Annotated in this window: 402 protein-coding genes, 1 tRNA gene, 3 rRNA genes, 15 pseudogenes and 1 riboswitch (2 of these 422 only partly in view); of the genes and pseudogenes, 266 read left to right on the top strand and 155 right to left on the bottom strand. The window is 72.3% G+C overall.

Features of this window, described 5'->3' with window-relative positions:
• Together U5640_RS34020 and U5640_RS34025 are read right to left on the bottom strand one after the other, a co-directional pair.
• On the bottom strand, positions 1–3 hold the 5' portion of the coding sequence (locus tag U5640_RS34020) for an MBL fold metallo-hydrolase (protein WP_340381051.1). 651 nt of this gene lie to the left of the window's left edge; only the first 3 of its 654 coding nucleotides appear in the window; it begins with the start codon at positions 1–3; its stop codon lies off the left edge, out of view.
• A gap of 10 nt (positions 4–13) precedes the next feature.
• Positions 14–700: a maleylpyruvate isomerase family mycothiol-dependent enzyme gene (locus U5640_RS34025; protein ID WP_340381053.1), complete on the bottom strand. Its 687-nt coding sequence runs from the start codon at positions 698–700 to the stop codon at positions 14–16.
• Positions 701–927: 227 nt separating this feature from the next.
• On the opposite strand from U5640_RS34025, the gene uvrA reads away from it, so the two are divergent.
• The gene (gene uvrA, locus U5640_RS34030) at positions 928–3927 is read left to right on the top strand and encodes an excinuclease ABC subunit UvrA (protein ID WP_340381055.1); all 3000 of its coding nucleotides are present in this window, start codon (positions 928–930) and stop codon (positions 3925–3927) included.
• A gap of 92 nt (positions 3928–4019) precedes the next feature.
• Here uvrA and U5640_RS34035 read toward each other — a convergent pair whose 3' ends face one another.
• Both U5640_RS34035 and U5640_RS34040 read right to left on the bottom strand, forming a co-directional pair.
• Positions 4020–4946 (bottom strand): carbohydrate kinase, encoded by a 927-nt coding sequence (locus U5640_RS34035; protein WP_340381057.1) that lies wholly within the window; start codon positions 4944–4946, stop codon positions 4020–4022.
• A gap of 130 nt (positions 4947–5076) precedes the next feature.
• A complete protein-coding gene (locus U5640_RS34040; protein ID WP_340381059.1) occupies positions 5077–6048 on the bottom strand; it encodes a hypothetical protein in 972 nt (323 codons plus the stop codon).
• Between the two features lie 395 nt (positions 6049–6443).
• Between U5640_RS34040 and uvrC the strand changes: the two genes are divergently transcribed.
• The 11 genes from uvrC to pgi all read left to right on the top strand — a co-directional run bounded on the left by uvrC (position 6444) and on the right by pgi (position 20970).
• A complete protein-coding gene (gene uvrC / locus U5640_RS34045; protein ID WP_340381061.1) occupies positions 6444–8606 on the top strand; it encodes an excinuclease ABC subunit UvrC in 2163 nt (720 codons plus the stop codon).
• Positions 8603–9604 carry an RNase adapter RapZ gene (gene rapZ, locus U5640_RS34050; protein WP_340381063.1) on the top strand — a complete coding sequence of 334 codons (1002 nt, stop codon included), beginning with the start codon at positions 8603–8605 and terminating at the stop codon, positions 9602–9604. Before uvrC ends, rapZ begins: the two co-directional genes overlap by 4 nt.
• Positions 9601–10668 (top strand): uridine diphosphate-N-acetylglucosamine-binding protein YvcK, encoded by a 1068-nt coding sequence (gene yvcK, locus U5640_RS34055; RefSeq protein WP_340381065.1) that lies wholly within the window; start codon positions 9601–9603, stop codon positions 10666–10668. Before rapZ ends, yvcK begins: the two co-directional genes overlap by 4 nt.
• Positions 10659–11648 carry a DNA-binding protein WhiA gene (gene whiA / locus U5640_RS34060; RefSeq protein WP_055634810.1) on the top strand — a complete coding sequence of 330 codons (990 nt, stop codon included), beginning with the start codon at positions 10659–10661 and terminating at the stop codon, positions 11646–11648. Before yvcK ends, whiA begins: the two co-directional genes overlap by 10 nt.
• Before the next feature lie 165 nt (positions 11649–11813).
• Positions 11814–14768: a M14 family zinc carboxypeptidase gene (locus U5640_RS34065; RefSeq protein ID WP_340381069.1), complete on the top strand. Its 2955-nt coding sequence runs from the start codon at positions 11814–11816 to the stop codon at positions 14766–14768.
• Positions 14769–14996: 228 nt separating this feature from the next.
• Positions 14997–16007 carry a type I glyceraldehyde-3-phosphate dehydrogenase gene (gene gap, locus U5640_RS34070; protein ID WP_055634811.1) on the top strand — a complete coding sequence of 337 codons (1011 nt, stop codon included), beginning with the start codon at positions 14997–14999 and terminating at the stop codon, positions 16005–16007.
• 133 nt (positions 16008–16140) lie between these two features.
• On the top strand, positions 16141–17352 hold the full coding sequence (locus U5640_RS34075; protein ID WP_340381071.1) for a phosphoglycerate kinase: 1212 nt from the start codon (positions 16141–16143) through the stop codon (positions 17350–17352).
• A 6-nt stretch (positions 17353–17358) separates the two neighbouring features.
• Positions 17359–18135 (top strand): triose-phosphate isomerase, encoded by a 777-nt coding sequence (gene tpiA / locus U5640_RS34080; protein ID WP_340381073.1) that lies wholly within the window; start codon positions 17359–17361, stop codon positions 18133–18135.
• Positions 18136–18248: 113 nt separating this feature from the next.
• Positions 18249–18479, top strand: a complete 231-nt coding sequence (secG, locus tag U5640_RS34085; protein WP_067245543.1) for a preprotein translocase subunit SecG — start codon at positions 18249–18251, stop codon at positions 18477–18479.
• A gap of 211 nt (positions 18480–18690) precedes the next feature.
• Positions 18691–19026 carry an RNA polymerase-binding protein RbpA gene (locus U5640_RS34090; RefSeq protein WP_003957010.1) on the top strand — a complete coding sequence of 112 codons (336 nt, stop codon included), beginning with the start codon at positions 18691–18693 and terminating at the stop codon, positions 19024–19026.
• A 282-nt stretch (positions 19027–19308) separates the two neighbouring features.
• A complete protein-coding gene (pgi, locus tag U5640_RS34095; RefSeq protein WP_340381353.1) occupies positions 19309–20970 on the top strand; it encodes a glucose-6-phosphate isomerase in 1662 nt (553 codons plus the stop codon).
• A gap of 113 nt (positions 20971–21083) precedes the next feature.
• Here pgi and pgl read toward each other — a convergent pair whose 3' ends face one another.
• The 5 genes from pgl to tkt are packed head-to-tail and all read right to left on the bottom strand — an operon-like array spanning position 21084 to position 27812.
• Positions 21084–21866 (bottom strand): 6-phosphogluconolactonase, encoded by a 783-nt coding sequence (gene pgl, locus U5640_RS34100; RefSeq protein WP_340381355.1) that lies wholly within the window; start codon positions 21864–21866, stop codon positions 21084–21086.
• Positions 21863–23032: a glucose-6-phosphate dehydrogenase assembly protein OpcA gene (opcA, locus tag U5640_RS34105; RefSeq protein ID WP_340381357.1), complete on the bottom strand. Its 1170-nt coding sequence runs from the start codon at positions 23030–23032 to the stop codon at positions 21863–21865. The genes pgl and opcA overlap by 4 nt, the downstream gene beginning before the upstream one ends.
• The gene (gene zwf / locus U5640_RS34110; RefSeq protein ID WP_340381359.1) at positions 23029–24567 is read right to left on the bottom strand and encodes a glucose-6-phosphate dehydrogenase; all 1539 of its coding nucleotides are present in this window, start codon (positions 24565–24567) and stop codon (positions 23029–23031) included. Before zwf ends, opcA begins: the two co-directional genes overlap by 4 nt.
• A 4-nt stretch (positions 24568–24571) precedes the next feature.
• Positions 24572–25690, bottom strand: a complete 1119-nt coding sequence (tal, locus tag U5640_RS34115; protein WP_340381361.1) for a transaldolase — start codon at positions 25688–25690, stop codon at positions 24572–24574.
• 34 nt (positions 25691–25724) lie between these two features.
• Positions 25725–27812, bottom strand: coding sequence for a transketolase (gene tkt / locus U5640_RS34120; RefSeq protein WP_340381363.1), 2088 nt, complete (start codon positions 27810–27812; stop codon positions 25725–25727).
• Positions 27813–28248: 436 nt separating this feature from the next.
• Here tkt and U5640_RS34125 point away from each other — a divergent pair, with 436 nt between their 5' ends.
• The 3 genes from U5640_RS34125 (at position 28249) to U5640_RS34135 (ending at position 30823) form a co-directional block, all read left to right on the top strand.
• Positions 28249–29202: a heme o synthase gene (locus U5640_RS34125; protein WP_340381365.1), complete on the top strand. Its 954-nt coding sequence runs from the start codon at positions 28249–28251 to the stop codon at positions 29200–29202.
• 99 nt (positions 29203–29301) lie between these two features.
• A complete protein-coding gene (locus U5640_RS34130) occupies positions 29302–29643 on the top strand; it encodes a hypothetical protein (protein WP_340381367.1) in 342 nt (113 codons plus the stop codon).
• Between the two features lie 73 nt (positions 29644–29716).
• Entirely contained in the window at positions 29717–30823 is a 1107-nt protein-coding gene (locus U5640_RS34135; protein WP_340381369.1) for an amidohydrolase family protein, read from the top strand.
• Positions 30824–30862: 39 nt separating this feature from the next.
• Here the strand turns inward: U5640_RS34135 and U5640_RS34140 are convergent, their stop codons facing one another.
• The 4 genes from U5640_RS34140 to U5640_RS34155 form a co-directional block, all read right to left on the bottom strand.
• Positions 30863–31864, bottom strand: a complete 1002-nt coding sequence (locus tag U5640_RS34140; protein ID WP_340381371.1) for a COX15/CtaA family protein — start codon at positions 31862–31864, stop codon at positions 30863–30865.
• An 83-nt stretch (positions 31865–31947) separates the two neighbouring features.
• Positions 31948–32664, bottom strand: a complete 717-nt coding sequence (locus tag U5640_RS34145; RefSeq protein ID WP_340385491.1) for an ABC transporter permease — start codon at positions 32662–32664, stop codon at positions 31948–31950.
• 50 nt (positions 32665–32714) lie between these two features.
• Positions 32715–33638: an ABC transporter ATP-binding protein gene (locus tag U5640_RS34150; RefSeq protein WP_340381373.1), complete on the bottom strand. Its 924-nt coding sequence runs from the start codon at positions 33636–33638 to the stop codon at positions 32715–32717.
• Positions 33639–33717: 79 nt separating this feature from the next.
• Complete coding sequence (locus U5640_RS34155) at positions 33718–34515, bottom strand: AAC(3) family N-acetyltransferase (protein WP_340381375.1); 798 nt, start codon at positions 34513–34515, stop codon at positions 33718–33720.
• 171 nt (positions 34516–34686) lie between these two features.
• Between U5640_RS34155 and U5640_RS34160 the strand changes: the two genes are divergently transcribed.
• From U5640_RS34160 to U5640_RS34195, 8 genes are read left to right on the top strand one after another with little or no spacing between them, the layout of a single operon-like run.
• Positions 34687–35430 carry a metalloregulator ArsR/SmtB family transcription factor gene (locus U5640_RS34160; protein ID WP_340381377.1) on the top strand — a complete coding sequence of 248 codons (744 nt, stop codon included), beginning with the start codon at positions 34687–34689 and terminating at the stop codon, positions 35428–35430.
• The gene (gene sufB, locus U5640_RS34165) at positions 35427–36848 is read left to right on the top strand and encodes a Fe-S cluster assembly protein SufB (protein ID WP_340381379.1); all 1422 of its coding nucleotides are present in this window, start codon (positions 35427–35429) and stop codon (positions 36846–36848) included. Before U5640_RS34160 ends, sufB begins: the two co-directional genes overlap by 4 nt.
• Positions 36849–36907: 59 nt before the next feature.
• Complete coding sequence (gene sufD / locus U5640_RS34170; protein ID WP_340381381.1) at positions 36908–38089, top strand: Fe-S cluster assembly protein SufD; 1182 nt, start codon at positions 36908–36910, stop codon at positions 38087–38089.
• Positions 38089–38406: a non-heme iron oxygenase ferredoxin subunit gene (locus U5640_RS34175; RefSeq protein WP_340381383.1), complete on the top strand. Its 318-nt coding sequence runs from the start codon at positions 38089–38091 to the stop codon at positions 38404–38406. The genes sufD and U5640_RS34175 overlap by 1 nt, the downstream gene beginning before the upstream one ends.
• 7 nt (positions 38407–38413) lie before the next feature.
• Positions 38414–39199 (top strand): Fe-S cluster assembly ATPase SufC, encoded by a 786-nt coding sequence (gene sufC / locus U5640_RS34180; protein ID WP_340381386.1) that lies wholly within the window; start codon positions 38414–38416, stop codon positions 39197–39199.
• On the top strand, positions 39196–40452 hold the full coding sequence (locus tag U5640_RS34185; RefSeq protein ID WP_340381388.1) for a cysteine desulfurase: 1257 nt from the start codon (positions 39196–39198) through the stop codon (positions 40450–40452). The genes sufC and U5640_RS34185 overlap by 4 nt, the downstream gene beginning before the upstream one ends.
• A gap of 15 nt (positions 40453–40467) precedes the next feature.
• The gene (gene sufU / locus U5640_RS34190) at positions 40468–40932 is read left to right on the top strand and encodes a Fe-S cluster assembly sulfur transfer protein SufU (RefSeq protein ID WP_067258568.1); all 465 of its coding nucleotides are present in this window, start codon (positions 40468–40470) and stop codon (positions 40930–40932) included.
• The gene (locus tag U5640_RS34195) at positions 40929–41261 is read left to right on the top strand and encodes a metal-sulfur cluster assembly factor (RefSeq protein ID WP_067258571.1); all 333 of its coding nucleotides are present in this window, start codon (positions 40929–40931) and stop codon (positions 41259–41261) included. The genes sufU and U5640_RS34195 overlap by 4 nt, the downstream gene beginning before the upstream one ends.
• A 76-nt stretch (positions 41262–41337) precedes the next feature.
• On the opposite strand, the gene U5640_RS34200 is transcribed toward U5640_RS34195, so the two are convergent.
• The gene (locus tag U5640_RS34200; RefSeq protein WP_340381393.1) at positions 41338–42216 is read right to left on the bottom strand and encodes an AbfB domain-containing protein; all 879 of its coding nucleotides are present in this window, start codon (positions 42214–42216) and stop codon (positions 41338–41340) included.
• A 200-nt stretch (positions 42217–42416) separates the two neighbouring features.
• Between U5640_RS34200 and U5640_RS34205 the strand changes: the two genes are divergently transcribed.
• Together U5640_RS34205 and U5640_RS34210 are read left to right on the top strand one after the other, a co-directional pair.
• Positions 42417–42737 carry a multidrug efflux SMR transporter gene (locus U5640_RS34205; protein WP_067258575.1) on the top strand — a complete coding sequence of 107 codons (321 nt, stop codon included), beginning with the start codon at positions 42417–42419 and terminating at the stop codon, positions 42735–42737.
• Positions 42737–43315: a TetR family transcriptional regulator gene (locus tag U5640_RS34210; protein ID WP_340381395.1), complete on the top strand. Its 579-nt coding sequence runs from the start codon at positions 42737–42739 to the stop codon at positions 43313–43315. Before U5640_RS34205 ends, U5640_RS34210 begins: the two co-directional genes overlap by 1 nt.
• Here the strand turns inward: U5640_RS34210 and U5640_RS34215 are convergent.
• Positions 43263–44168 carry a winged helix-turn-helix transcriptional regulator gene (locus U5640_RS34215; protein ID WP_340381397.1) on the bottom strand — a complete coding sequence of 302 codons (906 nt, stop codon included), beginning with the start codon at positions 44166–44168 and terminating at the stop codon, positions 43263–43265. The two genes, U5640_RS34210 and U5640_RS34215, sit on opposite strands and share 53 nt — an antisense overlap.
• Positions 44169–44356: 188 nt before the next feature.
• On the opposite strand from U5640_RS34215, the gene U5640_RS34220 reads away from it, so the two are divergent.
• The 3 genes from U5640_RS34220 (at position 44357) to dapD (ending at position 46636) form a co-directional block, all read left to right on the top strand.
• Entirely contained in the window at positions 44357–44617 is a 261-nt protein-coding gene (locus U5640_RS34220; RefSeq protein ID WP_340381399.1) for a hypothetical protein, read from the top strand.
• Positions 44618–44626: 9 nt separating this feature from the next.
• On the top strand, positions 44627–45523 hold the full coding sequence (locus tag U5640_RS34225; RefSeq protein ID WP_340381401.1) for an MFS transporter: 897 nt from the start codon (positions 44627–44629) through the stop codon (positions 45521–45523).
• 123 nt (positions 45524–45646) lie between these two features.
• Positions 45647–46636, top strand: coding sequence for a 2,3,4,5-tetrahydropyridine-2,6-dicarboxylate N-succinyltransferase (gene dapD, locus U5640_RS34230; RefSeq protein WP_340381403.1), 990 nt, complete (start codon positions 45647–45649; stop codon positions 46634–46636).
• Positions 46637–46700: 64 nt separating this feature from the next.
• On the opposite strand, the gene U5640_RS34235 is transcribed toward dapD, so the two are convergent.
• Both U5640_RS34235 and U5640_RS34240 read right to left on the bottom strand, forming a co-directional pair.
• A complete protein-coding gene (locus tag U5640_RS34235; RefSeq protein WP_340381405.1) occupies positions 46701–47204 on the bottom strand; it encodes a hypothetical protein in 504 nt (167 codons plus the stop codon).
• A gap of 159 nt (positions 47205–47363) precedes the next feature.
• On the bottom strand, positions 47364–48173 hold the full coding sequence (locus U5640_RS34240) for a leucine-rich repeat domain-containing protein (RefSeq protein ID WP_340381407.1): 810 nt from the start codon (positions 48171–48173) through the stop codon (positions 47364–47366).
• A 105-nt stretch (positions 48174–48278) separates the two neighbouring features.
• Here U5640_RS34240 and U5640_RS34245 point away from each other — a divergent pair, with 105 nt between their 5' ends.
• The gene (locus U5640_RS34245) at positions 48279–48815 is read left to right on the top strand and encodes a DUF4240 domain-containing protein (RefSeq protein ID WP_340381409.1); all 537 of its coding nucleotides are present in this window, start codon (positions 48279–48281) and stop codon (positions 48813–48815) included.
• A 458-nt stretch (positions 48816–49273) separates the two neighbouring features.
• On the opposite strand, the gene U5640_RS34250 is transcribed toward U5640_RS34245, so the two are convergent.
• The 3 genes from U5640_RS34250 to U5640_RS34260 form a co-directional block, all read right to left on the bottom strand.
• On the bottom strand, positions 49274–50821 hold the full coding sequence (locus U5640_RS34250) for an integrase (protein ID WP_340381411.1): 1548 nt from the start codon (positions 50819–50821) through the stop codon (positions 49274–49276).
• Positions 50822–51448: 627 nt separating this feature from the next.
• On the bottom strand, positions 51449–53128 hold the full coding sequence (locus tag U5640_RS34255; protein ID WP_340381413.1) for a hypothetical protein: 1680 nt from the start codon (positions 53126–53128) through the stop codon (positions 51449–51451).
• Entirely contained in the window at positions 53118–54551 is a 1434-nt protein-coding gene (locus U5640_RS34260; RefSeq protein WP_340381415.1) for a site-specific integrase, read from the bottom strand. The genes U5640_RS34255 and U5640_RS34260 overlap by 11 nt, the downstream gene beginning before the upstream one ends.
• Positions 54552–54831: 280 nt before the next feature.
• Here U5640_RS34260 and U5640_RS34265 point away from each other — a divergent pair, with 280 nt between their 5' ends.
• On the top strand, positions 54832–55389 hold the full coding sequence (locus tag U5640_RS34265) for a SigE family RNA polymerase sigma factor (protein WP_340381417.1): 558 nt from the start codon (positions 54832–54834) through the stop codon (positions 55387–55389).
• Positions 55386–56609, top strand: coding sequence for a WD40 repeat domain-containing protein (locus U5640_RS34270; RefSeq protein ID WP_340381419.1), 1224 nt, complete (start codon positions 55386–55388; stop codon positions 56607–56609). Before U5640_RS34265 ends, U5640_RS34270 begins: the two co-directional genes overlap by 4 nt.
• 12 nt (positions 56610–56621) lie before the next feature.
• On the opposite strand, the gene dapA is transcribed toward U5640_RS34270, so the two are convergent.
• Entirely contained in the window at positions 56622–57521 is a 900-nt protein-coding gene (dapA, locus tag U5640_RS34275; RefSeq protein ID WP_340381422.1) for a 4-hydroxy-tetrahydrodipicolinate synthase, read from the bottom strand.
• 167 nt (positions 57522–57688) lie between these two features.
• Between dapA and U5640_RS34280 the strand changes: the two genes are divergently transcribed.
• Positions 57689–58327 carry a helix-turn-helix domain-containing protein gene (locus U5640_RS34280; RefSeq protein WP_340381424.1) on the top strand — a complete coding sequence of 213 codons (639 nt, stop codon included), beginning with the start codon at positions 57689–57691 and terminating at the stop codon, positions 58325–58327.
• Positions 58328–58347: 20 nt separating this feature from the next.
• Positions 58348–59082: an SRPBCC domain-containing protein gene (locus U5640_RS34285; protein ID WP_340381426.1), complete on the top strand. Its 735-nt coding sequence runs from the start codon at positions 58348–58350 to the stop codon at positions 59080–59082.
• Positions 59083–59086: 4 nt separating this feature from the next.
• Here U5640_RS34285 and U5640_RS34290 read toward each other — a convergent pair whose 3' ends face one another.
• A complete protein-coding gene (locus U5640_RS34290) occupies positions 59087–60913 on the bottom strand; it encodes an endonuclease/exonuclease/phosphatase family protein (RefSeq protein WP_340381428.1) in 1827 nt (608 codons plus the stop codon).
• Between the two features lie 248 nt (positions 60914–61161).
• Between U5640_RS34290 and U5640_RS34295 the strand changes: the two genes are divergently transcribed.
• From U5640_RS34295 to U5640_RS34315, 5 genes are all read left to right on the top strand, one after another.
• Complete coding sequence (locus tag U5640_RS34295; protein ID WP_340381430.1) at positions 61162–62592, top strand: hypothetical protein; 1431 nt, start codon at positions 61162–61164, stop codon at positions 62590–62592.
• Between the two features lie 602 nt (positions 62593–63194).
• On the top strand, positions 63195–64643 hold the full coding sequence (locus U5640_RS34300) for an alkaline phosphatase PhoX (protein WP_340381432.1): 1449 nt from the start codon (positions 63195–63197) through the stop codon (positions 64641–64643).
• A gap of 153 nt (positions 64644–64796) precedes the next feature.
• Positions 64797–65435 (top strand): GntR family transcriptional regulator, encoded by a 639-nt coding sequence (locus tag U5640_RS34305; protein WP_067258614.1) that lies wholly within the window; start codon positions 64797–64799, stop codon positions 65433–65435.
• Positions 65436–65449: 14 nt separating this feature from the next.
• Positions 65450–66475: a 1-aminocyclopropane-1-carboxylate deaminase gene (locus tag U5640_RS34310; protein ID WP_340381435.1), complete on the top strand. Its 1026-nt coding sequence runs from the start codon at positions 65450–65452 to the stop codon at positions 66473–66475.
• 148 nt (positions 66476–66623) lie between these two features.
• The gene (locus U5640_RS34315) at positions 66624–67190 is read left to right on the top strand and encodes a helix-turn-helix domain-containing protein (protein ID WP_340381438.1); all 567 of its coding nucleotides are present in this window, start codon (positions 66624–66626) and stop codon (positions 67188–67190) included.
• A 71-nt stretch (positions 67191–67261) separates the two neighbouring features.
• Here the strand turns inward: U5640_RS34315 and U5640_RS34320 are convergent, their stop codons facing one another.
• Together U5640_RS34320 and U5640_RS34325 are read right to left on the bottom strand one after the other, a co-directional pair.
• Positions 67262–68461, bottom strand: coding sequence for a TerD family protein (locus U5640_RS34320; RefSeq protein WP_340381440.1), 1200 nt, complete (start codon positions 68459–68461; stop codon positions 67262–67264).
• Between the two features lie 90 nt (positions 68462–68551).
• Entirely contained in the window at positions 68552–69361 is an 810-nt protein-coding gene (locus U5640_RS34325) for an NAD(P)-dependent oxidoreductase (RefSeq protein WP_340381441.1), read from the bottom strand.
• A gap of 174 nt (positions 69362–69535) precedes the next feature.
• On the opposite strand from U5640_RS34325, the pseudogene U5640_RS34330 reads away from it, so the two are divergent.
• From U5640_RS34330 to U5640_RS34430, 21 genes and pseudogenes are all read left to right on the top strand, one after another.
• Positions 69536–69748: pseudogene (locus tag U5640_RS34330) on the top strand (5-dehydro-4-deoxyglucarate dehydratase); the annotation flags it as partial.
• Complete coding sequence (locus U5640_RS34335) at positions 69745–70908, top strand: hypothetical protein (protein WP_340381443.1); 1164 nt, start codon at positions 69745–69747, stop codon at positions 70906–70908. The pseudogene U5640_RS34330 and the gene U5640_RS34335, both read left to right, overlap by 4 nt.
• A gap of 67 nt (positions 70909–70975) precedes the next feature.
• Positions 70976–71581: a TIGR03086 family metal-binding protein gene (locus tag U5640_RS34340; RefSeq protein WP_340381445.1), complete on the top strand. Its 606-nt coding sequence runs from the start codon at positions 70976–70978 to the stop codon at positions 71579–71581.
• A gap of 122 nt (positions 71582–71703) precedes the next feature.
• The gene (locus U5640_RS34345) at positions 71704–72456 is read left to right on the top strand and encodes an MBL fold metallo-hydrolase (RefSeq protein ID WP_340381447.1); all 753 of its coding nucleotides are present in this window, start codon (positions 71704–71706) and stop codon (positions 72454–72456) included.
• A 151-nt stretch (positions 72457–72607) separates the two neighbouring features.
• Entirely contained in the window at positions 72608–73264 is a 657-nt protein-coding gene (locus U5640_RS34350) for a GntR family transcriptional regulator (RefSeq protein WP_340381449.1), read from the top strand.
• Entirely contained in the window at positions 73261–74172 is a 912-nt protein-coding gene (locus tag U5640_RS34355) for a dihydrodipicolinate synthase family protein (RefSeq protein ID WP_340381451.1), read from the top strand. The genes U5640_RS34350 and U5640_RS34355 overlap by 4 nt, the downstream gene beginning before the upstream one ends.
• On the top strand, positions 74169–75914 hold the full coding sequence (araD, locus tag U5640_RS34360; RefSeq protein WP_340381453.1) for an L-arabinonate dehydratase: 1746 nt from the start codon (positions 74169–74171) through the stop codon (positions 75912–75914). The genes U5640_RS34355 and araD overlap by 4 nt, the downstream gene beginning before the upstream one ends.
• Before the next feature lie 83 nt (positions 75915–75997).
• Positions 75998–76933 carry a sugar ABC transporter permease gene (locus U5640_RS34365; RefSeq protein ID WP_340381455.1) on the top strand — a complete coding sequence of 312 codons (936 nt, stop codon included), beginning with the start codon at positions 75998–76000 and terminating at the stop codon, positions 76931–76933.
• Positions 76930–77829 carry a carbohydrate ABC transporter permease gene (locus U5640_RS34370; protein ID WP_340381457.1) on the top strand — a complete coding sequence of 300 codons (900 nt, stop codon included), beginning with the start codon at positions 76930–76932 and terminating at the stop codon, positions 77827–77829. Before U5640_RS34365 ends, U5640_RS34370 begins: the two co-directional genes overlap by 4 nt.
• A complete protein-coding gene (locus U5640_RS34375; protein WP_340381459.1) occupies positions 77826–78284 on the top strand; it encodes a hypothetical protein in 459 nt (152 codons plus the stop codon). Before U5640_RS34370 ends, U5640_RS34375 begins: the two co-directional genes overlap by 4 nt.
• A complete protein-coding gene (locus U5640_RS34380) occupies positions 78281–79435 on the top strand; it encodes a Gfo/Idh/MocA family oxidoreductase (RefSeq protein WP_340381461.1) in 1155 nt (384 codons plus the stop codon). The genes U5640_RS34375 and U5640_RS34380 overlap by 4 nt, the downstream gene beginning before the upstream one ends.
• The gene (locus U5640_RS34385; protein WP_340381463.1) at positions 79435–80286 is read left to right on the top strand and encodes a PmoA family protein; all 852 of its coding nucleotides are present in this window, start codon (positions 79435–79437) and stop codon (positions 80284–80286) included. Before U5640_RS34380 ends, U5640_RS34385 begins: the two co-directional genes overlap by 1 nt.
• Positions 80283–80705, top strand: coding sequence for a family 43 glycosylhydrolase (locus U5640_RS34390; protein ID WP_340381465.1), 423 nt, complete (start codon positions 80283–80285; stop codon positions 80703–80705). The genes U5640_RS34385 and U5640_RS34390 overlap by 4 nt, the downstream gene beginning before the upstream one ends.
• 29 nt (positions 80706–80734) lie before the next feature.
• A pseudogene (locus U5640_RS34395) lies at positions 80735–81360 on the top strand (pectate lyase); the annotation flags it as partial.
• 246 nt (positions 81361–81606) lie between these two features.
• The gene (locus U5640_RS34400) at positions 81607–82944 is read left to right on the top strand and encodes a sugar ABC transporter substrate-binding protein (RefSeq protein WP_340385493.1); all 1338 of its coding nucleotides are present in this window, start codon (positions 81607–81609) and stop codon (positions 82942–82944) included.
• 90 nt (positions 82945–83034) lie between these two features.
• A complete protein-coding gene (locus U5640_RS34405; RefSeq protein WP_340385495.1) occupies positions 83035–83829 on the top strand; it encodes a rhamnogalacturonan acetylesterase in 795 nt (264 codons plus the stop codon).
• Between the two features lie 93 nt (positions 83830–83922).
• Positions 83923–85236 (top strand): pectate lyase, encoded by a 1314-nt coding sequence (locus U5640_RS34410; RefSeq protein WP_340381466.1) that lies wholly within the window; start codon positions 83923–83925, stop codon positions 85234–85236.
• A 77-nt stretch (positions 85237–85313) separates the two neighbouring features.
• Positions 85314–86429, top strand: coding sequence for a pectinesterase family protein (locus U5640_RS34415; RefSeq protein WP_340381468.1), 1116 nt, complete (start codon positions 85314–85316; stop codon positions 86427–86429).
• 7 nt (positions 86430–86436) lie between these two features.
• On the top strand, positions 86437–87462 hold the full coding sequence (locus U5640_RS34420) for a pectinesterase family protein (RefSeq protein WP_340385497.1): 1026 nt from the start codon (positions 86437–86439) through the stop codon (positions 87460–87462).
• Between the two features lie 54 nt (positions 87463–87516).
• The gene (locus U5640_RS34425; RefSeq protein WP_340381470.1) at positions 87517–88629 is read left to right on the top strand and encodes a chondroitinase-B domain-containing protein; all 1113 of its coding nucleotides are present in this window, start codon (positions 87517–87519) and stop codon (positions 88627–88629) included.
• Positions 88630–88769: 140 nt separating this feature from the next.
• Positions 88770–89567: an HAD family acid phosphatase gene (locus U5640_RS34430; protein WP_340381472.1), complete on the top strand. Its 798-nt coding sequence runs from the start codon at positions 88770–88772 to the stop codon at positions 89565–89567.
• Here the strand turns inward: U5640_RS34430 and U5640_RS34435 are convergent.
• Positions 89560–91032 (bottom strand): annotated as a pseudogene (locus U5640_RS34435) (family 43 glycosylhydrolase); the annotation flags it as partial. The gene U5640_RS34430 and the pseudogene U5640_RS34435 overlap by 8 nt on opposite strands.
• Positions 91033–91247: 215 nt before the next feature.
• On the opposite strand from U5640_RS34435, the gene U5640_RS34440 reads away from it, so the two are divergent.
• Positions 91248–92402: a right-handed parallel beta-helix repeat-containing protein gene (locus tag U5640_RS34440; protein ID WP_340381474.1), complete on the top strand. Its 1155-nt coding sequence runs from the start codon at positions 91248–91250 to the stop codon at positions 92400–92402.
• A gap of 86 nt (positions 92403–92488) precedes the next feature.
• Here U5640_RS34440 and U5640_RS34445 read toward each other — a convergent pair whose 3' ends face one another.
• From U5640_RS34445 to U5640_RS34455, 3 genes are all read right to left on the bottom strand, one after another.
• Positions 92489–94174, bottom strand: coding sequence for a rhamnogalacturonan lyase B N-terminal domain-containing protein (locus tag U5640_RS34445; RefSeq protein ID WP_340381476.1), 1686 nt, complete (start codon positions 94172–94174; stop codon positions 92489–92491).
• Between the two features lie 128 nt (positions 94175–94302).
• Entirely contained in the window at positions 94303–95190 is an 888-nt protein-coding gene (locus tag U5640_RS34450) for a hypothetical protein (RefSeq protein ID WP_340381478.1), read from the bottom strand.
• Complete coding sequence (locus U5640_RS34455) at positions 95187–95750, bottom strand: SigE family RNA polymerase sigma factor (protein ID WP_340381480.1); 564 nt, start codon at positions 95748–95750, stop codon at positions 95187–95189. Before U5640_RS34455 ends, U5640_RS34450 begins: the two co-directional genes overlap by 4 nt.
• Before the next feature lie 257 nt (positions 95751–96007).
• Between U5640_RS34455 and U5640_RS34460 the strand changes: the two genes are divergently transcribed.
• Complete coding sequence (locus tag U5640_RS34460) at positions 96008–97408, top strand: NCS2 family permease (protein ID WP_340381482.1); 1401 nt, start codon at positions 96008–96010, stop codon at positions 97406–97408.
• A gap of 9 nt (positions 97409–97417) precedes the next feature.
• Here the strand turns inward: U5640_RS34460 and U5640_RS34465 are convergent, their stop codons facing one another.
• The 3 genes from U5640_RS34465 to U5640_RS34475 all read right to left on the bottom strand — a co-directional run bounded on the left by U5640_RS34465 (position 97418) and on the right by U5640_RS34475 (position 100260).
• Positions 97418–98866: a penicillin-binding transpeptidase domain-containing protein gene (locus U5640_RS34465; protein WP_340381484.1), complete on the bottom strand. Its 1449-nt coding sequence runs from the start codon at positions 98864–98866 to the stop codon at positions 97418–97420.
• Between the two features lie 113 nt (positions 98867–98979).
• Positions 98980–99450 (bottom strand): GNAT family N-acetyltransferase, encoded by a 471-nt coding sequence (locus U5640_RS34470; protein ID WP_340381486.1) that lies wholly within the window; start codon positions 99448–99450, stop codon positions 98980–98982.
• A 36-nt stretch (positions 99451–99486) separates the two neighbouring features.
• Positions 99487–100260, bottom strand: a complete 774-nt coding sequence (locus U5640_RS34475) for an IclR family transcriptional regulator (RefSeq protein ID WP_340381488.1) — start codon at positions 100258–100260, stop codon at positions 99487–99489.
• Positions 100261–100399: 139 nt separating this feature from the next.
• Here U5640_RS34475 and U5640_RS34480 point away from each other — a divergent pair, with 139 nt between their 5' ends.
• The 5 genes from U5640_RS34480 (at position 100400) to U5640_RS34500 (ending at position 105133) form a co-directional block, all read left to right on the top strand.
• Entirely contained in the window at positions 100400–101929 is a 1530-nt protein-coding gene (locus U5640_RS34480; RefSeq protein WP_340381490.1) for an aldehyde dehydrogenase (NADP(+)), read from the top strand.
• Between the two features lie 78 nt (positions 101930–102007).
• Positions 102008–102616, top strand: a complete 609-nt coding sequence (locus tag U5640_RS34485; RefSeq protein WP_340381492.1) for a DUF1349 domain-containing protein — start codon at positions 102008–102010, stop codon at positions 102614–102616.
• A 44-nt stretch (positions 102617–102660) separates the two neighbouring features.
• Positions 102661–103176 carry a GNAT family N-acetyltransferase gene (locus U5640_RS34490; protein ID WP_340381494.1) on the top strand — a complete coding sequence of 172 codons (516 nt, stop codon included), beginning with the start codon at positions 102661–102663 and terminating at the stop codon, positions 103174–103176.
• 74 nt (positions 103177–103250) lie between these two features.
• The gene (locus U5640_RS34495; protein ID WP_340381496.1) at positions 103251–103967 is read left to right on the top strand and encodes a DsbA family oxidoreductase; all 717 of its coding nucleotides are present in this window, start codon (positions 103251–103253) and stop codon (positions 103965–103967) included.
• Between the two features lie 113 nt (positions 103968–104080).
• A complete protein-coding gene (locus U5640_RS34500) occupies positions 104081–105133 on the top strand; it encodes an aminotransferase class V-fold PLP-dependent enzyme (protein ID WP_340381498.1) in 1053 nt (350 codons plus the stop codon).
• Between the two features lie 43 nt (positions 105134–105176).
• On the opposite strand, the gene thpD is transcribed toward U5640_RS34500, so the two are convergent.
• The 5 genes from thpD to U5640_RS34525 all read right to left on the bottom strand — a co-directional run bounded on the left by thpD (position 105177) and on the right by U5640_RS34525 (position 109743).
• Entirely contained in the window at positions 105177–106064 is an 888-nt protein-coding gene (gene thpD, locus U5640_RS34505; protein ID WP_340381500.1) for an ectoine hydroxylase, read from the bottom strand.
• Between the two features lie 5 nt (positions 106065–106069).
• Entirely contained in the window at positions 106070–106504 is a 435-nt protein-coding gene (locus tag U5640_RS34510) for an ectoine synthase (RefSeq protein WP_340381502.1), read from the bottom strand.
• 21 nt (positions 106505–106525) lie between these two features.
• Positions 106526–107803, bottom strand: coding sequence for a diaminobutyrate--2-oxoglutarate transaminase (gene ectB, locus U5640_RS34515; RefSeq protein ID WP_340381504.1), 1278 nt, complete (start codon positions 107801–107803; stop codon positions 106526–106528).
• A gap of 36 nt (positions 107804–107839) precedes the next feature.
• Positions 107840–108352: a diaminobutyrate acetyltransferase gene (gene ectA, locus U5640_RS34520; RefSeq protein WP_340381506.1), complete on the bottom strand. Its 513-nt coding sequence runs from the start codon at positions 108350–108352 to the stop codon at positions 107840–107842.
• 290 nt (positions 108353–108642) lie between these two features.
• Positions 108643–109743 carry an aminotransferase class V-fold PLP-dependent enzyme gene (locus tag U5640_RS34525; protein ID WP_340381508.1) on the bottom strand — a complete coding sequence of 367 codons (1101 nt, stop codon included), beginning with the start codon at positions 109741–109743 and terminating at the stop codon, positions 108643–108645.
• 174 nt (positions 109744–109917) lie between these two features.
• Here U5640_RS34525 and U5640_RS34530 point away from each other — a divergent pair, with 174 nt between their 5' ends.
• From U5640_RS34530 to U5640_RS34555, 6 genes are all read left to right on the top strand, one after another.
• Positions 109918–110793 (top strand): transporter substrate-binding domain-containing protein, encoded by an 876-nt coding sequence (locus tag U5640_RS34530; protein ID WP_340385499.1) that lies wholly within the window; start codon positions 109918–109920, stop codon positions 110791–110793.
• Positions 110790–111623, top strand: a complete 834-nt coding sequence (locus U5640_RS34535) for an amino acid ABC transporter permease (RefSeq protein ID WP_340381510.1) — start codon at positions 110790–110792, stop codon at positions 111621–111623. Before U5640_RS34530 ends, U5640_RS34535 begins: the two co-directional genes overlap by 4 nt.
• Positions 111620–112390 carry an amino acid ABC transporter ATP-binding protein gene (locus U5640_RS34540; protein ID WP_340381512.1) on the top strand — a complete coding sequence of 257 codons (771 nt, stop codon included), beginning with the start codon at positions 111620–111622 and terminating at the stop codon, positions 112388–112390. Before U5640_RS34535 ends, U5640_RS34540 begins: the two co-directional genes overlap by 4 nt.
• Before the next feature lie 41 nt (positions 112391–112431).
• Positions 112432–113070, top strand: coding sequence for a hypothetical protein (locus tag U5640_RS34545; RefSeq protein ID WP_340381515.1), 639 nt, complete (start codon positions 112432–112434; stop codon positions 113068–113070).
• Positions 113071–113075: 5 nt separating this feature from the next.
• The gene (locus U5640_RS34550; RefSeq protein ID WP_340381517.1) at positions 113076–114170 is read left to right on the top strand and encodes an amidohydrolase family protein; all 1095 of its coding nucleotides are present in this window, start codon (positions 113076–113078) and stop codon (positions 114168–114170) included.
• A gap of 122 nt (positions 114171–114292) precedes the next feature.
• The gene (locus U5640_RS34555; RefSeq protein WP_340381519.1) at positions 114293–115222 is read left to right on the top strand and encodes an SCO1860 family LAETG-anchored protein; all 930 of its coding nucleotides are present in this window, start codon (positions 114293–114295) and stop codon (positions 115220–115222) included.
• A gap of 8 nt (positions 115223–115230) precedes the next feature.
• On the opposite strand, the gene cobC is transcribed toward U5640_RS34555, so the two are convergent.
• The 5 genes and pseudogenes from cobC to cobM all read right to left on the bottom strand — a co-directional run bounded on the left by cobC (position 115231) and on the right by cobM (position 121045).
• Positions 115231–116298 carry an Rv2231c family pyridoxal phosphate-dependent protein CobC gene (cobC, locus tag U5640_RS34560; RefSeq protein WP_340385501.1) on the bottom strand — a complete coding sequence of 356 codons (1068 nt, stop codon included), beginning with the start codon at positions 116296–116298 and terminating at the stop codon, positions 115231–115233.
• Positions 116288–117229 carry a sirohydrochlorin chelatase gene (locus U5640_RS34565; protein ID WP_340381521.1) on the bottom strand — a complete coding sequence of 314 codons (942 nt, stop codon included), beginning with the start codon at positions 117227–117229 and terminating at the stop codon, positions 116288–116290. The genes cobC and U5640_RS34565 overlap by 11 nt, the downstream gene beginning before the upstream one ends.
• Positions 117230–117305: 76 nt before the next feature.
• Positions 117306–118997, bottom strand: coding sequence for a precorrin-3B C(17)-methyltransferase (gene cobJ / locus U5640_RS34570; protein WP_340381523.1), 1692 nt, complete (start codon positions 118995–118997; stop codon positions 117306–117308).
• Positions 118994–120230 (bottom strand): annotated as a pseudogene (cbiE, locus tag U5640_RS34575) (precorrin-6y C5,15-methyltransferase (decarboxylating) subunit CbiE). The gene cobJ and the pseudogene cbiE overlap by 4 nt, the downstream one beginning before the upstream one ends.
• Positions 120227–121045, bottom strand: a complete 819-nt coding sequence (gene cobM / locus U5640_RS34580) for a precorrin-4 C(11)-methyltransferase (protein WP_340381525.1) — start codon at positions 121043–121045, stop codon at positions 120227–120229. The pseudogene cbiE and the gene cobM overlap by 4 nt, the downstream one beginning before the upstream one ends.
• Before the next feature lie 110 nt (positions 121046–121155).
• Between cobM and U5640_RS34585 the strand changes: the two genes are divergently transcribed.
• Positions 121156–121884: a ZIP family metal transporter gene (locus U5640_RS34585; protein WP_340381527.1), complete on the top strand. Its 729-nt coding sequence runs from the start codon at positions 121156–121158 to the stop codon at positions 121882–121884.
• Between the two features lie 11 nt (positions 121885–121895).
• On the opposite strand, the gene cobI is transcribed toward U5640_RS34585, so the two are convergent.
• The 9 genes from cobI to U5640_RS34630 form a co-directional block, all read right to left on the bottom strand.
• Positions 121896–122633: a precorrin-2 C(20)-methyltransferase gene (gene cobI / locus U5640_RS34590; RefSeq protein ID WP_340381529.1), complete on the bottom strand. Its 738-nt coding sequence runs from the start codon at positions 122631–122633 to the stop codon at positions 121896–121898.
• Entirely contained in the window at positions 122630–124024 is a 1395-nt protein-coding gene (locus tag U5640_RS34595; protein ID WP_340381531.1) for a cobyrinate a,c-diamide synthase, read from the bottom strand. The genes cobI and U5640_RS34595 overlap by 4 nt, the downstream gene beginning before the upstream one ends.
• Positions 124018–124617 (bottom strand): cob(I)yrinic acid a,c-diamide adenosyltransferase, encoded by a 600-nt coding sequence (gene cobO / locus U5640_RS34600; RefSeq protein WP_340381533.1) that lies wholly within the window; start codon positions 124615–124617, stop codon positions 124018–124020. Before cobO ends, U5640_RS34595 begins: the two co-directional genes overlap by 7 nt.
• Complete coding sequence (locus U5640_RS34605; protein ID WP_340381535.1) at positions 124617–126608, bottom strand: putative cobaltochelatase; 1992 nt, start codon at positions 126606–126608, stop codon at positions 124617–124619. Before U5640_RS34605 ends, cobO begins: the two co-directional genes overlap by 1 nt.
• Positions 126605–130258, bottom strand: a complete 3654-nt coding sequence (cobN, locus tag U5640_RS34610) for a cobaltochelatase subunit CobN (RefSeq protein WP_340381537.1) — start codon at positions 130256–130258, stop codon at positions 126605–126607. The genes U5640_RS34605 and cobN overlap by 4 nt, the downstream gene beginning before the upstream one ends.
• The gene (locus U5640_RS34615) at positions 130255–131763 is read right to left on the bottom strand and encodes a cobyric acid synthase (protein ID WP_340381539.1); all 1509 of its coding nucleotides are present in this window, start codon (positions 131761–131763) and stop codon (positions 130255–130257) included. The genes cobN and U5640_RS34615 overlap by 4 nt, the downstream gene beginning before the upstream one ends.
• The gene (locus U5640_RS34620) at positions 131760–132701 is read right to left on the bottom strand and encodes a cobalamin biosynthesis protein (protein WP_340381541.1); all 942 of its coding nucleotides are present in this window, start codon (positions 132699–132701) and stop codon (positions 131760–131762) included. Before U5640_RS34620 ends, U5640_RS34615 begins: the two co-directional genes overlap by 4 nt.
• Before the next feature lie 121 nt (positions 132702–132822).
• Positions 132823–132955: riboswitch (cobalamin riboswitch) on the bottom strand.
• 150 nt (positions 132956–133105) lie between these two features.
• On the bottom strand, positions 133106–133327 hold the full coding sequence (locus tag U5640_RS34625; RefSeq protein ID WP_055635691.1) for a hypothetical protein: 222 nt from the start codon (positions 133325–133327) through the stop codon (positions 133106–133108).
• Positions 133328–133361: 34 nt separating this feature from the next.
• Complete coding sequence (locus U5640_RS34630) at positions 133362–134606, bottom strand: inorganic phosphate transporter (RefSeq protein ID WP_340381543.1); 1245 nt, start codon at positions 134604–134606, stop codon at positions 133362–133364.
• 162 nt (positions 134607–134768) lie between these two features.
• On the opposite strand from U5640_RS34630, the gene U5640_RS34635 reads away from it, so the two are divergent.
• The 3 genes from U5640_RS34635 to U5640_RS34645 all read left to right on the top strand — a co-directional run bounded on the left by U5640_RS34635 (position 134769) and on the right by U5640_RS34645 (position 138314).
• Positions 134769–135422 carry a class II aldolase/adducin family protein gene (locus tag U5640_RS34635; RefSeq protein WP_340381545.1) on the top strand — a complete coding sequence of 218 codons (654 nt, stop codon included), beginning with the start codon at positions 134769–134771 and terminating at the stop codon, positions 135420–135422.
• Positions 135423–135570: 148 nt separating this feature from the next.
• Positions 135571–136707 carry an alpha/beta fold hydrolase gene (locus tag U5640_RS34640; protein ID WP_340381547.1) on the top strand — a complete coding sequence of 379 codons (1137 nt, stop codon included), beginning with the start codon at positions 135571–135573 and terminating at the stop codon, positions 136705–136707.
• A gap of 170 nt (positions 136708–136877) precedes the next feature.
• Positions 136878–138314 carry a hypothetical protein gene (locus U5640_RS34645; RefSeq protein ID WP_340381549.1) on the top strand — a complete coding sequence of 479 codons (1437 nt, stop codon included), beginning with the start codon at positions 136878–136880 and terminating at the stop codon, positions 138312–138314.
• An 83-nt stretch (positions 138315–138397) separates the two neighbouring features.
• Here U5640_RS34645 and U5640_RS34650 read toward each other — a convergent pair whose 3' ends face one another.
• Complete coding sequence (locus tag U5640_RS34650) at positions 138398–138808, bottom strand: VOC family protein (protein ID WP_067258723.1); 411 nt, start codon at positions 138806–138808, stop codon at positions 138398–138400.
• A gap of 157 nt (positions 138809–138965) precedes the next feature.
• On the opposite strand from U5640_RS34650, the gene U5640_RS34655 reads away from it, so the two are divergent.
• The 3 genes from U5640_RS34655 (at position 138966) to U5640_RS34665 (ending at position 142053) form a co-directional block, all read left to right on the top strand.
• A complete protein-coding gene (locus U5640_RS34655; RefSeq protein ID WP_340381553.1) occupies positions 138966–140564 on the top strand; it encodes an ABC-F family ATP-binding cassette domain-containing protein in 1599 nt (532 codons plus the stop codon).
• A gap of 336 nt (positions 140565–140900) precedes the next feature.
• Positions 140901–141122 (top strand): helix-turn-helix domain-containing protein, encoded by a 222-nt coding sequence (locus U5640_RS34660; protein ID WP_004002281.1) that lies wholly within the window; start codon positions 140901–140903, stop codon positions 141120–141122.
• A gap of 127 nt (positions 141123–141249) precedes the next feature.
• Complete coding sequence (locus tag U5640_RS34665; protein WP_340381647.1) at positions 141250–142053, top strand: enoyl-CoA hydratase/isomerase family protein; 804 nt, start codon at positions 141250–141252, stop codon at positions 142051–142053.
• 17 nt (positions 142054–142070) lie between these two features.
• Here the strand turns inward: U5640_RS34665 and U5640_RS34670 are convergent, their stop codons facing one another.
• The gene (locus U5640_RS34670; protein ID WP_340381649.1) at positions 142071–142793 is read right to left on the bottom strand and encodes a nucleopolyhedrovirus P10 family protein; all 723 of its coding nucleotides are present in this window, start codon (positions 142791–142793) and stop codon (positions 142071–142073) included.
• 88 nt (positions 142794–142881) lie between these two features.
• On the opposite strand from U5640_RS34670, the gene U5640_RS34675 reads away from it, so the two are divergent.
• The 5 genes from U5640_RS34675 to amaP are packed head-to-tail and all read left to right on the top strand — an operon-like array spanning position 142882 to position 145179.
• Complete coding sequence (locus tag U5640_RS34675) at positions 142882–143364, top strand: Asp23/Gls24 family envelope stress response protein (protein WP_340381651.1); 483 nt, start codon at positions 142882–142884, stop codon at positions 143362–143364.
• 30 nt (positions 143365–143394) lie between these two features.
• A complete protein-coding gene (locus U5640_RS34680) occupies positions 143395–143580 on the top strand; it encodes a hypothetical protein (protein ID WP_340381654.1) in 186 nt (61 codons plus the stop codon).
• On the top strand, positions 143577–143960 hold the full coding sequence (locus U5640_RS34685; protein WP_340381656.1) for a hypothetical protein: 384 nt from the start codon (positions 143577–143579) through the stop codon (positions 143958–143960). Before U5640_RS34680 ends, U5640_RS34685 begins: the two co-directional genes overlap by 4 nt.
• Complete coding sequence (locus tag U5640_RS34690) at positions 143957–144595, top strand: DUF6286 domain-containing protein (protein WP_340381658.1); 639 nt, start codon at positions 143957–143959, stop codon at positions 144593–144595. The genes U5640_RS34685 and U5640_RS34690 overlap by 4 nt, the downstream gene beginning before the upstream one ends.
• A complete protein-coding gene (amaP, locus tag U5640_RS34695) occupies positions 144592–145179 on the top strand; it encodes an alkaline shock response membrane anchor protein AmaP (RefSeq protein ID WP_340381660.1) in 588 nt (195 codons plus the stop codon). The genes U5640_RS34690 and amaP overlap by 4 nt, the downstream gene beginning before the upstream one ends.
• A 4-nt stretch (positions 145180–145183) precedes the next feature.
• Here the strand turns inward: amaP and U5640_RS34700 are convergent, their stop codons facing one another.
• Genes U5640_RS34700 through U5640_RS34720 form a run of 5 tightly spaced genes read right to left on the bottom strand, consistent with a single transcriptional unit; the run spans position 145184 to position 150227 of the window.
• Complete coding sequence (locus U5640_RS34700; protein ID WP_340381662.1) at positions 145184–145939, bottom strand: SDR family oxidoreductase; 756 nt, start codon at positions 145937–145939, stop codon at positions 145184–145186.
• A gap of 5 nt (positions 145940–145944) precedes the next feature.
• The gene (locus U5640_RS34705; protein ID WP_340385503.1) at positions 145945–147732 is read right to left on the bottom strand and encodes a glycoside hydrolase family 15 protein; all 1788 of its coding nucleotides are present in this window, start codon (positions 147730–147732) and stop codon (positions 145945–145947) included.
• A gap of 34 nt (positions 147733–147766) precedes the next feature.
• Positions 147767–148096, bottom strand: a complete 330-nt coding sequence (locus U5640_RS34710; RefSeq protein WP_340381664.1) for a hypothetical protein — start codon at positions 148094–148096, stop codon at positions 147767–147769.
• On the bottom strand, positions 148093–148656 hold the full coding sequence (locus tag U5640_RS34715; protein WP_340385505.1) for a sigma-70 family RNA polymerase sigma factor: 564 nt from the start codon (positions 148654–148656) through the stop codon (positions 148093–148095). The genes U5640_RS34710 and U5640_RS34715 overlap by 4 nt, the downstream gene beginning before the upstream one ends.
• A 14-nt stretch (positions 148657–148670) precedes the next feature.
• The gene (locus tag U5640_RS34720; protein WP_340381666.1) at positions 148671–150227 is read right to left on the bottom strand and encodes a sodium:solute symporter; all 1557 of its coding nucleotides are present in this window, start codon (positions 150225–150227) and stop codon (positions 148671–148673) included.
• A 259-nt stretch (positions 150228–150486) separates the two neighbouring features.
• Between U5640_RS34720 and U5640_RS34725 the strand changes: the two genes are divergently transcribed.
• Both U5640_RS34725 and U5640_RS34730 read left to right on the top strand, forming a co-directional pair.
• The gene (locus tag U5640_RS34725) at positions 150487–152640 is read left to right on the top strand and encodes a carbon starvation CstA family protein (RefSeq protein ID WP_340381668.1); all 2154 of its coding nucleotides are present in this window, start codon (positions 150487–150489) and stop codon (positions 152638–152640) included.
• Positions 152637–152828, top strand: a complete 192-nt coding sequence (locus U5640_RS34730) for a YbdD/YjiX family protein (RefSeq protein WP_340381670.1) — start codon at positions 152637–152639, stop codon at positions 152826–152828. The genes U5640_RS34725 and U5640_RS34730 overlap by 4 nt, the downstream gene beginning before the upstream one ends.
• A 37-nt stretch (positions 152829–152865) precedes the next feature.
• On the opposite strand, the gene U5640_RS34735 is transcribed toward U5640_RS34730, so the two are convergent.
• From U5640_RS34735 to U5640_RS34745, 3 genes are all read right to left on the bottom strand, one after another.
• The gene (locus U5640_RS34735) at positions 152866–153660 is read right to left on the bottom strand and encodes an SURF1 family protein (protein WP_340381672.1); all 795 of its coding nucleotides are present in this window, start codon (positions 153658–153660) and stop codon (positions 152866–152868) included.
• Between the two features lie 59 nt (positions 153661–153719).
• Positions 153720–153953, bottom strand: coding sequence for a hypothetical protein (locus U5640_RS34740; protein ID WP_079061473.1), 234 nt, complete (start codon positions 153951–153953; stop codon positions 153720–153722).
• Between the two features lie 80 nt (positions 153954–154033).
• A complete protein-coding gene (locus U5640_RS34745) occupies positions 154034–155035 on the bottom strand; it encodes a DEDDh family exonuclease (RefSeq protein ID WP_340381676.1) in 1002 nt (333 codons plus the stop codon).
• A 136-nt stretch (positions 155036–155171) separates the two neighbouring features.
• On the opposite strand from U5640_RS34745, the gene U5640_RS34750 reads away from it, so the two are divergent.
• From U5640_RS34750 to U5640_RS34765, 4 genes are all read left to right on the top strand, one after another.
• Positions 155172–155831, top strand: a complete 660-nt coding sequence (locus U5640_RS34750) for a VIT family protein (protein WP_340385507.1) — start codon at positions 155172–155174, stop codon at positions 155829–155831.
• Positions 155832–155957: 126 nt separating this feature from the next.
• Positions 155958–156836, top strand: coding sequence for a sterol desaturase family protein (locus U5640_RS34755; RefSeq protein WP_340381678.1), 879 nt, complete (start codon positions 155958–155960; stop codon positions 156834–156836).
• Entirely contained in the window at positions 156833–157576 is a 744-nt protein-coding gene (locus U5640_RS34760; RefSeq protein ID WP_340381680.1) for a lysoplasmalogenase, read from the top strand. The genes U5640_RS34755 and U5640_RS34760 overlap by 4 nt, the downstream gene beginning before the upstream one ends.
• Positions 157577–157612: 36 nt before the next feature.
• Positions 157613–158218, top strand: a complete 606-nt coding sequence (locus U5640_RS34765; RefSeq protein WP_340385509.1) for a zinc-binding dehydrogenase — start codon at positions 157613–157615, stop codon at positions 158216–158218.
• Positions 158219–158326: 108 nt separating this feature from the next.
• Here the strand turns inward: U5640_RS34765 and U5640_RS34770 are convergent, their stop codons facing one another.
• Together U5640_RS34770 and U5640_RS34775 are read right to left on the bottom strand one after the other, a co-directional pair.
• Positions 158327–159709 carry a CoA transferase gene (locus U5640_RS34770; RefSeq protein WP_340381682.1) on the bottom strand — a complete coding sequence of 461 codons (1383 nt, stop codon included), beginning with the start codon at positions 159707–159709 and terminating at the stop codon, positions 158327–158329.
• Positions 159710–159783: 74 nt separating this feature from the next.
• Positions 159784–161331, bottom strand: a complete 1548-nt coding sequence (locus U5640_RS34775) for a S8 family serine peptidase (RefSeq protein WP_340381683.1) — start codon at positions 161329–161331, stop codon at positions 159784–159786.
• A 257-nt stretch (positions 161332–161588) separates the two neighbouring features.
• Here U5640_RS34775 and U5640_RS34780 point away from each other — a divergent pair, with 257 nt between their 5' ends.
• The 3 genes from U5640_RS34780 to moaA all read left to right on the top strand — a co-directional run bounded on the left by U5640_RS34780 (position 161589) and on the right by moaA (position 164708).
• On the top strand, positions 161589–161945 hold the full coding sequence (locus U5640_RS34780; protein WP_340381685.1) for a DUF485 domain-containing protein: 357 nt from the start codon (positions 161589–161591) through the stop codon (positions 161943–161945).
• Positions 161942–163570: a cation acetate symporter gene (locus tag U5640_RS34785; RefSeq protein WP_340381687.1), complete on the top strand. Its 1629-nt coding sequence runs from the start codon at positions 161942–161944 to the stop codon at positions 163568–163570. The genes U5640_RS34780 and U5640_RS34785 overlap by 4 nt, the downstream gene beginning before the upstream one ends.
• 148 nt (positions 163571–163718) lie before the next feature.
• On the top strand, positions 163719–164708 hold the full coding sequence (moaA, locus tag U5640_RS34790) for a GTP 3',8-cyclase MoaA (protein WP_340381689.1): 990 nt from the start codon (positions 163719–163721) through the stop codon (positions 164706–164708).
• A 6-nt stretch (positions 164709–164714) separates the two neighbouring features.
• Here moaA and U5640_RS34795 read toward each other — a convergent pair whose 3' ends face one another.
• Together U5640_RS34795 and U5640_RS34800 are read right to left on the bottom strand one after the other, a co-directional pair.
• Positions 164715–164930, bottom strand: coding sequence for a hypothetical protein (locus U5640_RS34795; protein ID WP_340381691.1), 216 nt, complete (start codon positions 164928–164930; stop codon positions 164715–164717).
• Between the two features lie 196 nt (positions 164931–165126).
• Positions 165127–165492 (bottom strand): DUF3099 domain-containing protein, encoded by a 366-nt coding sequence (locus U5640_RS34800; RefSeq protein WP_340381693.1) that lies wholly within the window; start codon positions 165490–165492, stop codon positions 165127–165129.
• A gap of 202 nt (positions 165493–165694) precedes the next feature.
• Between U5640_RS34800 and U5640_RS34805 the strand changes: the two genes are divergently transcribed.
• Positions 165695–165973 (top strand): GlsB/YeaQ/YmgE family stress response membrane protein, encoded by a 279-nt coding sequence (locus U5640_RS34805; protein WP_055636400.1) that lies wholly within the window; start codon positions 165695–165697, stop codon positions 165971–165973.
• A gap of 91 nt (positions 165974–166064) precedes the next feature.
• Here U5640_RS34805 and tyrS read toward each other — a convergent pair whose 3' ends face one another.
• From tyrS to U5640_RS34820, 3 genes are read right to left on the bottom strand one after another with little or no spacing between them, the layout of a single operon-like run.
• The gene (gene tyrS, locus U5640_RS34810; RefSeq protein ID WP_340381694.1) at positions 166065–167333 is read right to left on the bottom strand and encodes a tyrosine--tRNA ligase; all 1269 of its coding nucleotides are present in this window, start codon (positions 167331–167333) and stop codon (positions 166065–166067) included.
• A gap of 43 nt (positions 167334–167376) precedes the next feature.
• Complete coding sequence (locus U5640_RS34815; protein ID WP_340381696.1) at positions 167377–168771, bottom strand: metallopeptidase TldD-related protein; 1395 nt, start codon at positions 168769–168771, stop codon at positions 167377–167379.
• A complete protein-coding gene (locus U5640_RS34820) occupies positions 168768–170291 on the bottom strand; it encodes a TldD/PmbA family protein (RefSeq protein ID WP_340381698.1) in 1524 nt (507 codons plus the stop codon). Before U5640_RS34820 ends, U5640_RS34815 begins: the two co-directional genes overlap by 4 nt.
• Before the next feature lie 243 nt (positions 170292–170534).
• Between U5640_RS34820 and fabG the strand changes: the two genes are divergently transcribed.
• The 3 genes from fabG to U5640_RS34835 all read left to right on the top strand — a co-directional run bounded on the left by fabG (position 170535) and on the right by U5640_RS34835 (position 172478).
• Positions 170535–171254 (top strand): 3-oxoacyl-[acyl-carrier-protein] reductase, encoded by a 720-nt coding sequence (gene fabG, locus U5640_RS34825; RefSeq protein ID WP_340381699.1) that lies wholly within the window; start codon positions 170535–170537, stop codon positions 171252–171254.
• 5 nt (positions 171255–171259) lie between these two features.
• Positions 171260–172027, top strand: coding sequence for an enoyl-ACP reductase FabI (gene fabI, locus U5640_RS34830; protein ID WP_340381700.1), 768 nt, complete (start codon positions 171260–171262; stop codon positions 172025–172027).
• A gap of 127 nt (positions 172028–172154) precedes the next feature.
• On the top strand, positions 172155–172478 hold the full coding sequence (locus tag U5640_RS34835; RefSeq protein ID WP_340381701.1) for a hypothetical protein: 324 nt from the start codon (positions 172155–172157) through the stop codon (positions 172476–172478).
• Between the two features lie 77 nt (positions 172479–172555).
• Here the strand turns inward: U5640_RS34835 and U5640_RS34840 are convergent, their stop codons facing one another.
• Positions 172556–173248 (bottom strand): FadR/GntR family transcriptional regulator, encoded by a 693-nt coding sequence (locus U5640_RS34840; protein WP_340381702.1) that lies wholly within the window; start codon positions 173246–173248, stop codon positions 172556–172558.
• Positions 173249–173313: 65 nt separating this feature from the next.
• On the opposite strand from U5640_RS34840, the gene U5640_RS34845 reads away from it, so the two are divergent.
• From U5640_RS34845 to U5640_RS34860, 4 genes are all read left to right on the top strand, one after another.
• Complete coding sequence (locus U5640_RS34845) at positions 173314–174708, top strand: MFS transporter (protein ID WP_340381703.1); 1395 nt, start codon at positions 173314–173316, stop codon at positions 174706–174708.
• Positions 174709–174751: 43 nt separating this feature from the next.
• A complete protein-coding gene (locus U5640_RS34850) occupies positions 174752–174865 on the top strand; it encodes an SGM_5486 family transporter-associated protein (RefSeq protein WP_099054046.1) in 114 nt (37 codons plus the stop codon).
• Between the two features lie 151 nt (positions 174866–175016).
• Positions 175017–175232 carry a hypothetical protein gene (locus U5640_RS34855; RefSeq protein ID WP_340381704.1) on the top strand — a complete coding sequence of 72 codons (216 nt, stop codon included), beginning with the start codon at positions 175017–175019 and terminating at the stop codon, positions 175230–175232.
• A gap of 100 nt (positions 175233–175332) precedes the next feature.
• Positions 175333–175851: a histidine phosphatase family protein gene (locus U5640_RS34860; protein ID WP_340381705.1), complete on the top strand. Its 519-nt coding sequence runs from the start codon at positions 175333–175335 to the stop codon at positions 175849–175851.
• 105 nt (positions 175852–175956) lie between these two features.
• Here the strand turns inward: U5640_RS34860 and serB are convergent, their stop codons facing one another.
• Both serB and U5640_RS34870 read right to left on the bottom strand, forming a co-directional pair.
• On the bottom strand, positions 175957–177177 hold the full coding sequence (gene serB / locus U5640_RS34865) for a phosphoserine phosphatase SerB (RefSeq protein WP_340381706.1): 1221 nt from the start codon (positions 177175–177177) through the stop codon (positions 175957–175959).
• A 182-nt stretch (positions 177178–177359) separates the two neighbouring features.
• Positions 177360–179354, bottom strand: a complete 1995-nt coding sequence (locus U5640_RS34870; protein ID WP_340381707.1) for a streptophobe family protein — start codon at positions 179352–179354, stop codon at positions 177360–177362.
• 233 nt (positions 179355–179587) lie between these two features.
• On the opposite strand from U5640_RS34870, the gene U5640_RS34875 reads away from it, so the two are divergent.
• Complete coding sequence (locus U5640_RS34875) at positions 179588–182116, top strand: FHA domain-containing protein (RefSeq protein WP_340381708.1); 2529 nt, start codon at positions 179588–179590, stop codon at positions 182114–182116.
• A gap of 71 nt (positions 182117–182187) precedes the next feature.
• On the opposite strand, the gene U5640_RS34880 is transcribed toward U5640_RS34875, so the two are convergent.
• The 3 genes and pseudogenes from U5640_RS34880 to U5640_RS34890 form a co-directional block, all read right to left on the bottom strand.
• Positions 182188–182934 (bottom strand): transglycosylase SLT domain-containing protein, encoded by a 747-nt coding sequence (locus tag U5640_RS34880; RefSeq protein WP_340381709.1) that lies wholly within the window; start codon positions 182932–182934, stop codon positions 182188–182190.
• A gap of 299 nt (positions 182935–183233) precedes the next feature.
• Positions 183234–184375: pseudogene (locus tag U5640_RS34885) on the bottom strand (S-adenosylmethionine:tRNA ribosyltransferase-isomerase).
• Positions 184372–185070 carry an SDR family oxidoreductase gene (locus U5640_RS34890; protein WP_340381710.1) on the bottom strand — a complete coding sequence of 233 codons (699 nt, stop codon included), beginning with the start codon at positions 185068–185070 and terminating at the stop codon, positions 184372–184374. The pseudogene U5640_RS34885 and the gene U5640_RS34890 overlap by 4 nt, the downstream one beginning before the upstream one ends.
• 239 nt (positions 185071–185309) lie before the next feature.
• On the opposite strand from U5640_RS34890, the gene U5640_RS34895 reads away from it, so the two are divergent.
• Both U5640_RS34895 and U5640_RS34900 read left to right on the top strand, forming a co-directional pair.
• Positions 185310–186455 (top strand): GAF domain-containing sensor histidine kinase, encoded by a 1146-nt coding sequence (locus U5640_RS34895; RefSeq protein ID WP_340381711.1) that lies wholly within the window; start codon positions 185310–185312, stop codon positions 186453–186455.
• Positions 186448–187089, top strand: a complete 642-nt coding sequence (locus tag U5640_RS34900) for a response regulator transcription factor (RefSeq protein ID WP_340381712.1) — start codon at positions 186448–186450, stop codon at positions 187087–187089. Before U5640_RS34895 ends, U5640_RS34900 begins: the two co-directional genes overlap by 8 nt.
• Positions 187090–187159: 70 nt before the next feature.
• Here the strand turns inward: U5640_RS34900 and U5640_RS34905 are convergent, their stop codons facing one another.
• Entirely contained in the window at positions 187160–187993 is an 834-nt protein-coding gene (locus U5640_RS34905; RefSeq protein ID WP_340381713.1) for a hypothetical protein, read from the bottom strand.
• A gap of 152 nt (positions 187994–188145) precedes the next feature.
• On the opposite strand from U5640_RS34905, the gene U5640_RS34910 reads away from it, so the two are divergent.
• The 3 genes from U5640_RS34910 to U5640_RS34920 all read left to right on the top strand — a co-directional run bounded on the left by U5640_RS34910 (position 188146) and on the right by U5640_RS34920 (position 190568).
• Complete coding sequence (locus U5640_RS34910; RefSeq protein WP_067258801.1) at positions 188146–188943, top strand: ABC transporter ATP-binding protein; 798 nt, start codon at positions 188146–188148, stop codon at positions 188941–188943.
• 92 nt (positions 188944–189035) lie between these two features.
• A complete protein-coding gene (locus U5640_RS34915) occupies positions 189036–189470 on the top strand; it encodes an NfeD family protein (protein ID WP_340381714.1) in 435 nt (144 codons plus the stop codon).
• Positions 189471–189620: 150 nt separating this feature from the next.
• A complete protein-coding gene (locus U5640_RS34920) occupies positions 189621–190568 on the top strand; it encodes an SPFH domain-containing protein (RefSeq protein WP_340381715.1) in 948 nt (315 codons plus the stop codon).
• A gap of 100 nt (positions 190569–190668) precedes the next feature.
• On the opposite strand, the gene U5640_RS34925 is transcribed toward U5640_RS34920, so the two are convergent.
• From U5640_RS34925 to U5640_RS34935, 3 genes are all read right to left on the bottom strand, one after another.
• The gene (locus tag U5640_RS34925) at positions 190669–191175 is read right to left on the bottom strand and encodes an HNH endonuclease (protein ID WP_067258807.1); all 507 of its coding nucleotides are present in this window, start codon (positions 191173–191175) and stop codon (positions 190669–190671) included.
• Between the two features lie 159 nt (positions 191176–191334).
• Positions 191335–191868 (bottom strand): YbhB/YbcL family Raf kinase inhibitor-like protein, encoded by a 534-nt coding sequence (locus U5640_RS34930; protein ID WP_340381716.1) that lies wholly within the window; start codon positions 191866–191868, stop codon positions 191335–191337.
• 45 nt (positions 191869–191913) lie between these two features.
• The gene (locus tag U5640_RS34935) at positions 191914–192696 is read right to left on the bottom strand and encodes a sporulation protein (RefSeq protein ID WP_340381717.1); all 783 of its coding nucleotides are present in this window, start codon (positions 192694–192696) and stop codon (positions 191914–191916) included.
• Between the two features lie 150 nt (positions 192697–192846).
• On the opposite strand from U5640_RS34935, the gene U5640_RS34940 reads away from it, so the two are divergent.
• The 6 genes and pseudogenes from U5640_RS34940 (at position 192847) to U5640_RS34965 (ending at position 201166) form a co-directional block, all read left to right on the top strand.
• Positions 192847–193497, top strand: coding sequence for a DNA-3-methyladenine glycosylase (locus U5640_RS34940; protein ID WP_340381718.1), 651 nt, complete (start codon positions 192847–192849; stop codon positions 193495–193497).
• Positions 193498–193998: 501 nt separating this feature from the next.
• Positions 193999–195524 (top strand): 16S ribosomal RNA (locus U5640_RS34945).
• 291 nt (positions 195525–195815) lie between these two features.
• A 23S ribosomal RNA gene (locus U5640_RS34950) occupies positions 195816–198936 on the top strand.
• A 103-nt stretch (positions 198937–199039) separates the two neighbouring features.
• A 5S ribosomal RNA gene (gene rrf / locus U5640_RS34955) occupies positions 199040–199156 on the top strand.
• The 16S, 23S and 5S rRNA genes sit together here, the layout of an rRNA operon.
• A gap of 126 nt (positions 199157–199282) precedes the next feature.
• Positions 199283–200107 (top strand): annotated as a pseudogene (locus U5640_RS34960) (hypothetical protein); the annotation flags it as partial.
• A 279-nt stretch (positions 200108–200386) separates the two neighbouring features.
• Positions 200387–201166: a tetratricopeptide repeat protein gene (locus tag U5640_RS34965; RefSeq protein WP_340385512.1), complete on the top strand. Its 780-nt coding sequence runs from the start codon at positions 200387–200389 to the stop codon at positions 201164–201166.
• A 76-nt stretch (positions 201167–201242) separates the two neighbouring features.
• Here the strand turns inward: U5640_RS34965 and U5640_RS34970 are convergent, their stop codons facing one another.
• The 3 genes from U5640_RS34970 to U5640_RS34980 all read right to left on the bottom strand — a co-directional run bounded on the left by U5640_RS34970 (position 201243) and on the right by U5640_RS34980 (position 204236).
• Complete coding sequence (locus U5640_RS34970) at positions 201243–202388, bottom strand: DUF6596 domain-containing protein (protein WP_340381719.1); 1146 nt, start codon at positions 202386–202388, stop codon at positions 201243–201245.
• The gene (locus tag U5640_RS34975) at positions 202381–202803 is read right to left on the bottom strand and encodes a YciI family protein (protein ID WP_340381720.1); all 423 of its coding nucleotides are present in this window, start codon (positions 202801–202803) and stop codon (positions 202381–202383) included. Before U5640_RS34975 ends, U5640_RS34970 begins: the two co-directional genes overlap by 8 nt.
• A 149-nt stretch (positions 202804–202952) precedes the next feature.
• The gene (locus U5640_RS34980) at positions 202953–204236 is read right to left on the bottom strand and encodes a DUF1015 domain-containing protein (RefSeq protein ID WP_340381721.1); all 1284 of its coding nucleotides are present in this window, start codon (positions 204234–204236) and stop codon (positions 202953–202955) included.
• Positions 204237–204309: 73 nt separating this feature from the next.
• Here U5640_RS34980 and U5640_RS34985 point away from each other — a divergent pair, with 73 nt between their 5' ends.
• From U5640_RS34985 to U5640_RS35000, 4 genes are all read left to right on the top strand, one after another.
• Entirely contained in the window at positions 204310–205338 is a 1029-nt protein-coding gene (locus tag U5640_RS34985) for an HAD hydrolase-like protein (RefSeq protein ID WP_340381722.1), read from the top strand.
• 46 nt (positions 205339–205384) lie between these two features.
• Positions 205385–206428 carry an iron ABC transporter permease gene (locus U5640_RS34990; protein WP_340381723.1) on the top strand — a complete coding sequence of 348 codons (1044 nt, stop codon included), beginning with the start codon at positions 205385–205387 and terminating at the stop codon, positions 206426–206428.
• Between the two features lie 71 nt (positions 206429–206499).
• Positions 206500–207537: an iron chelate uptake ABC transporter family permease subunit gene (locus U5640_RS34995; RefSeq protein ID WP_340385514.1), complete on the top strand. Its 1038-nt coding sequence runs from the start codon at positions 206500–206502 to the stop codon at positions 207535–207537.
• A complete protein-coding gene (locus U5640_RS35000) occupies positions 207534–208385 on the top strand; it encodes an ABC transporter ATP-binding protein (protein WP_340381724.1) in 852 nt (283 codons plus the stop codon). The genes U5640_RS34995 and U5640_RS35000 overlap by 4 nt, the downstream gene beginning before the upstream one ends.
• Here U5640_RS35000 and U5640_RS35005 read toward each other — a convergent pair.
• The gene (locus U5640_RS35005) at positions 208369–208716 is read right to left on the bottom strand and encodes an SCP2 sterol-binding domain-containing protein (RefSeq protein ID WP_340381725.1); all 348 of its coding nucleotides are present in this window, start codon (positions 208714–208716) and stop codon (positions 208369–208371) included. The two genes, U5640_RS35000 and U5640_RS35005, sit on opposite strands and share 17 nt — an antisense overlap.
• A gap of 42 nt (positions 208717–208758) precedes the next feature.
• On the opposite strand from U5640_RS35005, the gene U5640_RS35010 reads away from it, so the two are divergent.
• The 5 genes from U5640_RS35010 to U5640_RS35030 all read left to right on the top strand — a co-directional run bounded on the left by U5640_RS35010 (position 208759) and on the right by U5640_RS35030 (position 214051).
• A complete protein-coding gene (locus U5640_RS35010; RefSeq protein ID WP_340381726.1) occupies positions 208759–209034 on the top strand; it encodes a hypothetical protein in 276 nt (91 codons plus the stop codon).
• Positions 209035–209048: 14 nt separating this feature from the next.
• Positions 209049–209864, top strand: a complete 816-nt coding sequence (locus tag U5640_RS35015) for a TlyA family RNA methyltransferase (RefSeq protein WP_340381727.1) — start codon at positions 209049–209051, stop codon at positions 209862–209864.
• Positions 209861–210766: an NAD kinase gene (locus U5640_RS35020; RefSeq protein WP_340381728.1), complete on the top strand. Its 906-nt coding sequence runs from the start codon at positions 209861–209863 to the stop codon at positions 210764–210766. Before U5640_RS35015 ends, U5640_RS35020 begins: the two co-directional genes overlap by 4 nt.
• A gap of 162 nt (positions 210767–210928) precedes the next feature.
• A complete protein-coding gene (gene recN, locus U5640_RS35025; RefSeq protein ID WP_340385516.1) occupies positions 210929–212647 on the top strand; it encodes a DNA repair protein RecN in 1719 nt (572 codons plus the stop codon).
• A gap of 273 nt (positions 212648–212920) precedes the next feature.
• Positions 212921–214051: a glycosyltransferase family 4 protein gene (locus U5640_RS35030; protein ID WP_340381729.1), complete on the top strand. Its 1131-nt coding sequence runs from the start codon at positions 212921–212923 to the stop codon at positions 214049–214051.
• Positions 214052–214143: 92 nt separating this feature from the next.
• On the opposite strand, the gene U5640_RS35035 is transcribed toward U5640_RS35030, so the two are convergent.
• From U5640_RS35035 to U5640_RS35045, 3 genes are all read right to left on the bottom strand, one after another.
• Entirely contained in the window at positions 214144–215790 is a 1647-nt protein-coding gene (locus tag U5640_RS35035) for a PucR family transcriptional regulator (protein WP_340381730.1), read from the bottom strand.
• A gap of 50 nt (positions 215791–215840) precedes the next feature.
• Entirely contained in the window at positions 215841–217223 is a 1383-nt protein-coding gene (locus U5640_RS35040; protein ID WP_340381731.1) for an FAD-binding oxidoreductase, read from the bottom strand.
• Positions 217224–217307: 84 nt separating this feature from the next.
• A complete protein-coding gene (locus U5640_RS35045; RefSeq protein ID WP_340385518.1) occupies positions 217308–219110 on the bottom strand; it encodes a glycoside hydrolase family 15 protein in 1803 nt (600 codons plus the stop codon).
• Between the two features lie 494 nt (positions 219111–219604).
• Here U5640_RS35045 and U5640_RS35050 point away from each other — a divergent pair, with 494 nt between their 5' ends.
• The 11 genes from U5640_RS35050 (at position 219605) to U5640_RS35100 (ending at position 233387) form a co-directional block, all read left to right on the top strand.
• Positions 219605–221254: a CTP synthase gene (locus tag U5640_RS35050; protein WP_067250830.1), complete on the top strand. Its 1650-nt coding sequence runs from the start codon at positions 219605–219607 to the stop codon at positions 221252–221254.
• A gap of 87 nt (positions 221255–221341) precedes the next feature.
• Positions 221342–221968, top strand: coding sequence for an NUDIX hydrolase (locus U5640_RS35055; protein WP_340381732.1), 627 nt, complete (start codon positions 221342–221344; stop codon positions 221966–221968).
• A 700-nt stretch (positions 221969–222668) separates the two neighbouring features.
• The gene (locus tag U5640_RS35060) at positions 222669–224711 is read left to right on the top strand and encodes a tetratricopeptide repeat protein (protein ID WP_340381733.1); all 2043 of its coding nucleotides are present in this window, start codon (positions 222669–222671) and stop codon (positions 224709–224711) included.
• A 170-nt stretch (positions 224712–224881) separates the two neighbouring features.
• Complete coding sequence (gene ald / locus U5640_RS35065) at positions 224882–226006, top strand: alanine dehydrogenase (protein WP_340381735.1); 1125 nt, start codon at positions 224882–224884, stop codon at positions 226004–226006.
• Between the two features lie 426 nt (positions 226007–226432).
• Entirely contained in the window at positions 226433–227569 is a 1137-nt protein-coding gene (locus U5640_RS35070) for a ParA family protein (protein ID WP_340381737.1), read from the top strand.
• Complete coding sequence (locus tag U5640_RS35075; protein ID WP_340381739.1) at positions 227554–228105, top strand: hypothetical protein; 552 nt, start codon at positions 227554–227556, stop codon at positions 228103–228105. Before U5640_RS35070 ends, U5640_RS35075 begins: the two co-directional genes overlap by 16 nt.
• 18 nt (positions 228106–228123) lie before the next feature.
• Positions 228124–229653 carry a segregation/condensation protein A gene (locus tag U5640_RS35080; protein WP_340381741.1) on the top strand — a complete coding sequence of 510 codons (1530 nt, stop codon included), beginning with the start codon at positions 228124–228126 and terminating at the stop codon, positions 229651–229653.
• Positions 229650–230306, top strand: a complete 657-nt coding sequence (scpB, locus tag U5640_RS35085; RefSeq protein ID WP_340381743.1) for an SMC-Scp complex subunit ScpB — start codon at positions 229650–229652, stop codon at positions 230304–230306. The genes U5640_RS35080 and scpB overlap by 4 nt, the downstream gene beginning before the upstream one ends.
• Positions 230306–231409: a pseudouridine synthase gene (locus U5640_RS35090; RefSeq protein ID WP_340381744.1), complete on the top strand. Its 1104-nt coding sequence runs from the start codon at positions 230306–230308 to the stop codon at positions 231407–231409. Before scpB ends, U5640_RS35090 begins: the two co-directional genes overlap by 1 nt.
• 230 nt (positions 231410–231639) lie before the next feature.
• Positions 231640–232368 (top strand): NUDIX domain-containing protein, encoded by a 729-nt coding sequence (locus U5640_RS35095; RefSeq protein ID WP_340385520.1) that lies wholly within the window; start codon positions 231640–231642, stop codon positions 232366–232368.
• Complete coding sequence (locus U5640_RS35100) at positions 232365–233387, top strand: ADP-ribosylglycohydrolase family protein (RefSeq protein WP_340381745.1); 1023 nt, start codon at positions 232365–232367, stop codon at positions 233385–233387. The genes U5640_RS35095 and U5640_RS35100 overlap by 4 nt, the downstream gene beginning before the upstream one ends.
• Here U5640_RS35100 and U5640_RS35105 read toward each other — a convergent pair whose 3' ends face one another.
• Positions 233388–233807 (bottom strand): Rieske (2Fe-2S) protein, encoded by a 420-nt coding sequence (locus U5640_RS35105; RefSeq protein ID WP_340381747.1) that lies wholly within the window; start codon positions 233805–233807, stop codon positions 233388–233390.
• A gap of 172 nt (positions 233808–233979) precedes the next feature.
• Here U5640_RS35105 and aroH point away from each other — a divergent pair, with 172 nt between their 5' ends.
• The 5 genes from aroH to der all read left to right on the top strand — a co-directional run bounded on the left by aroH (position 233980) and on the right by der (position 238531).
• Complete coding sequence (gene aroH / locus U5640_RS35110; RefSeq protein WP_055636532.1) at positions 233980–234342, top strand: chorismate mutase; 363 nt, start codon at positions 233980–233982, stop codon at positions 234340–234342.
• The gene (locus tag U5640_RS35115; RefSeq protein ID WP_340381749.1) at positions 234339–235424 is read left to right on the top strand and encodes a prephenate dehydrogenase; all 1086 of its coding nucleotides are present in this window, start codon (positions 234339–234341) and stop codon (positions 235422–235424) included. Before aroH ends, U5640_RS35115 begins: the two co-directional genes overlap by 4 nt.
• Positions 235425–235586: 162 nt before the next feature.
• The gene (cmk, locus tag U5640_RS35120; RefSeq protein WP_340381750.1) at positions 235587–236273 is read left to right on the top strand and encodes a (d)CMP kinase; all 687 of its coding nucleotides are present in this window, start codon (positions 235587–235589) and stop codon (positions 236271–236273) included.
• A gap of 65 nt (positions 236274–236338) precedes the next feature.
• Entirely contained in the window at positions 236339–236941 is a 603-nt protein-coding gene (locus U5640_RS35125; protein WP_067250956.1) for a lysophospholipid acyltransferase family protein, read from the top strand.
• Between the two features lie 108 nt (positions 236942–237049).
• A complete protein-coding gene (gene der, locus U5640_RS35130) occupies positions 237050–238531 on the top strand; it encodes a ribosome biogenesis GTPase Der (protein WP_340381751.1) in 1482 nt (493 codons plus the stop codon).
• A 45-nt stretch (positions 238532–238576) separates the two neighbouring features.
• Here the strand turns inward: der and U5640_RS35135 are convergent, their stop codons facing one another.
• The gene (locus U5640_RS35135) at positions 238577–238978 is read right to left on the bottom strand and encodes a hypothetical protein (RefSeq protein ID WP_340381752.1); all 402 of its coding nucleotides are present in this window, start codon (positions 238976–238978) and stop codon (positions 238577–238579) included.
• Positions 238979–239053: 75 nt separating this feature from the next.
• Positions 239054–239836, bottom strand: coding sequence for a hypothetical protein (locus U5640_RS35140; protein ID WP_340381753.1), 783 nt, complete (start codon positions 239834–239836; stop codon positions 239054–239056).
• A 515-nt stretch (positions 239837–240351) separates the two neighbouring features.
• Between U5640_RS35140 and U5640_RS35145 the strand changes: the two genes are divergently transcribed.
• On the top strand, positions 240352–241080 hold the full coding sequence (locus U5640_RS35145; protein WP_340381755.1) for a transglycosylase family protein: 729 nt from the start codon (positions 240352–240354) through the stop codon (positions 241078–241080).
• A 19-nt stretch (positions 241081–241099) separates the two neighbouring features.
• Here the strand turns inward: U5640_RS35145 and U5640_RS35150 are convergent, their stop codons facing one another.
• Genes U5640_RS35150 through U5640_RS35160 form a run of 3 tightly spaced genes read right to left on the bottom strand, consistent with a single transcriptional unit; the run spans position 241100 to position 244880 of the window.
• Positions 241100–241735, bottom strand: coding sequence for an ATP-binding cassette domain-containing protein (locus tag U5640_RS35150; RefSeq protein ID WP_340385523.1), 636 nt, complete (start codon positions 241733–241735; stop codon positions 241100–241102).
• On the bottom strand, positions 241729–244407 hold the full coding sequence (locus U5640_RS35155) for an ATP-binding cassette domain-containing protein (protein WP_340385526.1): 2679 nt from the start codon (positions 244405–244407) through the stop codon (positions 241729–241731). Before U5640_RS35155 ends, U5640_RS35150 begins: the two co-directional genes overlap by 7 nt.
• Positions 244407–244880, bottom strand: coding sequence for a hypothetical protein (locus U5640_RS35160; protein ID WP_340381757.1), 474 nt, complete (start codon positions 244878–244880; stop codon positions 244407–244409). The genes U5640_RS35155 and U5640_RS35160 overlap by 1 nt, the downstream gene beginning before the upstream one ends.
• Before the next feature lie 107 nt (positions 244881–244987).
• Between U5640_RS35160 and U5640_RS35165 the strand changes: the two genes are divergently transcribed.
• From U5640_RS35165 to U5640_RS35175, 3 genes are all read left to right on the top strand, one after another.
• Entirely contained in the window at positions 244988–245578 is a 591-nt protein-coding gene (locus U5640_RS35165) for a hypothetical protein (protein ID WP_340381759.1), read from the top strand.
• Positions 245547–246830 carry an ABC transporter substrate-binding protein gene (locus U5640_RS35170; RefSeq protein WP_340381761.1) on the top strand — a complete coding sequence of 428 codons (1284 nt, stop codon included), beginning with the start codon at positions 245547–245549 and terminating at the stop codon, positions 246828–246830. Before U5640_RS35165 ends, U5640_RS35170 begins: the two co-directional genes overlap by 32 nt.
• Positions 246831–247188: 358 nt before the next feature.
• On the top strand, positions 247189–247389 hold the full coding sequence (locus U5640_RS35175) for an I78 family peptidase inhibitor (RefSeq protein ID WP_340381763.1): 201 nt from the start codon (positions 247189–247191) through the stop codon (positions 247387–247389).
• Between the two features lie 162 nt (positions 247390–247551).
• Here the strand turns inward: U5640_RS35175 and U5640_RS35180 are convergent, their stop codons facing one another.
• Complete coding sequence (locus U5640_RS35180; protein WP_340381765.1) at positions 247552–248580, bottom strand: phosphatase PAP2 family protein; 1029 nt, start codon at positions 248578–248580, stop codon at positions 247552–247554.
• A gap of 195 nt (positions 248581–248775) precedes the next feature.
• Positions 248776–250050, bottom strand: a complete 1275-nt coding sequence (locus tag U5640_RS35185; RefSeq protein ID WP_340381767.1) for a mannosyltransferase family protein — start codon at positions 250048–250050, stop codon at positions 248776–248778.
• A 248-nt stretch (positions 250051–250298) separates the two neighbouring features.
• On the opposite strand from U5640_RS35185, the gene U5640_RS35190 reads away from it, so the two are divergent.
• Positions 250299–252020: an MFS transporter gene (locus U5640_RS35190; protein ID WP_340381768.1), complete on the top strand. Its 1722-nt coding sequence runs from the start codon at positions 250299–250301 to the stop codon at positions 252018–252020.
• Between the two features lie 40 nt (positions 252021–252060).
• Complete coding sequence (locus U5640_RS35195; protein WP_340381770.1) at positions 252061–253251, top strand: acyl-CoA dehydrogenase family protein; 1191 nt, start codon at positions 252061–252063, stop codon at positions 253249–253251.
• Between the two features lie 42 nt (positions 253252–253293).
• Here U5640_RS35195 and U5640_RS35200 read toward each other — a convergent pair whose 3' ends face one another.
• Positions 253294–253731 carry a cell division protein SepF gene (locus U5640_RS35200; RefSeq protein WP_340381772.1) on the bottom strand — a complete coding sequence of 146 codons (438 nt, stop codon included), beginning with the start codon at positions 253729–253731 and terminating at the stop codon, positions 253294–253296.
• 308 nt (positions 253732–254039) lie between these two features.
• On the opposite strand from U5640_RS35200, the gene U5640_RS35205 reads away from it, so the two are divergent.
• From U5640_RS35205 to U5640_RS35260, 12 genes and pseudogenes are all read left to right on the top strand, one after another.
• Positions 254040–255200: a DUF5685 family protein gene (locus U5640_RS35205; RefSeq protein WP_340381773.1), complete on the top strand. Its 1161-nt coding sequence runs from the start codon at positions 254040–254042 to the stop codon at positions 255198–255200.
• A gap of 112 nt (positions 255201–255312) precedes the next feature.
• Positions 255313–255909, top strand: a complete 597-nt coding sequence (locus tag U5640_RS35210) for an ATP/GTP-binding protein (RefSeq protein ID WP_340381774.1) — start codon at positions 255313–255315, stop codon at positions 255907–255909.
• A gap of 377 nt (positions 255910–256286) precedes the next feature.
• Entirely contained in the window at positions 256287–258122 is a 1836-nt protein-coding gene (locus tag U5640_RS35215) for an FAD/NAD(P)-binding protein (RefSeq protein ID WP_340381775.1), read from the top strand.
• Positions 258123–258196: 74 nt separating this feature from the next.
• A complete protein-coding gene (locus U5640_RS35220; protein ID WP_340381777.1) occupies positions 258197–259063 on the top strand; it encodes an LLM class flavin-dependent oxidoreductase in 867 nt (288 codons plus the stop codon).
• Between the two features lie 6 nt (positions 259064–259069).
• On the top strand, positions 259070–259885 hold the full coding sequence (locus U5640_RS35225; protein WP_340381779.1) for a DUF1684 domain-containing protein: 816 nt from the start codon (positions 259070–259072) through the stop codon (positions 259883–259885).
• Positions 259886–260112: 227 nt separating this feature from the next.
• Entirely contained in the window at positions 260113–261024 is a 912-nt protein-coding gene (locus U5640_RS35230) for a S1 family peptidase (RefSeq protein WP_340381781.1), read from the top strand.
• Positions 261025–261220: 196 nt separating this feature from the next.
• Positions 261221–262072 (top strand): slipin family protein, encoded by an 852-nt coding sequence (locus tag U5640_RS35235; RefSeq protein WP_340385528.1) that lies wholly within the window; start codon positions 261221–261223, stop codon positions 262070–262072.
• A gap of 70 nt (positions 262073–262142) precedes the next feature.
• Positions 262143–262341, top strand: a pseudogene (locus U5640_RS35240) (S1 family peptidase); the annotation flags it as partial.
• Between the two features lie 207 nt (positions 262342–262548).
• Positions 262549–266025: a DNA polymerase III subunit alpha gene (locus U5640_RS35245; RefSeq protein WP_340381783.1), complete on the top strand. Its 3477-nt coding sequence runs from the start codon at positions 262549–262551 to the stop codon at positions 266023–266025.
• Positions 266022–267002 (top strand): hypothetical protein, encoded by a 981-nt coding sequence (locus U5640_RS35250; protein ID WP_340381785.1) that lies wholly within the window; start codon positions 266022–266024, stop codon positions 267000–267002. The genes U5640_RS35245 and U5640_RS35250 overlap by 4 nt, the downstream gene beginning before the upstream one ends.
• Before the next feature lie 312 nt (positions 267003–267314).
• The gene (locus tag U5640_RS35255) at positions 267315–268184 is read left to right on the top strand and encodes an alpha/beta fold hydrolase (protein WP_340381787.1); all 870 of its coding nucleotides are present in this window, start codon (positions 267315–267317) and stop codon (positions 268182–268184) included.
• Positions 268185–268387: 203 nt separating this feature from the next.
• Entirely contained in the window at positions 268388–268837 is a 450-nt protein-coding gene (locus U5640_RS35260; RefSeq protein ID WP_340381789.1) for a GNAT family N-acetyltransferase, read from the top strand.
• A gap of 16 nt (positions 268838–268853) precedes the next feature.
• On the opposite strand, the gene U5640_RS35265 is transcribed toward U5640_RS35260, so the two are convergent.
• Positions 268854–268988 (bottom strand): hypothetical protein, encoded by a 135-nt coding sequence (locus U5640_RS35265; protein ID WP_133913577.1) that lies wholly within the window; start codon positions 268986–268988, stop codon positions 268854–268856.
• Between the two features lie 159 nt (positions 268989–269147).
• Here U5640_RS35265 and U5640_RS35270 point away from each other — a divergent pair, with 159 nt between their 5' ends.
• Positions 269148–269741 carry a class I SAM-dependent methyltransferase gene (locus U5640_RS35270; RefSeq protein WP_340381794.1) on the top strand — a complete coding sequence of 198 codons (594 nt, stop codon included), beginning with the start codon at positions 269148–269150 and terminating at the stop codon, positions 269739–269741.
• A gap of 11 nt (positions 269742–269752) precedes the next feature.
• Here U5640_RS35270 and U5640_RS35275 read toward each other — a convergent pair whose 3' ends face one another.
• Positions 269753–270265: a DUF402 domain-containing protein gene (locus tag U5640_RS35275; protein ID WP_340381796.1), complete on the bottom strand. Its 513-nt coding sequence runs from the start codon at positions 270263–270265 to the stop codon at positions 269753–269755.
• A complete protein-coding gene (locus tag U5640_RS35280; RefSeq protein WP_340381798.1) occupies positions 270246–271175 on the bottom strand; it encodes a GNAT family N-acetyltransferase in 930 nt (309 codons plus the stop codon). The genes U5640_RS35275 and U5640_RS35280 overlap by 20 nt, the downstream gene beginning before the upstream one ends.
• 73 nt (positions 271176–271248) lie before the next feature.
• Between U5640_RS35280 and U5640_RS35285 the strand changes: the two genes are divergently transcribed.
• The gene (locus tag U5640_RS35285) at positions 271249–271617 is read left to right on the top strand and encodes a GntR family transcriptional regulator (protein ID WP_340381800.1); all 369 of its coding nucleotides are present in this window, start codon (positions 271249–271251) and stop codon (positions 271615–271617) included.
• 8 nt (positions 271618–271625) lie between these two features.
• Here the strand turns inward: U5640_RS35285 and U5640_RS35290 are convergent, their stop codons facing one another.
• Positions 271626–272402, bottom strand: a complete 777-nt coding sequence (locus tag U5640_RS35290) for a DUF72 domain-containing protein (RefSeq protein ID WP_340381802.1) — start codon at positions 272400–272402, stop codon at positions 271626–271628.
• Between the two features lie 18 nt (positions 272403–272420).
• Positions 272421–273515, bottom strand: coding sequence for a DUF5925 domain-containing protein (locus U5640_RS35295; protein WP_340381804.1), 1095 nt, complete (start codon positions 273513–273515; stop codon positions 272421–272423).
• Positions 273516–273717: 202 nt separating this feature from the next.
• On the opposite strand from U5640_RS35295, the gene U5640_RS35300 reads away from it, so the two are divergent.
• On the top strand, positions 273718–274524 hold the full coding sequence (locus tag U5640_RS35300) for an SGNH/GDSL hydrolase family protein (RefSeq protein WP_340381806.1): 807 nt from the start codon (positions 273718–273720) through the stop codon (positions 274522–274524).
• Here the strand turns inward: U5640_RS35300 and U5640_RS35305 are convergent, their stop codons facing one another.
• The 4 genes from U5640_RS35305 to U5640_RS35320 form a co-directional block, all read right to left on the bottom strand.
• Positions 274525–276120, bottom strand: a complete 1596-nt coding sequence (locus tag U5640_RS35305) for a serine/threonine-protein kinase (RefSeq protein WP_340381808.1) — start codon at positions 276118–276120, stop codon at positions 274525–274527. It abuts the gene before it with no gap.
• Between the two features lie 60 nt (positions 276121–276180).
• On the bottom strand, positions 276181–277929 hold the full coding sequence (locus tag U5640_RS35310; protein WP_340381810.1) for a nickel transporter: 1749 nt from the start codon (positions 277927–277929) through the stop codon (positions 276181–276183).
• Positions 277926–279509 (bottom strand): tetratricopeptide repeat protein, encoded by a 1584-nt coding sequence (locus U5640_RS35315; RefSeq protein ID WP_340381812.1) that lies wholly within the window; start codon positions 279507–279509, stop codon positions 277926–277928. Before U5640_RS35315 ends, U5640_RS35310 begins: the two co-directional genes overlap by 4 nt.
• A 188-nt stretch (positions 279510–279697) precedes the next feature.
• A complete protein-coding gene (locus U5640_RS35320) occupies positions 279698–281221 on the bottom strand; it encodes a DUF4331 domain-containing protein (RefSeq protein WP_340381814.1) in 1524 nt (507 codons plus the stop codon).
• Positions 281222–281434: 213 nt separating this feature from the next.
• On the opposite strand from U5640_RS35320, the gene U5640_RS35325 reads away from it, so the two are divergent.
• From U5640_RS35325 to U5640_RS35335, 3 genes are all read left to right on the top strand, one after another.
• Positions 281435–281977 (top strand): sigma-70 family RNA polymerase sigma factor, encoded by a 543-nt coding sequence (locus U5640_RS35325; protein WP_067250736.1) that lies wholly within the window; start codon positions 281435–281437, stop codon positions 281975–281977.
• Complete coding sequence (locus U5640_RS35330) at positions 281974–282795, top strand: anti-sigma factor (RefSeq protein ID WP_340381819.1); 822 nt, start codon at positions 281974–281976, stop codon at positions 282793–282795. Before U5640_RS35325 ends, U5640_RS35330 begins: the two co-directional genes overlap by 4 nt.
• A gap of 126 nt (positions 282796–282921) precedes the next feature.
• Positions 282922–283185 (top strand): hypothetical protein, encoded by a 264-nt coding sequence (locus tag U5640_RS35335; RefSeq protein WP_340381821.1) that lies wholly within the window; start codon positions 282922–282924, stop codon positions 283183–283185.
• Between the two features lie 9 nt (positions 283186–283194).
• Here U5640_RS35335 and U5640_RS35340 read toward each other — a convergent pair.
• From U5640_RS35340 to U5640_RS35350, 3 genes and pseudogenes are all read right to left on the bottom strand, one after another.
• A pseudogene (locus U5640_RS35340) lies at positions 283195–283341 on the bottom strand (CoA transferase); the annotation flags it as partial.
• Between the two features lie 61 nt (positions 283342–283402).
• Positions 283403–284185, bottom strand: coding sequence for an ABC transporter permease (locus U5640_RS35345; RefSeq protein WP_340381823.1), 783 nt, complete (start codon positions 284183–284185; stop codon positions 283403–283405).
• The gene (locus U5640_RS35350) at positions 284182–285132 is read right to left on the bottom strand and encodes an ATP-binding cassette domain-containing protein (protein ID WP_340381825.1); all 951 of its coding nucleotides are present in this window, start codon (positions 285130–285132) and stop codon (positions 284182–284184) included. The genes U5640_RS35345 and U5640_RS35350 overlap by 4 nt, the downstream gene beginning before the upstream one ends.
• Positions 285133–285195: 63 nt before the next feature.
• Here U5640_RS35350 and U5640_RS35355 point away from each other — a divergent pair, with 63 nt between their 5' ends.
• Entirely contained in the window at positions 285196–285909 is a 714-nt protein-coding gene (locus U5640_RS35355; RefSeq protein ID WP_340381827.1) for a TetR/AcrR family transcriptional regulator, read from the top strand.
• Between the two features lie 73 nt (positions 285910–285982).
• On the opposite strand, the gene U5640_RS35360 is transcribed toward U5640_RS35355, so the two are convergent.
• From U5640_RS35360 to hmgA, 3 genes are read right to left on the bottom strand one after another with little or no spacing between them, the layout of a single operon-like run.
• Positions 285983–287134: a type ISP restriction/modification enzyme gene (locus U5640_RS35360; protein ID WP_340381829.1), complete on the bottom strand. Its 1152-nt coding sequence runs from the start codon at positions 287132–287134 to the stop codon at positions 285983–285985.
• Between the two features lie 12 nt (positions 287135–287146).
• Positions 287147–287908 carry a GntR family transcriptional regulator gene (locus U5640_RS35365; protein ID WP_340381831.1) on the bottom strand — a complete coding sequence of 254 codons (762 nt, stop codon included), beginning with the start codon at positions 287906–287908 and terminating at the stop codon, positions 287147–287149.
• Positions 287905–289263: a homogentisate 1,2-dioxygenase gene (gene hmgA, locus U5640_RS35370; protein WP_340381833.1), complete on the bottom strand. Its 1359-nt coding sequence runs from the start codon at positions 289261–289263 to the stop codon at positions 287905–287907. The genes U5640_RS35365 and hmgA overlap by 4 nt, the downstream gene beginning before the upstream one ends.
• A 207-nt stretch (positions 289264–289470) precedes the next feature.
• Between hmgA and U5640_RS35375 the strand changes: the two genes are divergently transcribed.
• The 10 genes and pseudogenes from U5640_RS35375 to U5640_RS35420 all read left to right on the top strand — a co-directional run bounded on the left by U5640_RS35375 (position 289471) and on the right by U5640_RS35420 (position 301418).
• Positions 289471–289995, top strand: coding sequence for a hypothetical protein (locus U5640_RS35375; protein WP_340381835.1), 525 nt, complete (start codon positions 289471–289473; stop codon positions 289993–289995).
• A gap of 119 nt (positions 289996–290114) precedes the next feature.
• Positions 290115–290732, top strand: coding sequence for a TetR/AcrR family transcriptional regulator (locus tag U5640_RS35380; protein WP_340381837.1), 618 nt, complete (start codon positions 290115–290117; stop codon positions 290730–290732).
• Between the two features lie 1104 nt (positions 290733–291836).
• Positions 291837–294077 (top strand): molybdopterin oxidoreductase family protein, encoded by a 2241-nt coding sequence (locus U5640_RS35385; RefSeq protein WP_340381839.1) that lies wholly within the window; start codon positions 291837–291839, stop codon positions 294075–294077.
• 124 nt (positions 294078–294201) lie between these two features.
• Complete coding sequence (locus U5640_RS35390) at positions 294202–295596, top strand: citrate:proton symporter (RefSeq protein ID WP_340381841.1); 1395 nt, start codon at positions 294202–294204, stop codon at positions 295594–295596.
• Positions 295597–295616: 20 nt separating this feature from the next.
• The gene (locus U5640_RS35395) at positions 295617–296888 is read left to right on the top strand and encodes an MFS transporter (RefSeq protein ID WP_340381845.1); all 1272 of its coding nucleotides are present in this window, start codon (positions 295617–295619) and stop codon (positions 296886–296888) included.
• Between the two features lie 91 nt (positions 296889–296979).
• Positions 296980–297693 (top strand): hypothetical protein, encoded by a 714-nt coding sequence (locus U5640_RS35400; protein ID WP_340381847.1) that lies wholly within the window; start codon positions 296980–296982, stop codon positions 297691–297693.
• Entirely contained in the window at positions 297680–298480 is an 801-nt protein-coding gene (locus U5640_RS35405; RefSeq protein WP_340381850.1) for a class F sortase, read from the top strand. Before U5640_RS35400 ends, U5640_RS35405 begins: the two co-directional genes overlap by 14 nt.
• A gap of 59 nt (positions 298481–298539) precedes the next feature.
• Positions 298540–298827: pseudogene (locus U5640_RS35410) on the top strand (sugar ABC transporter ATP-binding protein); the annotation flags it as partial.
• Between the two features lie 109 nt (positions 298828–298936).
• Complete coding sequence (locus U5640_RS35415; RefSeq protein WP_340385530.1) at positions 298937–300325, top strand: aldehyde dehydrogenase family protein; 1389 nt, start codon at positions 298937–298939, stop codon at positions 300323–300325.
• 13 nt (positions 300326–300338) lie between these two features.
• Positions 300339–301418, top strand: a complete 1080-nt coding sequence (locus tag U5640_RS35420) for a Zn-dependent alcohol dehydrogenase (protein ID WP_340381852.1) — start codon at positions 300339–300341, stop codon at positions 301416–301418.
• A gap of 21 nt (positions 301419–301439) precedes the next feature.
• Here the strand turns inward: U5640_RS35420 and U5640_RS35425 are convergent, their stop codons facing one another.
• A complete protein-coding gene (locus U5640_RS35425; RefSeq protein ID WP_340381854.1) occupies positions 301440–302072 on the bottom strand; it encodes a TetR/AcrR family transcriptional regulator in 633 nt (210 codons plus the stop codon).
• A 65-nt stretch (positions 302073–302137) separates the two neighbouring features.
• Here U5640_RS35425 and U5640_RS35430 point away from each other — a divergent pair, with 65 nt between their 5' ends.
• The 3 genes from U5640_RS35430 (at position 302138) to U5640_RS35440 (ending at position 304403) form a co-directional block, all read left to right on the top strand.
• Positions 302138–303289: an acyl-CoA dehydrogenase family protein gene (locus U5640_RS35430; RefSeq protein WP_340385532.1), complete on the top strand. Its 1152-nt coding sequence runs from the start codon at positions 302138–302140 to the stop codon at positions 303287–303289.
• A gap of 60 nt (positions 303290–303349) precedes the next feature.
• Entirely contained in the window at positions 303350–303637 is a 288-nt protein-coding gene (locus U5640_RS35435; protein ID WP_340381856.1) for a YiaA/YiaB family inner membrane protein, read from the top strand.
• 139 nt (positions 303638–303776) lie between these two features.
• A complete protein-coding gene (locus U5640_RS35440; RefSeq protein WP_340381858.1) occupies positions 303777–304403 on the top strand; it encodes a TetR/AcrR family transcriptional regulator in 627 nt (208 codons plus the stop codon).
• Between the two features lie 24 nt (positions 304404–304427).
• Here the strand turns inward: U5640_RS35440 and U5640_RS35445 are convergent, their stop codons facing one another.
• Positions 304428–304889, bottom strand: a complete 462-nt coding sequence (locus U5640_RS35445) for a MaoC family dehydratase (protein ID WP_340381860.1) — start codon at positions 304887–304889, stop codon at positions 304428–304430.
• An 83-nt stretch (positions 304890–304972) separates the two neighbouring features.
• Here U5640_RS35445 and soxR point away from each other — a divergent pair, with 83 nt between their 5' ends.
• Entirely contained in the window at positions 304973–305434 is a 462-nt protein-coding gene (gene soxR / locus U5640_RS35450; RefSeq protein WP_340381861.1) for a redox-sensitive transcriptional activator SoxR, read from the top strand.
• 19 nt (positions 305435–305453) lie between these two features.
• Here the strand turns inward: soxR and U5640_RS35455 are convergent, their stop codons facing one another.
• Positions 305454–306530, bottom strand: coding sequence for an RNA ligase (ATP) (locus tag U5640_RS35455; RefSeq protein WP_340381863.1), 1077 nt, complete (start codon positions 306528–306530; stop codon positions 305454–305456).
• A 152-nt stretch (positions 306531–306682) separates the two neighbouring features.
• Between U5640_RS35455 and U5640_RS35460 the strand changes: the two genes are divergently transcribed.
• Positions 306683–307417 carry a hypothetical protein gene (locus tag U5640_RS35460; RefSeq protein WP_340381865.1) on the top strand — a complete coding sequence of 245 codons (735 nt, stop codon included), beginning with the start codon at positions 306683–306685 and terminating at the stop codon, positions 307415–307417.
• A gap of 76 nt (positions 307418–307493) precedes the next feature.
• Here U5640_RS35460 and U5640_RS35465 read toward each other — a convergent pair whose 3' ends face one another.
• A complete protein-coding gene (locus U5640_RS35465; RefSeq protein ID WP_340381867.1) occupies positions 307494–308102 on the bottom strand; it encodes a hypothetical protein in 609 nt (202 codons plus the stop codon).
• A gap of 211 nt (positions 308103–308313) precedes the next feature.
• Here U5640_RS35465 and U5640_RS35470 point away from each other — a divergent pair, with 211 nt between their 5' ends.
• Positions 308314–311103 carry a penicillin acylase family protein gene (locus U5640_RS35470; protein WP_340381869.1) on the top strand — a complete coding sequence of 930 codons (2790 nt, stop codon included), beginning with the start codon at positions 308314–308316 and terminating at the stop codon, positions 311101–311103.
• A gap of 23 nt (positions 311104–311126) precedes the next feature.
• Here U5640_RS35470 and U5640_RS35475 read toward each other — a convergent pair whose 3' ends face one another.
• Positions 311127–312407, bottom strand: a complete 1281-nt coding sequence (locus U5640_RS35475) for a serine-threonine protein kinase (RefSeq protein ID WP_340381871.1) — start codon at positions 312405–312407, stop codon at positions 311127–311129.
• Between the two features lie 185 nt (positions 312408–312592).
• Here U5640_RS35475 and U5640_RS35480 point away from each other — a divergent pair, with 185 nt between their 5' ends.
• The 3 genes and pseudogenes from U5640_RS35480 (at position 312593) to U5640_RS35490 (ending at position 314606) form a co-directional block, all read left to right on the top strand.
• On the top strand, positions 312593–313357 hold the full coding sequence (locus U5640_RS35480) for an SDR family oxidoreductase (protein ID WP_340381872.1): 765 nt from the start codon (positions 312593–312595) through the stop codon (positions 313355–313357).
• Between the two features lie 65 nt (positions 313358–313422).
• Positions 313423–313986: pseudogene (locus tag U5640_RS35485) on the top strand (AMP-binding protein); the annotation flags it as partial.
• 26 nt (positions 313987–314012) lie between these two features.
• Entirely contained in the window at positions 314013–314606 is a 594-nt protein-coding gene (locus tag U5640_RS35490) for a TetR/AcrR family transcriptional regulator (RefSeq protein ID WP_067250669.1), read from the top strand.
• 269 nt (positions 314607–314875) lie between these two features.
• On the opposite strand, the gene U5640_RS35495 is transcribed toward U5640_RS35490, so the two are convergent.
• Together U5640_RS35495 and U5640_RS35500 are read right to left on the bottom strand one after the other, a co-directional pair.
• Positions 314876–316090 (bottom strand): acyl-CoA dehydrogenase family protein, encoded by a 1215-nt coding sequence (locus U5640_RS35495; RefSeq protein ID WP_340381875.1) that lies wholly within the window; start codon positions 316088–316090, stop codon positions 314876–314878.
• 5 nt (positions 316091–316095) lie between these two features.
• Positions 316096–317118 carry a phosphotransferase family protein gene (locus U5640_RS35500; RefSeq protein ID WP_340381877.1) on the bottom strand — a complete coding sequence of 341 codons (1023 nt, stop codon included), beginning with the start codon at positions 317116–317118 and terminating at the stop codon, positions 316096–316098.
• Between the two features lie 211 nt (positions 317119–317329).
• Here U5640_RS35500 and U5640_RS35505 point away from each other — a divergent pair, with 211 nt between their 5' ends.
• The gene (locus U5640_RS35505; protein WP_340381879.1) at positions 317330–318289 is read left to right on the top strand and encodes an NADP-dependent oxidoreductase; all 960 of its coding nucleotides are present in this window, start codon (positions 317330–317332) and stop codon (positions 318287–318289) included.
• Positions 318290–318345: 56 nt separating this feature from the next.
• Here U5640_RS35505 and U5640_RS35510 read toward each other — a convergent pair whose 3' ends face one another.
• A complete protein-coding gene (locus U5640_RS35510; protein WP_340381881.1) occupies positions 318346–318672 on the bottom strand; it encodes a DUF202 domain-containing protein in 327 nt (108 codons plus the stop codon).
• Positions 318669–319061: a DUF202 domain-containing protein gene (locus U5640_RS35515; RefSeq protein ID WP_340381883.1), complete on the bottom strand. Its 393-nt coding sequence runs from the start codon at positions 319059–319061 to the stop codon at positions 318669–318671. Before U5640_RS35515 ends, U5640_RS35510 begins: the two co-directional genes overlap by 4 nt.
• Positions 319062–319126: 65 nt before the next feature.
• Here U5640_RS35515 and U5640_RS35520 point away from each other — a divergent pair, with 65 nt between their 5' ends.
• Positions 319127–319831: a hypothetical protein gene (locus U5640_RS35520; protein WP_340381885.1), complete on the top strand. Its 705-nt coding sequence runs from the start codon at positions 319127–319129 to the stop codon at positions 319829–319831.
• Here U5640_RS35520 and U5640_RS35525 read toward each other — a convergent pair.
• Together U5640_RS35525 and U5640_RS35530 are read right to left on the bottom strand one after the other, a co-directional pair.
• Positions 319806–320321, bottom strand: a complete 516-nt coding sequence (locus tag U5640_RS35525; protein ID WP_340381888.1) for an NUDIX domain-containing protein — start codon at positions 320319–320321, stop codon at positions 319806–319808. The two genes, U5640_RS35520 and U5640_RS35525, sit on opposite strands and share 26 nt — an antisense overlap.
• Positions 320322–320375: 54 nt before the next feature.
• A complete protein-coding gene (locus U5640_RS35530) occupies positions 320376–321269 on the bottom strand; it encodes a DMT family transporter (protein ID WP_340381890.1) in 894 nt (297 codons plus the stop codon).
• Positions 321270–321611: 342 nt separating this feature from the next.
• Between U5640_RS35530 and U5640_RS35535 the strand changes: the two genes are divergently transcribed.
• The 3 genes and pseudogenes from U5640_RS35535 to U5640_RS35545 all read left to right on the top strand — a co-directional run bounded on the left by U5640_RS35535 (position 321612) and on the right by U5640_RS35545 (position 323984).
• Positions 321612–322580, top strand: a complete 969-nt coding sequence (locus tag U5640_RS35535) for a hypothetical protein (protein WP_340381892.1) — start codon at positions 321612–321614, stop codon at positions 322578–322580.
• Positions 322581–322653: 73 nt separating this feature from the next.
• Positions 322654–323380 (top strand): annotated as a pseudogene (locus U5640_RS35540) (molybdopterin-dependent oxidoreductase).
• Positions 323364–323984: a cytochrome b/b6 domain-containing protein gene (locus U5640_RS35545; protein WP_340381894.1), complete on the top strand. Its 621-nt coding sequence runs from the start codon at positions 323364–323366 to the stop codon at positions 323982–323984. Before U5640_RS35540 ends, U5640_RS35545 begins: the two are co-directional and overlap by 17 nt.
• 80 nt (positions 323985–324064) lie before the next feature.
• Here the strand turns inward: U5640_RS35545 and U5640_RS35550 are convergent, their stop codons facing one another.
• Together U5640_RS35550 and U5640_RS35555 are read right to left on the bottom strand one after the other, a co-directional pair.
• Complete coding sequence (locus U5640_RS35550; RefSeq protein ID WP_340381896.1) at positions 324065–325456, bottom strand: hypothetical protein; 1392 nt, start codon at positions 325454–325456, stop codon at positions 324065–324067.
• A 195-nt stretch (positions 325457–325651) separates the two neighbouring features.
• Positions 325652–326170 (bottom strand): gluconokinase, encoded by a 519-nt coding sequence (locus U5640_RS35555; protein WP_340381898.1) that lies wholly within the window; start codon positions 326168–326170, stop codon positions 325652–325654.
• A gap of 131 nt (positions 326171–326301) precedes the next feature.
• Here U5640_RS35555 and U5640_RS35560 point away from each other — a divergent pair, with 131 nt between their 5' ends.
• Positions 326302–327003 carry a FadR/GntR family transcriptional regulator gene (locus U5640_RS35560; RefSeq protein ID WP_340381900.1) on the top strand — a complete coding sequence of 234 codons (702 nt, stop codon included), beginning with the start codon at positions 326302–326304 and terminating at the stop codon, positions 327001–327003.
• A gap of 19 nt (positions 327004–327022) precedes the next feature.
• On the opposite strand, the gene U5640_RS35565 is transcribed toward U5640_RS35560, so the two are convergent.
• The 3 genes from U5640_RS35565 to U5640_RS35575 all read right to left on the bottom strand — a co-directional run bounded on the left by U5640_RS35565 (position 327023) and on the right by U5640_RS35575 (position 332853).
• Positions 327023–327409: a YchJ family protein gene (locus tag U5640_RS35565; protein WP_340381902.1), complete on the bottom strand. Its 387-nt coding sequence runs from the start codon at positions 327407–327409 to the stop codon at positions 327023–327025.
• A 9-nt stretch (positions 327410–327418) separates the two neighbouring features.
• Positions 327419–328762 carry a M1 family metallopeptidase gene (locus tag U5640_RS35570; protein ID WP_340381904.1) on the bottom strand — a complete coding sequence of 448 codons (1344 nt, stop codon included), beginning with the start codon at positions 328760–328762 and terminating at the stop codon, positions 327419–327421.
• A 74-nt stretch (positions 328763–328836) separates the two neighbouring features.
• Complete coding sequence (locus U5640_RS35575) at positions 328837–332853, bottom strand: Pls/PosA family non-ribosomal peptide synthetase (protein ID WP_340381906.1); 4017 nt, start codon at positions 332851–332853, stop codon at positions 328837–328839.
• Between the two features lie 355 nt (positions 332854–333208).
• On the opposite strand from U5640_RS35575, the gene U5640_RS35580 reads away from it, so the two are divergent.
• The 12 genes from U5640_RS35580 (at position 333209) to U5640_RS35635 (ending at position 355021) form a co-directional block, all read left to right on the top strand.
• Complete coding sequence (locus U5640_RS35580; protein WP_340381908.1) at positions 333209–333913, top strand: Crp/Fnr family transcriptional regulator; 705 nt, start codon at positions 333209–333211, stop codon at positions 333911–333913.
• A gap of 257 nt (positions 333914–334170) precedes the next feature.
• A complete protein-coding gene (locus tag U5640_RS35585; RefSeq protein WP_340381910.1) occupies positions 334171–335193 on the top strand; it encodes a hypothetical protein in 1023 nt (340 codons plus the stop codon).
• Positions 335190–338192, top strand: a complete 3003-nt coding sequence (locus U5640_RS35590; protein ID WP_340381912.1) for a hypothetical protein — start codon at positions 335190–335192, stop codon at positions 338190–338192. Before U5640_RS35585 ends, U5640_RS35590 begins: the two co-directional genes overlap by 4 nt.
• On the top strand, positions 338189–339505 hold the full coding sequence (locus tag U5640_RS35595; protein ID WP_340381914.1) for a hypothetical protein: 1317 nt from the start codon (positions 338189–338191) through the stop codon (positions 339503–339505). The genes U5640_RS35590 and U5640_RS35595 overlap by 4 nt, the downstream gene beginning before the upstream one ends.
• On the top strand, positions 339502–340014 hold the full coding sequence (locus U5640_RS35600) for a Pycsar system effector family protein (RefSeq protein ID WP_340381916.1): 513 nt from the start codon (positions 339502–339504) through the stop codon (positions 340012–340014). The genes U5640_RS35595 and U5640_RS35600 overlap by 4 nt, the downstream gene beginning before the upstream one ends.
• Positions 340015–340119: 105 nt before the next feature.
• On the top strand, positions 340120–342516 hold the full coding sequence (locus tag U5640_RS35605) for a vWA domain-containing protein (RefSeq protein ID WP_340381918.1): 2397 nt from the start codon (positions 340120–340122) through the stop codon (positions 342514–342516).
• A 229-nt stretch (positions 342517–342745) separates the two neighbouring features.
• Complete coding sequence (locus tag U5640_RS35610) at positions 342746–346579, top strand: tubulin-like doman-containing protein (protein ID WP_340381920.1); 3834 nt, start codon at positions 342746–342748, stop codon at positions 346577–346579.
• Complete coding sequence (locus tag U5640_RS35615; protein WP_340381922.1) at positions 346576–349236, top strand: hypothetical protein; 2661 nt, start codon at positions 346576–346578, stop codon at positions 349234–349236. The genes U5640_RS35610 and U5640_RS35615 overlap by 4 nt, the downstream gene beginning before the upstream one ends.
• A complete protein-coding gene (locus U5640_RS35620) occupies positions 349230–350456 on the top strand; it encodes a hypothetical protein (protein WP_340381924.1) in 1227 nt (408 codons plus the stop codon). The genes U5640_RS35615 and U5640_RS35620 overlap by 7 nt, the downstream gene beginning before the upstream one ends.
• Entirely contained in the window at positions 350453–351547 is a 1095-nt protein-coding gene (locus U5640_RS35625) for a hypothetical protein (RefSeq protein ID WP_340381926.1), read from the top strand. Before U5640_RS35620 ends, U5640_RS35625 begins: the two co-directional genes overlap by 4 nt.
• Complete coding sequence (locus U5640_RS35630; RefSeq protein WP_340381928.1) at positions 351544–353160, top strand: hypothetical protein; 1617 nt, start codon at positions 351544–351546, stop codon at positions 353158–353160. The genes U5640_RS35625 and U5640_RS35630 overlap by 4 nt, the downstream gene beginning before the upstream one ends.
• Before the next feature lie 1297 nt (positions 353161–354457).
• Positions 354458–355021, top strand: a complete 564-nt coding sequence (locus U5640_RS35635; protein WP_340381930.1) for a hypothetical protein — start codon at positions 354458–354460, stop codon at positions 355019–355021.
• 65 nt (positions 355022–355086) lie between these two features.
• On the opposite strand, the gene U5640_RS35640 is transcribed toward U5640_RS35635, so the two are convergent.
• A tRNA-Leu gene (locus tag U5640_RS35640) sits at positions 355087–355174 on the bottom strand.
• A 201-nt stretch (positions 355175–355375) separates the two neighbouring features.
• Here U5640_RS35640 and U5640_RS35645 point away from each other — a divergent pair.
• The 3 genes from U5640_RS35645 (at position 355376) to U5640_RS35655 (ending at position 358125) form a co-directional block, all read left to right on the top strand.
• On the top strand, positions 355376–356695 hold the full coding sequence (locus U5640_RS35645; RefSeq protein ID WP_340381932.1) for a M20/M25/M40 family metallo-hydrolase: 1320 nt from the start codon (positions 355376–355378) through the stop codon (positions 356693–356695).
• Positions 356696–356826: 131 nt separating this feature from the next.
• Complete coding sequence (gene chpH, locus U5640_RS35650) at positions 356827–357060, top strand: chaplin ChpH (RefSeq protein WP_340381935.1); 234 nt, start codon at positions 356827–356829, stop codon at positions 357058–357060.
• 189 nt (positions 357061–357249) lie between these two features.
• Positions 357250–358125, top strand: coding sequence for a chaplin (locus tag U5640_RS35655; protein ID WP_340381937.1), 876 nt, complete (start codon positions 357250–357252; stop codon positions 358123–358125).
• A 69-nt stretch (positions 358126–358194) separates the two neighbouring features.
• Here the strand turns inward: U5640_RS35655 and U5640_RS35660 are convergent, their stop codons facing one another.
• Entirely contained in the window at positions 358195–358383 is a 189-nt protein-coding gene (locus U5640_RS35660) for a DUF5703 family protein (RefSeq protein WP_046732800.1), read from the bottom strand.
• Positions 358384–358430: 47 nt separating this feature from the next.
• Here U5640_RS35660 and U5640_RS35665 point away from each other — a divergent pair, with 47 nt between their 5' ends.
• Positions 358431–359171, top strand: coding sequence for a hypothetical protein (locus U5640_RS35665; protein ID WP_340381951.1), 741 nt, complete (start codon positions 358431–358433; stop codon positions 359169–359171).
• Between the two features lie 98 nt (positions 359172–359269).
• Here U5640_RS35665 and U5640_RS35670 read toward each other — a convergent pair whose 3' ends face one another.
• Positions 359270–361462 carry a helix-hairpin-helix domain-containing protein gene (locus U5640_RS35670; protein ID WP_340381953.1) on the bottom strand — a complete coding sequence of 731 codons (2193 nt, stop codon included), beginning with the start codon at positions 361460–361462 and terminating at the stop codon, positions 359270–359272.
• Positions 361459–362445 carry an aldo/keto reductase gene (locus U5640_RS35675; protein WP_340381955.1) on the bottom strand — a complete coding sequence of 329 codons (987 nt, stop codon included), beginning with the start codon at positions 362443–362445 and terminating at the stop codon, positions 361459–361461. The genes U5640_RS35670 and U5640_RS35675 overlap by 4 nt, the downstream gene beginning before the upstream one ends.
• A 217-nt stretch (positions 362446–362662) precedes the next feature.
• On the opposite strand from U5640_RS35675, the gene U5640_RS35680 reads away from it, so the two are divergent.
• Positions 362663–363718 carry an LLM class F420-dependent oxidoreductase gene (locus tag U5640_RS35680; protein ID WP_340381957.1) on the top strand — a complete coding sequence of 352 codons (1056 nt, stop codon included), beginning with the start codon at positions 362663–362665 and terminating at the stop codon, positions 363716–363718.
• Between the two features lie 234 nt (positions 363719–363952).
• On the top strand, positions 363953–364741 hold the full coding sequence (locus U5640_RS35685; protein ID WP_340381959.1) for a ferritin-like domain-containing protein: 789 nt from the start codon (positions 363953–363955) through the stop codon (positions 364739–364741).
• Positions 364742–364773: 32 nt separating this feature from the next.
• Here U5640_RS35685 and corA read toward each other — a convergent pair whose 3' ends face one another.
• On the bottom strand, positions 364774–365769 hold the full coding sequence (gene corA, locus U5640_RS35690; protein WP_340381961.1) for a magnesium/cobalt transporter CorA: 996 nt from the start codon (positions 365767–365769) through the stop codon (positions 364774–364776).
• A 62-nt stretch (positions 365770–365831) separates the two neighbouring features.
• Here corA and U5640_RS35695 point away from each other — a divergent pair, with 62 nt between their 5' ends.
• The 5 genes from U5640_RS35695 to U5640_RS35715 all read left to right on the top strand — a co-directional run bounded on the left by U5640_RS35695 (position 365832) and on the right by U5640_RS35715 (position 370488).
• Positions 365832–366518, top strand: a complete 687-nt coding sequence (locus U5640_RS35695) for a histidine phosphatase family protein (protein ID WP_340381963.1) — start codon at positions 365832–365834, stop codon at positions 366516–366518.
• Positions 366519–366603: 85 nt separating this feature from the next.
• Complete coding sequence (locus U5640_RS35700) at positions 366604–367194, top strand: DUF3090 domain-containing protein (protein ID WP_067250577.1); 591 nt, start codon at positions 366604–366606, stop codon at positions 367192–367194.
• Entirely contained in the window at positions 367191–367991 is an 801-nt protein-coding gene (locus tag U5640_RS35705) for an SCO1664 family protein (protein WP_340381966.1), read from the top strand. The genes U5640_RS35700 and U5640_RS35705 overlap by 4 nt, the downstream gene beginning before the upstream one ends.
• 114 nt (positions 367992–368105) lie before the next feature.
• Positions 368106–369335 carry a cysteine--1-D-myo-inosityl 2-amino-2-deoxy-alpha-D-glucopyranoside ligase gene (gene mshC / locus U5640_RS35710; protein ID WP_340381968.1) on the top strand — a complete coding sequence of 410 codons (1230 nt, stop codon included), beginning with the start codon at positions 368106–368108 and terminating at the stop codon, positions 369333–369335.
• A gap of 193 nt (positions 369336–369528) precedes the next feature.
• Positions 369529–370488 carry a superoxide dismutase gene (locus tag U5640_RS35715; RefSeq protein WP_340381970.1) on the top strand — a complete coding sequence of 320 codons (960 nt, stop codon included), beginning with the start codon at positions 369529–369531 and terminating at the stop codon, positions 370486–370488.
• 172 nt (positions 370489–370660) lie between these two features.
• Here the strand turns inward: U5640_RS35715 and U5640_RS35720 are convergent, their stop codons facing one another.
• Together U5640_RS35720 and U5640_RS35725 are read right to left on the bottom strand one after the other, a co-directional pair.
• Positions 370661–371692: a PAC2 family protein gene (locus U5640_RS35720; protein WP_340381972.1), complete on the bottom strand. Its 1032-nt coding sequence runs from the start codon at positions 371690–371692 to the stop codon at positions 370661–370663.
• 149 nt (positions 371693–371841) lie between these two features.
• Positions 371842–372513 (bottom strand): FadR/GntR family transcriptional regulator, encoded by a 672-nt coding sequence (locus tag U5640_RS35725; protein ID WP_340381974.1) that lies wholly within the window; start codon positions 372511–372513, stop codon positions 371842–371844.
• 217 nt (positions 372514–372730) lie between these two features.
• Between U5640_RS35725 and mtnA the strand changes: the two genes are divergently transcribed.
• Positions 372731–373762 carry an S-methyl-5-thioribose-1-phosphate isomerase gene (gene mtnA, locus U5640_RS35730; RefSeq protein WP_340381976.1) on the top strand — a complete coding sequence of 344 codons (1032 nt, stop codon included), beginning with the start codon at positions 372731–372733 and terminating at the stop codon, positions 373760–373762.
• Between the two features lie 52 nt (positions 373763–373814).
• Here mtnA and mtnB read toward each other — a convergent pair whose 3' ends face one another.
• The 3 genes from mtnB to U5640_RS35745 are packed head-to-tail and all read right to left on the bottom strand — an operon-like array spanning position 373815 to position 375744.
• Complete coding sequence (gene mtnB, locus U5640_RS35735; RefSeq protein ID WP_340381978.1) at positions 373815–374423, bottom strand: methylthioribulose 1-phosphate dehydratase; 609 nt, start codon at positions 374421–374423, stop codon at positions 373815–373817.
• On the bottom strand, positions 374420–375148 hold the full coding sequence (gene mtnC / locus U5640_RS35740) for an acireductone synthase (RefSeq protein ID WP_340381980.1): 729 nt from the start codon (positions 375146–375148) through the stop codon (positions 374420–374422). Before mtnC ends, mtnB begins: the two co-directional genes overlap by 4 nt.
• Positions 375145–375744 (bottom strand): cupin, encoded by a 600-nt coding sequence (locus tag U5640_RS35745; RefSeq protein WP_340381982.1) that lies wholly within the window; start codon positions 375742–375744, stop codon positions 375145–375147. The genes mtnC and U5640_RS35745 overlap by 4 nt, the downstream gene beginning before the upstream one ends.
• Before the next feature lie 567 nt (positions 375745–376311).
• Between U5640_RS35745 and U5640_RS35750 the strand changes: the two genes are divergently transcribed.
• The 4 genes from U5640_RS35750 to mtnK are packed head-to-tail and all read left to right on the top strand — an operon-like array spanning position 376312 to position 381184.
• A complete protein-coding gene (locus U5640_RS35750) occupies positions 376312–377409 on the top strand; it encodes a substrate-binding domain-containing protein (protein WP_340381984.1) in 1098 nt (365 codons plus the stop codon).
• Positions 377396–378916 (top strand): sugar ABC transporter ATP-binding protein, encoded by a 1521-nt coding sequence (locus tag U5640_RS35755; protein ID WP_340381986.1) that lies wholly within the window; start codon positions 377396–377398, stop codon positions 378914–378916. The genes U5640_RS35750 and U5640_RS35755 overlap by 14 nt, the downstream gene beginning before the upstream one ends.
• Before the next feature lie 36 nt (positions 378917–378952).
• Entirely contained in the window at positions 378953–379999 is a 1047-nt protein-coding gene (locus U5640_RS35760; RefSeq protein WP_340381988.1) for an ABC transporter permease, read from the top strand.
• Positions 380000–380014: 15 nt separating this feature from the next.
• Positions 380015–381184 carry an S-methyl-5-thioribose kinase gene (gene mtnK, locus U5640_RS35765; protein WP_340381990.1) on the top strand — a complete coding sequence of 390 codons (1170 nt, stop codon included), beginning with the start codon at positions 380015–380017 and terminating at the stop codon, positions 381182–381184.
• Positions 381185–381289: 105 nt separating this feature from the next.
• On the opposite strand, the gene U5640_RS35770 is transcribed toward mtnK, so the two are convergent.
• The 4 genes from U5640_RS35770 to U5640_RS35785 all read right to left on the bottom strand — a co-directional run bounded on the left by U5640_RS35770 (position 381290) and on the right by U5640_RS35785 (position 386497).
• On the bottom strand, positions 381290–382906 hold the full coding sequence (locus tag U5640_RS35770; RefSeq protein ID WP_340381992.1) for a glycerol-3-phosphate dehydrogenase/oxidase: 1617 nt from the start codon (positions 382904–382906) through the stop codon (positions 381290–381292).
• A 45-nt stretch (positions 382907–382951) separates the two neighbouring features.
• Positions 382952–384490, bottom strand: coding sequence for a glycerol kinase GlpK (gene glpK, locus U5640_RS35775; RefSeq protein ID WP_340381994.1), 1539 nt, complete (start codon positions 384488–384490; stop codon positions 382952–382954).
• 138 nt (positions 384491–384628) lie between these two features.
• Positions 384629–385423, bottom strand: a complete 795-nt coding sequence (locus tag U5640_RS35780) for an MIP/aquaporin family protein (RefSeq protein ID WP_340381996.1) — start codon at positions 385421–385423, stop codon at positions 384629–384631.
• Positions 385424–385732: 309 nt separating this feature from the next.
• The gene (locus tag U5640_RS35785) at positions 385733–386497 is read right to left on the bottom strand and encodes an IclR family transcriptional regulator (RefSeq protein WP_340381998.1); all 765 of its coding nucleotides are present in this window, start codon (positions 386495–386497) and stop codon (positions 385733–385735) included.
• 340 nt (positions 386498–386837) lie between these two features.
• Between U5640_RS35785 and metH the strand changes: the two genes are divergently transcribed.
• From metH to U5640_RS35805, 4 genes are all read left to right on the top strand, one after another.
• The gene (gene metH, locus U5640_RS35790) at positions 386838–390356 is read left to right on the top strand and encodes a methionine synthase (protein ID WP_340382000.1); all 3519 of its coding nucleotides are present in this window, start codon (positions 386838–386840) and stop codon (positions 390354–390356) included.
• A gap of 111 nt (positions 390357–390467) precedes the next feature.
• Positions 390468–391163 carry an HAD family phosphatase gene (locus U5640_RS35795; RefSeq protein ID WP_340382002.1) on the top strand — a complete coding sequence of 232 codons (696 nt, stop codon included), beginning with the start codon at positions 390468–390470 and terminating at the stop codon, positions 391161–391163.
• Positions 391164–391646: 483 nt separating this feature from the next.
• On the top strand, positions 391647–393254 hold the full coding sequence (locus U5640_RS35800; RefSeq protein ID WP_340382004.1) for an ABC transporter substrate-binding protein: 1608 nt from the start codon (positions 391647–391649) through the stop codon (positions 393252–393254).
• Positions 393255–393344: 90 nt separating this feature from the next.
• Complete coding sequence (locus U5640_RS35805; protein WP_340382006.1) at positions 393345–394928, top strand: ABC transporter substrate-binding protein; 1584 nt, start codon at positions 393345–393347, stop codon at positions 394926–394928.
• 69 nt (positions 394929–394997) lie between these two features.
• Here the strand turns inward: U5640_RS35805 and U5640_RS35810 are convergent, their stop codons facing one another.
• On the bottom strand, positions 394998–395672 hold the full coding sequence (locus U5640_RS35810) for a response regulator transcription factor (RefSeq protein WP_067250522.1): 675 nt from the start codon (positions 395670–395672) through the stop codon (positions 394998–395000).
• Positions 395673–395686: 14 nt separating this feature from the next.
• Positions 395687–396562: a RecB family exonuclease gene (locus tag U5640_RS35815; protein WP_340385536.1), complete on the bottom strand. Its 876-nt coding sequence runs from the start codon at positions 396560–396562 to the stop codon at positions 395687–395689.
• A gap of 678 nt (positions 396563–397240) precedes the next feature.
• Here U5640_RS35815 and U5640_RS35820 point away from each other — a divergent pair.
• The 3 genes from U5640_RS35820 to U5640_RS35830 all read left to right on the top strand — a co-directional run bounded on the left by U5640_RS35820 (position 397241) and on the right by U5640_RS35830 (position 400594).
• Positions 397241–398854 (top strand): site-2 protease family protein, encoded by a 1614-nt coding sequence (locus U5640_RS35820; RefSeq protein ID WP_340382009.1) that lies wholly within the window; start codon positions 397241–397243, stop codon positions 398852–398854.
• Positions 398855–398919: 65 nt separating this feature from the next.
• On the top strand, positions 398920–399822 hold the full coding sequence (locus U5640_RS35825) for a tRNA (adenine-N1)-methyltransferase (protein WP_340382011.1): 903 nt from the start codon (positions 398920–398922) through the stop codon (positions 399820–399822).
• A 187-nt stretch (positions 399823–400009) separates the two neighbouring features.
• Complete coding sequence (locus tag U5640_RS35830) at positions 400010–400594, top strand: hypothetical protein (RefSeq protein ID WP_340382013.1); 585 nt, start codon at positions 400010–400012, stop codon at positions 400592–400594.
• A 58-nt stretch (positions 400595–400652) separates the two neighbouring features.
• On the opposite strand, the gene U5640_RS35835 is transcribed toward U5640_RS35830, so the two are convergent.
• Positions 400653–400958, bottom strand: coding sequence for a ferredoxin (locus U5640_RS35835; RefSeq protein WP_340382015.1), 306 nt, complete (start codon positions 400956–400958; stop codon positions 400653–400655).
• Between the two features lie 243 nt (positions 400959–401201).
• Between U5640_RS35835 and arc the strand changes: the two genes are divergently transcribed.
• From arc to prcA, 6 genes are all read left to right on the top strand, one after another.
• Positions 401202–402968 (top strand): proteasome ATPase, encoded by a 1767-nt coding sequence (gene arc, locus U5640_RS35840; RefSeq protein WP_067250506.1) that lies wholly within the window; start codon positions 401202–401204, stop codon positions 402966–402968.
• Between the two features lie 241 nt (positions 402969–403209).
• Positions 403210–404721 (top strand): depupylase/deamidase Dop, encoded by a 1512-nt coding sequence (gene dop / locus U5640_RS35845; RefSeq protein ID WP_199844595.1) that lies wholly within the window; start codon positions 403210–403212, stop codon positions 404719–404721.
• Between the two features lie 187 nt (positions 404722–404908).
• Complete coding sequence (locus U5640_RS35850) at positions 404909–405127, top strand: ubiquitin-like protein Pup (protein WP_340382019.1); 219 nt, start codon at positions 404909–404911, stop codon at positions 405125–405127.
• A gap of 44 nt (positions 405128–405171) precedes the next feature.
• Positions 405172–405783, top strand: coding sequence for an endonuclease VII domain-containing protein (locus tag U5640_RS35855; protein ID WP_340382021.1), 612 nt, complete (start codon positions 405172–405174; stop codon positions 405781–405783).
• Complete coding sequence (prcB, locus tag U5640_RS35860) at positions 405735–406580, top strand: proteasome subunit beta (RefSeq protein WP_067250500.1); 846 nt, start codon at positions 405735–405737, stop codon at positions 406578–406580. Before U5640_RS35855 ends, prcB begins: the two co-directional genes overlap by 49 nt.
• Before the next feature lie 62 nt (positions 406581–406642).
• Complete coding sequence (gene prcA / locus U5640_RS35865; RefSeq protein WP_340382024.1) at positions 406643–407395, top strand: proteasome subunit alpha; 753 nt, start codon at positions 406643–406645, stop codon at positions 407393–407395.
• A gap of 71 nt (positions 407396–407466) precedes the next feature.
• On the opposite strand, the gene U5640_RS35870 is transcribed toward prcA, so the two are convergent.
• The gene (locus tag U5640_RS35870; RefSeq protein WP_340382026.1) at positions 407467–408486 is read right to left on the bottom strand and encodes a LacI family DNA-binding transcriptional regulator; all 1020 of its coding nucleotides are present in this window, start codon (positions 408484–408486) and stop codon (positions 407467–407469) included.
• A 94-nt stretch (positions 408487–408580) separates the two neighbouring features.
• Between U5640_RS35870 and U5640_RS35875 the strand changes: the two genes are divergently transcribed.
• The 12 genes and pseudogenes from U5640_RS35875 (at position 408581) to U5640_RS35930 (ending at position 420611) form a co-directional block, all read left to right on the top strand.
• Positions 408581–409840, top strand: a complete 1260-nt coding sequence (locus U5640_RS35875) for an MFS transporter (protein WP_340382028.1) — start codon at positions 408581–408583, stop codon at positions 409838–409840.
• A 9-nt stretch (positions 409841–409849) separates the two neighbouring features.
• Positions 409850–411211, top strand: coding sequence for a Pup--protein ligase (gene pafA / locus U5640_RS35880; RefSeq protein WP_340382033.1), 1362 nt, complete (start codon positions 409850–409852; stop codon positions 411209–411211).
• 108 nt (positions 411212–411319) lie between these two features.
• Positions 411320–412324 carry an FKBP-type peptidyl-prolyl cis-trans isomerase gene (locus tag U5640_RS35885; RefSeq protein ID WP_340382035.1) on the top strand — a complete coding sequence of 335 codons (1005 nt, stop codon included), beginning with the start codon at positions 411320–411322 and terminating at the stop codon, positions 412322–412324.
• A gap of 71 nt (positions 412325–412395) precedes the next feature.
• A complete protein-coding gene (locus U5640_RS35890; RefSeq protein WP_340382037.1) occupies positions 412396–412767 on the top strand; it encodes an FKBP-type peptidyl-prolyl cis-trans isomerase in 372 nt (123 codons plus the stop codon).
• 170 nt (positions 412768–412937) lie between these two features.
• Positions 412938–413933 carry a WYL domain-containing protein gene (locus U5640_RS35895; RefSeq protein ID WP_340382039.1) on the top strand — a complete coding sequence of 332 codons (996 nt, stop codon included), beginning with the start codon at positions 412938–412940 and terminating at the stop codon, positions 413931–413933.
• Positions 413934–413951: 18 nt separating this feature from the next.
• Positions 413952–415077, top strand: a pseudogene (locus U5640_RS35900) (WYL domain-containing protein).
• Positions 415074–415364, top strand: a complete 291-nt coding sequence (locus tag U5640_RS35905) for a hypothetical protein (RefSeq protein WP_055636553.1) — start codon at positions 415074–415076, stop codon at positions 415362–415364. Before U5640_RS35900 ends, U5640_RS35905 begins: the two are co-directional and overlap by 4 nt.
• 19 nt (positions 415365–415383) lie before the next feature.
• Positions 415384–415578: a hypothetical protein gene (locus U5640_RS35910; RefSeq protein WP_340382042.1), complete on the top strand. Its 195-nt coding sequence runs from the start codon at positions 415384–415386 to the stop codon at positions 415576–415578.
• Positions 415579–415861: 283 nt separating this feature from the next.
• A pseudogene (gene tatA / locus U5640_RS35915) lies at positions 415862–416150 on the top strand (Sec-independent protein translocase subunit TatA).
• A 47-nt stretch (positions 416151–416197) separates the two neighbouring features.
• Complete coding sequence (gene tatC / locus U5640_RS35920; protein ID WP_340382044.1) at positions 416198–417157, top strand: twin-arginine translocase subunit TatC; 960 nt, start codon at positions 416198–416200, stop codon at positions 417155–417157.
• Positions 417158–417300: 143 nt separating this feature from the next.
• The gene (locus U5640_RS35925) at positions 417301–420153 is read left to right on the top strand and encodes a DEAD/DEAH box helicase (RefSeq protein ID WP_340382046.1); all 2853 of its coding nucleotides are present in this window, start codon (positions 417301–417303) and stop codon (positions 420151–420153) included.
• 122 nt (positions 420154–420275) lie between these two features.
• Positions 420276–420611, top strand: coding sequence for a beta-Ig-H3/fasciclin (locus U5640_RS35930; protein WP_340382048.1), 336 nt, complete (start codon positions 420276–420278; stop codon positions 420609–420611).
• Here U5640_RS35930 and atzF read toward each other — a convergent pair.
• The 4 genes from atzF to U5640_RS35950 all read right to left on the bottom strand — a co-directional run bounded on the left by atzF (position 420590) and on the right by U5640_RS35950 (position 427277).
• The gene (gene atzF, locus U5640_RS35935; protein WP_340385538.1) at positions 420590–422254 is read right to left on the bottom strand and encodes an allophanate hydrolase; all 1665 of its coding nucleotides are present in this window, start codon (positions 422252–422254) and stop codon (positions 420590–420592) included. The two genes, U5640_RS35930 and atzF, sit on opposite strands and share 22 nt — an antisense overlap.
• A gap of 75 nt (positions 422255–422329) precedes the next feature.
• On the bottom strand, positions 422330–425836 hold the full coding sequence (locus tag U5640_RS35940; RefSeq protein ID WP_340382050.1) for a 5-oxoprolinase/urea amidolyase family protein: 3507 nt from the start codon (positions 425834–425836) through the stop codon (positions 422330–422332).
• Positions 425833–426453, bottom strand: coding sequence for an urea amidolyase associated protein UAAP2 (locus tag U5640_RS35945; protein ID WP_340382052.1), 621 nt, complete (start codon positions 426451–426453; stop codon positions 425833–425835). The genes U5640_RS35940 and U5640_RS35945 overlap by 4 nt, the downstream gene beginning before the upstream one ends.
• Positions 426450–427277 (bottom strand): urea amidolyase associated protein UAAP1, encoded by an 828-nt coding sequence (locus tag U5640_RS35950; RefSeq protein ID WP_340382054.1) that lies wholly within the window; start codon positions 427275–427277, stop codon positions 426450–426452. The genes U5640_RS35945 and U5640_RS35950 overlap by 4 nt, the downstream gene beginning before the upstream one ends.
• Positions 427278–427428: 151 nt before the next feature.
• Here U5640_RS35950 and U5640_RS35955 point away from each other — a divergent pair, with 151 nt between their 5' ends.
• The 6 genes and pseudogenes from U5640_RS35955 to U5640_RS35980 all read left to right on the top strand — a co-directional run bounded on the left by U5640_RS35955 (position 427429) and on the right by U5640_RS35980 (position 432920).
• Positions 427429–428064, top strand: coding sequence for a TetR/AcrR family transcriptional regulator (locus U5640_RS35955; RefSeq protein WP_340382056.1), 636 nt, complete (start codon positions 427429–427431; stop codon positions 428062–428064).
• Positions 428065–428336: 272 nt separating this feature from the next.
• On the top strand, positions 428337–429971 hold the full coding sequence (locus U5640_RS35960; RefSeq protein WP_340382058.1) for an ATP-binding protein: 1635 nt from the start codon (positions 428337–428339) through the stop codon (positions 429969–429971).
• Positions 429968–430375, top strand: a complete 408-nt coding sequence (locus tag U5640_RS35965; protein WP_067250463.1) for a roadblock/LC7 domain-containing protein — start codon at positions 429968–429970, stop codon at positions 430373–430375. Before U5640_RS35960 ends, U5640_RS35965 begins: the two co-directional genes overlap by 4 nt.
• Complete coding sequence (locus tag U5640_RS35970; protein ID WP_340382061.1) at positions 430372–430782, top strand: DUF742 domain-containing protein; 411 nt, start codon at positions 430372–430374, stop codon at positions 430780–430782. Before U5640_RS35965 ends, U5640_RS35970 begins: the two co-directional genes overlap by 4 nt.
• Positions 430763–431384 (top strand): annotated as a pseudogene (locus U5640_RS35975) (ATP/GTP-binding protein). Before U5640_RS35970 ends, U5640_RS35975 begins: the two are co-directional and overlap by 20 nt.
• A gap of 57 nt (positions 431385–431441) precedes the next feature.
• The gene (locus U5640_RS35980; RefSeq protein ID WP_340382063.1) at positions 431442–432920 is read left to right on the top strand and encodes a cytochrome P450; all 1479 of its coding nucleotides are present in this window, start codon (positions 431442–431444) and stop codon (positions 432918–432920) included.
• A gap of 16 nt (positions 432921–432936) precedes the next feature.
• Here U5640_RS35980 and U5640_RS35985 read toward each other — a convergent pair whose 3' ends face one another.
• A complete protein-coding gene (locus tag U5640_RS35985; RefSeq protein WP_340382065.1) occupies positions 432937–433884 on the bottom strand; it encodes an RluA family pseudouridine synthase in 948 nt (315 codons plus the stop codon).
• 70 nt (positions 433885–433954) lie between these two features.
• Between U5640_RS35985 and U5640_RS35990 the strand changes: the two genes are divergently transcribed.
• Complete coding sequence (locus U5640_RS35990; RefSeq protein WP_340382067.1) at positions 433955–434536, top strand: GNAT family N-acetyltransferase; 582 nt, start codon at positions 433955–433957, stop codon at positions 434534–434536.
• Between the two features lie 99 nt (positions 434537–434635).
• A complete protein-coding gene (locus U5640_RS35995) occupies positions 434636–435166 on the top strand; it encodes a hypothetical protein (protein ID WP_340382069.1) in 531 nt (176 codons plus the stop codon).
• Between the two features lie 116 nt (positions 435167–435282).
• Here U5640_RS35995 and U5640_RS36000 read toward each other — a convergent pair whose 3' ends face one another.
• The 3 genes from U5640_RS36000 to U5640_RS36010 all read right to left on the bottom strand — a co-directional run bounded on the left by U5640_RS36000 (position 435283) and on the right by U5640_RS36010 (position 438834).
• Positions 435283–436824 (bottom strand): amino acid permease, encoded by a 1542-nt coding sequence (locus tag U5640_RS36000; RefSeq protein ID WP_340382071.1) that lies wholly within the window; start codon positions 436822–436824, stop codon positions 435283–435285.
• Positions 436825–436946: 122 nt separating this feature from the next.
• Positions 436947–437792 (bottom strand): siderophore-interacting protein, encoded by an 846-nt coding sequence (locus U5640_RS36005; RefSeq protein ID WP_340382073.1) that lies wholly within the window; start codon positions 437790–437792, stop codon positions 436947–436949.
• 94 nt (positions 437793–437886) lie between these two features.
• Positions 437887–438834 carry a 5'-3' exonuclease gene (locus tag U5640_RS36010; RefSeq protein WP_340382075.1) on the bottom strand — a complete coding sequence of 316 codons (948 nt, stop codon included), beginning with the start codon at positions 438832–438834 and terminating at the stop codon, positions 437887–437889.
• Positions 438835–438877: 43 nt separating this feature from the next.
• Between U5640_RS36010 and U5640_RS36015 the strand changes: the two genes are divergently transcribed.
• From U5640_RS36015 to U5640_RS36030, 4 genes are all read left to right on the top strand, one after another.
• Positions 438878–439183, top strand: coding sequence for a hypothetical protein (locus tag U5640_RS36015; RefSeq protein ID WP_340382077.1), 306 nt, complete (start codon positions 438878–438880; stop codon positions 439181–439183).
• A gap of 196 nt (positions 439184–439379) precedes the next feature.
• The gene (locus tag U5640_RS36020) at positions 439380–439949 is read left to right on the top strand and encodes a helix-turn-helix domain-containing protein (protein WP_340382079.1); all 570 of its coding nucleotides are present in this window, start codon (positions 439380–439382) and stop codon (positions 439947–439949) included.
• A gap of 5 nt (positions 439950–439954) precedes the next feature.
• Positions 439955–440674, top strand: coding sequence for a helical backbone metal receptor (locus U5640_RS36025; protein ID WP_340382083.1), 720 nt, complete (start codon positions 439955–439957; stop codon positions 440672–440674).
• A gap of 608 nt (positions 440675–441282) precedes the next feature.
• The gene (locus tag U5640_RS36030; protein ID WP_340382085.1) at positions 441283–442212 is read left to right on the top strand and encodes a LysR family transcriptional regulator; all 930 of its coding nucleotides are present in this window, start codon (positions 441283–441285) and stop codon (positions 442210–442212) included.
• A 244-nt stretch (positions 442213–442456) separates the two neighbouring features.
• Here the strand turns inward: U5640_RS36030 and U5640_RS36035 are convergent, their stop codons facing one another.
• On the bottom strand, positions 442457–443176 hold the full coding sequence (locus U5640_RS36035; RefSeq protein WP_340382087.1) for a gamma-glutamyl-gamma-aminobutyrate hydrolase family protein: 720 nt from the start codon (positions 443174–443176) through the stop codon (positions 442457–442459).
• A gap of 95 nt (positions 443177–443271) precedes the next feature.
• Positions 443272–444006 (bottom strand): FCD domain-containing protein, encoded by a 735-nt coding sequence (locus U5640_RS36040; RefSeq protein ID WP_340382089.1) that lies wholly within the window; start codon positions 444004–444006, stop codon positions 443272–443274.
• Between the two features lie 110 nt (positions 444007–444116).
• On the opposite strand from U5640_RS36040, the gene U5640_RS36045 reads away from it, so the two are divergent.
• The 3 genes and pseudogenes from U5640_RS36045 to U5640_RS36055 all read left to right on the top strand — a co-directional run bounded on the left by U5640_RS36045 (position 444117) and on the right by U5640_RS36055 (position 447775).
• Positions 444117–445478, top strand: a complete 1362-nt coding sequence (locus tag U5640_RS36045; protein ID WP_340382091.1) for a glutamine synthetase family protein — start codon at positions 444117–444119, stop codon at positions 445476–445478.
• Positions 445479–445600: 122 nt separating this feature from the next.
• Positions 445601–446986 (top strand): aldehyde dehydrogenase family protein, encoded by a 1386-nt coding sequence (locus U5640_RS36050; protein ID WP_340382093.1) that lies wholly within the window; start codon positions 445601–445603, stop codon positions 446984–446986.
• Positions 446983–447775, top strand: a pseudogene (locus U5640_RS36055) (3-oxoacyl-ACP reductase). The gene U5640_RS36050 and the pseudogene U5640_RS36055 overlap by 4 nt, the downstream one beginning before the upstream one ends.
• Positions 447776–447778: 3 nt before the next feature.
• On the opposite strand, the gene U5640_RS36060 reads toward U5640_RS36055, so the two are convergent.
• Positions 447779–448981: an amino acid deaminase/aldolase gene (locus U5640_RS36060; RefSeq protein ID WP_340382095.1), complete on the bottom strand. Its 1203-nt coding sequence runs from the start codon at positions 448979–448981 to the stop codon at positions 447779–447781.
• 279 nt (positions 448982–449260) lie between these two features.
• Between U5640_RS36060 and U5640_RS36065 the strand changes: the two genes are divergently transcribed.
• Both U5640_RS36065 and mycP read left to right on the top strand, forming a co-directional pair.
• Entirely contained in the window at positions 449261–451918 is a 2658-nt protein-coding gene (locus U5640_RS36065; protein WP_340382097.1) for a hypothetical protein, read from the top strand.
• Positions 451915–453165 (top strand): type VII secretion-associated serine protease mycosin, encoded by a 1251-nt coding sequence (gene mycP / locus U5640_RS36070; protein ID WP_340382099.1) that lies wholly within the window; start codon positions 451915–451917, stop codon positions 453163–453165. Before U5640_RS36065 ends, mycP begins: the two co-directional genes overlap by 4 nt.
• A gap of 55 nt (positions 453166–453220) precedes the next feature.
• Here the strand turns inward: mycP and U5640_RS36075 are convergent, their stop codons facing one another.
• Positions 453221–454222 (bottom strand): serine hydrolase, encoded by a 1002-nt coding sequence (locus tag U5640_RS36075; RefSeq protein ID WP_340382101.1) that lies wholly within the window; start codon positions 454220–454222, stop codon positions 453221–453223.
• 150 nt (positions 454223–454372) lie between these two features.
• Between U5640_RS36075 and U5640_RS36080 the strand changes: the two genes are divergently transcribed.
• Positions 454373–455104, top strand: a complete 732-nt coding sequence (locus U5640_RS36080; RefSeq protein WP_340382103.1) for an SseB family protein — start codon at positions 454373–454375, stop codon at positions 455102–455104.
• 64 nt (positions 455105–455168) lie between these two features.
• On the opposite strand, the gene U5640_RS36085 is transcribed toward U5640_RS36080, so the two are convergent.
• The gene (locus U5640_RS36085) at positions 455169–455543 is read right to left on the bottom strand and encodes a DUF1844 domain-containing protein (protein ID WP_340382105.1); all 375 of its coding nucleotides are present in this window, start codon (positions 455541–455543) and stop codon (positions 455169–455171) included.
• A gap of 395 nt (positions 455544–455938) precedes the next feature.
• Here U5640_RS36085 and infC point away from each other — a divergent pair, with 395 nt between their 5' ends.
• The 7 genes from infC to pheT form a co-directional block, all read left to right on the top strand.
• Positions 455939–456580: a translation initiation factor IF-3 gene (gene infC / locus U5640_RS36090; RefSeq protein WP_340385540.1), complete on the top strand. Its 642-nt coding sequence runs from the start codon at positions 455939–455941 to the stop codon at positions 456578–456580.
• Between the two features lie 112 nt (positions 456581–456692).
• Entirely contained in the window at positions 456693–456887 is a 195-nt protein-coding gene (gene rpmI, locus U5640_RS36095; protein WP_004933563.1) for a 50S ribosomal protein L35, read from the top strand.
• A gap of 95 nt (positions 456888–456982) precedes the next feature.
• The gene (gene rplT / locus U5640_RS36100) at positions 456983–457366 is read left to right on the top strand and encodes a 50S ribosomal protein L20 (RefSeq protein ID WP_020938960.1); all 384 of its coding nucleotides are present in this window, start codon (positions 456983–456985) and stop codon (positions 457364–457366) included.
• Between the two features lie 205 nt (positions 457367–457571).
• Positions 457572–458423 (top strand): RNA methyltransferase, encoded by an 852-nt coding sequence (locus tag U5640_RS36105; RefSeq protein WP_340382210.1) that lies wholly within the window; start codon positions 457572–457574, stop codon positions 458421–458423.
• A gap of 55 nt (positions 458424–458478) precedes the next feature.
• A complete protein-coding gene (locus tag U5640_RS36110; RefSeq protein ID WP_340382212.1) occupies positions 458479–459594 on the top strand; it encodes an ATP-binding protein in 1116 nt (371 codons plus the stop codon).
• A gap of 148 nt (positions 459595–459742) precedes the next feature.
• Entirely contained in the window at positions 459743–460864 is a 1122-nt protein-coding gene (pheS, locus tag U5640_RS36115) for a phenylalanine--tRNA ligase subunit alpha (protein WP_340382214.1), read from the top strand.
• On the top strand, positions 460864–461373 hold the 5' portion of the coding sequence (gene pheT / locus U5640_RS36120) for a phenylalanine--tRNA ligase subunit beta (protein WP_340382216.1). It continues 2004 nt past the right edge of the window; the window shows 510 of its 2514 coding nt (coding positions 1–510); the start codon lies at positions 460864–460866; its stop codon lies off the right edge, out of view. The genes pheS and pheT overlap by 1 nt, the downstream gene beginning before the upstream one ends.

Genomic DNA, 461373 nt, shown 5'->3' on the forward strand with positions numbered 1-461373 from the left:
CATGTCGGCCAGCCTATAGCGGCGGCAGGGCCGGGAGCGGACCGCCGGACACGTTCAGGCCGGATCCGTCGCGGCGTCCGGCGAGCCAGCCCAGGAGGTCGGCCGGGGCTCCCGTGACGGTCACCTCCGGCTCGTCGGCCTCCCGTCCCGTGCGCCACGCGCGCGTGCCGTCGGTCAGCCGGGTCGGCGGGACGTCGGGATGTCCGGCGAAGCGGTCCGCGAGGAAGTCGGTCTCGCGCTCGGTGAACTCCTGGGGCAGATCCTCCAGCGCGTAGCCGATGCCGAGGTCGACGTGGTGCAGCTCGACCTCCGCCCAGCGTCGGAAGGGCACCCGGGACGCCCGGTCCGTGACGCCGTTGCGCAGTTCCACCGTGCGCGACCAGTCGGCGGGCACGGCCGCGGCCGCCTGGAAGCGGGCCGCGCTCTCCCGCAGGTCGGCGAGCTGGACCTCCAGGGGGCGCGGGGCGTCCCGGTCGATGTCGGCGTCGCGGACGGTGGCGTCGGCGTACATGGGGCGGCCCTCGAAGACGTTCACCAGGGCGTCCGCGTTGCGCGCGAGGTGGGCGAGGACGTGCCCCCTGCTCCAGCCGGGCAGCAGCGAGGGCTCGGCCGTCGCCGCGTCGTCCAGTTTGCCGACCGCGGTCAGGAGCCGGTCGGTCGCTTCACGTACAGCCACCAGGTCATGAGCGTGATCATTCATGCCGCTGACCCTAGCCCCGCCACTCCTTCGGGTGAAGGTGGCGGACCACGGCCCAAAATCGAATGTGCGTGCTATAGGGTCGGTGGCGGCATCGGGCATGCTGGATGACCGGGGATTGTTGTGAACCGAAGCATCCGAACCGGCGCTGTCAGTGGCTCCCCCTAGTCTGAGAACGACGGGGGCCCCGCCCCTGTCACCCCTCTCCAGGAAGAAAGGTGCGGACCGGCGTGGCCGACCGTCTCATCGTCCGTGGCGCGCGCGAGCACAACCTCAAGAATGTCTCGCTCGACCTGCCGCGCGACTCGCTCATCGTCTTCACGGGCCTGTCGGGGTCGGGCAAGTCCTCGCTGGCCTTCGACACCATCTTCGCCGAGGGGCAGCGGCGCTACGTGGAGTCGCTCTCCTCGTACGCCCGCCAGTTCCTCGGCCAGATGGACAAGCCGGACGTCGACTTCATCGAAGGTCTCTCGCCGGCCGTCTCCATCGACCAGAAGTCGACCTCGCGCAACCCGCGCTCGACGGTCGGCACCATCACCGAGGTCTACGACTACCTGCGGCTGCTCTTCGCGCGCATCGGCAAGCCGCACTGTCCCGAGTGCGGCCGCCCGATCTCCCGCCAGTCGCCGCAGGCCATCGTCGACCGGGTCCTGGAGCTGCCCGAGGGCAGCCGCTTCCAGGTGCTCTCGCCGCTGGTGCGCGAGCGCAAGGGGGAGTTCGTCGACCTCTTCGCCGACCTCCAGACCAAGGGCTACTCCCGCGCGCGCGTGGACGGCGAGACGATCCAGCTCTCCAGCCCGCCCACGCTGAAGAAGCAGGAGAAGCACACCATCGAGGTGGTCATCGACCGCCTCACGGTCAAGGACTCCGCCAAGCGCCGCCTCACCGACTCCGTGGAGACCGCCCTCGGTCTCTCCGGCGGCATGGTCGTGCTCGACTTCGTCGACCTCCCCGAGGACGACCCCGAGCGCGAGCGCATGTTCTCGGAGCACCTCTACTGCCCGTACGACGACCTGTCCTTCGAGGAGCTGGAGCCCCGCTCCTTCTCCTTCAACTCGCCCTTCGGCGCCTGCCCCGAGTGCACCGGCATCGGCACGCGCATGGAGGTCGACCCCGAGCTGATCGTCCCGGACGAGGACAAGTCCCTCGACGAGGGTGCCATCCACCCCTGGTCGCACGGCCACACCAAGGACTACTTCGGCCGTCTGACCGGCGCCCTCGCGGACGCGCTGGGCTTCCGGACCGACATCCCCTTCGCGGGGCTGCCGCAGCGCGCCAAGAAGGCCCTGCTGTACGGCCACAAGACCCAGATCGAGGTCCGCTACCGCAACCGCTACGGCCGCGAGCGCGTGTACACCACGCCCTTCGAGGGCGCCGTCCCGTTCGTCAAGCGCCGGCACGGCGAGGCGGAGAGCGACGCCAGCCGCGAGCGCTTCGAGGGCTATATGCGCGAGGTGCCCTGCCCCACCTGCGAGGGCACGCGCCTGAAGCCGATCGTCCTCGCGGTCACCGTCATGGAGAAGTCGATCGCCGAGGTCTCCGCGATGTCCATCAGCGACTGCGCGGAGTTCCTGGGCGAGCTGAAGCTCAACGCCCGTGACAAGAAGATCGCCGAACGCGTCCTGAAGGAGGTCAACGAACGACTGCGCTTCCTGGTCGACGTCGGCCTCGACTACCTCTCCCTCAACCGCGCGGCCGGCACCCTCTCCGGCGGCGAGGCCCAGCGCATCCGCCTGGCCACCCAGATCGGCTCGGGACTCGTCGGCGTGCTCTACGTCCTCGACGAGCCCTCCATCGGCCTGCACCAGCGCGACAACCACCGGCTGATCGAGACCCTGGTCCGGCTGCGCGACATGGGCAACACGCTCATCGTCGTCGAGCACGACGAGGACACCATCAAGGTCGCCGACTGGGTCGTCGACATCGGCCCCGGCGCGGGCGAGCACGGCGGCAAGGTCGTGCACAGCGGTTCCCTGAAGGAGCTGCTCGCCAACGCCGAGTCGCAGACCGGTCAGTACCTGGCCGGCAAGAAGTCGATCCCGCTGCCGGACATCCGGCGCCCGCGCGACCCCTCCCGGCAGCTCACCGTGCACGGCGCCCGCGAGAACAACCTCCAGGACATCGACGTGTCCTTCCCGCTGGGCGTGTTCACGGCCGTCACCGGAGTCTCCGGCTCCGGCAAGTCCACCCTGGTCAACGACATCCTGTACACCCACCTGGCCCGCGAGCTGAACGGCGCGAGGAACGTCCCGGGACGGCACACCCGGGTGGACGGCGACGACCTCGTCGACAAGGTCGTGCACGTCGACCAGTCGCCCATCGGCCGTACCCCCCGCTCCAACCCGGCCACGTACACCGGTGTCTTCGACCACGTCCGCAAGCTGTTCGCCGAGACCACCGAGGCGAAGGTCCGCGGCTACCAGCCCGGCCGCTTCTCCTTCAACGTCAAGGGCGGCCGCTGCGAGAACTGCGCGGGCGACGGCACGATCAAGATCGAGATGAACTTCCTCCCGGACGTCTACGTCCCGTGCGAGGTCTGCCACGGCGCCCGGTACAACCGGGAGACCCTGGAGGTCCACTACAAGGGCAAGTCCATCGCGGACGTGCTGAACATGCCGATCGAGGAGGCCGCGGACTTCTTCGAGGCGGTCCCGGCGATCGCCCGCCACCTCAACACCCTGAAGGACGTCGGTCTCGGCTACGTCCGGCTCGGACAGTCCGCGACCACCCTCTCCGGCGGTGAGGCCCAGCGTGTCAAGCTCGCCAGCGAGCTCCAGCGCCGCTCCACCGGCCGCACGGTCTACGTCCTGGACGAGCCGACCACGGGCCTGCACTTCGAGGACATCAGCAAGCTCCTCAAGGTCCTCGCGGGTCTCGTCGACAAGGGCAACACGGTCATCGTCATCGAGCACAACCTCGACGTGATCAAGACCGCCGACTGGGTCGTCGACATGGGCCCCGAGGGCGGCGCGGGCGGTGGCCTGGTCGTCGCCGAGGGCACACCGGAGGAGGTCGCCGGAGTCCCGGCGAGCCACACCGGCAAGTTCCTGCGCGAGATCCTCGGCGCCGACCGCGTCAGCGACGCGGCGCCGGCGAAGGCCCCGCGCAGAACGGCGGCCAAGAAGACGGCCGCGGCAAGGACCGCCGACGGCCCGGCGGCGAAGACGGCCACCGCGGCGGCCAGGAAGGCCGCTCCCGCGAAGAGGACGACCCGGGCCCGCAAGGCCTGAGCCGCACGGCGGGCTCAACCCGCCACAAGCCCCTGCACGGCGCCCCCGGGAACCTCCCCGCGGGGCGCCGCGTGCCGCACCGGGCCCTGCCCTCAGCCCCGGACCGCCCACGGGGCGCCCAGTTCCGCGGCGTACGGCGGTTCCGCGCCCGCCCGGGAGCAGGTGATCGCCGCCGCGCGGGCGGCGAACCCCAGCAGTTCCTGCCAGCCCTCGGCGCCCAGCCCCGCGAGGCCGGCCGGGGACAGGGCGTCCCGCACCGACAGGCCGTGCAGCAGCGCCGCGTTCACGGTGTCCCCGGCCCCGATCGTGTCCACGACGTCGACCGGCTCACCCGGGACGGCGTACACGGCGTGGTCACCGGTGACGACGCTCAGCCCCGCGGCGCCGTGCGTGATCACGACGGCCGACGGACCGGCCGACAGCCACTCGTGCGGAGTGCCGCCCAGCCACCGGGCGTCCTCCTCCGAGAGCTTGAGCAGGTCCACCGAGGGCAGCCAGCCCTTGAAACGGGCCCGGTAGGCGTCGGCGTCGGGGATCAGCCCCGGACGGATGTTCGGATCGAGGACGGTGAACACGCCCTGCGCGGCCGCGGTCCGCAACAGCTCCTCGTACGCGCTCGCCCCCGGCTCCAGCACCAGCGAACAGGTGCCGAAGGACACCGCGCGCGTCCCCGCGGGGAGGGCGGCCGGGGCGGTGAACAGACGGTCGGCGGTGCCTTCGACGTAGAAGGAGTACGCCGCGGAGCCCCCGTCGCCGACCGTGGCGACCGCGAGAGTGGTCGGCTCCGGGCCCCGCTGCACGGCGGAGGCGTCCACCCCCGCCTCCCGCAGCCCGCCGAGCAGCGCCTCCCCGAACGCGTCGTAGGACACCCGGGAGCAGAAGGCGGTCGGCGCGCCCAGCCGGCCGAGGGCCACAGCCGTGTTGAACGGCCCGCCGCCGAGCGCCGGCCGCAGCGCCGCGAGGGCACCCGTACCCGCCGGGACCAGGTCGATGAGGGCCTCACCGGCGACGACGATCACGGGGCGGTTCCTTTCGCGGACACTGCGGGCTGCTCCCGCCGAGTCTGCCCGCTCCCCGAGCCGACGCGGGACGGAACGGGCGAGTCCGGACGTCGTCACCCCCGCGGAACGCCCCGGACGCCTCCCCCGCTCACTCCCAGTCCCAGCCGATGCCCACCATCCCCGACCGCACCCGGGGCTCGACGAGGTGGACCGAACAGTGACGGAAGCTGAGCGGCAGCTCCTGCCGGCCGCCGCGCGGCGCCGCCGCCGAGTGCTGGGTGAAGCGGTGGCAGCGCACGGGCAGCGCCTGCTCGGCGAACCGGATCTGGAGCGCGTACTGGCCGCCCGCCGCGCCGAAACCCCGGACGTACTCCCGGCAGACGTCGGCGGTGCCGTCCTCGACGGAATAGCGGAAGAGAAACGTCTCACCAGCCTGCAGCCGGGTGTCGAACAGCAGCTCGGCCACCAGGACGCCGGTGTCGTGGTGGCGGCGGACCCGTCCGGTGCGGCAGTTCTCCAGGGCGTGCACGGTCATCCGTTCGGGCGCGCAGCCCGGATCCCCCTGGTGGACGGCGAGGAAGCGGTCGACGCCGTCACGGTGGGCGCGCACGATGTGCTGGGACTCGCGGCCCAGCAGCTCACGGCGCGCCCCTATGCGGACGCGCTCGTGATGGCCCAGGGTGTGCAGCCCGCTGTCGAGTGGGTACTCCAGTTCGGCGTGCAGGCGTTCCAGGACGCCGGAGGCCTCCAGGACGGAGCGGTAGGACCGGCCCGTGGGCTGCCCGGCGGCGGCCGTGGCGCCGGTGCGCGCGCCCGAGTCCTCCAGCAGCCGGATCAGGGACTCGTCCGGGAGGCGGAGGATCTCCTCCAGCGCGCGGACCGCCCGCAGCGACTCCGGACGCTGGGGACGCCGGGCCCCCTGCTGCCAGTAACTCAGGCTCGTGACGCCGACCTTGACCCCGTGGCGCGACAGATGGTGCTGGACGCGCTGCAGAGGCAGTCCGCGGGCGGCGATCGCGGCACGCAGCGCGACATGGAACGGGCCGCCCCGCAGGACCGTGTCCAGTCCCGCGACGGCGACGTCCTCGACGGCGTCCGCGTGCTGTGTGGCGTGCGGCATGCAGGGGCCTTTCTGTGAAAGCTCGCGACGGCTGGTCGGACCGCGCGTGAGGGGTCGGGGCTTCCCCGCTGACGCCGGGGGCTCCTTCACATCCGTAAGGCGTCCTTCAGGGCCCCGAGTTCTCCCGCATTGAAGCGTGTTGACCAAGTCCCGACAACACCTGATGTCCGAGTGGCACATGCGTCTGGCTGAGGGACGAGCCTCGCCCGGGGGACGGGGACGCCGTGCGCGGGCGCCGCTCAGGGCCCGTCACGGCGGAGGCGACGACGGTCCGCCGTGCCGGCGGATCTCGACCGGCTGTCCGGAAACCGGGGTTTTCCACAGGCGGCCGACAGCGGCTCACGGTTGTCCACAGGGCCGTCGTAGTGTCACCCCGCGCCAGTAGGGTGTGAGACATGGCCGACCCCTCCAGCTACCGCCCCAAGCCGGGACAGATCCCGGACTCCCCCGGGGTGTACAGGTTCCGCGACGAGCACCGCCGGGTGATCTACGTCGGAAAGGCGAAAAGCCTGCGCCAGCGCCTGGCGAACTACTTCCAGGACCTCGCGGGCCTGCACCCGCGCACCCGCACGATGGTCACCACCGCCGCGTCGGTGGAGTGGACGGTCGTGTCCACGGAGGTCGAGGCGCTTCAGCTGGAGTACTCCTGGATCAAGGAGTACGACCCCCGGTTCAACGTGAAGTACCGCGACGACAAGAGCTACCCCTACCTCGCGGTGACGATGAACGAGGAGTTCCCGCGGGTACAGGTCATGCGCGGCCACAAGAAGAAGGGCGTCCGCTACTTCGGGCCCTACGCGCACGCGTGGGCGATCCGCGACACCGTCGACCTGCTGCTGCGCGTCTTCCCCGTGCGCACCTGCTCCGCCGGCGTCTTCAAGAACGCCTCCCGCACCGGCCGCCCCTGTCTGCTCGGCTACATCGGCAAGTGCTCCGCGCCCTGCGTCGGCCGGATCTCCGCCGACGACCACGGCGAACTCGCCGACGAGTTCTGCGACTTCATGGCCGGCCGCACCGGCAGTCACCTCCGCCGCCTGGAGAAGCAGATGACGGAGGCGGCCGAGGAGATGGAGTACGAGCGGGCCGCCCGCCTGCGCGACGACATCGAGGCCCTGAAGAAGGCCATGGAGAAGAACGCGGTCGTGCTCGCGGACGCGACCGACGCCGACCTGATCGCGGTCGCCGAGGACGAACTGGAGGCAGCGGTCCAGATCTTCCACGTCCGCGGCGGACGGGTACGCGGCCAGCGCGGCTGGGTCACCGACAAGGTCGAGGAGATCACCACCGGCGCCCTCGTCGAACACGCCCTCCAGCAGCTCTACGGCGAGGAGACCGGCGACGCCGTCCCCAAGGAGGTGCTCGTCCCCGCCCTGCCCGACCCGCTCGAACCCGTCCAGGAGTGGCTCACCGTCCGCCGCGGCTCGGGCGTCTCGCTGCGCATCCCGCAGCGCGGCGACAAAAGGGCCCTGATGGAGACCGTCGAGCGCAACGCCCAGCAGGCGCTCGTCCTGCACAAGACCAGACGCGCCTCCGACCTGACCACGCGCTCGCGTGCCCTGGAGGAGATCGCCGAGGCCCTGGACCTGGACAGCGCCCCGCTGCGGATCGAGTGCTACGACATCTCGCACCTCCAGGGGGACGACGTCGTGGCGTCGATGGTCGTCTTCGAGGACGGGCTGGCCCGCAAGAGCGAGTACCGCCGCTTCCAGATCAAGGGCTTCGAGGGGCAGGACGACGTCCGCTCCATGCACGAGGTGATCACCCGCCGCTTCCGCCGCTACCTCGCGGAGAAGGAGCGCACGGGGGAGTGGACCGACGCCGAGAGCGCCCTCCCCGACGGCGACCGCCCCGGCGCGGACCCCACCACCGAGGACACCGGGGGCACCGCCGCGGACGGCATCGCCACCGACGGCACCGTCCTGGCAGGCGCCAGGGAGGCCCCCCTCGCCGTCGGACTCAAGGACGACGACGGGCGCCCCAGGCGCTTCGCCTACCCGCCTCAGCTCGTCGTCGTCGACGGAGGGCGGCCCCAGGTCGCTGCCGCCCGCCGCGCCCTCGACGAGCTCGGCATCGACGACATCGCCGTCTGCGGCCTCGCCAAGCGCCTGGAGGAGGTCTGGCTGCCGCACGACGACGACCCGGTGGTCCTGCCCCGCACCAGCGAGGGCCTCTACCTCCTCCAGCGCGTCCGCGACGAGGCCCACCGCTTCGCCCTCACCTACCAGCGGGCCAAGCGGGCCAGGCGACTGCGCTCCGGCCCCCTGGACGACGTACCGGGCCTGGGCGAGACGCGCAAACAGGCACTCGTCAAGCACTTCGGCTCGGTGAAGAAGCTGCGCGCCGCGACCCTCGACCAGATCTGCGAGGTCCCGGGCATAGGCCGCAAGACGGCCGAGACGATCGCCGCGGCCCTCGCCCAGGCGGGCCCGCCCGCCCCCGCCGTGAACACGGCGACCGGAGAGATCATTGAAGACGAGGAACCCGGCACGACGGCGGGTTCCCCCGGAGATCCCGTGACCGCGGGCGCCCCGGAAGAACGACGGGGGCAGGAGACATGACCGAGCACGAGCACGACGCGCACCCCACGGACGAGCGAGACCAGGCGCTGACCGCGGCGCCCCATGAACACGACACAGGTCACGAAGACGGAGCACAGGTGAGTACGGACAGCACGCCGCCCGGTTTCCCCGAGGCGGCCATCCCCGAGCTGGTGATCATCTCCGGCATGTCCGGGGCGGGCCGCTCGACGGCAGCCAAGTGTCTGGAGGACCTCGGCTGGTTCGTCGTCGACAACCTCCCGCCCGCCCTGATCCCCACCATGGTGGAGCTGGGCGCCCGCTCCCAGGGCAACGTGGCGCGGATCGCGGTCGTCGTCGACGTCCGCGGCCGGCGCTTCTTCGACAACCTCCGCGAGTCCCTCGCCGACCTGGAGTCGAAGAACGTCACCCGGCGGATCGTCTTCCTGGAGTCCTCCGACGACGCCCTCGTGCGCCGCTTCGAGTCCGTGCGGCGCCCGCACCCCCTGCAGGGCGACGGCCGGATCGTCGACGGCATCGCCGCCGAGCGCGAACTGCTGCGCGAGCTGCGCGGCGACGCCGACCTGGTGATCGACACCTCCAGCCTCAACGTGCACGAGCTGCGCGCCAAGATGGACGCCCAGTTCGCGGGCGAGGAGGAGCCCGAGCTGCGGGCCACCGTGATGTCGTTCGGCTTCAAGTACGGCCTCCCGGTCGACGCCGACCTCGTCGTGGACATGCGCTTCCTGCCCAACCCGCACTGGGTCCCGGAGCTGCGCCCCTACACCGGCCTCAACGACGAGGTCGCCACCTATGTCCTCAACCAGCCCGGCGCGAAGGAGTTCCTCGACCGGTACGCGGAGCTCCTCCAGCTGATCGCCGCGGGCTACCGCCGGGAGGGCAAGCGCTATGTGACCATCGCGGTCGGCTGTACGGGCGGCAAGCACCGCTCGGTCGCGATGTCGGAGAAGCTCGCCGCGCGACTCGCGGCCGAGGGCGTGGAGACGGTGGTCGTGCACCGGGACATGGGACGGGAATGACAGGACGTACTCCGCGGCTGGGCCGACTGCGCAGGGTGCCCCCCGAGGGGCGCGCGAGCCGGCCGGTCGAGGCACGGGGCGCGCGGCCGCGCCGCCGTGGCACCCAGCCCAAGGTGGTCGCGCTGGGCGGTGGGATGGGCCTGTCCGCCTCGCTCGCCGCGCTGCGCCGGATCACCGGTGACCTCACCGCCGTGGTCACCGTCGCCGACGACGGCGGCTCCAGCGGGCGGCTCAGGGACGAGCTGGGCGTGCTGCCGCCCGGCGATCTGCGCAAGGCGCTGGCCGCGCTGTGCGGCGACGACGACTGGGGCCAGACCTGGTCCCGCGTCATCCAGCACCGCTTCCAGTCGCAGGGCGAGATCAACGGCCACGCGGTCGGCAATCTGCTGATCGTCGCCCTGTGGGAGCAGCTCGGCGATCATGTCCAGGCCCTGGACCTGGTCGGCAAGCTGCTGGGCGCGCACGGCCGGGTGCTGCCCATGTCCGCCGTGCCCCTGGAGCTCCAGGCCCTGGTCAAGGGGCACGATCCGCGCCGCCCGGAGGACGTCGACACGGTGCGCGGACAGGCGACCGTGGCCCTCACGCCCGGCGACGTGCAGTCCGTGCACCTCGTGCCGCACGACCCGCCGGCCGTGCCCGAGGCGGTGGCGGCGGTGCTGGACGCGGACTGGGTGGTCCTCGGCCCGGGCTCGTGGTTCTCCTCGGTCATCCCGCACCTCCTCGTGCCCGAACTGCTGGATGCCCTCATCGAGACGAAGGCCCGCCGGGTACTCTCGCTGAACCTCGCGCCGCAGCCCGGAGAAACCGACGGCTTCTCCCCGCAGCGTCATTTGGAGGTTTTGGGACGACACGCCCCTAAACTCGCCCTGGACGTGGTGCTGGCCGACGAGGCCGCCGTGCCCGACCGCGACTCCCTGACCGACGCCGCCACCCGGTTCGGGGCCGCTGTCGAGCTGGCGAAGGTGGCCCGGACCGACGGAACGCCCCGGCACGACCCGGAGCTCCTCGCCGCCGCGTACGACCGTATTTTTCGGATGCATGGAAGGATCGGCCCATGGCGATGACGGCAGCGGTGAAGGACGAGATCTCCCGGCTCCCCGTCACCCGTACCTGCTGCAGAAAGGCGGAGGTCTCCGCCGTGCTGCGGTTCGCCGGAGGCCTGCACCTGGTGAGCGGCCGCATCGTGATCGAGGCGGAGCTGGACACGGCGATGGCTGCCCGCCGGCTCAAGCGGGACATCCTGGAGATCTTCGGCCACAGCTCGGAACTGATCGTGATGGCCCCGGGCGGACTGCGCCGCGGCTCGCGCTATGTCGTGCGCGTGGTCGCCGGCGGGGACCAGCTGGCCCGCCAGACCGGCCTGGTCGACGGGCGCGGGCGGCCGATCCGCGGGCTTCCGCCGCAGGTGGTCTCCGGGGCGACCTGTGACGCCGAGGCGGCCTGGCGCGGGGCGTTCCTGGCGCACGGCTCGCTGACCGAGCCCGGCCGCTCCTCCTCCCTGGAGGTGACCTGCCCGGGTCCCGAGGCCGCGCTCGCGCTGGTCGGCGCCGCCCGCCGGCTGTCGATCGCGGCGAAGGCGCGCGAGGTGCGGGGCGTGGACCGGGTGGTCGTGCGGGACGGCGACGCGATCGGCGCGCTGCTGACCCGGCTCGGCGCGCACGAGTCGGTGCTGGCCTGGGAGGAGCGCCGGATGCGCCGTGAGGTGCGGGCCACGGCGAACCGGCTGGCCAACTTCGACGACGCGAACCTGCGCCGTTCCGCCCGCGCGGCCGTGGCCGCCGGGGCCCGGGTGCAGCGCGCCCTGGAGATCCTCGCCGACGAGGTGCCCGAGCATCTCGCGGCGGCCGGCCGGCTGCGGATGGAGCACAAGCAGGCCTCGCTGGAGGAGCTGGGCGCGCTCGCCGACCCGCCGCTGACCAAGGACGCGGTCGCCGGCCGGATCCGCCGTCTGCTGGCGATGGCCGACAAGCGCGCCTCCGACCTCGGCATTCCGGGCACGGAGGCCAACCTCAGTGAGGAGCTGGCCGACAACCTCGTGGGCTGACGGAGGCTCAGGACGCGTTGTCGCGTTCGCCGGACGCCGGTGATGTGACCCAATGGGGTGATGTCACCGGCGTTTTGCTGTCCTTGAGGCGCCCTTGACTGGATCATGAACTGTCATGAGCCTGGCAGAGTTCGCTGCTGTGGCGAACCTACGCAAGGGGGGTTCATGAGACGTAGAGCGAGATCCATCCTCGCTGTCGGCGCACTCCTGTTCGGCGGAGCGGCACTCGCGCCCATCGCCCAGGCGCAGCCCGCGTCCGCCGCGAAGCCCGACCCCGACGAGGTCAAGGTGTTCCGGGCCGAGGTCACCAAGAAGCAGGTACCCCTGCTGCTGGCGGCCGGCCAGGACGGCCACGAACTCAGTGAGCAGGCGCCCGAGAAGGGCACCGCCACCGTCGAGGTCTACCTCACCGAGAAGCAGGCGGCCAAGCTCCAGAAGCAGGGTGTCGCGCTCACCGAGCACACACTTTCGGCCAAAGCAGAGCGGCGCGTGGAGGCGGCCTCCGACGGAGTGTTCCGCCCCTACAGCGGCAGCGGCGGCCTGAAGGAGGAGATCCTCCGCACCGGGCAGCAGAACCCGGGCCTGACCAAGGTCGTCTCCATCGGCAAGACCATCAACGGCCAGGACATCCTCGCGCTCAAACTGACCAAGGACGCGAAGAAGGCCAAGGACGGCTCCAGGCCCTCGGTGCTGTACATGTCCAACCAGCACGCCCGTGAGTGGATCACGCCGGAGATGACCCGCCGGCTGATGCACTACTACCTGGACAACTACCGGACCGACCGACGCGTCAGGAAGCTCGTCGACTCCACCGAGCTGTGGTTCGTCCTGTCGGCCAACCCCGACGGCTACGACTACACCTTCAGGAGCACCGACAACCGCCTGTGGCGCAAGAACCTCCGGGACGTCAACGGCGACGGCGTGATCTCCGCCGGTGACGGCGTCGACCTCAACCGCAACTTCCCCTACAAGTGGGGCTACGACGACGAGGGTTCGTCCCCCAACCCGACCAGTCAGACCTACCGCGGCGCGAGTGCCGGCTCCGAGCCCGAGACGAAGGCGCTCGACGCCTTCGAGAAGCGCATCGGGTTCACGTACGGCATCAACTACCACTCCGCCGCCGAGCTGCTGCTCTACGGCGTCGGCTGGCAGGTCGCCACCGACACCCCGGACGACGTCCTCTACAAGACGCTCGCCGGCACCCCCGACAACTCCGCGATCCCGGGCTACCACCCGCAGGTGTCCTCGGAGCTGTACACCACCAACGGCGAGGCGGACGGCCACGCGGCGAACGTCAACGGCACGGCGATGTTCACCCCGGAGATGTCGACCTGCCAGACCGCGTCGAACCTCGACCCGAACGACCAGTGGAACGCCTCCGACTGCCAGTCGGTCTTCAACTTCCCCGACGACGAGAAGCTGATCCAGCAGGAGTTCACCAAGAACATCCCGTTCGCGCTCTCCGTCGCCGAGTCCGCCGCGCGCCCCGACCAGCCGAAGTCCTCGGTCGGCCTGAGCGCCGCCGACTTCACCCCGGCGTCGTTCACCACCTCGTACGCGCGCGGCGCGGACCAGCAGGTCTCCGTCGTCGTACGCAAGGCGCTGCACGACAAGAAGCTCAGGTACCGCGTCAACGGCGGCCGTACGCAGGACCGGGCGCTCAAGGCCTGGAAGGGCGGCGAGACCTACGGCGGGGACGACAACCTGTACTTCGACGAGTACCGGGCCAAGGTGCGCGGGGGCAAGCCGGGCGACAAGGTCGAGGTGTGGTTCAGCGGGGAGACCCAGGGCAAGAAGAAGGTCTCCAGCACCCACTTCACCTACACGGTCGCCGCACGGCCGCAGGCCGACACCCTGGTCGTCGCCGAGGAGGGCGCGCCCGCCGCACAGGCGCAGACCTACGTCGACGCGCTGAAGGCCAACGGCCGCAAGGCGCTCGTCTGGGACGTCGCCACCCAGGGCGTGCCCGACGCGCTCGGTGTGCTGAGCCACTTCAGGACCGTCGTCCACTACACGGGCGCGAGCGCCCCCGGCAACCCGACCCAGCTCGAACTGCGCGCCTTCCTCAACGAGGGCGGCAAGCTGATCGAGGCGGGCGAGCTGGCCGGCGGCACCGTCGACCTCGGCGACGGCACCCCCTCCGACGACTTCAGCCAGTACTACCTGGGCGCCTACTCCCGTACGTCGACCCCCGGGGCCACCGGCTTCACCGGCTCCGGCGCGCTCGCGGGCGGCGGCGGGACCCTCGGTGCCGCCCCCGGCAACCCGCTGGACAGGGCGGGCACCTACGGCGTCACCTCCGACGAGCTGCCGGCCGCCGCGTACCCGCAGTTCGCCAGCGCCGGCGCCGGGCAGTTCTCCGGGACGGTCAACCCGTACGGGCCGTACGCGGGCTCGTACATGGCCGCCGCGGTGCACACCGACGACGCCTACAAGCGCCTCACCCGCACCGTCGACCTCAGCGGTGTCACCGCGGCGAAGCAGCCCACCCTGCGCACCCGGCTGCTGTGGGACACCGAGCCCGGCTACGACAACGCGATCGTCGAGGTCCACACCGTCGGCGCCGACGACTGGACCACGCTCCCCGAGAAGGGCGGCGCCACCGGCACCGCGGTCCCGGCCGAGTGCGGCGCCGGCTTCTACGTCGCCGACCACCCGTGGCTCAAGCACTACCTGACCCTCGGGAACAACGACTGCACCGCGACCGGCACCACCGGCTCCTGGAACGCCCTCACCGGCACCTCCAACGGCTGGCAGCAGGTCTCCTTCGACCTGAGCGCCTACGCGGGCAAGAACATCGAGATCTCGATCAGCTATGTCACCGACCCGGGCAGCGGCGGTCACGGCGTCCTCGCCGACGACGCCTCGCTCGTGGTCGACGGCACGGCCACCGAGACCGAGGGCTTCGAGACCTCGCTCGGCGCCTGGCGGGCCGCGGGTCCGCCCGCGGGCAGCCCCGCCGTCCTGAAGGACTGGACCCGCACCGGAACGCTGTTCCGGACGTACGGCGCGGTCACCACCGACGACACCGTGCTGCTCGGCTTCGGCCTGGAGCACCTGACCTCCGCGACGGACCGTAAAGCGCTCATCGGAAAGGCCCTCGCATCACTTGATCGGTGACAGTCCGCTCGGCAGTGGTGAACACACCGTGACGAAATAAGGGCACAAAACGCCTCAGGTCTGGGCGGTCCGTACCCCTACTGGCGGGTACGGGCCGTCCTGCCGTGTATGGGCGGAGTCGATGTCACCGACGGGGCCTCGGAGAGGTAGGGTCGTAGGCGGTCGGGGACATCCCAAATACAGCTCGCCGGCACCGCATGGCCGGCGTACCAACGAGGAGATCGGTTCGTGACGATCCGCGTAGGCATCAACGGCTTTGGCCGCATCGGTCGTAACTACTTCCGCGCGCTGCTGGAGCAGGGTGCTGACATCGAGATCGTGGCTGTCAACGACCTGGGTGACACCGCGACCACCGCTCACCTGCTCAAGTACGACACCATCCTGGGCCGTCTGAAGGCCGAGGTGTCGCACACCGCCGACACGATCACCGTCGACGGTCACACCATCAAGGTGCTCTCCGAGCGCAACCCCGCCGACATCCCGTGGGGCGAGCTCGGCGTCGACATCGTCATCGAGTCGACCGGCATCTTCACCAAGAAGGCCGACGCCGCCAAGCACCTCGCCGGCGGCGCGAAGAAGGTCCTCATCTCGGCTCCGGCCAAGGACGAGGACATCACCATCGTCATGGGCGTCAACCAGGACAAGTACGACCCGGCGAACCACCACGTCATCTCCAACGCCTCCTGCACCACCAACTGTGTGGCGCCGATGGCCAAGGTCCTCGACGAGAACTTCGGCATCGTCAAGGGTCTGATGACGACGGTCCACGCGTACACCAACGACCAGCGCATCCTGGACTTCCCGCACTCGGACCTGCGTCGCGCCCGCGCCGCCGCCGAGAACATCATCCCGACCACGACGGGTGCCGCGAAGGCCACCGCCCTGGTCCTCCCGCAGCTCAAGGGCAAGCTGGACGGCATCGCCATGCGCGTCCCGGTCCCGACCGGCTCGGCCACCGACCTCGTGGTCACCCTCCAGCGCGAGGTCACCAAGGACGAGGTCAACGCCGCGTTCAAGAAGGCCTCCGAGGACGGCGACCTCAAGGGCTACCTGGCCTACACCGAGGACGAGATCGTCTCCTCGGACATCGTCAGCGACCCCGCCTCCTGCACCTTCGACTCCTCCCTGACCATGGTGCAGGAGGGCAACACGGTGAAGATCCTCGGCTGGTACGACAACGAGTGGGGCTACTCCAACCGCCTCGTCGACCTGACGGTCTTCGTCGGCGGCCAGCTCTGATCGTCGGATCAGGCACCACGGTGTGAACGCAGGGCCCGGGCGGCGCAGGGACGCGCCGCGCGGGCCCTGCGGCACGTGCAGAACCGCCCTGTCTACGATCACGGAGCATCAACAGCCCTCGGGAGCCCTTTTCATGAAGACGATCGACGAACTCCTCGCCGAAGGAGTGGCCGGCCGGCGGGTCTTCGTCCGCGCCGACCTCAACGTGCCGCTGGACGGCACCACCATCACCGACGACGGCCGTATCCGCGCCGTCCTGCCGACGGTCAAGGCCCTCGCCGAGGCGGGCGCCAGGGTCGTCGTCGCCTCCCACCTGGGCCGCCCCAAGGGCGCCCCGGACCCGGCGTTCTCGCTGGCCCCCGCGGCCGCCCGGCTCGGCGAACTCCTCGGCTCCGCCGTGGCCTTCGCGACCGACACCGTCGGCGACTCCGCCCGGACGACCGTCGCCGGTCTCGCCGACGGACAGGTCGCCGTCGTCGAGAACCTCCGCTTCAACGCGGGCGAGACCTCCAAGGACGACGTCGAGCGCGGTGCCTTCGCCGACGAGCTCGCCCGGCTCGCGGACGTCTACGTCGGCGACGGCTTCGGCGCCGTGCACCGCAAGCACGCCTCCGTCTACGACCTCCCGGCCCGGCTGCCGCACTACGCCGGGCACCTCATCGCCACCGAGGTCGGCGTCCTGAAGAAGCTCACCGAGGACGTCCGGCGCCCCTACGTCGTCGCCCTCGGCGGCGCCAAGGTCTCCGACAAGCTCGCCGTCATCGACGAGCTCCTCGGCAAGGCCGACCGGCTGCTCATCGGCGGCGGCATGGCGTACACCTTCCTCAAGGCCAAGGGCCACGAGATCGGCACGTCCCTGCTCCAGGAGGACCAGCTCCCGGCCGTCCGGGAGTACCTCGAGCGTGCGGAGAAGACCGGCGTCGAGCTGGTCCTCCCCGTCGACGTGGTGGTCGCCCCCGCGTTCCCGGACCTGGCGGCCAAGGCTCCGGCCGACGCCACCACCGTCACCGCGGACGGCATCCCCGCCGACCGCATGGGCCTGGACATCGGTCCGGAGTCCCGCAAGCTGTACGCCTCGAAGATCGCCGACGCCGCCACCGTCTTCTGGAACGGCCCCATGGGCGTCTTCGAGCACCCCGATTTCGCCGAGGGCACCAAGGCGGTCGCCCAGGCCCTCCTCGACTCCCCGGCCTTCACGGTCGTCGGCGGTGGCGACTCCGCCGCCGCCGTCCGCCTCCTGGGCTTCGACGAGAACGCATTCGGCCACATCTCGACCGGCGGCGGCGCCTCCCTCGAATACCTCGAGGGCAAGACGCTCCCCGGCCTCGCCGCACTGGAGGACTGACCGCACATGAGCACCCGTACGCCGCTGATGGCGGGCAACTGGAAGATGAACCTCAACCACCTCGAGGCCATCGCCCACACCCAGAAGCTCGCCTTCGCCCTGTCCGACAAGGACTACGAGGCCGTCGAGGTCGCCGTCCTGCCGCCCTTCACCGACCTGCGCTCCGTGCAGACCCTGGTCGAGGGCGACAAGCTCGCCATCAAGTACGGCGCCCAGGACATCTCGGCCCATGAGTCCGGCGCCTACACCGGCGAGATCTCCGGCCCCATGCTCGCCAAGCTGAAGTGCACCTACGTGGCGGTCGGCCACTCCGAGCGCCGCCAGTACCACGGCGAGAGCGACGAGCAGGTCAACGCCAAGGCCAAGGCCGCCTTCAGGCACGGCCTCACCCCGATCCTGTGCGTCGGCGAGGAGCTGGAGGTCCGCGAGGCGGGCAACCACGTCTCCCACACCCTCGCCCAGGTCGAGGGCGGCCTGAAGGACATCCCGGCCGAGCAGGCCGAGACCGTCGTGATCGCCTACGAGCCCGTCTGGGCCATCGGCACCGGCAAGGTCTGCGGCGCAGGGGACGCCCAGGAGGTCTGCGCCGCCATCCGCGGCAAGATCGCCGAGCTGTACGACCAGGAACTGGCCGACAAGGTCCGCATCCAGTACGGCGGCTCCGTCAAGGCCGGCAACGTCGCCGAGATCATGGCGCAGGCCGACATCGACGGCGCGCTGGTCGGCGGCGCCTCGCTGGACGCCGACGAGTTCGTCAAGATCGTGCGCTTCCGCGACCAGTGAGCCGACCTGTGAGTAGGCGGTAGCGGCGATCCGTCGTACCCTTGCGGGGGCATGGCCCCGGTGCCGTGCCCCCGTCATCATCCGAATCCGAGGAAGTTGGTCCAGCCGTGGTTTTGGGGTTCTCGATCGCCCTGATCGTCTTCAGCCTGCTGCTGATGCTGCTGGTGCTGATGCACAAGGGGAAGGGCGGCGGCCTCTCCGACATGTTCGGCGGCGGCATGCAGTCCTCCGTCGGCGGCTCCTCGGTCGCCGAGCGCAACCTGGACCGCATCACCGTCGTGATCGGTGTGCTCTGGTTCGCGTGCATCATCGTGCTGGGCATGCTGATGAAGACGAACAGCTGATCAGCCTCTCACAGGCACGCACAATCCGTACGTAAGGCCCCATGTTCGGTACGCGCAGCTGAGCGCGGCCTATCATGGGGCTTGCGTCTAGGTGCGGGAGCTGTAACTCCAAACACTGGACGCGCGTTGGGCCTTACGTAGACTGAGGCGCTCGCAGCGAAGCGAAAACGCCGACTCGCTTTGCGGCACCATCACGCAGGGAGTTACGACCGTGGCAAGTGGCAACGCGATCCGAGGAAGCCGGGTCGGGGCGGGGCCGATGGGCGAGGCCGAGCGGGGCGAGTCCGCGCCCCGTCTGCGCATCTCCTTCTGGTGCTCCAACGGGCACGAGACGCAGCCCAGCTTCGCCAGCGACGCGCAGGTCCCCGACACCTGGGACTGCCCGCGCTGCGGCTTCCCTGCCGGACAGGACCGGGACAACCCCCCGGACCCGCCGCGCACCGAGCCCTACAAGACGCACCTCGCCTATGTGCGGGAGCGGCGCAGCGACGCGGACGGCGAGGCGATCCTCGCCGAGGCGCTCGCCAAACTCCGGGGCGAGATCTAGGACTTGACACCGGCCGGGTGCCCGACAGGCGCCCGGCCGGCCCCATTGCCCGGCGGACCTTCCTCGTACGCCGCCACGAGCCTGCCGCTGCCCTCCCCGGCCCGCGCGCTCCCCGGTCGAGCCGTCCCGCGTTGATACCCGGCGCCCGTGCGGACGTACCTGTTGTTGCCCCGCGGGACGGTTCCGCGTCCGCTCGCGCGACGCGCTGATCAACTAGGTTGGAACCGGCGGGGCAAGACGTGCACAGCAGCACGGACAGGCAAGGAAGGGCTGAAGTCCGACATGAACGCAGACGGCCGTACGAGGCTCAACCAGACGCCCGAGTGGACGGCTCTGGCCAAGCACCGGGAGGAGCTCGGCGAGGTACAGCTGCGCGAGCTGTTCGCCGCCGACCCCGAGCGCGGCAGCCGATACACCGTGCAGGTCGGCGACCTGCACCTGGACTACTCCAAGCACCTCGTCACCGACGAGACGCTGCGGCTGCTCCGGGAGCTGGCCGTGGCGGCGGACGTGTTCGGGCTGCGGGACGCCATGTTCCGCGGCGAGAGGATCAACACCACCGAGGACCGTGCGGTCCTGCACACCGCGCTGCGCGCCCCGGCCGACGCGGTGATCGAGGTCGACGGGGAGAACGTCGTGCCCCAGGTGCACGCCGTGCTCGCAAGGATGGGCGACTTCGCCGACCGGGTCCGCTCCGGGGCGTGGACCGGCCACACCGGCCGGCGCATCCGCAACGTCGTCAACATCGGCATCGGCGGATCGGATCTGGGCCCGGCGATGGCGTTCGAGGCGCTGCGGGCCTACACCGACCGCGGCCTCACGGTCCGTTTCGTGTCGAACGTCGACGGCGCCGACCTGCACGAGGCCGTCCGTGACCTGGACCCGGCCGAGACACTGTTCGTCATCGCGTCCAAGACGTTCACCACGATCGAGACGATCACCAACGCCACCTCGGCCCGCGGCTGGCTCCTCGACGGCCTCGGCGGCGACGAGAAGGCGGTCGCCCGGCACTTCGTCGCCCTGTCGACGAACGCCGCGAAGGTCGCGGACTTCGGCATCGACACGGCCAACATGTTCGAGTTCTGGGACTGGGTCGGCGGCCGCTACTCCTACGACTCCGCCATCGGCCTCTCCCTGATGATCGCCATCGGCCCGGACCGCTTCCGCGAGATGCTCGACGGCTTCCGCCTCGTCGACGAGCACTTCCGCACCGCCCCCGCCGAGGCCAACGCCCCGCTCCTGCTGGGCCTGCTGGGCATCTGGTACGGCAACTTCCACGACGCCCAGTCCCACGCCGTCCTGCCCTACAGCCACTACCTGTCGAAGTTCGCCGCCTACCTCCAGCAGCTCGACATGGAGTCCAACGGCAAGTCCGTCGACCGCGCCGGACGGCCGGTCCACTGGCAGACCGGCCCTGTCGTCTGGGGCACCCCCGGCACCAACGGCCAGCACGCCTACTACCAGCTGATCCACCAGGGCACCCGGCTGATCCCCGCGGACTTCATCGGCTTCGCCCGCCCCGTCGACGAACTCGCTCCCGCCCTCAGGGCCCAGCACGACCTGCTCATGGCGAACTTCTTCGCCCAGACCCAGGCACTGGCCTTCGGCAGGACACCCGAGGAGGTACGGGCGGAGGGCGTGCCGGAAGAACTCGTGGCCCACAAGACGTTCCGCGGCAACCACCCCACGACCACGGTCCTCGCCACCGAACTGACCCCGTCCGTCCTCGGCCAGCTCGTCGCCCTCTACGAGCACAAGGTGTTCGTCCAGGGCGCCGTGTGGAACATCGACTCCTTCGACCAGTGGGGCGTCGAACTCGGTAAGGTCCTCGCCCAACGCGTCGAACCCGCCCTCACCGACGGCACCGACGTCCCCGGCCTCGACCCCTCCAGCCGGGCGCTGGTGGCCAGGTACCGCGAGCTGCGCGCCGCGGCGTCCGCCTGACGGTCCCCCGGTCTCACCCGGCCGCCCGGGCGGCGCCGACCACGGTGCCGCAGACCCGTAACGCACAGAACCCGTACGGCGGTTGACCGTACGGGTTCCGTGAGCGCGTCGTCTCAGGGAGACGCCGGCGGATACAGCGACTTCGGCAGCCGGGCGGCGGCCGCCTGGTCCAGCAGCCACAGGGTGCGGGCCCGGCCCCGGGCGCCCGCCGCCGGCGCCTGGATCTCTCCCGCGTCCGACAGGGCGATCGCCGCGGCGTTCGCCTTGTCCTCGCCCGCCGCGAGCAGCCACACCTCACGGGCCGCCCGGATGGCCGGCAGGGTCAGCGTGACCCGGATCGGCGGCGGCTTGGGCGCGCCGCGCACCCCGACCACCGTGCGCTCGGTCTCCCGTACGGCCGGCAGCTCGGGGAAGAGCGAGGCCACATGGGTGTCCGGGCCGACGCCCAGCATCAGGACGTCGAACGTCGGCACGGTGCCGTGGTTCTCGGGGCCGGCCGCCCGCGCCAGCTCCTCGGCGTACGCCTCCGCGGCCGCCTCGACGTCGGCGCCGTGGGGACCGTCGGACGCGGGCATGGCGTGCACGCGCTTCGGGTCCAGCGGTACGGCGTCCAGCAGGGCCTCGCGGGCCTGGGTGACGTTGCGCTCCGGGTCGCCCTCGGGCAGGAAGCGCTCGTCGCCCCACCACAGGTCGAGCCGGCCCCAGTCGATCGCGTCCCGGGCCGGCGCGGACGCCAGCGCGGCCAGCAGACCGTTGCCGTTGCGGCCGCCGGTGAGGACCACGGACGCGTAGCCCCGGGAGGCCTGCGCGTCCACGATCCGGGTGATGAGGCGGGCCGCGGCGGCCTGCGCCATCAGCTCCTTGTCGCGGTGCACGACCAGCTGCGGGGCGTTCACCGCGCGGCCTTCCCGGACAGACCGGAAGGGACCGGCGTCAGTGGTGCCGACGCCTCCCCTTCCGCCCCGGAAGCTTCCGCAGGGCCTTCGACGCCGTCCTCGCCGTCCCGTGCTCCTTTGGCCGGCTCGGCGGCGTCCCCCTCGGCCCGCTCCACGGCGGCCCCGGCCTCGACCGGCGCCACCTCCGCCTTCTCCGGAGCCGCCCCGGCCTTCTCGACCCGGGCCGGCACCGCCGCCGCCGACGCGTTCAGCCGCTCCACCCCGAACCGCAGGGCGGAGGCATAGGTGTCGTCCGGGTCCAGCCGGCGCAGCTCCTCCGCGATCAGTTCGGCCGTCTCCCGGCGCTTGAGCGCCACCGCGCGGTCGGGCTGGCCCTCGATGGAGAGCGTGGCCAGCGAACCGTCGGCCCGGTCCAGGGTGATCGGCCCGGAACTGGTGGCCATGCGCACCGCCGTCAGACCGGGCCCGCCGGACAGCGAGCGCCGGACGGGGACGTCCAGCCGGTCCGCGAGCCACATCGCCAGCAGCTCGCAGCTCGGATTGAACTCCTCGCCCTCCACCTCGACCGACTCCACCTCGCAGGTGACCTGGTCCAGCGCCGCGGCCAGCATCGAACGCCAGGGCGTGATGCGGGTCCACGACAGGTCCGTGTCGCCGGGGGTGTAGGTGCCGGCGCGGGCGCCCAGCTCGCGCACCGGCTGCTCGCAGGCGTAGGTGTCGGTGACCCGGCGCTGGGCCAGCGCGCCGAGCGGGTCGGCGGCCGGGTCCGGCGGGGCGTTCACCGGCCACCACACGACGACCGGGGCGTCCGGCAGCAGCAGCGGCAGGACGACCGACTGGGCGTGGTCGGACACCTCGCCGTGCAGTCGCAGCACGACCGTCTCACCGGTGCCCGCGTCCGCGCCCACCCGCACCTCGGCGTCCAGCCGGGACTGCGTGCGGTCGCGGGGCGTGCGCGAGACGCGCCGGATGACCACGAGCGTGCGGGAGGGGTGCTCGCGCGAGGCGTCGTTGGCGGCCTTGAGCGCGTCGTACGCGTTCTCCTCGTCGGTGACGATGACGAGTGTGAGCACCATGCCCACGGCCGGGGTGCCGATCGCCCGGCGGCCCTGCACCAGCGCCTTGTTGATCTTGCTGGCGGTGGTGTCCGTGAGGTCTATCTTCATGGCCGGCGCCAGCTCCGTCCGTCTCGTTCGAGCATCTGGTCGGCCTCGACGGGCCCCCAGGTGCCGGCCGGGTACTGCGCGGGCCGGCCGTTCTCGTCCCAGTACCGCTCGATCGGGTCGAGGATCTTCCACGACAGCTCCACCTCTTCCGTGCGGGGGAAGAGGTTCGAGTCGCCGAGCAGCACATCGAGGATGAGGCGCTCGTAGGCCTCGGGCGAGGACTCCGTGAACGACTCGCCGTAGGCGAAGTCCATCGACACGTCCCGGATCTCCATCGAGGTGCCGGGCACCTTGGAGCCGAAGCGGACGGTCACGCCCTCGTCGGGCTGGACGCGGATGACGATCGCGTTCTTGCCCAGCTCCTCCGTCGCCGTGTGGTCGAAGGGGGAGTGCGGGGCGCGCTGGAAGACGACCGCGATCTCGGTGACCCGGCGGCCGAGCCGCTTGCCGGTGCGCAGGTAGAAGGGGACGCCCGCCCAGCGGCGGTTGTCCACCTCGACCTTGATGGCCGCGTAGGTGTCGGTCTTCGACCTCGGGTCGATGCCGTCCTCCTCGAGATAGCCGATGGCCTTCTCGCCGCCCTGCCACCCGGCCGCGTACTGCGCCCGCACGGTGTCCCGGCCCAGGTCCTCGGGCAGCCGTACCGCCCCGAGCACCTTGGTCTTCTCCGCGGCCAGCGCGTCCGCGTCGAAGGAGGCGGGCTCCTCCATCGCGGTCAGCGCCATCAGCTGCAGCAGGTGGTTCTGGATGACGTCACGCGCGGCGCCGATGCCGTCGTAGTAGCCCGCCCGGCCGCCGATGCCGATGTCCTCGGCCATCGTGATCTGGACGTGGTCCACGAAGGACCGGTTCCAGATCGGCTCGAACATCGTGTTGGCGAACCGCAGCGCCAGGATGTTCTGGACGGTCTCCTTGCCGAGGTAGTGGTCGATGCGGAAGACCTGGTCCGGGGCGAAGACCTCGTGGACGACCTTGTTGAGCTCCTCCGCGGAGGCCAGGTCGTGCCCGAACGGCTTCTCGATGACGGCGCGCCGCCAGGAGTCCTTCGTCTGGTCGGCCAGCCCGTGCTTCTTCAGCTGCTGGATGACCACGGGGAAGGAGCGCGGCGGCACGGACAGGTAGAAGGCGAAGTTGCCGCCCGTGCCCTGGGCCTTGTCGAGCTCCTCGATCGTCGCGCGCAGCCGCTCGAAGGCGTCGTCGTCGTCGAAGGTGCCCTGCACGAAGCGCATGCCCTGGATGAGCTGCTGCCAGACCTCCTCACGGAAGGGCGTGCGGGAGTGCTCCTTGACGGCGTCGTGGACCTCCTGGGCGAAGTCCTCGTGCGCCCATTCGCGGCGGGCGAACCCGACCAGCGAGAAACCCGGCGGCAGCAGACCCCGGTTGGCGAGGTCGTACACGGCGGGCATCAGCTTCTTGCGGGACAGGTCGCCCGTCACGCCGAAGATGACCAGGCCCGACGGCCCCGCGATACGCGGGAGCCGTCGGTCGGCGGGGTCACGAAGCGGATTCGCCCCGGAACCGGAAAGGGGAGGCAAGGAATCAGCCCTCCGAAGGAGCGAGGCGCTCCAGCTCCGCCTCGGTCGACTTGAGCAGGTCGTTCCAGGAGGCCTCGAACTTCTCGACGCCCTCGTCCTCGAGCAGCTGCACGACCTCGTCGTACGAGATGCCGAGCCGCTCGACGGCCGCGATGTCGGCGCGGGCCTGCTCGTACGTCCCGGCGACGGTGTTGCCGGTGATCTCGCCGCGCTGCTCGGTCGCCTGGAGGGTGGCCTCCGGCATGGTGTTGACCGTGTTCGGCGCGACCAGGTCGTCGACGTACAGCGTGTCCTTGTAGGCCGGGTCCTTCACACCGGTCGAGGCCCACAGCGGACGCTGCTTGTTGGCGCCGGCGCTCTCCAGCTTGCTCCAGCGCTCGGTCGAGAACACCTCCTCGTACGCCTCGTAGGCGAGCCGGGCGTTGGCGACGGCTGCCTTGCCGCGCGCGGCCTTCGCCTCGTCGGTGCCCAGCGCGTCGAGACGCTTGTCGATCTCGGTGTCCACGCGGGACACGAAGAAGGACGCCACCGAGTGGATCAGCGAGAGGTCGAGACCCTTCTCCCTGGCCTTCTCCAGACCGGCCAGGTAGGCGTCCATCACCTCGCGGTAGCGCTCCAGCGAGAAGATCAGCGTGACGTTGACGCTGATGCCGTTGCCGATGACCTCGGTGATCGCCGGCAGACCCGCCCTGGTGGCCGGGATCTTGATCAGCGTGTTGGGGCGGTCCACCAGCCAGGCGAGCTGCTTGGCCTCGGCGACCGTCGCCCGGGTCTCGTGCGCCAGGCGCGGGTCGACCTCGATCGACACCCGGCCGTCCTGACCGCCGGTGGCGTCGAAGACCGGGCGCAGGATGTCGGCCGCGTCCCGGACGTCCGCCGTGGTGATCATGCGGATGGCCTCTTCGACGGTGACCTTGCGGGCCGCGAGGTCGGCGAGCTGCTGCTCGTAGCCGTCGCCGCCGCTGATCGCCTTCTGGAAGATCGACGGGTTGGTGGTGACGCCCACGACGTGCTGCTGGTCGATCAGCTCCGCCAGGTTGCCGGACGTGATCCGCTTGCGCGACAGGTCGTCCAGCCAGATCGCGACGCCCTCCTCGGAGAGGCGCTTGAGTGCGTCTGTCATGGAAAATGCATCTCCTACGTGTCGTATGTGAGCGTCAGCGCCGGGCGTCGGCGAGGGATTCCCGCGCCTTCGCCGCCACGTTCTCGGCAGTGAAGCCGTACTCCTGGAAGAGGACCTTGCCGTCGGCCGAAGCACCGAAGTGCTCCAGGGAAACGATGCGGCCGGCGTCCCCCACGTACTTGTGCCAGGTCAGACCGATACCCGCCTCGACCGCGACACGGGCCTTCACGGACGGCGGCAGCACGCTGTCCCGGTACCCCTGGTCCTGCTCCTCGAACCACTCCACGGACGGCATGGACACGACCCGCGTCGGGACGCCGTCGGCCTCCAGCGCCTCGCGCGCCTCGACCGCCACGTGCACCTCGGAACCGGTGGCGACGAGGATGACCTCCGGCGCGCCGTTCGACGCCTCGAAGAGGACGTAACCGCCACGAGCGGCATCCTCGTTGGGCTCGTACGTCGGCACGCCCTGACGGGTCAGCGCCAGACCGTGCGGGGCCCCCTTGCCGAACTCCTTGGTGTAGCGCTTGAGGATCTCGCGCCAGGCGATCGCGGTCTCGTTGGCGTCGGCCGGGCGGACCACGTTCAGGCCCGGGATGGCGCGCAGCGAGGCCAGGTGCTCGACCGGCTGGTGGGTCGGGCCGTCCTCGCCGAGACCGATGGAGTCGTGCGTCCACACGTACGTCACCGGCAGATGCATCAGCGCCGAGAGCCGGACGGCGTTGCGCATGTAGTCGGAGAACACGAGGAACGTGCCGCCGTAGACACGGGTGTTGCCGTGCAGCGCGATGCCGTTCATCTCCGCGGCCATGGAGTGCTCGCGGATGCCGAAGTGGATCGTGCGGCCGTACGGGTTCGCCTCCGGCAGCGGGTTGTCCGCCGGCAGGAACGACGACGTCTTGTCGATCGTCGTGTTGTTGGAGCCCGCGAGGTCGGCCGAGCCGCCCCACAGCTCCGGGATCACCGCGCCGAGCGCCTGGAGCACCTTGCCGGACGCGGCGCGCGTGGCGACGCCCTTGCCGGGCTCGAAGACCGGGACCTTCTCCTCCCAGCCGGCCGGCAGTTCGCCCGCCGCGATGCGGTCGAAGTCGGCGGCGCGCTCGGCGTTGTCGTCCCGCCACAGCTGGAAGGACTTCTCCCACTCGGCCCTGGCCTGCGCGCCGCGCTCCAGCGCCTTGCGGGTGTGGGCGATGACCTCGTCGGCGACCTCGAAGGTCTGCTCCGGGTCGAAGCCGAGGACGCGCTTGGTCGCGGCCACCTCGTCGTCGCCGAGCGCCGAGCCGTGCGCGGCCTCGGTGTTCTGCGCGTTGGGGGCCGGCCAGGCGATGATCGAGCGCATCGCGATGAAGGACGGCTTGTCCGTCACCTGCTTCGCGGCCTCGATCGCGTTGTAGAGGGCGTGCGGGTCGAGGTCGCCGTCCGGCTTCGGGGCGACGCGCTGCACGTGCCAGCCGTAGGCCTCGTACCGCTTGACGGTGTCCTCGGAGACGGCCGTCTCGGTGTCGCCCTCGATCGAGATGTGGTTGTCGTCCCACAACAGGACCAGGTTGCCCAGCTTCTGGTGGCCGGCCATCGAGGACGCCTCGGCGGAGATGCCCTCCTGGAGGCAGCCGTCACCCGCGATCACGTACACGAAGTGGTCGAAGGGGGACTCGCCCTCGGCGGCCTCGGGGTCGAACAGACCGCGCTCGTAGCGGGCGGCCATCGCCATGCCGACGGCGTTCGCGACACCCTGGCCCAGCGGGCCGGTGGTGGTCTCGACGCCCACCGTGTGGCCGTACTCGGGGTGACCCGGGGTCTTCGAACCCCATGTGCGGAAGCTCTTCAGATCGTCCAGCTCAAGGCCGAAACCGGCCAGGTAGAGCTGGGTGTAGAGGGTCAGGGACGAATGGCCCGCGGACAGGACGAAACGGTCGCGGCCCACCCAGTCGGCGTCCGCCGGGTCGTGCCGCATCACCTTCTGGAAGAGGGTGTAGGCGGCAGGCGCCAGGCTCATCGCCGTACCGGGATGGCCGTTGCCGACCTTCTGTACGGCGTCGGCGGCCAGGACACGCGCGGTGTCGACGGCCCGCTGGTCCAATTCGGTCCACTCGAGGTCTGTGGTGGTCGGCTTGGTGCTCACCCTGGGTCAGGGCTCCTCTCCACATGTCGAATACCGGCTGTTCCGGGCACACGCCCACCGGCTTCCGGGGGACTGGATGCCCACCGGCCGCTGTCGAGCCTACCCCTGAGGGGACGTGCGTTTTTTCGAGTCATTCCAGACTGCGGGGCCTTGCCGTGATCCGCCCGCCGGCTGGCCGGAACCGCACTTGGCACTTGAATACGGAGCCGCTCATCTGACTGCTCAATCGAGCCCCGGTACGACTCATCGGAACCCCCTTCCGTACCCGTTCCGCACCCCGGCCCGCCCCCTGTACCGCACCCCTCGCCGGGGCCCCCGCCAACACGACCCCACCCCCGCGAAGGCCGGGGTATGGGCAACGTCTACAGTGGCGTGGTACGCGCGAGCCTTTACCCCGCATTCACATGGGGAGGCTTGCTGGGAGTCTCTGTCAGGGGTGTGCGTGACGGCCGTTGAATCCCGTCCAGTGGGGATCGTCGGGACGAGCCAGAGCCCGAGCCGGCGGCCGCTGGGGGCCCGGGTCAAGGCGTTCGTGGCGCTGACCAAGCCGCGGATCATCGAGCTGCTGCTGATCACCACCGTTCCGGTGATGTTCCTGGCGCAGCGGGGTGTGCCGGACCTCGGACTGGTCCTGCTCACGTGCCTCGGCGGCTATCTGTCCGCGGGCGGCGCCAACGCGCTGAACATGTACATCGACCGCGACATCGACGCCCTGATGGACCGCACCTCGCAGCGCCCGCTGGTCACCGGCATGGTCTCGCCGCGCGAGTGCCTCGCCTTCGGCGTCACCCTCGCGGTGGTGTCGACCCTGCTGTTCGGGCTGACCGTCAACTGGCTGTCCGCCTGGCTGTCGCTCGGAGCGCTTCTCTTCTACGTCGTGGTGTACACGATGATCCTCAAGCGGCGCACGGCGCAGAACATCGTCTGGGGCGGCATCGCCGGCTGCATGCCGGTGCTGATCGGCTGGTCGGCCGTGACGAACTCGCTGTCCTGGGCGCCGCTGATCCTCTTCCTGGTCATCTTCTTCTGGACGCCGCCGCACTACTGGCCGTTGTCCATGAAGGTCCGTGAGGACTACGCGCGCGTGGGCGTCCCGATGCTGCCGGTCGTCGCCTCCAACAAGGTGGTCGCCCAGCAGATCGTGATCTACAGCTGGGTGATGGTCGCGGTGTCGCTGCTCCTCACGCCGCTCGGCTACACCGGCTGGTTCTACACGTCCGTCGCGCTGGTGGCGGGCGGCTGGTGGCTGTGGGAGGCGCACGCCCTCCAGAGCCGCGCGAAGAACGAGGTCACGGGCGCGAAGCTGAAGGAGATGCGGCTGTTCCACTGGTCCATCACCTACGTCTCGCTGCTGTTCGTGGCGATCGCGGTGGACCCGTTCCTGCGCTAGCCCCTTCCCTTCCCTTCAGGCTCCGCGGCCGGGGTGCGTGGTCAAGGCCACGCACCCCGGCCGTCGCCGTTTGATCTACCCGTCGGTAGCATCCTGGCCATGGCAGACACGGCAGACACACAGCAGGTGGACGCGAAGGACGGGCGTCGCATCGCCCGGCTCGCGCAGCGGATCAGCGCCTTCTCCAAGGAGCACGGCGGGGCCGAGGGCCAGGTCGCGTACATCGGGGAACGCGGGGCCCGGATCGTCCTCGTCGGCGAGGACGGCGGCTGGGGCGACCTGGTGGCGCCCTCCGTCGAGATCGCCGAGAAGGCCGTCGCGAAGGCCGGTATCACGGTCCACGAGTCCTTCGACGGCGAGTTCGCGGCCAAGGTGCGGACCGGGCCGTACGAATGGACCCGCATGGCCGGAATCCAGGTGGGCGGACCGGGTAACGGCTGACCGACCCAACACCTGACACCGGGTTCACCCGTTAGGACCTTCATCGGTACGAGGTCCAGTCGCGGGAGTCCCGATGATCGAAACGCCGTCCCTGGTGGACCAGTACTGCCACGGCGTGCTCAGAACCGAGCTGGGTCTCGGCACCTTCGAGGCCCGGCTGGCCCGTACCGAGGGCCCGCCCGCCCCCGGTACGACCCTGTTCGACACCCAGACCGGATTCGCGGTACGCCGCTGGTGCCCCCCGCTGCTCGGTCTGGAACCGCACTGCACACCCGCCCGCTATCTCGCCCGGCGGCGTGAACTCGGCGTACTGGAGTCGGGCCGCCGACTGCTGCGCGGCAGCGGCATCACGACCTACCTCGTCGACACCGGACTGCCCGGCGACCTCACCCGTCCGGGGGAGCTGGCCGCCGCGGGGGCCGCCGACGCGCATGAGATCGTCCGCCTCGAACTGCTGGCCGAACAGGTCGCCGACACCTCCGGCACCGTCGAGTCCTTTCTCGCCAATCTCGCCGAGGCCGTCCACTCGGCCGCGGCCGGCGCCGTCGCCTTCACCTCGGTCGCCGGGGTCCGGCACGGCCTGGCCCTGGCGCCCGAACCGCCCGGTCCCGGTGAGGTGCGGGGCGCCGCGGGCCGCTGGCTGGCCGCCCGTCGCGTCGGCGGCGAGCTGCGCGACCCCGTGCTGCTACGGCACCTGCTGTGGATCGCCGTCGCCTCGGGACTGCCCCTCCAACTGCACGCCGGAGTCGGCGGACCGGGCCTGCGCATCGACCGCGCCGACCCCGCGCTGCTGACCGACTTCGTCCGCGCGACCGCGGGCCTCGGCACCGACCTGATCCTGCTGCACGGCTACCCGTACCACCGCCAGGCCGCCCATCTCGCCGCGGTCTTCCCGCACGTCCACACCGACTCGGGCGCCGCGCTCCTGCGCACCGGCGCCCGTGCCGCGACGGTTCTCGCGGAGATCCTGGAGCTGGCGCCGTTCGGCAAGGTCCTGTTCTCCAGCGGGGCGCAGGCGCTGCCCGAGCTGCACGTGGTCGGCGCCCGGCTGTTCCGTGAGGCGCTCCGGCGGGTCCTGGGCGGCTGGGTCGCCGAGGGCGCGTGGTCCCCGACGGACGCCCAGCGGGTGGCGGGGATGGTCGCGGCCGGTAACGCCCGGCGGGTGTACGGCCTGGGCTGAACGCCCGGCGTTCGGGGCGACCGTGGTCCGGGCTGAACGTCAGGCGTTCGAGGCGACCGTGGCCTCGGCCGCCGGGTGCGGCAGCTCCGCCGTCGTCGCCGGGCGCTCGCGCAGGGCCAGCAGCACCAGCAGCACCCAGATCCACACCAGCGCCGACCCGAGCATGTGCAGACCCACCAGCACCTCGGGAAGGTTCGTGAAGTACTGGACGTACCCGATGACCCCCTGCGCGAGCAGCACCAGGAACAGCTCCCGGGTGCGGTTCAGCGGGCCGCGCGGGGCGTCGACCGCCTTGAGGATGAACCACAGGGCGAAGGTCAGCGTCACCACGATCCACGCGAGCACCGCGTGCAGCTTGGCCACCGTCTCCCAGTCCAGCGGCATCCGCTCGACCTCGCTGGAGTCACCCGCGTGCGGCCCCGCCCCGGTCACCACCGTGCCGACCGCGATCAGCAGCGACGAGGCGACGACGAGGAACCACACCAGCTGCTGCACCGGCTTGCCGACCAGCGGCCGGGGCTCTCCGTCGCCCTCGCGGGTGCGCTGCCACATCAGCGCGGCGACCGCGATCAGCGCCGAGGCCAGCAGGAAGTGCGCGGCGACCGTGTACGGGTTGAGGCCGACCAGCACGACGATGCCGCCGAGCACCGCGTTGCTCATCACCAGCCAGAACTGCGCCCAGCCCAGCCGGGTCAGCCCCGCACGCCGAGGCTTCTCCGCGCGCGCGGCGATGATCGCCCAGCCGACGGCGGCGCACAGGACGTACGTCAGCATGCGGTTGCCGAACTCGATGGCGCCGTGGAAGCCCATCGCGCTGGTCGCGGTGAGCGAGTCGGCCGTGCACTTGGGCCAGGTCGGGCAGCCGAGGCCGGAGCCGGTGAGGCGCACGGCACCTCCGGTGACCACGATGATCACCGACATCACCAGCGCGGACAGGGCCGCCCGCTGAACCGTCCGGGGTGCGGGGGTCCAGCGGTCGGCGATGAAGGCGAGCGGGTTGCGCAGCGCCGCTGCGGCGTCGGCACGGGTCACGTTTGGCACGCCCCCATCGTAGGCCGCCGCTTGTGCACGCTTTCACGAGGGTCGGGTCCGGGTGCCGGGCGCCGGGTCCGCGCGCCCCCGGTTCACTCCCAGCGGAAGAACCGTCCCGCGGCCGCGAGCCCGGCCACCGCCCACACCGCCAGGATCCCCAGGTCCGCCCAGGGCATGCCCGCGCCGTGCTGGAGGACGTCGCGCAGACCGTCGGAGAGAGCCGAGATGGGCAGGAGTCCCAGGACGTGCTGGGCGGCCGGCGGGAACTTGTCCAGCGGGACGACGACCCCGCCGCCCACGAGCAGCAGCAGGAAGACCAGGTTGGCGGCGGCCAGGGTCGCCTCCGCCCGGAGCGTGCCCGCCATCAGCAGCCCCAGCCCGGAGAAGGCCGCCGTACCGACGACGAGGAGGAGGAGTACGGCGAGCGGGTTTCCGTGCGGGTCCCAGCCAAGCGCGAAGGCGATCACCGTCAGTAGGACCACCTGGAGGACCTCGGTGACCAGCACGGACGCCGTCTTCGCCGCCATCAGCCCCCAGCGGGGGAGCGGGGAGGACGCGAGCCGCTTCAGGACGCCGTAGCGGCGCTCGAAGCCCGTCGCGATGGCCTGGCCGGTGAAGGCCGTGGACATCACCGCCAGGGCGAGGATGCCGGGGGTGAGGAAGTCCACCGCCGCGCCCGCACCGGTGTCCACGACGTCCACGCTGCTGAACAGCACCAGCAGCAGCGTCGGGATCACCACGGTGAGCAGCAGCTGCTCACCGTTGCGCAGGAGCATCTTCGTCTCCAGCGCCGCCTGCGCCGCGATCATGCGGGGGAGCGGGGCAGCGCCGGGCCGGGGGGTGTAGGTGCCGGTGGCGGTCACGAGCGCAGCTCCTTGCCGGTCAGTTCCAGGAAGACGTCCTCCAGGGTGTGGCGCTCGACCGAGATGCGGTCCGGCATCACCCCGTGCTGCGCGCACCACGAGGTGACGGTCGCCAGCAGCTGCGGGTCGATCTTGCCCACCACGCGGTACGAGCCCGGCGTCAGCTCGGCCGCGGAGGAGTCGGCGGGCAGCGCCTTGAGCAGGGAGGCGACGTCGAGGCCGGGACGGCCGGAGAAGCGCAGGGTGTTCTCGGCGCCGCCGCGGCACAGCTCCTCGGGGGAGCCGTGGGCGATGACCCGGCCCCCGTCGATGATCGCCACGTCGTCGGCGAGCTGCTCGGCCTCGTCCATGTGGTGGGTGGTCAGGACGACCGAGACGCCGTCGGCGCGCAGATCACGGACCAGGTCCCAGGTGGCGCGACGGGCCTGCGGGTCGAGACCGGCGGTCGGCTCGTCCAGGAAGACCAGTTCCGGCCGGCCGACGACCGCCATCGCCAGGGCGAGCCGCTGCTGCTGGCCGCCGGAGAGCCGGCGGTACGTCGTCCGGCCGCAGGAGCCGAGCCCGAGCCGCTCGATCAGCGCGTCCACGTCCAGCGGATGCGCGTGCAGCTTCGCCACGTGCCGCAGCATCTCGTCGGCCCGCGCCCCCGAGTACACGCCCCCGGACTGGAGCATCACCCCGATCCGGGGCCGCAGCTCGGACGCCTGTCCGACCGGGTCGAGCCCGAGCACGCGGACGGTGCCGGAGTCCGCCGCGCGGTACCCCTCGCAGATCTCGACGGTGGTCGTCTTGCCGGCGCCGTTGGGTCCGAGGACGGCGGTGACGCCCGCCCGGGCCGTCAGCTCCAGGCCGTCCACCGCGGTCTTCGTCCCGTACCGCTTCACCAGGGCCCGGACCCGGACGACAGGCTCACTTCGCATGGCCCCAGAGTCTAGGTTCGCCGCCGGCCGCTCCGACCCCCGGGTACGGGAACCGGTCACACCCGGCCGGAAGCGGCCGTCAGACCTCCTCCTCGCGCGAGCGGTGCACGGCCAGCCAGCGCTCCGCGTAGGCGACCGCGTCCGCGACCGGGAACAGCCGTACGCCGGCGCCGCCCACCGTCCCCCGGACGACGGGCCGGTCCCGTTCGAAGTCGTGCCCCAGCTCGTCGAACCGGTCGGAGTCGATCGACACCTCCGTCACGGTCTCCCACCCGTGCGGACCGGGCCGGCCGATCTCCACCAGCGGGGCGGGGATGCGGTACTCGGCGAGGTGGAAGCTGGTGCAGGTGTCGTAGCCGGTCCCGAGGAGCAGCACCCGCGCGCCCAGCCGCTCCAGCCGGGCCAGCGGGCTGCGCTCACCGAGCCGGCAGTCGGGGGCGTGGTCTTCGACGATCTCCGCGGCCCGCGCCCCGAGCGCCGCGAAGGAGGTCTGCGGGTGGGCGCTGCGGACGGCCCCGGGCCAGGTGCGCACGGTCTCCGGTATCACCCCGAGCCCCCGGCTGGGGGTGACGAGGGGATCGTAGGCGGGCATGGTGGCCCGGATCGTCTCCCACCACTCGGGCGGCACGGGCGGGCGGCCCCACTCCTGAGGGTCGGAGAGCTCGCCGGTCTGGGTCGGGACGACGAGCGTGCCGTGGGGGCCCAGGGCGTCCCGCAGTCCCTGGACGACCGCGACGGAGCCGCCGCACACCCAGCCGAGGGAGCTGAGGGAGGAGTGGACGAGGAGGATTTCTCCCGGTTCGACACCCAGGTCCCGCAGCTGCGCCGCCAGGGTCTGACGCGTGACAAGTGGGCCGGTCGGAGGGGGTGTGGCCATGGTCGAGCAGTGTCCCCGAAGCGGGCCGCCGGGGCCACCGGTTTCCTCGGCCTATGATCGATCAGTGATCGTTTCCGCAGGTCAGATTAGGTATGCCTAAGTGACGCAGGGCACCCCGGGCGGACCGGACGCGGCTTGCCTGTGTTCGAGGAATTACGCAACAATGGCGTTGTGAAAAACGTCGGCGAGGCTCGGGAGACCCCCACGGGGACCCCCCACGAGGAGCTCGCGGCCGGGGTGCGGTCGGACCGTTCGACGCGCAACCGGGTCGCGCGCTCCATCCTGGACCACGGGCCGTCGACCGTCGCCGAGCTGGCCGACCGGCTGGGGCTCACTCCCGCCGCCGTCCGCCGCCACCTCGACGCCCTGGTCGCCGACGACGTCGTGCAACCCCGCGAGCAGCGGGTCTACGGGGCGCGCACCCGCGGCCGGCCGGCGAAGGTCTTCGCCCTCACCGACTGCGGCCGGGACGCCTTCGACCAGTCCTACGACGCGCTCGCCGCCGACGCCCTGCGCTGGATCCAGCAGCGGTTCGGCGGGGACGAGGCCGTCGTCGCCTTCGCCCGCGCGCGGATCGCCGAGCAGGCCGACGCCTACCGCGAGGCCATCGAGGCGGCCGCCCCCGAGGAGCGCACCGAAGCCCTCGCCAGGGCCCTGAGCGCCGACGGGTACGCTGCTACGGCGCGCAGCGCACCGGTCGGCGAGCAGCTGTGCCAGCACCACTGCCCGGTCGCCCACGTGGCGGAGAAGTTCCCGCAGCTCTGCGAGGCCGAGACCGAGGTCTTCTCCCAGCTGCTCGGAACGCACGTCCAGCGACTGGCCACCATCGCCCACGGCGACGGCGTCTGCACGACGTTCATCCCCAAGATTTCCCACAACGCATCTGCAAGCACGGCCGGGAGGAACCCCGCATGACTCTCCCCACGGAGACTGCCCACCCCGAACTCGAGGGCCTGGGCACGTACGAATACGGCTGGGCCGACTCCGACACCGCCGGTGCCTCTGCGCGGCGCGGCATCAACGAGGAGGTCGTCACCGACATCTCCGCGAAGAAGTCCGAGCCGGAGTGGATGACCAGGCTCCGCCTCAAGGGCCTGAAGCTCTTCGAGAAGAAGCCCATGCCGAACTGGGGCTCCGACCTCTCGGGCATCGACTTCGACAACATCAAGTACTTCGTGCGCTCCACGGAGAAGCAGGCGGAGTCCTGGGAGGACCTGCCCGAGGACATCAAGAACACCTACGACAAGCTGGGCATCCCGGAGGCGGAGAAGCAGCGCCTGGTCGCCGGTGTCGCCGCCCAGTACGAGTCGGAGGTCGTCTACCACCAGATCCGCGAGGACCTGGAGGAGCAGGGCGTCATCTTCCTCGACACCGACACCGCCCTGAAGGAGCACCCGGAGCTCTTCAAGGAGTACTTCGGCACCGTCATCCCCGCCGGTGACAACAAGTTCGCCGCGCTGAACACCGCCGTGTGGTCCGGCGGCTCCTTCATCTACGTGCCGAAGGGCGTGCACGTCGAGATCCCGCTCCAGGCCTACTTCCGGATCAACACCGAGAACATGGGCCAGTTCGAGCGGACCCTGATCATCGTCGACGAGGGCGCCTACGTGCACTACGTCGAGGGCTGTACGGCCCCGATCTACAAGTCGGACTCCCTGCACAGCGCGGTCGTCGAGATCATCGTCAAGAAGAACGCCCGCTGCCGCTACACGACCATCCAGAACTGGTCGAACAACGTCTACAACCTGGTCACCAAGCGCGCCGTCGCCTACGAGGGCGCCACCATGGAGTGGATCGACGGCAACATCGGCTCCAAGGTGACGATGAAGTACCCCGCCGTCTATCTCATGGGCGAGCACGCCAAGGGCGAGACCCTCTCCATCGCCTTCGCGGGCGAGGGCCAGCACCAGGACGCCGGCTCCAAGATGGTCCACATGGCGCCGAACACCTCCTCCAACATCGTCTCCAAGTCGGTGGCGCGAGGCGGCGGCCGTACCTCCTACCGCGGTCTCGTCGAGATCGGGGAAGGCGCCCACGGCTCCAAGTCCAACGTGCTGTGCGACGCGCTGCTCGTCGACACCATCTCCCGCTCGGACACCTACCCCTACGTGGACGTCCGCGAGGACGACGTGTCCATGGGCCACGAGGCGACCGTCTCCAAGGTCTCCGAGGACCAGCTCTTCTACCTGATGAGCCGCGGTCTCTCCGAGTTCGAGGCGATGGCGATGATCGTGCGCGGCTTCGTCGAGCCCATCGCGAAGGAGCTGCCGATGGAGTACGCGCTGGAGCTCAACCGGCTGATCGAGCTGCAGATGGAAGGTGCGGTCGGTTAACCACCGGTCCGCAGCCCATCAAGCCCCTTACGCAACGGAAAGCGAGCATTACGACAGCCATGGCTGAGGCTCAGAATATCCCGGTGGGGTCCACCACCGCCGGCGCGATCGCGGTCGCCGCCGAGTCGACCGTCGCCACGCGCATGAGCGCGCCCCCGTCCTTCGACGTCGCGGACTTCCCGGTGCCGCACGGCCGCGAGGAGGAGTGGCGGTTCACCCCGCTGGAGCGTCTGCGCGGTCTGCACGACGGCACCGCCGTCGCGACCGGCGAGGGCGTCAAGGTCGCCGTCGAGGCGCCCGAGGGCGTCACCGTCGAGACCGTCGACCGCGACGACCCGCGCCTCGGCAAGGCGGGCACCCCCGTGGACCGGGTCGCCGCCCAGGCCTACTCGGCGTTCGAGAAGGCCGGCGTGATCACCGTCCCCAAGGAGACGGTCCTCACCGAGCCCATCCGCATCGCGGTGCACGGCGAGGGCGGCACCTCCTTCGGCCACCAGGTGATCCAGCTCGGAGCCTTCGCCGAGGCCGTCGTCGTCATCGACCACACCGGTGACGCGGTCCTCGCCGCCAACGTCGACTACGTCCTCGGCGACGGCGCCAAGCTCACCGTCGTCTCCGTCCAGGACTGGGACGACAAGGCCGTGCACGTGGCCCAGCACAACGCCCTCGTCGGCCGCGACGCCTCCTTCAAGTCGGTCGTCGTCACCTTCGGCGGCGACGTCGTCCGGCTGCACCCGCGCGTCGCCTACGCCGGCACCGGCGCCGAGGCCGAGCTCTTCGGGCTGTACTTCACCGACGCCGGCCAGCACCAGGAGCACCGCCTGCTGGTCGACCACAACGTCCCGCACTGCAAGTCCAACGTCGTCTACAAGGGCGCCCTCCAGGGCGACGACGCGCACGCGGTGTGGATCGGTGACGTGCTGATCGAGGCCGCGGCCGAGGGCACCGACACCTACGAGATGAACCGCAACCTGGTCCTCACGGACGGCGCGCGCGTCGACTCGGTGCCGAACCTGGAGATCGAGACCGGCGAGATCGTCGGCGCCGGCCACGCATCCGCCACCGGCCGCTTCGACGACGAGCAGCTCTTCTACCTGATGGCCCGCGGCATCCCCGCCGACGAGGCCCGCCGCCTGGTGGTCCGCGGCTTCTTCGCCGAGCTGGTCCAGCAGATCGGTGTCCCGGACATCGAGGAGCGCCTGCTCGCGAAGATCGAGACCGAGCTGGAGGCCACCGTCTGATGGCCTTCGTACGCGCCTGCGGACTGAGCGAGCTGGAGGACGACACCCCCAAGCGGGTGGAGCTCGACGGCACGCCGGTCTCGGTCGTCCGTACCGAGGGAGAGGTGTTCGCCATCCACGACATCTGCTCCCACGCGAACGTCTCGCTCTCCGAGGGCGAGGTGGAGGACTGCCAGATCGAGTGCTGGCTGCACGGCTCCGCGTTCGACCTCCGCACCGGCAAGCCGTCCGGCCTTCCCGCGACGCGCCCCGTCCCCGTATACCCCGTCAAGATCGAAGGGGACGACGTGCTCGTCTCCCTCACCCAGGAGTCCTGAGGCCACCATGGCAACGCTTGAAATCCGAGACCTGCACGTCACCGTCGAGGCCGACAACGCCACGAAGGAGATCCTCAAGGGCGTCGACCTCACCGTGAAGCAGGGCGAGACGCACGCCATCATGGGCCCCAACGGCTCCGGCAAGTCGACCCTCGCCTACTCCCTCGCGGGCCACCCCAAGTACACGATCACCGGCGGCACCGTGCTGCTCGACGGCGAGGACGTCCTGGAGATGTCCGTCGACGAGCGCGCCCGCGCGGGCCTGTTCCTGGCGATGCAGTACCCGGTCGAGGTCCCCGGTGTCTCGGTCTCCAACTTCCTGCGCACCTCCGCCACCGCCATCCGCGGCGAGGCCCCCAAGCTGCGTACCTGGGTGAAGGAGGTCAAGGAGGCCATGGAGCGCCTCAACATGGACCCCGCCTTCGCCGAGCGCAACGTCAACGAGGGCTTCTCCGGCGGTGAGAAGAAGCGCCACGAGATCCTCCAGCTCGAACTGCTCAAGCCCAAGGTCGCGATCCTCGACGAGACGGACTCCGGTCTGGACGTCGACGCCCTGCGCATCGTCTCCGAGGGCGTCAACCGCGTCCGGGAGTCCGGCGAGGTCGGCACCCTGCTGATCACGCACTACACGCGCATCCTGCGCTACATCAAGCCCGACCACGTGCACGTGTTCGCCGCCGGGAAGATCGTCGAGTCGGGTGGCCCCGAGCTCGCCGACAAGCTGGAGGCCGAGGGCTACGAGGCTTATGCAAAGCAGGACGTAGTCCACACGAAGGGTGGCGCATCCGAGTGACACAGCTGCCGGGCCTCCTCGACGCCGAGGCGATCCGTAAGGACTTCCCCGTCCTGGACCGGCTGGTCCACGACGACAAGAAGCTCGTGTACCTGGACAACGCAGCGACCTCGCAGAAGCCGCGCCAGGTGCTGGACGCCCTGAGCGAGTACTACGAGCGCTACAACGCCAACGTCCACCGCGGTGTGCATGTGCTCGCCGAGGAGGCCACGGCGCTGTACGAGGGCGCGCGCGACAAGGTCGCCGCGTTCATCAACGCGCCGAGCCGCGACGAGGTGATCTTCACCAAGAACGCCTCCGAATCGCTGAACCTCGTGGCGAACATGCTCGGCTGGGCCGACGAGCCCTACCGGGTGGACCGCGAGACCGAGATCGTCATCACCGAGATGGAGCACCACTCCAACATCGTGCCGTGGCAGCTGCTCGCGCAGCGCACGGGCGCGAAGCTGAAGTGGTTCGGCCTCACGGACGACGGCCGCCTCGACCTCTCCAACATCGAGGAGATCATCACGGAGAAGACGAAGATCGTCTCCTTCGTCCTGGTCTCGAACATCCTCGGCACGGTCAACCCGGTCGAGGCGATAGTGCGCCGCGCCCAGGAGGTCGGCGCGCTGGTCTGCATCGACGCCTCGCAGGCCGCGCCGCACATGCCCCTGGACGTGCAGGCCCTCCAGGCCGACTTCGTGGCCTTCACCGGCCACAAGATGTGCGCCCCGACCGGCATCGGTGTGCTCTGGGGCCGCCAGGAACTCCTGGAGGACCTGCCCCCGTTCCTCGGCGGCGGCGAGATGATCGAGACGGTGTCGATGCACTCGTCGACGTACGCTCCCGCCCCCCACAAGTTCGAGGCGGGCACCCCGCCGATCGCCCAGGCGGTCGGTCTCGGCGCGGCGATCGACTACCTGAACGCCATCGGCATGGACAGGATCCTCGCCCATGAGCACGCGCTGACGGAGTACGCCGTCCGCCGCCTGACGGAGGTGCCGGACCTGCGGATCATCGGTCCCACCACGGCCGAGGACCGGGGTGCGGCGATCTCCTTCACGCTCGGCGACATCCACCCGCACGACGTGGGCCAGGTGCTGGACGAGCAGGGCATAGCGGTCCGCGTCGGCCACCACTGCGCGCGCCCGGTCTGCCTGCGGTACGGAATTCCCGCGACCACGCGAGCGTCGTTCTATCTGTACTCCACGCCGGCCGAGATCGACGCGCTGGTCGACGGTCTGGAGCACGTACGGAACTTCTTCGGCTGAGGGGCGTGCTGAACCGTGAAGCTGGACTCGATGTACCAGGAAGTCATCCTGGACCACTACAAGCACCCGCACGGGCGTGGTCTGCGGGACGGCGACGCCGAGGTGCACCACGTCAACCCCACCTGCGGTGACGAGATCACCCTGCGGGTGAAGTACGACGGCACGAAGATCGAGGACGTCTCCTACGAGGGCCAGGGCTGCTCCATCAGCCAGGCCAGCGCGTCCGTCCTCAACGACCTCCTGGTCGGCAAGGACGTGTCCGAGGCGCAGAAGATCCAGGAGACCTTCCTGGAGCTGATGCAGTCCAAGGGCCGGATCGAGCCCGACGACGCGATGGAGGAGGTGCTGGAGGACGCGGTCGCGTTCGCCGGTGTCTCCAAGTACCCGGCCCGGGTCAAGTGCGCCCTCCTGAGCTGGATGGCGTGGAAGGACGCGACGGCCCAGGCTCTGGGCTCGGACGCCGAAAGGAAGACGGCATGACCGACACCGTGGAGATGAAGCCGGCCTCCGAGGACGAGGTCCGCGAGGCGCTGTACGACGTCGTGGACCCCGAGCTGGGCATCGACGTCGTCAACCTGGGGCTCATCTACGGCATCCACATCGACGACGCGAACATCGCGACGATCGACATGACCCTGACCTCCGCGGCCTGCCCGCTGACGGACGTCATCGAGGACCAGGCCAAGTCCGCCACGGACGGCCTCGTCAACGAACTGCGCATCAACTGGGTCTGGATGCCCCCGTGGGGCCCCGACAAGATCACGGACGACGGCCGCGAGCAGCTGCGCGCGCTCGGCTTCAACGTCTGAGATCACATCCGGAAACGAGCGAGTGGCGGCACCCCTTCCGGGGGGTGCCGCCACTCGCTCGTTCGTCCTCGAGGTCTCAGCCCAGTCCGGCCACGAACCGGAACGCCGAGTCGGCACGGTACAGCTCGCTGTTCTGGTACGTGTCGAGGCGGACCTGGAAGTCCTTGTGACGCAGGTAGCGGCCCGGGTAGTTGGCCGACTCCAGCATGACGGCGCCGGAGTAGGAGGAGGGGCGCGCACAGAAGGTGGCGTCCTGCTTGAACAGGGACGAGCCGTCGTAGCTGTCGGCGCGCAGCACGAAGTTGCGGTGCCGCAGGTACCGGCCGTCGTCCGTCTTGAAGGAGTAACAGGCGCTGTCCGTCAGCCCCTTGACCACGGTGAACGTGGAGTCCTGACGGGACTCCGAGCCGCGCAGCGGGTCGAGCTTCACCAGACCGCTGCTCAGATGCCAGTAGCGGTCCGGGTAGTTGACGGACCGCACCGACCGTTCGTAGCTGGTCGGCGTGGGCTCGGTGGTCTTCTGGGTCGGGGACGGCGAGGCCTTGCCCGAGGTGTGCGGCGAGGGGCTGGTGCCGTCATCCGTCCCGTCGGTGCCCGGGGAGGCCGCTCCGGCCGCCGAGGGCGAGGAGGAGACGGACGGGGAGGAGCTGTCGGCGCCCTGGTGGTTGCCCGCCGTCGAGGAGGCGGTGCCGTCGGCGGAGACCGAGGGCGTGGCGAACGAGATCAGGCCGTCCGAGTCGGGGTCGCCGGACAGCGCCCGCCCCTCACGTGCTTCCGAACCCCCGCCGGAGTCCCGGTCGTTGACGGCGATCGCGGTCACGCACGCGACGACGGTGGCCACGGCGAGGCCGCCGGCCAGCCAGAGCCGTCGGGTTCCGGGGGCCCGGGAGGTGTCCGGGGCCCAGCCGTTCTCCCACGGTTGCTCCTGGGGCGGCCGGGACTTGTTTTCTGGCATGCGCTAGTTCCTCCAGCGGCGCTGCTGACGGCTGCCGCGGCTGCGATGGCCCGGTGTGTGAACGGTGAAACAGTAGTGGACGCTGTGGCTCCCGTTCAGCCGTTTGGGTGAGCGCTTTCGATAACGCTTTCGCAGCTGTCCGCGGGTTGCATGCGTACGTCCGTACATATCACCCCGATTCGTTGTGTACGCTCGTACACATGGGATACCTGACGCTCTCCGGAGCCATCGCCGCCGAGGTGGCCGCGACGACCGCCATGAAGTACAGCGAGGGCTTCAGCAGGCTCTGGCCCACGCTGTTGACGGCGGTGGGGTACGCCGTCTCCTTCCTCCTCCTCTCCCAGACCCTGAAGTCGGTCGGGATCGGCACGGCGTACGCGATCTGGTCGGGGGCGGGCACCGCGACGATCGCCGTCCTCGGCCTCGCCCTCTTCGGTGAGTCCCTCACCCTCACGAAGATCGCCGGAGTCTTCCTGATCATCGGTGGAGTGGTGGTCCTGAACCTCGGCGGTGCGCACTGATGGCCCGCCGCTACGACCCCGAGCGCCGCCAGCGGATCATCGACGCGGCGATCCGCGTGGTCGGCCGCAAGGGCCTGGCCGGCCTCACTCACCGCTCGGTGGCGGCCGAGGCGGACGTCCCCCTGGGCTCCACCACGTACCACTTCCGCACCCTCGACGACCTGATGACGGCCGCCCTGCGCCAGGCCAACGAGGGCTTCGCCAAGGTGGTCGCGGCCCGCGGCGCGCTGTCGGACCCGCGGGCCGACCTGCCCGCCGAACTGGCGGCCTGGCTCGGTGCCTGGCTGGCCGGCGACCGCACCGGCGTGGAGCTGGAGTACGAGCTGTACCTGGCCGCCCTGCGCCGCCCCGCCCTGCGCCCGGTGGCGGCCGAGTGGGCCGACGCGATGGCCGCCCTCCTGGCCCCCCGCACCGACCCGCTGACGGCCCGTGCCCTGGTGGCCCTCATGGACGGCATCTGCCTCCAGGTGCTCCTCACCGACACCCCCTACGACGAGGAGTACGCCCGGCAGGCCCTCGCCCGCCTCATCCCCCCGTCCCCGTCTTCTCCGCCGCCCCCAGCCGCCGCACCGCGCTGAGCGCGGCGGCCACACTCCCCGCCACGTCGGTGACGGGATACTGCACTTCCCGCACCACCCGCTCCCGGTCCACGACCAACGTCAGCCGCTTCAGCCGGGTGGCACCGGCCGCCCGGAACGTCGGCAGCCGCAGGGCCCCGATGAACGACAGCTCCGCATCGGACAGCAACGGAAAGCCGAGCTTCTCCTTCTCGGAGAACTCCCGCTGCTCGTCGGCCCGTTGCGTCGACACCCCGCGCACGGCGGCGCCCGCCTCCCGGAACTCCCCTCTGCGGTCCCGGTAGGTGCACGACTCCAGGGTGCAGCCCGCGGTCCCCGGGATGTCGGCCCAGCCGGGCGGATAGGACGCCCCGCGGGCGAACGCCCCCGGAAAGCAGTACAGAACGGTGTACGGCAGCTCGTCGTCGACCGGATCCCGCACCTCCCCGCGGTCGTCGACCAGGCGCAGCTCCGGCACCCGGGTCCCCGCGAGGGCGTGCACCCGCCGCCCCTCGGCGGACGCCTCCTCGGCCGTGGCCGTGGTTCCGCCGTCGCCCAGCACCCAGGCGTCCCCCCAGTCCTGAAGGGCCACCAGCACCGGCAGCAGTGCGCGCCCCCTCGGGGTGAGCCGGTACTCGTACCGCACGGGCCGCTCCTGGTAGGGCACCCGCACCAGCACGTCGGCCTCCACCAGCAGCCGCAGCCGCTCGGTCAACACCTTCCGGGACAGCCCGAGTTCACGTTGCAGCGCGTCGAACCGGTGCACCCCGCGCGCCGCGTCCCGCACGATCAGCAGCGTCCACCAGTCGCCCACGACGTCCAGTGCCTGCGCGATCGCGCAGGTGGAGTCCTCGAGGCTCGTCCTGCGGGCCATGGCGGGCCTCCTTTCTCCATTGACCCGAGGCTGTCATGCTGACACAGTGAGTTCCCAAAAGGAACTTACTCGGGTGGGGCCCATGGGTGGGACTCGCCCGAGCAGGAACTCACTCGGGGGGAAGAGTGCGAGGACTGCGGCAACTACCGCGACCGGTGTGGCTCCTGGCGGCCGGCACGTTCACCAACATGACCGTCAGCGTCAGTTTCGTCTTCGTCTTCCTCTATCTGACCGGCCCCCGCGCCCTGAGCCCCGGCGCGGCGGGCCTCCTGGTGGGCATCGGCGGCGTCGGACTGCTGGCGGGCAACTTCACCGGCGGCTGGTACGGCGACCACCTCGGCCACCGCCGGGTCCTCCTCGCCGCGGCGACCGCCTCCGGCGCCCTGCTCGCGACCGTCCCCGCCCTCCCCACAGCCGCCCTGTACGCGGTCCTGCCCCTGGCGCAGTAAACCTCCGGCGTGCAGCGCGCGGCCAACTCGGCCCTCGTGGCGGTGATCGTGCCCGAGGGCGCCCGCCGCCAGGCCTTCGCCCTGATCCGGGCCTCGGCGAACGGCGGCTTCACCATCGGCCCCGTCCTGGGCGCCTTCGTGGCCACCCACCTCTCCTACGACTGGCTCTACGCGGCCGAAGGCATCGGCAGCCTGGCCCTGGCGGCCTGGACGGCCCGGGTGTTCCCCGCCGGAACCACCGCCCACCGCCGCCCGCCCCGGCGAGCCGCGGGCGGCCTCTGGCCGGAACTCCGCACCCGGCCGGCCGTCCTCACCCTCCTCGTGGCGATCGTGATCACCGACGTCGTCTACCGCCAGCAGTACTCCACGTTCCCCCTCTACCTGGCCGACCACCACATGGACACGGGCGTGTACGGCGCACTCCTGGCCGTCAACGGAGGGGTCCTGCTCTGCCTGGAACTCCCGGCGGCCCTCGCCCTGCGCCGCCACGCCCCCCTCCGTATCGTCGGTACGGGCCTCCTCCTGGTGGGCGCCGGCTACGCGACGCTCCTGCTGGGCGCGAGCGTCACCACGGCCGCCGCCATGATGACCCTCCTCACCCTCGGCGAACTCCTCTACAAGACCACGGCCACCGCCTACATGGCGGACGAGGCCCCACCCCACGTCCAGGGCCGCTTCCAGTCCCTCTACGCGGGCGCCTCGATCACCGGCGTGGTCCTGGCGGCTCCCCTGGGAGGCACCCTCTACGCGGCACACCCGACGATCCTGTGGCCCCTGTGCGCGGCACTCGCGGCGCTGGCGGGAGCGGCGGTGCTGGTCGCCCCGCACCGCACTCCGCGAGGCGGCGAGCGGGGGAACCCGGCGGAGGCGCCCCGGACCGGGACCCCCCAGCGGGCCGTCGGCTGAGAGCCGCCCCCGGCCTCCCCCTGTCCCCGTTTCTCTGCCCCGTTTCCCCGCCTCTCGGCCCGCCACCTGAGACGACGCCCCGCTGGTTGGCCTCCGCACTCTTCGTCCGGTTAGGTTTTTCCCATGACCGATACGACTGCTCTGAGCACCACCGGCGCGGTGGCCGCCGGCCTCGCCACCCTCGCCGCCGACGGCACGATCCTCGACACCTGGTTCCCGGCCCCCGAGCTCGTGACCGACCCCGGCCCCTCCGGCACCGAGCGCCTCACCGCAGAGCAGGCCGAGGAACTCCTCGGTGCGGGCGCGACCGCGGCCATCGGCCCGGACCCCCGCCGAGGTGTGGACGTCGTAGCGGTCCGCACGGTCATCGCCTCCCTCGACGCCAAGCCGCTCGACGCGCACGACGTCTACCTCCGCCTCCACCTCCTCTCGCACCGGCTGGTCCGCCCGCACGGCCAGAACCTGGACGGGATCTTCGCCCACCTCGCCAACGTCGCCTGGACCTCACTCGGCCCGGTCGCCGTCGACGACGTGGAGAAGGTCCGCCTGAACGCCCGCGCCGCGGGCCTCCACCTCCAGGTGACGTCCATCGACAAGTTCCCGCGCATGACGGACTACGTCGCGCCCAAGGGCGTCCGGATCGCCGACGCCGACCGTGTCCGCCTCGGCGCGCACCTCGCCGAGGGCACCACGGTCATGCACGAGGGCTTCGTCAACTTCAACGCCGGCACCCTCGGCACCTCGATGGTCGAGGGCCGCATCTCGGCCGGCGTCATCATCGGCGACGGCTCGGACATCGGCGGCGGCGCCTCCACGATGGGCACGCTCTCCGGCGGCGGCAACGTCATCATCTCCATCGGCGAGCGCTGCCTCATCGGCGCCGAGGCGGGCGTGGGCATCGCGCTCGGCGACGAGTGCGTGGTCGAGGCCGGCCTCTACGTCACCGCCGGCACCCGCATCACCATGCCCGACGGCCAGATCGTCAAGGCCCGCGAACTCTCCGGCGCCTCCAACATCCTCTTCCGCCGCAACTCGGTCACCGGCACGGTGGAGGCCCGCCCGAACAACGCGGTCTGGGGCGGTCTGAACGACATCCTCCACAGCCACAACTGACCTCACGCCCACCGGTCACCACCCGAGCGCCCTCCCGACCCAGGGGGGGCGCTCGCGTGCGAGATCAGGGGGCGCACTCCTGGACGCCCAGCCCTCGCGCGAACCCCCGCAACGTCTCGAAGTCCCCGTCCCCCAGGCCCACGCGCGGACTGACGTGGTGCAGCAGTGCCGGGGCCGGGTGGTGGGCGGTGACGAAAACGGTGTCGGCGGGGGAGAGTTCGTCGTCGACCCAGGCGAAGGGGCGGCCCCCGGCATGGGCGACGAGGGTCTCCGTCTTCCAGTGGACGCCGTCGGTCCGCTCGGCGAACAGGGCCGGGCCGAAGTCGACGTGAGGGAGAGCGGGCAGCCCCACCACCGGCGCGATCCAGCGATTGGCGAGGGACATCCAGGTCGTGGCCCAGACCAGCTCGTAGGGAAGCCGCAGCAGCGCCGCCCCGTGTCCCGGGTTCAGCCAGACGCGCAACGGCCGCCCCGGCCGCACGGACGCCCTGATCGTCGTATACCCCTCGGGGCGCCGATGGGCCTTGGCGGCGTACGGGTTCAGCGGCCTTATGCGGGCATGAGACATGTTCGCGCGGCCAGGTGAGACGAAGACGGAGGGCACGGATCGACCGAGCAGGCATGGATGCTCGACTGCCCGCGACGTCAGCCTCCCCGCCCACACGGTTCGAGCTCCAGGCGCGTGGCCGTCGTCGTTTCTCCGGCGAGCGGCGAGGTACTCGGCTGGTCAGTCCCAATCGGACGCCGGTTGGTCGACTCGGCCGCCTTTGTGTGGTGTGGGGATGTACTCGTGAGCACCGTCGGGCAGCGCGTCGACACATGCCGCTGAGCAGGCGTTGATGAGCAGGGGCAGTACGTCAGTGGCCACGGGCAGGGAGATCCACATCTGATGGAGTCCGCTCTGCTCCAGCGGGCGGTCGCAGACGCTGCAGCTGTGAATGGTGGTGGTGCCCCAGCGCTGGGGATTCAGGTTTCCCAGGTCGAGGTTCGTGACGGAGTTCAGGGAAGGCTGCAGCCGCGGGAACGGCGGTCGCATCTTGTAGTTGCCGAACAGTGCGCGCGTGCTCACCGTGCTGCGGGCCAGCTTCTGGCATCGGGTGATCTCGTAAGGGAACCAGTGCAGCCGGTAGGAGGTGTAGGGCGTGAGTTCCTCCAGGTTGGTCATGGCCCCGATCTCGGGTGGGATTCGGACCAGGTTGCTGCCGTAGAGCACCAGGTGCTTGACCGCAGTGAGCTGGGCGATGCTAGGCGGCAAGGTGATGATCTGCCGCCGCTCTTCCGGGGTGAGCTCAATCAGGGGGCGGAACTCTTCGCGCTTGTCGGCGGCCGCATCGTCGATCATCTCCAGCAGACGCTGCCAGCCTGGAGCGGATGTGTCCTGGTGCTCGGAGTGAAATCCGACTCGGGCTCGCGGATGAGGCCTGGACTGGTCGAAGCACGAGCAGATGTCCTGGCGGGCCCCGCGCCCGCCTGGGAACGGATCCGATGTGTCGCCCCAGCGGTTCACGTAGATCCGTGGCTCTCGCTCGTTCGTCATGGCGCCAAGATACGGAGGTCGCCGCAGGCCGCCTCAATGATTATTCGGGCGGGAGCAGTGTCGACTCCGTCTCTGTGTCAGACCTGGGTGCCATGCTGTGCGGCCATGGATCTCGAACAGTTCTGGAACCTGATCGAACAGGCCCGCGGCGGAGTCGCCGATGCAACGGACAGCGAGGACATCGCCGACCAGGCCACTGCGCTGCTAGCTGCCCACGAGCCCCGGCAGATCATCGATGCCCAGCAGATCCTGTGGGACCTGATGGCTGCCTCTTTTCAAGCTCCCGTTTGGGCTGCGGCCTACCTGATCAACGGTGGATGCTCTGACGATGGCTTCGACTACTTCCGTGGTTGGTTGATCTGCCAGGGGCGTACGGTCTTCGAGCAGGTCGTCGCAGATGCCGACCAGCTGGCCGACCTACCGGCTGTGCGGGCGGCGGCAGCCGAGGGGATCGATCTGGAAAGCGAGCAGACCCTGAGCATTGCCTGGGACGCCTACGAAGCAGCAACCGGTGAGGAACTTCCCGGTGACGCCTTCACAATCAACTATCCCGCTCTCGATCCCGCGTGGAACTTCGACTTCGAGGACAACTGCAAGATCGCCGCACGACTGCCGCGCATGGCGGCGCTCTACCTGGACTGAACGGCCCCCCGACACAGTTTGCGACCTTGGGCGATGCGGCTCATCGCGGAGGCACCATGCGCAACCGCCCGGCGGTGGCATCGCTGAGCTCTCGTCTAAGCGAGACGATCTCCTCGTGCTGAGCGGCTAGCCGGGACAGAGCCGTGGTTCGGAAGGCCTCTGCCTCGGTGAGCTCTTGCTTCATGCGTGCGATGCGACCCCGTAGCCGGGTGACTTCTTCCTTGAGGCGGTCGACTTGGGTGATCCGAGGGTCCGGCTCGCCCCCGGTCTCCCGTACTCGACCCAGGCGCTGCTCGAATTCCTGCTTGAGGTGCGGGTAGGTGCGGTACAGCGTTGCTCTGGGGACCCTTGACAGGGTGCTGAGGGATTTGATGTCGCACCTCAGCCCTTCAGGGATGTCCCCGCCCAGGAGCTGTTCCATCGCGGCCCGGATTCGGGCCTCTGCCTGGGCATGACGTTCACTGGCCACCGTCGGTCCCCTCGCTGTCCAAGCCCTCCGATGCGGCATCGATGGCGTCCACGATTCGCATCGCTCGGTCGTAGGTGTCCTGAGCCCGTCGCCGCTCCAGTGGGGCGAGCCTCGGGTTGCCGAGGAATACCGCCTGAGTGTTCTTTGCCTGGTCCACCCATGCCTGTCGGTGCTGAGGATGGTGGGTGGCCTGTGGGCAGCGTGCTGAGTCGCACATGCCGATCAGCGGTTCCGTCGCGTCCGGAGTGCCGGCCAGGGTCAGGCACAAAGCCTTCTTCGGGTCGGTGAACCAGCAGTAGTTCGCAGCCCCGACATGCAAGGTCTTCGCCCTGGACTTGAGCAACCGTTCCAGCCGCCGGTCGTCCGTCAGGACGGGGGGTTCCGTTTCATGCCCGGTCAACTGTTCATCCACCGCACGGAAGGCCGCGATGAGGTCGCGCGCTCCTCGGCCGGAGGGCAGCAGACCCTGCCGGTAGCTTTCGTAGGCCGCGACGGTCAGCCGGGTGTGCTCGGCTTCCTCTTCGGCTTGTACCTCGGCTAGGAACGCTGCTTGGTGTCCGCCTGGCCGAGCGGCGTAGCCCTCTGTCGTGGCCACGGATACGTGCTTGAGATGCCATTTCGCAGCCAGGAGGCCGTGCGGGCGCTGGGCGATGGACAGCGCGAGAGTGCGGCGGAGAGCTCGTGGGTGCACCGGCCCATTGGGGATGGGGGCAAGGCCGAGACGCTGTCCGCAAGATCCGTTGACCCAGTTCCGGAGAGCGGCATAGCGGTTGCCGGAGTTGCTCCCCGAAGGGAAGAGGGGTTCGCCGGGTTTGGTGCCCGTGACGGCCTCGGCTGCGCCCAGGGCCCGGTGAACCTCTTCGATCACCACCCAGGAGTCGGGTACCCCGCCGAATTCCTCTCCCTTGACACGGCGGGAGTCCGCCCAGAACCGGGGGCCTTGGGGGCGGTCTTCGCGTCGGCAGGCCCCGCCCGTGAGCTCGGCCAGTTCGGAGGCCCTCATACCGGAGAGGGCGGCGGTGAGGTAGAACGCGGTGCCGGCGATGACGTGGACCATGGTCTCCAGTCCGAAGTGGTCCACAGGGATGGCGAACGGAACGACGGACTGGTCGTCGGCCCGGGGAACAGCGGTGGCATTGCGACACCATGGCGGCTCGGTGCCGCAGTGCCTGATCCAGGCTTCCAGGTACGGCCGGAGACGTTCCAGATCGCGCCTCTTGGAGAGCGAGAGCGCGGTGTCCCTCACAAACGAATCGAAGGCGAACGGCAGTAGCGGGTCGTCTTGCTCCCAGCCCGTCGCGAGTCGCTTGCCGATGTAGCCGGGCGTGGTGCGTGGGGCGGGGACCCCCGCGTTCATCTGTCGCTGGATTTCACCAATGACCTGCGGATACTGGTCGATGCGCAGTGCGGACCTGATTCCCGCCCGTGAAGCGATAACTTGTCGGGCTCGGGCGGCTTCGGCTGCGAGGTGAGGCCCGACCACGTCGATGAGGTAGATCGAGTTGCAGAGCAGGGGCCGCAGGATGTCGTCGGGCACGGGCGCGGTCCGATTGACGTCGGCGCGTTCGTAGCCGGCGACTTCGGCGGCGCTGCGGTCACCCCAGGGGCGGAAGCCGGGTGCGTAGCAGTCTGGAAGCAACGGCGAGTACGCCGTGAGAGCTTGGGCTGTCAGGACGTACCCCGCGACGGTGCCGGGAGTGACGGACCGTTCCGGGGCCGTGCGGCTGCGGGAGATGACGCTCAGGTAGGTGTCGCAATGGGGGCGGCCTGACGAGCGAGAGGCTGTTGATTCCAGCCGCGGTGAGGTGGTTGAACCAGGCTGTCAGCCGATTGACCTCGTGACGAAGGGTGGGGAGTGCGAGGGGGGTTCGGTAGGCCTGTGGAAGAACGGCGACGTCCGGGTGGGTGGGCAGGATGCGAGCCATCAAATAAACACGGGCGATGGTTCGCCAGCGAGGGTTGGCGATGGTGGTGAAGTCCAGGATCTTCTCGCTGCGGGGCCAAGACGCAGGAGCGTCGGCCACCGCCGTCAGGTCCCAGATGTCTTGATCGAAGCAGGGGCCGCGCATACCGGGCTTGGTCCGGTACCCGGCGGTTCGGAGGACGTCCATCCCCAGGAAGGGGTGCCGGTTCGGGTTGGTTTGGGGTAGCGGGATGACGCTGGTCATGGAGCCTCCTCCGGGTGCAGGGGCGCGAACGCGGTGTTGGTGGCGGCTCGGATGGCCGCAAGGTTGAAGCGCGGCAGTACATCGGCATCAAGTCGATCGGCATAGGGGCCGAAGACCGCCAGGAACTGTGGCGTCGTCATGAACCTCGCCTGCGCCGAGAAGTAATTCTTGAGGCGGAGCAGGTTGGGAAGGTGGCGTGGAGCGAAGACTGCGAGCGGGCACAGCAGGCAGACCCAGGGGCGTGCAGGGCACAGCGTTCCGGCTGGGGCGTGGGGGCTGTTGTAGGGGTTGGTGCAGGAGGCCAGATATACGTCCTGTTCTCCGGCCAGCAGTCGCTTGATGGCGTCGGCGTCGAGCCCGCTCTGACTGGCGAGGTGAGGGAAGTCGGCTACAAAGCGGGCTGCGTCCTGGTGAGTGACGACGGCCGGTGGTTCGGCTTTGCGTCGGATGTCCCGCTGGGCGTCCTCGATGATGCCCTCGATGGCGTCCACCTGCGCAGGGGTGTTGTGGGCCAGGTAGTGGTCGCCTTCGACCGTGGGGGTGTGGTTGGGGTCGATTGTGGTACGACCGGTCCAGGCGGAGCGGTCGCGACGATGGTGGTAGGTGGCGCGGATCCGGCCGCTGTGTGGGACGAGTGGCTGCCCGTTGTCGTCGAGTAGACCAGTCTCCTGCGCCCAGCGTGCTCGCCACCACGGGGTGCGTGGGGACGGGGACAGGCCGTGTCTGCCCGAATAGTGGATCCACATGTCATCGGCGATGTCTGCGGCGTGCTCCCGCAGCAGCGCGGAGTGCTTGAGCCATTGGTCCAGGAGCCGGACCGCGGGCCCGTTGATGTTGAGGGATTCGCGGCCGGTGCGTCCCTTGAAGTAGGACAGCAGGGCGTTGGAAGGGCCTGTACGGGTGAGGTTGCTGCAGGTGAGGGCATCAATACCGTCCGGAACGATGCCGGTCAGCATCGCCAGACGCAGGTTGTAGGCGAGTGCGACCGGGGCCGTGGGATAGAAGGCGCTACGGATTTCGGCAATCGTCTTCTCGGCCGTTGTGGGAGCCGCCAGGATCATGGTGCGGATGGCCTTGGCTGTGAGGGGGCCGGTGCTGTGGACCATCCAGGCGAGGTTGGCGAAGGTGATGCCGTGCGTCGCTGGGTCGGCTCCTCGGTCGGCGGCTTCCAGGATGTTGCGGTGGTCCCGCCAGGCGGTGGTGATGGTGGCGTTGGTGGCCTCATCGAGGCGACGCCATTCGGCTTCGCTGTACGGCCGGTTGGGGGTGGAGTCGCGCATCCGGTTGACGGACCGCCCATCGAGATGGGCTTGGATGCCGGGGTGGAGTTGGCCGCCTTTCGTGCGGTATCCGGTCAGCATGATCCGGCTGTGCCGTTCGAAGGTGAACCCGGATGCAAGCCAGTACTGGGTGACCTGGGCGGGGGTGAGGTCGCTGAGACTGCCCCTGAAGCCGGCACCGCTCAAGTGCCGGGCGAAGTGGCGCGCGCAGCGGACGGCATGCCTGGCCTCGCGGTAAGTACGGATCGGCCCGACCGGGTGGGTCGCGGAGATGAGCCCCTGGGCGATATCGGTGGCGAGGACGGCATCGGGGAGCTCGTGGAGGGTGCCGAGGTACGGGTGCTGGCCAGGAAGAACGAAGTGGACGGCGAGAGGATGGCGGAGTTCAGCGGGCATCGCTGTCCTCGAATTCGGTGGCGGCCTCGATCTGTTCGCGTGGCGTGGGGGAGGTTTCCTCGTATGCCTCGCGGAAGATCCGTTGCGTGTCCAGCAAGTGGAGGTATGCCTGAGTGGTGGCGACGCTGGCGTGTCCCATCAGGTCCCGCAGAACCAGCAGTGGATCGGCCTTGGTGAGGTAGAGGGCCATGGCGTTGTCGCCGTCGGTGTCCACCACGAGCTGAGCGGCCCGCTGGTAGTAGCCCCGTACCAGCCGCTCCAGGGTGGCCATGGCAAAGGTGTGCCGGGTCATGTGGGGGAAGACGTGCGGGAACGCAGGATCGAACCGGTCGCGAACGCGGGCTGAGGTGCGTCGCAGCACAGTCGCCCAGTCCACGAAGGGGGAGCCGTCCGACTGCACGGCGAGCAAGGCGCTACCTCCGCCGGGGGCGACGAGACGGCGCCGTTCGTCTGGGGTGAGGACGTGCCACTGCCGGTACGTGCCATTCACGCGGGCACCTGCATATGTCGGTTCTTCGACGTACAGAGGCCCCCTGGGCAGCCAGCGGGAGCCGTCGACTGAAGCAGCCCGCTCCAGCGTCACGTAGTCATGGACACGGGCCAGAGCCTCGTAGTCGATCCACGTCTGTCGGCCCTTGCCGCCCTTCGCCGTGGGTGGGGCGAGCTGCAGCGGGACCGGCACGGTGGTCGGCAGACGCGGTAGCGGCGGAATCTCCCACACCGTGAGGTGCGACAGCTCTCGCAACCGTAGTCCCGTCGAGAGGGCAAGACCGACTCCAGCCGTGTTCCGGCCGGTTTCCCGGCCCCGGAAGCTGCGGTCGGGCTCACCATCAGGCTCGTTGCCGGCCAGGGCGTTCATCAACAGTTCGGCGAAGGGTCGCTCCAGGTACTTGCGGGTGGCGTGCGGCTTGGCGCCTCGCACAGTCGCGAGATTGCGGACCGACTGCATGCGTGCGCCGTCAGGCCGCAGGTATGAACCTTCGGTATAGCTGAACGGCACATCGGTGCAGTGCCCGTTACGCACGGACCACTCGTAGAAGGCGGCGATCGTCTTGACCGCCAAGTTCCAGCTCGTCCCCTCCAGCCGAGTTTCCAAAGGCCCCGACAGCCTGTGTTCGGCGTAGGCGGACAGCGCACCGCGGAGCCGGAACTGGTTGGCGAACACGCCGACGCTGTGCTCGGTCAGGAACTCGGACCAGGACTTGAGCTGCTGGGCATAGGCCCGCCAGGTGTTGGGGCTCGGGGCTCCGGTGATGGGTAACTCCTGGAGCCACCTGTTCATGGCAACGGTGGGGCGAGGGCCGTCCTCGTCTTCGAAGCGGAGGTCTTCATCGACGAGGACGGGCATTCCATGGCGGATGAGTGGCCGGGACGGAAGGTCCCAACTCTCCCAGCCCGCAGAGGAGAAGAAGTGCAGGATCACGCCCGGCACGTTATGTGAGGCATCGCCGAGAGCAGGGCGTAGAGACGGGTTTGGCACTCTTTCGAGTGAGACAAGGAGACACGCTCAAACTGCAAAGCTAAGCGGCCCGTCGACGTCGAGGAACAGCACTGGACGGCTCATACGGCCACCGTAGGGCAGCACCCTTTCCGAGCCGGCGGAATTATTTCCGGCCGACAGGCATAGCGGTGCCCGCCCGGAGGCGTCACCAGGGGTACAGGGGCCGGGCAGCGGGTCCGCTCCGGGGGAAGAGAAGGTGCCGATGGATGCCGAGGGGCTGGAGAGCTTCCGCGACTTCGTGGACAGCAGGTCGTCCGCGCTGCTGAGGACCGCCGTCCTGCTCAGCGGCGGCGATCGGCACGCCGGCGAGGACCTTCTCCAGAACGCCCTGGCCAAGGCCGCGGGCCGCTGGCACCGCATCGACGAACCCGAGGCCTACGTACGGCAGGTGCTGTACCGCCAGCAGATCAGCCGCTGGCGGCTGAAGTGGCGCCGACGCGAGATCAGCGTCGCCGAGCCGCCGGAACCCGGTGCCGACCCGGACGGCTCGTCCGCCGCCGACCTGCGCCTGGTGATGCGCGCCGCGCTGTCCCGGCTGACCGCCCGCCAGCGCACCGTCCTCGTCCTGCGCTACTTCGAGGATCTCCCGGAGGCCGACGTGGCCCGGCTCCTCGGCTGTTCGGTCGGCACCGTACGGTCCACCACCCACCGCTCCCTGGCCCGGCTGCGCTCCCTCGCGCCGGAACTCGCCGCCCTCGGCCCCGCGGACGTCGAGCAGCCGGCGTCCCGTGACTTCTCGCCCGTGGAGGTGCGTCCGTGAACGTCGACGAACTCGTGCGCGACTCCCTGCGCGACCAGGCCGAGGGACAGCCGTCGGCCGCACCCGGGCTCGCCGACCGGGTGCTGGGCCTGCGCCGGCGCCGCCGTACCCGCAGGCTGGTGTCGACGGCGGCGGCCGTCGCCGCCGTGGTGGCGGTCTCCGTGGCGGTGCCGATGCTGGACTCGGGCGGGACCCGGGACGTACGCCCCGCGGACGTCACGGAGCCGAACCGGACCGTCGCGCACCCCGACCAGTCCCCGCCGAGCGACCTGATCGCGGCGGGACGGACGGCGCTGGCCGCCTACTACGGGACGGTCCTGGCCGCGCAGTCCGCTCGGACGGCGGTGGCGACCCGTACCTACTGGCTGCTGAACCCGGTGACGAAGAAGTACGTGAAGACCACCAAGTGGTCGTGGGTCGCCGTCGCCCCGGGGCTGAGGACCGCCGCCGTCCTGGAGCAGCATCTGCCCGTGAGCCGGATCGGCCTGCTCGACCTGGCCAGTGGCGAGGTCGAGCGGTGGATCGAGGTCGACCACGCCGTCGGCGGGCTCGCGTTCTCCCGCGACGGACGCGAGCTGGTCGCGACGACGTACAGCGAGAACCCTGACCTCAGGCCCATCCCGAAGAAGCTGAAGGGGGGCGGCGAGGAGACCGTGGAGACGCGTTCGCACCGCACCGGCTTCTACGTGATCGACGTGGCCTCCGGGAAGGCGTCGCGATGGAGCCAGGTCGGCGCCGGCGGCGGCCCCGGATCCCCCGACATGATCAACACACGCCAGGACTTCGCCTTCAGCCGCGACGGCAGCCTCATCTGGTCCGGCATGCCCATGGAGCCGGGCTACCAGTACTACGACCGGGACGGCACCGCCGTGGATCCGCCCGCCGACGCGACGTACCTGCGCTGGTACGTCGAGGCGGGCCTCTCGCCCGACGGCAGCCTGCTCGCCGGGGACTTCGCGGGCAGGAAGTACAGGACGTCCTCCTGGATCCTCGACCCCAGGACCGGCAGGCGGATCACCGAGACGCACGGCCAGCAGCTGCTCGCCTGGGCCGGCGACGACTCGCTGGTCGCCTGGGACATCGGCAAGGACGGCAACGAATACCACCAGCGGCTCGTCCTGGTCACCCTCGACAGCGACAAGGTGGTCCCGCTCAGCGACTTCCGCTCGACGAAGGACGACACCCTGGGCCGCTGGTACCCGGTGTTCGCGGACCGGTGACGCTCCCGGGCGTCAGGCGACGCAGCGTTCGTAGGCGTCCCGCAGTGCGTCGAGTGTCTCGTGGTCCGCCGGGCGCAGGGGGGCGCGGACGGGGCCTGCGGGCAGGCCGAGTGCTCCGAGGAGTGCCTTGGCGGTGACGGTGCCGGGCAGGCCTGCCGCTGTCATGGAGGTGATGAGGGGGGTGGCGCGCTGTTGGAGGCGGGCGGACACGGGGGTGTCGCCCGCCTCGAACGCGTCCAGGACGGCGCGCAGTTGCGCCGGCACCACGTTCGCGGCGGTGCTGACGTACCCCGCCCCGCCGACCGCGTACAGCGCGAGATTGTGCTCGTCGCATCCGGCGTAGTACGCCAGCCCGGTCTGCCCGATGACCTGCTGGGCGCCGAGGAAGTCGTAGGAGCAGTCCTTGACGGCGACGATCCGCGGATGCCCGGCGAGTCGCAGCAGGGTCTCCGGCTCGATCCGGGTGCCGGTGCGGCCGGGGATGTCGTACAGCATCACCGGCAGCCCGGACGCGTCGGCGACCTCGCGGAAGTGCGCCTCCAGGGCGTCCTGCGGGGGGCGGCTGTAGTACGGGCTGACCACGAGCACCCCGTCGGCGCCCGCCTTCTCGGCGGACCGGGCGAGTTCGACCGTGTGCCGGGTGTCGAAGGTGCCGACGCCCGCGACGAGTGATGCCCGGTCGCCGACCGCCTCCCGCACGGCCGCGACCAGCTCCGCCTTCTCGGCGTCCGAGGTGGTCGGCGACTCGCCGGTCGTGCCGGACAGCACCAGCCCGTCGCAGCCGTGCGCCACCAGCCACTCGGCGAGTCGCTGGGCCCCGTCGAGGTCGAGCGCCCCCGACGCGGTGAAGGGCGTGACCATCGCGCAGAGGGCTCGGCCGAAGGGCGGGGTGAGGGAAGCCGCGTATGTCATGGCAGCAGTCTCGGGCTCACCATTGTGAAGCTCCACTTAAATTTACTACGAGATATTGGTAAGTGGTGCTGAGAGGTGGGGGAGGGCTGGCGATGACCGCGCCGCGACCCCGCACCGACAACTGATTCCGCCTGGACAAAAAAAGTTTTCGGTGAGACGCTGGACGCATGCTGGATGTGACCGTGATCGAGGACCCCGAGGCCGCCGCCGTCTCCCTGGACCCCATACGGGCCAGGCTGCTGGCCGAGCTGGCCGCGGGGCCCGCGTCGGCGGCGATGCTGGCCGGGAAGGTCGGCCTGCCGCGGCAGAAGGTGAACTACCACCTGAAGGCCCTGGAGCGGCACGGCCTGGTCGAACTGGCCGGCGAGCGCCGCAAGGGCAATGTCACCGAGCGGCTGATGCGGGCCACCGCCGCCTCGTACGTCATCTCGCCGCTCGCCCTCGCCGGGGTGCAGCCGGACCCCGACCGCTTCCGCGACCAGCTCTCCGCGCGCTGGCTGCTCGCGCTCGGCGCCCGCCTCGTGCGGGACGTCGGTTCGCTGATCACCGGCGCCGCGAAGGCCCGCCGGCGGCTGGCGACCTACGCGCTGGACGGCGAGGTCCGCTTCGCGACCGCCGCCGACCGCGCCGCGTTCATCGAGGAACTGACGGCGGGGGTCAGTGCCCTCGTCCGCAAGTACGACTCCCCGGACGCGGAGGGCGGCCGCGACCACCGCATCGTCGTCGCCGTCCACCCCACGCTGAAGGAGCAGCCCCCCGCACCCCCCGCGGTCGCCCCGCAGGGCCCCGCACTTCCCCACCCGTGAACCCGGTTCAGGAGCAGAGGATGTCCAAGGAATTCGAGATCGTCCGTGAGTTCGAGGTCGACGCCACGCCCGAGCAGGTGTGGGAGGCGATCACCCGCGGCACCGGGGCCTACCTGTGGCCGATGGAGGCACCGGAGCCCAAGGTCGGCGGCACGGCGGCCTTCGGGTCCACCGTCACCGCCTACGACCCCCCGCACCACCTCGCCGTCCGCAGTGACGACGTCGGCATCCCGACCCAGAGCCTGAACCAGCTCGAGCACGTCATCGAGGCGCGCGACGGCGGCCGGCGCGCCTGGGTCCGCTACGTGCACAGCGGGATCTTCACCGACGACTGGGACAACCAGTACGACGGGGCGAGCCGGCACACCGACTTCTATCTGCACACCCTGCGCGAGTACCTCACCCACTTCGCGCCCCGCCCCGTCACGTTCGCCCAGCTCAACGGGCCCGAGGCAGCCATGGCCCCCGGGGCGCTCACCGAGGTCGAGCGGGCGCTCGGCCTGCCCGAGGACGCCACGGAGGGCAGCCGGGTGACCGTGCGCGGTCCGCGGGAGTTCGACGCCGTGCTCGACTACCGCAACCCCTACTTCGTCGGACTGCGCACCGACGACGCCCTGATCCGCTTCTTCGGGCGCAACCACTGGGGCGCCCCGGTCGGCATCAGCGTCCACGACTTCGCGGCGGACGCCGACGCCGGGGCCACCGAGACCGCGTGGCGGACCTGGCTGGACGAGGTGTACGGCCAGGCCCGCTGACGGGTCACGGCTCGAAGCGCAGCACCTGCGGATCGTGGTCGCTGATCTGGTCGTGGAACTCCGAGTTGATGTGCACGCTGTCGTACGCGAAGTCGCAGGACCGCCGCACCGACGGGCTGACCAGGATCTGGTCCAGCACCTGCTGGTTGCCCTGGTAGTCGTAGCTGTACCGCTCGTTCCTGGGCAGCGACTTGATCGCCGACCACAGCTCGCCGTCACCCTCGAGGATCTTCGCGGTGTCGGAGAACTCGAAGTCGTTCATGTCGCCGAGCGCGATCACGTCCGCGTTCCGCTGCGCCTTCAGCAGATCCTTGACGAACGCGTTGACCAGCGTCGCCTGCTGGTGGCGCTGGACCTCCGAGCTGCGCACCACCGGCTGGTACTGCGCGTGCAGCGCCTGGTCGCCGCCCTTGGAGTTCAGGTGGTTGGCGATCACGAAGACCGTCTGCCCCCGGAAGACGAACTCGCCCACCAGCGGCTTGCGGCTGGCCTTCCAGGCCGTGTTCGCCGGGTCGATCCGGCCCGGGGACACCGTCAGCCGCGCCTTGCCGCGCACCTTCTCCACCCCGACGGCCGTGGTCGCGTCGCCGCCCGAGCGATCGGTGAACGACACCCGCTGCGGGTTGAACAGGAACACCTGGCGGATGTTGCCGCCCGGCTCGCCGCCGTCGGTGTCGTTCGTCGGGTCGATCGAACGCCACTCGTACGCCGGACCGCCCGCCGCGACGATCGCGTCGATCAGCTTGGTCACGGTGACGTCCGCGGCGGTCGTCCCGTCGTCCTTCGCGCCGGTGTTGTCCTGGATCTCCTCCAGGGACACGATGTCGGGCGAGCGCAGGTTGTTCACGATCGCGGAGGCGTGGGCCGCGAACGTGGTGTCGGACGGATCGAGGTTCTCGACGTTGTACGTCGCGACCGCGAGCTCGCCCTTCTTCTGCTTCTGGGTCGTCTCCCGCTCCAGGCCGCCGCTCTTCAGCGTGCCGAGTGCGTTCGCGACCAGGGTGTAACCGCCGAACTGGTTGTAGTCCAGCGGGCCCGCGGTCGTGCCGGTCAGGGTGTCGCCGACGTTCGCGGCCGGGAAGTCGGCCGTCGCGCCCAGCGACTGGATCTGGAGCCGGCCGGTGTTCTGCGAGGTGTAGGAGCCGTACACCGTGCCGCCGCGCCGGCTGGCGTTCTCGTGCGGCTTCACCGTGACCCACAGCTCGCTGTACGGGTCGGTGGCCGTGACCACGCGGGCGTCCGCGACCTGGACGTTCATGCCCTCCAGGGACTCGTAGTAGTCCAGGGCGTACTTCTTCGGCTCCAGGGTGAGCGCGTTGATCGAGTTGCTCGCGGCGCTGTCACCGGCCGGGGTGTACGCGGCCGGGACCGACCGCGCGTCGATCACCGTGGCGGCCGGCACGGCGTTGCCGCCGGAGACCACGGTCACCGCCGGCTTGACGATCTCGGTGACGGACTGGTTCCCGGACGACGTGCCGCCCGGGACGTACTCGGAGACCGTGCCGTTCACGCTGACCGAGTCGCCGACCGCGACCTTCGGGACGGAGCTGGTGAAGACGAAGACGCCCTCGCTGGTGGCCGGATCGGCGTCCGGGTTCGGGTCCTGGATCCAGAAGCCTCTGGAGGAGCCGTAGGTGCGTACGCCGGTGACGATTCCGGTCACGCCCGTGACGGCCTGGCCGGCGTACGGCGAGATCCGGGTCGTGCCCTGGATGTCATGTATCGCCACCGTGTCGGCGTGCGCGGGGGAGGTGAGGGCGACGGTGGACGCCGCGGAACAGACGGCGGCGACGGTGAGCGCGGCGAAGCGCGCGGACTTCTTGCTCGGCAACGGGATCCCTCCGGGGACATACGTGGGTGCCGGGACGAGGGTGGAGCGGAAGCGCGTGGAACGCGCGCAGAAATGAGTGAACAGTCGTTCCCCCGACTTCTACGCGCGTCAATCTCCTGCTTGATCAGGCCAGTTGTCAAGGATTGAGCCATGTATGACGCCCGGCGGGGAGATGAACCGGACGGGAAGGGTGGAAATCCCTCTAGGCTGAACGCCTGAGTGGTACCACGCCCTAGGAGACCCAGCCGATGTCAGACAGCTCCCCCCTGCCGCCCGTACGGCTGCACCCCGAAGCGGAGCTGGCGCGCGACGCGCTGTCCACGCCGTTGCTCTCCCGGGCCGCCCGGCTCGCCCGCTGGGCCGGCCCCGGCACCCGCGTCGACTCCGGGGGCCGGCTGGCCGAGGAACTGCTGCCGGCGGCCGCCGAGGACCTCGGGCTGACCGGCGACGACGCGGCCGCCGACGTGGCGGACGCCTGGCGCGTCGCCCTGGACATCGGCCTGCTGGAGCTCGCCGACGAGCAGGCCGGCACCGTCACGCCGGGCGAGGACCTCGCCCTGCTGACCGGCGGCTCCCCGCACGACGTGCTCGGCGTCTGGCTCGGCGCGCTGGAGTCGGTGATCGCCGACGCGGCCGTGCCCGACCTCGACGGTCTGATCGACGCCATGGACGAGGGCGGCGCCGTCGACTTCTCCAAGCTGGACTGGGACCCCGAGGGCGAGGCCGCCTTCCTCGACGGCGTACTCGGCAACCTCTATCTGCTCACCGCCAGCGAGGACGGCCCCGGCGACGGACCCGTCCCGCTGCCCGCGCTCGCCGCCTCCATGATCGTCCCCGGGGACATGGGCGAGCCCACCAACGACGTCCTGGAGCAGGTCTCCGACGCGATGATGCGCCTCGACGACCAGTTCCGGCTCCTGGAACCGATCGGTCTCGTCACCTACCGGCCGGTGGACGAGGCGCTCATGAGCGAGACGGACGAGGAGAGCGCCGGGACGCCCGTCGACGAGACGGACGTCTCCCGCTACGGCATGGTCCGCCTCACCCCCCTCGGCCTGTACGGGCTGCGCGCGCGTCTGCTGGAGTCCGGCTTCGCGGCGCCGTCCGTCGGCGACCTCTCCGACAAGGGCGCCGACGTCCTCCTCGACGGCAGCGCCGGGTACGGTCCGCGGGCCGCCCGCGCCGAGACGGAACAGTGGCTGGAGCGGCGCCAACCCCTCGACGCCGCACGCGAACTGCTCGCCGCCGCGCGGGGCACCGACCCCGGCGCGCCGCTGCGCCGGCTCCGCTGCCAGGAGGCGCTCTCCCTCGTCGGCGCCCACGCCGAACCGGCCGTGCGCGAGGTCCTCGACGACCCCGAACTGGGCGGACTCGCCCGGGTGTGGCTGAGCGAGCTGGGCGCGACCGACGTCCCCGTGCCCTCCGAGGACCTCGTCTTCTGGCTCACCATCGACACCGTCGCCGCGCAGCTCGCCGCCGAGGGCAACTCCGAGGAGCTCCAGGCCCTCGTCGAGGGCCTCGCCGCCCAGCACAGCGGCTTCTTCGCGGCGGCCTGGCGCGTCGACCACCCGGCGACGCCGGACGTCCTGGAGGCGATGGGCCGCCTGCACCCGGACAAGCGCATCGCGAAGGAGGCCCGCAAGGCGGCCTTCAAGGCGCGATCCCACATGAACGGCTGACTCCCTGGACGGGCGCCCGGGCACGACCGGCTCCGCGGGGGTCGCGGGGGAGACCGGCTCCGTGGTGGTCGCGGGGGTGAGGGGAGCTGCCCTGTCCGTCGGTGACCGGCGGGGCCGGTCCCGGTGCTCCTCGGTGCTCGTCGCGGGTATGGCCGGCCCTCGTGTCTTACGGCGGTCGGGGCCGGGTCGCGGGCGAGAATGGCCGGGTCCCCAGGCCTACGCCTCCGCCTTTCCGCCGCCCGCCTCTCCGCGCCCCGACTTCCTGCCCCCTGCCTTTCCGTCGCCGGCGTCTCCGCCCTCCGTGTCTTTGCCCTCCGCCCTTCCGCCGCCAGCGTCCCCGCGTCCCGTGTCCCCCGCGCCCCGCCTCCCCACCCCCCACTTCCCCGCGCCCCGCCTCCCCCCACCCCGCCTCCCCTTCTCCGGCCGGTCGCCGCCCCGCAGCGGTGCTCTTTTGGCTTCCCTGGCCGGATCCGTACGGATTCATGGAACCGGGTCCCCGTCCGCCGCGCGCCGTTCAACTCCCGTTCACGCATGGGCGAAACGGTGTCGCCCGAACGAGGTCCGCCACCCTCCACGGCACGTCCACCGTCACAGGAGACTTCATGTCGCTCACCCGCAGGGACTTCGCCAGAAACTCCGCGCTCACCGGTGCCGGGGTGGCACTGGCGGGCACCGTCGGCGCCCTCGCCACCGCGCCGAACGCCCTCGCCTCCACGGAGACCGAGAGCGCGACGGAGGAGTCCGCGGCCGCACACGGCGGCGTCGGCTACGGGGCCCTCGTCCCCGACCCCGCCGGCATCCTCGCGCTGCCCGCCGGGTTCAAGTACCGGATCATCACGTACAGCGGCAGGACCAAGCTGGAGTCCGGCGAGTTCACCCCCTCCAACCACGACGGCACCTCCACCTTCGACGGCCCGCGCGGCGCGACCCTGCTGGTCAACAACCACGAGCTCAAGGGCCCGCGCGCCAACTGGAAGTACCCCGTCCCGCTCACCGAGGGCCTGGTCTACGACCCCGCCGCCTCCGGTGGCTGCACGGTCGTCGAGGTCCGCCCCGGCGGCAAGGTCGCCGAGTGGGTCGGCATCGCCGGCACCTCCACCAACTGCGCGGGCGGCAACACCCCCTGGGGTACCTGGCTGACCTGCGAGGAGACCGAGGACAAGGCCGGCCAGAACGGCATGACCAAGGACCACGGCTATGTGTTCGAGGTCGACCCCGAGGACCGGCGCGCCAACCTGAACCCCAAGCCGATCAAGGCGCTGGGCCGTTACGCCCACGAGGCCGTCGTCGTCGACCCCAAGCGCGGCCACCTCTACCTCACCGAGGACGCGGCCGGCCCGAACGGTCTCCTGTACCGCTGGACGCCGCCGGAGCACTTCTGCCACGGCCGCGGCAAGCTGCGCACCCTCGCCGACGACGCCGGTGTCCTCGAAGCCTTCAAGTGCTTCGACTCCGGCGGCCAGTTCGTCGACGACCTGTCCCGCGCGACGAAGATCGGCACGGTCTACGGCGTCGACTGGGTCACCGTCCCCGACCGGGACGCCAGGTCCACGGCCGTCCGCAAGCAGTTCACCGACGGCCAGGTGACCCGCGCCCGGAAGCTGGAGGGCATGTGGTGGGGCGACGGCGGCACGTACATCGTCTCCTCGTACGCCCGCAGCGAGAGCCCGGTCCAGCACGACGGCGCCGTCTGGTTCTACGACCCCAAGCGCCGCACCCTCACCCTGAAGGTGCTGCTCGGCGTCAACCCGGACCCGGACGTGGACGGCAACTTCGACGGCCCGGACAACATCACGGTCTCGCCGTACGGCGGACTGGTCATCGCCGAGGACGGCGAGGGCGTCCAGCACCTCTTCGGCGCCACCGACAGCGGCCGCACCTACCCGATCGCCCGCAACGAACTCAACATCGGCACCGCGGAGGCGCCGGAGTACAGCGAGTTCACCGGTGTCACCTTCTCCCCGGACGGCAAGACCCTCTTCGCCAACATCCAGGACCCCGGCATCATGCTCGCGATCACCGGCCCGTGGAAGCGCCAGAAGCGCGGCTGAGCGACCCGCACCCCCGACCGGACCACGGCCCGCACCCCACCCGGGGTGCGGGCCGCCCCATGTCCGCCCCGGCTCATCTCATCTCTCCCTCTCCGCCCCCGCCCTTGCGTGCTCCCTTGCCCGCGCCCCGACTGACATCTAACATTTCAGTTCATGGAAGCCGTACCCCGCACCCTGCTCAGGGACCGCGCCTACGCCGCGATCCGGGACGCCATCGTGACCGGGGCCATCGAGCCCGGCGCCGTGGTGCGGGACGCCGATCTCGCGGAGCGGCTCGGGCTGTCCCGGGGGCCCGTGCGGGAGGCGTTCGCCCGGCTGGTGGACGAGGGCCTGCTGGAGAGCAAGCCGCAGAGCTACACCCGGGTGACACCGGTGGTCGCGTCCGACGTACGGGACGCGGCGGCCGTGGTCGGCGCCATGCACGAACTGGCGACCAGGACCGCGGTGCCGCGCCTGTTCGCCGCGGACGTCGAGGCGATGCGCGCGGCCAACGAGCGCTTCGCGGCCGCCGTACGCGACGGCGACGTGGACGCGGCCCTGCGCGCCGACGACGACCTGCACGACGTCCTGGTCCGGGCCGCCGGCAACCGCGCCGCCGCCGCGACCGTGGCCCGCTACACCCCCCTGATCCGCCGGCTGGAGCGACGGCGCTTCGGCGAGGGCGGCACCTGCCGCTCGGCCGGGCTGCACGGACGGCTGATCGGGGCCTGCGCCGACGGTGACGTGGACGAGGCGGTCCGGATCACGGCGGAGATCTGGCGCACCCTGGCCGACCTGGCCGACACCGAATGAGCCAAGGAGGCTCCATGCCCGAGAAGTCCCTCTCCTCGTACGAGCGTTACCCCCTCCTCTTCGGCCCCTCCCCCGTCCATCCGCTGGAGCGGCTCACCGCCCACCTCGGCGGCGCCGCCCTGTGGGCCAAGCGGGAGGACTGCAACTCCGGCATCGCCTACGGCGGCAACAAGACCCGCAAGCTGGAGTACCTCGTCGCCGACGCCCTCGCGCAGGGCTGCGACACCCTCGTCTCGATCGGCGGGGTGCAGTCCAATCACACCCGCCAGGTCGCCGCCGTCGCCGCCCGCGCCGGACTGAAGTGCGTGCTGGTGCAGGAGAGCTGGGTGGAGTGGCCGGACGCCGTGTACGACAAGGTCGGCAACATCCTGATCAGCCGGCTGGCCGGGGCCGACGTACGGCTGGTGCGGGCCGGGTTCGGGATCGGCTTCAAGGAGAGCTGGGAACTGGCGCTGCGCGAGGTCGAGGAGTCGGGCGGCAAGCCGTACGCCATCCCGGCCGGAGCTTCCGACCATCCGCTCGGCGGACTGGGCTTCGCCGGCTGGGCCTACGAGGTCGCCGAGCAGGAGCGGGAGTCGGGCGTCTTCTTCGACACCGTGATCGTCTGTTCGGTGACCGGCTCCACCCAGGCCGGCATGGTCGCCGGGTTCGCCGCCCTGGAGGAGGCCGGCGGCCGGCCCCGCCGGGTGATCGGCATCGACGCCTCGGCCAAGCCCGCCGAGACCCGCGAGCAGATCGCCCGCATCGCCCACCGCACCGGACAGCTCATCGGCGTGCGGAGCGAGTTGACGGTCGACGACATCGAACTCGACGAGCGGTACCACGCGGGCGTCTACGGCGTCCCCGACGACACCACCCTGGAGGCGATGCGCCTCGCCGCCCGCACCGAGGGCATGGTCACCGACCCCGTCTACGAGGGCAAGTCGATGGCCGGTCTGATCGACCTGGTCGGCCGTGGCGAGATCGGCGCCGACTCCACCGTGCTGTACGCGCACCTGGGCGGTCAGCCGGCGCTGAACGCCTACAGCGGGCTGTTCTGACCGGCGGCCGGGCCGCCCCCGCCGGAGGCGGTGCTGCCCGTCTGGTGCCCCCGCGGGAAGTGGTGGAGCATGCGGGCAGCACGACACGGCCCGCACAGAGTGCTCGATAAAGTGCGGAGAGGGCCCCCGGTTCGCAAGGAGTAACTGGATGACGCAGGTCAGACCCATGCGCGCGGACGCTCGCCGTAATTACGAGCGGTTGCTGAAGGCGGCCGCCGAGGCCTTCGCCGAGCATGGGGAGGGCGCGTCCCTGGACGACATCGCCAAGCGGGCCGGGGTCGGCTCCGGCACGCTGTACCGGCATTTCCCCACGCGGCAGGCGCTGCTGGAGGCGGCGTACGTCGACCGGATCGAGGCGCTCGCGGCGCGGGCCGACGAGCTGGCGGAGGCGCTGCCACCGGGGGAGGCCCTGGTGGAGTGGCTCAACGAGCTGTGCGTGGGCACGATCGAGGTGCGCGGGATGAAGGCGCTGCTGGGCTCCGCCGTCACCGACGGGAGCGTGGCCGCGGTGACGGCCTGCGGGACGAGCATGAAGGGGGCGGCGACCCGCCTGGTGTCGGCCGCGCAGGAGGCCGGGGCGCTGCGGGGCGACCTCGAACCGATCGACGTCCTGCGGCTGGCCCATGGCGTGGCCACCGCGTCGGAACTGGCGAAGGGCGAGCGGGCGGTGATCCGCCGGTACGTCGGACTGCTGGTGGAGGGGCTGGGGGCGTAGGGGGCCCTGGCCCCCGCCGGCGCGGCGAACCGCGCGGCCGGCCCCCGCCACCCGCACCCGACGACGGACCCCTAGAGCGCCTGCGCCGCCGGCTTGACCATGTTGCGGACGGTCCTGGCCTTGACGAAGTCGCCCATCGCCGTCATGTCCCACTCGCCCGAGAACTGGCGGATCAGCTTGGCCATCATCACACCGGTCTGGGGTTCGGCGTTGGTGAGGTCGAAGCGGACGAGTTCCTCGCCGGTGACGGCGTCCAGGAGCCGGCAGTAGGCCTTGGCCACCTCGGTGAACTTCTGGCCGGAGAACGAGTTGACGGTGAAGACCAGCCCGGTGACCTCCTGCGGGAGCCGGCCGAGGTCCACGGCGATCACCTCGTCGTCGCCCCCGCCCTCACCGGTGAGGTTGTCCCCGGAGTGTTTGATCGCGCCGTTGACGATGGACAGCTTGCCGAAGTAGCAGCTGTCGATGTGGTTGCGCTGGGGGCCGAACGCGATCACGGACGCGTCGAGGTCGATGTCCGCGCCCCGGAAGGCGGGCTCCCAGCCGAGCCCCATCTTGATCTGCGAGAGCAGCGGCCGGCCGGCCTTGACCAGGGACACGGTCTGGTTCTTCTGGAGGCTGACCCGGCCCTTGTCCAGATTGATCTTCCCGGCGCCGGGCGCGGGCGGGGCGGGCGGCGGCGGGGTCTGCGGCATCGGCGGGACGGCCGACGCCACCGCGGCGGGCGCGGGCGGGGCGGGCGCCACCTGGGCAGCGGCGGCGGGCGCCGGCGCGGTCGGCTCCTCCACCGTGACGCCGAAGTCGGTGGCGATGCCCGCCAGCCCGTCGGCGTAGCCCTGTCCCACGGCCCGGGCCTTCCAGGCGCCGTTGCGCAGGTAGATCTCCACGACCACCAGCGCCGTCTCGGTGCCGAGCTGCGGCGGGGTGAAGGTGGCGAGGACGCTGTTGTCGTCCGCGTTGCGGATGGTGGCGGTCGGTTCGATGCCCTGGAAGGTCTGACCCGCGGCGTCCGGGCTCGCCGTGACGACGATCTTCTCGATGCCCGGCGGCACCGCGGCCGTGTCGACCGTGATCGCGTCCGGTGCCGTACCGCCGCCGGAGCGGTACGTCACGCCGGGGCCGGAGGGCTGGTTGTAGAAGATGAAGTCGTCGTCGGAGCGCACCTTGCCGTCGCCGGTGAGCAGCAGGCCCGACACGTCGAGCCGCACGGGGGCGGCGACGTCCACCGCCACCCGGGAGGCGGGGAGAGGGATGTTCGAGCCAGGGGTCATAGCTGTCATGCCGGGTAGAACGAACGAACCCGCTTTACCGTTCCCTTACCGTCCCCGCGGGGATCGGCCGGCGAGCCCGGTACGGCGAGCTCAGTACGGCCAGATCGGCGGGTCGCTCACGAAGTGGCCGCCCAGGTAGGCGTGCGCGATGTTCTCCGGGTCCAGCTCGCCCTGTTCGGCGATCAGCTTCTCGGCGTACGGCTCGGAGTCGTCCTGCGGCTCGTAGCCGAGCGCCCGCGCGGAGCCGAGGTCCCACCACAGGCGGGTGTTGGCGGAGGAGCCGTAGACGATCGTGTGGCCGACGTTCTCGGCGGTGAGGGCCGCGTGGAAGAGGCGGGCGCAGTCGGCCGGGCTCATCCAGACCGACAGCATGCGCACGCTGGTGGGCTCGCCGAAGCAGGAACCGATGCGCACCGACACCGTCTCCAGGCCGTGCTTGTCCCAGTAGAGCTGGGCGAGGTCCTCGCCGAAGGACTTGGACAGGCCGTAGAAGGTGTCCGGGCGGCGCGGGGTGTCGACGGGGATCAGCGGGTCGTCGCCGCGGGGGCGGGGGGTGAAGCCGACGGCGTGGTTGGAGGAGGCGAAGACGATCCGGGCGACGCCCTCCTCGCGGGCGGCCTCGTAGAGGTTGTAGGTCCCCTCGATGTTGGCCTTGAGGATCTTCTCGAAGGGGGCCTCCAGGGAGATGCCCGCGAGGTGGATGATCGCGTCGACGCCCCGGACGGCCTCCCGCAGGGCCTGCCGGTCGGCGAGGTCGGCGACGATCGCGTCCGGCTCGCCCTCGATCGGGCGCAGGTCCAGCAGGCGCAGCGTGTAGCCGTGGGCGGGGAGCAGGTCCCGCATCAGGGTGCCGAGGCCGCCGGCGGCTCCGGTGAGCAGGACGGTGCGGGGCGCTGGCATCCTCGGTTCTCCTTGAGTCGCAGGCTGTGCACGGTATTCACATGCGTGGACAAGTTAAGGATCACCGTCTTGCCCGGTCAAGGGTGGCGCGACATGCGTTCATAAACATAAACTCCAATCAGCGGCCTGCGCAACTCGGTCCTATCCTCGGGGAGGGCCCGTGACGTCTGCCGCCGTCTGCTCGACGGCTTCTACCGCCCGTTCGTCGACCTGCGCGCGCGGGGCCGCGGATACGCCGTCTCCCTCGTCAGGGCCGGCGTCCGGCTCGGCGGTCTCGATGTCGGCGAAGTCCGCCCGCCGCTGAGCGAACCGGGCGATGATCATGTCAAGCAGCTCGCGCGGCTGATCGAGCGCGGCCACGCGCTCCTGGAGGAGGAGAAGCAGTGAAGGCGTCGACGTTCGTCTACCCCTGGGACGTCAACGGCGATCCCGCGGCCCCGGCCCGGATCGCCTCCCTCGGCGTGGAGCAGGTGACCCTGGCCGCCGCCTACCACTCCACCCGCGCCCTCACCCCCCGCCACCCGCGCCACCGCATCGTGACCGCCGAGCACGCGGCCGTCCTGTACCCGGCGGACGCCCGCTGGGAGGGCCGGGAGCTGCGCCCGTACCCGGCCGGCGACTGGGCACCCGGCGACGCCTACGGCCGGGCCGCCGAGGCCCTCGCGGACGCCGGCCTGGAGGTGCACAGCTGGGTGGTGCTCGCCCACAACTCCCGGCTGGGCGCCGACCGCCCGGACACCTCGGTCGTCAACGCCTACGGCGACCGCTACCCCTGGGCGCCGTGCATCGCCCAGCCCGCCACGCGCGCGTACCTCGTCGACCTCGCCGCCGAGGCCGCCGTCCGCCCCGGCGCGCGCGGCACCGAGCTGGAGTCCCTCGGCTGGTACGGCCTCCAGCACCTGCACGCCCACGACAAGACCGGCGGGGTCGGTCTCGGTGACGCCGGCCAGTACCTGATGGCCCTCTGCTTCTGCCCCGCCTGCCGGACCGGCTACGGCGCACAGGGCCTGGACGCCGACGCGCTGGCCGCCGCCGTGCGCGAGGCGCTGGAGCCGCTGTGGCGCGGGGCGCCGGACGACGGAGGCTGGGCGGGCGTCCAGAAGCTGCTGGGGGAGGAGACGGCGGCGGCCACGCGCGCGTGGCGCGACGGCACCGCCCGCACGCTCCAGGAGAGCGCGGTCGCCGCCGTCCGCGCGGCCGCCCCCGAGGGCTTCCAGGTGCTGCTGCACGCCGACCCCGTGACCCACCACGTGGGCGCCAATGCCGGTGTCGACCCGGGGCACGTCCTCTCCGTCGCGGACGGTGTCGTGGTGCCGTGCGCGGGCGGGCCGGGCCTGCTGACGCCCTTCGCCGAGCAGGGCCGCGCGGACGCCGTGATCGCCGCGAACCTCGGCATCGTCTCCGGCATGGGCGGCAGCCCCGGCACGCTCACCGAGGACACGGCACGCGCGCGTGAGCTGGGGGCGACGGAGATCCGGCTGTACCACGCGGGCCTGGCGTCGGACGCCGACCTGACCGCCGTACGGGAGGCGCTGTCGGCCCGCTGAGACGGGCGGGCCCGCACGCCCCGGACGCCGGGCGATGAGTTCGGGCGCCCCGGACGGTCACCCCTGTATGACCGATAGGACCGACACGACAACCCTCCTCGACCTCGGACCCCAGACCCGGATCGTGGCCCGCCTCGCGGCGGCCGTCCGGGACGAGCAGCTCACGGACGGCACGCCCTGCCCCGCGTACCCCGTGGGCACCCTGCTCGGGCATCTGGCCGGGCTCGCCGCCGCCTTCCGGGACGCCGCGCGCAAGGACCCGGGGGCCGCCACCGACACCCCGCCGACCGACTCCGTACCCCGGCTCGCGCCCGGCTGGCGCGCCGAGCTGCCCCGGGTCCTCGACGAACTGGCCGAGGCATGGCGGGACCCCGCAGCCTGGACCGGGACGACCCGCGCGGGCGGCATCGACCTGCCCGGCGCGGTCGCCGGAGCCGTCGCCGCGGACGAACTGGTGATCCACGGCTGGGACCTCGCCCGGGCCACCGGCCAGGAGTACACCCCCGACCCGGCCGCGCTGGAGGCGACGTACGCCTTCCTGCGCGCCGCCGCCGACGATCCGACCCGCGGCGGCGGGATCTTCGGGCCCGTGGTACCCGTACCGGAGGACGCCCCCCTGCTGGACCGCGCCGTCGGCCTGAGCGGACGGGACCCGGGCCGGCCGCGGGGGTGACCGCCGAGAGAAGACACGGGCGGGCCGCAGCGCCGTGGCGGGCCGTAGACGGTGGTGTACGGATGCCGTAGACCTACGCGTTCGGGGCCCGCCCGGCGGGGACGGACCGTACGCTCCCCACCATGCCCCTGAGTCTCACCGTCCTCGGCACCGCCTCCCCGCACCCCCGTCCGGGGCGCCCGTGCTCGGGCTATCTGCTGCGCGGCGGGAGCGCCGAGATCTGGGTGGACGCGGGCCCCGGAACCTTTGCCGAGTTGCAGCGGCACACTGATCCAGAACGGCTCACGGCGATCTGGATCTCGCACCTCCACGCCGACCACAGCGCCGACCTGCTCTCCGCCGCCTACGCGTTCGCCTACGGCGGCCTGACCCCGCCGGTGCCCGTCCTGGTGTACGCCCCCATGGACTGCGCCCGCCGCCTGGCCGGGTTCTTCGGGCGGCCGGACATCCGGTTCCTGAGCGAGGTCTTCGACTTCCGGCCCCTCTACGACGGCCACACCGTCCGGCACTGGAACGTACGCCTCACCTCCCGCGCGGTGGCGCACGACACCGAGGCGTACGCCCTGCGCGCCGAGAGCCAGGGGAGCGTCTTCGTGTACTCCGGGGACAGCGGCCCGTGCGACGCGCTCACCGAGACCGCCTCCGGTGCCGACCTGTTCCTCTGTGAGGCGGACGTCGACCGGCATGGCGAAAGCGAACAGGTGCACCTGACCCCGGAGGGCGCCGGTGAGGCCGCCCGCAAGGCGGGTGTGCGCGAACTGTTCATCACCCATGTCGGGCCCACGCTCACCCGCGAGGAGGCGACCGCACGGGCCGCGGCGGCCTTCGGCGGACCGACCCGCACCGCGCGCGAGGGCGAGACCATCCCCTTCTGAGCCGGGTGTCGCGGTCAGCTCGACTTCCTCTGTCGGAAGCATTGACGAAACACGGCGGGCCTCCCTACCTTCAACGCGTCGTACTTCGTACGTCATATATGAGACGCGATATGTGAGATCCGATCCGAGATCCGAGATCCGAGAGGCGCGCATGACCTCTGTGCCCACGCCGATCCCCTCCCGCACGCAGTACGTGCTGGAGGAGATCAAACGCCGCATCCTCACCGGTCGGCTGACGCCGGGGCAGGCCCTGGTCGAGACCGATCTCGCCGCACAGTTCGGGGTGTCCAAGACCCCGGTGCGCGAGGCGCTCAAGACCCTGGCCGGCACCGGACTGGTCGTCATGAGCCAGTACAAGGGCGTCACGGTGCGCATGGTGGACGCGGACATGGCGCGCGAGGTCTACGACGTCCGGCTGCTGCTGGAGCCCGAGGCGCTGAAGCGGGCCGTCCGGCGCGGGGCCTCGCTGGACGCCGCCCGGGACGCCCTCACCCGGGCCGACGGCGCCGCCGACACGGCCGAACGCTCGCTCGCCAACCGGGAGTTCCACCGGGCCCTCTACCTGCCCTGCGGCAACCCGCTGCTCGGCCGGATGCTCGACGAGGTCCGTGACCAGGCCGCCCTGGTCTCCGCCGTCGCCTGGGCCGCCTCCCCCTCCTGGGAGCGCGAGGCCGGCGAGCACCGGGAGATCCTGCGGCTCGCCCTCGACGGCGACGCCGACGGCGCGGCCCGCGCCCTGCACGCCCACATCGCGTCGTTCGTCGAACGAGCGTTCCCCGCGGCGGCGAACCAGGAAGGCCAGGAATGAGCAGCGTGGCGTTCGAGTCCCAGTGTGCGGCCCTGGCCGACGTCGTGGCGATCCCGGTGACCCCGTTCGCCGAGGACGGCACCGTCGACCGGGCCGCCCACCGGGCCCTCCTGCGCCGGCTGCTCGACGGCGGGATCACCACGCTCACGCCGAACGGCAACACCGGCGAGTTCTACGCGCTCACCCCCGAGGAGCGGCGGCTGGTCACGGAGCTGACGGTCGACGAGGCGGGGGACCGTTCGACGATCCTCGTCGGGGTCGGTCACGACGTGCCCACCGCCGTCGCCTCCGCCCGGCACGCCCAAGAGCTGGGTGCCGCGATGGTCATGGTGCACCAGCCCGTCCACCCGTACGTCTCCCAGCGCGGCTGGGTCGACTACCACCGGGCCATCGCCGAGGCCGTGCCCGAGCTGGGCGTCGTCCCCTACATCCGCAACGCGCAGCTGCACGGCGACCGCCTCGCGGAACTCGCCGACGCCTGCCCCAACGTGATCGGCGTGAAGTACGCCGTCCCGGACGCGGCCCGCTTCGCCGCCTTCGCCCGGGACGCGGGTCTGGAGCGCTTCGTCTGGGTGGCCGGGCTCGCCGAGCCCTACGCCCCCTCCTACTTCTCGGCGGGCGCCACCGGCTTCACCTCGGGGCTGGTGAACGTCGCCCCCGCCGTTTCGCTGAACATGATTGAAGCGCTTCGATCAGGGGACTACCCGGCGGCCATGAAGGTCTGGGAGCAGATCCGCCGCTTCGAGGAGCTGCGGGCCGCCAACGGCTCCGCCAACAACGTCACGGTGGTCAAGGAAGCCCTCGCGTCCCTGGGCCTGTGCCGCGCCGAGGTCCGCCCGCCGAGCCGCGGACTGCCCGAGAGCGAGCGTGCCGAGGTGGCCGCCATCGCCGCGGGGTGGTCCCTGTGAAGCGCTTCGACGATCTTCCCCGCAAGCGGCCCGAAGAGCTGCGGAGCCACCAGTGGTACGGCACCGACGGTCTGCGCTCCTTCAGCCATCGCGCCCGCACCCGCCAGCTCGGCTACCTCCCCGAGGAGCACCTCGGCAAGCCGGTCATCGCGATCCTCAACACCTGGTCGGACATCAATCCCTGTCATGTGCACCTCCGTGACCGCGCGCAGGCGGTGAAGCGGGGCGTCTGGCAGGCGGGCGGCTTCCCGCTGGAGTTCCCCGTCTCCACGCTCAGCGAGACCTTCCAGAAGCCGACGCCGATGCTCTACCGCAACCTGCTCGCCATGGAGACCGAGGAGCTGCTGCGCTCCTACCCCGTCGACGGGGCGGTCCTGATGGGCGGCTGCGACAAGACCACCCCCGCGCTGCTCATGGGCGCGGCCAGCGTCGACCTGCCCACCGTCTTCGTGCCCGCCGGGCCGATGCTGCCCGGGCACTGGCGCAACGAGGTCCTCGGCTCCGGCACGGACATGTGGAAGTACTGGGACGACAAGCGCGCCGGCCTCATCGGCGACTGCGAGCTGGCCGAGCTGGAGAACGGCCTCGCGCGCTCACCGGGCCACTGCATGACGATGGGCACGGCGTCCACGCTGACGGCGGCCGCGGAGGCGCTGGGCGTGACGGTCCCGGGGGCGTCGAGCATCCCGGCCGTGGACTCGGGACACGACCGGATGGCCGCACAGGCGGGACTGACGATCGTCGAACAGGTCCACCGGGGGCGCGTCCTCTCCGAGATCCTCACCGCCGAGGCCTTCGAGGACGCCGTCACCACCGTCCTCGGCCTCGGCGGCTCCACCAACGCCGTCATCCACCTCATCGCGATGGCCGGCCGGGCCGGGGTCCGCCTCACCCTCGACGACTTCGACCGCATCGCCCGCACGGTCCCCGTGCTCGCCAACGTCCGCCCCGGCGGCCGGACGTACCTCATGGAGGACTTCCACTTCGCCGGCGGCCTGCCCGGCTTCCTCTCCCGCATCCCGGACCTGCTCCACCTCGACCGGCCGACGGTCTCCCACGACACCCTGCGCGAGCAGCTCGCCGGCGCCCGGGTCCACCAGGACGACGTGATCCGGCCCCGCGACAACCCGGTCGCGAGCGAGGGCGGGGTCGCCGTACTGCGCGGCAACCTGTGCCCGGACGGCGCGGTCATCAAGCACATCGCCGCCGAGCCGCACCTGCTCGAGCACACCGGTCCCGCGGTCGTCTTCGACGACTACCGCACCCTGCAGCGCACCATCAACGACCCGGAGCTCGGCATCACCGCCGACAGCGTGCTGGTGCTGCGGGGCTCCGGTCCGAGGGGCGGCCCGGGCATGCCGGAGTACGGCATGCTGCCCATCCCCGACCACCTGCTCAAGCAGGGCGTGCGGGACATGGTCCGGATCTCCGACGCCCGGATGAGCGGCACGAGCTACGGCGCCTGTGTGCTGCACGTGGCGCCGGAGTCGCACGTCGGCGGACCGCTCGCCCTGGTCGAGAGCGGTGACCTGATCACCCTGGACGTCCAGGCGCGCACCCTCCGCCTGGAGGTCGACGACGAGGAGCTGGAGCGCAGAAGGGCGCGGTGGGTCCAGCCGCCCGCCCGCTCCGAGCGCGGCTACGGCGCGCTCTACGACGAACAGGTCACCCAGGCGGACACCGGCTGCGACTTCGCGTTCCTGGCCCGCCCGGGCAAGGTCGCCGACCCCTACGCGGGCTGACCCGCCGACCGGACGACAGCGCACACCCCTGCCCATGGAGAAAGCGCTTCCTGCACGACGCAACCGAGAACGGAGAACAGCCCATGGCCCAAGCCGCAGCCGTGGCGAAGCCGCCCGCGCCACCCCGGCGGCGCCGTGCCTCCGCGACGCCCCGCAGGCTCCCGTACCTGCTGATCGCGCCGGCGGCCCTGCTGATGCTGGGCTTCATCGCCTACCCGGTGATCAGCGTCTTCTACTACAGCCTGCAGAACTACAACCCCACCAAGCCCTGGCGGAACGGCTACGCGGGCTTCGGCAACTTCGTCCACGCCTTCACCGACGACCCGCAGTTCTGGGACACCCTGACCTTCAGCGCCCAGTGGGTCGTCGTCGAGGTCGGGCTGCAACTGCTGTTCGGCCTGGCGCTGGCGCTGATCGTCAACCAGACCTTCGTCGGCCGGGCGCTGGGCCGCGCCCTGGTCTTCTCCCCGTGGGCCGTCTCCGGCGTGCTGACCTCCGCGATCTGGGTGCTCCTCTACAACTCCCAGACCGGCATCACCCGTTACCTCGCCGACGCCGGCCTCGGCGCGTACGGCACCAGCTGGCTGTCGGACACCTCCACGGTCTTCCCGGCCGCGATCGTCGCCGACCTGTGGCGCGGGGTCCCCTTCTTCGCGATCCTCATCCTCGCCGACCTCCAGTCCGTCTCGAAGGACCTCTACGAGGCCGCCGAGGTCGACGGGGCGAGCCGCCTCCAGCAGTTCCGGCACATCACCCTGCCCCATCTGAAGGACGCCATCGTCCTGTCCACGCTGCTGCGCGCGGTGTGGGAGTTCAACAACGTCGACCTGCTGTACACGCTCACCGGCGGCGGCCCGGCGGGGGAGACCACCACCCTCCCGCTCTACATCGCCAACACCTCGGTGGACGCCCACAACTTCGGCTACGCGTCCGCCCTCACCACGGTGGCGTTCGTGATCCTGCTCTTCTGCTCGATGGTCTATCTGCGGCTCAGCAAGTTCGGAGGTGAAGGCAAGTGATCACCAAGGACGCCACCGAGGTCGCTCCCGCACCCGCGCCCGTGCCCCCCGCCGCCGACCGGCGGCCGCGCGGCAAGCACCGCGCCTGGGACGAGGTCCCCCGCTGGCAGATCTACGTCCCCCTGTCGGTCTACCTGCTCTTCACCCTGATCCCGTTCTACTGGATCCTGCTCTTCGCGTTCCGCCCGGCCGGCTCGACCTCGCTCGTGCCCTGGCCGGTGACCTTCGAACACTTCGAGAAGGTCTGGAACGAACGCGACTTCGCGATCTACTTCCAGAACAGCGTGCTCACCGGCGTCGCCACCCTGCTGCTCACCACCCTCGTCGCGCTGACCGGCGGCTACGCCCTGGCCCGCTTCGACTTCAAGATCAAGCGCGGGTTCATGCTGGCCCTGCTCTGCACCCAGTTCGTCCCGGGCGCCCTGCTGCTGGTCCCGCTCTTCCAGATCTTCGCCGAGCTGAAGATGATCAACTCACTGGGCAGCGTCATCATCGCCGAGACGGTCTTCCAGCTGCCCCTGTCGATGATCCTGATCAGCGGCTTCATCCGGAACGTGCCCTACTCCCTGGAGGAGGCCGCCTGGGTCGACGGCTGCGGCCGGCTCACCGCCTTCCGGATCGTCGTCCTCCCCCTGCTGCGGCCCGGGCTCATCGCCGTCGGCTCCTTCGCCTTCGTGCACGCCTGGAACCACTTCCTCTTCGCCCTGATGTTCCTCTCCGACCAGACCAAGCAGACCATCCCGGTCGGTCTGAACACCCTGATGAGCGCGGACAGCGTCGACCTCGGCGCACTCGCCGCGGGCGGCATCATCGCCGCCGTCCCCGTGGTGATCGTGTTCGCCTTCATCCAGAAGTGGCTGATCACCGGCTTCAGCGCGGGGGCGGTGAAGGGATGAGACTCCGGCAGATCGCCTCCATGGGGGTCCTGGTGGGCGCCTTCTGCGTCCCCGCGCACGCCGAGGCCCGGGGCCGCGACACCCTCGCCGCCGGCGACGGCTGGGCGGCGTACGGCGCCGGCACCACCGGGGGCGCCCAGGTGTACACCGTCACCGACCGCGCCGGACCCGTCCGCGCCCTGGACCACGGCAGCGACACCCCCAAGATCATCAAGGTCGCCGGGAACGGCACCGCCCTGCACCGGAGCGGCACCCTGTGGGGGTCCCCCCGGACGAAGTCTGGGGGAGGCCGGCCCCTCGACCTCCTCGCCGTCCACAACGCCCACCACAGCCGCAGCGAGCGTGATCTCACCGCGGACGCCGGCCCGACGCCTACCCTGCACGGAAAGATCGACAGCGCCGCGGTGGCCGACCGCGAGGTGGCACGCGGCGCGGGCGCAGGGAGGATCCCATGACCATCGACATCGTCCTGGCGGGCGCGCGCGGCCACGGCCACTGGCACCTGGAGAACATCCGGCGGCTCCAGGACAAGGGCATCGTCCGGCTGGCGGGCCTGTGCGAACTGACCCCGCTCACCCCGGACGAGATCCCCGACGGCCTCGGCGCCCCCGAGCAGTCCGCCGACTTCGGCGCGCTCCTCGACTCCACCGGCGCCAGGATCGCGGTGATCTGCACCCCGATCCCGACCCACACCGACCTGGCCCTCACGGCCGCCGCCCGAGGCGTGCACCTGCTCCTGGAGAAGCCGCCCGCCCCGTCCTACGCCGAGTTCCGCCGGATGGCCGACGGCGTCGCCGCGGCGGGCGTGGTCTGCCAGATCGGCTTCCAGTCGCTGGGCTCGCACGCCGTGCCCGCCGTCCGCCGGCTGCTCGCCGACGGGGCGATCGGCGGGGTCGGCGGGGTCGGCGGCGCCGGGGCGTGGGCCCGCGCCGAGGCCTACTTCCGACGGGCCCCCTGGGCCGGCCGGCGACGGCTGAACGGAGTCGACGTCATCGACGGCGCCCTCACCAACCCGCTCGCGCACGCCGTCGCCACCGCCCTCGCCCTGGCCGGCGCCACCCGCGCCGAGGACGTCGCCGGCATCGAGACGGAACTGGCGCACGCCAACGCCATCGAGTCCGACGACACCTCCTGCGTCCGTGTCACCACCACGGACGGACTGCCGATCGTGGTCGCCGCGACCCTGTGCGCCGAGGACCCCGACGACCCCTATGTCGTCGTCCACGGCGACCGGGGCCGGATCACCTACTGGTACAAGCAGGACCGCGTCCTGCTCCAGCGCGCCGGCCACGGCCCCGAGGAGTTCGAGTACGGCCGCACCGACCTGCTGGAGAACCTCGTCGAGCACCTCACCGACGGCACCGGCCTGCTGGTGCCGCCCGCCGCCACCGAGGCGTTCATGCGGGTCGTCGAGGCGATCCGGGTCGCCCCCGACCCCGTCCAGCTCGACCGGGACACCTGGCGGCTGCTGGAGGACGAGGACCGCAGGGTCGTCCCCGGCATCGACGGCCTGGTCGCCGCCGCCGCCGACACCCTCTCCCTCTACTCCGAACTGGGCGCCCCCTGGGCGCTCACGACCGCGCATCCGAAAGAGGTGAGCACCTGATGGCACAAGCCCCCGACGCACCGGTCGTGCTGCGTGCCGCGGGCCGCCCGGTCGGCCGCTACGTCACCCGGCCCGAGCTGCCCGCCCGGCTCTCCCCGCGCCCCTACCTGCACCCCGTCACCACCCTGGCCGGCACCCAGGTCACCGAACTGGCCCCCGCCGACCACCTCCACCACCTCGGCGTCGGTGTAGCCGTACCCGACGTCGAGGGGCACAACTTCTGGGGCGGACGCACCTACGTCCGCGACCGGGGCCCGACCGAGCTCGACAACCACGGCGTGCAGCGCCACCACTCCTTCCAGCTGCGCGACCCCGACGGCTTCGTGGAGGAACTGCGCTGGGTGGCCTCGGGAGCCGAGCTGCTGCGCGAGCGCCGTACCGTCGCCGCCACCGGACTCACCGACACCGCCTGGGCGCTGGACTTCACCTTCTCCCTGACCAACGTCACCGGCGCCCCGCTGTCCCTCGGCAGCCCGGCGACCAACGGACGCCCCGGCGCCGCCTACGGCGGCTTTTTCTGGCGGGCCCGCAAGGAGGACACCGCCCCGGACGTCTTCACCGCGCACACCGGGGGCGAGGACCGGGTGCACGGCAGCCGTGCCGACTGGCTGGCGCTGGCCGGCACCGACTGGACCCTGGTCCTCGCGGGCGCCACCGACACCACCCGCCGCGACCCCTGGTTCGTCCGCACCGCCGAGTACCCGGGCGTCGGCTCCTCGCTGGCCTCGGCCGCCCGCCTCCCGATCGCCCCCGGCGACACCGCCGTACGCCGGATCGTCACCGTCGTCGCCGACGGCCGCCTCGGCCGCGACGAGGCGGCGGCGCTGGTCAGGAAGGCGGTGAACCGGTGACCGCCGCCACCTGCACCAACCCGGTCCTGAACGCCGACTGGTCCGACCCCGACGTCGTCCGGGTCGGCGACGACTTCCACCTCACCGCCTCCAGCTTCGGCCGCGCCCCCGGACTGCCCCTGCTGCACTCCCGGGACCTGGTCAACCGGACGCCGGTCGGCCTCGCCGAACGCGAACGCGACGCCGCCCACCCGCTGCTCGCACCCGCGGGCCGGGCCCGGCGGATCGAGATCGGCGCGGGTGCCCGCTGCCGGTTCGCGCACGACACCGGCGAGGGGCTGCGCCCGTCCGGCCCGGTCTTCGCCGCCGCCCCCTGGCGCTGGGTCGGCGCCCTGCTCGGTCTCTTCGCGCTCGCCCCCTCGGGACCGGGGCACGCCGGAGCGGCCTCGTTCACGGAGTTCCGGATCAGACCGCTCTGACCCCTTCCCCCACGCCGTCGGGAGCCGCAATGACGCACTTCCACAGCAAGCGCTTACCAAGATCGGGGCCGCCCCCGCAGCCCCGGCAGCGTCCCCGGCCGAGAACGGCCGTGGTGCCGGCCACGGTCGCCGGTCTCGTCGCCGCCCTGGGCCCCGGCGCGACCGGCGGGGCGAGGGGCGCCGCCCCGGCGCCCTCCACCGAGGCCGCCCCGGCCGCCCCGGCCACCGCGCCCGCCGCCGACCGCTGGACCGACCGCGCCCACGGCTTGGCCTCCCTCGCCGGGGGCACCACGGGCGGGGCCGGCGGCAAGGTCGTCACCGTCACCGACCAGGCCGCCCTGGCGCGGTACGCGGCCGCCGAGGAGCCGTACGTCATCCGGGTCAAGGGCTCGGTGGCGGTTCAGCCGTTCGGCTCGGACATCGTGGTCGGCTCCGACAGGACGATCACCGGCGTCGGCGACACCGGGGAGATCGTCCACGGCGAGCTCCACCTCGGACCGGGCACCCACAACGTCGTCATCCGCAATCCGACGATCCGGGACTCCTACGTCGAGGGCGACTGGGACGGCAAGACCACCGACTTCGACGCACCCGGATCACCCTCGACCACAACTGGTTCACGGGCACCGAGCAGCGCAACCCCCCGGCGGACAACATGAGCGGCTTCTCCTGGCGCGACGCCCGGCTCGCCGAGTACCGCAACCACGGACCGGCCGCGGCGGTCTCGCCGGACCGGCCGCAGCTCGGCGACGAGGACGCCCGGGCGTACACGGTCGCCGCCCACCTCACCGGCACGGACGGCTGGGCGCCGTACGCCCGCGCGGCCCGCGCCCCCCACCGACCCCCCACAACTTCATATCTCCGCTGGATCCAGCAGAACCGGAAGAAGAGAGCCGACCACATGAAGAGCAGCATCCGCAGAAGCAGGCGCGTCGCACTGGCCGTCGCCCTGGGCTCCGTGCTCGCGCTGACCGCCACCGCCTGCGGTGACGACGGCAGCGGCAGCGCGGGTGACAAGGGAGGCGACGGCTCGGGCAAGGGCGAGATCACCTTCTGGGACAACAACGGCGGTGTCCGCACCGACGTCTGGAAGGAGATCATCGCCGACTTCGAGAAGGCGAACCCGGACATCAAGGTGAAGTACGTCGGGGTCCCGGCCGACAGCGTGCAGTCCAAGTACGACACCGCCATCCAGGGCGGCGGCCTGCCCGACGTCGGCGGGGTGGGCACCGCGATGCTCGCCGAGGTCGCGGCGCAGGGCGCCCTCGAACCGCTGGACGACCGCCTCGCCAAGAGCGACCTGAAGGACCAGCTCAACGCCAAGTTCCTGGACAGCGTCAAGGCGGCCGGGGTCGACGGCAAGACGTACAGCGTGCCGACCTCCGCCAACAACGGCACCCTGTGGTACCGCACCGACCTGTTCGAGCAGGCGGGCCTGGAGGCGCCGACGACCTGGACGAAGTTCTACACGGCCGCCGACAAGCTCACGAACAAGGGCAAGAACGCGTTCGGCTACACCATCCGCGGCGGTGCCGGGTCCATCGCCCAGGCCCTCGACGCCACCTACGGGCAGAGCGGCATCACCGAGTTCTGGAGCGGTGACAGGACCACGGTCAACGACCCCAAGAACGTGGCCGCGCTGGAGAAGTACACCGGCCTGTACAAGAAGGACACCCCGGCGGCCGACGTCAACAACGACTTCACCAAGATGGTCGCCCAGTGGGACAGCGGCACCATCGGCATGCTGAGCCACAACCTCGGCTCCTACGGCGACCACCAGAAGGCGCTGGCCGGCAAGTTCAAGGGCATCCCCGCGCCGACGCAGGACGACGGCACGCGGGTGCAGGTGTCCAACCCCGTCGACGGTTTGGGGCTGTTCAAGTCGAGCAGGAACAAGACCGCCGCCTGGAAGTTCATCGAGTTCGCCGCGGGCCACGAGGCGAACAGCAAGTGGAACGAGACGGCCGGTCAGGTGCCCGCGAACCTGGAGGCGGCGCAGGACAGCTGGGTGCAGTCCTCGGAGCCGACGAAGCTCGCCGCCGATGCGCTGTCGGGGGACGGCACGAAGATCGTGCAGCTGCCCTACTACCTGCCCGACTGGAACACGATCTCCAAGGCCGACAACGAACCGAACTTCCAGAAGGTGCTGCTCGGCAAGATGAGCGCGAAGGACTTCCTGGACACGCTGGCCGAGCAGCTGAACGCCGCTCAGGCCGACTGGAAGAAGAACCACGGATAACTCGGGTGGTCCGGGTCGCGGGGCGGCTGCGGGTCCGTTGTGGCCGGTCGCGCAGTTCCCCGCGCCCCCGAAGAAGACAGGTGAATGTTCGTGCCCCTTACCCGTAGGCAAGTCACCTCCGCGGCGCTCGCCGCCCTTCCCCTCGGTGCGGTGGCCGCCGCACCGGCGCGGGCCGGTACGCGTCGGTCCCGCACGCTCTACATCGCCGGTGACTCCACCGCCGCCCAGAAGTACTCCGACGCCGCGCCCGAGACCGGGTGGGGCATGGCGCTGCCCTTCTTCCTCCGTTCCGGGCTGCCCGTGGGCAATCACGCCGTCAACGGGCGCAGTTCCAAGAGCTTCGTCGACGAGGGGCGGCTGGACGCCGTTCTCGCCGCCATCAGGCCCGGTGACTTCCTGATCGTCCAGTTCGCGCACAACGACGAGAAGACCACCGATCCCACCCGCTTCACCGAGCCCTGGACGACGTACCAGGACTACCTGCGGATGTACCTCTCCGGTGCTCGGGCGAAGGGAGCGCGGCCGGTGCTCGCCACGCCCGTGGAGCGGCGGCGGTTCGACGCCGGGGGGAACGCGCTGCCGACGCACGGGGAGTACCCGGCGGCCATGCGGGCGCTCGCCGAGGAGGAGGGCGTGGCGCTGCTCGACCTCCAGGCGCTGTCGCTGGCGCTCTGGCAGGAGCTGGGCGTCGAGGCGACCAAGACCTACTTCAACTGGACCGGCACCGAGCAGGACAACACGCATTTCAATCCGCCGGGCGCGATCGCCGTGGCGCGGCTCGCCGTGCGGGAGCTGCTGCGGACCCGGGTGCTCGGACCGCGGGACGTGGTCCGGCTGCACGACGAGATCCCCACGAACTGGATCACCTGGCCCGACCCGGCGTGAGCGAGAGCCGTAGCAGGCGCCGTCAGCAAGAGCCGTGGCAAGAGCCGTGGCAAGAGCCGTGGCAAGAGCCCTGAGCAGGAGGAGAACCGCACAGTGTGTACACAGAAGTGTCATGGACGCGTCATTGGTGCGCTGGTGGGCTGCACCGCGCTGGTGCTGTCCGTCACCGGCACCGCGTCCGCCCACGCCGGCCCGCCCGACCTCGGCCGGCAGGTCCTCGCCGCGAACGACGGCTGGGCCTCGTACGGGACGGGCACCACGGGCGGATCGGCCGCCGACGCCGAGCACGTCTACACCGTGACCACCTGGGCCGGCTTCAAGGACGCCCTCGCGGCCGGCGGCTCCGCCCCGAAGATCATCAAGGTGAAGGGGGTCGTCGACGCCGTCGCCGAGGGCTGCGACGCCTTCGCCGCGCCCGGCTACGACTTCGACGCGTACCTGGCGAAGTACTCGCCGCAGGCCTGGGGGCTGGACACCGATCTCAGCGCCGAGCCCGACGACAGCCCCGAGGGACTGCGCCGCGTCTCGCAGGCCAACCAGGACAAGGCGATCAAGGCGAGCATCCCCGCCAACACCACCGTCGTCGGCATCGGCCGCAACGCCGGGTTCAAGGGCGTCAGCCTCCAGATCAAGGCCGTCGACAACGTGATCATCCGCAATCTGTCCTTCGAGTCGCCGATCGACTGCTTCCCGCAGTGGGACCCGACCGACGGCACCAACGGCAACTGGAACTCCGAGTACGACACCGCCGTGGTGTACGGGTCCACCCACGTCTGGCTGGACCACAACACCTTCACCGACGGCTCCCACCCCGACAGCGCCGCCCCCACCTACTTCGGGATGCTCTACCAGCAGCACGACGGCGAGCTGGACATCGTGCGCGGCGCCGACTACGTCACCGCCTCCTGGAACGTCTTCAGCGAGCACGACAAGACGATCCTCATCGGCAACAGCGACAGCGAGTCGACCGCGGCGGGCGACCGGGGCCACCTGAAGGTGACCTTCCACCACAACCTGTTCTCGAACCTGGTCGAGCGCGCCCCCCGGGTCCGCTTCGGCCAGGTCGACTCCTACAACAACCACTTCGTCGCGAACGGCGACTACTCCTACAGCTTCGGCATCGGCAAGGAGTCCCGGCTCGTCGCCGAGCACAACGCGTTCACCCTGCCCGAGGGGGTCAGCGCGGCCAAGGTGCTCAAGCGCTGGAACGTCTCACCGCTGACCGCCGCCGACAACTATGTCAACGGCACGGCCACCGACCTGATCGCCGTCCACAACGCCGAGATCCCCGGCGAGGTCCTCCAGTCCGGCGCGGGCTGGACCCCGGCCCTGCGCACCAAGGTCGACCCCACGAGGTCCGTGCCCCGGATCGTCGACTGCGGCGCTGGTGCGGGACGCCTCGGCTGAACCGACCGGTACCCCGCCGGGGCGGCGCCCGCCGCCCCGGTCCCCTCCGCAGAGCCGCACCGCCAAGGAGCACCCGCATGCCCTCCCTTTCCCGAAGGCGGTTCCTCGCCGCGACCGGCGGCACGGTGGCCGCCCTGGGGGCGGCCGCCACGCCCGCGCAGGCCGCCCGCGGCCGACGCCGCCCGTTCGGCCGCCACGGCAGCCCGGCCGCCCGGCTCACCCCTCAGACCCTCTACGTCGACCCGCTCGGCCGGGGCGACTTCGGCACCGTCCGCGACGCCGTCGCCGCCACCACCGGCAGCGGCTGGACCCTCGTCCTCGCCGCGGGCGTCTACCGCGAGACGGTCGTCCTCGACGCCACCCGTACCGAGGCCACCTGGATCGGCGCCGCCGAGGACCCGCGGGCCGTCGTCATCGTCTACGACAACGCGGCCGGCACCCCCAAGCCCGGCGGCGGCACCTACGGCACCACCGGCTCGGCCACCACCACCGTGCAGGCCGCCGGCTTCACCGCCCGCTGGATCACCTTCGCCAACGACTGGCTGCGCGCCGACCACCCCGACATCACCGGGACCCAGGCCGTCGCCATCAAGGTCCAGGGCGACCGCTCCGCCTTCCACCACTGCCGCTTCCTCGGCCACCAGGACACGCTCTACGCCGACTCGATCGCCCTGACCGCCTTCGCCCGGCAGTACTACGCCCACTGCTACGTCGAGGGCGACGTCGACTTCGTCTTCGGCCGGGCCACCGCCGTCTACGAGCACTGCCACTTCCGCACCCTGGACCGCACCGACCTGGCATCCGCCCCCTACGGGTTCGTCCTCGCCCCCTCCACGGCGGGCGCCAGCCCACGCGGCTACCTGGTGACCGGGAGCCGGATCAGCAGCGCGGCCCCGGACGCCTTCTACAAGCTGGCCCGCCCCTGGGTGCCCAGCTCCGACCCCACCGCCCGGCCCTCGCTGACCGTCCGGGACACCCACCTCGGCGCCGGCCTCGACGCGGTGGCCCCCTACACCAGCATGTCGGCCTCCTTCCCCTGGCAGGACCAGCGGTTCGCCGAGTACCGCAACACCGGCCCGGGAGCCGAGGTGACCGTCCCCGAGAACCGCCCGCAACTCACCGACGAACAGGCCGCGTCGGCGACCCGGCAGACCTACCTCGGGGACTGGGCGCCCTGGCGGGGGGAGTGCTGAGATGCCGCTGCGCAGACGCACCCTCCTGGCGGGCCTCACCGGCACCGCACTGCTCGGCACCACCCCCGCCCACGCCGGGTCCCGCCGCATCCTGCACGTCCGTCCCGGCGACTCCGTCCAGGCGGCGGTGGACACGGCCGACGGCCCCGGCTGGACGATCGTCGTGCACCCGGGGACGTACCGCGAAGTCGTCAACATCCCTGTGGACAAAGCTGAGTTGACCCTGTGCGGCGCGAGTCGTGACCCCCGTGCCGCCGTGATCGTCCACGACAACGCCAACGGGACGCCGAGGCCGGACGGTTCGGGCACCTACGGCACGGCGGGCTCCGCCACCTTCACCTCCGCCGCCCCCGGACTCACCGTCCACGGCCTCACCCTCGCCAACGACTGGCTGCGTGCCGACCACCCGGACATCACCGGCACCCAGGCCGTCGCCGCCCATGTCACCGGCGACCGCAGCCGCTTCGAGAACGTGCGCCTCCTCGCCCACCAGGACACCCTCTTCGCGGACACCACCGCGCTCGACGCCTTCGACCGGCAGTACTACCGCCACTGTCACATCGAGGGAGACGTCGACTTCGTCTTCGGGCGGGCCCGGGCCGTCTTCGAGGGCTGCCGCTTCCACACCCTGCAGCGCGACGTGCCCTTCACTCCCAAGGGCATGGTCTTCGCCCCCTCCACCGCCCGGGCCAACCCCTACGGCTTCCTCGCCCTCCGCTCCCGGATCACCTCCGGTGCCGAGGACGCGGCGTACAGGATGGCCCGGCCCTGGGTGCCGTCGTACGAGACGACCGCCTGGCCCTCCCTGGTCGTCCGGGACACCTGGATCGGCCCCGGCATCGACGCGACCGCCCCCTACACGAACATGCGGGACGCCTACCCCTGGCAGACCATGCGCTTCAGGGAGCACGCCAACTCCGGCCCCGGCGCGGAGATCTCCGTGCCCGAGATGCGGCCCCAGCTGACGGCGGAGGAGGCCGCCCTGCACACCCGGCGGACCTACCTCGGGGACTGGCTCGACCGCCTCCGCTGAACCACCGCACCACCCCTCTCCCCGCACGTCCCCACGAGAAAGGACCCGCACTCCATGTCTCGTCGCACCGCCTTCGCGCTCGGCGCGGCCCTCGCCCTCGGCGCAGGTCTCGCCGTCCTCCCGACCCAGGCGCAGGCCGCCACGGTGGTCGTCAGCAACACCACCGCCCTGTCCAACGCCATCAAGAACGCCACCGCGGGCACGGTCATCCAGGTCCGGGGCGGTACCTACTACCCGACGGCCACCCTCCAGTCCACCGCCAACGGCAGCTCCTCCGCGCCGATCACGCTCACCGCGTACGGCTCGGAGACCGTGAAGATCGACGGTTCCTCGCTCCCCGGCGGCGACTGGATCTTCAAGCTGACCGCCGACTACTGGAACGTCTCGAACATCACCTTCCAGAACTCCCCGGACAGCGCGGTGGTCTGCCAGTCCTGCACGGGCACGGTCTGGAACAACATCAAGACCATCGACGGCGGCGACTCGGGCTTCACCCTCAGCGGCGACGGCACGGTCAACAACACCGTCCGGAACATCGACTCCTACGGCAACTACGACGCCGCCAACCACGGCGAGAACGCCGACGGGGTCGCCGTGAAGTTCGGCTCCGGCTCCGGCAACCTGATCACCGGGGCCCGCCTCTACAACAACGCGGACGACGGGATCGACTTCTGGTCCTTCTCCTCGCCCGTCACCATCGAGCACACCTGGTCCTTCGGCAACGGCGTCAACCGCTGGTCGGACCCGGCGTTCGCGGGCGACGGCAACGGCTACAAGCTGGGCGGCGACGGCGAGGTCGTCGCGCACGTCGTCAACAACTCCGCCGCCTGGGGCAACGCGGGCAACGGCTTCACCGAGAACTCCAACACCGGGGCGATCGTCATCAACCGCACCACCGCCTACGCCAACAGCAAGTGGGGCTACTACTTCGCGACCGGCTCCGCCAGGCTCGGCAAGAACCTCGCGGTGGGCAACGGCGGCGGCGCGGTCAGCAAGGGCTCGTCGGTCACCTCGTCCGGCAACAACTGGGACAGCGGCGTCCCGACGCCCGCCTTCAGGTCGACGAACGCCTCCACGACGTACAACGCCCGCAGTTCCAGCGGCACTCTGCCCGCCACGACGTTCCTGACGACGGGGTCGACGACGATCGGGGCGACGATGGACTGACGCCCGGCCGGTTCGCCGCCGGCCCCCACCGATCCGCCACGGGGCCAACCGGGCGCTTGACCCGATTTTTGCCCGCCGATCGGGTATCGATCGGGCAACGGGTCTCGCGCCCGACCGCGTGACGCGCGTAGAAACCTGTCATGCATAAGTCACTGCGCATCGCGGCCTCCGTCGCCGCCTGTGCCCTCGCCGGTGCCGCCCTCTACGGCGCCGGCGCGGCCACGGCCGGCCAGTCCACGGCCAACTCCACGCACGAGCCCTACAACATCGGGCTCCTGGTGAAGGACATCGACACCTACTACGGCACCGCGGCGGACGCGAACGGCGTGTACCAGGCCTCGCCGACCAGCCCGTACGCCAAGGACCTCGCGGCGATCGACAAGTCCGCGCGGAAGTACATCGACCAGGCGGCCCGCAAGGCCCGCCACCACGGCGAGAAGCCTGCGGTCGTCTTCGACATCGACGACACCCTGCTGCTCAGCCTCGACTACGAGAAGAAGACCAACTACACCTACAACTCCGCCACCTGGGCCGAGTACGTGGCGAAGGCGGACCGTCCGGCGGTCTTCGGCAGCCCCGAGCTGGTGCAGTACGCCAAGTCCAAGGGCGTGGAGGTCTTCTACAACTCGGGCCTGAAGGAGTCGCAGCGCGTCTCCGCCGTCGAGAACCTGAAGAAGGTCGGCGCCGACGTCAACCTCGACGCCGCCCACATGTTCCTCAAGGACGCGGCCAACCCGCCGTCCTACCTGAGCGCCTGCGCCACCCCGAACAACTGGACCTGCACCACCGTCCAGTACAAGGCGGGCACCCGCAAGCACATCGAGAACGACCTCGGGTACGAGATCGTCGCCAACTTCGGCGACCAGTACTCCGACCTGGACGGCGGCTACGCGGACCGGCGGTACAAGCTGCCCAACCCGACGTACTTCGTCAGCTGAGACCGCCCGCCGGCCGGACCGACTCCAGCGTCGGCACGACCGGTTCGATCGTGCCGTCCGCGGCGAACCGCAGCCGGTCGATCGTGGTCTCCCGGTGCGTCCCGTCACCGCCCGGCCCGCCGGGGCGGTTCAGTGCGAACCGGTGGTAGACGATGTACCACTCGTCCGTGCCCGGCACGTTCACCACGGAGTGGTGGCCGGTGGCGAGGATGCCGTACTCGGGACGCTTGGACAGGATCGTCCCCCGCTCGGTCCACGGGCCCAGCGGGGACGGTCCCGTCGCGTACGCCACGTGGTAGTCCTCGCTGCGGGTGTCGTCCTCGGACCACATGAAGTAGTAGGTGCCGTTCCGCTTCACCACGAAGGACCCCTCGCGGAAGTTCCCCGGGGTGATCTCCCGCACCTTCGCCGGGTCGAAGGACACCATGCCGTCGTCGAGCGGCACCACGTAGGCGTGCCCGTTTCCCCAGTAGAGGTACGACGTCCCGTCGTCGTCCGTGAAGACCGCCGGGTCGATCATCTGACCGCTCCACGCGCCGTCCTTCGCGATCAGCGGCCCGCCCAGCGCGTCCGTGAACGGACCGGCGGGGGAGTCGGCGACCGCCACCCCGATCTGCTGCTCGGCGCAGAAGTAGAAGTAGTACGTCCCGTCGCGCTCGGCGACGGCCGGCGCCCAGGCGTATCGCTCCGCCCAGGTCACGTCGGACGCCAGGTCGAGGACGACCCCGTGCTCGCGCCAGTGGACCAGGTCCGTCGAGGAGTACGCCGTGAAGCGCGTTCCGCCCCAGTCCGCGAAGCCGTCGGTCGTCGGATAGATCCAGTACTGCCCGTCCAGCCGGTGCACGTCGGGGTCCGCGGTGAGGCCGGGCAGGACCGGGCTGCGGGTGGGTACGGCCTCCACGGTCCAGGTGCGGGACGTGCCGTCGGCCGCCGTCACCGTGTACGTCCGGGGCGTGCGGAAGTCCCGGCGGGTGCCGGAGCCCGGGCTCACCGTCGCCCCCTCGCTCACCCACACCTCCGGTGCGAGCGCGTGCAGTTCCGCGTCCGGCCGCATCGGCAGCACCACCTTGGCGGCGGACTCGGTGACGATCGCGTACCCCAGCTGCCCGTGCGCCGTCACCTCGGTCACCGACGCCGGTGTGCTCGGGTGCGCGCCGAGCAGCCGGTCGTACTCCGCCCGGGTGAGGGGCAGCACGGTGCCGTGGCGCGCGTCCGCCGGGAGCCGGAGGTCCGCCGGGGGCGTCCGGCAGCCCGGGGCCGGATCGATCACGAAAGGGTCGGGCAGGGCCGCTTCCCCGCTCGCGGCGGTGGGGAGGGGCCGCCCGCCGTACAGCTCCCGCCAGTGCAGGAGGTCGGCGCCCCGGCTCAGGGCGAAGCGGGTCCGCCCGCCGTCGGGGGTTCCCCCGCCGGTGACGTGGACGAGGAGGTGGCCGGCGGGCTCGGGGTGCGTCACGGACGGGGCTCCGGGGGTTCTGTGGGGCGGGGGCCTTCGGAGTGTCACCAGCGCCGGACGGTGCGTCAATCGGTGGAGGTGGGCGCGGGCGCAGCGAAAGTTTCGCCGGTCCACTCCGCCCGGTGCGGCAACCCTTTTCGGCCATGGCGGCGACTGGTGGGGGGAAGCGGGCCGGGGCGGCCCCCGGCCCGCTTCCCCCCGGCAGCCCCATGGTGAAAGGAACCCCCGTGCGTTTGAGCACCGGACGCCACCGCAGGACGCGCACCCTCTCGATCGCCGCCGCCGTGGCGCTCGCCTCGGGGGGCGGCGGGGTCTACCTCGGCCTGTCGGACGGCGGCGCCCGGGCCGCGACCGCCACCGTCACCGTCGCCACCACCGAGCAGCTGGAGTCGGCCGTGAAGAACGCGGTCGCCGGCACGGTCATCCAGGTCCGGGGCGGTACCTATCGTCCGACTGCCACCCTCACGTCCACGGCCAGCGGCACGAGCACGGCGCGCATCACGCTCCAGGCCTACGGCCGCGAGAAGGTGCGGATCGACGGCTCCGAGCTGCCCGACGGCTCCTGGCTCACCGGCATCCACGGCAGCTACTGGACCGTGCAGAACCTCACCTTCCAGAACTCCCCGGCCCAGGGCTTCGTCGTCACCTCCTCCACCGGCGGTGTCTTCAGGAACCTCGTCACCGCGGACAACGGCGACTCCGGATTCACCCTGCGCGGCGACGACACGGTCGGCAACCTCGTGCAGAACCTGGACAGTCACGGCAACTACGACGCGGCCGGGCACGGGCGGAACGCGGACGGCATCGCCATCAAGTTCGGCTCCGGCAGCGGCAACAAGGTCACCGGCGCCCGGCTGTACGACAATGCGGATGACGGGCTGGACCTCTGGCAGTTCTCCACGCCGGTCACCATCGAGCACAGCTGGGCCTTCGGCAACGGCAGGAACCGCTGGGGGGACCCGGCGTTCGAGGGCAACGGCAACGGGTTCGAGCTGGGCGGCGGGGGTGTCTCGGTCGCGCACGTCGTCCACCACGACGCGGCCTGGGACAACACGCTCAACGGATTCACCGAGAACTCCAACAGGGGCGCGCTCGTGCTCTACCGCAATACGGCGTACTCCAATGCGGGGGCGGGATTCTCCTTCGCCACCGGCACGGCGCGGCTCGCCCGGAATCTCGCGGTCGGCAACAAAGGCGGACCGTCGAAGCGGGGATCTTCGGCGATGTCCGCCGCGAACAGCTGGGACAGCGGCGTGACGGTTCCCAAGTTCCTTTCTACGAAAGGGACTTCCGCGAACGGCGCGCGGAAGTCGGACGGCGCGTTGCCGGCGACGGACTTTCTCACCACGAACTCCACGGCCATCGGGTCCACGATGGACTGAGGGTGCGGGAAAGCCCCCGTCGGATTCCAGCGGCGGGGGCTTTCCCGATTGCCGGCCGCAGAGGGGCTGCAGCCGGCACGTCCTTTTCAGGCGAGGAGATCGATGCAGTCGAAGGAGGTGCCCGGGCTCAGATACGCCGTGCCGGACGAGCCGCTGACGATGCTGATCCTGAGGACGTTGTCCTGTGAGACGTCCGTCTTCCAGGCGGTCGCCGGGACGTGGTACGTGAAGGTGTGGTTGTTGCCCCGGTACGACCCCGTCGTCAGGGAGCGGGTCGAGGGCTGGGCGACCGCCGCCGGGACCGCGGAGACCCAGTCGTTCACGGCGATGCGCGGGCGGCCGCCCGCGAACGCGTCGGTGACGCCGATGCGCAGGGTGTGGGCGGCCGCCGCCTGCTCCTTCGTCAGCCTGAAGTAGACCAGGACGCCGTCGTTGACGTCCTTCCACAGGTAGGCGGGGAAGGACGGGGCGGGGTCGGCGCCGCCGATCGTGACGTTGCCGGTCCACTTCGCCGCGCGGGCGTCGGAGGGGTGCGCGTAGGTCATGAGCCGGGCGTTCTTGAACTCCCCGGGCGTGCCGTCCCAGTCGCCGAGGCGCCAGACCGTCCTCGCCGTGGAGGGGTCGCCGGTGATCGTGAGGGTGTGCAGGCCGGTGGTGCTGCCCGCGGTCACCTGCACCTGCCGGGTCAGGACCGCCAGTTCGCCCTTGAAGACGGTCAGGGTGTACGTCCCCGGCAGCATGCCCTTGCAGGAGAACGCGCCGGTACCGGCCGCCGCCCTCGCCCAGTACTGGGCGTCCGCGTTGGCGAAGCCGACGGTGTACGGGTACCGCGGGTCCATGCCCTTCAGGCCGACGCCCGCCACCTTGCCGCGGCCGGCCCTGCCGACCCAGCCGGTGATGCCGAGGCCGTCCACCCAGGCGGTGTCCAGACCGGTGGCGGAGAGGGAGGGGGAGGGCGTGCCGCCGTCCGTGAAGGCGAGGACGTACGGGCCCTGGAGGCCGAACCGTTCCGGCTCGGTCTGGGCCTCGTTGTAGTGCAGGATCTCGTAGAGACCCGCGCCCTTGTCGTTGGAGTGGCGCAGCAGCGAGCGGTAGAAGGGGCCGCCGGAGGCCTTCTCGTGGTTCGAGCGGACCAGGTACAGGCCGACCGAGCCCGTCGTGAAGCCGACGTGGTCGTAGTCGATCGTCCGCTTGCCCGAGTAGTGCTTGGAGTGGGTGGTGCCGTCGGCGCGCCGCCAGACGTCCCCGGCCTCGATGACGGTGTCGGAGGCCTCGATCCAGGAGTCCGGGCCGGTGTTGGGGAACATGCCGGGCCGGAGGCGGACGATGTAGCGGGTGGCGGTGAAGGACGCGTCCGCCTTGTCCGTCCACAGGTAGACGTTGTTCTCGCCGTTGCGGGCCGCGTACCACTGGGTGATCGGGCCGTGCGCCACCTTGATCAGGATCGTGGACCCCGACTGCCTGATCGTCACCGTGGAGGCGCCGAGGCCGGACTCCACGTGCGAGTGCCTGCCGCCGTAGCCCTCGTACTCCTTGCCCCGGTAGACCAGGGAGGTGAGGTCGCCGGTGGTTCTGGAGACCTTGAAGACGAGCGAGGAACCGGTGTCCACGACGTAGTCGCGGCCGTCGTCCCGGTAGCCGAACGCGGCCGCCGAGGCGGACGGGAGCAGTCCGGCGCCGCCCGCGACGGCGGCGCCCGTGGCCGCCACCCCGATCGCGGAGGCCCCGAGCACGCGCCGCCGCGTGAGGGGTCGTCTTCTGTGCGTGCTCATGTGCCGGATCCTCGGGTGGTGGTGACTCCTGTGCTGTCAGGTCGCCACCGGTGGGGAAAGGGTTGCCGTCGTTCCGGAATTTTTTCCCGCGCGTCTCGCGCGCCCCGTGCGGGCGGGGCGCGCGGGTCCTACGAGGCGCCGCCGGAGGTGTCCTCGGCGGCGAAACCGCCACCGAGGGTGCGGGCCTTGCCGTCCGACCGGCCCGTGATGACATAGCTGTCGCGGCCGGCGTCCCGGCCGCCCCGGTCGTGGTTGTACTGCCCGGCGAACACCCACTCGCCCACGGGGACCGTACGGCCCTCCTTGAGCACCCAGGTGTAGACCAGGAAGCCGTCCTGCTCGGTGACCGTCAGGTCGAAGTCCTGCTCCGGCAGCGACCGCCAGGCCCCGGCGTCGGACACCGCGCCGGTCTGGGCGACCCTCAGCTGCACCGTGAGCTCGGTGGCGACCTCCTTCGCCCGGACGGTGACGTTGCTCTGGGCCCAGAACTCGTTGCTGTGGGGGTCCACCACGCCGTCCGACGACAGCGGCCCGTCCTCCCCGTTGTCGGTGCCCGGCAGGAGCACGACGGCCGGCCCGGTGGGGGACGAGGTCGCGGAGGGCGTCGGGGAACCGCTCGGCTTCTGCGGGGCCTTCGACCCGCCGCCGCCGGACCCGGAGCTCGGGGTGGCCTTCGGCGAGGCCGGCGGCCGGCTCGTGGCGTCGGGGGAACGCACCGGCGTCGGCGAGACGGAGACCGTCTGCTCCACGCGGGTGTCGTCCTTCACCGCGGACGCCACCGCGTAGCCGCCGACCGCGAGCATGCCCGCGACCGCGGCCGTGGCTCCCACGACCCGCGTCCAGCCCCAGACCAGCGGGCGCCTCGCGCGGTGCGCGCGCCGGTCCTGCACCTGGGGCTCACCTGCCATGCCGCGCTCGACCCGGGCCAGGATGCGGGCCCGGTCCGGCTCGTACGCCTCGGCCGCTTCGTGCAGCCGGGCGCGCAGCTCGTCGTGCACGTCCCGCTGCATCGTCATCGGTTCCTTCCCGAGGTCTCGCGGGTGCGCGCCATCGCGTGCACCGTGAGCGGAGCTCTCTGTGCGCCGAGCAGCTTCTGCAGCTCGGCCATTCCCTTGGAGGTCTGGCTCTTCACCGTACCCACCGAGACCCCCAGAGCGAGCGCGGTGTCCTTCTCCGAGAGGTCGAAGGCGTGCCGGAGCACCACGCAGGCCCGTTTGCGGAAGGGGAGTCTACGCAGCGCGGACTGTACGTCCACCACGCCGGCGACATCGGGGTTCTCGGTCTTCTCCTCGCGCTGCGACCAGAACAGGGCGATCCTGCGCCGCTCGCGGACCGCGCTGCGGATGCGGGTGCGGGCCAGATTGGCGACGACCCCGCGGGCGTACGCCACCGGGTGCTCGGCCGCCCGGACCCGGTCCCAGCGGTTCCACAGCGCGAGGAGCGCGTCCGCCGCCAGGTCGTCGGCGGCGTCCGCCTCACCCGTCAGAAGGTGGGCGAGCCGGGCCAGTTCGGCGTAGTGACGGTCGAAGAAGGCATGGAATTCCACGGAGGCGGCGTCGTCGACGACTGTGCCCACGGGTGACCTCTTCTCGGTGGCTGCTGTGCGTGCCATGTGAATGACATGGGGATGTCCCGAGAGGGTGTCGGGACGAGATCCGGAAGCGTAGCAGTGATCATCCATTCGGTTTGGTACTGGGGTTCGAACACCAAGTGGCCGCCGGGCGCCGAACGGGAGCCCGAATCCGTAACACGCAGAAAACCTGAGCGCGGTCCATCGACGCAACAATCCAGCCAGCATCCGCACATGTTCGAACAGGCAGCAGGGAGTCATCGGTGGACCGAGTCGACCAGTTCTTCAGGATCTCCGAACGGGGTTCCACGTTCGGCCGGGAGATACGCGGCGGCTTCGCCACGTTCTTCACCATGGCCTACATCCTCGTGCTGAACCCGATCATCCTCGGAAACGCGAAGGACAAGTTCGGTCACACGCTCGACAGCGTGCAACTCACCACCGCGACGGCCCTGGTGGCCGCCGTGATGACGATCGTCATGGGGGTCGGCGGCAACCTCCCGCTCGCGCTCGCCGCAGGCCTCGGCCTCAACGCGGTGGTCGCCTTCCAGATCGCGCCGCTGATGAGCTGGGACGACGCGATGGGCCTGATCGTCCTCGAAGGCCTGCTGATCTGCGTCCTGGTGCTGACCGGTCTGCGCGAGGCCGTCATGCACGCCATCCCGCAGCCGCTGAAGCAGGCCATCAGCGTGGGCATCGGCCTGTTCATCGCCTTCATCGGCTTCGTCGACGCCGGGTTCGTCAGCCGGATCCCCGACGCCGCGCACACCACGGTCCCGGTCCAGCTCGGCGGCACCGGCACCCTGACCGGCTGGCCGGTCCTGGTCTTCTGCCTCGGTGTGCTGCTGACCGTCGCGCTGCTCGCCCGCAAGGTCAAGGGCGCCATCCTGATCAGCATCGTCGCGATGACCGTGCTCGCGATCGTCGTCGACGCGCTCGCCGACGTGAAGAGCTGGGGCCTGACCACCCCGGCCTGGCCCGACCGGCTCGTCGACGCCCCCGACTTCGGGTTGATCGGTCACTTCAGCCTGTTCGGCGCGTTCGGCGAGACCGGTGCCGTCACCGTCGTCCTGCTGGTCTTCACGCTCATCCTGTCCGACTTCTTCGACACCATGGGCACGGTCGTCGGCATCAGCGCCGAGGCGGGACTGCTGAACGAGCAGGGCGAGGTGCCGAACCTCGGCCGGGTGCTGCTGATCGACGGCGCGGCGGCGGTCGCCGGCGGCGCGGCCTCCGCGTCCTCCGCGACCTCCTACATCGAGTCCGCGGCCGGTGTCGGCGAGGGCGCGCGCACGGGCTTCTCCAACCTCGTCACCGGCTCCCTGTTCGCGCTCGCGCTGTTCCTCACCCCGGTCCTCACGATCGTCCCCCTCCAGGCGGCGGCACCCGCGCTGATCGCGGTCGGGTTCCTGATGATGACCCAGGTCAAGTCCATCGACTGGGACAGCTACGAGATCGCCGTCCCGGCGTTCCTGACCATCGCCGTGATGCCGTTCACGTACTCCATCACCAACGGCATCGGGGCCGGGTTCCTGGCGTACGTCGTCATCAAGACGGTGCTGGGCAGGGCGCGGGACGTGCACTGGCTGCTGTGGGGGGCCTCGGCGCTGTTCGTGGTGTACTTCGCCATCGACCCGATCGAGCAGATCCTCGGCGTGAAGTGAGGCGACGGGTCAGGTGAGCGCCGCCTTCATCATGGCCCTGGCCACCGGTGCCGCCAGCCCGTTGCCGCTGACCTCGGAGCGCGCCGCGTCGGACTGTTCGACCACCACCGCCACGGCCACCTCCTTGCCGTCGGCCTTGCCGTAGGACGTGAACCAGGCGTACGGGGCCTTGCTGTTGTTCTCGCCGTTCTGGGCGGTGCCCGTCTTGCCGCCCACGGTGACGCCGTCGATGAGCGCGTTCGTGCCGGTGCCCTTCTCGACGACCGTCTGCATCGCCGACTGCAGCTGCTCGGCCGTGGACGCGCTGACGATCCGCTTCGAGGCGGCCTCGTCGTCGTAGTCCTTGAGCACGTCACCGCCGGCGTCGGTGATCTGCGCCACCATGTGGGGCGCGACCAGTTCACCGCCGTTGGCGATCGCGGCCGACACCATGGCCATCTGCAGCGGGGTCGCGGTCACGTCGAACTGGCCGATGCCGGTCAGGGCGGTGGACGACTCGTCCATGCCGGAGGGGTACACGCTGGTGTACGCCCGCACCGGCACGTCCAGCGCGTCGTCGTCGAAGCCGAACTTCTCGGCCGTCGCCCTGAGCCTGTCCTGCCCGAGCTGTACGGCCATGTGCGCGAAGACGTTGTTGCACGAGTACTGGAGCGCCACCCGGATCGGGGCGTTCTCGCAGGGTGCCGACGTGTTCTCGTTCCTCAGGACCGTCCGGGTGCCGGGGAGGGTGTAGGGGTCCGGGCTGTCGGTCTTCTCGTCCACCGACGCGTACAGGCCGTCCTCCAGCGCCGCCGCCGCGACGACCAGCTTGAAGGTCGAGCCCGGCGCCAGCGGTTGCCGCAGGGCGCGGTTGACCAGGGGCTTGTCCGGGTCCGCGGTCAGCTCCTTCCAGGCCGCGCCCGCGGTGTTGGCGTCGGTGAGCGAGGAGGGGTCGTACGACGGCGTCGACACGACCGCCAGGATCCTGCCGGTCTTCGGGTCGATCGCGACGGCCGCGCCCTTCTTGTCGCCGAGGGCGTCGTAGCCGGCCTTCTGCACGGCCGGATCGATGGTCGTGAGCACGTCGCCGGGGTCGGCCCGCCGGTCGGTGACCGTGTCCATCACGGTCTTCAGCCGGTTGTCCGTCCCGTTGAGCAGCTCGGCGTAGATGCCCTCCAGCTGGGTGGGGGCGTAGGCCTGCGAGGCGTAACCCGTCACCGCCGCGTACAGCCTGCCGTTCGTGTAGGTGCGCTTGTACGCGAGGTCGCCGCCCGTCGTCCGGGCCGAGCCGGTGACCGCCTTCCCGGCCACGATGATGTTCCCCAGCGGCCGCGAGTACGTCTCGATCGCGTTGCGCCGGTTGTCCGTGTCGTCCGCGAGAGCCCGGGCCTCGTAGAACTGCACCCAGGTCGCCCGGATGAGCAGGGCGAACACCAGCAGCAGCGAGAAGACCGAGGCACGCCTGATCGTCTTGTTCATTGCGCCCAGGAAGACGAACGGGCCGAAGCGGAACGTTCCCTGCGGCCTGATTTCTCATCGTACGTTCATGAGAAGACGTACCTTCCCCGGGCGTACGTCCATGAGCCGCGCCTTCACGCGTCCAGTCTGAGGACGACCTCCGCGATCTCCTCGCCGCGTGCGGGGGCGAACCCCGAGGCGTGCCCGGTGACGCGGAAGCCGCACTTCTCCAGCACCCTGAGGGACCCGGCGTTGTCGGCCGCCGCCCGGGCGTACAGCGGGCGCTCGGGCGCCTCGGCCAGCAGGGCCCGCAGGGCCGCGGTCGCGATGCCCCGGCCCCAGTACGCGCGGTCCACCCAGTACGTCACCTCGCGCTCACCCGGGTCGCCGTACACCGCCGTGTGACCGACGACGTCCCCGTCGGCCAGGACCGTACGGACCAGCGCGGTGGAGGCCCTGACCTTCTTCCAGTGGTCCTCGAAGGCGGACCGGTCGGCGGGGTCCTTCGGGGTGAAGGCCGCCGCCCACAGGGCTTCGGGGTCGTTCAACTGCCGGTAGAACACGGGCAGATCACTGTCGTGGACCGGGCGCAGGACGATTTCCATCAGCCGAGCCTACGCCGGTCGGGCTCGGCGCCCGTGTCACAGCCGGCGGGTGGCGAGGGTCAGCCGGTCCCGCGCGTCGAACAGGGCGTCCTTCACCAGCTGCTCGTGCGCGGGGGTGAGGCGGGCCACCGGCACCGAGCAGCTGATCGCGTCCCGGGCCGGGGTGCGGTACGGGATCGCCACGCCGAAGCAGCGCAGGCCGAGCGTGTTCTCCTCGCGGTCCACGGCGAAGCCCTGGTCGCGCACCTGGTGCAGCTCCTCGATGAGCTTCTCGCGGTCCGTGATGGTGTGCTCGGTGAGCGCCGGGAGCGTCTCCGGGAGCAGCTTGCGGACCTGCTCGTCGGAGTACGTGCTCAGCAGCGCCTTGCCCAGGGAGGTGGAGTGGGCGGGCAGCCGGCGGCCGACGCGGGTGAAGGGGCGCAGATAGTGCTGGGACTGGCGGGTGGCGAGGTAGACCACGTTGGTGCCGTCGAGCCGGGCCAGGTGGATGGTCTCGGTGGTGTCGTCCGAGAGCCGGTCCAGGGTCGGCCGGGCGGCGGCCACGACCTCGTCGCCGTCGATGTAGGAGGTGCCCACGAGCAGCGCCCGCACCCCGATGCCGTACCGGGTGCCCGTCGCGTCGGTCTCCACCCAGCCGAGCTCGACGAGCGTGCGCAGCAGCATGTAGAGACTGGACTTGGGGTAACCGACGGCCTCCTGGACCGCCGCGAGGGAGTGCATCCCGGGGCGGCCGGCGAAGTATTCCAGCAGCTCAACCGTCCGCACCGCGGACTTGACCTGGGCCCCGCCCCCCGTCTCGCCAGCCGACATCGCCCTTGACCCCTTCGTTCGACGGGAAATAGTCTCCGACAGCATATTCACCATGAGGAACGCTGTTCAGTATATCGAACATCCTTGGTGAATCAGCCAGTACCAAACGTGGCCAGGAGCAAGCGTGGAGGGACCCGCGGTGGCAGCAGCACCAGTCTGGAGTGTCGACCCCCGTACCGGGAAGCAGCGTGAACAGGTTGCGGTGGAGGCCACGGCCCAGGAGGTGGACACCGTCGTCCGCGCCGCGCACGCCACGCGCGGCTCCCTCGTCGACCGTGCCGTCCGCGCCGCCTTCCTGCGCACCGCCGCCGACAAGCTGGAGGCGGCCAGGGAGCAGCTGGTCGAGGTCGCCGACGCGGAGACCGCGCTCGGCCCGGTGCGGCTGAACGGCGAGCTGGCCCGCACCTGCTACCAGCTGCGCGCGTTCGCCGGGATCGTCGACGAGGGCGCCTTCCTCGACGTCGTGATCAACCACCCCGACGACACCGCCACCCCGCCGATCCCGGACCTGCGCCGCTACAAGGTGCCGCTCGGGGTGGTCGCCGTCTACTCGGCCTCCAACTTCCCCTTCGCCTTCTCCGTCGCCGGCGGGGACACCGCCAGCGCGCTGGCCGCGGGCAACCCGGTCGTCGTCAAGGCGCACCCGGACCACCCGGCGCTGTCCGAGCTGGTCGCCAAGGTCCTGCGCACGGCCGCCGCCGCGCACGGCATCTCCGAGGACGTCCTCGGTCTCGTGCACGGCTTCGAGGCCGGCGTCGAGCTGATCAAGCACCCGCTGGTCGCCGCGGCCGGCTTCACCGGGTCCATCCGGGGCGGGCGCGCGCTGTTCGACGCGGCGGCGGCCCGGCCGGTGCCGATCCCCTTCCACGGCGAGCTGGGCTCGCTGAACCCCGTGGTCGTCACCGAGGCCGCCGCCGCCGAGCGCGCGGAGGCCATCGGCGCGGGCCTCGCGGGCTCGATGACCCTGGGCGTCGGCCAGTTCTGCGTCAAGCCCGGACTGGTCCTCGTACCGTCCGGCGCGGCCGGTGACGGACTGGTCAAGTCGCTCACGGACGCGGTGAGCGCCACCGAGGCGGGCGTGCTGCTCGACCACCGGATGCGGGACAACTTCATCGCCGGGGTGGCCGAGCGGGCGGAGCTGCCCGGGGTCGAGTCGCCGGTGACGCCCGGCGCGGGCTCCGAGCACACCGTCAGCGCGGGCTTCCTCACGGTGCCGGCGGGCCGGCTGGCCACCGCCGGGGACCACGACCTGCTGCTGGAGGAGTGCTTCGGACCGGTCACCGTGGTCGCCCGCTACGAGGACGACGCCGAGGTCAGGGCGGTGCTGTCGCGGCTGCCGGGGAACCTCACGGCGACCGTGCAGCTGTCCGACGAGGAGGCCGCCGGGCAGGGGCGCGGCGGGGAGATCCTCGCCGAGCTGACGCCGCTGGCGGGACGCGTCCTGGTGAACGGATGGCCGACCGGGGTCGCCGTGGCCGCCGCCCAGCACCACGGCGGGCCCTACCCGGCCACCACGTCCACGTCGACCTCCGTGGGCGGGACCGCGATCGAGCGGTGGCTGCGTCCGGTCGTCTACCAGAACGCCCCCGTCGCACTGCTGCCGGTGGAGCTCCGGGACGAGAACGAGCTGGGGCTGCCGCGGCGGATCGACGGGCGGCTCGAGCGGTAGCGCACCGCGGGTGGGGCGTGGCTCGTCGTGCGGTTCCCCGCGCCCCTGAGGGACGTCACTCACCTGGATAATCAGATCATGGATGTCTCGCTTCCCGAACTGCCCTTCGCGCTTCGTACCTACGGTCCCGACGGGCACTGGGCCCACGAGGACGGGGTGCTCAGTGCCTGGGCCGGGCCCCGGCAGGACCGGTTCGTCACGCCCACCGGGGAGGCGCTGGAGCCCGCCGGGGACGCGCCGCGGCTGCTCGGGGCGCCCGAGGGGGACTTCCAGCTGATCGCGCGGGTCACCGTGGGGTTCAACTGGGCCTTCGACGCAGGGGTGTTGTACGTCCATGTGGGCGAACGCGCCTGGGCCAAGCTGTGCCTGGAGTACTCGCCGGATGTGGCGACCGTCTGCACGGTCGTCACCCGGGGACATTCCGATGACGCCAACGCCTTCACCGTGGAGGGGAGTTCGGTCTGGCTCCGGGTGAGCAGGACCGGGCGCGCCTTCGCCTTCCACGCCTCCCGCGACGGCAGGCGCTGGACCTTCGTCCGGCTGTTCACGCTGGGCGACGAGAAGGAGACCGGTGCCGCGCTGGTCGGCTTCATGACCCAGTCGCCGTTGGGCGAGGGCTGTGTGGTGACGTACGACCACATCGAGTTCCGGGACAGCTGGCCGGACGATCTGCGCGACGGCAGCTGAGCGGCGGGCGGAACCGGTCCGGCCGACGCCACGTCCTCCGGGGCATGATCGGAGAATCCCCCACCCCGGGCCGCGTCATCCGCACCGCTCTGCCCGCCGAGGCGGAGGCCGTCACCGCACTGCACGCCCGCGCCCGTGCCACCTACTATCCCGACGGAGTCCCCCAGGACGGCACCGACTGGCTCGGCGTCTGGCGCACCGCCCTCGCCCGGCCCGACGGGCAGGTGCTGTGCGTCGTGGAGCAGGGGCGGATCGTCGGACTGGCCTCCTTCCGGGTGCCGGAGGGCGCGGGCGCGGACACGGTCAAGCTGTTCCAGTTCCACGTCGACCCCGCCCACTGGCGGGCGGGCATCGGTACGGCCCTGCACGCCGCGTGCGTGGAGCAGTGGCGGGCGGACGGCCGCCGGACCGCCGTGCTGGACGTGCATGTCGACAACCGCCGCGCCCAGGCCTTCTACGCACGTCAGGGCTGGTGCCCGGACCCGCGGGACCCGCTCGCCGAGGACGCTCACCACCTCTCCCTGTGCTTCCCGGTGGACGGGGGAGCGGCCGGGGAATGAACCTCGCTGCTTGAACGTTCATGCACTCGGCGGAGGGAGTCTCCGTCCCCCGTACGAGCTGGAGAGCCGAGAAGATGCGCGTCGAGATCTGGTCGGACATCGCCTGTCCCTGGTGCTACGTCGGCAAGGCCCGTTTCGAGAAGGCCCTCGCCGCCTTCCCGCACCGCGAGCAGGTCGAGGTCGTGCACCGTTCCTTCGAGCTCGACCCGGGACGCGCCAAGGACGACGTCCAGCCCGTGATCAAGATGCTCACCAAGAAGTACGGCATGAGTGAGCAGCAGGCGCAGGCGGGCGAGGAGAACCTGGGCACCCAGGCCGCCGCCGAGGGTCTGGAGTACCGGACCCGGGGCCGCGATCACGGCAACACCTTCGACATGCACCGCCTGCTGCACTTCGCCAAGGAGCAGGGCCGCCAGGACGAGCTGGTCCAGCTCCTCTACCGGGCGAACTTCGCCGAGGAGCGGTCGCTGTTCACCGAGGGCGACGAGCGGCTCGTGGCCCTGGCCGTCGAGGCCGGCCTGGACGCCGACGCCGCCCGCACGGTCCTCGCCGACCCGGCCGCCTACGCCGACGACGTCCGCGCCGACGAGCGCGAGGCCGCCCAGCTCGGCGCCAACGGCGTCCCCTTCTTCGTCCTCGACCGCGCCTACGGCGTCTCCGGCGCCCAGCCCGCCGAGGTCTTCGCCCGGGCGCTCACCCAGGCCTGGGGCGACCGCTCCCCGCTGCAGCTGATCGACGACGGCGGCGCCGAGGCCTGTGGCCCGGACGGGTGCGCGGTCCCCCAGCACTGACGCACCGCGGAACAGCGGAGCCGCAGGTCAGGGCCAACGTATAAGCGTTCCTTAGGAGTTCCGCGCAGAAATCCGCAATGGACTTCGACTTCGCCCGGCCGCACAGTGGTGCCATGGAGACCTTCGAGAGCCTCGTCCGTTCCGAGTTCGCCCCGAAGAACACCTTCCTGAACACCGCGAGCAACGGACTGCTGCCGGCCCGCACCGTGACGGCCCTCCACGAGGCCGCCCTGATGCGGGCCGAGGGCAGGCCGCTGACCTCGCTCCACGCCGACGTCGAGGCGGCCCGCGCCGCCTACGCCAGGCTGGCCGGCGTCCCCGTCGAGCGGGTCGCGGCCGGAACGTCCGTCGCCGCCCACACCGGCGTGATCGCCGCCTCGCTGCCGGCCGGCGCCGAGGTGCTCACCGCCGAGGGCGACTTCACCTCCGTCCTCAACCCGTTCCACGTCCGCGGCGACCTCAAGGTGCGCGCCGTTCCCCTGGAACACATCGCCGAGTCGGTCCGCCCGGGCACCGCGCTCGTCGCCGTCAGCGCCGCCCAGTCCGCCGACGGCCGGATCGCCGACCTGCCCGCACTGCGCGAGGCGGCCCGCACGCACGGTGCCCGCACCTACGTCGACTTCTCCCAGGCCGCCGGCTGGCTCGCCCCGGACGCCGGCGCGTACGACTACAGCGCCGCCGTCTGCTACAAGTGGCTGCTCGGCCCGCACGGCGCGGCCTTCCTCGTCGTCCCCGAGGACTTCGGCGGGCTGACCCCGGTGCTGGCCGGCTGGGTCGCGGGCGAACGGCCCTGGGAGAGCTGCTACGGGCCCGTCACCGAACTCGCCCGCTCGGCACGACGGTTCGACCTCCCCCACGCCCTCTTCACCTACGCCGGCCTGCGCCGCTCCCTCGAACTCCTGGAGGAGCTGGGCGTGGACGCCGTACGCGCCCACGACCTCGCCCTCGCCGACCGCTTCCGTGCCGGACTCGCCTCCCTGGGCCACGAGCCCGTGCCCGCACCCGGCTCCGCGATCGTCTCCGTGCCCGGACTGGGCGGGCGCCAGCCGGAGTTGAGCGCCGCCGGCCTCGAGGTGTCCGACCGGGCGGGCCATCTGCGGGCCTCGTTCCACCTCTACAACACACCCGCCGACGTCGACCGGCTGCTGGACGTCCTGGCGGACTGACCGCGGTCGCCGGCATCGGTGCGCGGAGCGGCGCGTCCGGACCTCAGCGCACCGGCGTGAAGTCCCTCGCACCGATGAACTCCGGCCGCCGCACGGGGGCCGCGAACGGTTCGACCGCCGCGTTCTCCACACTGTTGAACACGATGAAGACGTTGCTGCGCGGGAACGGCGTGATGTTGTCGCCCGAGCCGTGCAGGGCGTTGCAGTCGAACCAGGTCGCCGAGCCCGCCCGGCCGGTGAACAGCCGGATGCCGTACTCGCCCGCCAGCGCGGTCAGCGCCTCGTCCGAGGGGGTGCCCGCGTCCTGCATCTGCAGCGACTTCTTGTAGTTGTCCTCGGGCGTGGCGCCCGCGCAGCCCAGGAACGTCCGGTGCGAACCCGGCATGATCATGAGGCCGCCGTTGGTGTCGAGGTTCTCGGTCAGCGCGATCGACACCGACACCGTCCGCATGGCCGGCAGCCCGTCCTCGGCGTGCCAGGTCTCGAAGTCGGAGTGCCAGTAGAAGCCGCCGGCCCCGAAGCCCGGCTTGACGTTGATCCGGGACTGGTGGACGTACACGTCCGAGCCGAGGATCTGCCGGGCGCGCCCGACAACCCGCTCGTCCCGCACCAGCGCCGCGAACACCGGGCTCAGCCGGTGCACCTCGAAGACCGAGCGGATCTCCTTGGAGCGCGGTTCCACGATCGACCGCTCGTCGGCCCGGATCTCCGGGTCGGCGACGAGACGCTCCAACTCCCGTCGGCAGACGGCCACCTCGTCGTCGCCGATGAGCTGTTCGACGGTGAGGAAGCCGTCGCGTTCGTACGCCTGGAGATCGGCCGCGGAAACCGGGCCCGGGGTGCTGGGTGAGCCCCAGACGACGGGGTCCTGGCGGGGGACGGACACCTCGGTGGTGCCGCGGGTGGGGTAGCGATCGGTGACGGTGGTCATGACGGTCACACCTCCTCGGGGCGGGTGAGCTCGGGTTCCGTGAGCTCGGGTTCGGTGAGCAGGGGATAGACGCCGTTCTCGTCGTGGTCCTCCCGTCCCGTCACGGGCGGGTTGAACACGCAGAGGCAGCGGAAGTCCTCCAGGACGCGCAGCGTGTGCCGCTCGTGGCCGTCCAGGAGGTACATGGTTCCGGGAGTGATCGCGTGGGTCGTCCCGGTCTCGTGGTCGGTGAGTTCGGCGGCGCCCTCCACACAGACCACGGCCTCGATGTGGTTGGCGTACCACATCGACGTCTCGGTATCGGCGTACAGAATCGTTTCGTGCAGGGAGAATCCGACGCGCTCCCGGGCCAGCACGATCCGCTTGCTCTCCCAGGTGCCGGACGCGGCCCGTACATGCCGGTCGGTGTTCTCGATGTCCTTGAACGAACGGACGATCATGGTGTCCCTCCTGTCGGCCGACTACCGGCCGACGGTCTCGCGGACGGCCCGGGCGAGGACGCTGAGCCCCTCGTCCAGTTCCTCCGGGGTGACGGTCAGGGCGGGCAGCAGCTTGACGACCTCGCTCTCCGGTCCGGAGGTCTCGATCAGCAGCCCCAGCTCGAAGGCGCGCCGCGCGACCCGCGAGGCCCGCTCCTTCTCGTGGAACTCCAGACCCCACACGAGACCCCGCCCCCGGTACTCCTTCACATCGGCGAGGTTCTCCTCGGTGATCGAGATCAGCCCCTGCTCCACCTGCTCGCCGCGCGCCCGGGTCTGCTTCTCCATCACGGACCCGTCGGCCCAGTACGCCTCCAGCGCGGCCGTCGCGGTGACGAACGCCGGGTTGTTGCCGCGGAAGGTGCCGTTGTGCTCGCCCGGCTCCCACACGTCCAGTTCCGGCCGGAACAGGCACAGTGACATCGGCAGCCCGTACCCGCTGATGGACTTGGAGACGGTGACGACGTCGGGCGTGATTCCGGCCTCCTCGAAGGAGAAGAACGCGCCGGTGCGCCCGCACCCCATCTGGATGTCGTCGACGATCAGCAGCATGTCCTGCCGCTCGCACAACTCCTTGAGGGCGCGCAGCCACGCGGGCCGGGCCACGTTGATCCCGCCCTCGCCCTGCACGGTCTCCACGATCACCGCGGCCGGCTTGTTGAGCCCGGAGCCCTGGTCCTCCAGGAGCCGCTCGAACCAGAGGAAGTCCGGGACGGTGCCGTCGAAGTAGTTGTCGAAGGGCATCGGCGTGCCGTGCACCAGCGGGATGCCGGCCCCGGCCCGCTTGAAGGCGTTCCCGGTGACGGCGAGCGACCCGAGCGACATGCCGTGGAAGGCGTTGGTGAACGACACGATCGCCTCGCGTCCCTTCACCTTCCGCGCCAGCTTCAGCGCGGACTCCACCGCGTTGGTGCCGGTCGGCCCGGGGAACATCACCTTGTACGGCAGGTCGCGAGGCCGCAGCACCGACTGCTGGAAGGTCTCCAGGAACGTCCGTTTGGCGACGGTCGACATGTCGAGCGCGTGGGTGATCCCGTCCCGCGAGAGGTAGTCGATCAACGCCCGTTTCAGTACGGGGTTGTTGTGGCCGTAGTTGAGGGATCCGGCACCGGCGAAGAAGTCCAGGTACCGGTGGCCGTCCTCGTCGTACAGGACGCTGCCCTGCGCACGGTCGAAGACGACGGGCCAGCCGCGGCAGTAGCTGCGCACCTCGGACTCGACGGTCTCGAACACGCTGAGGTCGGGCTGGGTGATGGTCACGGCGAATCGCTCCTCGGTGTGGGGGAGATGAGGGGGTCAGCGGGGGGCGGAGAGGGGGCCGATGCGGTACAGCACCTCGGGATCGTGCGGCCCGTCCGGGAACAGCCCGGCGTCGAACAGCACCTCACGGCGGACCTCGGCGCCGTGCCGGGCGGCGTACGAGGTGAACAACCGCTGGGAGGCGGTGTTGTCCGGGGTGATGGTGGTCTCGACGGCCGTGATCGCGCGCTCGGCCACGAGCCGTGCCGTCAGCCCGTCCAGCAGGGCCGCGGCGAGGCCACGCCCCCGGTGGGCGGCGTCCACGGCCACCTGCCAGACCAGCAGGGTGCGGGGGTCCGCCGGTCGTACGTACCCGGTGACGAACCCGACCGGTTCCCCGCCCTCGGCACGCACCACCGCCGAGGTGGCGGCGAAGTCGCGGCACCACAGCAGATAGCTGTACGACGAGTTCAGATCCAGGCTTCCCGATTCCCTGGCAATGCGCCAGAGTACGGCGCCGTCAGCCACGGACGGGCGGTCGATGAGGAGGTCTGCTGCTGCGGAAGTCATGCGGAAGGAACTTACCCAGGCGAATTAAAAAACGCATGGAGACGCCGTGGGGATTCCGTGATGCAGACGGGGCAGGGGGGCGGTATGCGGCTTTTGTGGTAGCAAAAAAGGTGCATATCGCTCCACCTGTGCAATGTGTCACGCCTGCCCGGGGCCCGGAAAATCTCCCGGGTTTGACGAGAGGGAATCCGGGCAGAAGAACCCGGGAATCCCGGGAATTCTCCGAATTCAGGCTCCGATAACTCCGTCGATTTCTTCCCGGAGAATGCCCGCGACCCGGCGGAGCCCGGCTATGCCCAGGCCTCCTCCACCGCCCGCAGCGCCCCGGTCAGGTCCACGTCCCGCCCCGCCTCGGCCAGCGCCCGGCCGAGGCCCGCCAGGCTCGCGCGCACGGCGCCCCGGGTCGCGTCCGCCCCGTAGTGGTTCACCCGGATCATCTCCTTGGCCAGCGCACCGCCGCCCGCCGCCAGCGGCAGCGCGGGATCCATGGCCAGCGCCCGTCCCACCAGCTCCGACGCCACCAGTTCGGCGGGGACCCGCAGGGTCGTGGCCACCGGCGCCGCGTCCGCCGCCCGGTGGACGTACGGCGCCAGGCCTCCGCCCAGCGCCACGGCCCCCGCCCGCGTCGCCGCCGCGGCCGTCGCGTGGCGGCGCATCACGGTCTCGAGGTCCTGCGCCTCGATCCGCTCCACGCACGCCTCCAGGGCCAGCATCTCCAGCTGCGCCGGGGCGTGCGGCAGCGCGGTGCGTCCGTCGTCGATCCAGCGGGCCTTCCAGTCCAGCAGCGAGAGGTACGACCGCCGCGGCGCCCGGGGGTTCGCCGCCATCCGTGCCCACGCCCGCTCGCTCACCGACACCGCGGACACGCCCGCCGGTCCGCCCATGGCCTTCTGGGCGCCGATCACGCACAGGTCCACGCCCCACGCGTCCGGCAGCACCGGCTCGGCGCCCACGGAGGCCACGGCGTCCAGGTAGAACAGCGCCCCCCGCTCCTTCACCACCTTGCCGATCTCCGCTACCGGGTTGGTGTTGCCGGTCGCCGCCTCCGCGTGCACCAGCGAGACGAAGTCGATCTCCGGGTGCTCGGCGAACGCCTCCCGGATCCGCGCGGCCGTCACCGCCGTGTGGAAGGGCACCGCCAGATCGATCACGGTGGCACCGCAGTCCCGCAGCCAGTCGCCGAAGGTCTGCCCGTACGGACCGGTGATTACGTTCAGGGCCACGGTGTCCGGCCCCGCGGTCCCCCGGATCGCTCCCTCCAGCGGCAGCAGGGCCTCGCCCTGCATGATCACGACGTCCTGCCGGGTGCCCAGCAGACGGGCCACCCGGTCCTCGACCGACGCGAAACGGGCGGCGCTCAGCGGGGCCAGGTCCAGGAACGGGTGCGTCACAGGGGTGCTCTCTTCTCACTCACGGGGTAGAGACTCACGAGAGTAACCGTCTCCCCGCCCCGCTCCCCGACCGCGACTTCTTAGGTCGTGCAGGCCAGTAACCATCGGTTTAATTTGAGAGACCCAAACATCTCCTTATAATCGGAACCCATGGTTCCCGCACAGGAGGTCCCCTTGAACACCGCCCCCGGCCGCCGGGCCCGCACCCTGCCCCGCGTCCTGGCCGCCCTCACCGCGACGGCCGGTCTGGTGCTCGTCTCCGCCTGCACCTCCAGCGACAGCGGCTCCGGCGGCACCAAGACCGCCGCCGGCGGGGTCGAGCTGGTCAAGGCCGGACAGCTCACCACCTGCACCCACCTGCCGTACCCGCCCTTCCAGTCGGAGATCGACGGCAAGGTGCAGGGCTTCGACGTCTCGCTGATCGACCTGGTCGCCAAGGACCTCGGAGTGAAGCAGCAGATCCTCGACACGCCGTTCGAGAACTTCAAGACGGGCGCCTTCCTGAACTCCGGCGAGTGCGACCTGGCCGCGGCCGGCATGACCATCACCGCCGAGCGCAAGAAGAACGTCGACTTCTCCGACCCCTACTTCGACGCCACCCAGGCCGTCCTGGTCGACAAGAACGCCGGCGTCACCTCCCTCGCGGACGTGAAGTCCAAGAACGTCAAGCTGGGCGCCCAGGCGCAGACCACCGGCGAGGACTACGCCAAGAAGCAGGGCTTCGACCCGGTCTCCTTCGAGTCCTCCGACGCCGTCCTCAACGGACTGCGCACCGGCCAGGTCAAGGCCGTCGTCATCGACTACCCGGTGGTCCAGGGCTGGCTGAAGGACAAGGCCAACGCCGACGCCTTCAAGGTCGTCGACAACCTCAACACCGGCGAGCAGTACGGCTTCACGGTGAAGAAGGGCAACACCGCGCTCCTCGCCGCCATCGACAAGGCGCTCGCCGACGCCAGGGCGGACGGCACGTACAAGAAGCTCTACGAGCAGTGGATCGGCCCCTACGACGCCTCGGCCGCCGCACCGTCCGCGTCGCCGTCCGCGTCATGACCGCCGGGGACGTACCGCTCCAGCCGAAGAAGAAGGGCCTGACCCGGCGACAGAAGCGCAGACTCTCCCGGGGCGCGCAGTACGTCGTCTTCGTCGCCGCCGTGATCGCCTTCGCGGTCTCGGCGGACTGGGGCCGGCTGAAGAACCAGTTCGCCCAGGGGGACATCGCGCGGCAGATGTTCCCGGACGTCATCACCCTAGCCCTGAAGAACACCGTGCTGTACACGGTGTCCGGCTTCGCGCTGGGAGTGCTGCTCGGTCTCGTCGTCGCGCTGATGCGCCTGTCCCCGGTCGGCCCGTACCGCTGGGTGGCCGGCGTGTACATCGAGATCTTCCGCGGCCTGCCCGCCCTGCTCATCTTCATCTTCATCGGGGTCGCGGTGCCGCTCGCCTTCCCCGGCACGGAGATCGTCGGCGGCACCTACGGCAAGGCCGCCCTGGGACTCGGCCTGATCGGAGCCGCCTACATCGCGGAGACCTTCCGGGCCGGCATCCAGGCGGTGCCCAAGGGCCAGACGGAGGCGGCGCGTTCCCTGGGCTTCTCACCCACCCGCGCCCTGTTCTCGATCGTCGTCCCGCAGGCGTTCCGGATCGTCCTCCCGCCGCTCACCAACGAGTTCATCATGCTGTTCAAGGACTCCTCGCTGGTGCTGCTGCTCGGCGTCACCCTCCAGGAGCGCGAACTGTCCAAGTACGGCCGCGACCTCGCCAGCACCACCGCCAACTCCACCCCCATCCTGGTCGCCGGCCTGTGCTACCTGCTGGTGACCGTCCCGCTCGGCTTCGTCGTGCGCCGGCTGGAGGCCAAGACCCAGGAGGCCGCCGGATGACCCGGCCCGAGATCGAAGTCCGCGGCCTGCACAAGTCCTTCGGCGGCAACGAGGTGCTGCGCGGCATCGACCTGGAGATCGGCCAGGGCGAGGTCGTCTGTGTCATCGGCCCCTCCGGCTCGGGCAAGTCGACCCTGCTCAGATGCGTGAACCTGCTGGAGGAGCCGACGAAGGGCCAGGTCTTCGTCGGCGGCACCGAGGTCACCGACCCGGACGTCGACATCGACGCCGTACGCCGCCGTATCGGCATGGTCTTCCAGCAGTTCAACCTCTTCCCGCACCTCACCGTGACCGAGAACCTCACGCTGCCGCAGCGCCGGGTGCTCCGGCGCGACAGGGCGAGCGCCGCCCGGACCGCCGCGGAGAACCTCGAACGCGTCGGGCTCTCGGAGAAGGCGGACGCCTACCCCTCCTCCCTCTCCGGCGGCCAGCAGCAGCGCGTCGCCATCGCCCGCGCCCTCGCCATGGGCCCCGAGGTCATGCTGTTCGACGAGCCGACCTCGGCGCTCGACCCGGAACTGGTCGGCGATGTCCTCGCGGTCATGCGCCGGCTCGCCCGCGAGGGCATGACCATGATGGTCGTCACCCATGAGATGACCTTCGCCCGCGAGGTCGCCGACCGGGTCGTGTTCATGGACGGCGGAGCGGTCGTCGAGGACGGCACCCCCGCCCAGGTCATCGGCAACCCGCGCAACGAGCGCACCCGGCACTTCCTCTCCCGGCTGCTCGACCCGGCGATGGCGGAGGTCGAGGAGGACACGTCCTGACGCGCGGCGGACTGTCGGTGCCGCGTGACAGGCTGAGGAGCATGACCGAGATCACCTCCCTCGCGTGGGACGAGACCGTCGCCGTGTTCGAGCGCCGGGGCCTGCCCGAGTCGTCGTACGAGAACCTCTACGACGAGACCTACGACCTGCGCCCCGGCCCGCTCGTGATCCGGGGCGCGCTCGACCTGGACGCCGAGGACTTCACGCAGGACACGGGCGTCGTCGTCGACGGCGATCTGACCGTCGAGGGCAGCCTCCTCAACGTCGACGACGGCTGCCCGGCGCTCATCGTCCTCGGCGACCTCAAGGCGGCCGACGTCTACCTCGAAGGGGACGTGAAGCTGCTGGTCCTGGGCTCGGTCACGGTGGAGGGCGCCTTCATCGGGAACATGACCGAGAAACTGGTCATGATCCACGGCGACCTGAAGGCCGCCGTGACCGTGCTGTCGAGCGAGTTCGCCCCCGACCTGATAGGCGGCACCCTGCACGGCCCGGTCCTCGCGCCCGCCTACCTCGACCTCGCCCAGGACGTCGACCCGGCCGCCCTCCTCGTCCCCGAGGTGCTCCGCGCCGACGGCGACGACGACTCCGACGAGCTGCGCTGCTTCGACGCCCCGCGGGTGCACGGAGGCCGGCTGCTGGCCCGTATCGAGGAGGGAGTGCCCGTCGTCCTAGGCTGACGCCCATGAGCGATCACGCGGTGCTGCACGTGAAGGGCAGGGTCCTCGCCGGACCCGACGACGTCCGCGACGAACTGTGGGTCGTCGCCGGCCGGATCTCCTACGACCGTCCGGCCGGCGCCCGCGACGTACGGACCGTCCAGGGCTGGGCCCTGCCCGGACTGGTCGACGCCCACTGCCATGTGGGCCTCGGACCCGAGGGCCCGGTCGGGCCCGACGTCGCCGAGAAGCAGGCGGTCACCGACCGCGAGGCCGGCACCCTGCTGATCCGGGACGCCGGCTCGCCCTCCGACACCCGCTGGGTCGACGACCGCGCCGACCTCCCGAAGATCATCAGAGCCGGCCGGCACATCGCCCGCACCCGTCGCTACATCCGGGGCTACGCCCACGAGATCGAGCCCGAGGACCTCGTCGCCCACGTCGCCCACGAGGCCCGGCGCGGCGACGGCTGGGTCAAGCTGGTCGGCGACTGGATCGACCGCGAGGCGGGCGACCTGGCCCCCAGCTGGCCGCGGGAGGCGGCCGAGGCGGCCATCGCGGAAGCCCACCGGCTGGGCGCCCGGGTCACCGCGCACTGCTTCGCCGAGAACTCCCTGCGCGACCTCGTCGAGTCGGGCATCGACTGCGTCGAGCACGCGACGGGTCTCACCGACGACCTGATCCCGCTCTTCGTCGAGCACGGCGTCGCGATCGTCCCCACGCTCGTCAACATCGCCACCTTCCCCCGGCTCGCCGCGGGCGGCGCGGCCAAGTTCCCGCGCTGGTCGGCCCATATGCGCCGGCTCCACGAGCGCCGCTACGACACCGTGCGCTCCGCCCACGACGCCGGCATCCCGGTCTTCGTCGGCACGGACGCCGGCGGCACCCTCCCGCACGGGCTGGTGGCGGCCGAGGTGGCGGAGCTGGTGACCGGGGCCGGACTGCCGCCCCTGACGGCGCTCGCCGCGACCACCTGGGAAGCACGCCGCTGGCTCGGCCGCCCCGGTCTCGACGAGGGCGCCCCGGCCGACCTCGTCGTCTACGACGCCGACCCGCGCGCCGACGTCCGGGTCCTCGCGGAACCCCGCCGGGTGGTGCTCGACGGCCGGGTCGTGGGCTGATCCTCGAAGGCGTGTGCGGCACTCTCACGTTGGAGTGAAGTCCCGTCAGCTCGCTGACCGTTCACCCTTCGTACGTAATTCTTGCGGGGTCCCGCAGCGCGTCTTCCCCGGGGGTCCCGCCCATGAGCACCCTGTCCTTCCGCATGCCCGCACGCCGGCTCGCCGCCGTCGCGGCGGCCGGCGCCCTGGCCGCCGGCCCCGCCGCCCTCGCCGGAGCCGGCCCGGCACACGCCACCGGCGCCGAGGGGAGCGCGAGCGCGGCCGTCCTGCGCACCGGCCTCGACGTGGCCCTGGTGAACAGAACCGCCGAGATGCCGCTCGCCGTCTCCCTCAACGAGGTGCGCGCCCCGCAGTCCGCACCGCAGGCCGCCCGGAAGCCCGCACGGAGGACGGCGCTGACGGCGCGGCTGGACGGTGTCGACGACGGCCGGACCTTCAGCGTCCTGCGCGCCGACGTCGCCGAGGCGAAGGCCGCCGTCGACGGCACCGGGGCCGAGGCCTCCACCCGGCTCACCCGCGCCCGGCTGCACCTGCCCGGTCTGCCGCTGCTCTCCCTGATCGAGGTCGACGCGGTCACCTCCACGGCGACCTGCGCGGCGGGGAAGGCCCCGGTCGCCACCTCCCGTCTCCCCGGCTCGGTGACGGTCCTCGGCAAGAAGGTCTCGGTGGGCGCCGGCGGCCCCACCGACGTGCGGGTGCCCGGCGTGGGAGAGGTCCGGCTCACCTGGTCCCGGCGCGAGACCACCTCCCGTACGGCCGCCGCGACCGCCCTGCGCCTCACCGTCTCCGTCAACCCGCTGAAACTGAACGTCGCCGAGGTCACCGGCACCCTGACCCTGGCCGAGGCGCGCTGCGCCGCACCGCCCGCCGCCGAGCGGGCCACCGGACCGGGCCCGGCCCCCGGGACCGACGTCCGACCGCAGAGCGCGCCCGCCGGGACGGACCTCGCCAGCACCGGCGGCGGCCCCCTCACGCCGTACCTCGCGGGCGGCGCGGCGGCGCTGCTGGCGGCGGGCGGGGGAGCGGTGGCACTGGCCCGCCGCCGCCCCTGAACACCCCGTCAGTTCTGGTGACCCACCGCTGACAGCGCCCGGTCCAGGGCCTGCAGGAACGAGTTGACCGTGGTCCGGTCCCGGACCGCGAGCCGCAGCCACTTCTCGTCGAGCCCCGGGAAGGTGTCCCCGCGCCGGACCGCGAATCCCAGGTCCCGCAGATGCCGGCGCACCGCCGCCGCCCCCGGCAGCCGGATCAGCACGAAGGGGCCCTCGGCCGGTCCGGCGACCCGCACCCCGTCGGAGGCGAACTCCTCCAGCCCGGCGACGAGATGGGCCCGGTCCGTGGCGACCCGGTGCGCGGCGTGCGCCGCCTCCGCCAGTGCCCGCGGGGAGACGCACGCCTCGGCCGCGGCCAGCGCCGGCGTGGACACCGGCCACAGCGGCTGGGCCCGCTCCAGCGCGGCGATCGTCTCCGGGCCGGCGAGGACGTACCCGATCCGCAGTCCCGCGAGCCCCCAGGTCTTGGTCAGGCTGCGCAGCACCACGAGACCGGGCACGTCCGTGCGCCCGGCGAGGGCCTCCCGTTCGCCGGGCACCGCGTCCATGAACGCCTCGTCGACCACCAGCGTCCGCCCCGTCCGGGCCAGCCGCGCGATCGTCTCCGCCGGGTGCAGCACCGAGGTGGGGTTCGTGGGGTTGCCGATCACCACCAGGTCGGCGTCCTCCGGGACCGCCGCCGGATCCAGCCGGAAACCGTCCCCGGCCCGCAGCACCACCCGGTCCACGCTGTGCCCGGCGTCCCGCAGCGCCGCCTCGGGCTCGGTGAACTGCGGATGCACCACGACCGGCCGGCGCACCTTCAGCGCCCGCGCCAGCAGCACGAACGCCTCCGCCGCGCCCGCCGTCAGCAGCACCCGCTCCACCGGCAGCCCGTGCCGCGCCGCCACCGCCGCCCGCGCGGCCCGCCCGTCCGGGTAGGCCGCGAGGCCGGTCAGCGAGGCGGCTATCCGCTCCCGCAGCCAGTGCGGGGGCGTGTCCGCGCGGACGTTCACCGCGAGGTCGACCAGCGCCGAGCCGTCGTCGCGCACCTCGGCGTCCCCGTGGTGCCGCAGATCGTGCCCGTCAGTGCGCATGGGCATGTCCGCCGTGATGGTGATGCCCGTGGCCGTGGTGCCCGTGGTGGTCGCCGTCGTCGTCCGGGTGGAAGTGCGGCTGTTGCGCCAGGCCCACCTTGTCCTCGAACCCGGGCAGCGCGATCCGGTACACGCACGAGTCGCAGTTCATCCGCAGGTCGCCCTTGAGCGCCTCCTCGTACCGCTCCATCACCAGGTCGAGCAGCTCCGGCTCGGGCCCGATGACCTCCGCCGAGCGCACCTCCACCTCCGGGTGCGCGCCCGCCCAGCCCTCGGTCTGCCGGCGCACCCGGTCCGGAAGGATGCCCGTGAACAGGAAGTACGGCAGGACGACGATCCGGCGGGCGCCCAGGCGGACGCACCGGTCCAGGCCGCTCGGCACGTCCGGCGCGGCCAGCGACACGAACGCCGTCTCCACCCCCGCGTACCCGCGTCCCTCCCACAGCAGCCGGGCCGCCTTGTGCACCTCGGCGTTGGCGTCCGGGTCCGTCGACCCGCGTCCCACCAGCAGCACCGTCACGTCGGAGCGGTCGTCCGGGGTGCGTCCGGCCGGGCTGCCCAGCGCCTCGTCGAGGCGCCGCTCCAGGACGTTCAGCAGCGCGGGGTGCGGGCCCAGCGGACGGCCGTAGGTGTACGAGATCCCCGGGTGCCGTTCCTTCTCGCGGGCCAGCGCGGCCGGGATGTCCCCCTTGGCGTGCCCGGCGGACACCAGCATCAGCGGGACGGCGGCGAACCGGCGCACCCCGCGCTCCACCAGTTCGGTCACGGCCTCGCCCAGCGGGGGAGGCGACAGCTCGATGAATCCGCCCGCGACGGGCAGGTCCGGACGGCGGCGCCCCAGCTCCCGTACGAAGTCACGGAACGCCTCGGCTCCGGCCTCGTCCCGGGTGCCGTGGCCGGCGATGAGCAGGGCGGGCGGCGGGGTGGTCACTGTGTCTCCTCGGCGGGAACGGGGTGGATCGAATGGGGTGAAAGCGGCGAAAGTGCTTGATCGTGCAGGGCGTCGGTCACGCGGGCTCCTCCTGCCAGCGGTAGCCGCGGGGCGTCACCATGCGCCCCGCGACGGTCCGGGTCGCGGTGTTGCCCACGGTCACGACGGTCATCATGTCGACCGTCGCCGGGTCGAGGCCGGCCAGGGTCGTCACCCGGGCGGTGCCGTCCGGACGGGAGGCGTTGCGCACGACCCCGACGGGCGTGCCCGGGCGCCGGTGCTCCGCGAGGATCGCGAGCGCCTTCGGCAGCTGCCAGTCACGGCCGCGGGAACGCGGGTTGTAGAAGGTGACGACGAGGTCCGCCTCGGCCGCCGCCCGCACCCGCCGCTCGATGACCTCCCACGGCGTGTGCAGATCGGACAGGCTGATGGAGACGTGGTCATGGCCGAGCGGCGCGCCGAGCAGCGCGGCCGCCGCCAGCGCCGCGGTCACCCCGGGCACCCCGACCACGTCGATGTCCGCGGAGGCCTCGGCGAGCGCCGGGGAGGCCATCGCGTACACGCCGGCGTCCCCGCTGCCGATCAGCGCGACCGCGTGCCCGCGCCGGGCCTCGGCGACCGCCGTGCGCGCCCGCTCCTCCTCGGCGCCGAGCCCCGACTCCAGGATTCTGGTGCCCGGCCGCAGCAGGTCCCGGATCTGGTCGACGTACTGGTCGAGCCCGACGAGCACGGAGGCCCGCCGCAGCTCGTCCTTGGCGCGCGGGGTGAGCAGGTCCCGGGCGCCCGGCCCGAGGCCGACCACTGCGAGCCGCCCGCGCCCCGGTCGCCGGACGACCGCGCAGGTCGCCATGGCGGGGGAGCCACCCGACTTCCGCTTGGGCACGAGGAGTTCGCCGCCCTCGCGCAGGGCGGCGGCCTCGGCGACGGAGGGGGTGCCGACGGCGGCGAGCGGCGCCTCGGAGGGGTTCGGCACCGCCACGGAGGCCAGCTCCCCGGCGGAGTACGTCACCACGGGCACCCCGAGCCGCGCGGCGGCCTCCAGGATGCCGGGCTCCTCGGCCTTGGCGTCGACGGTGGCGAGCGAGGCGACGCTACGGCGGGACAGCCCCGCCTCCCGCAGCGCGCCCTCGATCACCTCCAGGACCTCCTCGGCGGGGGCGCCCCGGGACGCGCCGACCCCGACGACCAGGGTCGGCGGCCGCAGCAGCACCTCCCGGGCGCCGGGCTCGACGGCACGGTCCGTGACCCGCACGGCGTACCCGCCCGCGGCGGACGACCCCGTGCACGGCAGCGGCGGCAGCGGCCACGCCACCTCCGTCTCCAGTGCCACCGGTTCACCGTCCAGCAGGGCCCGGGTCACCGCGGCGACCTCGCCCTCCACGGGCAGCCCGAGGGTGTCCAGGCCGGGCAGGCCGACGGCGTCCGTCGCCGTGGTCACCACCGGCTGGGCGCCGAGCAGCTCCGCCACTTCCCGCGCGAGCGCGTTGGCGCCGCCGGCGTGCCCGCCGAGCAGCGGCACGGCGAACCGTCCGCCCTCGTCGACACAGACCACCCCCGGATCGGCAACCTTGTCGCCGAGCAGCGGGGCGACGAGCCGCACCACGGCCCCCGTCGCGAGGAAACACACAAGCTGCTCGCACTCCGCGAACGCCCGCCGGACGGCGGCCCCCACGGGCCCGTCGTACACCCGCGTACGGTCCGGCCACGCCGCGGCCAGCCGGTCCCGCGCCGCCGCCCCCGCCGCGGTGGCGGAAATGAGGCCGATCACTGAGCTACTCCTTCACTGGACACCGGGGCACGCACACCCCACAGCAGAAAAACGGGATTGGCCGCCGCGAGCCGGGTCACGTCCCCCGGCAGCGGAGCGAGCCGCGCGGACTGGAGCAGGACGCCGTCCACGTCGTACCCGGCGTCCAGCAGCGCGGCCCGCGCCGCCGGCACCCGGTCCAGCGCGGCCAGGGCGACCACCACCGTCCGCCGGGCCCGCCGCGCGCACACCGCCACGATGTCGGCCAGCTCCGTGCCCCCGCCGCCCACGAACACGGCGTCGGGATCGTCGAGACCGGCCAGCGCCTGCGGTGCCCGGCCGTGCACGGCGTCGACGTGGACACCGTGCGCGAGGGCGTTGGCGCGGATCCGCTCCACCCCGTCCGCCGCCCGCTCCACCGCGTCGACGGCCGCCCCGAGCCGGGCACACTCCACGGCCACCGAACCCGACCCCGAGCCGACGTCCCACACCAGGTCGCCGGGGCGCGGCCCGAGCCGGGCCAGGGCCAGCGCCCGCACCTCGAACTTGGTGATCATCGAGTCGCGGTGCGCGAAGGCGTCCTCGGCCAGCGCCCACCCGGCCGGGCGGACGGCGGGTCCGGCGAGCGTCCGCACGGGGGACAGCACCCGGCTCTCGTCCAGGCAGAGGACGACACTCACCGCCGTACCCCACTCCCGTTCGGCGGCCTGCGCGGCGGTGACGCGCACCACCCGCTCCGCCTCCGGGTCGCCCAGCGCGGAGGCGACCACGAGCGTCCGCCCCGACCGGACGAGCGCGGCCCCCAGCTCCGCGGGCCCGGCGCCGGGCCCGGTCAGCACGGCGACCTTCGGAAACGCCCGGCAGATGTTGACCGCCGTCCGCGGATCGCGTCCGTGCGCGCTGACCACAACCGCGTCGTCCCAGGTCAGCCCCTGCCGGGCGAAGGCGGTCGCGACCGACGACACCCCGGGACGCACGTCGAGGCGCGCCGGCCCGAACCGCTCGGCGAGCGCCCGCACGATCCCGAAGAACCCGGGATCGCCCGAGGCCAGCACCACCACCGTCCGGTCCTCGGCGTCGTACCGCGCGATCGTGTCGAGGGCGGGCGCGAGCGGACCGAGCACGATCCGCTCGGCCCCGTCCGGCAGCCGTACGGCGTCCAGATGGCGCCGCCCGCCCACGACCAGCTCCCGCGCCGGCCAGCTCCGCGGGGCCGGGCGGGGTGCCCGTGCCCGTGCCGATCACCGTGATCATGTACTCGCCCCCCGCTCGCGCAGTGCCCGCCGCGCCTCGGGGTCGGCCTTGCGGAAGCCGTGGAAGTGGCCCGGGTGGTACAGGTGCGAACGGGTGCCGTGCGCGTCCAGGGCCGGGCCGACCAGGAAGAGGGTGTGCTTCCAGAGCTTGTGCTCCTTGACCGTCTCCTCCAGCGTGCCGATCGTGCACTTCACGACCAGCTCCTCCGGCCAGGTCGCCTGGTACGCCACCACGACCGGGGTGTCGGTCGGATAGCCGCCCTCCAGCAGCTCCCGCACCAGCTGCCCGCTGCGGGCGGCGGACAGGAACACCGCCATGGTGGTGCCGTGCCGGGCGAACTCCCGCACCTCCTCACCCGGCGGCATCGGCGTCTTGCCGCCCCCCAGCCGGGTGAGCACCACGGACTGCGCGACCTCGGGGATCGTCAGCTCACGCCGGGCGAGCGCGGCCACCGCGGAGAACGACGACACCCCCGGCACGATCTCGGTCTCGATCCCGAGCGCCTCGCACCGGTCGAGCTGCTCCTGGGTGCCGCCCCACAGGGCCGGGTCGCCGGAGTGGATCCTCGCCACCCGCAGTCCGTCGGCCAGCGCCCGCTCGTACACCGCCACGACGTCCTCCAGGGACATCGTGGCCGAGTCGAGGATCTCCGCACCCTCCCGCGCATGGTCCAGGACCTCCGCCTGCACCAGGCTGGCGGCCCAGATCACGACATCCGCCTCCGCGATGGCGCGCGCGGCGCGGAACGTCAGCAGATCGGCGGCGCCGGGGCCGGCACCGACGAAGGTCACCTTGCCGGCGGGGGCATCGGCCATGGTCTCGGGTCCTCTCATAACGGGTCACTACGGGGCACAAAGGGGCGTGTGGAGGGTCAGGGGCATGGCCGGATGTGCGCGGCCGGGGTCCGATCGGATACGAAGGGCCCATGGCGGTCTTCGTCGCGCTCGGCGCGTTCCTCATGACGCTGGCCGGCGGCTGGACGGCACAGCGTGTCACCGACCGCCGCCATCTCGTCCTCGGCCTGGCCGGCGGCCTCATGCTGGGCGTCGTCGGCCTGGACCTGCTGCCGGAGGCCCTGGACGCGGCCGGCACCGAGGTCTTCGGCGTCCCGGCGGCACTCCTGCTGTTCGTCGCGGGCTTCCTGCTGGCCCATCTGGTGGAACGCCTGCTCGCGGTGCGCCAGGCCGCGCACGGCGGCGACGAGCACGACGGCCGGGTCCCCGAGGTGGGCCTGACGGCCGCCGCGGCCATGGTCGGCCACAGCGCCATGGACGGCGTGGCGATCGGCGCGGCCTTCCAGGTCGGCGGCGGCATGGGCCTGGCGGTGGCCGTGGCGGTGATCGCCCACGACTTCGCCGACGGCTTCAACACGTACACGATCACGAGCCTGTACGGGAACGCCCGCCGGCGAGCGCAGCTCATGCTGGTCGCGGACGCGGCGGCCCCCGTGGCCGGCGCGGCGGCAGCGACCGTCGTCACCGTCCCGGAGCAGCTGCTCGGCGGGTATCTCGGCCTCTTCGGCGGCGCGCTGCTCTACCTCGCGGCCGCCGAGATCCTCCCCGAGGCCCACCACGAACACCCCGCCCGCTCGACCGTGCTGTGCACGATCGCGGGCGCGGCCTTCATCTGGCTGGTGGTGGGCCTGGCGGCCTGATCCGGCCGTTCTCACAGCTTGCCGCCCCGCCCGCCCTCGCGCCGCGCGGGCGCGATCAGCGTCGAGAGGTAGGGCAGCGGCTCGCCGTCCAGGTCACCGGCCGGCCGGATGGACTCCTCCGTGAGCCCCAGCGCCGATCCCCACACCGCGTCCTCGATCCGCCTGGTCTGCCGCAGCGCCTCGGCGACCTCGGCCGCCTGCCGCCCGAACTTGTACGCCACGACCGTCCCCGGCCCGGCCAGCGCGTCCTTCAGCACGGCCGACCCGGCGGTCACCGGCACCAGCGTCAACGGCTCGGTGCCCTCGGTGAGCACGGCGCCCGAGCGCGCGGCGAGGTCCTGCATGGCGGTGATCCCCGGGACGGTCCCGATCTCCGTCCCCGGCACCAGCGCGGCGATCGTCTGCGCCAGATAGGTGAAGGTCGAGTACACGTTCGGGTCCCCGATGGTCGCGAAGGCCACGCTGCCGTGCCGCCTCAGCAGCTCGGCGACCCGCTCCCCGGCCGCGTCCCAGGCGGCCTCCCGCCGCCCCCGGTCGGTCCGCTCGTTCAGCGCGAACACCACGCGGACGACCTTCTCGGGCGCCACGTAGTGCAGCACGGTCGCCTCGGCGCGCCCCCGCTCGCCGGTGTCCATCACGGGCACGACGACGACGTCGGCCGCCCGCAGCGCGTTGACGCCCTTCACCGTCACCAGCTCCGGATCCCCGGGACCCACCCCGACCCCGATCAGCCTGCTGCGCTCGCTCATGACGTCCGGCACCTCTCCACGAACCTACGGGCCACACCGGGTTCGGCCGCCCAGTGCGTGTGCAGATAACTCGCGTGCACACCTTGTTGTACGAAGCCTTCGACGCGCGGCTCGGGGGCACGCATCCCCCACGCCGGAGCCGCCCCGGCCCCCGGCTCGACGACGGTCCGGTGGAACTCGTGCCCCCGCAGACGGGTACCGGCCGGCGCCAGCACACTGTCGCTCACGGCGACCGCGTCCCGGTAGCCGAGGGTCAGCCGCTCCGACATCCGCGCGGCGGCGTCCAGCACCCCGCACATCGGCTGCCCGTCCAGCTCCCGGCACAGGTACAGCAGCCCCGCGCACTCGGCGGCGACGGGCGCGCCGGACGCCGCGAGCGCGGCGACCTCCTTGCGCAGGAGCTCGTTGGCGGACAGCTCGGCGGCGTAGACCTCGGGGAACCCGCCGCCGACGACCAGCCCGGCGGTGCCCTCCGGGAGGGAGCCGTCCCGCAGGGGGTCGAAGACGACGACGTCGGCTCCCGCGGCGGTGAGCAGCTCGACCTGCTCGGCGTAGGAGAAGGTGAAGGCGGTCCCACCGGCGACGGCGACGACGGGCCTGAGCGCTTTGCGGGCCGGCTCCTCTGCCGGCCGGGACGGGCGGTCGTGGCTGGGCAGACCGGGGGTCCAGGGGGCGGAGCCCCCTGGTACGGCACCCGCACCCCGGGCAAGAGCCTCCAGCGCGGCGAGATCACACCCGTCGGAGACCCACGCGGCCATGGAGGCGACCGCCTCCACCGCAGCCGACTGCCGTTCGGCGACGGGAACCAACCCGAGGTGCCGGGAAGGGGTCTCCAAGGGCGCGGCCCGCCGCAGGGCACCGAGCACCGGCACCCCGGCCGACTCCAACGCCTCCCGCAGCAACGCCTCGTGCCGGTCCGACGCGACCTTGTTCAGGATCACGCCCCCCACCCGCACCCCGGTATCCCAGGAGACGAACCCGTGCACCAGCGCCGCCACCGACCGCGACTGCGACGACGCGTCCACGACGAGCACGACGGGCGCCCCCAGCAACTTCGCGACCTGGGCGGTGGACGCCAGTTCCCCTTCGCCCGCCGCCCCGTCGTACATCCCCATCACGCCCTCGACGACGGCGAGGTCGCACCCGCGCGCCCCGTGCAGGAAGAGCGGGGCGATCAGCTCCGGCCCGCACAGGTACGCGTCGAGGTTGCGCCCCGGCCGCCCGGTCGCGAGGGCGTGGTACCCGGGGTCGATGTAGTCCGGTCCCACCTTGTGCGGGGACACGGTGAGCCCCCGCGCGGCGAACGCGGCCATCAGCCCCGTGGCGACGGTGGTCTTGCCGCTGCCGGACGACGGCGCGGCGACGACCAGCCGGGGTACCGCAGTCACCACTCGATGCCCTTCTGGCCCTTCTGGCCGGCGTCCATCGGGTGCTTGACCTTGGACATGTCGGTCACCAGATCGGCGCACTCCACCAGCTTCTGCGGGGCGTTGCGGCCGGTGATCACGACATGCTGGGTGCCGGGCCGGTCCCGCAGCACCTCGACCACCTCGTCGGTGTCCACCCACCCCCAGTGCAGGGGGTAGGCGAACTCGTCGAGCACGTACAGCCGGTACGTCTCGGCGGCCAGGTCCCGCTTGACCTGCTCCCACCCCTCCCGGGCCTTCTCCTCGTTGTCCAGCTGCGCGTCGCGCTGGACCCAGGACCAGCCCTCGCCCATCTTGTGCCAGTCGACGGTGCCGCCCTCGCCGGAGGCGCCCAGCACCCGCAGCGCGTTCTCCTCGCCGACCTTCCACTTCGCCGACTTGACGAACTGGAACACCCCGATGGGCCACCCCTGGTTCCAGGCCCGCAGCGCGAGCCCGAAGGCGGCGGTCGACTTGCCCTTCCCGATTCCCGTGTGCACGACCAGCAGCGGCCGGTTGCGGCGCTGACGCGTGGTCAGCCCGTCGTCGGGCACGACACTCGGCTGTCCCTGTGGCATTAAGCGGCCCTCCCGCGTACGTCGTTGACCAGTCCTGCGATCGAGTCCGCCCGCAGCTCGTCGAGCGTCACCGCCGTCCCGCCCAGTTCACCGGCGAGCTGTCCGGCGAGCCCGAGCCGCACCGGCCCCGACTCGCAGTCCACGACCACGGACGCCACGCCCTCGGCGGCGAACAGCCGGGCCGCCCGCCCCGCGAGCGCCACCGGCTCCGGTCCGCCGGTCGCGCGCCCGTCCGTGACGACCACGACCAGCGCCCGCCGCGCGGGATCGCGCAGCCCCTCCACCCGCAGCACGTCGTGCGCCTTGAGCAGTCCCGCGGCGAGCGGCGTACGGCCACCGGTGGGCAGCGACTCCAGCCGGGCCGCGGCGGCGTCCACCGACGACGTCGGAGGCAGCACGACCTCGGCCGCCGCCCCCCGGAACGTCACCAGCCCCACCTTGTCCCGTCGCTGATAGGCGTCGAGCAGCAGCGACAGCACGGCGCCCTTCACGGCGCTCATCCGCCGCCGCGCCGCCATCGACCCGGAGGCGTCCACGACGAACAGCACGAGGTTGCCCTCGCGCCCCTCCCGGGCCGCCTGCCGCAGATCGTCCCGGCGCAGGACCAGCCCCGGCCCCGACCGCCCGCGCGCCCGCTGGTGCGGCGCGGCGGCCTGCACGGTCGCCGCCAGGTGCAGCTTGGTCAGGGCGCCCCGGGGCCGCCGGGCCCCGGTGGTCCGCCCGTGCTCGGTCCGCGCCCGCGAGCGCCGCCCGGCGGCCCCCGCACCGATGCCGGGCACGCTCAGCACCTTCGTGCGGAACGGCTCGGCGGCCCGTACGGCCGACTGCTCGCCCGCGCCGGAGGCCTGCGGCTCACCGCCCTCGCCCTCCTCGGGCCGCGCGCCGGAGTCCCCGCCCTGCGGACCGGCGTCCGGCGTCGGCTGCCCGCCGCCCCCACCGGGACCGTCGGGGTCGGGATCCGTGTCGCCCTCGTCCTCCCCGGAGAACTCCTCCAGCGTCTGATCCAGCCTGTCCTCGTCGAGGCCCGGCGCGTCGAAGGGGTTGCGGCGACGGCGGTGCGGCAGCGCGAGCAGCGCCGCCTGCCGCACGTCCTCGGCGAGGACGTCCGTCCGCCCGGCCCATGCGGCCAGCGCGGTCGCCGTGCGTGCCATCACGATGTCGGCGCGCATGCCGTCCACCTCGAAGGCGGCGCAGGTCGCCGCGATCTGCCGCAGCGCCCCGTCGCCCAGCCGCACCGACGGCAACAGCTCCCGTGCCGCCGCGATCCGTGCCCGTACGGCGGACTCCTCGTCCGCCCACCGCGCGGCGAAGGCCGCGGGATCGTCGTCGTGGGCGAGCCGCCGCCGGACGACCTCCACCCGCTGGTCGGGCTCGCGCGAGGCGGTCACCTCCACGGTCAGCCCGAACCGGTCGAGCAACTGCGGCCGCAGTTCGCCCTCCTCCGGGTTCATGGTCCCGACCAGCAGGAACCGCGCGGCATGCCGTACGGAGACGCCCTCGCGCTCCACGTACGAGGCACCCATCGCCGCCGCGTCCAGCAGCAGGTCGACCAGGTGGTCGTGGAGGAGGTTGACCTCGTCGACGTACAGGATCCCGCGGTGCGCGCCGGCCAGCAGCCCCGGCTCGAAGGCCTTCACGCCCTCGGCGAGCGCCCGCTCGATGTCGAGCGCGCCCACGAGCCGGTCCTCCGAGGCACCCACGGGCAGCTCGACCAGCCGCGCCGGCCGGGTCTCGAACGCCCCCGGCTCGTGCGGCCCGTCCGGGCACCCCGGGTCGGGGGAGCCGGGGTCGCAGGAGAACCGGCAGCCGGAGACCACGTCCAGCGCCGGCAGCAGCGCCGACAGGGCCCGTACGGCCGTGGACTTGGCGGTGCCCTTCTCACCGCGCACCAGCACTCCGCCGACCGCCGGTGACACGGCGTTCAGCAGCAGCGCGAGCCGCAGGTCGTCCTGGCCGACGACGGCCGTGAACGGAAAGGGGGTGCTGCTCACTGGTCGCCCTCCAGGTCGCCTTCCAGCTCCAGATACGTGGCCCGCAGCCGCTCCAGGGTGTCGGCGTCCGGTTCCGCCCACAGCCCGCGCTCGGCGGCCTCCAGCAGGCGTTCGGTGATCCCGCGCAGGGCCCACGGGTTGGACTTCTTCATGAAGTCCCGGTTCTCCGGCTCGAAGACGTACTCGGCGCTGAGCTTCTCGTACATCCAGTCGTCGACCACCCCGGCCGTCGCGTCGTAGCCGAAGAGGTAGTCGACGGTCGCCGCCATCTCGAAGGCGCCCTTGTAGCCGTGCCGGCGCATCGCCGCCATCCAGCGCGGGTTGACCACCCGGGCGCGGAACACCCGGTGCGTCTCCTCGCCCAGCGTGCGCGTCCTCACCTGGTCCGGTACGGCGGAGTCGCCGACGTACGCCTCGGGGCTGGCGCCCGTCAGATGCCGCACCATGGCGACCATGCCGCCGTGGTACTGGAAGTAGTCGTCGGCGTCCACGAGGTCGTGCTCACGGGTGTCGACGTTCTTCGCGGCGACGGCGATCCGCCGGAACGCCGTCTCCATGTCCCCGCGCGCCGCCCGCCCGTCGAGCCCGCGCCCGTAGGCGTAGCCGCCCCAGACGGCGTACACCTCGGCGAGGTCGGCGTCGCTGCGCCAGTTGCGCGCGTCGATCAGCGGCAGCAGACCGGCCCCGTACGCCCCCGGCTTGGAGCCGAAGACCCGGGCCGTCGCGCGCCGCCGGTCGCCGTGCGCGGCGGTGTCCTCGTCGGCGTGCGCCTTCACGAAGTTGCTCTCGGCCGGCTCGTCCAGCTCGGCCACCGTCCGCACGGCGTCGTCGATCAGCCCCACCACGTGCGGGAACGCGTCCCGGAAGAACCCGGAGATCCGGACCGTGACATCGATGCGGGGCCGGCCCAGCTCGGCCGGGGGGATCACCTCGAAGCCGGTCACCCGGCGCGAGGCGTCGTCCCAGACCGGACGGCAGCCCAGCAGGGCGAGGATCTCGGCGATGTCGTCGCCCTGCGTGCGCATGGCGGACGTGCCCCACACCGTCAGACCGACGGACCTCGGGTACGCGCCGGTGTCCTGCAGGTACCGCTGCACGAGCGAGTCGGCGAGCGACTGCCCGACCTCCCAGCTCAACCGGGACGGGATCGCCTTGGGGTCGACGGAGTAGAAGTTCCGGCCGGTCGGCAGGACGTTGACCAGACCGCGGGTCGGCGAGCCCGACGGTCCGGCCGGGACGTAACCGCCGTCCAGCGCCTTGAGGATGTGCCCGATCTCGTCCGTGGTCCGCGCCAGCCGCGGCACCACCTCGGTGCACGCGAACTCCAGGACCGCGACGGCCTCGGGGAGTTCGGCGCCGAGGACGTCCCGCACCAGCGGCCGGGCGGCGGTGACGTCCCAGCCGCGCGCCTCCAGGCCCTCCGCGACCCGCCGGCACAGCTGCTCCAGCAGATCGATCGCGTCGGCCGCCGTCCGCGCCGGACCCGCCACCAGGTCCGACAGCTCCGCCGGCACCTTCACCGGCGCCCCCGGCTCGGCCAGCAACTCCTTCTCGACCAGCCCGAAATGGGCCGCGAAGGAGGCCCGCAGCCCCGGCAGCGCGTTCGCCTGGCCGCCCCACACCTGCGAGGCGCGCAGCACGGCGAGCACCAGGTTCACCCGCGCCTCGTCGACCGGGCCGCCGCCCAGGACGTGCAGACCGTCGCGGATCTGCACGTCCTTGATCTCGCACAGATAGCCGTCGATGTGCATGACGAACTCGTCGAAGTCGTCCTCGTCCGGCTGCTCGTCGACGTGCAGGTCGTGGTGGAGCTCGGCCGCCTTCACCAGGGTCCAGATCTGCGCCCGCACCGCCGGCGCCTTCACCGGGTCCAGGTCGGAGACGAGCGCGTACTCGTCGAGGAGCTGTTCCAGCTTCGCCAGGTCGCCGTAGGTGTCCGCGCGGGCCATCGGCGGCACCAGGTGGTCCACGACCGTGGCGTGCCCGCGCCGCTTGGCCTGGGTGCCCTCGCCCGGGTCGTTGACGATGAACGGGTAGACCAGCGGCAGATCGCCGAGGACCGCGTCCGGGGCGCAGCCACGGCCGAGGCCGAGACCCTTGCCGGGCAGCCACTCCATCGTGCCGTGCTTGCCCATGTGCACGATCGCGTCGGCCCCGAAGCTGTTCTCCAGCCATCGGTAGGCGGCCAGGTAGTGGTGCGACGGCGGCATGTCGGGGTCGTGGTAGATCGCGATCGGGTTCTCCCCGAAGCCGCGCGGCGGCTGGATCATCACGACGACGTTCCCGAACCGCAGCGACGCGAGCACGATGTCCTCGCCGTCGACGTAGAGCGAGCCCGGCGGCTCGCCCCACGCCTCCAGCATGGCGTCCCGCAGCTCCGGGTCGAGCCGGTCGAACCAGGTGCGGTAGTCCGCGAGCGGCACCCGCGCGGGCGCGGCGGCCAGCTGCTCCTCCGTCAGCCACTCCACGTCGTGCCCGCCGGCCTCGATCAGCCGGTGGATCAGCTCGTCGCCCTCGGACGGGTACGCGGTCAGGCCGTACCCGGCGTCCCGGAGCGCGTCCAGCACCCGGACCGCCGACGCGGGCGTGTCCAGCCCGACCGCGTTGCCGACCCGTGAGTGCTTCGTCGGATACGCGGTGAAGACCAGCGCGATCCTCTTCTCGGCGTTCGGCTTGTGCCGCAGCCGCGCGTGCCGCACCGCGATCCCGGCGACGCGCCCGGCCCGCTCGGGGTCGGCGACGTACACCGGGACGCCGTCCGGCCCCTGCTCCTTGAACGAGAACGGGACGGTGATCAGCCGGCCGTCGAACTCGGGGATCGCGACCTGCATCGCCGCGTCCATGGGGGACAGGGCGGCGTCGGACTCGTCCCACGCCTGCCGCGAGGAGGTCAGGCACAGCCCCTGCAGCACGGGGACGTTCAGCTCGGCGAGCGCCCCGATGTCCCACGCCTCCTCGTCCCCGCCGGCCGACGCCTGCGAGGCGTGCGTGCCGCCCGCCGCGAGCACGGTGGCGACCAGGGCGTCCGTCCCGCCGAGGAGCTCGTACAGCCCGGCGTCCGCCCCGCGCAGCGAACCGCAGTACACGGGCAGCGCGTTGGCCCCCTGCGCCTCGATCGCCTCGCACAGCGTGTCCACGAACGCGGTGTTGCCGCTCAGCTCGTGGGCCCGGTAGAAGAGCACGCCGACGGTCGGCCGGCCCGCCTCCCGGGCGCGCTCCCCGTGGACGCCGTAGTCGGGCATCTTCCGCGGCTCGACGAACCCCTCGCCGGTCAGCAGCACGGTGTCCGAGAGGAACCGGGCGAGTTCGGTGAGGTTGTCCGGGCCGCCCTCGACCAGGTACCGCAGCGCCTCGGCCACCACACCGGCCGGCACCGACGACTCGGCCATCAGCTCGGCGTCCGGCACGCTCTCGCCGCCCAGCAGCACGGTCGGGATGCCGGACGCCTTCAGCACGGCCAGTCCGTCCTCCCAGGCCCGCTTGCCGCCGAGCAGCCGTACGACGGCGAGGTCCGCGCCGTCCAGGAGACCGGGCAGCTCGTCCGTGACGTCGACGCGGGTCGGGTTGCCGATCCGGTAGCCGGCACCGGTGGCGGCCCGGGCCGCCAGCAGATCGGTGTCGGCGGTCGACAACAACAACACAGTGCTCATGCGGGCGCTCCCGGTGGAATGAAAGGCAGTCCTTGCGGCGCGCCCGACTCGATGAGCCGCATCAGCGCGTCCGTGTCCGCGTGCTGTTCGATCAGATCGCCGAGCCGGTCGAGCTGCTCCTCGCGCAGCGCGGCGAACGAGGTGTCCGGGGCCGGCACCAACCGGCGGCCCGCGGCGGCCGCCACCTCGCGCAGGAAGGCCCGCCGGAAGCCGTCGGACTCCAGCGAGCCGTGCCAGTGGGTGCCCCAGGTCTGCCCGACCCGGACGCCGTCCAGGAAGGGCTCGCCCTCGCCGACCTCGGCGACCCCGTGGTGGATCTCGTACCCCTCGACCGGCTCGCCGAGGGCCCGGCCGACCGGCCGGGTGAGGGTCTTCTCCCGGGCGAACCGCACCCGGACCGGCAGCACCCCGAGCCCGTCGACGTGCCCCCGCCGGCTCTCGACCTCGTCCTCGATGTGCTCGCCGAGGATCTGGAAGCCGCCGCAGATCCCGAGGACCGGCCGGCCCTCGGCGGCCCTGCGCCGCAGGGCCTCGGCGAGCCCCCGCTCCTGCAGCCACTCCAGCGCCCGTACGGTCCCGCGCGTCCCCGGGATCACCACCAGGTCGGCGTCCGCCAGCTCCTCCGGCCGGTCCACGAACCGCACCACGACCCCCGGTTCGGCGGCGAGGGCGTCCACGTCGGTGAAGTTGGACATCAGCGGGATCGCGCACACCGCGACCCGCAGCACGTCCTCGCCGACGGGCGGCGAGACGTTCGACTCCCGTACGGTCCCGCGCAGGGACACCCGCAGCCCGTCCTCCTCGTCGATCCCGAGCCCGTGCCGGAACGGCAGCACCCCGTACGTCCGCCGCCCGGTCAGCCCGTGCAGCATGGCGAGGCCCGGCTCCAGCAGCGAGACGTCCCCGCGGAACTTGTTGACGAGGAACCCGGCGACCAGCCCCTGGTCCTCGGGGGAGAGCAGCGCCACCGTCCCGAAGAACGAGGCGAAGACCCCGCCGCGGTCGATGTCGCCGACGACGAGGACCGGGAGCCCGGCGCCCCGGGCGATCCCCATGTTGACGATGTCGGTCCGCCGGAGATTGATCTCGGCGGGAGAACCGGCCCCCTCACAGATCACCGCGTCATACGTGCCCCGCAACTCGGCGAGACAGTCGAGCACGGTCCCGAGGAGTTTCTGCTGCCGCCCGCCGTGATAGCCGCGCGCGCTCATCTCGCCCACCGGTCTGCCGAGCAGCACCACTTGGCTGCTCTGCTCGCCACCGGGCTTGAGCAGCACGGGATTCATCAGCGCGGTCGGCTCGACGCGGCAGGCCTGCGCCTGCATGGCCTGCGCCCGCCCGATCTCGGCGCCCTCCCGCGTCACGAAGGAGTTCAGCGACATGTTCTGCGCCTTGAAGGGCGCGACCTTGACCCCCTGGCGGACCAGCCACCGGCAGATCCCGGCCGTGACGACACTCTTGCCGGCGTCGGAGGTGGTGCCGGCGACGAGGAGACCCCCGCTCATGACCTGTGCCCCCTTGCGATGAGGCGCCCGGCGACACAGACGCCGAGCGCGAGCAGACCGACGCGCCGGGAGAGCCGTACGGCCCGCTCGATGTCGCCCGTGGCGACGGCGCGTCCTTCCCCGTTGAGCACGGGCCGGTGCTCGACCCGGCCCCCGTACGACAGCGTCCCGCCGAGCCGCACCCCGAGGGCCCCCGCGAACGAGGCCTCGACGGGCCCGGCGTTGGGGCTGGGATGCCGGTCCGCGTCCTGCCGCCAGGCCCGTACGGCACCTCGCGGATCGTCCCCCGCCAGCGCGGCGAGCCCGGCGGTCAGCCGTGCCCCCGGCCACCCGGCGGCGTCGTCGAGCCGGGCCGCGGCCCACCCGAACCGCCGGTAGCGGGGGGACCGGTGACCCACCATCGCGTCGAGCGTGTTGACGGCCCGGAACCCGAGCAGCCCCGGCACCCCGCCCACCGCGCCCCACACCAGGGCCCCCACGACGGCGTCCGAGGTGTTCTCCGCGACGGACTCCACGACGGCTCGCGCGATCCCGTCGGCGTCGAGCGCCTGGGGGTCCCGCCCGCACAGATGCGGCAGCCGGGCCCGCGCCGCCCCGATGTCCCCCGCCTCCAGGGCCCGTCCCACGGTCCGGGCCTCACGGACCAGCGAGGTCCCGCCGACCACGGCCCAGGTGGCGGCGGCGGTCAGCGCGACGGAGGCGGCGGGGGAGCGGCGTACGGCCCGCTCGGCGAGGGACCCGAGGGCGACCGCCCCACCCGCGCAGACGGCGGTGTGCAGGGCGCCTCGTCCCCGGTGGTCCCGCCACAGCAGCCGCTCCACGGCACCGGCGGCCCGCCCGAACGCGGCGACCGGATGCGCCCGGCGGGGATCGCCGAGGAGCAGGTCACCGAGGAGGCCGGCGGCGGCGCCGTACGCGAAGACGCGATCGGCTCGCATCGGCTCAGCCGGCCGTGGGGGCGGGCAGCGGTCCTGGGCTGTACCCGAGAGCCCGTGGGCAGACCCTCGAACGGCAGGCGAGCATGGCGATATGTCCTCACTCAGGGTGTCCACGCCCTGGTTCGACGAGACCGGCGGCGAGAGTTCCTGGCTCCCGGGGCTACCTACCCCGGTGACAGTGGCGGGACCGCGCCGGATTCTCACCGGCTTCCTCTTCTGCCGCCGTACATGGCCCCGGCAGTCCACCACGCCCCCGGAAGGGCCGTCAACTTGCCGTTGACCTGCGCGGGGAGAGTGTGCAGAACCCCACACGGGGGTGGTTCCCGAGGTCACGAGGGGCGGGCACGCGGAAGGGGTGCGGGACGGCGATCCGTCCCGCACCCCTTCGGTGTCCGCGCGGTGGGTCAGGCGACGATCAGTGAGATCCCGTACGCCACCGCCGCCGCGCAGGCCGCGAAGCACACGTACGCGCCCGTCACCGCGAGGCCGGCCGAGCCGCCCTCCGCGGTGGCCCGCTCCTGGCGGGACAGGCCCATGACGCCGAGGGTGAACAGGGCCACCAGGGCCACCGTGACCACGAGGCTGACGCCGAAGACGGAGCCCAGGGCCGCCCAGTCGATGTCCATGCTGATTCTCTTCCTTCGTACCGGGTGGGCGGGCTCAGGCGGCCGGAGCCGTGGGCTCGGTGGTGGAGGTGGCCGTTGCGGCCGGGGAGGGAATGGTGGCTGTCAGGTCCTCGGTGACCGTGCCCGCCGGGGGCGGGGTGACGGCCGCGATCGCCGTGGTGACGACGCCGGGCGGCTCCTCGGTCGCGTTGACGTTCGAGGCGTCCACGACCTCGCGGCGGGAGATCTTCCAGATCGCGGCGCTGGAGGCGATCAGGAAGACCGCGACCACCGCGGTGCCCCAGTCGCCCAGGTCGGTGACCGACTCGGCCAGCGCGCCCACCAGGGCGGCCGCCGGGAGCGTCAGGCCCCAGGCCACGAACATCCGGGTCGCCGTCGACCAGCGGACCACACCGCCCTTGCGGCCCAGGCCCGCGCCCATCACCGAACCGGAGACGGAGTGCGTGGTCGACAGGGAGAAGCCGAGGTGGGAGGAGGCCAGGATGACCGTCGCCGCGCTGGTCTGGGCGGCGAAGCCCTGCTGCGGCTGAAGGTCGGTCAGGCCCTTGCCCATGGTGCGGATGATGCGCCAGCCGCCGAGGTAGGTGCCGAGCGCGATGGCCAGGCCGGCGGAGAGGATGACCCAGGTGGGCGGGTCCGAGTCGGGGGCGACGGCGCCGCCGGCGACCAGGGCCAGGGTGATGATGCCCATCGTCTTCTGCGCGTCGTTGGTGCCGTGGGCCAGGGAGACCAGGCCGGCCGAGGCGACCTGGCCGGCGCGGTAGCCCTTCGCCGCGGCCTTGCCGTCGGCCTTCCTGCCCAGGGTGTAGGACAGCCGGGTGGCGAGCATCGCGGCGACGCCCGCCACGATCGGGGCCGCGACGGCCGGGATCAGGACCTTGGTGACCAGCGCGTCGCCGTGCACCGCGCCCAGACCCGCCGAGGCGATGGTGGCGCCGATCAGGCCGCCCATGAGGGCGTGCGAGGAGCTGGAGGGCAGTCCCACCAGCCAGGTCAGCAGGTTCCAGAGGATCGCGCCGACCAGGGCGGCGAAGATGACCTCGGGACGGATGCCGGTCTCGTCGACGAGACCCTTGGAGATCGTGTTCGCGACCTCCACCGAGAGGAAGGCGCCCACAAGGTTCAGCACGGCGGACATGGCCACCGCGACCTTGGGCTTGAGTGCACCGGTCGAGATGGTCGTGGCCATCGCGTTGGCGGTGTCGTGGAAACCGTTCGTGAAATCGAACGCGAGTGCGGTGACCACCACAATCGCGAGGATCAGCGAGAAGTTTTCCATTTACCCAGGCAATCGTTCGAAGTCATTGGTTCGTTGAAGCTAAGTAACCTGAGTGAACGGAAGGTGAACTGGGATGGGCGTCAAGGTGTCCTTGTGGAGTGAGACACTCCTCACTCGGTAGCTCCCCGTGTCGAGTGCCTCGCGCACTGGCAGGATCGGGGCATGGGTGAACAGCTGAGCGACGAACGGCAGGCCTGGGCGGAGCTCGTGGCGACGGCCCGCCGCACCGTCACGGACGGCCTGGTCGTCGGCACCTCGGGCAATGTCTCCGTGCGGGTCGGCGACACCGTCCTCGTCACCCCGTCGGGCGTGCCGTACGACCGGCTCACGCCCCACGACGTCACGGGCGTCGACCTCACCGGCCGGCAGGTCCGCGGCACCCTCGTGCCGACCAGCGAGCTGCCCCTGCACCTGGCCGTGTACCGCCGTACCGACGCCCGGGCGATCGTCCACACCCACGCCGTGCACGCCACCGCCGTCTCGACCCTCGTGGCCGAGCTCCCCACCGTCCACTACATGGCCGGCGCCCTCGGCGGCCCCGTCCGGGTCGCCCCCTACGCGACCTACGGCACCGAGGAGTTGGCCGAGCACGCCCTGCGCGCCCTGGCCGACCGCACCGGCTGCCTCCTCCAGAACCACGGCACGCTCACCTACGGCGCCACCCTCGACCAGGCCTTCGACCGAACGGCCCAGCTGGAGTGGATGTGCCACCTCTGGCTCACCGCGTCCTCGGTCCCCGGCCACACCCCGACCCTCCTGACGCACGCCCAGATAGCCGAGGCGGCCGCCCGCCTGCACACCTACGGCCAACGCTGACCCACTCCAGACGGACCGCCCTGCTCTCCACCCGGTCATGTCTCCCCGCCGTGACGGCGCCCAGCCCCGACGGCGCCCACCGGCGGTGCCCTCACACCCCCCGTCGCCCCCACTGGCCGTAGAGAGGGATGGCCAGGACACTGGACGGGTGCGCACTGTCACCGCGACGGCCGCCGCCGTCACCGCAGCCCTGGCCGCCGGCGCCGTCAGTGTCGCCGCCGGCCGGCTCGCCAGCGACGCCGCACTCAAGGCGCCGCCCGGCCGACCCCTGCCCACCGAACCCCGGCTCACCGTGCACGGCACCGCCGCCGGCCAGGTGACCCTCACCCGGCACCTCGCCAGCCTGCGCCCCGGCACCTACGGGCTCGCCGGCGACGGCTCCCACGCGGTCGTCGGCCCCGTCGTCGCCGGCGTCGCCCACTCCGCGGACACCGTCGTGCGCCGCCTCGAGCGGGTGACGCACGGCACCCTCGACCCCGGCGACGCGGTCTGGCTCACCCCCAACCTCCACGTCGGCACCCCGAGCGGCACCCTGGGCCTCGACCACGCCGACATCGACGTACCCGGCGAACTCGGCAACCTGCCCGCCTGGTTCGTGCCCGGCGCCCGCCGCACCTGGGTCATCGCGGTGCACGGCCTCGGCACCACCCGTGAACAGGCCCTGAACCTCCTGGGCTTCCTGCACCGGCGCCGCTTCCCCGTGCTCGCCCTGTCCTACCGCGGCGACCTCGGCGCCCCCCGCCCCACCGACGGCCTCAACCACCTCGGCCAGACCGAGTGGCGCGACCTGGACGCGGCCATGCGGTACGCCGTCCGCTACGGCGCCGAGCGCCTCGTCCTGCTCGGCTGGTCCACCGGCGCCACCATGGCCCTGCGCGCCGCCGCCCGCTCCGGACTGCGCGACCTCGTCTCCGGACTCGTCCTGGACTCCCCGGTGCTGGACTGGCCGTCCACCCTGCGCGCCCTGGCCGCCGCCCGGCACACCCCCGGCGTGCTGCTGCCGCTCGCCGTCCGTGCCGCCCAGGGCCGCACCGGTCTGCACGCCACCCCCGACGGAGCCGGCGAGGACATCGCCGACCCGGCCGCGCTGGCCGTGCCGACCCTGATCTTCCACGGCCCCGACGACACCGTGGCCCCCTGGCACGTCTCCCGGCGCCTCGCCGCCCGCCGCCCCGACCTGGTCGCCCTCCACACCGTCGCCCAGGCCCCGCACGGCGCCATGTGGAACGCCGACCCCACGGCCTACGAAGAGGCCCTCCGCCGCTTCCTCACCCCCCTCAGCTGAACCGCGCGGCCCCTCCCCGCCGTACCGGTCCCGAAGGTTCCGTTTAAGCCCGTACCACTGGCCTGAACCCGTCTCCTCGGCGCTTCTCGGGCCCCGTGCGTTGGCCAGTCCCGTCGCCCGCGGTGACATTCCGTTTGGGTTTTCGGACCGTCAACCGGAAGACTGCACCCGTGACGTCCCGTATCCCGCGCGACTCCAGGCTTCGACTCGTCCGCCCGCGACCCCTGGCCGCCGCCCCCACAGCTGTGAACCAGCGGCGCCCGCGCCGCCCCGCGCCCCGCCCCCCGGAGGGCACTCCGGCCCCGGCGGAGCTGGCCAGAATGGCACGCTCAGGTCTGGCCGCCGCGGCCCGTGTCGCGCGCTGGGCCGACGGCGTCCTCGGCCCCGGCGGTGACGCCGCGACCGCGGACGGCAAGGCCACGCTCTCCGACGCGACCGCCGAACGGGCGGCCCGCGATCTGGCCCTGACCGCCGATCAGGTCCGCCACGACTGGGACACCGCCCGGCTGGCGGGCCTCGTCGAGGTGCACGGCGACAGCGCCCGCCCCGGCTGGCGGCTGCGTGCCTGGGACCGCGACGACACCGCCGTCCTGCGCGGCTGGGTCGCCCTGTTCGACGCCTGGTCCCTCGCCACCCCGGAACCCGCCGACGAGGAGCCCGCGGCCGTCGCCGAGGTGGTCTCGGCCATGCCCCAGGTTCTCTCCTTCCTCCAGCTGTCCGCCGGACCCGTCCCGGTGGACCAGCTGCTGGACCTGCTGCGCCAGCGGGTCACCGAGCTGCGCACCGAGCGCTGCGAGGTCCCCTACGCCGCCGACGCCGCCGGTCCGCCGGCCCCCGCCGCCCCCGGCCCCGCCGCCGACGCCGACCCCGCGGAGCCCGCCCGGGACGCCGAGCTGGCCCCCCTGCTCGACTGGGCCCTGCACGCGCTCGCCTCCGTGGGCGCCCTCACCTGCGGCGACGGCCAGGCCACCCTCACCCCGCTGGGCAACTGGGCGGTGTGGGTCAAGCTGGAGCAGATCTGCGTCGCCGCGCAGAGCCCGGCCGGCAACATCGAGCAGTCCGCCGAGGACATGCTGCGCGGCTGCGCCCAGCTCCGCCCCAACGCGGCCCGCGCCGAGTACCGCGCCTGGCTCGCCGCCCGCCCCGTCGGCAGCGCCGTCACCGAGCTGCTCGTCGCCGCCCGCGGCGAGGACGCCCTGCTGCGCGGCCTGGCCTTCGAGGCGCTGCGCGTCGTGGGCGCCCCCGCCGAGCCCGACGTACGGGCCGTCGTGGACGTGGCGGCCCTCAGACCGTACGCGCTGCTCTGGCTCGCCGAGCACGACGGCGTCGATCCCGAGGACGCCCACGAGGTGCTCACCCGTGAGGAGGCCACCTGGCTGTGGGTCGACACCGCCGCCGCCGTCGCCGACCACGGCGAGGCCCCGATGCTGGTCCGGCACCTGGAGTCCGCGCTCCAGCCGACCGTGCCCGCGCTGCTCGCCGAGGTCCGCGCCGTGGGACACCCCCGCACCGTGCAGGTCCTGGTGGCGCTCGCCGCCGCGCACCCCGACCCGGCGCTGGCCAAGGCCGTCCGCCGGGCCGCCTTCCAGGTGCACACGGGCGGCTGAGCACCCGGTGGCCGGGACGGCCCGGCCGGGGCCTCGCGGGGCCCCGGGCCGTCAGGTCCGGATGTCCTCAGGTCCGGATGTCCTCAGGTCTGGATGTCCGGCGCGTAGGTGCCGAAGCTCCAGAGGTTGCCCTCCAGATCACGGGCCAGGTAGTCCCGTGATCCGTAGTCCTGGTCCGTCGGGGGCATCAGGACCTCGGCGCCCTGCTCCACGGCCCGGCGGTGGTGCGCGTCCACGTCGTCCACGACGACGTACACCCCGGTCGGGCCCGCGTCCTTCATCGCCGTGTCGAAGACCCCGCCGCGGCCCTTCGAGCCGAGCATCACCGCGCCGTTGCCCTGCACCAGCTCGGCGTGCATCACGGCCCCGTCCTCGCCCTCGTACACCGACAGCTCGGTGAACCCGAAGGCCTCGGTGAGCTGCCGTATCGCCGCCTTCGCGTCGGCGTACAGCAGCGTGGGGTAGACGCTCGGACGGCCGCTCGCGCCTGTCATGCAGATCACTCCCTCGTCAAGATCGAACACCTGAACCCAGAAAAAGTGCTTGCACGGGGCCGTTAGACTGGCCTCATGGCCATTCTCCTCGCGCATTAGACGGCGGGAACGTCCTCAGCCGCCCAACCCGCCACCGACCCCGCACAGGAGTCTGACCGTGATCTCCGCCTCCGGCATCGAGCTGCGCGCCGGTGCCCGCATCCTCATCGAGAGCGCCTCCTTCCGTGTCGCCAAGGGCGACCGCATCGGCCTGGTCGGGCGCAACGGCGCGGGCAAGACGACGCTGACCAAGGTCCTGGCCGGTGAGGGCATCCCCGCCGCGGGCCAGGTGACCCGCTCCGGCGAGGTCGGCTACCTCCCGCAGGACCCGCGCACCGGCGACCTCGACGTCCTCGCCCGCGACCGCATCCTGTCCGCGCGCGGCCTCGACGTCCTCATCCGCAAGATGCGGGAGAACGAACAGCGCATCGCCAACGGCACGGGCGCCACCCGGGACAAGGCCATGCGCCAGTACGAGCGCCAGGAGACGGAGTTCCTCACCAAGGGCGGATACGCCGCCGAGGCCGAGGCCGCCACCATCGCGGCCGCCCTCAACCTGCCCGACCGGGTGCTGGGCCAGCCCCTGCACACCCTCTCGGGCGGTCAGCGCCGGCGTGTGGAGCTCGCCCGCATCCTGTTCTCCGACGCGGACACGCTCCTGCTCGACGAGCCGACGAACCACCTCGACGCCGACTCGATCGTCTGGCTGCGCGACTACCTCAAGACCTACCGCGGCGGCTTCATCGTCATCTCCCACGACGTCGACCTGGTCGAGACGGTCGTCAACAAGGTGTTCTACCTGGACGCCAACCGCTCCCAGATCGACGTCTACAACATGGGCTGGAAGCTCTACCAGCAGCAGCGCGAGGCCGACGAGAAGCGCCGCAAGCGCGAGCGGCAGAACGCCGAGAAGAAGGCCGCCGCCCTGCACTCGCAGGCCGACAAGATGCGCGCCAAGGCCACCAAGACCGTCGCCGCGCAGAACATGGCCAAGCGCGCCGACCGGCTGCTCGCCGGTCTGGAGGCGGTGCGGGTCTCCGACAAGGTGGCCAAGCTCCGCTTCCCCGAGCCCGCGCCCTGCGGCAAGACCCCGCTGATGGCCGAGGGCCTCTCGAAGTCGTACGGCTCGCTGGAGATCTTCACCGACGTCGACCTCGCCATCGACAAGGGCTCGCGGGTCGTCATCCTCGGCCTCAACGGCGCCGGCAAGACCACCCTGCTGCGGCTGCTGGGCGGCGTGGAGCGGCCCGACACCGGCGAGGTCCGCCCCGGTCACGGCCTCAAGCTCGGCTACTACGCGCAGGAGCACGAGACCCTCGACCCGGACCGCACGGTCCTGGAGAACATGCGCTCCGCCGCCCCCGACATGGACCTCGTCGAGGTCCGCAAGGTGCTCGGCTCCTTCCTGTTCTCCGGTGACGACGTCGACAAGCCCGCCGGGGTCCTCTCCGGCGGCGAGAAGACCCGCCTCGCCCTCGCGACCCTCGTGGTCTCCTCGGCGAACGTCCTGCTGCTCGACGAGCCCACCAACAACCTCGACCCCGCCAGCCGTGAGGAGATCCTCGGCGCGCTGCGTACGTACAAGGGCGCGGTCGTCCTCGTCACCCACGACGAGGGCGCGGTGGAGGCGCTCCAGCCCGAGCGGATCATCCTGCTGCCCGACGGCGTCGAGGACCTGTGGGGTTCCGACTACGCCGATCTGGTCGCCCTGGCCTGATCGGGGAAGCTGATCCACGGCGTATGGATCATTCGGCCTAGCGGTGATCCATCATCTGTGTGAGATCTCCTCGTATCGAGGTGTGTCCTACATCCATGTCACGGCCGATTCCCGCGATGACCGGGGGTCGGCCGTCGTACTGCTCTGACCTGCTGCTTCGTGGAACAACCCGTTCGGCCGTACGAACATCACCGGGTGGAATCACAGGTTCCAGTTGTGGGGACGCGCTCCTGTCGTCACAACCCTCTCGCACGGACCTTGCCGAATGGGTGGCCATCGGGCCCCGGAGGGGTGATCATGAGGGGACCAGAGCGCACTTCCCATGAGGAGGCACGGGTGGCCGAGACTCTGAAGAAGGGCAGCCGGGTGACCGGCGCCGCGCGCGACAAGCTCGCGGCAGACCTGAAGAAGAAGTACGACTCCGGTGCGAGCATCCGGGCGCTGGCCGAGGAGACCGGCCGCTCGTATGGCTTCGTGCACCGGATGCTCAGCGAGTCGGGCGTCACGCTCCGTGGGCGTGGCGGTGCGACGCGAGGCAAGAAGGCCGCCTCGTCCTGACCCGGGCGGCCCGCAGGCTTCGATGGTGCCACCCGGTCGGTTCTCCGATCGGCCGGGTGGTTACTGTGCAGTCACTTAGCTGTTCACCAGCTGACCGCTGACTGACCGCACGCATCGGAGGCGCCCCATGGCCACGCCCGACCAGGAACTCGTTCCCCTGCTCGACCAGGACGGCGTACGGCTCACCGTCGACGACGCGCTCGCCACGGTGACGCTGACCAACCCGGCCAAGCGCAATGCGCAGAGCCCCGCGATGTGGCGGGCGCTCGCCGAGGCCGGGCGGCTGCTGCCGGGCTCCGTCCGGGTGGTCGTGCTGCGCGGCGAGGGCAAGTCCTTCTCCGCCGGCCTCGACCGGCAGATGTTCACGCCCGAGGGGATCGAGGGCGAACCCTCCTTCATCGACCTCGCACGCAGTGGCGACGCCGAACTCGACGCCGCCATCGCCGGGTTCCAGGAGGGCTTCACCTGGTGGCGGCGCAACGACATCGTGACCGTCGCCGCCGTCCAGGGCCACGCCATCGGCGCGGGCTTCCAGCTCGCGCTCGCCTGTGACCTGCGCGTCGTCGCCGACGACGTGCAGTTCGCCATGCGCGAGACCAGCCTCGGCCTGGTGCCGGACCTGACGGGCACGCACCCCCTCGTCTCCCTCGTCGGCTACGGCCGCGCGGCCGAGATCTGCCTGACCGGACGGTTCGTCGGCGCCCAGGAGGCGGTGAACTCCGGGCTCGCGAACGCCGCCGTGCCCGCGGCGGAACTCGACGCGGCCGCACGGGAACTGGCCACGGCGCTGCTGGCCGCCCCGCGCGAGGCCGTGATCGAGACGAAGGCGCTGCTGCGCGGCGCCGCGGAACGCACCTACGACGAGCAGCGCGCCGCCGAACGGGCCGCGCAGACGCGGCGGCTGCGCGATCTGGCCGGCCTCGGCGAATGAGGGACGGGCGCAGCCCGTCAGCCCACCCCGGTCACCAGCACCGTGACCGTCGGGTGATCCGGTAGCGCCTGGCCGACCGCCGCGCGGACCTGCCGTGCCACGTCCACGGCCCGGTGGTCCGCGCGGACCGTGATCTCCACGCGGGCGTGCCGGTGCGGCAGCGCGACGGCGCCCGGGGACGCGACGCTCTCGAGGCGCACCGCCCTGCCCAGCGTCCCGGTCAGGCCCGTCACCCCGGGCACGGACAGCGCCGCCTCCGCCGCGAGCGCTTCCTCGCCGGTGAGCGGCGGCCCGGTGGGCGCCGCGGCCGGGGGCGCCGCCGGCCGCGGCTCCGCCTCGTCCCCGTCGAGCAGGTCCGTCACCCGCAGGTCGACCTCCGTGACCATCAGGCCGAGCCGCCGGACCGCCGCCGTCGCCAGCGCCTCACGCACCCGGCCCGCCGTCGCCGGGAGCGGCCACGCGGGGGACGCCGCGAAGTCCGCCGTCACCCGAAGGGCCCCCGGCGGCAGCCCGCTCGGCGGAGGCGGTACGACGGGTTCCACCGCGTCGTCCGGGTCGGCGGGCGCCAGCCGCAGCACCCCGAGCCGCACCCCCGGCACCTCCCGGACCGCCGCCCGCAGCACGCCGTTCGCCGCCTCCTGGGCGATCCACGCCCCGTCGCGCGGACCGCCCAGGGGCAACAGCCTGCCCAGGCCCAGCCGCTGCCGCACCGCACTCGTCGCACTCGTCGACCCGTCCATTCCTCCAGCCTGCCGCATCCCCGGGGCGCAGCGGGGCAACCGCGCTTACCGTGGTCGAAGGGACGACGACCGAAAAGGACGTACGGCCATGACTGAGGCAACGGAGCAGGCCCGGACGCAGGGCACGGACGGCGGCACGGAGACCGTCGCCACCCGCAAGCCGACCCGGCGCGGCGGCGGTGACCCCTCGACCCGGGGGCGGACCACCATCGCCGACGGGGTCGTGGAGAAGATCGCGGGCCTCGCGACCCGGGACGTCGTCGGCGTCCATGCGATGGGCAGCGGTCTGAGCCGTACCTTCGGCGCGGTGCGCGACCGGGTGCCCGGCGGGGCCAAGTCAGTGACACGCGGCGTCAAGGCCGAGGTCGGCGAGGTGCAGACCGCACTCGACCTGGAGATCGTCGTCGACTACGGAGTGTCGATCACCGAGGTCTCCCGCGACGTCCGGGAGAACGTGATCGCGGCCGTGGAGCGGATGACCGGGCTGGAGGTCGTCGAGGTCAACATCGCGGTGAGCGACGTGAAGCTCCCCGAGGAGGAGGACGAGGAGCCCGAGCCCCGCATCCAGTGACGTACCGGCCGACGAGCGGAGGAACACAGCATGAGCAGGGCCGTGATCGGAATGATCGCCGGCATGGCGCTGGGCTTCGCCGGATACTTCGGCGGATTCGGTGCCTTCCTCCTGGTGGCCGCCCTCGGCGCCGTCGGGTTCGTCGTCGGCAGGCTCCTCGAAGGGGACTTGGAGGTCGGGGACTTCTTCCGCGCACGTGACGACCGGCGCAGGTGACGGCCGTGACCGAGGGGACGGGCGCCGCCCCCCGACGGCCGGCCGACGTCCCGCCCGGGGAGCGCGGCGCCACCCGTATCGCCGACCGGGTCGTGGCGAAGATCGCCGCCCAGGCCGCACTGGAGGCGATCCGCCCGCTGCCCCCCGGAGCGGCCCGCCCCCACGCCACCGTGGTGATCCACCACGACGCCGCGCACCTCCACGTCCACCTGGAACTCGACTACCCCACCGACCTCGGCCCCCGCTGCCACGCGGTGCGTCGACATGTCACCGAGCGGGTAGGCGCGTTGGTGGGAATGCAGGTTCCGGAGGTCGCCGTCCAGGTGGAGAAGCTCCACCTGGCCGCGGCCCTCGGCGCGCCACACGGGAGGACGCGATGAGCGAGCCCACGGGCTCGGAGGCCACCACCCCCCTGCCCGTCCTGGAGAAACCCCCGCGCGAGGGCGACCCGCCCGAGGCCTCCGGCACCGGCGAGGTGCACCGCTTCTGGTCCTCCCGCCGTGTCCCGGCGGCGATCGTGGCGGCCGTGCTGTGCGTCGTCACGGGCACCTTCCTCTACGACGTGTGCGCGGTCCGGGCCGGCCGGCCCGCTCTCGCCTGGCGCCGCGAACTCGCCACCCAGCTCGCCGAACGCCCCCTCGACGACACCTGGGTGCTCGTCGGCGCGGGGGTCGCGGCGGCCCTCGGCCTGTGGCTGGTCCTGCTCGCCGTCACCCCGGGCCTGCGGTCCGTCCTGCCGATGCGCCGCATCCACCCCGACGTACGGGCCGGCCTGCACCGGGACGCGGTGGGGCTGGTGCTGCGCGACCGGGCCATGGAGGTCGCCGGCGTCCAGTCGGTACGGGTCCGCGCCCACCGGCGCCGGGCCGACGTCCGCGCGCTCTCCCACTTCCGCGACCTGGACGCCGTGTACGCCGACCTCGACACCGTGCTGACCCAGGCGATCCGGGGACTGGGCCTCGTACGGCCGCCGCGTCTGGCGGTACAGGTGCGGCGGCCCGGGAAGAAGGGGTGAGGACCGTGCTCAGGACCGTCAACCGGGTGCTGCTCGGTCTCGTCGGGCTGGTGCTCCTCGCCGTCGGCGGCGCGGTGCTCGCCGTGGGCCTCGGGGTCCCGCCGCCCTCCTGGTGGATCCACGACGGCCCCCACGACGTCCTGCTCAGCACCGCCGAACGCACGAAGTGGAGCGACGAGAGCTGGTGGTGGCCGACGGTCATCGCCGTGCTCGCGGTCCTCGTCCTGCTCGCGCTGTGGTGGCTCACGTCGGTGCTGCGCCGCCACCGGCTCGCCGAGGTCCTGGTGGACACCGGCGACGGCGCGGGCGCACTGCTGCGCGGCCGCGCCCTGCAGTCGGTGCTGGAGGCCGACGCGGCCGCCCAGGAAGGGGTGTCCGACGCCCAGGTCCGGCTGACGGGCCGCAGGGACGCCCCCGGGACCCGGGTACGGCTGCGCCTCGAACCCCATGTGGACCCGGGAACGGCCCTGCGCGACCTGGCCGACCGCTCCCTGGCGCACGCACGGGACTCGGCGGCCCTGAAGAGGCTTCCGGCGGACGTACGGCTGGGCGCGGCGAAGCACAAGGCGACGAGGGTGACGTGACGCCTCAGAACCCGTGCCGCATCCCGCCGTCCACCGGCACCATGATCCCGGTGAGGTAGGACGCGGCCGGGGACAGCAGGAACGCCGCCGTCCTGCCGAACTCCTCCGGCGTGCCGTACCGCCGCAGCGCGATCCGGGACTCGTTCGCCGCCCTTGTCGCCTCGGGGTCGGCCGACAGCCCGTCCAGCTCCCGCACCCGGTCCGTGTCGATCCGCGACGGCAGCAGCCCCACGACCCGGATGCCGCGCGGCCCCAGCTCGTCGGAGAGCGACTTGGCGAAGCCCGCGAGACCCGGCCGCAGCCCGTTGGAGATCGTCAGCCCCGGTATCGGCTCGTGCACCGACCCGGACAGCACGAACCCGATCACCCCGCCCGCCTCCAGCTCGGCCGCCGCCGCCCGCGCCAGCCGCACCGCCCCGAGGAACACCGACTCGAACGCCGCCTGCCACTGCTCGTCGGTGTTGTCCGCGACGAACCCCGGCGGCGGCCCGCCCACGCTCACCAGCACCCCGTCCAGCGCGCCGAAGGTCTCCCGGGCCGTGGCGATCAGCCGCTCCGCCGCCTGCGGGTCGGCGTTGTCGACGGCCACCCCGGCCGCGTTCGGCCCCAGCTCGGCCGCCGCCCGCGCGACGCGCTCCTCGTCCCGCCCCGTCACGACCACCTTCGCGCCGTCCGCGACGAGCTCGCGCGCCGCCGCGTTGCCGAGTCCGCGCGTGGCCCCGGTGACGACGTACACCCGGTCCTTCAGTCCAAGATCCATGGCCCCTATCCTGCCTTCTCGCCCCCGTACAGGGCGAGGGCGGTGGTGACCAGGCCGAGGTGGCTGAAGGCCTGCGGGAAGTTGCCGAGATGCCGGCCGGCGACGGGGTCGTACTCCTCGGCCAGCAGGCCCACGTCGTTGGTGAGGCCCACCAGCCGCTCGAACAGCTCCTGCCCCTCCTCGCGGCGGCCCGTCTCCTGGAGCGCGTGCGCCAGCCAGAACGAGCAGGCCAGGAAGGTCCCCTCGTCCCCGGGCAGACCGTCCACGGTCGTCCCGTCGGTGCTGTAGCGGCGCACCAGACCGCCGTGCCCCAGCTCCGCGCGGACCGCGTCGACCGTGCCGACCACCCTCGGGTCCTCCGGCGGCAGGAAGCCGAGACGCGGGATGAGCAGCAGGGCGGCGTCCAGGTCCCGGGAGCCGTAGGACTGGGTGAAGGTGTTGCGTTCCGCGTCGTAGCCCTTCTCGCACACCTCCCGGTGCACCTCCTCGCGCATCGCCCGCCAGCCCTCCAGGTCCCCGCTCAGCTCGGGGTTCTCCTCCAGGGCGCGGACCGCGCGGTCGGCGGCCACCCACACCATCACCTTCGAGTGCACGAACTGGCGGCGCCCCCCGCGCACCTCCCACAGCCCCTCGTCGGGCTGCCGCCAGTGCTCGCTGAGCCAGCTCATCAGCGCGCACTGGATCGACCACACGTGCGGCTTCGTCGGCAGGCCCGCGGCGCGGGCCAGCGCCAGGGAGTCGATGACCTCGCCGTAGACGTCCAGCTGGAGCTGGTTCACGGCCTCGTTGCCGGCGCGCACCGGGCTGGAGCGGGCGTAGCCGGACAGCCACGGCAGCTCGATCTCGGGCAGCCGGCGCTCACCCGCGAGCCCGTACATGATCTGCAGGTCGGCGGGGTCCCCGGCGACGGCCCGCAGCAGCCAGTCCCGCCACGCCTCGGCCTCGTCGTGGTAGCCGGCCTCCAGCAGCGCGCCCAGGGTGAGGGTGGAGTCGCGCAGCCAGCAGTAGCGGTAGTCCCAGTTGCGCACCCCGCCGAGCTGTTCGGGCAGGGAGGTCGTCGGGGCGGCGACGATGCCCCCGGTGGGCCGGTAGGTGAGCGCCTTCAGGGTGATCAGGGAGCGGACCACGGTGTCCCGGTGCGGGCCGTCGTAGCGGCAGCGCGCGGCCCACGCCCGCCAGTCCTCCTCGGTGGAGCGCAGTGCCTCGCGCGGGTCGATCAGCGGGGGACGCCGTTCGTGCGAGGGGTGCCAGGTCAGTACGAAGGCCACCGACTCGCCCTCGCCGACGGTGAACTCGGAGTGCGTGGCGAAGTTCTCGCCCCAGGTGCGCACGGGTGGTTCGCTGCGCAGCCAGACCGAGTCCGGCCCGGCGATCGCCACCCGGTGGCCGTCCGCCCGGCGCATCCACGGCACGATCGAGCCGTGGTCGAAGCGCAGCCGCACATCGCTGCGGACCGTGACCCGGCCGCGCAGCCCCTCCACGATCCGGACCAGATCGGGATGGCGGTCGCGCTGCGGCATCAGGTCGGTGACCCGGATCGCGCCCCCGTCGGTCTCCCACTCGGTGTCGAGGACGAGGGTGTCGGGGCGGTAGGCGCGCCGGGTGCAGGCCCCGTCGACGCCCTTGGGGGCGATACGCCAGTGGCCGTTCTCACGGTTGCCCAGCAGGCGGGCGAAGCAGGCGGCGGAGTCGAAGCGGGGCAGACAGAGCCAGTCGACCGAGCCGTCGAGGCCGACCAGGGCCGCGGTCTGTTCGTCGCCGATGAGGGCGTAGTCCTCGATACGGGGGTGCACGTCCATGCGGGTTCCCGGTGGGCCGGGCGGGCAATCAGGGGTGCGGCCGGGGGAGTGACGCCCCGCTCACCGCGTCCGCGGTCCCCGAGAAGATCACCCCCGGGTGGGCGGGCGCCTGGTTCAGCACCCACAGACCGATCAGCGTGGCCAGGGTGAAGACGACGGCGACCAGCACGGCCAGTACGAGCCGGCGCCGCCGTTCCCGCCGCAGCCACTCACCGCGCGCGGTCCGGTAGGCGTCGGGCAGGGGGCGGGCGGGCCGCACCCCCCGGGCGAGCGCCTCCAGCGCGTCCTGGAGCTCTTGCTCGGTCCCGGTCGGGCCGGGGCCGGTGGCGTCCGTCGCCTCGGGTCCGGTGTCCTTCATCGCCGGGCCTCCATCGTCTGGGTGAGTGCGGCGAGGCCGCGTGAGGTGTGGGTCTTGACCGACCCGCAGGAGATGCCCATCGCGGCGGCGATCTCACTCTCCTTCAGGCCCAGCCAGTGGCGCAGCACGAGGGCCTCGCGCTGCCGGGCGGGAAGTCGTTGCAGGGCGTCGATCAGCACGCGCTGGTCGTCGCGCAGCAGCGCGGCGCTCTCCGCGGAGGCGACCGTCTCGTCGGGCAGCTCCGGCGGGCTCTCGACATGCCGGCGGGCGACCTGGAGGTGCCGTATCCGCATGCGGGTCAGATTGCAGACGGTGGAGCGCAGATAGGCCTCGGCGGCCTGGGCGTCCCGCAGCCGCCGCCACTTGCGGTAGATCTGGTAGTAGGCCTCGGCGACCACGTTCTCCGGGTCGTCGGCGCCGAGCAGCACGGCGAGCCGCAGCATCGACGCGTAGTGCAGCTCGAACAGCCGGGCGAGCCCGGCCTCGCGTTCCCGCTCCGCCGGGTCGGTCACGGCGAGCGCGAGCGGCTCGGCGTACGTCCGCGCCACGGCGGCCGGGATCGGTTGTCTGCGTCTCACGGGTGATTCGCTCCCGTCGTACGGGGCCGCCTGACGGTGAGGCGGGAGGGCAGGTCGGTGGTGTCGGCGCCGCGCGGGACACCGAGGCGTTCGAGGGCGGCGGTGCCGGTCACCGCGACGGTCAGATTGAGCAGCAGGGCGGCGAGCCCGGCGTAGACCTCCAGCGGTCCGAACCCGAGGGTCACGATGGAGGAGAAGCCCCCACGGACGACCAGGACGGTCCCGGCCGCCATGCCGGCCGCCCAGCCGGCGAGCAGTGCGCGTGGATGCAGCCGCCCGGTGAACAGCCCCACGGCCACGGCCGGGAAGATCTGCAGGATCCACACCCCGCCGAGCAGCTGCAGGTTGACGGCGTCCTGGTCGCGCAGGCCGAACACGAACGCCACCGCCCCGGCCTTCGCGGTCAGCGACACCGCCTTGGCGATCCGCACCTGCCGCTTGGGCGTGGCGGTGGGCTGCACGTACTCGACGTAGACGTTGCGGACGAAGCTCGTGGCGGCCGCGATCGACATCACGGCGGCCGGCACCAGCGCCCCCACGGTGATCGCGGCGAACACCAGCCCGGCCAGCGGCCCCGGCATCAGCCGGTCCACCAGCATCGGTACGGCGGCTTCGGCGCCGCCCGCCGGGGCGCGCACCCCCGCCGCGAGCGCCGCGACGCCGAGGAAGCCGAACAGGGCGAGCAGCGCCGTCCACGCGGGCAGCGCCACCGCGACCTTGCGCAGGGTGCGGGGCCCGTCGGCGGCGAACCCGGCGGTCAGGACGTGCGGGTACATCAGCAGGGCGAGCGCGGAGCCGAGAGCCAGCGTGGCGTACGCGGGCTGCTGGGCGGCGGTCAGGACCAACGGCGAATGGGCCACGTCCGTGCCGCCCAGCCGCCGGGCCGCGCCCTCGAACACCGGGCCGGGTCCGCCGAGCCGCCGCAGCACCAGCCAGCACACGGCGGTCAGCGACACGAACACCGCCACCGCCTTCAGCGCCGAGATGACCGCGGGCGCCCGCAGGCCGTGCCGGTAGGTGGCCACCGCGAGCCCCGCGAACAGCGCCACCATCACCAGGTCCCCGGCCGCGCCCCGCGGGTACACGCCCCCGGCGGTGAGCACCGCCCGTATCCCGAGCAGTTGCAGCGCCAGGTACGGCATGGTCGCGAGGATGCCGGTCAGTGCCACGACGAGCGCGAGCGGCGGCGAGCCGTAGCGGCCCCGCACGAAGTCGGCGGCGGTGACGTAGCCGTGCCGCCGGGCCACCTCCCCCAGCCGGCTCAGCAGGACGAAGGCCAGCGGGCAGACGATCACCGTGTACGGCACCGCGAAGAACGCGGGCGCCCCGTTGCCGTAGGCGAGACCCGGTACGGCGGTGAAGGTGTACGCGGTGAAGATCGTGCCGCCGAGCAGCAGCCAGGTCCACACGGGGCCGAGGGAGCGGTCGGCCAGCGCCCAGCCCTCCAGGGCGGGCAGCCGGTCGCTGGGGCGCAGCCGGCGCGCGGTCACGGCGAGCAGCGACGCCCCGCCGATCACGGCGAGGAACGTCGTCGTCATGGCGCCGTCGGCCATGGGTCACCGCCTTTGGTGTGCCTGAGCCCTCACCGGTCCAGTTGCGCGAGCAGCCCGTTCGGTTGACGGGAACGGCGGGAAATTCTGCGGGAAATCCTCTGGACATTGCTCGGGGATTCGCTGTCAACCGGTGCCGGGGGGTGGGCAACTCTTGCACAGACCGCCGGCGGACGGGAGAGCCGTCACCGCCGGCACCGGTCGTCGATCTCGCCCGCCTCGGGTCCCGAGGCGTACCGCACCGCCCAGGTGAGGAGCCGCCATGCCTGTGTCAGCCCTGCCCGAAACCGGCCGTCCCGCGCCGGAAAAATCACGTATGTCACTGAAGTCCTTCGTGTTGTGGACCGGTGTCGCCCTGCTCGGCGCCGTCGCCTGGGGCGTCCTCGCGCTCTCCCGCGGCGAGGAGATCTCCGCGGTCTGGCTGGTGGTGGCCGCGCTCGGGTCGTACGCCATCGCCTACCGCTTCTACTCCCGGTTCATCGCCTGCCGGGTCCTCGAGGTCGACGACGGCCGGGCCACCCCGGCCGAGCGACTGGAGGACGGGGTCGACTACCACCCCACCGACCGCCGGGTGCTGTTCGGCCACCACTTCGCCGCCATCGCGGGGGCCGGCCCGCTGGTCGGCCCGGTGCTGGCGGCGCAGATGGGGTATCTGCCGGGCACGATCTGGATCATCAGCGGGGTGATCTTCGCCGGTGCCGTCCAGGACATGATCGTGCTGTTCCTCTCCCTGCGCCGGGACGGCAGGAGCCTCGGCCAGATGGCCCGGGACGAGATCGGCAGGGTGGGCGGCGCCGCGGCCCTGATCGGCGTCTTCGCCATCATGATCATCCTGCTCGCGGTGCTGGCGATGGTCGTCGTCAACGCCCTCGCGGAGTCCCCCTGGGGCACCTTCTCGGTCGCCATGACCATCCCGATCGCCCTCTTCATGGGCTTCTACCTGCGCTACCTGCGGCCCGGCCGGGTCGTGGAGACCAGCGTCATCGGCGTGGCGCTGCTCCTGCTCGCCCTCCTCGGCGGCGGCTGGGTCCAGAACTCCTCGCTGGCCCACCTCTTCGTGTGGAGCCCGCAGACCCTCGTCCTCTGCCTCGTCGGCTACGGCTTCGTCGCCTCCGTGCTCCCGGTGTGGATGCTGCTGGCGCCCCGTGACTACCTCTCGACGTTCATGAAGGTCGGCACCATCGCCCTGATGGCCGTGGGGGTGGTGGTCGCGGCGCCGACCCTGAAGGCGGGCGCGGTGACCGAGTTCGCCTCCACCGGCGCCGGACCCGTCTTCGCCGGGTCCCTCTTCCCCTTCCTCTTCATCACCATCGCCTGCGGCGCCCTCTCCGGCTTCCACGCCCTGGTCTCCTCCGGCACCACCCCCAAGCTCATCCAGAAGGAGTCCCAGGTCCGGCTCATCGGCTACGGCTCGATGCTCACCGAGTCCTTCGTCGCCGTGATGGCGCTGATCGCCGCCTGCGTCCTCGAACCCGGCCTCTACTACGCCATGAACTCCCCGGCCGCGCTGCTCGGCCCGACCGCGCAGAGCGCCGCCGAGGCGGTCAGGGGCCTCGGCTTCGCGATCACGCCCGACCAGCTGACCGCCGCCGCCCGGGCCGTCGAGGAGCAGACCCTCGTCGGCCGCTCCGGTGGCGCCCCCACCCTCGCGGTGGGCATGTCGGAGATCTTCTCCGGCGTGTTCGGCAGCGGACTCAAGGCCTTCTGGTACCACTTCGCGATCATGTTCGAGGCGCTGTTCATCCTCACCACCGTGGACGCGGGCACCCGCGTGGGCCGCTTCATGCTCCAGGACATGCTCGGCAACGTCTGGAAGCCGATCGGCCGCGTCACCTGGAAGCCCGGCATCTGGATCACCAGCGCCCTCGTCGTCGGGGCCTGGGGCTACTTCCTCTACGCCGGCGTCACCGACCCGCTCGGCGGGATCAAGCAGCTCTTCCCCCTCTTCGGCATCGCCAACCAGCTGCTCGCCGCGGTCGCGCTCGCCGTCACCACGACCCTGCTCGTCAAGGCCGGCAAGGCACGCTGGGCCTGGGTGACCGGCGCCCCGCTCGCCTGGGTGGTGGCCGTCACCTTCACCGCCGGCTGGCAGAAGGTCTTCTCCGGCAACCCGAAGATCGGCTTCTTCGCCCAGCGCGACGTCTACGCCGACGCCGCCGACGCGGGCAGGCTCCTGCCCGGCGCCGCCGACCTGGACGACATGCACACCATCGTCCTGAACAACACCGTCGACGGCGTCCTCATGGCGGTCTTCCTGGTGCTGGTCACGATCGTCCTGGTCAACTGCGCGGTGGTGTGCGGGCGCGCCCTGCGGGCGGCCGGGCCGCTGCCGACGACGGAGACGCCGTACGTCGCCTCCCGGATCGGGGGACCGGAATCCCGCGACAGCGAGCCGCTGGTGGGGGCGGGCTCATGACCGTCGTCCGCGAGGTGGTGGGCGTCCTGCGCCGGTACGTGCGCGAACTGACCGGCGAGGCCGCGTACGACCGCTACTGCGCCCGGCACCGCCGCCGTCACCCGCAGGCCCCGGTACCGACCCGCCGGGAGTACCAGCGGATGCGCGAGCTGAGGAGCGAGGGCGCCTCGCCGGGCCGCTGCTGCTGACGCTTCCGGGCGAGGACGGGCGTGGGCGGCGCCGGCGCTACACCGGAGCCGGTGCCGCTTCCTCCTCCTGCGCCGAGGCGGCCGCCGTGTCACGCTCCCGGCGCTCCCGGCGGACCAGGACCACCCAGCCGACCGGGACGCCCGCGGCGAACAGCCACCACTGGATGGCGTAGGCGTAGTTCAGCGCCGCGTCCTCGCTGCCGGGCTTCCCGACCAGCTCCGGGGTGTCGCCCTTCGGCTCGGGCGCCGTCTGGGCGATGTACCCGCCGAGCACCGGCTCGCCGAGCCGCCGGGCCTGCTCCTCGCTGTTGATCAGCATGATCTGCCGGTCCGGCAGCCCCTTGAGGTCCTTGATGCCGCTCGCCGCCGTCGTCTCGTCGGGCATCAGCCGCCCGGTGACGGTGACCTCGCCGGCGGGCGGCGCGGGGATCTTCGGGAAGGCGGTCTGGCTCGGGCCGTTCGCCGGGATCCACCCCCGGTTGACGAGCAGCACCTTGCCGTCCGTCAGCACGAACGGGGTGAGGACGTGGAAGCCGACCGTCTCGTCGGCGTTGACCCGGCGCCGTACGACGACCTCGTGCGCGGTGTCGAAGGTGCCCGTCGCGGTCACCGCGCGGTAGCGCTGGTCACGGGTGACGGTGTGTCCCGGCGACGTCATCCGCTCCACCGGGACCGGCTCGGCGGACAGCGCGTCGGTGACGAGCTGGTTGCGCGCGGCGCGCTCGTCGTGGCGGTGCATCTGCCAGAAGCCCAGCCGGATCATCGTGGGGATGAGCAGCAGGGCGACCAGCGTGAGGATCACCCACTGCCGGGACAACAGGAAGCGGTACACCCCACGACCGTACCTCTCGGGCCGTGGGGTGCTGTCGCAGGGGTGCCGAAGCGGGGGCGTCAGACGCGGTCGATGATGCCCGCCTTCCCCTCGGCCCGCGCGCAGTGGGCGCCGCAGTACCAGTGGCCCTCGACCTCGACGCCCTGGCCGATGATCTGGACCCGGCAGTGCTCGCAGATCGGGGCCATGCGATGAATCGCACAGGAGAAGCAGTCGAAGACGTGCACGGCGCCCTGCGCGTGCACTTCGAAGGTCATTCCGTAGTCATTGCCGCAAACTTCGCATCTCGCCATGCGCCACAGGGTGAGCGCTCACCCGCGCGCGGGCGAGCGGGCGGCGGGCGAGTCGCCCGGCAATCACCCGTACGTACGGCTCACCCGTCGGCGGCCTCGACATCGCGCAGCAGCTGCCCGAACGCCGCCTCGTCCAGCACCGGGGTCCCGAACTGACGGGCCTTCACCACCTTCGACGTGCCCGAGTCGGGATCGTTGGTGACCAGCAGACTGGTCAGCCGGGACACGCTGGTCGCCACATGCAGCCCCGCCTCGGTGGCGCGGTCCTCCAGCAGCTCACGGTCCACGGACGTGTCGCCCGAGAACGCCACCCGCATGCCCTGCTTGAGCCTTTTGCCGTCTTCGTACCGCCCGGGGTTCGGGTACGGACAGACGGGCCGCTTGCGCGAGGGCCGCCAGCTGCTCGGCCGGCCGCCGTAGCCACCGCCGTAACCGCCGCCGCCCTGGCGGCCGATGCGGGCCGAGGGTCCGTCGGTCCACTCCGTCAGCGGCCGGCACTCCAGCAGCGGCAGCCGCACCCCGCCCGCCGCCGCGGCCCGCAGGCTCGGCCGGAACGCCTCCGCGAGGACGCGCGCGTCGTCGAGGGCGTGGTGCGCCTGCCGCTGGACCACACCGAAGTGCGCCGCGAGCGACTCCAGTTTGTGGTTGGGCAGCGGCAGCCGCAGCTCCTTGGAGAGCGCGATCGTGCACAGCCGCTGCCGCACCGGCGCCTCACGCTCCGCGCGCGCGTACTCCCGGGCGATCATCTGCCAGTCGAAGACCGCGTTGTGCGCGACGAGCACGCGCCCCGCGAGCCGCTCCGCGAACTCCTCTGCCACGTCCTGGAAGAGCGGGGCGCCCTCCAGTGCCTCGCTCGTCAGACCGTGTATCCACACCGGCCCCGGGTCGCGCTCCGGGTTGACCAGCGTGTACCAGTGGTCCTCGACCTCACCGCGCGCGTCCAGCCGGTACACGGCGGCGGAGATGATCCGGTCGTCCCGGGCCAGTCCGGTGGTCTCCACGTCGACGACCGCGTACCCCTGGGGATACGCGGCCGGCCACTCCGTGGGGGAGGACGCTGCGGTCGTCTGGTCTGCGAGCATGGTCATTGAGGATACGGGGCGCCGCCGACACCGGTGACGCACCGGATGTCATCCTCCCTCCGTGACGGATCGTGAGACGCGACCAGAGGCGGAACCACCCCACCGCGAGACCCACGAGGGCACCCTCGGCTCCCGGTTGAACTGGCTGCGCGCCGCCGTGCTCGGCGCCAACGACGGCATCGTCTCCACCGCGGGCCTGGTCGTCGGCGTGGCCGGCGCCACCGAGGCCCGCTCGGCGCTGCTGACGGCGGGTCTGGCCGGTCTGCTGGCCGGCTCCCTGTCGATGGCGGCGGGGGAGTACGTGTCGGTGTCCACGCAGCGCGACTCCGAGAAGGCGGCCCTCGCGCAGGAGCGGCGCGAGCTGCGCGAACAGCCGGAAGCCGAACTGGAGGAACTCACCGGGCTGCTGGAGGAGCGCGGCCTCACCCGCGAGGTGGCCCGCGAGGCCGCCGTCCAGCTGACGGAACGTGATGCCCTGCGGGCTCACGCGCGCGTGGAGCTGGGCATCGACCCCGACGACCTGACCAACCCCTGGCACGCGGCCTGGGCGAGCTTCCTCGCCTTCACGGCCGGCGCCCTCCTGCCCCTCCTCGCGATCGTCCTGCCCCCTGTCGGCTGGCGCCTGCCGGTGACGGTGGTCTCGGTCCTGATCGCCCTGTTCTGCACCGGCTGGAGCAGCGCCCGGCTGGGGGCCGCCGCACCCCGGCGGGCCGTCCTGCGGAACGTGTGCGGGGGAGCGCTGGCGATGGGGGTGACGTACGGGGTGGGGGTGTTGCTGGGGGCGGCGGGGGTGTGATCTCCGGCTGTCCACGGTGCCGCCGGGCTCTTGGCGGAGATCGCCAGAAAGCAAGCGCGTACCCCCGGAAATACTTGTCGGTAACACCGTCTAGCCGCGGCCGACCTGCGGATCTACGGTGCCTCCATGCCGAACCTGCCCGATGTCGTGCTGTGGTCGATACCCGCCTTCGTGCTGCTCACCGTGGTCGAGATGATCAGCGTCCGCCTCCACCCGGACGAGGAGGCCGCCGGGTACGAGGCGAAGGACGCCGTGACGAGCGTCGGCATGGGGCTCGGGAGCCTGGTCTTCGACTTCTTCTGGAAGATCCCCATCGTCGCCCTCTACACGGCGATCTACGCACTCACCCCCCTGCGCGTGCCCGTCCTGTGGTGGACGGTCCCGCTCATGCTGCTCGGGCAGGACTTCTTCTACTACTGGTCCCACCGCGGCCACCACGTCGTCCGCATCCTGTGGGCCTGTCACGTCGTCCACCACTCCAGCGAGAAGTTCAACTTCACCACCGCGCTGCGCCAGCCCTGGACGACCCTCACCGTCTGGCCGTTCTACGTCCCGCTCGTCGCCCTCGGCGTCCACCCGGCCGCGCTCGCGTTCTGCTCCTCCGCCAACCTCGTCTACCAGTTCTGGATCCACACCGAACGCATCGACAAGCTGCCCCGCTGGTTTGAGTTCGTGTTCAACACGCCCTCCCACCACCGCGTGCACCACGCCTCCCAGGGCGGCTACCTCGACCGCAACTTCGGCGGCATCCTCATCGTGTGGGACCGGCTCTTCGGCTCGTTCGTCCCGGAGGTGGAGCGGCCCGTCTACGGGTTGACGAAGAACATCAACACGTTCAACCCGATCAAGGTCGCCACCCATGAGTACGTGGCGATCGTCAAGGACATCAGGACGGCGAGCGGTTGGCGCGAGCGCGCGGGACGGGTGTTCGGGGGACCGGGATGGCAACCGGCCCGGCCTTCCCCCGACGCCCCGGCGCCGGTCGGGGAGAGCAGCGCGGCGTGACCCTTCGACCCGGAGCCCTTCGACCCGGAGCCCTTCGACCCGGAGCCCTTCGACCCGGAGTCCTCCAGCCCGGAACCCTCCTACCCCGAGCCCTCCTCACCGCCTTCGTCCTCGCGACCGCCGTCGACCTCGGTTCCCTCGCGGCCGGCTGGCCCCCGGGGCACACCGTCGCCAAGCCGCTCCTCATGCCCCTCCTCACCGCCTGGGCGGCCACCGGCGGCGCACCGCCGCTGCTCCTCGCCGCCGTGCTCTTCGGCTGGGGCGGCGACGTGCTCCTCCTGTCGGACGCCGGCCCCGCCTTCCTCGCCGGCATGGCGAGCTTCGCGGCCGGACACATCTGCTACCTCGTGCTCTTCACGCGGTACGGCCGCCCCCGCGCGCGGGCCGGCCTCCTCGCCCCGGCCTACGCCGCCGTCCTCGTCGCCACCCTCGTCCTCCTGTGGCCCGGGCTCCCGCCGGACCTGCGCGTCCCGGTCGCCGCCTACAGCACCCTCCTCACCGCGATGGCCCACACGGCCGCCACCCGCCTCGGCCCCCTCGCCGGCGCCGGCGGTGTGCTCTTCCTGCTCTCCGACACCCTCATCGCCACCGGCGTCGCCGACTGGCCGCAGCCCCCGCGCCCCGACCTGTGGATCATGCTGACGTACGCCGCCGCGCAGTTCCTGCTGGTCCGGGGCGCCCTCCGGGAACGCGCGACGCCGCGGACGGCGTACCGTGAAGCGCGCTCGACCACCCCCTGAGCGCACCCACGCACCCGCACGAGAAGGACCCTCGCCATACGCGCCACCACGATCCACGCCCGCTACGACATGAGGGTGGAGGACGTGCCCGACCCGGTGGTGCAGCTGCCCACGGACGCCGTCGTGCGCGTGCTGCGCGCCGGCCTGTGCGCGGTCCTCGCCGCCAAGCGGCTCGGCGCCGAGCGGATCATCGCCCTCGGACGCCACCGGGTCCGTACGGACATCGCGCGCCGTTTCGGTGCCACGGACGTCGTCGCCGCGCGCGGGGTCGAGGCCGTCGCGGCCGTCCGCGAACTCACCGGCGGCCAGGGCGCGCACGCCGTCGTGGAGGCCGTCGGCACCGAGCAGTCCATGCGGACCGCGGTCGGCATCACCCGCGACGGCGGCGCCGTCGGCTACGTCGGCGTCCCGCACGGCAGCGGCACCGGACTCGACCTGGGCGTCATGTTCGACCGCAACCTCACCCTGCGCGGCGGCGTCGCCCCGGTCCGCGCCTACATCCCCGAGCTGCTGCCCGACGTCCTCGACGGCACGATCGACCCGTCCCCCGTCTTCGACCTCACGGTGGGCATCGAGTCGGTACCCGACGGCTACCGGGCGATGGACGACCGCACGGCGTTGAAGGTCCTGGTCACCAACTGAGCAGAGGGGTGGTGAACAGAGGGGCCGGTGCAGGGGCGCGCGAAGCAGCGCGACCGGCCACCAGTGCGCGGCACGCGCACGACGGCAGGTCACGCGCCCCGGAGGCGCTCATCCCCACGCCGCCGGATCGACCCCCCAGGGACCCGGCGGCCGTCGCCAGTGCGCCGGACCCCCCTCGAAGAACACCGGCGACTTCGCATACCGCAGCCGCCCCACCGCGCTGTCCGTCTCCCCGAGCCACTTCTCGGCCCCAGCCCCGGCCTCCTCGGCCTCCCCAACCTCCCCGGCCTCACCGTCACTCCCGGCGCCGCCCATGAGCAGCGCGGCCGTCCGCGCCAGCGCCACCCGCACGAGCCGGCTCCCGCCGTCGTACGCCTGCTCGGTCAGCGCCCGCAGCACGCCCGCCGCCAGCAGATATCCGCTGCCGTGGTCGAGGGCCTGCGCCGGCAGCGCACCCGGCCGCCCGTCCGCGCCCTCGACGGCCGCGATGCCGGTGGCCACCTGGACGAGGCTGTCGAAGCCCCGCCGGTCCCGCCACGGCCCGTACGCGCCCCACGCCGACACCTGCGCCACCACCAGCCCCGGCCGCCGCTCGGCCAGCGCCTCGGGGGAGAGGCCGAACCGGTCGAGGGCGCCCGGCCGGTAGCCCGTGACGACGACGTCCGCGTCCGCGAGCAGCTCCTCGAGGCGCCGCCGGTCCGCGACCAGGTCGAGCAGGGCCGAGCGCTTCCCGAAACCGGTGTCGACGTGCTGGTCGGGAAGCTCCGGCAGCCGGGGCGGGTCGACCCGCAGGACGTCCGCGCCGAGCAGGGCGAGCGTGCGGGTGGCGACCGGCCCGGCCAGCACCCGGGTGAGGTCCAGGACGCGCAGCCCGGCGGCGGGCAGCAGGGGAGCCCCGGCAAGCTCGGGGAACGTCCGCGCGCGTGCGCCGTCCAGCCGGCCGCGTTCGACGAGCGGCCGCGCGGCGACCTCGGCCGCCTGCGGGTGCGCCGCCCACTCCTCGGGCGTGCGCAGCGCGACGGCGAGACCCCCGGCCTCGTACACCGCGTCCTCGACGTCCCGCGCGGACCGCCCGGCCATCGCGTCCGCCACGGCGGCCGGGTCGTCCGGCACGCCCAGCGTCCTCAGCAGCCGTTCGCGGTGGTGCGGATAGTTGGCGTGCGTACGCACCCAGCCGTCCGCCGTCCGCCAGAACCGCGACAGCGGCGCGAACGGCACCGGCCCCCGCCCGTCGATCAGCAGGTGCCGCTCACTGGTGAAGGCGGTCGCCACCGCCCCGTCGTCCACCCGCACCCCGGGCACCCGCGCGAGCCCCGCGCGCAGCGCCCCCAGCTCGGCCCCGGCCAGCGCGCACGCGCCCACGCAGGCCCGCGCCAGCTCCCGCACGGGCAGCCGGGCGGGCAGCGCGTCCGCGCGGACGACGGCCGACACGCGGGCGAGCCGGGCGGGGTCCCCGCCCAGCTCCGACCACACATCATTGATTGATGTCATGACTACAGTGTGCAGTATTGACTCAATCAATATACGGGCCGCCGGGGCCGCGTCTCAGGGACGCCGTGCAGGCGCTACTTGACGGCCCGCAGCGCGTTCACCACCCCGTACCCGAAGAACCCGTTGACGCGCTTGCCGCCGACGCAGGTCGCGTCCACCACGCCGTCGCCGTTGCCGTCGTACGGCTCGGCCGGGCAGCCCGGGTTGTCCGCCTGCGCCTTGAGCAGGGCCTGCAGCTGGGCCGGCGACGCGAACGGGTGCGTCGACTTCAGCAGCGCGGCCACGCCGGCCACGTGCGGGGACGCCATCGACGTGCCCTGGAGGAAGCCGTACGTGTTGTTCGGCAGCGTCGACAGGATGCGGCCGTTGGCCGACGGCGTCTCCGGGATCTGGTACTTGTCGCCTCCCGGGGCGGCCACGTCGACCGCGCCCAGACCGTAGCTGGAGTAGTACGACTTGGTGCCCTTGACGCCCGTGGCACTGACCGTGACCACACCCGGCAGCTGGGTCGGCACGTCGAAGCACTCGTGCGGGTCGACCGTCCGTGTCACCGGCGTGGAGTCGTCCGGGCTGGACGAGTCCTCCAGCGCGTCGGCGTCCAGGTCGTGGTTGCTGTTGCCCGCCGAGGCCACGTTGAGCGTGCCCTTCCTCTGGGCGTACAGCTGGGCCCTGTTGACCGCGTCCACAATGGCTCGCTGGTCGGGGTCGTCCATGCAGTTGTACAGCCACGGATCAACGTAGTAGCTGTTGTTCGTGATCTCCACGCCGTGGTCGGCGGCGAACACGAACGCGCAGACGACGTTCTCCGGGTAGAAGAGGCCGTCCTTCGGGTCGCTCACCTTGATGCCGGCGACCTTCACCCCGGGGGCGACGCCCGCCACACCTATGCCGTTGCGGGCCGCGGCTATCTCACCGGCGACATGCGTGCCGTGGTAGTCGTCCGCGGTGTACGGCCGCCAGGCGCCCTCGCTGGTGTCCGCGACACCGCCGACGCAGTTGGCCGACTGGGACGCCGAGAAGTTCGGCGCGAGGTCCGGGTGGGTGTCGTCCACACCGGTGTCGATCACGGCGACCGTGACCCTCTTGCTGCCCGGGTTGATCCCGGCGGCCCTGTCCGCGCCGATGGCCCGCAGGTCCCACTGGTCGGCCTCGAGCGGCTCGCTCTGGCCGGCTGCGTCGGAGGCCTTCTCGATCTTGGCGGCCTCCGCCTTCGACAGGACCTGCACGGCCCCCTCGTCGGTGGTCCCCGCCGCGCTGAGCGGCGCGGTGCGCGTCGCACCCGCCGACTGCACCCCGCGCACCGCGCGGATGCGCGGACCGAAGTCGGGGTTCGCGGAGTGCACGACGAGCACGCCGATCCTGTCGTACGACGCCACCAGGGTGCCGCCGGCCGCGGCGACCGCCTTCTTCACCGACGCGATCGTGCGGTGGTCCACCTTCGTGTTGACGACATACGCCAGCGTCCCGGCCTCGGCGGCCTCGGCGGTCGACACCGCGGCCGACACCGAGGGCGAGGCCGGAGTCGCGGTGGCGGCCGTCGGCAGGAAGCCGACGGCGGCGGTCAGCGACAGCACGACGGGCACCGCGAGAGCGAGGCGGCGTCTGGAAGGCAGATGAGCCATGGGGTCTCCACATCATCCGGAAGCGAGACCGGCCCGGACGCGGGTCGCGCCTGGGCAGGTACATGACGGGTGGTGCTGCGTCGAAGCTATCTCCCCGACTCGCCGCCCAGCAACGGCCATCGCGGCGATCAAGGCGGCGACTTACGAAAGAAACCGATCGGGTTGAACCCGCTCTAGCGTGCCGCCGTGCCCTTGGACAGGGAGCCGTGCACCATCGAGCCCCCGCCCGACCCGCCGTCCGCAAGCGAGGAGACTCCGTGGCCACCGAGACACCGCCCCCCTCGAAGACCCAAGCCCAACTCCCCTCCACCGAGGAGTTCGTCGCGGTGCAGGAGAGCGCGGAGTTCGGTGAACTGCGCGGCTCCTACCGCGGGTTCGCGTTCCCGCTGACCGTCGGCTTCATCGCCTGGTACCTCCTCTACGTCCTGCTCTCCAACTACGCGGGCGACTTCATGGGCACCAAGCTCTTCGGCAACGTCAACATGGCCCTCATGCTCGGACTCGCCCAGTTCCTCACCACGTTCCTCATCGCCTGGTGGTACGCGCGCACCGCCGCCGCCAAGTTCGACCCCAAGGCCGACGCCATCAAGTCCCGGATGGAGGGCGGCGCATGAGCCCCGTGCAGCACACCACCCTGCTCGCCGCCGGCGAGGCGAGCGAGCACCGGCCGCTGATCATCACCCTGTTCGCGGTCTTCGTCGCGGCGACCCTCGTCATCACGGTCTGGGCGGGCCGGCAGACCAAGGACGCGGCCGACTTCTACGCGGGCGGACGCCAGTTCACCGGATTCCAGAACGGACTCGCGGTCTCCGGCGACTACATGTCCGCCGCGTCCTTCCTCGGCATCGCCGGCGCCATCGCCCTCTTCGGCTACGACGGCTTCCTCTACTCCATCGGCTTCCTCGTCGCCTGGCTCGTCGCCCTCCTCCTGGTCGCCGAGCCGCTGCGCAACTCCGGCCGCTACACCATGGGCGACGTCCTCGCCTACCGCATGCGCCAGCGCCCGGTCCGCACCGCCGCCGGCACCTCCACGATCGTCGTCTCGATCTTCTACCTCCTCGCCCAGATGGCCGGCGCCGGCGTCCTGGTCTCGCTGCTCCTCGGCATCACCAGCGACGGCGGCAAGATCGGCATCGTCGCCCTGGTCGGCGTACTGATGATCGTCTACGTCACCATCGGCGGCATGAAGGGCACCACCTGGGTCCAGATGGTCAAGGCGGTCCTGCTGATCGCCGGCGCCCTGCTCCTGACCTTCCTGGTCCTGCTGAAGTTCGACTTCAACGTCTCCGACCTGCTCGGCTCGGCCGCCGACAACAGCGGCAAGGGCGCCGCCTTCCTGGAGCCCGGCCTGAAGTACGGCGCCACCGGCACCACCAAGCTGGACTTCATCTCCCTCGGCATCGCCCTGGTCCTCGGCACCGCCGGCCTGCCGCACATCCTGATCCGCTTCTACACCGTCCCCACCGCCAAGGCCGCCCGGAAGTCGGTCATCTGGGCCATCGGCCTCATCGGCTCCTTCTACCTGATGACCCTCGCCCTCGGCTTCGGCGCCGCCGCGCTGATCAAGCCGGACGAGATCATCGCGTCGAACAAGGCCGGCAACACCGCCGCACCGCTCCTCGCCCTCCACCTCGGCGGCGTCGACTCCAACTGGGGCGCGATCCTGCTCGCCACCATCTCGGCCGTCGCCTTCGCCACGATCCTCGCGGTCGTCGCCGGTCTGACCCTGGCCTCGTCCTCCTCCTTCGCGCACGACATCTACGCGAACGTGATCAAGAAGGGGCAGGCCGACGAGAAGCAGGAGATCAACGCGGCCCGCTGGGCCACCGTCGGCATCGGCGCCGTCTCGATTCTCCTGGGCGCCCTCGCACGCGACCTGAACGTGGCCGGCCTGGTCGCCCTCGCCTTCGCGGTCGCCGCCTCCGCCAACCTCCCCACCATCCTCTACAGCCTCTTCTGGAAGCGGTTCACCACCTCCGGAGCCCTCTGGTCGATCTACGGCGGCCTGGTCACCGCGGTAGGGCTGGTGCTGTTCTCCCCGGTCGTCTCCGGCAAGCCCACCTCGATGTTCCCGGACGTCGACTTCCACTGGTTCCCGCTGGAGAACCCCGGCATCATCTCCATCCCGGTCGGCTTCCTCCTCGGCATCCTCGGCACCCTCCTGTCGAAGGAGGAGCCCGACCAGGGCAAGTACGCCGAGCTGGAGGTCCGCTCCCTGACGGGCACCGGAGCCCACTGATCCCCTCCGGGAGCGCGGCCGCGTCGTGGATCCCCACGACGCGGCCGCGTCTTGCGTCGTGGGATCGGCCTCTCATGTTGTCAGTGGCGTCGCGTAGGCTCGCAGATGACGACAGGAACACGCGATCCACCATGGGGAGGGGGCCCACGTGCTCATCGACACCTACGGTCGAGTGGCCACCGACCTGAGAGTCTCGCTCACCGACCGCTGCAACCTGCGCTGCACGTACTGCATGCCGGAGGAGGGCCTGCAGTGGCTGGCCAAGCCCGACCTCCTCACGGACGACGAGATCACCCGGCTGATCGACATCGCGGTCTCCCTGCTCGGCATCGAGGAGGTCCGCTTCACCGGCGGTGAGCCCCTGCTGCGCCCCGGCCTGGTCGGCATCGTCGAACGCGTCGCGGCCCTGACCCCACGCCCCCGGATGTCCCTGACGACGAACGGCATCGGCCTGGGGCGCACCGCGAGCGCGCTCCAGGCGGCCGGTCTGGACCGGGTCAACGTCTCCCTCGACACGCTCCGCCCGGACGTCTTCAAGACCCTCACCCGCCGCGACCGTCACCACGACGTCCTCGACGGCCTCCGCGCCGCCCGCGACGCCGGCCTCACCCCGGTCAAGGTCAACACCGTCCTCATGCCCGGCCTCAACGACGACGAGGCCCCCGACCTGCTGGCCTGGGCACTGGAGCACGACTACGAACTGCGCTTCATCGAGCAGATGCCGCTGGACGCCCAGCACGGCTGGAAGCGCGAGGACATGGTCACCGCCGGAGACATCCTCGCCTCGCTCCGCACCCGCTTCGACCTCACCCCCGAGGGCCAGGACGAGCGCGGCTCCGCCCCCGCCGAACGCTGGCTGGTCGACGGCGGGCCGCACCGGGTCGGCGTCATCGCGTCCGTCACCCGCCCGTTCTGCGCGGCCTGCGACCGCACCCGCCTCACCGCCGACGGCCAGGTCCGCACCTGCCTCTTCGCCCGCGAGGAGACCGACCTGCGCGCGGCCCTGCGCTCCGGCGCCCCCGACGAGGAGATAGCCCGCCGCTGGCGCCTGGCGATGTGGGGCAAGAAGGCGGGAGCGGGTCTGGACGACCCGACGTTCGTCCAGCCGGACCGCCCGATGTCGGCGATCGGCGGGTGACGGGATTCAGCCGTCCTGAGCGTCCCACTCGCTCAGCAGGACCTGATCCTTCAGGAACCCCCGGACACCGAGGAACTGCGACAGATGCTCCCGGTGCTCCTCGCACGCCAGCCACGTCTTCCGCCGCTCCGGCGTATGGATCTTCGGGTTGTTCCACGCCAGCACCCACACCGCGGCGACCCGGCACCCCTTGGCGGAACAGATAGGAGTCTCGTCAGTCACAGTTGCGTCGTTCCGTCCCACAGGTACCCATACAAAAGGCGACGCCGAGCAGCCACGGGGGGAGCTGCCCGGCGTCGGTCCGTCGCTCCGACGGGGGATGCGGAGCGCGTACGAAGTATGTCACGGCCGACCCGTCGCACGGCACTGGAACAGCATGATTGATCTGAGCTTTTCCTGAGCTTCGCGCACAGGTCCGTCATGGCCGACGCTCGGCCCGCTCCTCCGGAACCGATTCCGTCCCGGAGCCGTCCGCCCCGGGCGGCGCGATCATGGGCCGCACATGGGCGGTGACGAACGTGGAGGGCAGACCCGGCGCGTTCTCCCGCCCCGCATTGGCGATCACCACCGCGATGTACGGCAGGACCGCGCCCAACACCAGCGCCACGAGGGCGACATGACGCTCCACGTTCCACAGGGTCGCCGCGAGGATCACCGCGACCGTACGGACCGTCATCGAGATCACGTACCGCCGCTGCCGGCCGCGCACGTCCTCCTGGAGACCCTGCCGGGCCCCGGTGATCCGGAACACCTGGGCTTTTCCGCCACCACCCTGCTTCCGCATCGCATTCCACCGTCCACCCACGTCGAACACTCCCCGGCACTCCACGTTACGCCGGGGCTGGGCCGCCTTCGAGACCGGGTCGCCCTGTACCCGGGCGAACCTCCTGCGCCGTAGCGCGTACGGCCGCACCCGACATGCGCCGTACGGGGTACGGAACAAGACTGTGGGCAATGCTCACGTCGAGCCGTACGAGGAGGCAGCCATGGGCTGGTTGTGGGCGATCATCGTGGGATTCGTACTCGGTCTGATCGCCAAGGCGATCCTCCCGGGCAAGCAGCACAGCCCGCTCTGGCTGACCACCATCTTCGGCATCATCGGCGCCGTGATCGGCAACGCGATCGCCCGCGGCTTCGGCGTCGAGGAGACCGCGGGCATCGACTGGTGGCGCCACCTCTTCCAGCTGGTGGCCGCGGTCGTGGTGGTGGCCCTGGGGGACAGGGCGTACATGGCGACCCTGGGCAAGAGGAAACAGCGGGCATGAGGCAACGGGCATGAGACAGCGGGCATGAAGAAGGAGGCGCCCCCGCAAGGGCGCCTCCCCGAGGCCTGCGCTCCCGTCACCGGGGCGGGGCTTACGCGCCCGTCACCTCGACGGCGGCAAGATTCTTCTTCCCCCGCCGCAGCACCAGCCACCGCCCGTGCAGGAGATCCTCCTTCACGGGCACCGCGTCCTCGGCCGTGACCTTCACGTTGTTCACGTAGGCCCCGCCCTCCTTCACGGTCCGCCGTGCTGCAGACTTGCTGGCGACCAGTCCGACCTGCGCGAACAGGTCCACCACCGGGCCCGGCTCGGCGACCTGGATGTGCGGCACCTCGGACAGCGCGGCCGCCAGCGTCCGCTCGTCGAGGTCGCCCAGCTCGCCCTGTCCGAACAGCGCCCGGCTCGCGGCGATCACCGCGGCAGTCTGGTCGGCGCCGTGCACCAACGTGGTCAGCTCCTCCGCCAGCGCCCGCTGGGCGGCCCGCGCCTGCGGCCGCTCCGCGGTCTCCCGCTCCAGCTCCTCCAGCTCCGCACGCGACTTGAAGGACAGGATCCGCAGGTAGCCGGAGATGTCCCGGTCGTCCACGTTCAGCCAGAACTGGTAGAACGCGTACGGCGTCGTCATCTCCGGGTCCAGCCAGACCGCGCCGCCCTCGGTCTTGCCGAACTTGGTGCCGTCCGCCTTGGTCATCAGCGGCGTCGCCAGCGCGTGCACGTCGGCCTGCGGCTCCAGCCGGTGGATCAGGTCCAGACCGGCCGTGAGGTTGCCCCACTGGTCGCTGCCGCCCTGCTGGAGCGTGCAGCCGTGGCGCCGGTAGAGCTGGAGGAAGTCCATGCCCTGGAGGATCTGGTAACTGAACTCGGTGTAGCTGATGCCCTGGTCGGACTCCAGGCGCCGGGCCACGGAGTCCTTCGTCAGCATCTTGTTGACGCGGAAGTGCTTGCCGATGTCGCGCAGGAACTCGATCGCGGACAGACCCGCGGTCCAGTCGAGGTTGTTGACCATCACGGCCGCGTTCTCGCCCTCGAAGGACAGGAACGGCTCGATCTGCGCACGCAGCTTGCCGACCCAGCCGGCGACCGTCTCCGGGTCGTTCAGCGTGCGCTCCGCCGTGGGGCGCGGGTCGCCGATCAGTCCCGTGGCCCCGCCGACCAGCGCCAGCGGCCGGTGACCGGCCTGCTGGAGCCGGCGCACGGTGAGCACCTGCACCAGGTGCCCCACGTGCAACGAGGGCGCGGTCGGGTCGAAGCCGCAATAGAACGTGACGGGGCCGTCCGCGAGCGCCTTGCGCAAGGCGTCCTCGTCGGTGGACAGGGCGAACAGGCCCCGCCACTTCAGCTCGTCGACGATGTCCGTCACGGTTCTCGTATCTCCTTGGGGTGGGCTCGTGGTCAGTACGAGGTTATACGCCCTGACTGACAGAGCTCATATTGAAGTCCGGCACCCGCAGCGCGGGCATCGCAGCCCTAGTGAACCAGTCGCTCCACTCCCGGGGCAGCGTCTTTTCCGTGCGCCCGGCCTCCACCGCCCGGCCCAGCAGACCGACCGGCGACTCGTTGAACCGGAAGTTGTTCACCTCGCCGACGACCTCGCCGTTCTCGACGAGGTACACCCCGTCCCGGGTCAGACCGGTCAGCAGCAGGGTCGCCGGGTCCACCTCGCGGATGTACCACAGACAGGTCAGCAGCAGCCCGCGCGTGGTGCTCGCGACCATCTCCTCCAGGGAGCGGTCCGCACCGCCGTCGAGGATCAGGTTGTCGATCGCGGGCGCCACCGGCAGCCCGGTCAGACCGGCGCTGTGCCGGCTGGTGACGAGGTTCTTCAGCACCCCCTCGCCGACCCACTCGGTGGCGGCCAGCGGCAGCCCGTTGTCGAACACCGACGAGTCGCCCCCGGAGGAGTGGGCGAGGACGAAGGGCGCCGACTCCAGGCCGGGCTCGTGCGGGTCGCTGCGCAGGGTCAGCGGCAGCTCGGACAGCCGCTCGCCGAGCCGGGTGCCGCCGCCGGGCTTGGAGAACACCGTCCGCCCCTCGGCCGCGTCCCGGCCCGACGCCGACCACATCTGGTAGATCAGCAGGTCCGCGACGGCGGTCGGCGGCAGCAGCGTCTCGTACCGCCCCGCCGGCAGCGCGATCCGCCGCTCGGCCCAGCCGAGACGTACGGCGAGCTCGGCGTCGAGCGCCGCCGGGTCCACGTCCTTGAAGTCCCGCGTGGAGCGCCCGGCCCAGGCCGACCGCGTACGGTCCGGGGACTTGGCGTTGAGCTCCAGCGTGCCGTTCGGCTGGTCGTGCCGCAGCCGCAGGCCCGTGGAGGTGCCCAGGTACGTCGACACCAGCTCGTGGTTGGCGAAGCCGTACAGCTCCCGGCCGCCCGCACGCGCGCGTGCGAAGGCCTCGCCCAGCGCGGGCGCGAAGTCGGCGAACACCGCGGACGAGGTCTCCGCGGGTGCCTCGGTGAACTCCGGAACCACCACCTCACCGGTGACCAGCGGCTGCGCGTCCTCGGCGGCCCCGGCGCCGCGCGCGGCGGCCTCGGCGGCCCGCACCAGCGGCTCCAGCTCGTCCGCGGTCACCGCCGTCCGCGAGACGACCCCGGAGGCGGCGCCCTCCTTGCCGTCGACCGTGGCGATCACGGTGAGCGTGCGCGAGCGGGTGACGCCGTTCGTCGTCAGCGCGTTGCCGGCCCAGCGCAGGTTCGCCGTCGACTGCTCGTCGGCGATCACCACGCACCCGTCGGCCCGCGACAGCGCGAGGGCGCGCTCGACGACCTCGTGCGGCTTGTTCGTACGGGCGCTCATCGGCCGGCCTCCTGCGTGGTGTTCAGAATGTTGACGCCCTTGAACAGGGCCGACGGGCAGCCGTGCGACACCGCCGCGACCTGCCCCGGCTGGGCCTTGCCGCAGTTGAACGCGCCGCCGAGCACATAGGTCTGCGGGCCGCCCACCGCGGCCATGGACCCCCAGAAGTCGGTGGTCGTCGCCTGGTAGGCCACGTCCCGCAGCTGCCCGGTGATCCGCCCGTTCTCGATCTTGAAGAACCGCTGGCCGGTGAACTGGAAGTTGTAGCGCTGCATGTCGATGGACCACGACCGGTCCCCGACGACGTAGATCCCGCGGTCGACGCTCCCGATCAGGTCCTCGGTCGACATCCCCGCCGGATCGGGCCGCAGCGACACGTTCGCCATCCGCTGCACCGGCACGTGCCCGGGGGAGTCGGCGAAGGCGCACCCGTTGGAGCGGCCCAGGCCGGTCAGCTTCGCGATCCGCCGGTCCAGCTGGTAGCCGACGAGCGTGCCGTCCTTCACCAGGTCCCAGGACTGGCCCTCGACGCCCTCGTCGTCGTAGCCGACCGTCGCCAGGCCGTGCTCGGCGGTGCGGTCACCGGTGACGTTCATCAGGTCGGAGCCGTAGCGCAGCTTGCCGAGCCGGTCGAAGGTGGCGAAGGAGGTGCCGGCGTAGGCGGCCTCGTAGCCGAGCGCCCGGTCCAGCTCGGTGGCGTGCCCGATGGACTCGTGGATGGTCAGCCACAGGTTGGACGGGTCGACGACCAGGTCGTACAGTCCGGCCTCCACGCTGGGCGCCCGCATCTTCTCGGCGAGCAGTTCCGGCATCCGCTCCAGCTCGTCGTCCCAGTCCCAGCCGGTCCCGGTGAGGTACTCCCAGCCGCGTCCCACCGGCGGCGCGAGCGTCCGCATCGAGTCGAACTCACCGCTGGACTCGTCGACCGAGACCGCCGTCAGCGAGGGGTGCAGCCGCACCCGCTGCTGGGTGGTCACCGTCCCCGCCGTGTCCGCGTAGAACTTGTTCTCGTGCACGGTGAGCAGCGAGGCGTCGACGTGGTTGACGCCGTCGGCCGCCAGCAGCCGGTGGCTCCAGTCGGCGAGCAGCGCGGTCTTCTGCTCGTCCGGCACGGTGAACGGATCGATCTCGTACGCCGAGATCCACGTCCGGTCCGTGTGCACCGGCTCGTCGGCCAGCTCCACCCGCTCGTCGGACCCGGCGGCCCTGATGACCTGCGCGGACAGCTTGGCCATCGCCACGGCCTGCGAGGCCACCCGGGCGGCCGCGTCCATCGTCAGGTCCACGCCGGACGCGAAGCCCCACGTACCGCCGTGCACCACCCGCACCGCGTACCCCAGGTCGGTCGTGTCCGAGGACCCGGACGGCTTGGCGTCCCGCAGCCGCCACGACGCGCTGCGCACCCGCTCGAACCGGAAGTCCGCGTGCTCGGCCCCGAGCGCACGCGCACGTGCGAGGGCGGCGTCGGCGAGGGCGCGCAGAGGTAGGGCCGTGAAACTTTCGTCGATGGTATGAGGCACCTACGTATCTCCCTGGTGTCGTCGCGTGTGTGTCCCCGATCATGTCGCGCCGGGCGGCCGTCGGACCACACCTTTCGGAGCGCCTGCCGCAAAGTTTCTGTAGGGACCCCACAGTGAGTCCCGTGCCCCACTGTCGGTGCCCGAATGTCCGCGCGCACGGCCGGACCGATAGGTTTCGAGGGAAGCCGCCTGCCGTCCAGGTCCCGGGCAGGTGTGTCAGACCCCTATCGAAAGGGTGATCCGTTGAGCCGCTCGGTTCTCGTCACCGGAGGAAACCGGGGCATCGGCCTCGCCATCGCCCGCGCGTTCGCCGACGCCGGCGACAAGGTCGCGATCACATACCGCTCGGGCGAACCGCCGCAGGCCCTCACCGACTTGGGCTGCCTGGCCGTCAAGTGCGACATCACCGACGCCGAGCAGGTGGAGCAGGCCTACAAGGAGATCGAGGCCGAGCACGGCCCCGTCGAGGTCCTGATCGCCAACGCCGGCGTCACCAAGGACCAGCTCCTGATGCGCATGTCCGAGGAGGACTTCACCTCGGTCGTCGACACCAACCTCACCGGCACCTTCCGCGTCGTCAAGCGGGCCAACCGCGGCATGCTGCGCGCCAAGAAGGGCCGGGTCGTCCTCATCTCGTCGGTCGTGGGGCTCTACGGCTCGCCCGGTCAGGCCAACTACGCCGCGTCCAAGGCCGGCCTCGTCGGCTTCGCGCGCTCCCTCGCCCGTGAGCTGGGGTCGCGCAACATCACGTTCAACGTCGTCGCGCCCGGTTTCGTCGACACCGACATGACCAAGGTGCTCACCGACGAGCAGCGCGCGGGCATCGTCTCGCAGGTCCCGCTCGGCCGGTACGCGCAGCCGGAGGAGATCGCCGCGACGGTGCGGTTCCTCGCCTCGGACGACGCCTCGTACATCACTGGAGCCGTCATCCCCGTTGACGGCGGACTGGGAATGGGTCACTGATCACCATGAGCGGAATTCTCGAGGGCAAGCGCGTCCTGATCTCCGGTGTGCTGATGGAGTCCTCCATCGCGTTCCACGCCGCCAAGCTGGCCCAGGAGCAGGGTGCCGAGATCATCCTGACCGCGTTCCCGCGGCCGACGCTGACCGAGCGCATCGCCAAGAAGCTGCCGAAGCCCACCAAGGTCATCGAGCTCGACGTGACGAACGACGAGCACCTGGGCCGCCTGGCCGACGTCGTCGGCGAGGAGCTCGGCGGTCTCGACGGCGTCGTGCACTCCATCGGCTTCGCGCCGCAGGACGCGCTCGGCGGCAACTTCCTCAACACGCCGTTCGAGTCGGTCGCCACGGCCATGCACGTCTCGGCGTACTCCCTGAAGTCGCTGACCATGGCCTGCCTGCCGCTGATGCAGAACGGCGGCTCGGTCGTCGGTCTCACCTTCGACGCGCAGTACGCCTGGCCGCAGTACGACTGGATGGGCCCGGCCAAGGCCGCCCTGGAGGCCACCAGCCGCTACATCGCCCGCGACCTGGGCAAGCAGAACATCCGGTGCAACCTGATCTCCGCGGGCCCGCTCGGCTCCATGGCCGCCAAGTCCATCCCGGGCTTCAGCGACCTGGCCGCGGTGTGGGACACCCGCTCCCCGCTGGAGTGGGACCTGAAGGACCCGGAGCCGGCCGGCAAGGGCATCGTCGCCCTGCTCAGCGACTGGTTCCCGAAGACCACCGGCGAGATCATCCACGTCGACGGCGGTCTGCACGCCATCGGCGCCTGACGCCACCCCTCTTCCGTGTCACCCGTCCGGCCTATCAGGCCGGGCGGGGCACCCTCGCGACCAGGCACGATGAAGTGCGCGTTCACCTCCGCGCAGCCCTCCCCAGCCCTGCCGAGGAGGTTCGCCTGTGCGTCTGTTCCGTGCTCTCGCCCCCCTGACCTCCGCCGTCGCGCTCGTGCTCTGCGCGCCCCATCAGGCGCTGCCCCATGAGCGTCCCGACCCCTTCGGCGCGGAGTGCCGCATCGCCGTCGACGGCTCCCATGTCGTCGCCCACTGCCACAACCCCTACGTCGACACCGACCGCGTGACGCTGCACATCGAGTGCGCGCGCTGGTGGGACCTCGACACCGACGGCACCCCCGTCGACGCCGGCCCCGCCCTGACCGTACGGCTCACCGGGCGCTGCTGGAAGGAGGTCGACCGGGCCTGGGTCACCCACGAGAGGGTCTGAGCCGGCCGCCGCTGAGCCGGCCTCGGCCGGCCTCCTCCGGGCCGACGGCCGCCGGGCCGGGTCTCGGCGTCCGCCGCTCAGCCCGCGCCGGCCTCCGTGACCCGGCCCGGACGGCAGGACAGCGGATAGCCGGCCGCCTGTGCCGCGGCCGTCTCCGCGTCACCCGCGCGGATCGCGTCCATCAGCCGGGTGTGGTCCATGTACGTCTCCGGCGTCAGCCGGTCGCCGACGTCCTCGCGCAGCCAGTCCCGCAGCACCTCGCCCAGGTCGGCGTGGAGCGCGGTCATGACGTCGTTGTGCGAGGCGGCCACCACCGCCAGGTGGAAGGTCGCGTCGGCGGCCACGAAGGCCTCCGCGTCCCCCGACTCCCAGGCCTCCTCGCGCCGCCGCAGCAGCGCGTCCAGCTGCTTGAGGTCCTTCTCCGTGCGCCGCTCGGCCGCGAGCCGCGCCGCCCCCGACTCCAGGTTGGAGCGCAGCTCGGCGATGTGCCGGGGGTCGGCGTCCGCGAACCGCCGGTGCATGACACCGGCCAGCTCGCTGGTAGCCACGACATACGTCCCCGAGCCCTGCCGGATGGCCAGCAGCCCGTTGTGCGCGAGGGCGCGGACGGCCTCACGGACCGTGTTGCGCGCGACGCCCAGCTGCTCGACCAGCTCGGGCTCGGTGGGGATCCGCGAGCCGACCGGCCACTCGCCCGAGGTGATCTGGTGGCGCAGCTCGGCGATGACCTGCTCGGAGAGGGCCGAGCGACGGGGATGGCTCAGGGGCATGGCACACCTTCTCACAGGGCTCACAGGGCGTCACAAGGCTGGACAGGTATTCATCCCATGATTCTATGATGGGCGGCATGGCCAGCGAGGACACCAGGACGACCAGCACGACGACACCCCTGCCCACCCGTACGCCGGTGGCCGTCTCCGGCCCGCGCTCGGGCACGCGCGCGTGGCGTCCCCGACTGCTCATGGCCGGCATCGTGCTGGCCGCGCTCAACCTCCGGCCCGCGATCACCAGCCTCGGCGCGCTCCTGGAGGAGGTCCGCGACGGGCTCGGCATGAGCGGCACCATGGCCGGGCTCCTCACCTCCGTGCCCCCGCTGTGCTTCGCCGTGTTCGGCGTCACGGCCCCGCGCCTCGCCCGCCGCTTCGGCCCGGGCGCGGTGGTCTGCGCGGGCATGGCGGCGATCACCGCAGGCCTGCTGATACGGCCGTACACGGGCGGTACGGCCGGGTTCCTGGCCGCCAGTGCCCTCGCCCTGATGGGCATCGCCGTCAGCAACGTCCTGATGCCGGTCGTCGTCAAGCGGCACTTCCCCGACCGGGTCGGCTCCATGACCGGGCTCTACTCGATGGCCCTCGCCCTCGGCACCTCGGCCGCCGCCGCGGTCACCGTGCCGCTGACGGAGGCCCTGGGCGGCGGCTGGCGGCCCGGCCTCGCCCTGTGGGCGGGCCCGGCCGCTGCTGCCGTACTGCCGTGGCTGCTCTTCGCCCGGGACGCCCGGCAGCGGCCCGAAACGCCCGCCCGGGCCGGGCAGCGGTCCGAATCGCCCGCCCGGGCCGGGCAGCGGTCCGAATCGCCCGCCCCGGCCCAGCCCGCGCCCGACGCACCGGCCGCCCCGCACGCACGCGTGGAGCGACCGGACGGACTGCGCATCACGCGCAGCCGCACCGCCTGGGCGCTCGCCGTCTTCTTCGGCCTCCAGGCCACCGCCGCCTACATCACCATGGGCTGGATGGCCCAGATCTTCCGGGACGCGGGCGTGTCCGCGGGCGAGGCCGGCCTGCTGCTCGCGGTCACCATGGCGATGGGCGTGCCCCTGGCCTACGTCATCCCGCGCGTCGCCTCCCGGCTGCCGCGGCAGGGCCCGATCGTCGTCGTGCTCGGCGTCTGCGGCCTCGCCGGTTACACGGGTCTCTACCTCGCGCCCGCCGAGGGGGCCTGGGCCTGGGCCGTGCTGCTCGGTGTCGCGAACTGCGCCTTCCCGCTGGCCCTCACCATGGTCGGCATGCGCGCCAGGACCGGCGCGGGCGTGGCCCAGCTGTCCGCGTTCGCGCAGAGCACGGGCTATCTGATCTCGATCCCGGGCCCCCTCCTGGTCGGCGTGCTCTACCAGCACAGCGGCGGCTGGGCGCTGCCCCTGGGGCTCATGGCGGCGCTCATGCTCCCGCAGATGGCCGTGGGCGTCCTGGCGGGCCGCCCCGGCACGGTGGAGGACGAGGCGGCCGCCCGCTGACCCCGGCAGCCGTGCGGCGGACCACGGGTGCGACACTGGGCGCATGGTGCTCGACCCGAACCCCCAGAACGGCCAGAAGAAGATGCTGATGGTCTTCGGCTCGTTCCTCGCCATCTTCGTGATCATCGCCGTCATCGCCACGATCGCCGCACCCTGAGGGTGGGGTTAACCCCCCTGTCCCCTAGGGGGTGAGGGTCAGGGTCAAGTGGGTGGATCACCGGATGGGCTGCGGGCCGCCGATTCCGTAGCTTCGAGATGTGGCCGTACGACGCGGACCACGGACCGCTCGAAGACGACCGGAGGCATCCATGTCGGCCCCAGTGCTCACCCGGCCCCGCCCGACCGCCGCCCGGGCCCGGATCGACGCCCGGCTGCCCTGGTGGGCCCTCGCCCTGCCGACCCTCGCCTTCATCACCCTGCTCGTCCTGATACTGAACCCCTCGGACGCCCACGCCACCGGCGGCGACCCGGCGATCACCCACCTCGTCGAGCGCGTGCAGCTCCTCCTCGCGCGCCAGCCGTGACGAGCACGCCCCGACCGCACTCCGCGCCCCCGGGGAGAGCGGCAAAGCCCCATGTCAACTCCCTGCGCCCCATGGCCTGTTTCATGCGAAGCTGGGACGCATGAGCGTCGCAGAACCCCGCAGGATCGTCCTCTTCCGGCATGCGAAAGCCGACTGGCCACAGGTGAACGACCACGAGCGCCCGCTCGCCGAGCGGGGCCGGAAGGACGCCGCCGTCGCCGGACGCAGACTGGCTGACAGCGGCATTCCCCTCGACCTGGCGCTGTGCTCCACCGCGGTCCGCACCAGGGAGACATGGAAGCTCGCCGTCCACGAACTCCCGCACCGGCCGAAAACGGTCTACGAGGAGCGGATCTACGAGGCCTCCCCGGGCGAGCTGATCGCCCTGCTCAACGAGACCCCGGACGACGTGCGCAGCGTCATCCTGATCGGCCACAACCCCGGCGTCCACGCCCTCACCGACATCCTGACCGACTCGGCCGGGAGCGAGGCCCACGAGCGCATGACCCGCCGTGGCTTCCCGGCCTCCTCCTTCGCCGTCCTCACCTTCGACGGCTCCTGGAAGTCCCTGGAGCCGGCCGTCGCCACGCTCACCGACTACTGGGCGCCCGAGGAGTGACCCGCCCGGCACGGGCGGACACGCGAGGGCCCGGCGCCTTTCGGTACCGGGCCCTGCCTGTCCCTCCGAGGCCTCCTCGACGTCGAGGTGCCGCTCGGCGCCGCCCTACTCGGTGTGGGTCTCCGCCGCCTCGACCTCTTCACGGGTGATGCCCAGCAGATACAGGACCGTGTCGAGGAAGGGCACGTTCACCGCCGTGTGCGCCGCCTCGCGCACCACCGGCTTGGCGTTGAAGGCCACCCCGAGACCGGCCGCGTTCAGCATGTCCAGGTCGTTGGCGCCGTCACCGATCGCCACGGTCTGCGAGAGCGGTACGCCCGCCTCCGCGGCGAACCGGCGCAGCAGCCGCGCCTTGCCCGCCCGGTCCACGATCTCGCCGGTGACCCGGCCGGTCAGCCGGCCGTCGACGATCTCCAGCGTGTTGGCCTGGGCGAAGTCCAGCCCCAGCCGCTCCTTCAGATCGTCGGTGACCTGGGTGAAGCCGCCGGAAACGACCCCCACCTGGTAGCCGAGCCGCTTCAGGGTGCGGATCAGGGTGCGCGCCCCCGGCGTCAGCCGGACCTCGGCGCGCACCTTGTCCACCACCGAGGCGTCCAGCCCCTCCAGCAACGCCACCCGCGCGTGCAGCGACTGCTCGAAGTCCAGCTCACCGCGCATCGCCGCCGCCGTCACCTCGGCGACCTTGTCCTCGCAGCCGGCGTGCGCCGCGAAGAGCTCGATCACCTCGTCCTGGATCAGGGTCGAGTCGACGTCCATGACGACGAGCCGCTGGGCCCGCCGGTGCAGACCGGCGTCCACCACGGCGACGTCCACCCCGAGCGCCCGCGCGTCCGTGACCAGCGCGGTGCGCAGCGGCCCGGTCTCCACCCCCGAGATCGCGAACTCGACGGCGGTGACGGGGTACTTGGCGAGGCGGAAGATACGGTCGATGTTGCCGCCGGCCGTGGCGATCTTGGCGGCGACCTTGGCCGTGGCCTCCGCGGTCAGGGGATGACCGAGGACGGTCACCAGGGAGCGACCGAGCCCGCGCGGACGGTTGTCACCGACGCCCGAGATGATCTCTGCCTGCATCTTGATCGACTCGGCCCAGCTGTGGACCGTGCGGCGGAGGTCACCCTCCAGCGACCGCGGTGGCGCGGTCACGAGCGCGCACAGCACCATCCGGCCACGGGTGACCACCTGCTCGATGTCGACGACGTCGACGGAGTAGGCCGCGAGGGTGTCGAAGAGACCGGCCGTGATGCCGGGCCTGTCCTTGCCGAAGATCTTGACAAGGAGCGTGGGGGCATCAGAGGACGAGGTCGGCGAAGTCTGCGAAGCTCTCATGATGTATCCCACCGTATCCGGCACCCAGTGCCTTTCGCCGCAGAGGTCCGTCTAGCGGACACGGAACAGTGGGCGAACCGGTGATGTCGGCTTCATGAAGTCCGCCGATCGGTCCGGTGGGGCCGGTCGCTCCCGCTCGGCGCGGCCGGGCGCTCCTGCTCACGGGAACCGGGCGATCCCGCTCACCGGGGCCGATCGGGCCGCTTCGGCGGCGGCGCGGGAGGAGACGGCGGCGCGGGAGGCGGCCCGTCCTCCCCGGCGGAGCCCCCGGGCCTCGGAGAAGCCGTCCCGAGCGGCCCGTACGGGCCGCTGCGCCCGCCCGGCCCCGCCACGGTCGGCGCACCGGACACGTCCCCCGGCCGCCGCCCCCCGGCCGAAGGCCCCGCCCGCCCGTCGTCACCGGGCGGCACCGGCCCGCCCGCACCCCGCCCACCGTCCGGACCTGACCGCCCCGGCCGCTGGCCCCGCCGCTCCTCGGGCCGCGCGTCCTCCGGCTCCGGTGGTCCGCCCGGCTCCCGCATCCCTCGCGGCACCCGGAGATACGGATTGGTCGCCGGATTCGGCACCCGGTAGGAGGCGCTCGGGGCATACGGCCCCGCCTCCGCCCCGGCCTGCCGCACGGCTCCGCCCCCCCTCCCGTGGGCCCCACTCCCGTACGCGCCGCGCCCGTGCGCTTCGCCGCCGGACGAGTCACCGCCGTACGCGCCACCCTCGTACGCGTCATCTGCGTACCCCGCACCCCCCGCCCGCACGTCACCGAGTGCCAACGGCGCGGCACGCCGTCCCGCCGCGCCCGTGGCGCACGCCAGCAGCGCCCCCGCGGCCCCCGCTCCGGCCCCCCACGCCGCCCCGAGGAGCAGCGCCGTGCCGAGATGCCCGTGCAGCTCGATCCCGGCCCCGAAGGCGTCGAACCCCAGCACGGACAGCGAAGCATCCGCGGACACCCCCGTCAGCAGCCCGAGGGACGGCAGCGCCACCGCCGTCACGGCACCCAGCCGTACGGCGCACCCCCCGACGAACCCCCCCACCCCGGCCCCGCCCGGCCCGGCACCCGCCGCCGCTCCCCGTAACGGCGTCCGCACCGCCACCAGCACCCCCGCGAACAGCATCATCACGGCCGTGGCCACCACGAGCAGCCATACCCGGCCGTCCAGGCCGGCCAGGCGGCCGACGGTGACCGGCTGGTCGGTGCCGACCGTGAGGAGCCGGTCGAGGGGGGCCGGCAGGACGTGCGTGAGGGCTCCCGTGGCGCGGCCCTCCCAGGGGACGAACAGGCCGATCGAGACGCCCAGCCACACCCCGTTCGGCGCGCCGAGCAGCGCCGCTCCCGCGATCCGTCGGGGATGGGCGTCGCCGATCGCCGCGTACGCCGCCGCCGCGAAGCCGGCCGCCACGGCGACCAGCAGCACGCAGACCACGGCGGACACCGCGGGCCGCACCACCCGGTGCACCGCCTCCCACCCGCGCGGCAGCGGGGTGCGGCGCGAGGCCAGCAGCGCGATCAGCAGGATGCCCGTCGACCACAGGAGCCCGCCCAGCACCGTGGGTGCCGTATCGACGGTGAAGCCGACCGCCGCCTTCGCGTCGATCAGATCCCCGATCCGGTCGGGCAGCAGCCCGCCGAGATCCCCGAGCCCGGGGATCTGCAGGCCGCCCCCGGTGCCGCCCCCGCCGGGCGGGGCGTCCAGCCCCAGCGCACCGCCGTCGAACGTGATCACGTCGTGCCCCGCCCAGGCCAGCCCGCCCAGCATCGCCACGAACAGCGCGACCACCGCGCCCGCCCGGGCGAGGAGTTCGCCCGGTGCGACGACGACCCCGGCCGCGCGCAGGGACCGCAGGAACAGCCACGACAGCAGCAGCGCGCCGACCAGGCCCACGCCCAGTGGCGTGATCTCGACGGCGGTGTTTGCTTCGGCCCCCGTGAGGCCGAAGGCCGACACATCGCCCGACGGCGTGACGGATCCGCCCGCCCCGAGAGCCACCACGGCCGCCGTCATCGGGCCCAACGAGCCCGCCGCGTCCGCGCCGAGCAGATGCAGACCGAGCGCCGCCGTCCCCGCCATCCCGATCAACGCCCAGCTCACGCAGGCGATCGCGGCCAGTGCCACGTCCGGCCACGGCACACCGCCGCCGTGCCGCGCGCGCCCGTAGCTCTCCACCCCAGTGCCGGCACTCATGCAGACCCCCCGATCCGCGGCGCGGTTCGGCGAAGATCGCCGTATCCGTCCCCCTCGCGTGCGTTTACCACTCTCCGGGGCGATTTCAACCCCGTCAACGGGAACGGCCGATGTGCTCGTGCAAGCTCCTGGCGAGGCCCGACTTTCGGTCAGGGGGCCGGTACTGAAATAGTTCCCGACGATGTTCGACATCCCTAGACTCCCTGTGACGGGGGTAACTCGGGGGACTACTCATGGGGCATGGAGTGCCGGAACTCGTACTGGAATTGAACGGACGTACCTGGACGCTCGATCCGTCCAGGTCATACACCCTCGGACGTGATCCGCAGGGGGACATCGTGTTCGAGGACGCCAGGGTCTCCTGGCGCCACGCCACCGTCAGCTTCGACGGCCGCAGTTGGGTCGTCGAGGACCACGGCAGCACGAACGGCACCTTTGCGCAGGGACAGCGGATCAGCCGGCTGGAGGTCGGGCCCGGCTCGGCGCTGCACCTGGGCAACGCCAACGACGGCCCGCGCGTGACGCTGTCGGGGGCGCAGGCGCCGGCCGCGCAGCCCCGGCAGCAGCCCTACGCCGCGCAGACCGCGAACTCCGGCTGGGCCGCGCCGCCGCAGTCCGCGCAGGCCGGCTGGCAGCCGCCGCAGCAGTCCGCGCCGCAGGTCCCGCAGCAGCAGGGCCCGAACGAGCCGTACGCGCAGCATGTGTCCGGCGGGGGCGCGGGGGCGCCGCCGGTCCACGGAGACCGCAGCCCGACCACGTTCCACCAGTTCTCCCTCGGCCGCGTCATGCGCATCGGCCGGGCCCTGGAGAACGAGCTGGTCGTCTCCGACCTCCAGGTCTCGCGCAACCACGCCGAGTTCCGCTCCATGCCCGACGGCAGCATGGAGATCCGCGACCTCGGCTCGCACAACGGCACCTACGTCAACGGTCAGCCGATCCCCAAGGGCGGCACCCAGCTCCTGGGCCCGGCGGACATCGTCGGTGTCGGCCACTCGACGTTCCGGATCGTCGGCGACCGGCTCGAGGAGTTCGTCGACACCGGTGAGGTCTCCTTCTCCGCGCGCCACCTCACCGTCACGGTCGACGGCGGCAAGCAGATCCTCAAGGACGTCTCCTTCGGCGTCCCGGAGAAGTCCCTGATCGCGGTGATCGGACCGTCCGGTTCCGGCAAGTCGACGCTGCTCAAGGCGCTGACCGGCTACCGCCCGGCCAACCAGGGCGACGTCCTCTACGACAACCGGAACCTGTACAAGCAGTTCGCCGAGCTGCGCCAGCGCATCGGTCTCGTCCCGCAGGACGACATCCTGCACAAGGAACTGACCGTCAAGAAGGCCCTCAAGTACGCGGCCAAGCTCCGCTTCCCGGCCGACACCACGGCCGCCGAGCGCGAGGCCCGGATCGACGAGGTGCTGCGCGAGCTGAAGCTGGACATCCACAAGGAGAAGAAGGTCACCTCCCTCTCCGGCGGCCAGCGCAAGCGGGTCTCGGTGGCCCTGGAGCTGCTCACCAAGCCGTCGCTGATCTTCCTGGACGAGCCCACCTCGGGTCTCGACCCGGGTATGGACCGCGATGTCATGCAGCTGCTGCGCGGCCTCGCCGACGACGGCCGCACGGTCCTCGTGGTGACCCACTCGGTGGCCGAGCTGGCGCTGTGCGACAAGCTGCTGGTGATGGCGCCGGGCGGTGCGGTCGCCTACTTCGGGCCGCCGGAGGAGGCGCTGAACTTCTTCGGCTACGACACCTGGGCCGATGTCTTCTCCGCCTTCGAGAACTACCGCGACTACGACTGGGCGGGCCGCTGGAAGGGCTCGCAGCACTACCAGATGTACGCCGCGGACATCGACGCCGTCGCGCCGCAGTCCGTACAGATGCCGCCCATGCAGGCCATGAGGCCGCCGAAGCCGCAGGGCTGGATGTCGCAGTTCATGACGCTGGTGCGCCGCTACACCTCGGTGATCGTGTCGGACAAGGGCTTCCTCGCCCTCTCGGTGATCCTGCCGGTCGTCCTCGGCTCGGTGAGCCTGCTGATCGACTCGGGCAACAGCCTGCTGCCCAACCCGGTCAACCCCAAGAGCGGCCGGATCATCCCCAACGGCACGGCCACCACGGTGCTGCTGATCCTCGCGGTCGGTGCCTGCTTCGCGGGCGCGGCGAACTCCGTCCGTGAGCTGATCAAGGAACGGGTCATCTACGAGCGTGAGCGCGCCACCGGCCTGTCGCGCTCGGCGTACCTGATGTCCAAGGTGTTCGTGCTCGGTGTGGTCACCGTGATCCAGGGGCTGCTGGTCGGTGTCATCGGCTTCTCCAGCCGGGAGATCCCGCAGGAGGGCCTGATCCTCAAGAACGCGCCGCTGGTCGAGCTGTGCCTGCCGATCATGGCGCTGGGCTTCACCTCGATGATGTTCGGCCTGATCATCTCCTCCCTGGTGAAGACGGCCGAGAAGACCATGCCGCTGCTGGTCATGTTCGCGATCATCCAGGTGGTCTTCACCGGCTGTCTGTTCGCCCTGAGCGGCTCGATCGGCGTCAACGAGTTCTCGTACCTGATGCCCTCGCGCTGGGCGGTCGGCGCGGCCGGTGCCACGCTGGACTTCAACAGGATCAGCCCGCCCAAGGACGGCGGCGACAACGACCCGCTGTGGGAGCACACGGTCGGCGCCTGGAGCCTGGACATGATCGCGCTGATCGCGCTCGGGGTGATCTGCGCCTTCTTCGTGGCCCGCTTCCTGCGCCGGCACGAGCCCGAGGTCATGCGCAAGTAGTCCGTCCCGTACGACGCCGAAGGGCGGCACCCCGCGAGAGGGGTGCCGCCCTTCGGCGCGTGCCGGCGGTGTCAGTACGCGCTGTTGACGTTGTCCATGGAGCCGTACTTGTCGGCCGCGTAGTTGCAGGCGGCAGTGATGTTGGCGACCGGGTCGTAGATGTTCCAGGAGGTGCCGGCCACGTGGTACGCGCTGAAGGTCGGCGGGATGACCTGGAGCAGGCCCTTGGACGGGACGCCGTTGACGGCGTTGACGTCCCAGTCGTTGATGGCGTTCGGGTTGCCGGAGGACTCCCGCATGACGTTGCGCTTGATGCCCTCGTAGGAGCCCGGGATGCCGTGCTTCTTCATGATGTCGAGCGACTCGCGGATCCAGCCGTCGAGGTTGTTGGCGTAGCTCTTGGCGGAGACCGGCTTCACCGCGGCGCGGTGCGTGGAGCGGCTCGCGGCGTGCTTCGCCTTGTGCGCAGCGGCGGCCTTCGCGGCGGCGGCCTTGCGGGCGGCGTCGGCGGCGGCCCGCTTCTTCGTGGCGACGGCCTTGCGCACGGCCTCGGCGGCGGCCTTCTTCTGCGCCGCGGCGTCCGCGACGGCCTTCTTCTTCGCCTCGACGGCCTCGATCTTCAGGTTCGCACCGGCGAGCTGGTCGGTCACCGTGCCCTTGACGCCCTGCACCGGCTCCGTGCTGTAGGCGACCCGGGCCGAGGAGACGGCGTCCGTCGTGGTCGTGTGCGCGTCGGCCGGCACCACGGAGAAGGCGAGGGCGGCCGCACCGAGGGTGGCGGCACCGACGATCGCGATCTTGTGGGTGTTCTTGGGCATGGCGAATGACCTCTTCGAAATAGCGCGGAGGTCGCTCGTCCGACGGTGGACACGGTGCGCTTGGCACGAACGAACGCTGCGGCGGAAACCCGCGGCGCTGAGCGACGAGAGCAATTCTTAGCGGCCGCAAAATGCCCAGGCAAAGGTGTGACCTACGATGCCCGGTAGTGGATCAGGGAAGGGCAAAACGGGACAGACTGGCATGTCTGCCCCGTTCGCGAGGGACCGTTCTCTCTCCTATGCCCCTTCGTACGTGATGTGCGCCCTATGCGGGGCCTCACACCACCCCGCCCTCGTTCTCACGGGCAGTTGCTGGAGCAATGCTCTGCGTGAGGAGCTTTCGCCGAACCCTCCCGCGGCAGAAGGAGATGGACGTCCCCGAACTCGTGCCACAGATAGCGCCCGCGCAGCGCCTCCTCGTATCCCCGGTCGACCGCGGCCCGCCCCGCCACCGCCTCCAGCATCAGCAGATGCGACGCCTCCGGCTCGTGCAGCCCGGTCAGCAGCCCGTCCACCACCCGCACCCCGCGCTGCGGCGTCACCACGAGGTCCGTCCACCCCTCACGCGCGCGTACGACCCCGTCCGGCCCCGCCGCCGACTCCACCGCCCGCACGGCCGTCGTCCCCACGGCGATCACCCGCCCGCCACCGGCCCGCACGGCCTCGATCAGCCGCGCCGAGGCCGCCGGCACCGAGAACCACTCCGGATACGGCGGCTCGTGCACCTCCGCCGAAGCCACCCCCGTGTGCAGCGCCACCGGCGCGAACTGCACCCCCCGGCTCAGCCAGCTCCGCCACCAGCCCCGCCGTGAAGGGCCGCGCCGCACTGGGCATCTCCGCACTCCCCGCCCCGTCGGCCGACGGCAGCGCGAACACCGTCTGATACACCGACAACGGCTGGTCGCGCTCCGTATACGCATAACGGACGGGACGCCCGTGCTCCCGCAACAGCCCCGGCACATCGGGCCCGCCCCGGCCGGCGGCCCCCGCCCCACCGGCCGCCCGCGCCCACCAGAGCCGCCCGCTCCCGGGACTCAGCGGCTCCTCCAACGTCAGCCGCACACCGCCGGGCAGCCGCACCTCCGTACCGGCGGGCCCTCCCGCACGCGCCCGGGTCGTTCCCCCTCCCGTCCGGCTCCCGCAGCTCGACCGCCCACCGCCCCGCACCGCCGTGCGCCGCGTCCCCGCGCGTCGAGAAGTGCACCACCACGCGCGCGTGCGCGATCCGCCCGTTCACGGCCGCCGCCAGCGTCGGCGAGGTGTTCACCACCAGCAGGTCCCCGGCCCGCAGCAGACACGGCAGCTCCCGGAACGCGTGATGCGCCGGCTCCGCCCCCCGCGACACCAGCAGCCGTACGTCGTCCCGCGCCCGCCCCGGCCCGCGCTGCTCGGCCGGCACCCGCGCCGACAACTCCTCCGGCACCCGCACCGCCAGCGTCATCGGCCTCCCCCCAGCAGCGCCGGAGCCCCGTACCGCCCGCTCGCCGGACGCTCGTCCAGCAACCGCAGGAACGCGGGCACCACACTCGCCGGCTCCGGACGCGGATCGTCGTCGTCCGGCACGGCCGCCGCGTACAGGTCCGTCCCCATGTCCCCCGGATCCACCGCCCACACCCGCAGCCCCGGCTCCTCCTCACCGAGCACCGCCGCGAGGTGGTCCAGGGCCGCCTTCGACGCCCCGTAGCCGCCCCACGTCTCATAGGCCTCGGCCGCCGCGTCCGAGCTCACGGTGATCACCGCGCCCTCCCGCGCCGCCCGCACCAGCGGCAGCGCCTCCTGGACCAGCCCCAGCGCCGCCACGACGTTCACCTCCAGAGCCCGCCGCAGCCCCTCCAGCGGCAGCCCCTCCAGCCGCACCAGCGGCTCGGCACCCAGCGCACTGGCGTTGCTCACCACCAGATCGCACCCGCCCAGCCGCCACGCCTCCGCCACCAGCGCCGACCGGTGCGCGGCGTCCGTGACGTCACCCGCCAGCGCCCGCACCCGCGTCCCGTGCCCCGACACCCAGGCCGCCGTCTCCTCCAGCACCCCCTCGTTCCTGGCGTCCAGCACCAGATCCCAGCCCCGCGCGGCCAGCGCCTCGGCCAGCGCCCGCCCCAGCCCCTTCGAGGCCCCCGTGATGATCGCTACCGGCATGACAACCGTCCCCTCGTCAGCCCGCCTCCGCTCGGCGGTCACCCCAACCTAGGAACGGCCCCCGCGCCCCGCCTCCGGCGCGGGACCGGGTCCACCGGGGCCCTTCGACGTACGCCCGCACACCCCCTCCGCGCGCCCTACGCCGCCGTACCGAGGACCTGCGGCCTAGGACCCCCGCCCGACCCGCGGCCGTCACAGGTCGGATCCGGGCTGTCACCCCCCGCCGGTACCGTGAGGACATGAGCCAAGGTCCCCGGTCCGGCCTCGCCGCGGTGAGCTCCGCGCTGCTGGCCATGAGCAGGCATCTCGAGGTGCGCGACGTCCTCAAGACGATCGTCGCCTCCGCCCGCGAGCTGCTCGACGCCCAGTACGCCGCACTGGGCGTCCCGGACGACCACGGAGGCTTCGCCCAGTTCGTCGTCGACGGCGTCACCGACGAGCAGTGGAAGGCCATCGGCCCCCTGCCCCGCCAGCACGGCATCCTCGCCTCGATGCTCCAGGAGGCCCGCCCCGAGCGCCTCGCCGACGTCCGCGAGGACCCCCGCTTCGAGGGCTGGCCCTCCGCCCACCCCGACATGTCCGACTTCCTCGGCCTGCCCGTCCGCGACGGCGACGAGGTCATCGGCGCCCTGTTCCTCGCCAACAAGAACTGCGCCAAGCCGGAGGGAGGCTGCGGCTTCACCGAGGAGGACGAGGACCTGCTCGCCATCCTCGCCCAGCACGCGGCCATCGCCCTCACCAACGCCCGCCTGTACGAACGCAGCCGCGAACTCACCATCGCGGAGGAGCGCTCCCGGCTGGCCCACGAACTGCACGACGCGGTCGCCCAGAAACTGTTCTCCCTGCGCCTGACCGCCCAGGCCGCCGCCGCCCTCGTCGACCGGGACCCCTCCCGCGCCAAGGGCGAGCTCCAGCAGGTCGCCGCCCTCGCCGCCGAAGCCGCCGACGAACTGCGCGCCGCCGTCGTCGAACTGCGCCCCGCCGCCCTCGACGAGGACGGTCTCGTCGCCACCCTGCGCACCCAGGTCCAGGTCCTCGACCGCGCCCACACCGCGCGCGTCACCTTCACCAGCCACGGTGTGCGCGCCCTGCCCGCGGCCCAGGAGGAGGCCCTCCTGCGGGTCGCCCAGGAAGCCCTGCACAACGCCCTGCGCCACTCCGGCGCCCGGCACGTCGACGTGACCCTGCGCAAACGCGGCCCCGACACGGTCCTGCGCGTCACGGACGACGGCACCGGCTTCGACCCCTCGGCGATCCGCAGGGCCGGCCGCCACCTCGGCCTCGTCTCCATGCGGGACCGGGCGAGCGGGATCGGCGGCGGCCTGACGGTGCAATCGGCGCCCGGCAAGGGCACCACGATCGAGATGGAGGCCCCCGGTGGCTGACGCAATCAAGGTGCTGCTCGTCGACGACCACCAGGTCGTCCGCCGCGGACTGCGCACCTTCCTCGAGGTCCAGGACGACATCGAGGTCGTCGGCGAGGCCGCCGACGGCGCCGAGGGAGTCCAGCGCGCCGAGGAACTCCGGCCCGACGTCGTCCTCATGGACGTCAAGATGCCCGGCACCGACGGCATCGAGGCCCTGCGCCGCCTGCGCGAACTCGACAACCCCGCGCGCGTGCTGATCGTCACCAGCTTCACCGAACAGCGCACGGTGGTCCCCGCCCTGCGCGCCGGCGCCGCCGGATACGTCTACAAGGACGTGGACCCCGACGCCCTCGCCGGCGCCATCCGCTCGGTCCACGCCGGCCACATCCTGCTCCAGCCGGAGGTCGCCGGCGCCCTGCTCTCCCAGGAGGAGAGCAACTCCGGCCAGGGCAGAGGCGGTTCCCTCACGGAACGGGAGCGCGAGGTGCTCGGCCTGATAGCGGACGGCCGCTCCAACCGCGAGATCGCCCGCGCCCTGGTCCTCTCCGAGAAGACCGTCAAGACCCACGTCTCGAACATCCTGATGAAACTCGACCTCGCCGACCGCACCCAGGCCGCGCTGTGGGCCGTACGGCACGGGATGGCCGGCTGAGACCGCCGGCCCGGGGGCAGCGCCCCCGAGACACGAGCACCGACACCGCTCAGTCAGTCGTCCCCGACGCTCACCCCCGCTCCCGCTCCTCCACATACGCGTTGTACGCCGCGACCTGAGCCCGCCGCCCCGTCCGCTCCACCGGCCGCAGGGCCTCCGCCCGCGCCGCCATCTCGGAGGAACTCACCGCACCCCCGTGCCCCCGGTCCACCGCCAGCGACACCAGCAACCCCACCCGCCGCGCCAGCTCCAGCACCCGCACCGCCCGCGGCGGATACCCCGGCGCCAACACCTCCCGCCCCCTCCCGCCCGTCGCCCGACCACCACCCCTCAACGAGGCGCTTCGCGCCGCCCCGTCGACTCGCGCCCGGTACGCGTCGATCGCCGCCTCCGCCGCCGGCCCCGACGCCGCCACGTCCAGCTTCGACAGCACCTCCGTGGCCTCCCGCAACGCCTCCGCCAGCTCCCGCTCGGCCTCACCCAGCGACGGCACATCCGCCGGCGGGGCCTCCCGCACCGGCAGACAGCGCCACACCACCTCGACATGGACGTCGCCCGCGGGCCCGGCCTCGGACACCTCCGGTACCAGGCCCAGCGCCACCCCGTGACAGATCACGGCCTCCTCGGCCTCCAGCGCCCGCGCGTTGAACTCCGGCGGCCCGCTCAGCCCCAGCGGATGCCCCGGCGCGGGCAGCGCCACCCGCAGCCCGCGCACCCCCAGCGCCCGCAGCCTGCCCAGCGCCAGCGTCAGCCCCACCGGCGCCGACTCACCGGGCAGCCCCTCCACCCGGTGCACGGCGTCCTCCCCGACGACGGCGAGGACGGCGTCGTCCGGTGAGACAAGTCCGGCCAACAGGGCATTTCCCCAAGCGGCAAGGCGACCAGAGCGCGGTTCCGAGAACATCCCCCCACCCTAAGGACCGGACCGATGGAACGGCCCACCCGGCCGGTGGCGTAGATTTTCCCGAGGGGCCGCGCCCACCCGCGCGCGGCGGTCCACCACAGGCACCCGCGACAACCGAGACCGGCCACACTGCAAGGGGAGACAACGCGCTCATGAGCGATGTTCTGGAGCTTCAGGACGTATCGGTGGTCCGCGAGGGCAGGGCTCTGGTCGACCAGGTCTCGTGGTCCGTCAAGGAAGGCGAGCGCTGGGTCATCCTCGGTCCCAACGGAGCGGGCAAGACCACCCTCCTGAACATCGCCTCCACCTACCTCTTCCCCAGCTCGGGCACCGTCTCCGTACTCGACGAGACCCTCGGCGCCCCCGGCACCGACGTCTTCGAACTGCGCCCCCGCATCGGCATGGCCGGCATCGCCCTCGCCGAGAAGCTCCCCAAGCGCCAGACCGTCCTGCAGACCGTCCTCACCGCCGCCTACGGCATGACGGCCGCCTGGCAGGAGGAGTACGAGGCCGTCGACGAGCAGCGCGCCCGCGCCTTCCTCGACCGCCTCGGCATGAGCGAGTACCTCGACCGGACGTTCGGCTCCCTCTCCGAGGGCGAGCGCAAGCGCACCCTCATCGCCCGCGCCCTGATGACCGACCCCGAACTGCTCCTCCTGGACGAGCCCGCCGCCGGTCTCGACCTCGGTGGTCGCGAGGACCTCGTACGCCGTCTCGGCCGCCTCGCCCGCGACCCGATCGCCCCCTCGATGATCATGGTCACCCACCATGTCGAGGAGATCGCCCCCGGCTTCACCCACGTCCTCATGATCCGCCAGGGCAAGGTCCTCGCCGCGGGCCCGGTCGAACTCGAACTCACCTCGCGCAACCTCTCCCTCTGCTTCGGGCTCCCGCTCGTCGTGGAACAGGTCGGCGACCGCTGGACCGCGCAGGGCCTCCCGCTGTCCTGACCGCCGCCCGAAGGGCACCCCCGGCGGCCCTGCCCCGTCCCTGACCCCGTGCGCCCTGTCCGCGACGGGACATACGGTCCTACCATGACCTCGTGAACGACATCGACGCGTGGGTCTGGTGGCTCGTCGGCGCAGCAGCGCTCGGAATCCCGCTCGTGGTCACCGCGATGCCGGAGTTCGGCATGCTCGCCGTGGGCGCGGTCGCCGCCGCGATCGGCGCCGGCCTCGGCCTCGGCGCGGTCGCCCAGGTCCTCTTGTTCATCGTCGTCTCGGTCGCCCTCATCGCCGTGGTCCGCCCGATCGCGGCCCGGCACAGCGCACAGCGCCCCCAACTCGCCACCGGAGTGGACGCGTTGAAGGGAAAGCAGGCCGTCGTCCTGGAGCGCGTCGACGGTTCCGGGAACGGCCGGATCAAACTCGCCGGAGAGATCTGGTCGGCCCGCTCCCTCGACACGGACCGCGTGTACGAGGCCGGTGAGCAAGTCGACGTCGTGGACATCGAGGGGGCCACGGCGATCGTCATCTGACCTTGCACAACTCCCGCACTACGCAAGTGAGGCGAAGGCCTCCCGAGGTACGCGACGGTCTGTCAGACTCGATCAGCAAGATCTTCACAAACGTAGGATCTTCCGAAAGCGCTCGAGGCGGAGAAGCGGAGAAGGGGACGGGGACGCACGATGGAACCGGTCATCATCGTCTTGATCATTCTGGTGGTGTTGGTCTTCATCGCCTTGATCAAGACCATCCAGGTCATCCCACAGGCGAGCGCCGCCATCGTCGAGCGCTTCGGCCGTTACACACGCACCCTCAACGCGGGCCTCAACATCGTGGTCCCGTTCATCGACACCATCCGCAATCGCATCGACCTGCGTGAACAGGTCGTCCCCTTCCCGCCGCAGCCGGTGATCACCCAGGACAACCTGGTCGTCAACATCGACACGGTCATCTACTACCAGGTCACCGACGCCCGCGCCGCGACCTACGAGGTCGCCAGCTACATCCAGGCGATCGAGCAGCTCACCGTCACCACCCTCCGCAACATCATCGGCGGCATGGACCTGGAGCGCACCCTGACCTCCCGCGAGGAGATCAACGCGGCCCTGCGCGGCGTCCTCGACGAGGCCACCGGCAAGTGGGGCATCCGCGTCAACCGCGTGGAACTGAAGGCGATCGAGCCCCCGACCTCCATCCAGGACTCGATGGAGAAGCAGATGCGCGCCGACCGTGACAAGCGCGCCGCGATCCTCACCGCCGAAGGTACGCGCCAGGCCGCGATCCTCACCGCGGAGGGCGAGAAGCAGTCCCAGATCCTGCGCGCCGAGGGTGAGGCCAAGGCCGCCGCCCTGCGCGCCGAGGGCGAGGCCCAGGCCGTCCGCACGGTCTTCGAGGCCATCCACGCCGGCGACCCGGACCAGAAGCTCCTCAGCTACCAGTACCTCCAGATGCTCCCGAAGATCGCCGAGGGCGACGCCAACAAGCTCTGGATCGTCCCCAGCGAGATCGGCGACGCCCTCAAGGGCCTCTCCGGCGCGATGGGCAACTTCGGCGCCATGGGCGGTAGTTCCGGCAACGGCGGCACCGAGAAGAAGATCCCGGAACGCCGCGAGAAGCCGTCGATCGACTGAGGACCCCGGACAACAGAGCTCCCCGCACCCCACCTGCTTCTCGGGGCGCGGGGAACTGCGCGTTCGGCCGCAGCGGACCCGCAGCCGACGCGGCGCACCGCTAAGCCGCGTCCAGGGACAGCCACTCCGGCAGCGCGGCCAGGTCGTCCTGCCCCAGGGCCAACAGCATCGCGTCCTGGGGAGTCGGCTCGAACGGCTCCCGCAGCAACGGCATCCCCGCCTGGTCGGGAGTCCGGTCCGCCTTGCGGTGGTTGTCCTCGGAGCAGGACGCCACCGTGTTCAGCCAGGTGTCCTGACCGCCCTGCGCGCGCGGCACGACATGGTCCACGGTGGTCGCCCGGCGACCGCAGTACGCGCACCGGTGCCGGTCCCTGACCAGCACCCCCCTCCGCGACCACGGCGCTTGTCTTCGGAACGGCACCCGTACGTACCTGCACAGCCTGATCACCCGGGGCGCCGGTATGTCCACATCCGCGCCCCGCATACGCAGTTCGGGGTGGGCCTGCTCGACGACGGCCTTGTCCTGGAGCACCAGGACGACAGCGCGGTTCAACGTCACCGTAGACAGCGGCTCGAAGCTCGCGTTCAGGACCAGCGTGTCACGCATCCAGCCCACCTCCCCATTGCATCTGCCCGCCCTCCGGCGGGCTCGGATCAACTCTGGACGGGCACGCCGAGATGGACAACGCAATAAAAAATGCCCGCCTCTGATCACTTCCAAGACCAGAGGCGGGCAAACGTTCAATGAACGATGAGCTGATTGTCCCTACGCGGGGTTCTCGTACTCACCGATCAGCTGGGCGCGCGCGATCGCGTGGAACCGCAGGTTGAACCCGACGACGGCGGGCGAGGCGTCGGCGTCCGGACCGAGCTTCTCCTGATCCACCGCGTACACCGTGAAGACGTACCGGTGCGGCCCGTCCCCGGGCGGCGGCGCGGCACCGCCGAAGTCCTTGCTGCCGTAGTCGTTGCGCGCCTGCACGGCGCCCTCCGGCAGCCCCTCGAACGCGCCGCTGCCCGCTCCCGCCGGCAGCTCCGTCACCGTGGCGGGGATGTCGAAGAGGACCCAGTGCCAGAACCCGCTGCCCGTCGGGGCGTCCGGGTCGTAGCAGGTCACGGCGAAGCTCTTGGTCTCGGCCGGGAAACCCTCCCAGCGCAGCTGCGGCGAGGTGTTCCCCTCCGCGTGGACCTGCGCGGCCTTGAGCGTCGCCCCCTCCTGGACGTCCTCGCTCGTCACCGTGAACGACGGCACGGGCGGGTGGAAGTCATGGGGGAGCGGCCGGCGCTTGAGCTCGGTCACCTCGGTACCTCCTGAACGATGCTGATGGACTCGGTGACGCCGAGCCTAGAACCAGTTGCGCTTGCTGCCGACCTCGGACAGCCACTGGTTGAGGTATGCCGCCCAGTCGGTCCCGTGATAGTCGTTCAGACCCACCTGGAAGGACCGGAAGGTGTCGCTGCCCTCGCTGAACAGCCCCGGCTTCTTGTCCATCTCCAGCACGACGTCCATCGCGTGCTCGTCGGCGACGAAGCTCAGCTCGACCTGGTTCAGCCCCCGGTACTGCGACGGCGGGAAGAACTCGATCTCCTGGTAGAACGGCAGCTTCTGCCGCGTGCCGCGGATGTGCCCGCGCTCCATGTCCGCGTTCTTGAAGCGGAAGCCCAGCTGGAGGAACGCGTCCAGGATCGCCTTCTGCGCCGGCAGCGGGTGCACGTTGATGGGGTCCAGGTCACCGGAGTCCACCGCGCGGGCGATCGCCAGCTCGGTCGTGACACCGATGTGCATCCCGCGCAGCGCCTGCCCGTCGATCATCGTGACCGGGGTCTCCCAGGGGATCTCCAGTCCGAACGGCACCGCGTGCACGGCACCGGCCTGGAGCTCGAAGGCACCGCCCAGCTGGAGCTTGGTGAACTCGATGTCCTGCTTGTACTCCTGGTCGCCGCTCTCGACCTCGACCTTGGCCTGCAGCCCGACGGACAGTCCCTCGATGTTCTGGTTGACGGAACCGCCCTGGATCCGGACCTCGCCCTGGACCACACCGCCGGGGACGACGTTGACCTCCGTCAGCACCGTCTCGACCGAAGCCCCGCCGGCCCCGAGACTCGCGAGCAGCTTCTTGAACGCCATGACTCTCCCTCTACGACTACTTCTGACGGGATCCGTTGATCCCTAGAAACGCGATCCGGACGTGGCCGGTTCCGCGTCCCACACCCTGGCAAGCCGAGTGCCCGCTGACCACCCCGGCGCACCCGTGGTTCTCCACTACGCTCGGAGGGCATGATCGCGACCCCCGACCGTACGCCTGTCTCCCGGGCCTTCTTCAACCGCCCCGTCCTGGAGGTAGCCCCCGACCTCCTCGGCCGCCTCCTCGTCCGTACGACGCCCGACGGTCCGATCACTGTCCGCCTCACGGAGGTCGAGGCCTACGACGGCCCGAACGACCCCGGCTCCCACGCCTACCGCGGCCGCACACCCCGCAACGAGGTGATGTTCGGTCCGCCCGGACATGTGTACGTCTACTTCACCTACGGCATGTGGCACTGCATGAACCTCGTCTGCGGCCCCGACGGCAGGGCGAGCGCGGTCCTGCTCCGCGCCGGAGAGGTGATCGAGGGCGTGGACCTCGCCCGTAAACGCCGACTCTCGGCCCGCGACGACAAAGAACTCGCCAAAGGCCCCGCCCGCCTGGCCACGGCCCTGGGCGTGGACCGCACCCTCGACGGCACGGACGCGTGCGCCCCCGAGGGCAGCCCTCTCAGCCTGCTGACCGGCACCCCGATCCCGTCCCACCAGGTGAGCAACGGTCCCCGCACCGGGGTCGCCGGTGAGGGCGGCAACGGGGATGTCCACCCCTGGCGCTTCTGGGCGGCCGGCGACCCGACGGTGAGCCCGTACCGGGCGCACGTCCCCAGGCACCGCCGAAGTTGACTCGCTTGTGGCAGGGGCGTAACGTGGCCCGAGCCGCTTGAACCGGGTACGGCATTCGCCAGCAGCCGGAAGCGGCCAACCCACTACCTACGACATCCCTCAGCGGGATCGATTTCGGCGTGCCCGCATGCCTGAATTCGAACTCGCAGGAACTCGATTATGAGTTGCGGAGGGAATCGGCTAACGTAGTGAATGTCGAAAGGCCGACGGGCGAAAGCCGGAAGCCCAAGACAATCCCACCGACAGGGAATCGGACACCGAAAAGGTCTGATAGAGTCGGAAACACCGAAGGGAAGCCCGGAGGAAAGCCCGAGAGGGTGAGTACAAAGGAAGCTTTCGTTCCTTGAGAACTCAACAGCGTGCCAAAAATCAACGCCAGATTAGTTGATACCCCGTCCCCGGCAGTGATAGCCGAGGATGAGGTTCCTTTGAAAAACACAGCGAGGACGCTGTGAGCCGGGGGGACTATTCCTCCTCCTGGCTCCGCTCCCGTGAGAAGCATTCACGGAGAGTTTGATCCTGGCTCAGGACGAACGCTGGCGGCGTGCTTAACACATGCAAGTCGAACGATGAAGCCCTTCGGGGTGGATTAGTGGCGAACGGGTGAGTAACACGTGGGCAATCTGCCCTTCACTCTGGGACAAGCCCTGGAAACGGGGTCTAATACCGGATATCACTCTCGCAGGCATCTGTGAGGGTCGAAAGCTCCGGCGGTGAAGGATGAGCCCGCGGCCTATCAGCTTGTTGGTGAGGTAACGGCTCACCAAGGCGACGACGGGTAGCCGGCCTGAGAGGGCGACCGGCCACACTGGGACTGAGACACGGCCCAGACTCCTACGGGAGGCAGCAGTGGGGAATATTGCACAATGGGCGAAAGCCTGATGCAGCGACGCCGCGTGAGGGATGACGGCCTTCGGGTTGTAAACCTCTTTCAGCAGGGAAGAAGCGAAAGTGACGGTACCTGCAGAAGAAGCGCCGGCTAACTACGTGCCAGCAGCCGCGGTAATACGTAGGGCGCAAGCGTTGTCCGGAATTATTGGGCGTAAAGAGCTCGTAGGCGGCTTGTCACGTCGGGTGTGAAAGCCCGGGGCTTAACCCCGGGTCTGCATTCGATACGGGCTAGCTAGAGTGTGGTAGGGGAGATCGGAATTCCTGGTGTAGCGGTGAAATGCGCAGATATCAGGAGGAACACCGGTGGCGAAGGCGGATCTCTGGGCCATTACTGACGCTGAGGAGCGAAAGCGTGGGGAGCGAACAGGATTAGATACCCTGGTAGTCCACGCCGTAAACGGTGGGAACTAGGTGTTGGCGACATTCCACGTCGTCGGTGCCGCAGCTAACGCATTAAGTTCCCCGCCTGGGGAGTACGGCCGCAAGGCTAAAACTCAAAGGAATTGACGGGGGCCCGCACAAGCAGCGGAGCATGTGGCTTAATTCGACGCAACGCGAAGAACCTTACCAAGGCTTGACATACACCGGAAAGCATTAGAGATAGTGCCCCCCTTGTGGTCGGTGTACAGGTGGTGCATGGCTGTCGTCAGCTCGTGTCGTGAGATGTTGGGTTAAGTCCCGCAACGAGCGCAACCCTTGTCCTGTGTTGCCAGCATGCCCTTCGGGGTGATGGGGACTCACAGGAGACCGCCGGGGTCAACTCGGAGGAAGGTGGGGACGACGTCAAGTCATCATGCCCCTTATGTCTTGGGCTGCACACGTGCTACAATGGCAGGTACAAAGAGCTGCGAAACCGTGAGGTGGAGCGAATCTCAAAAAGCCTGTCTCAGTTCGGATTGGGGTCTGCAACTCGACCCCATGAAGTCGGAGTTGCTAGTAATCGCAGATCAGCATTGCTGCGGTGAATACGTTCCCGGGCCTTGTACACACCGCCCGTCACGTCACGAAAGTCGGTAACACCCGAAGCCGGTGGCCCAACCCCTTGTGGGAGGGAGCTGTCGAAGGTGGGACTGGCGATTGGGACGAAGTCGTAACAAGGTAGCCGTACCGGAAGGTGCGGCTGGATCACCTCCTTTCTAAGGAGCACTTCTAGGCCGCTCTGCGGTCCAGAGGCCAGTACACCGGCGAACGTCCGGTGCTGGTTGCTCATGGGTGGAACGTTGATTATTCGGCACGGTCTGGATGTCTCCTGCTAGTACTGCTTCGGCGTGGAACGTGGAGAGGACGGACAGATCGGGTCGGGCACGCTGTTGGGTGTCTGAGGGAATGAACCCTCGGATGCCGGCCCCGGTGAAGCATCAGAGTTCTGGTGTGTGACGGGTGGCTGGTCGTTGTTTGAGAACTGCACAGTGGACGCGAGCATCTGTGGCCAAGTTTTTAAGGGCGCACGGTGGATGCCTTGGCACCAGGAACCGATGAAGGACGTGGGAGGCCACGATAGTCCCCGGGGAGTCGTCAACCAGGCTTTGATCCGGGGGTTTCCGAATGGGGAAACCCGGCAGTCGTCATGGGCTGTCACCCGCTGCTGAACACATAGGCAGTGTGGAGGGAACGCGGGGAAGTGAAACATCTCAGTACCCGCAGGAAGAGAAAACAACAGTGATTCCGGGAGTAGTGGCGAGCGAAACCGGATGAGGCCAAACCGTATGCGTGTGAGACCCGGCAGGGGTTGCGCATGCGGGGTTGTGGGATCTCTCTTCCACGGTCTGCCGGCCGTGGGACGAGTCAGAAACCGTTGATGTAGGCGAAGGACATGCGAAAGGTCCGGCGTAGAGGGTAAGACCCCCGTAGTCGAAACGTCAGCGGCTCGTTTGAGAGACACCCAAGTAGCACGGGGCCCGAGAAATCCCGTGTGAATCTGGCGGGACCACCCGCTAAGCCTAAATATTCCCTGGTGACCGATAGCGGATAGTACCGTGAGGGAATGGTGAAAAGTACCGCGGGAGCGGAGTGAAATAGTACCTGAAACCGTGTGCCTACAAGCCGTGGGAGCGTCGGAACAAGGCTTGCCTTGTTCTCGTGACTGCGTGCCTTTTGAAGAATGAGCCTGCGAGTTTGCGGTGTGTTGCGAGGTTAACCCGGGTGGGGTAGCCGTAGCGAAAGCGAGTCCGAACAGGGCGTTTCAGTAGCACGCTCAAGACCCGAAGCGGAGTGATCTAGCCATGGGCAGGTTGAAGCGGAGGTAAGACTTCGTGGAGGACCGAACCCACCAGGGTTGAAAACCTGGGGGATGACCTGTGGTTAGGGGTGAAAGGCCAATCAAACTCCGTGATAGCTGGTTCTCCCCGAAATGCATTTAGGTGCAGCGTCGTGTGTTTCTTGCCGGAGGTAGAGCACTGGATAGGCGATGGGCCCTACCGGGTTACTGACCTTAGCCAAACTCCGAATGCCGGTAAGTGAGAGCGCGGCAGTGAGACTGTGGGGGATAAGCTCCATGGTCGAGAGGGAAACAGCCCAGAGCATCGACTAAGGCCCCTAAGCGTACGCTAAGTGGGAAAGGATGTGGAGTCGCAGAGACAACCAGGAGGTTGGCTTAGAAGCAGCCACCCTTGAAAGAGTGCGTAATAGCTCACTGGTCTAGTGATTCCGCGCCGACAATGTAGCGGGGCTCAAGCGTACCGCCGAAGTCGTGTCATTGCAGTATATAGCCCCAACGGGTGCTGTGATGGGTAGGGGAGCGTCGTGTGCCGGGTGAAGCAGCACCGGAAGGTAGTTGTGGACGGTTCACGAGTGAGAATGCAGGCATGAGTAGCGATTCACACGTGAGAAACGTGTGCGCCGATTGACTAAGGGTTCCTGGGTCAAGCTGATCTGCCCAGGGTAAGTCGGGACCTAAGGCGAGGCCGACAGGCGTAGTCGATGGATAACCGGTTGATATTCCGGTACCCGCTGTGAAGCGTCAAACATCGAACCAGGCGATGCTAAGTCCGTGAAGCCGCCCCGGAGCCTTCGGGCAAAGGGGAGTGGTGGAGCCGACGGACCAGACTTGTAGTAGGTGAGTGATGGGGTGACGCAGGAAGGTAGTCCAGCCCGGGCGGTGGTTGTCCCGGGGTAAGGGTGTAGGCCGTGCGATAGGCAAATCCGTCGTACATGTGGCTGAGACCTGATGCCGAGCCGATTGTGGTGAAGTGGATGATCCTATGCTGTCGAGAAAAGCCTCTAGCGAGTTTCATGGCGGCCCGTACCCTAAACCGACTCAGGTGGTCAGGTAGAGAATACCGAGGCGTTCGGGTGAACTATGGTTAAGGAACTCGGCAAAATGCCCCCGTAACTTCGGGAGAAGGGGGGCCACGTCTGGTGAGGGGACTTGCTCTCCGAGCTGGGGGTGGCCGCAGAGACCAGCGAGAAGCGACTGTTTACTAAAAACACAGGTCCGTGCGAAGCCGTAAGGCGATGTATACGGACTGACGCCTGCCCGGTGCTGGAACGTTAAGGGGACCGGTTAGTCGAGATTCGTCTCGGCGAAGCTGAGAACTTAAGCGCCAGTAAACGGCGGTGGTAACTATAACCATCCTAAGGTAGCGAAATTCCTTGTCGGGTAAGTTCCGACCTGCACGAATGGCGTAACGACTTCTCGACTGTCTCAACCATAGGCCCGGTGAAATTGCACTACGAGTAAAGATGCTCGTTTCGCGCAGCAGGACGGAAAGACCCCGGGACCTTTACTACAGTTTGATATTGGTGTTCGGTTCGGCTTGTGTAGGATAGGTGGGAGACTGTGAAGCTTGGACGCCAGTTCAGGTGGAGTCGTCGTTGAAATACCACTCTGGTCGTGCTGGATGTCTAACCTGGGTCCGTGATCCGGATCAGGGACAGTGTCTGATGGGTAGTTTAACTGGGGCGGTTGCCTCCTAAAGAGTAACGGAGGCGCCCAAAGGTTCCCTCAGCCTGGTTGGCAATCAGGTGTTGAGTGTAAGTGCACAAGGGAGCTTGACTGTGAGACCGACGGGTCGAGCAGGGACGAAAGTCGGGACTAGTGATCCGGCGGTGGCTTGTGGAAGCGCCGTCGCTCAACGGATAAAAGGTACCCCGGGGATAACAGGCTGATCTTCCCCAAGAGTCCATATCGACGGGATGGTTTGGCACCTCGATGTCGGCTCGTCGCATCCTGGGGCTGGAGTCGGTCCCAAGGGTTGGGCTGTTCGCCCATTAAAGCGGTACGCGAGCTGGGTTTAGAACGTCGTGAGACAGTTCGGTCCCTATCCGCTGTGCGCGTAGGAGTCTTGAGAAGGGCTGTCCCTAGTACGAGAGGACCGGGACGGACGAACCTCTGGTGTGCCAGTTGTTCTGCCAAGGGCATGGCTGGTTGGCTACGTTCGGGAGGGATAACCGCTGAAAGCATCTAAGCGGGAAGCCTGCTTCGAGATGAGGACTCCCACCCACTTGATGGGGTAAGGCTCCCAGTAGACGACTGGGTTGATAGGCCGGATCTGGAAGCACAGTAATGTGTGGAGGTGACCGGTACTAATAGGCCGAGGGCTTGTCCTCAGTTGCTCGCGTCCACTGTGTTAGTTCTGAGGCAACGACCGTTGCCGGTTTGAGCAGAACGCATAATTACAAAGTGTGCTTGTTCGCTCGAAACCATTAGGGTTTCGGTGGTCATAGCGTGAGGGAAACGCCCGGTTACATTCCGAACCCGGAAGCTAAGCCTCACAGCGCCGATGGTACTGCAGGGGGGACCCTGTGGGAGAGTAGGACACCGCCGAACAATCTTTGGGAAGGACCCCTGGTCCCCAGCGTTCAGCTGGGACCAGGGGTCCTTTCGTTTTTAGAATGACTGCGGTACCGAAGACAGGAGTCACCGATGTCCACCAACTCTCCCGACGACCGACCGGAGCGCGACGAGCGGCGACGGGACGGTGGGGATCGCGGCGATCGTGGCGGCTACCGCGGAGACCGTGACCGTGGCGATCGCGGGGGCTTCCGCCGCGACGACCGTGGTGACCGCGGTGGTTACGGCCGGCGTGACGACAACCGCGGTGGTGGGTACGGCCGTCGGGACGACCGCGGTGACCGCGGTGACCGTGGCGGGTTCCGCCGCGACGACCGGCGTGACGACAACCGCGGTGGTGGGTACGGCCGTCGGGACGACCGGCGTGACGACCGCCGCGAGGGTGACCGCGGTCCCCGTCCCGCGTTCCAGCGCGACGACCGCGACCGTGGACCGCGTCGTGACGAGCGGGACCGCGGGTTCCGGCGGGACGACCGTGGTGACCGTCCGGCCCTCCGCCGCGACGACAACCGCGGCGGGTTCGGCGACCGTGACCGTGACCGCGGTGGCTACGGACGCCGGGACGACCGGCGCGACGACCGGCGCGACGACCGGCGCGGTGATGACCGTGGCGAGCGCGGTGGCTTCCGGCGCGACGACCGTCGGGACGACCGTGGTGACCGTCCGGCCTTCCGCCGCGACGACAACCGTGGTGGCTTCCGTCGGGACGACCGTCGGGACGACCGGCGTGACGACCGCCGTGATGACAGGCGCGACGACCGTGGTGGCGAGCGCGGAGGCTACCGAGGTGACCGCCCCGCCTTCCGCCGTGACGACCGTCGGGACGACCGCGGAGACCGCCCCGCCTTCCGCCGCGACGACCGTCGGGACGACCGCGGAGACCGCCCCGCCTTCCGCCGCGACGACCGGCGTGATGATCGCCGTGACGACCGCCGCGATGACCGTCGCGGCGACGACCGGGGTGGCTTCCGCCGCGACGACCGTGGTGACCGGCCGGCCTTCCGCCGTGACGACCGTCGGGACGACCGTGGTGGCTACCGTGGCGACCGGGGCGACCGGCCGGCCTTCCGGCGGGACGACCGAGGTGGGCGGCCCGGTGGCTTCCGGGGCCGTGACGACCGTCGGGACGACCGGCGCGGTGACGACCGGCGCGGTGGCGGCCGCTTCCGTGACGAGCGGGACCGCGACCGTGAGCCGATCAAGCGGCTGCCGATCCCGGCGGACGTCACCGGCGAGGAGATCGACAAGGACGTACGGCAGGAACTCCAGAGCCTGCCCAAGACGCTCGCCGACGACGTCGCCCGCAACCTGGTGATGGTCGCGCGGCTGATCGACGAGGACCCCGAGGGTGCCTACGGGTACAGCAAGGTGGCGCTGCGGCTCGCGTCCCGGGTCGCAGCCGTGCGGGAGGCGGCCGGGTTCGCGGCCTACGCGAACCAGAAGTACAGCGAGGCACTCGCCGAGTTCCGGGCGGCGCGGCGGATGACCGGGTCGGTGGAGCTGTGGCCCGTCATGGCCGACTGCGAGCGTGGGCTCGGGCGGCCGGAGAAGGCGCTGGACATGGCCGGTGCCCCCGAGGTGCACAAGCTCGACAAGGCCGGCCAGGTGGAGATGCGGCTCGTCGCGGCCGGTGCCCGGCGTGACATGGGACAGCTGGACGCGGCCATCGTGACGCTCCAGAGCCCCGAGCTCGCCTCCAGCTCCGTACAGCCGTGGACCGCTCGGCTGCGGTACGCGTACGCCGACGCGCTGCTGGCCGCCGGTCGTGAGAGCGAGGCGCGGGAGTGGTTCGCCAAGGCGGTCGAGGCGGACCGGGACGGCAGCACGGACGCCTCCGACCGGCTCGCCGAGCTGGACGGGGTGGACTTCGTGGACGCCCTCGACGAGGGCGAGGACGACGGTGAGTCCGAGGAGACGGAGACCGGGACCGGGATCGAGACCGAGGCTCCGGGCGCTGACGGCGGCGAAGCCGACGACAAGGACTGAGTGAGCAAGGGGCAGGTTCCGGACGGAACCTGCCCCTTTTGCGTTTCTGGCCCGTGACGGAGGCCGGTGCTGTCGGTCAGTGGGTCCGGCGGGTGTTGAGCCGGGCGGCCTGGCGCGTCAGGTGGTCGCGTTCGGCGAGGTTGGGCGCCTTGTGGGCCGCCTCGGCGTACAGGCGGGCCGCCGTCGTCAGGTCGCCGTCGCGTTCGTGGAGGTGGGCCGCGACGGCGGTGTGGCGGGGCAGGGAGTCGTCCAGCGCCGCGAGGGCCGCAAGGCCGGCGCGGGGGCCGTCTGCCTCGCCCACGGCGACCGCGCGGTTGAGGCGGACGACCGGGCTGTCGGTCAGCCGGGTGAGTTCGTCGTACCACTCGACGATCTGCACCCAGTCGGTCTCCTCGGCGGTGGGCGCGTCGGCGTGGAGGGCCGCAATGGCGGCCTGGGCCTGGAACTCGCCCAGCCGGTCGAGGGAGAGCGCCGTCTGGAGGATCCGGACGCCCTCGGCGATCGACCGGGTGTCCCAGCGGGCGCGGTCCTGCTCGGCGAGCGGTACGAGGCTGCCGTCGGGTGCCGTCCGGGCGGCGCTCCGGGAGTGGTGGAGCAGCATGAGGGCGAGCAGCCCGGACACCTCGGGGTGGTCGATCACGGCGGCGAGCTGCCGGGTGAGGCGGATGGCCTCGGCGGCGAGGTCGACATCGCCGGAGTAGCCCTCGTTGAAGACCAGGTAGAGGACGCGCAGCACGGTGGAGACATCGCCGGGCCGGTCGAGGCGGACGCCGGAGACGGTGCGCTTGGCGCGGCTGATCCGCTGGGCCATGGTCGCCTCGGGCACCAGGTAGGCCTGGGCGATCTGGCGGGTGGTGAGTCCGCCGACGGCGCGCAGGGTGAGGGCGACCGCCGAGGAGGGGGTGAGGGAGGGGTGGGCGCAGAGGAAGTAGAGCTGGAGGGTGTCGTCGGCGGCGGGGGCGGGGCCGGGGGGCGGCTCCTCCTCGGCACGGTCCTCGCGCCGGCGGCGGGCCGCGTCCGACCGCCTCGCGTCGAGGAACTTGCGCCAGGCCACGGTGACCAGCCAGCCCTTCGCGTCCCGCGGCGGGTCGTCGGGCCAGCTGCGGACCGCCTCGACGAGCGCCTCCTGCACGGCGTCCTCGGCCGCCGCGAAGTCTGCTCCGCGGCGGACGAGGACGGTGAGCACGCTGGGCGTGAGGCTCCTGAGCAGGGCCTCATCCATGGGCGAGGCACTCCGGGACGGTGGGCGGCGCGGCCAGGAACGGGCGCACCTCGAGCCACTCGTGGATCGGCCGGCCGCCCGCGCCGGGTGCCGCCGAGAGTTCCCCGGCCAGTTCGACGGCGCGTTCGTGGCTGTCGACGTCGATGATCATCCAGCCGGCGATGAGGTCCTTGGTCTCGGCGAACGGGCCGTCGGTGACCGGCGGGCGGCCCTCGCCGTCGTAGCGGACCCACTGCCCTTCCGGGGCGAGTGCCTGGCCGTCGATGAACTCGCCGGTCTCCTCGAGCCGGGCGGCGAAGTCGTTCATGTACTGGATGTGCGCCGAGATCTCCTCCGGGGTCCACTTGTCCATCGGCACGTTGTTGACCGGTTCCGGAGCGCCGCGGTAGTGCTTCAGCAGCAGGTACTTGGCCATGGTGTGTCTCCTCGGTGCTGTGCGACCCATTCTGGTCGCGTTCACAGCGGGGACGGAGCCCGACGCGGGTTCTCGACATCGTCGGCGAAAGTTCCCGTGATTTTTTGTGGTCCGTTCGCGGGGGCCTCAGACGGCGCCTCAGACGGCCCTCAGACGTCCAGGGCCCGCAGGACGAGACCGGAGGCCGGTTTGGGGCCGAACGACGTCGATTTGCGGGGCATGGTGACGCCCTGGCGGGCGAGGTCGCGGACGACCTCCTCGCGTACCGGGTGGAGGAGGACCGCCGTGGTGCCGGCGCGTTCCGCCTTGCGGACGGTGGCGGCGGTGTCGTGGATGTAGGCGATGCGGGTCGGGTCGTCCTCGGGGACGTGCCAGACGTGGGCGAGGAGCGCGGCGTGCAGGACGGTCGCGTCCAGGGTGCGCCAGGCCTGCGGGCGGTCCTGGGGGACCGTACGGGCGAGGAGGGCGGGGTCCGGGCGGTCGAGGAGGTGGAAGGCGCCGTCGCCGGCGAGCAGGAAGGCGTTCCCGGCGCAGGCCGCGTCCGCCAGGGCTTCGAGTGCCTCGGGGAGCGGCACCCGCAGGTGCCGGACGCGGAAGAGGTCGCGTACGGCGGTGAGGGCGTCGGCGACCGGCAGGCCGTGCAGGAGGCGGTGGATGGCGCGGACGCGCAGGGGGTAGCGGGCGGTGTCGACGAGGAGGACGAGGCCGTGGTCCCAGGGGCTGGGGGAGGGGTGGGCGGCGCGCAGCCGGCGGTAGGTGGCCCAGCGGTGGTGGCCGTCGGCGATCAGGGCCTGGTGGTGGGCGAGGTCCGCCTGGACGAGGGCCTGCTCGGCGGGGTCGGTGATCGCCCACAGGCGGTGGTGGTAGCCGTCCGCGGTGGTGGTGGCGAAGAGTGGGGGGCGCTCGGCGGTGCGGTCCACGATCCCGGCCGCCGTGCCGTTGCCGTGGTAGGTGAGGAGGAGGGGCTCCAGGTTGGCGTAGGTGGCGCGCATCAGGGCCGCGCGCTCCGCGACGACCGGCTCTATGACGTCCTCGTGCGGGAGGACGATGCCCTCCGCGGGGTCGGAGACGCGCAGGGTGCCGATGAGGCCGCGCTGGAGCATGCCGTCGGCGTGCCGCTGCTCGTAGACGTACAGGGCGGGCTCGGGGTCGGCGGTCAGGACGCCCTCGGCGAGCCAGCGGCGCAGGGCGTCGGCGGCCTGTCCGTTGCGGGCGCTGGGCGTGGTCGCCTGGGGGAGGATCAGCCGGACGATGTTGTAGGGGTCCGCGTCCTGGAGTCGGTGCAGGCCGTCGGGGCGGACGACGACGTCGTACGGCGGGGAGGTGACGGCGGCGAGGCTGCCGACCCGGTCGGGGTCGTAGCGCAGGCCTCGGAACGGGGTGAGTTCCAGGCCTCGGGGCGCCGTTGCTTCCGAGTGACCTGCAGTGTTCATCCCGGCATCGTACGTGTGTCGGTGGCGTGCGGGATGATCGGGGGAAAGCGGATCGAGCGAGGAGCGATGTGGAATGAGCCGGAGCGTCAGGACGAGGCCCGAGGGCAGTGGGCAGGCCCTGAGCGAGGCGTACGACACGGCGCTGCTCGATCTGGACGGGGTGGTGTACGCGGGCGGGGCCGCGATCGTGCACGCCGTCGAGTCGTTGGCGACCGCCCGTGCGGGCGGGATGCACCTGGCGTACGTCACCAACAACGCGCTGCGGACGCCCGACACGGTGGCGGGGCATCTCACCGAGCTGGGCATTCCGACGGGTGCCGAGGACGTCATCACCTCGGCACAGGCGGTGGCGCGGCTGATCGCTGAGCAGGTGCCGGCGGGGGCGCGGGTGCTGGTGATCGGCGGGGAGGGGCTGCGGGTGGCGCTGCGGGAGCGGGGGCTGGTCCCGGTGGAGTCCGCGGACGACGATCCGGCGGCCGTGGTGCAGGGGTTCGGCGGTCCTGATCTGCCGTGGGGGCGGTTCGCGGAGGCGTCGTACGCCGTGGCGCGCGGGGTGCCGTGGTTCGCGTCGAACACCGATCTGACGATTCCGAGCGGGCGGGGGATCGCGCCGGGGAACGGGGCGGCGGTGGAGGTGGTGCGGATAGCGACCGGTGCCGAGCCGCAGGTCGCGGGCAAGCCGCTGCCTCCGATGCACCGGGAGACGATTCTGCGGACGGGCGCCGAGCGGCCGTTGGTGGTCGGGGACCGGCTGGACACCGACATCGAGGGGGCGTTCAACGGGGAGGTGGACTCGCTGCTCGTCCTGACCGGGGTCACCGACGGGGCGCAGCTGCTGGCGGCGCCGCCGCAGCACCGTCCGACGTTCGTGGACGCCGATCTGCGCGGGCTGCTCACCGGGCAGCCGGAGGTCACCCCGGCCGGGGACGGGTTCCGGTGCGGTGGGTGGACGGTGACCGCGGGGGAGGAGCGTATGGAGCTGGACGGGGACGGCGAGGCGCTGGACGGGCTGCGGGCGCTGTGCGCGGCGGCCTGGACGGCTGCCGGGGAGGGCAGTTGCGCGCTGGACGGGGGCAAGGCGCTGGCACGGCTGGGGTTGTGAGCCGACACCAGGGACCCGACTTATTTGGGTAGGCTAACCTAACTGCGTGTTGGTCGACAGTGTTCCCGAACAGCGCGCGGAGACCGCCCCCGCGCCTCCCGCCCGCAAGGCGGTCCGTTCCGTCGGGCTGCTTCTCGCGGTGGCGGTCCTCGCCCTGGTGGCGGTGGCGAGCATCGCCGTCGGGGCCAAGGAGCTGTCCGTGGCCCAGGTGTGGCACGGACTGTTCGCCGACTCGGGGACGTACGCGGACGTCGTCGTCGACGAGCGGTTGTCGCGGACCGTGCTCGGGCTGCTGGTCGGGGCCGCGCTGGGGCTCTCCGGAGCGGTGCTCCAGGCCCTGACGCGCAATCCGCTGGCCGACCCGGGCCTGCTCGGGATCAACGCGGGTGCCTCGGCCGCCGTCGTCACCGCGATCACCTTCCTCGGGGTGACGAGCCTGAGCGGGTACGTGTGGTTCGCGTTCCTCGGGGCGGCCGCGGTCGGGGCGCTGGTCTGGTTCCTCGGCGGGAGCCGGGGGGCCACGCCCGTGCGGCTCGCGCTCGCGGGCACCGCGATCAGCGCCGCGCTGTACGGCTATCTCCAGGCCGTGATGATCATGGATGACGCGGCGCTGGCCAGGATGCGGTTCTGGACGGTCGGTTCGCTGTCCTCGGCGACCGACGGGACGATCCGGCAGGTGCTGCCCTTCCTGGCGGCCGGCACGGTCCTCGCGCTCGCCCTCGCCCGGCCGCTGAACGCGGTGGAGATGGGCGACGACACCGCCAGGGCGCTCGGCGCGAACCTCGACCGCACCCGGGCGCTGGCCATGCTCGCCGCGACCGTGCTGTGCGGGGCCGCGACCGCCGCCTGCGGGCCGATCGTGTTCGTCGGGCTGATGGTCCCGCACATCGTCCGCTCCTTCACCGGCCCCGACCTGCGCTGGATCATGCCGTACGCGGCGCTCCTGTCCCCGGTGCTGCTGCTGGGCTCCGATGTGCTCGGCCGGGTCGTGGCCCGCCCCTCGGAGGTCCAGGTCGGCATCGTCACCGCGATCATCGGCGGGCCGGTCTTCATCTTTCTCGTACGACGGCGGAGGACGGCCCAGCTGTGAGGACCGCGGAGACGACCGGGACGACGACCGCGACGACGGCCGGGAGGGCGAACGGGAAGGCGAGAGGGAAGGTGGCGGGGGCGCGTGCGCTGCGCGCGCCGGGCGGGCTGTCGGTGCGGCTGGACGCGCGGTCCCTGGTGGTCGTCGCGCTGCTGCTGGCCGCCGCGTTCGCCGCGAGCGTGGTGCTGATCGGCACCGGCGACTTCCCGATCTCGTTCGCGGACGTCGTCAGGACCTTGTTCGGCAAGGGCGATCCCGGCCAGGAGCTCATCGTCAACGATCTGCGGCTGCCCCGGGTGCTGGTCGGCCTGCTGGTCGGGGCTTCGCTGGGGCTGGGCGGGGCACTGTTCCAGGCCGTGTCGCGCAATCCGCTCGGCAGCCCCGATGTGCTCGGCCTCGGCCAGGGGGCGACCGCCGGCGCGCTCGTGATGATCGTGCTGTTCTCCGGGACCACCGCCCAGGTCACCGCCGGCGCGCTGGTCGGCGGGCTGGTGACCGGGGCCGCGATCTATCTGCTGGCGTGGAAGCGGGGCGTGCACGGCTACCGGCTGGTGCTCGTCGGCATCGGCGTGTCGGCGGTGGCGACCGCGGTCAACGGCTATCTGATCACCAAGGCCGACTTCGTGGACGCGGCGCGGGCCGTCGTCTGGATGACCGGGACCCTCGACGGGCGGGACTGGAAGCAGGTCTGGCCGCTGCTCGCCCTGGCCGGGGTGCTCGTCCCGCTCGTCCTCGCCCACGCGCGCGGGCTGCGGATGATGGAGATGGGCGACGACGTCTCGCACGCGCTCGGCGTGCGCGTGGAGCGCGTCCGGCTGGTGCTGATGGTGTCGGCCGTGCTGCTCACCGCCGCCGCCACCGCCGCGGCGGGACCGGTCGGCTTCGTGGCGCTCACCGCGCCCCAGCTCGCCCGCCGCCTCACCCGCTCGCCCGGCCCCAACCTCGTGGCCTCGCTGTGCATGGGCGCCGCCCTGCTGGTCACCGCCGACTGGGCCTCGCAGCGGCTGTTCGGCGACGGACAGCTGCCCGTGGGCGTGGTCACCGGGGTCCTCGGCGGGGTCTATCTGCTGTGGCTCCTCGTCACCGAGCGCAGGGCGGGCCGGATATGAACCACAACAACCCAGGGAGCACCGTGAACCGCCTGTCCGCCGAGAACGTCACCCTCGCCTACGACCAGCGGGTGATCGCCGAGCAGCTGTCGGTGGACATTCCCGACCACTCCTTCACGGTGATCGTCGGCCCCAACGCGTGCGGCAAGTCCACGCTCCTGCGGGCGCTGTCGCGGATGCTGAAGCCGTCCCGGGGGCGGGTGCTGCTCGACGGACAGGTCATCCAGTCGATGCCGGCGAAGAAGGTCGCGCGCACGCTGGGCCTGCTGCCGCAGTCGTCGGTCGCGCCCGACGGGATCACCGTCGCCGACCTCGTCGGCCGCGGCCGCTATCCGCACCAGGGCATCCTGCGGCAGTGGTCGGCGGAGGACGAGCGGGTCGTCCGGGAGTCCATGAGGCAGACCGGCGTCGCCGAGCTCGCCGAGCGGTACGTCGACGAGCTGTCCGGCGGTCAGCGCCAGCGGGTGTGGATCGCCATGGCCCTCGCCCAGCAGACCCCCCTGCTGCTGCTCGACGAGCCGACCACCTACCTCGACATCCAGCACCAGATCGACGTCCTCGACCTGTGCGCCGAGCTCCACGAGGACCAGGGCCGCACGCTCGTCGCCGTGCTGCACGACCTCAACCACGCGGCCCGGTACGCCACCCATCTGATCGCGCTGAAGGGCGGCGAGGTCATCGCGCAGGGCGCGCCGAACGACATCGTCACGGCCGCTCTGGTCGAGGAGGTCTTCGGACTGCGCTGCCAGGTCATCGAGGACCCGGAGACGGGCACGCCGCTCGTGGTGCCGGCGGCGCGCAGGGCGCGGGCCGGGGCGCGGCGGGCGGTCGCTACAGAAGTTTCCTGAGCTGGAACAGGTCCCGCAGGCCCGCCTCCAGCTTCACCCGCCCCGCACCCCAGGCCTTCGCGAAGTTCAGCTCGCCGTTCACGAGGGCGACCAGGTCCTCGCCCGTCATGGTCAGCCTGATCTGGGCCTTCTCCCGCGGAGGGCCCTGAAGGGTGTCCTGGACGACGATCCGGCCGCCCGTCATCCGGCCGACGAAGGTGACGTCCAGGTCCGTGATCCGGCAGCTCACCGAACGGTCCAGGGAGGTGGCCTCCCGCACGTCCCCGTCGGCGCTGCGCATGTTCTCCGAGAGCTTCTCGAGTGCCGCACGGCACTCCTCGATCGTGGCCATCGCGATCGACGGTACCCCAGGGGTTCGGGGTAGCGTCTGGGCATGAGCGACACAGCGCCGGAGAACGAGGCCGCACCGGACCCGGCCGCCGAGGCCGAGGCCGACCCCGCCGCGCCCGCCCCGCTGGCCGTACCCCGCGCTCCCACCGGAAACGCCGAGGTCGACGCCCAGCTGGACCGGCTGGCCGACGCCGACCACCTCGCCACCGACGGACACCTCGAGGTGTACGAGGATGTACACCGGGGGCTGCGCGACGCGCTGACCGCGCTCGACGCCCGCCCGGGACCCCCGGCGCCCTCACCCTTCGTACGGCATTAGGAGCTGAACCGAACGTGGCAGGAGTCGCACGTCGCCGTCTGGACGCGGAGCTGGTCCGCCGCAAGCTCGCGCGCTCGCGGGAGCACGCCGGGCAGCTGATCGCCGCGGGGCGGGTCACCGTCGGCAAGACCGTCGCGACCAAGTCCGCCACCCAGGTGGAGACGGCCGCCGCGATCGTGGTGGCCGTGGCCGACGACGACCCCGACTACGTCTCCCGGGGCGGCCACAAGCTCGCCGGGGCGCTGAAGGCCTTCGTACCGCAGGGGCTCGTCGTCCAGGGGCGGCGGGCGCTGGACGCCGGGGCGTCCACCGGCGGCTTCACCGATGTGCTGCTGCGGGCCGGTGCCGCGCACGTCGTCGCCGTCGACGTCGGATACGGACAACTCGCCTGGTCTCTGCGCAGCGATGAACGCGTCACCGTCAAGGACCGTACGAACGTACGCGAGTTGACGCTTGAAGCGATCGATGGGAAGCCAGTGGATCTTGTCGTGGGGGACTTGTCCTTCATCCCGCTCGGGCTGGTGCTGCCGGCCCTCGAGCGGTGCACCGGGCCGGACGCGGACCTGGTGATGATGGTCAAGCCGCAGTTCGAGGTGGGGAAGGAACGGCTCGGCAGCGGAGGCGTCGTGCGCAGCCCCGAGCTGCGCGCCGAAGCGGTGCGCGGCGTCGCCGGCAGGGCGTGGGACCTCGGGCTCGGGGTGAAGGGGGTCACCGCCAGTCCGCTGCCCGGGCCGTCGGGCAATGTCGAGTACTTTCTCTGGCTCCGGGCCGGGGCACCTGCCCTGGACCCGGCCGACGTTGACCGTGCAGTTGCGGAGGGGCCGCGTTGACCGAGAACCGAACCCGTACCGTCTTCCTCCTCGCCCACACGGGCCGGCCCGCCGCCATCCGCAGCGCGGAACTGGTGGTGAAGGGGCTGCTGCGGGAGGGCATCGTGGTGCGCGTCCTGGAGTACGAGGCCTCCGACCTGCATGTGCCGGACGAGGTGGAACTGGTCGCCGAGGCCACCCCGGACTGCCTGGAGGGGTGCGAGCTGCTCATCGTCCTCGGCGGTGACGGGACGCTGCTGCGGGGCGCCGAGTTCGCGCGGGCGTCCGGGGTGCCGATGCTCGGCGTCAACCTCGGCAGCGTCGGGTTCCTCGCCGAGGCCGAGCGGGACGATCTCGACAAGGTCGTCGACCGGGTGGTCAGCAAGGCGTACGAGGTCGAGGAGCGGATGACCGTCGATGTCGTCGTGCACCGCAACGGGGACATCGTGCACACGGACTGGGCGCTGAACGAGGCGGCGGTGCAGAAGGCGGGCGCCGAGAAGCTGCTGGAAGTGGTGCTGGAGATCGACGGGCGGCCGGTGACCGGGTTCGGGTGTGACGGCATCGTGCTGTCCACGCCGACCGGGTCGACCGCCTATGCCTTCTCCGCGGGCGGCCCTGTGGTGTGGCCCGAGGTCGAGGCCCTGCTGATGGTGCCGATCAGCGCGCACGCGCTGTTCGCGAAGCCGCTGGTGACCTCGCCGAACTCCGTGCTGGCCGTGGAGCTGCTGCCGCACATTCCGCCGGGTGTGCTGTGGTGCGACGGGCGGCGGACGTTCGAGCTGCCGCCCGGCGCCCGTGTGGAGGTGCGGCGGGGGGCGGTGCCGGTGCGGCTCGCTCGACTGCATCACGCGTCGTTCACCGATCGGCTGGTGGCGAAGTTCGCGTTGCCCGTCTCCGGGTGGCGGGGGGCTCGGCACTAGCGGTCGGTAGGGGGTGACGGGGACCGGTGGCGGCCGCGGCGCCGTCGTGGTGGTCCGCGCGGTTCCCCGTGCCCCGAACGGACAACCTCCACTCGCCCGGGTGACAGGGTGCCTCGCACTCTTCGGGTCGGACCTCGTAAGGTCTTCTCCGTGTTGGAGGAGATGCGGATACGGTCGCTCGGAGTCATCGACGACGCGGTCGTCGAGCTGTCGCCCGGGTTCACCGCCGTCACCGGTGAGACGGGTGCGGGCAAGACCATGGTGGTCACCAGCCTCGGGCTGCTGCTGGGCGGGCGCGCCGATGCCGCGCTCGTGCGGATCGGCGCCGAGCGGGCGGTGGTCGAGGGGCGCATCGCCGTGCCCTCGGGCGCCCCGGTGGCCGTACGGGCCGAGGAGGCCGGGGCCGAGCTCGACGACGGCGCGCTGCTGATCAGCCGTACCGTTTCAGCGGAGGGGCGGTCCCGGGCGCACGTCGGCGGGCGCAGTGTGCCGGTGGGCGTGCTGGCCGAGCTGGCCGACGAGCTGGTGGCCGTGCACGGGCAGACCGACCAGCAGGGGCTGCTGAAGCTGTCCCGGCAGCGGCAGGCGCTCGACCGGTACGCCGGGGACGCCGTCGCCGTGCCGCTCGCCAAGTACACCGAGGCCTACCGGCGGCTGCGGGCCGTCGCCGCCGAACTGGACGAGATCGTCACCCGTGCGCGCGAGCGGGCCCAGGAGGCCGACCTGCTGCGCTACGGCCTCGACGAGGTGTCCGGCGTCGAACCGCGCGCCGGGGAGGACGTGGAGCTCGCCGAGGAGGCCGAGCGGCTCGGGCACGCCGAGGCGCTGTCCTCGGCCGCCACGGCCGCGCACGCCGCTCTCGCGGGCAATCCGGAGGACCCCGAGGGCATCGACGCCGCGACCCTGGTCGCGGGCGCCCAGCGGGCCCTGGAGGCCGTGCGGTCCTACGACCCGAGGCTCGCCGCGCTCGCCGACCGGATCGGGGAGATCGGGATCCTGCTGGGCGACGTGGCCGGAGAACTCGCCGGGTACGCCGACGACCTCGACGCCGACCCGCTGCGCCTCGCCGCCGTCGAGGAACGGCGCGCCGCGCTCACCGGGCTGACCCGCAAGTACGGGCCGGACGTGAACGCGGTGCTGACGTGGGCCGAGCAGAGCGCCGCCCGGCTGACCGAGCTGGACGGCGACGACGAGCGGATCGGCGAACTGACCGCCGAGCGGGACGCGCTGCGGACCGAACTGGGCGGGCTGGCGCAGGCGCTCACGGACGCGCGGACGGCGGCCGCCGAGAAGTTCGCGGCGGCGGTGACGGCGGAGCTGGCGTCGCTCGCGATGCCGCACGCGCGCGTGTCGTTCGCGATCCGGCAGACCGACGACCCGGAGGGCGTCGAGGTGGGCGGACGGGCGGTCGCCTACGGTCCGTCCGGCGCCGACGAGGTCGAGCTGCTGCTCGCCCCCCATCCGGGTGCCCCGCCCCGGCCCATCGCCAAGGGCGCCTCGGGCGGTGAGCTGTCGCGCGTGATGCTCGCCGTGGAGGTCGTGTTCGCGGGGACCGACCCCGTGCCGACGTACCTCTTCGACGAGGTCGACGCGGGCGTCGGCGGCAAGGCGGCGGTCGAGATCGGGCGACGGCTCGCCAAGCTCGCGAAGTCCGCCCAGGTGGTCGTGGTGACCCACCTTCCGCAGGTCGCCGCGTTCGCCGACCGGCAGCTGCTGGTCGAGAAGACCAACGACGGGTCGGTCACCCGGTCCGGTGTGAAGGTCCTGGAGGGCGAGGAGCGCATCCGGGAGCTGTCCCGGATGCTGGCCGGGCAGGAGGACTCCGAGACGGCCCGGGCCCACGCGGAGGAACTGCTCGCGACGGCCCGCGCGGACGCGTAGGGACGGACGCGTCGGCACGGACGCGGGGCGGACGCGGGGCGGACGCGTCGGCACGGTTCCCGGGCCCGGGAACCGGGGGCGGGACCCAGGGGACGTAATCGAACGGATCCCTGAGTTTCTTCGCTCGTGTGGGTGACTTGTGCGGCCGTGTCGCCGGTGGTCCGGCGGCTGGGCGACACGGAACACCCGTGCGTGCTGGCATCCTTGGGCTCGGTACGTGGAGGAAGCCGTTCCTTCGTGACCGTCCTACGCCGAACCAGGAGCCCCGGCCACGTGAGCAGCCACTCACCGCACGGCCAGTCGCCGCTGCGCACCGTGCAGGTGCTGGGCGGCGGCAACGTCGGCAGCAGCGCACATGTGCGCTCCCTGGCCGCGGGGCTCGTCGCGCGGGGCGTGCGGGTGACGGTGTGCGCCCCGTCCGAGGCCGAGCACCTCCACGACTTCACGGGCGCCGGCGCCGCACACGTGCACGTGCCGCGCAGCAGCGACCCCGGCTCCGTGGCGGCGCTGCGGGCGGCCTGCGCGGAGGCCGACGTGGTCCACGCGCACGGGCTGCACGCCTCCTTCCGGGCCGTGCTGGCCCTGGGCGGGCGCCCCACCCCGCTCGTCGTCACCTGGCACGGCCGGGCCCGCGCCGAGGGAGCCCGCGCGCATCTGCTGCGGCTGCTGGAGCGGCGGGTGGCGAGAGCGGCCGCCGTGGTCCTGGGCACCACCTCCGACCTGGTCGACCGGGCCCGGCGCAGCGGCGCCAGGGACGCCCGGCTCGCCGCCGTGGCGCTGCCCGGGCGAGGCGTGCCCGACGACGGCTCCGAGGACGACGAGGAGCCGCACTGCAAGGTGCGGGCCGAACTCGGTGCGATCGGCCGCCCGCTGTTGATGGCCGTGGGTTCGCTGGACCGGCACCGGGGCTACGACCTGCTGCTGGACGCCGTGCACGCGTGGTGCCGGCTGGACCCCGTGCCGCTGGTCGTCATCGCCGGGGAGGGCCCGCTGCGCGCGGCGCTGCAGCAGCGCATCGAGACCGAGGAGCTGCCGGTCCGGCTGCTCGGGCGGCGGGAGGACGCCGGCGCGCTGCTCGCCGCCGCCGACCTCGCGCTGCTGCCGGGCACCGAGGAGGCCCGCTCGGTCCTCGCGCAGGAGGCACTCCACGCGCGTGTGCCGCTCGTCGCCGCCCGGGCCGGCGGGATCCGCGAACTCGTCGGCGAGGCCGCCGAGCTCGTCCCGCCCGACGACGCACCGGCCTTCGCCGAGGCCGTCGTCCGGCTGCTCGGCGATCCGGACCGGTCCGAGCGGCTGCGGGACCTGGGGACCCGCCAGGCGGCCACCTGGCCCACCGAGGACGAGACCGTCGCCCAGGTCCTGAGCGTCTACGACGAGCTGACCCAGCCGGTGCCGATGATCTGACCCCGCGGTGCGCTGCGGCATCTGGACATCAAGGCGTCGGGGCGTCGGGGCGTCAGGGCGTCAGGGCGTCGGGGCGTCGGGGCGTCAAGGGGTCAGGGCAGATGCCGGCGGGCGCGCAGGGCCAGGCTGAGGGCCAGGACCGTCTGCGGGTCGTCCAGGTCGGAGCCCAGCAGTTCGCCGATGCGGGCGAGGCGGTTGTAGAGCGTCTGGCGGTTGAGGTGCAGCTCGCGGGCGGTCTCCGCCTTGCGGCCCGCGTGGGCCAGATACGTCTCCAGGGTGGGCAGCAGCGGCGGCTTGGACCGGTCGTCGTGCTCGCGGACCGGGCCGATCGCGCGGTCCACGAACGCCGCCAGGTCCGGGTGGTCGCGCAGCCGCCACAGCAGCAGGTCGATGTCGAGGCGGCGGGCGTCGTACCAGGGGCGGTCCGACAGGCCGTGGGCGGCGGTCGCCGTCTCCGCCGCGTGCCGCAGGCCCGCCGAGGCCGCCGTCCAGCCGCCCGCGACCCCGACGACCACGACTGGCGGCGGGGCGCCCGGCCGCCGCATCCCGGCCCGTTCCACCCCGGCCCGCAGTGCCGCCGCGACCCGGTCCGCGACCGCGGAACGCTCCGGCTCCGAGCGCAGCCCCACCAGCAGCGGCACCCGGCCCTCCACCGGCCGCACGCCCAGCAGCACCGGCACGCCCACCGACGCCAGTTCCTCGGCGACCGCCCGGGCCAGCACCGCCCACCCCCCGCCGGGGGAGAGCGCGTCGCCCAGCCGCATCACCACCGGCAGCAGCGGGCCCGCGCCGGGCTTGAAACCCAGCACCCGGGCCTGCGCGGGAGCGTCCTCCGCCGTGATCCGGCCCTCGGCGAGATCGGTCAGGAAGTCGCCCCGGCCGCGCGCCGCCAGCTCCTCCTCCTGACGGGCCTGCATCAGCACCACGGCCAGGATGCCCGCCGCACGCTCCGCGGCCATCCGGTGCACCGGAGCGAGCGGGCCGCGCACGGGCAGCAGCACGAGCCGGGCGCGGACCGCACCCGCCCCCGGTCCGCCCCCGGGCACGTCCACCAGCACCGACCCGGCGGGCGGCGGAGCGTCCTTGCGGGGGCCGCGCAGCCCCTCCCACACCTGGAGCGGATCCGCTCCCTCCGGTCCCTCCCCGGCGGCGTACAGCAGCTGCCCGTCCGTCGTCTCCAGGAACACCGGGTTGCCGCCGAAGCCGGCCAGGATGCCCAGCACCTGAGGGATGCCGCCGCCGCCCAGCAGCGCCTCGGTGCAGCGGCGGTGCACCTCCTCCGCGCGCTGGAGCAGGGCGTAGTGGCCGTTGACGATCTCGGTGTGGATCTCCTCCGTGACCGTCACGAACGGCACCTCGCGGTGCAGCTGCACCAGGGGCAGGCCGTTGGCCCGCGCCGTCTCCACCAGGGTCGCGGGCAGCCGGGTGAAGCGCGGGCCCAGCTCGATCACCAGGGCCGCGATGCCCCGGTCGGCCAGGGTGCGCACGAACGCCCGCTGCTCGGCCGGCCGGGTGCCGAGGCCGTACCCCGTGGTCAGCAGCAGCTCGCCGCCCTTGAGCAGGGAGGCGATGTGCGGGACCTCGCCGGCGTGCACCCAGCGCACGGTCCGCCCCAGCCGGTCCGCGCCCGCGAGGACCTCGGGCAGCCCGCTGCGCAGGCCGGGCAGTTCCAGCGCCCGGCGCACGGTGATGCCGGCGTCCTGGCTGTCGGGTCGGTGGTGCTCCGTACGGCTGTCCATGCAGCGGACGCTACCTGCGCGCACGCACCGGCAGACAGCCGAGCGGCCGGTCAGGCGGGCTTGATGTTGTGGTTGAAGCGGAAGACGTTGTCGGGGTCGTAGAGCCGTTTGACGTCCGCGAGCCGCCGCGCGTTCTCCGTGCCGAGGCCGGCCACGACCCGGTCGGTCCCCTCGTCGCCGATGAAGTTGAGGTAGACGTCCCCGGTGCTCCACGGCCGGACGTCGGCCCGTACGTCCCGTACCCACGCCACACAGCGCTCGTCGTCGGCCGGGTCCTCCCAGAGCCCGAAGGGGTGCACGCCCCACGGCGCGTCGCGGAACGGCACCGGGTAGTCGTGCGGGCCCGCGGCGATCGCGCCGCCCTGCGGGAACAGCGCGTGCATGGTGCCCGTCGGCACCGGCACGGACTCGCCGCGGGCGCAGAAGACCTCCACGAACGCGTCCGGTACGCCGGTCAGGTACTCCGCCGACCAGTAGTTCCGCATGCCGGGCGGGTCGTCCAGCATGCACTGCACCTCGGCGTACGGCATCGCGCCGACGACCGCCGCCTCGTGGGGCAGCGCCAGCATCGGCTCGGCCAGCTTGCGCAGATCGGCCTCGGACCCGGCGAACGTCACCAGGGCGCCGACCAGCAGGGTGCCGACCAGGTGCGGCGGGACGAACTCCGCCGGCGGCCCGGTGAAGTAGACGGTCATGCCGCTCGCCTCGTCGGGACCGGACGCGATCAGCTCGCGGTAGGTGCGGGTGACCTCGCGGCCGAACTCGGGCCGGTACAGCAGCAGCGCGATCGAGAAGTCGGGCAGGTCGTGCAGACCGAGGGTGAGCGCGGTGGCGACGCCGAAGTTCCCGCCGCCGCCGTGCAGGGCCCAGAACAGCTCCGGGTTGTCGTCGGCGTCGGCGTGCGTCCGGGTGCCGTCGGCGGTGACGAGGTCCACGCCGAGCAGGTTGTCCACCGCCAGGCCGAAGGCGCGGTCCAGCCAGCCGGAGCCGCCGCCGAGGACGAACCCGCCGACACCGGTGGTGGAGGCCCGGCCGCCGGTCGTGGCGAGGGCGAAGGGGGAGCAGGCGCGGTCCAGGTCGCTCATGGTCGCGCCGCCCGCGATCCGCACCGTGCGGGCCTCGGGATCGACCGTGACGGCCCGCATGTGCCGCAGGTCGGCCACCACCGCGCCGTCGCCCAGGGCGCTGCCCGCCACGCTGTGCCCGCCCCCGCGCACCGCGACGGGCAGGTCCAGATCACGGGCGAAACGCACCGTCCGGACGACGTCCGCCTCGTCCACACACTGCGCGATCACCGCCGGACGACGGTCGACCATCGCGTTGAAGACCGTGCGGGCCTCGTCGTAGCCCGGGTCGTCCGGGGCGAACACGTCGCCCGACAGTTCTTCGCGCAACGCGGCCAGCGCCGCGCCCGCCTTCGAGGGGGAGGCCATGGGGCGCCCCCTTCCGTGCAGGGGCAGTATGACCTTCCCAGACTAGGCGCGCACGGCGCGGGCTTCCTGTTCGGCGCCTGCGCCTCAGCCCCCGTAGGCGCCCGACGCCGTCAGCCTGAGGGCCGTGTCGATCAGCGGGACGTGGCTGAAGGCCTGGGGGAAGTTGCCGACCTGGCGCTTGAGACGGGGGTCCCATTCCTCGGCGAGCAGACCGAGGTCGTTGCGCAGGGAGAGCAGCTTCTCGAAGAGCTTGCGGGCCTCGTCGACGCGCCCGATCATCGCCAGGTCGTCTGCCATCCAGAACGAGCAGGCGAGGAAGGCGCCCTCGTCGCCGGGGAGGCCGTCGACGCCTTCGTTGTCGCCGGAGGTCGGGTAGCGCAGGATGAAGCCGTCCGGGGTGGACAGCTCCCGCTGGATCGCCTCGATGGTGCCGATGACCCGCTTGTCGTCGGGCGGCAGGAAGCCCATCTGGGGGATCAGCAGCAGCGACGCGTCGAGCTCCTTGGAGCCGTACGACTGGGTGAACGTGTTGCGTTCCTTGTCGTAGCCCTTCTCGCACACGTCCCGGTGGATGTCGTCGCGCAGCTCGCGCCACCGCTCCAGCGGGCCGTCGGCGTCGCCGGACTCGATGAGCTTGATGGTGCGGTCCACGGCGACCCAGGCCATGACCTTGGAGTGCACGAAGTGGCGGCGCGGGCCGCGCACCTCCCAGATGCCCTCGTCGGGGGCGTCCCAGTGCTTCTCCAGGTAGCGGATCAGCTTGAGCTGGAGCAGGGAGGCGTAGTCGTTGCGGGCGAGGCCCGTCATGTGGCCGAGGTGCAGGGCCTCGGTGACCTCGCCGTAGACGTCCAGCTGGAGCTGGTGCGCCGCGCCGTTGCCGACCCGGACCGGGGCGGAGTTCTCGTAGCCCGGCAGCCAGTCCAGCTCGGCCTCGCCCAGCTCGCGCTCGCCCGCGATGCCGTACATGATCTGCAGGTTCTCGGGGTCGCCGGCGACCGCGCGCAGCAGCCACTCGCGCCAGGCGCGGGCCTCCTCGCGGTAGCCGGTGCGCAGCAGCGAGGAGAGGGTGATCGCCGCGTCGCGCAGCCAGGTGTAGCGGTAGTCCCAGTTGCGGACGCCGCCGATGTCCTCGGGCAGGGAGGTGGTGGGGGCCGCGACGATGCCGCCGGTGGGGGCGTAGGTGAGGGCCTTGAGGGTGATCAGGGAGCGGATCACCGCCTCGCGGTAGGGGCCGTGGTACGTGCAGTGCTCCACCCACTCGCGCCAGAACTCCTCCGTCGCCTCCAGCGACTGCTCCGGCTCCGGCAGCGCCGGCGGCTGCTTGTGCGAGGGCTCCCAGGAGATCGTGAACGCGATGCGGTCACCGGGGGCGACGGTGAAGTCCGCGTACGTGGTCAGCGACTTCCCGTAGGTCTCGGCGGTCGTGTCGAACCACACCGAGTCCGGGCCCGCGACGGCGACCGTGCGGCCCTCGTGCTTGTGCACCCACGGGACGACCCGGCCGTAGGAGAAGCGCATACGCAGGGTGGAGCGCATCGGGACGCGGCCCGTGACGCCCTCGACGATGCGGATCAGCTGGGGCGCGCCGTCGCGCGGGGGCATGAAGTCGGTGATCCGGACCGTGCCGCGCGGGGTGTCCCACTCGGACTCCAGGATCAGCGAGTCGCCGCGGTAGGTGCGCCGGGCCGCCGTGGGCGGCTGGGTGTCGGAGGCGTGGGCCGGGCCCAGGCGCCAGAATCCGTGTTCCTCTGTGCCGAGCAGACCGGCGAAGATCGCGTGCGAGTCGAAGCGGGGCAGGCACAGCCAGTCCACTGTCCCGTCACGGCAGACCAGGGCAGCGGTCTGCATGTCTCCGATGAGTGCGTAGTCTTCGATGCGCCCGGCCACGTGCAACTCCAGTCGAACGGCCACGTCACCCCCACGCGAACGGGGGCTGTCGCTTATTTGCGGTCAAGGGGTCGTTGTAATGCGTCGTTGAGCGATGAAGCAAAGCAGTCGCTCCGCCGTATGGGCAAAACGCCAATTGTTGCTCAACGAACTGACGAGCTCTCGTTGTTCCGGTGGTCACGGGCTGGGGTGTGCCGTCTTGCCGGCCGGGCTCGGCAGCGAGTGTCCGAGCAGGATACGACGCACGTAGATGATCTGTGTGTCGCTCCCGGCAACGTGCGTACGCCGAACGGGTGAGCCCCCGGTGGGAAGCCCGTAAGAAGTAGTCTGCCCGGCCCGCGCGAACGGCGCGCCCGGTGGCGGCGCGTACCCGGAGCGTGGCCGGAAGCCATCCCGTCGAGGCGCTGATACCCTGGTAGCCCGTGGACCGGTGGGCTCGAAACCCCCGAACCGCAGCGACCCCAGACCGCGACCACGGGAGCCCCCTCTTGGCCATGCCGCCGAAATCTACGACGACCAAGCACATCTTCGTCACCGGGGGTGTCGCCTCCTCTCTCGGCAAGGGCCTGACCGCCTCCAGCCTGGGCATGCTGCTCAAGGCGCGCGGTCTGCGCGTCGTGATGCAGAAGCTCGACCCGTACCTGAACGTCGACCCGGGCACGATGAACCCCTTCCAGCACGGCGAGGTGTTCGTCACCAACGACGGCGCCGAGACCGACCTGGACATCGGCCACTACGAGCGTTTCCTCGACCGCGACCTCGACGGCTCGGCGAACGTCACCACCGGCCAGGTGTACTCCACCGTGATCGCCAAGGAGCGCCGCGGCGAGTACCTCGGTGACACCGTGCAGGTCATCCCGCACATCACCAACGAGATCAAGCACCGGATCCGCCGCATGGCGACGGACGAGGTCGACGTCGTGATCACCGAGGTCGGCGGCACGGTCGGCGACATCGAGTCGCTGCCGTTCCTGGAGACCGTCCGCCAGGTGCGGCACGAGGTCGGCCGGGACAACGTGTTCGTGGTGCACATCTCGCTCCTGCCGTACATCGGCCCGTCCGGCGAGCTGAAGACCAAGCCCACCCAGCACTCCGTGGCCGCCCTGCGCAACATCGGCATCCAGCCCGACGCGATCGTGCTGCGCTGCGACCGTGAGGTGCCCACCGCGATCAAGCGCAAGATCTCGCTGATGTGCGACGTCGACGAGGCCGCCGTGGTGGCCTGCCCGGACGCGCGGTCCATCTACGACATCCCGAAGACCGTGCACGGCGAGGGCCTGGACGCCTATGTCGTCCGCAAGCTGGACCTGCCGTTCCGCGACGTGGACTGGACGACCTGGGACGACCTGCTCGACCGCGTCCACAACCCCGACCACGAGATCACCCTCGCCCTGGTCGGCAAGTACATCGACCTGCCCGACGCCTACCTCTCGGTCACCGAGGCGCTGCGCGCCGGCGGCTTCGCCAACAAGGCCCGCGTGAAGATCAAGTGGGTCACCTCCGACGACTGCAAGACCCCGGCCGGTGCCAAGGCGCAGCTCGCCGACGTCGACGGCATCTGCATCCCGGGCGGCTTCGGCGACCGCGGGGTGCTCGGCAAGGTCGGCGCGATCCGCTACGCCCGCGAGAACAGGATCCCGCTGCTCGGTCTCTGCCTGGGCCTGCAGTGCATCGTGATCGAGGCGGCCCGCAACCTCGCCGACATCGGCGACGCGAACTCCACCGAGTTCGACGCGGCCACCGCGCACCCGGTGATCTCCACCATGGCCGAGCAGCTCGACATCGTGGCGGGCGAGGGCGACATGGGCGGAACGATGCGCCTGGGCATGTACCCGGCCAAGCTGGCCGAGGGCTCCATCGTCCGTGAGGTCTACGACGGCAAGGAGTACGTCGAGGAGCGGCACCGCCACCGCTACGAGGTCAACAACGCCTACCGCGCCGAGCTGGAGAAGAAGGCGGGCATCCTGTTCTCCGGCACCTCGCCGGACGGCAAGCTCGTCGAGTACGTCGAGTACCCGCGCGACGTCCACCCCTACCTGGTCGCGACCCAGGCCCACCCGGAGCTGCGCTCGCGGCCCACGCGCCCGCACCCGCTGTTCGCGGGCCTGGTGAAGGCTTCCGTCGAGCGGAAGAATTCCAAGTAACACACCAGCTTGTACGGTGGCCGGGGTGCTTCCCTTCAACGGGGAGCACCCCGGTTTTCGTTCGTGCACGTCGAAGGAGTACAGGGCATGACGATCAAGGACACCCCCGAGGCGTGGGAGATCCGCTCGACGGAGACCCCCTTCGTGGGCAACAAGACCTCCGTCCGCACGGACGAGGTGGTCATGCCGGACGGCGGTGTCGTCCGCCGCGACTACCAGGTCCACCCGGGTTCCGTGGCCGTCCTCGCCCTCGACGACGAGGACCGGGTGCTGCTGATCAAGCAGTACCGCCACCCCGTGCGGCACAAGCTCTGGGAGATCCCGGCCGGCCTGCTCGACGTGCCCGGCGAGAACCCGCTGCACGCGGCGCAGCGCGAGCTGTACGAGGAGGCGCACGTCAAGGCCGAGGAATGGCGGGTGCTGACGGACGTGTACACGACCCCCGGCGGCTGCGACGAGTCCGTACGGATCTTCCTCGCCCGGGGGCTGTCCGAGGCCGACGGGCGGCGCTTCGAGGTGGAGGACGAGGAGGCGGACATGGAGCACGCACGCGTGCCGGTCGACGACCTCGTCCGCGCGGTGCTCGCGGGCGACGTGCACAACAACTGTCTCGTGGTGGGCGTGCTCTCCTTCGTGGCCGCGCGCGCCGGGGACGGCCTCGACGCGCTGCGCCCCGCGGACGCACCTTGGCCGGCCCGCCCGTTCACAGCCTGAACGCTCGCGCTCGGGGGCGCGAGGCGGTGCCGTAGGCGGCTGTGGGGCGTCCGTCGTGCCTGGCGCCGCGAGGCGCGTCGCACGCGGCTGTGGCGGTCGCGCTTGGGGCCGCGAGGCGGTGTCGTGCACGGCGGTGGGCCGTTGCGCTCGGGGTGGCGAGGCACGGTGCACGGCTGGGCTGTCGTGCTTGGGGGCGCAGGGGCGTCGCACGCGGCAGTGGGCTGTGGCGCTCAGGGCTGTGAGGTGCGCGTTGTGCACGGCTGTGGGCCGTGGTGCTTGGGGCGTCGGGCGCGTCGCACGCGGTTGTGGGTGTCGTGCCTGGGGCCGCGAGGCGGTGTCCTGCACGGTGTGGCCGCCGCCCGCCCGGCTGGCGGTCGTCTCCCATCCGGTTGTGGCCGCCGCGCACCCGGCTGCCGGTCGTCGTCCCGTCCGGCCGTGGCCCTCGCGCACGCGGCCGCCGGTCGTCGTCCAGCCCGGCTGCCGGTCGTCGTCCCACGCCGCCGTGGGTCGTCGTCCCACCCGGCTGTCGGCCGTCGGCCCGTGTGGGTGCGGTGTGACGATCGCCTGATCCGATCGGGGGACCTGGGGGCCCTGCCCGCACTCCTGCGCCCGGAACGTCGCAGAGCGTGAACTAGGCTCTGGAATCGTCCGATCCGGAGTCCCGGCGGGCAGGCGTGTGCGTGGGACGGGAGTGTGGCCCGTGACGGATCAGGCAGTGGACACAGGCGGCGTGCAGCTGTCCGGACACGCTGCGACACGGGGTCAATTCCTGGGAAGAACCCGGGAGTTGAAAGAACTGCGCGCCGACATCGAACGCACGGGGCTGGACACCCTCACCGGGCGGAAGGCTCCCCGCGCGCGCGTGCTCCTCATCGCGGGCCGCCCCGGCTCCGGCCGCACCGCGCTCGCCGAGGAACTCGTCCGGCAGGTCGCCCGTCGCTACCCCGACGGCGTCCTGCGCACCCGGCTCGCCGAACCCGACGGCACCCCCGTCCCCGTCGAGCGCGCCGCCCGCGACCTGCTCGCCGCCCTGGACCTGCCGGCCCCGGCCGGCGCCGACGAGGACGAGCTCGCGGCCACCCTCCGCGCGGCCCTCGCCGACCGGCGCGCGCTGATCCTGCTGGACGACGCGACCGGCGCGGACCAGGTCGACGCGCTGCTGCCGGACACCCCGGAATGCCTGCTCGTCGCCGTGTCCGCGGGCCCGCTCACCGGTATCGCGGACGTCCGCCCCTGCACCCTGGGCGGCCTGGACACCAAGTCCGCCCTCGACCTGCTCACCCGCTACACCGGCTCGGTCCGCATCACCGTCGACCCGCGCGCGGCCGAGGGGCTCGTCGAGATCTGCCAGGGCCACCCCGCCGCGCTCATCCTGGCCGGCGGCTGGCTCGCCGCGCGCCCGCAGGCGGCCGTCTCCGACCTCGCCAAGCAACTGCACGCCGAGGGTGACGAGGGAACCCCGCTGAGCCGGGTCTTCGGCCTCGTCCACGCCACCCTGCCCGTCCCCGCCGCCCGCATCCTGCGCCTGCTCTCGCTGGCCCCGGCCGGACTGGCCGACCCGCACACCGCCGCAGCCCTCGCAGGCTGCTCGTTGAGCGCCGCCCGGACCGCCCTGGACGACCTCACCGCCCTCGGCCTGCTGCGGGCCCTGGATTCCCCGCTGCCGCAGTACGAGGTCCCGGCCGCCCTGCACCCCCTGCTGCGGGCCGCCGCCGAGGCCCAGGAACGCCCCGCAGAGCTCCAGCTGGCCCGCGCCCGTATGTTCGAGCGGACGGTACGGCTGCTGCAGTCCTGCCGGGCCGTCACCGAGCCGGACAACCCCCAGGCCCGCGAGAAGCTCCAGGGCACCCCGCGCGGCCTGCGCTTCCCCACCCCGGCCGCCGCCGCCGAGTGGCTGACCGCGCGCCGTCCCGCCCTGCTCGCCGCGGCCCGCGCGGCCGTCGCGGACGGCGAGCTGGACACCCTGGCCCGCCGGCTGATGTCCCAGCTGGTGCGCGCGATGGTCGCGCACTTCGGCACCCAGGAGGCCGCACCCGACCTGTACGGCGTCCACCGGCTCGTGCTCGACGTGGCCGAGCGCCGCGACCTGCCCCGGGAGAAGGCCGCCGCCCTGCTGAACCTGGCCGACGTCGACGCCCGGACCGGCCGCACGGCCGAGGCCCTGGCACGTTACCGGGCGGCGCTGGACGCCGGACGGGCGGCGCACGACCCGTACGCGACCGGCCGCGCGATGGAATCCGTGGGCGGCGCGCACCTGGAGCTCGGGGACTACGAACGGGCCGCCGACTGGTACGGCCGGGCCCTCGCCCAGCGCCTGGCCCGCGACGAGCGCACGGACGCCGCCCGCCTGTACGGCCGGATCGCCACCGCGCACACCTACGCGGGCCGCTACGGCGAGGCGCAACGGGCCTGGCGGGCCGCCGCGGCCGGACACCGCAAGAACGGCGATGTGGCCGCCCACGCACGGGCGTTGAGCGAACTGGCACGGGTCCAGGAGTACGCCGGCCGGCCCGAGGAGTCGCTGCGCACCTGCGAGGAGGCGCTGGAGTGGGCCCGGCACGCCGAGGACACCCGACTCCAGGCGGCCGTACGGCTGCGCCTCGCCGACACCCTGGACCGTCTCGGCGACCCGACGGCCGCGCGGCTGCACCGCGGTGAGGCGGGCCGGCTCCTGGAGGAGGCCGCCCAGGACGACGCCCCAACCGGCGGGCCTGACCCGCAATCGACTGGAACACAGCCCTAACGCCTGCGAAATCCGTAGTGCATCTCCTAAAGATTGATGCATTGAAAGGCTAGACAGCGGGAACACCTTCATTAGACTGGCTCTGCCGCACCTTCTCCTGCGGTGTATCCCGGTGTACCCCTTGCATCCGGGTATGTATCTCTATGCCCTCACCCTCTGAGCCAAGGACCGTGATCGACGTGAAGGTCGGCATCCCCCGCGAGGTCAAGAACAACGAGTTCCGGGTGGCCATCACCCCCGCCGGTGTGCACGAGCTGGTGCGCCACGGTCACCAGGTGGTCATCGAGCGCAACGCCGGCGTCGGCTCCTCGATCACCGACGAGGAGTACGTGGCCGCCGGCGCCGCGATCCTGGAGACGGCCGACGAGGTGTGGGCCGCCGCCGACCTGCTGCTGAAGGTCAAGGAGCCCGTCGCCGAGGAGTACCACCGCCTCCGCAAGGACCAGACGCTCTTCACCTACCTGCACCTGGCCGCGTCCAAGGAGTGCACGGACGCCCTGCTGGAGTCCGGCACCACGGCCATCGCCTACGAGACCGTCGAGCTCCCCAACCGCGCCCTGCCGCTGCTCGCGCCCATGTCCGAGGTGGCCGGGCGCCTCGCCCCGCAGGTCGGCGCCTACCACCTGATGCGGGCCGGCGGCGGCCGCGGTGTGCTGCCCGGCGGCGTCCCCGGCGTCCCGGCCGGCAAGGCCGTCGTCATCGGCGGTGGCGTCTCCGGCTGGAACGCGGCGCAGATCGCCATCGGCATGGGCTTCCACGTCACCCTGCTCGACAAGGACATCAACAAGCTCAAGGAAGCCGACAAGATCTTCGGCACGAAGATCCAGACCGTCGTCTCCAACGCCTTCGAGCTGGAGAAGGCCTGCCTGGAGGCCGACCTCGTCATCGGCGCGGTCCTCATCCCCGGCGCCAAGGCCCCCAAGCTCGTCACCAACGAGCTGGTGTCCCGGATGAAGCCCGGGAGTGTCCTTGTCGACATCGCGATCGACCAGGGCGGCTGCTTCGAGGACTCCCGCCCCACCACCCACGCCGAGCCGACCTTCCAGGTCCACAACTCGGTCTTCTACTGCGTCGCCAACATGCCCGGCGCCGTCCCCAACACCTCCACCTACGCGCTCACCAACGCCACGCTGCCCTACATCGTCGAGCTCGCGAACCGGGGCTGGGCGGAGGCGCTGCGCCGCGACGCCGCGCTGGCCCGGGGCCTCAACACCCATGAGGGCAAGGTCGTTTACCGCGAGGTGGCGGAGGCGCACGGCCTGGAGCACGTGGAGCTCGACCAGCTCCTCGGCTGAGTCCCCGCGGCGGACCCCGCCGCGAGCGCCGCGATGAAGTCACCTTTTCGCAAAGGAGATACGTCAACAAGGCGTGTCAACGGCACCCGCCCGGCCGGACCTTGCCCCACAAGGTCCGGCCGGTTGTGTGTATGGTCACTTTGCGGCTCTCGGTCAACTCGCCTCGAACGCAACCCTTCGACCGATTCGCGCACCGGTCGAACCTGCCGTGCGACGGCCGTACGCCCTTGACAGCGACATGTTTCATTGCCGACACATCGGGCCGGGTCCGGCGGATTGTGTTGCTGCGGACGCCCGACACGCCATAGAGTCGCCAACCGTCGGCATGGTGCCACGCTGACCTTGTCTAGAAGTTTCCTGGTCACCAAGGAGGTAAGACGACTTGTGAATGAGTCGACATTTGCTCCCGGGGGTGGTCAACCAGGAATGCCTACGCGGGACCAGGATTCCGCGGGGCCCGAGGCTGTCGGCTCCGTCGCTGTCCGAACCTTCGCAGCCCACCAGAGCCGGCTCGGCCCCCGCACGGCTCTGTCAGCACACCAGAGCATGGACGGTCATCACGTGAACGCCATGGCCGGCGACGGAAGTGGCGCGCCCCACAACCACTTCGCCGACTACGACGAACTGCCCGACGGGCACTTCTACGACCCCGACGCCGAGTACGAGCCGGACCCGGAGTACGCGGCCACCCTCGCGCCCGACGCGGCACGGCAGCGCCGTGAGCGCATCGGCCCGACCGGGCGCCCGCTGCCGTACTTCCCGATCCCGGGCCCGCTGACCCAGCACGGCCCCGCGACGATCATCGCGATGTGCAACCAGAAGGGCGGCGTCGGCAAGACGACGTCGACCATCAACCTGGGTGCCGCGCTCGCGGAATACGGACGCCGGGTGCTGCTCGTCGACTTCGACCCGCAGGGCGCGCTGTCGGTCGGCCTCGGCGTCAATCCGATGGAGCTCGACCTCACGGTCTACAACCTGCTCATGGAGCGGGGCATGGCGGCCGACGAGGTGCTCCTGAAGACCGCGGTCCCCAACATGGACCTGCTGCCCAGCAACATCGACCTGTCGGCCGCCGAGGTCCAGCTGGTCTCCGAGGTCGCGCGCGAGTCGACCCTGCAGCGGGCGCTCAAGCCGCTGATGGACGACTACGACTACATCGTCATCGACTGCCAGCCCTCGCTCGGCCTGCTGACGGTCAACGCGCTGACGGCCGCGCACAAGGTGATCGTGCCGCTGGAGTGCGAGTTCTTCGCGCTGCGCGGTGTGGCCCTGCTGACCGAGACCATCGAGAAGGTCCAGGAGCGGCTCAACCCGGAGCTGGAGCTCGACGGCATCCTCGCCACGATGTACGACTCGCGCACGGTCCACAGCCGTGAGGTCCTGGCCCGCGTGGTCGAGGCCTTCGACGACCACGTCTACCACACGGTCATCGGGCGCACGGTCCGCTTCCCGGAGACCACGGTCGCCGGCGAGCCGATCACCACGTACGCCTCCAACTCCGTCGGTGCCGCCGCCTATCGCCAGCTCGCCAGGGAGGTGCTCGCCCGGTGTCACGCCGAGTGAGTCTGCCGGGGGCCGACGAACTCTTCCGTACGACAGGGGGAATGGCGCTTCAGCCGTCCGCACCCCGACGCCAGGCCGGTGGCGAGGCCCGGGTGCCCGCCCCGGCCGGCGAGAGCGACGGGGTCGCCGCGGGTGAGGACGCGCCGCAGGCCGTCCCCGCCCAGGGCGGGGACGGCGAGGGCGCCGAGCACGTGGCGGCCGACGCCGACCAGACCCTCACCGGGGAGCGCCCGGCACGGCGGCCCGCGGCACCGGCGCAGGAAGGTTCTGCCTCCGCCGACGCCCAGTCCCGCAAGCGGGGCCGGCAGGCCGCCCGGCGGCCCAGCGGGCGGGAGCGGCACGACGAGAAGATCACCGTGTACGTGTCCGCCGAGGAACTCATGGACCTGGAGCACGCCCGGCTGGTGCTCCGCGGCGAGCACGGGCTGGCCGTGGACCGGGGGCGGATCGTGCGCGAGGCGGTCGCGGTGGTGCTGGCCGACCTGGAGACCCGTGGCGACGCCAGCATCCTCGTACGACGGCTGCGAGGGCGGTAGGGGTAGCCTGCGGAGGCCATGACCTCCGCGAACCCCTCGAACGAGCAGCCCCGGCCCGGCAGAGCCGTCGGACGCCGACGCGCGCTGGGCCGGGGACCGGGGGCGCCCCCACCCGCACCGGACCGGGCTGCCGAGCCCGGCATGGTCGGGCCGGAGCCCGAGGCCGTCGCGTCCGGGGCCGAGACGGCCGGGCTGCCGCCCGGAGCCGCCGACCCGGAGCCTGGAACGGTCGGGCCGAATCCCGGGGCCCTCCCTCCGGACCCCGAAGCGGTCCAGTTGGCGTCCGAGGCGGTCGAGCCCGAGCCCAGGGTTGGCGAGGCGGGGCCCGGCCTGGTCGGGGCGGAGGCCGGGGTCGTCGCGGCTGAGGCCGAGGCGGGCGAGCTGCCGTCCGCCGTTGTCGAGCCCGGGTCCGGAGCGGCCGGGTTGGCGTCTGGGCCCGTCCCGCCTGGGCCCGAGGCGCTTGAGCCCGAGCCCGGGGTTGTCGAGCAGGGGTCCGGCATGGTCGGGGCGGAGTCCGAGGCCGTCGCGTCCGGGGCCGAGGTGGTCGGGCCGCCGCCCGGCGTTGCCGAGCCGGGGCCCGGAGCGGTCGGGACGGAGTTCGGGGCCGTGCTGTCCAAGGCCGAGGCTGTCGAAGCTGAGACCAGAGCGGTCGAGCCGACGGGGTCCGGAGTGGTCGGGTCGGGGGCCGTGGGTGGAGGGGGTGCGGTCGACGCCGGGCGGGAGGTGCCCGAAGGGGTTTTCACGGTGCGGCTCGCCAACTTCGAGGGGCCGTTCGATCTGCTGCTGCAGCTGATCTCCAAGCACAAGCTGGACGTCACCGAGGTCGCGCTGTCGAAGGTGACCGACGAGTTCATGGCGCACATCCGGGCGATGGGGCCGGACTGGGACCTGGACCAGACGACCGAGTTCCTCGTCGTCGCCGCGACCCTGCTCGACCTCAAGGCCGCCCGGCTGCTGCCCGCCGCCGAGGTCGAGGACGAGGCCGACCTCGCGCTGCTGGAGGCCCGCGACCTGCTGTTCGCCCGGCTGCTCCAGTACCGTGCGTACAAACAGGTCGCCGACGTCTTCACGTACCGGCTCGACGTCGAGGCCCGCCGCTACCCCCGTACCGTGGGCCTGGAACCGCACCACGCCGAGCTGCTGCCCGAGGTGGTCATCAGCATCGGGGCGGAGGGGTTCGCCCGGCTCGCGGTCAAGGCGATGCAGCCCAGGCCGAAGCCCCAGGTGTACGTCGACCACATCCACGCCCCGCTGGTGAGCGTGCAGGAGCAGGCCGGGATCGTCGTCGCACGGCTGCGGGAGCTGGGCGAGGCCAGCTTCCGCACCCTCGTCGAGGACACCGACGACACCCTGACCGTCGTGGCCCGGTTCCTGGCGCTGCTGGAGCTGTACCGGGAGAAGGCGGTCGCGCTCGACCAGGAGACCGCGCTCGGCGAGCTGCTGGTGCGCTGGACCGGCGGGGACGACGGCGCCCGGCCGCTGGTCACCGACGAGTTCGACCGGCCGCCGGAGCCGCCCGAGGAGCCCGGGAAGGAGAAGGAGCAGTGACCGAGAGCACCGGGAGCACCGTCGCCGCGCTCGATCTCAAGGGCGCCCTGGAGGCCGTCCTGATGGTCGTCGACGAGCCCGCCACCGAGGAACACCTCGCGAAGATCGTGGAGCGCCCCCGGCGCCAGGTCGCCGACGCGCTGCGGGAACTGGCCGACGAGTACACCGTGCAGGGCCGCGGCTTCGAGCTGCGGTTCGTCGCGGGCGGCTGGCGGTTCTACACGCGCGCGCAGTACGCGCCCGCGGTCGAACGGTTCGTCCTGGACGGGCAGCAGGCCCGGCTCACCCAGGCCGCGCTTGAGACGCTCGCCGTGGTCGCCTACCGGCAGCCGGTCAGCCGCAGCCGGGTCTCCGCGGTGCGCGGAGTCAACTGCGACGGTGTGATGCGCACCCTGTTGCAGCGCGGTCTGGTCGAGGAGGCGGGCACGGAACCCGAAACAGGTGCGATCCTGTATGCGACGACGAACTACTTCCTGGAGCGGATGGGCCTGCGCGGTCTGGACGAGCTCCCGGAGCTCGCGCCCTTCCTCCCGGAGGCGGAGGCGATCGAGGCCGAGACCCAGGAAGCCGTGCCGTCGTTCGACCCGGACGCCCCGGACACGGACGACGGGCTCACGACGAAGACGACTGACACGACGACGACGGAACTTTGATGCGAAGCAGCGGTAGCGGTAGCGGCAAGAGCGGCGGGCGCGGTAACTACCGCGGGGCCGGCAACGGCAGGGACCAGAAGCGGGGTGGCCAGGGCGGCGGCCAGGGCGGACAGAGCGGCCAGGGCCGCCCCCGCAGGCCCCGCCCGGAGGAGCGCCGCTACGACGTCGGCCCCTCCGCCTCCCCGGACGGCCCGAAGTCCGGGCGCGGCGGCTCCGCGCGCGGCGGCGCCAAGGGCGGTCCCAGGAAGCCCCAGGCCCAGCGCGGGCGCACGGCCCCGGGCACCTCGCGCGAGTACGAGGCACGCGCCGAGGAGCGCAACCGCGAGCGGTACGCGGACAAGAAGGACATCAAGCCGCCCAAGACCTTCCCGGGCGCCGAGCAGGAGGGCGAGCGGCTGCAGAAGGTCCTCGCGCGCGCGGGCTACGGCTCCCGCCGGGCCTGCGAGGAGCTGATCGAGCAGGCGCGGGTCGAGGTCAACGGCGAGGTCGTGCTCGAACAGGGCAAGCGGGTCGACCCGGAGAAGGACGAGGTCAAGGTCGACGGCCTGACGGTCGCGACGCAGTCGTACCAGTTCTTCTCGCTGAACAAGCCCGCCGGTGTCGTCTCCACGATGGAGGACCCGGAGGGGCGGCAGTGCCTCGGGGACTACGTCACCAACCGCGAGACGCGGCTCTTCCACGTGGGCCGGCTAGACACCGAGACCGAGGGTGTCATCCTGCTCACCAACCACGGTGAGCTGGCGCACCGGCTGACCCACCCGAAGTACGGGGTGAAGAAGACCTATCTGGCCGCCATCGTGGGGCCGATCCCGCGTGACCTGGGCAAGAAGCTCAAGGACGGCATCCAGCTGGAGGACGGGTACGCGCGCGCCGACCACTTCCGGGTCGTCGAGCAGACCGGCAAGAACTACCTCGTCGAGGTCACCCTGCACGAGGGCCGCAAGCACATCGTGCGCCGCATGCTGGCCGAGGCGGGCTTCCCGGTCGAGAAGCTGGTGCGCACGTCCTTCGGGCCGATCACCCTGGGCGACCAGAAGTCGGGCTGGCTGCGACGGCTGTCCAACACGGAGGTCGGCATGCTGATGAACGAGGTCGACCTCTAGAGGCGCTCCGCACGGCTGTGCGGCGGCCGGTACCGGTTCTCCGGTACCGGCCGCTTCCGTCGGTGCGGGAGGCGGTCGGAGCGGCGCTGAGGGGTTGTGGCCCGGCGGCTCATTCTTTATAGTCGTCATGACTATTAGTCATGGTGACCATAAATGGTGCCCATAAAGGGTGACCGTAAAGGGTGACCGTAAAGGGTGAGGCGCGGGACCGCGACAAGGGGGCGACGAGCGTGCAGGGCTACGACAAGTACGCGCACGAGCCCTTCGCCGTCACCGTCGACCTCGCCGTCCTCACCCTCCGCGAGGGCGCCCTGCACGTGCTGCTCGTCGAGCGCGGACAGGAGCCGTACGCCGGGAAATGGGCGCTGCCCGGCGGATTCGTGCGGCCGGACGAGTCCGCCGAGACGGCCGCCCGGCGTGAACTGGCCGAGGAGACCGGCCTGGACGACGTCCGCGCCGCCTCCGGACTCCACCTGGAGCAGCTGCGCACCTACAGCGAGCCCGGCCGCGACCCCCGGATGCGGGTCGTGTCCGTCGCCTTCGCCGCGCTGCTGCCCGACGCCCCCGAACCGCGCGGCGGCGGCGACGCGGCCGAGGCCCGCTGGCTGCCGTACGACGACACCGGGCCGCTCGCCTTCGACCACGACCGGATCCTGGCCGACGCCCACGACCGGGTCGGCGCCAAGCTCGAGTACACCTGTCTCGCCACCTCCTTCTGCCCGCCCGAGTTCACCCTCGGCGAGCTCCAACAGGTCTACGAGACGGTCTGGGGGACGGGGCTCGACCGTCCCAACTTCCGCCGCAAGGTGCTGGCCACACCGGGGTTCGTCGAACCGGTGCCCGGCGCCGCGCGGCTGACCGGAGGCCGTGGCAAACCGGCCGCCCTCTACCGCGCGGGCACCGCCACCGCGCTCCACCCGCCCCTGCTGCGACCGCCCCGGGAAGGACGTTCCGCATGACCACGACCACCGTGAGGAAGCGCGCCGCGACCGGCGCCCTGGTGGGCCTCGCCCTCGGGGACGCGCTCGGCTTCCCCACCGAGTTCCACGACGTCCCCTCGATCCTCGCCAAGTGCGGGCCCTGGCGGGGGATGGAACTGCCCGGGCGCCCCTTCGTCTCCGACGACACCCAGATGACCCTCGCCGTGGCCCGTGCCCTGCGCACCGCGATGGACCGGGGACTGCTGGTGCCGACGCGGCTGGAGCGGCCCCTGCGCGAGGAGTTCGTGGACTGGTACCAGTCGCCCGAGAACAACCGCGCCCCCGGCCGGACCTGCCTCACCGCCTGCGAGCTGCTCAAGGACGAGCGGCGGCTGTGGCAGGACGCCAGCCAGATCGGCTCCAAGGGCTGCGGCGCCAACATGCGCGTCGCCCCCGTCGGCCTGGTCCCCGGTCTCAGCGAGGAACAGCGCGCCGGGGCCGCCCAGTTCCAGTCGGCGCTCACCCACGGGCATCCCACCGCGCTCGCCGCGTCCGACCTCACCGCCCACGCCGTACGCCTTCTCGCCCAGGGCGCCCCGCCGGCCGGACTGGTCACGCAGCTCAGGTCGTACGCCGTCGCGAACCGCACCCGCTACCACCACCGCTGGCTCGGCGACCTGTGGACCCGCAGCCAGGACCCCTCCGCCGAGCACTTCGTCGCGCGCGGCTGGGACGAGTGCCTGGGCGTCCTGGACCGCCTGGCCGAGGCCCTGCGCGACCCGGCCCCCGAGGCCGACCCGTGCCTGGCCACGGGGGCGGGCTGGATCGCCGAGGAGGCCCTGGCCACCGGGCTGCTCTGCTTCCTGCTCTTCCCCGACGAGCCGGTCACCGCGCTGCGCCGGGCCGCCTGCTCCTCCGGCGACTCCGACTCCATCGCCTGCCTGACCGGCGCCTTCGCCGGTGCGTACCACGGCGCGGACGCCTGGCCCACGCTCTGGGCGGACCGGATCGAGTACCGGGGGGAGCTGGTGACGCTCGGCGCGCTGTGGGACCTGTGATCAGGCCAGCGTGATGGTGTCGCCCCGCACCGTGATCTGCTTCTCGGGCAGCGGCTGCGTCGCAGGACCGGAGGCCACCGAGCCGTCGGCGATGCGGAACTCGCTCTGGTGACAGGGGCAGTTGATCGTGCCGTTCGCGACCGAGCCGACCGTGCAGCCCTGGTGGGTGCAGACCGCCGAGAAGGCCTTGAAGTCGCCCTTCGTCGGCTGGGTGACGACGACCTTCTCGGCCGAGAAGACCTTGCCGCCGCCTTCCGGGATGTCGGTGGTCCTCGCGAGCGCGCCGCCGGCGCCGGAATGCGTCGAGTCGGCCGCGTCCGACGACGCACCGTCGCCGCCGTTGCCGCAGCCCGTGGCGAGGGCGGCGGCCGCGCCGCCCGTCACGACGAGCACCGTGCGCCGGGTGGGGGAGGGGGTCATGTCGTCACTCCGGGGATGCGGAAGCACGTACAGGGGCCAGCCAAGCGTGTACCGGCGCCGCACCGCAACCGGACGCGCCGCGTCTCAGCGTGCGGGCGCGCCGCACCCGGCCCGGCCCGCCCTGACTAGGCTTGGAGGCCTCACCAGCCGTACATCAGCAAGGAGCAGCGCCGTGGCGGTACGAGCGGTCCGGGGAGCCGTCCAACTGGAACGCGACGAGGCCGGGCACATGGACGAGCAGGTTGGGGCCCTGCTCACCGCCGTCCTGGAGCGGAACTCCCTCAGCGCGGACGACCTGATCAGCATCTGGTTCACGGCCACGCCCGATCTGCACAGCGACTTCCCGGCCGCCGCCGCCCGCAAGCTGGGCATCGTCGACGTACCGCTGATCTGTGCCCAGGAACTGGCCGTCGAGGGCGCCATGCCTCGGGTCGTACGGCTGCTCGCGCACGTCGAGTCCGACCGGCCGCGGGCCGAGATCAGCCATGTCTACCTCGGCGCCGCCGCCGCCCTGCGCAAGGACATCGCCCAGTGAGGACCGCGCTCGTCATCGGAACCGGGCTGATCGGCACCTCCGCCGCCCTCGCCCTCGCCCAGCGGGGCGTCCTCGTGCACCTGGAGGACCACGACCCCGGACAGGCCCGTACCGCCGCCGCGCTCGGCGCCGGCACCGACGAGGCGCCCGAGGGGCCCGTCGACCTCGCCGTGGTCGCCGCACCGCCCGCCCATGTGGCCGCCGTGCTCGCCGACGCGATGCGCCGGGGCGTGGCCCGCGGCTACCTGGACGTGGCCAGCGTCAAGGGCGGGCCGCGCCGGGAGCTGGAGGCGCTCGGGCTGGACCTGTCGGCGTACATCGGCACCCACCCCATGTCCGGCCGCGAGAAGTCCGGCCCGCTCGCCGCCACCGGCGACCTCTTCGAGGGCCGGCCCTGGGTGCTGACCCCGACCCGGGACACCGACACCGAGGTCCTCAACCTCGCCCTGGAACTCGTCTCGCACTGCCGGGCCCTCCCCGTGGTGATGGACGCCGACGCGCACGACCGCGCCGTCGCCCTCGTCTCCCACATGCCCCACCTGGTCTCCAGCCTGGTCGCCGCCCGGCTGGAGAACGCCGAGGAGGCCGCCGTACGGCTGTGCGGACAGGGCATCCGGGACGTCACCCGGATCGCCGCCTCCGATCCCCGGATGTGGATCGACATCCTCTCCGCGAACCCGGGGCCGGTCGCCGACCTGCTCACCGACGTCTCCGCCGACCTCGAGGAGACGGTGCGGGCCCTGCGCGCGCTGCAGTCCTCCGACGAGGCGAAGCGACGCGACGGCGTCGACGGCATCGAGGACGTCCTGCGCCGCGGCAACGCCGGACAGGTCCGTGTCCCCGGCAAGCACGGCGCGGCCCCGCGCGTGTACGAGGTCGTCGCGGTGTTCATCGACGACCAGCCGGGACAGCTGGCCCGGATCTTCGCGGACGCCGGGCGGGCGGGCGTCAACATCGAGGACGTACGGATCGAACACGCGACCGGTCAGCAGGCGGGCCTGGTGCAGCTCATGGTCGAACCGAAGTCGGCGGCCGTCCTCTCGGCGGCGCTGAAGGAGCGGGGCTGGGCGATCCGGCAGTAGGCGGTGCGGACCGGGGACCGGCCCCGTACCGGCCCGGCACAGGCCTCGGCCTCGGCCTCGGTCTTGGCCTCGGCCAGAAGGGTGAGCCGTGCCCGGTAACCTTGTGCGGGGCACAGTCGCGCCCCGCACACCCGCCACCTCGCACCAGGAAGGTGTCCCCCCGTGGAAAACGGCGCCGCCCAGCCCGTGATTGTCGCCATCGACGGTCCCTCCGGCACGGGCAAGTCGAGCACGTCCAAGGCCGTGGCCGCCCAGCTCGGGCTGAGCTACCTGGACACCGGCGCCCAGTACCGGGCGATCACCTGGTGGATGGTGACCAACGGGATCGACATCGAGGACCCCACGGCCGTCGCCGCCGTCGCGGGCAAGGCGGAGATCGTCTCCGGCACCGACCCGGCCGACCCGACGATCACCGTCGACGGTGTGGACGTCGCGGGGCCGATCCGCACCCAGGAGGTCACCTCCCGGGTCAGCGCGGTCAGCGCGGTGCCCGAGGTGCGGGCCCGGATCACCGAGCTCCAGCGGTCGCTGGCCGCCGGTGCCGAGCGCGGGATCGTCGTCGAGGGGCGGGACATCGGGACGACCGTGCTGCCGGACGCCGACCTGAAGATCTTCCTCACCGCCTCGGCGGAGGCACGGGCCGCCCGCCGCAGCGGGGAGCTCAAGGGCGTCGACGTGGCCAGCACCCGCGAGGCGCTGATCAAGCGGGACGCGGCCGACTCCTCCCGCAAGACCTCCCCGCTCGCCAAGGCGGACGACGCCGTCGAGGTGGACACCACCGAGCTGACCCTCGCCCAGGTCATCGAGTGTGTCGTCACCCTCGTCGAGGAGAAGCGGGCCGGAAAGTGAGCGAGCCGAGCCAGCTGCCCTCGGAGCGGGGCGCCGAGATCGGACGGCGCATCGGCGTCGGCCTGATGTACGGCCTGTGGCGGCCGCGGGTGCTCGGTGCCTGGAAGGTGCCCGCCAGCGGTCCGGTGATCTTCGCGCCCAACCACTCCCACAACCTCGACGGCCCGATGGTCATCGGCGTGGCGCCCCGGGCGTCGCACTTCCTGGTGAAGAAGGAGGCGTTCGTCGGCCCGGTCGGCACCTTCATGGTCCGCACCGGCCAGATCGCGGTCGACCGTGCGAGCACCGACCGTACGGCGATCGCCCGCGCCCTCGGCGTCCTGGAGAACGGCGGGGTCCTCGGCATCTTCCCGGAGGGCACCCGGGGCGAGGGCGACTTCGCCTCCCTGCGCGCGGGGCTCGCCTACTTCGCGGTGCGCAGCGGGGCGCCGATCGTGCCCGTCGCCGTGCTGGGAAGTGCCGAGCGGCGCGGACGGTTGATCAAGGGGCTGCCCCCGCTGCGCTCCCGCGTCGACGTGGTCTTCGGTGACCCCTTCGAGGCGGGCGACGGCAGCGGACGGCGTACGCGCAAGGCGCTGGACGAGGCGACCGAGCGCATCCAGAAGAACCTGGCCGCGCACCTGGACCACGCACGGCGGCTCACCGGCCGTCCGCCCACGGGCGCATAAAACGCAGGGCGCCCGAGCGGGTGCCGGGCGACACTGAGTAGTGGATCAACCCGGAACAAACGGGGTGGTCCACCGACCACCACGACGGAACGACGAGGTACGCACTTCATGAACGACCACATCCAGCCCGGCGGCCCCGACGGCGTCGAGCACGATCACGGGGCGCTCGGCGACGCCGAGTACGCGGAGTTCATGGAGCTCGCCGCGGAGGAGGGCTTCGACCTCGAGGACGTCGAGGGCGCCATCGAGGAGGCCGGACACGGCCCGCTCCCGGTGCTCGCGGTCGTCGGCCGGCCGAACGTGGGCAAGTCGACCCTCGTCAACCGGATCATCGGGCGCCGTGAGGCCGTCGTCGAGGACAAGCCCGGCGTCACCCGCGACCGCGTGACCTACGAGGCCGAGTGGGCGGGCCGCCGCTTCAAGGTCGTCGACACCGGCGGCTGGGAGCAGGACGTCCTCGGCATCGACGCCTCCGTGGCCGCCCAGGCCGAGTACGCGATCGAGGCCGCCGACGCGGTCGTCTTCGTGGTGGACGCCAAGGTTGGCGCCACCGACACCGACGAGGCCGTCGTACGGCTGCTGCGCAAGGCCGGCAAGCCGGTCGTGCTGTGCGCCAACAAGGTCGACGGACCGAGCGGTGAGGCGGATGCCGCGTACCTGTGGTCCCTCGGGCTCGGCGAGCCGCACCCCGTCTCCGCGCTGCACGGCCGCGGCACCGGCGACATGCTGGACGCCGTCCTCGACGTGCTGCCGGACGCCCCCGAGCAGAGCTTCGGCGGCGCCGGGATCGGCGGCCCCCGCCGGATCGCCCTCATCGGCCGCCCCAACGTCGGCAAGTCCTCCCTGCTGAACAAGGTGGCGGGCGAGGAGCGCGTCGTCGTCAACGAGGTCGCCGGCACCACCCGTGACCCGGTCGACGAGCTGATCGACCTCGGCGGCGTGACCTGGAAGTTCGTCGACACCGCCGGTATCCGCAAGCGGGTCCACCTCCAGCAGGGCGCCGACTACTACGCCTCCCTGCGCACCGCCGCGGCGGTCGAGAAGGCGGAGGTGGCGGTCATCCTGATCGACGCCGCCGAGTCCATCTCGGTCCAGGACCAGCGGATCGTGACGATGGCCGTCGAGGCCGGCCGCGCGATGGTCATCGCCTACAACAAGTGGGACACCCTCGACGAGGAGCGCCGCTACTACCTGGAGCGGGAGATCGAGACCGAGTTCGGCCAGGTCGCCTGGGCGCCCCGGGTCAACGTCTCGGCGCGCACCGGACGGCACATGGAGAAGGTGGTCCCGGCGATCGAGACCGCCCTGGCCGGCTGGGAGACCCGTGTCCCCACGGGCCGCCTCAACGCCTTCCTCGGCGAGCTGGTCGCCGCCCACCCCCACCCGATCCGGGGCGGCAAGCAGCCGCGCATCCTCTTCGGCACCCAGGCGGGCACCAAGCCGCCGCGGTTCGTCCTCTTCGCCTCCGGCTTCATCGAGGCGGGCTACCGCCGCTTCATCGAGCGCCGGCTGCGCGAGGAGTTCGGTTTCGAGGGCACCCCGATCCATATCTCGGTAAGGGTGCGCGAAAAGCGCGGCAAGAAGAAGTAGACAGCGGCGAGGGGGGTCCGTGGCACGGTCACGGACCCCCCTCGCTCAGTAACCCCGCCGGGACATCGGCGGCAGCGACACCGGCACGGGCACCATCGCCGTCTGCTGCCGCTCCGGCTGCTGGCCGATCTGCCCGACCCGCTGCCACTGCGACTGCTGCCGGGCGCTCTGCACGCCCGCGCTGTAGGCGCTGTAGCTGTGGCTGAACGAGCCGGGCCGGTACGCCGTCGGCGCGTCGGTGCTGTGCGGGATGTTCCCGAAGGCGGTGAACCCCAGATCGTCCTCGCCGCTGCGGTCACCCGGCAGCGAGCGGAACGTCTTGACGTACTCGGCGTAGAGCGCGTCGTAGATCGGCGTGGCCGACGGGCCGCCCTGGGAGTCCTGGGCCGGTCGCGCGGAGGGGACCGAGGGATACACGGGGCGGCGGGGTACCTCGTAGCTGTGCACGTAAGGGAAAACGACCCGTGCCGCAAAGAGATGCGGTAGGGGTCAGGGGCGCGAGGGCTCCCTCCCGGTGGGTGCTCAGGTACCGGCCAGCGGCATCGCGGCCCCGACCAGCTTCCCGTTCGCCGCCGCCTTGTCCAGCGCGTCCCGCAGCAGATCCTCCCGCGGCTGCCGTCCGATCGACCCCACCGGTGCCGCGAACATCAGCACCTGCTGGTGCTTGTTGGCGGCGGCCCGCCAGCCCTCCGTCACCTGGAGCGGCTGGTGCGCCTGCCACCAGGCGACCGGCTGCCCGCCGGTGGCCGAGGGCTGGAGCACGGCGTGCAGCTGCCCCATCGCCAGCAGGACCGACCAGCCGTGCTGCACCGGCGGCACCTCGGACAGCTCGGACAGCGGCATGAAGCCCTGCTCGATCAGGAGCGGCAGGAAGTCGTCGCCGGCGCCGGTGGTGCCCGGGCGCACGATGGGCGCGGTGGGCTCGACGACCAGCGCGGGGTGCAGTTCCCCGGCGAGCAGGACGAGCCCGCTGGTCACCCCGAGCACGGCCTGCTCCGGGACGACCTTCTGCGCGTCCAGGTCGGCGCTGTCGCCGCTGATGGAGCGGACGGCGCCCTGGAGCTGCTCCTCGGTGACCTGGACGACCTGCGAGGGGAGACAGGTCGCGTGGGCGAAGGCGAGGACGGCGGTCTCGTCGCCGATGAACAGGACGGTGCTGGTGCGCTCGTGCGCGGAGTCGCCCGGGGTGCGGCAGGAGGTGCAGTCGTAACTGCCCGGGGCGTTGTCTCCGGCGAGCAGCCGGTCGGCTTCTTCGTCGCCGATCTCGGCGCGTACCTCGTCGCTGACGTCGAGCATGCGCGGCACGGGTGACTCCCTCGGAAGGCGGTGCGTCGGTGGGCCGGGTGGGTTCCCGGCTCATGAGATGACAACGGGGGAGCTGTGGTGGGGGTCACGCTGGCCGACTGAGTCGTTCAGATCGCCGAACACGGATGGTCACGTTCCGTGGGGAATCCGACACTCCTTGTCAAGTAACGGGAAGGTCACGGGCGTTGGTTCCGTGAACTGACTCACAGCATGCGTCGACAGCTGTCCGGCAAGACCTGACATAAGTGGATTCAGTGGGTGGCCGAAATTGGCTGCTACTTACGGTAACCCGCAACTGGCCTGCGGGAACAGGGACGTGGTTGATAACGGCTCGTCAGGCTCCCTAGATTGCTCCGCCGTGTGCAGCGAGCACCGCTCGGGTACGTCCACCGGCCGCGCAGAGCAGGACCAGGCGCAGCGACACCGCCGGCGGACAGGGCGGAGCGTGACTCCCGCGTCGACACGTGGGAAGCGCCCCGCCCGGGGGAGACCCGGGTTTGCAGAGAGGGAACTTCATGTCCGAGTGTGCCGATCACTACACCCGCAAGACGCGCAAGACGGCGGTCCTCGCCGGGGCGGCACTGCTCGCCCCCCTGGGACTGCTGGCCGCGACCGGCAACGCCGCGGCGGCCGACGGCGGGGTGTGGGACCGCATCGCCCAGTGCGAGAGCGGCGGCAACTGGCACATCAACACCGGCAACGGCTACTACGGCGGACTCCAGTTCTCCGCCTCCACCTGGCGCGCCTACGGTGGCTCGGCCTACGCGGCCACCGCCGACGGGGCCAGCCGGGAGCAGCAGATCGCCGTCGCCACCAAGGTCCAGAAGTCCCAGGGCTGGGGCGCCTGGCCGGTCTGCTCGGCCCGCGCCGGAGCCACCGGCAGCGCCCCGTCGACCTCCGGCACCTCCGCCAAGTCGAGCTCGGCGAAGTCGAGTTCCACCAAGTCGCACTCCACCGCGTCGGGTTCGGGCAAGTCGGGTTCGGGCAAGTCGGGTTCGGGCAGGTCGAGCTCCGGCACGAAGTCCGGCTCGTCGCACACCGGTGCGTCGAAGGCGCCCGAGCGCACCACGACCAGCACCTCGCGCGGCAGCGGCCGCGGCGACTACACCGTCCGCGTCGGTGACACGCTCAGCACCATCGCCGCCGCGCACAACACCACCTGGCAGCGGCTCTACGCCGCCAACAGGACCGTCATAGGCAACGACCCGGACCTGATCCTGCCGGGCCAGCGCCTCGCGTACTGAGCCGCGCGGGGCCTCGTGCTCACCGGGTGCGCCGCGTCCTCTCGCCCGCCTCCCCGGCGAACACGACGGCCCCGCGCCGCAGTTCGTACACGAAGGCCCGCCGGCCACGCAGCGCGGGCGGCAGCCGCTGCTCGGCGAGCACCACGCACGCGTCGAGCGAGGCGAGCAGGGCGTACGTCCGGCCGGCGACCGCCGGTGACATCCCCTGGGCCGGCTCGTCGACGAGGACCACGCGCGCGTGCGCGGACAGGGCGCGGCACAGGGCCACCATCCGCTGCTCACCCCCCGACAGGGTCCCGGCGCGGCGGGCGAGCAGCGGCACCAGCTGCGGGTAGAGGGCGGGGTCGGCCCCGGTCAGCTCCAGGTTCTCCCGGACCGTCAGCGAGGCGAACACCGTCCGCCGTTCGGGCACCAGGCACAGCCCCCGCCGCGCCCGCTCGAACGCGGGCACGCGGGTCACGTCCGCGCCGTCCCACACCACCGCCCCGTCAGTCAGCGGTACGACCCCGGCCAGCGCCCGCAGCACCGTCGTACGGCCGGAGCCGTTACGGCCCAGCAGGACGGTGAGGCCCGGAGCGGGGGCCGTGAGGGTGACGCCGTGCAGGGCCTCCAGCGGGCCGTACCGCACGCGCGCGTGCCGCAGCGAGATCACCAGGCCGCCTCCTCCGGGGAGTCGAGGACCCGGCCGGGCGGGCCCGAGGCGACGATCCGGCCGGCCGCCATGACGTGCACGACGTCGGCGAGTCCGGCGACCAGATCGAGGTCGTGCTCGACGACGAGCAGGGCGGTGCCCTCGGCCGCCAGGGCGCGCAGGACCGTGGCCAGCGCGCTCACCTCGGCCGTGTCGAGGCCGGCGGCCGGCTCGTCCAGCAGCAGCACGCGCGGGCCTCCCGCGTACGCCCGGGCCAGCTCGACCCGGCGCAGGGTGCCGGTGGGCAGCCCGGCGGCGGGCCGTGCGCGGACCGGCCCGTCCAGCCCGAACAGCGCCAGCGCCCGCTCCACCGCCCGCGGGCCGCCGTGCCGCCCCTGCTCGGCGCCCACCCGCACGTTCTCCGCCACGGTCAGCGACGGGAACACCGCGAGCTGCTGGAAGGTCCGCGCGACACCGAGCCGGGTCCGGGCGTGCGCGGGCAGCCGTGTGATGTCCCGTCCGTCGAACCGCACCTGACCGCGGACCGGGCGCAGGGTGCCGGCCAGACAGTGGAACAGCGTGCTCTTCCCGGCGCCGTTGGGTCCGACGACGGCGGTGACCCGCCCGCCGGGCACCTCCAGCCCGACCCCGTCGAGAGCGGTGAACCCGCCGTAGCGGGCCCGCAGACCGCGGGCGGTGAGGAGCGGCGGCCGCACCGCGCGGGCCGGCCCACGGGTCCGCGACGCGGCGGCGGACGGTCGGGCCGATGCCGGGGTGGGGCGCGGGGCGGCGGCCGGTGAGGGCGGCGCGGCGGCGGGGTGCGGTGCGCGTCGGTCGGCGGGGTGCGGTGCGAGTCGGCTTCGCACCCGGCTGCCCAGCGGTGTCAGCACCGCCCTCCGCGGGACACGTGCGCGGGTCCACGCCGACCGCAGCGCCTCGTACGGCCCGTCCGGGAAGCGTCCCGTCAGGGCCGCCAGGACGCCCACCAGGGCCGCCGCCACCCCGCCGCGGGCGCCCGCGTCCAGGCCCACCAGCAGGGCCGCCGCCGCGAGCGCGCCCAGGGCGTCGTCGGCGCCGAGGACCGCCACCGCCGCGAACCAGAGCAGGCTGCGGACGGGATCGTAGGCCGTGGCGTCGAAGGCGCGCAGGCCCATGCCGAGCAGGGCCCCGCCGAGCGCGGCCAGCGCCGCCCCGGCGACGAAGGCGAGCAGTTTCCACGACGGCACGCGCACGCCCGCCGCCGAGGCGCCCGGCTCGTGGTCCCGCATCGCCGCCAGGGCCCGCCCGGCGCGGCCCCGGCGCAGTGCCCGCGTCGCCAGCAGGGCCAGGGCCAGCAGGGCCAGCTCCAGGACGTAGTAGGCGCGATCCCCCTCGAAGCCCGCGGGGCGGCCCAGCGACAGGTCCGCGGTGGCGTAGGGCTGGGCGAAGACGAACCGGCTCACGCCGACGCCGACCGCGAAGGTCGCGAGAGCCAGGGCGAGGCCGTGGCGGCGGATCGCCGGCCGGCCGGTGAGCAGGCCGAGCGGGGCCACCAGGAGGACCGCCACGGCCAGGGCCGCCGACTCGGGAAGGCGGGGGAGCCCGGGGAAGCGGCCCGCCGCCAGCAGCGCGGTGAACAGGGCGCCCAGCCCCGCGTACGCCGCCTGCCCGAGGGAGATCTGACCGCCGCGGCCCGTGACCACCACCAGGGACAGCAGGATCACCGCGAGGGCGGGCACCTGGACCGCGGTGTGCAGATCGGAGCCCGCGAAGCCGAGCGGCAGCAGGAACAGCACCGCCGCCACCCCCCACGCGCCCGGCGGGGTCCGCACCCGTGGGCCCACCGGGGCCGCCGACGCGTCCCGCGTGCCCACACCGGGCAGGACCAGCGCGGCGACCAGCAGGGCGACCACGAACAGGTTCGCGCCGACCGCCTGCACCAGCGGCGCCGCCCAGCCCGACGGGTGCCACCGGGTCAGCTGGCTCTGCGCGATCCCGATGCCCAGCGCCACCGCCACCGCGACCGACAGGCTGCGCATCCGGGCCACCACCGCCACCGCGAGCACCTCCAGCACCAGCAGCGGCAGGCCGTACGGGTCGAGCCGGACGGAGGGTGCCAGCAGCACGCCCGTCACCCCGGCCGTGAACGAGCCGAACGCCCAGCCCGCGGCCGCCACCCGGTCCGCGTCGACCCCGCCGAGCACGGCCAGCTCGCGGTCGTCGACCACCGCCCGCAGCTCCCGCCCGAAGCGCGTCCACCGGATCACCGCGCCGACCCCGGCGGCCAGCACCAGCACGACGGCGAGCTGCCCCCAGGGACCGGCCGGCACCAGCTCGGGCGCGTCGGCGCGCGCTCCCTGTCCCCACACCAGGGCCGCCCCGCCCACCAGCAGCACGAACACACCGATCGACGCCACCAGGGTGCGCGCCGGATCGTTGCCCAGGACGGCGAGCGGACGGAAGACGAACCGTTCCAGCAGTACCCCGGTCGCGGGCGCGAGGAACAGCAGGGTCACCACGGCTCCCAGCCAGAGCGGCCACCCCCACTCGACCACGCACTGCCGCAGCGCGTACGCGCAGACCATCGCGATCGCCCCGTGCGCGAAGTTGAGGACCCCCGTCGCCCGGTGGGTGACGACCAGGCCGATGCCCGTGAGGGCGGCCGCGCTGCCGACCGTGAGGCCGGCGAGCGTGAGGTCGTAGGTGAGGGACGACATCAGGAGTCCGCCGCGTCCGGCTCGCAGATCGGGCACGGGTCGAGGTCGCCGCCGGCCAGCAGCCTGCCGTCCACCGGCACCGCCTCCGGCTTCCCGGCGACCAGCGGACAGTCCGCCCGGTGCCACAGCGTGCCCCCGGGCACCATCCGTAGCTCACCGCTGACCGCGACGGGCGCGGACACCGCCGGCTCGGGCGCCGCGGACTCCTCGCCGACGGCGACCAGCAGGTCGTACAGCTCCTCCACGCGCGCGGTGGCGGCCGGGGCCCGGCCGGACGCCAGCAGGACGGCCCCGGCGACGATCAGCGCCGCGCCCGGGACCGTGCAGGAGGCGAGGTAGGGGAGCTGCCGTGCGGTGAAGCGCTCGCCGGAGACGCCGTACCAGCCCGCGACGCACAGCCCCGCACCGGCGGCCAGCGCGACCCAGCCGGCCCACAGGACGGGGGGCACGGTCCGCAGTCGTCCTGTCCGCATCCCACGCTCCCGCCGCAGTCCGCCGATGGCTTGCACTATGCCTTCTGCAAGCTGACCCTGAAAGGACCGGGCGCGCACGCCCGGACCGACACCCGGTGGTGAGCGTGATGCTTCTCGGGAGCGACCTCGGACGGACACGGGGGAGACGGGGGAGACAGGGGACACGCGGGACGCGGGAGGTGCGGGGGACGAGAGGGAGCCGGGGGCCCGCGCTGGCGGTGGCGCTCCTCCTCACGCTCGCCCCGGTCCTCGCGGCGTGCGACGACGGAGGGGGCGGGGGCAGGGCGACCGTGACGGCCACCGCGACGGTCGGCGGTACGGCCTCCGCGCCCGCCGACGCGGCGGCGGCCGCACAGCAGGTCCGGCAGAACTGGCGGAAGTTCTTCGACCCGGCCACCTCCACCGCCGACAAGCAGGCCCTGCTGGAGAACGGCCGGATGATGGGCCCGATGCTCCGCGCCTTCGACCGCGACCGGCGCGGCGGACAGGTGGCGGCCGAGGTCCACCAGGTCGAGTTCACCTCCCCGACCGCGGCGACCGTGACGTACTCCCTCACCCTCGACGGCGCTACGGCGCTGCCGGACGCCACGGGGAAGGCCGTCTACGAGGACGGCACCTGGAAGGTCTCCGTCACCACCCTGTGCGCCCTGGTCGGGCTGAGCGGTGATGCGTCGGCGTCGGCGGTCCCGGGCTGCTGAGTGCGCTGCCGTCACGCTGCTGCTCCTGCTGAGCGCGGCCTGCGGCAGCAGGCTCCCGGAGAGCGACTTCGAGCACGCCACCACGGCCGCGCGGACCGCGCCGGTCCGCGTCGGCGTGATCAGCAGCACCACCAGCCCGGTCGGCGGCGCCGCCTTCACCGGGCCGCGCGACGGGGCCATGGCCTACTTCGACCGGATCAACGCGCGCGGCGGCATCGACGGCCACCGCGTCGAGGTGCGGCTGTGCGACGACGGCGGCAGCGGCGTCGGCAACAACACCTGTGTGCACCGGCTGCTCGACGAGGACAAGGTCGTCGCCCTCGTCGCCACCACCTCCCTCGACTACGCGGGCGCCCCGCGCGTCTCCCACGCCCGCGTGCCCGACATCGGCGGTCAGCCCATCGGCCCCGCCTACGACACCTGGCCGCACCTCTACGGCATCTACGGCAGTCTCGCGCCCCGCGACGGCACCCCGGGCTGGGACGGCGAGCTGTACGGCGGCACCGAGGTCTACCGCTACTTCAGGCGGGAGCACGGGGCTCGTACCGCCGCCGTCGTCTCCTACAACCAGCCGGCGTCCGCGTCCTACGCCCGGCTCGTCGAGCGGGGCCTGAAGGCCGAGGGCTACCGGGTGGTTCCGGAGCAGGTCGACTTCGCGCTGCCCGACTTCCGCGCCGCCGCCGCCGACCTCAAGGCGCAGGGCGCCGACCTCGTCCTCGACGCCCTCGACACCCACGGCAACGCGCGGCTGTGCGAGGCGATGGACCAGGTCGGGGCCCGGGTCACCGCCAAGGTCACCAACGTGCAGAACTGGACGTCGACCGTCCCCGAGGACTACGGGAACTCCCCGGCCTGCCGCAACGCCCTGTGGGTGACCGGGTCCAGCCGGAACTTCGACGACACCTCCGACCCGGCCGTACGGGAGTTCCGGGACGCGACGAAGGGCCTGCCGACGCACTCCCAGTGGCAGCTGGAGGGATGGGCGGCGGCCCGCTGGTTCACCGAGGCGGCGCGGTCGTGTGCGGCCCGCGGGATCACACGCGCGTGCGTCGACGCCTTCATGGACCGCAGCGAGCGCTTCGACGCGGGCGGCCTGCTGCTCCCGGTCGTCTTCGAACGGCTCGCCGCGCCGCCGAAGACCCGGCGGACCTGTCTGTCGGTCGCCCGCTGGCGGGACGGGAAGGGCTGGATCACCCAGGGGGACATGGAACGCACCTGCTTCGACGTCCCACAGCTCGCCTACCGGCCCTGACCGGCCGCCTCCGGCACCGGCGGGTCCGTGTCCCCGCCGCCCGCCGCTGCGGAGGTTGTGTGGCGAGGTGGTGCATTTCCTACGAGGTGTCAGCTGCCGCGAACCCGTGCGAAAAGGCCGGAGAAAGGGGCTCGGGGGAGGTTTCTCCGGGAACATTCCGCCGGTTTTTCCGAGGGGTGCCGACGACGTGCGGGAATTACGTTCGAATGCGTACGGAAGGCGCGGGGAAGCGCTCGCACGGGTGACCGAGTTCGACCGGAACGGCCGTCGTGATCCTGTGACAGAAGCGTGACCGGAGTGATCCACGTCCCGGTCGCGGGGTTTCCCCGGCGGCCCCGCGCGGCCTAGCGTGGGCCGTATGGCAGCGAACGAGCCCCAGGACAATCCGGACGGATACGTCGGCCTCGACGCCGCTCACGCCGAGCGGCTGGCCCGGGAACGGGGGTGGTCGACCGTCCGCGCACTGGCCCCCGGGGCGATCATCACCATGGAGTACCGCTTCGGGCGGCTGAACTTCGAGGTGCGCGACGGGCGGGTGGCGCGGGCCTGGAAGGGCTGAGCGCCCACGGCAGGCGCGCGGTGCGACACGGCGAAGGCCCCGGTTCCCGTCAGGAGGGAACCGGGGCCTTCGGTCGCGGGACCGGTTGTGCGTACCGGTGGTCCCGCTGCTCATGGGATCGGCCGTCGGTCAGCCGTCCGTCAGCCGCCGGTCAGCCGCCGGTCAGCCGCCGGTCAGCGGCCGGGCCGCGGAGGCGGTCGCCCCGCGCGGCAGACGCTCGGTGTGCGGGGGTCTTCGGCTGCCGGCGGGGGTGACCGGGGTGCGCTCGGAGCGGGGTGTGTGCGGTCCCGGGGTCAGGTAGACCGGCGCCCGGGGCGGACGGGCGGCCGCGACCGTCTCGCGGGCCGCCGCGGTCTCCTCCTGGGCCGTGGGCCGCGGCGTGAACGGCACGGGTACGGCGACGGGGGCGGCCGGTGCCGGGAGGGTGCCGGCGCGGCGCTCGCGCCAGCGGTCGCGCAGGTCGAGGATCGCGACCTCGGCGCGGGCGATCAGCGGCTCGCACCAGGGCAGGGCCAGCAGGATCAGCAGCCCCGCGGCCCAGCCGAGCACGACGTCGCTCAGCCAGTGCGTACCGAGGTAGACGGTGGTCAGTCCGACGCCCAGCGAGACCACGGCGGAGACCGCGGACAGCCAGCGGCGGGCTCGTGGAGTGGAGGCCAGATAGGCCAGGATGCCCCAGGTCACGACCGCGTTGGCGGTGTGGCCGCTGGGAAATATGTCCCCGCCCAGACCCATCTCGTTGGAGCCGATGGTCGTCGCGTAGTGCGGTCCGAGCCGGCCCATGCCGAGCTTGGCGGCGCCGACGGTGATGTTCAGCAGCAGCAGCGAGGCGCCCAGCGTGAGGAGTGGGCGCAGGGTGTGCTGCCGCCAGGATCTCCAGCCGAGCCAGGCCGCGACCATGACGGCGGTCGGGCCGCGCTGGCCGAGGACGACGTAGTAGTCCAGGAACGCGTGGATCTCGGGCCACTGCTGGTACGGCCGGAAGAACATGACCTGCCAGTCGAGGCGGACCAGCCACGAGGTGATCACCACGAGCCACACGATCGCCAGGTAGAAGGCCAGGGTCGCGGCGAACAGCGCGATCCGGTGCCTGCTCATCCTCGGCACGTCGATGTGGGCCGGTCGTTCCGGCTCACGGTCGAGCCTGGCGAACACCCGGTCCAGACGGGTGAGGTTTCGTTCGGTACGCACCTAAACGACGTTACAGCGAGTGAGCTCGGCACCCGGCCGAATCCCCTGGTTTGTGATGACCATGTGATGTGGGATTGCTCTCAGGAGGGACTTAATTCCTGCGGATTCGCTAATCGTCGAACGCTGGTTCCTTCAATTCCATTGATCATTGTGGGAGGCAGTTTTAAGGAACTTATGAATGAGTTCATCGGAAACTCACGGAGGGCCGGAGCCGTTCAGCCACCACGCCCCGTACACGGCCGACGCCACCGCGACACCGCCCACGACCAGCGCCGCCCTCGGGGCGCGTGAGCGGGCCAGTGCCAGGGCGAGGGGGAACAGCAGCGGGAAGGCGGGCAGCAGCAGGCGCGGCTTCGAGCCGAAGTAGCTCGACGCGCACAGGGCGAGCGCGAGGACCGCACCGCCGTAGACCAGCAGCGCGAGCGGCTGGCGCTGCCGTACGCAGACCACGTACAGCCGGATCAGCGCGGCCACGCCGACGACCAGGCCCAGACCGGCGAGGGCGGACGGGAACGACGTGAACTTGCCGGCGACGAAACGGGCGAAGGCGTAACCGCCGTCGAAGCCGTTGCGCCACCCCGCCTGGACGTCGAGATAGCCGAGCGGGCCGTGGCCGGTGCGGTGGCCGACCCACAGCACATAGCCCGCGGTGCCCAGCGGCGCGAGGAGCATGCCGAGGGCGCGTACGGCGGGTCGGGCGCCCTCCGGTGCCGGTGCGTGCCGGAGGAAGGTGTCTGCGCGCGTACCGGGGGCGTGATCCGTCCGGCGCGCGCCGGGCTCGGGCGCCGCGCTGCCGCTCCGCCCGGACGGGGACCCCGCGGACGCGCCCCTCTCCCGCCGGAAGGACACCAGGCCGGCCGCCCAGACCGCCGCGACCACGGCGAGCCCCACCGGGCGGGTCAGGCCCGACAGGGCCGCGAGCACCCCCGCGGTCACCCACCGGCCGGTCAGCACCGCGTACAGCGACCAGGCGGCGAGCGCGGTGAACAGCGACTCGCTGTACGCCATCGACTGCACGATCCCGACCGGCAGCAGGGCCCACACGAGCACCGCGCACACGCCCGCACGACGGCCGTGCACCAGGTCGGCGACCGCGAAGATCCCCCAGGCCGCGGCGAGCGAGGCGAGCAGCGCGACCGCGAACCCGGCGTCGGCGTGGGACAGCGGGCTCACCGCGTGCAGCAGCCTCTCCAGCCACGGCAGCAACGGGAAGAAGGCGAGGTTGGAGTGGACGTCCCCGTTGGGCAGCCGGACCTCGTAGCCGTACCCCAGCTCGGCCACCCTCACGTACCAGAGGGCGTCCCAGCGGGCCGTCAGCAGGGTGTGCGCGCTCTTGCCGCGGGCGGCGCTCCACAGGGCCAGGACGAGCAGCCCCAGGCCCCGTACGGCCACATAGCCCAGCAGGGCGGGGGCCGCCCGGCGCAGGGCCCCAGCGCCCCTCGGCGCCGCGCGCGTTCCAAGATCCGTCACGGCCCCGATTATCGACCGGACGGTACGGCGACCGGGAAAACGGCTGCTCGGGAAGTGGCGTACACCACAGGGTTCGCCGTGGCGTGTGAGAGTTCCGCCACGTGGCCCCGGCGCGAACTCGCGTACGCTGCGAGTCACTCGTGTTCGTTTGCGCGGGCCGGAGACCACCGCTCCTCTCCGGCCGAGTCGCGGGAAGTCCCCGTCCCGCGAGCCCGCCGGACCGAGGGGATCACCTGGGAGGTACGTACATGTCCGGGACGACCACGGCCGCCGTCGGGCTGCGCCGTCGGGCGGCCGGGGCCGGTGCCAACCGCTGGGTCGTGCTCGTGGTGCTCTGCGTCAGCCTGCTCCTGGTCGCCGTCGACGCGACCGTGCTGCACGTCGCGGTGCCCGCGGTCACGGAGGACCTCAGGCCCGGCGCGATGGAGCTGCTCTGGATCGTCGACACCTATCCACTGGTCTGCGCCTCGCTGCTGATCCTGTTCGGCACGCTCGGCGACAAGGTCGGCCGCCGCCGGATCCTGCTGCTCGGGTACGCCCTGTTCGGCGTCGCCTCCGCGCTGGCGGCCTTCGCCGGAAGCGCCGAGGTGCTGATCCTGGCGCGGGCCCTGCTCGGCGTCGGCGGCGCGATGATCATGCCGGCCACGCTGTCGATCCTGCGGCAGGTCTTCCCCGACCGCCGGGAACGGGCGCTCGCCATCGGCATCTGGAGCGCGGTGGCCGCGGTCGGCGCGGCCGTCGGACCGCTGCTCGGCGGCTTCCTGCTGGAGCACTTCTGGTGGGGCTCGGTCTTCCTCGTCAACATTCCGCTGATGCTGGTCAGCCTTCCGGTGGGTCGGCTGCTGCTGCCGGAGTCGCGGGGCACCGGCGAGGGGCCCTGGGACGTGGTCGGCGCGCTGATGGCGGCGGCCGGGCTGTTCGCCCTGGTCCTCGGCGTCAAGCGGCTGGGCAACGCGGAGTTCGGCCCGTTCACCGTGGTGCCGCTGCTGGTCGGCGCGGTGCTGACGGTCCTGTTCGTACGGCGTCAGCGGCGCCGGGAGCATCCACTGGTGGACCTGCGGATGTTCTCCCGGCCGGCGTTCAGCACCTCCGTCGGGTGCATCGTGCTGGCCATGCTGGCGCTGGTGGGTCTGGAGCTGATCGCGGCCCAGTACCTGCAGCTGGTCCTCGGTCTCTCCCCGCTGGAGACGGGGCTGCGGCTCCTGCCGCTGACCTTCGCCGCGATGGGGGCGGGGCTGGCCGGGGCGCGGCTGCTGCGCGGCTTCGGGCCCCGGCGGATGGTGTGCGGGGGGTTCCTGCTGACCGCGTTCGCCGTGCTGCTGCTCACCGCGATGGGCACGGCGGACGACGCGGGGCTGCTGCTGGCCGGGTTCGTGCTGCTCGGGTTCGGACTGGAGACGACGCTGTTCGCGGCGTACGAGTCGATGCTGAGCGAGGCTCCGCCGGAACGGGCGGGTGGCGCGGCGGCGATCGGCGAGACCTCCTACCAGCTCGGGGCGGGCATCGGGATCGCGCTGCTGGGCAGCGTGATGAACGCGGCGTACGCGCCGGGGCTGTCCTCGGTGCCCGGGGTGCCGGCGTCCGCGTCGGCGGCCGCGGGGCACTCGCTGGGCGAGGCCTACGAGGTGGCCGGGCAGCTCGGCGGGCCGGCCGGGACGGCGCTGCGGCGGGTCGCCAAGGAGAGCTTCGTGCACGGACTGCATGTCACGCTGCTGGTCAGCGCGGGGTTGCTGCTGCTGGGGGCGGTGATGGCGCTGAGGCTGCCCCGGGTGATGCAGTGCGAGGCCGCCACGGTGGACTTGCCGGCTCCCCGGGAGGTCTCGCCCGAGCTGCCGGCTCCCCGGGAGGTCTCTCCCGCCCCGGGGGCACCCGTGGCGGTGCGCCGCGAGGGTGACCTCTCCCGCGGGGCCGCGTCGCCGACGCCGTCCTCCTCCGGTGCCTTGAGTGGTACCTTCGGACCGACATCGTAACTAGCGCTGCTAGTTTTAGGCCCGCTCGGAGGATCTCGTCATGGTCGCGTCCTCGAAGTTGCCCCCCTTCGACCCCGCCGATCCGCTCGGGATCGACGATCTGCTCGAGCCGGAGGACCTGGCGATCCGCGACACCGTGCGGAGCTGGGCGGCGGACCGGGTGGAGCCCTTCGTCGCCGAGTGGTACGAGAGCGGGGAGCTGCCGGTGATCCGGGAGCTCGCCCGGGAGCTCGGGGCGATCGGGGCGCTCGGGATGTCGCTCGACGGCTACGGGTGCGCCGGGGCGAGCGCCGTGCAGTACGGGCTCGCCTGTCTGGAGCTGGAGGCCGCCGACTCGGGAATCCGGTCCCTGGTCTCCGTGCAGGGCTCCCTCGCCATGTACGCGATCCACCGCTTCGGCTCCGAGGAGCAGAAGCGGGCGTGGCTGCCCCGGATGGCCTCCGGCGAGGTCATCGGCTGCTTCGGGCTCACCGAGCCCGACCACGGCTCCGATCCGGCCGGCATGCGGACGTACGCCAAGCGCGACGGCTCGGACTGGGTGCTGAGCGGGCGCAAGATGTGGATCACCAACGGGTCGGTGGCCGGGGTCGCCGTCGTCTGGGCGCAGACCGACGGAGGCGTCCGCGGATTCGTCGTGCCCACCGACAGTCCCGGCTTCTCCGCTCCCGAGATCAAGCACAAGTGGTCGCTGCGCGCCAGCGTGACCAGTGAGCTGGTGCTGGACGAGGTGCGGCTGCCCGAGGACGCCGTGCTGCCGGACGTCGTCGGACTGCGGGGGGCGCTCAGCTGTCTGTCGCACGCCCGCTACGGGATCGTCTGGGGCGCGATGGGTGCGGCCCGCACCTGTTTCGAGGCCGCCGTCGGTTACGCCCGCACCCGCGAGCAGTTCGGGCGGCCCATCGGAGGGTTCCAGCTGACCCAGGCCAAGCTCGCCGACATGGCGGTCGAGCTGCACAAGGGGATTCTGCTCGCCCACCATCTGGGGCGACGCATGGACGCCGGCCGCCTGCGTCCCGAGCAGGTCAGCTTCGGCAAGCTCAACAACGTGCGGGAGGCCATCGAGATCTGCCGTACCGCGCGGACGATCCTCGGGGCCAACGGGATCTCGCTGGAGTATCCCGTCATGCGGCACGCGACGAATCTGGAGTCGGTGCTCACCTATGAGGGCACCGTCGAGATGCACCAGCTCGTGCTGGGCAAGGCGCTCACCGGACTCGACGCCTTCCGCTGACCGGGCCCGAGGGCCGGGGCAGGGCCGGCGAGCGGCCCTGCCTCAGCTCTGGTTGAAGAAACCGTCCGTGCGGTGCCCGGCCGGGTCGCCGTTCACGATCTCCGTGTTGGACGGGGTCAGCAGGAACACCCGGGTCGAGACCCGCTCGATCGAACCGCGCAGTCCGAAGATCAGCCCGGCCGCGAAGTCGACGACGCGCTTGGCGTCCCCGGCCTCCATGGCCGTCAGGTTCACGATGACCGGCACGCCCTCGCGGAACAGCTCACCGATCAGCCGCGCGTCCCGGAAGCTGTCCGGGGTGACCGTGCCGATCCGGCGGCCCTTCTCCTCGGCCGTGTCCGAGGCGACCTTGACGCGCGGGTCGGTGACCCAGGCTTCTTGCGAGTCGGTTCCCTCGGAGTAGTCGTCGTCGTAGTAACGCTCGTCATCGTTGTCGTCGACGAGGCCAAGCCAGGCACTCGCCTTGCGCACCGATCCCATGGACGCCTCCTCTCACAGCGGTCTTTCTTCCTTTCCGCAACCCATGGTCGTCCATGATGCGGATGTCGCGCCAAGTGGATAGACGCCGCGCGGGGGGTTTGTGACGGTACTGGTGCACAGAGAATCCGTCGAGAGCCCGCGCCCCCCAAGGGTCCTGCTGTGTACGGCTGCTGACTGTGAGTGAAATATGACTGTTCGCGGCGTACGGGTGATACGTGGTGCGTACGGGTGAACAGGGCGGAGCGTTCAAAGGCGATTATCGGCCGATAGCATGCGGCAGCTCAATGTCCTGAGAGCGGGGGTTCTCCATGTTCGGAATCGTCAGACCGTGCGGTCACCGGCTCGGCGAGCGACTCAAGAGTCAGTGGATGGCACACCTGTGCGGACTGTGTCTCGCGTTGCGCGGCGACCACGGACAGTTCGCACGGGTCGTCACCAACTACGACGGGCTGCTCATCTCGGTCCTGACGGAGGCTCAGGCCGCGCCGGGGGGAACGGGGCGGCGCACGGCGGGGCCGTGCCCGTTGCGCGGGATGCGCACCGCCTCCGTCGCCCAGGGCGAGGGGGCGCGGCTCGCGGCGGCCGTCTCGCTGGTGCTGGCCTCGGCCAAGGTGCGCGACCATGTCGCCGACGGGGACGGGCTGCTGGCCCGGCGTCCGGTCGCCGCCGCCGCCCGCAGGGTGGCCAGGAGCTGGGGGCGGGCCGGGGAGCGCGGCGGGGCCGCGGTCGGCTTCGACACGGCGGTCCTGGTGGACGCGGTGGACCGCCAGCTCGGGCTGGAGACGCTGGCCGGCCCCGGTACCTCGCTGCTGGCCGTCACCGAGCCGACCGAGACCGCCACGGCCGCCGCCTTCGCGCACACCGCGGTCCTCGCGGGCCGTCCGGGCAACGCCGTCCCGCTGGCCGAGGCCGGCCGGCTCTTCGGACGGCTCGCGCATCTTCTGGACGCCGTCGAGGACCAGGCCGCCGATGCCGAGGCGGGCGCCTGGAACCCGCTCACGGCGACCGGCACCCCGCTCACCGAGGCCCGGCGGCTCGCGGACGACGCCCTGCACGGCATACGGCTCGCGCTGCGGGACGTCGAGTTCGTGGAGGGGCGGCTGGCGCACCTGCTGCTCGCGCACGAGCTGGAGCGGTCGGTGGACCGGGCGTTCGGGACCTCCTCGTGCGGGCACCCGCACCCGGGGGCCGCGCGGCAGGGCAGGGCCGCGTTCGGGCCGCCGCCGCAGATGCCCGCGCCGCCCCGGCAGCCTCGGGGGCTGCTCGCCGGGTGTGCCGTCGCGCTCGGGCTGTTCTGCACCTGCCAGGTGTGCTGTGCCGACGAGTTCGAGGGTCCCTGGTCGCGGAAGAAGCGCGAGGGCTGCTGCTCCACCTGTGACTGCGGGAACTGCGACTGCGGGTGCGGTGACTGCTGCAACTGCGACTGCTGCGACGGGTGCGACTGCTGCGGCTGCGACTGTTCCTGCTGACACACCGTCACCCGCCGTGCACCCGGGGCGTTGTGGGGAGCGCCGGTGAGCGTCGAGCGTCCGCGGGACGTATCTCCTGTCGAGACACGGAAGCTCGAAAGGATCACGGATCATGCCCGGGCGCTCAGAGAAAACCGTGCCGCTTGCCGTGAAGATCGTGGTGAGCGGGGGGCTCGGGGTCGGTAAGACGACCTTCATCGGGGCCGTTTCCGAGATAGAGCCCCTCGACACCGAGGCGGCGATCACCCAGGTGTCGGTGGGAGTCGACTCCCTGGAAGGGGTGGAGGCCAAGACCAGGACCACCGTCGCGCTCGACTTCGGGCGCATCACCCTCGATCCGGCCATCGCGCTGTACCTGTTCGGGACGCCCGGGCAGGCACGGTTCTCGTTCCTGTGGGACGACCTGGTGGAGGGCGCGCTCGGGACGGTCGTCCTGGCGGACACCCGGCGGATCGAGGAGTGCTTCCCCGCCGTGGACTACTTCGAGGCGCACGGGGCGCCGTTCGTGCTGGCCGTGAATCGCTTCGACGGGGCCGAGCCGTACGCGTTGGAGGAGGTCCGCGGGGCGTTGGGGCTGGCTCCCGAGGTGCCGGTGCTGGAGTGTGACGCGCGCAAGCGGGGGTCGGTGCGGGATGTGCTGGGGGTGTTGATGGATCGGGTCATCGGGGTGCGGGCCTCTTCGGGGGCACGGGCCGTGGGGGCGCGCTGACTCGCCGTACGGCGAGGGCGGGACGAGGGGAGGGGGGTGCGTGTGAAGGCGAAGGGGGTGAACGCGTGAGCGTCCCCGGCGGTCAACGGGCCGGGGCGCGCAGGGGGTCAGCTCAACAGGAAGAGGACCACACTCGACCGAAGTCGATGTGGGAGCGGGTGACCAGCCACTGCTGCGGATGCATGGGCCAAGTGGAACAGGTCTCCGGTGGGGCGTCAACCGACCTGAGACGTACGGCTCACAGTGCGGACAGCCTTGACAGTGAGGGCAAACACCGCCGTACTCTCGCTGTACGGCCCTGCTGAGGGGCTCGGCCGTGCTTCCTGCCGTGTGAAGGCACTCCACCGTGTTCGACCGATGCGTCACGGAGCCTTCGCATGTCTTCCCACACCCTTGCCCGCGTCCCCGCCTCCCCGGACACGAGACAGTCGCTCGTCATCGTCGGGGCCGGCCCGCGGGGTACCGGTCTGATCGAACGCATCGCCGCCGGCGCGCCCGAGCTGTACGCCGGTCAGGGCCTCGACATCCATCTCGTCGACCCGCACCCGCCGGGCGCCGGCCGGATCTGGCGGGCCGCGCAGTCACCGTTGCTGTGGATGAACTCGCACGCCGAGGACGTCACCATGTTCACCGACGACACCGTGCTGATGGACGGTCCGGTGCGGCCGGGGCCCACCCTGCACGAGTGGGCCGGCGTCGACGGGCGGCTCTTCGCCGACCGGCAGCTCCAGGGCGCCTATCTGCGGTGGGTGCACGAACAGGCCGTCGCCGCGCTGCCGGAGGGCATCACCGTCCACCACCATCCCCGGCGCGCCCTGCGGGTGAGCGGTCCGCGCGAGGGACGCCAGCAGGTGTGGCTCGAAGGACGGTCCCGGCCGCTCCACGCCGACCTCGTCGTCCTCACCCTCGGCCACCTCGACGCCGAACTCGACGACGACCAGCGGGAACTGGCCGCGTACGCCCGCGACCACGGGCTCGTCCACCTGCCGCCCGACTTCACCGCCGACAGCGACCTGTCCGCCCTCCGGCCCGGTGAAGCCGTCCTCGTGCGCGGCTTCGGACTGGCCTTCGTCGATCTGATGGTGCTGCTCACCGAGGGGCGCGGCGGACGCTACGAGGGGGACACCTACGTGCCCTCGGGGCGGGAACCGGTGCTGTACGTGGGGTCGCGGCGCGGAGTGCCGTACCACGCGAAGATCGGCTACGACTGGACCGGCGGGCGGCCCCCGCTGCCCCGGTTCCTCGGACCCGCCCAGACCGACGAACTGCTCGCCCGGCCGGGCGGGTTCGACTTCCGGCGGGACGTGTGGCCGCTGGTGGAGAAGGAGCTGGGCTTCGCCCACTACCACCGGCTGTTCGCCGCCCACCCCGAGCGGACCGCGATCGCCTGGACGGACTTCGAGGAGAAGTACGCGGCCGCCACCGGGGCGGCCGACCGGGAGGCCCTCGTCGCCTCCGCCGTGCCGGACCCGGCCGACCGGCTCGACCTGACCGCGCTGGACCGGCCGCTCGACGGGCTGCGGTACGCCTCGCACGAGGAGTTCCAGGACGGCCTGCGGCGGTACGTCGAGGACGATCTGAGCCGCCGTCACGATCCCGCGCACAGCCCCGATCTGTCCGTGTTCCTCGGGCTGCTGTCGGTCTACGGGCAGCTCGTGCGGCTCGGGGACATCGGGTCCTGGTGGCACGGGTTCTTCAGCTACCTCGCCTCCGGGCCGCCCGGACCCCGGCTGCGGCAGCTGCTCGCGCTGTCCCGGGCCGGAGTGCTCCGGTTCGTCGGCGCCGACATGGCCGTCCGCGCCGAGGACGGGGTGTTCCGGGCGTCGAGCCCGACCGTGCCGGGGTTCTCCGTCGAGGCACGGGCGCTGGTGGAGGCCCGGCTGCCCGAGCCGACCCTGCGGCGCGCCCTCGATCCGCTGCTGCGCGCCCTGCACGCCGAGGGCGCCGGGGAGACGGCCGACGGACTGCTGCGGGTGGACCGCGCCGACGGGCGGGTCCTGGACGGCGGCGGGCGACCGCACCCGCGGCGCTTCGCGCTCGGCCCGCACACCGACGCACGCACCCCCGGCGCGTTCACCCGCCCCCGCACCGGCGGTCCCGCGTTCCGGCAGAACGACGCCACCGCCCGCGCCGTCCTGGTGTTCCTGCGGGACCTCGGCGCCCACACCGCCGCCCCGGCCGACCCCGGCCCGCCGAAGGAGTTCTCCCGATGACCGTCCTGGTCGCCGTCAGGTGCCCCCACCGAGGGTGGGGCCCGAGGCCGCTGCCGTCGAAGGCGCTGTGAGCCATGGGACTGCTGCATCTGGCCGCCGCCCTCGCCCTGCCCGGTGCGGACGCGGCCGGCCCCTACGTCGAGCTGGCGCGGCTCGCCGAGCGCGGCGGGCTCGACTTCGTCACGCTGGACGCCACCCCCACCCTCGACGTCTCCGCCGTGCTCGGCCGGATGGCGGATGCCACGGATCACGTCGGGCTCGTGGGCCCGCTCACCGGGCCGCCGACCGGCGCCGAGCCGGGTGCCGAGGCCGTCGCGCCCGGTCGCGTCGGCCGGTGGACCGACGTCTCCCCGGACGGGGGCGCGGCGGAGGAGCCGTGCGGGTCCCCGTCGGTGCCGGGGCATCCCGTGCGGGTCGCCGACGCCACCGAGGCGGCCGTGCGGCCCGCCGCCGCCCGGTACGCCGATGTGGCGCTGGTCCGGGTGACCGGTTCCGCCGAGGGCCGGGCCGTCCGGGGACACCTGCGCGCTGAGGCCGCCGCGGCCGGGCGTGACCCGGACTCCCTGCGGGTGCTGGCGAGTCTGCTCGTCGACCTCGGGGACGGCGAGCACGCGGCCGAACCGGGCCACGGCGGGGGCGGCCCCCGGCAGACCGGCCGGGGCCCGCTCTACCGCGGCGGCCCCGTCGACCTCGCGGAGCTGATCGCCACCTGGCACCGGGAGGCCGCGGCCGACGGCTTCCACCTGGTCCCCGTCGAACCCCACCGCGATCTGGAACGCCTGGTCAACGGAACGGTCGCGCTGCTCCAGCACCGCGGTCTGTTCCGCACCTTCTACCCGGGCGGCACCCTGCGCGAGCACCTCGGCCTGGCCCGGCCCGCCCACCAGTACGCGGGCGGCCCCTCACTCCTCGGGTCGCCCGACCCGGTACCGAAAGGCTGACCACACATGACGACGGACGCGACGGACGCGACCGGCACCGACACGGCGGACGCGGCGGACGAGTGGAAGCGCTGGCACGAACACCGGCTGGAGACGCTCGCGGCGCCCTACGGCCCCCTCGCGCTCACCGGAACCTTCTGGCTGGAGGACTTTCCGGACGGTCGACTTCCGGACACCCCCGGGGTCTGGTCGGCGGAAGAGGACGGGGTGGTGCTCACGGCGGCCGAGAGCGACGGGCTGACCCTGGACGGACGGCCGTTCGGCGGAACGGTACGGCTCGGCGCCGACCCCGGGGCGGTGGACGCGTCCCAGGTCGCGCACGGGGAGCGGCGGCTGGTCGTGCTCGTGCGGGAGGGGGTCTGGGGGGTGCGCGGCTTCGACCCCGCGGCCGAGGCCCGGCGCCTGTTCCGCGGCGTGGCGGCCGGCCCGTACGAGGCGCGCTGGTCGGTGCCGGGGCGCTTCACGCCGTACGCCGAGGACCGGACCGTCCGGGTCCCGAACGCCGACGGACGCGAGCGCGGTCTCGGGCTCGGCGGCGAACTCGCATTCGCCCTCGACGGGCGCGCGCACACACTCCAGGTGGCCGTGCAGGGCGACGGCTCGCTGTGGGCGGTGTTCGCCGACGCCACCAGCGGGGTGAGCAGCCACCGGTTCCGGTTCCTCCATCCGGGTGCCCCCGACGACGAGGGGCGCACGACCGTGGACTTCAACCGTGCCGTACTGCCTCCGTGTGCATTCGCCCACGCTTTCATCTGCCCCTTCCCGCCACCGGGGAACACTCTCGACGTGGAGATCGAGGCAGGGGAGCGCAACCTGGTCTGAGCTGGGGCAAGAGGCCTCGAAGAGGGCTCAACTCACGTGATTCGCTCATGGTCTGACGGCCGAAAGGCGACCTTGCGCCGACCGGCCGTTCGGCCGAATACTCCCCCTCAGCGCTTGTCAGGGTCGCGGCGTGTCCGAAAACCGGACGAATGTCTGATCCTGGCTGCGCCTCACGGGCCCCGACCCCACACGACGGGCCCCCGACTTCCCCTGGGAGGGAACGAAACGTGAGGATCAAGCGCACTACCCCCACCACCCCCACGCGCGGTATCTCGAGACGGAGCCGGCTGATCGCCGTCACCACCGGACTCGTGGCCGCAGCCGCCTTCGCGACCCCCCACGCGAGCGCGGCGGACACCGCCACCTTCAGCCCCGCCCAGCTGAAGAGCGCGGGCGCCTCCGTCCTCCGGGCGGACGTCCCGGGCACCGCCTGGGCCGTCGACAGCGAGGCCGACCGCCTCCTCGTCACCGTCGACAGCACGGTCTCCGACGCCGAGATCGCGAAGATCAAGGAGGCCGCGGGCAGCAACGCCGGCGCCCTCACGGTCAAGCACACCCCCGGCAAGTTCAACAAGCTCATCGCGGGCGGCGACGCCATCTACGGCGGCGGCTACCGCTGTTCGCTCGGCTTCAACGTGGTCAGCGGCAGCACCTACTACTTCCTGACCGCCGGTCACTGCGGCGAGGTCGCCTCGACCTGGTACTCCAACTCCGGGCAGTCGACGGTGCTGGGCACGAACGTCAACTACAGCTTCCCGACCAACGACTACGCCCTGGTCCGCTACACCAACAGCTCGGTCGCCAAGTCCGGCACCGCGGGCAACACGGACATCACCAGCGCGGGCACGCCCGGCGTCGGTGCCACGGTCTACCGTGACGGCTCGACCACCGGCATCCACAGCGGCCGGGTCACCGCGCTGAACGCCACGGTGAACTACGGCGGCGGAGACATCGTCTACGGCATGATCCAGACCAACGTCTGTGCCGAGGGCGGCGACTCCGGTGGCCCGCTGTACTCCACCAGCGGCATCGCCTACGGTCTGACCTCCGGCGGCAGCGGCAACTGCACCTCCGGCGGCACGACCTTCTTCCAGCCGGTGACGGAGGCCCTGAGCGCGTACGGCGTGAGCGTCTTCTAGCACGTCCCGTACCTCCGCTTCCAGTACGTCCCGTACCTCCGCGGCGGCGCCGCGCAGGCACTGCTCGACGGCCCCCGCGCGTGAACCGCCGTGCGGGGGCTCTCTTCTGTCCGGGGGCTCCCTCTCGTGCGGGGGCGGGGTTACCGTCGTAGGACGGGCAGTGGACGGGTGGCGCTTCGGACCCCTGGGGGCCGGCATGGTCGAGGAGTTGGTGGCGGCGGGAGCCGGGCTCGTGTCCGCCGCGGTGGTGTACGTGGCGGCGGCGGCGCGGGTCGTCAAGCAGTACGAGCGGGGTGTGGTCTTCCGGCTCGGGAAGCTCCGGCCCGCGGTGCGCGGACCCGGGCTGACCCTGATCGTGCCGGGCATCGACCGGCTCCGGAAGGTCAACATGCAGATCGTCACGATGCCGGTGCCCGGTCAGGAGGGCATCACCCGGGACAATGTGACGGTCCGGGTCGACGCCGTCGTGTACTTCAGGGTGACCTCGCCGGCCGAGGCGGTGGTCCGGGTGGAGGACTACCGGTTCGCCGTCTCGCAGATGGCGCAGACCTCGCTGAGGTCCATCATCGGCAAGAGTGAGCTGGACGATCTGCTCTCCGACCGCGAAAAGCTCAACCAGGGGCTGGAGTTGATGATCGACAGCCCGGCCGTGGAGTGGGGCGTGACCATCGACCGGGTCGAGATCAAGGACGTCTCGCTGCCCGAGACGATGAAGCGGTCCATGGCCCGGCAGGCCGAGGCCGACCGGGAGCGGCGGGCGAGGGTCATCAACGCCGACGCCGAGCTCCAGGCCTCCAAGAAGCTCGCGGAGGCGGCCCGCGAGATGTCCGAGCAGCCCGCCGCGCTCCAGTTGCGCCTGTTGCAGACGGTGGTGGCGGTCGCCGCGGAGAAGAACTCCACGCTGGTGCTGCCGTTCCCGGTGGAACTCCTGAGGTTCCTGGAGAAGGCGCAACAGCAACTGCCCGCACCGGCACCGGCACCGGCACCCGCACCTGCGGCAGCACCCGCACCGTCTCCCGCGCCCGAGCAGGGAGGCGGCCAGTCGTAGCGCCCGGGGCGTTTGCAGTGCGAACGGCGTGGTGAAGGCGCGAGGGGCGTGCAGTGCCCACCCTGTGCGCGGCGACCCGATCGGCGGCGGGGGCGGCCGCTGTTCGCTCGGCTTCGACGTGGTCAAGGGCGGCGAGCCGTAACTTCCTGACCGCCGGGCACTGCACCGAGGCCGTCTCCACCTGGTCGGACTCCGCCGGCACCGTGATCGGCACCGACGCGGTCTCCCGCTTCCCCGGCGACGACTACGGCCTGGTCAGGTGCACCGCGTTCTTCCAGCCGGTGACGGAGGTGCTGTCGGCGACGGGCACCCGGATCGGCTGACCGCCTGGTTCCTGTGTTTACGCAGGTGAGGGGCGTCCGGAGAGCAGTCGTAGGGGAGCCGGAGGGTAGTCGTACAGATGTTCGGGAATTGGTCTATGGTGGAGGTGAGGGATTAGGGAACTGATGTTCGAAGCGTGAGCGTGGGAGGTGCGTGTGCCAGGCTTCACGCATCTGCACACCGTCTCCGGGTTCTCCCTGCGCCACGGGGCCTCGCACCCGGACCGGCTGGCCGAGCGCGCCGCCGAGCGGGGCATGGACGCCCTCGCCCTCACCGACCGCGACACCCTGGCCGGCACGGTCCGCTTCACCAAGGCCTGTGCGCAGGCGGGCGTGCGCCCGCTGTTCGGCGTGGACCTGGCGGTCGCCGGGCCCGTACGGCAGGACAGTGACGTACGGCGGGAGAGGCGCCGCACGCCCGTGCGCGGCGGTGCCTTCATCGACGAGTCGACCCCCCGCGTCACCTTCCTCGCCCGCGACGGCGCCCGGGGCTGGGCCGACCTGTGCCGGATCGTCACCGCCGCCCATGCCGAGGGCGACGTCCCGGTGCTGCCCTGGACCGGCAACCACGGCGACGGCCTCACCGTCCTGCTCGGCCCCGCCTCCGACGTCGGCCGGGCCCTCGCCGCCGGGCGCCCGGACCGCGCCGCGAAGCTCCTCGCCCCCTGGCGCGAGGTGTACGGCGACGCCCTGCGCCTGGAGGCCGTCTGGCACGGCCGCGAGGGCACCGGCCCCGGCTCCCTGCGGCTGGCCGCCCGCACCGTCGGCTTCGCCGCCGAACAGCGGATCCGCCCGGTCCTCAGCAACGCCGTCCGCTACGCCGACCCCGGCCAGGGCCCGGTCGCCGACATCCTGGACGCGGCCCGCCGGCTCGTCCCCGTCGACCCGTCCAGAGAACTCGACTCGGGCGAGGCCTGGCTGAAGGGCGCGGACGCCATGGCCGCGGCGGCCGAGCGGATCGTGGAGGCCGCGGGCTTCCGGAAGGACACCGCCGGCCGGCTGCTGGAGCGCACCCGGGACACGGCCGCCGAGTGCCTGGTGGACCCCGAGGACGACCTCGGCATGGGCGCCGTCCACTTCCCCGAACCGCACCTCGTCGGCGCGGGCCGGCGCACCGCCCAGCGGGCGCTGGCCTCCCGGGCGGTGGCGGGCATGGTGCGGTACGGCTACACCGGCCGGCGCGCCTACTGGGAACGGATGCACCACGAGCTGGACATCATCGCCCACCACGGCTTCGCCTCCTACTTCCTCACCGTCGCCCAGGTCGTCGACGACGTACGGCACCTGGGCATCCGGGTCGCCGCGCGCGGCTCCGGCGCGGGCTCCCTCGTCAACCACCTCCTCGGCATCGCGCACGCCGACCCGGTCGAGCACGGGCTGCTGATGGAGCGGTTCCTGTCGAAGGAGCGGGTCGTGCTGCCCGACATCGACATCGACGTGGAGTCCGCGCGCCGGATCGAGGTCTACCGGGCGATCATCGGCCGGTTCGGCGCCGAACGGGTCGCGACGGTCGCGATGCCGGAGACCTACCGGATCCGGCACGCCGTCCGGGACGTGGGCGCGGCCCTGTCCATGGACCCCGCAGACATCGACCGCATCGCCAAGTCCTTCCCGCACATCCGGGCCCGGGACGCCCGGGCGGCGCTGGAGGAACTGCCCGAACTGAAGGCGCTGGCGGCGGAGAAGGAGCGGTACGGAAAGCTCTGGGAGCTGGTCGAGGCGCTCGACGCCCTGCCGCGCGGGATCGCCATGCACCCGTGCGGGGTCCTCCTCTCCGACGCCTCCCTGCTCTCCCGGACGCCGGTCGTGCCGACCAGCGGCGAGGGGCTGCCCATGGCGCAGTTCGACAAGGACGACGTGGAGGACCTCGGGCTGCTCAAGCTGGATGTGCTGGGGGTGCGGATGCAGTCGGCGATGGCGCACGCGGTGGCCGAGGTGGAGCGGGCGACGGGGGAGCGGATCGACCTGGACGCGGTGGCGCCGGGGGACCCGTCGACGTACCGGCTCATCCGGTCGACCGAGACGCTGGGCTGCTTCCAGATCGAGTCGCCGGGCCAGCGCGACCTGGTCGGGCGGCTCCAGCCGGCCACCTTCCACGACCTGGTCGTCGACATCTCCCTCTTCCGGCCCGGACCGGTCGCCGCCGACATGGTGCGGCCGTTCATCGAGGCACGGCACGGGCGGGCGCCGGTCCGCTACCCGCACCCCGATCTGGAGGAGCCGCTGAAGGGGACGTACGGGGTCGTCGTCTTCCACGAGCAGATCATCGACATCGTCGCGATCATGACCCGCTGCGGGCGCGGCGAGGCGGACCGGGTGCGGCGCGGGCTGTCCGATCCGGAGTCGCAGGGGCGGATCAAGGTGTGGTTCGCCCAGCATGCGACGGCGAACGGCTATGACGCGGAGACGATTCGGCGGACCTGGGAGATCGTCGAGGCCTTCGGGTCGTACGGCTTCTGCAAGGCGCACGCGGTCGCCTTCGCCGTCCCGACGTACCAGTCGGCGTGGCTGAAGGCGCACCACCCGGCCGCCTTCTACGCCGGGCTGCTCACCCACGACCCCGGGATGTACCCGAAGCGGCTGCTGCTGGCGGACGCGCGGCGGCGCGGGGTGCCGATCCTGCCGCTGGACGTGAACCGGTCGGGAGTCACCCATCGTATCGAACTGGTGTCCGAGTCCCCTTCGGTGTGGGGGCTGCGGCTCGCCCTCTCCGACGTGCACGGCATCAGCGAGGCGGAGGCGGCACGGGTCGCGGACGGACAGCCGTACGCCTCGCTCCTCGACTTCTGGGAACGGGCCCGCCCGAGCCGCCCGCTCGCCGGACGGCTCGCACAGGTCGGCGCCCTGGACGAGTTCGGCGCCAACCGCCGGGACCTGCAACTGCACCTGACCGAACTGCACCGGGGTGCCCGGGGCGCGGGCGGCGGCCAACTCCCCCTGGCGGGCGGGCGGAAGACGGCCCCCGCCGGGCTGCCGGACCTGTCCTTCGCCGAGCGGCTCAGCGCCGAGCTGGGCGTGCTGTCCATGGACGCCTCACAGCATCTGATGGACGACCACCGGGCCTTCCTCGACGAACTGGGCGTGGTCCCGGCGCGGCGGCTGCGGGAGGCGCGGCACGGGGAGACCGTGCTGGTCGCGGGCGCCAAGGCGGCCACCCAGACCCCGCCGATCCGGTCCGGGAAGCGGGTCATCTTCACCACCCTGGACGACGGCACGGGCCTGGTCGACCTCGCCTTCTTCGACGACTCCCACGACGCCTGCGCGCACACCGTCTTCCACTCCTGGCTGCTGCTGGTGCGCGGAGTGGTGCAGCGGCGCGGGCCGCGCAGCCTGAGCGTGGTGGGCTCCACCGCCTGGAACCTCGCCGAACTGGTCGAACTGCGCGCCGCGGGCGGGCTGGACGAGGTCGCGGCCCGGCTCGCGGAACCGGGGCCGCAGGCGGGCACGGGGACGGGACAGGAGGCGGAGGAGCCGGCCGGGTCCGGCGATTCCACGGGGGGCAGGCGAATCCGTCTGCCCACCGGATACGAACTCCACCCATGGGCCGATCTGCGGCCCGCGGGACAAGAGGCCTCTCAAGGGCCTTCGACGGTACGGAAGTTGTGGCACCAGAGTCCGGGGAGTGCGGGATGACCATCCTCTGCGTACGTTTCCAGCCGCCTGCGCGGAACGAGGCCGAGACGGCCCTGCCGGGGCTGCTCGGGCTGCTCGAGGAGTTCACACCGGTCGTCGAGGCGCTGCCGCCGGACGGGGCGCTGGCCGATCTGCGGGGCGCCGAACGGTACTTCGGGCGCAGCGCGGTGGAACTGGCCGCGGTGATCCGGGTCCGCGCCCTCGCGCTGTACGGCGTCGACTGCGCCATCGGGGCCGGTCCCGGCCCGATGCTGGCCCGGATCGCACTGCGGGACGCCCGGCCGGGGCTGACCTGTACGGTCCCGCAGGACGCGGACCGGGTACGGGAGTTCCTCGCCGGGAAGCCGGTCGCCGCGCTGCCCGGCGTCGGGGCGGCCACCGCCCGCACCCTGGGCGAGTACGGCCTCGACACCCTCGGCCGGGTCGCCGCCGCGCCCCTGTCCACCCTGCAGCGTCTGGTCGGCGCGAAGGCGGGCCGGGAGCTGCGGGAGAAGGCGAGCGGGATCGACCGCGGCCGGGTCGTCCCGAACGCCGTCTCCCGATCACTGGCGGCCGAACGCCCCTTCGGCCGCGACGAGTTGGACCCCGACCGGCACCGCCGGGCCCTGCTGTCCGCCGCCGGGGAACTGGGCGCCCGGCTGCGCGCGCTGGAGAAGGTCTGCCGCACCCTGACCCTCACCGTGCGCTACGCCGACCGGTCCTCCACCACCCGCAGCCGCACCCTCGGGGAGCCGACCGCGCACTCGGCGGCCCTGACGAGGACGGCGTACTCCCTGTACGAGGCGCTCGGGCTGCAGCGTGCCCGGGTCCGGGCGGTCGTCCTGCGCGCGGAGGCGCTCGGCCCCGCCGACCAGGCCTCCTACCAGCTCACCTTCGATGCCGCCGACGAGAAGGTCCGCCGGATCGAGGAGGTCGCCGACCGGGTGCGGGCGAAGTTCGGGCCGGGGGCGCTGATCCCGGGGACGCTGGCCGCGTGAATAACCGGGACCGCGCGCCACGAGATCACCCAGTGCCGTGACCGGGAAGGTCTGCCGGGAAGCGCGCGGCGTCCGGTGCGGTGCATCGCAAGGCGGAGCGTCGCCCGAAGGTGCCGTGCCGGGCGTCGACGGGGACGGGCCGGTGGCGAGGCCGGCCCCTCGCCGCTTACTACCACTGGAAGTTTTTACTGACGCGTAACTTCACACATCAGCTACTCGTTCGTAACTTGATGAGTGAACAGCATCCTGGTGATCCGGATCACAGGGCGTACGGCCATCGCACCTCCCCTTGAGCCGCAAGGAGATCCACCGATGCTGCCCTGGAAGCGCCTGCTCAGACCCCTCACCGCACTACTGCTGGCAGCCGCGGCCGCCACGGTCCCCGCCTCCGCCGCCCACGCCTCCCCCACCGCCACGACCTCGTCGAGCGGCTGGAACGACTACAGCTGCAAGCCCTCCGCCGCCCACCCCCGCCCCGTCGTCCTGGTCCACGGAACCCTCGGGAACTCGGTCGACAACTGGCTGTCCCTCGCCCCCTACCTGCAGGTCCGGGGCTACTGCGTCTACTCCCTCGACTACGGCCAGCTGCCGGGCGTCCCCCTCTTCCACGGCCTCGGCCCCATCGACAAGTCGGCCGAACAGCTCTCCGCCTTCGTCGACAGGGTGCTCTCCGCGACCGGTGCCGCCAAGGCCGACCTCGTCGGCCACTCCCAGGGCGGCATGATGCCCCGTTACTACCTGAAGTTCCTCGGCGGGGCGGCCAAGGTGAACGCCCTCGTCGGCCTCGCCCCCGACAACCACGGCGCCGGCCTCAGCGGCCTCACCAACCTGCTGCCCTACTTCCCCGGCGCCGAGGACCTCATCTCCGCCGCCACCCCCGGCCTCGCCGACCAGATCCCCGGCTCGGCCTTCCTCGCCAAGCTCAACGCCGGCGGCGACACCGTCCCCGGCGTCCACTACACGGTCGTCTCCACCCAGTACGACGAGGTCGCGACCCCCTGGCGCAGCCAGTACCTCAGCGGACCCGACGTGCACAACGTCCTGCTGCAGGACCTGTGCCCGCTCGACCTCTCCGAGCACGTGGCGATCGGCCTGTTCGACCGGATCGCCTTCCACGAGGTGGCCAACGCGCTCGACCCGGCCCGCGCCACCCCCACCACCTGCGCGTCCGCGCTGAGCTGACCCGAAAGGTCCCCCGGCGGGGTCTGTCCGGCCTGAGCCGCCGGTCAGGCCCCGCCGGTTCGATCAGCCGGAGGGGAAACCGGTGCCGAGGGGTGCCGGAACCACGTAACCGTAGAAAACGCCTGCCGAGCGAGGCCTGCAGCGATCTTTAGGGCTGCCTTAAGGAAGCGCTGAGCCGCAGCTCAGGTAGCTACCGTGAACGCATGACGAGCGAGGACATCCGGCCCGCCACGGCGGCCGACGTGACGGCCGTGAAGGCGGTCACCGACGCGGCGTACACGCCCTACATCGAGCGCATCGGCGTCGTGCCGCTGCCCATGCGGGCGGACCACGCGGCGGAGGTCGCCGCAGGAAAGGTGTTCGTGACCGGGGACCCCGTGGTGGGCCTGGTGGTCGTCGAGGCGTTCCCCGACCATCTGTTCCTCGACAGCATCGCCGTCCGCCCCGACGCCCACGGCAGGGGCGTCGGGCGGCGGCTGCTGCACTTCGTGGACACCCACGCGCGTGCGCTCGGCCTGGCCGAGGTCAGGCTCTACACGAACGCGCTGATGTGGGAGAACCAGAAGATCTATCCGAGATACGGCTACGAGCTGGTGGGGCGGCGTGTCGACGGCGGTTACGACCGGCTCCACTACCGCAAGCGGCTCGGCTGAGGGGCGCAGGGCCGGCTCACCCGTCCGGCCACCAGGTGCGCGCGATGTCCTTTCGCACCTCGGGGCGCCCGGCGGGGCGCTCGTCCGCCTCTTCCCGGATCCGGCGGGAGTCCGTCTTCTTCAGGGGCTTCTGCACAGTAGTGCGGCGCATGGCTGCCTCCTTCAGAGCTACCGGGTTCCGTGATCCCACGGAGGTAGACCCTTTCCGGGAGGGTTCCTCATCGAACCTCGCTCTGTCAGTGGCGGGTGTCACGATTCGAGTGTCAGTGGCAGGTGTCACTTCGGGGCAGACGGGTGGAAAGGTGACGAAATGGCTGAGGCGCGTGTCGACTGGGACGCGGAGGCGGCGAACTTCGACGAGGAACCTGACCACGGACTGCGGGACCCCGAGGTCCGGGCCGCCTGGGCGGAGCGGCTGCGCGGCTGGCTCCCGGGCCGCGCCTGTGACGTCCTCGACCTCGGCTGCGGCACCGGGAGCCTCGCGCTCCTCGCCGCCGAACAGGGGCACCGCGTCACCGGTGTCGATCTGTCCGCGCCGATGATCGAGCGGGCCCGCGCCAAACTCGCCGGACGTGACGCGGTGTTCCTCCTCGGTGACGCTGCGGCGCCCCCGGTCGGCGACCGGCGCTTCGACACCGTGCTCGTCCGGCATGTGCTGTGGGCGCTGCCCGACACCGCCCGTGCCCTGCGGCACTGGCGGGGACTGCTGCGGCCCGGCGGGCGGCTCGTCCTCGTGGAGGGCGTCTGGGGGACGCTCACCCCGGCCGGCATACCGGCGGACCGCCTCACCGCCCTCCTCTCCCCGCTGGCCGGCCACACCCGCCTGGAACGGCTCTCGGACGACCCGCGCCTGTGGGGCGGACCGGTGGAGGACGAGCGGTACGCGGTGGTGGCGACGGTCTGAGGCGCCGGGCCTCAGTGCCGCAATGCCGTGAAGAAGCCGCCCTCGCGGGCCAGCGACTCCAGTTCGTCGAGGGCGGCCACGGCGGCCGCGGCCGCCTCGGGATCGGTCCGGGACAGACCGCTCCGCGCGAACTCGTCCTCGTCCAGCCGCCGTACGTCGGTGCCGTCGGCGGAGCGCCACAGGTCCAGGTCGAGATCCTCCACGACCAGCTCGCCCCGCTCCCCGCCGGAGAACACGGCGGGGCGCGTGACATCGCAGTACCAGCCCTTCAGGGCGCCGGACGCGGCCCGCACCTCCTTCACCGCGTACCACCGGTCCCGCCAGTAGTACTCGGTGAAGACGTCACCCGCCTCGAACCGGACGAAGCCGAAGTCCCGCACCCCGTCCCCGGCCCAGGGGGCGCGGACGGCGACGCGCGTGCCGTCGTCCGACAGCAGCTCCGCCGCGTAACGGATCTTCGTACGGCCGCCCTTGACCAGGACGACCTCCACCGGACGGGCCGGGTCAGCCGACCGTGCGGACATGACGCACCTCCGTCGCGCACCTCTCGTATCCGAACCACTCGTTGATCGCCAGCATCGGCCCGTTGTCCGCGTCGTTGCCGGTGTACGCCTCCGTGTACCCCGCGGCGCGGGCGCGGTGCAGGGAGTGGTTCTTGACCAGCTTCGCCAGGCCCCGGCCGCGCTGGTCGCGGACGGTGCCGGTCATGCCCGTGCCGTAGCGGCCGGCGCCGTCGGTGTGGGCCACGCTGAAGGCGACGGGCCGCCCGTCGGCGACGGCGACCGAGGTCAGCTCCCGGTCGAGGTGGGGATGGTTCCAGTTCTCCGCGACCCAGGCCTCGTAGTCCGTGAACTCGACCTCGATGTCGCCCGGTTCGTCGGCCGTGACGGCCGCGTCGAGCGCGAACAGCGGACGCGGGTCGTCCGCGAAGTCGGCCGCCGTGCGCAGCTCGACGCCCGTCGGAGGGTCATGGAGCGGCGGCAGCGAGGCATTCGCCAGGTCCAGGCGCAGGAAGTGCGCCGAGCGGCTGGGCCGGTAGCCGTGGCGCTCGGCGAAGGCCCGGTTGCCGGGCTCGTCCAGGACCCAGGCGTACAGGTCCGTCGCCCCGTGCGCCGCCAGATGCTCCTCGGCGGTCCGCACCAGCAGGGCGCCCGCGCCCCGGCCGGTGCGCGCCGGGTCCACGTACACATTGAGGAAGCCCTGGCCGGGCACCGGGCTCTCATGGGCGAGGCCCACCTGGGCGGTGCCGATGATCTCGCCGTCCTCCTCGGCGACCAGCTTGCGGGCGTGGGCGCGGGGGTGCGCGAGGGACAGGGCGTGCCGCAGGGACTGCGGACTGAAGAACACATAGGGCAGGGCCGCGTGCCGGACCCGGACGAAGCCTTCGATCTCGGCAGGTGCGTCGGGGCGCAGATCGCGCACGATGACGGTCATGTGAGCGCACGCTACGGGCGGCGGAAAGGCTCGCGCCTCCCATTTTCCGCCCGGTCTGAGGGAGAATCGGGCCGTGACCTTGAAGATCCACATCGATGAGAGCGCCGCGCCGTACGCGCAGGTGCGGGCACAGATCGCCGAGCAGGCCCGGTCCGGAGCGCTCCCGGTGGGGTACCGGCTGCCCACCGTGCGGGGGCTCGCCGAGTCGCTGGGGCTCGCGGCGAACACCGTGGCCAAGGCGTACCGGGCGCTGGAGACGGACGGGGTGATCGAGACCCGGGGGCGCAACGGGACCTTCGTGGCCGCGGCGGGCTCGGCGGCGGAGCGTGAGGCCGCGCTCGCCGCGCAGGCGTACGCCGAGCGGGTGGTGCGGCTCGGGCTGACCGAGGAGCAGGCGTCGGCCGCGGTGCGGGACGCCCTGCGCGCGGCCTATCAGGGGTGACGGACGGGTCACCGTGAGCGGGTGGCCAGTGCCCGGGGGGTGCGGGTCACCGTCAGGCCCGCCCGCAGCGCCGTCCTGCCGAACAGGGCCGCGTCGCCGACCGCCGCGCCGCCCGGGTCGTTGTTGAAGTAGGCGTACACGTCGTCGTGGTCGGACCACGTCGTCGCGATGCGGTCGATCCAGCTCTCCAGGGCGTGCTGGCCGTAGCGGGGCCAGGGGCTGGCGCGGCCCTCGTGGAAGCGGACGTAGCCCCACCCGGCGGTCCGCCACAGCGGGGTGGCCGGCCGGGACTGCACGTCGGCCCAGCACAGGGCCGCGCCGCGGGCCCGCAGGACCTCGCGGACCGGCGGGATCCACCAGGACGGGTGCCGCGGCTCGACCGCCACCCGGGTGCCGGCGGGGAAGCGGGACAGACAGGCGTCCAGCAGCTCGGGATCGGCGCGCAGGGTCGGCGGCAGCTGGAGCAGCACGGGACCCAGCCGTGCGCCGAGGCCGGCCGCGTGGTCCATCAGCCGGTGCACCGGCTCGGCCGGGTCGCGCAGCCGCTTGATGTGGGTCAGAAAGCGGCTTGCCTTGACCGCGACCACGAAGTCCGGCGGGACACGGTCGGCCCAGGACCGGAAGGTGTCCCGGGACGGCAGCCGGTAGAAGGCGTTGTTGATCTCGACGGTGGCGAAATGCTCGGCGTACTCCTCCAGCCACCGGCGCACGGGCACGTCGGCCGGGTACAGGACCTCGCGCCAGTCCTTGTACTGCCAGCCGGACGTGCCGACATACAGGGTCATACCTCCATCAAAGCACCTCTACAGGTAGAGCCCCGCGTCCGAGCGGCCCCTGGGCTCCGGCACCGCGGTCGGGGACGTGCCCCGCCGCAGCGCGTACAGCTCCGCCAGGGTCGCCCCCTCGCGGCCGATCCCCTCCTCGGTGCCCAGCCAGCCGACCGCCTCCGGGTGGGTCAGCGGGCCGACCTCGATCCGGGCGAGACATCGGCCCGGGCGGACCACGGCCGGGTGGAGACGCTCCAGGTCCTCGTTGGTGGTGACGCCGACCAGCACGTTGCGGCCCTGGCCGAGCAGGCCGTCGGTGAGGTTGAGCAGCCGGGACAGCGCCTGGCCGGCCGTGTGCTTGGCCTCGCCGCGGATCAGTTCGTCGCAGTCCTCCAGCAGGAGCAGGCGCCAGCGGCCCTTGCCCGCCGCGTCCTCCTCGCCGATCGCGATGTCCATCAGGTAGCCCACGTCGGAGAAGAGCCGCTCGGGGTCCAGGACGCAGTCCACCTGGCACCAGTCCCGCCAGGACCGGGCCAGCGTGCGCAGCGCCGAGGTCTTGCCGGTGCCGGGCGGGCCGTGCAGCAGGAGCAGCCGGCCGGCGATGTCGTCCGGGGTGGTCGCCATCAGCCGGTCCATGGCCTCGGCGACGGGGGCCGTGTAGTTGGGGCGGATCTCCTCCCAGGTGCCGGCGGCGATCTGACGGGTGGTGCGGTGCGGGCCGCGCCGTGGGGAGACGTACCAGAAGCCCATCGTCACGTTCTCCGGCTGGGGTTCGGGCTCGTCCGCCGCCCCGTCGGTGGCCTCGTCGAGGACCGTGGAGGCGAGTTCGGCGCTGGTCGCGGTGACCGTGACGTCGGCGCCGCGGTTCCAGCGGGAGACCAGCAGCGTCCAGCCCTCGCCCTCGGCGAGGGTTGCGCTGCGGTCGTCGTCGCGGGCCACGCGCAGCACACGGGCCTGCGGCGGCAGCAGGGTCGCGCCGGAGCGCACGCGGTCGATGTTCACCGCGTGCGAGTACGGCTGCTCGCCCGTCGCGAAGCGCCCGAGGAACAGCGCGTCGACGACATCGGACGGGGAGTCGGAGTCGTCGACGGTGAGCCGGATCGGCAGAGCGTCGTGCGGGTGCGCGGACATGCTCGCCATGATCCGGCACGGGGCCGCCTCGTGCACCCGGTTTCCGGTGTGCGCGCGGCGTGTCGGCGATGCACGGCAGCCGGGGAACGCGCCCGCGCGCCGACGGTGACGAGGCGCCCGAAAAGTCTTGGCATGGACACTTCCCGTCAACACGCGTAGTTGGTACGAACGTTGTGGCAGAGATCCTGCTAAGGGAGGTTCCATGAGACGTTCCCGACTTGTCGTACTCCTGAGCTCATTCCTCCTCGCCGGCACCGCCGCCCTCACCGGGGCGAGCGCCGCCCACGCGTCCCAACTCGCCGCGAGCGGGGGCTATGTGGCGCTCGGCGACTCCTACTCCTCCGGAGTCGGCGCGGGCAGCTACATCAGCTCCAGCGGCAGCTGCAAGCGCAGCACCAAGGCGTACCCGTACCTCTGGAACGCCGCCCACGCACCGTCGTCGTTCACCTTCGCCGCCTGCTCGGGCGCCCGAACGGATGAAGTTCTGGCCCAGCAGCTCGGCGGCCTGAGCTCCTCGACCGGCCTCGTCTCGATCAGCGTCGGCGGCAACGACGCCGGCTTCGCCGACGTCATGACGACCTGTGTCACCAGCTCCGACAGCACCTGCGTCAGCCGCATCAACACCGCCCGGGCGTACGTCGACTCGACCCTGCCCGGCAAACTCGACGCCGTCTACTCGGCCATCCGCTCCAAGGCCCCGGCCGCCGAGGTCGTCGTCCTCGGCTACCCCCGCTTCTACCGGCTCGGCACGGTCTGCCTCGGCCTGTCCGAGACCAAGCGCTCCGCCATCAACAACGCGGCCGACTACCTCGACGCCGCCGTCGCCCGCCGCGCCGCCGCGCACGGCTTCACCTTCGGCGACGTCCGTACGACGTTCAGCGGCCACGAGATCTGTTCCGGCAGCTCCTGGCTGCACAGCCTCAACCTGCTCGACATCGGCGAGTCCTACCACCCGACCGCCTCCGGGCAGTCGGGCGGCTACCTGCCGGTACTGAACAGCGCGGCCTGATCACTCACTGGGCGAGGGAGAGGGCGGGGGCGAGGCCCCGCCCGTCGGGGTCTCCGTCTCACAGGTGACCGAGAACGGCACGTACGCGGACGTCTGCTTCACCGGATCGCTCACCTCGACCCGGATCGCGTTCTCGTACGTCCCGCTCTCCGCGTACGTCGACAGCACCACCTTGTCCTGCTTCGACTTCCCGCCCCCCGACGGGAAGTCGAGCGTCTTCCAGGTCTGGCCGGACAGGTCGCCGTCCTTCGCCACCCACCGGTAGGTCACCGTGGCGGGCAGCCGCCCCACGGTGATCGTGGCCGTGAAGGCCGGCGCGGAGTCGTTCGGCGGCGGACAGGAACCGCGGTAGTCCGTGTTCGCACCGGTGACCGAGACCGAGACCGTCTGCTGCGGCGCGGCGGACGAGGCGCTCGGACTCGGGCTCGCCGCATCGCTCGACGCCGCGCTGCTCCTGCCCGGGGACGGCGTGGAACTCAGCCCCTGCGTCCGGCCGCCGGTGGCCGCCCCGCTGCCGCCCTTGTCGTCGTCTCCCCGGTTCAGCAGTCCGTACGTCAGCCCGGCGACCGCGAGCGCCAGCACCAGCACGCCGACGACGAACACCGTGCGGTTGCGCCCCCGTTCCTCCCGGTCCGCCCCGGTGTCCGCCCACGACGGGGCGGGCGGCGGCGCCTCCTGGCGGTAGGGCTCGACCGGGGTCGGCGGCGTCGAGACGGTCGGCGCGTAGGGCGCGTACGGCGCGGAGCGGAGCGTGCCGGGGCGCGGGCTGCCCCCGGCCGCGACGAGCCGCAGATCCTGTTCGGCCTGCTCGGCCGGCAGCCGCTCCGCCGGGTCCTTGCGCAGCAGCCCCTCGATCACGGGCGCCAGCGGACCGGCCCGCCGCGGCGGCGGCAGCTCCTCGTCCACGATCGCGCGCAGGGTGCTCAGCGGGGTGTCGTGCCGGAACGGCGAGTTCCCCTCGACCGCCGCGTACAGCAGCACGCCCAGCGACCACAGATCCGACTCCGGACCCGGTGTGCGCCCCAGCGCGCGCTCCGGCGCGAGGAACTCGGGGGAGCCGATGACCTCGCCGGTCATGGTCAGCGCGGAGGTGCCCTCGACGGTCGCGATACCGAAGTCGGTGAGCACCACCCGGCCGTCGTTCGACATCAGCACATTGGCCGGTTTCACATCGCGGTGCAGCACCCCGGCCTCGTGCGCGGCCCGCAGCGCGGACAGCACCTCCGCGCCGATGTGCGCCGCGCGTGCCGGCTCCAGCGGCCCCTCGGCGTCCAGCAGCTCGGCCAGGGAGATCCCGCGCACGATCTCCATGACGATCCACGGGCGCCCGTCCTGCACGGCCACGTCGTACACCGTGACGACGTTCCGGTTGGCGACCCGGGCCGCGGCCCAGGCCTCCCGCTCCAGGCGGGCGTACATCCGCTCGACGTCCGAGGCCGCCAGCCCCGCCGGGGCGCGCACCTCCTTGACGGCGACCTCACGGTGCAGCACCTCGTCATGGGCCCGCCACACCGTCCCCATGCCGCCCTCGCCGAGCGGGGTCAGCAGACGGTAGCGGCCCGCGATCAGACGTTCACTGCCCGGTTCTTCGGACACGGCGTCCCCCATTCGCACATCGCATCCGGGCGAAATCCTCCGCAACCCCACAAACGTAGCTCAGCCGAGTACGGATGCGGCCCCCTTGAGCACCAGTCCGGCCCCGAGCGCCATGACGAGCAGCGCGGACCAGACGGGCAGGTTGCGGCGGACCAGCGTCAGCACCGGGTGGGTCGTCCAGCTCGGCCGGCGGTCCAGCAGGCGGGTCGCCCCGGCCCCCAGCCTCACCACGGCGAAGCCGGCGGCCGTCAGCGTCAGTGCGAGGCCGACGCCGTACGCGACGACGAGCAGCAGCCCGAACCACGCGTGCCCCAGCGCCGCGGCGCCGACCAGCACCACCACGGCGGAGGGGCTGGGGACCATGCCGCCGGCGAAACCGAGCAGGATCGTGCCGCGCAGGGTGGGGGCGACCTCATGGGTGTGGGTGTGGCCGCCGTGGGTGTGCGTGTGACCGCCGTGCGCGTGGCTGTGGCCGTGCGCGTGTTCGTGCTGGTGGTCGTGGTCGTGGTCGTGCGTGTGCTCCGCGTGGTGGTCGTGGTCGTGGTCGTGGTGCGCGGGGGCCTTCTCCGTGAGGCTGTGCGCGCGGGCGGCGGGGGCTCCGGCGAGGACGAGCTCGCGGTCGGGGGCGGGGGAGTGGTCGTGCGGACCACCGTGGTCGTGGTCGTGGTCGTGGTCGTGGTCGTGGTCATGGCCGTGGTCGTGCCCGTGCGTGTGGCCGCCGTCGGGGCCGTGGCTGTGGGTGTGCCCGCCGTGGCTGTGCCCGTGCCCCGGTCCCCGGTTGCGCCAGGCGCGGCGGGCGAGGGTGACGCCCGCGCAGAGCACCAGGGCGCCGCTCGCCAGGCCCAGCCAGGCGATCACCGACGGGGCCGCCGCCGAGCCGGCGGTGACGAGCAGGCCGAGGGCGACGACGCCGAGGGTGTGGGTGATGGTGACCGACGCGGCCAGCGGCAGGACGTCCTTCATCCGGGCCTTGCCGCCGCGGGCGGCCGCCGTCGCGGCCATGATGGTCTTGCCGTGGCCCGGCGCGACCGCGTGCATCGCGCCGAGGACGACGGCGATCACCAGTGCCAGCGCGCCGAAGCCGACGGTGAGGTCCTGGCGGGCGACGAGGTTGTCGAGGGCCCGGGTCCAGCGGTCGGCGCCCCGGGGGAGGACCGACGCGGCGGGCGCGTCCCGGTCGTCGTCCGCGGCCAGCGCCGGGCCGCCGGGGCGGACCGTCAGCGCGGCGGTCGCGGTGTCGGCGGGCGAGGAGAGCAGTTCCTTGGGGTAGGTGGTCAGCTCGTCCGACACCGACTTCCGCGGTACGTCGGACCCGGTCAGCGTCATCCGGTCCCCGCGCGCGGTGATCTCGCGCCAGCCGGGGCCGGTCGAGGCGCCCTCGCTGTGGAAGGAGAGGGAGAACGTCCGCTTCTCGGGCAGTTCCGCGGTCAGCCGGCACTCCACCCGCAGGGTGTTGAGCCCGGCCTGGCCCGGCCGCAGCACCGCTTTGCTGCGGCCGGCCGTGAGGGGGACGGCCTCGCCGTCGACGGTGAGCCTGCTGCCGCTCGCGGCGCTCGCGCACCGCTGCCGGGCCCACTCGGTGGTGCCGAGCCGCTTCAGATCCGGCTTGGCCTGGGTCGCCGGGATCTCGGCGAGGTCCTCGACATGGTCGACGCGCAGCTGTCCGGGCGCGGCGACGAGACCGTCGTAGCGGTTGACGGTGAAGTTGCCGAGGGGGTGCGCGCTCGCGCTGGTGGAAGGAGCCAGCGCGAGCGCGACGCCGGCCGTGAACACGGCCGCGCAGGAGGCGAACAGACGACGGGTCCTCACTTGTCCGCCTCCAGCGTCTTGAGCGCCGTACGGGCCTCGCGGGCGCCCAGCGGGGAGAAGCCGGGGTTCAGCTTCAGCGCGGCGGCGAGATGGGTACGGGCGTCGTCGGGGTTCCCGGTGGCCTTCTCGATCACCCCGCGGTGGTAGAGGAAGCTCGCGTTGCGGTAACCGGTGGCCGTGGCCTGCCGGGCGAAGGCGAGGGCTTCGGCGTCCTTGCCGTTGACGTGCAGGGCCCAGGCGAGGGCGTCCGCCGTGTGCACGGTGTGCCGGCGGGACCAGTCGTCCCGGGCCGCGCGCAGGGCGGTCGCCCGGTCCCCGTGGTCGGCGGCGGCGAGCGCGGTGTCGAGGTCGACGTTGACGCCGTTGGCGCGGGCGATCGCCGTCCAGGCGTCGACCAGGGCGTACTGGTTCTGCGCCTTCTCCTCGTCGCCCTGCGCGCCGCGGGCCTCGTACAGCTCGCCGAGGGCGACGAGCGGGCCGGGCAGCGGGTAACGGGCGACGACGGTCTCCAGCCCCTTGATCGCCTCGGCGCGCTGTCCGGTCGCGGCCTGGGCACGGGCCCGGCCCTCCAGCGCGGGGAGGTAGGTGTCGTCGGCGGCGAGGGCGCGGGCGTAGTAGGTGAGGGCCTCCTCGTAGCGGCCCTGGTTCCAGGCGAGCTGGCCGAGCTGGGCGGCCACGTAGGAGATGTCGCCGGGGGTGGTGGACGCGGAGAGCGCCCGTTCGAGGACGCGGCGGGCGGTGGTGACGTCGCCGCGGAGTTCATGGACGTACGCGTAGCGGGTGAACACCGGTACGCCGGGGCGCCGTTGGTCCGCGAGGTTCGCGGCCTGCCCGGCGTCGTCGTAGCGGCCGAGCTCCACGAGGGCGTCGATACGGGAGCACAGCGCGCGTTCGCTGTAGGGGTTCTCCTTCAGCGCCTTGTCGGCGTACGTCAGCGCGCCCGCGAAGTCGTGGCGGGCGGCGGCCAGCGCGGCGCGGCCGGCCAGCGCCGCGTCGTTGTCCTTCTTCAGGGACAGCGAGCGCTTCAGGGCCTGTTCGGCCTGGGGGTAGCGGGAGGGGTCGCCCTTGGTGCGGGCCTGCTCGACGTAGGCGAGTCCGAGGGTGGCCCAGCTGCCGTAGTCCTTGGGCTGGGCGCGCAGATGGGTCTGGAGCGCGGCGATGGCTGTGTCGAGGTTCCCGCTCGCGAGGAGGCCGGGGGACACGGCGGCGGCGGTGGCCACGTGGGGAGCCCGGCCGTCCCGCACGGCACCGACCGCGACGGCGCCCGCCGTCAGGCCCACCGCCATCATGGCGGCGCAGGCGCCGAGTTGGACCCGTCGCCAGCGCCGGCCGGCGGCACCGACCCGCCGCACGGCGGCCACCCGCTCATCGACCACGTCGGCTCCGGCTCCGGTGCCGTCGGCCGGCCCGGCACCGGACGCGGTGCGGCCATCGGTTCCGGCGGCGGGGGTCGCGGCACTGGAGGGGACGTCGGCGGCGGTCGCGCCCCGGTCGATGTCGACCTCGGCGGCGTCCTCGGACATGGGTCCGGATTCCGGCCGCCCGTGCTCCGGTTCGCCGTCGTTCGTACGCGGGGACATGCCCTCTCCTAGATCGCCTGGGGTGGATCGGCCTGCGGGTGTGGGGGGAAGTGGGGGGGGGAGGGGGTGGCGCGGCCCGCGCCGTGGGGGATGAGTACGCGGGCCGCGCCAGTTCGTGGGGGGAGTGGGGCGGGCCGGGGAGCGCAGGATTCTCCGCGGCCCGCCGGGCGTGGGGTCCGGCCGGTGCCTCAGTGGCGGCGGTAGGACGGACGCTGCATCCGGCGCCACCACATCAGCGCACCGCCGATGAGGAGGATGCCCGCGGCGCCGGCGCCCGCGGACGCGGCGATCAGCGGGGTGTTCTGCGAGGTGGTGGTGAGACCGTCACCGAGGGCGCTCTTGGTGTCGGCGCCGCTCTTCGCGGTCTTGCCGCGCGAACCGGCGGTCGGCAGGGCGATGTAGGGGAAGTAGTTCTCGAACCGCTTGTCGTTCTTGTCGACCGCGTCACCGAGGTCGTTCTTGGAACCGACCAGCTCACCCTCAACGACCTGGAGCGAGGCGTCGATCACGTCGTCGGTGAGGCGGCGTCCGTTCGGGAAGCCCGCGTTGTCACCGTCGAGCACACCGAGCCGCTTGGGGTTCTTCGCCGGCTGGATGGAGGTGTTGAGGCGCAGCTCCTCCGACGGCGTCACGTACGGCGGCTGGTTGAGCCCCTTGACGCCCTTGAGGAACACGTCGACCAGGTCGTTGCGCGGCTCGGCCGGAGCCTTGATCTTGAAGATCGCCTCGATGAGCTTCGGCAGCTCGGGGTTGGTGACGTTCTTCAGGAACTGGCCGTCGTCCTTGGGCTTGGACGCGTTGAACTTGTCCTTGTCCTTGATGGGGTTGACGACCTCGTTGACCAGCGGGCTGCCGAGGCGCGAGACCTGCTCGTAGTAGCCCTGCGCGTTCTCGCGCTGGATCGTCGACCACATGCCGACGATCGGCTGGTTCTTCGACTCGGTGATCAGGTCGTTGGGCACCTGGAGGGCGATGGTGTTGACGTTGTAGCCCTTGAGGGTGTCCCGGCCGACCTCGGAGAGGTCACCGCCGTACAGCAGGTCGAACACGCGCAGGTCGGCGAAGAACGGGTCGTCGGCCTGTCCGGCGAACGTCTTGGCGCCGTTGGACAGCTTGTAGATCGCCTGGTCGCGCAGCTTGGAGTACTTCGGCATCGAGGCCTTGCCCACGTTGGACGGTGCCACCGGCACGTCGTCCGCGAGCTTGGTCTCGTGCTCGACCTTGCCGTTCTTCTCCTTGATCAGGGTCAGGTCGTACGTCTGGGTGACGTTCAGGTCGGGGTCGTACAGGCTGTCGACCACACCCGTGTTGTAGAGGAAGGACTTCCGGTTCTTCACGTTCGTCTTGAACGTGTAGCGGAAGACCAGGTCCTCCTTCGCGTCGCCGTTGTTGTCGATGCGCAGGTCGTACTGCGCGTCCTCGGCGAACTGGTAGAAGTTCGGGCCGCCACCGGGCTCCTCGAACGGGATGACGTTCGCGATGATCGTCGTGGTGTTCGGGTGGTCCGGGCTGACGAACGCGTAGAAGTCCGTGTTGTCGTACTGCGGGGTCCCCGAGATGAGGGGAGCCTCGCGGTGGCTGGAGGCGTTCGCCGTTCCGGGAGCCAGAACGGCCACGCCGGCGGCGGTGAGCCCCCCGGCGGCGAGCGCCCCACAAATGAGAGTCGCGACGCCCTTGCGTCCCGAGCCGCTGTTGGAGATACCTGCAGTCATGCCGTCCTGCCGTCCGTCCTCTGTGCCAACTTGCCTGACGGACAGTGATACGGACCGGACGGCCGATCGGATTGGTCGAAAACAAAAAACTTTTTTTTCTCTGCTCGACCCGCGTTTCGGGCGCTCGGATCCGTATCCCAGACGGAGGTGTGTCCGTTGCGAATGCCTGGTGTGACGGGACGGCCCGGGTGCGGCCGCGGAGAGGGGGACCGGATGGAGGCGGACGAGCTGATGGTGCTCGTCGCTGGCGGGGATCACCGGGCATTCGAGCAGCTGTACGGTCTGGTGTCCGGGCCGGTGTTCGGTCTGGTGCGCCGGGTCGTGCGTGACCCCGCCCAGTCCGAGGAGGTCGCGCAGGAGGTGCTCCTGGAGGCCTGGCGCTCCGCCGCCCGCTACGACCCCGGCCGGGGCAGCGCCCTGTCCTGGATCCTCACGCTCGCCCACCGGCGCGCCGTCGACCGGGTGCGCAGCGCCCGCGCCGCCTCCGACCGCGAGCAGCGGGAGGGCCGGCGCTACCACGACCCGGCCTTCGACCAGGTGGCGGAGGAGGTCGAGGCGGGCCTGGAGCGCCAGTTGGTGCGGCGCTGTCTGGGCCGGCTGACCAATCTCCAGCGGCAGTCGGTCACCCTCGCCTACTACGACGGCTACACGTACCGTGAGGTCGCCGACCGGCTGAAGCTGCCGCTCGGCACGGTGAAGACCCGGATGCGCGACGGACTCACGCGGCTGAGGGACTGTCTGGGAGGCGCCGCGTGAGTGTGTTCGGAAAACTGTTCGGGCGGGGTGACCTGCACTCGCTGGCCGCGCCCTATGCCCTGGACGCCCTGGAGCCGGACGAGCGCCGCCGCTTCGAGAAGCATCTCGACAAGTGCGACCGCTGCGCCGCCGAGGTGCGGGCGCTGGCCGAGGACGCCGTCCGGCTCGCCTGGTCCCAGTCGGCGCCGCCGCCGGCCGCGATGCGCGACCGGGTGCTGGCCGCCGCGCGCGCCACCCCGCAGGAGCCCGGGCGTACGCCGGTGCGGGCGTACGAGCCCCAACTGCCCCCACACGTCTGGGGCACGCGGCCGGCACCCGGACGCTCCCGTGCGCCTCGCACGCGCCGACCGGTGTTCGTGCCGTTCGCCACGGCCACCGCCGCCGCGGCGCTCGTCGTCGCCTCGCTCTTCGGGGTCCAGGCGAACCGCACCCAGGACCAGCTGAACGCCGAGCGCGCCCAGGCACGTGAGATCGCCCACGTTCTCGCAGCTCCGGACGCGCGGGCGAACACGGGCACGGATGCCGAGGGCCGCAGTATCGGAGTAATCGCTTCCGCATCCGAGGGGGAGGCGATCATCACCTTGAGCGGATACGGCCGGCCGGCCGGCGGGCGGGTGCACCAGCTCTGGCTCATGCGCCCCCGTGTGCAACCGCGCTCCCTGGGGCTCTTCGAGGGCGACACGCCCTTGGTCGCGACCGGTCTCGACAGGACCGCGACATCACTCGCTGTGACGGTGGAACCCGACGGGGGCTCAGCTCAGCCCACCAGCCAGCCCATTGTCCAACTCACCCTGAAATCGGTCGGATTCGGAGAGTGATCGAAAAGGGTACGTCAACCCCCTTACGGGGAAGGTGATTCCTGAGAGCTCGATACACGCGTGCCCGGACGGAGCGATAGGGTTACCCTGCCCGGGCCGGGTGGACTCGTACGGGTGGGGAGTGACATGGAACAGATAACGATGCGCAGCAGGGCGAGGGTCCCTGCGATCACCTGCGGGAGCAGCGCGACCAAAGCGCGGCTCGACCGCCATCTCTCGGTACTGGCGGGTCCCGCCATACCGCAACGGGAGACGGTCGAGGCGACCTCGCTCATGCTCGAACTGACCGCACGCGAACCCGCTCACGCACGCAACAGGACGGCCCGCGTCTCGCTGTTCGCACCCCTGCGACGGCTGCGCCGCTCCCTGTTCGGCGGACACAGGCACTGAGACCCGCGCTCAGCGGACCACACCGTCCCGGCGCAGCGCTGCGATCTCCTCGTCCGTCATCCCCGCGGCACGCAGCAGCGTTTCGGTGTGCTCCCCGAGCGCGGGCACGTCCCCCTTCCCCGCCTCCGACCCGCCCGGCAGTGTGATCGGAGGCAGTGGCACGGCACCCCCCGACGGCCCGCCCGGCGATCCCTCCCCGCCGCCGATCCCGGGCCGGTCAGGCGTGGGGGTGTGCGTAGCGCCGTACGGCCGACGGTGCGAACACCGCGAGCAGCACCGCGCACCAGAGCAGCGACCCGGCGACCGGATGCGCCACCGGCCAGGCGGCGCCCTCGGGCACGGGCGCGTTCCCGAACAGCTCCCGCAGGGCCGTGGTCACCGCGCTGAGCGGGTTCCACTCGGCGAGCGTGCGCAGCCAGCCCGGCAGGTTGTCCGTGGGGATGTAGGCGTTGGACAGCAGCGGCAGCATGAAGGTCGCGCTGCCGAGCTGACCGGCCGCCTCCTCGCTGCGCGAGAGCAGTCCGAGGAAGATCCCGGCCCAGGTGCACGCGAACCGGAACAGCAGCAGCAGCCCCACCGCGCCGGCGGCCTCCGCCGCCGACCCCTCCACGCGCCAGCCGACCGCGAGTCCCACCAGCAGGAACGGCACCGTTCCCGCCGCCGTGACCAGCACATCGGCCGCAGCCTGCCCCAGAGGCACCGCCGCCCGGCTGATCGGCAGGGTGCGCAGCCGGTCCGTCACGCCCCGGTGGACGTCCTGCGCCGCCTGGAACATCCCGGTCATGATGCCGTTGGCGGCGGTCGCCACCAGCAGGCCCGGCACCAGGAAGGAGCGGTACGCGGCGCCCGGCATCGCCAGCGCGCTGCCGAAGACGTACCCGAAGAACAGCAGCATCGTGATCGGCATGGTCTGGGTCAGGATCACCAGCGCCGGGTTGTTGCGCACCCGCAGCAGCTGTCGTCCCAGCATGGCCGTGCCGTCGTGGGCCAGCGCGCTCATGCGGCCTCCTCGCCGCCGCGGTCGCCGGTCAGGCGCAGGAACACGTCGTCGAGGGTGGGCGGTTTCAGACGGGCGTCCAGCAACGGCACGCCGGCCGCGTCGAGTTCGCGGACCAGCCGGGGCAGGGTCAGCGTGCTGTCGCGGGAGACCGCGCCGACGGAGCCCCGGTCGTGGTCGAAGGACGGTTCGGCACCGGTGAGCCGGTCGAGGACGGCGGCGGCCCGCGCCAGCTCCCCCCGGTCGGCGACGACCACCTCGGCGTAGGAGCCGAGGAGCGCCTTCAGCTGGGCGGGCGAGCCGGTCTCGGCGACCCGGCCCCGCTCCATCAGGACGATGTCGTCGGCGAGCCGGTCCGCCTCCTCCAGGTACTGGGTGGTCAGCAGGACCGTGGTGCCGTCCCGCTTCAGTTCGCGCACGGCGTCCCAGATGCCGTTGCGGGAGGCCGGGTCGAGGCCGGTGGTCGGCTCGTCCAGGAACAGCACCTCGGGACGGCGGATCAGGCTCGCGGCCAGGTCGAGCCGGCGGCGCATTCCGCCGGAACAGGCCGAGGCGGCGCGGTCGGCGGCCTCGGTGAGGCCGAAGCGGGCGAGGAGGTCGTCCGCGCGTGCGGCCGGGCCGCGCACCCGGTGCAGCCGGGCGAAGAGCCGGAGGTTCTGCCGACAGGTCAGGTCCCCGTCGACCGACGCGTACTGACCGGTGACGCCGATCGCGCGGCGGACGGCCGCCGCCTCCCGCACCAGGTCGTGGCCGGCGACCCGGGCCGACCCCGCGTCCGGACGCAGCAGCGTGGTCAGCACCCGTACCGCGGTCGTCTTCCCTGCCCCGTTCGGCCCGAGGATCCCGCAGACCGTCCCTCGCGGCACGGCCAGATCCAGGCCGCGCAGGGCCTGCACCTCGCCGAACCGCTTCTCCAGACCTTCACTAAGTACACCGTACGTAGTTGTCATGAGGCGACCATAGCGCACTACGTACGGTGTACGTAACTACGATGGTGGGCGAGGTGATGACCGATGGCGGGCCGAGCGGCCGTACCCGAAGTGATCTGGGCCCGTCCCGAGCGGACGGGCCGGGGGCCGAGGCCCGCGTACAGCCGTGCCGACATCGCCGCGGCGGCGGTGCGGATCGCCGACGAGGGCGGGCTCGACACGGTCTCCATGCGGCATGTCGCCGCCGCACTGGGCTGCGGGACCATGTCGTTGTACAACTACGTCCCCCGCAAGGAGGACCTGTACGAGCTGATGGTGGACGCGGTCAGCGGCGAGCACGAGGAGTGGGAGCCGAGCGGGGACTGGCGGGCGGACATGCGCCGGGTCGCCGACGACACCCGCGCCCTCATGCACCGGCACCCCTGGCTGCCGAGGCTCATGTCCCCGGTGTACGGATTCAGCCCGCATGCGCTGCGGTACCTGGAGCACTGCCTGGCCTGTCTCGATCCGCTGGAGACGACGTACGGCGTGAAGATGCAGCTCGTCGGCATGATCAACGGTGTGGTGACGATGTACGTCGTCAATGAGCTGGCCACCGCCGAGCGCGCCCGGTCCCTGCCGTGGTCGGAGGAGCAGGAGCACGCGGTGCGGATGGGCTACCTGGGGAGCCAGGTGGCGAGCGGGGCGTATCCGCGGATGGCCGCTGCGTTCCTGGAGGACCCGGGGCCGATCGATCTCGAGGCGGTCTTCGGGTTCGCGGTGGACAGGGTGCTGGACGCGTTCGCTCCGCCGGGCTGAGGGTTCGTCCGCGGATGCTGAGGGTGCGGGTGCGGGTGCCTGAGGGTTCGGGCGTGTGGGGTCGTCCCCGGTGTCACAGCAGTGCGAACTGCCCCTCGGGGCCTTCCTCCTGGTGGTCCAGCACGGAGGCGGGGCGCCGGGCGGAGTCCGGCACCGGCAGCACGCCGGCCGCTCGCAGCTCCCCGGTCGTGACCTGATCCGGCACGGTCATCTCCCGCCGTTCCGCGTGTACTTCGGCGAGCAGCGCCAACACCGTGATCAGTTCCAGGAGTTCGGACGTCCACGTCTGCTGCCAGACCGCCGGACGGATCGCCGCCAGCGTGCCCGGCGCGGCGCTCTCGCCCGTCCGGGCCGTGAACCACCGCTCCAGCACCCGGACCCCCGCGCCGGTCTCGAAGTCCCAGGCCTCCGGCGGGACCGGCGAGATCCGGCCTTCGTCGAGATGGAGGGCCTCCTCGTCACGGTCGTAGAGGAGGGTCAGCGGCCGGGCCGGGAGCGGGGCGCGGACGTAGGGGCGGCGGCCGCCGGGCAGCCTGGGGCGCTCGCCGTCCCGGCGCAGCAGCCACAGCGCCCGCCGGCCCGCCTCGACACCCCGGGCCCACACGTCGGGGTCCCGGGGCAGCGGGACGGTGAGATCGGGGCGGACCGCAGTCAGGGTCCAGGCCAGGAAGTCCACCGGATCGGGGGAGTGGCCCAGGTGGTCGAGGAGCCGGGGCGTCAGATTCGGCTCCCTGCCGCCCGGGCGCCGGTACAGCGGACGGACCCGGCCCGGCCGGAGCAGGGGCAGCAGGGAGGTGGCGAGGAGCGGGGCCGTCGGAAGGTCGGGGGTCTCCACCACGAACACCTGCCGTTCGTCCGCCACCCGCCACAGTTCGGGGCGGGCCGCGTCGATCAGCCGGTGGTCGGGGATCAGCCACTGCTCGTCGAACGGGGCGGCCAGCACCCGTACCGGCTCCGCGCAGGGGCCGGACGCCCGGACGAGGCGTTCGGTGCCGCCGCCACCGCCGGGGAGCCGGCCGACCGCGGTGTGCAGGGTGCGCGCGCGGGTCGGCTCGAACAGGGCCTCGCGCTCCGGACCCCGGGCCGTCATCAGGGTCTCCCAGCGGGCCTTCAGGGAAGCCGGGTCGGCGGCCGTCGGCCACCCCCGGCCGAGCCGCGGCGGTGCGACGGACCACGGCATGAGGTCCGCCAGCCGCGGAGCGTCGTCGTGCGTCACGCTGGGCATGGTACGGGGTGCTCAGGCCGTGTCGAGCGTCGCGTCGAGGGTGACCGTGAAGGAGAAACGGTCCCCCCGGTAGTGGATGACGGCCGTGTCGAGGACCCGCCCGTCGCCGTCGTAGGTGACGCCCGTGTAGTGCAGGATCGGGCTCAACAGCGGTACCTGGAGCAGCCGGGCGGTCTCCGGGTCCGCGAGCCGGGCCTCGACGGTGTCGGTGATACGGGCGATGTCCGCGCCCACGACGTTCCTGAGCACCTTGGTCATCGGCCAGCGCACCAGGTCCTCCGGGTCGATCCGGGCGGCGATCTCGGGACGGACGTAGTTGCGGGCGTGGTTGGTGGGTTCGCCCGTCGTCTCGTCGCCGCGCAGGCGGTGGTACGTCGCCACCTCGGCCAGGTCCGGGAAGTGCTCGGCGAGTTCGGCCGGCACCGGGCCGCGTCCGTGCGCGAGGAGCCGGGTCGCCATGCCGGACTGCTGGGCCACGATCGCGTCGACCGAACCCAGCAGCCGCACCGGCGCGCCCCGCCGCACGTCCGGCTCGATGAACGTGCCGCGCCGCCGGTGCCGGGTGATCAGCCCCTCGTCCTCCAGCTCCTTCAGTGCCTGCCGCATGGTCAGCACGCTCACCCCGTAGTGCTCGGCCAGCCGTTCCTCGGTGGGCAGCCGCAGCGGGTCGCGGGGCGAGCGGCCGAGTATCGAGGCGCGCAGCGACTGCGACACCTGGTACCAGAGCGGCAGTTTGCGGTTGAGGACGATCGAGTCCGGGGCGAAGGAGGTCACGGGCCATCCGTACCGGTCGGCTCGGGCCGGTGCAAGGGGCGGAAGTGACGTTCGAGGCCGTGCCACACGTCGTCGTAGCGCCGCTGCCGATGGTCCGCGCCGGCCGCGTGCGGGGTGAGGGTGAGCGGCCACCGTGTCTCGAACATGAACGCGAGGCCGTCGTCGACCCGCTGCGGGCGCAGCTCGGCGGCGCTCGCCCGGTCGAAGGTCTCCCGGTCCGGGCCGTGCGCCGACATCATGTTGTGCAGCGAGCCGCCGCCCGGCACGAAGCCGCCTTTTCCGGCCGTCTTCGCGTCGTACGCGCCCTCGATCAGTCCCATGTACTCGCTCATCACGTTCCGGTGGAAGTACGGCGGCCGGAAGGTGTCCTCGCCCACCAGCCAGCGCGGCGCGAACACCACGAAGTCGACCCCGGCCAGCCCCGGGGTGTCCGACGGGGACGTGAGCACCGTGAAGATCGACGGGTCCGGGTGGTCGTACGAGATGGTGCCGATGACGTTGAAACGGCGCAGGTCGTAGACGTACGGGACATGGTTGCCGTGCCAGGCGACCACGTCGAGCGGCGAGTGGTCGTACGTCGCGCGCCACAGGTTGCCGCAGAACTTGTTCACCACCTCCACCGGGCCCTCGACGTCCTCGTACGCGGCGACGGGCGCGCGGAAGTCGCGCGGGTTGGCCAGTCCGTTGGCGCCGATCGGGCCGAGGTCGGGGAGGTGGAAGGGGGCGCCGTAGTTCTCGCAGACGTATCCCCGGGCGGAGGCGTCGAGGAGTTCCACGCGAAAGCGCACCCCGCGCGGGATCAGCGCCACGTCGCCCGGCTCGGCGTGCAGCAGCCCGAACTCGGTGCGCAGCAGCAGCCCGCCCCGCTCGGGCACGATCAGCAGCTCCCCGTCGGAGTCGCCGAAGACGCGGTCCATGGAGGCGTTCGCGTGGTAGAGGTGCACGGCCATGCCGGTGCGCTGGGCCGCGTCGCCGTTGCCCCCGAGGGTCCACAGCCCGGCGAGGAAGTCGGTGCCGTCGGCCGGTGCGGGCAGCGGGTCCCAGCGCAGCCGGTTGGGGTCGGGGACCGTCTCGGTGAACGGCCCGGTCCGCAGATCACCGTGGTCGGAGCGGGTGAAGCTCGGGTGCGCGGCCGAGGGGCGGATCCGGTAGAGCCAGGAGCGGCGGTTGCGGGCGCGCGGCTCGGTGAAGGCCGTACCGCTGAGCTGTTCGGCGTACAGGCCGAGCGGGGCGCGCTGCGGTGCGTTCCGGCCCTCGGGGAGAGCGCCCGGCACCGCCTCGGAGGCGTGCTCGTTGCCGAACCCCGAGAGGTAGGACAGTCCCTCGGCGATCTTGCGTGCGTCCCCGCTGCTCATCGTCGCTCCCTTGCGTGGCGGTGCCCTTGCGTGGCGGTTCCTGGCGTGGCGGTTCCTTGCCCGGCCGATTCCTCTGCATCACCGTAGGATTGCGTTTTCGGGGACGCAAGAGGTCCGCCGCTCCTCCTCACTGAGGACGATCACGCCCGGCCAGAACCAGACCCCAGGGGGATCCGCGTGTCGGACAGGTGCTCTAATCTCCCGGGCATGTCGGGGAAGCGCGCAGCCGTCGTCGCGCTCACGGTCTGTGTCCTGCCGCTGGCCGGAGCCGTGGGCTGCGGGTCCGGTGATGTCCGGGAACGGGGGACCGTGGTGTCGCCCTCGCCCGTCGGCAAGGTCCTGGACGACACGGACGCCGACGGGCGTCACTACCGCGAGGTGGACAAGAAGGGGGCGCCCCGGGTGGGCGTCGAGGTCCAGCCCGACAGTGACGGCAGCTGGGACGTCCGGCTGCGGCTGACCGGCTTCCGCCTCTCGCCGTCCGGCGCGCGGGCCGGGGCGGTCACCGGGCGCGGCACCGCCCGGCTCTTCGTCGACGGCCAGCCCGTGGCCGATCTGCGCACCCCGGCCTACCGCATCCCGGCCGGTTACCTCCCGCACGGCACCCACCAGGTGACCGCGCGGCTGTACGCCGACGACGGGACGGTCTGGGCCGTCGACGCCAAGCCCGTGGAGAGCACGGCCGACATCACGGTCTCGGAGCCCTCGCCGTCCCCGTCCGGGGCGCCGTGAACGCGGGGTGAGCGCAGGCCGAGCCACGCCGACCGCACGGTGTGCGCACCTCGACCGACCGGCCACCTTTCTCCGTACCGAGGGGGTGAGGTTCCACCAGGCCCCGACGGAAAGGCATCATGAAGTCCGTGCCCCAAGCGACATCGCTCCGTCGTGCGCCGGTCCAGCGGCGCAGTGCCGAACGGCTGACCAGGATCCTGGACGCGTGCGCCGACCTGCTGGACGAGGTCGGCTACGACGACCTGAGCACGCGTGCCGTCGCCCAGCGCGCCGGCGTGCCCATCGGCTCCGTCTACCGCTTCTTCGGCAACAAGCGGCAGATGGCCGACGCCCTGGCCCAGCGCAACCTGGAGCGCTGGTCCGAGCGGGTCACCGAGCGGCTGCAGGGGGCCCGGCACGGTGACTGGCGGGCCGCCATGGACGCCGTGCTCGACGAGTACCTGGCCATGAAGCGCACCGCGCCCGGCTTCTCCCTCGTCGACTTCGGCAACCAGATCCCGGTCGGCGTCCGGCACGCCGAACCCAACCACCGTGTCGCCGACCGCCTCACCGACCTCCTCTCCGCCTACCTCGACCGCACCCCCGACGACGACCTGCGCCGCACCTTCCTCATCGCCGTCGAAACCGCCGACACCCTGGTCCAGCTGGCCTTCCGTGTGGACCCGGAGGGCGACGCGAAGGTGATCGCGGAGATGCGCGAGCTGCTACGGGCGTATCTGGGCCGCGTACTGGACTAAACCACTGAGTCGTGGCGTGCCGAGCTCGGCCGGGTGGGGCTGCGCCGTCGCCAAGCCGGGCCGCGCTGGGCCTCCGCCTGCCGACCGGGACCGGGTCGGCCGCACTGCCCCGGGTTCGAGCCGCGCCGCGCCGGACCGCGCCGCGCCAGCCCTCGCCGCGCCGGGCCTGTGCCGCGTGGCGCCAGGCCGAGCCCGTGCCGAGTCGGCCGTGCCGAGTCGGCCAAGCCGGGCCGAGCCCGCCCAGCGCCACGCCGCCCCACCGGGGCCGAGCCCGGTTGTCGGGCCGCGTCGGGCCCAGCCCGCGCCGAGCCGTGTCGGCCGGGCAGCCCCCGGTTCGAGCCGCGCCGCGCCGGACCGCGCCGCGCCGGGCCTGTGCCGCGTGGCGCCAGGCCGAGCCCGTGCCGAGTCGGCCGTGCCGCGCCGGCCAAGCCGGGCCGGGCCCGCCCAGCGCCATGCCGCCCCAACGGGGCCGAGCCCGGGTGTCGGGCCGCGTCGGGCCCAGCCCGCGCCGAGCCGTGTCGGCCGGGCAGCCCCCGGTTCGAGCCGCGCCGCGCCGGACCGCGCCGCGCCGGGCCTGTGCCGCGTGGCGCCAGGCCGAGCCCGTGCCGAGTCGGCCGTGCCGAGTCGGCCAAGCCGGGCCGAGCCCGCCCAGCGCCACGCCGCCCCACCGGGGCCGAGCCCGGTTGTCGGGCCGCGTCGGGCCCAGCCCGCGCCGAGCCGTGTCGGCCGGGCAGCCCCCGGATCGAGCCGCGCCGCGCCGGACCGCGCTGTGCCGGCGCCGGCCGGGGGCGAGCTGGGGCGCGCCCCCGCCGTGCCGTGCCGCCGCGCATGGCTCAGCCCCACCGCGCGGGGCCGGGCGCGGACCGTCCCGCGCCTGGCCCGGTCGTCACCGTGCCGGGCCGGTCCTGGCCCAGACCGGCCCGCGCCGCAGGCCAGCCCCGACCGGGCCGGGCTCAGCCCGTGCCCCGTCCGGCCCCACCGCGTCGCATCCGGCGGCCCCCCTCGTCCCCCTGCCTCACCTCTCCGTGGGGCGGGCTCTCGCCGTTGCGCATACCGGTCGGTATGCTCGCCCGGGAGAAGGCACCGTCGCCCCCTGGAGGACCCGTGTCCCGCACCACCCTGCGAATCTGCCCCCTGTGCGAGGCCACCTGCGGGCTCACGCTCACCGTCGAGGGGAGCTCCGTCACCGGGGCCCGCGGTGACCGGGAGGACGTGTTCAGCAAGGGGTTCATCTGCCCGAAGGGCGCCAGCTTCGGTGCCGTGGACGGGGATCCCGACCGGCTGCGCACCCCGCTCGTCCGCCGGGACGGCGAGCTGCGCGAGGCCGGCTGGGCGGAGGCCTTCGACGCCGTCGCCGCCGGGATCCGCCGGGTCGTCGAGCAGTACGGGCCGCACTCCGTCGGGGTCGTCCTCGGCAACCCCAACGTCCACACCGTGGCGGGCGCCCTCTACCCGCCCGTGCTGCTCGCCGGACTCGGCACCCGCAGCGTCTTCACCGCCTCCACGGTGGACCAGATGCCCAAGCACGTCTCCAGCGGACTGCTCTACGGCGACGCCCTCGCGCTCCCCGTCCCCGACCTGGACCGCACCGACCATCTCCTCGTGATCGGCGCCAACCCCCTGGAGTCCAACGGGAGTCTGTGCACCGCCCCCGACTTCCCCGGCAAGCTCAAGGCGCTCAAGGCCCGCGGCGGCACCCTCACCGTCATCGACCCGCGCCGCACCCGCACCGCCAAACTCGCCGACCGGCACATCGAGATCAGGCCCGGTACCGACGCCCTGCTCCTCGCGGCGATGACGTACACGCTCTTCGAGGAAGACCTCGTACACCTGGGGGAGTTGGCGCCGCACGTCGAAGGGGTCGACGAAGTGCGGGACGCCGTAAGGGAGTTCACCCCCGAGGCGGTCGCCCTCGCCTGTGACGTGGAGGCCCCGGTCATCCGGACCCTCGCCCGGGAACTGGCCGCCGCCCCCACCGCCTCCGTGTACGGCCGCATCGGCAGCTGCACGGTCCCCTTCGGCACCCTCGGCAGCTGGCTCGTCGACGTCCTCAACATCCTCACCGGCAACCTGGACCGGCCCGGCGGCGCCCTCTTCCCGCTGGCCGCGACGGACCGGACACCCCGCCCGGCCGGCCCCGGCCGCGGCTTCCAGCTCGGCCGCTGGCACTCCCGCGTCAGCCGCCACCCCGAGGCGAAGGGCGAACTCCCGCTCTCCGCGCTCGCCGAGGAGATCGACACCGCCACCGAGGAGGGCGAGCCGATCCGCGCGCTCATCGCGGTGGCCGCCAACCCGGTGCTGTCCGCCCCGGACGGGAACCGCCTCGACAAGGCGCTCGGCGCGCTCGACTTCATGGTCAGCGTCGACCCGTACCTCAACGAGACCTCGTGCCACGCCGACGTCGTCCTGCCGCCGCCCCCGCCCGCCCAGAGCCCGCACCACGACTTCACGTTCAACGCCCTCGCCGTGCGCAACCAGGTCCGCTACTCGCCCCCGGCCGTCCCCCTGGAGCCCGGCCGCATGGCCGAGAGCGAGATCCTCGCCCGGCTGGTCCTCGCCGCCACCGGCATGCACGGCGCCGACCCGTCCGCCGTGGACGACCTGGTCATCGGCCAGACCCTCGGCAAGGCCGTCGCGGAGGCCCACTCGCCCGTGCACGGCCGCGACCCCCGGGAACTCGCCGGGCAGCTCACCGGCGAGACCGGCCCCGAACGCCGGCTCGACCTGATGCTCCGCCTCGGCCCCTACGGCGACGGCTTCGGCGCCGACCCCGACGGACTGACCCTCGCCCGCCTCCTGGAGCACCCGCACGGCATCGACCTCGGCCCGCTCCGCCCGCGCCTGCCGCAGGGCCTGCGGACCAGGAGCGGCCGGATCGAGCTGCTGCCCCGGCCGATCGCCGACGATCTCCCCCGGCTCGCCGCCGCCCTGCGCGAACGGCCCGACGGACTCCTCCTCGTCGGCCGCCGGCATCTGCGCTCCAACAACAGCTGGATGCACAACGTCCCCGCCCTCACCGGCGGCACCAACCGCTGCACCCTGCACATCCACCCCGAGGACGCCGACCGGCTGGGCGTCCGGGACGGGGCCCAGGTCCGGGTGAAGGGCGCCGGGGGAGAGGTCACCGCCCCGGCCGAGGTCACCGAGGGCGTGCGCCGGGGCGTGGTGAGCCTGCCGCACGGCTGGGGCCACGACCGGCCCGGCACCCGGCTCAGCCACGCCGCGACGGACCCCGGCGTCAACGTCAACCAGCTCCTCGACGGCAGCCTGCTGGACCCGCTGTCGGGCAACGCGGTCCTCAACGGCGTGCCCGTCGAGGTCGCCGCGCTCGTCACAACGCCGTGACCTGGAATATTGCGCTTATTGCTCGCACGTCAACGTCTTGTTAACGCCAATTGAACGGACCTAACGTCAACGCACCGCCGACCCCCAGGTGGGATGTTCAAGGGCGAACGTGAGGTATCCATTCATGCTGACCATCCTCGGCTTCGTCATGATCGCGACCTTCCTGGTCCTGATCATGATGAAGAAGATGTCGCCGATCGCGGCGCTCGTACTGATCCCGGCGTTGTTCTGCGTCTTCGTCGGAAAGGGCGCCAAGCTCGGTGACTACGTCATCGACGGCGTCGGCAGCCTCGCCCCGACGGCGGCGATGCTCATGTTCGCGATCGTCTACTTCGGCGTGATGATCGATGTCGGCCTCTTCGACCCGATCGTCCGGGGCATCCTGAAGTTCTGCAAGGCCGACCCGCTGCGCGTCGTCGTCGGCACGGCGCTGCTCGCCGCGATCGTCTCCCTCGACGGCGACGGCTCCACCACCTTCATGATCACCGTCTCGGCGATGTACCCGCTGTACAAGCGCCTGAAGATGAGCCTGGTCGTGATGACCGGAGTGGCCGCCATGGCCAACGGCGTGATGAACACGCTGCCCTGGGGCGGCCCGACCGCCCGCGCCGCGACCGCGCTGAAGCTCGACGCGAGCGACATCTTCGTGCCGATGATCCCGGCGCTGGCCGTGGGCCTCCTCTTCGTCTTCGTCCTCGCGTACGTGCTCGGCCGCCGCGAGCGCAAGCGGCTCGGTGTGCTGACGCTGGACGAGGTGCTGGAGCCCCAGGAGGCCGAGACCGTCCTGGTGGGCGCCGCCGCCGGCACCGGCGGCGAGGCGAAGGCCACCGGGGGAACCGGCGGCGCGTCCCTCCCCGAAGAGCCGCAGGACGAGGGCTTCCAGGGCCTCGACCCGAACCGGGCCACCCTGCGCCCCAAGCTGTACTGGTTCAACGCGCTGCTCACCGTCACCCTGTTGACCGCCATGATCATGGAGTGGCTGCCGATCCCGGTGCTGTTCCTGCTCGGCGCCGCGGCCGCGCTCACCGTCAACTTCCCGCACATCCCCGACCAGAAGGCCCGGCTCGCCGCCCACGCCGACAACGTCCTCAACGTCTCCGGCATGGTCTTCGCCGCCGCCGTCTTCACCGGCGTCCTCCAGGGCACCGGCATGGTCGACCACATGGCGAAGTGGATGGTCGACGTCATCCCCGCGGGCATGGGCCCGCACATGGCCCTCGTCACCGGCCTGCTGAGCCTCCCGCTCACCTACTTCATGTCCAACGACGGCTTCTACTTCGGCGTCCTGCCGGTCCTCGCCGAGGCCGGTGCCGCGCACGGGGTGACGCCGCTGGAGATGGCCCGTGCCTCGCTCGTCGGCCAGCCCCTGCACATGTCGAGCCCGCTCGTCCCGGCCGTCTACGTCCTGGTCGGCATGGCGAAGGTCGAGTTCGGCGACCACACCCGCTTCGTGGTCAAGTGGGCCGCCCTCACCTGTCTGGTGATCCTCGGGGCGGGCCTGCTGTTCGGCATCATCTGAGCTGCCCCATGGAGGACTTCGTGAGGCCCGGCAGGAACCGCGGCTGGCTGCTCCGACTCGTCATCGCCTTCACCTTCGCGCAGGGGGCGGTGTCGATGGCCCGGCCCGCCGTCTCCTACCGGGCCCTCGCGCTGGGCGCCGACGAACGGGCCGTCGGTGTCATCGCGGGCGTCTACGCCCTGTTGCCGCTCTTCGCCGCCGTACCGCTCGGCCGCCGCACGGACCACGGCCGGTGCGCCCCGCTGCTGCCGGTGGGCGTGGTCCTCATCTCCGGCGGCTGCGCGCTGAGCGGCCTGGCGGGCTCGCCGGCGACGATGGCCCTGTGGAGCGGGGTGATGGGCCTCGGCCACCTGTGCTTCGTCATCGGCTCCCAGTCGCTCGTCGCCCGCCAGTCCGCCCCGCACGAACAGGACCGCAACTTCGGCCACTTCACGATCGGCGCCTCACTCGGCCAGCTCGTCGGCCCGGTCGCGGCGGGTGCCCTGATCGCCCGCGACGACATGGTGCGCACCAGCGCGCTCGCCCTGCTCGTCGCGGGTGCGGGCGGCGCGGTCGCGTTCACCTCCCTGTGGCGCCTCGAACACCGCGATACGGCGGCCACGTCCCGTACGGCACCAGGTGACCGCGTCGCCGTCGGCCGCATCCTGCGCACCCGCGGCGTCCCGGCCGGCATCCTGGTCAGCCTCGCCGTGCTCTCCGCGACCGACATCCTCACCGCCTACCTCCCGGTGGTCGGCGAGCACCGGGGCATCGCGCCCTCCGTGATCGGCGTCCTGCTCAGCGTCCGCGCGGCGGCCACCATCGCCTGCCGGCTCGTCCTCACCCCGCTGCTGCGGCTGCTCGGCCGGGCGCTGCTGCTCGCCGTGACCTGTCTGCTGGCGGCGCTGCTGTGCGCGGGGATCGCGCTGCCGGTGCCGGTCTGGGCGCTCGGCGTGATCCTCGCCGTCCTCGGCTTCTGTCTCGGGGTCGGGCAGCCGTTGTCCATGACGACGGTCGTGCAGGCCGCGCCCGACGGGGCCCGCTCCACGGCCCTCGCGCTGCGGCTCACCGGCAACCGCCTCGGCCAGGTCGCCGCGCCCGCCACGGCGGGGCTCGTCGCCGGGGTCGCGGGGGTGGCGGCGCCCTTCGTGATGCTGGGCGCGCTGTTGCTGCTGTCGTCGGCGGTGGCCCTGCGCTCCCCGGAGAAGCCGGCCGAGCCGCGCGGCTCCGGCCCTGACTCCCGCCCGGACTCCGGCTCCGGCTCCGCGGTGGGCCGTAAGAGGGAAGTAAGAGGGAAGGTGGACGGGACGTAGGGCGAGGCTTTTGGCGTTCGGGGCGCGGATGTGACAAAGAGTCAGAAGACGAGTGATTTGTATGAAAATCATCTGACTCAGAGGAGCCTGCATGCACGTCACGCCCCGCCCCCGCCGCGCCGGCGCCCGGATCGCCGCCCTCGCGGCCCTCACCGTCGCGGGGAGCGCCCTGGCCGGGGGGCACGCGTTCGCCGCCACCGACGGAGACGTCAAGATCCACGCGGTCGGAACGCCCGCCACAGGGCCGGAGAACGACCCCCACGTCTGCCTGTTCTACATCGACGCCTTCAACTTCGACGCGGGTGAGACCGCCACCTGGGTCATCGAGACCCAGCCGCCGTCCTCGGGACCGGCCGGTGCCACCGGCCAGATCGTGATCAACACCGACGGTACGGGGCAGAGCGAGGAGATCAACCTTCCCGACGGGCACTACAAGCTCACCTTCACGACGCCCGACGGCGACGGCGGCCCGGACAAGCAGAAGACCTTCTGGGTCGACTGCGCCTCCGGCTCGCCCAGCCCCAGCGGCAGCCCGAGCACCAGCCCCAGCGGCAGCCCGAGCGCCAGTCCCAGCACCAGCCCGAGCGAGACACGCACCGGCTACCCCACCGGCTACCCCACCGGTGATCCGGGCGGCCAGCACGGCTACCCCGGCGGCCCCCACGGCGGTCCCCCCGCCGGCGCCGGCGGGCTCGCGCGGGACGCCGCGTTCGGGCCGGTGGCCGGTGCGGCGGCCGTGGGCGTGGCCGCGGTCGGCGGAGTGATCTGGTTCCGGCTCCGTCGCCGTCCGCATGGCGCCGCGTAGACGGCGGCGCAGGCGCAGGCCCTGGTACCGGACGCGCGCCTACCGCCTGACCCGGACGGTCGTCCTGACCGCCGCGCTGGTCACGGGGTGCGTGCACTGGACCCAGGACGAGGAACCCCCGGGCCCGGCGGTGGCCGGCCCCGGGGGCTCCGGCCGGGTCGCGGGAACGGTGCCCGGCGACCCCGCCGGCGGCGCGGGCCCGCTCGCCGCGCCCCGTCGCCAGGACGGCGACTCCCGCCCCCGGAGCGCCCCGTCCCCCGGCGAAGCCCGCGCGACCCCTTCGGCGGCCGTCCCCCCGCCCCTGCCGTACGCGCGGGCCGTCCGCCTCCTCATCCCCTACCTCAGCGTGGACGCCCCCGTCATGGACCTCCGGCTCGACGACCGCCGTCGGCTGCCCGCGCCCGCCGAGAACGACGCCCACCGGGTCGGCTGGTACGCGGACGGTCCGGGGCCGGGCGGGCGGGGGACCGCCGTCGCCGTCGGGCACCTCGACACCGACAACGGTCCGGCCGTCTTCGCGGGCCTGTCGGAGCTGAGGCGGGGCAAGCTGATCGAGGTCCGCAGGGCCGACGGCCGTACCGCCGTCTACGCCGTCGACGCGCTGCGCAAGTACGAGAAGGCGCACTTCCCCAACGGGGAGGTGTACGGCGACCGCGGCCGTCCCGAGCTGCGGCTGATCACCTGTGGCGGCACCTTCCACCGCAGGACGGGCTACGACGGCAACCTGGTCGTCTTCGCCCACTTCACCCGTGTCCTCGGCCCGGACCCCCGCCCCTCGCCGACCTGAACCCCTGCACGCCGTACATCACCGAGGGCGAGCTGCTGCCCGACGGCGCGTACGCCCACGACATCGGCTTCGAGGCGCCGGGCCCGGCCGCGCGCGCCCACCGGCGCCGCCCCGGGACGGCGGGTGCTCGGGCGGCTGCGGGGACGCGCGGGCGGTGTGCGGGCCGGACCGGTCGTCGTCCTGGACGAGCCGGCCGTGCCGGACCCGCCGTCCGGGACCCCGCAGGTGCGCGTCCCCGGCGACCTCGTGGTCCGCACCACCCCCGACGTCGACCTCCGATACGGCATGACCGGCACGGCGAGCGCATCTGCCCGACCCCGGCGCGGCTGCCCTACCTGGAGGAGTGAGCAGACACACCCCGTACGGTGACGTGGTCCCCCCCGGCGGCCCCTGGTGCCGGAAAACTAACGACGCTAGTTTAGGTCGCTGATGACCACCACCGCCGGGAGGAACGCGATGAAGGCACACGACGGCATCTATCTCGACGGCGCCTGGCGCCCCGCCGCGGGCCGGGACGTGATCGAGGTCGTCGACCCGGCCGACGAGCAGGTGATCGCCCGGGTCCCGGCCGGTGACGCCGAGGACGTCGACGCCGCCGTACGGGCCGCGCGCGCCGCGCTCCCCGGCTGGGCGGCCACCCCGCCCGCCGAACGCGCCGCCCGGCTGACCGCGCTCCGGGACGCCCTGGCGAGCCGCAAGGCCGAGATCGCCGAGACCGTCACCGCCGAGCTGGGCTCCCCGCCGGCGTTCTCCCACGCGGTCCACGCCGGCCTGCCGATCGCGGTCGCCGGCTCCTACGCCGAACTCGCCGCCACCCACTCCTTCGAGGAGAAGGTCGGCAACTCCACCGTCCTGCACGAGCCGATCGGCGTGGTCGCCGCCATCACGCCCTGGAACTACCCGCTGCACCAGATCGTCGCCAAGGTCGCCCCGGCCCTGGCCGCCGGCTGCACGGTGGTCCTCAAGCCCGCCGAGGACACCCCGCTCACCGCCCAGCTCTTCGCCGAGGCCGTCCACGAGGCCGGTGTCCCGGCCGGGGTGTTCAACCTCGTCACCGGCCTCGGCCCGGTCACGGGCCGGGCCCTCGCCGAGCACCCCGGCGTCGACCTGGTCTCCTTCACCGGCTCCACGGCCGTCGGACGGCAGATCGCCGCCACCGCCGGCGCCGCGATCAAGAAGGTGGCCCTGGAACTCGGCGGCAAGTCCGCCAACGTCATCCTGCCGAGCGCCGATCTCGCCAAGGCGGTCAACACAGGCGTGGCCAACGTCATGTCCAACTCCGGCCAGACGTGCAGCGCCTGGACCCGCATGCTGGTCCACCGCGACCGCTACGACGAGGCCGTCGACCTGGCCGCGACGGCCGCCGCCAAGTACGCCGACCGCATCGGCCCGCTGGTCAACGCCCGGCAGCAGGCACGGGTGCGGGGGTACATCGAGAAGGGCCTCGCCGAGGGCGCCCGGCTGGTCACGGGCGGCCCCGAATCGCCGCGCGAGCGCGGCTACTTCGTCGCGCCGACCGTCTTCGCCGACGTCACCCCCGAGATGACGATCGCCCAGGAGGAGATCTTCGGCCCGGTCCTGTCGATCCTGCGCTACGAGGACGAGGAGGACGCCCTGCGGATCGCCAACGGGACGGTCTACGGCCTGGCCGGCGCGGTCTGGGCGGGGGAGGAGGCCGAGGCGGTCGCCTTCGCCCGGCGCATGGACACCGGCCAGGTCGACATCAACGGCGGCCGCTTCAACCCCCGCGCCCCGTTCGGGGGCTACAAGCAGTCGGGCGTCGGCCGGGAGCTCGGCGCGCACGGTCTCGCCGAGTACCTCCAGACCAAGTCCCTTCAGTTCTGAGGAGGTTGCCGCCATGGTCCGCGCCGCCGTGCTCCCCGCCGTGGGTGCCCCCCTGGAGATCACCGACATCGACCTGCCGGACCCCGGCCCCGGCCAGGTCCGGGTGCGGCTCGCCGCCGCCGGGGTCTGCCACTCCGATCTGTCCCTGTCCGACGGCACCATGCGGGTGCCCGTCCCCGCGGTCCTCGGCCATGAGGGCGCGGGCACGGTCGTGTCCGTGGGCGACGGTGTCGCCCGGGTGGCGCCCGGCGACCGGGTCGTCCTCAACTGGGCCCCGTCCTGCGGGCGCTGTCACGCCTGCGGACTCGGCGAGGTCTGGCTGTGCGCCAACGCCCTGGCCGGCTCCGCCGACGTGTACGCCCGCACCGCCGACGGCACCGACCTCCACCCCGGTCTGAACGTCGCCGCGTTCGCCGAGGAGACCGTCGTCGACGCCTCCTGCGTCCTGCCGCTGCCCGACGGCGTCCCGCTCGTGGACGCGGCCCTCCTCGGCTGCGCGGTCCTCACCGGATACGGCGCCGTCCACCACAGCGCACGCGTCCGCCCCGGCGAGACCGTCGCCGTCCTCGGCGTGGGCGGGGTGGGCCTGGCCACCCTCCAGGCCGCCCGGATCGCCGGCGCCTCCACCGTCGTCGCCGTGGACGTCTCCCCGGAGAAGGAGGAACTGGCGCGGGCGGCCGGCGCCACCGAGTACCTGGTCGCCTCCGAGCGGACGGCCCGCGAGATCCGCGGCCTCACCGGCAAGCAGGGCGTCGACGTGGCGGTGGAGTGCGTGGGCCGTGCCGTCACCATCCGGACGGCGTGGGAGTCCACCCGGCGCGGCGGCCGCACCACGGTCGTCGGCATCGGCGGCAAGGACCAGCAGGTCACCTTCAACGCCCTGGAGCTGTTCCACTGGGGCAGGACCCTGTCCGGCTGTGTCTACGGCAACGCCAACCCGGCCGAGGACCTGCCCGTCCTCGCCGACCACGTCCGCGCGGGGCGCCTCGACCTCTCCGCGATGGTCACCGAGCACATCGCCCTCGACGGCATCCCCGGCGCCTTCGAGAACATGCTCGCGGGCAAGGGAGGCCGGGCCCTGGTGGTTTTCTAGGGCCGCGTTCCCCGGCCGGGCTCAGGGCAGGTGGCGGTGCTGGGCGGCGAGCCCGTCCAGCAGGGCCGTCAGGCCGGTCTCGAACGCCCGCTCGTCGATCTTCTCCTGCTGCTCGGCCAGGAGGTGGGCCTGGCCGAGGTGCGGGTAGTCGGCGGGGTCGTAGGCCTCGGCGTCGTCCACGAAGCCGCCGGCGAAGGAGCCCAGCGCCGAGCCCATGATGAAGTAGCGCATCAGGGCGCCGATGGAGGTGGCCTGGGCGGGGGGCCAGCCGGCCGCGACCATCGCGCCGTAGACGGCGTCGGCGACCCGGAGCCCGGCCGGGCGGCGGCCGGGGCCCTGGGCGAGGACCGGGACGATGTTCGGGTGGTCGCGCAGGGCGGCGCGGTAGGAGACCGCCCAGTCGTGCAGCGCGGTCCGCCAGTCGCGGCCGTCGTCGAACATCGACAGGTCGATCTGGGCGCTCACCGAGTCGGCCACGGCCTCCAGGATCTCGTCCTTGGTGCGGAAGTGGTTGTAGAGCGAGGGCCCGCTGACCCCGAGTTCGGCGGCGAGCCGGCGCGTGGAGACGGCCGCCAGGCCCTCCTCGTCCACCAGCGTCCGTGCGGTCTCGACGATCCGGTCGGTGCTGAGCAGGGGCTTGCGCGGTCGGGCCATGGCGCACATAGTAGGGCTGCCCAAAGAAACTAGCACTGCTAATTTAAAGATGAGGTGATCTCGTGGTGCACCTGGGGCTCGACGACGAGCAGGAGGCCGTACGGCAGCTGGCCCGGGACTTCGTCGAGCGCGAGATCACCCCGCACGTCGTCGCCTGGGACCGCGCCGAGGAGGTGGACCGGGGCCTCGTGAAGAAGCTCGGCGAGGTCGGCTTCCTGGGGCTGACGATCGACGAGGAGTACGGCGGATCCGGCGGCGACCATCTCGCGTACTGCCTGGTCACGGAGGAGCTGGGGCGCGGCGACTCGTCGGTGCGCGGGATCGTCTCCGTGTCGCTCGGGCTGGTCGCGAAGACCGTCGCCGCCTTCGGCGACGAGGAGCAGAAGCGGCGCTGGCTGCCCGGACTGACCTCCGGCGCGCTCGTCGGCTGCTTCGGCCTCACCGAGCCCGGCACCGGCTCGGACGCCGGCAGCCTCGCCACCCGGGCCGTGCGGGACGGCGACTCGTATGTGATCAACGGCAGCAAGATGTTCATCACCAACGGCACCTGGGCCGACGTCGTCCTGCTGTTCGCCCGTTCCACGGACGCCCCCGGACACAAGGGCGTCTCCGCCTTCCTGGTCCCCGCCGACACCCCCGGCCTCACCCGCCGTACCGTCCACGGCAAGCTCGGCCTGCGCGGCCAGGCCACCGCCGAGCTGGTCCTGGAGGACGTCCGGGTGCCCGCCTCCGCCCTGCTCGGCAGGGAGGGCAAGGGCTTCTCGGTCGCCATGGCGGCGCTCGCCAAGGGCCGGATGTCGGTCGCGGCGGGCTGTGTCGGCATCGCCCAGGCCGCCCTGGACGCGGCCGTGCGGTACGCGGGCGAGCGCGAGCAGTTCGGCCGGAGCATCGCCCACCACCAGCTGATCCAGGAGCTGATCAGCGACATCGCCGTGGACGTCGACGCGGCCCGGCTGCTGACCTGGCGGGTCGCCGATCTGGTCGACCGCGGACTGCCGTTCGCCGTCGAGTCCTCCAAGGCCAAGCTCTTCGCGTCCGAGGCCGCCGTGCGCGCCGCCAACAACGCCCTCCAGGTCTTCGGGGGCTACGGCTACATCGACGAGTACCCGGCGGGCAAGCTGCTGCGCGACGCCCGGGTGATGACCCTGTACGAGGGCACCAGCCAGATCCAGAAGCTGCTCATCGGGCGGGCGCTGACGGGCGTGTCGGCGTTCTGAGTACCCTCTGAGTACCCGTACGGATGTGGTACGCGCCACATCGGCGGAATGCTGTCGCCCATGAGTGACACACCGGTCAAACAGCAGAACACGGCCGCGTTCTACGGGCAGGCCGTCGCCTCCTTCGCCGTCGCCACGGCGGCCACGGCGATCGGGATCTACCGGATGAACGCCGACGCCTGGGTGCGCGCGTTCCTGGCCGTCGCGGTCCTGTACCTGGTGACCTCCTCCTTCACCCTGGCGAAGGTGATCCGTGACCGGCAGGAGGCGGGGACGATCGTCAGCCGGGTCGACCAGGCCCGGCTGGAGAAGCTGCTCGCCGAGCACGACCCCTTCGAGAAGATCTGAAAGCGCGCCCGGTGCGCCCCGCGGGATCCCCGCGGCCCGTGGGTTCCGAGGGTTTCCCCTACGCTGAGCGGCCACTCTAAGCGGCCGCTCACCTTCGGCGGTATGGTGGAGCGACTGTACCGAGAGGGGCGAGCGAGGGATGAGTACGGCTCAGGAGACGGCCGGCGGCGAGACCGAGCCGTGGGACGAGGTCACCCCTGACGCGGCCAGGCGACTGCTCGTCGCCGCCGTGGAGGCCTTCGCCGAACGCGGCTACCACGCGACGACGACCCGCGACATCGCCGGACGCGCGGGCATGAGCCCGGCCGCCCTGTACATCCACTACAAGACCAAGGAAGAGCTGCTGCACCGCATCAGCCGGATCGGCCACGACCGCGCGCTGGCCATCCTGCGCACCGCGGCGGCCGGTGAGGGCAGCGCGACCCAGCGGCTCGCGGAGGCCGTGAGCTCCTTCGTCCGCTGGCACGCGGGGCGGCGCACCACGGCCCGGGTCGTGCAGTACGAACTGGACGCCCTCGGTCCCGACGCCCGCGCCGAGATCCTCGGCCTGCGCCGGCAGGTCGACGCCGAGGTCCGCGGGATCATCCAGGACGGTGTGACGGCGGGGGAGTTCCAGGTCATCGACGTGCACGGCACCACGCTCGCCGTGCTCTCCCTCTGCATCGACGTGGCCCGCTGGTTCAACGTCGACGGTCCCCGCACGCCGGACGAGGTCGGCGCGCTGTACGCCGACCTCGTGCTGCGGATGGTGGGTGCGGCGACGTAGCGGCCGCGCCCGGGGTCCGGGCGGTCAGAGGTAGTAGCGGGAGACCGACTCCGCGACACACACCGGCTTGTCCCCGCCCTCGCGCTCCACGCTGAAGGCGATGGCGACCTGGACCCCGCCGGTGACGTCCTCCACGCCGGTGATCGTCGCGGTGGCGCGCAGTCGCGAGCCGACCGGGACGGGCGAGGGGAAGCGCACCTTGTTCGTGCCGTAGTTGACGCCCATCTTCACGTTCTCGACGGTGATCAGCTGCGGCCCGAACAGCGGCAGCAGGGACAGCGTCAGATAGCCGTGGGCGATGGTCGTCCTGAACGGGCCCGTCGCGGCCTTCTCCGGGTCGACGTGGATCCACTGGTGGTCACCGGTGGCCTCGGCGAACAGGTCGATCCGCTTCTGGTCGATCTCCAGCCAGTCGGTGTACCCCAGCTGCTCGCCCACCGCCGCCCTCAGTTCCTCGGCGGACGTGAAGATCCTCGGCTCTGCCATGTCGTCTCGGGCCCTCTCGCGCGGTCTCATCTGCTAAGCGACTGCTTAGCATGGTAGCCGAAGGGGCCGGTAGGGTTCGAGGGGTGCCCCAGATTCCCGAGAAGGTCCACGAGCTCACGGTCGGCCAGCTCGCCGCGCGCAGCGGCGCCGCCGTCTCCGCCCTGCACTTCTACGAGTCCAAGGGGCTGATCACCAGCCGCCGCACCGCCGGCAACCAGCGCCGCTACCACCGCGACACGCTCCGCAGGGTCGCCTTCGTGCGGGCCGCGCAGCGGGTCGGGATCCCGCTCGCCACGATCCGCGAGGCGCTCCTCGAACTTCCCGAGGAGCGCACGCCCACCCGGGAGGACTGGGCGCGGCTCTCCGAGCGGTGGCGGGCGGAACTGGACCGGCGCATCCAGCAGCTCAACCGTCTCCGCGACCACCTCACCGACTGCATCGGCTGCGGGTGCCTCTCCCTCGACACCTGCGTGCTGTCCAACCCCGACGACGTGTTCGGCGAGCGGCTGACCGGGTCACGGCTGTTGGCGGAGCGGAGGACGTAGGGGCGGTCCCGTCCGCGTCCTACTCGTACTCCGTCCCGCCCTTCCGTGTCAGATAGGCCCCGCTGACCGCCTTGGCGATCGCCCGGCCCCCGGTCACCGGGCTGTACCGCTCGACAGCGGGCCGGATCACCACGCCCTCGCGCAGATGCAGCCCCCGCCCGGACACGGTCTCCCGCCCCGTCGCGATCCCCAGGACGACCTCGCTGTCGTACGGCCCCTCGAACAGCCGGGGAACCAGCGGCAGTTCGCCCTCCAGCAGCCCCGTCACCTCCGCCGTGTCCAGCCAGCGCACGACGCCCCCGACGTCCACCGACACGTCGAACACCGCGTACCCGAGCGACTCGCGCCGCCCGTCCGCGCCGTACGTCAGATCCTGCACGCCCGCGCCGTACACCTCGCCGAAGACACCGACCCGCCGCGCCCCGAGCCGCTCGGCGACACGGGCCGCCGCCTCGGCGACACCGTGCCCGTGCACCGCCCGCCAGTACAGGTTGCGCGGATCCTCCGCCAGCGCCAGCGACTTGGCGCCGAACCCCTTGGAGGAGACGTACACCCGTTCCTCGCCCGCGACATACGTCATCAGGCACGCCGAGCCGTGCAGCTTCTCGGTGAGGACCACGGGCTCACCGGGCTCGAAGATGCCGGGGTAGCGCTGGATGTTCTCGATGTCGACCCACGGCAGCAGATCCGCCGCAGTCTCGACCTCCCCGCTCATGGTGGGCGGGATCGGCGGCACCCACTTCACGATGCCGAGCAGCTCCGCGAAGTCGGTGCCGTCCGCGGCCGCCCGCACCAGATCGACGTCCGCCAGCGCCTTCGGCCGGCACACGATCCCCTGGGACAGCTCGCCCCGCAGCCGCACCGCCTTCACCCGGTCCGACCTGCTGCCCGCAAGCCGTCCGGTCAGCCCCAGCTCCTCGACCAGCGCGAGCGGCAGCACCGCCTGCTCGGGAATGTAGAGGGCGGCCTCACCGGTGCGGTACGCGCCCTTGGCGACCACGGCCCGGTACAGGCCGACCTGGGCCAGTTCGAGGGCGTCGGCGTTGGGGTGTTCGTGCACGGTCAGGACTTCGGCGGTGACGCGCAGCGTCGACATCGAGGGGCTCCTTCGGTTGCTCAGCTCGGTTTCATCACCCCCAACTGTCCTTGCGGGAAAGGGCTGGAGCGACCGATTAACGGCTGGTAGCGTCACGCTCTTCGGCCGGCGGCGACACCGTCGCGCGCGGAGTCCCGACGGGACGAACTCCTTTGCCCTCACCCGCCCTCGCCGCCGCGCTCGCGGACATCGACACACTCTTCAACGGTTTCGCCAGTCCGCACGAGACCGGCTGCCCCCTCTGTCACCTGCCCGAGGAGACCGCCCACCTGCGCACCCCGTACACGCGGATCCCCCCGGACGTCCTGCGCCGGTACGCCTTCGAGGGCCCCGGCCACTTCGACGACCACGCCGCGTCCATGCGCCGCCTGCTGCCCCAGACCGCCCACGCCCTCGCCGACGGCACCCTGGACGGCATCGGCTGGGGCTGCCCGGGGCTCGCCCGCGTCGCCTGGCGCACCTGGCCGGCCGGACAGGCGGCGGCGATCGAGGGGTTCGTGCTCGCCTGGTGGCAGGACGTCCTGGCGACGGCCGCCCCGCCGTACCCGGCCGCGGACGTGTTCGAGACCTGCGCCATGATCCTCGGCGTCCAGACCCCGCTCCTCGACCGGTGGCTGCCCGGACCGGCCGCCGACGCGCACCTGGTGAGCTGCGTCGCCCGGTGGGAGCACCAACTCGTCTTCGACGAGTCGCCGTTCTCCTGGTGGGCCCCGGACGACGAGCCCGCCGTCGTCGCCGCGCTCCGGGCCTGGCTCGCCGAGAACGCCCCCGCCCGGCTGCGCGTGGCGGGTGAGCCCGACCTCGCGCTGCGCACCGGACTCCTCGCCCTGCCCCACGACGACCGCTGGGCGCACCCGTACTGGTACAGCTCCTCGCCCGGCGACTGAGCGTCGGCTCCATGGGGGGTGCGGCATCCCCGACGCACCCCCGGTGTGCTCTCGTGCTCGCGCGCCCTCAGGGGGCTCAGGCCGACACCGACACCAGCAGCCGTCCGCGCCGGGCGTACGCCAGCGCCTCGGGGGTGAGGACGGGGCGCGGCACGAGGATGCCGCAGTCGGTGCAGACCGGACCCGACGACGGTTCGTGGTCCAGGTCGTACTTCCACTGCAGGCGTTCACCCCCGCAGACGGGGCAGGAGTGGCCCGGTTCGCGCTCCAGCGCGCTGATCAGCCGGCGCAGCACCTCCGCCAGCGGCGCACGGGGGTGGACCCGCGGGTCGTCGCACCACGCCACCCCGAAGCCGCCCCAGGTGAGCCGGTGCCAGTCGTCGACGCTGCCCGGCCTGCGCAGCCCGTCGTGCTTCTCCTTCTTGCGGCGCTCGGCGAACTCGACCTCGTAGGCCAGCCAGACCGCCCGCGCCTCCTCCAGCTCGTCCAACGCGGCCACGAGCCGCGCCGGGTCGGGGGAGCGGTCCTCGGGGCCGAACCCGGCCCGGGAGCACAGATGGTCCCAGGTCGCCCTGTGCCCGTAGGGAGCGAACCGCTCAAGGCACTTGCGGAGTGAGTAACGCCGCAGTGCCAGATCGCACCGAGCGTCTCGCGCCTGTCTCGCCAGACTCCGGAAACCCGCCATCGCCTTGCACCTCCGTCACATCTGCACCTGCACTTCGGTCACTTCGGCGTCGTCGTACGGACGTCGTCGAATAGACGTATCGACATGCGATTCGGCTCCCTCCGATCTCCATCGCCCTCCAGATGCCGAAAACTTGACGCATGTTCATCTTCAATCCCGGGGATACCGCCGGTAACCTTCCGCCGACCCCCCCAGTCGCTAGGAGCAGCCGATGCCACGGCGCACCCCACGCTTCACTCTCGACAGACTGAGAACTCCCGGCAGATTCCCCGGGTTCCTGAAGACCGCATCCGTATGCGCCCTCATTGCCGGTCTTTTGTCGCCCCTTGCCCAGACGACCGCTGCCGCGGCCGACGTCACCACGGCGAACGACTACTGCGGCGGACAGTGTTCCGACATCCTGCCGCCCGGCGAGAACGGCAACGCCACCCTCGCCCAGGTCCTCCTCAACCAGGCCTTCGGCACCCAGCCCGACCACGCCGAGGACCAGCTCGGCCCCTACGCCAACCTGGCCAAGGGCTACTCCGGCCTCACCAACGCCACGATCAACACCTTCTTCAACGACGCGTCGTTCGGTGTCGCTTCCGATCAAGTCGCCTCCACCCTGAGTCCCGCCGGCCGCAGCGACGTGACGATCGTCCGCGACAAGAAGACGGGCGTTCCGCACATCACCGGTACCACCCGATACGGCACGGAGTTCGGCGCCGGGTATGCCGCCGCCCAGGACCGGCTGTGGCTGATGGACGTCTTCCGCCACGTCGGCCGCGGCCAGCTCACCACCTTCGCCGGCGGCGCCCCCTCCAACCAGGGTCTCGAGCAGCAGTTCTGGCGCAACGCTCCGTACACCGAGGCAGACCTCCAGGCCCAGATCGACAACGCCGTCGCGACCAACGGCACCCGCGGCCAGCAGGCCCTCGCGGACGCGAAGGCCTACCTCGACGGCATCAACGCCTACATCGACGCCTCCGACAGCGGTCGCTACTTCCCCGGTGAGTACGTCCTGACCGGCCACAAGGACTCAATCACCAACGCGGGCACCATCGACCACTTCAAGATCACCGACTTGGTGGCGCTCGCCTCGGTGATCGGCGCGCTGTTCGGCTCCGGCGGCGGTGGCGAGGTCAACAACGCCATCTCGCTGCTCGAGGCGCAGGAGAAGTACGGCGTCACCGAGGGCACCAAGGTCTGGGAGGCGTTCCGCGAGCGCAACGACCCCGAGGCCGTCCTCACCGTCCACAACGGCGAGAGCTTCCCGTACGGCGCCAAGCCCGACACCGCGCAGGGCCAGGCGCTGCCGGACGCCGGATCGGTCAGCACCCAGCCGCTGGTCTACGACGCCTCCGGCACCGGCGCCGACCAGAGCGCCTCCGCCACCGCCGCGGCGGCCACCGCGACCGCCCTCAGCTCGGCCCGGCGCGGGATGTCCAACGCCCTCGTCGTGAGCGGCAAGTACACCGCGAGCGGCCACCCGATCGCCGTCTTCGGCCCGCAGACCGGCTACTTCGCCCCGCAGCTGCTCATGCTCCAGGAGATCCAGGGCCCGGGCATCAGCGCCCGCGGCGCGTCCTTCGCCGGACTGAGCATGTACGTCGAGCTGGGCCGCGGCCAGGACTACGCGTGGTCCGCCACGACCTCCGGCCAGGACATCATCGACACCTACGCGGTCGAGCTCTGCCAGGACGACTACCACTACCTGTACCACGGCACCTGCACGGCCATGGACGTCGTCGAGCAGAAGAACTCCTGGAAGCCGACCACCGCCGACAGCACCGCGACGGGCTCGTACACGATGCGGGTGTACCGCACCAAGTACGGCCCCGTGGAGTACCGGGCGACCGTCGGCGGCAAGAAGGTCGCCTACACCACCCTGCGCTCGTCGTTCATGCACGAGGCCGACTCCATCATCGGCTTCCAGATGCTGAACGACCCGGACTACGTCAAGAGCCCGCAGACGTTCCAGAGCGCGGTGCAGCACATCAACTACACCTTCAACTGGTTCTACGCCGACTCCACGCACACCGCGTACTACAACAGCGGTGACAACCCGGTGCGCGCGAGCGGCGTCGACTCCGAGTTCCCGGTGTGGGCGCAGGCGGCGTACGAGTGGAAGAACTGGGTGCCGGCCACCAACACGGCCGACTACACCCCGGCCTCGGCGCACCCCAACTCCGTCGACCAGGACTACTACGTCTCCTGGAACAACAAACAGGCCCTCGACTACACCACGGCCTCCTGGGGCGACGGCTCCGTGCACCGCGGCAACCTCCTGGAGAGCCGGGTCAAGGCCCTGGTCGCGGCCGGCGGCGTCACCCGGGCCTCCCTGGTGAAGGCGATGGCCGACGCCGCCCTCGCCGACCTGCGCGCCGAGGACGTCCTGCCCAACCTGCTGAAGGTGATCAACAGCTCCACGGTCACCGACTCCGCGGTCGCGGCGGCGGTCACCAAGCTCCAGACCTGGCTGACCGCGGGAGGCAAACGCACCGAGACCTCGGCCGGCTCGAAGACCTACGCCAACGCCGACGCGATCCGGATCCTGGACGCCTGGTGGCCGCTGCTGGTCCAGGGCGAGTTCCAGCCCGGACTCGGCACCGACCTGTACACCGCGTTCACCGCCAACCTGCCCATCGACGAGTCCCCGTCGGCGGCCCACGGACCGACCGGGGCGCACGCCGGCAGCTCCTTCCAGTACGGCTGGTGGAGCTATGTCGACAAGGACGTCCGGGCCGTGCTCGGTCAGACGGTGCAGGGCGGGCTGACGCAGAAGTACTGCGGCGGCGGCACGCTCAGCGGCTGCCGTGACGTCCTGATGAGCACCCTGAAGACGGCGGCCGGCAAGACCGCGGCCCAGGTCTACCCGGGTGACACCCTGTGCGCGGCGGGCAACCAGTGGTGCGCCGACTCGATCGTCCAGCGCACCCTGGGCGGCATCAAGCACTCCAACATCAGCTGGCAGAACCGGCCCACCTTCCAGCAGGTGGTCGAGTTCACGTCCCACCGCTAGGCGCTACGACGGCGGGCCGCGTCCTAGGTGATGCGGCCCGCCGCCAGCACCACCCGCGCCAGCTCGGGGTGCACGATGTCACTGTGCGCCCCGGCCGGCGCCCCGCCCCGCCGGACCACCTCGGCCGCGTCGACGTTCACGCACCCCGAGGCCGGCAGCCGCCCGGGGGCCAGCACCTCGGCGAGCCGGTACGCGCGCGTGTCCGGCACCGACTGCACCCCGTCGTGGCCCATGGCGCCCCACTTGGCGCCCAGCACCTCCCCGACCAGCCCCCGGTCGTCCCCGGCCATCCGGGAGGCCAGCGGGTACATCGTGCCCAGCGCCTGGTCGAACCGCGAGTAGCAGCACACCAGAGGGCCGTCGATCCGGTTCTGGTGCCCCTGGAGCACCCCGTGCGCGGCGAACGCGTAGTGCGAGAAGGCGCCCTGGAGCAGCGTCACCGACTTCACGGTACGCACCCCCTCGGGCAGCCCGCGCAGCGCGAACGCCACCAGCCGTCCGCCGAAGCTGTGCCCCACCAGATGCACCCGCACCCCGGGCGCCGCCTCGGCCAGCCGCCCGACGAGCGGCCCGAGCCCCCGTTCGCCGACCGTCCCCGCGCGCCGCTTCATCGCGTAGTACGTCGCCTGCCGCAGCAGCTCCTTCGCCCCGTCCCAGGGGTGGGGCAGCGCGAGGCCGCGCACCCCGGCGTCGCCGTCGAGCCCGGCCAGGGCCGTCGCGAACGCGGCGCAGGTTGTCCCCGTCGACCCGGTGAACATCTCCGGTTCGTCCTGCGGGACGCCCTCGGCGAGCGTGTCGGCGGCGAACGGCGCCTGCGGGCCGGGCGGGACCGCGTCCACCAGCTCCCGCACCAGCCGGCCGAACTCCTCCAGCTCGCTCGCCTCCCGCGGCCGTTGCTCCAGCAGCCGGGCGATGCTCTCGACCACCGTGGCCCGGCCGGGGAAGGTCTCGAGCAGCGCGTGCCGGGTGCCGTCGTCCAGCCCCCGGGTCGGGACCGCCGTCGCCGTGTGCGGGAGGTCGGGGATCGGCTCGTCGCAGAACCGCATCGACGGCCACACCAGTCCCGCGTAGCCGATCCTCGCGGCCGGCGGCGCGAGGGCGGGGATCGGGGCGAAGAAGCCGCTGTAGAGACGGGTGGCGCCGGCCCGGTCGTTGTTCCAGCCGTGCGAGAAGAGGATCAGGTCGTGGATCCCGCTCGTGCGCACCCCGGCCAGCAGGCGGTCGCGCTCCCGGGGATCGACGTCCCCGTCCGCGTCGAAGGTCAGTTCCCAGTACGGGCTCACGCTCATCGTCGGTGGTGCCATGTGGCTTCGCTCCCGTCCCCCGGGCCTGTGCGATGTGCGGCGTATCGTCCTGCTAACTGATGAACTTGGCCATACGTCATGGGTTGCGTTTCGGCTGCGGGTGGGTCGTGCGTCTCTTTCCTCCTACATACCGACCGGTTAGTCTGGCCCTGCTGAGCCGTGTCGCGTCGTGTCGGAGGAGACCGATGGTGGGAGCCGTGCAGGGTGCTGGGGTCGTCGTCACCGGGGCCGGGGGCGGGATCGGGGCCGCGCTGGCCCGGCGGTTCGCCGCCGAGGGGGCGAGGGTCGTCGTCAACGACCTGGACGCGGGACGGGCCCGGGCCGTCGCCGACGAGATCGGCGGGACCGCCCTGCCCGGGGACGCCTCGGCGGTCGTCGGCCCCGCCCGGGAGGCGCTCGGCGGCACCGTCGACGTCTACTGCGCCAACGCCGGGGTCGCCTCCGGCGGTTCCGAGGCGGCCGGCGAGGCCGTGTGGGCCCAGGCCTGGGACGTCAACGTCATGGCCCATGTGCGGGCCGCCCATGCCCTGCTGCCCGACTGGCTGGAGCGGGGCGGCGGGCGGTTCGTCTCGACCGTCTCCGCCGCGGGACTGCTCACGATGATCGGCGCCGCCCCGTACAGCGTCACCAAGCACGGCGCCTACGCCTTCGCCGAGTGGCTCTCGCTCACCTACCGCCACCGCGGGATCAAGGTCCACGCGATCTGTCCGCAGGGCGTGCGCACCGACATGCTGGACGCCACCGGCAGCGCGGGCGACCTGGTGCTCAAGCCCACCGCGATCGAGCCGGAGGACGTGGCGGACGCCCTGTTCAAGGGCATCGAGGAGGACCGGTTCCTGATCCTGCCGCACCCCGAGGTGGCCGGCTTCTACCGGGCGCGCGCCGCCGACCCCGACCACTGGCTGGGCAGCATGAACCACCTCCAGCAGAAGTGGGAGGCCACCGGATGACCGCCTCGCGCTACGCGGCCGAGCCCTGGGTGGCCCTGCCGGACGTCGTCCAGCGGGCCCCGACGGTGGAGCGGTTCCGGGCGGGCTTCGGGGCGTACCTGCGCAACGGCTACGGACTCACCGAGTGCACCGCGCCCTGCGCCTCCGTCCCGCCCCAGCACGAGGCGCCCGTCGACCCGGTCTCCGGCTCCCTCGCCGTGGGCCTGCCGGGACCCGACACCGTCGTACGCATCCTCGACGACCGCGGCGAGGAGGTGCCCGTCGGGGAACACGGCGAGATCGCCGTACGGGGGCGGCAGGTCGTCCCCGGCTCCTGGCGGCGGCCCGAGGCGACCGCCGAGGCCTTCCCCGGCGGCGAACTGCGCACCGGCGCGCCGTACACCCACCCCGCCGTGCGCGAGGCCGCCGTCGTCGGCGCGCCGGACGCCTACCGGGGCGAGACCGTCAAGGCCTACGTCAGCCTGCGTCCCGGCGCCGACACGGATGCCGATACGCTCGCCGCTTACCGCAAGGACAGACTGGCGGCCTGCACCTACCCCCGCCACGTGGAGGTCCTGCCCGACCTGCCCACGACGGCAAGTGGGAAGATCCTCCGTCGGGAACTGCGTTCCCGCACGCACGACCGGTAGAACGAGAAGGAAGGCAGGTGGCGGCAGTGCCCAGGACGACGGACGGCTCGGAGGCCCCTGTTCCGCAACGGCTCCTCGCCGCCGCCACCCGGCTCTTCGCCGAGCAGGGCTACGACCGCACCTCGGTGCAGGAGATCGTCGAGGCGGCCGGCGTCACCAAGGGGGCGCTGTACCACTACTTCGGCTCCAAGGACGATCTGCTGCACGAGGTGTACGCGCGCGTGCTGCGTGTCCAGCAGGAGCGCCTGGACGCCTTCGCGGACGCCGACGAACCGATCGAGAAGCGGCTGCGCGGCGCCGCGGCCGACGTCGTCGTCACGACGATCGAGAACCTCGACGACGCGATGATCTTCTTCCGCTCGATGCACCACCTGAGCCCCGAGAAGAACAAGCAGGTCCGCGCCGAGCGCCGGCGCTACCACGAACGCTTCCGCGCCCTCGTCGAGGAGGGCCAGGAGGCCGGCGTCTTCTCCACCGCGACCCCGGCCGACCTGGTGGTGGACTACCACTTCGGCTCCGTCCACCACCTGTCCACCTGGTACCGCCCGGACGGCCCGATGGGGGCCCAGGAGGTCGCCGACCACCTCGCGGACCTGCTGCTGCGCGCCCTGCGGCCCTAGTGCCGTGACCGGAAAGGTTCACCGGCTCGCGGCGCCCGGCACGGCACCTCGCCGCGTTGTCGCATCACCCGAGTACATCCGGTACGCGGGCGACGCTCCGCCTTGCGATGCACCGCACCGGACGCCGCGAGCTTCCCGGCAAACCTTTCCGGTCACGGCACTAGGCACGGGGAAACCGGTAACAGGGGCAAGGGGCGGCAACAGGGGTAAGGGGCGGTCGTCCCTGGCGACCGCCCCTTACCGCGTCCTACCGGGCGCTACCGCGCGCCCTACAGGTACTTCTTCAGCTCACGCCGTGCCAGTGACCGCTGGTGCACCTCGTCCGGGCCGTCCGCGATCATCAGCGTGCGCGCCCCGGCGTACAGCTCGGCCAGCGGGAAGTCCTGGCTGACCCCGCCCGCGCCGTGCAGCTGGATCGCCCGGTCGATGATGTCGACGACCGCACGGGGCGTCGCGATCTTGATGGCCTGGATCTCCGTGTGGGCGCCCCGGTTGCCGACCGTGTCCATCATCCAGGCGGTCTTCAGCACCAGCAGCCGCAGCTGCTCGACCGTCACGCGCGCGTCCGCGATCCAGTTGTGCACCACACCCTGCTGACCGAGGGCCTTGCCGAACGCGGTCCGGGACACCGCCCGCCGGCACATCAGCTCGATCGCCCGCTCCGCCATGCCGATCAGCCGCATGCAGTGGTGGATCCGGCCCGGACCGAGCCGCGCCTGGGCGATGGCGAAGCCGCCGCCCTCCTCGCCGATCAGGTTCGTCACCGGCACGCGCGCGTCCTCGAAGACCACCTCGGCGTGACCGCCGTGGTAGTGGTCCTCGTAGCCGAACACCTGCATGGCCCGCCTGACGGTGACGCCCGGGGTGTCGCGCGGCACGAGCACCATGGACTGCTGGCGGCGGATGTCCGCGCCCTCGGGGTCCGTCTTGCCCATCACGATGAGAATCTTGCAGTCGGGGTTCATCGCGCCGGAGATGTACCACTTGCGTCCCGTGATGACGTACTCGTCACCCTCGCGCCGGATGAGCGTGGTGATGTTGGTGGCGTCGGAGGAGGCCACCTCCGGCTCGGTCATCGCGAACGCCGAGCGGATCTCGCCCGCCAGCAGCGGCTCCAGCCACTGCTTGCGCTGCTGCTCGTCCCCGAACTGCGTGAGCACCTCCATGTTCCCGGTGTCGGGAGCGGCGCAGTTCAGCGCGGTGGGCGCGAGCTGCGGGGAGCGCCCGGTGATCTCGGCGAGCGGCGCGTACTGCAGGTTGGTGAGCCCCGCGCCGTACGCGGCGTCGGGCAGGAAGAGGTTCCACAGGCCCTGCCTGCGCGCCTCCGCCTTCAGCTCCTCGACCACGGCCGGCGTGTCCCAGGGTGACGCCAGCGCGGCCCGCTGCTCCTCCGCGAGGGCCTCCGCCGGGTAGACGTACTCGTCCATGAAGGCGAGCAGCTTCCCGCGCAGTTCCTCGGTGCGCGCGTCGAACGCGAAGTCCATGGCGGTCAGCCTTCCTGCAGAGTGGTCAGTCCGTGCTCGATGAAGACGGGGACGAGCTCCCCGATCCGGTCGAAGCCGCGCCCGACCGTCTGGCCCAGCGTGTACCGGTAGTGGATGCCCTCCAGGATCACGGCGAGCTTGAACCAGGCGAACGCCGTGTACCAGGAGACGGCCGAGACGTCGCGCCCCGAGCGCGCCGCGTACCGCTCGATCAGCTCGGCGGGCGCGGGATGACCGGCGGCCGCGGCGGTCGTGGAGATGGGGGAGTCCGGCAGCCGCAGCGGCACGCTGTACATCACCAGCAGGCCCAGGTCGGTCAGCGGATCGCCGAGCGTGGACATCTCCCAGTCGAGGATCGCCCTGATCCGGTCGTCGTCGCCGATCAGGACGTTGTCGAGCCGGTAGTCGCCGTGCACCACGGCCGGCGCGGGGGAGGAGGGCAGGGCACGGCCGAGCGCCGCGTGCAGCTCGTCGATCCCGGCCAGGTCGCGGCTGCGGGAGGCGTCCAGCTGCTTGCCCCAGCGGCGCAGCTGGCGGTCCAGGAACCCCTCGGGGCGCCCGAAGTCGGCCAGCCCCACCTCGGCCGGGTCGACCGCGTGCAGCTCCACCAGGGTGTCCACCAGCGACAGCACCGCGTCCCGGGTGCGCTCCGCGCCGATCGGGGCCAGCTCGGCGGCCGTGCGGTACGGGGTGCCCTCGACGAAGTCCATGACGTAGAAAGGCGCGCCGAGCACCCCTTCGTCCTCGCACAGCAGCACCGGCCGCGGCACCGGCACGCTCGTCGGATGCAGGGCGCTGATCACCCGGTGCTCGCGCCTCATGTCGTGCGCGGTGGCGAGCACATGGCCGAGCGGGGGCCGCCGCACGACCCACCTGTCCGTGCCGTCGCCGACCTCGTAGGTGAGGTTCGACCGTCCGCCCTCGATCAGCCGGCCGGTCAGGGGGCCGGCGACCAGACCGGGGCGCTCGCGCTCCAGCAGGGCGCGCAGCCGGTCGAGGTCGAGACCTGGCGGGTGGTCGGGGCTCATGACATCGCTCCTACGGACGGGTGAAGGCTACCCGCCCATCATGCCGACCGGTCGGTATGTAGTCCAGTGGTGGCGCGCGACGTGATCGGGCCCACCCTAGGCCGACGGCCGCCCGGGCAGAAGCGGGACGGGCCGTGGCGGGTGATTTCCGGTCGGCCCCGCCCCGGCACCCGGGTTGCGCCGCACTCGATCACCACGGAGGGTCGGTGACATGAAGGGCATCAGCTACAGCCGCTACGGCGGTCCCGAGGTCCTGGAGTACGGAGAGCTCCGCGACCCCAAGGTCGGTCCCGACTCGGTGCTGGTCAGGGTCAGGGCGGCAGCCGTCAACCCCGTCGACTGGAAGTGCCGCGAGGGGTACGTGGACCCCGTGCTCGACGCCGTCTTCCCGGTGGTGCCCGGCTGGGACGTCTCCGGAGTGGTCGTCCGGCCGGGGGCGGCCGTCTCCGAGTACACGGCCGGCGACGAGGTCGTCGGGTACGTCCGCGAGGACTTCCTCTCCCGCGGCACCTTCGCCGAGTACGTCGCGGCCCCCGTGCGCACCCTCGCCCGCAAGCCCCGCAACCTCACCTGGGAGGAGGCGGCCGGACTGCCCCTGGCCGGCCTCACCGCCCACCAGGTGCTGAACCGGGTGCTGCGGGTCCGGCGCGGCGAGACGGTCCTCGTCCACGCGGCCGCGGGCGGCGTCGGCTCGATCGCCGTCCAGCTCGCCCGGCACGTCGGCGCCCGGGTGATCGGCACGGCGAGCGAGGCCAACCACGACTTCGTGCGCGCCCTCGGCGGCGAACCGGTCACCTACGGCCAGGGGCTCGCCGAACGGGTGCGCGGGCTGGCCCCCGAGGGGGTCGACGCGGTGTTCGACACCGTCGGCGGTGACACCTTGAAGGTCTCCGCCCAACTGCTGGCCCCGGACGGCCGTCTGGCGTCGATCGCCGACGGCGAGGTCGTCGGCTACGGGGGCGTCTACTACTTCGTACGGCCCGACGCCGAGGACCTCACCCGGCTGGCCGAACTGGTCGAACAGGGCGTGGTCTCCGTGCACGTCTCCGCGACGTTCCCACTGGAACGCACGGCGGACGCGCACCGGCTGAGCCGGCAGGGACGCACCCGGGGCAAGATCGTGGTGACGGTGCCGTGGGACGACGCCCCCGACGACCGGGACACCGGCTGAACCACCCGCCGCCCGCCGCGTGCCGCCGGTGCTGTGCGGGACTCTCGCAACACGCTTTAGACCACCAGCGCCGCCGCGCACACCGCCGTCGCCACCGCGCACAGCACCGCCAGAGCGGCCTGCCGTGCGGGAAGTGCGGTCGGTTCCGGGGCCGCGGCCAGGGCGCGGATCCGGCGGTGGGCGAGCAGCAGGAACGCCAGCCACAGCCCGCAGACCAGGGCACAGGCGATGATTCCGGTCGCCGAGGCGCCGCCGTGCAGCGCGGTCTTCACGGCGAGCACGGCGGCGACCGTACCGGACAGGGTCGTCCGCCGCCATGCCAGCCGCGTCCGCTCCGGCTGGAGCCCCGGATCCCGGTCCGGCGCCCCGCTCCGCCCGCTCATCCGGCCCAGCCGAGCAGCACCACGACCACCATCGCCACCGCCACCAGCGCGACGACCACGCTCAGCAGTGCCGGGAAACGGGACGCCGGCAGATCCTCGCCCCGCCGCATCGCCCGCTCGCAGCGCATCCAGTGGTTCACCGCGCGCAGCGCGCACAGCACACCCGCCGCCAGCAGCGCCAGCGCCAGACCGACCCGCCAGCCCCAGCGCAGGTCCGGCAGGAACTGGTCCACCGCGAAGCCCCCGCCGATCAGCGCGAGGGCGGTCCGCAGCCACGCCAGGAAGGTGCGCTCGTTGGCCAGCGAGAACCGGTAGTCCGGGGTGCTGCCCTCCTCCCGCACCTGTGCGGGCGCGAACCACAACCGGACGTTCCGAACGAAGTCGATCACGCCCAGGACCCTACCGGGCGGCTCGGACGGGGGCGTTGTCAGTGCCTCCCGTTACGGTTTCGGACATGGACCTCCTGGACCACCCCACGGCACTGGCCGGGTACGCGACGCCCGGGCACGGCATCGCCCCCGCCGAGCACCTCCTCGGCCTGCCCGGGTTCTGGCCCGCGTACTACGGCCCGGTCTGGGACGCCTTCGCGGACGATCCGGAGCCCTTCGGCGCGGACCACGCCGACGTGGACGCGGCGGCGGAGGCGCTGTACGAGCGGACGGACGTGTGGCCGGCGTACCGGATACCGCTGCCGCAGGGCCGGACGGTATGGGTGGTGCACCGCAACGCCCCCGACGACTCCGGCACCGACTACCTCCTCACCGGCCCCGACCTGCCCCGCGAGCGGGAGCTGGCCGCCATCGAGGGACACTTCCGGGGCCCGGGGCTGTCCTGGCCCGACCTGCTCGCCCTGGCCCACGCGGCACCGGCGGACACCGAGGGGGTCCGCGACCCCGACCGGCGGCTGCTCCTGCTGCTGCCCGCCTACGGCGACGCCGACACCCCCGTCGAGGAGGCGCGGGAGCGGATCGCGGCCGCGCTGGTCGCCGTCGGCGTGGCCGAGGAGGCGGCGCCCGCCGCGGCCGGGCGCTTCCTCGACCACCCCTTCTGGGAGAGCCCGACCTGGCCGGAACCGGGCGGCAGCCCGCTGAGCGGCGGCAGCGCCGCCCATCCGCCGATACGGCAGACGCTGCTCAGCGCGCCGCCCGGTACTCCTTGAGCCGTGCGTACGCCGCGAGCCCGTCCGGCACCCACTCCCACTCGGGCAGACGCCGCTCCACCTCCTCCTCGGACAGGAAGGCGTGCCAGGCGACCTCCTCCACCTGAGGGCTGACCGGCAGCTCGCAGCGCACCTCGTACACCGCCGACCACCAGCTCCCACGGGCGCCGCCGTCGTAGAGGAACTTGAAGAGGAACTCCGGACGGGGGAGCCCGCTCACGCCGAGTTCCTCCTCGGCCTCACGCAGCGCGGCCTCGTCGTAGGCCTCGCCCGCCCCGACCACCCCGCCGACGAACATGTCGTACAGGGAGGGGAAGACCAGCTTGGTCGGAGTGCGCCGGTGCACGAACAGACGGCCCTCGGCGTCCCGGGCCTGGATGAACACACACCGGTGCCGCAACCCCTCGGCGTACGCCCGCCCCCGCGGGAACCGTCCGACGACCCGGTCGTTCTCGTCGACGATGTCGAGGATTTCGTCAGCAGCGCTCATCCGCCCATCCAAGCAGCCGCCCGCCGACGACGGGAACCGGCCGCCGCCCCGGACCTACTGCGTCTGCAGGCTGTTGACCCGCTCGCGCGGCACGACCCCCGAGGGCATCGCCGGGTGCATGCCGAGCAGCACGATGCCCGCGACCACCGCGGCCAGCCCCGCCGCCTCCCAGGCCAGCGCGCCGGTGTCGGTGTGCAGCCGGTCGCCGAGGAAACCCACCCCGCAGACGATGCCGGCGAGCGGCTGGGCCGCGGTCAGCGCGGGCAGCGACATCCGCAGCGGTGCCGTCTCGAAGGCGCTCTGCACCAGCACCAGACCGGTCACACCGAGCGCGAGCACCGCGTACGGCTGCCAGCCGGTGAGCAGCTCGCCGAGGCCGCCCGCCGAGAAGCGCTGGCCGCTCACCCGGGTCAGCGCGTCCTGGACGCCGTAGAGCAGCCCGGCCGCGAGGGACAGCAGGACCGGGCCCGAGCTGAGCCGGGAGCGTTTGGCGTACGCGGTGAGCAGCAGCGCCAGCCCCACCATCACACCGATGATCAGCCAGTGCCGCAGCGGATCGGTGACCGCGGTGCCGCCGCGCGGCTGGCCCGCCACGATGAACGCCGTCACCCCGCCCGCGAGCAGCGCGAGACCCGCCCAGCCCTGGCGGCCCAGCGGCTGCCGGGTCTGGTGACGGGAGAGGGCGAGCGCGAAGAGCAGATTCGTCGCGAGCAGCGGTTCGACCAGGGACACCTCGCCCTGCCCGAGGGCGATCGCGCCCAGCACCATGCCCGCCACCATCAGCCCGATACCGCCCAGCCAGCGCGGTACCTTGATCAGGTCGAGCAGCAGCCGGGGGGACAGGAAGTCGCCGAGCGGTGCCTTCTGGGCGGCGTTCTGCTGGAGCACGAACCCGAAGCCCAGGCAACAGGCGGCGCTCACGGCGAGAACAAGAACCAGAACCGACACGCTGCGTACCTCGATCATCCGGTCGGGCCACGGACGGGGTGCGTAGTGGCCGACTGTAGCCTCCCAGCGCCCTGCATGCCCCCGGGAGGCCGTAAAGCCATGGTGTGCGCTCCCGCCGGGCAGCGCCATGGCGTACGCCACATCGGTCCGCCGACCGCCCCCGCACCGCACGGCCCAACAGCGCAAGCGCGTTCTCAAGTGGCGTCGTCCGTCAGGGTAGTTGGCACCTGTCACAGGTTCCCGAGTATTGACGCGGGCGGTGACGGGGGGTTTGCTGTGCGTGATCGGCCGATCGCGGGCCGATGCCAGAGCCGTCACCGAGGAGGATGAGGAAGTCCCGCGGTGCCCCCACCCCCACCCCCACCCTCACCCCCGCCGGCCCGTCGCGGCCACCGGCGCGCCGCCGCCCGCACGCCCGACCCGGCCCTCGACGACATCGAACTCGGTGCCGCCCGAGCCGCGTTGTCCCAGGGCCGCTGGCAGCCCGCCCGCTCCCTGCTCGCCCACACGGGCGACGACTGGGACCGCCGCGCCCACCGCGTCACCGTCCTCGCCCGGGAACCGTACGCCGCGGCCTGGGCCCACGACTGGCTCCTCGCCCACCCCGGCTGCCCGAACGGACGCGTCCTGCACGCCCACGCCCAGGTCCGCCGCGCCCTGCGCGGCCGCGAGGACCCGGCCGTCGCCCGCGCGGCCTGCCGCGCCGCCGCCGAGTACCTGCCCGCCGACCCCACGCCCTGGCTGGGCCTGCTCCTGCTGGAGCGCGACGGCGGCCCGGAGGCCGTACGGATCTTCGAGGAGATCCGCGCCCGCCACCGCGACCACCACCACGCGCACCACCTGATGATCGCCCGGTTCGCCGAGCGCCGCGCCGCGAACGGCCCCGACCCCCTGCACGAGGTGTACGACTTCGCCGCCTGGGCCGCCGAACAGGCCCCCGCGGACTCCCCGCTCGCCATCCTGCCGGTCGTCGCCCACGCCGAGCGCTACCGCGCCCTGGCCGGCCACGGCTTCGTCCCCGCCGACCCGGCCGCCTCCGGGCACTGGCGCGACGCCCGCGCCCGGGACGCGATGAAGGCCGCCTTCGACTGGTGGCTGGAATGGGAGCACGACGGCCACCCGCGCCGGCTGGTCGACCTCAACTATCTCGCCCACGCCAAGGTCTGCGAGGGCCGGGGAGCCGAGGCGGCCGCCCTCTTCCAGCACATCGGCGACCACCTCACCCCCGAGCCCTGGTCCTACCCGGACCGCGCCCCCGGTCCGGCGTTCCGCTCGGCGCGGGCGGCGGCGCTCGGGCCGAGCGCGGGATGAGAAGTGATGACGGAAGTCTGACGGCTCCGGGGAAACCTGGCCCCGTGCCACCGCCGGGTGTTCGAATGGAGGAGTGAACCCCGAACCGCCCGAGGAACGCGGCACCCCCGTCGGCCGCCGCGTCTTCCTCGGCACCCTCGCCCTCGGCGCCCTGGGGGTCGTCGCCGCGCCCCCGCTCCAACGCGGCCTGGAGGCCTTCCTGGGCAGCGCCGCCGGAAAGGACCCCACCGGCCTGACCGGACTGCTCCCCAACGGCGGCGGCTTCCGCTACTACTCGGTGGCCGCCTCCGTCCCGCACAAGAACGCCACGGACTACCGCCTCACCGTCGACGGTCTCGTCGACCGCCCCGCCACCTACACCCTGGACCAGCTCCGGGCCCTGCCGCAGACCCGCATGGTCAAGGACGTCCAGTGCGTCACCGGCTGGCGGGTCCCCGACACCGCCTTCGAGGGCGTACGGCTCTCCGACCTCCTCGACGCCGCCGGGGTCCGGGCCGGGGCCGGCGCCCTGCGCTTCACCTGCTTCGACGGCACCTACACCGAGAGCCTCACCCTCGACCAGGCCCGCCGCGCCGACGTCCTGGTCGCCCTGCGCATGCAGGACAAGGACCTCGGCCACGACCACGGCGGCCCGGTCCGCCTCTACGTGGCCCCGATGTACTTCTACAAGTCCGCCAAATGGCTCTCCGGCATCACCGTCACCAAGGCTGTGCAGCCCGGATACTGGGAGGACCGGGGCTACGACGTGGACGCCTGGGTCTGGCCGTTCGAACGGGCGGGACGATGAGCCTACGAGCTGAGGCGCCGCCCATGACCCGGATCCCCCGCTTCACCCGCGCCGTGCGGTGGGTCCACCGCACCACCGCGCTCCTCATGGGCGTGTGCGTCCTGACGGCCGCCTTCCTGTACGTCCCCGAGCTCGCGGAACTCGTCGGCCGCCGCGAGCTGGTGGTCCGCGTCCACGAGATCGCGGGCGTCCTGCTGCCGCTGCCGGTGCTCGCGGGCCTCGCCTCCCGCGCGTTCCGCGCCGACCTCGGTCACCTCAACCGCTTCGGCCCGCACGACCGCCGCTGGCTGCGTGCCGCCCTGCGCCGGGACCGACGGCCCGCATCGCGGCCGGCGGCCAAGTTCAACGCCGGGCAGAAGATCTACGCCGCCTGGATCGCCGGGGCGACGCTGGTGATGCTCGGCACCGGTCTCATGATGTGGTTCACCCATCTCACCCCGATCATGTGGCGCACCAGCGCGACCTTCGTCCACGACTGGCTCGCCCTCACCATCGGCGTGGTCCTCGCCGGCCACATCGGCATGGCCCTGGCCGACCCGGAGGCCCGCCACGGCATGCGCACCGGCTCGGTGACCCGCGAGTGGGCGGAACGCGAACACCCCCTCTGGCGGCCGTAGGGGGGTGGGGGCACCGGTCCGGGGCTTTCCTTCGGGACTCGACCGCGAGGAAAGCCCCGCACAGGCGCTTGCCGGGAGGTTCAGGGGTGCGGCCGGGGCGGGGAGACCGGCGGTGACTGGGTGGAGGAGCGGAGGCCGTCGGCGGGGCTGGTGCCTGTGGCCGGTTCGGCGGGCTCTCCTCGGGAACCGGAACCGGAACCCGAACCGGCGGGCTCGGCTCCCGGGTCGGATCGCCCGACGGGGGCGGCGTAACGGGGGGAGCGGGAGTCGGGCAGGGCAGGGAGGCCGGCGGTGTCCGGGCCGGGCGCGCCGCGCAGCCCGGTGGGGCCGGGGTCGGCACCCGGGGGACCGACGAGCCCCGTGCCGCCGGAGCCGGATACGCCCGCCGCGCCGGACCCGTCCGGCCCAGTGCCCGGCCCGCCCCCGGATCCGCTCGGCCCCGGCGGCGGGCCGCTCACCTCCGGTGCCGGTACGCGGAACGCGTTCACCCTCACCGCCTCCGTCGTCGCGTACCGCACGCTCACGGTCACTCCGACGGACCCCTGCGCGGGTCCGAGGCCGAGGTCCGGGACCTCCGTGGCCAGCACCAGCCTGTCCCCCGACCGGGTGACGGCGCGCAGTGGCCCGGCCGCCGGCCGGCCCGCGACGAGCACCGTGCCCGCCCGCAGCAGCTCCGCCCGGTCGAAGTAGGTGCCACGCAGCTCGATCCGGATCGGATCGCCGGGCCGGGCCTCGCCGTCGCCGCCCACGTCGACCGAGGCGACGCCGTAGGCGCAGGCCGGCGCGGCGGTGGCCGGTGCGGCCGCGGGCCGCGCGACGGCCGAGGGGCGGGAGCGGTGGAAGGCGAGGAGCGCGTCGAGCACCCGCTGGCCGGCCCGCCCCTTGCAGGTGTCCGGTGCCCCCGTGAGTGCGGCGCGGTCCCGTTCGGCCGCCGCCCAGCCCCCGCTCTCGCGCCCCTGGACGGCGAGACACGCGTGGGCGAGCCCCCGCAGGACCTTCCAGTCGTCACCGACGGAGGCGCGGGGGATCTGTGCGAGGGCCGCCCGGCAGCGGTCCGGCGACCGGAGCAGGTCGTACACGCTGTCCGGGTCGGGCCGGTGATCGGTGTCGGGGGAGACAGGACCGGGCGGCAACCAGGCGGGCGCGGCGGCCGCCGCGGTCGTCGTCCCGCTCGGTGACGGCGTACGGGAGACTCCGGGCGTGCGCGGGGCCCTCGTGTCCGCCTCCGCGCCGCCGGACCCCAGTGCGCTGGGCCCCGGCGACGGCGACAGGGGAGGAGTCTCCGCGACGGGCCCGTCGGAGAACGCCCCGTCCGGTCCGCCGTCCGGGCCCCCGGCCGTCCCGCCGGACACGTTCGTCCGCGGCCCGACCCGCGGCGCGGGGCCGCCCGGGTCCGTCACGGCGGCGGCGGCCACGGCGATCGCCCCCACGAAGAGCAGCGCCGACACACGTGTCCCCAGCGATACGGCCATGACGTCCCCCCAGTCGTCGCCCCGAGGTCATCATGGGCCGCCCGCACCGCCCCGCGGAACCCCCTGCAGGACGAGTGAGAGCAGCAGCACCAGCCCGCCCGCGACCACCGAGATCAGGGTCTCCGTGACCGACCGGGTTCTGAGGTTCCGGCCGACCCCTTGCAGTGCTGAGGGAGGGAGAGGGAAGGGTGCTGACTACCGGTGGTCGTCGGACAGCCCGGCGAGAGCGCGTACGGCCCGGTCGCTGATCTCCTCGGGCGAGCCGGAGACGTCGACGACGACCCCCGCCTCGTCCGGCTGGAGCGGCTGGAGCGTGGCGAACTGCGAGTCCAGCAGCGCGGTCGGCATGAAGTGGCCCCGCCGGTGCCCCATCCGGTCCTCGATCAGCGTCCGGTCGCCCGCGAGGTGCACGAACACCAGCCCCGGCGCCGTGGCGCGGAGCCGGTCCCGGTACGACCGCTTCAGCGCCGAGCAGCTGACCACGCCGCCCCGCCCGGCCCGCCCGTGCGCCCAGGCGCCGATGGCGTCCAGCCACGGCCACCGGTCCGCGTCCTCCAGCGGGACGCCGGCCGACATCTTGGCGATGTTGGCCGGCGGGTGGAAGTCGTCGCCCTCGGCGTAGGGAACGCCGAGCCGGGCGGCCAGCAGGGGACCGATCGTGGTCTTGCCCGTGCCGGCGACGCCCATCACCGCGACGACGTGGGGGGTACGCATCTCTGCCTCGCTGTCTTCCGACGACACCTGATGTCGACGGACACTGAAACCGGTTAGGTACGATGAATCAAGACTCTGTGACGAATAAGTCTGACTTTTTGGCGCCGTGATCCGCCCCGTACGCTGAGTGCATGACCACTCCCGGCCGGGGTCTGCACGGCCATGTACTGGACACCCTGGGCCCCGCCATCACCGCCGGCGAGTACCCTCCGGGCAGCGTGTTGCGGACCGACGAGCTGGCCCAGCGCTTCGACGTCTCACGCTCCGTGATGCGTGAGGCCGTCCGGGTCCTGGAATCCATGCACCTGGTCGAGTCCCGCCGCCGCGTGGGCGTGACCGTCCGTCCCAAGGCCGAGTGGAACGTCTACGACCCGCAGGTCATCCGCTGGCGGCTGGCCGGCGCCGACCGCCCGCACCAGCTGCGCTCGCTCACCGTCCTGCGCTCGGCGATCGAACCCGTCGCCGCGGGCCTGGCGGCGCGCCACGCCACGGCCGAGCAGTGCGCGGAACTCACCGCGTGCGCGCTCGGCATGGTGGCCCACTCACGGGGCCACCGACTGGAGGGCTACCTCCTGCACGACATCGCCTTCCACCGCGTGATCCTCATCGCGTCCGGCAACGAGATGTTCGCCCGCCTCGGCGACGTCGTGGCCGAGGTCCTCACCGGCCGCACCCGTCACCGGGTCATGTTCGAGGACCCGGACCCGGCGGCCGTCACCCTGCACGTCCGGCTGGCCGAGGTGATCCGCGCGGGCGACAGCCCCGGCGCCGAGCAGCTCACCCGCGAGATCATGGCCGGCGCCCTCCAGGAACTGGACGTCCTGGCCCCCTGACCCGGCCGTCGACGGCGGGCTACGCCTCGGGGAAGTCCCCGTCCACGTACACCCACGCCCCGTCCACCCGCTCGAACCGGCTCACCTCGTGCAGCGAGCCGCCCCGGAAGGACGCCCGGAACTCCACCGTCCCGCTCCGGTGGAACGCGGAACCGTCCCCCGTCGCGAGGATCTCCAGCCCCCTCCACCGCATCCCGGGATCCAGGTCCAGCCGCGCCGGCCGGGTCCGTGGATGCCAGGTCCGCGTCAGATACGCCACGTCACCGACGACGAAGGCGGTGTACCGCGAGCGCATCAACGCCTCCGCGGTCGGCGCGGCGACGGGACCGCGGTGGTAGCGGCCGCAGCAGTCGTCGTAGGACTGCGGCAGCCCGCACGGGCAGGAACGCGTGGTCATGGACGCCATTGTGCGGCACTAGGCCGTCGCCCGGGTCTCGGCCAGCGGCAGCGGCGGCAGCGCCGGCCGGTACAGCCAGGCCTCGAACAGCTCGTCCAGCGGCTCCGGGGTGAACCGCGCCGCGTGCGCCGTGAACATCGCCGTCGTGACCGCCCCGCCCCGGTGCAGCCCGAGCCAGCCGCGCAGCATCCGGAAGAACGCCTCGTCGCCGAGCGCGCACCGCAACGCGTGCACGGCGAGCCCGCCCCGCTGGTACAGCCGGTCGTCGAACATCGTCTTGCGGCCCGGGTCCGCCAGCTTCAGGTCCTGCGGCCGCGAGGACAGCAACCGATGCGCCGCGGCCGCCAGTTGCTGGGCGCTACGGCCGCCCGACCGCTCCGACCACAGCCACTCCGCGTACTTCGCGAAGCCCTCGTTGAGCCAGATGTGCCGCCAGTCGGCGATCGACACGCTGTTGCCGAACCACTGGTGAGCCAGCTCGTGCGCCACCAGGCGCTCCGAACCCCGGGCCCCGTCCACATGGTTGACGCCGAACAGCGACAACCCCTGCGCCTCCACCGGCACATCGAGTTCCTCGTCGGCCACCACCACCGCGTACTCGTCGAACGGGTAGGGCCCGAAGAGCCGTTGGAACAGGTCCATCATCCCCGGCTGTCGGGCGAAGTCCCGAGAGAACCGCGCGAGGAGATGCGCCGGTATGTGCCCGTGCATCGGCACCCCGCCCAGCCCGGGATCGCCCAGCAGCACCGTCTGGTACTTGCCGATCGCCAGCCCGACCAGATAGCTCGACGTCGGCGCCGACTGCTCGTACACCCAGGTCGTCGTGGACGCCTTCGTGGTCCGGGTCAGCAGCCGGCCGCCCGCCACCACCGAGTACGCCGACGGCGTCGTGACCGAGATCAGATACGACGCCTTGTCCGCGGGACGGTCGTTGCACGGGTACCACGAAGGCGAACCCACCGGCTGGCTCGCCACCAGCGCACCGTCCGTCAGCTCCTCCCAGCCGATCCCGCCCCACGGGCTCGACACCGGCTTGGGATTGCCCGACCAGTGCACCTCGACGGTGAAGGCGGCCCCCGCGCGCAGCGACTTGGCGGGGCGGATCCGCAGCTTCCCGCCCCGGTGCGTGTAGTGCGGCTGCCGGCCGTCCACCCGGACCCGCCCGATCCTGAAGTCGGCCAGGTTCAGCTGGAATTCGGCCAGCGGCGCCCGGCCCGCGATCGCGTTGATCCGGGCCGTCCCCGACAGCCGGTTCGGGCCGGGACGGTAGTCCAGCGTGAGTTCGTAGCGATGCACCCGGTAACGGGGATCGCCGTTGTCCGGGAAATACGGGTCCGAACCCACCGACTGCTGCACTGCCACTTCCGCGTCCGCTCCCTGCGCCGTACTCGAACCGCTTCTCGGTGCACCGCCCGCGGCCACCGAGTGGCCCGCGTTCAGGGACGCCATGCCTCGATCGGATTGCCCAGCCAGCGGGTGTCGTCCGGGACGGACTCCGCGGCCATGACGAGCGACGCGGGACCCAGGGTCGTACGGGCCCCGACCGTGCTGCCGGGCAGCACGATCCCGCCAGGGCCCAAGGTGGCGCCCTCACGGAGGACCACAGTATCCGTCCGCAAGATCCGGTCGTGGAAGAGGTGAGTCTGCAGCACGCACCCGCGTCCCACCGTGGCCCCGTCCTCCAGTGTCACCAGATCCGCCTCCGGGAGCCAGTAGCTCTCCACCCACACGCCCCGGCCGATCCGCGCCCCGAGCCCGCGCAGCCACGCCGTCATCACCGGTGTACCCGGCACCGCGCCCGCCAGCCACTGCACGGCGACCACCTCGACGAACGTGTCCGCCAGCTCGTTGCGCCACACGAACGAGCTCCACAGCGGATGCTCACCGGTGCGGTGCCGCCCCACCAGCAGCCACTTCGCGGCCACCGACAGCACACAGGCCGCCACCCCCGTGCCGAACAGCGCCAGCCCGCCCAGCAGCGGCGCCCACACCCCGAGGGCGCACAGCGCGGCCACCGTCAGCACCGCCAGGGCGGCCGAGCAGAACACCGGCACGATCCTGCAGAGCTCCACCAGCCCGCGCGCCCACAACAGCCGCGCGGGCGGGTCGTACGTCCGGCTCTGGTCGCCGCCGGCCGTGCTGCGCGGCAGCTTCACCGGCGGCAGCCCCAGGTACGAGCTGCCCTTCTTCGCCTTCTTCGGCGTCGCCGACAGCACCCCGACCAGCCCGCCGTCCGGCACGCTCCGGCCCGGCGCGGTCATCCCCGAGTTCCCGAGGAACGCCCGCCGCCCGATCTCCGCGCGCCCGATCCGCACCCAGCCCCCGCCCAGCTCGTACGGCGCGGTCAGCGTGTCGTCGGCCAGGAACGCGCCCTCGCCGACCGTCGTCAGGCTCGGCAGCGCGAGCACCGTCGACACCTCCGCCCCCCGCCCGATCCGCATCCCCAGCAGCCGCAGCCACAGCGGTGTCACCAGCCCCGCGTACAGCGGGAACAACGTCTCGCGCGAGCGGTCCATCAGCTGGGTCACCGTCCACGCCTGCCAGCCCACCCGGCTGTGCGTCGGATGCGTGCCCTCGCGCAGCCCCAGGCTCAGCAGCCGTACGGCGACCAGCAGCAGCAGCGCGTACGCCAGCCCGTAGGCGAGCGTCGCCGGGACCAGCGCCAGCACCGCCCCGCGCAGCGCACCGCCCAGCCCGGCGCCCGGCGTCACGAACACCCGGGCCACCACGAGCGCGGCCACCGCCGCCGCCACCGGCAGCAGATTCAACGCCAGACCGGTCACGCCGTACATGATCCGCCAGTACGTGCCCCGCTGCGGCCGCTCCTCGGGCCAGTTCCGCTTGGCCTTGCCCAGCTTCACCGCGGGCGCGCCCGCCCAGCGCTGACCGGTCGGGACCTGCCCGGTGACCGCCGAACCCGGCGCCACCTCGGCGCGCTTGCCGACCCGGGCCCCCGGGAAGAGCATGCTGCGCGTGCCGACGACGGCGTGCGCGCCCACCTTGACCGTGCCGATTTCCAGCCGGTCGCCGTCCAGCCAGTACCCGGACAGATCCACCTCGGACTCCACGGCCGCGCCGCGCCCCAGCTTGAGCAGACCGGTCACCGGCGGCAGCGAGTGCAGATCGACCTCCGGGCCGATCTTGGCGCCCAGCGCCCGGGCGTACCGCTCCAGCCAGGACCCGGTGAGCGTGGTCGCCCCGCTGAACTCGGCCAGTCGCTCCGCCGCCCACAGCCGCACATGCACCGCGCCGCCGCGCGGATACCGGCCCGGCGTCACCCCCCGCAGCAGCAGCCGCGCCCCGCCCGCCGCCACGGCGATCCGCCCCGGCGGGGTGAAGAAGAGCACTGCTCCGGCGGCCACCAGCCACCAGGACGCGGTCGGCAGCCAGCCGTACCCCGGCAGCACATTGCCCAGCGCCGCCAGCACGACCGTCCAGCGCAGCCCGAGCAGGGTGAACAGCGGAAGCAGCAGCAGGAGCTGCACGGCCTGCGTCTTCCTCGGCACCGGCGCGACCGTACGGCTGCCGCCCTCGTCGTGCGCCGACTCCTCCAGCCGGCGGGCCAGCTTGCGCAGCACCGGCTGCTGGTAGATGTCCAGGACGGCCGCGCTCGGGTAGCGGGTGCGCAGCCGGGTGGTGAGCTGGGCGGCGGCCAGGCTGCCGCCGCCGATCGCGAAGAAGTCGTCGGAGTGGCTCGTCACCGGCATCCCGAGGACCGCGGCCCACTGCTCGGCCAGCCAGGCCTCGGTGCCGTACAGATGCTCGCCCGCCGGCATCTCGACATCGTCGAGCGGCCACGGCAGCGCGTTGCGGTCGACCTTGCCGGACGTCCGGGTCGGCAGATCGTCCACCTGCGCCAGCAGCGGCACCAGCGCGGCCGGCAGCGCGGCGCGCAGCCGCTCCACCGCCTCCGCCCGGTCCCAGCCGTCCTGGGTGACGACATACCCGACGAGCAGCTGGTTGCCGCTGCGCGCGGTCCGCACCGCCGCCGCCGCCGCGCCCGCGACACCCGGCAGCGCCTGCAGTGCCGCGTCCACCTCGCCCAGCTCGATGCGCCGCCCGCCGAGCTTGATCTGCTCGTCGGCCCGTCCGAGGAAGACCAGCCCCTCGGGCTCCGCCTTGACCAGGTCACCGCTGCGGTACGCCCGCTCCCAGCCCAGCGACTCCAGCGGCGCGTACTTCTCGGCGTCCTTCTCGGCGTCGAGGTAGCGTGCGAGGCCGGCCCCGCCGATCACCAGCTGGCCGCTCTCGCCCATCGGCACCGGCTCGCCGGCCTCGTCCACGACGGCCAGCTCCCAGCCGCGCAGCGGCAGCCCGATCCGGACCGGCTCCTCGCCCGACATCAGCGACGCGCAGGCCACCACGGTCGCCTCGGTCGGCCCGTACGTGTTCCAGACCTCCCGGCCCTCGGTCACCAGCCGCTGCACCAGCTCGGGCGGGCAGGCCTCACCGCCGAAGATCAGCAGCCGGACGTCGTTGAGGGTCTCCGGCTCCCAGAGCGCGGCCAGCGTCGGCACGGTGGAGACCACGGTGATCTCCTGCTCGACCAGCCAGGGCCCGAGATCGGCCCCGCTCCTGACCTGCGACCGGGGCACCGGCACCAGACAGGCGCCGTAGCGCCACGCGAGCCACATCTCCTCGCAGGAGGCGTCGAAGGCCACCGAGAGACCCGCCATCACCCGGTCACCGGGCCCGAGGGGCTCCTCGGTGAGGAACAGCGCGGCCTCGGCGTCCACGAAGGCGGCGGCGCTGCGGTGACTGACGGCCACGCCCTTGGGCCTGCCGGTGGAGCCGGAGGTGAAGATGATCCAGGCGTCGTGCTCGACGGTCGGCCGGGCGGCGCGCGTGCGGGAGGCCCCGTGAGCGGCGCTTCGGTGAGCGGTGCTTCCATGAGCGGTGCTTCCGTGAGCGGTCATCTCGCGAGCGGTGCTCCCATGAGCGGTTGTCTCGCGAGCGGTGCTCCCCTGGGCAGTGCTCCCCATGGCAGTGCTTCCGTGGGCGGGGCTTCCGTGGGCGGTGATCTCGTGCCGGGCGCCGATCACGGCCCGCACCTCCGCCTCCCCGAACACCAGCTCGGCCCGCTCGTCTGGGTCCTCGGCGTCCACGGGCACATAGGCGGCGCCCGCCGCGAGCACGGCGAGGATCGCCACGTAGAGGTCATTGGTGCCGGACGGCACCCGCACCCCCACCCGGTCCCCGAGCCCCACCCCGGCGGCGGCGAGCCGGCGCCGCAGCCGCTCCACCTCCACGGCGAGCGCCCGGTAGGTCAGGGGGGCGTTGCCGTCGTCCAGGGCGAGCTCGTCCGGGTAGGACCGCACCGACCCCTCGAAGACGTCGACAAGCGTGCGGGGGGAGGCGGCGGGCCCGCCGGAGAAGCGTGCCCTGTCACCGAGCTGTACGCGGATTTCTTCGTCGAGCAGGCCGAGAGCGCTGCTCTCGTCAATCGCTGCCATCGGTCCTCGCGTCTCGATCCCGGAAGCCTCCGGGGCGCCGGCGGGCCCGCAGGTCTGCCTGGGGTTGTCCGGACCGGCTCCGTAACAAGCCGGATATTTTAGTACGACGCTATGCTCGCCCCCCTTCGAGTGGCCACCCGAAGACGCCCGTTCGGGGGCGCCCGACCCCTCTGACCTGGCGTTCGGCGGGGGATGCGAGACGCGCCACATGCCCGCCGCACAGCGCCCGGGGACAAAGCCGCAGTTCAGGGCGCCTGCCCCCTGACGTACCGTCATGCACACCTGCGCATCCAGTAATCTCACTGCACTTCACTCTTCCGGCGGGCCTGTCCGGCCGGGGCGCGAGGGGGCCCGCATGGCGCTGACGGACCGTACACAACCGTTTCTGCACGCGCTCGCCCCGCCGCTGCGCGCGGACCTGCTGAGCCTGGGCGCCGAACGCTCGTTCGCGCCGGGCGAGCACCTGATGCGGGAGAGTGAGCCCGGCCGGACCGTCGTCGTCCTGCTGGACGGCTGGTCGGCCGTCTCGATCAGCACCGGCCGCAGCTCCTACCGGCTGCTGCTGGCGCTCCGCGGACCGGGCGAACTGGTGGGTGAGATGGCCATGGCCGACGGCTCACCGCGCAGTGCCACCGTCACCGCGCTCGGGGCGGTGCGCGCGGTGGTCGTGGGCATCGGCTCGTTCCGGCGCTTCGTCTCCGTGCACCCCGAGGCCGGCGGTCTGGTCATGGCCCAGCTCGCGTCCCGGCTGCGGGGTGCCGACGAGGAGCGCCGCTCGCTCGTCTCGCTGACCGTGCTGCAGCGCCTGGCGGCCCGGCTGCTGGAGTTCGCCGAACTGTCACTGCCGGAGGGGCGCGGCCGGGAGGCGGGGGACGCGCTGCCGGTCGACCTCGCGCAGCACGACCTCGCGGACGCCGTGGGGGCGACCCGAGAGGCCGTGGCGAAGGCGCTCAGGCCGCTGCGGGACGCCGGTGCGGTACGGACCCGGCCGCGTCGCATCGAGATTCTCGACCGGACCGTGCTGGAGGTCCTGGCGGCGGGCGCGAGCCTCGATTTCTGAGCCTTGGCCGCCCCTTTGCGGTGTGTGTGCACCTGTGTGCGGAGTGTGCCGCGTTGTCACCCATTCGGGGGGCGTGCGGTAGTGAAATGGGGGTGCGTGGTGTGCGCCCCGGGCGTGCGCCCTCGGCGATGCTCCCGGTCGAGCCTCGCAATGTGTAAACGGCTACATCCAGCCCAACCGGATTCCGGAATGCTGAACCCCGTTCATGCGAGCGGGGGGCGATGCGGGTGCCGAACGGCGCTGTCTACAAGTTCTTGATGAGTGTCGACGTACGGGGATCGGGGGGCCTGTCCCATGGCGCGAAACTGCGCATGCGCCGGGATGTGTACGAGCTGACCGACCGGTCCTTCCGGGCCGTCGGCGTCGGTTCGGCGCAGATGCACCGGGAGGACCGGGGTGACGGCTTCATAGCCGCGCTCGACGCACGGGTGCCGCCCGCTCATCTGATCGGGCCGTGGCTGGCCGAGGTCCACCAGGGGCTCCGTCCCCTCAACGAGGAGCGCAGCCGGCCGCTCGGGCTGCGGGTCGCCCTGCACGTCGGTCCGGTGGAGGAGGACGACAACGGACTGGCCGGCGAGGCGATGGACCTGGTCTGCCGACTGGCCGACGCCGCCGTCACCCGGGCGGTGCTGGAGCGCTCCGGGCGGGACCTGGTGTGCGTGGCGTCCGAGCGGCTGTACCAGGACGTCATCCGGCACGGCGGGCGCTTCATCGAGCCATCCGCCTACCGCTCGGCCTCCTTGACGCTCAAGGAGGGTCCGGCCCTCGCCTGGTACCACGTGCCCGGCGAGCCCCGTCCGATGGTGCCGGGGGACGAGGGATTCGCGCCTGACCGGACGGCCGGGACGCACGGGACTGCCGGGACCGCCGGGACTGCCGGGACCGCCGGGACCGCCGGGACCGCCGGGGTGGACGGGGCGGACGAGCCGCGGGCGCCGGGCGAGCCGGACCCGGCGTACTCGGGTGACCCGGCGGACCCGGCGGACCCGGCGGACCCGGGGGACTCGGCGGGCGTCCCGGGGCGCGCTGCCCCGGAGACCCGGGAGCGGCCGGCGGCCGTCGGCACCGGCGCGGACGGTACGCCCTCGCGGGCGGGCCGGAAGGAAGCCGTCCGGGTCCCTCACCGGGGAGGGGACCCGGACGGCGAACCGGGCGCAAACTTCGACATCGACGTGGCGGAGGGCGACAACTTCGTGATCACCGACTCCGTCGTGCGCGGGGGCCACTTCGGCAGACGGGTGTCCCGCGGTCCCCGCGACGGCGACGGAGGCGCCCGATGAGCGCGGACGGCGTCGGCGGGGCGGCGGCCATGGGCCCCGTCCAGGCTCCGCAGCCGTGGGCGGCCGAGCGGGACGGGGCACGGGCGCCGGGCGGCGAACGGTACGGCGACCGCGCGTACGGCGGTGACAGGGGCGCGGAGCATTACGGCGACCGTGACCACCGGTCGGACCGGGACGACCGCGACAGGGACCGGGACCGCGACAGGGACCGGGACCGGGACAGGGACCGCGACGGCCGTGGCGAGCGGGACGACGGGGGCGTCGGCGAGGACGGCGGGCGGGGCGGCCGGGACGAGCGGTCCGACGACACCGGCGGCGAGGACGAGGCCGACCGGCGGGCGCGGGCGGCATGGGAGGAACGGCAGCAGCGGGAGGGCGAGCGCTTCCGGGAGGCCATGCAGGACCCGCTCGCCGCGGACGGCGCCGCCGGGAGCACCCGGGCCGCCAACCGCGCCCGCTCCGAGGGGCGGGCCCGGTTCAGCATCCGTGGCAACAGCAGCGTGTTCGACCGGACCCGCTTCGGCCACGCCCACTTCGGCAACGTCTACATGGGCGGCGACGACAGCGGCTCGGCCGTCCTGGGCGAGGTCCCGGAGGCGGAACTGCGCCGTCTGAGCCTGACCTACCGCGCCCCCGACGGCTACCAGCTCCTGAAGGACGCGCTGCGTGAGCGCCGGGTACTGGTCCTCGTCGGGCCGCCCGGCACCGGACGCCGTACCACCGCGCTGTGCCTGCTGGAGGAACTGACCGGCGCCGGCGACGACGTCAAGGACCCGGACCCGGACGCAGACGCAGACGCCGACGGCGAGGGCGACGGCGAGGGCGACGACGGCGATTTCGCTCCCGGCCGGGTGACCCGGCTGGACGTGTCCTCGCTGGGCCGCATCCTCCGCGACCCGGCCAGGGTCGCCCGGCGGGTCGCGCGCGGTGGCGGTTTCGTCCTCCACCTGCCGGACCTGCCCGGTGACTGGTCCCCGCCCGGCGAGGCCCACCTGGGTGCCCTCGCCGCGGCCCTGGCCCGACGGGACGCCTACGCGGTCCTGGTCGCCTCCCCGTCCACCCCGGCCGGCGCCCTGCTCACCGGACGGCATGCCCTGCGCTGTCCCGCGCCCCCCGCCGGGGAACTGCTGTCCTGGCATCTGACCCGGCGGCTCGCGGACGCCGACGACGCGGGCCCGGACGCGCTGGACCGGGGAGAACGCATCCTGCGCCATCCGGCCCTGCGGCAGGCGCTGGGCATCCCGACGGCCCGGCTCCGCCCGGCCGAGACCGACGCGCTGGCGGCGCTGCTCGTACGTCACCTGCGGGGCGACCTGAGCCGGCCCGAACTCCTCGACCGGTGCGGCGACCTGGTGCGAGGTCAGGTCCGGGTCTGGTTCGCCGACGCCCGTCACCGGCCCGTCGTCACGGACACCGGCGAGCCGGGCCGGCCCGGCCGGGAGACGGCCGACGACGCGACCCGCGTCCTGCTGCGGCACCTGGCCTTCCGGGTCGCGCTGGCCGTCCTGGACGGCGAGGCCTTCAGCGCGGTGGCCGACGCGGCCGACCGGCTGACCCGGGAACTGCTGTCCGCCCGGATGCCCGGACGGGACCACGGACGCCCGGTGTTCGCCGAGGACTGGGACGGCGTGCTCGCGGCGAGCCGCGCCGAGTTCGGGGAGGCCGAGGACGAGAGCCTGGCCGGGGTGCCGCTGCCGGTCCGCACGGTGCACTACCAGGGACCGGCGTTCGCGGGCGCCGTGCTCGCCGAGGTCTGGCAGAGCCACCACGCGGCCCGAGCACCCGTCGTGCGCTGGCTGCGCGCCCTCGCGGACGACCCCCGGCCGCAGGTCTGGGTCCGCGCCGCCCTCGCCGCCGGCGAACTGTGCAGCGCGGACCCGGGGTACGGCTTCGCCGAACTGGTCGCCCCGCTCGCCTCCGCGCGCTCCCCGCGCCGGCGCTACGCGGCCGCCACGGCACTGGACCAGGCCGGGCGGCGCGAGCCGTACCGTACGGCCGTCCGGGGCGTCGTGGACGAGTGGGCGCACGGGGACGCGGCCGGCCCGCGCTGGACCGCCGCCCTGGTCCTGGGGCACGGCCGGGCCGAACCGGACACCCGCGCGGCGGTGGAACTGCTCGGCCGGCTCGGCACCCGGGACGACGGCGCCCACCTCCAGGTCGCCTCGTACGCCCTGACCCGGCTGGCCGCCGGCAGCAGGGCCGCCGAGGCGCTGACGCTGCTGGGAGAGTGGGCGGGCGAGATCACCGGGGACCGCCGTGACCTCGCGCTGCTGACGGGCGTACGGCTGTGCACGGCCCGCTGCGACGACTACTGGGAACCCGAGACCTCCGACGACGACACCCCGGACGACCGGGGCGGTCACCGGGGCGAGGGGGGCGCGGGCGGCACGGGGGAGCCGGCCGGCCGGACCCCGGCGCGGGCGGCCCGGCGCCCCGGCCGGGTGGGCGCGGAGACGGTGGCCGGTCCCGCTTCGGCGGTGCGCATGCCGGGGCTGTGGCAGCCGGTCCCGACCCGGCCCGCCGTGCCCCGCGCCGACACCGCGGCCGTCGACGAGGGGATGGGCCTGCGCCGCGACTGGCCGTTGGCGCTCGCGCTCGCGGTCACCGTCCCGGAGGCCGCCGGGCCGTTGGCCGGGCTGCTCTGGCGGGTCTTCGACGGTCATCTCTCCGGCGAGCGCGCCCTGGACGGACTGTGCGCATGGCTGCGCGCGGCGGAACAGGACGCGGCGGTGACCGCCGACGGCCGCCGGACCTATGTGTTCGACCGGGACCGGCCACCGCCGGGCGAGCGGCCGGACGAGGCGGCGGGCGAACTGCTGCGGGCGCTGGTGTGGTTCCTCCCGGTGCTCGTACGCGAGGAACGGGACTGGCAGCGGCTCGGCTGGGCCCTGGAGGCGATGGCCGCCGACCCGGGGGAACCGATGGACGAACGCTTCGTGGGCCATGTGCTCGACACGGTGGGGGCAGGCCTGCGGGCCGCAGGAAGGGAGCAGCGGTGATCGAGAACGGGCAGCCGGAGAGGGGCGGCCTTCCCGAGAACATCACGGGACCGTATCTGCGCGAACGGGTGCTGCAGGGGGCGAGGTTCCGGCACACCAGCGCCGAGATCGCCTCGGTCGTCTACTACGAGGGGGGCGGCTGCAGCCTGGTGACCTCGAAGGGCACCGAGCAGCTCGTGCCCCGGCGCTTCTACGCCCGGCCCGTCAGCGTCTGCGAGATAGCGCGGGGACGCCACACGACCGTCTTCAGCCTCGACCTGCCGGCGGCGGACGCCGCCTCCTGCTTCCGCACGAAGGTCACGCTGCGGTGGGAGGTGACGGACTTCCAACTCGTCGCGGAGAAACGCCTGTCCAGCATCGAGCGGGACCTCGGGCCGGAGATCGTCTCCCGGCTGCGGCAGGTCTCCGGACGGTTCGCGGTGGAGGACGCGCAGCGCGCCAACCAGGCCATCCTCGCGGAGACCGAGGCCGGGCGCTGGGCCGACCTCGGGGCCGACGCGGGCCTGCTCACGCAGATGTTCGTGGAGGTGAGCACCGACCAGATCCGGCTCGACCAGGTGGCGGAGGCCCGTAAGCAGACCGCGCAACAGGAGGAAGTGGCGCGCAGGTTCGCGGCCTGCTCCCGGCTGACGACCGGTTCGGCGGAGGACCGGCTCACCTACCTGATGGCCGTGGGCGGCAAGGAGGACGTGGCCGACGTGATCGCCATGATGCGCGAGGACGAGGCCCAGGGCCGCCGCGAGACGCAGGAGTTCTTCCTGCGGATGCTGCAGCAGGGCCGGATCACCAGCCCCGAGCTGGAAGGGTTCCTGCGCACCAGGGTGCTCGCCTCGATGGCCCCCGGCGGCTTCACCCCGCCCGTCGTTCCCCCGCCCGCCGTTCCCGCCCCCTTCGTCCCGGCGCCGCGGGAACTCCCGATGCGGGAGCCCGAACCGCGGCACGGTCCGGAGGATCGGGACGCCGAGCCACCACGCGCACGCGTACCGGACGCACGGAACACGGCGGACACACCGAACACACCGGACACACCGAACACCGCGTATCCGCCGGAGGCGTACGAGCCCGAGGTGTACGAGCCCGCGCCGTACGAACCACCGGTCTACCACCCGGAGCCGTACCGTCCGGACCCCGAGCCGTATCGTCCGGCGCCGTACGACCGGCCCTCGTACGGCGACCGGCCCTCGTACGACGACTGGCCCTCCTACGACGACCGGGGCGCCGCCGACCGCGGTGCCCGTCGACGCAGGCGGGACGACGACTACTGGGACACCGCTCCGGAGCCGCCGGACGGCGGGGGACAGAGCGCCCGGTGACCGGGGGGCCGGACTCGGCCGGTGAGCCGGACGCGCAGTTCGTGGCCGCGCGGCTGCTGGCGGTGATCAGGGAGGACGCCGGACGGGCCGACGCCAAGGCGTCGTTCCTGCTGACACTCGTGATCGCGCTGCCCACCGTGCTGCTGGGCATCACCGGCCTGCCGCACGGGCGGGCGCCGGCCGCCCCGGTGCTGTTCGTCCTCGGGCTCGCCGGATGGCTGGCGGGGGCCGGCGCGCTGGTCCGCGTGGTCCTGCCGCGCAGCCGCACCCGGCGCAGCGGACCGGGCCTCACCTACTACGTCGACGTCCTGGCCCTGCACGAGGACGGCGGCATGGAGGGGATCAGGGCGGCGGCGGTGCGGGCGGGGCGCGATCCGGCGGTCTGGCTGCTGACGCAGGCGGTCGACATCAGCGTCATCCTCGCCGAGAAGTACCGCTGGATCAGGTGGGGGGTCCTCTGGGTCCTCGGGGGCCTGGCCTGCGCCACGGCGGGACTCCTGACCGGCTGACCGGCTGACCGGCGCACGGCAGCGCACGGCAGCGCACAGAACAGGGCACTTTCAGAAGGCGAAGTGGGGACCGTGGGGAAACTATTCATCAGTCATGTCCGTAATGTGAAGAAATGCGCAAGACGTCAGGTCGGCCGAGGCGCCACCGCGCTGCTCGCGGCGATGCTGCTGGCCGGTACCGCCGCCGTGGGGCAGGCGCCGGGGGCGGCCCGCGCGGCCGCCCCCGACACACCGGACCCGATCAGCCTGGCCGTGGCGGTCGACGAGTCCAGCAGCCTGAGCGGCCCCGACGTGGAACGCGAGCGGGACGCCGCCCAGCGCATCGCGCTGAGCGAGATATCCCCCGCCTCGCGGCTGACCGTGTTCGGCTTCGCCAGCGCGGACGACGACGCGCAGCAGGCCGTCGACGAGGTGTGCCCGACGACGGCTCTGAGCGAGGTCGCCCGTGAGAAGCTCGGCGCCTGCGTCGGCAGACTCGACCGGCGACGCCCGGGGCAGGGCACCGGCACCGACTTCCCGGCCGCCATCCGGCAGGGCATCGTCCGTCTCTCCGAGGGGGACGGCTCCGCGCCGCGCATCCTCTTCCTGCTCACCGACGGCGTCCTGGACGTCAGCAGCAGCAAGGCCTACGGCGACGACAAGCGCAGCAGGCAGGCCAACGGCAGGCGTGAGCTGACGCGGGCCCTCGCCGAGGCCCGGGCGGCCCAGGTGCAGATCTGGCCGCTCGGCTTCGGTGACGTCGACGCGGCCGGCCTGCGCGAGATGGCGGCCGGCGGCTACCAGGGCGCCTGCGTCGACCTGCCCCGGGCCAAGCCCGCCTCCCGGACCGTCGAGGACTCCGCGGCCCTGGGCGACGCGGTCCACAAGGCGTTCGCCAGCGCCCGCTGCCTCATCTCCGACCCCACCCACCAGGACACCCCGCCCGCCACGTTCCGGCTGCGGATCTCCCCGCTGGCCACCCTGGCCACCATCGTGGTCTCCAAGGGCGACCCGGAGGTCAGGGTGCGCATCCGCGCCCCGGGCGGCAAGGAGATCGACGGCAGCGGCGACGACGGCCTCTCGTCCTACGAACTCACCGGCACCGACCAGGAGGTGGAGTCGCTGCGCATCGTGGCGCCCCGCCCCGGCACCTGGACCGTGAACCTGACCGCACCTGAGGGCCACCGGGGAAAGCTCGCCAGCGTGGGCGTGCAGTGGCGCGGCGCGCTGCGGTCGTCGATCGTCATGACTCCCGCGTCCCCGCGGGCCGGTGAGCGGGCCACCGTGGGCCTCCAGCTCCAGACCTGGAACAACCGGCCGGTCGCCGACCCCGCCGACCTCGAGGTGCTCAAGGTGTCGGCGTCGCTGGAGGGCGACGGCTTCACCCGGCAGGCCGTCCGGCTCTCCGACGACGGGCAGGACGAGGACACGCGGGCGGGCGACGGCCGGTTCACCGGCACCGTCACCATCCCGTCGACGGCGAAGGGCTCGCTCAAGGTGACCGGCGTGCTCACCGCCCTCGGACTCACCGCCGACCACCGGCCCTTCGTGACCGGTGTGACGCCCGTCAACCCGGACGTACAGGCCCACCTGGGTGTCTCCGACGCGACCGTGCATCCGGGCGGCCGGGTATCCGTCACCCTCAAGGCGTCCGACGACTCCACCACCGCGCGCACGCTGCGCCTGGCCCTGGAGGACACCACCCACGGCGACCTGACGGTGACTCCGGCGCGGGTGCGCCTCACCCCCGGGCAGACCCGGACCGTGCGGGCCGAGGTGCGCGTCGGACCCGAGGTGTCCCCCGGCCGGCTCTCCGCCAAGATCGTGGTCTACGACACGGCGCGCTCCGCGCGGGTGCTGGACGCCCGCCTGGTGAGCGTACGGGTCACGCCCGAGCCGACCTGGCCGCAGAAGCACTGGGTCCTGCTGCTCGCCCTCGGTCTGCTGCTGGCGGCCGGCGCCGCGTTCGCCGGCTGGCGGGTGCTGGAGTCGCGGCGCGTCCACGACGTGCGCGGGCTGGTCCTCACCCTCCTCGTCCCGGGCGGGGAGGGCCGGCAGGACCGCTCCGTCAGCACCATCACGGTGAAGACGAGCGGTCCGGAGTACTGCTTCGCCGTACTCCCCGGCCAGGGCGGCGACCCCCGGCTGGTGCCGGACCGGCGGGGTCCGTACGCGGTACGGCGGGACGCCCAGCGCATGGCGCTGCTGCGCACGCCCGGGAAGAGCTCCGGCACCCGCGTCGACCACGGCAGGAGCGCACCGCTCTCCGACGGCCTGCTCCTGAGGATCGACTCGGCCGGCAGCCGGACGGCTCGCACCGGGGGGACCGGCCGCACCGGGGCGACGGGCGGGACCCCGCGACGGCCGGCCGGCACCGGCGGCCGCTGGCCGTTCGCCCGGCAGGCCGGGTCCGGCCCGTCGGCATCCCGGCCGCCCCGCCGGGGCGAGGACACCCCGGCGTCCCACCGCACCGACCGCGTACCCGCGTCCGGAGCGGAGCGCCCCTACGACCCCGACCTGTGACCGGCGCGGCGGGGCCCGGCCACCGCGCCGGTCACCGGCCGGCCACCACGGCCCCGCCGCCCTCACCCGGCGTCACACCACTCACGCCCCGTCCCAGCACTCACGCTCCGTCACACCACCCACGCTCGATCGCACCACTCACCCCCACCACACCCCGGCCCCCAGCAGGGACCGGGCCACGCAGACACGCTGCCGGGCAGGCGACCGCCCGGGCAGAGGGGATCGCACGATGAAGATATTCCAGCCGATGCTGTTCGTCGGCCTGGGCGGCACGGGAGGCCTGGTAGGGGCCGAACTCGAGCGTCGCCTGCGCGCCGAACTCTGCGGGCCCGACGGCACCGCCCTCACCGGCGACGGCCGCCGGCTCCCGCACCAGCTGCCGGACTGCGTCCAGTTCGTGTACGCCGACTACAGCGAGGCGGAACTCGCCAAACTGCCGCACCTCAGCGCCGACCCGGCGCTGCGGCCGGCGTACTCCCGCACCGCGCGCGCCACCCACGACCTGCTGCCCGCCGAGTTCGACAGCTCTCCCGAGGTCACCCAGATGCTCCGGGCCGAGCTGCGCACGGAGGTCAGCGGCTGGCTGCCGCCGGTGGACGACGAACCCAAGGTCACCCCGCTGCGCAGCGGCGCCGGGCAACTGCCCACCGTCGGCCGGGCCGCGCTGTTCGCCACCCTGCGCGAGGGACCGGCGCCCGTGCTGGAACCGCTGCGCCGCGCCATCGACGCGATCGGCCTGTCCGGCGGTGAACTCAGCGAACTGGGCGGCGGACCGCTCAGCGGCTGCGACGTGTTCGTCGCCTTCTCCGTGGCGGGCGGCACCGGCGCCGGGATCTTCCTGGACTACCTGTACCTGATCGGGCACGTCTTCCGGGAGAAGGGCCTGCCCGCCCGGATCTACCCGCTGGTGGTCATGCCCAAGGCCTTCCCACCGGGCAAGGGCGGCGGCCGCCGGGCCGAACTCAACGCCGCCCGCGCCGTGGTGGACCTGTCCCGCCTGGTGGACGAGCAGAACGTCCCCGACGCCAAGGCCAACCTGGGCGACACCGGCCGCCCCGACCCGACGGCCATGCGCTATCCCCAGATGCACCCGGTCCGGCTGCGCACCGGCACCGTACCGACGGCCTTCCTCTTCAGTCCCACCGCCGGCATCCGCCCCGACGACCTGCGCCGGTCCATGGTCTCGCTGGTCCTGTCCCTGATCGGCACCGACCTCGGCGACACCGGCAAGGGCACCGACCACGACGACCAGACGTTCGCCTCGAACTTCATCAACGGGGAGGTGGACCGCCGGACCCGCTCCGCCACCGGCATCGGCCACCGGGGCATCTCCACCAGCCTGGTCGCCGCCATGACCTCCCCGCTCGACGAACTCGCCGAACTGGTCGCGGCCCGGATGCTCGCCCTGGCGGTCCGTCGGCTCTCCGACCCGCAGGCGCACGCCTCGCTGGACATCCGCCCCCTGATGCAGGAGATGTTCACCGCGGCCGGGATCGCCCCGGTCTGGCGCCGGGAGGCGCTGCCCGCACCCGAACCCGACCCCGTGCCCAAGGGCACCTCGGAGATCCAGCAGGCGCTGCGCATCCGGCTGGAGGAGATGCAGCGGCTGCTCGACGAACTGGAGACCCGCCTCCAGCGGCAGATGCCCGCGCTGGCGGACGCCTTCGTGCCCCGGGTGGCCGCGGAGCAGATGCTGCGCAAGGTCGACCTGCTGAGCCTGGAGGCCGTCGTCAAGGGCGTGCCCGGCCAGCCCGGCGCCGTCGGCCTCGGCTTCCTGGGGATGCTGGAGAACCGCCGCCAGGAACCGTCCCGCCCGGACGGCGTCGAGATCCAGCCGCCCTCCGTGCCCCGCATCCACCGACGGGCCGGCGGCCTGTCCCGGGCCCGCTGGGGCGACGAGGAGGTGCTCGCCGCCCTCGCCGAACAGGACCGCTGGTACGAGTGGCGGGCCAAGGACATCTGGAACCGTGCCTGGGACCGCCAGGAGCCGCGCTGGCGCCGGGCGGCGGAGGAGCTCCGGCACGAGATCGGTCAGCTCGTCGAGGCCTTCGACAAGCACCTGGAGGAGGAACCGCGGGCCTGGGCCGCCGGTCTGAAGGAGCTGTACGACGACCGGGCCGGCGTCTCCTACCTGCTCCCGCCGCAGAGCAGCCTGCGCGACTTCTACGAGGACCTGATCGACCGCCTCGTGGAGAGCGCCCAGCTCGGGCGCACCGGCGACGAGGCGGACCTGCTGACCCACCTGGTCTCGGCCGACCACTGGGAGGCCGCCTTCACCACCGGGCGCCGCAACCCGGCTGCCGCCGTCGCCGAGGTCAAGACCGTCCTGCAGAAGCGGGTCGAGCAGCTGTTCGCCGAGCCGGGCACCCAGCAGCGCGCCCAGCCGCTGCTGCCCGCCATGGGGACGCTGCTGTCCGCGGCCGTCGGAGACGGCCAGGCCGTCCGGCAGGTCAGCAAGCCCGCGCTGGAGCAGTTCACCTACAAGCTCGCCGGACTGCTCCCGGCCGGTTTCACCCCCGAGGGCAACGGCCCGCTGAAGGTCCTCATCACCTACCCCAGCACGCATGGCCGCCGCACCGTGGTGGAGGACTACCTGGAGAAGCGGCTGCACCTGCCCAAGGGCCGCCGCAGCATCGTCTTCCGCCCCGTCGACACGGCGTCGATCACCGTCGTGCTGTTCCGCAGCGAGATGAGCCTGACCGAGGTGCCCGGCGCCCGGGAGGTCATGCGCCAGTGGGCCCGTGCGCAGGAGAGCCGCCGGGACGACGACGCCCTGCGCTGGCGGCAGCGGCTCGGCTACCAGGACCCCTGGCTGGCCAGCACCGCCGACGACCGCAGACACATCCTGCAGCGGCTGCTCTGCGTCATCTGGAACGGCCGGGTCGACGTCCAGGGCGACCCGGCGTCCCCGCGGCGCGTGACGCTGCGGCTGCACGACGAGATGGGCCCCGAGGTCCCCGGTCTGACCCTCCGGCTGGACGACTACCGCGACGGGGTGTCGAGCTGGGCGAGCCTGCTGCGCGCCTACGAGCGCTGGGCGCTGCTGGAGGAGGACGCGGTCGTCGGATCGTACTGCCGGGTCCTCATGGACACCCTGCCCGCCGGTCTCGGCACCTCCGGCAGCCGCCCCTCGCCGCTCTACCTGAAACTGGTCCACGAGGTGGCGCCGCACCAGCTGTCCCTGCTGGCCGAGCGGGAGCGGATGTACGGCGGCCGTATCGCCGAATGGCTGCGCCCCCTGCGGGAGTTCTGGTCCGTGGCCCTGCCCGGCGCCCTCGACCTCGCGTTCCCCAACGAGCAGCGCGCGGTGCAGTCGACGCTGCGGGGGCTGGAGGAGTGGACCCGTATCGGCCCGGTGCCCTCGCCCCGGCGCGAGGACCCGCCCGCAACCCGTCCGTCCCACGGCGCCCCGCCGCGCGGCGCCGGCCCGGCCCCCTCGCCGTGGCACGGCCCGGCGACCGCCGAGACGGTCGCCAACGGCACCCTTCACTGGCCCGGAGCCACATCCGGCGGACCGGGCACCCCGCCCGCCGGCCCCGCTCCCTCGCGTACGGCCGCCCACGGCCCGGCCGGGTGGTCGGGCGCAGGCGGACCCGGTTCGCCGGGCACGGCCGCCCACGGTGCGGCCGGGTGGTCGGGCGCAGGCGGACCGGGTTCGTCCGGTACGGCGGCCGACGGCGCTCCCGGATGGTCCGGCGCCGGTGCCGGACACCCCACGCCGGCGGCGAACGGCGTCGATCACTCCGCCCCGGGGGCGAACGGCGCGCACCGCACGGCCGAGGGCTCCGCGTACCCGGGCCCCGGCTCCGCCCCCGGCGCCCCGGCCGACGGGGCACCGCCCCCCTGGCCCGGCGGGGGAGCGGCCCACGTGCCCACCGCCGGCCGCACCGTCCCCGTCACCGAGCAGCCCACCGGCTACCCGCCCTACCCGGACCGCGCGCCCGCGGACGCCCCCTGGCCCGGCGGCGACGCCTCGGTGCCGTGGGGGATCGCCGACGGCGACGGCCAGGACGAATGGGACGACGCGGGCGAGCACGACCCCTGGAAGGGAGACCCCCGGTGAACGACGCGAGGCCCGAGGACGGCGTGGCCGTCCTCGATCTGCGGCCGCCGCCGGGCCGTCCCGCCGACCCCGCCGCCACCGACCGCGCCCTGCGCGAACAGCTCGGCCGTGCCCGCCCGGGCGGCCACGGCCCCCGCCGCCTCCTCCTCCTGGACACGGCGGAGGGCCTGACCGCCCACACCGAGCTGTACGAACGCGTCATGGCGTATCCGGCCCGGACCGCGCCGCGCGTGCTGTGCGTGGTCGTCGGGGACCCCGCCCCCACCCCCGTCCCCGGCCGCCGGCTGCGGGTGCCGACCGTGCTGCGCACCGCCGGCGCCGGGGTGCTGTGGGTCTCCGACCCGCAGTGCGGCGCGGAGGAGGGGCACGACCGCCCCCTGGGCGACGAGGCCGCCGTAACGCTGCTCGTCGAACTGCTGGGCCCGCCGGAGCTCTTCGACGAGGTGCTGGAAGCCGTCCTGGGCTGTCCGTCCGCGACCGCCGCACTGTCCGCCCGGGTCCTCGCCTACGACCTTCCGGCCGACGCCCGCGACCGGGCCTGGCACGCGGCACTCGCCCGGTTCGCCGGCGACCCCGCCGCCCGGCCCCCGGCCGACGGGGCCGACCTGGCGCCCGCCGAGCTGCCCAGGCCCCTGGCCGAACTGCTGTCGGCCGCCCCGGGCGGGTCCGCCGACCGGCTGCTGCGCCCCGGCGGGCCCGCCGCGGCCGAACGCGACGCCTGCGCCGACGCCCTGGCCGCCGCCGACGCGGCATGGTCGGACCTGGCCCGGCCGGTCGCGCTGCTGACCGGCGGTGCCACCGCGCAGGCCCTGCCCCGTGCGCTGGAGGACGCCTCGCACGCCCTGCGCCGCTACCGCGAGGTCGTCGCGCGCGTCCTCCGCGAGGGAGGGGCGCCCGGCGTGCCGCCCGCCGAGTCCGCCGCCGTCCTCGACCGGCTGGGCATCACACCGCCGGCCGCCGCGCGCTCCACGGCACCGTCGGCCCAGAGCACCGAGGAGGAACTCGGCACCTTCACCCTCGGTCTGCTCTCCCGGGGCCTGGCCCTGCACACGGTCGCGGGCCGGCTCACCTCGCTGTCCGAACGGGTCGCCCCCGTACCGGCCGCGGGCCTCGCCGCCCGGCTGGACCGGCGCCCGCCCGACGACCCCGCCGGGGCCGTCGGGGGCATCGCGGTCATCGGGGCCGCCGGGGCCGCCGGGGCCGTCGGGGTCGACCATCCGTTCCACGCCTCCTCCGCCGGCCCCGGCCGGCTCGCCGGCGTCGCGGCGCTCGTCGCCCTGGCCGGGGCGGTGCGCTGGCCGGGCACCCTGCTGGCGCTGCTGCCCGTGCTGGTGCTGCTGGCGGGTGGTGCCCTGGCCGCCGCCCGGCGGCCGAAAGCGGCCGTACGCGGCCCGATCAGGCAGTACGCCGTCCCCCGGGCGGTGTCCGCCGCGGTGGGCGCCGTCGGCGGGTTCTTGCTGGGGCGGGCACTGGACCCGCCCCTGTGGGCGGGCGTCGTCGGGGCGGCGGTGGCGGCACTGGTCTGCGCCGTACTGTGCTGCGTCGACTGGGTGCGGGGCGTCGACGACTGGTGCGAGCGCTCCGGACTCGCCGTCCTGCGCGAAGAGCTGGACCGGGTGGACTCGGTGCTGGCCGAGGCGATGCGGCAGCAGTGGTGGGCCGCCGACGAACGCACCCGGTGCGCCGACTCCGCCCGCGCCCTGGCCGTGGTGCTGCGCCGCAGCGCCGCCGACGCCCACGACGGCCGTACCGCCCCCGGCGCCCGCGTCCCCGGCCTCGCCGGGCCGCCGGACGCCCCGGAGACCGCCGTACGGCACGACGACGGCTGGACCGGCGAGGCATGGCCGGACGACGACTGGTCCGAGGGTCCGTGGCACGAGGACACGGCGGGCGCGGGAGACGCCGACCCCTGGCCGGCGGACGGTCCCCGGGAGGAGCCGGTATCGGACTCCCCGCACGGCACCTGGGAACCCGCCCCCGGCGACGACCGGCCCGCGGTCCCCGGGACACCGCCCTGGCTGGTGCACACCAGCGCCGACGGCGGCCCGGAGCTGCTGCCCACGCTGGTCGCCGACCTCGCGGACGCCACCGTCGACGCCCTCCGCCGGTTCTGGGGCGTCGCGGCACCGGCTCCGGCCGGGCACCGGCACGCCGACACCCTCACGCACGCCGTCCGTGACGGTTTCGGCACCGCCCGCCGTCATCTGGAGCTCTGCGGGGTGATGGCGGCGCCGCCCTTCACCCGGCCCGGCCGGGGACGCGGCGACGCCATGGCCCTGCTGGGCAGCGGCATCATGCCCGTGCGGGAGGCACTGGCCCCCGAGGCCGCCGACCGGCTGCGGTCGTTGTGCTCGCCCGCCCAGCTGCCGCTGCTCAGCCGCGATCCGGCGGCCATGCGGGTCATCCGCTTCGCGCCGCGCGCGGTGCGCACCGCGCTGGGGACGGCCCCCGTGGCCGAGTCCGACGACGCCGTGTGGATGTCGTCCGGCCGTCTCGTCGGCGCGATCAGAGTGACCGCCCTGCGCCCGGGCGCGGTCGAGACGGTACGAGTCCGGGTCCGCCCCCCGGACGAGGCGGTGGACGACGCGGTGGACGACGTGGGGGACAGGGCCGACAGCGGCCTGTCGCACGGTGACAGTGGGGGAGCCTCATGGTGAACGACCGACACCCTGGACCGCAGGGCAGCAGCCCCGGCACACCGGCCGACGCCGACCGGTCGCCGGCCGCCGGTGAGTTCGGCGAACTGACCATGGTCTCGGCCCAGGGCGCCCCGATGCGGGTCAAGGCCCGCTTCGGCGCCGACCTGCCGCGCATGGTCCGCCCGCCCGCCGTGGGCCGGCGGGTGCAGCTCACGGACGACCGGTCCGGCCTGCAGGTCCGGCTGCCCGAGACCGAGCTGGGCAACGACGCGGCACAGACCGGGATGGAGGCCGAGATCGCCGCCGCCCTCACCCTGCACCGCGCCTACTCCGGAACCCGCTACAGCGGCCTGTTCCCGGTGCCGGTCGGCCACGACGTCAACGCCGCGGAGCCCTTCATCGTCTACGCCGCCCCCCGGGGCTCCTCCGTCGCCGCCCTCGCCCAGGGCGTGTCCACCAGCCAGCAGCGCGTCATCGAACGCGATCTCGTGCTCGCCGTACGGCTCATGGAGGCCGTGGGCCTGGTCCACCAGGGGATCGTCCCGGCCGCCGTGCGCTGGGACGAGCACGGCATCCAGCTCTGGGACCTCGGTTCCGTCACCCGACTCGGCCTCCCCCGCAGACCCTGCGGCATCCCGCCCTACGCCTCCCCCGAACAGCGGGCCGGCGAGGGCCTCACGGACGCCCGCGACGCGCTGTGGAGCGTGGGGCAGGTGATGCACCAGCTGGTCACCGGCCGCCCCGGGCATCCCGACGGACCCTCCGCGGACCTCACGGCCCACCCCTCGCTCGCCCAGACGCTCGCACCGGTCTTCGCCCCCCGGGCCGCCGACCGGCCGCTGCCCGGCCAGCTGCTGCACGTCCTCATGCCCGGCGCCGGAGCCGACGTCCCCGCCGCGGGCAAGCCGGATCCCCTCGACCCCTACCGGCGCGACTTCGACACGGCGTTGCGCCGCAAACGCGCCTCCCTGCGCCGTACGCCGCCGCCACCCGTCGTCCCGCCCCCGCAGGAGCCCCCGTGGCACGCGTCGGCACCGGAGACCGCCGACGACCGCTCGACAGGCCCGACCGGCTCGTCGGGCCCCGACGGCCCGCTCGGCCCGCTCGGTCCGCTCGGTCCGGCCGATCCCTCCGCTTCGGCCGCTTCGGCCGCGGACGACAGCACCTGGTTCTACGGCGGCAGCACGACCGCACAGGATCCCGAAACCGCAGGTACCGAAAGGGGTGGCTACCGGTGAGCCCCTTCATGTCCGACTCCTCGGCACGCGACATGCTCTGCCCCTACTGCCTGGAGATCGTCTCCTACGACGAACGCCACCTGTTCGTGCGGGACGACCGCCAGCAGTACCAGAGCCTGGACCTGAGCGGCCAGACCAGCCCGCTGCGCCGGGCCGACACCCTGCGCTCGGCCTACCAGCGCTGCCGCAACACCGACGGGGTGACCCCCCACTACATCCCCGTCCCCTACCTCACCAACGGCAGCCCGCTCACGGTGGCGATGGTCGGCGACTCCGCGACCGGCAAGACCCATCTGCTCACCCAGATGATCGGTGAGATCACCGACGGCGGCCTGGAGCAGTACGGGATCACCTGGCAGTCCGTGAACCCCCAGGACCACCGGGAGTTCATGGAGGAGCAGGTCGACGTACTGCGCTCCGGCATCATGCTGGAGCACACCCCGCAGCTGGAGACCTCCGCGACCTTCGAGGAGGCGCTGCTGCTCACCGGGGTGGACGGCAGGACCCGCCCGCTCGCCTTCTTCGACCTCAGCGGGGAAGACCTGCGGCGCACGGACGCGCTGCTGCGCTTCATGCTGGGCGTGGACGCGCTGATCTTCGTCGTCGACCCGCTGCGCGCGCTGCCCCACGCCCAGCTCGATCCCCTGCGCGGCGCGTTCCGCTACACGCGCGGCGGCGACCCGGCCTTCCAGACCGTCCTCGACCGGCTGCCGCGCACCGGCACGTACCTCGGGGTGGCCGCCGCCGTGGTGATCAACAAGTGCGACCTGCTGCGCTTCGAACCCCCCGTGGACCGCTGGCTGTCCCAACCGGCGATGCCCCAGGTCTCCGCCGCCCGGCTGCGCGCGGAGAGCCGCGACGCCTACTCCTTCCTGCGGCACTACGCCGGACCCGCCTGGGTACGGCCGTTCGACAGCGTGCTCCGCTGCACCCTGCACTTCGCCTCCGCGACCGGCAGCCAGTACCGCGACGACCGTTTCGTGCACGGCGTCCGGCCCCGCCGGGTCCTCGAACCGCTGGTCTCGGTGCTGTCCATGTGCGGCATGCTCGGCGACACGGGTGCCGACGGCCCCGCCGAGGTGGGGATGTGAGCGACGGCAACGGCGTGGTCCACCAGATGGTGTTCCGGTGGGCGGGCAGCCGGGGTGCCGCCCGGGGCGCGGGCATCACCGCGGTGGCGTACTCGTGCGACGAGCGGGTCGCCCGCGACCTCGCGGAGCAGCGCGGCTCCGTACTGCGGGTGAAGGGGGGCGGAGAGCGCGTCAGCCTGGTCCGGCTGATCCACGGCGGCCGGGCGGTCCTGCTGCGCAGGATGCCGGAGAAGGACGGCAACAACCGCGAGAGCAACATCTGCCACGCCCTGATGGCACCGGCCGGGGCGCTGACCGCCCGCCGCTGTCTGGCCCTGGGCGCCGGCCCGTGGAAGGAGGACAAGTGGTTCGACTCGGCGCGGGGCGCCATCCCGGGTTTCGCGCTGAAGGACCTCCAGAAGCTGGCGGACCGTCGGCAGGGGCCGCTGCGGGACGGTGTGATCCTGGTCCGCGAGCCGTTGGTGCGCATGGTCGCCGAGCTGCTGCGGGAGCCGGGCGGCCGGGTGTCGGCCCGGATCGGTGAACTGGAGGCGGTGGCCGAGGCCGTCCGCCGGGAGCTGCCCTTCGGTGGTGCCGGTGGTGCCGGTGACGCCGACGGATGGCCGCCGGACCCGGCGTTGTCGGCCCTGTGGGCCCTGTGCGACATCTTCGGCGGCTGGCTCGGCCACGACGGCTGGACCTACGCCACCTACGACACCTCGGACCGGCATCCGCACCGGGTGGTCTTCGTGCCGGACTGGCGCCGCTCCCACGTCCAGGACGCGGATCTGCGCCGGATCAGGCTGACCGACGTCCAGCAGGACCACGCGGCGTTCCTCGCCCGGATGCTGGTGACCCACTACTGCGACTGGCTGGCCACCGGTTCGCTGGACAACTACCCCCGCCCGCTCGACCGCGCGGCCGACGCGGCGGCCCTGCCGGAGGAGGAGCGCTACGACCGCGTCGAAGCGGCGCTGACCGGCCGCCCCCGCCGCCCGCACCGCGCGCGGGACGACGAACGGCCGGCCCCGAACCGCGCCGCCCCGTCGGACGCGTGGGGGCCGGACGCCGAAGCGGAGGGCGAGATCTGGACGCACCGGGAGGCCTGGCAGGCGCCCCCACGGGCCCGCGACAGCCCCTACGCAGGCCCGGGAAACTTGTCCCCGTCCCCGTCCCCGTCCTTGCCCCTGCCGACCGGCTGGCACGGACGGGGAGAGCCGGCCCCGGACGCCAACGCTTCCCCACCGGGGCGGGGACCGGGCGTCGCTGGACCGTCCGGCCGCCCGGATCTCGGTGTTTCCGCAGCGGAGTCCGGTTCCGCGGAACGGGCTCCGGGACCGCCGCCGCAGATCGTCGGCTCGGTGTCCGAGGGCCTGGGACACGGGGCGGCCCCGGCGCCTGGTGCCCCTGCCGGGCTTCCCGGCGGGGCAGCGCGCGCTCCGGGCCCACCCCGAGCAGACCCACGCCGGGGCGGCCCGGCCGCCGTCGGGTTCGGCGTCGGACGTCTCTGGTCCGGTCGGGCAGGCATCTGGCGGGATCGACGGGGGACGGGGGCCTGGGGGGAGGGCCCCTGGCGGGTCTGGCTCGGAGTCGTACGTGTCCGGCCCGGTTGGTCGGGCGTCTGGCGGGACTGACGGGGGTCGGGGGCCCGGGGGGAGGCCCCCTGGCGCGTCGGGCTCGGCGTCGTACGTCCCTGGCCCGGCCGGGCATGCATCTGGCGGGGATGGCTGGGATCCCGCTTCCGCGGCGCGGGCCCCCGGCACGGTGCCGGAGATCCGCGGTACCACCCCAGCTGCTCTGGGGTCGGCCGGATCGGGCGGGACGGGCCCGACCGGGCCCGCCGTCGGCACGGCCGGGCCGGCCGTGTCCGGTGTGGGGTCCGGGGGCCGGGCCGAGAGGGGCGACGGAGGCGCGGGCCCCGGCCCGGCCCGGTCTGCCGGTGGTGGCGTGGGCCCCGGCCTGTCCGGTGTCGGTCCGGCAGCCCCCGCCGTGCCTTTCGACGGTGGCCTGCGTCCCGGTCCGTCGGGTGTTGGTCCTGCGGGCCCGGCCCCGTCTGTCGCCGGTGGCGTGCGTCCCGGTCCGTCGGGTGTTGGTCCTGCGGGCCCGGCCCCGTCTGTCGCCGGTGGCGTGCGTCCCGGTCCGTCGGGTGTTGGTCCTGCGGGCCCGGCCCCGTCTGTCGCCGGTGGCGTGCGTCCCGGTCCGTCGGGTGTTGGTCCTGCGGGCCCGGCCCCGTCTGTCGCCGGTGGCGTGCGTCCCGGCCTGTCCGGTGTCGGTCCGGCAGCCCCCGCCGTGCCTGTCGACGGTGGCCTGCGTCCCGGTCCGTCGGGTGTTGGTCCTGCGGGCCCGGCCCCGTCGGTCGATGGGGACGTGCGCCTCGGCTCGTCGGGTGCCGGTTCTGCGGGCCAGGCCGCGCCTTTCGATGGAAGCCTGCGTCCCGGCCCGTCGGGTGTGGGTCCTGCGGGCCCGGCCCGGTCTGTCGGTGAGGGCGTGGGTGCCGGCCTGTCGGGTGTCGCTCCGGCAGCCCCTGCCGTGCCCGTCGACGGTGGCCTGCGTCCCGGCCCGTCGGGTGCCGGTCCCGCGGGCCCGGCCCCGTCCGTCGAGGGCGGCCTGCGCCTCGGCCCGTCCGCCGTCGGTCCCGCGCGCCCGGCCCCGGCGTCCGGTGGGGGCGCGGGGCCCGGTCCGTCCGGTGTTGTCGGGTCTGCCGGGCCCGGCCCGGCCGTCGAGAGGGGCGCGCGCCCCGGTGGGCCCCTCGGCGAGGGTGCGGTCCTTTCCTATCCGCCCAGGCCCAGCAGCCCTCCCACCCCCGGTGGCCGGGGTGTGCGGCGGTCGCGGGAGGAGCGGGAGCGCGTCGGCCGGGAGGCGCTCGACACGCCCTTCCTCAGCAGCCTCCCGCACCCCAGGACGAGGAGGCGCCGCAAAAGCGGGGAGGGCATGACGAGGCAGGCGCGCGAGGAGCTGATCAGGCAGTTGTGCGAACCGTTCGGTCCTCGTGCCGACGACCTGCGGGGCACGTACCGCCGGAGGATCCTGCAGGAAGCGTCGGTGCCCGACCTCCTCCACATCCTCACCGTGCGGCTGAACTGCCAGGCGCAGAACGTCGTGCTCGGCTGTCTGGGCGACCGCGACTACTCCGAGGGCGAGATCGGCGACCTCTGCAGCGGACTCCTGCACGCTCGGCTGCTCCTCCCGGTCCGGCCCGTGGACGACGACCCCGAGCTGGACGGCGAGCTGCGGCGCCGGGCCGTCGAGGTGGCCGTCTGGCTGTTCCAGTGGCTGGTGGTCCCCCGGGCCGAGCAGTACCTGCAGCAGGTGACGGGCTTCCTCGGTGATCTCGTGTCGTCGAGCGCTCCCCTCGACCGCCAGCTCCTGGAGCAGATCCTCATCCCGGAGTGGCCCCTGGGCCAGCCCGAGCTGCCGAGCGCCGCGTTGCGGGCGGTGGTGCGCGGCCTGTACCACCACTACGCCCTGTGGACCCCCGGCCCAGAACGGCACTAGCGACGGATCCCGCACACCAGCGAGGGGCGGCCCCGGCGTAAGCCGGAACCGCCCCTCACAGGAAGTGGTGTCCGAGGGGGGACTTGAACCCCCACGCCCGATAAAGGGCACTAGCACCTCAAGCTAGCGCGTCTGCCATTCCGCCACCCGGACAAGGTGTCTGTCGCGGCGGGTTTCCCTCGCGGCGACGTCGTAAACACTACCAGGCTTTCGAGGGTGCCCGATCACGCCTGGTCGGACGGGAGGCGTCGGCCCACGTGAACGGAGTGTGACGGGCCGGGACCGGTCTTGGGCGGGGGCGGCGCCGAGAGGGAGGATGTGGGGGAACCGGCCAGGACAGCGGGAGGAAGCAGCGTGAGCGACACGGCCAGGAACGTCACCGGCGAGGACGAGGTCGTGGACCTCTGCCGCGACCTCATCCGGATCGACACCAGCAACTACGGCGACCACTCGGGCCCGGGTGAGCGCAAGGCGGCCGAGTGGGTCGCCGAGAAACTCGCCGAGGTCGGCCTCGAGCCGCAGATCTTCGAGTCGCACCCGGGACGCGCCTCCACCGTGGCCCGGATCGAGGGCGAGGACCCGTCCCGGCCCGCACTGCTCATCCACGGCCACCTCGACGTCGTCCCGGCCAACGCGGTCGACTGGACCCACCACCCCTTCTCCGGGGAGGTCACGGACGGCTGTGTGTGGGGCCGCGGCGCGGTCGACATGAAGGACATGGACGCGATGACCCTGGCGGTCGTACGCGACCGGATGCGCTCCGGGCGCAAGCCGCCCCGGGACGTCGTCCTCGCGTTCCTCGCCGACGAGGAGGCCGGGGGTCTCTACGGCGCCCGCCACCTCGTCGACCGGCACCGGGGGCTGTTCGACGGCGTCACCGAGGCGATCAGCGAGGTCGGCGGCTTCTCGTTCACCGTGAACGAGGAGCGGCGGCTGTATCTGATCCAGACGGCCGAGAAGGGCATGCACTGGATGAAGCTGACCGTCGCCGGCACCGCCGGGCACGGCTCGATGATCCACAAGGACAACGCGATCACCGAGCTGTCCGAGGCGGTCGCCCGGCTCGGCCGGCACACCTTCCCGGTCCGGGTCACCAAGACCACCCGGGCCTTCCTCGACGAGCTCGGCGACGCCCTCGGCACGGAGCTGGACCCCGAGGACATGCAGTCCACCCTCGCCCGGCTCGGCGGCATCGCCAAGCTGATCGGCGCGACCCTCAGCAACACCGCCAACCCCACCCAGCTCGGCGCCGGCTACAAGGTCAACGTGATCCCGGGCGAGGCGACCGCGCACGTCGACGGCCGCTTCCTGCCCGGGTACGAGGAGGAGTTCCTCGCCGACCTCGACCGCCTGATCGGCCCGAACGTACGGCGGGAGGACGTCCACTCCGACAAGGCGCTGGAGACCTCCTTCGACGGCGCGCTCGTCGAGGCCATGCAGTCGGCGCTGCTCGCCGAGGACCCGACCGCGAAGGCGGTCCCCTACATGCTCTCCGGCGGCACCGACGCCAAGTCCTTCGACGACCTCGGCATCCGCGGCTTCGGCTTCGCCCCGCTGAAGCTGCCCCCGGAGCTGGACTTCGCGGGCATGTTCCACGGCGTCGACGAGCGGGTGCCGGTGGACGGGCTGAAGTTCGGCGTGCGGGTGCTCGACCGGTTCATCGACGCGTCCTGAAAATCGCGCGCGCGTGCGGGAGCTGCTGAGAAGAGTGAATGCGCCGATAAGCGCGTAGCCTCATTAATTCCCCCTCGTTCTTGGTGATGCGGTCCGCTGCTGAGGATCGCTTTTGCCAACAAGGAGGAATAATGATCAAGAAGGTCGTCGCTGCTGCGGCTGCCACTGGTGGGCTGGTTCTCGCGGGCGCGGGCCTGGCCGTCGCCGATGCCGGTGCCCAGGGGGCCGCGGTGCACTCCCCGGGTGTCGCTTCCGGCAACGTGATCCAGGTTCCGGTGCACGTCCCGGTGAACGTCTGCGGCAACACGATCTCGGCGATCGGGCTGCTGAACCCTGCCTTCGGCAACGTCTGCATCAACAAGTGACGTCGACCCGCTGAGGGGTCGTCCACACCGTCGGCTCCGGAGCGCACCCTGCGCTCCGGGGCCTTCCGGTCTTTTCCGAAGGAATGGCCGAAGAATTCGAACGGCCCGAATGTCCCCACGAGATTTCCCGGGTACTGGAATGATGCGGGAATTCAGGCCGAGGACGAGATCGAAAGCAGGGAAACAGCAATGCGACAGGTCACCCGCAAGAGCCTCATGACCGTGGCGGCGGCCACGGGGGTGATCGCCGCCGCCGGCGGCTACGCGCACGCCGACACGGGCGCGAACGGATTCGCCACCGACTCGCCCGGCGTCGCGTCCGGCAACACGGTGCAGGTGCCGGTGAACGTCCCCATCAACGTGTGCGGCAACACCATCGACCTCGTCGGGCTCCTCAACCCGGCGTTCGGCAACTCCTGCACCACCCAGGGCGGCCGTCACCGCGCCCCGGGCGGCTACGGCGACAGCGACCACGCGTACGGCGGCGGTCACAGCGGCAACGGAAGCAACGGGGGCACCGGGGGCACCGGGGGAGGCCACTGGGGCGGTCACGGCGGTCACGGCGGCTACGGCGCGTACCCGGGCTCCGGGGGCGCACAGGCGGACGGTCACACCGGTGGCTCTCCCGGCATCGGATCCGGCAACCACGTCCAGGCCCCGATCGACGTACCGGTGAACGTGTGCGGCAACAGCGTCGACGCCGTCGGGATCCTCAACCCGTCCTACGGCAACGACTGCGACACCGGCGGCGGCCCCGGATACGGCACCCCGCCGGACCGCGGCCACGAGACGCCGGGCCACCCGGGGCACCACACCCCCGGCAAGCCGGTCGGCCACGGGTCCACCCCCTCCGGGCCCGAGGCCGTGCCGTCCACCCCGGGCCGCGGCACCCCGCCCCACTCGGTGACCGACCACCGGCCCACCGGAACCACCGGTAGCGCCACCAGCGGCGCCCAGCTCGCCGAGACCGGAAGCGAGCTGCCGCTCGGCCTCGCCCTGCCGGCCGGCGCGGGCGCGCTCCTCGCCGGAGCACTGCTCTACCGCAAGGCGCGCACCTTCGGGTGACCTCCCCGCAGGCCGGACAACGGAGCGGGCCCCGCCTCGGCGGGGCCCGCTCCGTCTGTGTCGCTCACTTCACCATGTGGCACGTACCTGGCGGATGATCCGTCGGCGCAGCCGCACTCGGCGACTGCCGTCACGCATCAGGCTCAGGCGGTCCAACTCCCAGTGTCCGTACTCGGCATGGTCGGTCAGCAGACGCGTCGCCTCCTTGCGGGAGACCCCGCGCGGTACGTACACGTCGACAAATTCGTATTCCGGCATCGCATCTATTGTGCGGGCTGGGGCCTCGTACGGATAGCGTCTGCACTATGTCTGATGCTGCGCAGCCCACCGCTGCCGAGGTACGCGCCGCCGCCGAGGCGGTCAAGACCGCGCTCGACCGCCATCTGGCCGCGGTCGAACGCAGGTCGGGAGAGGACGACCCGGCCGTCTACGAGGCGTTCAACGAGCTGGCCGCGGCCGCCGAGGTCTACGACGAACTGCTCTACGACCGCTACGACGAGGTCACCCCCTTCGAGATCCCCGGCGCGGACGACTCCCTGCCCCCGTACACCGGGCCCGAGGAGCCGAACGCGGTCAGCGTGCTGATCCGCCGGGACTACGCCGTCGCGGAGCCGCAGCGGTTGCTCGCCCAGGCCCAGCGGATCGAGGCGGCGGACGACGAGGGCACGGAGGGCGCGGGCACCGTGCACGGGGCCCTGGGCATCCTGTTCGGCGAGTTCGAACCGGACGAGATCGCCTCCCGGCACAAGGAGTTCGGCCTGGAGGAGGGCGACTCCACGCTGTGGGTGCTCGCCGCCGACGAACCGGCCGAACCGGGCGAGTGGCTGGAGGCCCCGTTCGACCAGGCCGATCCGCAGCGGGTGGTCTGCCGGTTCGACGTGAGCGCGGTCTTCGACGAGGACGACGAGGACGACGAGGACGACGAGGACGACGAGGAGGATCTCGCGGCCGAGCTGGACGAACTCGACGACCAGGAGGACGTCGAGGACGCCGAGGACGTGGACGACGTCGACGACCTGGAGCCGCTGGACGCCGACCGGCGCTAGGCGGTCGCCGCCCGCGGGCGGCGTGACGGGACACGGCGGCGGCCGGGCCGGGGGAGACCTCGTCCCGGCCGCCGCTCGCGTGCGCGTGCCGGTGCGGTTCAGCCGGCCGGTGGCACCTGGGTGCGCAGCAGGACCGGCAGCCGGGTCGTCCGCGGCCTGGCCGGGACCTCGGCGACCGCCCGCGCCAGCGCCTGCTCGACACCGTGCACCACGGACAGGTGCCGCTCCGCCCGCCCGAACGCCGTGTACACCCACGGCCGGGAGAGGGCCTGTGCGGCGTCGCCGGGCAGCACCACGACGGCCGCCGGCCACCGGCCGCCCACCGCCTGGTGCGCGGTCAGCGCCCAGCCGTGCCGCACGGACTGCTCCACCCGCTCCTTCGGTACGACGAGGGGGGCGCCCGCGCAGGACAGGTGCAGCCCGTCCGCGTCTGCCTTCTCCACCCGCCCCAGCAGGGTCCGCCCCGGCGCGGGGGAGTGGGCGACCACGTCCCCGGGGTCGAAGCCGCCGAAGCGGCCGGGGCCGGGGTTGAGGCGCTCCTTGAGCGCGGCGTTGAGCGCGCGGGTGCCGGCCGCGCCGCCATGGCCCGGGGTGATCACCACCGTCCGGCCCGGCTCGACGCCGAAGGCCCTCGGCACGGACTCCAGCACGAGTTGCAGGGTGCGGTGCACGGCCTCGGCCGCGTCCCGAACGGGGACGATCACCAGCTCCTTGCCGGGCGCCTCGACCTGGTTGAGCTCGCCGACGCCGATCCCGGAGAGCAGTTCGCCGAGCGGACCGGGGTCGGGGGTGCGTGAGGCGATCTGCGGGCACACCCGGGCGGCGAGCAGATCCGCGAAGACCCGCCCCGGCCCGGCCGACCACAGCTCCGCCGGGTCACCGCTGAGCACCAGCCGGGCGCCGTCCGGCAGCGACTCCACCACCATCGCGGCGCTCTCCACGTCGAGCCGGGGCGCGTCCGTCACGATCAGCAGGTCCAGGGCGAGCGCCCCGTCGGTGTCCCGGCCGGGGCCCTCGGCGCCCGCGAGCAGTCCGTGGACGGTGACGGCGAGGTCCGCCCCGCCGGCCCGTGCCGCGAGGCGGTCCCGGCCGTCCGGGGTGTGGCAGGCCACGACCGCGCGCAGGCCCAGCGAGCGGGCGGCGGTGAGCAGCGCGGCCGGTTCGGTGCGGGCGGCCTCGCCGCCGGTGTGCAGCACCAGGCCGTGCCCGGCGACGGCCCGGATCAGCTCGGCGGCGCTGCCGGACGCCGAGGCGGCGGCCGACTCCCACCCCGCCTCCGAGGCGGCCTCCTTGGCGAGGGAGTTCACGAGCCGGGCCAGGCCGTCGGCGAGGCTCTCCTCCGCGAGCGCGTACCGCTCCAGGCCGACCAGAACACGGACCGGACGGTCGCCCCCGGCCTCGTCGTCGTCGCTCTCGGCGTCCCCGGCGGGCGCGGCGTTCGCCGAGGCCTCGGCTTCGGGGTCCTGGAAGGCGAGCGCGTCGCCCTCCGCCAGCGCGCTCTGCACGGCCTCGTCGGCGTCCGGCACGGACCGCTGGGCGAGAGCCGCGGTGAGCGCCGGGAGCTCCAGCGCGGTGTGACCGGCGAGGGCCGCCTGTTCCAGGAGCCAGACCGTCAGCGCGCGGCCCCGCCGCTCGTCGTCGGGGGCGCACTCCGCGCCGAGCAGGGCCCGGGCGAACCCGTCGGCCTGCTCGGGCCGTACGCCGACGACCCGCAGCAGGTGCCAGGGGTCGGCGCGCAGCAGGTCCTCGGCGCCCTCGCCGAGTGCCCCCGCGACCTGCGGGGCGAGCGCCTCGGGGGCACCGCCGTCGGTCAGCACGCGCCGCACGGCCGCGACGGTCTCCTGGGCGGGGGCCGGGGGAGCGGCCGGGGCCCCGAGGGCCGACGCCGGCTGCGGGCGCGGTACGGGTTCCGGCGTGGCGGGGCGGCGCGGGGGTTCCGGTTCGTCGAAGACGGTGGCGGTGGGTCCGGCCCCGCCCTCCACGGCCCGGACCGCCGCGAGCAGGTCGGCGGCCCGGCCGCTGAGCTTGGCCCCGCTGTCGATGGGCCCCGCCTTCTCGGCCTTGCGCCGCTCGATCCGCTCCCGCTCCCGCTTCTGCGCGGCGAGCTCGGCCTGCGCCTCACTGACCTGCGCGGCGGCCCCGCCCTCGGCGGCCGGGCCCGCGGTGGTCTCCCCGGTCTCGGTCTCGGTAGCGGTCTCGCCCCCGGTCGCGGCCCGGGCGCTGTCGTCACCGTCCGGTGTCCCCGGCCCGGTGTTCTCGGTGCCGTCCGAGGAATCCGGTTCCGTGCTCACAGCGTGCTCCAGTCGTGATCGGGATAGCGGTGCACGGGCGCCGACACGTCGTCGAGGGCCCGGCAGATCTCGTCAGGAAGCGTAAGGGCCTCCACTGACAACGCCGCCGTGAGCTGCTGCGCGTTGCGCGCGCCGACCACGGGGGCGGCCACGCCGGGCCGGTCGCGGACCCAGGCCAGGGCGACCTGGAGCGGGGTCACGGCGAGCCCGTCCGCCGCGGTGGTCACGGCGTCGACGATGCGGCTCGCGGTGTCGTCCAGGTAGGGCTCGACGAAGGGCGCGAAGTGCTCGGAGGCGGCGCGCGAGTCGGGTGGCAGGGCGTCGCCCCGGTACTTGCCGGTGAGGACGCCCCGGCCGAGCGGCGAGGACGGCAGCAGCCCGATGCCCAGGTCCAGCGCGGCCGGCAGCACCTCGCGCTCCACGCCGCGCTGGAGCAGCGAGTACTCCATCTGCGTACTGGCGAGCCGGGTGCGGACGCCGGGTGCGGCGAGCTGCCAGGTGGCGGCCTTGGCGAGCTGCCAGCCGCAGAAGTTGGACACCCCGGCGTAGCGGGCGCGGCCGCTGGCGACGGCGATGTCGAGGGCCTGGAGCGTCTCCTCCAGCGGGGTGTCCGGGTCGAAGGCGTGCACGTGCCAGATGTCGACGTGATCCGTGCCCAGCCGGGCGAGGGAGGCGTCCAGGGCGGCGAGGAGGTGGCCCCGCGAACCGTCGAAGCGCCGGTCGGGGTCCGGCACGCTGCCCGCCTTGGTGGAGATGATCAGGTCCCGGCGGGCCACCAGGCCGTCCATGAGCCGTCCCAGGAGGTACTCGGCCTCTCCGTCGCCGTACACGTCCGCCGTGTCGACGAGGGTCCCGCCCGCCTCCCAGAACGTCTTCAAGAGGTCCGCGGCGTCGTGCTCGTCGGTGTCACGCCCCCAGGTCAGGGTGCCGAGCCCGATGCGGGACACACGCAGGCCGGTGCGGCCGAGATGCCTCTGCTCCATGAACGCCGAGATTACTGGCCAGAACTGGGCCGTGGGTTGCCTGTGGACAACGGAATCTCCGCAAGTCATCCCGCCGGCTCCCCGCCACCGCGCACCCGCCCCGCCCCCTCGTCCCGCACGGCCACGCGACGCTCGCCACACCGGACTCCCCGCCCCCGGTCCTCCGCGCTAAGGTCGGCACGACAGCGTCGTTACTGATCAGTAAGGGGAATCGGCCATGCAGCTCGGGATCAACCTCGGCTACTGGGGTGCCGGAATGGACGCGGACAACCTGGCCGTCGCCCAGGAGGCCGACCGCCTCGGGTACGCCGTCTGCTGGGCGGCGGAGGCCTACGGCTCGGACGCCGCCACCGTCCTGAGCTGGGTGGCCGCCAAGACCGAGCGGATCGACGTCGGCTCCGCCATCTTCCAGATCCCGGCGCGCCAGCCCGCGATGACCGCGATGACCGCCGCCACCCTCGACTCCCTCTCCGGCGGCCGGTTCCGCCTCGGCCTCGGCGTCTCCGGCCCGCAGGTCTCCGAGGGCTGGTACGGCGTCAAGTTCGACAAGCCGCTCTCCCGCACCCGCGAGTACGTCGAGATCGTCCGCAAGGCGATGACGCGCGAGCGGCTGTCGTACGAGGGCGAGCACTGGACGCTGCCGCTGCCCGGCGGTCCCGGCAAGCCGATCAAGCTGACCGTGCACCCCGAGCGCGAGCACATCCCGCTGTACATCGCCGCCATCGGCCCGAAGAACCTGGAGCAGACCGGCGAGATCGCCGACGGCGCGCTGCTGATCTTCCCCTCCGCCGACCACATCGAGGACACCGCGCTCCGGCACATCCGGGCCGGGCGCGAGAAGGCCGGCAAGACCCTGGAGGGCTTCGACGTCTGTCCGACGCTGCCGCTCGCCGTCGGCGAGGACAAGGACGTCGAGAAGCTCGCCGACACCTTCCGCCCCTACACCGCCCTGTACGTCGGCGGCATGGGCAGCCGCAAGCAGAACTTCTACAACCAGCTCGCCCGGCGCATGGGCTACGAGGCGGCGGCCGCCGAGGTCCAGGACAAGTACCTGGCCGGCGACAAGCAGGGCGCCGCCGCCGCGATCCCGCACGACCTGATCGACAGCACCACGCTGCTCGGCTCGGTGGAGCGGATCGCCGACCGGATGAAGGCCTACGCCGCGGCCGGCGTCACCACCCTCACCCTCGCCCCCGCCGGCTTCACCCTGGACGAGCGCCTCGCCTCGCTGCGCGCGGGTGCGCGGGCGCTGGAGCTGGCCGGTCTGGCGTAAGGGTTCCCGGGCCGCTCCCGCGCCGTGTCCGCGCGCTTCCCGCGCCGGGACGCCCGGAGGTTACCGCGGCCGTGGTGGGGGCTCGGGGGTCTTCCCCGCCACGGCCGTCACGGAGAACAACGCGCCGCGGCGCGCGCGGTTACGCCTCGCGGCGCGCCGTGGCCCTCATCCTTTCGGCCGAGTCCCCGCCCCCATCTGTTGCGGCCCGGTCCGTCCCGCATTTGACTCGTTTGCATGCTTTCGGCAAAGAGTCTGTTCCAGGAGATCCTCGACAACGACGAGTCGTTCGCCCTGTTCTGCTCCATCGCCGCGGGCGGGGAGTCGCAGGGCGGCTGGGAGAACGCCCGGATCGCCGCGCTCGTCCCGCCCGACCAGCGAGGCCTCGCCCCCAAGATCGCCCGCCACGGCGCCGACGAGGACAAGCACGGCCGCATCTTCAACGCGCTGATGAAGAAGCGCGGCGTCCACCCCGTCCCGGTGCCGCCGGAGACGGACTACACGATGCTCCTGGAGCGGGACGGCATCGGCCTCGCCCATGAACGGCTGCGCGCCGACCGGCCGCTGACCGTGGAGGACATCGTCACCTACCTCGCCCACAGCCGGGTCACCGAGCAGCGCGCCTCCGAGCAGATGAACCTGCTGCGCCGGTACTTCGCCGACCACCCCGACATCGGCCGCGCGGTGCGGATGATCTCCCACGACGAGGACAACCACCTCGCCTACTGCCACGAGGAACTGCTGCGCCTCGCCCACGCCGGACACGGCCGCGCCATCCAGCGCACCCTGCGCGCGTGCGCGCTCGCCGAGATCCGGGTCCACCGGGACGTCAGCCTCGCCGTCATGGCGCACATGGGCCGCATCCTCGGCTGGCCGAAGGCCAAGTCCGCGGTCCTCGCGGCCGGTGTCCACGGCCTGTACGCCTGGGAGCGGTTCGCGGGCTGGCGGCGGATGGTGTCGCTGGAGATGCCCGCGCACCGCGACGCCCTCGGCGGACCCGCCACCCCCGCCCCGGAGTACGCCTGAGCCCGCAGGGCCCGGGCCCTGCGGGGGAGGGGTTACAGCCAGCCCCGCCGCTTGAACAGCCGGTACAGCACCGCCTCCAGTGCGGCCATCAGCGCGATCACCGCCGGGTACGACCACAGCCAGTGCAGCTCCGGCATGTGGTCGAAGTTCATCCCGTAGATCCCGGCGATCATCGTGGGCACGGCCGCCATCGCCGCCCACGCGGAGATCTTCCGCATGTCGTCGTTCTGGCGGACGCTCATCTGCGCCAGATGCGCGCTGAGGATGTCGGTGACCAGCCGGTCCAGGCCCTCCACGGACTCGTTCACGCGCGTGAGGTGGTCGCTGACGTCCCGGAAGAACGGCCGGGCCTTCGCGTTGACGAAGGGCAGCCCGGAACCGAGCCCGCCGGTGTCCGCCAGGCGGGTCATCGGCGGCACCAGGGGGACGCAGGCGCGGCGGAACTCCAGCAGCTGCCGCTTGAAGCCGTAGATCCGCGACGCGGTGTGCCGCGAGCCGTCGCCCGTCGGGGAGAACACCTCCGCCTCCAGCTCCTCCAGGTCGGTGCCGAGCTCGGTCACCACCTCCAGGTAGTGGTCGACGACCGCGTCCGCGATCGCGTACAGCACCGCCGTGGGCCCCTTGGCGAGGATCTCCGGCTCGTCCTCCAGCCGCCTCCGCACTGCGCCCAGCGGTGAGCCCTCGCCGTGCCGGACCGTCACCACGAAGGCGTCGCCGAGGAAGACCATGATCTCGCCGGAGGAGACGGTGTCGCCCTCGGGCTCGTACACGACCGGCTTGAACACCTGGAACAGCGAGTCGTGGTAGACCTCCAGCTTGGGCCGCTGATGCGCGTTGAGGGCGTCCTCCACGGCCAGCGGATGCAGCCCGAACTCCGCCGTGACGTGCTCGAACTCGTCCTCGGTCGGCTCGTACAGCCCGATCCACACGAAACCGCCGGAGTCTCGCGCCTCGGCCAGGGCGTCGGAGAGATCCTCCGGCCCCTCGGCCCGGCGCCCGTCGCGGTAGATCCCGCAGTCGACGATCACGGAGCGTATTCTCCCTTCGTCCGCCGCCCGGCGCACGCGTGCGTGTGCCTACGCTGGGCCGCATGCCCACGTTGATCCTTGTCCGGCACGGACGTTCGACCGCCAACACCTCCGGAGTGCTCGCGGGCTGGACGCCCGGTGTCGCGCTCGACGAGCGCGGGACCGCGCAGGCCGCCGCACTGCCCGGCAGGCTGGAGGGGCTGCCGCTCGCCGAGGTCGTCGCGAGCCCCCTGCAACGCTGCCAGGAGACGATCCGGCCCCTCCTCGACGCCCGCCCCGGCCTGCCCGTCCACACCGACGAGCGGATCGGGGAGGCCCACTACGGCGACTGGTCCGGGCGCAAGCTCGCCGAGCTGAAGGACGAGCCCCTGATGGAGGTCGTCCAGGCGCACCCGTCCGCGGCCGCCTTCCCCGGCGGTGAGTCCATGCGCGCCATGCAGACCCGCGCCGCCGAGGCCGTCCGCGAGTGGAACGCGCGCGTGGAGCGCGACCACGGCGCCGACGCCGTCTACCTGATGTGCTCGCACGGCGACATCATCAAGTCGCTCGTGGCGGACGCCCTCGGACTCCATCTCGACCTCTTCCAGCGGATCTCCGTCGAACCGTGTTCCATCACCGCGATCCGTTACACCCGGCTGCGGCCCTTTCTCGTACGCCTCGGCGACACCGGCGACTTCGCCTCCCTCGCGCCGCGCGAGGAACCCCCGGGCGGCGACGCGACGGTCGGGGGCGGCGCGGGCGCACCGTGATCGTCGGCCGCAGTAGGGTGAAGCGGTCCACACACGCGTACACGCATGGACGTTCCCGAACCCACGACTCCCATGGAGACAGGACGTGTCCCGTCAGGTGTTCCTCTACGACCCACCGGACCGCTTCGTGGCCGGTACGGTCGGACTGCCCGGGCGCCGTACCTTCTTCCTCCAGGCCACCTCCGGTGCCCGGGTGACCAGCGTGGCCCTGGAGAAGACCCAGGTCGCCGCGCTCGCCGAGCGCATGGACGAGCTGCTGGACGAGGTCGTACGCCGTAGCGGCGGTAGCGCCTCGGTGCCCGCCGTGGCGCCCGCCGAGAACGCCGACACCGCCCCCCTCGACGCCCCCGTCGAGGAGGAGTTCCGGGTCGGCACCATGGCCCTCGCCTGGGACGGCGAGGAACAGCGCATGATCGTCGAGGCGCAGGCGCTCGTGGAGCTCGAGGCCGACTCCGAGGAGGATCTCGCCGAGGCCGAGGAACGGCTCCTCCAGGACGAGGAGAACGGGCCCCCGATGCTGCGGGTCCGGCTCACCGGCGCGCAGGCGCGGGCCTTCGCCAAGCGCGCCCTCGACGTCGTCAACGCCGGCCGGCCGCCGTGCCCGCTGTGCAGCCTGCCGCTCGACCCGGAAGGACACGTATGTCCGCGCCAGAACGGATACCGCCGCGGGGCGTGACGACCACCGACCCGGCCTTCGCCGGTCTCCTCGCCCGGGGCGAGCTGACCGTACGGGGCCGCATCCGCGACGCGTCCAACGCCGCCCTGTACTGCACCGTCGCCCACGAGGGCCGCGAGGCCCTCTGCGTCTACAAGCCCGTGGCCGGCGAACGGCCCCTGTGGGACTTCCCCGACGGCAACCTCGCCCGGCGCGAGGTCGCCGCCTACGAGGTCTCAGAGGCGACCGGCTGGGGCCTCGTACCGCCCACCGTGCTGCGCGAGGGGCCGTACGGCGAGGGCATGTGCCAGCTGTGGATCGAGGTGGCGCCCGAGGCCGAGCTGCTCGCCCTGGTCGACGCCGAGGAACCCGAGCCGGGCTGGAAGGCGATCGGCTTCGCCGAGGTCGGCGAGGGCCGCACCGCACTGCTGGTGCACGCCGACGACGAGCGGCTGCGGCGCCTCGCCGTCCTCGACGCGGTGATCAACAACGCCGACCGCAAGGGCGGCCACCTCCTGCCCACCGCCGACGGCCGGCTCTACGGCATCGACCACGGAGTGACCTTCAACACCGAGAACAAGCTGCGCACCCTCCTGTGGGGCTGGGCGGGGGAGCCCCTGACCGCGGAGGCGGTGGACGTCCTCAAGGGCCTCAGGGCCGCTCTGGAGCCCTCCGGGGCGCTCACCGGCACCCTGACCCCGCTCATCACCCCGGCGGAGCTGGACGCCACCCGCGCGCGGGTCGACGGGCTCCTGGAGAGCGGCAGACACCCCGAGCCCGGGGGCGAGTGGCCCGCCATCCCCTGGCCACCGGTGTGACGGTCCGGACGCGTGCCGTCTGCACACGGGGCGGAAACGCGCAAGGGCGCCTTCCCGGTCGTCCGGCCCGCTCCGGCGCGTATGCACAACATCCTTCCGGGTTACGCTCATGACATGCATGCCTGGCCCGCTTCCGAGGTCCCCGCCCTGCCCGGTCAGGGCCGCGACCTGAGGATCCACGACACCGCGACCGGTGGTCTCGTCACCCTTGACCCCGGTCCCGTCGCCCGTATCTACGTCTGCGGCATCACGCCGTACGACGCCACCCACATGGGACACGCGGCGACCTACAACGCGTTCGACCTCGTCCAGCGCGTGTGGCTCGACACCAAGCGGCAGGTTCAGTACGTCCAGAACGTCACCGACGTCGACGACCCGCTCCTCGAGCGCGCCGAGCGCGACGGCGTCGACTGGGTCGCCCTCGCCGAGAAGGAGACCGCCCTCTTCCGCGAGGACATGACCGCCCTGCGGATGCTCCCCCCGCAGCACTACATAGGCGCCGTCGAGGCGATACCCGGCATCGTCCCGCTCGTCGAACGGCTCCGCGACGCGGGCGCCGCCTACGAGCTGGACGGCGACATCTACTTCTCCGTCGAGTCCGACCCGCACTTCGGCGGGGTCTCGAACCTCGACGCCGCCGCCATGCGGATGCTGTCCGCCGAGCGCGGCGGCGACCCGGACCGCCCGGGCAAGAAGAACCCCCTCGACCCGATGCTCTGGATGGCCGCCCGCGAGGGCGAGCCCAGCTGGGACGGCGGCTCCCTCGGCCGCGGCCGACCCGGCTGGCACATCGAGTGCGTCGCCATCGCGCTGGACCACCTGGGCATGACCTTCGACGTCCAGGGCGGCGGCTCCGACCTCGCCTTCCCGCACCACGAGATGGGCGCCTCGCACGCCCAGGTGCTCACCGGCGAGTTCCCCATGGCCAAGGCATACGTCCACGCCGGCATGGTCGCCCTGCACGGCGAGAAGATGTCCAAGTCCAAGGGCAACCTCGTCTTCGTCTCCCAGCTCCGCCGGGACGGCGTCGACCCCGCCGCGATCCGCCTCTCCCTCCTCGCCCACCACTACCGGGCCGACTGGGAGTGGACGGACCAGGTCCTCGAGGACGCCGTCGCCCGCCTCGGCCGCTGGCGCGCCGCCGTGTCCCGCCCCGACGGACCGCCCGCCGAGGCGCTGGTGGACGAGATCCGCGAGGCCCTCGCGAACGACCTCGACGCCCCGGCCGCGCTGGCCGCCGTCGACCGCTGGGCCGCCCTCCAGGAGGAGCGGGGCGGCACGGACATCAGCGCCCCCGGAGTCGTCTCCCGGGCCGTCGACGCCCTGCTCGGCGTCGCGCTGTAGGCGGCGCCGCCGATCGCCCGCCAGGGGCCCTTCACCGGTTCGCCCGGCGAAGGGCCCCGATGTGGCGGTTGCTGTCGACATGCTGTGAACCGGCCACGACCGGCTGTGGCCGCGGGGGTCCCTGTGATGAGGTGGGGCGGTAGTTGACCGCTGGACCGGCCAACTGCCGGTCCCCTTCGCGGAAGGACGCTCCGTGGCACCCACGCACGGTTCCTTCGCACATCCCCTCACCCGGCGCAGGCTGCTCGCCCTCTCCACCACCGTCCTGGGCGCCTCCCTCGGCACGCCCGCCCACGCCGAGGCCGCCTGGCCGCACGTCATCCCGCTGCCCGACGGCTTCCGCCCCGAGGGCATCGCCATCGGCCGCGGCCCCTACGCCTACCTCGGCTCCCTCGGCGACGGCTCCCTCTACCGCGCCGACCTGCGCACCGGCGGGGGCACCCTCATCTCCACGGGCCCCGGCACCCCCTCCGTCGGCCTCAAACTCGACGACCGGGGGCGGCTGTTCGTCGCCGGCCGCGACACGGGCGCCCGGGTCGTGGACGCGCGCAGCGGCGAGATCCTCGCCTCCTACCCGCTCGCCACCACCACCCCCACCTTCACCAACGACGTGTACCTGACGCCGCGCGCGGCCTGGTTCACCGACTCCTACCAGCCGGTCCTGTACGCCCTGCCGCTCGGCCGGCGCGGTGAACTCCCGGACGCCGCCGACGTCTTACGCCTCCCGCTGAGCGGCGACTGGACGCAGGTCACCGACGGGTCGGTGAACGCCAACGGCATCACCCGCACCCCCGACGGCTCGGCGCTCCTCGTCGTGCAGAGCGGTGTCGGCGCACTGCACCGCGTCGATCCGCGCTCCGGCGTGACCACCCGGGTCGACCTCGGGGACGCGGCGCCCCTCACCAACGGCGACGGACTCCTGCGCACCGGGCGCACGCTGTACGTCGTACAGAACCGGCAGAACGCGGTCGACGTGTTCACCCTGGCCGCCGACGGCCGCACCGGTGTCTTCCGGCGCCGGATCACGGACGGCGCGTTCGACGTGCCGACCACGGTCGCCGCCCTCGGGAGCCGGCTCTACCTGCCCAACGCCCGCTTCACGACGACGCCGACGCCCGAGACGACGTACGCGATCGTCGCCGTCCCGGCATGACGAAGGGGCGGTGCGTTCCTGGAACGCACCGCCCCGATCCGCACCGCCCCGATCCGCACCGCCCCGGTCCGCACCGCCCCGGTCCGCACCGCCCCGGTCCGCACCGCCCCGGTCCGCACCGCCCCGGTCCGCGCCGCCCCGGTCCGCACCGCCCCGGTCCGCGCCGCCCCGATCAGTCCTCCGACGAATCCTCGTCGCCCGACTCGGCGGACTCACCCGCCTCGCCCGACACACCCGACTCACCGGACCCACCTGAAGCGCCAGACTCCGTGGACTCACCCGACTCGCCGGTCTCCCCGGTCTCCCCGCTCGGCCGGGGCGGCTTCGGAGGGCGGGTCCGCTCCCCGGGATCCGGCGGGCCCCCGCCGTCCCGGCGCCGCAGATAGCGCTCGAACTCACGGGCGATCGCCTCGCCCGACGCCTCCGGCAGCTCCGCCGTGTCGCGGGCCTCCTCCAGCGTCTGGACGTACTCCGCGACCTCGCTGTCCTCCGCCGCCAGCTGGTCCACGCCCACCTGCCACGCCCGCGTGTCCTCGGGCAGCTCGCCCAGCGGGATCCGCACGTCGATCAGATCCTCGAGCCGGTTGAGCAGGGCCAGCGTCGCCTTCGGGTTCGGCGGCTGGGAGACGTAGTGCGGCACGGCCGCCCAGAGCGAGACCGCCGGCACGCCCGCGTGCGTGCACGCCTCCTGGAGCACGCCGACGATGCCCGTCGGGCCCTCGTACTTGGTCTCCTCCAGGTCCATCCGCCGCGCCAGATCGGCGTCGGACGTCGTCCCGCTGATCGGGACCGGACGGGTGTGCGGAGTGTCCCCGAGCAGGGCGCCCAGGATGACCACCAACTCCACGCCCAGCTCGTGCGCGAAGCCGAGCAGCTCGTTGCAGAACGAGCGCCAGCGCATGGACGGTTCGATACCCCGCACCAGCACCAGGTCCCGCGGCTTCTCGCCGCCGACCCGCACCACGGACAACCTTGTCGTGGGCCACGTGATCTTGCGCACGCCGCCGTCCATGAACACCGTGGGGCGGTTCACCTGGAAGTCGTAGTAATCCTCGGCGTCCAGCGCCGCGAACACCTCGCCCTTCCACTCCCGCTCCAGGTGCGCGACCGCGGTGGAGGCGGCGTCGCCGGCATCGTTCCAGCCCTCGAACGCGGCCACCATGACCGGGTCGATCAGCTCGGGAACCCCCTCGAGCTCGATCACCCAGCGCCTCCTTCCGACGTGCCCTCGCCTGACCACCCAACCTTACGGCGTTCCGCGGGGGCGCCCGCAGCCCCCTTGCACGGGGGAGTGAACGGATCACTGCCCCGTTCACCACGCTCGAACACCCCGGCACCTGCGGGCGGTGGCCCTCAGAGGCTGGACCGCAGCCACTGCTCCACGCTGGCGATGTGCACGGTCGCCCAGGACCGCGCCGCCTCCGCGTCCCGGTCCCGGAGCGCCGCCAGGATCGCGCGGTGCTCGCGCAGGGTCCCGGTGACCGCGTCCTCCTGGGTCAGCCCGCGCCAGATCCGGGCCCGGGTGGTCGGCCCCGAGAGTCCTTCGAGCAGGGAGCACAGCACCGAGTTCCCCGCGCTCTGCACGATGCCCCGGTGGAACTCCAGGTCGCCGGCGACGAGTTCCTCCACCGACGGCGCGTCCCCCAGTCTGTCCAACTGGGCTTCCAGCGCATCCAGTTGCTGCTCGCTGACGCGCAGCGCGGCCATCGCGGTCGCGGCCGGTTCCAGGATGCGGCGCACCGCGAGGAACTCCAGGACCGTGTCGTCGCGGTGGAAGTCGACGACGAACGACAGCGCCTCCAGCAGTAGTTGGGGATCGAGACTGGTCACATAGGTGCCGTCGCCCTGGCGCACGTCCAGGATCCGGATCAGCGACAGGGCGCGCACCGCCTCCCGCAGGGAGTTGCGCGACAGCCCCAGCTCGGCGGCCAGCTCGCTCTCCTTCGGGAGCCGGTCGCCCGGGCGCAGCGCACCCGAGACGATCATGCCCTTGATCTTCTCGATCGCCTCGTCGGTGACTGCCACGACCAACCTCCCTCTCGTCCCCGATCTCTCGTTCCCCGACCGGCTCGGACGCCGACCGGTACCAGACATCGGATCTCTCAGGCCATTATGAGCCCGGCGCCGCGTCACCGGGAGACGGCCGGACGGGGACCTCCAGGTCGGCGACCGCTCTCGAACGGTGGTTCTCCCAGGTCATGTACGGTGGCGGGCATCACCGGATCATCAGGAGTGTCCCGCTATGCCCCAGGAACTGCGCGCGGTCGCCTGGACCGGAAACAGCCTCACGCTCATCGACCAGACGCTGCTGCCGCACCGCAACGAGACCGTGGACGTCCGCGACGTGGACACCCTGGTGGACGCGGTCCGGCGGCTCGTCGTGCGCGGCGCCCCCGCCATCGGCGCGGCCGGCGCCTACGGCGTCGCCCTCGCGCTCCTCCAGGGGGAGCGGGAGGGCTGGACCGGGGCCGAGGTGCGCGCGGCCGTCGCACGGGTGCGCGCGGCACGGCCCACCGCCGTGAACCTCATGGTGTGCGTCGACCGTGTCATGACCCGCTTCGACGAGGGCCTCGACGCGGTCCTCGCGGAGGCGGCCGCCGTCCAGCGCGAGGACGTCGAGGCCAACCGCGCGATGGGTGCGTTCGGCGCGGACTGGCTGCTGAAGAGGGTCGGCGAGGACCGGCCGCTGCGGCTCCTCACCCACTGCAACACCGGCGCCCTCGCCACCGCAGGCTGGGGCACCGCCCTCGGCGTCATCCGCGAACTCCACGCCCGCGGCCGCGTCGAGGTCGTCTACGCCGACGAGACCCGCCCCCTCCTCCAGGGCTCCCGTCTCACCGCCTGGGAACTGGTCCAGGAGGGCATCCCGCACTACGTCCAGGCCGACGGGGCCGCCGCCGGCACCATCCTGCGCGGCGAGGTCGACGCGGCGATCGTCGGCGCCGACCGCATCGCCGCCAACGGCGACACCGCCAACAAGGTCGGCACCGTGGGCATCGCCCTCGCCTGCGCCGACGCGGGCATCCCGTTCCTGGTGGCGGCACCGACGACCACGGTGGACCTCGCCACCCCGGACGGCGACGCCATCCGCATCGAACTGCGCGGCGAGGACGAGGTGCTGGAGTGGGCGGGGGTCCGCACGGCCCCGGCCGCCTCGCGGGGCCACAACCCCGCCTTCGACGTGACACCGGGCCGGTTGGTGACGGGCCTGGTCACCGAGCGGGGCGTGCTGGACGTGGCGTCGGGCGAACTGCCCGGCGACCACCTGAAGTAGACGCGGCGGAGGGTCCCCGGCCCTGGGGGTCCCTCCGCCGCGCGCACTTGCCTCAGCGCTGCGACAGCTCCAACTCCAGCAGCCATTCGACGACTTCGGTGTGATGCCGGGCCTGTCGGGGATCGGCCCCCCACACGTACAGGCCGTGCCCCGCGACCACCACCGCCGGCATCCGGGGGTTGCGCGCCTCCTCCAGGCGGTCCCCGAGCACCGTCATGTCCTGGCTGTTGGCGATGACGGGCAGCGTCACCTCCACGTCGTGAGCCGGCTGCCCGATCCCCTTGAGCATCTCGACGTCCCGGAAGACGATCCCGCCCGGCTCGCGCCGCCCCATGGCCACCGAGGCGACGGTGTGCACGTGCACCACGGCACCGGCCCCCGTCAGCGCGGCGACCCGCGCGTGCAGCTCGGCCTCCGCGGACGGCCGGCCGCCCCGCACCGCCGCGCCCCGGCCGTCCACCAGCACCACGTCCGCGGGCGTCAGTTCCCCCTTGTCGTGGCCGCTCGCGGTGACCGCGAGCCGCAGCGGGTCGCGGGAGAGCACCACGGACAGGTTCCCCGACGTGCCCCGCATCCAGCCGAAGGAGGCGAACCGGGCGGACTCGGCGGCCAGGACCGCGCCCGCCTCTTCCAGGTCGAGTGCGGAGATGTCGGTGCTCACGTGGTGCTCCTCGCAACGGTGATCTCGTCGAACGTCCCCGCCTGCGCGTGGTCGCCGACGCCCTGCTCGTAGTACGGCTCCCCGGGCCGCCGGATCCCGACGGTGTGCCAGCCGGCCTCGCGGGCCGCGTCCAGCTCGCCCGGCCGGTCGGAGAGGAACAGCAGACGGTCCGGGGCGGTCCCGGTCGCCTCCGCGATCCGGCGGTACGACGCCGGCTCCTGCTTGGGCCCCGCGTTCTCGGTGTCGTACAGCCCCGACACGAGCGGTGTGAGGTCGCCCTGCGGGCTGTGGGTGAACCACGCCCGCTGCGCCGCCACCGAGCCGGAGGAGTAGACGTACAGCCGCAGCCCCGCCGTGTGCCAGGCGCGCAGCACCGGGACGACGTCGTCGTAGAAGTGCGAGACGAGGTCGCCGCGGGCGAACCCCTCGGACCAGACGATGCCCTGAAGGGTCTTCAGCGGGGTCGCCTTGCGGTCGTCGTCCAGCCAGGAGTTCAGCGTGTCGACGACCGCGGCCGCGTCGGCGTCCGGCTCCCCGGTCAGCTCCCGCACCTGGGCGATCGCCCGCGCCACCGCGGGCTCGGCGGAACGCTCCGTGAGCAGCTCGGTGAACCGGGCGCGCGAGTACGGGTACAGCACGTCGACGACGAAGCCCGTGGCGCTCGTCGTGCCCTCGATGTCGAGCACCACGCCGGCCACGTCGAAGCGCGGGTCGGGCAGGCTCACGCGGCACCCTTGTCGGCCGCGTAGCCGGCGGCGATCGTGTCGTAGTCCGGGAAGCGCGCGGAGATCGGGGAGCCGGTGAAGTTGCCGATCCAGCCGTCCTCCTCGTGGAAGAAGCGGATGGCGGTGAAGGACGGCCTCGTGCCCATGTCGAACCAGTGGGTGGTGCCGCGCGGCACGCCGAGCAGGTCGCCCTTCTCGCAGTAGACCGCGTGCACCTCGCCGTTCACGTGCAGATAGAAGATGCCGGAGCCGGAGACGAAGAAGCGGACCTCGTCATCGTCGTCGTGCGTGTGCTCCTGGAGGAACTTCTCCCGGGCGGCCTTCGCCTTCGCCGGGTACTCGGGGTCGTCGCCCGGGTGCAGACCGAGGACGTCGACGGTGGTGAAGCCCTCCTGCGCGTTCAGTTTCTCGATCTCCGGGCCGTACGCGGCGAACACGGTCTCGCTGTCGGCGTCGAAGGGGACGTCCTCGCGGATCGGCCACTGTTCGTAGCGCACGCCCAGCGGCTCGAGGGCCTCGGCGATCTCGGCGGGGTCGGAGGTGCGGCGGATCAGGGTCTCCGGGCCGGACTCGGCCCAGCTCGTCAGCAGGGTCATGGGGGCAACTCCAGGATTCTGGAAGGGATGTCCGGATACCGAGACGGATACGGACGCGTTTTTCGGACGGAGGCGAGAGGAGGGCGGCGGTGGTGGAGCGTCACTCAGCCGCGACACGCCGCGCCGGGACAGCGCCGCATGCCGGGCATGCGCAGCGCGTTCGCGCAGGGTGTCGTCATCGGGGCCTCACGTGCCGGGAGGGGTGCCGGTTCGCCGATGGTAACGCCCGACCGGGGACGAACCGCCTGTGACGTAATCGTTGTCCCGAATGGTGAGATTAGATGTCCATCTCTTTGACGGGTGGCTGAAAACGTTCTCATGATCTCCCTATGAAGACGCTGCTGCTCGTGCGGCGGCTGTACGTGGACCTGCTCCGGTCGACCACGGCCAGCTGTCGCTGACCTCTCCCGGAGCCTCGACGCGCCCGTGTTCCGCCGGGTGTTCCCCGCCGTCCGTGCGACGGCCCCTTCCCGTCCCCCGCGCTCCGGGTCCACGCATCCCCTTCACCTTCCTTCGCGCACCTCCCTTCGCGTTCCCCTCTGCGCCACCCCGCCCTGGAGCCCCCTCATGTCCCGCACCCGTCTGCCCCTCGCCGCGCTCTCGCTGGCCTCCGTCTCCGCCCTCGTCCTGTCCGGCTGCTCCCAGTCCTCGGACGCCTCCAAGGGCTCCGGCGACACCGCGGCCTCCGCCTCCGCCGCCACCGGCAAGAAGCCCGCCCCCTTCAGCAAGGGCGCGGTCAAGGTGGCCCTGGTCCGCCAGAGCGGCGCCGGCGACTACTTCGAGCAGTGGGGCAACGGCGCCAAGGCCCAGGCCAAGGCCCTCGGCATCGACCTCACCGTCTACGACGCCCAGGCCGACAACGCCAAGCAGGCCACCGACCTGTCCTCGGCGATCAACTCCGGCGCCCGGGCGATCATCATCGACCACGGCTTCCCGGCGACCATCCAGCCCGAGATCGACCAGGCCGTGAAGAAGGGCATCAAGGTCGTCGTCTACGACGTCGAGACCGACACCGAGGGCGTCGTCTCCACCAAGCAGGACGACGCCAGCATGGCCAGGGCCGTCCTCGACGTGATGGCCAAGGAGGTCGGCAAGGGCGCCCAGGTCGGCTATGTGAACGTCGCCGGTTACGCCGCCCTCGACAAGCGCGACACCGTCTGGAAGTCCACCGTGACCGCAGAGGGCTGGAAGCAGCAGTTCAAGGTCGGCAAGGTCACCGACTCCACCGCCACCGACAACGTTCCCCTGGTCTCCGCCGCGCTCACCCAGCACGCCGACGTGGCCGGTGTCTTCGCCCCCTACGACGAGCTCGCCAAGGGCACCGTCCTCGCCGTGCAGAACAAGAAGCTCCAGGACAGGGTGAAGGTCTTCGGCGCGGACGTCTCCAACGCCGACATCCAGCAGATGACCGCCGCCGACAGCCCCTGGGTCGCGACCGCCGGCACCGACCCCTCCGCCGTCGGCGCCGCCGTCGTCCGCACCACCGCGCTGGAGCTGGCCGGTCAACTGGACAAGACCTCCGTCGAGTTCCCGGCCGTCGCCATCACGCAGGACTTCCTGCGCGAGAAGAAGATCGCCAACATGGACGAACTCCGCACGGCGCTGCCCGCGCTGAACCTGTCGCAGGTCTCGACCGCGGACTGGATCGCGAATGTCGCCCACTGAGACGCCGGCGGTCGCCCTCACCGACGTCAGCATGGCGTTCGGCGGAAAGACCGTCCTCGCCTCCGTCTCGCTGGACATCGCCCCGGGCAGCGTGGTCGCGCTGCTCGGCGCGAACGGCGCCGGCAAGTCGACCCTGATCAAGATCCTGTCGGGCGTGCACACGGACCACGGGGGCGAGGTGCGGGTCGCCGGGGAACCCGCGGCTCTGCACTCGCCGCTCGCCGCCCGCAGGCTGGGCATCCAGACCGTCCACCAGCGCATCGGCGAGGGCATCGTGCCCGGCCTCAGCGTCGCCGAGAACCTGGTCTTCGAGGAACTCGCCCAGCGGCGCGGCAACCCGTTCCTCGGCGGCCGAGCCACCCTGGCCCGCGCCCGCGAGATCCAGGCCGGCCTCGGCCTGGACTGGAGCGACGCCCTGCTGAAGCAGGACGTCACCGAACTCGGCATCTCCGACCGGCAGTTGCTGATCCTCGCCCGCGCCCTGGCCACCCGGCCCCGGCTGCTCGTCCTCGACGAGCCGACCTCCGCGCTCTCCGCCGCCGAGGCGGAGCGCCTCTTCGGGCTCATCCGCAGGATGCGCGAGGACGGCATCGCCGTGCTCTACGTCTCCCACCGCCTCGGTGAGATCGACGCCCTCGCCGACCGGCTGGTCGTCCTGCGCGACGGACTCCTCACCGAGGACCAGGCCCGGCCGTTCGACTGGGACGCCGCCCTGCGCGCGATGCTCGCCCGGGCCCAGGAGGCGACCACCACCCGCCCGGTCCGCGCGGGCGAGCGGGGCGAGAGCGTCCTCTCCCTGCGCGGAGTGCGCCTCCTCGACGGCCGCGCGCCCCTGGACCTCGATCTGCGCACCGGGGAAGTGACCGGAGTCGTCGGCCTGCTGGGCGCCGGCAAGACCGAACTGGCCCGCGGCCTCTTCGGCGCCGAGCCCTTCACCACCGGCACGGTCGAACTGGCCGGCACGGCCTACGCCCCGCGCCGCCCCGCCGACGCCATCCGGGCCGGCGTCCACCTCGTTCCCGAGGACCGGCACGCCGATGCCCTCGTGCCCGGCTGGTCGATCGCGCAGAACGTCTCCCTGCCGTTCCTGAAGTCGCTCTCCCGCGCGGGCCTGGTCCAGCGGTCCCGGGAGGACGCCCTCGGCCGGGCCACCGTCGAGGCCCTCGGGGTCGTCACCCGCGACGAGCACAGCACCGTCGAGGAACTGTCCGGCGGCAACCAGCAGAAGGTCGTCGTCGGCCGCTGGCTCGCCGAGACCCCGCGCGTCCTCATCCTGGACGAACCGTTCCGGGGAGTGGACATCGGGGCCCGCCGCGACATCGGCCGCCGGGCCCGGACGCTCGCCGCCGAGGGCGCCGCCGTCCTCGTCCTGTCCGCCGACGTCGACGAGGTCCTCGAGATCGCCGACCGGGTCGTCGTCCTCGCCGCCGGTGAGATCCACCTCGACGCCCACGGCGAGGACGCCGAGCGCGACCGCGTCATCCAGACCATCTCGGCGTCCGTCTGACGCCGGCCCGCCCCACGAAGTCCGGGAAAGCACCCCATGACCACCACCCAGAGCACCGAGGCCCCGGCGCAGGCGGCGACCCCGCCCGCCCCCGGCACCGCCCCGCGCGTCCAGAACGCCGTCATCAAGTACGGGTTCATCTTCGTCACGGTCGCGCTCTTCCTGTACTTCGCGCTGACCGAGGGCTCCTTCCGCGAGTCGGCGACCCTCCTCGACACCCTGCGGTACGTCTCCGTCGCCGCGATCCTCGGCCTCGGCGTCACCCTCACCATGGCCGTCGGCGGAATGGACATGTCCGTCGGCGCCGTCGCCGGTCTCGGAGTCTCCGTCGCCGCCCAGACCATGGTCGTCCTCAACCAGGTCGGCACCGTCGCGATCCTCGCCGTCCTGGTCGCAGGCGCCCTCGCCGGACTCCTCAACGCGCTGCTCATCGTCGTCCTGAAGATCCCCGACATGCTCGCCACCCTCGGCACCATGTTCGTCATCCAGGGCAGCAAACTGATCCTCGTCGACGGCCAGTCGATCACCCCCGGCATGACCCTGGACGACGGCTCCACCGCCCCCGGCACGTTCACCGACGGCTTCCTGAAGATCGACCGCGGCACGGTCCTCGGCGTCCCGGTCTCCGTGCTGATCTTCGGCGTGCTCACCGTGGCCGCCTGGGTCTTCCTCGCCCGCACCCGCTGGGGCCGGATCCTCTACGCCATCGGCGCCAACCCCGAGGCCTCCCGGCTGGCCGGCATCCGCGTCGGCGCCCACCGCGCTCTGGCGTACGTCGTCTCCGGTGTCCTCGCCTCCGTCGGCGGACTCATCCTCGCCTCCCGCATCGGCCAGGGCGACGTCTCCGCGGGCACCTCCCAGCTGCTCGAAGCGGTGGCCGTGGCGCTGGTCGGCACCTCCGTGCTCGGCCGGGGCCGCCCCAACGTCTGGGGCACCGCGCTCGGCGCCGTCCTGATCGGCATCATCACCACCGGCCTCACCATCAAGGGCCTGCCGTACTACACCCAGGACGTCGTCGAGGGCGCGGTCCTCATCCTCGCCCTCGTCTTCAGCTTCACCCTGTCCAAGCGCCGCACCGCATAAGGGAGTTCACCGACCATGGGCTACCGCGTCCTGGAGACCGACGACATCCCGGCGTACCTGCGCGAGCGGGGACACTGGCCGGACGGCGAGGAGATCACCGTCCGGGAGGTGTCCGACGGCAACATCAACCGCGTCTTCCTCGCCTCCAACGCCGACGGCACCCGCAGCCTCGCCCTCAAGCAGGCCCTGCCCTACGTCCGGGTCGCCGGCCCCTCCTGGCCGCTCAGCCCCGACCGCGCCGACGCCGAGGCCCGCGCCTACGAGCAGGTCGCCAGGGTCGCCCCCGACAAGATCCCCGCCGTCCAGGGATACGACCCCGAGCACTTCGCCCTCGTCATGGAGGACCTCTCCGACCTGGAGGTCCTGCGCACCGCCCTCAACGACGGCGCCCCCTACGGCCCGCACACCTCCGCCCGCATCGGTGAGTTCGTCGCCCAGCTCACCTTCGCCACCAGCGACTTCGGCATGTCCTCCGCCGACCGCAAGGCGCTGCTCGCCGTCTCCGTGAACCCCGAGCTCTGCAAGATCACCGAGGACGTCGTCCTCTCCGAGCCCTACGTCGAACACGAGCACAACCACTGGCACCCGGGCCTCGACGACCTGGCCACCGCCGTCCGCGCCGACACCCGGCTGCGCACCGAGGTCGCCGACCTCCGCCACCTCTTCATGACCGGCGCCCAGGCCCTCCTCCACGGCGACCTGCACACCGGCAGCATCATGGTGGGCGAGCGCCAAGGCGCCCCCGTGGTGCGGGTGTTCGACCCCGAGTTCTCCTTCGTCGGACCGATCGGCTACGACCTCGGCCTGTACTGGGCGGGCGCCCTGGTCGCCGAGGAACGCGCGCGGGCCCTCGGCACGCTGTCCGACCACGCCGCCCAGCTCCGGCTGTCCTGGGAGGCGTTCGAGACGGAGTTCCGCCGGCGGTGGCCGTCCCGCGTCGACACCTTCTTCGACGACGCCTACCTCGACCGCTTCCTGCGCCGCGTGTGGACGGACGCGGTCGGCTTCGCCGGCACCGAGATCGTCCGCCGCGTCATCGGCTTCGCCCACCTCACCGACCTCACGACCCTCCCGGACCCGGTCCCGGCCTCCCGGCGCGCCCTGCTCCTGGGCCGTGAACTGATCGTGCGGCGCGGGGAACTGAGGAACCCCGACGAGGTGAGGGCGCTGGTGGAGACCGCCTGACCTCACTCGGCGCGCAGGTCGCACGAAAGGGGCGGCTCCCCGGGGGAGCCGCCCCTGTCACACCCGTACCGGCCCCGGTCAGGGGAGTGGACCGGCGCGGACGGTCTACTTCTCGTCGAGCAGGTCCTGCACCTTGCCGCGCACCTCGTCCGTGGCCAGGCCGCGGATCGTCAGCGTGGTGCGGCGGCGCAGCACGTCGTCCGCCGTCTCCGCCCACTCGTGGTCACGGGCGTAGACGACCTGCGCCCAGATCTCGGGGGCGTCGGGGTGGACGCGCTGTCCCAGCTCGGGGTTGTCGTTCGCCAGCCGGGCGATGTCGAAGGCCAGCGAGCCGTAGTGGGTGGCCAGGTGCTTGGCGGTGTCGGCCGCCATGCGCGGGCCGGGTGCCGGGTTGTCCACCAGCAGCCGGTGCGCGACCGCGCGCGGGTTGGAGACACCGGGCAGCGGCAGCTTCTTCGGCAGCGAGGAGATCGGCTCGAAGTCGTCGCCGAGCGGGTGGCCGGGCAGCGCCTCCAGCTTCTGCATCACCGTACGGCCGATGTGGCGGAAGGTGGTCCACTTGCCGCCCGCGACGGACAGCATCCCGCCCCTGCCCTCGGTCACCACCGTCTCGCGCTTGGCCTTGGCGGTGTCGCCGGGCCCGCCCGGCAGCACCCGCAGGCCCGCGAACGCGTACGTGATGTTGTCCCGGGAGAGCTGCTGGTCGCGGACGGAGAACGCGGCCTCGTCGAGGATCTGCGCGATGTCCTTGTCGTTGACCGCGACGTCCGCCGGGTCGCCCTCGAACTCCTCGTCGGTGGTGCCCAGCAGGAGCATGTCCTCCCAGGGGAGGGCGAAGGTGATCCGGTACTTGTCGATGGGGGTCGCGAGCGCGGCCTTCCACGGGGAGGTCCGCTTCAGCACCAGGTGCGCGCCCTTGGAGAGCCGGATGGAGGGGGCCGCGTTCGGGTCCTCCATCTTCCGCAGGTGGTCGACCCAGGGGCCGGTCGCGTTGAGCACCAGCCGGGCGTTCACCCCGAACTCGTCACCGGAGACGCGGTCCTTCAGGTCCGCGCCGGTGACCCGGCCGCGGGTGAAACGCAGCCCGGTGACCTCGGCGTGGTTGAGGACGACCGCGCCCGCCTCGACGGCCGCGCGGACCGTCATCAGCGCCATGCGCGCGTCGTTCATCTGGTCGTCGCCGTACACGGCCACGGCCTTGAGGTTCTCGGTGCGCAGCTCGGGCACGTCCTGCGCGGCCTTGGCGGGGGAGAGCAGGTGCCCGACCCCGTCGCCGAACGCCGACAGGGCGGAGTAGGCGAACACGCCCGCCCCGAGCTTCGCCGCGCCGTGCGGCCCGCCCTTGTACACGGGGAGGTAGAACGTGAGCGGGTTCGCCAGGTGGGGGGCCACCTGGCGGGAGACCGCACGGCGCTCGAAGTGGTTCTCCGCCACCAGCTTCACCGCGCCGGTCTGCAGATAGCGCAGACCGCCGTGGAGCAGCTTGGAGGAGGCGGAGGAGGTGGCGCCGGCGAAGTCGCCGGCGTCGACCAGGGCCACCCTGAGGCCGGACTGCGCGGCGTGCCAGGCGGTGGAGATGCCCAGGATGCCGCCGCCGATCACGAGAAGGTCGTACGACGCCTTGGAGAGCTGCTCCCGGGTCTCGGCGCGGCTCGGGTTCGAGCCGGAGGCCGGGTGCGTCCCCAGGGCAGGCACGGAACTCAGGGTGGACTGACTGGTCATGTCGGGTTCTTACTCCTCATCAGAGCTGGGCGCGTGGGGCGGGGGTCAGCTCTCGTCCTCGATCCAGCCCATGGTCCGCTCGACGGCCTTGAGCCAGGTCTTGTACTCACGGTCGCGGGTCTCCGCGTCCATGCGGGGGGTCCACTCGGCGGCCCGCCGCCAGTTGGCGCGCAGGTCGTCTGTGCTGGTCCAGAAGCCGACGGCGAGGCCGGCGGCGTAGGCGGCGCCGAGGCAGGTGGTCTCGGCGACCATCGGGCGCACCACGGGGGCGTCCAGGAAGTCCGAGAGCGTCTGCATCAGCAGGTTGTTGGAGGTCATGCCGCCGTCGACCTTGAGGGCCGCGAGCTCGACGCCCGAGTCCTTGGTCATGGCGTCCGTGATCTCACGGGTCTGCCAGGCGGTGGCCTCCAGGACGGCGCGCGCGAGGTGCGCCTTGGTGACGTACCGGGTGAGACCGGCGATCACACCACGGGCGTCGGAGCGCCAGTGCGGGGCGAACAGACCGGAGAAGGCCGGCACGAAGTAGGCGCCGCCGTTGTCCTCGACGGAGAGCGCGAGCGTCTCGATCTCGGCGGCGGTGGAGATCAGGCCCATCTGGTCGCGCATCCACTGCACCAGCGAACCGGTGACGGCGATCGAGCCCTCGAGGGCGTAGACCGGCGCCTGGTCGCCGATGCGGTAGCCGACGGTGGTCAGCAGACCCGAGTACGAGTTGATGATCTTCTCACCGGTGTTCATGAGCATGAACGTGCCGGTGCCGTACGTCGACTTGGCCTCGCCCTCGGAGAAGCAGGTCTGGCCGAACAGGGCCGCCTGCTGGTCGCCGAGCGCGGAGGCGACCGGGATGCCGCCGAGCAGGTCGCCGAGCCTGCCGCCGGTGACCTCGCCGTAGACCTCGGCGGAGGAGCGGATCTCGGGGAGCATCGCCAGCGGGACGCCGATGGACTCGGCGATCTTGTCGTCCCACTCCACGGTGTGGAGGTTCATCAGCATGGTGCGGGAGGCGTTGGTGACGTCGGTGTAGTGCTTGCCGCCGTCGACACCGCCGGTCAGGTTCCAGATGACCCAGGTGTCCATGGTGCCGAAGAGGATGTCGCCCGCCTCGGCGCGCTCGCGCAGACCCTCGACGTTGTCGAGCAGCCAGCGGGCCTTGGGGCCGGCGAAGTACGAGGCCAGCGGCAGGCCGGTCTCGCGGCGGAAGCGGTCCTGGCCGACGTTGCGGCCCAGCTCCTTGCACAGGGCGTCGGTGCGGGTGTCCTGCCAGACGATGGCGTTGTGGACGGGCTCACCGGTGTTCCTGTCCCACAGCACGGTGGTCTCGCGCTGGTTGGTGATGCCGATGGCCTTGATGTCGTCGCGGGTGATGCCGGCCTTCTGGATGGCTCCGGCGACGACCTCCTGGACGTTGGTCCAGATCTCGTTGGCGTTGTGCTCGACCCAGCCCGGCTTGGGGAAGATCTGCTCGTGCTCCTTCTGGTCGACCGAGACGATACGGCCGTCCTTGTCGAAGACGATGCAGCGGCTGGAGGTGGTGCCCTGGTCGATCGCGGCGATGAAGGGGCCGGCGGTGTGGGCGTCGGTCACTGAGTGCTCCCGGGGTTCCGTGGGTAAGGGGCTGTCTGTACGGCGCGGTGCTGTTCAAGTGCGGTGAAGGCCGAGGTGAAGCTCTTCGTGCTCTTCAAGCCCTTCGAGTGCTTCAAACGCTTCGAACTCTTCGTGCTCTTAAGCAAAGGCGACGTTGTAGATGCCTGCAGCGATGGCGCCGCCGATCAGCGGACCGACCACCGGGATCCAGGCGTAGCCCCAGTCGGAGCCGCCCTTGTTGGGCAGGGGCAGGAGGGCGTGGACGATGCGCGGACCGAGGTCACGGGCCGGGTTGATGGCGTAGCCGGTCGGGCCGCCGAGGGACAGACCGATCGAGACGACCACCAGCGCGGTGACGAGGGCACCGAGGGTGCCGAGGCCGTTGCCCTTGTCGTTCAGGCCCTGGGTGAGGACCGCGAGGACCAGCACCACGGTGCCGACGATCTCCGTGGCGAGGTTCTGCCAGGGGACCCGGATCTCCGGGCCGGTGGAGAAGACGCCGAGGACCGGACCCGCGCCCTTCTCCTGGGCCTCGACCGCCTTGGCCGTCGTGGCCTGGGCGCCGGGGCCGCCGACGATCTCCTTGTCGGTGAGGTGCGCGTGGAACTGGCCGTAGTAGGCGACCCACACCAGGGTCGCGCCGATCGCGGCGCCCAGCAGCTGGCCCGCCCAGTAGACCGGAACGTTGCTCCAGTCGCCGTCCTTGATCGCGAGCGCGAGCGTCACGGCCGGGTTCAGGTGGGCGCCGGACAGCGGCGCCGAGGTGTAGACGGCCGTGAGCACGGCGAAGCCCCACCCGAAGGTGATGGCGAGCCAGCCGGCGTTGCGGGCCTTGGAGGCCTTCAGCGTGACGGCGGCGCAGACGCCTCCGCCGAGCAGGATGAGTATGGCGGTACCGATGGTCTCGCCGATGAAGATGTCGGAGCTGGACACCCGCGACTCCTTTGTCCTTCGTCCAGGGAAGCCGTTCTCCCCGGGTCCCTCCGGGGGTCTGGCGCCCTCGGGGGTGAGAGCGATGCCGGTCCTTGGCGTTGTCACACTCTAGCGCGTATTGCCGGTAGGTGTTCGACAATGCCGACCGATGGACGGGAGTCTTTCCCCGGCGTCACGTGTGCGTCAAGGGTTCGGTTCTCGAAAACGCGATCGTTACTGATCCCTGGTCTCCCCGTGGCGCTCCGCGGCCCGCGCGAGGGCATCACGAAGGCCGGGACGCCCCCTGGCGTCCCGGCCCGAATTCCCTGCTCAGAAGCGCCCGGCGCCCAGGTCCCGCGACACCGCGCGGGCGCAGTCCCGCACCGCCGCGATCAGCTCCGGGCGCAGCTCGCCGTCCCGGCGCAGCCGCTCCACGGCACCCGTGATGCCCACCGCCCCGACCGGCATGCGGCGCCGGTCGTGGATGGGCGCCGCGAGGGAGGCCACGCCCTCCCAGGTCTCCTCCACGTCGGCCGCGTAGCCCCGCGCGCGCGTGACGTCGAGGATGTGCTCGAAGTCGTCCGAGTCGCACACCGTGCGGTCCGTGAAGGGCTTGCGGTCGGCCTCCAGGGCCTCGCTGTGCGCCACCGGGTCGTACGCCGACAGCACCTTGCCCAGAGCCGTGGAGTGCAACGGCTGCATGGCCCCGATCTCCAGCACCTGCCGGCTGTCGTCCGGCCGGAAGACGTGGTGCACGATCAGCACGCCCTGCTGGTGCAGCACGCCCAGATGGACGCTCTCACCGCTGGACCGCGCCAGGTCGTCCGTCCACACCAGGGCCCGCGCGCGCAGCTCGTGCACGTCCAGGTAGGTGGTGCCCAGCCGCAGCAGCTCCGCGCCCAGCTGGTAGCGCCCGGAGGTGTCGTCCTGTTCGACGAACCCCTCCTGCTGGAGCGTGCGCAGGATGCCGTGGGCGGTGCCCTTGGCCAGGCCGAGCGCGGAGGCGATGTCGGACAGGCCCAGCCGCCGCTCCCCGCCCGCGAGCAGCCGCAGCATCGCCGCCGCCCGTTCGACCGACTGGATGTTCCGTGCCATCCGCCCTCCTGCCTCCGTCCCCTTCGCCGTCCACGCGCGGCACGCAAGTACCGTCGTTCGGCAATGTCGAACACTACCGGTCCATGTCGACCTCCCGCTAATGGTCGGTCAACACCTGTTACGCCACCCGACGCCCTGGGGTGACGTGGCGGCAGTGTGGCGGTGACCGGCCCCGTGCGCGAGCACCGGCACGTCCGTCCTCCCCGTCCGTCCCGTGGACGCCCTGACCATAAGGCCCCCGACCCGGCTACCCTGACGGCGTGCGCACTCCCCGGGAAGCGACCACGCTCTCCCGAGGTCACGCAAAGCCGACAGCCGTCGCATCCGAGGGAGCCCTTCCATGGCCTCTGTGCCGCCGACCCCTTCCGCCGACAGCCGGACCCGTGTGTCCGCGCTCCGCCAGGCCCTGGCCACCCGCGTGGTGGTGGCCGACGGGGCCATGGGCACCATGCTCCAGGCCCAGGAGCCCACCCTCGAGGACTTCGAGAACCTCGAGGGCTGCAACGAGATCCTCAACCTCACCCGGCCCGACATCGTCCGTTCGGTCCACGAGGCCTACTTCGACGCGGGCGTCGACTGCGTCGAGACCAACACGTTCGGCGCAAACCACTCCGCCATGGCCGAGTACGACATCGCCGACCGCGTGTTCGAACTGTCCGAGGCCGGCGCCCGCATCGCCCGCGAGACCGCCGACGCCTTCGGCGCCCGCGACGGCCGGCAGCGCTGGGTCCTCGGCTCGATCGGCCCCGGCACCAAGCTGCCCACCCTCGGCCACATCGGCTACGACGTCCTGCGCGACGGCTTCCAGGCCAATGCCGAGGGCCTCCTCGCCGGCGGCGCCGACGCCCTGATCGTCGAGACCACCCAGGACCTCCTCCAGACGAAGTCCTCCGTCCTGGGCGCCAAGCGCGCCATGGCCGCCACCGGAGCCGACGTCCCCCTGCTGGTCTCCATGGCCTTCGAGACCACCGGCACCATGCTGCTGGGCTCCGAGATCGGCGCCGCGCTCACCGCGCTGGAACCCCTCGGCATCGACATGATCGGCCTGAACTGCTCCACCGGGCCCGCCGAGATGAGCGAGCACCTGCGCTACCTCGCCCGGCACTCCCGCACCCCCCTGCTCTGCATGCCCAACGCCGGTCTGCCGATCCTCACCAAGGACGGCGCCCACTTCCCGCTCGACGCCAAGGGCCTGGCCGACGCCCAGGAGAACTTCGTCCGCGACTACGGCCTCAACCTCATCGGCGGCTGCTGCGGCACCACCCCCGAGCACCTCAGGCAGCTCGTGGACCGCCTCAGGGGCGCCACGCCCGTAGAGCGCACCCCCCGCCCCGAGCCCGGCGCCGCCTCCCTCTACCAGACGGTCCCCTTCCGCCAGGACACCTCGTACCTGGCGATCGGGGAGCGCACCAACGCCAACGGCTCCAAGAAGTTCCGCGAGGCGATGCTGGAGGCCCGCTGGGACGACTGCGTCGAGATGGCCCGCGAACAGATCCGCGAGGGCGCGCACATGCTCGACCTGTGCGTCGACTACGTCGGCCGCGACGGCGTCGCCGACATGGCGGAACTCGCCGGCCGCTTCGCCACCGCCTCCACCCTGCCGATCGTCCTGGACTCCACCGAGGTGCCCGTCATCCAGGCCGGCCTGGAGAAGCTCGGCGGCCGCGCGGTCATCAACTCCGTCAACTACGAGGACGGCGACGGACCCGAGTCCCGCTTCGCCAAGGTCACCCGGCTGGCCCAGGAGCACGGCGCCGCGCTGATCGCCCTCACCATCGACGAGGAGGGCCAGGCCCGCACCCCCGAGAAGAAGGTCGAGATCGCCGAACGGCTCATCGACGACCTCACCGGGAACTGGGGCATCCAGGAGTCCGACATCCTCATCGACACCCTGACCTTCACCATCTGCACCGGTCAGGAGGAGTCCCGCAAGGACGGCGTCGCCACCATCGAGGCGATCCGCGAACTCAAGCGCCGCCACCCCGACGTCCAGACCACCCTGGGCCTGTCGAACATCTCCTTCGGCCTCAACCCGGCCGCACGCATCCTGCTGAACTCCGTCTTCCTCGACGAGTGCGTCAAGGCGGGCCTCGACTCCGCCATCGTCCACGCCTCCAAGATCCTCCCGATCGCCCGCTTCAGCGAGGAGGAGGTCAACACCGCCCTCGACCTCATCCACGACCGCCGCGCCGAGGGCTACGACCCCCTCCAGAAGCTCATGCAGCTCTTCGAGGGCGCCACCGCCAAGTCCCTCAAGGCGGGCAAGGCCGAGGAACTCGCCGCCCTGCCGCTGGAGGAGCGCCTCAAGCGCCGGATCATCGACGGCGAGAAGAACGGCCTGGAGGCCGACCTCGACGAGGCGCTGCGGACCCGCCCGGCCCTCGACATCGTCAACGAGACGCTGCTGGACGGCATGAAGGTCGTCGGCGAGCTGTTCGGCTCCGGCCAGATGCAGCTGCCGTTCGTCCTGCAGTCCGCCGAGGTCATGAAGGCGGCCGTCGCCCACCTCGAACCGCACATGGAGAAGTCCGACGCCGACGGCAAGGGCACCATCGTGCTCGCCACCGTGCGCGGCGACGTCCACGACATCGGCAAGAACCTCGTCGACATCATCCTGTCCAACAACGGCTACAACGTCGTCAACCTCGGCATCAAGCAGCCCGTCTCCGCGATCCTCGACGCCGCCCAGGAGCACGACGCCGACGTCATCGGCATGTCCGGCCTCCTCGTCAAGTCCACGGTGATCATGAAGGAGAACCTGGAGGAGCTGAACCAGCGCGGCCTGGCCGCCGACTACCCGGTCATCCTCGGCGGTGCCGCCCTCACCCGCGCCTACGTCGAACAGGACCTCCACGAGATCTACCAGGGCGAGGTCCGCTACGCCCGCGACGCCTTCGAGGGCCTGCACCTCATGGACGCCCTCATCGGCGTCAAGCGCGGCGTCCCCGGCGCCAAGCTGCCCGAGCTCAAGCAGCGCCGCGTGCGCGCCGCAGCGGGCGCCGTGGCCGTCGAGGAACGCCCCGAGGAGGGCCACGTCCGCTCCGACGTCGCCACCGACAACCCCGTCCCGGCGCCCCCGTTCTGGGGGACCCGCGTCATCAAGGGCATCCAGCTCAAGGAGTACGCCACCTGGCTGGACGAGGGCGCCCTCTTCAAGGGCCAGTGGGGCCTCAAGCAGGCCCGCACCGGCGACGGACCGACCTACGAGGAACTCGTCGAGACCGAGGGCCGCCCGCGGCTGCGCGGCCTGCTGGACCGCCTCCAGACCGAGAACCTCCTCGAGGCCGCCGTCGTCCACGGCTACTTCCCCTGCGTGTCCAAGGACGACGACCTGATCATCCTGGACGAGCACGGCAACGAGACCACCCGCTTCACCTTCCCCCGCCAGCGCCGCGGCCGCCGGCTGTGCCTCGCGGACTTCTTCCGCCCCCAGGAATCGGGAGAGACCGACGTCGTCGGCCTCCAGGTCGTCACCGTCGGCTCCCGCATCGGCGAGGAGACCGCCAAGCTCTTCGCGTCCAACTCCTACCGCGACTACCTCGAACTGCACGGCCTGTCCGTCCAGCTCGCCGAGGCCCTCGCCGAGTACTGGCACGCCCGCGTGCGCTCCGAACTCGGCTTCGCCGGAGAGGACCCCGCCGACATCGAGGACATGTTCTCCCTGAAGTACCGCGGCGCCCGCTTCTCCCTCGGCTACGGCGCCTGCCCCGACCTGGAGGACCGCGCCAAGATCGCCGCGCTGCTCCGGCCCGAGCGGATCGGCGTCCACCTGTCCGAGGAGTTCCAGCTCCACCCCGAGCAGTCCACGGACGCCATCGTCATCCACCACCCCGAGGCCAAGTACTTCAACGCACGGTGACACCCGTGTCACTGAGCACACTGATCCGATAAGTCGTACACTGGTCGGTCCACTGCAGGCCGGTTCCCCCCGCGGGAACCGGCCTGCTCGTCCCTCAAAGGAGGTACGTGGATGACCAGCACGGTACCCGCGCCCCTGACCCGTACGGCCGAGGGCTCGGCCCTCCAGGCGGTGCTCCTCGACATGGACGGCACCCTGGTGGACACCGAGGGCTTCTGGTGGGACGTCGAGGTCGAGATCTTCGCCGGTCTCGGCCACACCCTCGACGACTCCTGGCGCCATGTCGTGGTCGGCGGCCCGATGAGCCGCAGCGCCGGGTTCCTGATCGAGGCGACCGGCGCCGACATCACCCTGCCCGACCTCTCCGTCCTGCTCAACGACGGCTTCGAGGACCGCATCACCCGCGCCCTGCCCCTGATGCCGGGAGCCGCCCGGCTGCTCGCCGAGCTGGCCGAGCACGAGATCCCCACGGCCCTCGTCTCCGCCTCCCACCGCCGCATCATCGACCGCGTCCTGACCTCGCTCGGCCCCCAGCACTTCACCCTGACCGTCGCCGGCGACGAGGTCGCCCGCACCAAGCCCTACCCCGACCCCTACCTCTTCGCGGCCGCCGGCCTCGGCGTGGACCCGGCCCGCTGCGCCGTCGTCGAGGACACCGCGACCGGGGTCGCCTCGGCCGAGGCGGCGGGCTGCCATGTGGTCGCGGTGCCCTCCGTGGCCCCGATCACCGCCGCCCTGCGGCGCACCGTGGTGCCCTCGCTGGAACAGGTCGACGTTCCTTTCCTGCGCGGTCTGATGCCCCTGTGACTCCGCTCCGATGATCACCCCCGCGATCATTGGTGATCCTCTCGATGACGGAATTCGCCGTACGCGTTCACCGAGCGTGCACCGCCGATAGGAAGGTAATTCGGCGGGTGTACGCGCGGCGGAATTCCGATCTTTCGGTAACGGTTGCGTTGCGGACGGAAGCAGGCCATTGACGGTGTGACCTTCCCCACGCCGGGCGCGGTCGACGGAGGGTTCAGCCTGTGTGCAGACAGCGCGTTCCGGGCTTTTGGTCACACCCTTGTGTCCCGATTCATGGACAGCTGCGCGGATCGTTCCGCTCATGATTCTTCAATGCGTTCGCATACGGTTTCGCTCCGTGATGGCCTTTCAACTCCGGTCGCGGCGAACCCTCGTGCCGGTCCGGACTAATCTCTTCGCGGAACATCACCCCTATCCCCGTGATCCGCCGCGACAACCTTGCATGCCGGGTACACGGACCGACAGCTCTGGAGAAACTCGAGCATGAACCGCAAGACTTTGGTGCTGCCGGCCGTGGTCGGTCTGCTCGCGCCCGTACTCGCCGCCTGCGGCGGGGCCGACAGCGGGAGCGGCGGCGGCGATGCCATCGTCGTCGGCACCACCGACCGGTTCACCGCCACGAAGGCCGCTCCGGCGCCGCTCGATCCCGCCTACGCCTACGACGTCGGCACCTGGAACATCCTGCGCCAGACCGTCCAGACCCTGATGATCGTGCCCAAGGGCGACGGCGACCCCGTACCCGAGGCGGCGCAGTCCTGCGGATTCACCGACAGCGGCAACGAGCGCTACGCCTGCAAGCTCCGGGACGGCCTGAAGTTCTCCAACGGCGACCCCATCACCGCCGCGGACGTCAAGTTCTCCATCGACCGCGCCCGCGCCATCAAGGCCGACTCCGGCGTCTTCGCCCTGCTGTCCACCATCGACACCGTCGAGACGCAGGGTGACAACGAAGTCATCTTCCACCTCAAGACCGCCGACGCCACCTTCCCGTCCAAGCTGTCGACCCCCGTCGCGGGCATCGTCAACCCCGACGACTACGACAAGGACAAGCTCCGCGACGGCTTCGACGTCGACGGCTCCGGCCCGTACACCCTCAAGGCCGAGACCGACGGCGACACCGTCACCAAGGCCGTGTTCACCAAGAACCCCAACTACAAGGGGACCTTGAAGGTGAACAACGACGAGGTCGACATGGTGTCCTTCGACGACGCCGACGCCATGGGCACCGCCCTCGAAAAGGGCGACATCGACCTGATGACGCGCACCATGTCCCCGGAGCAGATCAAGAAGCTCTCCGACGCCGCCGCCGACAGCGACATCGACCTCGTCGAGCTGGCCGGCCTCGAGATCCGCTACCTGGCCTTCAACACCGACGCCCCCACCGTGAAGACCAAGGCCGTGCGCCAGGCCATGGCCCAGGTCATCAACCGCAACGAGCTGGTCTCCCAGGTCTACGGCTCCCAGGCCGAAGCCCTCTACTCGCTCGTCCCGGCCTCCGTCACCGGCCACTCCAACGCCTTCTTCAACAAGTACAGCGACCCCAGCGCCAGCAAGGCCAAGGCCCTGCTCACCGCGGCGAACATCACCACCCCGGTGAAGCTCACGCTGAACTACACGACCGACCACTACGGTCCCGCCACCAAGCAGGAGTTCGAGCTGCTGAAGAAGCAGCTCGACGCCAGCGGCCTGTTCGACGTCACCATCAAGGGCACCGCCTGGGACAACTTCATCCCCGCCGAGCGCAAGGGCGAGTACGCCGTCTACGGCATGGGCTGGTTCCCCGACTTCCCCGACGCCGACAACTTCCTCGCGCCGTTCCTCGACAAGGACAACACCCTCAAGTCGCCGTACACCAACAGCGCCATCATCAACAAGCTGATCCCGCAGTCCCGTCGCGAGGCCGACCGCATCAGCGCCGGCAAGAGCCTCACCGAGATCCAGGACATCGTCGCCGACGACGTCCCGATCCTCCCGCTGTGGCAGGGCAAGCAGTACGTCGCCGCCAACACCGACATCACCGGCACCGCGTACGTCCTCAACTCCTCCGCCACCCTCCAGCTGTGGGAACTCGGCCGGGGCGTGAGCAACTGAGGGACCCCTTCCGGTCGGGTGATACCTTCTTCGCGGCCGGGGCCCGGGACGGCGCCCCGGCGTGACGGGACCCGACGACAAAGGTATTTCGTGAATATCCGTAACCAGTGGCCGGTCCTGCCCATCGTGGCGGGACTGGCCTCCGGCATGTTGACCGGCTGCGGCGCCCAGACCGGGGGCTCGGACGGCGACGGCTCCACCGTGGTGCTCGGGATGTCCGACGACGTCCTCGCCACGGATCCGGCCTCCGGCTACGACCCCGGATCCTGGATGCTGTTCAACAACGTCTTCCAGTCGTTGCTGAGCTTCCCCAAGGGCGCCACCGAACCCGAGCCCGACGCGGCACGGGAATGCTCCTTCACCGACCAGCAGACCAAGGTCTACCGCTGCACCCTCAAGGACGGCCTGAAGTTCTCCAACGGTGACGACCTCACCTCCAAGGACGTCAAGTTCTCCTTCGACCGCATGCTGAAGATCAACGACGACAACGGCCCGGCCGTCATGTTCCCCATGCTCGCCAAGGTCGCGACACCCGACGCCAAGACCGTCGTCTTCACCCTGAAGGTCCCCGACGCCACCTTCCCCAGCAAGCTCGCCTCCGGCGCCGGCTCCATCGTGGACCACCGCACCTATGACGCCGACGGCCTCCGCAAGGACGGCGGCGCCGTCGGCTCCGGCCCCTACACCCTCGACTCCTTCGACGAGGACCAGGCCGTCTTCTCCGTCAACGAGCACTACCGCGGCACCGCCGGCGACCCCCAGAACAAGGGCGTCACCCTCAAGTTCTTCGGCGGCGACCAGAAGGCCCTCAAGAAGGCCCTCCTCGACGGCGACATCGACATCGCCTACCGAGGCCTCACCGCCGCCGACATCGCCGACATCGACGCCGGCACCGGCAGCGAGGGCGCCGAGGTCGTCGAAGGCAGCAGCGCCGAGGTCCAGCACCTCGTCTTCAACACCGCCGACCCCGTCACCGGGAAGCTCGGCGTCCGACGGGCCATCGCCTACCTCATCGACCGCGAAGCCCTCATCCGCGACGTCTACGAAGGCACCGCCGACCCGCTGTACTCGATCATCCCGGCCGGGATAGCGGGCCACAACACCGCCTTCTTCGACCGCTACGGCGCCCGCCCCTCCCAGGCCAAGGCCGCCGCCGCACTCCAGGAGGAGGGCATCACCGGCAAGGTGAAACTCACCCTCTGGTCCACCCCGTCGCGCTACGGCCCCGCCACCGACCAGGAACTCAGGACCGTCGCCACCCAGCTCAACGCCAGCGGCCTGTTCGACGCCGACGTCAAGTCCGTCCCCTTCGACCAGTACGAGAAGGACATCGCCGACGGCAAGTACGGCGTCTACGTCAAGGGCTGGATTCCCGACTTCCCCGACGCCGACAACTTCACCGCGCCCTTCTTCGGCGACGGCAACGTCCTCGCCAACAACTACGCCAACAAGACCATCACCGGCACGCTCATCCCGCGCACCGCCGCCCAGAGCGACCGCACCGCCACCGACGACGACTACGCCACCCTCCAGGACATCGTCGCCGAGGAACTCCCCGTCCTCCCGATCTGGCAGGCCAAGCAGTACGCCGTCGTCGGCGAGCACGTCTACGGCCTCGAGAACTGCCTCGACGCCTCCACCGTGTTCCGCTTCTGGGAACTCAGCAAGAGCTGACCCCCGGCACACCACGACGAAGGGCGCCCCCGCTCGGCGGGGGCGCCCTTCGCGTCGTACACCTACGCCCTACTGCTGCGCGCCCGGCCGCACCAGACCGCTCTCGTACGCGTACACCGCGGCCTGCACCCGGTCACGCAGCCCCAGCTTCGTCAGCACATGCCCCACGTGCGTCTTCACCGTCGTCTCGCTGACGAACAGGTCCGCCGCGATCTCCGCATTCGACAACCCCCGCGCCACGAGCTTCAGCACCTCGACCTCACGGTCCGTCAGCGTGTGCAGCGCGTCCGGCACCGGCTCGTCGCCCGACGGCAGATGCGTGGCGTACTTGTCCAGCAGCCGACGCGTGATGCTCGGCGCCAGCATCGCCTCGCCCGCCGCCACCACCCGGATCGCCTGCACCAGCTCATGGGCCGGCGCGTCCTTCAGCAGGAACCCACTGGCCCCCGCCCGCAACGCCTCCACCACGTACTCGTCGAGGTCGAACGTCGTCAGCACCAGCACCTTCGCCGGCCCGTCCCGCCCCGGCCCGGTGATCTGACGGGTCGCCTCCACCCCGTCCATCCGCGGCATCCGGATGTCCATGAGCACCACATCGGGCTGCAGCGCCCGCACCTGGTCCAGGGCCTGAAGACCGTCTCCGGCCTCACCGACGACCGCGAGGTCCTGCTCCGCCTCCAGGATCATCCGGAAGCCGGTACGCAGCAGCGGCTGGTCGTCGACGAGTAGGACGCGGATGGCCACGTGAGTCTCCTTCGCTAGTCCGGCCCCATTCTGCCCTGCTCGACGTCCCCCGACGCCGCCGCCCTCACCGGCAGCGGATACGGCGGGGGAGTACCGCCGAACTCCGGACAGTGCGCCTGGTGATCGCACCACCCGCACAGCTTCGTCGGCCGCGGCCGCCACTCACCCGTCTCCGTCGCCAGCCGGATCGCCTCCCACAGCGCCAGCAGCCTGCGCTCCACCCGCTCCAGATCGGCGAGGTCCGGGTCGTACGTCAGCACGTCCCCACTGCCCAGGTACACCAGCTGCAGCCGCCGCGGCAGCACGTTCTTCAGCCGCCACACGACCAGCGCGTAGAACTTCATCTGGAACAACGCCCCGTCCGCGTACTCCGCGCGCGGCGCCTTGCCCGTCTTGTAGTCCACGATCCGCACCTCACCGGTGGGCGCCACGTCGACCCGGTCGATGATCCCGCGCAGTCTGAGCCCCGACTCCAGCTCCGCCTCCACGAACAGCTCCCGCTCCGCGGGCTCCAGACGCGTCGGATCCTCCAGCGTGAACCAGCGCTCGACCAGCGCCTCCGCCTCCGCCAGCCAGCCCGCCATCCGCACACCGTCCGGATCGTCGGCGAACAGCTCCGCCACCTCCGGCCGCGTCTGGCGCAACCGGTCCCACTGCCCCGGGATCAACGCCTTCGCCCGGGGCGCCGTCCGCTCCGCCGCCGGCGCGTCGAACAGCCGCTCCAGCACCGCGTGCACCAGCGTCCCCCTGGTGGCCGCCGCACTCGGCTTCTCCGGCAGCCGGTCGATCACCCGGAAGCGGTACAGCAACGGACACTGCATGAAGTCCCCCGCCCGGGAGGGCGACAAGGAGGCGGGCGCCGCGGCGACCGGCTTGGCGGGCGCAGGCACGAGACCCGACGCCCCCGCGTCCCCTGATGTCCCCGCATCCGAGGGCACGACCCCGGCAACGGCTCGAGCCACACCACCCGCCGCGCTCGCCTCGACCTCAACCCCACCAGGCTCGACCGCCGCGTCGCCGCCGGTATCACCGGCCGCGACCGCCGCATCGCCTCTGCCGGCCACGCCCGCCTCGGCAGCTCCCTCGGGCGCGCCCGCCCCGGCCTCATCGGGCCTGCCCGCCGCGTCGTTCCTGCCGGACGGGCCGGCCCCGGCACCGCCCTCGGTCGCGTCGGCCCCGGCACCACCGAGCCTGCTCGCCGCGTCACTCCCGCCGGACGCACCGACCTCGGCAGCTCCCTCGGGCCCGTCGGATCCGGTCCGCACGGACCCGTCCCGCTCCGCAGCGACCATCCCCGCCTCCCCCTCCGGGCCGGTCCCGGCTCCCGCTTCCGTCCGGGCCGACTCCTCCGCGTCCCCGCCCGCGCCGCCGGCGCCCTCACTGCTGCTGTCCATGCCTCAGACCATACGGCCCACCACTGACAGTGACCCAGCCCCGGCCCGCACACCCGGCGACGAGCGGGGAAACACAGGGGGTGCCGGGGCGGAACGCGTCACCACGGACGCATACCATCGGTCACAGACCTTCCGCCCGGCAGGAGCGGGAGACGTTTCGAACGAGGGGACATCGTGGTGGAAAGCGGCGGGAGCGGGCGGCCGCGGCCGGACAGCGAAGAGTCGGCCGAGCACCCCGTCACACCGGCCCCCCAGCCCACCGCCCCGGCGCAACCCGAGGGCCCGTCCCCCGCCCCGCCCGCCACGGAACGCGAGACGACCCCGACCGACGGCCGGCAGAGCGGACGCGAGCACTCCGACGGGCGCGACGCGCCCGCCGGCCCGGAGGAGGCGCCAGGCACCGGCACCCCCACCGGCGACACCCCCACCGGCCACACCCCACCCGCAGACCTCCCTGCCGAGCACCCCGCCCAGCCGCAGTCCGAGCAGCCGCACCCCGAGAAGCCGCACCCCGCTCCCGAACCCGCCCCCCACGCCGACCGGGGCCGGGCGCACGCGCACGCCCAGGACGGCGGCACCGCCCAAGGACCCGCCCCCACCGGCATCAAGGGCCCCCCGCCCCAGCGCCCCCCGGAGCAGCCCCGCGGCGGACTGCTCATGGGACGGCCCTTCGGCGTGCCCGTCTACGTCGCACCCAGCTGGTTCCTCGTCGCCGCCCTCATCACCTGGGTCTTCGGCGGCCAGCTCGACCGCGTCCTGCCCGAACTCGGCGCCGCCCGCTACCTGGTCTCCCTCTTCTTCGCGGTCGCCTTCTACGCCTCCGTCCTCATCCACGAACTCGCCCACACCCTCGCCGCCCTCCGCTTCAAACTCCCCGTCCGCCGCATCCAGCTCCAGTTCTTCGGTGGCGTCTCCGAGATCGAGAAGGAAGCCGAGACCCCCGGCCGCGAATTCTGGCTCGCCTTCGTCGGCCCCCTGCTCTCCCTCGTCCTCGCCGGCGTCTTCTACGCCGCCATGCAGCCTGTCGAGCCCGGCACCGTCCCCGGCGTCCTCCTGGCCGGCCTGATGATCTCCAACCTCATCGTGGCGATCTTCAACCTCCTGCCCGGCCTCCCCCTCGACGGCGGCCGTATGCTCCGCGCCGTCGTCTGGAAGATCACCGGCAAACCCATGAGCGGCACCATCGCCGCCGCCTGGGTCGGCCGCGCCCTCGCCGTCTCCGTCCTCATCGGCCTCCCCCTCCTCACCCAGTCCGGCGCCCTGGGCTCCAGCGCCGAGGACAGCGTCGGCATGGACACCGTCACCGACGCCCTGCTCGCCGCCATCCTCGCCGCGATCATCTGGACCGGCGCCGGCAACAGCCTGCGCATGGCCCGGCTCAGGGAACACCTCCCGGAACTGCGCGCCCGCACCCTCACCCGCCGCGCCGTCCCCGTCGAGACCGACACGCCCCTCTCCGAGGCCCTCCGCCGCGCCAACGCCGCCGGCGCCCGCGCCCTCGTCGTCGTCGACGCCCACGGCGAACCCCTCTCCCTCGTCCGCGAGGCCGCCATCGTCGGCGTCCCCGAACACCGCCGCCCCTGGGTCGCCGTCAGCGGCCTCGCCCAGGACCTCACCGACGGCATGCGCGTCTCCGCCGAACTCGCGGGGGAGGACCTCCTCGACGTCCTGCGCGCCACCCCCGCCACCGAATACCTCGTCGTCGAGGAGACCGGCGAGATCTACGGCGTCCTGTCCGCCGCCGACGTCGAACGCGCCTTCGTCAAAGCCATGGCCCGCCCCTCCTAGCGCATCCACGCATCCCGCCCCCACCCGTGGTCGGCGGCCCCGCCAAACGCCGGTAGGCTGTTCACATGTCCGAACCGACCGGTGCCGCCCGCAGGCGCGGGCCCTTCAAGGTCGGGGACCAGGTTCAGCTGACCGACCCCAAGGGCCGCCACTACACGTTCACGCTCGAGGACGGGAAGAACTTCCACACCCACAAGGGTTCCTTCCCCCACGACGAGCTGATCGGCGCTCCCGAGGGCAGCGTTGTCCGCACCACCGGTAACGTCGCCTACCTCGCGCTGCGCCCCCTGCTCCCCGACTACGTCCTGTCCATGCCCCGCGGGGCAGCCGTCGTCTACCCGAAGGACGCGGGGCAGATCCTCGCCTTCGCCGACATCTTCCCCGGCGCCCGCGTCGTCGAAGCCGGCGTCGGCTCCGGCTCGCTCAGCAGCTTCCTGCTGCGCGCCATCGGCGACCAGGGCATGCTGCACTCCTACGAGCGCCGCGAGGACTTCGCCGACATCGCCCGGCAGAACGTCGAGCGCTACTTCGGCGGCCCCCACCCCGCCTGGCAGCTCACCGTCGGCGATCTCCAGGACAACCTGAGCGACACCGACGTCGACCGCGTCATCCTCGACATGCTCGCCCCCTGGGAGTGCCTGGAGGCCGTCTCCAAGGCCCTCGTCCCCGGCGGCATCCTCTGCTGCTACGTCGCCACCACCACCCAGCTCGCCCGGACCGTCGAGTCCATCCGCGAGATCGGCTGCTTCAACGAGCCGACCGCCTGGGAGACGATGATCCGCAACTGGCACATCGAGGGCCTCGCCGTCCGCCCCGACCACCGCATGATCGGCCACACCGGCTTCCTGCTCACCGCCCGTCGCCTCGCCGACGGCGTCGAGCCGCCCATGCGCCGCCGCCGCCCCGCCAAGGGCGCCTACGGCGAGGACTACGCCGGCCCCAACGCCGACGGAGGCAACGGCCGCTGACCCGGCCCACGCCACACGGACAACGACAGGGCGCCGTGGCCGAGTTCCCCGGGGGTTCGGGGAACTCGGCCACGGCGCCCTCACCTTGACCCCGCACGACCCCGCCGTTCCCCCACCGTGTGACGTGTGGCACGATGCTGGCCACCCCCCATCTCCACCGGCACAGCCACCCCAGGAGACGCTCCTAGTGCAGCAATCCGCCGTCCCGGAACTGGCACACACCCACACCCGGCCCGTCCACTGGGTCGCCACCGCCACCGCGGTGGCCGGCGTCGTGGCGCTCTCCTCGCTCCTCCAGCCCGGACCCGCGACGGCCGCCCAGGCCTCCCCGCCGCACAGCACCACCACACCCGCCGCCTCGGCCACCGCCCCCGCCACCACCGGCGTCGACTTCCCCCTCGACTGCGGTCCCACCGTCAAACCGCTCGTCATGCGCAAGGCCAGCGGAGACCTCGACGGCGACGGCAGACCCGAGACCGTCGCCGCCGTCCACTGCGACGCCCCCATGGGCACCCCGCCCGACGGCGTCTACGTCCTGACCCAGGCCGCCGGCAGCGCCCACGCGCACGTGGTCGCCACCCTCGTCGACCCCAAGGACCGCACCAACGTCACCACCCTCACCGTCACCGACGGTGCCGTCCTCGCCACGCTCCTCGGCTACTCCTCGGCGGACGTGCCCAGTTGCTGCCCCGACCTCAAGGACAGCGTCAAGTGGCAGTGGAAGGACGACAGATTCATCCGCTCGACACCCGCCGGCGCCCACACGGTCTGAATCAGGCCATCACGCCCTGTGAGAAATCAGACAACCCTCACGGCCCGTACCTGAACGCTCACTCCGCGTCCGGGCCGTACACCTCGACCCTGTCCGAAACGCGACGTACATGGATGCACTCGCCGGGACACTCCCGCACCGAGTCCACCACGTCCGTCAACAGCGGCAACGGCACCGGCACCGTCGCCCCCTTGGCCTGCAGAAGCTCGTCCTGCGCACTCTTCACATACGCCAGCCCGTCGATGTCCAGCTCGAACACCTCCGGCGCGTACTGCGCGCAGATGCCGTCACCGGTACAGAGATCCTGGTCGATCCAGACCTCCAGCGTCTCCCCACCGGCACCGGCCTCCTGCTGCACGCTCATCTCTCCTGCCGTTTAGCGCCGAGCCGCAAGGGAACGATGCAGGCTCTGACGGGTGTTGAACACTTCGACCCTACCCCCGCCCGCTTCCCAATCATGTTCGGTGGGTATTCCCCTGGCGTGAGGGAGAGCGCAAGGGTGAAGATCGGACACACCCCGACAGTCTTTGTGATCTAGGGGTTTCAATCGACACCCGCCCAGGTAGGGTCTGGAAGCGTCCAGCTCCCCTTGGAGGAGGTGAGGACCGTGGCAGCCCACGACGACGACATGAACCGCGGCATCCGCCCGGGACGAGGGTCCGACGACCCGTCCGGGCAGATTGCCTACCTCGAGCAGGAGATCGCCGTCCTGCGCCGCAAGCTCGCCGACTCTCCGCGACACACGAGGATTCTCGAAGAGCGGATCGTCGAGCTGCAGACCAACCTGGCCGGCGTGTCCGCCCAGAACGAGAGACTCGCCAACACGCTCCGTGAGGCCCGCGACCAGATCGTGGCCCTCAAGGAGGAGGTCGACCGGCTCGCACAGCCCCCGGCCGGCTTCGGCGTCTTCCTCGCGGCGAACGAGGACGGCACCGCCGACATCTTCACCGGAGGCCGCAAACTCCGCGTGAACGTCAGCCCCAGCGTCGAGCTCGACGAGCTCCGGCGCGGCCAGGAACTGATGCTCAACGAAGCGCTCAACGTGGTCGAGGCCATGGAATTCGAGCGGGTCGGGGACATCGTCACCCTCAAGGAAATCCTCGAGGACGGCGAGCGCGCCCTGGTCATCGGGCACACCGACGAGGAACGGGTGGTCAGGCTCGCCGAGCCGCTGCTGGACGTCACCATCCGCCCCGGCGACGCCCTCCTGCTCGAACCCCGCTCCGGCTACGTCTACGAGATCGTCCCCAAGAGCGAGGTCGAGGAACTCGTCCTCGAAGAGGTCCCCGACATCGGGTACGAGCAGATCGGCGGCCTCGGCGGCCAGATCGAGGCCATCCGCGACGCCGTCGAGCTCCCGTACCTCTACCCCGACCTGTTCAAGGAGCACGAACTGCGCCCGCCCAAGGGTGTGCTCCTCTACGGGCCCCCCGGATGCGGCAAGACGCTCATCGCCAAGGCCGTCGCCAACTCGCTGGCCAAGAAGGTCGCCGAGGTCACCGGCCAGGCCGCCGGCAAGAGCTTCTTCCTCAACATCAAGGGCCCCGAGCTCCTGAACAAGTACGTCGGCGAGACCGAGCGCCAGATCCGCCTCGTCTTCCAGCGAGCCCGTGAGAAGGCCAGCGAGGGCACCCCCGTCATCGTCTTCTTCGACGAGATGGAGTCCCTCTTCCGCACCCGCGGCTCCGGCGTCAGCTCGGACGTGGAGAACACCATCGTCCCCCAGCTCCTCGCCGAGATCGACGGCGTCGAGGGCCTGCAGAACGTGGTCGTCATCGGCGCCTCCAACCGCGAGGACATGATCGACCCCGCCATCCTGCGCCCCGGCCGCCTCGACGTGAAGATCAAGATCGAGCGCCCGGACGCCGAAGCGGCCAAGGACATCTTCGGCAAGTACCTCACCGAGCGCCTCCCCCTGCACGCCGACGACCTCGGCGAGCACGGCGGCGACAAGTCCATGACCGCCCAGAGCATGATCCAGACGGCCGTGGAACACATGTACGCCGAATCCGAGGAAAACCGCTTCCTGGAAGTCACGTATGCCAATGGCGACAAGGAAGTCCTCTACTTCAAGGACTTCAACTCCGGCGCCATGATCGAGAACATCGTGGGCCGCGCCAAGAAGATGGCGATCAAGGACTTCCTGGAAAAGAACCAGAAGGGCCTCCGCGTCTCCCACCTCCTCCAGGCCTGCGTGGACGAGTTCAAGGAGAACGAGGACCTGCCCAACACCACCAACCCCGACGACTGGGCCCGGATCTCCGGAAAGAAGGGCGAACGGATCGTCTACATCCGTACCCTCATCACCGGAAAGCAGGGCGCGGACACAGGACGCTCCATCGACACGGTGGCGAACACCGGACAGTACCTGTAAAAAACAGGGCGGCTGCGGGTGCCCACCACGGGTACCCGCAGCCGCCCTGTTTTTCAGGCCACGGCTGGAGCAAGGCAATGACGCAAATGATCTCCCCACCGGCACAGAGGCGTTCTAGGCTCTTTCCTACCGCCGGGTTGCGCAGTGCGGAGAGGACGGGCACCGCACCCGCACCGGATGAGCACCACCGGTATCTGAGCGGCGCCCACGACCGAGGGTGCCGCCGGGCAAGGAGGGCCGCATGACCGTACGGCGAGTAATGGGCATCGAGACGGAGTACGGCATCTCCGTCCCCGGCCACCCCAACGCCAATGCCATGCTCACCTCGTCCCAGATCGTCAACGCCTACGCCGCGGCGATGCATCGGGCCCGCCGGGCCCGCTGGGACTTCGAGGAGGAGAATCCGCTGCGGGACGCGCGAGGCTTCGACCTCGCCCGCGAGGCCGCCGACTCCAGCCAGCTCACCGACGAGGACATCGGCCTCGCCAACGTGATCCTCACCAACGGCGCCCGCCTCTACGTCGACCACGCCCACCCCGAATACAGCGCCCCCGAGGTCACCAACCCCCGAGACGCCGTGCTCTGGGACAAGGCCGGCGAACGGATCATGGCCGAAGCCGCCGAACGCGCGGCCCAGCTCCCCGGCGCCCAGCCCATCCACCTCTACAAGAACAACACCGACAACAAGGGCGCCTCCTACGGCACGCACGAGAACTACCTGATGAAGCGGGAAACCGCCTTCTCCGACATCGTGCGCCACCTCACGCCCTTCTTCGTCTCCCGCCAGGTCGTCACCGGCGCCGGCCGCGTCGGCATCGGCCAGGACGGCCACGAACACGGCTTCCAGCTCAGTCAGCGCGCGGACTACTTCGAGGTCGAGGTCGGCCTGGAGACCACCCTCAAGCGCCCCATCATCAACACCCGCGACGAGCCCCACGCCGACGCCGAGAAGTACCGCCGACTGCACGTGATCATCGGCGACGCGAACCTCTCGGAGATCTCCACCTACCTCAAGCTGGGCACGACCGCCCTGGTCCTGTCCATGATCGAGGACGGCTTCATCGCCGTCGACCTGGCCGTCGACCAGCCCGTACGGACGTTGCACCAGGTCTCCCACGACCCCACGCTGAAGAGGCTGGTCACCCTCCGCAGCGGCCGCACACTCACCGCCGTGCAGCTCCAGATGGAGTACTACGAGCTGTCGCGCAAGTACGTGGAGGAGCGGTTCGGGTCGGACGCCGACGACCAGACCAAGGACGTCCTCGCCCGCTGGGAGGACACCCTCACCCGCCTGGAGAACGACCCGATGAGCCTGGCCGGCGAGCTGGACTGGGTCGCCAAGCGGGAACTCATGGAGGGCTACCGCCGCCGTGACGGCCTCGACTGGGACGCGGCGAAGCTGCACCTCCTGGACCTCCAGTACGCCGACGTGAGGGCCGACAAGGGCCTCTACAACCGCCTGGCGGCCCGCGGACGCATGAAGCGGCTCCTCGACGAGCCGCAGGTCGAGCGGGCCAAGGGCAAGCCCCCGGAGGACACCCGGGCCTACTTCCGCGGCCGCTGCCTCGAGCAGTACGCCGACGACGTCGCCGCGGCCTCCTGGGACTCGGTCATCTTCGACCTCCCGGGCCGGGACTCGCTCCAGCGCGTCCCAACCCTGGAACCGCTTCGCGGAACGCGAAATCACGTCAAGGAGCTCCTGGACCGCTGCCGCACGGCAGAAGACCTGGTCAAGGTCCTGTCGGGCGGCTGAGCGGGCCCCAGGAAGCTCGGCCGCGGCGGGGTGGAAACCCCGCCGCGAGGGAATCATCGAGAAGGGCCTCGTACGTTGGAACAACTACGGGGCCGATGTCGGACCCTCCTTGTAGGGTCTGATCATCACCGATCGGCAGGAAGCCGACCTGCCGAACATGTCGGGCGAACTGAGCGGGGTGAGGGTTATGGCGACCAAGGACACCGGCGGCGGCCAGCAGAAGGCGACGCGCTCCACGGAGGAGGTCGAGGAGCAGACGGAAGAGCCACAGGCTTCCGCAGACCTCAAGGAGCGCCAGGAGAAGCTGAGCGACGACGTGGACTCGGTTCTTGACGAAATTGACGATGTACTCGAGGAGAACGCAGAGGACTTCGTGAGGTCCTTCGTGCAAAAAGGTGGACAATAAAGGCTGCGTGGCAGCTTGCGCCTTCGAATTGAAGGTGACGGGGGATGAGGGTGGCTGGCAAACCGACCGCAAGGCAATGCAGGAAATGTAAGCGGGACCTGCCTCTCGCCTCATTCGCGCGGGACAAGAACCGTCGTGACGGCCTCCAGGTGCACTGCCGGGGGTGCGTGGCGCAGTACAGCGCCGCGCACTACCGGCGTCGCCGGGAGGGCATGGGCAAGCCGGTCCGGGAGAAGGCGGATGTCCCGGATGGTCACAAGCTGTGCAGGACGTGCGGCGAGGTCAAGCCGCACAGTGAATGGCATCGCAACGCGACCGCTTCGGATGGTCTGTCGACGCGCTGTCGGTCATGCCGGGCCGAGCGCGGGCGGCAAGACCACCTGAAGCGCAGCTACGGCCTCACCATGGCCGAGCGTGACGCCATGGTCGCCTCGCACATGGGGCTCTGCGTGATCTGCCTGAAAGCTCCCGCCATACATGTGGATCATTGCCACCAGACGGGTAGGGTCCGTGGCGTACTGTGCTTCAACTGCAATTCGGCCATCGGCAAGTTGGGAGACGATCCCGACGCAGTTCGTCGGGCAGCCGCCTACCTGGAAGGAACTCCGTGGAAGCCAACACTCGTAGCACCGGGCGTCTACCAGCTGCCTTCCTGACGCCTGGGTCCTCGTCCTTCATGGACTTCCTCTCCGACCACCAGCCGGAGATGCTCCCGGGCAACCGGCAGCTGCCGCCCACGCAGGGTGTGATCGAGGCGCCGCACGGGACGACGATCGTGGCCGTGACGTTCCCGGGGGGCGTGGTGCTCGCCGGTGACCGCCGGGCCACCATGGGCAACGTCATCGCCCAGCGGGACATCGAGAAGGTGTTCCCGGCCGACGAGTACTCCGCCGTCGGCATCGCCGGCACCGCGGGCCTGGCCGTGGAGATGGTGAAGCTGTTCCAGCTGGAGCTGGAGCACTTCGAGAAGGTCGAGGGGGCCCAGCTCTCGCTGGAGGGCAAGGCGAACCGGCTGTCGACCATGATCCGCTCCAACCTCGGCATGGCCATGCAGGGCCTCGCCGTCGTGCCGCTCTTCGCCGGGTACGACGTGGACCGCGGCAAGGGGCGCATCTTCTCGTACGACGTCACCGGCGGCCGTTCCGAGGAGCACAACTTCGCGTCCACGGGCTCCGGCTCGATCTTCGCCCGCGGTGCGATGAAGAAGCTGTTCCGTGACGACCTGTCGGAGGAGCAGGCCACCACGCTGGTGGTGCAGGCTCTGTACGACGCGGCCGACGACGACTCGGCGACCGGTGGTCCCGACGTCGCGCGCCGGATCTATCCGATCGTCACCGTGATCACGGAGGACGGTTTCCGCAGGCTCTCCGACGACGAGTCCTCGGAGATCGCCCGCTCGATCCTCGAGCGCCGCCTCCAGCAGCCGGACGGCCCGCGGGCCGCCCTGCTGTAGCGGCCGGTCCGGTTCTTGTGGCGAGTGATCCAGTGACTTCGACAGAAAGGGACGGATAACCGGTGTCGACGCCGTTCTATGTCTCACCCCAGCAGGCGATGGCGGACCGCGCGGAGTACGCCCGCAAGGGCATCGCGCGCGGCCGCAGCCTGGTCGTGCTGCAGTATGCCGACGGCATCGTGTTCGTCGGCGAGAACCCGTCCCGCGCGCTGCACAAGTTCAGCGAGATCTACGACCGGATCGGCTTCGCGGCGGCCGGCAAGTACAACGAGTACGAGAACCTGCGGATCGGCGGCGTGCGGTACGCCGATCTCCGCGGGTACACCTACGACCGTGACGACGTGACCGCGCGCGGTCTGGCGAACGTGTACGCCCAGACGCTGGGCACGATCTTCTCCTCGGCGGGTGAGAAGCCGTACGAGGTGGAGCTGGTGGTCGCGGAGGTCGGTGAGACCCCGGACGGTGACCAGATCTACCGGCTGCCGCACGACGGGTCGATCGTGGACGAGCACGGTTCGGTCGCGGTGGGCGGCAATGCCGAGCTGATCAGCAACTATCTCGACCAGCGGCACCAGGACGGGATGACGCTGGCGGAGGCCCTGAAGCTGGCCGTGCAGGCCCTGTCCCGCGAGTCGAACGGCACGCAGCGGGAGATCCCGGCGGAGCGGCTGGAGGTGGCCGTGCTCGACCGTACGCGTCCGCAGCAGCGCAAGTTCAAGCGGGTCGTGGGCCGTCAGCTGGCCCGGCTGCTGGAGGCGGACGGTGCGACGACGGAGGCGGAGAGCTCCGAGGAGGAGGACTCCGGGGAGGAGTAGTCCGACCGCGGAGTCGTGTGCTCACCCGCATTTGTGCCCCGGCCGGGTCGACCGCCGGGGCACAGGGCGTTTCAGGGGGCGCCGGGTGGCGCTGTGGAGCCCCGTGGGACGAGGTGGACGGGGATGTCGCCGGCGTCGGGTGCACGGCCGTCCAGGACGGCGAGGAGGGCGTGCATGCCGCGTTCGCCGAAGAGCTCGGCGTCGAGGCGGACGGTGGTGAGTTCGGGGTCGAGGGCGGTGGCGAGGGCGAGGTCGTCGAGGCCGGTGACGGAGAGGTCGTCGGGGATGCGCAGGCCGAGGCGCCGGGCGGCCTTGTAGGCGCCGGCGGCGAGTTTGTCGTCGTCGCAGACGACGGCGGTGGGGCGCTGCGGGCCGGGTGTGCCCAGGGCGGCCTCGGTGGCCGTCAGGGCGCCCTCGATGGAGATGGGTGCCGGAGCGGTCCGCAGGGTGGTTCCGGGGGCGTCTGCGAGGCGTGCGGCGAGTTCCCGCGCGCGTACGTCGAAGGTCCAGGAGGGTACGTCGGCCGCGAGGTGCAGGAAGTGGCGGTGGCCGAGGCCGAGCAGGTGGTCGGTGATCTGGCGGACGCCGTCGGCGATGTCGAGGTTGACGGTGGCGGCGCCGAGGCTGCCGGCGGGGTCGCTGTCGAGCATGACGAGGGGGAGCTGGTCGCCGCGGATGGCGGTGAGGGCCTCGGCTGCCATGGAGGAGGCGATGACGCCGTCGAGGGCGGCCTGGGCGGAGGCGAAGGGGTCGCGGGCGGGGCCGACGCCTTCGGGGGAGGGGTAGAGGACGACGCCGAAGCCGTGGGCGGCGGCGACGCGGGCGGCGCCGGTGTAGACGCCGGCGAAGAACTCGGTGGTGAGGGCCGGGACGACGAGGAGAACGGTGCGGGTGCGGCCGAGGCGGAGGTTGCGGGCGGCGAGGTTGGGCCGGTAGCCGAGGTCGCGGGCGGCCTGCCGTACGCGTTCGGCGGTGGTCTCGGCGACGCGGCCGCGCCATTTGTCGCCGAGGACCAGGGAGACGGCGGCCTGGGAGACCCCGGCGGCCTGGGCGACGTCGCGGCTCGTGGGGCGGGTGCTGTGGTGTGCCACCGTCCGCCTGCTCCTTCGTCTGGACTCGTGAACAGCGCACATGGTACGTATGACGAAGGACGTTATACGTAAAACCTCAGACGGGCGGTGGGCGATGGCCACGGGGTACGGGGAGATCCTCCGGGCGCGGCACGCGGCCCGGCTGCTGGTGGGCACGCTGGTCGGCCGGCTGCCGAACGCCACGTCCGCGATCGCCGTCGTGCTGTTCGTGCGGGCGGAGGGGGGCACGTACAGCCTGGCGGGGGCGCTGGTCTCGGTGTACGGCGTGGCGAGTGCCGTGGGGCAGCCCGTGCTGGGCCGGCTGGTGGATCTCTTCGGGCAGCCGCGCGTCCAGCTGCCCGCCGCGCTGGTCTCGGCCCTGGCGATGGCCCTGTTCGCGTTCTCCGGTACCGATCCGCTGCTGCTCGCCTGTGCGGCCATGGTGGTCGGCGGGCTCTTCACCCCGCCGCTGGAGGGCGGGCTGCGGGCCCTGTGGCCGTCGGTGCTGCGCCGTCCGGAGCAGGTGCCGGCGGCGTACGCGCTGGACGCGGTGGCGCAGGAGGTGATGTTCACCGTCGGGCCGCTGCTGGTGACGTTGTGCGCCTCGCTGTGGTCGGAGCGGGCGGCGCTGCTGGTGGTGAACGGCGTCGGGGTGCTCGGGGCGCTGTCGGTGGTGGTGTCGCCGCCCTCGCGCGCGTGGCGCTCCGCTCCGCGCGAGGCGCACTGGCTCGGGGCGCTGCGTTCGCCGGCGCTGCTGGTGCTGCTCGGCGCGCTGCTGTTCGTGGGGATCGCGATGGGGTCGATCACGGTGGCCTCGGTGCCGTACGCGGACGCGCACGGGGGTGACGCGGTGTACGGCCGGCTGATGGCGGCGCTGGGGCTGGGGGCGCTGATCGGGGGTCTGGCGTACGGGGCGCGGGAGTGGCCGGGGGTGCCGGAGCGGCGACTGCGGGTGCTGGTGGTGTTCCTGGCGGTGTGTTACGCGCCGTTGATGCTGATGCCGGGCGCGGTGGCCATGGTGGGGCTGGCGACGCTGGCGGGGGTGTTCCTGGCGCCGGTGCTGGCCTGCGCGTTCGTGATCGTGGACCGGCACGCGCCGCGGGGCACGGTGACCGAGGCGTTCTCCTGGCTGGTGACGACGTTCACGGTGGGCGCGTCCGTCGGTACGGGTGTCGCGGGTCCCGTCGTGGAGGCCGGTGGCGCCGTTCGGGGGTTTGCGGTGCCGGTGGTCGCGGGCGGTGTGTCGCTGCTGGTTTTGCTGGTCACGGGGAGGGTATTGGCAGCTCCGGCCGTAAGTGCGGTGGTTGCGTCTTCATCGGAAAATGATCCGAACCGTGCTGCCGAACCCCGTTTCAGTTCAGGGGATCGGGCGTAATGTTCAGTCATGGACCGCCGCATTTTCGGGCTGGAGAACGAGTACGGCGTCACGTGCACGTTCAGGGGACAGCGCCGCCTGTCGCCTGACGAGGTGGCGCGGTACCTCTTCCGCCGTGTCGTGTCATGGGGCCGTAGCAGCAATGTCTTTCTGCGGAACGGCGCCCGCCTGTATCTCGACGTGGGTTCGCATCCGGAATACGCCACACCGGAATGTGACAACGTGACCGAGTTGGTCACCCACGACAAGGCCGGCGAGCGCATTCTCGAAGGACTCCTGGTGGACGCGGAACGACGCCTGCACGAGGAAGGAATCGCGGGCGACGTCTACCTCTTCAAGAACAACACGGACTCGGCGGGCAACTCCTATGGTTGTCACGAGAACTATCTGGTGGCCCGGCACGGGGAGTTCTCCCGGCTCGCGGACATCCTCATTCCGTTCCTGGTGACCCGCCAGCTGCTGTGCGGCGCGGGCAAGGTGCTGCAGACGCCCCGCGGGGCCGTGTACTGCGTCAGCCAGCGGGCGGAGCACATCTGGGAGGGCGTCTCCTCGGCGACGACCCGGTCCCGGCCGATCATCAACACGCGCGACGAGCCGCACGCGGACGCGGAGCGTTACCGTCGGCTGCACGTCATCGTGGGTGACTCGAACATGTCCGAGACGACGATGCTGCTGAAGGTCGGCGCGACGGATCTGGTGCTGCGCATGATCGAGGCGGGCACGGTGATGCGGGATCTGACCCTGGAGAACCCGATCCGGGCGATCCGTGAGGTCAGCCATGACATCACGGGCCGGCGCAAGGTGCGGCTGGCGAGCGGGCGTGAGGCCTCGGCGCTGGAGGTGCAGCGCGAGTACTACGAGAAGGCCGTCGACTTCTGCGAGCGCCGCGGGATCCGGACGGGCACGGTCGAGCAGGTGCTGGAGCTGTGGGGCCGGACGCTCGACGCGATCGAGGCCGAGGACCTGGACCGGATCGGCACCGAGATCGACTGGGTGATGAAGTACAAGCTCATCGAGCGGTACCGGGCCAAGCACAACATGACGATGTCGCATCCGCGGGTGGCGCAGATAGACCTCGCCTACCACGACATCCACCGTCGTCGCGGTCTGTACTACCTGCTGGAGCGCAAGGGGCAGGCGACGCGGATCTGCAACGACCTGAAGATCTTCGAGGGGAAGTCGGTGCCGCCGCAGACCACTCGGGCGCGGTTGCGCGGTGACTTCATCCGGCGGGCGCAGGAGCAGCGCCGGGACTTCACGGTGGACTGGGTGCATCTCAAGCTCAACGACCAGGCACAGCGGACCGTGTTGTGCAAGGACCCGTTCCGTTCGGTGGACGACCGGGTGGAGAAGCTGATCGCCGGCATGTGAGTGCCGGAACGCAACACGGGCGCCGTACGTTTCCCGTACGGCGCCCTTCTCACGCCGTAGAGTTGCGCGCACGCCCTTTTCAAGATCGACCGATTACGAGGCTCTATCGTGCGCCGACGCTCACTGCTCCTTGCCGCCGTTCCCGCGGGGCTGGTCACGCTCTCCGCCTGTGGGGACGACAAGTCCGACTCGAGCAAGGCGAGTGAGGACGCGTCGCCCTCGGCCCCGGAGACGTCCGCGGCGCCTGCCCCGAAGATCGTGGACGGGCCGCTGCCGGCCATCACGGCGGGGACGAAGTTCGGTGAGAAGCCGACGGTGGCCAAGGGCACGGGTGAGCCGTCGGACCAGCTGGCGGTGAAGACGGTGATCGCGGGCGGTGGCCGGACGGTCGCGGAGAAGGACTTCATCTGGGCCAACTACCTGGGTCAGATCTGGGACACCGCAAAGGTGTTCGACAACTCCTACGACCGCAAGACCCCGCTGTTCATCCAGCTCGCCCCGGGCTCCATCATCGACGGATGGCGCTATGCCCTGACCGGCAAGAAGGTGGGCAGCCGGGTGGAGTTCTCGGTGCCGCCGACCTGGGGTTACGGCAAGGAGGGCCAGTCGCAGGCCGGCATCAAGGGCACCGACACGCTGGTGTTCGTGGTGGACCTGGAGGACACCTTCAACGCCAAGAGCTCGGCCAAGGGCACGGACGTCCCGCAGGACGACGCCAAGCTGCCGAAGGTCGGGACGAACACCGACGGCACGGCGCCCTCGGTCGACATCCCGAAGACGGACGCGCCGACGAAGCTGGTGGCGACCTATGTGATCGAGGGCGACGGCGAGAAGGTCGCGGCCGACAGCACGGTGGTCGTGCAGTACCAGGGCTTCGTCTGGGACTCGGGCAAGAAGTTCGACTCGTCGTACGACCGCAGCGCTCCCACCTCCTTCTCGCTCCAGCAGGTCGTCAAGGGCTGGGCGCAGGGCCTGACCGGCAAGAAGGTGGGCAGCCGGGTCCTGATCGTGATTCCGCCGTCGCTGGGCTACGGGGACAACCCGCCGAGTGGCAGTGGCATCGAGAAGGACTCCACGATGGTGTTCGTGGTGGACATCCTGGCGGCGTCCTGACGTCGTCCGGGATGAAAGACTGTCCGTGGTGCCTTTCCGTAGAGAAGCAGTAGACAAGCAGGAGCAGTGACGTGAGCAACGAGAAGCCCGAGATCGACTTCCCCGAAGGCGAGCCGCCGGCGGACCTCGAGATCAAGGACATCTGGGAGGGCGACGGCGAGGTTGCGCAGGCCGGTCGGACCGTCACCGTCCACTACGTGGGTGTCTCCTTCAGCACGGGCGAGGAGTTCGACGCCAGCTGGAACCGTGGCGCGCCGTTCAGCTTCCCGCTGGGTGGCGGCCGGGTCATCCAGGGCTGGGACCAGGGTGTGCAGGGCATGAAGGTCGGCGGCCGCCGCCGGCTGACCATCCCGCCGCACCTGGCCTACGGCGACCGCAGCCCCACGCCGGCGATCAAGCCCGGTGAGACGCTGATCTTCGTCGTGGACCTGATCTCCGTCTGACCGCCGTCCGACCGCCGTCCGGCGGACGATCGTCGTCCTGCGGTCGTCCGACCGGTGGTGACCAGCCGGGGCCCATGCCTGCGCGGGCATGGGTCCTCGGCTTTTGCCGGGGGACCGCGGGGCGGTACGGTCGACGATCGTAAGCATCGAAGGGGAGGCGAAGGGCGTCGATGGCCATTGCCAAGGCCGAGCGGCTGATGAACCTCGCGCTGTGTCTGCTGGGCACGCGCAGGCCGTTGAGCAAGCGTGAGCTGCGTGACTCCATCGAGGCCTATGTCGAGGCGTCCCGCTCGGGCGGGGGCGCCTCGCGGGCGGATGCCGGGGCCGCCAGTGACGACTCCTTCAACCGGATGTTCGAGCGGGACAAGGACGATCTGCGCGAGCTGGGCCTGGTCATCGAGACCGTGGAGAGCCTGGACGGCGAGATCGGCTATCTGGCGCGCCGGGACAGCAACCGGCTGCCGCCGATCACCCTGGACGCCGAGGAGGCCGCCGCCCTCGGTCTGGCCGCGAAGGTGTGGCAGCAGGCCCGGCTCGCGGGCGCGGCGAGCGGCGCGCTGCAGAAGCTGCGCGCGGCCGGTCTGCCCGAGGACGTCGATCCGTACGAGGCGCACGGCGCGCTGGAGCCGAGGATCCCCGTGCACGAGGCGGCGTTCGAGCCGCTGATGCTGGCCTGCCGGGACCGCCGGCCGGTGGTGTTCGACTACCGCAAGGCCACCGCCGCCCGTCCCGAGCCCCGCCATGTGGAGCCGTGGGCGCTGGAGTGCTGGCGCGGTCACTGGTATCTGGCGGGTTTCGACCGGGAACGGGGCGCCGAGCGGGTGTTCCGGCTGTCGCGGATCACCGGCCGGGTCCGCTCGCGCGGGGCGGGTTTCACCGCGCCCGTCCCCGATGTCGTGACGGTCCGGGAGACCGTGGCGAGCTGGGCGGGGGAGACCGCGGACCGCAGCGCGCTGATCCGGCTGCGCGGCGGCGCAGGGTACCCCTTGCGGGCGAAGGCCACGGCCGTCCGGGAACTCGGTGACGGCTGGGACGAGTTGGAGATTCCGTACGGGCACGGGCTGGATGCCTGGCTGGTGGAGTTCGGGCCGGACGTGGTCGTGCTGGAGCCCGCTGAGCTGCGGGCGGACGTCGTGGACCGGCTGCGGGCCGTGGCCAAGGGCTGAGGGGGAGCGGAGCAAGACGTGGCAGGCAAACCGGTCAGGCCGGCGAACGCGATCGACCAGACCCGTCGGATGCTCTCCCTGGTGACCTATCTCAGGGAGCGCCCGGGGGCGCGGATCGAGGACGTGGCGCGCGCCTTCGGCATCACGGAGGACGAGTTGGTTCTCGGACCTCGATGTGCTGCCCATGTGCGGTACCAGCTTCCGCGGTGGCGATCTGCTCGACATCGACACCGACGGTGAGCGCATCTGGTGGCACAATCCGGCGGCGCTGGGCGCGGATGCCGCGGAGCCGCTGCGGCTGGCGGCCGACGAGGCGACCGCGCTGCTGGTGGCGGCGCGCGCGGTGGCGACGCTGCCCGGTCTGCGGGAGGGCGACCGGCAGGCGCTGCTGCGGGCGACGGCGAAGGTGGAGGCGGCGGCCGGTGAGGCGGCGGGCGCGAGTGCGCGGCTGTCGGTGACGTTCGAGTCCGAGGGCGGGGTCTTCGCGGACGTCGACCGGGCGATCTCCGAGCGCCGCCGGCTGTGGATCCGCTACTACTCTCCGGCGCGCGACGAGCTCAGCGAGCGGGAGATCGACCCCATCCGGCTGGTCAGCGTCGGGCACACGTACGTGGAGGCCTGGTGCCGCCGCTCCGAGGCGCGGCGCACGTTCCGGCTGGACCGGGTGGCCGAGATCAGGATCCTGGACGAGCCGTCGGCGCCGCCGGAGATCGAGCTGCGTGATCTGTCGGAGGCGCTGGTGCAGCCGGCCGCCGAGGATCCGGAGGTCGTGGTCGAGGTGGGTCCGGGCGGTCGCTGGGTCGCCGAGTACTACCCGCACGACAGCGCCGATGAGCTTCCCGACGGTGGGCTGCGTATCACTCTGCGCACGCCCGACCCGGCCTCGCTCAGGCGGCTGGCCCTGCGGCTCGGTCGCGACGGCCGGATCGTCTCGCCGCCGGACCTGGCGGGCAGCGCCCGTCGTGCCGCCCGCGAGGCGCTGGCCGCGTACGACGGCATCGAGGCGCTGGAGGCGGCCGAGGTGCCGCCGGCCCGCGGTGACGAGCAGCGCGGCGGTCCGGCCGAGGTGCCGGCCGGCGTGCGGTACGACGGGCGGGCCGAGGGTCGGTCCGAGGCGAGGTCGGAGGGGTGGGAGCAGCGGTGAGCGAGTCGGTGGCGTCCGGTGCGCGGGGCATCTCGGTGGCTTCGGCGTTCGCGGGCATGCGCAGTGTGGGCCCGGTGACGTTCCGGGCGGGCTGCCCGGACTGCCGTGGCTGTTTCGAGCTGGCGGCGGGCGCTCTGCGGCTGGCCATCGGTGCCACCAGCCGCACCACGTTCTACTCGTTCACCTGCCCCGACTGCGGGGTGGCGGTGCGCAAGCCGGCCGGTGAGCGGATCGTGGAGCTGCTGCTGGGCGGCGGGGTGCGCACCCTGCGGCTCCAGGCGCCGTAGCAGGGTCTAGGCTCGCCTCATGTTCTGGCCGATGTTCGCGGTAGCCGTGGGTTTCGTGGGTCTCGCCGTGCTCGCGGTGTTCGCCGTCCGGGTCTTCGTGGAGGCGCGGCGGCTGGGCCGGCAGGTCACGGAGTCCGCCCGGCGGATCAGCCGGGCCGCCGAGGAGCTGGAGCGGGCGTCGGTGAGCGTGGCCGGGGCTGTGGACGCGCTGTGAGGGGTGCTGTGCCGGACGTGGCGCAGGGCTGTGGTGGTTCTGTGAGTCCGCCGTCGAATGCGTTTTGGGCCACTTCGCCCTCCCGCCGTGGTGGCGTCGGCGGGTAGTGTGCAGATCGCGGCCCGGAGAACGAGGCCCGGACCGCGGACCGGGAGTACGCACGGGGATTGCCTCACGTTTACCCCTGAGCGTTACGATCGCTGCCAGCACGATCGTTCGGACACCTGTCCGACCGGTCGCACAGCACCCCCACCCAGCCGCCTCGGTGAGAAGGTAAAGACTTATGTTCGGAAGGCTCGGCGCCCCCCGAGATCATTCTCATCCTCGTCGTCATCATCCTGCTGTTCGGCGCGAAGAAGCTTCCGGACATGGCCCGCTCGCTCGGCAAGTCCGCGCGCATCCTCAAGAGCGAGGCCAAGGCGATGAAGGAAGAGGGCAACAGCACCGCCACCCCGGCGGGCCCCCCGAACCCCGGCGAGCAGCCGCCCGCGCAGCGCACCATTCAGGCCGCCCCCGGCGATGTGACCAGCTCCCGCCCGGTCACCGAGCCGACGGACACGACCAAGCGCTGACGCAGGGCCGGTGACCTCCGGCCCGCCGCACGAGATGGGAACGTGGGTTGCTGAAGTCTGCCCGCAAGGAGGAGAAGGACCCCGAGGGGCGGATGCCCCTCGCGGATCACCTTCGTGAGCTGCGCAACCGGCTCGCGAAGGCGATGCTGGCCATCGTGCTCGTGACGGTCGTGGCCGCCTTCTTCTACAACGACATCATCAACTTCCTCACCAAGCCGATCCTCGACTCGGTCGGCTGTGGGAAGACATTCGAGCAGATCGCGACCGCGCTCAAGGACGGCGACAACGTCAACAAGTGCGCGAGCATCACGATCAACGGTCTGCTCGCGCCGTTCACGCTCGCCCTTCAGGTCTCCCTGATGGCGGGCATCGTGTTCGCCTCGCCGGTCTGGCTCTACCAGCTGTGGGCCTTCATCGCGCCGGGCCTGCACCAGCACGAGCGCAAGTACGCCTACGGCTTCGTCGGCACCGGCGTCCCGCTGTTCCTGGGTGGCGGCTACTTCGCGTACCGGGTGCTGCCGACCACCGCGAAGGTCCTGATCGACTTCACTCCGGGCGGCGTCAACAACCTGCTGCCGCTGGACGACCTGTTGCAGCTGGTCACGCGCATGGTCGTGGTCTTCGGCCTCTCCTTCGAGCTGCCGCTGCTGCTCGTCATGCTCAACATGACCGGCATGGTCACCGGCAAGCGCATGCTCGGCTGGTGGCGCGGAATGATCATCGGCATCACGGTCTTCGCGGCCGTGGCCACCCCCAGCACGGACCCCATCTCGATGCTGGCCCTCGCCGGCCCGATCTGGATCCTGTACTTCGGCGCGACCGCCTTCTCGCTGCTGAACGACCGTCGCAGGAGCAGGCGCGACGCCCTGGGTCCCGCCGACGACGAGGCCTCCGAGCTGGATCTCACCCCCGAGGCGATCGGCGAGGTCGAGTCCGTCTCCGCGAGCCGTGCCCTGCCCGAGCAGGCGGGCCCGGAGCGCGTCAACGGATACGACGACGTCACCTGATCCCCGGACGCCCGAGCGGCCGGCTGCGCACACCCTGCGCGGCCGGCCGCTTTCGCGTCCCGGCGCGCGCCGTGGCCGGGGCAGCACGCACCGTAGGCCCCTGAACTGCGTGATCACAGGTTTCGCCGGCACCGATCGGGATATTGATCGTCCTGTTGTCACAGGCTCCCGGTACGCTCGAAAGCACGATGACAGACGACCTCTCCCCGGCCGAGCGGTACGCGGCGGCGCGCAGTCGTGCCGCCGAGCAGGCCACCGCGCTCGCGTCCTTCCGCGAGATGTACGACTTCGGTCTCGACCCCTTCCAGATCGAGGCATGTCAGGCACTCGAGGCGGGCAAGGGCGTCCTGGTGGCCGCCCCCACCGGCTCCGGCAAGACGATCGTGGGCGAGTTCGCCGTCCACCTCGCCCTGCTACAGGGCAAGAAGTGCTTCTACACGACTCCCATCAAGGCCCTGTCGAACCAGAAGTACTCCGATCTGTGCCGCCGTTACGGCGCCGACAAGGTCGGCCTGCTCACCGGTGACAACAGCGTCAACTCCGACGCCCCGGTGGTCGTGATGACCACCGAGGTCCTGCGGAACATGCTGTACGCCGGCTCGCAGACGCTCCTCGGCCTCGGGTACGTGGTGATGGACGAGGTGCACTACCTCTCCGACCGCTTCCGGGGCGCCGTCTGGGAGGAGGTGATCATCCACCTCCCCGAGTCGGTCACCCTGGTCTCGCTCTCCGCGACCGTGTCCAACGCCGAGGAGTTCGGCGACTGGCTGGACACCGTCCGCGGCGACACCGAGGTGATCGTCTCCGAGCACCGGCCCGTGCCGCTGTTCCAGCACGTGCTGGCCGGACGCCGGATGTACGACCTGTTCGAGGAGGGCGAGGGCCACCGCAGGGCGGTCAACCCCGATCTCACCCGGCTGGCCAGGATGGAGGCCAGCCGGCCCTCCTACCAGGACCGCAGACGGGGCCGAACCATGCGTGAGGCCGACCGGGAGCGGGAGCGGCGCCAGCGGTCGCGGGTGTGGACCCCGGGCCGGCCGGAGGTCATCGAGCGCCTCGACGCCGAGGGCCTGCTGCCCGCCATCACCTTCATCTTCAGCCGTGCCGCCTGCGAGGCCGCCGTCCAGCAGTGCCTGTACGCCGGGCTGCGGCTCAACGACGAGGACGCGCGGGCCGAAGTGCGCACGCTGGTCGAGGAGCGCACCGCCGCGATCCCCCGCGAGGACCTGCACGTCCTCGGCTACTACGAGTGGCTGGAGGGCCTCGAGCGCGGTATCGCCGCCCACCACGCGGGCATGCTGCCGACGTTCAAGGAGGTCGTCGAGGAACTGTTCGTCCGCGGGCTGGTCAAGGCCGTGTTCGCGACGGAGACCCTCGCGCTCGGCATCAACATGCCCGCCCGGTCGGTGGTCCTGGAGAAGCTCGTCAAGTGGAACGGCGAGCAGCACGCCGACATCACTCCCGGCGAGTACACCCAGTTGACGGGGCGTGCGGGGCGCCGCGGGATCGATGTCGAGGGTCATGCCGTGGTGCTGTGGCAGCGCGCCATGAACCCCGACCACCTCGCGGGACTGGCCGGCACCCGCACGTATCCGCTGCGCTCCAGCTTCAAGCCGTCGTACAACATGGCGGTCAACCTGGTGGAGCAGTTCGGGCGGCACCGGTCGAGGGAGCTGCTGGAGACCTCCTTCGCCCAGTTCCAGGCGGACCGTTCGGTCGTGGGGATCTCCCGGCAGGTGCAGCGCAACGAGGAGGGACTGGAGGGCTACAAGGCCTCCATGACCTGCCACCTCGGCGACTTCGAGGAGTACGCCCGGCTGCGGCGTGAACTGAAGGACCGCGAGACCGAGTTGGCCCGGCAGGGCGCGGTCGAGCGGCGGGCCGAGGCGGCCGTCGCCCTGGAGAAGCTCAAGCCGGGCGACGTCATCCACGTGCCGACGGGCAAGTACGCCGGTCTGGCGCTGGTCCTGGACCCCGGGCTGCCGGCCGGGCGGTCCAACGGGCACCGCGGCTTCGACCAGCACGACGGACCGCGCCCCCTGGTGCTGACGGCCGAACGGCAGGTCAAGCGGCTGGCGTCGATGGACTTCCCGGTGCCGGTCGAGGCGTTGGAGCGGATGCGGATCCCCAAGTCCTTCAACCCGCGGTCACCGCAGTCCCGTCGGGACCTGGCGTCCGCGCTGCGTACCAAGGCCGGGCACATCCCGCCGGAGCGGGCCCGCAAGAGGCGGTCGCAGGCCGCCGACGACCGCGAGATCGCGCGGCTGCGCACGGCGATCCGGGCGCACGCCTGCCACGGGTGCGCCGAGCGCGAGGACCACGCCCGGTGGGCCGAGCGCTACCACCGGCTGCTGCGGGACACCTCGCAGCTGGAGCGGCGGATCGAGGGGCGGACCAACACCATCGCCCGGACCTTCGACCGGATCGTCGCGCTGCTGACCGAACTCGACTATCTGCGGGGCGACGAGGTCACCGACGACGGCAAGCGGCTGGCCCGGCTCTACGGCGAGCTGGATCTGCTGGCCAGCGAGTGCCTGCGGGCCGGCGTGTGGGAGGGGCTCGCCCCCGCCGAACTCGCCGCCTGCGTCTCCGCGCTGGTGTACGAGGCGCGCGTCGGGGACGACGCGATGGCCCCGAAGCTGCCGTCCGGCAAGGCCAAGGCCGCCCTGGGCGAGATGGTCCGGATCTGGGGGCGGCTGGACGCCCTGGAGGAGGACTTCCGGATCAATCAGACCGAAGGGGTCGGGCAGCGTGAGCCCGATCTCGGGTTCGCCTGGGCCGCGTACATGTGGGCGTCCGGGAAGGGCCTCGACGAGGTGCTGCGGGAGGCGGAGATGCCGGCCGGCGACTTCGTGCGCTGGTGCAAGCAGGTCATCGACGTGCTCGGACAGATCTCCGCGGCGGCTCCGACGGAGGGGTCCACCGTGGCCAAGGCGGCGCGCAAGGCGGTCGAGCAGGTGCTGCGCGGGGTGGTCGCCTACTCCTCGGTGGGCTGACACCGGGAGCGGGTGGGGGAGCACCGCGCAAGGTTCGCGCAAGGTGCTCCCCGGACCATCGGGTTCATCACCGCCGGGCGGACGGCTCGGCGGTCGGCGAACACCCGAGGGAGACCATGCCCATGCCTGTGTCCTTGCCCAAGTCCCCGCGTCTGCGCGGAGCGTTCGTCCGGGGCGCGGCCGTCACCGCCGCCGTCGCGGGCGGTCTGGCCCTGTCCGCCCCCACCGCGAGCGCCGCCGTGGGGGACACCGCCCCCTCCTGCGTCAGCCGCACGGTGTACTCCACGCCGGCCGGCTTCGACGTGCTGCTGCAGAACAAGTGCGCCAGCCAGATGAGCGTCAAGGTCATCGTGGACTACGGCGGCGACAGCAGCTGCTACGTCATGTCCAAGGGCACGGTCCAGGTCTTCGTGTACGAGGGCGTCTTCGGGAGTTATCACAAGACCGTGCTGTGCTGATCGAGCCGGTACGCCCGCCAGCCCCCGTACCGCGTGATGTCCTCGGCGTCCGTCAGGGCGCCCGGTTCGCACAGGAAGCCGGGGACGGCGGTGCCGTCCGCCAGTTCCACCCTGCCCAGGGTCATGGGGCGGGGCAGGGACGCCAGTAGGCGGCCCAGCCCTTCGGCGGGGAGGCGCCAGATCTCCACCTCGATCTGTGCGCCTCCCTCCTGCCGGTGTACCAGCCCCGGCTTCGGCGGGGTCGTGTCGAGGGCGTGCAGGCGGTAGACGGGGGCCGTGGTCGTCGTGCGCTCCAGCCGGGCGCCCAGGGCGAGGAGCTGGGGGTTCAGGGGCTGGCCCGTCAGGTGGGCGCCGACCACCGCGAGACGGGGCTGCGGCGAAAGCCGGCCGGCGATCCGTGCCAGGCGCTCGTCCGTGTGGGCGGGGCCGATCAGCATCACGCCGAAGGGCAGGCCGTTCACCTCGCCGGCCGGGACGGCCACCGCCGCCAGGCCGAAGAGGTTGGTGGAGTTGGTGAAGCGGCCCAGCCGGGCGTTGGTGCCCAGGGGGTCGGCGGCGACCTCGGCGAGGGTGGGGTGGCCGGGGGCGGTGGGCAGCAGGAGGGCGTCCGCGTCGGCCAGTTCGGCCAGCGCGCGGGTGCGCAGGGCGGCCAGCCGGTCCTGGTCCGCGAAGAGCCGGTGGGCCGGGATGTCCCGGGCGCGGACGATGATGCCGGCGACGGTCGGGTCGAGACCTTCGGCGCCCTCCTCGACCAGCTTCTCCACGAACGCACCCACGGCGGTGTAGCGCTCGGCGACGAAGGCGCCCTCGTAGAGCATCGCGGCCGCCTCGGTGAACGGGGTGAGGTCGAGGGGGCGGATCTCGGCCCCGGACGCCGCGAGGTCGGCCACCGCGGCCTCGTAGGCCTCCGCCCAGCCCTCGTCCAGTGCGCCGAGCTGGGCGAGCGGGGGGACGGCGACCCGCCAGGGGCCGGGGGCGCGGGTGGGGACGGTCGGGGGGACCGCGCCGGTCGCCATGTGCGCCAGGGCCTCCTCCGCCTCCCGCAGGGTGCGGGCGAACACCGTCACGCAGTCGAGCGAGGCGCAGGCCGGGACCACGCCCTCGGTGGGGACCAGGCCACGGGTGGGTTTGAGACCGACGATGCCGTTGAAGGCGGCGGGCACCCGGCCCGAGCCCGCCGTGTCGGTACCGAGGGCGAGGTCCACCAGGCCGAGGGCCACCGCGACGGCCGAACCGGAACTGGAGCCGCCGCTGATGCGCAGGGGGTCGACGGCGTTGCGCACCGCCCCGTGCGGGGAGCGGGTGCCCACCAGGCCGGTCGCGAACTGGTCCAGGTTCGTCGTGCCCAGCAGCAGGGCGCCCGCGGCGCGCAGGGAGGCCACCACGGGGGCGTCGTCGGCGGGCCGGTAGGCGTACGCGGGGCAGCCCGCCGTGGTGGGCAGGCCCGCCACGTCGATGTTGCCCTTGGCCGCGAAGAGACGGCCCGCGAGGGGAAGGCGCTCGCCCCGCGCGACGCGGTCGTCGAGGGCGCGGGCCTCCGTCTCGACCTCGTCGCGCGGGCGCAGGTCGATCCAGATCTCCGGCCGGTCGACCGCCTCGATACGGGCGTAGGCGGCACGGACCCGGGACAGGGTGCTGGACATCTCCTGCCGGGTCGCCTGATGCGGGCCCTGATACGGGGTCTGGTGCGCAGCCTGGTTCATCGCCTGGTACCTCTTTCAGTTCGCGGCCGGGGCCAGGACGAGCAGTGCCGTCCCCGCCTCCACCTGGTCGCCGGGGCGGGCCAGGATCTCCGCCACCACGCCGGCCGTCGGAGCGTGCACCCTGGACTCCATCTTCATCGCCTCCAGCGCCAGCAGCGGCTGCCCCGCCGCCACCGCGTCGCCGGGCGACACGTTCACCTGCCAGACCGACGCGGCGAACTCGGCCTCGATCAGCCGCCCGCCCGCCGGGACGGCGACCTCGGCGGGGGGAGCGGGCGGCGCGGACGCGGCATCGGCGCGGGCGAACTCGCCGGCCGCCTCCCACGCGTCGCGCTCCGCCGTGAACGCCGTCTGCTGCCGCCGCCGGAACCGGGCGACGGAGTCGGCGTTCTCGGTGAGGAAGGCCTGGTGCTCCGCCAGCGAGAAGGTGCCCTCCTCGATCCGCGGCACGAACCGGCCGGAGACCAGGTCGGCGCGCAGGTCGAGCAGTTCGTCGGCGCCGACGGGGTACCAGCGGATCCGGTCGAAGAAGCGCAGCAGCCAGGGCGAGCCCGGCTCGAACGCGCCGCGCTGCTGCCACGCCGACCACACCTGGGTCGTACGGCCCACGAACTGGTAGCCGCCGGGACCCTCCATGCCGTACACGCAGAGGTAGGCGCCGCCGATGCCGACCGAGTTCTCGGCCGTCCAGGTCCGGGCGGGGTTGTACTTCGTCGTCACCAGGCGGTGCCGGGGGTCGAGGGGGGTGGCGACGGGGGCGCCGAGGTAGACGTCCCCGAGGCCCAGGACCAGGTACTCCGCCTCGAAGACCGTGTCGTAGACGTCCGCGACCGAGGCGAGGCCGTTGACGCGGCGGATGAACTCGATGTTCCACGGGCACCAGGGCGCGTCCTCGCGGACCCCGGCCATGTAGCGGGCGATGGCCTCGCGGGTCGCCGGGTCGTCCCAGGACAGGGGGAGGTGGACGGTGCGGGAGGGCACCACCAGTTCGTCCGTGGGCGGCAGGGCGCGCGCCATCCGCCGTACGGCGGTGAGGAGTTCGTGCTGGGGCAGCAGGGCCGGGTCGGTCCGGATCTGGAGGGAGCGGATGCCGGGGGTGAGGTCGCCGACGCCCGGCAGGGCGGCCGCGTCCACCGCCTCCATCAGGGCGTGGACCCGCATCCGCAGGGCCAGGTCCAGCTGCATCGGGCCGAACTCGACCAACAGGTTGTCGTCGCCGCTGCGGCGGAAGGTGACGTCGCCGTCCCGGGCGAGGATCCCGCCGTCGACGATCGCGGGGCGGTCCGCGCCGTGCACGTCGACGGGGGTGAAGCGGACCGTGTCGCCCGGGCGGAGCTGGCCCAGTTTCCAGCGTTCGGAGCTCAGGACGGTCGCCGGGCACACGAACCCGCCGAGCGAGGGGCCGTCGGGGCCGAGCAGCACCGGCATGTCGCCGGTGTAGTCGACGGCGCCGACGGAGTACGGGGTGTCGTGGATGTTGGACGGGTGCAGCCCGGCCTCGCCGCCGTCCGTGCGGGCCCAGCGGGGCTTGGGGCCGACCAGCCGCACCCCGGTGCGGGCCGAGTTGAAGTGGACCTTCCAGTCGGCCGCGTAGAAGTCGTGGATGTCGTCCTCGGTGAAGAACTCCGGTGCGGCGTGCGGGCCTTCGACGGCGCCGAGGTGCCAGACGGAGCCGAAGGCCGGGCGGTCGGTGACCGGGGTGCCCTCGGTGACCGCGCCGCCGTGCAGGACGTCCCCGGTGCGCAGGGCCCGTCCGCCGTGCCCGCCGAACCGGCCCAGGGTGAAGGTGCTCGCGCTGCCGAGGAAGGAGGGCACGTCGAGGCCGCCGGCGAACAGGACGTAGGTGCGCAGTCCGTGCCCGTCGGGCGCGCCGACCTCCAGCACGGCCCCGGCCGGGACCGTCACCGGCTCCCACTGGGGCACCGGCGTGCCGTCGACCGTCACCGGGGCCGGGGCGCCGGTCACGCAGACGGTCGTGGGGTGGGTGAACCGCAACGAGGGTCCCCGGAGGGTGCACTCGAGACCCGGGGCGCCCTCGGGGTTGCCGAGCGCCCCGTTGCCGAGCCGGAAGGAGCGGTCGTCCATCGGGCCGGACGGCGGGACCCCGACCTGCCAGTGCCCCGTGCGGCCGGGCCAGTCCTGCACGGTGGTGAGGGTGCCGCCGGCGACGACCTCGATCCGCGGGGTCGGGTCGTGCACCTCGGCGAGGGTGGCCGTGGAGTGGGTCGCCGCGGCGAACCGCGGGTCCGCGAGCGCGGCCCGCACCAGCCCGAGATTGGTCTCGATGCCGTCGACACGGGTGTGCTCCAGCGCCTCGTCCAGCCGGCGCAGCGCCTCGGCGCGGTCCGCGCCGTGGGCGATCACCTTCGCGAGCATCGGGTCGTACGACGTCGTCACCTCGGTGCCGGTCTCCACCCAGCCGTCCACACGGACGCCGACCGGGAACTCGACCCGGGTCAGCAGGCCCGCGCCGGGCCGGTGGTCGCGGCTCGGGTCCTCGGCGTAGAGACGGGCCTCGACGGCGTGCCCGCGCGGGGGTCCGGGGTCGCGCACGACGTCCCGTTCGCCGCGGGCCAGGCGCAGCATCCAGGCGACGAGGTCGACGCCGTAGATCTCCTCGGTGACCGGATGCTCCACCTGGAGGCGGGTGTTGACCTCGAGGAACCAGGCCTCCTCGCGGGCCGCGTCGTAGACGAACTCGACGGTGCCGGCGGAGCGGTAGCCGACCGAGGCGCACAGGTCGCGTGCGGCGGCGGCCAGGCGCCGTCGCACGCGGTCGGGCAGGCCGGGGGCCGGGGCCTCCTCCAGGACCTTCTGGTTGCGGCGCTGCAGGGAGCAGTCCCGGTCGCCGAGGGTGACGACCCCGCCCTCGCCGTCGCCGAAGACCTGCACCTCGACATGGCGGGCGTGTTCCACGAGCCGTTCCAGGAAGACGCCGGCCGAGGAGAAGGAGGCGGCGGCGACGCGCTGGACGCGTTCCCAGGCGTCGGTGAGTTCCTCGGGGGAGCGGCAGGCGGACATGCCGATGCCTCCGCCGCCGCCGGTGGCCTTGAGCATGACCGGATAGCCGACGGTCTCGGCCCGGGCGAGGGCCTCGGGGAGGTCCGGCAGGAGTCCGGTGCCGGGTGCCAGGGGCACCCCGGCCGCCTCGGCCGCCGCGCGGGCGGTGTGCTTGGCGCCGAACAGCTCCAGGTGCTCGGGTGTCGGTCCGACGAAGACGATCCCGGCGTCGGCGCAGCGACGGGCGAAGGACGCGTCCTCGGAGAGGAAGCCGTAACCGGGGTGGATCGCGCCCGCCCCGGTGTCCTTGGCGGCCTTCAGCACGAGGTCGGCGTCGAGGTACGACTCCTTCGCGGGCGCCGGGCCGAGCCGTACCGCCTCGTCGGCGAGCCGGACGTGGGGGGCGCTGCGGTCGGGGTCGGAGTACACGGCGACGGTGGCGAGGCCGAGTTCGCGGGCGGTGCGCAGGATGCGGACGGCTATCTCGCCGCGGTTGGCGACGAGGAGCTTGGTGAAGGTCATGCGGGGCTCCCCGTGATCGTCATCTCCACCGCGGTCGGCTCGAAGCCGTTGCAGGGGTTGTTGATCTGGGGGCAGTTGGAGACCAGGACGAGGACGTCCCGTTCGGCGCGCAGGGCGAGGGAGAGGCCGGGGGCGGAGAGTCCGTCGACGATGCCGAGGGTGCCGTCCTTCTCCACGGGCACGTTCATGTACCAGTTGATGTTGGAGACCAGGTCCCGCTTGCCGAGGCCGTACCGGGCGCCCTCGGCGAGGAAGTTGTCCACGCACGCGTGCTGGGCGTACGTGTGGTGGCCGTAGCGCAGGGTGTTGGACTCCTTGGAGCAGGCGCCGCCGACGGTGTCGTGGCGGCCCACCGCGTCGGCGGTCACCGTCATCAGGGGGGTGTGCTCGTTGGACATCAGCACGCTGCCCGTGGTGAGGAAGATGCCGCCCTGGGCGTGGATCGTGTCGGGGGCGCTGTAGCGCACGGACGTGTCGTGGGCGTCGTACACGAGGAAGTCGACGGCCTGGTTGCCGTGCAGGTCGGTGACGGTCAGCGTCTCGCCCTCGCGGACGACGGCTGACCAGGCGGCGCGGGCCGGGACGACGGTGGTGCGGGCCGGGACGGCGGTCTTCATGCGAGCCCCCTCGCGGTGAGGAATTCGGCGGTGTTGAGGAAGGCGCGGCGGCCTTCGGGGGTGGCGTCCCACAGGGGGTCGCCGGGCCGGGTGGGTGCCGCGCGCCAGGCGAGGACCTCCAGCGGGGTGCAGGTGTAGTCGGGGCGGGGGTCGCACGGGTGCGGGACGTTGGCGATCAGGACGGTGAGGTCCTGTTCGGCGCGCAGGGTGACGCTGCCGCCGGGGCCGGACGAGCCGGTGAAGTCGAGGGTGCCGTCCTCGCGTACGGCGACGCCCTGGAAGAAGGAGAGGGAGGGCGGCAGGTCGCGGGGTTCCAGGCCGTTCTTGGCGGCGGCCAGTTTGAACAGCTCGCGGCCGGCCGGGGCGGGGCCCTGCGGGGTGCCGTCGCCGTAGCGGGCGGTGTTGCGGGCCAGGGTGGAGGTGCCGGCGAGGGCGTCGTGCCGGCCGGAGGTGTCGGCGATCAGGGAGGCGAGGACGCGGCCCTGGTCGGAGAGGAGGAGCACGCCCTCGCCGAGGTAGGCGTTCCACTGGACCTTGACCGTGTCGGCGACGTTCAGCCGCTCCCAGGGGCGGCCGTCCACATGGAGCAGCAGATGGGCGCAGGCGTCGCCGTGCAGGTCGGTCAGGCGCAGTTCGGTGCCGCGGGCGAGGACCCGGTGGGTGTAGTTGCCGCCCGCCACGGTCTCGGCCCACACCAGGTGGCCCGCCTCGCAGGGCGGGGCCGGCCAGTCGGCCGCCGGGACGACGGGCATGGCCTCGGCCCGGGTGCCCTCCTGGGCGCGGGCGTGGGCGCGTGCTCCGTGCGTGGTCGCTGTCGCCGCCATCGTGGACCTCCGGCTGCCGGGAAGAGGTAATTTCTGTCGCTCGACAGAAATTAGGGGCGGGTCGGGTCGCGGGCATTGCCCGGGTGTTGCCGCTCGGTTACCGGGCCCTCACGAAGATCGCCGTCCGGCGCGGTGTGCGAGGATCGAACGCATGGGGACGAGCAAGGGGACCGGCGGGCGCCGGGTCGGCAGGCCGCGGGCCGCGCAGCGACCGGACAGCGGTCTGGAACCGCGCGCCGAACTGCTCGCCGCCGCCGCGGAGTTGTTCACCGTGAACGGCTACGCGGCCACCACCACCCGCGCCGTCGCCGAGCGGGCCGGGATGCGTCAGGCCTCCATGTACCACTACGTCTCCGGCAAGGAGGAACTCCTCGCCGCCCTGCTGGAGTCCACCGTCACGCCGTCGCTGGCGTACGCCCGCGCGCTGCTCGCCGAGGACGGGCGGGCGGCCGAGGAGCGGCTGTGGGAGCTGTGCCGCACCGACGTGGAGCTGCTGTGCGGAGGGTCGCACAACCTCGGCGGGCTGTACCTGCTGCCCGAGGTGCGTACCGAGCGGTTCGCAGGATTCCATGCGGTGCGCGCCGAACTCAAGGACGCCTACCGGCAGTTGATCGCCGCGACACCGGCGGGCGGTGCTCTCGCCAAGGGTGAGCTGGACCTGCGGACCGATCTCGTGTTCGGTCTCATCGAAGGTGTCATCCTGGTCCACCGCTCGGATCCGGAGCGGCCCGTCTCCGACTTCGCCCGGGCCACCGCCGACGCGGCCCTGCGCATCACAGGGGTCTGAACACCGGCGTGGAGTGACGGTTCACCCGTCCGGGTGGGCCGGTTGTCGCACGCCTGTCCTTGGTCACTGTGTGCGTTCGACCGGTGCCCGAGTGTGCAAATGGGGCCGAGGTTACTCCACTCGCACGGCCGGTTTCAGAGGGTTGCCGAATATGACACGGCGATGATCCGGTCGGACTAAGCTCGCCCGCGGCGCACCGAGTTGCGGTGTATTCGTGCGCCTGTTCCCTTTTGCTCCGAAGATACCGACAGATCCCTACAGAGGGTGCCCACATGGTGAGCGTTCAGTCCCCACCCGGTCGCCGAGAACTTTCCTTCGCCCGCCTGCTGTTGCTGCCGGCGATAGTGATGGCCGCGGTGACCGGAGCCGCCGTCGCCCTGGTGGCGGGGCAGGCGCGGCTCGCCGTCGGCGTCTGCGGAGCAGTGGCCACCCTGCTCATCACCGCGGTGGGGGCCGACGCCCGGGCCCGCTGTCGCCGGCTCTGGGAACTGCGCACCGCCTCGGAGCAGCGCGTCGCCCACCTGGAGCGGCGCCTCGCCGCCCAGCAGGACGAGAACAGGTTCATCGCCAAGGAACTGGTGCCCCTCGCCGTGGAGTGGCTGCGCGGCGGGAATTCCCCCGAGGAGGTGATGCACCACCTGGGGGAACGCGAGCCGTTCTTCCACGAGATCGACGACGGACAGCGCGTCCTCGTCAAACGGTTCCTCGACGCCCTCGACTACGAGAACGCCCTGCGCGACTCCGTCCAGCGCGCCTTCGCCCACGTCGCCCGCCGTGTCCAGGCGATCGTCCATCAGCAGTGCGCGGAACTGCGGGAGATGGAGGAGGACCACGGCCGCAACCCCGAGGTCTTCGACGACCTCCTCCGCATCGACCACGGCACCTCCATGATCGGCCGCCTCGCCGACTCCATGGGCGTTCTCGGCGGCGGCCGCCCCGGCCGCAGCTGGCCCGCGCCCGTCCCGCTCTACAGCGTGCTGCGCGGCGGCATGTCCCGCATCCTGGAGTACCCCCGCATCAAGCTGAACTCCATCGCCAAGGTCAACATCCGCGGCATCTCCGTCGAACCGCTCATCCACGCGATCGCCGAACTCCTCGACAACGCCACCCGGTTCTCACCCCCGAGCGCCAAGGTGCAGGTCAACGCCATCGAGGTGCAGACCGGCATCGCCATCGAGATCGAGGACGCCGGCGTCAGCCTCAGCGAGGAGTCCCGCGCCAAGACCGAGAAGATGCTCGACGACGCCATGCGCGGCGTCACCATGCAGGACCTCGGCGGTGCCCCGCGCCTCGGCCTCGCCGTCGTCGGCCGGCTGTGCACCTCCTTCAACCTCCAGGTGTCGCTGCGCACATCGGCGTACGGCGGGGTCCGCGCCGTCCTCGTCGTGCCCCGCGAGATGATGACCTCCGAGCCGGCACCCGGCTACGCCCACGGCATCGGCGCCGCCGCCGCGCAGATCGACCTGAACAACCTCGAGGGGCCCAAGCGCCCGCCCAAGCGGCGCCGGCCCACCAACCCGAAGATCCCGGCCCACGTCTCCCTCGAGGACGACGTGCCGGTCATCACCGAGTGGACCGACAAGGGCCTGCCGCAGCGCCGCTCCAAGGCGATCATCCCGATCAGCCAGCGCTACGCCGAGGCGTACGCCGCGCAGGAGGCCGCCGAACGCGCCGAACGCGAGGGCAGGCCCGACCCGTTCGCGCAGGCGCAGCCCGAACCGCCGAAGCCCAAGAAGAAGAAGCAGGAACCCGGAGTGGCCTTCGAGGCCTTCTGGGAGGGCCTGAAGAAGATCGCCCCGCCGGGTGTCCACCCCACCGACTTCACCCGCAACCCCACCGCATACCTGCACCTGATCCAGGACAAGCCCAAGCCGCCCGAGGCCGACGACGAAGGGGACCTCACGTGATCCAGCAGCGCCAGAACTTCGACTGGGTGCTCAAGGAGCTCTACGACGGCGTCCCCGGCATCGAGATGATCGTCGTGCTCTCCTCCGACGGCCTGCGCATCGCCCGCTACGCCGGTGAACCCGACGCCGCCGACCGCGTCTCGGCCGCCTGCGCGGGCATGCAGAGCCTCGCCACCGCCATCGCCCAGGAGATGGAGTGCGTCGAGGGCGACATGAACCTCATCATGATCGAGATGGACGGCGGCTACTTCTACATGATGTCCGCCGGCGCCAACGCCTATCTCGCCGTGCTGTCCGACGTGTGCTGCGAACCCGGCCGGATGAGCGCTTCGATGCGCGACCTCGTCGTCCGTATCGGGGCCCATCTGACCAGTCCGCCCCGCCGCAACGGCCTGACCGTATGACGCCTCCGCAACGCCGGCGGCGCCAGCCCCTGGCGCTCCCGCCCCCCGCACCGGCCCCGCCCGCCGCGTCCCCTGCGGACCGGGAGAAGAAGCCCGACCGGCTCTACACGATCACGGGACCCGACGGCGAGCGGGCGCCGCTCGACCTGGTGACGTTGATCGTGGCGTGTGCCGACCCCCCGTCGTCCGCCACCCCGGAACAGGCCGTGCTGCTGCGGATGTGCTCCGCCCCCCTGTCGGTGGCCGAGGTGTCCGCCTACCTCGGCCTGCCGTTCACGGTGGTGACCGTCCTGCTCACCGAGATGCTGGCGGCCGAACTGGTACAGGCGCGCGCCCCGATCGTCCGCCAGAAGCTCCCCGACCGATCCCTGCTCGAAGCGGTGATGCATGGACTTCAAAGGCTCTGACCTGGTCCCCGGCCCACGGGTCGAGGACCAGCTTCCCGCAGACCACCACGGCCGCGGCGAAGATCGTCATCGTGGGTGGCTTCGGCGTCGGGAAGACGACCATGGTCGGCTCCGTCAGCGAGATCAAACCGCTGACCACCGAGGAGACCATGACGCAGGCCGGTATCGGGGTCGACGACGACTTCGGCTCCGCCACCAAGACCGCCACCACCGTGGCGATGGACTTCGGGCGCATCCGCATCACCGACCAGGTGGTGCTCTACCTCTTCGGCACCCCCGGCCAGGAACGCTTCTGGTTCCTGTGGAACGGGCTCTTCGAAGGCGCCCTCGGCGCGGTCGTCCTGGTCGACACCCGCCGCCTGGAGGTCAGTTACGAGGTCATGGGCCGACTGGAGGAGGGCGGAGTGCCCTTCGTCGTCGCCGTCAACACCTTCCCCGACGGCCCCCGTTACTCCCTGGCGGACCTCCGGGCCGCCCTCGACCTCGCCCCGGACGTGCCGATCGTGGAGTGCGACGCCCGCCGCCGCGCCTCCAGCCGCGACGTCCTGATGACCCTGATGCGGTTCCTGCACGCCCTCTCGCTCAGAGGCGGCCTCACCTAGGGCCCCCTCCCCTGCCCACCCCCCGACGACGAATCCCCCAGTTGCGGAGCGACCCCTGTGACCCCTGAACACCCCACGACGACCGGACCCCACGACCTCGCCCTGGACCCCCCGCCAGGCTGCCCCGCCCATGCCACCGGCACCGGCGGACTGGCCCGGCTGTACGGCCCCGGCGCGGAGGACCTCGGTGAGCTGTACGAGCAACTGCGCGAGCAGTACGGCCCCGTGGCCCCGGTCCTGCTCCACGACGACCTGCCGATGTGGATGGTGCTCGGCCACGCCGAGAACCTCCAGATGCTGCGGACGCCCTCGACGTTCACCAAGGACACCCGTATCTGGACGCCGCAGCGCGAGGGCCGCGTCCGGCCCGACCACCCGTACATGCCGCACATCGCCTGGCAGCCGATCTGCGCCCACGCCGAGGGCGAGGAGCACAAGCGGCTGCGCGGCGCGGTCACCGCGGCCATGGAGACCCTCGACGAGCGCAGTGTGCGCCGGTACATCTACCGGGCCACGCAGACCCTGGTCAACCGCTTCTGCGAGGAGGGCCGGGCCGACCTCGTCGGCCAGTTCGCCGAGCACCTCCCCATGGCGGTGATGTGCCAGCTCCTCGGCATGCCCGACGAGTACGACGACAAGATGGTCGCCTGCGCCCGGGACGCGCTCAAGGGCAGCGAGACCGCCGTCGAGAGCCACGCGTACGTCGTCGAGGCGCTGAGCCGGCTCACCGTGCGCCGCCGCGCCGCACCCGCCGAGGACTTCACCAGCCATCTCATCGCCCACCCGGCCGGGCTGAGCGACGACGAGGTCCGAGAGCACCTGCGGCTGGTGCTCTTCGCCGCCTACGAGGCCACGGTCAACCTGCTCTCCAACGTCCTGCGCATGGTCCTCACCGACCCGCGCTTCGTCGCCCGCCTCAACGGCGGCGAGATGACCGTGCCGGAGGCGGTCGAGCAGTCCCTGTGGGACGAGCCGCCGTTCAGCACGATCTTCGGCTACATGGCCAAACAGGACACCGAGCTGGGCGGCCAGCGCATCCGCGCCGGTGACGGGCTCTTCTTCGCGCCGGCCCCCGCCAATGTCGACCCCCGGGTGCGCCCCGACCTCTCCGCCCACATGCGGGGCAACCGCTCCCACCTCGCCTTCGGCCGTGGCCCCCACGAGTGCCCCGGCCAGGACATCGGGCGCGCCATCGCCGACGTCGGGGTCGACGCGCTGCTGTCCCGGCTGCCGGACATCCAGCTCGCCTGCGACGAGGACGAACTGCGCTGGACGACGTCGATCGCCTCCCGGCAACTGGTGGCGCTGCCGGCGCACTTCGAGCCCAAGCCCCAGCAGGACGTCAAGCTGAAGCCGACCCACGCGGCGTCGGTCCCGCCGCAGCGCGCCTTCCGTCCGCTGACCATCGACCCCCGGCCGGCGCCCCCCGCGCCCGAGCCGACGGCCGCCCCGCAGCCCGCACCGGCCGTCCCCGAGCAGCCGGTCCGCCGCCCCGGCGCCTGGCAGCGGTTCCTGATCTGGTGGCGGGGCTACTGAGCCGCCGCCCCGGCGGCTAACCGGCCCAACGGGCGTACGCCACCCAGGACTCCAGCTCCCTGCCACTACGCAGCCGGTGGTGCGCCCCGGTGACCGGATCGGTGAACTCCAGCTCCCGCGCCAGGAGTTGCAGCGGGCGCCGGAAGTCACCGGCCGGCCCGGGCGGGGCCACCTCCGGGTAGAGCGGGTCGCCCAGGATCGGCACGCCCAACGCGCTCATGTGGACGCGCAGCTGATGGGTCTGACCGGTGTGCGGGACCAGCCGGTAGCGGGCCAGCCCGTCCGGCCGGTGCTGGACCGGCTCGATGTCGCTGACCGCGTTCGGCTCCCCCGGCACCTCGAACGCGGCCGGCGTGCCGCGCTCCTTCACGATCCGGCTGCGCACGGTCACCGGCCAGGCCCGCGCCGGATCGTAGGGGGCGACGGCCTCGTACACCTTGCGCACCCGCCGGTCGCGGAACAGCGTCTGGTAGGCGCCGCGCTCCTCGGGCCGCACCGTGAACAGCAGGAGTCCTGCGGTGAGCCGGTCCAGGCGGTGTGCCGCGCCCAGGGCGGGGATGCCGAGCTCCCGCCGGAGCCGGGCCAGCGCGGTCTCGGTGACATGGCTGCCGCGCGGGGTGGTGGCCAGGAAGTGCGGCTTGTCCACGACGACGATGTGCTCGTCGCGGTGCACGACCTCCAGGGGGAACGGCACCGGCACCTCGGCGGGCAGCTCCCGGTGGAACCACACGAACATGCCCGGCACGAACGGGGCGTCCGGCGGCACCGCCGCCCCGTCGGCGCCGACCACCAGCCCGGCCCGCAGCATCCCGTCGACGACTCCGGCGCCCGCCCCGCTGAGCCGCTCCACCAAGTGGTCCCGCACGGTGGCCCACCGCCCCTCGCCCGGCAACCGCACCCGCACCGGATCGATCCCGTCGCGCTGGGGCAGAGGGGAGGGCGGGGGAGGGGTGCGGCGTCTCATCGGGGTCCAGGGTACGAGGGCATCGGAAAACCCGTTGGCCGGGACGGGTGCCGTTGGCAGGATGCGCCCCATGCCGTACACCGCCGCCACGGTGCTGCCCGCCGGAACGCTGTCCGCCGCCCCGCAGCCCGTCCTGCCCACCGGGGACGGACTCGTTCTGCGTCCGTGGCGGGCGGAGGACGCCCCCGCCGTGCACGCCGTCTTCCAGGATCCGCTGATCCACCAGTGGCACCTCAGGGCCGCCGAGTCCCTGGCGGAGGTCGCCGGGTGGATCGAGGAGTGGCAGCGGGCCTGGAGCGGTGAGCGCGACGCCCAGTGGGCCGTCGCCGACGCGAACACCGACCGCATCCGGGGGCGGGTGGCGCTGCGCGAGATCGCGTTGGGCGAGGGGACGGCCGAGGTGGCGTACTGGACCGCTCCGGAGGCCCGCGGCCACGGCACGGCGGCCCGCGCCACGGTGGCGCTCGCCCACTGGGCCCTCGACGAGATCGGCTTCCACCGCCTGGAGCTGTCGCACGCCACCGCCAACGAGGCGTCCTGCCGCGTCGCGACGAAGGCCGGCTTCGTCCTGGAGGGCACGAGGCGCAGCGCCGCCCTGCACCGGGACGGCTGGCACGACATGCATCTCCACGCGCGCGTGCAGGGCGACTGAGGGCCATCACCCGATCGTGGTCATCACCCGGGCGCACACCCCCATCAGGGGCATGCACGGCGCATGATGCGACCTCGGCCACGCTCGCCCGGGGGACCCATGCGCCAGACCGCCACCGCTGTCCTGCTCGCCGTCGTGTTCGCTCTCGCGGGCTGCTCCGGGGGGAGCGGTGACACGGACGCCGAGCCCGGTACCGGCCCTGCGGCGCGGACACCTTCGGCGACACCGGGGATGCTGCTGCGCCCTGTCTGGGGGCCCAGGCTCGAAGCCGCCACCGGCAAGCGGGGCGAGGGCACGTCGGCCTGCCGGACGCCGTCGAGCGACGCCTGCGCCGGTTACGCGCGCGCCGTCATGAAGGTCGTCGCGGGCCTGGAGGCGGCGATCGAGCGGTCGGGCGGCGCGTACCCGAAGGCGCGGGCCCAGATCGCCAGGATGAAGGCCGCGCAGGCGGCGTACGTGGCCGGCGGGTGCCACGGGGACGTCACGGCGGACGATCCGAACTCGCGGTGCCACGGGGTGGTGGCCGTCACCATCGGGGCGTCCACCCTGGACGTGACGCTGCTGACCGACGAGGTCGGCATGCGGGCGCACGGGCGGGAGACGGAGGGCGCTGTCAGTGGGGGCGCATAGTCTGCTCGTATCACCGTTCACGCATGCTGCTGGCTGCGCACGCTGAACGCACCGATGCCCCGCCCGATGGACAGCGCCAACGGCGGGGCATCGCTGTGCCGCGGTCGCTCTCGCGCTCACTCCACGCGGAGGCCGCGACGGCCGAGGGTCCGGTAGAGGAGGCCGGCCACCACCGTGACCAGCAGGAACAGCACGGTGAACCACTGGAAGTACCAGTGGCCGCCCGCCGGGTCGTACACCGCCGCGCGGGGCCAGGCCAGGTTGACGGTCATCAGCAGGCCGTAGAGCAGGGCGAGGGCGTTGACGGGGATGCCCCAGCGGCCCAGCGAGAACAGCGGGGCGCCCCGCTCGTCGGTGCCGGCCGAGGAGAACCCGCCGCGCAGCCGGCGCACCAGCAGCGGGCCGGTGACCATCGCGTAGGCGAGGTACAGCATCACGATGCAGGTGGTGCCGATGGCCAGGAAGGCGTCCGGCGAGGCGAAGTTCAGCAGGAGCAGGGCCGCCGCGAGGACGCCGACGACGAGGGCGGGGGCGCTCGGCATGCCGGTGCGCGGGTTCACCCGGGCCAGGCGCGCGGAGAACGGGAGCTGACCGTCGCGGGCCATGGAGAACAGCATCCGGCAGGCCGCCGTCTGGATGGCGAGCGTGGCCACGGCGATCGCCACCACCACGTCCGCGAGGAGCACCTTGCCGACGCCGTCGCCGAGGCTGCTGGTCAGGACGTAGGACAGTCCGTCGACGCCGAGGTGCCCGTCGGTGAGGCTGGGCGCGGCGAGCAGTCCGCCGAGCACGATCAGCCCGCCGAGCAGCCCGGCGGCGCCGAGCGCGGTGAGGATCGTGCGGGGCGCCGTACGGCGGGGGTGGTGGGTCTCCTCGCTCATCTCGCCCGCGCTGTCGAAGCCGATCATCACGTACGCGGCGGTGAACGAGCCCACCGCGAGTGCCCCGAACAGGCCCGACTGGGCGGCGCCCGTGGTGTGGAAGGTGATGCCGGGCGTGCGCTCGGAGTGGGTGAGCAGCAGGACGACGATGAGGACCGCGCCGATGATCTCGGCGGTCACCCCGACCCGGTTGATCACCGACATCACCCGGTTGTCGACGACGTTGACGAGGGTGGTCAGGACCAGCAGGACCACGCCGAGCAGGGCCGCGTTGGCCGCGCCGTCGGGGGAGACGGGCGAGGGGTCGGTGCCGATCAGCTGGAAGCCGGACCAGATCGCCGGCAGCACCATCTGCAGGGCGAGCGCGGCGGCCGCGACGACGACGATCTGCCCGATGACCATGATCCAGCCGGCGAACCAGCCGAACGACGGCGTCGACAGCCGCGACGACCACTGGTAGATCGCGCCGGAGATCGGATAGCGGGCCGCCAGTTCCGCGAAGCAGGCGGCCACCAGCAGCTGCCCGATCAGCACCACCGGCCAGGCCCAGAAGAAGACGGGGCCGCCGAACGCGTACCCGAAGGCGAAGAACTGGAAGACCGTCGTCAGGACGGAGATGAAGGAGAAGCCGGCGGCGAACGAGGCGTAGCGGCCCAGACTGCGGTGGAGTTCCTGGCGGTAGCCGAACTCGGCGAGGGAGCGGTCGTCCGGGGCGGGGGCGTGGGCGGGGGAGTGCGGCGGGTCGGGGCGTACGTCGGCGGGGGAGCTGGTGGTCACGGCGGCACCTGCCTTGGGCGCGAATTCCTGTCGGGCGACAGAAATTAGGGACGCCCTGTTTCGCAGGTGTCACGCCGCCGTGTCCGGGGCGGGCCCAAGTCCTCACGCTCCCCCGGAGCGGGCTACGCGGCCGGTGCCGCGCCCTCCTGCTCGGCCTCCACGCGCGCGTTCCAGTCCCGCTTCGAGGCCTGCCAGCCGTCCTCGTTGTGGCCGAGCCGCCAGTAGCCGGAGATCGACAGATCCTCGCGCGGCACGGCCAGCTCGACGCGGAGCAGCCGGCGCAGCTCCTTCACGGCCGCCGCCTCGCCGTGCACGAAGGCGTGCACGCGGCCCTCGGGGAACTCCAGCGCGGTCACGGCCTCGACCAGCCGCTCACCGACGGGCCGGCCGTCGCGGTGCAGCCAGACGACCTGCACGTCGGAGTCGATCTTCTGCTCCTCCTCGGGGCCGTCGACCTCGATGAAGGCGTGCGCCACCGCACCGGAGGGCAGTGACTCCAGCGCGGCCGCGATCGCCGGCAGGGCGCTCTCGTCACCGGCGAACAGATGCCAGTCGGCGGCGGTGTCGGGGGCGTAGGCACCGCCGGGGCCCATGAAGCGGACGGTCTCGCCCGGCTGGACGCGCGCCGCCCACGGCCCGGCCAGGCCCTCGTCGCCGTGGATCACGAAGTCCAGGGTCAGTTCGCGGTGTTCGGGGTTCCATGCCCGCACGGTGTACGTCCGGGTCACGGGCCACTGCTCGCGCGGGAACTCGGCGCGGATCCGCTCCAGGTCGAAGGGCTCGGGGTAGGTCACACCCTCGGGGCCGAAGAGGAGCTTCACGTAGTGGTCCGTGCAGGCGCCCGCCGAGAACTCGGCCAGGCCCTCGCCGCCGAGCACCACGCGCTGCATGTGCGGGGTCAGCCGTTCGGTGCGGACGACCTGCGCGGCGTGGGGCGTGCGCGGCGTGCGTGCCGGACGTTCTGCCATGACGGCCTCCCGTGGTCTATGGTTAGGTTTACCTAAGTTAGCATCTCTTCCCCCGGTGGCGCCTCTCCCGTACGAGGTGCGGCGAGAGCGCGGCTCACGCGCCGTCCGCCCCGGTGGCGCCCAGGGTCAGCAGCAGGCGCTGCAGTGACCCGCCCAGCCCCCAGCGCTCCGCGAGCGCCTCCAGTGTCGCCCCGTCCCGTGGCGCGTGGGGCAAAGAAACGTTCACGTCGGGCAGCGGCACGTCGCCGGCGACCCTGACCACATCGGGGGCGACCGCGACGTACGGTCGCGCCTCGTCCAGCCGCCTGCGCTGCGCGGGGGTGAGCTTCGCCTTCGGGTCGTCGACCGCCGCCATGATCCCGGCGAGGTCGCCGAACTCGGCCAGCAGCTTGGCCGCCGTCTTCTCCCCGATGCCCGGCACCCCCGGCAGTCCGTCGCTCGGGTCGCCGCGCAGCAGCGCCAGATCGGCGTAACCGCGCCCGTCGACGCCGTACTTCTCGCGCAGCCACGCCTCGTCGGTCGTCTGGAGCGTGCCGACCCCCTTGAGCGGGTAGAGCACCCGCACCCCGCGCGCGTCGTCCACCAGCTGATACAGGTCGCGGTCGCCGGTGACGATGTCGACCGGGCCCGTCGCCCGCGCGGTGAACGTGCCGATCACGTCGTCCGCCTCGTAGCCGGCCACCCCCACCCGTGCGATGCCCAGCGCGTCCAGCACCGCCTCGATCACCGGCACCTGCGGCGAGAGCGTGTCCGGCACCTCCTCCTCGTCCGGTCCCACCGGGCGCTCCTCCGCGACCCGGTGCGCCTTGTAGGAGGGGATCAGGTCGACCCGCCACTTCGGGCGCCAGTCGGCGTCCATGCAGGCCACCAACTCGTCCGGCCGGTGGTCCTTGACCAGGCGGTCGATGAAGTCGAGCAGTCCGCGCACGGCGTTCACCGGCGTGCCGTCCGGGGCCTTCACGGAGTCCGGGACGCCGAAGTAGGCGCGGAAGTAGAGCGAGGCGGTGTCGAGGAGCATCAGTCGTCCGGTCACGCCTCGCATCATGCCCCACGGTGCCCCGTGGACCCGGCCGGTATTCGCTCCCGTGGCGGGAGCGAACCTCGCCCAAGAGGTCCGTCAGCGGGTCGCGCAGGTCACCGTTTGCACCAGCCAGGAGGCCGGCAAGGGCAAGGAGCAGGACGCGGCCCGCGGCCGGCTGGAGGACCACCCCGGTCTCGTCGACCGCCGGGCGCCGGTCGCCGGCACCCTCCCCTCGTGCATGTCCGCAGCGTGGACGCCCCGTCACCACGGCAAGGATCCGGCCAACCACGTACAGCCACCCCAAGGCCTCGGGTGTGGACCTTGCGAAGCCGGGGACGAGCGGGAACACTCACGCCCGTTCGCGCATTGAACCGGAAAAGCAGAGGGCGGCCGACCGCCCGGCGACCTGCGCGGCCCGCACCGCTGGCGCGATCTGGAGGGTCGTGTCTCCCGTGGTGTGTCCTCGATGTGACGGGCACATGAAACGGTTTGCCGAACATGCGTAGGGTGCAGAGAACTCTTCAGGACATCGACGGTTCCGACGAGCGAAGGAGGGAGCCGGAGCGATGGGCGACCACAAAGAACAGCCTCTGCGGGTCGGCGCGGCCGTACGGCGGCGACGCCGGGCCCTGGACCTCACCCTCGCCGTCGTGGCCGAGCGCAGCGGCCTGTCGGTCCCGTTCCTGAGCCAGATCGAGAACGACCGCGCCCGCCCCAGCACCGGCTCCCTGGAGAGACTCGCCGACGCCCTGCGCACCACGGCCGTCGAACTCCTCGCCGCCGCCGACCCGGCGTGCAGCGTGGACGTCGTCCGCGCGGAGGCCGCCGAGACCCCGGGCCCCGTGCCGCGTTCCCGCTCGCTGGTCCGCGGCCATCACCAGATGCACGCCACGGAGTTCACCGGCGACCACGAGGCCGGCCGGGAGATCCAGTACCGCAACGACCAGTTGATGTACGTCGCCGACGGCGCCGTGGAGATCGAGGCGGAGGGCCGCGCCTACCGCCTGGGCCGGGGCGACACCCTGTACCTGACCGGCGGGGTCCGCCACCGCTGGCGGGCGACCGTCCCGGACACCCGGGTGGTCGTCGTGGCCGTCGCCGAGCACATCGAGGCGGTCCGGGACCGGAAGCGCTGACGCCCGTGCGGATCGTCTCCCTGGTGCCCTCCCTGACGGAGGCGGTGGCCGTCTCCGTGCCCGGCGCGCTGGTCGGTGCCACCGACTGGTGCAGCCATCCGGCCGACCTGGGCGTCACCCGGATCGGCGGCACCAAGAACCCGGACGTCGAACGGATCGTCGCCCTCGCGCCCGACCTGGTGATCGCCAACGAGGAGGAGAACCGCGCGCCCGACCTCGCCGCCCTGCGCTCGGCGGGCGTCGAGGTGCTGGTCACGGAGGTGCGGAACGTCCCGCAGGCCTTCGGCGAGCTGGCCCGCGTCCTCACGGCGTGCGGCGCGCGCTCCCGGCCGCGCTGGCTGGACGAGGCCGAGGAGGAGTGGGCCGGGCTGAAGGAGCCCGGGACCCGCCTCTCGGCCGTCGTGCCGATCTGGCGCCGCCCCTGGATGGTGCTGGGCCGCGACACCTTCGCCGGTGACGTGCTGGCCCGCCTCGGCGTCGACCACCTCCACACGCACCACGAGGACCGCTACCCCAGGATCGCCCTGGACGACCTGCGGGCGGCCGCCCCCGACGTCGTCGTCCTCCCCGACGAGCCCTACCGCTTCACCGCCGAGGACGGCCCGGAGGCCTTCCCCGGGCTGCCCTGCGCGCTCGTCAGCGGACGGCATCTGACCTGGTACGGCCCCTCGCTCGCCGAGGCTCCCCGGGCGCTGGCCGAGGCCCTGCGCGCGGCGCTCGGCTGACCCGCCCCCGCCGGTGTGCCCCTCCGGCCCGCCTCACGGGGTGCCGGGGTCGTCGTGGTCGGTGAGCAGGGGGCTGTGGCGCTCGGTGAGGGGGCCCACGCCGAGATCGTCACGCATGAGCTTGCGCATCCTGGCGGCTGCTTGCCGCGTGCTTCCCAGCGGGCGGGGTCCTCCGCACTGCTGACGGCGGTGCCCTCGACGTAGCCGTCGCAGATGCGTCGCAGGCAGTGGAACACGCTGTTGGAGGCCTTGACCACGGGCTGGGGCGCGACGAGCCACATCCGTTCCGACGCGATGGCTGTGCCGGAGTCCCCAAAGGCCTCGCGCAGCGCGCGTGCCCGCTCGGCGTCGGAAGGGTGTTCCCGCCCGGCCACGGCCCGCAGGGTCTCACCGAGGACCTTCACGGTGGTGGTGTACTGCGTGCAGATGTCGAGCCGCAGTCGATGAACCTCCCTGGCGTTCTCGTGCTTCCACCGGTTCCGGTCGGCGACGGAAGTGGCGACGATGCCGATCGCGGCCCCGGCCAGGGTGGAGAGCAGTGGCAACCAGTCCATGCGGGCCAGCTTGTGCCATCCCGGGACGGCGGTACCAGGACATAAACTGGGCTTATGAGCAGCGGAACGTCGGAGGAACAGCCCCCGGTCACCGGCTCCCTCGCGCATCGCGTGCCGGAGCTCGGAGCGCTGGAACTGCTGCTGGCCGTGGCCCGGCTGGGCAGCCTCGGGGCGGCGGCCCGCGAGCTGGGCATCACCCAGCCCGCCGCGAGCAGCCGGATCCGCTCCATGGAACGGCAGCTCGGGGTGGCCCTCGTCGACCGTTCGCCGCGCGGGTCCCGCCTCACCGACGCGGGCGCGCTGGTGACGGACTGGGCCCGGCGGATCGTGGAGGCGGCGCAGGCCTTCGACGCGGGGGCGCAGGCGCTGCGGGACCGGCGGGACTCACGGCTGCGGGTGGCGGCGAGCATGACGATCGCGGAGTACCTGCTCCCGGGGTGGCTGGTCGCACTGCGCGAGGGCCGCCCCGACACGGCGGTCTCCCTCCACGCCGGGAACTCGGCGGCCGTGGCGGAACGGCTGCTGTCCGGGGAGGCGGACCTCGGCTTCGTGGAGGGGCTGACGGTCCCCGCCGGCCTCGACTCCGCCGTCATCGCCCACGACCGGCTGATCGTCGTGGTGGCCCCCGGACACGTCTGGGCGCGGCGCCGGCGGGCGCTGGCCGCCGCCGAACTGGCCGGCACCCCGCTGATCCTGCGGGAGAAGGGTTCCGGCACCCGCCAGGTCCTCGACAGCGCGCTCGGCGGGCTGGCGCGTCCCCTGATCGAGCTCTCCTCGACGACGGCCGTGAAGGCGGCGGCGGTGAGCGGTGCCGGGCCCGCGGTCCTCAGCGAACTGGCGGTCGGGGAGGAACTGTCCCTGCGGCGTCTGGTGGGCGTCCCGGTCGAGGGCGTCTCGCTCGCCCGGGACCTGCGCGCGGTCTGGCCGACCGGCCACCGCCCGACGGGCCCGGCGCGGGACCTGCTGTCCCTGACCCGAGGCTGAGGGCGCCACACGAAGGCGCCGCACCGAGGCGCCGGGCTCCGCATCTCAGGCCCTGGGCTCCGCATCTCGGGCCCGGCGCCGGGGCGCCTTGCCCACGCCGTACTCAGGCCCCGCACCGGTGCGCCGTACCCAGGCCCCGCACCGGGGCCTGGCTGCGGGGCCCCGCAGCCAGGCGCGCACAAGGCGCCGTGCCAAGGGAGACGCCGGTGCCCGCGCAGAGTCGCAGAGTGCGAGTCGGGCCCGCCTACGACGCGCCGGCGACGGACCGTGCGGCGTCGGCCGCCTCGATCAGGGCCCGCATAACCCGCAGGTCCTCCCCCATCTCCGGATGCCACTGCACCCCGAGCACCCAGCCGTCGGGGGCCGACGGCTCCACCGCCTCCACGGTCCCGTCCGCCGCGTACGCGCTCGCGACCAGACCGCTGCCCAGGCGGTCGACGGCCTGGTGGTGGAAGGTGGGCACGGCGCTCTCCTCCGGGACGGCGGCTGCGTACCGCGTGCCCGGCACCGGCTTGACCGGGTGACTGCCGAACACCCCGACCACCTCGGCGTGCCCCTCGATGTGCTGGGTCAGCGTGCCGCCGAGCGCCACGTTCAGCAGCTGCATGCCCCGGCAGATGCCCAGCAGCGGTACGCCCGCCGCCAGCGCCGCGTCGATCAGGGCGAGTTCCCACGCGTCCCGCTCCCGGGCCGGCGGGCCGGTACGGGGCTCGCGCTCGGCGCCGTAACGGACCGGTTCCACGTCCGGGCCGCCCGCGATCACCAGGCCGTCCAGCCGGGCGACCGTCGCCGCCGCGTGATCGGGCGCGTCCGGCGGCAGCAGCGCGGCCAGACCACCCGCCCGCTGCACCAGCCGGGGATACCCGGCGGGCAGCAGCGCGGCGTCCAGCTCCCACACGCCCCAGCGCGCCCCGGCCTCCAAATACGTGCTGACCCCGATCAGCGGGCGGCCGCCGTCCGTCATCCGTCCTCCCGACCCGTTCCGTACCCCGTCCGTCCAATGGACTGTACGCGCACCTTTTGACGGCCGGAAGATCGTGCCACGACGATCCTCGTGACTCAGGTCAAGAAGCCCCTCAGCAGCGCCGCCGTCCCCGAGCAGTGCTCACGCATCATCTCCCGCGCCCCGTCCGCGTCCCCGTCCAGCACCGCCTCGACCAGGGCGATGTGCTGGCGCTGCGAGTGCTCCAGGTTGCGCACCAGGAGCGGGATGCAGTCGAGCAGGTCGTTCACCGTCGCCCGCACGGCCGCGTACTGCGCCGTCAGCGAGGGGGAGCCGCACAGCTCGGCCAGGGTGAGATGGAGCAGGGTGTCCAGCCGCCGGTAGTCGGCCAGCGGGGCGTCCGCCGTCCGCGCGAGGGCGTCCCGCAGCCGGTCCGCCTGCTCGCCGGTCAGCCCGTGCGCCGCGCACAGCCCGGCCGCGCCGACCTCCAGCACCTCGCGGAACCGCAGCACGTCCTCGACGTCGACCTCGGCGATCCGGCGCCGCAGCTCGTCCTCGCCGCCGGCGTCCGCGCGCGGCAGCACGAACGTTCCGCCGTAGCGGCCCCGCCGGGACTCCACGAGCCCCTGGTCCTGGAGCACCTTCAGCACCTCGCGCAGGGTCACCCGGCTGATCCCCAGCCGCTCCGCCAGGATGCGCTCGGCCGGCAGCCGCTCACCGCCGGGCACCAGGCCCAGCCGGACGACCTGGAGAATCTGCTCCAGCGCCTCCTCGAAGCCGTTCCCCGCGCGCACCGGCCGCAGCACCGGGGTCAACCGGTCCTCCGAGCCGTCGTCCGCGTCCACCGGCATATGGCCGTGCCCCCCTTCCCAAGCAAAGGTTCTCGGCAATACCTTATGGCTCCCGGCCGTCCGAGTCATAGAGGCGAACACCAGCCGAGGAAGCCTGAGGAGGTCCTCCCGTGGCAGACCGCACACCCCCGCTCGGCGTCGAGGAACTGCACGCCCTCGTCGCGAGCGGTGACATCGACACCGTCGTCCTGGCCTTCCCCGACATGCAGGGGCGGCTCCAGGGCAAGCGGTTCGCCGCCCGCTTCTTCCTCGACGAGGTCCTCCACCACGGTACCGAGGGCTGCAACTACCTCCTCGCCGTCGACACCGAGATGAACACCGTCGACGGCTACGCCATGTCCTCCTGGGAGCGCGGCTACGGCGACTTCGCCATGCACCCCGACCTGTCCACCCTGCGCCGCGTGCCCTGGAACGCCGGTACCGCGATGCTCGTCGCCGACCTCGCCTGGAACGACGGCTCGCCGGTCGTCGCCGCCCCGCGCCAGATCCTGCGCCGCCAGCTGGAACGCCTCGCCGAGCACGGCCTCACCGCACAGGTCGGCACCGAGCTGGAGTTCATCGTCTTCAAGGACAGCTACGAACAGGCCTGGGACGCCAACTACCGGGGTCTGACCCCGGCCAACCAGTACAACATCGACTACTCGGTCCTCGGGACCGGACGCATCGAGCCGCTGCTGCGCCGCATCCGCAACGACATGGCCGGTGCCGGTCTCACCGTCGAGTCCGCCAAGGGCGAGTGCAACCCCGGCCAGCACGAGATCGCCTTCCGCTACGACGAGGCCCTCGTCACCTGCGACCAGCACGCGATCTACAAGACCGGTGCCAAGGAGATCGCCGCCCAGGAGGGCTGTTCCCTCACCTTCATGGCCAAGTTCAACGAGCGCGAGGGCAATTCCTGCCACATCCACCTCTCACTCACCGACGCCGACGGCCGCAACGCCTTCGCCGCCGAGGACGGCGGGATGACCGACACCATGCGGCACTTCCTCGCCGGGCAGCTCGCCGCCCTGCGCGACTTCTCGCTCCTCTACGCCCCCAACATCAACAGCTACAAGCGGTTCCAGCAGGGCTCGTTCGCCCCGACCGCCGTCGCCTGGGGCCACGACAACCGCACCTGCGCCCTGCGGGTCGTGGGACACGGCCGCTCGCTCAGGTTCGAGAACCGGCTGCCCGGCGGGGACGTCAACCCGCACCTCGCGGTCGCCGGGCTGGTCGCGGCGGGCCTGTACGGCGTCGAGCAGCGGCTGGAGCTGCCCGAGGCCTGCCCCGGCAACGCCTACACCGCCGACTACGCCCACGTACCCGGCACCCTCCGCGAGGCCGCCGAGCTGTGGGAGACCAGCCCGGTCGCCAAGGTGGCCTTCGGGGACGAGGTCGTCGCCCACTACCGCAACATGGCCCGCGTCGAGCTGGAGGCCTTCGACGCCGCCGTCACCGACTGGGAACTGCGCCGCTCCTTCGAACGCCTGTGACGCCCGGCCCGTGACGCGCCGCCCGTGACGTCCGAGCCCTGACGCCCCGCCCGTGACGCCCGGTTGCCGGCGCCTCGCCCCTGACGCCTCCCCCCGACGCCCCACCCGTGAAAGGCCACCCCTTGTCCGACCCGCACGAGCTCGTCGTCCTGAACCCGGCCACCGAGGAGGTCGTCGCCACCGTCCCCGCCGCCGACGCGGCCGACGCGGACGCGGCCGTCCGGCGCGCCACGGCGGCCCAGCCGCGCTGGGCCGCGCTCGCGCCCGCCGACCGGGCCCGGCTGCTGCGCCGGTTCGCCGACACCGTGGACGCCCACCTCGAAGAGCTGGCGCTGCTGGAGGTCCGCGAGGCCGGCCACCTCCTCGGCAACGCCCGCTGGGAGGCCGGCAACGCCCGCGACCTGCTGCTCTACGCGGCCGGCGGCATCGAACGCCTCACCGGCCGGCAGATCCCGGTCCCCGGCGGCTGGGACGTCACCTTCCACGAACCGCTCGGCGTGGTCGGGGTGATCGCCCCCTGGAACTTCCCGATGCCGATCGCCGCCTGGGGCTCCTTCCCGGCCCTCGCGGCCGGCAACGCGGTCGTCCTCAAGCCCGCCGAGACCACCCCGCTCACCGCCCTGCGCCTCGCCGAGCTCGCGCTCGACGCCGGCCTGCCCGAAGGGCTGTTCCAGGTCCTGCCCGGATACGGCGCCGTCGCGGGACGCGCGCTCGTCGACCACCCCGGCGTCGCGAAGATCGTGTTCACCGGCTCCACCCGCACCGGCCGCGAGGTCATGGAGCGCTGCGCGAGCCAGGTCAAGCCCGTCACCCTCGAACTCGGCGGCAAGAGCCCCAACGTCGTCTTCGCCGACGCCGACCTGAAGGCGGCCGTCGACCCCTTCTCCTTCCTCGACAACTCCGGCCAGGACTGCTGCGCCCGCACCCGGATCCTCGTCCAGGAGTCGGTGTACGACGAGGTGGCCGACCTCCTCGCCCGGGAGCTGTCCGCCGTCGTGGTCGGCGACCCGGCCGAAGAGGCCACCCAGATGGGCCCGCTGATCTCCCGTCAGCAGGTGGAGCGCGTACGGTCGTTCGTCCCCGACGACGCGCCCGGGCTGCGCGGCAGCGCCCCCGGGGGACCGGGCTTCTGGTTCCCGCCGACCGTCCTCACCGGCGCCGCACCCGACTCCGACGCCGCCCGCGAGGAGATCTTCGGCCCCGTCGCCGTCCTGCTGCCCTTCACCGACGAGGCGGACGCGATCCGGCTCGCCAACGACACGCCCTACGGCCTCTCCGGCTCCATCTGGACCCGGGACGTCGGCCGGGCCCTGCGCGTCTCGCAGGCGGTGCGCGCCGGCAACCTGTCGGTGAACTCGCACTCCAGCGTCCGCTACTGGACCCCGTTCGGCGGCTTCAAGCAGTCCGGCGTCGGCCGTGAGCTGGGCCCGGACGCCCTGACCGCCTTCACCGAGACCAAGAACGTGTTCATCTCCACGGAAACCAGCACGGAGGGCCCCGCACAGTGACCGCATCCACCGAAGAGATCGTCTGCCGTCGCCTCGTCGGCCGTACGGCCGTCATCACCGGAGCCGGCAGCGGCATCGGCCTCGCCACCGCCCGCCGGCTCGCCTCCGAGGGCGCCCACGTCGTCTGCGCCGACGTCGACGAGGCCCGCGGCAAGGCGGCCGCCGAGGAGGTCGGCGGGATCTTCGTGAAGGTCGACGTCACCGACGCCGAGCAGGTCGAGGCGCTGTTCAGAACGGCGGTACGACACCTACGGCAGCGTCGACGTCGCCTTCAACAACGCGGGCATCTCGCCGCCCGACGACGACTCCATCCTGGAGACCGGCCTGGAGGCCTGGAAGCGCGTCCAGGAGGTCAACCTGACCTCCGTCTACCTGTGCTGCAAGGCCGCCATCCCCTACATGCGCCGCCAGGGCAAGGGCTCGATCATCAACACGGCGTCGTTCGTGGCCAGGATGGGCGCGGCCACGTCGCAGATCTCGTACACCGCCTCCAAGGGCGGCGTCCTCGCGATGTCCCGTGAACTGGGCGTCCAGTTCGCCCGGGAGGGCATCCGGGTCAACGCCCTGTGCCCCGGCCCCGTCAACACCCCGCTGCTGCAGGAGCTGTTCGCGAAGGACCCGGAGCGGGCCGCACGGCGGCTGGTGCACATCCCCGTGGGCCGGTTCGCCGAGGCCGAGGAGATCGCCGCGGCCGTGGCCTTCCTGGCCAGCGACGACTCCTCGTTCGTCAACGCCGCCGACTTCCTGGTGGACGGCGGTATCGCCGGGGCGTACGTCACCCCGCTGTAGGGCTCACAGGAACGTGTGTCCCTCACCCCGGTAGGTGGGCACGGTCGCCGTGACCGTGTCCCCCTCCACCAGGTGCAGCACGTCGAACCGCTCGCACAGCTCACCGGCCTTCGCGTGCCGGAACCACACCTTGTCGCCGACCAGCAGATCGTCGGCGGGGGAGCCGAGGAGCGGGGTCTGCACCTCGCCGGGGCCCTCCTGGGGGTCGTACCGCAGTCCCTCGGGGAGGTAGGGCACGGGGAGCCGGTCCGGTCCGGCGGCACCGGAGGCCGGGTATCCGCCGCCCAGGACGGTCACGACGCCGACGCCGGGCCGCCGTACGACCGGCTGGGCGAACAGGGCGGCCGGACGCCCGGTGAACGACGTGTAGTTGTCGAACAGCCGCGGCACGTACAGCCCCGACCCGGCGCCGATCTCCGTCACCGCGTCCTCGGCGGCCGTGTGCTGCACACTGCCGGTCCCGCCGCCGTTGACGAACTCCAGGTCCGGGGCGACCGCCCGCACCGCCCGCACCACCGCGGCGCGCCGCTCGGCGAGTTCACGGCGGGCCGTGGCCTGCATCAGCCGGATCGCCCGGGACCGGAAGGGCCGCCCGGCCACGTCGTCCCCGACACCGGCGATATGACCCTCGTACGCCATGATCCCCACGAGCTTGAACCCCGGCCGCCGGGCCACCGCCCGTGCCACCTCGGCGACCTGCGCGGGGGAGTGCAGCGGGGAGCGCAGGGCGCCGACCCGCACCCGGCCGCCGAGCAGCTTCAGCGAGGTGTCCAACTCCAGGCAGACCCTGATGACTTCGGTGCCGCCGGCCCGCGCCGCGTCGATCAGGTCGAGCTGAGTCACGTCGTCGACCATGACCGCGACGGCGGCCGCGAGCTTGGGGTCGGCGGCGAGTTCGGCGAAGGCGGTGCGGTCGGCGGAGGGATAGGCGAGCAGGATGTCGTCGAAGCCGGAACGGGCGAGCCAGAGGGATTCGGCCAGGGTGAACGACATGATGCCCGCGAAGCCGTCCTTGGCCAGGACCCGCTCCAGCAGGGTCCGGCAGCGCACGGACTTGCTGGCCACGCGGATCGGCTTGCCGCCGGCCCGGCGGCGGAGGTCCTCGGCGTTGGCGTCGAAAGCGTCCAGGTCGACGATCGCGAGGGGGGCGTCGAGATGCTCGGTGGCCCGGTCGTAACGGGCCCGGTCGGCGGCGCGCGCAGTCATGAACGAAGCCTGCCAGACTCGATTACCGCAGGGTAGGGGGATGTTCCGGGCAGATGCCCCGTCGGTCACCTACTGGTTCCCGTTCGCTCGGCAACAAGCCGTAGAGTGACGCGCACGCACGGAGGACGGCTCCGGCCGGAGATCCGCGCCGGGATGCCGCTTCCTCCGCGCGGGTATGCGTGCCTGGACGGACCGCCGCGTCCGCACCGGGCCGCCGGGCACACGCAGCACGGCCCGCGTACGAGAACGACGGCCCGGGCCAGAGGAAACGGGGGGTGCATGAGTACGGAAGCACGCCGCGCCTCGGTTCCCCCGCGCCCTGACGGGCCGCCCCGCCCGGCCCAGCCGCCCACGGCGGGCGCGGGCCACGAGGAACAGCCGACCGCCGCACCCGGGGAGAAACCCGCGAACGACACAGCGCAGCCGTCCGGAGCCGGCGAGAACGGCACGCACGGCGTCGCGGGACCGCGCGACGGCGCTGCCCGTCCCGGGCCGCCGAGGGTCCCGTCCTCCTGGGTCCGGCCGTACGCCCCGTCCGTCGATGAGGAGCCCAGCGGCCCGGCGTCCGCTCCCGGCGGGACAGCGCCCTCGGACCGCACCCTCCGCTTCTCCGCCCCCTTCGGCCCGGGGCCCGCGGACACCCCGCCCCCGCCGCCCGCGTCGGCCCGCTTCCCCGACGCCCCGCCACGCCGTCCGGGCACCCCCCGCAACGGCTCCGCCCCGTACCGACCGCCCGGCACGGAAGCACCCCGCACGGCCCACCCCGACCACCCGCGCGGCACCACGACCCCGCCCGCCGCCCCGGGCCCCGCGCCACGCCCTGCCCCGGCGGCCGGCCCGGGTGCCGGCCCGCGGCCCGCAGCTACACCGGCCGGCCGTCCCGGCGGCGCGCCGACCGACGACCGTGCGGACCGCACCACCGAGCTGCGCTTCGGCGGTCCCGCTGCCACCCGTGCCCCGGAACCCACCGAAGCGGGCGGCGCCCCCACCCCGGCCCCGCCGACTCCCCGGTCCTCCGACTTCTTCGGCCCGCGTCCGGGGACGACGGCCCCCCGTTCCGCCGAGCCCGCCGACCGCAGCGGCTCGCGTCCCACCGCTCCCGCCTCCGGGAGTGCCTGGAGCCCGCTGCCCCGCAGCTGGGTCCCCAGCCCGAGTGCCGCCGTGGACCAGGAGACGGGGCAGGGCCCGGGTTCCGCCCGGCGTGCCGCCGCCGCGCAGCCGCCGGCGGGCGAACCGGACGACCAGCCGGCCTGGACGCCCACCTCCGCGATACCGCCCCCCGACTTCACCCTCCCGCCGCGGGCCCCCCGGCAGCCCACCACCCGCCCGGCGGCGGCCACCCCGGCCCCACCCACTCGCCCGACACCCGCCCCCGGTGCCGCGCCGCGCCCCACCACGGCCACGGGCGACCCCGCCGCCCCCGCGTCCGACCTGTCCGGCTCGGGTGCCGCTCCCCGTCCGGCGTCCGGCCCGGAAGCCTCCGGCGGCCGCCCTGCTTCCGCTCCGGGGACCTCCGGCCGTGCTGCTTCCGCTCCGGGGACCTCCGGCCGTGCTGCTTCCGCTCCGGGGACCTCCGGCCGTGCTGCTTCCGCTCCGGGAGTCCCCGGCCGCCCGGCCTCCCCTCCGGGAGCCTCCGGGCGCCCCGCCTCCGCTCCGGGCGTTCCCGGGCGGCCCCCGACCGACCCCGTCGACAGCTCGGCCCGCCCCGTCCCGGCCGCGGGAGCCCCCGGCCGTCCCGTTTCCGAGTCGGGTGCCTCCGGCCGTCCGGCGGGCGGATCCAGCGTCCCCGGTCGTTCCTCGGCCGAGTCGGACGCCTCCGCCCGCACCTCCCTGCTCGGTGAGTTCGACGATGCCGAGCCGGGCCCCTCCACCCGCCGCACGCCCACGCCCGCGCCCCCGCCGGACACCCCACCTCGCCCCACCGCCGCGCCCCCGCGGCCCGCCGCCGCACCGAACACACCCCCGCGCCCCACGGTCGCCCCGGACCCGTTCGCCGCGCACTCCGCCAAGGCGGGCGCCGCCACCCCCCGCCCCTCCGAGCCGCCCCTGCCCGGTGGTGTGTCGCCGGATCCCGCTCTCTCCTGGAGTGCTCCCATGGCTCCCGGCAAGGCGCCCGGTGCCACGCGGCCCGTGGTGACCTTCGCGCGGCCCGAAGGGTTCGGCGACGCCGGACGGGGAGCCGGGCGGCGCGGGCGGACCCTCGTGGCCGCCGCCTGTGTCGTGCTCGGCCTCGGGCTCATCGGCGGCGCCGTCACCGGGAGTTGGCTCATCGGGGACGCGGAGGGAAGCGGCGCGCGGGACACGTACGCCGCCGCCGGCGGACTCTGGCACAACGTCCCGGTCGACGACCTGTTCCCGGTCACCGTCGACGGCCAGGGCGCCGGGCCCGGCGGCGCCGACCGCACCTGGACCCGGATCGCCGTCGCCCCGGACAGCGGCTGCGCCGACGCCTTCGACCCGCTGCTGCGCCAGGCACTCACCCCGGTCGGCTGCCAGCGGCTCCTGCGCGCCACCTACACCGACGCCACCCAGAGCTACGTCACCACCGTCGGCCTGCTCTTCACCACCGCCGACGCGGCCGGCATGCGCGCCCTCGACACCCGGTTCGACAAGGAGGGCCTGGCCCGCCGGACCGACCTGATGCCGAAGCCGTACGCCGCGAAGGGCACCGCCGCAGCCTCCTTCGGCGACCGGCAGCGCGCCGCGTGGACGGTCTCCGTCCTCACCGACGCCCCGGTCGTCGTCTACGCCGTCTCCGGCTGGGCCGACGGCCGTACCGTCGACAGCCCCGAGCCCGCCGCGCAGGCCACCGCCTCCGGCTCCACCGCGGCCCCCGCCCAGGCCGGCCTCGGCAACGAGGCCCAGGGCCTCGCCGACCGCATCGAACGGAGCCTGCGCAAGACCGCCGTCACGCCGCCCTCGGAGCAGCCCTCATGAGCCGCCGCAGCCCGCGCAGCCCGCACCGTCCTCGCAGCCTCGGCGGCCGCCGTCTCCGCGGGGCCGGGCTGCTCTGCAGTCTGCTCGCCGGTTCCGTCGCCCTGCTGCCGTCCGCCCCCGCGTACGCCGACGGCATCCGCGCCCAGCAGTGGGCCCTCGACGCCATGCACACCCAGGAGGCCTGGCAGACCACCAAGGGCAAGGGCATCACGGTCGCCGTCCTGGACACCGGTGTGGAGGCCGACCACCCCGACCTGGAGGGCAACGTCCTCGAAGGCAGGGACATGGTCGGCTTCGGCGCGAAGGAGGGCGAACGGCCCTGGGCCCGGCACGGCACCGCGATGGCCGGCATCATCGCCGGTCACGGGCACGGGTACGGCGACGAGGACGGCGTCATGGGCATCGCGCCAGAGGCCAGGATCCTTCCCGTCCGCGTGATCCTGGAGGACGACGATCCCCAGCGCACCAAGGCCCGCAACAGCCGCGGCAACGCCCTCGCCGAGGGCATCCGCTGGGCCGCCGACCAGGGCGCCGACGTCATCAACCTCTCCCTCGGCGACGACTCCGCCTCCGCCCATCCCGAGCCGGCCGAGGACGAGGCCGTGCAGTACGCCCTGAAGAAGGGGGTGGTCGTCGTCGCCTCGGCCGGCAACGGCGGGGACAAGGGCGACCACATCTCGTACCCGGCGGCCTACCCCGGTGTGATCGTCGCGACCGCCGTCGACCGCTACGGCACCCGCGCCGACTTCTCCACCCGCCGCTGGTACGCCACGGTCGCCGCCCCCGGCCAGAAGGTCGTCATCGCCGACCCCGACCACAAGTACTACGAGGGCTGGGGGACCAGCGCGGCCTCCGCGTTCGTCTCGGGCGCGGTCGCGCTCGTCAAGGCCGCCCACCCCGGGCTCACCCCGGCGCAGATCAAGAAGCTCCTGGAGGACACCGCCCGCAACCCTCCCGCCGGCGGCCGTGACGACTCCCGGGGCTTCGGCTTCATCGACCCCGCCGCCGCGATCCGCGCCGCCGCCGACCTCCGGCCGGAGGGCCTGAAGGCCGCGTCCTACGGCAAGGAGTACTTCGGCGCGGGCCCCGACGCCGCCCGCGCCGAGGACGACACCTCCGACTGGGCCGCCCCGCTCGCGGGCGGTGCCGGAGTGGTGCTCCTGCTCGGCGCGGTCGTCCTGTGGCGCGGCCGCCGCGAGCCGGACGGCTTCGAGACCTATGAGACGTACGAGGCCTACGACGTGTGACGCGTGACGTGCGATGCGTGACGTGCCTTGCGCGTGGCGCCGGCGGCCCGGCCGGCTAGTCCGCGGCCGGTGTCGTCGCTGACGCCGTCGCCGACGCCGTGCCGTCCGCGAACGCCGACACCGCCGCCTTCGCCGCCGCCTCCACCAGGGAGATGCCCTCCGCCTGCGTCGCGTTGCCGTTCGACAGCACCGCCACCAGGTACGTGCGCCCACTGGACGTCACCCGTCCGATGCTGTTGATGTCCCACAGCCCGGTGGTGCTCCTGGCCAGCCAGCCGTTCTTCAGCGCCCAGGACGAGCCGTCGGCCGCCGCCGAGACACCCCAGTGCTGGTCGGTCGCGATCTGCCGCATCAGACCTTGCAGGTACGCGCGCGACGCCTCGCTCAGCTCCGAGTCGTCCCCGAAGACCTGCCCGAGCAGCGTGAGCTGGTCGGCGGCCGTGGTCTGGGTGAGCCCCCACAGCATGTCGTCGCCGCCCTCGGTGCCCGTGAGCCCGAACCGCGCGTTCGCCGCGTCCAGCCCCTCCGCCTTCCCGATGATCCGCCACAGCTCCGACGCCGAGGTGTTGTCGCTGTTCTCGATCATCGCGGTGGCGTACGTCTTCTCGGCCGCCGTGAGATGCCGGCCCGCGTCCTGCGCCTGGAGCAGCAGGGCCGCGAGGATGTCCACCTTCACGATGCTCGCCGTGTCGAACGCGTCCGAGCCGTAGACCGCGCCGTCCGCGGACTCCACGTCCAGCACCGCCACGGACACCTTCGCGTCGGCCGGCACGGTCACCGACCCCATCGCCTCGGCGAGCAGGGCGTCGTGGTCCACCTCGGGTGCCGCCACCGACTCCACCGTCACGCCTCCGTCCGCCGACCCCGACGCGGACGCCGACGGCTCCGCGGAGGACGACGATACGGCCCCCGCACCGCTGTGCGCCCGTGCCTTCACATAGGCGGTGCCGCCGGCGGTGGCGCCGAGCACGGCCACGAGGGCGAGCGCGCTGTAAAGGAGGGGACGGCGCCGGGACGGGCGGGCGCGGCGGCCGTTGCGGCCTCTGCGAGACTCCATGCCCGAGATGGTGGTGGCGCCGACTGTGCGGGCCGTTAGACGGACGTAAGAGGTACGTCAGCGAAGGCTGAGAATCCTGTGAAAGCTGTCTCGGTCGCGTTTCGGGCCCCGCACAAGCCCAGCAGCATCCCCCCGATAAGGTCGGTGACCGTGGCGAACAAGAACATTCCCGACCCCGGCTACTCCGACGACGACGGCTCCGCCGACCCCCGGCTGAGCGCGGCGCTCGCCGCCTGGGCCGAGGACCGCACCGCCGTCGGCCCCGTCCTGGAGGCGCTCAGGGACACCCGGCTGCTCGTCCCGGTGGTGGCCGTGCTCGGTGAGGCCGAGGAGGACGAGAACGGGCTGCGCCGCGAGAAGACCAGCGACATGGCCGTCCCCACCCTGAAGGCCGGCGGCCGCACCGCGCTGCCCGCCTTCACCTCCACCGACTCCCTGGCCCGCTGGGACCCGGCGGCGCGTCCCGTCGCCGTACCCCTGCACCAGGCGCTGCGGGCCGCCGCGCACGAGAGGGCGGACACCGTGGTGCTCGACCTGGCCGGGCCGGTGGCGTTCGAGCTGACGGGACCGGCGCTGCGGGCGCTCGCCGAGGGCCGTACGACGACCGATCCGCTCGCCGATCCGGCCGTGCGGGAAGCGGTGCGGGCCGCGGTGGCCGCCGAGCCGGACGTCGTCCGCGCGCACCTCGGGCCGGGGCAGGCGGACGGCACCCTCGCCCTGGTCCTCGACCCGGCCGCCGCGCCCGCCGAGGCAGCCCGCGCGGTGGCCGGCCGGCTCGCAGCCGACGAGACGCTGAGGGCCCGCCTGGTGCGGGGTCTCGACCTGGCACTCCTGCCGGCCGGGACCACCCCTCCGGGCGAGCCCCTGTACGTACGCGGTTGATCCTCAGCGGTCGAGCGGTCGAGCGGTCGAGTGGTCCTCAGCGGTCGAGCCGCGGCCCGGTGCCCTAGCCGTAGACGGGGCCGGTGTACTTCTCGCCCGGTCCCTGACCCGGCTCGTCCGGGACGAGCGAGGCCTCGCGGAAGGCCAGCTGGAGCGACTTCAGGCCGTCGCGCAGCGGCGCCGCGTGGAAGGAGCTGATCTCGGTCGCGCTCGCGTCCAGCAGGCCGGCGAGGGCCGTGACCAGCTTGCGGGCCTCGTCGAGGTCCTTGTACGTGTCGCCCTCCTCGGTCAGACCGAGCTTCACGGCGGCCGCGCTCATCAGGTTGACGGCGACCGTCACGATCACCTCGACGGCCGGGACCTCGGCGATGTCACGGGTCATCGCGTCGAAGTCGGCGGAGGCGGGGTCCGGGGAGCCGGCGGGGGAGGTCTCACTCATGCCCCACACGATAGGCGCAGGGTCGTCCGGCCCCGTACCGAGGCTCGATTCGCCGTTCCCGGCGCGGGCTGGTAATCTCGATGAACGACCGGTCGGACACGCGTGCCACCCAGCAGGCGGACCCGGCCCACAAGTGGAGGCTCCGAACTCCCACCCGACCGCCCCCCGAGGACGGCGGGTCACCCCGGTCAGGCGGCCGCCATCGTTCCGTACGGACGATGGAGTCGCCCGGTAGTGCGCCCCGCGATCCCGCGAGGGTGCTCCGGTAGTGCTTGGAGCCCCCGCATGTGATCGTTCGGGGCATTTTTTGTGCTTCGGCGTGGTTATAGGTCTAACAACACAGACGTTACGCGGCCGTCCGCCAGACCGCCGCGTGGTGCTACCGAGGAGGATCCATCAGCGCCGAGCCCCGCATCAACGACCGGATTCGCGTTCCCGAGGTGCGACTTGTCGGTCCCAGTGGCGAGCAGGTGGGCATCGTCCCCCTGGCCAAGGCACTGGAGCTTGCGCAGGAGTACGACCTGGACCTGGTCGAGGTCGCGGCGAACGCCCGCCCGCCGGTCTGCAAGCTCATGGACTACGGGAAGTTCAAGTACGAGTCGGCCATGAAGGCCCGTGAGGCGCGCAAGAACCAGGCGCACACGGTCATCAAGGAGATGAAGCTCCGGCCGAAGATCGACCCGCACGACTACGACACCAAGAAGGGTCACGTCGTCCGGTTCCTCAAGCAGGGCGACAAGGTCAAGATCACGATCATGTTCCGTGGTCGCGAGCAGTCCCGGCCCGAGCTGGGCTACCGACTGCTGCAGCGTCTCGCGGAGGACGTCCAGGAGCTCGGGTTCGTCGAGTCGAACCCCAAGCAGGACGGCCGCAACATGATCATGGTCCTCGGTCCGCACAAGAAGAAGACCGAGGCGATGGCCGAGGCCCGTCAGGCGCAGGAGGCCCGCAAGGCCGAAGCGAAGGCCAACCCCGGCCGCTCGCAGAACCCCGCGGACGCCGAGTTCACCGACGCCGAGGCTTCCGCCGAGGCGTGATTCCGGGGGACGCACGTCCCCTGGACGCAACCCATACAGCAGCGACGCTCCATCCAGTGCCCGGTTTCACGACCGGGCACCGGAGCGCCACCGACGAGGAGAGAACGGCGCTATGCCGAAGAACAAGTCGCACAGCGGTGCCAGCAAGCGCTTCAAGGTCACCGGCTCCGGCAAGGTGCTCCGTGAGCGCGCCGGCAAGCGCCACCTGCTCGAGCACAAGTCGTCCCGAGTGACGCGTCGCCTCACCGGCAACGCCGAGATGGCCCCGGGCGACGCCGCGAAGATCAAGAAGCTTCTCGGCAAGTGAGGCCGGGCGCCCAGCGCCTGACCCTCGCACACCGGGACCCAATCGATTCCGGGCCGTGTGACGACACCCACGGCCCCGCTACAAGGAGTTAACAAGTGGCACGCGTCAAGCGGGCAGTCAACGCCCACAAGAAGCGCCGGGCGATCCTCGAGGCGGCCTCCGGCTACCGCGGTCAGCGTTCGCGCCTGTACCGCAAGGCCAAGGAGCAGGTCACCCACTCGCTGGTCTACAACTACAACGACCGCAAGAAGCGCAAGGGCGACTTCCGTCAGCTGTGGATCCAGCGCATCAACGCCGCTGCCCGCGCCAACGGCATCACCTACAACCGCTTCATCCAGGGTCTGAAGGCCGCGAACGTCGAGGTCGACCGCAAGATCCTGGCCGAGCTCGCCGTGAACGACGCCAACGCGTTCGCCGCGCTCGTCGAGGTCGCGCAGAAGGCGCTGCCGTCGGACGTCAACGCGCCGAAGGCCGCGTGACGCTGCGCTGGCTCTGAGCCGACGTCAGTGAAGGACCCGCAGGTTCCATCCTGCGGGTCCTTTGCTGCTGACGCTCGCCGGGGCCGCCGTTCGGGTGCCGGCCCGTCCGTGGCCGGTCGCGCCCACGCGGCAGCCGCACATCGGTAGAGCCCCCGCGCCCCCAGGGGGTCGCGGTCGTCCCCAGACTTCGAAGGTGAACCAGAACATGCCCCCCGCCAGCCCCGAGCTGATCTCCCCCCGTTCCCCCCGTGTGGCCGCAGCCCGGCGGCTCGCCCGGCGGAACTTCCGGGGGAAGGAGCGGCTGTTCCTCGCCGAGGGGCCGCAGGCCGTGCGGGAGGCGGCGGGGTACGGCAAGGAGACGCTGGTCGAGCTGTTCGCCACCGTCGAGGCCGCCGAGCGGTACGCCGACATCGTAGGAGAGGCCAGGACGGCCGGCGCCCGCGTCCACCTCGCCGACGAGCAGGTCATCGCGGACATCTCCACCACCGTCACGCCGCAGGGGCTCGTGGGCGTCTGCCGGTTCGTCGACACGCCCTTCGAGGAGATCCTCGCCGCCCGGCCCCGGCTCGTCGCCGTCCTGGCGCATGTGCGCGACCCCGGCAACGCGGGCACCGTCCTGCGCTGCGCCGACGCCGCCGGCGCCGACGCCGTCGTCCTCACCGACGCGTCCGTCGACCTGTACAACCCCAAGGCCGTCCGGGCCTCCGTCGGGTCGCTGTTCCATCTGCCCGTCGCCGTCGGCGTCCCCGTGGAGCGGGCCGTGGCCGGGCTGCGGGCGGCCGGGGTGCGGATCCTCGCCGCCGACGGCGCGGGCCGGGACGACCTCGACGACGAACTGGACCGGGGCACCATGGGCGGGCCCACCGCCTGGGTGTTCGGCAACGAGGCATGGGGCCTGCCCGAGGAGACCCGCGCCCTCGCCGACGCCGTCGTCCGCGTCCCGATCCACGGAAAGGCCGAGAGCCTGAACCTGGCGACCGCCGCGGCCGTATGTCTCTACGCATCGGCCCGTGCACAGCGCGCCCGCGGAGGGTGCCGCTCCGTCACCGAGAGCTAGTAGGGTGGCGGGCTCGGGGAGCCTCTTCCGGAGGGATGGGAGACGAGGTACGGGGATGAGTGTCGGCACGAGCAGCGCACCGGGAGCGGCCCGCCCTGCCGGTGACCTGGCCGAACTCGGCATCGACCCGGACGACCTGCCCGACGGTCTGGTCGTCGCCGACGAGCACGGTCGGGTGGTCTGCTTCAACGCCGCCGCCGCCCGCATCACCGCCGTACCGCCCGAGCAGGCCCTCGGGCAGCGGCTGGAGAAGGCCCTGCCGTTAGAGGACCTCGAAGGCCGCCGCTGGTGGCAGCTCACCGACCCCTACGGGGGGCTCGCCATCCGCACCGGCCAGCCCGAGCGCAACCTGCTGCTGCCCGGGGGCCGCGAGGTGCTCGTCACCGCGCGCTACGTCCGCACCCGCCCCACCGGACCCGTCCGCCGGGTCGTCGTCTCCCTGCGGGACACCGAGGCCCGCCGCCGTACCGAACGCAGTCACGCCGAGCTGATCGCCACCGTCGCCCACGAGCTGCGCTCCCCCCTGACCTCCGTCAAGGGCTTCACCGCCACCCTCCTCGCCAAATGGGCCCGCTTCACCGACGACCAGAAGCGGCTGATGCTGGAGACGGTGGACGCCGACGCCGACCGTGTCACGCGGCTCATCGCCGAGCTCCTCGACATCTCGCGGATCGACTCCGGACGGCTGGAGGTGCGGCGCCAGCCCGTCGACATAGGCGCCGCCGTCGGACGGCACATCCAGGCCTACGTCGCCGCAGGGCAGCCCGCCGACCGCTTCCTGCTCCGCATCGAGCAGCCGCTGCCCGCCCTGTGGGCCGACCCCGACAAGGTGGACCAGGTCCTCAGCAACCTCATCGAAAATGCCGTGCGCCACGGCGAGGGGACCGTCACGATAGACATCACGCCCGCCGCGTCCCCCCGGGAAGGGGAGGACACCGGCACGTCGGTCACCGTGAGCGACGAGGGCGCCGGCATTCCGGAGGAGTCCATGAACCGCGTCTTCACCCGCTTCTGGCGGGGCAGCAAGCGCGGCGGCACAGGCCTCGGGCTGTACATCGTCAAGGGCATCGTCGAAGCCCACGGCGGCACCATCACGGTCGACCGCGCCCCCGGCGGCGGCGCCGAGTTCCGATTTACGTTGCCCGTGGGCGCCCCGGCGTATCTCGCCTGACGGCCCGCGGGCTCTTCGATCACCTCCACCCCGTTAGACTCGGCCTTTGGCACCTTTGTGTCCCGGAAACCATGACGCACTGGCCAAGAGCACTGTCCATGAGCCGGTGACGGGGACCATCCGCCAGCAATCGGAAGCACGGGAAGAGATGTCGGCACCGAATAAGTCGTACGACCCTGTCGAGGTCGAGGCGTTGAAACCGGAAGAGATCGAGCGCATGCGGGACGAGGCGCTCGCCGCCTTCGCCGCCGCGGACTCCCTCGACGCGCTCCAGGAGGCCAAGGTCGCCCACACCGGCGGCACCTCCCCGCTGGCGCTCGCCAACCGCGAGATCGGCGCGCTGCCCCCGCACGCCAAGGCAGCCGCCGGCAAGCTGGTCGGCCAGGCCCGCGGCGCGGTGAACAAGGCACTCGCGGGCCGTCAGGAGGAGCTGGAGGCCGAGCGTGACGCCCGGGTGCTGGTCGAGGAGGCGGTGGACGTCACCCTGCCGTACGACCGCGTACCGGCCGGCGCCCGCCACCCGCTCACCACGCTCTCCGAGCGCATCGAGGACGTCTTCGTGGCCATGGGCTACGAGGTCGCCGAGGGCCCGCAGGCCGAGGCCGAGTGGTTCAACTTCGACGCCCTCAACATCGGCCCCGACCACCCGGCGCGCGGCGAGGCCGACACGTTCTTCGTGCAGGGCCCCGACGGCGGCACCGAGTCCGGCGTCGTCCTGCGCACCCACACCTCGCCCGTGCAGATCCGCTCCCTGATGGAGCGCGAGCTGCCGGTCTACGTGATCTGCCCCGGCGTCGTCTACCGCACCGACGAGCTGGACGCCACGCACACCCCGGTGTTCCGCCAGGTCGAGCTGCTCGCCGTGGACGAGGGCCTGACCATGGCCGACCTCAAGGGCACCATGGACCACATGGTCCAGTCGCTGTTCGGCGAGGGCATCAAGACCCGGCTGCGGCCCAACTTCTTCCCGTTCACCGAGCCGTCCGCCGAGATGGACATGGTGTGCTACGTCTGCCGCGGCGAGTCCGTCGGCAACCCCGACCGCCCCTGCCGCACCTGCTCCTCCGAGGGCTGGATCGAACTCGGCGGCTGCGGCATGGTCAACCCCAAGGTGCTCACCGCCTGCGGCGTCGACCCCGAGAAGTACAGCGGCTTCGCCTTCGGGTTCGGCATCGAACGGCTGCTGATGTTCCGCCACAACGTCGAAGACATGCGAGACATGGTCGAGGGTGACATCCGGTTCACCCGGCCGTTCGGGATGGAGATCTGATGCGGGTCCCGCTTTCCTGGCTGCGGGAGTACGTCGACCTCCCGGCCACCGAGACCGGCCGTGACGTGCAGGCCAAGCTGGTGTCCGCCGGCCTCGAGGTCGAGACCGTCGAGCAGCTCGGCGCCGACCTCAAGGGCCCCCTCGTCGTCGGTCAGGTGCTGACCATCGAGGAGCTGGAGGGCTTCAAGAAGCCGATCCGCTTCTGCACCGTCGACGTCGGGACCGCCAATGGCACCGGCGAGCCGCAGGAGATCGTCTGCGGCGCCCGCAACTTCGCCGTCGGCGACAAGGTCGTCGTGGTCCTCCCGGGCGCCGTCCTGCCCGGCGGCTTCGCCATTGCCGCCCGCAAGACGTACGGCAAGACCTCGCACGGCATGATCTGCTCCAGCGACGAGCTGGGCATGGGCGACGACGGCACCAAGGGCATCATCGTGCTGCCCCCGGAGACCGAGGTCGGCAAGGACGCCATCGAGCTGCTGGAGCTGGTCGACGAGGTCCTGGACATCGCC

Origin of the sequence: Streptomyces sp. SS7, from assembly GCF_037993025.1 — a bacterium.
GTDB lineage: Bacteria > Actinomycetota > Actinomycetes > Streptomycetales > Streptomycetaceae > Streptomyces.

Coding starts and splice junctions, on each gene's coding strand:
- U5640_RS35235 (WP_340385528.1), top strand. CDS start 261,221: ATGGTCGAGGAGTTGGTGGCGGCGGGAGCCGGGCTCGTGTCCGCCGCG.
- U5640_RS34730 (WP_340381670.1), top strand. CDS start 152,637: ATGACCGTCGTCCGCGAGGTGGTGGGCGTCCTGCGCCGGTACGTGCGC.
- sufD (WP_340381381.1), top strand. CDS start 36,908: ATGGCTGAGGCTCAGAATATCCCGGTGGGGTCCACCACCGCCGGCGCG.
- U5640_RS35800 (WP_340382004.1), top strand. CDS start 391,647: ATGAACCGCAAGACTTTGGTGCTGCCGGCCGTGGTCGGTCTGCTCGCG.
- U5640_RS35875 (WP_340382028.1), top strand. CDS start 408,581: ATGGCCACGGGGTACGGGGAGATCCTCCGGGCGCGGCACGCGGCCCGG.
- U5640_RS34135 (WP_340381369.1), top strand. CDS start 29,717: ATGATCGAAACGCCGTCCCTGGTGGACCAGTACTGCCACGGCGTGCTC.
- U5640_RS34490 (WP_340381494.1), top strand. CDS start 102,661: ATGATCGGAGAATCCCCCACCCCGGGCCGCGTCATCCGCACCGCTCTG.
- U5640_RS35760 (WP_340381988.1), top strand. CDS start 378,953: ATGACCACCACCCAGAGCACCGAGGCCCCGGCGCAGGCGGCGACCCCG.
- U5640_RS34240 (WP_340381407.1), bottom strand. CDS start 48,173: ATGACGAACGAGCGAGAGCCACGGATCTACGTGAACCGCTGGGGCGAC.
- dapA (WP_340381422.1), bottom strand. CDS start 57,521: ATGACATACGCGGCTTCCCTCACCCCGCCCTTCGGCCGAGCCCTCTGC.
- U5640_RS35545 (WP_340381894.1), top strand. CDS start 323,364: ATGAGCCTACGAGCTGAGGCGCCGCCCATGACCCGGATCCCCCGCTTC.
- U5640_RS34670 (WP_340381649.1), bottom strand. CDS start 142,793: ATGGACGGGTCGACGAGTGCGACGAGTGCGGTGCGGCAGCGGCTGGGC.
- U5640_RS36085 (WP_340382105.1), bottom strand. CDS start 455,543: ATGAGTGAGACCTCCCCCGCCGGCTCCCCGGACCCCGCCTCCGCCGAC.
- U5640_RS35795 (WP_340382002.1), top strand. CDS start 390,468: ATGACCAGCACGGTACCCGCGCCCCTGACCCGTACGGCCGAGGGCTCG.
- U5640_RS34555 (WP_340381519.1), top strand. CDS start 114,293: ATGAGCACCCTGTCCTTCCGCATGCCCGCACGCCGGCTCGCCGCCGTC.
- U5640_RS35035 (WP_340381730.1), bottom strand. CDS start 215,790: ATGGACAGCCGTACGGAGCACCACCGACCCGACAGCCAGGACGCCGGC.
- U5640_RS35195 (WP_340381770.1), top strand. CDS start 252,061: ATGGTCGCGTCCTCGAAGTTGCCCCCCTTCGACCCCGCCGATCCGCTC.
- U5640_RS35170 (WP_340381761.1), top strand. CDS start 245,547: ATGCGTCGGCGTCGGCGGTCCCGGGCTGCTGAGTGCGCTGCCGTCACG.
- U5640_RS35380 (WP_340381837.1), top strand. CDS start 290,115: ATGAAGTCCGTGCCCCAAGCGACATCGCTCCGTCGTGCGCCGGTCCAG.
- U5640_RS34385 (WP_340381463.1), top strand. CDS start 79,435: ATGGCACAAGCCCCCGACGCACCGGTCGTGCTGCGTGCCGCGGGCCGC.
- dop (WP_199844595.1), top strand. CDS start 403,210: ATGACCGTACGGCGAGTAATGGGCATCGAGACGGAGTACGGCATCTCC.
- U5640_RS35560 (WP_340381900.1), top strand. CDS start 326,302: ATGACCACTCCCGGCCGGGGTCTGCACGGCCATGTACTGGACACCCTG.
- U5640_RS34200 (WP_340381393.1), bottom strand. CDS start 42,216: ATGCCAGAAAACAAGTCCCGGCCGCCCCAGGAGCAACCGTGGGAGAAC.
- U5640_RS34905 (WP_340381713.1), bottom strand. CDS start 187,993: ATGTTCTCGGAACCGCGCTCTGGTCGCCTTGCCGCTTGGGGAAATGCC.
- U5640_RS35525 (WP_340381888.1), bottom strand. CDS start 320,321: ATGAGCGCTGCTGACGAAATCCTCGACATCGTCGACGAGAACGACCGG.
- U5640_RS34415 (WP_340381468.1), top strand. CDS start 85,314: ATGCCCTCCCTTTCCCGAAGGCGGTTCCTCGCCGCGACCGGCGGCACG.
- U5640_RS35100 (WP_340381745.1), top strand. CDS start 232,365: ATGACCACGACCACCGTGAGGAAGCGCGCCGCGACCGGCGCCCTGGTG.
- U5640_RS34585 (WP_340381527.1), top strand. CDS start 121,156: ATGGCGGTCTTCGTCGCGCTCGGCGCGTTCCTCATGACGCTGGCCGGC.
- U5640_RS35825 (WP_340382011.1), top strand. CDS start 398,920: ATGTCCGAACCGACCGGTGCCGCCCGCAGGCGCGGGCCCTTCAAGGTC.
- U5640_RS34620 (WP_340381541.1), bottom strand. CDS start 132,701: ATGCGAGCCGATCGCGTCTTCGCGTACGGCGCCGCCGCCGGCCTCCTC.
- U5640_RS35080 (WP_340381741.1), top strand. CDS start 228,124: ATGACCTCCGCGAACCCCTCGAACGAGCAGCCCCGGCCCGGCAGAGCC.
- der (WP_340381751.1), top strand. CDS start 237,050: ATGAACGACCACATCCAGCCCGGCGGCCCCGACGGCGTCGAGCACGAT.
- U5640_RS34475 (WP_340381488.1), bottom strand. CDS start 100,260: ATGTCGGCTGGCGAGACGGGGGGCGGGGCCCAGGTCAAGTCCGCGGTG.
- cobM (WP_340381525.1), bottom strand. CDS start 121,045: ATGGCCGATGCCCCCGCCGGCAAGGTGACCTTCGTCGGTGCCGGCCCC.
- U5640_RS35990 (WP_340382067.1), top strand. CDS start 433,955: ATGCCGTACACCGCCGCCACGGTGCTGCCCGCCGGAACGCTGTCCGCC.
- hmgA (WP_340381833.1), bottom strand. CDS start 289,263: ATGAGCAGCGGGGACGCACGCAAGATCGCCGAGGGACTGTCCTACCTC.
- U5640_RS35500 (WP_340381877.1), bottom strand. CDS start 317,118: ATGAGCCCCGACCACCCGCCAGGTCTCGACCTCGACCGGCTGCGCGCC.
- U5640_RS35070 (WP_340381737.1), top strand. CDS start 226,433: ATGCCTACGCGGGACCAGGATTCCGCGGGGCCCGAGGCTGTCGGCTCC.
- U5640_RS35010 (WP_340381726.1), top strand. CDS start 208,759: ATGAGCGACACAGCGCCGGAGAACGAGGCCGCACCGGACCCGGCCGCC.
- U5640_RS35270 (WP_340381794.1), top strand. CDS start 269,148: ATGGCTGAGGCGCGTGTCGACTGGGACGCGGAGGCGGCGAACTTCGAC.
- U5640_RS35850 (WP_340382019.1), top strand. CDS start 404,909: ATGGCGACCAAGGACACCGGCGGCGGCCAGCAGAAGGCGACGCGCTCC.
- U5640_RS34680 (WP_340381654.1), top strand. CDS start 143,395: ATGAGCAGGGCCGTGATCGGAATGATCGCCGGCATGGCGCTGGGCTTC.
- U5640_RS34805 (WP_055636400.1), top strand. CDS start 165,695: ATGGGCTGGTTGTGGGCGATCATCGTGGGATTCGTACTCGGTCTGATC.
- sufC (WP_340381386.1), top strand. CDS start 38,414: ATGGCAACGCTTGAAATCCGAGACCTGCACGTCACCGTCGAGGCCGAC.
- U5640_RS34550 (WP_340381517.1), top strand. CDS start 113,076: ATGAGCGATCACGCGGTGCTGCACGTGAAGGGCAGGGTCCTCGCCGGA.
- U5640_RS35265 (WP_133913577.1), bottom strand. CDS start 268,988: ATGCGCCGCACTACTGTGCAGAAGCCCCTGAAGAAGACGGACTCCCGC.
- U5640_RS35275 (WP_340381796.1), bottom strand. CDS start 270,265: ATGTCCGCACGGTCGGCTGACCCGGCCCGTCCGGTGGAGGTCGTCCTG.
- dapD (WP_340381403.1), top strand. CDS start 45,647: ATGACCGATACGACTGCTCTGAGCACCACCGGCGCGGTGGCCGCCGGC.
- U5640_RS35345 (WP_340381823.1), bottom strand. CDS start 284,185: ATGAGCGCGCTGGCCCACGACGGCACGGCCATGCTGGGACGACAGCTG.
- U5640_RS35295 (WP_340381804.1), bottom strand. CDS start 273,515: ATGTCCGCGCACCCGCACGACGCTCTGCCGATCCGGCTCACCGTCGAC.
- U5640_RS34510 (WP_340381502.1), bottom strand. CDS start 106,504: ATGATCGTCCGTTCGTTCAAGGACATCGAGAACACCGACCGGCATGTA.
- U5640_RS34855 (WP_340381704.1), top strand. CDS start 175,017: ATGTCGGCCCCAGTGCTCACCCGGCCCCGCCCGACCGCCGCCCGGGCC.
- U5640_RS36035 (WP_340382087.1), bottom strand. CDS start 443,176: ATGACGGACGGCGGCCGCCCGCTGATCGGGGTCAGCACGTATTTGGAG.
- U5640_RS34850 (WP_099054046.1), top strand. CDS start 174,752: ATGGTGCTCGACCCGAACCCCCAGAACGGCCAGAAGAAGATGCTGATG.
- U5640_RS35375 (WP_340381835.1), top strand. CDS start 289,471: ATGTCGGGGAAGCGCGCAGCCGTCGTCGCGCTCACGGTCTGTGTCCTG.
- U5640_RS34205 (WP_067258575.1), top strand. CDS start 42,417: ATGGGATACCTGACGCTCTCCGGAGCCATCGCCGCCGAGGTGGCCGCG.
- U5640_RS35755 (WP_340381986.1), top strand. CDS start 377,396: ATGTCGCCCACTGAGACGCCGGCGGTCGCCCTCACCGACGTCAGCATG.
- U5640_RS35510 (WP_340381881.1), bottom strand. CDS start 318,672: ATGAGCGGGCGGAGCGGGGCGCCGGACCGGGATCCGGGGCTCCAGCCG.
- U5640_RS34380 (WP_340381461.1), top strand. CDS start 78,281: ATGACCATCGACATCGTCCTGGCGGGCGCGCGCGGCCACGGCCACTGG.
- U5640_RS35685 (WP_340381959.1), top strand. CDS start 363,953: ATGCTTTCGGCAAAGAGTCTGTTCCAGGAGATCCTCGACAACGACGAG.
- U5640_RS34470 (WP_340381486.1), bottom strand. CDS start 99,450: ATGGAAATCGTCCTGCGCCCGGTCCACGACAGTGATCTGCCCGTGTTC.
- U5640_RS35320 (WP_340381814.1), bottom strand. CDS start 281,221: ATGACTGCAGGTATCTCCAACAGCGGCTCGGGACGCAAGGGCGTCGCG.
- U5640_RS35590 (WP_340381912.1), top strand. CDS start 335,190: ATGAGCGCGGACGGCGTCGGCGGGGCGGCGGCCATGGGCCCCGTCCAG.
- U5640_RS34210 (WP_340381395.1), top strand. CDS start 42,737: ATGGCCCGCCGCTACGACCCCGAGCGCCGCCAGCGGATCATCGACGCG.
- U5640_RS34155 (WP_340381375.1), bottom strand. CDS start 34,515: ATGGCCACACCCCCTCCGACCGGCCCACTTGTCACGCGTCAGACCCTG.
- cobC (WP_340385501.1), bottom strand. CDS start 116,298: ATGCGCACTGACGGGCACGATCTGCGGCACCACGGGGACGCCGAGGTG.
- U5640_RS35675 (WP_340381955.1), bottom strand. CDS start 362,445: ATGGAGCAGAGGCATCTCGGCCGCACCGGCCTGCGTGTGTCCCGCATC.
- U5640_RS35770 (WP_340381992.1), bottom strand. CDS start 382,906: ATGACCAGTCAGTCCACCCTGAGTTCCGTGCCTGCCCTGGGGACGCAC.
- U5640_RS34720 (WP_340381666.1), bottom strand. CDS start 150,227: ATGGCCGACGGCGCCATGACGACGACGTTCCTCGCCGTGATCGGCGGG.
- U5640_RS35910 (WP_340382042.1), top strand. CDS start 415,384: ATGTTCTGGCCGATGTTCGCGGTAGCCGTGGGTTTCGTGGGTCTCGCC.
- U5640_RS35855 (WP_340382021.1), top strand. CDS start 405,172: ATGAGGGTGGCTGGCAAACCGACCGCAAGGCAATGCAGGAAATGTAAG.
- U5640_RS34745 (WP_340381676.1), bottom strand. CDS start 155,035: ATGCTCGCAGACCAGACGACCGCAGCGTCCTCCCCCACGGAGTGGCCG.
- U5640_RS34545 (WP_340381515.1), top strand. CDS start 112,432: ATGACCGAGATCACCTCCCTCGCGTGGGACGAGACCGTCGCCGTGTTC.
- U5640_RS35360 (WP_340381829.1), bottom strand. CDS start 287,134: ATGCCCAGCGTGACGCACGACGACGCTCCGCGGCTGGCGGACCTCATG.
- U5640_RS34310 (WP_340381435.1), top strand. CDS start 65,450: ATGCCCGAGAAGTCCCTCTCCTCGTACGAGCGTTACCCCCTCCTCTTC.
- U5640_RS34280 (WP_340381424.1), top strand. CDS start 57,689: ATGCTGGATGTGACCGTGATCGAGGACCCCGAGGCCGCCGCCGTCTCC.
- U5640_RS35520 (WP_340381885.1), top strand. CDS start 319,127: ATGGACCTCCTGGACCACCCCACGGCACTGGCCGGGTACGCGACGCCC.
- U5640_RS34315 (WP_340381438.1), top strand. CDS start 66,624: ATGACGCAGGTCAGACCCATGCGCGCGGACGCTCGCCGTAATTACGAG.
- U5640_RS35210 (WP_340381774.1), top strand. CDS start 255,313: ATGCCCGGGCGCTCAGAGAAAACCGTGCCGCTTGCCGTGAAGATCGTG.
- U5640_RS35160 (WP_340381757.1), bottom strand. CDS start 244,880: ATGCGGACAGGACGACTGCGGACCGTGCCCCCCGTCCTGTGGGCCGGC.
- U5640_RS35945 (WP_340382052.1), bottom strand. CDS start 426,453: ATGAAGACCGCCGTCCCGGCCCGCACCACCGTCGTCCCGGCCCGCGCC.
- U5640_RS35225 (WP_340381779.1), top strand. CDS start 259,070: ATGACGACGGACGCGACGGACGCGACCGGCACCGACACGGCGGACGCG.
- U5640_RS35040 (WP_340381731.1), bottom strand. CDS start 217,223: ATGGCCTCCCCCTCGAAGGCGGGCGCGGCGCTGGCCGCGTTGCGCGAA.
- U5640_RS34300 (WP_340381432.1), top strand. CDS start 63,195: ATGTCGCTCACCCGCAGGGACTTCGCCAGAAACTCCGCGCTCACCGGT.
- sufB (WP_340381379.1), top strand. CDS start 35,427: ATGACTCTCCCCACGGAGACTGCCCACCCCGAACTCGAGGGCCTGGGC.
- U5640_RS35145 (WP_340381755.1), top strand. CDS start 240,352: ATGTCCGAGTGTGCCGATCACTACACCCGCAAGACGCGCAAGACGGCG.
- U5640_RS35680 (WP_340381957.1), top strand. CDS start 362,663: ATGCAGCTCGGGATCAACCTCGGCTACTGGGGTGCCGGAATGGACGCG.
- U5640_RS35580 (WP_340381908.1), top strand. CDS start 333,209: ATGGCGCTGACGGACCGTACACAACCGTTTCTGCACGCGCTCGCCCCG.
- atzF (WP_340385538.1), bottom strand. CDS start 422,254: ATGTCCAGCACCCTGTCCCGGGTCCGTGCCGCCTACGCCCGTATCGAG.
- U5640_RS34500 (WP_340381498.1), top strand. CDS start 104,081: ATGGAGACCTTCGAGAGCCTCGTCCGTTCCGAGTTCGCCCCGAAGAAC.
- U5640_RS36010 (WP_340382075.1), bottom strand. CDS start 438,834: ATGCGAGGCGTGACCGGACGACTGATGCTCCTCGACACCGCCTCGCTC.
- U5640_RS36005 (WP_340382073.1), bottom strand. CDS start 437,792: ATGGCAGAACGTCCGGCACGCACGCCGCGCACGCCCCACGCCGCGCAG.
- U5640_RS34195 (WP_067258571.1), top strand. CDS start 40,929: ATGACCGACACCGTGGAGATGAAGCCGGCCTCCGAGGACGAGGTCCGC.
- rapZ (WP_340381063.1), top strand. CDS start 8,603: ATGACCGAGCACGAGCACGACGCGCACCCCACGGACGAGCGAGACCAG.
- U5640_RS34615 (WP_340381539.1), bottom strand. CDS start 131,763: ATGAGCGGGGGTCTCCTCGTCGCCGGCACCACCTCCGACGCCGGCAAG.
- U5640_RS34355 (WP_340381451.1), top strand. CDS start 73,261: ATGAGCAGCGTGGCGTTCGAGTCCCAGTGTGCGGCCCTGGCCGACGTC.
- U5640_RS34925 (WP_067258807.1), bottom strand. CDS start 191,175: ATGCGTGACACGCTGGTCCTGAACGCGAGCTTCGAGCCGCTGTCTACG.
- U5640_RS35255 (WP_340381787.1), top strand. CDS start 267,315: ATGCTGCCCTGGAAGCGCCTGCTCAGACCCCTCACCGCACTACTGCTG.
- U5640_RS35420 (WP_340381852.1), top strand. CDS start 300,339: ATGGTCCGCGCCGCCGTGCTCCCCGCCGTGGGTGCCCCCCTGGAGATC.
- U5640_RS34635 (WP_340381545.1), top strand. CDS start 134,769: ATGGGTGAACAGCTGAGCGACGAACGGCAGGCCTGGGCGGAGCTCGTG.
- U5640_RS34345 (WP_340381447.1), top strand. CDS start 71,704: ATGCCCCTGAGTCTCACCGTCCTCGGCACCGCCTCCCCGCACCCCCGT.
- U5640_RS35415 (WP_340385530.1), top strand. CDS start 298,937: ATGAAGGCACACGACGGCATCTATCTCGACGGCGCCTGGCGCCCCGCC.
- opcA (WP_340381357.1), bottom strand. CDS start 23,032: ATGAAGATAGACCTCACGGACACCACCGCCAGCAAGATCAACAAGGCG.
- cobO (WP_340381533.1), bottom strand. CDS start 124,617: ATGCCACAGGGACAGCCGAGTGTCGTGCCCGACGACGGGCTGACCACG.
- U5640_RS34665 (WP_340381647.1), top strand. CDS start 141,250: ATGGCCACGCCCGACCAGGAACTCGTTCCCCTGCTCGACCAGGACGGC.
- U5640_RS35165 (WP_340381759.1), top strand. CDS start 244,988: ATGCTTCTCGGGAGCGACCTCGGACGGACACGGGGGAGACGGGGGAGA.
- U5640_RS34465 (WP_340381484.1), bottom strand. CDS start 98,866: ATGAACAAGACGATCAGGCGTGCCTCGGTCTTCTCGCTGCTGCTGGTG.
- tal (WP_340381361.1), bottom strand. CDS start 25,690: ATGACAGACGCACTCAAGCGCCTCTCCGAGGAGGGCGTCGCGATCTGG.
- U5640_RS34245 (WP_340381409.1), top strand. CDS start 48,279: ATGGATCTCGAACAGTTCTGGAACCTGATCGAACAGGCCCGCGGCGGA.
- U5640_RS35620 (WP_340381924.1), top strand. CDS start 349,230: ATGGTGAACGACCGACACCCTGGACCGCAGGGCAGCAGCCCCGGCACA.
- U5640_RS35495 (WP_340381875.1), bottom strand. CDS start 316,090: ATGGACTTCGCGTTCGACGCGCGCACCGAGGAACTGCGCGGGAAGCTG.
- U5640_RS34235 (WP_340381405.1), bottom strand. CDS start 47,204: ATGTCTCATGCCCGCATAAGGCCGCTGAACCCGTACGCCGCCAAGGCC.
- U5640_RS34740 (WP_079061473.1), bottom strand. CDS start 153,953: ATGGCGAGATGCGAAGTTTGCGGCAATGACTACGGAATGACCTTCGAA.
- mshC (WP_340381968.1), top strand. CDS start 368,106: ATGCATGCCTGGCCCGCTTCCGAGGTCCCCGCCCTGCCCGGTCAGGGC.
- U5640_RS35930 (WP_340382048.1), top strand. CDS start 420,276: ATGCCTGTGTCCTTGCCCAAGTCCCCGCGTCTGCGCGGAGCGTTCGTC.
- U5640_RS34145 (WP_340385491.1), bottom strand. CDS start 32,664: ATGATCGCGGCGCAGGCGGCGCTGGAGACGAAGATGCTCCTGCGCAAC.
- U5640_RS35205 (WP_340381773.1), top strand. CDS start 254,040: ATGTTCGGAATCGTCAGACCGTGCGGTCACCGGCTCGGCGAGCGACTC.
- U5640_RS35105 (WP_340381747.1), bottom strand. CDS start 233,807: ATGACCCCCTCCCCCACCCGGCGCACGGTGCTCGTCGTGACGGGCGGC.
- whiA (WP_055634810.1), top strand. CDS start 10,659: ATGGCGATGACGGCAGCGGTGAAGGACGAGATCTCCCGGCTCCCCGTC.
- U5640_RS34890 (WP_340381710.1), bottom strand. CDS start 185,070: ATGCCGGTAGCGATCATCACGGGGGCCTCGAAGGGGCTGGGGCGGGCG.
- U5640_RS34400 (WP_340385493.1), top strand. CDS start 81,607: ATGAAGAGCAGCATCCGCAGAAGCAGGCGCGTCGCACTGGCCGTCGCC.
- U5640_RS35005 (WP_340381725.1), bottom strand. CDS start 208,716: ATGGCCACGATCGAGGAGTGCCGTGCGGCACTCGAGAAGCTCTCGGAG.
- U5640_RS35455 (WP_340381863.1), bottom strand. CDS start 306,530: ATGTCGACGCTGCGCGTCACCGCCGAAGTCCTGACCGTGCACGAACAC.
- U5640_RS35940 (WP_340382050.1), bottom strand. CDS start 425,836: ATGACCTTCACCAAGCTCCTCGTCGCCAACCGCGGCGAGATAGCCGTC.
- U5640_RS34630 (WP_340381543.1), bottom strand. CDS start 134,606: ATGGAAAACTTCTCGCTGATCCTCGCGATTGTGGTGGTCACCGCACTC.
- U5640_RS36030 (WP_340382085.1), top strand. CDS start 441,283: ATGAGCAGCGGAACGTCGGAGGAACAGCCCCCGGTCACCGGCTCCCTC.
- U5640_RS35960 (WP_340382058.1), top strand. CDS start 428,337: ATGGTGAGCGTTCAGTCCCCACCCGGTCGCCGAGAACTTTCCTTCGCC.
- U5640_RS35785 (WP_340381998.1), bottom strand. CDS start 386,497: ATGGCACGGAACATCCAGTCGGTCGAACGGGCGGCGGCGATGCTGCGG.
- U5640_RS34430 (WP_340381472.1), top strand. CDS start 88,770: ATGCATAAGTCACTGCGCATCGCGGCCTCCGTCGCCGCCTGTGCCCTC.
- pheS (WP_340382214.1), top strand. CDS start 459,743: ATGTCGGCACCGAATAAGTCGTACGACCCTGTCGAGGTCGAGGCGTTG.
- U5640_RS35215 (WP_340381775.1), top strand. CDS start 256,287: ATGTCTTCCCACACCCTTGCCCGCGTCCCCGCCTCCCCGGACACGAGA.
- U5640_RS34970 (WP_340381719.1), bottom strand. CDS start 202,388: ATGGATGAGGCCCTGCTCAGGAGCCTCACGCCCAGCGTGCTCACCGTC.
- U5640_RS35050 (WP_067250830.1), top strand. CDS start 219,605: ATGCCGCCGAAATCTACGACGACCAAGCACATCTTCGTCACCGGGGGT.
- U5640_RS34800 (WP_340381693.1), bottom strand. CDS start 165,492: ATGCGGAAGCAGGGTGGTGGCGGAAAAGCCCAGGTGTTCCGGATCACC.
- U5640_RS34675 (WP_340381651.1), top strand. CDS start 142,882: ATGACTGAGGCAACGGAGCAGGCCCGGACGCAGGGCACGGACGGCGGC.
- cobN (WP_340381537.1), bottom strand. CDS start 130,258: ATGAGCACTGTGTTGTTGTTGTCGACCGCCGACACCGATCTGCTGGCG.
- U5640_RS35555 (WP_340381898.1), bottom strand. CDS start 326,170: ATGCGTACCCCCCACGTCGTCGCGGTGATGGGCGTCGCCGGCACGGGC.
- U5640_RS34700 (WP_340381662.1), bottom strand. CDS start 145,939: ATGGATCTTGGACTGAAGGACCGGGTGTACGTCGTCACCGGGGCCACG.
- U5640_RS36065 (WP_340382097.1), top strand. CDS start 449,261: ATGAGTACGGAAGCACGCCGCGCCTCGGTTCCCCCGCGCCCTGACGGG.
- U5640_RS35610 (WP_340381920.1), top strand. CDS start 342,746: ATGAAGATATTCCAGCCGATGCTGTTCGTCGGCCTGGGCGGCACGGGA.
- U5640_RS34255 (WP_340381413.1), bottom strand. CDS start 53,128: ATGCCCGCTGAACTCCGCCATCCTCTCGCCGTCCACTTCGTTCTTCCT.
- U5640_RS35440 (WP_340381858.1), top strand. CDS start 303,777: ATGAGTACGGCTCAGGAGACGGCCGGCGGCGAGACCGAGCCGTGGGAC.
- U5640_RS35350 (WP_340381825.1), bottom strand. CDS start 285,132: ATGACAACTACGTACGGTGTACTTAGTGAAGGTCTGGAGAAGCGGTTC.
- U5640_RS34725 (WP_340381668.1), top strand. CDS start 150,487: ATGCCTGTGTCAGCCCTGCCCGAAACCGGCCGTCCCGCGCCGGAAAAA.
- U5640_RS35055 (WP_340381732.1), top strand. CDS start 221,342: ATGACGATCAAGGACACCCCCGAGGCGTGGGAGATCCGCTCGACGGAG.
- U5640_RS34910 (WP_067258801.1), top strand. CDS start 188,146: ATGAGCGATGTTCTGGAGCTTCAGGACGTATCGGTGGTCCGCGAGGGC.
- uvrC (WP_340381061.1), top strand. CDS start 6,444: ATGGCCGACCCCTCCAGCTACCGCCCCAAGCCGGGACAGATCCCGGAC.
- U5640_RS34265 (WP_340381417.1), top strand. CDS start 54,832: ATGGATGCCGAGGGGCTGGAGAGCTTCCGCGACTTCGTGGACAGCAGG.
- U5640_RS34450 (WP_340381478.1), bottom strand. CDS start 95,190: ATGACGATGCAGCGGGACGTGCACGACGAGCTGCGCGCCCGGCTGCAC.
- U5640_RS34215 (WP_340381397.1), bottom strand. CDS start 44,168: ATGGCCCGCAGGACGAGCCTCGAGGACTCCACCTGCGCGATCGCGCAG.
- U5640_RS35290 (WP_340381802.1), bottom strand. CDS start 272,402: ATGACCCTGTATGTCGGCACGTCCGGCTGGCAGTACAAGGACTGGCGC.
- U5640_RS35985 (WP_340382065.1), bottom strand. CDS start 433,884: ATGAGACGCCGCACCCCTCCCCCGCCCTCCCCTCTGCCCCAGCGCGAC.
- U5640_RS35565 (WP_340381902.1), bottom strand. CDS start 327,409: ATGGCGTCCATGACCACGCGTTCCTGCCCGTGCGGGCTGCCGCAGTCC.
- U5640_RS35585 (WP_340381910.1), top strand. CDS start 334,171: ATGAGTGTCGACGTACGGGGATCGGGGGGCCTGTCCCATGGCGCGAAA.
- pgi (WP_340381353.1), top strand. CDS start 19,309: ATGAACGCAGACGGCCGTACGAGGCTCAACCAGACGCCCGAGTGGACG.
- U5640_RS36075 (WP_340382101.1), bottom strand. CDS start 454,222: ATGGAGTCTCGCAGAGGCCGCAACGGCCGCCGCGCCCGCCCGTCCCGG.
- U5640_RS35655 (WP_340381937.1), top strand. CDS start 357,250: ATGCGACAGGTCACCCGCAAGAGCCTCATGACCGTGGCGGCGGCCACG.
- U5640_RS35355 (WP_340381827.1), top strand. CDS start 285,196: ATGGCGGGCCGAGCGGCCGTACCCGAAGTGATCTGGGCCCGTCCCGAG.
- U5640_RS34285 (WP_340381426.1), top strand. CDS start 58,348: ATGTCCAAGGAATTCGAGATCGTCCGTGAGTTCGAGGTCGACGCCACG.
- U5640_RS35315 (WP_340381812.1), bottom strand. CDS start 279,509: ATGTCCCCGCGTACGAACGACGGCGAACCGGAGCACGGGCGGCCGGAA.
- pafA (WP_340382033.1), top strand. CDS start 409,850: ATGGACCGCCGCATTTTCGGGCTGGAGAACGAGTACGGCGTCACGTGC.
- U5640_RS34320 (WP_340381440.1), bottom strand. CDS start 68,461: ATGACCCCTGGCTCGAACATCCCTCTCCCCGCCTCCCGGGTGGCGGTG.
- U5640_RS34175 (WP_340381383.1), top strand. CDS start 38,089: ATGGCCTTCGTACGCGCCTGCGGACTGAGCGAGCTGGAGGACGACACC.
- U5640_RS35000 (WP_340381724.1), top strand. CDS start 207,534: ATGAACCACAACAACCCAGGGAGCACCGTGAACCGCCTGTCCGCCGAG.
- U5640_RS35665 (WP_340381951.1), top strand. CDS start 358,431: ATGTCTGATGCTGCGCAGCCCACCGCTGCCGAGGTACGCGCCGCCGCC.
- U5640_RS34975 (WP_340381720.1), bottom strand. CDS start 202,803: ATGGCCAAGTACCTGCTGCTGAAGCACTACCGCGGCGCTCCGGAACCG.
- U5640_RS34065 (WP_340381069.1), top strand. CDS start 11,814: ATGAGACGTAGAGCGAGATCCATCCTCGCTGTCGGCGCACTCCTGTTC.
- U5640_RS34325 (WP_340381441.1), bottom strand. CDS start 69,361: ATGCCAGCGCCCCGCACCGTCCTGCTCACCGGAGCCGCCGGCGGCCTC.
- U5640_RS34985 (WP_340381722.1), top strand. CDS start 204,310: ATGAGCCGGAGCGTCAGGACGAGGCCCGAGGGCAGTGGGCAGGCCCTG.
- U5640_RS35325 (WP_067250736.1), top strand. CDS start 281,435: ATGGAGGCGGACGAGCTGATGGTGCTCGTCGCTGGCGGGGATCACCGG.
- ectA (WP_340381506.1), bottom strand. CDS start 108,352: ATGACTTCCGCAGCAGCAGACCTCCTCATCGACCGCCCGTCCGTGGCT.
- U5640_RS34845 (WP_340381703.1), top strand. CDS start 173,314: ATGATGGGCGGCATGGCCAGCGAGGACACCAGGACGACCAGCACGACG.
- U5640_RS34775 (WP_340381683.1), bottom strand. CDS start 161,331: ATGGCTCATCTGCCTTCCAGACGCCGCCTCGCTCTCGCGGTGCCCGTC.
- U5640_RS34340 (WP_340381445.1), top strand. CDS start 70,976: ATGACCGATAGGACCGACACGACAACCCTCCTCGACCTCGGACCCCAG.
- U5640_RS35090 (WP_340381744.1), top strand. CDS start 230,306: ATGCGAAGCAGCGGTAGCGGTAGCGGCAAGAGCGGCGGGCGCGGTAAC.
- U5640_RS34445 (WP_340381476.1), bottom strand. CDS start 94,174: ATGAGCACGCACAGAAGACGACCCCTCACGCGGCGGCGCGTGCTCGGG.
- U5640_RS34815 (WP_340381696.1), bottom strand. CDS start 168,771: ATGAGCGCCCGTACGAACAAGCCGCACGAGGTCGTCGAGCGCGCCCTC.
- U5640_RS34025 (WP_340381053.1), bottom strand. CDS start 700: ATGAATGATCACGCTCATGACCTGGTGGCTGTACGTGAAGCGACCGAC.
- U5640_RS36105 (WP_340382210.1), top strand. CDS start 457,572: ATGCCCCCCGCCAGCCCCGAGCTGATCTCCCCCCGTTCCCCCCGTGTG.
- U5640_RS34495 (WP_340381496.1), top strand. CDS start 103,251: ATGCGCGTCGAGATCTGGTCGGACATCGCCTGTCCCTGGTGCTACGTC.
- U5640_RS35125 (WP_067250956.1), top strand. CDS start 236,339: ATGTACGGCCTGTGGCGGCCGCGGGTGCTCGGTGCCTGGAAGGTGCCC.
- U5640_RS35250 (WP_340381785.1), top strand. CDS start 266,022: ATGACCATCCTCTGCGTACGTTTCCAGCCGCCTGCGCGGAACGAGGCC.
- U5640_RS36060 (WP_340382095.1), bottom strand. CDS start 448,981: ATGACTGCGCGCGCCGCCGACCGGGCCCGTTACGACCGGGCCACCGAG.
- thpD (WP_340381500.1), bottom strand. CDS start 106,064: ATGACCACCGTCACCGATCGCTACCCCACCCGCGGCACCACCGAGGTG.
- U5640_RS34425 (WP_340381470.1), top strand. CDS start 87,517: ATGTCTCGTCGCACCGCCTTCGCGCTCGGCGCGGCCCTCGCCCTCGGC.
- U5640_RS34295 (WP_340381430.1), top strand. CDS start 61,162: ATGTCAGACAGCTCCCCCCTGCCGCCCGTACGGCTGCACCCCGAAGCG.
- U5640_RS34755 (WP_340381678.1), top strand. CDS start 155,958: ATGCCGAACCTGCCCGATGTCGTGCTGTGGTCGATACCCGCCTTCGTG.
- chpH (WP_340381935.1), top strand. CDS start 356,827: ATGATCAAGAAGGTCGTCGCTGCTGCGGCTGCCACTGGTGGGCTGGTT.
- U5640_RS35475 (WP_340381871.1), bottom strand. CDS start 312,407: ATGGCACCACCGACGATGAGCGTGAGCCCGTACTGGGAACTGACCTTC.
- mtnA (WP_340381976.1), top strand. CDS start 372,731: ATGCCCCAGGAACTGCGCGCGGTCGCCTGGACCGGAAACAGCCTCACG.
- U5640_RS36110 (WP_340382212.1), top strand. CDS start 458,479: ATGAGTGTCGGCACGAGCAGCGCACCGGGAGCGGCCCGCCCTGCCGGT.
- U5640_RS35445 (WP_340381860.1), bottom strand. CDS start 304,889: ATGGCAGAGCCGAGGATCTTCACGTCCGCCGAGGAACTGAGGGCGGCG.
- mycP (WP_340382099.1), top strand. CDS start 451,915: ATGAGCCGCCGCAGCCCGCGCAGCCCGCACCGTCCTCGCAGCCTCGGC.
- U5640_RS35835 (WP_340382015.1), bottom strand. CDS start 400,958: ATGAGCGTGCAGCAGGAGGCCGGTGCCGGTGGGGAGACGCTGGAGGTC.
- U5640_RS34940 (WP_340381718.1), top strand. CDS start 192,847: ATGATCGCGACCCCCGACCGTACGCCTGTCTCCCGGGCCTTCTTCAAC.
- U5640_RS35435 (WP_340381856.1), top strand. CDS start 303,350: ATGAGTGACACACCGGTCAAACAGCAGAACACGGCCGCGTTCTACGGG.
- U5640_RS35400 (WP_340381847.1), top strand. CDS start 296,980: ATGCACGTCACGCCCCGCCCCCGCCGCGCCGGCGCCCGGATCGCCGCC.
- U5640_RS35260 (WP_340381789.1), top strand. CDS start 268,388: ATGACGAGCGAGGACATCCGGCCCGCCACGGCGGCCGACGTGACGGCC.
- U5640_RS34785 (WP_340381687.1), top strand. CDS start 161,942: ATGAGCCCCGTGCAGCACACCACCCTGCTCGCCGCCGGCGAGGCGAGC.
- U5640_RS35955 (WP_340382056.1), top strand. CDS start 427,429: ATGGGGACGAGCAAGGGGACCGGCGGGCGCCGGGTCGGCAGGCCGCGG.
- U5640_RS35695 (WP_340381963.1), top strand. CDS start 365,832: ATGCCCACGTTGATCCTTGTCCGGCACGGACGTTCGACCGCCAACACC.
- U5640_RS34840 (WP_340381702.1), bottom strand. CDS start 173,248: ATGCCCCTGAGCCATCCCCGTCGCTCGGCCCTCTCCGAGCAGGTCATC.
- tpiA (WP_340381073.1), top strand. CDS start 17,359: ATGAGCACCCGTACGCCGCTGATGGCGGGCAACTGGAAGATGAACCTC.
- U5640_RS35155 (WP_340385526.1), bottom strand. CDS start 244,407: ATGTCGTCCCTCACCTACGACCTCACGCTCGCCGGCCTCACGGTCGGC.
- U5640_RS35635 (WP_340381930.1), top strand. CDS start 354,458: ATGACGAGGCAGGCGCGCGAGGAGCTGATCAGGCAGTTGTGCGAACCG.
- U5640_RS35470 (WP_340381869.1), top strand. CDS start 308,314: ATGCCACGGCGCACCCCACGCTTCACTCTCGACAGACTGAGAACTCCC.
- U5640_RS35660 (WP_046732800.1), bottom strand. CDS start 358,383: ATGCCGGAATACGAATTTGTCGACGTGTACGTACCGCGCGGGGTCTCC.
- U5640_RS35750 (WP_340381984.1), top strand. CDS start 376,312: ATGTCCCGCACCCGTCTGCCCCTCGCCGCGCTCTCGCTGGCCTCCGTC.
- U5640_RS34690 (WP_340381658.1), top strand. CDS start 143,957: ATGAGCGAGCCCACGGGCTCGGAGGCCACCACCCCCCTGCCCGTCCTG.
- U5640_RS35200 (WP_340381772.1), bottom strand. CDS start 253,731: ATGGGATCGGTGCGCAAGGCGAGTGCCTGGCTTGGCCTCGTCGACGAC.
- U5640_RS35745 (WP_340381982.1), bottom strand. CDS start 375,744: ATGACCCTGCTGACGAGCTGGGCCGAGTCCGGCCCGGAGACCCTGATC.
- U5640_RS35970 (WP_340382061.1), top strand. CDS start 430,372: ATGACGCCTCCGCAACGCCGGCGGCGCCAGCCCCTGGCGCTCCCGCCC.
- U5640_RS34305 (WP_067258614.1), top strand. CDS start 64,797: ATGGAAGCCGTACCCCGCACCCTGCTCAGGGACCGCGCCTACGCCGCG.
- U5640_RS35550 (WP_340381896.1), bottom strand. CDS start 325,456: ATGGCCGTATCGCTGGGGACACGTGTGTCGGCGCTGCTCTTCGTGGGG.
- U5640_RS34710 (WP_340381664.1), bottom strand. CDS start 148,096: ATGAAGGACACCGGACCCGAGGCGACGGACGCCACCGGCCCCGGCCCG.
- U5640_RS35335 (WP_340381821.1), top strand. CDS start 282,922: ATGGAACAGATAACGATGCGCAGCAGGGCGAGGGTCCCTGCGATCACC.
- U5640_RS35425 (WP_340381854.1), bottom strand. CDS start 302,072: ATGGCCCGACCGCGCAAGCCCCTGCTCAGCACCGACCGGATCGTCGAG.
- U5640_RS35175 (WP_340381763.1), top strand. CDS start 247,189: ATGGCAGCGAACGAGCCCCAGGACAATCCGGACGGATACGTCGGCCTC.
- U5640_RS34870 (WP_340381707.1), bottom strand. CDS start 179,354: ATGAGTGCCGGCACTGGGGTGGAGAGCTACGGGCGCGCGCGGCACGGC.
- U5640_RS34920 (WP_340381715.1), top strand. CDS start 189,621: ATGGAACCGGTCATCATCGTCTTGATCATTCTGGTGGTGTTGGTCTTC.
- U5640_RS35280 (WP_340381798.1), bottom strand. CDS start 271,175: ATGACCGTCATCGTGCGCGATCTGCGCCCCGACGCACCTGCCGAGATC.
- U5640_RS35220 (WP_340381777.1), top strand. CDS start 258,197: ATGGGACTGCTGCATCTGGCCGCCGCCCTCGCCCTGCCCGGTGCGGAC.
- U5640_RS35405 (WP_340381850.1), top strand. CDS start 297,680: ATGGCGCCGCGTAGACGGCGGCGCAGGCGCAGGCCCTGGTACCGGACG.
- mtnK (WP_340381990.1), top strand. CDS start 380,015: ATGGGCTACCGCGTCCTGGAGACCGACGACATCCCGGCGTACCTGCGC.
- cobI (WP_340381529.1), bottom strand. CDS start 122,633: ATGAGCGAGCGCAGCAGGCTGATCGGGGTCGGGGTGGGTCCCGGGGAT.
- U5640_RS36040 (WP_340382089.1), bottom strand. CDS start 444,006: ATGCCGGTGGACGCGGACGACGGCTCGGAGGACCGGTTGACCCCGGTG.
- U5640_RS35950 (WP_340382054.1), bottom strand. CDS start 427,277: ATGGCGGCGACAGCGACCACGCACGGAGCACGCGCCCACGCCCGCGCC.
- U5640_RS34980 (WP_340381721.1), bottom strand. CDS start 204,236: ATGAACACTGCAGGTCACTCGGAAGCAACGGCGCCCCGAGGCCTGGAA.
- U5640_RS34625 (WP_055635691.1), bottom strand. CDS start 133,327: ATGGACATCGACTGGGCGGCCCTGGGCTCCGTCTTCGGCGTCAGCCTC.
- U5640_RS34650 (WP_067258723.1), bottom strand. CDS start 138,808: ATGACAGGCGCGAGCGGCCGTCCGAGCGTCTACCCCACGCTGCTGTAC.
- U5640_RS34220 (WP_340381399.1), top strand. CDS start 44,357: ATGACCGTCAGCGTCAGTTTCGTCTTCGTCTTCCTCTATCTGACCGGC.
- U5640_RS34935 (WP_340381717.1), bottom strand. CDS start 192,696: ATGGCGTTCAAGAAGCTGCTCGCGAGTCTCGGGGCCGGCGGGGCTTCG.
- U5640_RS34485 (WP_340381492.1), top strand. CDS start 102,008: ATGGATGTCTCGCTTCCCGAACTGCCCTTCGCGCTTCGTACCTACGGT.
- metH (WP_340382000.1), top strand. CDS start 386,838: ATGGCCTCTGTGCCGCCGACCCCTTCCGCCGACAGCCGGACCCGTGTG.
- serB (WP_340381706.1), bottom strand. CDS start 177,177: ATGAGAGCTTCGCAGACTTCGCCGACCTCGTCCTCTGATGCCCCCACG.
- U5640_RS34365 (WP_340381455.1), top strand. CDS start 75,998: ATGGCCCAAGCCGCAGCCGTGGCGAAGCCGCCCGCGCCACCCCGGCGG.
- U5640_RS34535 (WP_340381510.1), top strand. CDS start 110,790: ATGACCGCCGGGGACGTACCGCTCCAGCCGAAGAAGAAGGGCCTGACC.
- U5640_RS34150 (WP_340381373.1), bottom strand. CDS start 33,638: ATGCGAAGTGAGCCTGTCGTCCGGGTCCGGGCCCTGGTGAAGCGGTAC.
- yvcK (WP_340381065.1), top strand. CDS start 9,601: ATGACAGGACGTACTCCGCGGCTGGGCCGACTGCGCAGGGTGCCCCCC.
- U5640_RS34880 (WP_340381709.1), bottom strand. CDS start 182,934: ATGCCCAAGAACACCCACAAGATCGCGATCGTCGGTGCCGCCACCCTC.
- U5640_RS34860 (WP_340381705.1), top strand. CDS start 175,333: ATGAGCGTCGCAGAACCCCGCAGGATCGTCCTCTTCCGGCATGCGAAA.
- U5640_RS35465 (WP_340381867.1), bottom strand. CDS start 308,102: ATGGCGGGTTTCCGGAGTCTGGCGAGACAGGCGCGAGACGCTCGGTGC.
- recN (WP_340385516.1), top strand. CDS start 210,929: ATGCGGATACGGTCGCTCGGAGTCATCGACGACGCGGTCGTCGAGCTG.
- U5640_RS35480 (WP_340381872.1), top strand. CDS start 312,593: ATGGTGGGAGCCGTGCAGGGTGCTGGGGTCGTCGTCACCGGGGCCGGG.
- U5640_RS35895 (WP_340382039.1), top strand. CDS start 412,938: ATGGCCATTGCCAAGGCCGAGCGGCTGATGAACCTCGCGCTGTGTCTG.
- fabI (WP_340381700.1), top strand. CDS start 171,260: ATGAGCGGAATTCTCGAGGGCAAGCGCGTCCTGATCTCCGGTGTGCTG.
- U5640_RS34540 (WP_340381512.1), top strand. CDS start 111,620: ATGACCCGGCCCGAGATCGAAGTCCGCGGCCTGCACAAGTCCTTCGGC.
- U5640_RS35190 (WP_340381768.1), top strand. CDS start 250,299: ATGTCCGGGACGACCACGGCCGCCGTCGGGCTGCGCCGTCGGGCGGCC.
- U5640_RS34875 (WP_340381708.1), top strand. CDS start 179,588: ATGGGGCATGGAGTGCCGGAACTCGTACTGGAATTGAACGGACGTACC.
- U5640_RS36020 (WP_340382079.1), top strand. CDS start 439,380: ATGGGCGACCACAAAGAACAGCCTCTGCGGGTCGGCGCGGCCGTACGG.
- U5640_RS34040 (WP_340381059.1), bottom strand. CDS start 6,048: ATGCCGCACGCCACACAGCACGCGGACGCCGTCGAGGACGTCGCCGTC.
- U5640_RS34075 (WP_340381071.1), top strand. CDS start 16,141: ATGAAGACGATCGACGAACTCCTCGCCGAAGGAGTGGCCGGCCGGCGG.
- U5640_RS35575 (WP_340381906.1), bottom strand. CDS start 332,853: ATGGCAGCGATTGACGAGAGCAGCGCTCTCGGCCTGCTCGACGAAGAA.
- rpmI (WP_004933563.1), top strand. CDS start 456,693: ATGCCGAAGAACAAGTCGCACAGCGGTGCCAGCAAGCGCTTCAAGGTC.
- U5640_RS34770 (WP_340381682.1), bottom strand. CDS start 159,709: ATGACATCAATCAATGATGTGTGGTCGGAGCTGGGCGGGGACCCCGCC.
- U5640_RS35390 (WP_340381841.1), top strand. CDS start 294,202: ATGCTGACCATCCTCGGCTTCGTCATGATCGCGACCTTCCTGGTCCTG.
- U5640_RS35300 (WP_340381806.1), top strand. CDS start 273,718: ATGAGACGTTCCCGACTTGTCGTACTCCTGAGCTCATTCCTCCTCGCC.
- U5640_RS34895 (WP_340381711.1), top strand. CDS start 185,310: ATGAGCCAAGGTCCCCGGTCCGGCCTCGCCGCGGTGAGCTCCGCGCTG.
- U5640_RS34130 (WP_340381367.1), top strand. CDS start 29,302: ATGGCAGACACGGCAGACACACAGCAGGTGGACGCGAAGGACGGGCGT.
- U5640_RS34375 (WP_340381459.1), top strand. CDS start 77,826: ATGAGACTCCGGCAGATCGCCTCCATGGGGGTCCTGGTGGGCGCCTTC.
- U5640_RS34350 (WP_340381449.1), top strand. CDS start 72,608: ATGACCTCTGTGCCCACGCCGATCCCCTCCCGCACGCAGTACGTGCTG.
- U5640_RS35505 (WP_340381879.1), top strand. CDS start 317,330: ATGAAGGGCATCAGCTACAGCCGCTACGGCGGTCCCGAGGTCCTGGAG.
- U5640_RS35995 (WP_340382069.1), top strand. CDS start 434,636: ATGCGCCAGACCGCCACCGCTGTCCTGCTCGCCGTCGTGTTCGCTCTC.